The following is a 461,373-nucleotide window of genomic DNA, read 5'->3' as shown; positions in this document are numbered from 1 at the left end:
GTGTATTGCCCTGGCCGAACACCGGGAAAAAGTAGCCGAGGGTGCTGAACAGCAACACGAAGTAACCGACGTTGCCCATCCACGCACTGATCCAGTAGCCCCAGGCCGACGAAAACCCCATGTAGTCACCGAACCCGGCCTTGGCGTAGGCGTACACGCCGGAATCCAGTTCGGGTTTGCGATTGGCCAGGGTCTGGAACACAAACGCCAGGGTGAGCATGCCGACGGCGGTGATGGCCCAGCCGATCAGCACGGCGCCCACTTCGGCGCGTGCGGCCATGTTCTGCGGCAAAGAGAAAATCCCGCCGCCGATCATCGACCCCACCACCAGGGCAATCAGCGCGCTGAGACGTAGTTTCTCGGCCGGTTGGGACATGCAAACTCCTGAAATAAAATAGTTTGAGAGAACAAGCGCGCACTCAACTAATTAAATCAGCGAGTGCAGCGTTTATTAAATACAGCGATAAAACCGTCACGCTCATAACGCAACGGCATGACAGTTTATAAAGTTTAAGCTTATTTAGATTTTAAATAGAGCAGGCACTTGGCCAGTTTTTGCAGACTTAACCCGTTAATTGAGAAAAGTTTGCACATTCGACAAAGCGGGCTAGGGTCAAACGTCCACACCTCGGACTAAATGCTTGATCAAAACGCAGGAGCCGCTCTGGAAAGCGCCTTTTCGGGGCAAACTATTGCCCCGGGATTTTACCCCTAAGTCATTAATTCACAATGGAATGTGCCAATGACGTGATCTAAGTCAGCTGTTTGATCAGCGCACAGAATTATTCTGTGCTCTCTCTTCTCCTGCATTGGAGTCATGCAATGTCTGACACTCCCGGAAAACTTCGACTCGGCGCCCTGGTTGCGCTGGTCGTGGGTTCAATGATTGGCGGCGGGATCTTCTCACTCCCGCAAAACATGGCCGCCAGCGCCGATGTCGGCGCGGTGTTGATCGGCTGGGTCATTACCGCCATCGGCATGCTCACCCTGGCTTTCGTGTTCCAGACCCTGGCCAACCGCAAACCTGACCTCGACGGCGGCGTATACGCCTACGCCAAAGCCGGCTTCGGCGACTACATGGGTTTCTCGTCGGCCTGGGGCTACTGGATCAGCGCCTGGCTGGGCAACGTCGGTTACTTCGTGCTGCTGTTCAGCACCCTCGGTTACTTCTTCCCGATCTTTGGCGAAGGCAACACACCCGCTGCGGTGATTGGCGCCTCGGTGCTGCTGTGGGCCGTGCATTTCCTGGTACTGCGCGGGATCAAGGAAGCGGCGTTCATCAACCTGGTGACCACCGTCGCCAAGGTGGTGCCGCTGGTGCTGTTCGTATTGATCGCGCTGTTCGCGTTCAAGCTGGACATCTTCACCGCTGACATCTGGGGCGTGAAAAACCCCGACCTGGGCAGCGTGATGAACCAGGTGCGCAACATGATGCTGGTCACCGTGTGGGTGTTTATCGGCATCGAAGGCGCGAGCATCTTCTCGTCCCGTGCAGAAAAACGCAGCGACGTCGGCAAGGCCACCGTAATCGGTTTTATCACCGTGCTGCTGTTTTTGATGCTGGTGAACGTGCTGTCCCTGGGCATCATGACCCAACCGGAACTGGCCAAACTGCAGAACCCTTCGATGGCTGCCGTGCTGGAGCATGTGGTGGGCCACTGGGGCGCGGTGTTGATCAGCGTCGGCTTGATCATCTCGCTGTTGGGTGCGCTGCTGTCGTGGGTGCTGCTGTGTGCGGAGATCATGTTCGCCGCCGCCAAGGACCACACCATGCCGGAGTTCCTGCGTAAGGAAAACGCCAACCATGTGCCGGTCAACGCCCTGTGGCTGACCAATGCGATGGTCCAGGTTTTCCTGGTCATCACGCTGTTCTCGGCCAGCACTTACCTGTCGCTGATCTACCTCGCCACCTCGATGATCCTGGTGCCTTACCTGTGGTCGGCGGCCTATGCACTGCTGCTGGCGGTGCGCGGCGAGACCTACGAAAACGCCCTGCGCGAGCGCAAGAAAGACCTGTTCATCGGCGCCATCGCGTTGATCTACGCGGTGTGGCTGCTCTACGCCGGTGGCACCAAGTACCTGCTGCTCTCCGCCCTGCTGTATGCCCCCGGCGTGATCCTGTTCGCCAAGGCCAAGCATGAACTGGGCAAACCGATTTTCACCAACGTCGAGAAGCTGATTTTCGCCGCGGTAGTCATTGGCGCCCTGGTGGCTGCTTATGGCCTCTACGCCGGCTTCCTGACTCTGTAACTTTTGTTCACTGGAGGATCTGTAATGACCACGGAAAAAGTGAAGTACGGCGTACATTCCGAAGCCGGCAAACTGCGTAAAGTCATGGTGTGCTCCCCAGGTTTGGCCCACCAGCGGCTGACCCCCAACAACTGCGATGAACTGCTGTTCGATGACGTGTTGTGGGTGGCCCAGGCCAAGCGCGACCACTTCGACTTCGTAACCAAGATGCGCGAGCGGGACATTGATGTGCTGGAAATGCACAACCTGCTGACCGATATCGTCGCCATCCCCGAAGCGCTGGACTGGATTCTGGAGCGCAAGATCACCGCCAACACCGTTGGCCTGGGCCTGGTCGATGAAGTCGGCTCATGGCTGCGCAGCCTGGAGCCGCGCAAAATCAGCGAGTTCCTGATTGGCGGCGTGTCGGCCGATGACCTGCCGAGCAGCTTCGGTGGCAAGACCATTGAGATGTTCCGCGACTTCCTCGGCCACTCAAGCTTTATCCTGCCGCCGCTGCCCAACACCCAGTTCACCCGCGACACCACCTGCTGGATCTACGGCGGTGTGACGCTCAACCCGATGTACTGGCCGGCGCGACGTCAGGAAACCCTGTTGGCCAGCGCCATCTATAAATTCCACCCCGAGTTCACCAACGCCGACTTCCAGATCTGGTACGGCGACCCCGACCAGGAACACGGGGCCGCCACACTGGAAGGCGGCGACGTGATGCCGATTGGCAATGGCGTGGTGTTGATCGGCATGGGCGAGCGTTCTTCGCACCAGGCGATTGGCCAACTGGCGCGCAACCTGTTCAAGAACAAAGCCGTGGAACGCGTGATCGTTGCCGGCCTGCCGAAGTCCCGCGCGGCGATGCACCTGGATACGGTGTTCAGCTTCTGCGACCGCGACCTGGTGACCATCTTCCCCGAAGTGGTCAACCAGATCGTGCCCTTCACCCTGCGCCCGGATGAAAGCAAACCACACGGCATCGACATCCAGCGGGAGAAAACCAACTTCCTCGAAACCGTGGCCGCAGCCCTTAACCTCAAGGCGCTGCGAGTGGTCGAGACCGGCGGCAACAGCTTCGCCGCCGAACGCGAGCAATGGGATGACGGCAACAACGTGGTGGCCGTGGAGCCTGGCGTGGTGATCGGCTATGACCGCAACACCTACACCAACACCTTGCTACGCAAGGCCGGTGTGGAAGTCATCACCATCAGCGCCGGTGAACTGGGCCGAGGCCGTGGCGGCGGCCACTGCATGACCTGCCCGATCATCCGCGACCCCATCGACTATTGATTTTTTGGCCCTGGCCGCTGCTTATCCAGCAGCGGCCAGGGGGATAACCGAAACCTAAGGAGATCCATCATGGCTTTTAATATGCGCAACCGCAGCCTGCTCTCGCTGATGCACCACACTACCCGCGAGCTGAACTACCTGCTGGACCTGTCCCGCGACCTCAAACGCGCCAAGTATACCGGCACCGAGCGTCCGCACCTGCAAGGCAAGAACATCGCGCTGATCTTCGAAAAAACCTCGACTCGCACCCGTTGCGCGTTCGAAGTGGCGGCCCATGACCAGGGCGCCCACGTCACCTATATCGACCCGGTGTCGTCGCAGATCGGCCACAAAGAAAGCATGAAAGACACCGCCCGCGTCCTGGGCCGCATGTTCGATGCCATCGAGTACCGTGGCTTTGAACAGGAAATCGTCGAAGAGCTGGCCAAGTTCGCTGGTGTGCCGGTATTCAACGGCCTCACCGCCGAATTCCACCCGACCCAAATGATCGCCGACACCCTGACCATGCGCGAGCACAGCGACAAGCCGCTGCATGACATCAGCTACGCGTACCTGGGCGACGCGCGCTACAACATGGGCAATTCGTTGCTGATGATCGGCGCCAAACTGGGCATGGACGTGCGCATCGGCGCGCCGAAAGCCCTGTGGCCACACGAAGATTTCATCAAGCAGTGCCAGGTGTTTGCCGAGGAAAGCGGCGCACGCATCACCATCACCGAAGACCCGAAAGAAGCCGTCAAAGGCGTCGACTTCATCCACACCGATATCTGGGTGTCGATGGGTGAGCCGGTGGAAGCGTGGGACGAGCGTATCGAGCAACTGCTGCCGTACCAGGTCAACGCCAAGATGATGAAAGCCTCGGGCAACCCGCGCGTGAAGTTCATGCACTGCCTGCCGGCGTTCCATAACAGTGAGACCAAGGTGGGCAAGGACATCGCCGCGCGCTATCCGAACCTGGCCAATGGTGTGGAAGTGACTGAGGAAGTGTTCGAGTCGCCAGCCAACATCGCGTTTGAGCAGGCGGAAAACCGCATGCATACCATCAAGGCAATTCTGGTGTCGGCGCTGGCGGATATCTAACCCATCAAGCTGGTAATGCGCTCCCATGTGGGAGCCGGGCTTGCCCGCGATGGCGGTCTACATGATCCACCGCTATCGCAGGCAAGCCAGCTCCCACATGAACAGCGTTCCTTCAGCCACGCTTTTAGAAGGACATTTTTATGCGCATCGTCGTAGCCCTGGGCGGTAACGCCCTGCTCCGCCGTGGTGAACCCATGACGGCGGACAACCAACGCGCCAATATCCGTATCGCTACCGAACAGATCGCCAAAATCCACCCCGGCAACGAATTGGTGATCGCCCACGGCAATGGCCCGCAAGTCGGCCTGCTGTCGTTGCAGGCAGCGGCTTACACCCAGGTTTCGCCGTACCCACTGGACGTGCTCGGCGCCGAGACCGAAGGCATGATCGGCTACATCATCGAACAGGAACTGGGCAACCTGCTGGACTTCGAGGTGCCGTTCGCCACCTTGCTCACCCAAGTGGAAGTCGACGCCAAAGACCCGGCCTTCCAGAACCCGACCAAGCCCATCGGCCCGGTGTACTCCAAAGCCGAAGCCGAAAAACTCGCGGCCGAAAAAGGCTGGGCCATCGCGCCCGATGGCGATAAATACCGCCGTGTGGTGGCCAGCCCACGCCCCAAACGCATCTTTGAAATCCGCCCGATCAAGTGGCTGCTGGAAAAAAGCGCCATTGTGATCTGCGCCGGTGGCGGCGGCATCCCGACCATGTATGGCGACGACGGCACGCTGCGCGGCATTGAAGCGGTGATCGACAAAGACCTGTGCTCATCCTTGCTGGCATCACAACTGGACGCGGATTTGCTGGTGATTGCCACCGACGTCAATGCGGCTTTTATCGACTTCGGCAAGCCGACCCAAAAGGCCATCGGCCAGGCCCATCCCGATGACATGGAGAAGCTCGGCTTCGCCGCCGGCTCCATGGGGCCGAAGGTACAAGCGGCCTGCGAGTTCGCCCGCCAGACTGGCAAAACTGCCGTCATCGGTTCACTCTCGGACATCGAAGCCATCGTCCAGGGCAGCGCCGGCACGCGCATCAGCACGGCAAAACCTGGCATCACCTACCTGTGAAGTAGAGGAGAAACGCCTATGGCCACCTTTGAACCCGGTCACCTGCACATCGAACGTCACGCGCTCAACAAGGATGACTACAGCTACAACCTGTGCATCGACTACGAGGTCAGCCAGGATCCAAAGGAAGGCAAGGGAATGCTCTTCAAGCTGCACGGCTCGATGCAGGGCAAGGACCTCAAGGAGGAATTCTTTTTACCCAAGGATCAGGCCTTCGACTTTGCCCGGCATGCGATGAACATCGCGCAGAAATATGGAATGCCGAAGGTTGCGACGCTTAACGGCTCGATGCACAAGCAGTACGACTTGATGTTTGAAGATGTAAGGCATCAGCTGGATGTGAAATCCGGCGATCCGGTCAAACCGGAACACCTGGAGTAACAACACCGTAAGTCCAATGTGGGAGCTGGCTTGTGTGGGAGCTGGCTTGCCTGCGATGCGGTCACCTCGGTGTATCAGGTAGACCAAGGTGATGCTATCGCAGGCAAGCCAGCTCCCACATTTTGATCTCCCTGCGCTCCAAGGCATACTTGCCGCCTCCAGTTCCCCAGAATTGCCAGCCCCATGCGTATCCACGTCAGCTTCATCGACCGCGTCGGCATTACCCAGGAAGTCCTGGCCCTGCTCGGTGGGCGCAATCTCAACCTGGATGCGGTGGAGATGGTGCCGCCCAACGTGTACATCGACGCGCCGACGCTGAGCGCCGAGGTGCTCGAAGAGTTGCGCGACGCGCTGTTCAGCGTGCACGGCGTACAGGCGGTCACCGTGGTGGATATCCTCCCCGGCCAACGTCGCCACCTGCAACTCGACGCGTTGCTCGCGGCCATGACCGACCCGGTGCTGGCCCTGGACAGCGCGGGCAAGATCCTGCTGGCCAACCCGGCGCTGATCGCGCTGTATGGCCGCGAACCGGCGGGTGAAAGTATCAGCGCGTTGTTCAATGACCCGGCGTTGCTGGAAACCTTGCTCGAACAGGGCTTTCGTTTGCCGTTGCGCGAAATCAGCGTCAACGGCCAGACCTTTTTGCTCGACGCCACGCCGATCACTGACGCCGGCGCCTTGCTCACTCTGTACCAACCCAACCGCATCGGCGAACAGCTGTCGGCGCTGCACCATGACCATGCCGAAGGTTTTGATGCGCTGCTGGGCGAGTCGCCGGTGATTCGCACGCTCAAGGCGCGGGCGCAACGGGTGGCGGCGCTGGATGCACCGCTGTTGATCCAGGGCGAAACCGGCACCGGCAAAGAGCTGGTCGCGCGTGCCTGCCATGCCATCAGCGCGCGGCACAGTGCACCGTTTTTGGCCTTGAACTGTGCGGCGTTGCCGGAGAACCTGGCCGAAAGTGAATTGTTCGGTTATGCGCCTGGCGCCTTTACCGGCGCGCAGCGTGGCGGCAAGCCGGGGCTGATGGAGTTGGCCAACCAGGGCACGGTGTTCCTTGATGAGATCGGTGAGATGTCGCCGTATTTGCAGGCCAAGCTGCTGCGGTTTCTCAACGACGGCAGCTTTCGCCGGGTGGGCGGCGACCGCGAAGTGAAGGTCAATGTGCGCATTCTCAGCGCTACTCACCGCGACCTGGAAAAGATGGTCAGCGAGGGCACCTTCCGCGAAGACCTGTTCTACCGCCTTAATGTGCTCAACGTCGAAGTGCCGCCGCTGCGCGAGCGCGGCCAGGACATTCTGCTGCTGGCGCGCTACTTCATGCAGCAGGCCTGTGCGCAGATCCAGCGCCCGGTGTGCCGCCTGGCGCCTGGCACTTACCCGGCGCTGCTGGGCAACCGCTGGCCGGGTAATGTGCGCCAGCTGCAGAACGTGATCTTCCGCGCCGCCGCCATCTGCGAAAGCAGCCTGGTGGACATCGGCGACCTCGACATCGCCGGCACCTCAGTGGCGCGCCAGAGCGACGGTGAAGTCGACAGCCTGGAGCAAGCGGTGGAAGACTTCGAGCGCAACCTGCTGGAAACGCTCTACACCAGTTATCCCTCGACCCGCCAACTGGCCAGCCGCTTGCAGACATCGCACACGGCGATCGCCCATCGCTTGCGCAAGTACGGCATTCCAAACAAAACCTGAAAATGTAGAGATCAAAATGTGGGGCTTGTGTGGGAGCCAGCTCCCACACAAGCCCCCTCCCCCATGGAGGGCATCCAAGTTTTGGTCTGAGAACGACATCCGCTGTACTGAAAGCGCTACAGCGTAACGATATCGCTACAACCCTGTTTTTTGCGCGCCATGCAAGGCTTTGATCCGCATAGGCTTTTTTTGGTGTGCCCGAGTGTAGCGAAATCGCTACAGCTGAAAATCATATCGTCATAACAAAAATTGTTAAGTATTTGTTTTATAACGATTTAATAACATTGGCCGCAATATTGCTAAGCAACTCCCCATTATTCCAATCCCGTCCACCAGACGAATCTGGCCCTGAGGAGTTTCCATGAGCGAGTTGCGTTTCACTGAAGATCACGAATGGCTGCGCGCCGAAGCCGATGGCAGCGTCACCGTGGGTATCACCGCTTTCGCGCAAAACGCACTGGGTGATGTGGTTTTCGTGCAACTGCCGGAGTTGCAGGTTTACGACAAGGGCGCCGAAGCCTCCACCGTGGAATCGGTCAAGGCAGCCAGCGGCGTGTACATGCCGCTGACCGGTGAAGTGCTCGAAGTGAACGAAGCACTCAGCGACAGCCCGGAACTGGTCAACGAAGACCCGATGGGCGAAGGTTGGTTCTTCCGCTTTAAACCCGCCGATGCCGATGCAGTGGCTAAGCTGTTGGATCAGGATGCGTACGACCGCCTGATCAAAGCCAACGCTGAAGCCTGAGGAGCGCGCCATGACCATCAATCTCAGCACCGCCAACGAATTCATCGCCCGCCACATCGGCCCGCGCCAGGAAGATGAGCAGCACATGCTCGCAAGCCTGGGCTTTGATTCCCTCGAAGCCCTCAGCGCCAGCGTGATCCCGGAAAGCATCAAGGGCACCAGCGTGCTCGGCCTGGAAGACGGCCTGAGCGAAGCCCAGGCCCTGGCCAAGATCAAGGCCATCGCCGGCAAGAACCAACTGTTCAAGACCTACATCGGCCAGGGCTATTACAACTGCCACACGCCGTCGCCGATCCTGCGCAACCTGCTGGAAAACCCGGCCTGGTACACCGCCTACACCCCGTATCAACCTGAAATTTCCCAAGGCCGCCTGGAAGCGCTGTTGAACTTCCAGACCCTGATCAGCGACCTCACCGGCCTGCCGATCGCCAACGCCTCCTTGCTCGACGAAGCCACCGCCGCCGCCGAAGCCATGACCTTCTGCAAGCGCCTGAGCAAGAACAAGGGCAGCAATGCCTTCTTCGCCTCGGTCCACAGCCACCCGCAAACCCTCGACGTGCTGCGCACCCGTGCCGAGCCGCTGGGCATCGACGTGGTAGTGGGCGATGAGCGTGAACTGACTGACGTCAGCGCGTTCTTCGGCGCTCTGCTGCAGTACCCGGCGAGCAACGGTGACGTGTTCGACTACCGCGAACTGACCGAGCGCTTCCACGCCGCCAATGCGCTGGTGGCCGTGGCCGCTGACCTGCTGGCCCTGACCCTGCTGACCCCGCCGGGTGAGTTCGGCGCCGACGTGGCCATCGGCAGCGCGCAACGCTTCGGCGTGCCGCTGGGCTTTGGTGGCCCGCACGCGGCGTACTTCTCCACCAAGGATGCGTTCAAGCGCGACATGCCCGGCCGTCTGGTCGGTGTGTCGGTCGACCGTTTCGGCAAGCCGGCCCTGCGCCTGGCCATGCAGACCCGCGAGCAACATATCCGTCGCGAGAAAGCCACCAGCAACATCTGCACCGCGCAGGTCCTGTTGGCCAACATTGCCAGCATGTACGCCGTGTACCACGGCCCTAAAGGCCTGACCCAGATCGCCCAGCGCATTCACCAACTGACCGCGATCCTGGCCAAAGGCTTGACCGCCCTGGGCCTTAAGGTTGAGCAGGCAAACTTCTTCGACACGATCACCCTCAACACGGGCGCCAACACCGCCGCCCTGCACGACAAGGCCCGCGCCCAGCGCATCAACCTGCGTGTGGTCGATGCTGAACGCGTTGGCCTGTCGGTCGACGAAACCACCACCCAGGCTGACATCGAAGCCCTGTGGTCGATCTTCGCCGACGGCAAGGCGCTGCCCGCCTTTGCTGCGACTGAAAGCACCTTGCCCGCCGCGCTGTTGCGCCAGTCGCCGATCCTCAGCCACCCGGTGTTCAACCGTTACCACTCCGAAACCGAGCTGATGCGCTACCTGCGCAAGCTGGCCGACAAGGACCTGGCGCTGGACCGCACCATGATCCCGCTGGGTTCGTGCACCATGAAACTCAACGCCGCCAGCGAAATGATCCCGGTAACCTGGGCCGAATTCGGTGCCCTGCACCCCTTCGCCCCGGCCGCACAAAGCGCCGGCTACCTGGAGCTGACTTCCGACCTGGAAGCCATGCTCTGCGCGGCCACCGGCTACGACGCGATCTCCCTGCAGCCGAACGCCGGTTCCCAAGGTGAATACGCAGGCCTGCTGGCCATTCGTGCTTACCACCAGAGCCGTGGCGAAGAACGCCGCGACATCTGCCTGATCCCGTCTTCGGCCCACGGCACCAACCCTGCGACCGCCAACATGGCCGGTATGCGCGTGGTGGTGACCGCATGCGACGCACGCGGCAACGTCGACATCGAAGACCTGCGCGCCAAAGCCATCGAGCACCGCGAGCACCTCGCTGCGCTGATGATTACCTACCCGTCCACCCACGGCGTGTTCGAAGAAGGCATCCGCGAAATCTGCGGGATCATTCATGACAACGGCGGCCAGGTGTACATCGACGGCGCCAACATGAACGCAATGGTCGGCCTGTGCGCACCGGGCAAGTTCGGTGGCGACGTGTCCCACCTGAACCTGCACAAAACCTTCTGCATTCCGCACGGCGGTGGCGGCCCGGGCGTTGGCCCGATTGGGGTTAAATCCCACCTCACGCCATTCCTGCCAGGCCACGCGGCCATGGAGCGCAAGGAAGGCGCGGTGTGCGCGGCGCCATTTGGCAGCGCGAGCATTTTGCCGATCACGTGGATGTACATCAGCATGATGGGCGGCGCGGGCCTCAAGCGCGCCTCGCAGCTGGCGATCCTGAACGCCAACTACATTTCCCGTCGCCTTGAAGAGCATTACCCCGTGCTCTACACCGGCAGCAACGGCCTGGTGGCACACGAGTGCATCCTGGACCTGCGCCCCTTGAAAGACAGCAGCGGCATCAGCGTGGATGACGTGGCCAAGCGTCTGATCGATTTTGGTTTCCATGCGCCGACCATGTCGTTCCCGGTGGCGGGCACCTTGATGATCGAGCCGACCGAAAGCGAATCCAAAGAAGAACTGGACCGCTTCTGTGACGCCATGATTGCCATCCGCGAGGAAATTCGCGCAGTGGAAAACGGCACCTTGGACAAGGACGACAACCCACTGAAAAACGCCCCGCACACGGCGGCTGAAATCGTCGGTGAATGGAGCCACCCGTACAGCCGTGAACAGGCGGTGTACCCGGTAGCGTCGTTGATCGAAGGCAAATACTGGCCGCCGGTTGGCCGGGTCGACAACGTGTTTGGCGACCGTAACCTGGTGTGTGCGTGCCCGTCGATCGAGAGCTACGCGTGATCTGACTGAACTCGGTCAATGTGGGAGCTGGTTTTTGTGGGAGCTGGCTTGCCTGCGATGCAGGCACCTCGGTCTATCAGGTAGACCAGGGTGATGCTATCGCAGGCAAGCCAGCTCCCACACAAGCCCGGTTTCTACACTGAGCGAGCAAGTCTTCCAAAATAATAAGAAACCGGAGAACAACCATGTCCCTTAGCGTGTTCGACCTGTTCAAGATTGGCATCGGCCCCTCCAGCTCCCATACCGTCGGCCCGATGCGCGCCGCCGCTCGATTCGTCGAAGGCCTCAAGCGTGACAACCTGCTGAGCGCCACCAGCGGCATCAAGGTGGAGCTCTATGGCTCGCTGGGCGCCACCGGCAAAGGTCACGGCAGCGACAAGGCCGTGTTGCTGGGCCTGGAAGGCGAACACCCAGACACCGTGAATACTGAAACCGTCGCCGCACGCCTTGCGCAAATGCGCGGTGACGGTCGCTTGAACCTGCTCGGTGAACACAGCATTGCGTTCAACGAGAAAGAACACCTGGCGATGATTCGCAAGCCTCTCGCCTACCACCCCAACGGTATGATTTTTCGTGCCTTCGACGCCGCCGGTATCCAGATCCGCAGCCGCGAGTATTACTCGGTCGGCGGTGGGTTTGTGGTGGATGAAGACGCTGCCGGCGCTGACCGGATTGTCGAAGACACCACGCCGCTGACCTTCCCTTTCAAGCACGCCAAGGACTTGCTTGGCCATTGCGCCACCTACGGACTGTCCATCAGCCAGGTGATGCTCACCAATGAAAGTGCCTGGCGCCCGGAGGCGGAGACTCGCGCCGGCTTGCTGAACATCTGGCAGGTGATGCAGGACTGCGTGGATGCCGGGTGTCGCAACGAAGGCATCTTGCCCGGTGGTTTGAAGGTCAAGCGCCGTGCGGCGGCGCTGCATCGGCAGCTGTGCAAGAACCCCGAATCGGCATTGCGCGACCCGTTGTCGGTGCTGGATTGGGTCAACCTGTATGCGCTGGCGGTCAACGAAGAAAACGCCAACGGCGGGCGCGTGGTCACCGCGCCCACCAACGGTGCGGCCGGGATTGTGCCGGCGGTGTTGCATTACTACATGCGCTTTATCCCCGGCGCGAACGAGGACGGCGTGGTGCGCTTTCTGCTCACCGCCGCCGCCATCGGTATTTTGTACAAGGAAAACGCCTCGATTTCCGGCGCCGAAGTCGGCTGCCAGGGCGAAGTCGGCGTGGCCTGTTCCATGGCCGCAGGCGCTTTGTGCGAAGTGTTGGGCGGCAGCGTGTCCCAAGTGGAAAACGCTGCCGAGATCGGCATGGAACACAACCTCGGCCTGACCTGCGACCCGATTGGCGGGCTGGTGCAGGTGCCGTGCATCGAGCGCAATGCCATGGGCTCGGTCAAGGCGATCAATGCGGTGCGCATGGCCTTGCGTGGTGACGGGCAGCACTTTGTCTCACTCGACAAGGTCATCCGCACCATGCGCCAGACTGGCGCCGACATGAAAAGCAAATACAAGGAAACCGCCCGTGGCGGTTTGGCCGTCAACATTATCGAGTGCTGACGCCCACCCGCGCGTCCGCACGTTTTTCAGGAGCTGAACATGTCCACCGAAACCCTGTTGAAAACCCCATTGCACGCCCTGCACATCGAGCTGGGCGCACGCATGGTGCCCTTCGCCGGCTACGACATGCCGGTGCAATACCCGCTGGGTGTGATGAAGGAACACCTGCACACCCGTGATCAAGCCGGGTTGTTCGACGTGTCCCACATGGGTCAGATCCGCCTGACCGGCGCCAACGCCGCCAAGGCCCTGGAAACCCTGGTGCCGGTCGACATCATCGACCTGCCAGTCGGCATGCAGCGCTACGCCATGTTCACCAACGACCAGGGCGGCATCCTTGATGACCTGATGGTGGCCAACCTGGGCAACGACGAGCTGTTCCTGGTGGTCAACGCAGCCTGCAAGGATCAGGACCTGGCCCACCTGCGCAAACATATTGGCGAGCAGTGCAGCATTGAGCCGCTGTTCGAAGAACGCGCCCTGCTGGCCTTGCAAGGCCCGGCAGCCGTGAAAGTGCTGGCGCGCCTGGCGCCGGAAGTCACCAAGATGACCTTCATGCAGTTCGCCACCCTGCGCCTGCTGGGCGTGGAGTGCTACGTGAGCCGCTCGGGTTACACCGGCGAAGACGGTTTTGAGATCTCCGTACCGGCGGCCAATGCCGAGAGCCTGGCGCGCAGCCTGCTCGCCGAAACCGAAGTTCAAGCCATCGGCCTGGGCGCCCGCGATTCCCTGCGCCTGGAAGCCGGCCTGTGCCTGTATGGCCATGACATGAATACCGAAACCACGCCGATCGAAGCCAGCCTGCTCTGGGCGATCTCCAAGGCCCGTCGTGCCGATGGCGCACGTGCCGGCGGCTTTCCGGGCGCTGACCGCATCTTCACCCAGCAACAAGCCGGCGTAAGCCGCAAGCGCGTGGGCCTGCTGCCACAGGAACGGACCCCGGTGCGTGAAGGCGCAGAAATCGTCGACGAACACGGCACGGTGATCGGCAGCGTGTGCAGCGGCGGCTTTGGCCCGACACTGGGCGGCCCACTGGCCATGGGTTACCTGGACAGCGCATTTGTCGCACTGGACACCGAAGTGTCTGCGTTGGTACGTGGGAAAAAGGTGCCACTACGTGTAAGTAAAATGCCATTTGTACCGCAACGTTACTACCGTGGCTGATTGACTGTTCCTATAAGTAACGCGGTTGCGTTAACGCGCACTAATTTGTAACGCAACCGCCATAAAAGAGTGCATTGACGATAGTCATTTTAATAGGCGCAAACCTATAACAAGTGAGCAACGCTATCGAATATGCGGGATCCACTTTTAGTCAACGAAGTGTCATATGGCCGAGCAAAACCTGGGGATTCTCCGGGGCTTGTTTTTTCCATATTAGTTGACGTAGAGTTTAGCCACTGTGTTTGCATGGGTCGCTTTGAACCTGGACCTGGGCAGTAGCCATAAGTTTGCTACAACCCGTTCGACGTCTCTTACTTTCCTGCAACCCAGCCCAGTACTCTTTCATGTGAAAGGGGCTGTCATTAATTTTTAGCGTCAAAGGAAATAAGAAATGTCGAATCGTCAGAGCGGTACCGTCAAGTGGTTTAACGACGAGAAAGGGTTTGGTTTTATCACTCCAGAAAGCGGTCCGGATCTGTTCGTGCATTTCCGCGCTATTCAGGGCAATGGCTTCAAGAGCCTGAAAGAAGGCCAGAAAGTGTCTTTCATCGCCGTGCAAGGCCAGAAAGGCATGCAGGCTGACGAAGTGCAAGCAGAAGGCTGATCCTTACTGCGACAAAAAGCCCCTGATGGTGACATGAGGGGCTTTTTTATGTGCGTTTGCTCGTAAAATGGCTTTTTTCTCAAGAGAGACGGCCATGCCCAAACCTTTGTTGAGCCCCCAAGGCGAATTCCCCGCCGTTGGCCTGGGCCGTCGTCTGGCAGCGATGTTCTATGACTTCCTGTTGTGCACCGCGTTGCTGATCGTCACCGCGTTTATCTACAAGCTGGTGTGGATGGCGTTTATCGGCGAAGCCAGGATGCGCACGCTCACCGAGTCCGGCGCGCTGGACGGCGACCCGCTGCTGTCGACGATCCTGTTTTTTGTGCTGTTTGGTTTCTTCGCCAAGTTCTGGACCCATTCGGGGCAGACCTTGGGCATGCAGGTGTGGGGCGTGCGCGTGCAGAACGCAGACGGCTCGCGCATCAGCCTGTGGCAGGCGCTGCTGCGCTTTGTGGTGGCGATTGCATCGTGGTTGTGCGTGGGGTTGGGGTTTGTCTGGTCGGTGTTTGATAAGCGCAAGCGCAGCTGGCATGACATCTACTCGGATACGCAGTTGGTGCGAGTCCCCAAGCAGAAAAAGTAACCCAAGAACACTAGAGATCAAGTGTGGGAGCTGGCTTGCCTGCGATGGCGATCGTTCAGTCACAGCAGCATTGACTGATAGACCGCTATCGCAGGCAAGCCAGCTCCCACATTTTGTTTATGTGTTCAACTTCAGGTCAGGCGTTGCCAGCCAGCTTGAGGCGCGCAGCCTGGGTAAAGTCCAACATGCGTTTGAGCGGGCGCACGGCGTGCGGGATCACCGACGGCTCGACGAAGATCTCATTACTGCCTTCACGCAAACACTGCAGCGTGCGTTCCAGTGTGTTCATCGCCATCCACGGGCAATGCGCGCAGCTGCGGCAGGCCGCGCCGTTGCCGGCGGTCGGCGCCTCAACGAATACTTTGTCCGGGCACAACTGCTGCATCTTGTAGAAGATGCCGCGGTCGGTGGCGACGATAAAGGTCTTGTTCGGCAAGCGCTGGGCTGCGGCAATCAGTTGGCTGGTGGAACCCACCGCGTCAGCCAATTCAATCACCGCCGTCGGCGACTCCGGGTGCACCAGGATCGCAGCGTCCGGGTACAGCGCCTTCATGTCTTCGAGTTGCTTGGACTTGAACTCTTCGTGGACGATGCACGCGCCGTCCCAGAGCAACATGTCTGCGCCGGTCTGGCGCTGAATGTAAGTGCCCAGGTGCTTGTCCGGCCCCCAGATAATCGTCTCGCCGTTGTCCATCAGGCTTTCGACGATTTCCAGCGCGCAGCTGGAGGTAACAACCCAGTCGGCACGGGCTTTGACCGCCGCCGAAGTGTTGGCGTAAACCACCACCGTGCGCTCGGGGTGCTGGTCGCAGAACGCCGAGAACTCCTCCACCGGGCAGCCCAGGTCCAGGGAGCAGGTGGCTTCCAGGGTGGGCATGAGGATGCGTTTTTCGGGGGTGAGGATTTTGGCGGTCTCGCCCATGAAACGTACACCGGCCACCAACACAGTCTTGGCCGGGTGGGCAGCGCCAAAGCGGGCCATTTCCAGGGAGTCGGAGACACAGCCTCCGGTTTCTTCGGCCAGGGCCTGAATCACCGGGTCGCAATAGAAGTGGGCAACCAGCACCGCGTCCTGAGCCTTGAGCTCGGCGGCGATGGCGCTGCGCAGGCTCGCCTCTTCATCGGCACTCAGCGCCTTGGGCTGCTTAGCATCGAGGTGGGCTTGAACCAGTAGGCGTTCGGAAATTTGCGTCATGTTCGCAAGACCTGCAAGCGCGGTAAGCGCGAAAGTCGAGTGTACCACCGGCTCTGGAGCCCTTCGGGCGCCGCCGGACGAAGTGATTGTGTTCATCAAGCACGGTTGAAGCTGCGCAAGGCTACAGAATATCGAATCGATTCAAAAGCCTAATATGGGATTGCGCGGTACGCTGAGCGGGCAAAAAAAAACGGGAAGGCTCAGTGATGAGCCTTCCCGTTTTGATCACGTCGAGCATCAGCGCATCAACACATCCGGGTCGTCCTGCAACATGACCGCGTCATGCATCGTCGCCAGGGCATTTTTCAACGTCGACTGCTCCAGCGCATCCTTGGACTTTTTGCTTTCCTTGGCCGCGTGTTCAAGCAGCGCCAGGTAATCACGCTTGGATGAACCTTCCTTGGGCACCACGGTGTCTTCCACCAGGTTAGCCATCACCTACTTCTGCGTGTGGGTGTTCTGGGAGGCCGACTGCGTGACCGAGGCATGGGTCAACTGGCCGTCCTTATAGGCAAAGCTGGCGGTGCTGCTGGCCTTGTCCAGGACTTGCACATACAGGTAATTCTGCGATTCGCGGCTGCCGTCAAAGATCGGCGGTTTGCCGTACTGCCCAGGTCAGAAGCGATAAGTGACCGAACCACCAAAACCATTGGCACTGTTTTCATACTTGGCGTCGTAGGTCAGCGCCAACTGAGGATTGTTGTCGCGCACCTTGATGGGCTCTTCCTTCAGGTAGGAATAGGCCACGTCAAAGGTCAGGTTATCCACAGGCGTCCAGCCGGCACCGAGGCTGAAGACGGTGCGGTCGCCCGTCGGAATACGCACCGAACGGTCGGTGTTGTTGGTTGGCGTCTGGTCCACCGAGAAGCCGGTACGCAGCACCAGCTGCTTGTTGAGCTGGTACGACAGGCCTATCGCGTGGGACCAGGTGTCGTGCCAATGCTGCTCTTCGGTGATGGAGCCCAGGCCGGCCAGCTCAGCGGTAATGTCCGACACGCCGGCGTTGTTGACCGTGATCTTCTTCAACTGGCTCCAGCGCGTGTAGGTGCTACCCACGTAGAGGGTCAAGGCGTCGGTCAGTTGGTGCGTGACCGAGAAGTCCACGGACGACGGCGTGGTGACATTCAGCTTGGCGTCATACTTCTGCGCCCCGCCGTCCAGCACATCGGAGAGCACGCCGGAGGCGTTGGTATGGCCGCTCAGGTGATAGACCACTTGCGAGTGGTAGGTGACGCCGACGCGGGTGCTGTCCAGAGCCTGCACCAGGATACCGGCGTTGAAGCCCATCGCGGTGTCGTCACCCTTGATCTTGGCCGTCTCGGTGCCCAAGCCAAACGCCGGGACTTTGGAGTCCAGCTCGCCGCTGATTTTGTTGAAGGTCGGGCCGAAACCTACCGAGACCTTGTCGTTGAACGCATAGCTGACCGTCGGCTGCACGGTGATGACCTGAATCTTGCTTTTGTTACCAAAGCCATTGCCCTGGAACCCGTGTTCATAGTCGGTCACCAGACCGAACGGCGCGTAGACCCCCAGGCCAAAGGCCCAGTGTTCATCGATCGGCGTCACCAGGTAACCCATCGGCACGGCAATGCCGGGGACCATATCGCCTTTGTTGGTGCCAGGATTGTCGACACCGCCTTGAGAGGAACTGGCGTCCTTGATGTTGGATTTGGCATCGAGGTAGGTGGCGCCGATGCTGACTTCATTGTGCTCGATGCGCGACATGCCGGCCGGGTTACCGAACACCGTGCTGGCGTCATCCGCCGAGGAAGAACGCCCGGCGTAGCCTGTACCCATTGAGCTGACACTTTGCTCATTGAGGGCAAAACCACCGGCGAACAGGTGTGTGGAGGCGAGCGAAATGGAGAGCGCCAAGGCGCTTTTAAGAGTTTTGTTATTCATTATTAGGACTCGAATTATTGGGCAGCGCTGGGGAAACTACCAACGTTCGAGCGGGGCGTTTATGAAGAGTTTTTCATGCTTTTGATTGTCGGACAATCTCAGGATTTTCAAAGACTTCGCCTGATTTTCCGTGTCTTTTTATGACTTTTTAACCGGATCGTGACTGCCTGGTTTCATCGTCGTAAAGCTGTCAATTTGAACGCAAATACCCCTGGATAGCCACGTTGACGACATGGGATGCGTGCATCTCTATAAACACGCCGATTAAGTCATCTTGCTGCAACAATCAAAACCCTCCCACATCGCCTGATCCACATACCCACCCCGTAAATTCAGGGACCTGATAGCCCCCATCAGTCAATCTGCACTGATTTTGTGCATTTATTTGCTGAATAACACGGCATTCCTCACGTTTTATGTAATAAATCCTACAGACGATGTAACAATCCGTTTAATCATGACTCAAGAGCGGCAAGCCCCCCGAGCTCACGGTTTGGCTCCGGGGCATGAATCGTGTGTATTTCTACGTTAAGGATGTCGAGTGCCGAACCTGCCCTCACTCAAACGCTTGTGCCATCTCCACCCATTGGGTATCGCCCTGCTCTGCGTGTGCGCGCTGCCCGCGTCCGCCGCCGACGGCCCGCAGCCAGGCCAGGAAGCCCTGCGTTTGCAGCAACAACAGCAGCGCGACCTGCAGCAATTACAGCTGGAGCAACGCCAGCGCCAGCTCCAGAAAGGCAGCTTCGGCACACCGACGGCCGCCCCCACTGTGCCAGCAGACAATGTCAAAGATGAACGCTGCTGGCCGCTGAGCGGCACACGCCTGGCCGGTGTCACGCTGTTCAGCAGGGCCGAGATGAATAAACACATCGAGCCCTATGTCGCCCCGTGCATGGGCGTCACCCAGATCAACCGCCTGCTGGCCGAGATCACTCGCCTGTACGTCGAGGCCGGTTATATCGCCAGCCGCCCGTACCTGATCAGCACCCCGGCTGCCGGGCAACCGCTGGATATCCATGTCGAAGAAGGCTACCTGGAAGCCATCGAACTGGCCGACCAAAGCTTGCCCGTGTCCCTGGCCGGCGCCTTCCCCGGGCTGCTCGGCAAACCACTGAACCTGCGCGACCTGGAGCAAGGCCTGGACCAGCTCAACCGCCTGCGCTCGGTGGACCTCACCGCGGATATCGCCCCTGGCCGTGAACCTGGTGCCTCGCGCATCATCCTGCGCTCGCGCAGTAGCGCCTCACGTTGGGGGCTGGGCCTGGGAGTGGATAACCTTGGCAGCGCCGGCACCGGGCGTGATCGCAACGCCATCAGCCTGAGCCTGGACAGCCCGCTGCAGCTCAACGATTCACTCAACCTGAGCTTCAGCGACACGCTCAACCACGGCCCGCGTTACAGCCGCAGCAACAGCCTGTTTTATTCGATCCCCTACGGCTACTGGACCTACAGCCTGTTCGCCAGCCATGCCGAATACCGCTCACCGCTCAAGGTCAGCAGCACCACGCTGTACAACAGCGGCCGTACCGATCAGGTCAGCCTGCGCACCGACCGCGTGTTGTGGCGCGACCAGGGCCATCAACTCAGCGCCAACCTGCAACTGGCCTACAAGGACGTCGACAGCTACTTGCAAAAGGTCCGCTTGGGCATCCAGAGCCCAACGCTGAGCGTGGCCGAGGCCGGTTTGAATCTGTTCTGGCTCAACAGCGCGGTGTGGAACCTGGACGTCAATTACGCCCAGGGCCTGCCCTGGTTCGGCGCTGATCGCGACGCTGACCAAGTGCAGAAAAACCTGCCCCAGGCGCAGTTTCACAAGTACCGCGCCAACCTCACTCAATGGCGCAACGGCCAATGGCGCACGCAACCCTGGCAGTGGCAAAGCCAGCTGTCTGCGCAATACAGCCCGGACCGTTTGCCCGCCATTGAGCAACTGCTGGGCACCGACGATTCGGCTGTGCGTGGCTACCGCGAAAACAGTGCCTCGGGCGCCATCGGTGCGGTGTGGCGCAACACCTTGCGCCTGCCGCTCAACAGCGACCTGCCGGTAAAAATCACCCCGCGCCTGGGCCTGGACAACGGTTGGGTCAAGCGCGAACACGGCGCCCCGGGCCAACGCCTGAGCGGCGCGAGTGCCGGTCTCAACCTGAGCTGGAAGAACGTGCAGCTCGACGTCGATTACCAACGCAATTTGAACACGCCAACAGGCTTTGGCCAGGAGCCGGAGGTCTGGCTGACGCGCCTTAGCTTGCAGATATGAGCGTGCAGATATGAGTGTGCAGATTTAAACCAACACCCGATTAGCCTGAAACAACCGCCGTACCTGACCACCCCAGTAGCGTTGCAACGAACAACGCACGAGGCGGCTCAGCCAACATAGAGCGAACTTACTTATGCCGACTGACACCCACACGTTTCACCTTTCACCCCAGGGCAAACTGCGCTGGGCCATCGCCAGCCTGTTCCTGCTGCCGCAGCTGGTACTGGCCGCCGGCATCACCGTGGTCGACGGGCCTGGCGGGATACCGCAACTGCAAAACCAGCAGGGCGTGCCCATCGTCAATATCGTCGCGCCGAATGCCGGCGGCCTGTCCCATAACCAGTTCCTGGACTACAACGTCGACCGCCAGGGCGTGGTGCTGAACAACGCCCTGCAGGCCGGCCAGTCGCAACTCGCCGGGCAACTGGCGGCGAACCCGCAGTTCCAGGGCCAGGCGGCGAGCGTGATCCTCAACGAAGTGATCAGCCGCAACGCCTCGACCTTAAACGGCGCCCAAGAGATTTTCGGTAAGGCGGCCGATTATGTGTTGGCCAACCCCAACGGTATTTCGGTGAATGGCGGCAGTTTCATTAACACCCCGAACGCCAACCTGGTGGTGGGCCGCCCCGAACTCAATGACGGCAAGCTACAAGCCTTGAACACCCGCGACGCAAGCGGCCAACTGACGGTGCACGGCCAGGGCCTGCAAAACCGCGCGGGCTCGATCAACCTGATCGCGCCGCGCATCGACAGCGACGGGCGCTTGAGTGCCCGCGATCAACTGAACCTCACCGCAGGCCGCAACCAGGTCGACTTCGCCAGTGGGCAAGTGCGCCAGGTCGACCCGGCCAGCAAGACCCAGGACCAGCGCATCGACGCCAGCCTGTTTGGGGCGATGCAGGCCGGACGCATCAACATCATCAGCACGGCCGAAGGTGCTGGCGTGCGCGTAGGCGCGGTGCAGGTGGAAGGTCGTGACGGGGTCAACGTCAGCTCGGCCGGCGACCTCGACATCAGCGGCCAGGTCCACGCCAACAGCCTGGACGCCACCCGCGCCGGCGTGCAAAGCCAGCATGGCGATGTGGACTTGCACAGCGCCAAGGATTTGAACCTGGCCGCCACCGACGTCAGTGGGCGCAACGTCAAGCTCGACGCCGGTCGCAACCTGACCCTCAGTAGCCTGGAAAGCCGCAAACTCCAGGAAAAACGTGAACAGTGGGACAACAGCAACTTCCTGTTCACCTACGAAACCTACGACCGCACCACTACTGATAAAGACTCGCGCCAGCACGGTAACAAGCTCGTAGCGCAGCAGGATGCAACGCTGTCTTCCGGCGCCAAGGCCGAGATCAAGGCCAGCCAAGTCGAAGCGGGCAATGCCTTACGTGTCAACAGCGGCGCCGACCTGCAGGTGAACGCCGCGACCGAAACCCATGAAACCCGCGATCAGGGCAACCATCGCAAACATCTGTGGAAAGCCAACTGGGACAAATCTTCCAGCGAGCAACGCAGCGTCACCAGCAGCCTCAAGGCCGGAAAAACGCTGGAGCTGACCAGCCAGCAGAAACTGCAATTGCAAGGCGCCGAACTGAAAACACCCGGCGATATTCAATTGGCCGGCCGCCAAGTGGAGATCAGCAGCGCCAGCCGCACCCAGGTAAGCCGCGACAACGCTTACTCCGGCGACCTGACCGGCGGCAGCTTCTTTGGCAAGAGCGGCGACGGCGACAAGGGCAAAACCTTGAACACCGGCAGCAAGGTCAACGCCGACGGCAAACTGCTCGTCAAGGCCGACGACGTGCGCATCAGCGGCAGCCAGGCGCGTGGCGGCAAGCAGGCCAGCGTGATCAGCGACAAAGGCTCGCTGGTGATCGACGGCGTAAAAGACACCTCCCACGACAATAGCTACAGCAACGACAGCAAGTTCTTCGGCATTTCCAAGGATGAAAGCCGCAAGCAACTCAAGGACAGCACTGTCGTGGCCAGCAACCTGCGCTCGGACAGCAACCTCAAGCTGCAAAGCGCCAAGGACATTCAAGTCAGTGGCTCTCAGGTGTCGGCCGCCGGTAAATTACAGGCGGACGCCAAGGGCGATATCAAGATCGCTTCGGCTGACAACACCACACACGACACCACCACCACTCACACCCGTGGTTTCGATGGCTACGCCAAGGAAAACGCCGAAGGCACCCGCCAGTACCGCGCTGGCGTGAGCTTTGAGGACCAGCAGCAAACCAGCAAGACCGACACCACAAAACAACAAGCTTCCAGCCTCAGCGGCGCCAGCGTGGCGGTCACCGCCGATGGCAATGTGAGCATCAAGGGTTCCGGCGTCCAAGCCACCCAGGGCGATGCAATTTTGAGCGGCAAAAACGTCGAGTTGCTGGCGACCGATAACAGCACGCGCAACACCACCGACAAAACCACCACCGGCGGTGGCGTGTACTACACCGGCGGTCTGGACAAGGCTGGCAACGGCGCACAGTTCAGCCATCAAAGCAGCCACGACAACAGCAGCAACACCACCGCGCAAACCAGCAACGTGGCAGCGGCTGGCAAACTGACCATCAACGCCGGCAATACCCTCACCAGCCAGGGCGCGCAGGTCAAGGCAGGCTCCGAATTGCAGGTCAAGGCTGGCAATGTCGATAACCAGGCGGCGCACAACAGCCAGACCAGTACCCACAAGGAAAACGGTTGGACCGCCGATGTCGGCGTCAATGTCGAATACAAAGGCATCACCCGACCCATCGAAAAAGCCGTCGAAGGTGTGGCCCAGGCCAAATTCCATCAGCCCGGTTTGCTCGATGCTTTCGAGCAGCCGAATGTCGGGCTGGACGTGGAAGTCGGTCACACCAACAAGACCCGCACCCAGCAGGACAGCACGGCGGTGGTCAGCCAGTTCAGTGGCGCCACGGTGCAGGTGGATGTCGCCGGTAAGTTGCAGGATGAAGGCACTCAGTACCGCGCCACCGATGGCGGGCTGAAGATCGATGCCGGCGAGCATATCGCCAGCGCCGCAGCCAACACCCACAGCAGCAGCGAACAAAGCGTGGACGCCAAGGCAGGCGTGCGGGTCTACACCTCCACCGGTGAAGACGTGAACGTGCGCGGCAGCGGCGCAGGCGGCAGCAGCGATGTGCGCGAAGCCAGCAGCACGGCGGTGGTCGGCAGCTACGCGGGCACTCAGGGCGTGAACATCACGGCCAAGGCCGATGCGCGTTACGCGGGCAGCCAGTTCAACGGTGGCCAGGCGGGCGTCAACCTCAAGGCCGGTGGCGAGTTGGCGCTTGATCAGGCCAGCGACACGCAAAGCACAACCAGCAACAGCCTGCGCGGTAATGGTTCATTGACCGTGGGCACCGCACCGGGCACCAACGGTACCAACGTCAACCTCGGTGCTGGTGTGCAACTGGATAACAAGCAGCTGGCCACCCAAGACAGCCAGGCACGGGTCGCGACGCTTCAAGGCAGCGGGCCGATCCAGCTCAGCAGCGGCGCCGACATGACCCTGCAAGGCACGCAGATCGCCAGCAACGGTGATATCAGCCTGAATGCCGGCGGCAAGCTGGACCTGCAAGCGGCCACCAATACGCATGTCAGCAATGGCAGCAACCTCGGCGGCGGTCTGAGCGTCGGTGCCGGAAAAACCAGTGGCGCCGACAGCAGCGCCAAGACTGGCAGCCTGAGTGCCAACTTCAATATCGGCAAGGTGGCGGAAAACGATCAGGGCGTGGTTGTCGGGCAGTTGCACAGCAAGGGCAACGTGAGCCTCTCCAGCGCCGATGATCTCCATCTGCAAGGTACGCAGATTGCCGCCAAAACGGTCACCCTCGATGCGCAAAACGGCGGCATCCTGCAAGAGTCGGCGCAATCCACCCAGGCTCACAACAGCTGGGGCGTGACCCTCGGCGCGGGTGGCAGCGGCGGTAAAACAACACGGGGCGACGCCGGTGAACACGACACACCCAAGACCCAGCTGGGCATCAATGCCCGCGCCAAGGTCGATGTGGACCACGTGCAAGGCACCACCCAGCACGACAGCCTGATCAAGGCCGATAGCGTAGCCATCAACAGTGCCGGTGATACCCATCTGGCGGGTGCGCGGATTGAGGCGGATCAGGTCAGCGGTAAAGTCGGCGGGGATCTTGTGGTCGAGAGCCGCAAAGACCAGGTCAGCAGCACCAAGGTCAATGTCGACGCCAAGCTTGATGTCGAAAAAAACCAACCCGGCGTGGTCAACAAGCTCGCCAAGACCACCGGCCCGCTCAAGGACAAGGTGCAAGCCAAGGCCGAGGGCGCGTTCGACAAGCATCGGGAGAAGTTGGAAAACGCCGTCGACAAAGGCACCGAGCACCTCGCTTCGGCCAAGGACAGCGTGATCAACGCCAAGGAGCGCCTGGGCGAAAAGCTCAGCCGCAGTGGCAGCTACGAGGTGAATCCTGAACCCCGTGGCGCCTTTGGCACCCGCGTGGACCAGGCCAAGACCTACCTCGCGGACAAGAAAGATGCACTGGGCACGCGCCTGTCCAGCTTCAAGGACAAAGTCTGGCCAAAAACCAGTGACAGCTACACCGTCAGCGGCAAGGACACCACCGGCAGCAAGGTGGCCGATACCGCGCAAAACGTACTGTTCGGTGACAAGAGCGGCAACACCAGCTACACGCCGACGCTGAACCTGGACGTCAGCCACGTGGTGAAAGACAGCGTTAATCAGGCCTCGGGCATTCGCGGTGCTCAGGGCGTAAACCTTGAAGTGGCTGGCGACACACGGCTGACTGGCGCGCGGATCAGCGCCGAAAGCGGCAAGGTTGAGTTGGGCGGCTCCAAAGTGACGGCGACGACGTTGGCAGGCAGCGACTATCGCGCCGATGTCGGGCTGAACCTGTCGAAATCGCCGGTCAACCTGGCGCTGGGCACCAAGGACGAACTGACCCAGAAACAGGACGACGCCACACGCAAGGATCAGGCTTTCAACCTTGGGCCGCTGCGGGTCGGCGGGCACAGTGACCAGCAGGAATTACAGGCGGGGATTGACCAGAAAGGCAGCTAAGTAGCATCGCCTGGGTGACAGCAGCCATGCTCGCTGCCACCCAGGCAAACATTTCTAAATGTTTCTTCACAAAGCCAAACCGTCATTAAACAGCAACATATCAGGAATTAAATCGTCACGTCTTAGACAGGTGGGCCTACCCACTTACCCCTTACCTTGAGGTGTTGTCGTGATGTTGCCGACTAAAAAAAGTCTGTCTGTATTGTTGAGCGCCCTGTGCCTGAGCGGCATGGCCCACGCCACCGACGTTACCGGTGCCGGCTCCAGCTTCGTCTACCCGGTGCTGTCCAAGTGGTCGCAGGACTACAGCAAGAACTCCAGCAACCGCATCAACTATCAGTCGATCGGCTCCGGCGGCGGCATCGCCCAGATCAAGGCAGCCACCGTTGACTTCGGCGCCTCTGACGCACCACTGTCGGCCGACGATCTCAAAGCCGGCGGCCTGGGTCAGTTTCCCAGCGTGATCGGCGGCATCGTGCCGGTGATGAATGTCGAAGGCGTGGCCGCAGGCCAGCTGAAACTCGACGGCGACACCCTGGCAAAGATCTTCCTCGGTGACATCAAGGCCTGGAACGACCCCGCCATCGCCGCGCTCAACCCTGGTGTGAAGTTGCCAAGCGCAAACATCACCGTGGTGCACCGTTCGGACGGCTCCGGCACCTCGTATAACTTCACCAACTACCTGGCCAAAGTCAGCGACAGCTGGAAAACCAAGATTGGTTTCGGCACTACCGTACCGTGGCCGGTCGGTGTGGGCGGCAAGGGCAACGAGGGCGTTTCGGCCTACGTGAAGCAGATCAAGAACTCGATCGGCTTTGTGGAATACGCCTACGCCCTGCAGAACAAAATGACCTTTGCCTCACTGAAGAACGCGTCCGGCAAGTTCGTCGAGCCTAACGCCAAGGCGTTCCAGGCCGCCGCCGACACCGCCGACTGGGCCAGTGCCAAAGACTTCAACCTGATCATGACCAACGCCCCAGGTGAAGGCGCATGGCCGATCACGGCCACCACCTGGATCATCATGTACAAGCAGCCCAAGAATGCCGAGCAAAGCCAGGCGGCGTTCAACTTCTTCAAGTGGTCGCTGGAAAAAGGCCAGGAACAGGCTGCAGCCCTGGACTACGTCGCATTGCCGGGCTCCCTGGTGTCGCGAATCGAAGATTACTGGAAGTCTGACTTCGCCCACTGATTCGCCCTACGACCGCCTTCCTCGATAACTGAGGAAGGCGCTGAGCACCTCTGATATGAACGACACGGTCCACACCCTGGTTATGACTACTCACGCGAGCGACACCGGGGGCGACCGCCGCGCCGCCCGCGATCAACGCCACGACCTGTGGTTCAAACGCTCGATGTTCGGTGCCGCCATGCTGGTACTGGCGCTGCTGGGCGCCATTGCCGCCTCGACCCTGTGGGGCGGCGGGCTGGCGTTCAAGACGTTTGGTTTCGGTTTCATCACCAGCACCGAGTGGGATGCCGTCAATAACCACTTTGGTGCCGTGGTGCCGATTTACGGCACCTTGGTCACCTCCTTTCTCGCCTTGCTGATTGCCGTTCCGGTGAGTTTCGGCATCGCGATTTTTCTGACTGAAGTTGCACCGCCCTGGCTGAAAATGCCGGTGGCCTCGGCGATTGAGCTGCTGGCCGGTATCCCGTCGATCATCTATGGCATGTGGGGTCTGTTCGTGTTCGGGCCTTTCATGGCCGAACACCTGTCGCCGTTGATCAATGACTACCTGGGCGCCCTGCCCTTTGTTGGCTCGCTGTTCCAGGGGCCGCCACTGGGAATCGGCATGCTCACCGCCGGCATTGTGCTGGCGGTGATGATCATGCCGTTTATCACCTCGGTGATGCATGAGGTGTTTCGCAGCGTGCCCACGCAGTTGAAAGAATCCGCCTACGCCTTGGGCAGCACGACGTGGGAAGTGGTGTGGGACATTGTTCTGCCTTACACCCGCTCGGCGGTGGTCGGCGGTATCTTCCTCGGCCTGGGCCGCGCCCTTGGCGAGACCATGGCGGTGACCTTCGTATTGGGTAACGCACAACAGTTTTCCGCCTCGTTGCTGATGCCCAGCAGTTCCATCGCCTCGGTCATCGCCAACGAATTCAGCGAGGCCTACACCGACCTGCATCGCTCTGCGCTGATCGCCTTGGGTTTCCTGCTGTTTATCGTGACCTTCGTCGTGCTCGCGCTCGCGCGACTGCTGCTGATGCGCCTGTCGCGCAAGGAAGGGTTATGAACGCCAACGAACGCCTGTATCGCAAACGCGCATTCAAAAATGGCGTGGCCATGTTCCTCAGTTGCGGCGCCACCGCCTTTGGCTTGCTGTGGCTGACGTGGATTCTGCTGACCACCATTATCAACGGGTTCCAGGCCCTGAACCTGCGCCTGTTTACCCAGATGACCCCACCGCCCGGCACCGAAGGCGGCCTGGCCAATGCGTTTTATGGCAGCGCGTTGATGTCGGCTATCGCGTTGGTGATCGGTACGCCCATCGGGCTGATGGCCGGCATCTGGCTGGCAGAGTTCGCACGCCACTCGCGCCTGGGGACTACGGTGCGTTTCATCAATGACATCCTGCTGTCAGCGCCCTCGATTGTGCTGGGTTTGTTCATCTACACCGGGGTCATCCTGCCGCTGAACCTGCTGACCAATCATCAGGTCGGCTTCTCTGCCATCGCCGGTGCGCTGGCGCTGGCGCTGCTGGTGATTCCGGTGGTGGTGCGCACCACCGATGAAATGCTCCAACTGCAACCCTCCACCATGCGCGAGGCGGCCCTGGCACTCGGTGTACCGCAGTGGAAGCTGACGCTGCAAATCGTGCTGCGGGCGGCCAAGGCCGGCGTAGTCACCGGCATTCTGCTTGCCCTGGCGCGCATCACCGGGGAAACCGCGCCGCTGCTGTTCACCGCCTTTGGCAATCAGTTCTGGAGCAGCAACCTGCTCAAGCCGATCGCCAGCGTGCCCGTGGTTATTTTTCAATACGCCATGAGCCCATTCGACGACTGGCATGCACTTGCCTGGGCCGGCGCATTGGTCCTGACGTTGTTCGTGCTGGTACTCAGCCTGGCATCCCGCCTGATTCTTTTACGCAATAGGTCTCACTGATGGACGCCACCGGCATTGCTCCCGACAAAACCAAAATCCAGGTGCGTGGGTTGGAGTTCTTCTACAACAACCAACGCTCGCTCAAATCCATCAACATGGATATTCCGGAAAAGCGCATTACCGCCATCATCGGGCCTTCGGGCTGCGGCAAGTCCACCATGCTGCGGGTGTTCAACCGCATCTACTCGATGTACCCCAAGCAGGAAGCGCGCGGCGAAGTGCTGCTCAACGGCGAAAACATCCTCGCCCCCGGCTACTCGATGAACCGCCTGCGCAGCCACGTAGGCATGGTGTTCCAGAAGCCGGTGCCGTTTCCGATGTCGATCTACGACAACATCGCCTACGCGGTGCGTCACCACGAAAAACTCTCGCGCCGCGAAATGAACGACCGCGTCGAACAGGCCCTGCGCGGCGGTGCGCTGTGGGATGAAGTCAAAGACAAACTCAACCAGAGCGCCCAGAGCCTCTCCGGCGGCCAGCAACAACGGCTGTGCATCGCCCGCACCATCGCGCTGCGCCCGCAGGTGCTGCTACTGGACGAACCAACCTCCGCCCTCGACCCGATTTCCACCGGACGTATCGAACAGTTGATTACGGAATTGAAGGCGCAGTACACGGTGATCATCGTGACCCACAACATGCAGCAGGCCGCGCGGGTGTCGGACAGCACCGCGTTTATGTTCATGGGGGAATTGATTGAGCATGGCAAGACCGATCAGATCTTTACCACGCCGAAGATGAAGCAGACGGAGGACTATATTACGGGGCGGTTTGGCTAAGGCCGGGCAAGGAGCCGTCTCTTGGAGGCGGTTTTTTACCAGCGCCAAATTGCAGGCAAAAAAAAAACCCGGAAATCCTCACTTGCGTGGGCCTTCCGGATTTTCTAAACCGCCAAAAATGGTGGGTCGTGTGGGATTCGAACCTACGACCAATTGGTTAAAAGCCAACTGCTCTACCAACTGAGCTAACGACCCGCTGTGTGGTGGCGCGTATAATACTGATTTCTAAGGATTATTCAACACCTTATTTTAAATAAATCAGAAATAACGCGTTGAGTCCGCAATTGCGGCGTTTTTGAAGCCTTCTGCTCTCAGTCTGCAAGCGTCACATTTCCCACAGGCACGACCGGAATCGTCTGCCTGGTAGCAGGAAACTGTCAGCGCGTAATCGACGCCCAGTCCTACGCCAGCCTTCACGATGTCTGCCTTGCTCATGTTCTGCAGCGGCGCCTGAATGCGGAATCCCTGCCCTTCCACACCAGCCTTGGTCGCCAGGTTGGCCATGCGTTCGAATGCCTCGACGTATTCCGGACGGCAGTCCGGGTAGCCGTTGTAGTCGAGGGCATTAACACCGATGAAGATGTCGCGGGCTTTCAATACTTCGGCCCAGCCAAGCGCGAGGGACAGGAATACGGTGTTGCGCGCCGGCACGTAGGTCAACGGAATGCCTTCGCTGGGCGCTTCAGGCACATTGATGCTGCTGTCCGTCAGGGCCGAGCCGCCGATGCCGTTGAGGTTGAGGCCGATCACCTTGTGCTCGACCACGCCCAGCTCACGGGCAACACGCTCGGCGGCGTGCAGCTCGGCGCGGTGGCGTTGGCCGTAGTCGAAACTCAGGGTGTAGCAGCTGTAGCCTTGGGCGCGGACCATGGCCACCAGCGTGGCGGAATCGAGACCGCCAGAGAGCAGAATGACCGCGCGCTTTTGCTCGGTCATGTCAGCGCCCCGGCTCGTCGTTCCACAGGTATTTGTGCAACTGCAATTGCAGGCGCACCGGCAGGTTGTCCGCCACGACCCAATCGGCCAGGTCGCGGGCGTTGAGGTCATGGTGGCTCGGCGAGAACAACACCTCACCGGCACGGCGGTCGAGGTTGTACTGGATCAGCTTGGAGGCCGCCCAGTCATAGTCATCCCGCGAACAAATCACGAACTTGACCTGATCGTTGGCCGTCAGCAAATCCATGTTGTCGTAGAGATTGCGGTGCGCTTCCTTGGAACCCGGGGTCTTGAGGTCGACCACCCGGCTCACGCGCGCGTCAACCGCGGAGATATCCAGGGCGCCGCTGGTTTCGAGTGAAACCTCATAGCCAGCGTCACACAGCCGCTTGAGCAACGGGATGGCATTCGGCTGGGCCAGGGGCTCACCACCGGTCACACAGACGTAGCGCGGCTTGAAGCCGGCAACCTGCTCGATGATGTCGTCGAGGGTGCGCACGGTGCCACCGCTGAAGGCGTAGGCGCTGTCACAGTATTGGCAACGCAACGGGCAGCCGGTCAACCGTACAAATACGGTAGGCAGGCCAGCGGTACGCGTTTCACCCTGTAACGAGTAAAAAACTTCGGTAATACGTAATGTGTCTTGCATAGTCGCCACGGGCGTAACAGCTAAACAGGCTGTCCGCCTCCGTCAGGCACTTCAAGGAACCCCGCCAACGCGTAGGCCCCAAAAAGCGTGTTTCATAAAAGGGCGTGGATTCTAACGAAAAAACCCGCGCCAGGCGCGGGTTTCTTCTAAACGGGTTGCATCGCTTACAAGCGCTGCAGATCCCGCTGGGCCAACTGGGCTGCGGAGGTACCCGGATATTGGGCAACCACCTGTTGCAAAATGCCTTTGACCTTGTCGGTGTGACCCAGGCGGCGTTCTACATCAGCCAGTTTATACAGCGAGTCAGGCACCTTGGCATGCTTTGGGTACAGCTGGCTGACCTTGGCAAATGCCTGGCCTGCCGCTTGCAAATCACCCTTTGCCAGGTTCACCTCACCCAGCCAGTACTGGGCATTGCCCGCGTATTGGCTGTTAGGGTATTTGCGCAGGAATGCGGTAAAGGCCTGGCTGGCCTTATCGAAATCCTTGGCTTTGATCAGGTCAAAAGCTGCGTCGTAATACAGCTTTTCCTTGGCCGGATCACCCGGTTCGCTGCTGGCAGCAGGCGCTTGGCTAGCCGCTGCGCCTGCTGCTGCACCACCGGCGGCAGCGCTTGGCGCGCCACCGGCAGAAGAATTATCAGGAGTTGCGGCAGGTGTAACACCGGCTCCAATGCGTCGATCAAGATCCTGGTAACGTTCCAGGCCTTCTTGCTTCAGCTGGTTCACTTGGTTCTGCAAGATCTCAATGGTGCCTTGTTGCTGCGACAATTGATCCTGCATACGTTGCAGCTGGTTGAACAGTTCGCCCTGTGCCGAGGGAGCGGCAGTTGCCGGTCCCCCAGCATAGGCGCCGTTCGTGCCATAACCCGCTGGCGGATAACTGCTCCCGCTATTGTTATAGCCAGAGTTGCTATCTTCCACAGGAACCGCAGCCCACACCGCAAGCGGTGCGAGGCTGAGAGCCAATACAGTTAGAGCACGACGGCACGTTCGCATGACGAATTACTTACGCAGTTCGACGCGACGGTTTTGAGCCCACGACTGTTCGTCGTTGCCAGTTGCAACTGGACGCTCTTTACCGTAGGAAACCAGTTCCAGTTGGCCTGGAGCAACACCTTGCAGTACCAGGTAGCGTTGAACGGCTTTCGCACGACGCTCGCCCAGTGCCATGTTGTACTCACGAGTACCACGGGCGTCAGTGTTACCTTCCAGAACAACGCGAGCGCCGTTAGCTTTCAGGTCCTTCGCGTGAACGTCCAGAGCGCGCATGGCTTCTGGCTTCAGGTCAGAACTGTCGTATTCGAAGTAGAAAGTGGTGATAGCGCGCAGAGCAGCTTCTTCGCTCAGGGAGCCGTCAACTGCACCAGTGTTAGCGCCGTAACCAGCGTTTGGATCAACAGCTGCGCCTTCACCGGCATTGTCGCCGCCTTTAGACGAGCAACCAACGGCTACGGACAGAGCCAGAGCCAGAGCAGCAAACTTACCAAACTTCAGCATTTCCATCGTGAAACTCCTAATGAACCCCAGTGTGTTAAGCAATTCTTTTTGTAGCGCCGCGTCAGTTCAGGTAAGGGGACCAGGATGGTTCTCTGACTTCGCCTTGTGCGGTAGGAAGCGGGAGCCTTACGCGTCCATTAATGGACACGAGCATCAAGACTCCCCGGCCCTGCTGGCGGGTGGCGTAGATTACCATGGTGCCGTTGGGCGCAACAGTGGCTGACTCATCAAGGTTGGTATCTGTGAGGATTTTTACCGTTCCACGCTGCAAATCCTGGGCCGCAACCCGGAAATTAGTGAAACCATCCTGACGGTGAATCATCACCAACGTCTTTTCATCGGCCGAAAGCTTAGGGTTGGCATTGTAGTTACCAATAAAGGTCACGCGTTCCGCGCCACCGCCACCTACGCTTGTTTTGTAGATTTGAGGCTTGCCGCCACGGTCGGAGGTGAAGTAGATGGTCGAGCCATCCTTACCCCAGAACGGTTCGGTATTGATGCCCGGGCCACTGGTTACACGGCTGATCTGCCGCGAAGCCATGTTCATCACGTAAATGTCCGGGTTGCCGTCCTTGGACAGTACGAACGCCAGGCGCGAACCATCCGGCGACCACGCAGGGGCACCGTTGAGGCCTTCAAAGTTGGTGATCTGCTCACGACGACCCGTATCGATGTGCTGCACGAAAATGCGCGGGCGGCGCTGTTCGAACGACACATAGGCAATACGCTTGCCGTCCGGCGCGAAGCGCGGCGACAGGATTGGCTCACGCGACTGCAGCAAGGTCACGGCGCGGGCACCGTCGTAGTCCGAACGCTGCAAGGTGTAACGCGTGTTGTCTACGGAGAAACGCTCAGCCGTTACATAAAGCAGACGTGTCGAGAACGCACCCTTGATACCGGTGAGTTTTTCAAACGACTGGTCCGAGATGTAGTGCGCCATGTCCCGCAGTTGTTCGGCGGTGCCCGATACGCTGCCGGTCAAGACCTGCTGCTCGGTGGCCACGTTGAACAACGTGTACTGGATTTGCAGGCGACCGCCGGCCGGCGTAATGCTGCCGACCATCAGGTACTGGGCGCCTACCGCTTTCCAGTCACGGAAAATGACTTCGCTGGCCTGGGTCGGCTGGCTGATCATGTTGCCTTTTGGAATAGGCGCGTAGTAGCCGGAGTTGCGCAGGTCGTCGCTGACGATCTGGGCCATGTCGTCCGGCAGCACGCTGCCGCCCTGCCAACCGAACGGCACTACCGCGATCGGGGTGGCCCGATCGCTACCGCTGGTGACCAGAATGTTCTTTTCATCCGCCGCCGCTATCCCTGCCATACAGCAAATAACGACAAGCATTCCTCGAAGAAGGTTTCTCACAAGGCTAGATCCTCAGGTGTGAATGTCATCTTGAATGAACGATAGGGAGCGAAGTCGCTTGGTTTCATTCCCTGCATCTCGGTCAACCGGCCAATGTTCTTGACCGCGGCAACCGCCGAACTGTCGAACGAACCGTCACCACTGGACTTGGACACGCTGACCGAAGTCACCGTACCGTCCGGCAACATGCCGATCTGCAGCACTACTGTCATGCCTTTACGTGCCGAAGGTGGACGTGTCCAACCTTCCGCTGCCCGTGCCCGAATCAGGTCGTCGAAACTGCCCGCGACTTCATCGCCACGTTCATCGGCCAAGGCTTGCTGACGCTGCGGCGTGTCGGAGAGCAAATCTGCCAAGGCCTGGGCCTTTTTCTCTTCGGCGGATTTACGCGCTGCTTCCTGGGCCTTTTTCTTGCTGGCGTCGGCGGCAGCTTTCTTCTTCGCGTCGTCGGCGACTTTCTTCTTCGCCTCGTCTGCTTCAGCTTTTTTCTTGGCGTCTTCGGCGGCTTTCTTCTTCGCGTCTTCGACTATCTTCTTCTTGGCGTCTTCAGCGGCCTTTTTCTTGGCCTCTTCTTCGGCAGCTTTTTTGGCTTCTTCTTCAGACTTCTTCTTGGCTATATCAGCCAATTGTTTCTCTTCAGCCTTTTTAGCTTCGGCAGCTTTATCGGCTTTTTTGGCTTCATCAGCCTTTTTGGCCTCGTCAGCTTTCTTGGCTTCGTCAGCCTTTTTCGATTCCTCGGCCTTTTGAGCCGCCTCTTCTTTCTTTTGTTCCGCAGCAGCCTTCACCGCTTCCTGCTCGACCTTCTTCTGTTCCATCTGCTCGACTTCGGTCTGGCGCGCAGCCGACTTCTGGGCCTCACCCGCAATCTTTTGATTGGTCTGGGTGGTGGCCTGACTTTTCGATTTCAGCTGATACAGGGTCGCCTGCACGATCGGCTTGGCTGGCGGCAGGTCCGGGGTCATGGCAAAGCTGACGAACAGCATGCCAAACACCAGGACGTGCAGGGCAATTGCCCAGACGCTAGGCCAGAAGTAGCTTTCCGAGGCGGACGGCTCTCGCTGTTGCTGCATCAGGGCGCCTCGGTAATCAAGCCAACGTTACCCACGCCGGCCTTCTGCAGCCCGCCCATGGCGCCCATGACGGAACCATAGTCGACCACTTTGTCGCCGCGAATGAACACTTGCGTGTGCTTGCCGCCTTCGTTGCCGGACCGGATGATCTTGGTCACGGCGTCCGTCATCTGCGGCAAGGTCATGGCCTTGTCCTGCTGTTTCTGGGTGTCGACTTCGCTGCCAAGGTTCCAGTAATAGGTCTTGTCAGCCTTGATCGAAATGGTCAGGACCTGGGTGTTGTTGTCTTGCGGCAAGGCTTCGCTGGAAACCTTGGGCAGATCAACCTTCACGCCCTGATTGAGCATCGGCGCGGTCACCATGAAGATAACCAGCAGCACCAGCATCACGTCGATGTAAGGCACTACGTTCATCTCGGCGACCGGCTTGCGCTTTTTGCGAGCTCGAGCGATTAAAGCCATTGGAAATTACCTGCTTATTCTTCGCTGGTGTGCACTTTACGGTGCAGGATCGCCTGGAATTCATCGGCGAAGGTGTAGTAACGGCTGATCAAGGTTTCGCCACGAGCGGCAAAACGGTTGTAAGCAATTACTGCGGGAATAGCGGCGAACAGGCCGATCGCGGTGGCGATCAAGGCCTCGGCGATACCCGGGGCCACGGTGGCCAGGGTCGCTTGTTGCGCCTGGGCCAGGCCACGAAAGGAGTTCATGATGCCCCACACGGTACCGAACAGGCCGATGTACGGGCTCACGGAACCGACGGTGGCGAGGAACGGCAAGCTTTGTTCAAGCTTTTCTTCTTCGCGGGAGATGGCAACGCGCATGGCACGGGCCACGCCTTCCATGACCGCTTCCGGGTCAACACCCGGTTGCTGGCGCAGGCGCGAGAATTCCTTGAAACCGGCGCGGAAGATCTGCTCTACGCCCGAATCCGGGTCCGGGTTGCTACCGGCCTGACGGTACAGCTTGGACAGGTCGATACCCGACCAGAAGCGCTCCTCGAAGCTCTCCAGGGCACGTCGACCGGCACGCAGCAGGTTGCTGCGCTGAAAAATCATGACCCAAGAGGTAACCGATGCGGCTACCAGGACCAGCATCACCAGTTGAACCACAACACTGGCATTGCTGACCAGGCTCCACATGGAGGAATGGTCGACGACGGTAGGTTCCACGCTAAATCTCCTGCTTTGATTGTTTACCCGCGCCGCTTACGTCGGCAAAGGCCGCACGTAGAGCTTCGGGAATGGCCCGGGGTTTCAAACTATTGGTGCGCACACAGGCCACCAGGAACTGCCCCTCACAGAGCAGCGTTGCATCCGTTGCCCGCCTGACCTGCTGTTTAAAGCGCAGGCTGACACGGTTCAATTCGATAACTTCAGCGCTGACCAGCAATTCGTCGTCCAGTCGCGCCGGTGCGTGGTAGCGCGCCTCGCTGGAATGCACGACGAATAACAGGTCCTCCCCTGCCAGCTGGGACTGGGCAAAGCCCAGCTCCCGTAGCCGCTCGGTTCGAGCCCGCTCCATGAACTTGAGGTAGTTAACGTAATAAACGATGCCGCCGGCATCGGTGTCCTCGTAATAAACGCGACAGCGATGTGCGAACGACTGATCCCCGTTTTGCGCGCGCATACTCTAGTGCTTACTCCTCAGGTTGCCAATCCGGCTGGGCAACTGTTTTTGCATTCTATTCAGCATTTCTAACGACTGAATGACGACACCAGCCACTAGGACAGCACAAACTTCAGATAAATCGTCTGGCGTGGTGTTATTAATCGTCCACTGCATCGAGGAATTCGTCTACTACAGGCATCTCGCCCAATCGTGACGGAATGTTTAACCCGAAGTGCAAATACGCGTGGCGCGTGACCACGCGGCCCCTTGGCGTACGCATGATGTAACCCTGTTGGATCAGGTACGGTTCCAGCACATCCTCAATGGTATGGCGCTCCTCACTGATCGCCGCGGCCAGGCTGTCCACACCGACCGGGCCACCGTCGAACTTCTCGATCATGGTCAAGAGTAGACGTCGATCCTGGTGGTCGAAGCCATGCTCATCCACATCCAGCAGGTTCAAGGCCAAATCCGCCACGGCCTTGGTGATATGCCCCTTCGCCCGCACCTCGGCAAAATCGCGCACACGACGCAGCAAGCGGTTGGCGATACGCGGCGTGCCACGGGCGCGGCGGGCGATTTCGAACGCGCCTTCCGGGTCCAGCGGCAACCCCAGAATGCCCGCCGAACGGCTGACAATCGTCGCAAGATCGGCAGTGCTATAGAACTCTAGACGTTGAACAATGCCGAAACGGTCTCGCAGCGGATTGGTCAGCATCCCGGCGCGTGTGGTGGCGCCGACCAACGTGAACGGCGGCAGGTCGAGCTTGATCGAGCGGGCCGCCGGGCCTTCACCGATCATGATGTCGAGCTGGAAGTCTTCCATGGCCGGGTACAGCACTTCCTCGACGATCGGCGACAGCCGGTGAATCTCGTCGATAAACAGCACGTCGTGCGGCTCAAGGTTGGTCAGCAGCGCGGCCAGGTCACCCGGACGCTCCAGCACCGGGCCGGAGGTGGACTTGATCGACACGCCCATCTCCTGGGCGATGATCATCGCCAGGGTGGTCTTGCCCAGGCCTGGCGGGCCGAAGATCAACGTGTGATCGAGGGACTCGTTGCGCCCACGCGCAGCCTGGATAAACAGCTCCATCTGCTCGCGCACAGTCGGCTGGCCGATATAGTCGGCAAGGCTGACGGGGCGGATGGCGCGGTCCTGGACTTCTTCACGGTCGCGCGGGCCGGTGGCCGCGATCAGACGATCAGCTTCAATCACTTAAATCATTCCCTTCAGGGCTCGGCGGATCATGTCTTCGCTGCTCAGGTTCTTGTCCTTGATGGCCGACACGGCTTTGCTCGCCTCCTGGGGCTTGTAGCCCAGGGAGATCAGCGCGCTCACGGCATCGCTTTCGGCACTGGCGACCTGGCCGGCCGGCATGTCCGGCTGATTCGGCACCAGCGCGAACATGTTCGGCACCACTTCCCAGGCCTTGAAACGGTCCTTGAGTTCGACCAGCAGGCGCTCGGCGGTTTTTTTGCCGACACCAGGCACCTTGGTTAACGCTGACGTGTCCTGGGCCGAAACCGCGCGTACCAACTCGTCCACTTCCAGGCTCGACATCAACGCCAGCGCCAGCTTTGGCCCCACGCCATTGAGGCGAATCAGCTCACGGAAGAAGTCGCGGTCGCGCTTGCCAATGAAACCATAGAGCAATTGCGCGTCTTCGCGCACCACCAAATGCGTGTGCAATGTTATCGGCTCACCGATCGACGGCAAACGGTACAAGGTGGTCATGGGCACTTCCAGCTCATACCCCAACCCATTTACATCCAGAATCAGGTGCGGCGGCTGTTTCTCAGCCAGGGTGCCGCGCAAGCGTCCAATCACGGTTCAGATCCTTAAAGCTTGGGGTCAGAGCACGGCCTGACCGGAAATAACGATTGCGCTGATGCTATCAGAGACGCAGCCGCCCGCCACGACTGCGTGCGGTGCCCAGGCCATGCGGCAAGAGGCTGGAACGCGTGTGTGCATGGCAAATGGCAATGGCCAGGGCGTCGGAGGCGTCGATTTGCGGCTTTGAGGTGAGCTTGAGCATGTGCATGACCATCATCTGCACCTGCTCTTTATTCGCCGCGCCGGTGCCGACCACGGCCTGTTTGACCTGGGTCGCGGTGTATTCGGCGATTTCCATGCCCTCCTCCGCACCGGCCACAATAGCAGCGCCACGGGCCTGGCCGAGCTTTAAGGCAGAATCGGCGTTTTTGGCCATGAAGACCTTTTCGATGCCCATGGTGACCGGCCCGTAGGTCTGGATCACTTCACGCACGCCGCGGTACACAATCTGCAGACGCTCAGCCAACTCGCCCGCGCCGGTACGGATGCAGCCCGAAGCGACATAGACGCAGCCACGCGGGGTGTGTTGCACCACGCCAAAACCGGTGATGCGCGAACCGGGGTCGATACCAAGGATTAAAGTCATAACGCCTGCAGGTTGGGAGAAACACGATTCTTGCGGCCAACAACAATCAAATGTGGGAGCTGGCTTGCCTGCGATGCAGACACTTCGGTATTTCCGTCAAACCGAGGTGATGCTATCGCAGGCAAGCCAGCTCCCACAGGCGATTTTCATGGTGCTCAGGTGAGTTGTTCGGCTACGGATTCCGGGATGTCGGCATTCGAGTAGACGTTCTGCACATCATCCAGGTCTTCGAGCATATCCAGCATCTTCAGCACTTTCTGCGCGCCGTCCAGGTCCAGCTCGGCGCTGGTGGTCGGCAACATCACGATTTCTGCGTCGGTGCCTTTGAAACCCGCCGCTTCCAGCGCGTTACGCACGGCGTAGAAGCCGGCAAACGAGGTGAATACGTCGATGGAGCCGTCTTCGTTGGTCACCACATCGTCGGCGTCTGCCTCCATGGCCGCTTCCATCAGGGCGTCTTCATCGGTGCCGGGGGCGAACGTGATCTGCCCCTTGCGCTCGAACAGGTAAGCCACCGAGCCATCAGTACCCAGGTTGCCGCCGCACTTGCTGAAGGCATGGCGCACAGCAGCCGCGGTGCGGTTGCGGTTGTCGGTCATGCACTCAACCATCACCGCCACGCCGCCTGGGCCGTAGCCTTCGTAGCTCAGCTCGACCATGTCGTCGGTATCGGCAGCGCCGGCACCACGGGCCACCGCGCGATCAATGATGTCGCGGCTCATGTTCGCGCCCAAGGCCTTGTCCAGCGCCAGGCGCAGACGCGGGTTGGAACCTGGGTCACCACCGCCTTGACGGGCGGCGACGGTCAGTTCGCGAATCCACTTGGTGAAGATCTTGCCTTTCTTGGCATCCTGACGCTCTTTGCGGTGCTTGATGTTCGCCCACTTGGAATGGCCAGCCATAACACAACTCCGAAATTCTCTAGAAACCTTATCAATCCCGCCCCAGGCAGGAATTCCCTCTTTTAAACGCAAAGGCGCATCCGAAGATGCGCCTTTTTGACTGCGTAAAACCTTATTGCGCTTTCACGCCGCAGCCTTACTCAGCCTTCGGCGCCTCGCGCAGACGGATGTGCAGTTCGCGCAGCGCCTTGGCATCCACCACGCCCGGAGCCTGGGTCATGACGTCCGCAGCACTCTGGGTTTTCGGGAAGGCGATCACTTCGCGGATCGACTGGGCGCCGGTCATCAGCATCACCAGACGGTCCAGGCCAAACGCCAAGCCACCGTGCGGCGGTGCGCCGTACTTCAGGGCGTCGAGCAGGAAGCCGAACTTCTCTTCCTGTTCCGCTTCGTTGATGCCCAACAGGCGGAACACCGCTTGTTGCATCTCTTTGCGGTGGATACGGATCGAACCGCCACCCAGCTCGGTGCCGTTGAGCACCATGTCGTAGGCGCGCGACAGTGCGCCGGCCGGGTTGGCTTCCAACTCTTCAGGCGAGCACTTCGGCGCGGTGAACGGGTGGTGCAAGGCGCTGAAGCTGCCGTCTTCGTTTTCTTCGAACATCGGGAAGTCGACGACCCACATCGGCGCCCACTTGCAGGTCAGCAGGTCCAGGTCGTGACCGAGCTTGATGCGCAGCGCGCCCAAGGCTTCGCTGACGATCTTGGCCTTGTCGGCACCGAAGAACACGATGTCGCCATCGACTGCACCGACGCGGTCGAGGATCGCGTTCAGGTTGTCCAGCGGGATGTTTTTCACGATCGGCGATTGCAGGCCGTCAACGCCATTGGCGCGCTCGTTAACCTTGATGTACGCCAGGCCTTTGGCACCGTAGATGCCGACGAACTTGGTGTAGTCGTCGATCTGCTTGCGCGGCATGCTCGCGCCGCCAGGCACGCGCAGGGCGGCGATACGGCATTTCGGGTCGTTGGCCGGGCCGCTGAACACCTTGAAGTCGACTTCCTTGAGCTGGTCGGCCACGTCCACCAGTTCCAGCGGGTTACGCAGGTCTGGCTTGTCGGAACCGTAGCGGCGCATGGCTTCTTCGAAGGTCATGTGCGGGAATTCGCCGAATTCCAGGTCCAGCACTTCCTTGAACAGGTTGCGGATCATTTGCTCGGTCAGGCCCATGATCTCTTTTTCATCGAGGAAGCTGGTCTCGATGTCGATCTGGGTGAATTCCGGCTGACGGTCAGCGCGCAGGTCTTCGTCGCGGAAGCACTTGGCGATCTGGTAGTAGCGGTCAAAGCCGGCGACCATCAGCAGTTGCTTGAACAGCTGCGGCGATTGCGGCAATGCGAAGAAGGAACCGGCGTGGGTACGGCTCGGCACCAGGTAGTCACGCGCACCTTCCGGGGTGGCCCGGGTCAGGATCGGCGTTTCGACGTCGAGGAAGCCGTTTTCGTCGAGGAAGCGGCGGATGCTGGTGGTCATGCGCGAACGCAGGCGCAGTTTCTCGGCCATTTCCGGACGACGCAGGTCCAGGAAACGGTAGCGCAGGCGGGTTTCTTCGCCCACGTCGGAGTATTCGTTGAGTGGGAACGGCGGGGTTTCCGACTCGTTCAGCACTTCCAGCTCATAGCCCAGCACTTCGATGGCGCCGGAGGCCATGTTGGCGTTTACAGCACCGGCCGGGCGCAGGCGCACCTTGCCGGTGATTTTAACGACGTATTCGCTGCGCACGCGGTCGGCGGCGGCGAAGCTCTCGGCGCGGTCCGGGTCGAACACCACTTGGGCCAGACCATCACGATCACGGATATCGAGGAAGATCACCCCGCCGTGGTCGCGGCGACGGTGAACCCATCCGCAAAGGGTGATTTCCTGACCATCCAGGGTCTCGTTCAGTTGGCCGCAATAGTGGCTGCGCATCATGGTAGTGGTTTCACTTCTCGTAATTCGAAATTCGGTGGAGGCTCGCCTTGTCACCGTACAGTTAAGCAGGGGACGGATAATGCAGGAGCCTGCGCGTAGAGTTCAACTCAGTCTGCTTTGTCGCCGCCCGCCAGATTCTTCTTGGCGCCGGTCTTGAAGTCGGTCTCATACCAGCCGCCGCCGCTCAGGCGGAAGCCCGGCATGGACAACATCTTCTTCAGCTCAGGTGCCTGGCAGGCAGGGCAATCGACCAGCGGCGCGGCGCTGATCTTCTGAATGGCTTCCAACTGATGACCACAGGAAGCACATTGATAATCGTACATGGGCATGGAGATGTCTCGGCGATCAGATCGTAACTGCGCCACGCCCACCCTGTGGATAAGCCAGGGGCGCGCAGCAAAGCGCGGGATTATATCTGGTAAATCGACACAGCGCAGCCGGCTTTCTGCCCGAAGCCTGGCCCGCCTTGACGGTGGGCCTGCTTCGCAACCGGCGGTTTAATCCAGGCCCGTGGCGCTGGCACGATCTTTTAATACGTGGACCACGCACACCACCCGCACCAACCCGCTGAAGTTCTTCACTCCCCCGTAACGCAAATGCACTTCCCGATCGACATACGACAGCAACGCGCTGACTGAACAGGCATTGATCCTGGCTATCTCCGTGAGGATATTCCAGTAGATCTGCTCAAGACGCAGGCAGGTGGAAAACCCATTGAGCCTGACCGACCGGGACAATGGCTTGGCCAGTCCCATGTCGAACCCTTTGGCAAAGGGGTCGACCTTTATCTTGTGAAAACCGGCGGTTTCCATCACTCCATTACCCACTCCGCGTGACATACACCTGACACTCCATTGCCAAACAGCAGCCCATGGGTTTCTCCCATTGGGCAGTGGGCCTATAAAACAGCAGGGCGAGAGGGGCAGCCAGAAGACGCGGATTGGAAAGTTGTAGGACAACGGCAGGAAATGCGGAGAAACAAGCGAGCGGCGCCGGGAAGGCGCCGCTCAGGGGGGGGCTTTACTGGTTTTCAAGCAACGAACGCAGCATCCACGCGGTTTTCTCGTGAACCTGCATGCGCTGGGTCAACAGGTCGGCGGTCGGCTCGTCGCTGACCTTGTCGAGCAGTGGGAAAATACCGCGCGCGGTGCGGGTGACGGCTTCCTGGCCGGCCACCAGTTGCTTGATCATCTCTTCGGCGCTGGGCACGCCCTCTTCTTCCTTGATCGAAGACAGCCGGGCATAGATCGAATAGGCACCCGGCGCCGGGAAGCCCAGGGCGCGGATACGCTCGGCAATGGAGTCCACCGCCAGCGCGAGTTCGTTGTACTGCTCCTCGAACATCAAGTGCAGCGTACGAAACATGGGACCCGTGACGTTCCAGTGGAAGTTGTGGGTTTTCAAATACAGTACATAGGTATCGGACAGCAGCCGTGAAAGCCCATCGACGATGGATTTACGATCTTCTTCACTGATACCAATATCGATTGCCATGTTTTTCCCCTTCAATTGACGAACATTCATTGATCAGGTGCAGGACCACTCTAGCAAGAGTGCCGGCGGTGTGCAGCCCGACACAGGCAGACAGCGTGCGACATATCGCCCCTCTCCACGGCTGCACCTATGAGCGACGGGCCAACCTTTGTGACGAGTCGGAAAACTTTAAAATTACCGCTCGCAAACCCCGCCACTGTCTAGGACAAGGGTTTGACGCAGAAATGCCTTTGCCCTTGCAACGCCCCGAAATGCTTGATTTGAGTAGGCACAGCCTTTGCTGTTAAATAGGCGGCGTGTGGTTACCGTTCATTTCTGCGGTACGCCACATAGGCTGATACCCGCGCACGTGCTCAACGCCTCCCATTGTTCAGAAGCGAACCGTGCCAGTCAGCTCTTCCTTGTGATCCGTCTTAACGTGAGTTAATCAAAATGTTGAAAATCGTCCACCTCCTGACGGGCGTTGCAGCGTTGCTGCTGTCCTTTATTCCGAGTCTGCAGCCTGAAAGCCTGCCGTACCTGGAACAACACGACGCCCTGTACCTGGCCTTGTTCGGCCTTCTTAACCTGACGCTCGCACCGGTAATCCCTTACTGGAACAAAGGCACGCGTCATCAACTGCAAAACCTGGTCAGCGCGCTGTTGGTACTGACCGTTGTCGTGCAAACCCTCACCCTCCTGGCACCTATGCCTGAAGTGGGCGGCCACCCGGCCATCCTGCTCAGCCTGGTGATTGCTGTGGTCGCCATCGTTCTTCACCTGGCCATCAGCTTCTACCGTTCGTCGCCTGCCGCGGCGTCGCAAAACTACGACATGACCAACCGGGATACCGGGACCGTCAAGTGGTTCAACACCTCCAAAGGCTTCGGCTTTATTTCCCGCGATTCGGGCGACGATATCTTCGTCCACTTCCGGGCCATCCGTGGCGAAGGCCATCGCGTCCTGGTCGAAGGCCAGCGCGTGGAGTTCTCCGTCATGAACCGCGACAAAGGCCTGCAAGCCGAAGACGTGATTGCGGCCTTGCCGCGTCGCTGATTCCTACCCGCAGCGCATAAAAAAACCGCGATCCGGCTGAGCTGGATCGCGGTTTTTTATGCGCGGCTGTTTAACGAAGGACCGATTAATAATGTGGCGGCGGTGCTTCTTCTTCGGAGGTCTCGAACTGCCCGCCCATTTCCTCCTGGCGCTTGAGCAGCGCCGTCATCTGCATTTGCAGGCGCTCAACCGCACGCTGCTGAGTGACCAGGATGTCATTGAGGGTTTCGATGGTGTCGTCCTGGAAGGCCAGGCGGCTTTCCAGATCGGTAACGCGGTCTTGCAGATCCATGATTCAGTCCTGGCTAAAGATGAAGTCGGCAGGCAATAGCCCGCGCAATTGGCTGCGAATCGCCGCCACTTGCTCTTCGGTATAAGGCCGGGCCGGGTGTTTGCCCCAGACCGGTGCCGGCCAGGCCGCATCGTCACGTTTGCGCACGATCACATGCACGTGCAACTGACTGACGACATTCCCCAGCGCGCCGATGTTCATTTTGTCGGCGGCAAAGCTCGTGTTGAGCTGTTGCGCCAAGACTGTCGTTTCTTGCCACAGTATCTGTTGATCTGCGACATCCAGTTGAAACACTTCGCTGATACCGTTGATGCGCGGCACCAGGATGAACCAGGGGTAATTGGCGTCGTTGGACAGCAGCAGGCGGCAGAGCGGGAAGTCCCCAATGGCCAGTGTGTCTTGTTGCAGGCGTTGGTCTAAGGCGAACACGCGGCACTCCGTTCGGCAGGTCAATTTCAGGTGCCCAGCATACCTTCGAATGCCCGAGGCTTCACGGCGAATGCGGGAGCGTTCAGGCAACCGGGCAAAAAAGCACGCACCCTTTCGAGGCAGGCAAATATTTGAGCTACGCTAAATCGGGCCTCAGCGGGATGCACCAAAATGACCCACCCGTGCCTCAAAGGGATCCGCCAATTACCCACTCAAGGGGTGAACCGGTAACGCTTTGCCCTGGCACAGGATTTTTGTACCTCCCAACAGGTGTTTCAGCGGGGCGTCAAGCCCAAACCAAACGACGTAAAAAGCCCGTGCTTATGCGGTTTTTACACGGCCGTAACGTTTTTCACGAAAAAATGACATTCGGTTACCGCTTTGTGCACGCTTGTTGCATTCACACCCGTATCGTCGGCAACGGCACCCGTATGGATACAGGTGTTACGCGATAAGAAACAGTAGCGTTCAGGTGCCTTTCAAGGATGAGTTCAAACTTCGCAAGGGGTATGAATACTGCACTTTAGTTGTCAGCCTGGTCACACTCGGGCTGTGAATTTGCGACAGGGAAATAGCAATTTACGACAGCCTCGTAAAGAAGCTGAAAGGATAGATGAGTAAGTATCGTCAATAGGGTCTGCGTGATATAACTTTGCGCCGACACAAAAAAGAAAGAGCCGCCCAGATAAAAATACAGGTGGGACGGCAGTACTCTTCCTAAAACCAAAGGAGCAAATCACGATGCGCGTGATGAAGTGGAGCATGATCGCCCTGGCTGTTTCAGCCGGCGTTTCGCAGTACGCAATGGCGTCCGCCCAGGACGATTCCAAAGGCTTTGTTGAAGACAGCACTTTCGGCATCAATACTCGTATGTTGTATTTCAGCCGTGATTTCCGTAATGAGCCGGCTGGCGGCTACAAAATCATCAATGGCAAGGCTCAAAGCCGTGTCGAAGAAACTGGCCTGGGCTTCAACGCACTGTACCAATCGGGTTTCACCCAGGGCACTATCGGTGTCGGCGTTGACGTGATCGGCCTGCTGGGCGTGAAACTGGACAGCGGCAAGGGTCGCTCGGGCACTGGCCTGTTCCCTACCGGTGCCGACGGTCGCTCGCAAGACGACTACTCCAAAGGCGGCGGCGCCGTTAAGTTCCGCATCTCCGACACCGTGCTTAAAGTCGGCGACCAGTACACCACCGCGCCTGTGTTCGCGTCCGACGACAGCCGCTTGCTGCCAGAGTTGCCGCAAGGTATCTCGATCACCAGCAACGAGATCAAGGGCCTGAAACTCGAAGGCGGTCACTTCACCTCGAGCGTGGCACAAGCACAGACATACCGTGACAGCCTGGGTCTGACCAAAACCGACTTTATCGGTGGTGTCTATGCCCTGACGCCGGAAGTCAGCGCCAGCCTCTACTACGCGAAGACCGAAGACTACTGGAAGAAGACCTACGCCAACCTGAACTGGACTCACGCGCTGAGCAATGAACAGTCCCTGGCCGTTGACTTCAACATCTACAGCACCAAAAGCGATGGCGCCGGCCTGCAGCGCGCAGAAAAAGACAACACCACCAAACTGGATAACCGTGCGTACAGCTTGCAAGGCGCGTACACCATCCAGGCTCACACGTTCACCCTGGCCTACCAGAAAGTCAGCGGTGACGGTGACTACGGCTACGGCGTAGACGGCGGCGGCACGATTTTCCTGGCCAACTCCATCGCCCGTTCCGACTTCAACGCTGAAGACGAAAAATCCTGGCAAGCTCGCTACGACCTGAACATGGCCACTTTCGGCGTGCCAGGCCTGAGCTTCATGACTCGTTATGTCAGCGGTAGCGGCGCCAACACTGGCACCACTTCGAACGGCAAAGAGTGGGAACGCGACATCGAAGCCAAGTACGTGGTTCAGAGCGGCCCGGCAAAAGACCTGAGCCTGCGCGTTCGTCAAGCGACCTATCGTTCGTCTGATGGCGTGTACTACGGTTCGGCGTCGATCGACGAACTGCGTCTGATCGCGCAATACCCGCTGAACATCTTGTAATTAGCTGTTTAATTACAATGATGACTTAAGGCGTAAGCCTTAACTAAAAAGCCGCTCCTCTGTTTTGCAAGGGAGCGGCTTTTTTATTTCAGTTTTATTACACAAGAAAAATAACTAGCAAGCTAAGTAACTACATTGGCCTTATGCATCAAACTTGACCTATCGGCCAAGTTCGACAACCCGCGCTTAGTTATTTGGCAAGCGGTTCTTGCATCACGCGAATAACTCGCTGTGGAAACGGAATATCAATACCCGCCCCTTTCAAACGATCACGCGCCAGTTCATTGAGCATAAACACCACATCCCAATAATCCGGGGTATTGGTCCAGCAACGCAGGGAGACAGTGATCGAACTGTCTCCCAAGGTCGACACCACTGCCACAGGCGCAGGGTCAGCCAGCACGCGTGGGTCTTTGGCCAGCTCCAACAGCACTTCACGGGCTTTCTGCAAATCGGCTTCGTAGTCGACCCCCACATCAAACACCACCTTGCGGGTCGGCTGACGGTTGGTGTTGGTGATGAGGCCGTTGGACAGGCTACCGTTAGGGATGATCACGGTTTTGTTGTCGCCGGTGCGCAACACGGTGTGGAAGATCTGGATGCTGTCGACGGTACCGGAAGTGCCTTGTGCTTCGATCCAGTCACCAATGCGAAACGGACGGAACAACAGGATCAGTACGCCACCGGCGAAGTTCGCCAGGCTGCCTTGCAATGCCAGGCCGATGGCCAGAGTAGCGGCACCAATCGCGGCCACGAACGAGGTCGTGGCCACGCCGATCATCGAGGCCACGTTGACCACCAGCATGACTTTGAGCGCGATGTTGGCAAGGTTAGTGATGAAATGTTGCAGCGCCAGGTCGGCATTACGCAGCGCCAGCAAACGCCCCACGCGGTGGGTCAACACGTTAATCAGCCACCAACCGATGGCCAGGGTGACCACGGCCAGCAAAAACCGGCTGCCGTATTCCATAATCATCGGGAGCCAAGACTCAGAGGTCTTGATCAGGTGATCCATTTCAACGTTTAAATCCATCTATCTTCTCCTGTTGCGCGGATGTGCGGCTTAATTGACTGCCTTAAAACGCAAATGAGCCCCGAAGGGCTCAAGTGTAGGCACTGTTTCTGGGGCGTGGGACGTCAAAAACGCCCACAGGTTCCCCAATGTGCCATCAGTCGCGGAAGTTATTGAACTGCAGCGGCATGTCAAAGGTCTTGGCGCGCAGGGCAGCAATGGCTTCCTGCAGGTCGTCACGCTTCTTGCCGGTGATACGTACCTGCTCGCCCTGGATGGCGGCCTGGACCTTTAGCTTGGCATCTTTGACGTGAGCGACGATCTTCTTCGCCAGCTCCTTGTCGATGCCTTCCTTCAGCACGGCTTCCTGCTTCATCAGTTTGCCGGAGGCGTAGGCGTCCTTGATTTCTAGGCATTGCGCGTCGATCTTGCGCTTGACCAACGACAGCTTGAGGATCTCGATCATCGCTTCCAGCTGGAAATCGGCTTCAGCGGTCAGGTTGACGGTCAGTTCCTTTTCCTTGAACTCGAAGCTGCCCTTGCCCTTCAAGTCATAGCGACGGTCCAGTTCCTTGACGGCGTTTTCGACGGCGTTGGTGACTTCGTGTTTGTCCAGTTCGGATACCACGTCGAACGAAGGCATGTCATTTCTCCAATATAAGGGGCGGGCTCAGTAGAGATGGAGCGCGCCCAAGCTAAAATGCCGAGGCATTATAGCGGTTCTTTCGCACCATTCATCGCAGGCGACCCTACGGAGCACAAACTGATGTCGACCACCTGGCATATTCTCGGCGCCGGCAGCCTGGGTACCCTCTGGGCCACGCGATTGTCGCGCGCGGGCCTGCCCGTGCGGCTGATAGTGCGCGATGCAGCACGCCTGGCCAGCTATGAGAAGGCGAGCGGCCTGACCCTGGTGGAACACGGCATAGAAAATACTTACCCGGTGATCGGCGAAACACCTGACAGCCCCGGGCCGATTCATCGCCTGCTGGTGGCGTGCAAAGCCTACGACGCCCAAAGCGCGATCGCACAGCTGCAACACCGATTGGTACCGGACGCTGAGCTGATCCTGCTGCAAAACGGCCTTGGCAGCCAGGACGCGGTGGCCGCGCAACTGCCCCAGGCCCGCTGTATCTTTGCCTCCAGCACCGAAGGCGCGTTTCGCGACGGCGATTGGCGCGTGGTCTTCGCCGGCCACGGCTACACCTGGCTGGGAGACGCGCGGCACCCCACTCCCCCGCTGTGGCTGGACGACCTGCACGCCGCCGGCATTCCCCATGAGTGGAGCACCGACATCCTGACGCGTTTATGGCGCAAGCTGGCGCTCAATTGCGCCATTAACCCATTGACCGTGCTTTACCAGTGCCGCAACGGCGGCCTGCAAGCCCACCAATGCGAAGTCGCGACCTTGTGCGCCGAACTCAGCGAGTTGCTCGAATACTGCGGCCAACCCGCCGCCGCCCAGGACCTGCACAGCGAAGTGCAACGGGTGATCCAGGCCACCGCGGCCAATTATTCGTCCATGTATCAGGATGTGGCCTCCAGCCGTCGCACCGAAATCAGCTACCTGCTCGGTTATGCGTGCCAGGCGGCAGAGCGCCATCAATTGGTGCTGCCGCATCTGCAACAGTTGCGGGCGCGCCTGGTCGACTACTTGCACACACGCGGATTGGCCAGCGACTGAGGCACGCGCTACCCTGCCTACCTGTCTATCACCTGGAAAAAACCTGATGCCACTGCGCCAGCGTCTAGAAAATCTACCGGTAGGGCAGAAACTGCTGGCCGCCCTGCTGGTGCTGTTGACCACGGTATTACTGGTGGCCAACCTGACGTTTATCAGTGCCGCCTATTGGATCTCCCAGGAAAGCATGGCGCCCCAGGCGTTGCAGGCCATCGGTCGATTGGTGTCCAACCCGTCGCTGGCCGCCGAAGCCCTTGAATCCCCGGCCAAGGCCGACGCCCTGCTCAATGAGCTGACCAGCTATTCGCCATTACGCGCCGCCGCGCTGTACGACGGCGACGGCACCTTGCTGGCGCAGATGCAGCACGGCAACCGTCTGCACCTGCCGGAAAACTACCGGCATATCGAAGCCTGGCGCCTCACTGAGTTTCGCAGCAACCAGGTCATCACCCTGCCCCGCGCCGGCCAGCCGTCCGGGCATTTGCTGTTGGTGGCCAGCAGTGAGCTGCCTATGGCGTTCTATACCGGCACATTGACCGCCAGCCTCGGCATCCTGATTTTCAGCGTATTGCTGTGGCTGATCATCGCCCGCCAGATCAAACGCCTGATCACCCGCCCGATCCATGAGCTGGAAGAGCTCTCACGCCAGGTGACGCGCGAAGAGAACTACGCCCTGCGCGCCGGGCGCGGCAACCATGATGAAATCGGCAGCCTGGCCGAAGCCTTCAACACCATGTTGTCGCGCATCGAAGCCCGCGAGCAGCAGCTCAAACGTGCGCGAGACGACTCTCAGGCCGCCTACGACCAAGCCCAGGGCCTGGCCGAAGAAACACGCCACACCAACCGCAAGCTCGAACTGGAAGTGCAGGTGCGCAGCAAGATCGAGAAAAAGCTCACCGGCTTCCAGAACTACCTCAACAGCATCATCGACTCGATGCCGTCGGCGCTGATCGCCCTGGATGAACAGCTTTACGTCACCCAATGGAACCAGGAAGCCACGGCGCTTTCCGGCACGCGCCTGGATGAAGCGCTGAACCAGCCGATCTTCCTCGCCTTCCAGCCGCTCAAACCCTACCTGCCGCAGATAAAAGCCACGGTGGAGCAGCACACGGTGGAGCGCATTGAGCGTGTCACCTGGATCAAGGATGACGAACCCAAGCATTACGCCCTGACCTTCTACCCGTTGATGGGCGGTGCCGGGCGCGGCGTGGTGATCCGTATCGACGACATCACCCAGCGTTTGTCCCTGGAAGAAATGATGGTGCAGTCGGAAAAAATGCTCTCCGTGGGCGGCCTGGCTGCGGGCATGGCCCATGAAATCAACAACCCGCTGGGGGCGATCCTGCATAACGTGCAGAACATCCGCCGGCGCCTGTCCCCCGACCTGCCGAAGAACCTGGAACACGCCGAACAGGCCGGTATCGAGCTGGAGACGGTCAACCACTACCTGCAAAGCCGCGAAGTCCCGCAATTGCTCGATGGCATCCAGCAAGCCGGCGCGCGGGCGGCGAAAATCGTCACCCATATGCTCAGCTTCAGCCGCCGCAGTAACCGCCAGATGGCGCCGTGCGACTTACCGGCACTGATCGACCAGGCCGTGGAAATTGCCGGTAACGACTTCGACCTGACCATCGGCTTCGACTTCAAGGGCCAGGCGATCATCCGCCAGTTCGACCCGCAACTGGGCCCGGTGCCCGGTACCGCCAACGAGCTGGAACAGGTGCTGCTCAATCTGCTGAAAAACGCTGCGCAAGCCATTCACCTGCGTGAAGACGACAGCGAGCCGGGGCGCATCATCTTGCGCACCCGCCTCAACCCGCCGTGGGCGGAGATCCAGGTGGAAGACAATGGCATCGGCATGAGCGAGAACGTGCGCAAACGCACGTTCGAGCCGTTCTTTACCACTAAGGAAATCGGCCAAGGCACCGGGCTTGGGCTGTCGGTGTCGTACTTCATCATCACCAACAACCATAAAGGCCAGATGGAAGTGCATTCCACCCTCGGCCAAGGCACCTGTTTTACCCTGCGCCTGCCGTTGGCCGGCAGCCAGATGCCACCCTATGAACTGACTCAACTGGAGCAATGACCATGGGCTTTCGCCTGTCGAAGATCTACACCCGCACCGGCGACAAGGGCGAGACGGGCCTGGGTGATGGCCGTCGCGTGCCCAAGGACCACCCTCGCGTGGAAGCCATTGGCGAGGTGGATACGCTGAACAGCCAGTTGGGTTTGCTGCTGGCCAACCTTGAAGAACAAAGCGGCCAGCACCCGCAACTCAAGGAGGTGATCGAGGTGCTTACACCGTGCCAGCACCGCTTGTTCGACTTGGGCGGTGAGTTGGCGATGCCCGTGTACAAAGCGTTGAATGCCGCAGAAGTCGACCGGCTGGAAGCGGCGATTGACCGTTGGAATGAGGAAGTCGGGCCGCTGGAAAACTTCATCTTGCCCGGCGGTTCAGCGCTGATTGCCCAGGCCCATGTGTGCCGCAGCCTGGCGCGCAGTGCGGAGCGGCGGTGTCAGCAGTTGAATGCGATTGAGCCGTTGGAAGGCGTGGGGCTTGCGTATATCAATCGGTTGTCGGATGTGCTGTTTGTGGCGGCGCGGGTGATTGCCAAGCGTCAGGGTGTGGTGGAAGTGTTGTGGCAGGCGGCGGCCAAGCCTCACTAAGATCGTTCCCACGCTCTGCGTGGGAATGCAGCCCTGGACGCTCCGCGCCCCAAAGCGTGACGCGGAGCATCACAAGAGGCATTCCCACGCAGAGCGTGGGAACGATCATCATGCCTCAGGCCAGAACGCGCGAATGCCTGCCACACCCTGAGCCCCGGCTTTCCAAGCCTGTTCCCGCTCAGCCGGCCCAAGCCCGCCCAGCAGAAACACCGGTTTACTGAACCCACGGATCAACTCTACCGCCTGCTCCCAACCCAAAGGCTGGGCATCGGGATGAGTCTGGGTCGGCTGCACCGGCGACAGCGTGACGAAATCCACGTCCATCATCTCTGCCAGTGCCAGCTCTTCGGCGTTGTGGCAAGAAGCCGCCAACCAGCGACCCTTCGGCAGCGGGCGGCCTTTACTCGCGTATTTACGCAACTGCGCCGAGGTCATGTGCCAGCCGGCGGCAGGGAAATCCCCCAGCCATTCGAACGGCCCTTTAAGCATCAGTTGCGCCTTGCCGGCACACAGGCCCACCGCGTCCACCGCCAGGTCACGGTATTTAGGGTCGTAACCGTTGGGCGCGCGCAGTTGAACCAGCTTGATGCCACCGGCAATGGCTTTCTGGACACCTCGCAACAAGGTGGGGGCTTCCAGTTCGCCTGGTGTGATCAAGTATTCAGCGGGCAAACGGGCAGCCGCAACAATCGGTGCATTCGCCGCCGGGAACTCATAGTTGAGCAAGTCCCGCGGCGTCACCCATTCCAACGGCTGCCCTTCGGCACCATGGGGCTCGCCGGTAAAGGCCGATACTTCCCAGACATCCAGCAACACCTGCTTGTCCGGGTAGTCATGCTGCACCTTGATCAGCGGGCGCGCCGTGGTGACCTGGATGCCCAGTTCTTCCTGCAACTCGCGGGACAAAGCGCTTGCGACCGACTCATCAGCCTCCACCTTGCCGCCGGGAAACTCCCAGAGGCCGCCTTGGTGCTGGGTATCGGCACGGCGTGCCAGCAGGATCCTGCCGTCGACGCCACGGATCACCGCTGCTGCTACATGCACTCGTTTCACCACGCTTTCCTCTTGGCTGTCAGGTGCGGTATTCCGCGTTGATCTTCACGTACTCGTGGGACAGGTCGGTGGTCCAGATGGTTTCGCTGCACTCGCCGCGACCCAACTCGATGCGGATAGTGATTTCTTCCTGCTGCATCACCGCCGAGCCCTGGGCTTCGGTGTAGGTTTCAGCGCGAGCGCCACGGCTGGCAATGCACACGTCGCCAAGGAATACGTCGATCTTGCTGACGTCCAGGTCCGGCACACCGGCACGGCCGACGGCAGCGAGGATGCGGCCCCAGTTCGGGTCGGAAGCAAACAGTGCAGTCTTGATCAGGGGCGAGTGGGCCACGGTGTAACCGACATCCAGGCATTCCTGGTGGTTAGCGCCGCCGTTCACTTCAACAGTGACGAACTTGGTTGCGCCCTCACCGTCACGCACGATGGCCTGGGCCACGTCCATGCACACTTCGAACACCGCCTGCTTCAATGCGGCGAACAGCGCGCCCTCGGTGGAGGTGATTTCCGGCAGGTTGGCCTGGCCGGTGGCGATCAGCATGCAGCAGTCGTTGGTCGAGGTGTCGCCATCGATGGTGATGCGGTTGAACGACTTGTTGGCGCCGTCGAGCATCAGGCGCTGCAGCACGTCGCGGGAGACTTTGGCGTCGGTGGCAATGTAGCCGAGCATGGTGGCCATGTTCGGGCGGATCATGCCCGCGCCCTTGCTGATGCCGGTCACGGTAACGGTCACGCCATCGTGTACAAACTGGCGGCTAGCGCCTTTGGGCAGGGTGTCGGTGGTCATGATGCCGGTGGCCGCAGCCGCCCAGTTATCCACAGACAGGTCATCCAGTGCGGCTTGCAGCGCGCCTTCGATTTTTTCCACCGGCAGCGGCTCACCGATCACGCCGGTGGAGTACGGCAGCACTTGGCTGGCATCCACGCCGGTCAACTGGGCCAGCTTGGCGCAGGTGCGCGCAGCGGCAACCAGGCCTGGCTCGCCGGTACCGGCGTTGGCATTGCCGGTGTTGGTCAGCAGGTAACGGATCGAACCTGCCACGCGTTGCTTGGCCAGGATGACCGGTGCGGCGCAAAACGCGTTGAGCGTGAATACGCCCGCAACCGTCGAGCCTTCGGCACAGCGCATCACCACTACATCTTTGCGCCCCGGGCGCTTGATGCCGGCCGAAGCGATACCGAGTTCAAAACCGGCGACCGGGTGCAAAGTGGGCAAAGGACCAAGACCAACAGCCATGAATGCGCTCCTTAAAGAATAGGTGATGTCTGTACCGTCGCGATCAACGGTGAAATTAATGGCAAAACGCCGCGACGGCAAAGGCCGGTCGCGGCGCAGGGTGTTGCAGCGTCAGGCAAAAATCTTAGTTGATTTCGCCGTGGCAGTGTTTGAACTTCTTGCCCGAACCGCACCAGCACAGCTCGTTGCGGCCCAGCTTCTGGTCATTGCGGACCGGAGCTTGAGCCAAGGCCACATCGACCTCTTCGCCCAAGGCTTCCGGCGCTTCCAGACCCGGTGCTTCGTCATGCTGGAACTGCATGCGCGCAGCCAGTGCCTCGGCTTCCTGACGCAGGCGAGCTTCTTCCTCGATCGGGTCTTCGCGACGCACCTGAACGTGGGAGAGCACACGGATCGAATCGCGCTTGATCGAATCCAGCAGCTCGGAGAACAGCGTGAACGACTCGCGCTTGTACTCCTGCTTCGGGTTCTTCTGGGCGTAGCCACGCAGGTGGATACCGTGACGCAGGTGGTCCATGGTCGACAGGTGGTCTTTCCACAGGTCGTCCAGCACGCGCAGTACGATTTGTTTCTCGAAGGTGCGCAGTGCTTCGGCACTCGCCTGCTCTTCTTTCTCGTTGTATGCGGCCAAAAGCTCGGTCATCAGCTTCTCGCGCAGGGTTTCTTCGTACAGGTGGTCGTCTTCGTCCAGCCACTGCTGAACCGGCAAGTCCACACCGAAGTCGCTCTTCAACGCAGCTTCCAGGCCGGCAACATCCCACTGCTCAGGCAGGGACTGTGGCGGGATGTGTGCGCTGACGGTAGCGTTGAGCACGTCCTGACGGAAATCGGCAATGGTCTCGCCAATGTTGTCGGCGGCCAGCAACGTGTTACGCATGTGATAAATCACTTTACGCTGTTCGTTGTTGACGTCATCGAACTCGAGCAGTTGCTTACGAATGTCGAAGTTACGGCCTTCGACTTTGCGCTGGGCCTTCTCGATGGCGTTGGTCACCATACGGTGCTCGATCGCTTCACCGGACTGCATGCCCAGGGCTTTCATGAAGTTCTTCACCCGGTCCGAGGCGAAGATACGCATCAGGCTGTCTTCCAGCGACAGGTAGAAGCGGCTGGAACCGGCGTCCCCCTGACGGCCGGCACGACCACGCAGCTGGTTGTCGATGCGACGCGACTCATGACGCTCGGAGGCGATTACCTGCAAACCACCGGATTCCAGCACAGCCTGGTGGCGTTTCTGCCAGTCGGCCTTGATCTGGGCGATTTGCTCAGGGCTTGGGTTTTCCAGTGCCGCAACTTCCACTTCCCAGTTGCCGCCCAACAGGATGTCGGTACCACGACCGGCCATGTTGGTAGCGATGGTCAGCGCGCCTGGGCGACCGGCCTGGGCAATGATCTCGGCTTCTTTTTCGTGGAACTTGGCGTTGAGAACCTTGTGCTCGATGCCTTCCTTGTTGAGCAGGTTGGACACGTGCTCGGAAGTCTCGATGGTGGCAGTACCCACCAGGATCGGGCGCCCCTGGGCCATGCCGTCCTTGATGTCGTTGATGATTGCCGCGTACTTCTCTTCGGCCGTCAGGAACACCAGGTCGTTGAAGTCTTTACGCGCCAGCGGCTTGTTCGGTGGAATCACCATCACAGCCAGGTTGTAGATCTGATGGAATTCGAACGCTTCGGTGTCAGCTGTACCGGTCATGCCGGACAGTTTGTTGTACAAACGGAAGTAGTTCTGGAAGGTAGTCGACGCCAACGTCTGGCTTTCGGCCTGGATGTTGAGCATTTCCTTGGCTTCGATGGCCTGGTGCAGGCCTTCGGACAGACGGCGACCCGGCATGGTACGGCCGGTGTGTTCGTCAACCAGTACGACCTGGCCGTCCTGGACGATGTATTCGACGTTGCGATGGAACAGCTTGTGGGCGCGCAGGCCGGCGTACACGTGGGTCAACAGGCCCAGGTTGTGCGCCGAGTAGAGGCTTTCGCCCTCGGCCAGCTCGCCGATCTGGGTCAGCATCTCTTCGACAAACTGGTGACCGGCTTCGTTGAGTTCAACCTGGCGGGTCTTCTCGTCGATGGTGAAGTGACCTTCTTTGGTCACCACGCCTTCCACTTCCTCAACGTGCTGCACCAGGCGCGGGATCAACTTGTTGATCTCGGTGTACAGGCGCGAGCTGTCTTCGGCCTGGCCGGAGATGATCAGCGGGGTACGCGCTTCGTCGATGAGGATGGAGTCGACTTCGTCGATCACGGCAAAGTTGAGTTCGCGCTGGAATTTTTCTTCCATGCTGAACGCCATGTTGTCGCGCAGGTAATCGAAACCGAATTCGTTGTTGGTGCCGTAGGTAATGTCACACGCATAGGCGGCGCGCTTTTCTTCCGGCGGCTGGAACGGCGTGACTACGCCGACGGTCAGGCCGAGGTATTCATACAACGGGCGCATCCAGTTGGCGTCCCGGCGGGCCAGGTAGTCGTTCACCGTCACAACGTGCACGCCCTTGCCGGACAGTGCGTTGAGGTAAACGCCCAGGGTTGCCACCAGGGTCTTGCCTTCACCGGTACGCATCTCGGCAATCATGCCTTCATGCAAGGTCATGCCGCCGATCAACTGCACGTCGAAGTGGCGCATGCCCATGACACGCTTACCGGCTTCACGGGCGACCGCAAAGGCTTCAGGCAACAGCTTGTCGAGGGTTTCACCTTTGGCTATGCGGGCCTTGAACTCTTGGGTCTTGGCGCGCAATTGCTCGTCCGACAGGGCAACCATCTGCTCTTCGAAGGCATTGACCAGCTGCACCGTCTTGAGCATGCGTTTGACTTCGCGCTCATTCTTGCTTCCAAAAAGTTTCTTTAACAAAGGCGCAAACATATCGGCAGGTTCTTCCACACATAGGGATGGAGGGCGCACCGTGAGTGGCCCGAGCAGCCCTCACGGCCGCATGCGAACGCGCATTCTACCCGGAATCGTGGGTGAGGAAAGTGGCGTTATTCCCCGATGCTGGCATGGCGCTGTGAGAGGGCCTGTTTAAAATAAGGGCTTTTGCTGGAACTTCAACCCATCAAGCGCAGAAGTTACCTATTGATTTCACTCGCATTGCCCTGCTATCGCTTTGCCGGGGGCCGCACAGGCGCTTTCTGCTAAGATGGCGGCTCTGTTACTTAAGGTGTCTAAACATGGCGTTTCGCCCACTTACAGCCCGCGCGCCCAGCGTGTTGCTCCGCGAAGCCAAACCGTTGAAAGCCATCTTCGGCCACGCGCAACGCTTGGGCCATTTGCAACGCCTTGTAGAAAGCCAACTGCAACCTGCCGCCCGCGAACATTGTCATGTGGCGTCGTGGCGCGAAGGCAATTTACTGTTAATTGTCACCGACGGGCATTGGGCCACCCGCCTGCGCTACCAGCAAAAACGCTTGCAGCGGCAATTAATGGCATTTGAAGAGTTTGCCAGCCTGACCCGCATCCAGTTCAAGGTGCAGCCGCCCACCGTGCAGCAAGGTGCAGTGGGCCACACCATGGACCTGTCGCAGAACGCGGCCGAAACCATTCAAGCCACGGCCGACGGCATCAGCGATCCGGGCCTGCGCGCAGCGTTGGAGCGGTTGGCCGCCCACGCCAGGCCCAAGCCCTGAACCGCTACTTGCGTTTACTGCCGCCCAGCAACGAGCCCAACAACCCGCGCACCAACTGCCGTCCCATTTGATTGGCCGCCTGTTGCATGGCGGATTTGAGCGCCTTACCTGCTGTAGTCCCCAGGAACGCTCCGGCCTTGTCGGTAAAGCTCGGCTCTTCGGCGGCCGGTTTGGCCTCCTCGGTCGGGCCAAGCTCCTTGCGCGCCATCAGCACCTCATAGGCCGACTCACGGTCAATTGGCTTGTCGTAGCGCCCCAATAAAGGCGAACTGGCGATGATCGCAGCACGCTCGGCTTCGCTGAGCGGCCCGATCCGCGATTGCGGCGGCGCCACCAGCACGCGCTGGACCACTTCCGGCGTGCCCTTTTCCTGCAACGCCCCCACCAATGCCTCACCGGTGCCCAACTCAGTCAGTACCGACAAGGTATCGAACGCCGGGTTGGGGCGAAAACCGTCCGCCACCGCACGCAGGGATTTCTGCTCTTTGGTGGTGAACGCCCGCAAGCCATGCTGGATACGCAAGCCCAGTTGCGCCAATACCGTGTCAGGCAAATCCCCTGGGGATTGAGTGACAAAGTACACACCCACGCCCTTGGAACGGATCAAACGCACCACTTGCTCCAGGCGATCCTGCAATGCCTTGGGCGTATCGGCGAACAGTAAATGCGCCTCATCGAAAAACAACGCCAGCAACGGTTTATCGGCATCGCCACGCTCCGGCAGTTGTTCGAACAACTCGGCCAACAGCCACAGCAGGAAGGTCGCGTAGACCTTGGGCGCCTCGTGCACCAAGCGGCTCGCGTCCAGCAGGTGAATGCGCCCACGACCATCGCCGGCAGGCTGCAAGATATCTTCAAGCTGCAGGGCAGGCTCGCCAAACAAGGCTTCGGCGCCCTGCTGCTCCAGCACCGCCAAACGCCGCAACAGCGCCTGGCTGGAACCGGTGGTCATCAGCGCCGCGTCGTCGCCCAGCAGTTCCGGGTGATAACGCAAGTGGTTGAGCAAGGCCTTGAGGTCTTTGAGGTCCAGCAGCAACAGGCCTTCGCGGTCGGCCACCTTAAAAGTCGCATAGAGCGCCGATTGCTGGCTGTCAGTGAGTTCCAGCAGGCTGCCAAGCAGCAACGGCCCCATTTCGCTGATGGTGGTGCGAAGCGGATGACCGGACTGCCCGTGGATATCCCACAGTGTTACCGGATACGCCTTCGCGCTGTAATTGAGGAAGGGCATGCCCGCAATGCGCTCGGCCACCTTGCCTTGAGGGTTGGCCGCAGCGCCAAGGCCGCACAAGTCACCCTTGATATCAGCGGCAAACACGGCCACACCCGCATCGCTGAAGGCTTCCGCCAAGCGCTGCAACGTGACGGTTTTACCTGTGCCGGTCGCGCCGGCAATCAACCCGTGACGGTTGGCCAAGCGCATGGCCTGGGCGATAGGCTGGCCGTCCAGGCCGGCGCCGATAAGGAGTTGCGAGGAATCAGGCATTTCGTCACCTTTGGTTAATCTTTAGTGCCGTCAGGTCGATACAGACAGAGGTAAGACCCACAAAGTCTAAAAATAGGTCAGATAGTTCTCACAGGGACCACCGGAATTATCACAAGCAGTATCACACCTTTTTTGACGCTGTCATTTTGCGCATCCTACAAGGACGCGCTTCGGATATTAAGACCTTAGCGGACCCTACAAGCCATGAATAAAAACCTGCGCTTCAGCCACAAAATCCTGCTTGCAGCCTCCCTTATCGTCATCGCCGCTTTTGCACTGTTTACCCTCTACAACGACTACCTGCAACGCAACGCGATTCGCGACGACCTCAATAATTACCTGCATGAAATGGGCGATGTCACCGCCAGCAACATTCAAACCTGGCTTACAGGGCGTATTGCCCTGGTCGAAAACGCTGCACAGAACATCGCGATCAACCCTGAACCCGCCGTAGTTGCTGGCCTGCTCGAGCAGAAAACCCTGACATCCTCGTTCATGGCCACCTACGTGGGCGACAGCAAAGGCGCCTTCACCATCCGCCCCGACACCAAGATGCCGGACGGTTTCGACCCACGGGTGCGCCCTTGGTACAAAGGCGCCCAAAGCAGTAACGGCTCAACCCTGACCGAACCTTACATCGACGCAGCGACCGGCCAGTTGATCATTTCCGTCGCTACCCCCAGCGCCAAGGCGGGGCAAAGCATCGGCGTGGTCGGCGGCGACCTGAGCCTGCAAACGCTGGTGGATAACATCGGCGCGCTGAACTTCGGCGGCATGGGCTACGCGTTCCTGGTCAGCGCTGACGGCAAAGTGCTGGTGCACCCGGACAAGAACCTGGTGATGAAGACGCTGGCCGACATGTACCCGAAAAACACCCCGAAGATCAGTGGTGATTTCAGCGAAGTCGAAGCCAATGGCAAAGACAACATCGTGACCTTCACCCCCATCAAAGGCCTGCCGTCGGTGAACTGGTACCTGGGTATTTCGGTGGATAAAGATAAATCCTTCGCCATGCTCAGCAAATTTCGCACCTCGGCCGTTATCGCCACGATCATTGCGGTTGTGATCATCATCGCGCTGCTCGGCATGCTGATCCGAGTACTGCTGCAACCCCTGCACGTGATGACCCGCGCCATGCAGGACATCGCCGATGGCGAAGGTGACCTGACCCGCCGCCTGAACATCCAGAATCACGACGAGTTCGGCACGCTGGGTAATGCTTTCAATCGCTTCGTGGAGCGCATTCACACCTCGATTCGCGAAGTGTCCTCGGCCACCGAGCAGGTCAACGAAGTGGCCCTGCGAGTGGTCAGCGCTTCCAACTCGTCGATGGTCAACTCTGACGAGCAGGCCAACCGCACCAACAGCGTGGCCGCCGCCATCAACGAACTGGGCGCTGCTGCGCAAGAAATTGCACGTAACGCCGCGCAGGCTTCCCATCAGGCCAGCGATGCCCGGCACTTGGCCGAGGACGGCCAGCAAGTGGTCGAGCGTAATATCAAGGCGATGAACCAACTGTCCGAGATGATCAGCGCCTCCAGCAGCAATATCGAAGCGCTCAACAGCAAGACCGTGAACATCGGGCAAATTCTGGAAGTGATCACCAGCATCTCCCAGCAAACCAACCTGCTGGCGCTGAACGCCGCCATCGAAGCGGCACGTGCAGGTGAAGCTGGTCGCGGGTTTGCGGTGGTGGCCGATGAGGTGCGCAACCTGGCACATCGCACTCAGGAATCGGCGCAACAAGTGCAAAAGATGATTGAAGAGTTGCAGGTCGGCGCCCGGGATTCGGTCAGCACCATGAGTGAAAGCCAACGCCATAGCCTGGAGAGCGTCGAGATCGCCAACTTGGCCGGCGAGCGTCTCAACAGCGTGACCCAGCGCATTGGCGAGATCGACGGGATGAACCAGTCCGTGGCCACCGCCACCGAGGAACAGACTTCGGTGGTGGAGTCGATCAACATGGACATCACCGAGATCAACACCCTCAACCAGGAAGGTGTGGAAAACCTGCAATCAACCCTGCGCGCCTGTACCGACCTGGAACAACAGGCCGCACGCTTGAAACAGTTGGTGGGCAGCTTCCGGATCTGATCCCTGCGCCCGCCGAGCGTTAAGGCGGCGGACCGCTAGGCTTGCTCGGGATCGGTTTTAGTGTGTTCCTGCCGCCACAGCTCGGCGGCACCGGGAAACTCGGTGCCGTCCTCCGCGTCCAGGTCATCCGGGTCAAAACGGCTCAAACACCCTTCGCCCAGCGTCGCTGGGGCCTTGGAGGTGGCTTTATCGAGTGGATCGCTCATCGTTTAATCCTTCATGGCGGACAAAAAAAGGGCCTGGGACGATTTAACGCCCAGGCCCTTTTTTCTTCAACTTAAACGCGGCTGTCAGAACACCACAGTCTTGTTGCCGTGTACCAGCACGCGATCTTCCAAGTGGTAACGCAGGCCACGGGCCAGCACCATCTTCTCGACGTCACGGCCGAAACGCACCATGTCTTCAATGCTGTCGCTGTGGCTGACGCGCACTACGTCCTGCTCGATGATCGGGCCGGCGTCGAGCTCCTCGGTGACATAGTGGCACGTTGCGCCAATCAACTTCACACCGCGCAGGGAGGCCTGGTGATAAGGCTTGGCACCCACAAACGATGGCAGGAAGCTGTGGTGAATGTTGATCACTCGACCGGCATATTCGCTGCACAGTTCCGGCGGCAGGATTTGCATGTAGCGCGCCAGCACGACTACATCGGCTTCGTGCTGCTTGACCAGGCGGGAGACTTCGGCGAATGCCGGTTCCTTGTCCTGTGGGTTGACCGGCACGTGGTAGTACGGGATGCCATGCCATTCGACCATGCTGCGCAGGTCATCATGGTTGGAAATTACACAGGCGATCTCACAGTCCAGCTCATCGCTGTGCCAACGGTGCAGCAAGTCGGCCAGGCAGTGGGATTCACGGCTGGCCATCAGCACGACACGTTTTTTCTGCTCGGTGTCGGTGATATGCCAGGTCATCGAAAACTCTTCAGCGATCGGCGCAAACGCCTCGCGAAACGCTTCGAGGCCGAAGGGCAGCGTGTCGGCACGTATCTCATGACGCATGAAAAACCAACCACTGAGATCGTCCGAGTGATGGCTCGCCTCGGTGATCCAGCCGTTGTGGGAGGCCAGAAAGTTACTGACTTTGGCAACGATACCAACCCGGTCCGGGCAAGCAATCACCAGCCGAAAAGTGCGCATTAGGGGGAAACTCCAGAACTTCGCAAAGGCCGCCATTCTAGCGATTACGCAGAAAAACTGCAGTACTCCTTGCACCTTATTCTGTCGCCCGGTCCTGGCGCCCCCCCTTAATAGCGTAAGGTTTTACCGCCGCTATATGAACGCCCACCCGAGGCTCAGACAGTTATGCAAAATAAACAGAATTATCTTTACACCTACCACCTATTAATTAACTCGATTGCATAGCATTGCCACAAACATTCAACGTAATTCACATAAATGCCTTCTTAAATGTTTACTTGGGGAAATTGCCTGACTATTATTAGGCCACTCACTGTCAATCAGCGCTCTACATAAGGTAGTCCACATGTCCCTGATCAACGAATACCGCGCCACCGAAGAAGCTATCAAAGAACTGCAAGCCCGTTTGAAGAACCTGTCACAAGACGACAAGCTGCAAACCGAGCTGGAATTCGAAGGCAAACTGCGCACCCTGATGGGTGAGTACTCCAAATCCCTGCGTGACATCATCGCGCTGCTGGATCCGGAATCCAAAGTTAAAGCACCACGTGGCGCTGTGAAAACTACCGGCACCAAGCGTGCTCGCAAGGTCAAGCAGTACAAAAACCCGCACAACGGCGAAGTGATTGAAACCAAAGGTGGCAACCACAAGACTCTGAAAGAGTGGAAAGCCAAGTGGGGCGGCGACGTGGTAGAAGGTTGGGCTACCCTGCTGGGCTAAGCCTGATCGGGCTTCTGCCTGATATGCAACACAATAAAAAACGCCAGCTTGCTGGCGTTTTTTATTGTCCGAATATTTTGCAAGTGCCTGACTACAGGCCCAGGCGAGCGGCTAAAGAGTCGGCATACTCTTGCCATTCATCGAGCACCTGGCACTGAAACGCTGTAGCACTAACAGCCAATTCCTCCCGCGCCTGCTTAAATGCCAACAGGGTATTGGGTGCACCCCACTCCGGGTTCGACAAACGTTGCTGACAGAAAAGTTTCCAGCGTTGTTGCTCATCGTTGTCCAAGGTGTCAGGAAAGTTACGCGCACGGTAACGGAATAATAATTCCGGCAATCGATGATCATCGAAAGGCCACTGCTGACGTGCCAACTGTGACGGTTCAGCCACACGGACTTGTTCGCATAACCGTCGGTCGCGGTCACCGATAAAACCGTCATAGAGCTGCTGCTCCGGGTCTGTGCTCGGTGCAAAGTCTTCCTCGGCATAAATGGCTGCCAACTTGTCGCGCCAAACTTCCTGTGCGTCAGTTAGTCGCAGCGCCCGCGCCTGGCACACGTCCATATCGAAGTTCAGGCGTTCGCGATCCTGTGCGCGCAGCACATTCAATGGCGCGACCACCGGGCAGCGGTTGATATGCAACAACTTGAGCGGCACTGGCAACTCACCTTGCGCCAACTCATCACGGCGCGTGTAAAGCCGCTGGCGTAAGGTTTCGGCGTCCAGGTCGAGCAAACCCTGCGGGTCGAGACCAAGGTCACAGACAATCAACGCATTGCGATTGCGCGGGTGCCAGGCCAGGGGCAGTACCACACCCAGGTAATGACGCTCGGCGGAGAAACGCCCGGAAATATGCACCATGGGCTGCAACAGGCGGATCTGATCCATCACCCGCTGCTTGCTGCGCAGTTGAAACAGCCAGTCATACAACTTTGGCTGCTTGTCGCGGATCAGCCGCGCCAGGGCTATGGTGGCTCGCACGTCCGACAGGGCATCGTGAGCATGGCCATGGTCGATGCCATTGGCTTGGGTCAAACGCTCCAGCTTGAGGGTGACACGCCCGTCCTGCTGCGGCCACTCAATGCCTTCGGGGCGCAGTGCGTAAGCCGTGCGAACCACATCGATCAAGTCCCAACGACTATTGCCCCCCTGCCACTCACGGGCATACGGATCAAAAAAGTTGCGGTACAGGCTGTAGCGCGTCATTTCATCGTCAAAGCGCAACGTGTTGTAACCGGCACCACAGGTTCCAGGCGCAGCCAGCTCGGCGTGCACGCGGGTCATGAAGTCGGCTTCGGCCAGGCCTTTTTCCGCCAGAATGCCAGGGGTGATACCGGTTATGGCGCAGGCAGCCGGGTGCGGCAGGATATCGTCGCTTGGCTGGCAATAAAGGTTGACCGGCGGGCCGACCTCGTTGAGCTCGAGGTCGGTACGAATACCGGCAACCTGCAACGGGCGATCGCTGCGGGGGTTGATGCCGGTAGTTTCATAGTCGTACCAGAAAATGGTAGTCACGGGCTGTTCCTGTGCTGAAGATCGACAAAGTCTAGGCGCTGCAAGGCACTCGGGGCCAGCGATAGATTACTGTACAAACATCCAGCAAAACCTTGAAAGGTTGCTTCCACCGTCGACACTGCTAGCATCCGTGTCTTCAAGCCGCCCGCACTGCCAAGGATCGCGATGCCATCAGTTCCATTGGATACCCACTACCCGATCGAGACCCCCGAGGGCATAGACTTGCCCTTGCGCCCGGCCGGCCTGATGCCACGCGCACTGGCTTTTGCTTTCGACCTGGGACTGCGCGGCCTGATCATGGGTATCCTGCTCGTGCCGCTGGCGTTGCTTGGCAATATCGGTATTGGCTTGGGCTCGCTGCTGCTGTTCCTGATCAGTTGGTGGTACATGGTGCTGTTCGAAGTCCTTAACCAGGGCTGCTCTCCGGGCAAGCAGGTCATGGGCTTGCGCGTCATTCAGGACGACGGCACACCCATTGGCTGGCCAGCTTCACTCATCCGCAACCTGCTGCGCTTTGTCGACATGCTGCCTTTGGGCTACTTCCTCGGCGCCATCAGTTGCCTGCAACACCCTCACTTCAAACGGCTCGGCGACCTCGCTGCGGGCACCCTGGTGGTCTACCGCGAACAGCCACTGGCGCGCCCCAAGGTGCCTCAAGCCGCCGCCCTGCGCCTGCCCTTCACGCTGGAGCTGAGCGAACAACGCGCCATACTGGGTTTCGCTGAACGCCAAAGTGAGTTGTCCGCCGATCGGGTGCACGAACTGGCGTCCATCCTGGCAACGCCGTTACACGTATCGCCGGCTCGCGCGGTAGAACAACTCAATGGCGTGGCGCGCGGCTTAGTGGGGCCAGCATGAAGCAGAGCCTGTTCGAGAGCCGCCATCAGCCGCAGTGGCAAGCCTTCACCGCACAACTCATACAGTTGGAGCAAGGCAAGGCCAAGGCCAGCGATATGTCTGACTTCCCCCACCATTATCGACGCCTGTGCCAGCACCTCGCCCTGGCCCAGGAGCGTGGCTACAGCAGCTATCTGATAGATCCCCTGCAACAACTGGCGCTGCGGGGCCACCAGCAGTTGTATCGCCACCGCAGCCAATTGGGCGCGAATGTACTGGGTTTCATCCTGGCGGGCTTCCCGCGCCTGGTGCGCGAACAATGGCGTTTCGTGTTAATCGCCGGCGTGCTGTTCTTCGGCAGCCTGGTGGGCGTTGCGTTGCTGGTCTACCTGTTTCCAGACCTTATCTACAGCATTGTGAGCCCCACGCAGGTCGCCGAAATGCACAGCATGTATGACCCGGATGCCGGTCACCTCGGGCGTGCTGCCGACCGCGCGTCCAGTGAGGACTGGATGATGTTTGGCTACTACGTGATGCACAACATCGGGATTGCCTTCCAGACCTTTGCCGCCGGTTTGCTGTTCGGCCTGGGCAGCGTGTTCTTTCTGATTTTCAATGGCCTGATCATCGGCGCCATTTCCGGCCATCTCACCGAGATCGGCTATGGCCAGACCTTCTGGTCGTTTGTCATCGGCCACGGTGCTTTCGAACTCACGGCCATCGCCCTGGCCGGGGCGGCAGGCTTGCAATTGGGCTGGGCGGTGATTGCTCCCGGGCACCTGACTCGCGGCGAATCCCTGCGGCTGGCGGCACGCACAAGCGTGCGGATGCTTTGCGGCGTCATGCTATTGCTGCTGATCGCGGCGTTTATTGAAGCCTATTGGTCTTCCTCCACCACGATCACGCCCTGGATCAAATACTCAACGGGCGCCGGGTTGTGGCTGCTGGTTGCCGCCTACCTCACGCTTGCCGGACGCACTCACCATGCGCCTGAGTGAGGCCAGCGTGGTAATTCGGCCCCGCACCTCCTGGGAAGCCATGGACCTGGGCGTACTGATGGCCCAGGAACACCGACTGCTGTTAATGAGCAGTTGGGCAATCGTGACGTTGCCGATATTCATTTTGCTGACCGTGCTGCTGTGGCGATACCCGTCCATGGCCATGTTTGTGTTCTGGTGGTTAAAACCGGCCTTTGACCGCTTGCCACTGTACATCCTCTCCAAGGCCTTGTTTGGCGAGACACCCAGCCTCAAGCAGGCTGTGCGCCAGTGGCCGCGCCTGCTCAAAGGCCAACTGCTGGCCAGCCTGACCTGGAGGCGACTGAGCCTGAGCCGCAGCTTTGTGATGCCGGTGAGCCAGCTCGAAGGCCTGGATGGCAATGCCCGTCAAATACGCCTGGGGGTGCTGCTGCAACGCAACGCCGGCGCCGCACGCTGGCTGACCACCATTGGCGTGCATATGGAAATCGGCCTGTGGTTCGGTTGCATGGCACTGTTTTACCTGTTCATCCCGCAGCAACTGGAACTCGATTGGGACTGGCAACGGCTGGCACTGGCAAGCGGCTCGGAAGGGTTGTGGCTGGAGCATTTGAGTAACGCCTTCTACGCACTGATTCTGGTGTTCTGGGAGCCCATTTATGTCGCTTGCGGCTTCAGCCTGTACCTCAACCGCCGCACCGTGCTGGAAGCCTGGGACCTTGAACTGGTGTTCCGCCGGTTACGCCAACGCCTGAGCAGCGTCGCAACGTTGCTGCTGGTGGCTGGGCTGATGCTCGTGCCATTCAGCCGCCCCGTCATGGCGGACGAGCCCGGACCGGCCAAACAAGTCACCACCCAGGCCGCCAGCCAATCGATCAAGGCGCTGCTGGACAGCCCCCCGTTCAAGCACCCGGAAACCGTCACTCGCTACCGTTTTGGCGACGAAAAAAACGCCGCGCAACACAAGGTAAAGGGTGACGGTAAACTTCCGGCCTGGCTTCAGGCGCTACTGGACAGATTCAACAGCAATACCTTCAAAAACGCCGCCCTCGGCCTGGAAGTACTGCTCTGGGGCCTGCTGGCGACTGGCCTCGCGCTAGTTGTCTGGCGCTATCGGGAGTGGCTGCACACCTTCGTCAGTCGACGCGGGCCAGCCAAAGCCAAAACCGCCAAAGCGGCCCCTGCACAATTGTTCGGCCTGGCGTTGGGAAGCGAGACCTTGCCTGACGACATTGCCAGCACCGCCGAACAGCTGTGGCCCAACCACCCCAGGGAAGCCCTCGGCCTGCTGTATCGCGGCCTGCTCAACCGACTGCTGCACGACTTCAACCTGCCCCTGAAAAGCGCCGATACCGAAGGCCAGGTCCTGGAGCGTATCCACCAACTGCAACAGCCACAACTGCTGGCCTTCAGTGATGCACTGACACACCACTGGCAAAACCTCGCCTATGGCCACCGCCTGCCGCCGGCTTTGGTACAACAGCAACTGTGCCGCGATTGGCGCGCCCTGTTCAGTACGGGAGCCGCCCAATGAACCGCCCCATGCTGTGGGTCGGCCTGCTGCTGGCCTGTGTGCTTGGAGCAGGTGGGCTTTATGTTTGGCACAAGGCGATCCCCTACGACGAAATAGTCGATCGCGGCCCATCGCCACAAGCCATCGCCAACCCCTACCTGGCGGCTGAATACTTCCTGCGCCAGCAGGGCCTGGCCGTGGAACACGCCAACAGCCTTGAGCACCTGGCCGACCAGCCAGCCAAGGGGCATAGCCTGGTATTGCTGGGCGAGCGCAGCAACATGACCCCGCGCCAGGCTGAGCAACTGCTGGACTGGGCAAAATCCGGTGGCCATTTGCTGCTGGTTGCCGAAGCGCTTTGGGATGAGGAAACCGGTAAAAGCGGCGACCTGCTGCTGGATCAGCTGGGCTTCCACCAGACACTCAGCGAGGGCCTTGACGAGCCTGCTTCCCCACGCAAAAAGAAAGTACCGGACCTGACCAAGCTCTACGTCGACAATGAGACCGCCCCGGCCTATTTCAGCTTCGATACCGACTTCAACCTCACCGACCCCAGACACCTGGCGCAGTTCTCCGCCAACAGCGGCAAGTCCAGCCATTTGATGCAACGCAACTTCGGTCAAGGCACCGTAACGGTTGTAACCGACAGCGACTTGTGGAAAACCCCAGGCATCGGCAAACACGATAACGCCTGGCTGTTGTGGTATCTCAACCGGGGTACGGATGTAACACTGCTGTTCAACAGCGACGTAGACGATCTGCTCACCCTGCTAATGCGCAACTTCCCCCAGGCGTTAGTGGCGCTCTGCGCACTGATTGCCCTGGCACTCTGGCACGCCGGCATGCGCCAGGGGCCGACCCAGGCGCCCGCGCCAAAGGCACGTCGCCAGTTACAGGAACATTTGAAGGCCAGTGCCGACTTCCTGCTGCGCCGCAGTGGCCAAGGCACGCTGCTGCACGCCTTGCAGCGTGATATCCAGCGGGCTGCACGACGACGCCACCCAGGCTTTGAACACCTCGACAGCGACGAACAATGGCAGGTCCTCGAACGCCTGACGCGCCAACCCTCCCACGTCATCCGCCAGGCCCTCGACCCACTCCCGGCAAAACGGCTCACCAGCGCCGATTTCAGCCGTCAGGTGGCGAGCCTGCAAACCCTCAGGAATGCCCTATGAGCGAATTTCCATCAGCCACCGCCCCGACTGCCGAAAGCCTTCAAAAGGCCAGCCAGCAGGCACAGGCTCTGCGTGTTGAACTGCGTAAGGCGGTGATTGGCCAGGACCAGGTGATCGACGACGTGCTGACCGCATTGATCGCAGGTGGCCACATACTGCTCGAAGGTGTACCGGGCCTAGGCAAAACCCTGTTGGTTCGCGCGTTGGCACGCTGTTTTGGTGGCGACTTTGCACGTATTCAGTTCACCCCGGACCTGATGCCCAGCGATGTCACCGGCCACGCGGTGTACGACCTGCACAGTGAGCAGTTCAAGCTGCGCAAGGGGCCGCTGTTCACCCACTTGTTGCTGGCCGATGAAATCAACCGCGCCCCCGCCAAGACCCAGGCCGCCCTGCTTGAGGCCATGCAGGAACGCCAAGTCACCCTCGAGGGCGAAGCGCTGCCCATTGGCCAACCGTTCATGGTGCTCGCGACCCAGAACCCCATCGAACAGGAAGGCACGTACCCCCTGCCCGAGGCCGAGCTGGACCGGTTCATGCTCAAAGTACGCATGGACTACCCCGATGCGCAGCAGGAGCTGGAGATGGTCCGCGAAGTCACCCGCTCCTCCAGGGCCGACATGCTGGATGTGCAGCCATTGCGCACGGTGCTGCAGGCAGAGGACGTGTTGCAGTTGCAGCAAATTGCCAGCGAACTGCCGCTGGATGAGCAAGTACTCGACTACGCCGTGCGCCTGGCCCGCGCCACTCGCAGTTGGCCGGGGCTGACCATCGGTGCAGGCCCGCGTGCCTCCATCGCCCTGGTTCGCGGCGCCCGCGCCCGGGCCTTGCTACGCGGCGGCGAGTTTGTTACCCCGGACGATATCAAGGGCTGCGCCTTGGCGGTGCTGCGCCATCGCGTGCGTATTGCCCCCGAATTGGACATTGACGGGCTGGAAGTGGATCAGGTGCTCAAGCAACTGCTGGACCAGATTTCGGCACCTCGGCAATGACCCGACCATGAAGCCAACTCGTCTGCTGCTGATCTGGCTCGGCGTCCTCTCGGGTTTGAACATCCTCTTGGGCGCGGCTACGGCGCTCCAGCTCAAAGTGCCCGACACGCTGCATTCAGTGGCGTGGGGCCTGCTGCTGGCGCTGTTTCTATTGGCACTGCTGGACGCCCTGCGCCTGCGGCGCCTTCCCTGCCCACGGGTGCAACGGCAGATGCCCGGCAGCCTGGCCCTGGGCCGCTGGGGTGAGGTACGCCTGACCCTTGAACATGACTACCCGCAGCCGCTGACCGTGCAGGTATTCGACCACGCACCTGACGGCCTGAGCGTGGAGAATATGCCGCAGTCCGTCGAGCTTCTCCCGGGCCAGCGAAGCGAACTGAGCTATCGAGTGCGGCCCTTGCGGCGCGGCCACTTCAGTTTCAGTCGCAGTGAGATTCACCTGCCCAGCCCTTTCGGGTTGTGGTCTGCGAGGCGTTTTGTTGCAGCCCGGGATACAACGCGGGTCTACCCTGACTTTGCCCGTTTGTACGGCGCACAACTGCTGGGCGTGGACAGTTGGTTGAGCCAATTAGGGGTTCGCCAGCACCCACGACGCGGGTTGGGGCTGGAGTTTCATCAGTTGCGCGAGTTTCGCGAAGGCGACAGCCTGCGACAGATCGACTGGAAGGCCACCGCGCGCCAGCGCACGCCCATCGCCCGGGAATATCAGGACGAACGCGACCAGCAGATAGTGTTCATGCTCGATTGCGGCCGGCGCATGCGCAGCCAGGACGCGGAGCTCGCTCACTTCGACCACGCCCTCAATGCCTGCCTGTTACTCAGTTACGTCGCCTTGCGCCAAGGCGATGCGGTGGGTCTGTGCACCTTTGCCTGTGACCAGCCACGCTACCTGGCACCCGTCAAAGGCAGCGGCCAACTGAACGTATTACTCAATGCCGTTTACGACCTCGACACCACCCGACGCACTGCCGATTATGCAGCCGCCGCCAGCCAATTACTGGCCCGACAGAAACGTCGGGCATTAGTGATCGTGGTGACCAATCTTCGCGATGAAGATGATGAGGAGTTACTCGCAGCCGTTAAGCGCATCAGCCGGCAACATCGGGTGCTGGTCGCCAGCCTGCGCGAAGACATACTCGACCAACTGCGCCAGGCCCCGGTACAAACCTTGCCTGAAGCGCTGGCCTACAGCGGGACTGTCGACTATCTCAACAAGAGAAACGATCTGCATGAGCGCTTGAGTGCCCACGGTTTGTCGGTGCTGGATACGCCACCTTCGGGGCTGGGGGCTGCACTGGTGACGCGCTATCTGGGCTGGAAAAAGGCCGGTGTTTTATGACTCAAGCACACGACCACAAGCTCGGCTAACCACGTCCGAGCCGGGTCGACAGCGCGCAACGCCTAGGCGGAAGCCTGCAGAGGATCAAAGGTGAAGTAATGATACAAGGCACTTATCAAGTGCCCGTATGCCTCAGGCGCTTCGACCACGCGAAACCCTGAGTCATAGTGCTGCGGGTTGACATCTTCGTGGCTCCACAAGCACATCGCAGTGAGGTCAATTGCCTGGAAATCACCGTCTGCCAGAGGGATTTTCAAACGCAGTTCAAACGCCACGTCAACCATCATGGGTAATTGGCTGATCAACATCAGCCCATCTTCGGACACGTTCCCCAAGTAGCCAATAGGCTTATCCGTCAGCCGGTTGAACACTTTCAAGAAACCAGACAGCTGATGCCGCTCAATCCTTCGGTCGGTAAACATGATGAAATCGCCATCCATTGGCCAGATCAGTGGCCGCGCCAGTTATTCGGAACGAACACTGAATGTTCGCTCTCCCTGGAAATTGGTGCGAATCCCGCGTGCGCTTGATCGCCTTACAACTGCCAATCCCAAGCAATCCATCCGATTGAACATAAACTTGTACAAACAGACATTCAAAGAATAGCTTAAGACTGGCGACGGGCCAGCTATGGAATGACAAATATCATCAAAGTGATGCGGGCCGTGGCTGCGCGACACTCGCGCCGGAGTAATGGCCCAGTTGCTGCAGGGTGTCGAGCCGAGCACGGGCACGATAGGCGTACTCGCTGGACGGGTACTGATTGATGATGAACTGGTAGGTTTGCACCGCATCGACGAACAGCTTCTGGCGCTCCAGGCATTGCCCGCGCAGCATCGAAACTTCCGGTTGCACATACCGACGGGTACGGCTCTCGCGGTCTACCTGGGACAACTCCAGGGTGACACGCTCGCAGTCACCCACCCCATAGGCGCGGTAAGCGTTGTTCAAATGATGGTCCATCGACCAGCGGGTACAGCCGACAACACTGACGGCCAGGGCAGCAATGAGCAAAATTCGCATGGGGGTTCTCCTGTCTTGAGCAGTGTATCGACCCCGCGTCGAAAATCTTCAAGGATGTTCATCTATTCAATTGGAGCGAAAACAAGCGAATCTTCGATAAGTAGTGCAAACGAACAATGACTACAACCAAAGAGCATAGTAGCCTTCCCCAGCGCTTGAACTCAGGAGTCTGTGCATGTCCGTCCGTCGTACCAAAATCGTCGCCACCCTTGGCCCGGCCAGTAACTCGCCGGAAGTCCTCGAACAGCTGATTCTGGCTGGTTTGGACGTTGCCCGTCTGAACTTCTCCCACGGCACCCCGGACGAGCACAAGGCTCGCGCCAAGCTGGTGCGTGACCTGGCCGCCAAGCACAGCCGCTTTGTGGCACTGCTGGGTGACCTGCAAGGCCCGAAAATTCGTATCGCCAAATTCGCCAACAAGCGCATTGAGCTGAAGATCGGTGACAAGTTCACCTTCTCCACCAGCCATTCGCTGACCGAAGGCAACCAGGAAGTCGTCGGTATCGACTACCCGGATCTGGTCAAGGACTGTGGCGTCGGCGACGAACTGCTGCTGGACGACGGCCGCGTGGTGATGCGCGTCGACACGGCCACCTCGACGGAGCTGAACTGCACCGTGATCATCGGTGGCCCGTTGTCCGATCACAAAGGCATCAACCGTCGCGGCGGTGGCCTGACGGCGCCGGCCCTGACTGAGAAAGACAAGGCCGACATCAAGCTCGCCGCCGAAATGGAAGTGGACTACCTCGCCGTGTCCTTCCCACGCGACGCTGCCGACATGGAATATGCCCGTAAGCTGCGCGACGAAGCCGGCGGTACTGCCTGGCTGGTGGCGAAGATCGAACGTGCCGAAGCCGTGGCCGATGACGAAACCCTCGATGCCCTGATCAATGCATCCGACGCTGTGATGGTTGCCCGTGGCGACCTGGGCGTGGAAATCGGTGACGCCGAGCTGATCGGTATCCAGAAGAAGATCATCCTGCACGCACGCCGTCACAACAAGGCCGTGATCGTAGCGACCCAGATGATGGAGTCGATGATCCAGAACCCGATGCCAACCCGTGCCGAAGTGTCCGACGTGGCCAACGCCGTGCTCGACTACACCGACGCCGTGATGCTCTCGGCTGAAAGTGCTGCCGGCCCTTACCCGCTGGAAGCCGTACAGGCCATGGCGCGTATCTGCGTCGGTGCCGAAAAGCACCCGACCAGCAAGACCTCCAGCCACCGCATCGGCAAAGTGTTCGAAAGCTGCGACCAGAGCATCGCCCTGGCGGCCATGTACACCGCCAACCACTTCCCGGGCGTCAAGGCGATCATTGCCCTGACCGAAAGTGGCTACACCCCGCTGATCATGTCGCGCATCCGTTCGTCGGTACCGATCTACGCGTTCACCCCACACCGCGAAGCCCAGGCCCGTGCGGCATTGTTCCGTGGCGTGTACACCATTCCGTTCGATCCAGCTTCGTTGGCCCCTAACGAAGTGAGCCAGAAGGCAATCGACGAACTGGTCAAGCGTGGCGTCGTAGAGAAAGGTGACTGGGTCATCCTGACCAAGGGCGACAGCTACCACACCACCGGTGGCACCAATGGCATGAAGATCCTGCACGTGGGCGACCCGCAGTTCTGAGTGACACGCTGAAAAACAAAAGCCCTGCCATGTGAATGGCGGGGCTTTTTGTATTTAAAGGCCTGGAGATCTGTTGAATTAAAGGGCCTCATCGCAGGCAAGCCAGCTCCCACAGTTGACCGCATTCCAATGTGGGAGCTGGCTTGCCTGCGATGGCGTCATCAACGCCGGGCAATAAACCCCGACAACGCCGCAATCGCCTCCGGTGACTTCAAACGCTGCACAAACAACGCCCCCTCGACCTCAATCACCTGCCGCAACTGTTCACGGTCGACACTTTTCATCAACTGTTTGCTGACCTGCACCGCTCCCGGCGCCAGGGTTTCAAAGCGCTGCGCAACTTCCCGCGCCTTGACCAGCGCCGCTTCACCGCTACCCATCGCCTCAGTAGCAATGCCCCACGCCGCCGCCTGCTCGCCGGTAAAGCCTTCGCCCAACAGCAACAGTTCAGCCGCTTTCGCATGCCCCAGCAGCCGAGGCAGGATCAGGCTGGAGCCAAACTCCGGGCACAGCCCCAGGTTGACGAAAGGCATGCGCAAGCGCGCATCGCGACTGATATAGACGAGATCGCAATGCAGCAACAGGGTCGTACCGATGCCGACCGCCGCACCCGCCACCGCCGCGATCACCGGCTTGCGGCAGTTGAGCAGGCTTTTCATGAAGTGAAACGGCGGGCTGTCCAGATCACTGGGCGGCTGTTCGAGGAAGTCGGCTATGTCGTTGCCGGCGGTAAAACACTCATTGCTGCCCTGGATCAGCACCGCACGGATACCTGAGTCCGCATCAGCCTGCTCCAACGCCTCGGCCAGTTGGGTGTACATGGCGCGGGTCAGGGCGTTTTTCTTGTCGGGGCGATTGAGCTGCAGGGTCAGCAGCCCGCCTTCGCGTTGCAGCAGGATGGCGTCGGTCATGGCGAATCTCGCGGCTGGAAAAGTCAGCGCTCAACCACGCGGCAGGAACATATCAGCCAGCAGTTGATTGCGCGGCAACCCCGCCAGGAACAGGCGTTTGGAAAACGCTTCGACATTGGCGGGGTGCCCGCAGAGTAAGGCCAGAGTTTGCCGCGAAACAAGCCGCAGTTGCGCCAATGCCTGGGCCGACTCAGCCGCCGTCCACAGCTCCACAGTCAGGTTCGCGTGCAGCGCGGCCAATTGCGCCAAGGGTTCGGCCAGATAATGCCCATCGGCATCATGGGCCAGGTGAATCAGGCGGATGGCGCCTTGGTGATCCTGGCGCAGTGCCTCGCGCAGCACGCCCCATAACGGCCCAAGCCCCGTGCCGGATGCCAGCAACCACAGCGGCCGCGATTGCCAGTCAGGATCATATTGCAGCGCCCCACCCCGCAACTCACCCAGCCGCAGGCCGTCGCCCACCTGTAGTTGCCGGGCAATATCGCTGAATTCACCGGGCAGACGGCAATCGAGATGAAACTCCAAAAACGGGTCTTCCTGCGGCAAGCTGGCCAACGAATACGGGCGCGCCACCTGCCCCGCCCACAGCACCAGATGTTGCCCGGCCCGATAACGCAAGCCACGTTCGGGTTGCAGGCGCAGGCGCAGTACCTCGGGATTCAGCCAGTCGACGCCCACCACTTGCGCGGGCAAACCATCGTGCAGTGGGTCAAATGCTTCAATCTGTAAATCTGCGACAACCTCACACTGGCAGGCCAGACGCCAACCGTCCTGGCGTTGCGCCGGGCTCAGGGCATCGGGCTGCTTATCCACAACGTCACCCCGGCAACGCACCAGGCACGCATGGCAACTGCCCGCCCGGCAACTGTAGGGCACAGCCACACCCGCCAGATTCAAGGCATCCAGCAGGTTGCTGCCGGTGGCTACCGACCAGTGGCGTTCGCCGACGTGCAGTTCAGGCATATAAAGGCTCAATCAGAAGGGACTGGCACAGGGAATCATGCCTGCGACAGTTTGACCATAGTCGGGTGTATCGGCCACCGCGTCGGGTTATACTGCCGCGCCTTTTTAGCGTCGCGCCTTGCACCACTGTGGCGTGCCTTGGAAAGGTGGTTTCAGCCGACCGATGCAACACTGAAGCCACCTTTATTGAATGTTCCCTTATAGAGGAGCGCGACTCATGACCGTGATCAAGCAAGACGACCTGATTCAGAGCGTTGCCGACGCCCTGCAATTCATTTCCTACTACCACCCCGTTGACTTCATCCAGGCCATGCACGAAGCCTACCTGCGTGAAGAATCGCCGGCAGCCCGTGACTCCATTGCCCAGATCCTGATCAACTCGCGCATGTGCGCCACCGGCCACCGCCCGATCTGCCAGGACACCGGTATTGTTACCGTGTTCGTGCGCGTGGGCATGGACGTGCGTTGGGACGGCGCCACCATGGGCCTGGACGACATGATCAACGAAGGCGTGCGTCGCGCCTACAACCTGCCGGAAAACGTCCTGCGTGCTTCCATCCTGGCCGACCCGGCCGGCGCGCGTAAAAACACCAAGGACAACACTCCGGCCGTAATCCACTACTCCATCGTCCCGGGTAACACCGTGGAAGTGGACGTGGCAGCCAAGGGCGGCGGTTCCGAGAACAAGTCGAAAATGGCCATGCTCAACCCGTCCGACTCGATCGTCGACTGGGTGCTCAAGACCGTTCCGACCATGGGCGCCGGCTGGTGCCCACCGGGCATGCTCGGCATCGGCATCGGCGGCACCGCCGAGAAAGCTGCGGTAATGGCCAAGGAAGTGTTGATGGAGTCCATCGACATTCACGAGCTGAAAAAGCGCGGCCCGCAGAACCGTATCGAAGAGATGCGTCTGGAGCTGTTCGAGAAGGTCAACCAACTGGGCATCGGCGCCCAGGGCCTGGGTGGCCTGACCACCGTGCTCGACGTGAAAATCATGGACTACCCGACCCACGCAGCCTCGCTGCCGGTGTGCATGATCCCCAACTGCGCCGCCACCCGTCATGCACACTTTGTGCTCGATGGTTCAGGCCCGGCTTCGCTGGAAGCACCACCGCTGGACGCCTACCCGGAAATCGTCTGGGAAGCCGGCCCGTCGGCCCGCCGCGTCAACCTCGACACCCTGACCCCGGAAGAAGTACAAAGCTGGAAGCCGGGCGAAACCGTGTTGCTCAACGGCAAGATGCTCACCGGCCGCGACGCAGCTCACAAGCGTATGGTCGAGATGCTCAACAAGGGCGAAACCCTGCCGGTGGACCTCAAGGGTCGCTTCATCTACTACGTCGGCCCGGTTGATCCGGTGCGCGAAGAAGTGGTTGGCCCGGCTGGCCCGACCACGGCCACGCGGATGGACAAGTTCACCCGTCAGATCCTCGAGCAAACCGGCCTGTTGGGCATGATCGGCAAATCCGAGCGCGGCCCGACTGCGATCGAAGCGATCAAGGACCACAAGGCCGTGTACTTGATGGCCGTGGGCGGCGCTGCTTACCTGGTGGCGCAAGCCATCAAGAAGTCGCGCGTTGTCGCATTTGCCGAACTGGGCATGGAAGCGATCTACGAGTTCGACGTCAAAGACATGCCGGTCACCGTTGCGGTGGACAGCAAGGGCGAATCCGTACACATCACCGGTCCTGCCATCTGGCAGAAGAAGATCAGTGAAAGCCTGGCGGTCGAAGTGCAGTAAGCACTTCCCCGCAAGGAAAAAGGCGACTGCGGCCCCACGGCCCAGTCGCCTTTTTTATGGCGAACTCGGTCATGTGGGAGCTGGCTTGCCTGCTCCCACAGAAATTCCACGTGCCACAAGTTTGCGGCGGCTCATGCTATGGTGCTTGCCCCTTACCGCGCCTGTTCATCACCGTATGATCGTGATCCCTCGCCCCCTGCGACTGACTTTCTACTCGCTGTTGATCATCGCCGGCGCCGTGCTGGCCGCCGCCTTGGCCACCCGCCATGCCGAACGCCAGGCCTTGGTGGATGACGCCGCTCGCGCCAATCAACAACTGGCGCTGTATGCCAACTCACTGCATACCCTGATTGAACGTTACCGTGCCCTGCCCGCCGTACTGGCGCTGGATTCGGAAATGATCAGCGCCCTTAAAGCCCCGCTGGACACCGCCACCCAGGACTTGCTCAACCGCAAGCTGGAACGCATCAACGGTGCCGCGCAGTCTTCCACTCTGGAATTGATGGACCGTAACGGTCTGGCCGTGGCCGCCAGCAACTGGAACCTGCCCAGCAGTTATGTCGGGCACAACTACGCGTTTCGCCCGTATTTCAGCCAGACCTTGAGCCAGGGCACCGGGCGTTTTTATGCGGTGGGGGTGACCACCGGCATTCCGGGTTATTTCCTCTCCAGCGCCGTGGTCGATGAGCACGAACAGTTCCTCGGCGCCATGGTGGTGAAGCTGGAGTTCCCCGAACTTGAGCGCGAATGGGCCCAAGGTAATGACCTGCTGCTGGTCAGCGATGCGCGTGGCATCGTGTTTATCGCCAATCAGCCGGGCTGGCGTTTCCGCAACCTGCGTCCGTTGTCGGCGAGCGACCTTGCCGAACTCAAGGCAACTCGCCAATACGACAAAAAACAGCTGCAGCCGCTGGACACCCAGACATTGCAGCGTTTTGACGAAAACAGCCATCTGATGCGTGTCAACGGCCCCGACGGCAACGCCAATTACATTTGGGAATCCCTGCCGCTGAAAGCCGAAGGCTGGACCTTGCACTTGCTGCGCAAACCGCAGTTCGCCTTTGAAGACCAACGCAACGCTGGCCTTGCCGCCGCCGGTTCATGGCTGGCGCTGGTGTTCCTGCTGCTGTTCCTGAACCAACGCTGGCGCCTGGCCCGTTTGCGCCAACGCAGCCGCGAGGAGCTTGAACAGCTTGTCGAAGAACGCACCCAGGCGTTGCGCACCGCGCAGGATGGCCTGGTGCAGTCGGCCAAGCTGGCGGCCTTGGGGCAAATGTCCGCTGCCCTCGCCCATGAGATCAATCAGCCGCTGACCACCCAGCGCATGCAATTGGCGACCTTGCGCCTGCTGCTCGATCACGGCCGCGTGGACGATGCCTATAAGGCGCTCACCCCGCTGGACGACATGCTCACGCGCATGGCGGCGCTCACCAGCCACCTTAAGACTTTCGCCCGCAAGAGCCCCAGCGGCCTGCGCGAACGGCTGGATTTGGCCACGGTGGTCGACCAATCCTTGCACCTGCTCGACGCCCGCCTGCGCGATGAAAGCATTGGTGTGGTGCTGGACCTGAGCCGCCCCGCCTGGGTGCGCGGTGACGCGATCCGCCTGGAGCAAGTGCTGATCAACCTGCTACGCAATGCGCTGGACGCCATGGCCGACAAACCGCGCAAACGCCTGGAAATCCGCCTGCACGCCGACCAACAGCTGTGGCAACTGAGCGTCAGCGACAGCGGCGGCGGGATTGCCGAAGCCCATTTGAACAGCGTGTTCGATCCATTTTTCACCACCAAACCCGTGGGCGACGGCCTTGGCTTGGGGTTGGCCGTGTCCTATGCCATCGTGCATGAGCTGGGTGGGCGCCTGCTCGCCGGTAACCGTGGCGACGGCGCGGTATTTACCCTGACCTTGCCCATCGCGCTGGAGACACCCGACCTATGTTGAACGCAGTGATTGTGGTGGATGACGAGGCGAGTATTCGCACCGCCGTCGAGCAGTGGTTGAGCCTGTCGGGATTCGAAGTGCAGTTGTTCAGTCGCGCCGAAGAATGCCTGGCACAGCTGCCCAAAGACTTTCCTGGCGTCATTTTGAGCGACGTGCGCATGCCCGGCCTCAGCGGCCTGGAGCTGCTGGCCGAAGTGCAGCGGCGTGACGCCGACTTACCGGTGATCTTGCTCACCGGCCATGGCGATGTACCGATGGCCGTGGAAGCCATGCGCGACGGTGCCTACGACTTTCTGGAAAAACCCTTCAGCCCGGACGCACTGCTCAACAGCCTGCGCCGCGCCTTGGATAAACGCGGGTTGATCCTGGAGAACCGTCGCCTGCATCAACAGGCCGACCATCGGGCGCAGCTGGAATCGAGCCTGCTCGGCGTGTCTCGCGGTTTGCAGACCCTGCGCCGGCAAGTGCTGGACCTGGCCAGCTTGCCGGTCAATGTGCTGATCCGTGGCGAAACCGGCAGCGGCAAGGAACTGGTCGCCCGTTGCCTGCATGATTTTGGCCCACGGGCAAAAAAGCCGTTTGTCGCGCTCAACTGCGCGGCCATCCCCGAGCAGCTGTTTGAAGCCGAGCTGTTCGGCCACGAAAGCGGCGCGTTCACCGGCGCCCAGGGCAAGCGCATCGGCAAGCTGGAATATGCCCACGGCGGCACGCTGTTCCTGGATGAAATCGAAAGCATGCCGCTGGCCCAGCAGGTCAAATTGTTGCGGGTGCTGCAAGAGCAAAAACTGGAGCGGCTGGGCTCCAACCAAAGTATCCATGTGGACTTGCGCATCATTGCCGCCACCAAGCCCGACTTGCTCGAAGAGGCCCGCGCCGGGCGGTTTCGCGAAGACCTGGCGTACCGTTTGAACGTCGCACAACTGCGCCTGCCGCCGTTGCGTGAGCGCCGCGAAGATATCCCGCTGTTGTTCGACCACTTCGCCCAAAGCGCCGCCGAGCGCCTGGGCCGCAACGTCGAGCCGTTGAGCGGCGCGCAACTGGGGCGCCTGCTCAGCCACGACTGGCCGGGCAATGTGCGCGAGCTGGCCAACGTCGCCGAACGCCAAGTGCTGGGCCTGGGTGAACCTGAGCCGGAAGGCGTCGAGGCCGGGCAATCCCTGGCGGCGCAACAGGAAGCGTTCGAAGCGCATTGCCTCAAGGCTGCGTTGACGCGGCACAAAGGCGATATCAAGGCGGTGTTGGCCGAGCTGCAACTGCCGCGCCGTACCTTGAATGAAAAGATGCAGCGGCATGGGTTGGTGCGGGAGATGTTTCTTTAGCTATTTTCGATGGCGTTTTCGAAGACGCTATCGCAGGCAAGCCAGCTCCCACAGTTGGAATGCGCATTCCTGTGGGAGCTGGCTTGCCTGCGATGAGGCCAGCAGCCATAAGCGGATTTCCGCTCACCACCCAATAATCATCAGCGACTTTCCGCTCAAAAAAATCTTGTAACCCTTCTATTCCGGGCCTTCATCTGTTTGGCACAGCTCCTGCTATAGCCCAAACCAGGCTGCGTTCGTGCGGCTCCATAAAAACAACTAGATGAAGGATCCTTCAATGGATAACTCCAACGCCCTGCCTCTGGGGTCGGCGGCCGCGCCGGCTAAAGAGCGCACCACTACCAGCCGTATCAAATCGATCTTCAGTGGCTCCGTCGGCAATATGGTCGAATGGTACGACTGGTACGTCTACGCCGCTTTCTCGCTGTACTTCGCCAAGACCTTCTTCCCCGCCGGTGACTCCACCGCTCAGTTGATGAACACCGCTGCCATCTTTGCCGTGGGCTTTATCATGCGCCCGATCGGTGGCTGGCTGATGGGCCTGTATGCCGACTACAAAGGGCGCAAGGCTGCGCTGATGTTCTCGGTATTGCTGATGTGCTTCGGCTCGCTGTTGATCGCGCTGACGCCGGGCTACGACACCATCGGTATCGGCGCGCCGATCCTGCTGGTGTTTGCACGTTTGCTTCAGGGCCTGTCGGTCGGTGGCGAGTACGGCACCTCGGCCACTTACCTGAGTGAGATGGCGACCAAGGAGCGTCGCGGTTTCTTCTCCAGCTTCCAGTACGTGACCCTGATCTCCGGCCAGCTCATCGCCCTTGCCGTATTGATCGTGTTGCAACAAACCCTGACCACCGAGCAGCTGTATGCCTGGGGCTGGCGCATCCCGTTCGCTATCGGCGCGCTGTGCGCAGTGGTCGCGTTGTTCCTGCGTCGCGGCATGGAAGAAACCGAGTCGTTCACCAAAAAGGAAAAAGCCAAGGAAAGCGCAATGCGCACCTTGATGCGTCACCCCAAGGAAGTGATGACCGTGGTCGGCCTGACCATGGGCGGCACCCTGGCCTTCTACACCTACACCACCTACATGCAGAAATACCTGGTGAACACGGTCGGCATGAGCATCTCCGACTCCACCACCATTTCGGCCGCCACACTGTTCCTGTTCATGTGCCTGCAACCGCTGGTTGGCGGGCTGTCAGACAAGGTTGGCCGCCGGCCGATCCTGATCGCCTTCGGCATCCTCGGCACACTGTTCACCGTGCCGATCCTCACAACCCTGCACACTATCCAAAGCTGGTGGGGTGCGTTCTTCCTGATCATGGCGGCGCTGATCATCGTCAGCGGCTATACCTCGATCAACGCGGTGGTGAAAGCTGAACTGTTCCCAACCGAGATCCGTGCGCTGGGCGTGGGCCTGCCGTATGCGCTGACCGTGTCGATCTTCGGCGGTACGGCTGAAGTTATTGCGCTGTGGTTCAAGAACATCGGCATGGAGACGGGTTACTACTGGTATGTGACCGCGTGTATCGCAGTGTCGCTGGTGGTTTACGTGACCATGAAAGACACCCGTAAACACTCGCGTATCACCACGGATTAAAGATTTAACGCGGTAAAAAAATGTGGGAGCTGGCTTGCCTGCGATGGCGGTTTATCAGTCCTTGATTCAGTGGCTGACATTTCCGCCATCGCGGGCCAGCCCGCTCCCACATTTGGTTTCAGGAAACGTCCGCTATTGCGCTACGCCCATACCGACGCTGCGCATATGCCGCCCCGGCAATCATCACCACCAGCACTGCCGCCAGCACCGCCGATGAGCCAACGGTGCCGAAATCCAGCCCGCCCTTTTCAGAGGGTTTGGTCAGAAAATCGCCCAGGGTCGCACCAAACGGGCGGGTCAGCACAAATGCCACCCAGAACAGCAGCACTGACGATATCTGTGTGAAGTATTTGAGTGCGACCACCACCGCAATCGCCGAGCCGATCAGCAAGGCGCCACCAGCAAAGCCCAACCCCGAATCGTCCGCCAGGAAGTCGCCCAACGCGGTGCCCAAGGTGTTGGAAAACAGAATCGCCATCCAGTAAAACAGCTCGCCGCGAAAGGTCTGGACCTTGTTCACGTTCAGCGAGTCGCCGCTCAAGCGCCACAGTGCAAAGATGATCATCAGGATCACGATCAGGATCATCGACCCTGCCGCATAGCCCAGGCCCAACGTGCGGTCCATAAAGTCCGACATGGTGGTGCCGGCCGTGCTGGTGGACAGGATCACGATCCAGTACAGCACCGGGTTGTAGGTTTTCGACCAGAGCTGTGTCAGCAGCGTGACGAGAAACACGCTGATCAGGATCATCGAGCTGATGGCGTAGCCGACGTTAAGGGTCATCGAGAGCAAATCCCCGGCGGTTTCGCCCAGGGTCGTTGCGCAGATTTTCATGACCCAGAACGCCAGGGTGATCTGAGGAAGTTTGTTCATGTGCGAGAAGGCTCCGAAGCTCAGTCTTTCAATCAGCCGACTTAAAGGGGTGCCGACCTGGCGCGCAGACTGAACGCGGGGCTGTGAAAAATAGGTGGGCAATCAATGAAAATTCCATACGCACGATGGAAATTCATCGCTCTGGATTGCACTATGACGGCCTCCTCCAACGCGCAGCAGGAACCCTGGCCCATGTCCGACGATATCCATTTCTACGAACCCGCCAACGGCCACGGCCTGCCCCATGATCCGTTCAACGCGATTGTCGGCCCACGGCCGATCGGCTGGATCTCGTCACACGACGCCGCTGGCCGCCTGAACCTGGCGCCCTACAGTTTTTTCAATGCGTTCAACTACATCCCGCCGATCATTGGGTTTTCCAGTGTCGGGCGCAAAGACAGCCTGAACAACATCGAACAGACCGGCGAGTTCGTGTGGAACCTGGCCACCCGCCCGCTGGCCGAGCAGATGAACCAGAGTTGCGCGGCCGTATCGCCGGACGTGAATGAATTCGAGTTATCCGGCCTGACGCCGGTGGCCTCGAAAATCGTCGCGGTGCCACGGGTGGGCGAAAGCCCGGTGTCGTTTGAATGCAAGGTGACGCAGATCATTCAACTGCAGCGTGCCGACAAGGCGTTGGTGCCGAGCTGGCTGGTGCTCGGTGAGGTGGTTGCCGTGCACATTGCCAAGTGGCTGCTCAAGGATGGGGTTTACGACACGGCGGCCGCTGAGCCGATTTTGCGCGGCGGTGGCCCGGCGGATTATTTTCAGTTGGGACCGGAGGCGTTGTTCAAGATGTATCGCCCGCGCTGATTCACTGCCCAACACACACAACAGAACCCTGTGGGAGCCGGGCTTGCCCGCGATAGCGGTTTGTCAGCCACCTGATGAGTTGGCTGGCAGACCGCTATCGCGGGCAAGCCCGGCTCCCACATTTGATTTTTGATGAGCGATATAAACTGTTCGGCTTCAGCTTGCGGCCGTTGCCCAAGTCAGCTGACCGTCCTCGTCCACATCAACCAGACATTCAAGTTGCAGCGTCGCTGCATCGTCGGCGTCGGAGGCGGTCTTGAAGGTCTGGCCTGCCAGGATCTTGTGAAACTGCGGGGCGCCCATGCCATCGAGTGCCTTGACGGCGACTGCGGCGCTGTAGCCACCCTCTTCTTCACGCACTAATGCAGAAACGGCTTCGTGATGGGCAAATTGTTTACGTGCCATGTTGCAGGTCCTGGCCAATGAAAAGTCGGCCATTCTAACCGCTAACCGGCCAGTTGCAGGTACTCACCGTAAGCATGGGCGGCGGATGCGTCGGTGAAGGTCTGGAAGTCCATACTGCGCACTACCATGTCGTTCAACAGCTCAGTAAAGATCATCAAGGCAGGGGAACTGAAGTAGGCACTCATCGCCTGCTCGCTGCTCCAGAAGCCCGAGACCAGCCATACATCGGGATCGACCTGGGAATGCTGCAACGAGAATTGCAGGCAACCCTGAGCCTGACGGCCCGGTTCGATCAAACTGCTCAAGCGTGCACCGAGTTCGGTGCTGCACCCGGTACGGGCACGGATAAAGGCCATATGGCTCGCGGGAATGGGGGTGGACATGTTCGACTCTCCCGTTGAGAAGTGATGCTCGGCAAGCACTGTGAGGGCGTGTTGCCACAGGATCAAAGATAGCGGCGCGAAGATGGGCGCAGTTAGTCGATTCCTGCAGGCTTATTGCACAATCCTGCGAGAAGCGTAGATAAGACGTCTGGCCCCCAGGATTTATTCCAGGCGCACACTCAGTGTTTCAGGCACATGACAGGCCCTGCACTTGCCTGATTCACGCCTTATCGCAGGATCAGGCAAGGATTGTGCAGAATCGAAGTAACACCTTTTGAAAAGCCGCCGCTAAGCTGGGCCCATCAAAGCAGTCAGTAGAGGACGCTCCATGTCGTCGCCCGAAACCAAGCCAATGCCCCTCGATGCCGAGATGGAAAAACAACGCGCCGAGCTGGCCAGCATTGTTCACCGTCATACCTGGGAAGATGGCTCCTACGGCACGGCAATTACCTCGCTGTATCTGAACCGCCACAACACCCCGCGCGATTTCATGCCGGTGTTGGTCGAACCCGCCCTGTGCATTCTGGCCAGCGGCAGCAAGGAAGTGCGCCTGGCCGACGAGATCTTTGCCTACGACCCGCTCAATTATCTGGTGTTTTCGGTGGCGATGCCGGTCGCCGGGCGGATCATCGACGCCACACCGCAAGACCCCAACCTGTCGGTGCGCATCAATATCGACCCGGCCCAGCTCACCGCATTGATCGCCGAGGCAGGCCCGATGGGCGTGCCCTCCAGGCCGACATCGCGTGGCATGTACGTTGACCGCATCGACAACCAACTGCTCGACGCCGTGTTGCGCCTGGCGCGCCTGCTGGACACACCGAAAGACATCGCCATGCTCGCGCCACTCATCAACCGCGAGATTCTCTATCGGTTGTTACGTGGCCCGCAGGGTTATCGACTGTATGAAATCGCCGTGGCCAACAGTCAGAGCCATCGCGTGAGCCAGGCCATCAAATGGTTGAACGGTAACTTCGAACAACCGCTGCGCATTGATGACCTGGCCAGGGAAGTGAACCTCAGTGTTTCGACCTTGCACCATCGCTTCAAGGCGATTACGGCGATGAGTCCGCTGCAATACCAGAAGCAGTTACGGTTGCAGGAAGCGCGGCGATTGATGATTGCCGAAGGGCTGGAGGCGTCGGCAGCGGGGTATCGGGTAGGGTATGAGAGCCCGTCGCAGTTCAGCCGGGAATACAGCCGGTTGTTCGGGGCACCGCCGCTGCGGGATTTGGCCCGGCTGCGCCAAAGTATCTGACTCAATCGGGATCAAAATGTGGGAGCCAGCTCCCACATTAGTCCAGGGTTCGCGGCAGTTGTAAGGTCACCCGCAACCCGCCTTCGCGCAAATTCTGCAAACTCACTTCCCCACCATGGCTGTGGGCAATGTTGCGCGCGATGCCCAGGCCCAAGCCATACCCCTGCTGCTGGCCAGCCAGGCGAAAGTGCGGTTCGAAGACCTGTTCCAAACGCTGCTCCGGCACGCCCGGGCCTTCGTCATCCACATGCAGGATGAACTCCACGCCATCGTCCTCGATATGCAAATGCGCGTTCTGCCCGTACTTCAAGGCATTGTCGATCAGGTTGCCGATGCAGCGCTTGAGCGCCAGCGGTTTGCCCGGATAAGGGGTCAGCGCCCGTCCGTGCTGGGTGATACGGCCGTTACCGTTCGGCGCCAGGTACGGTTCCACCAGGCAATCAAGCACGTGGTTAAGGTCGACCGGCTCGATGTTCTCGTGGATGTCGGTGTCTTTGACGCATTGCAGTGCCCCCTTGACCAGCAACTCCAACTCATCCAGGTCACGACCGAATTTGGCTTGCAGGTTTTCGTCTTCCAGCAACTCCACGCGCAAGCGCAGACGCGTGATCGGCGTGCGCAAATCGTGGGAAATCGCGCTGAACAGTTGGCTGCGCTCGGTGAGGTAACGGCTGATGCGCTCGCGCATGGCGTTAAACGCACGGCCCACTTCCACCACTTCGCTGCCACCGCCTTCGGCCACCGGTTCCACATCGGCGCCCAGGGACATGTCCCGCGCTGCGCGGGCCAGGCGCTTGAGCGGCCGGCTTTGCCAGTGCACCAGCAGGCCGATAAACAGCAACAGGAAACCGCTGGTCAGCACGATAAACCACACTTGCTGCGACGGCAGGCCTTGTTCTTCCAAACTGGTGTAGGGCTCGGGCAGCAGCGAGGCGATGTACAGCCATTCGCCGGGTGCCAACTGGATTTGCGTGACCAGCACCGGCGGGTTCACCGGCTCCAGGGTCAGGGCATAATGCGCCCAGGAACGCGGCAGTTCATCGAGTTTGAGGCCCGCGTTGAAAATACGCAGGTCCTCGGCGCTGACGAACTCCACCGAGATATGCACGTCGCTGCCCAGGGTCTGGCGCAGCACTTCGTCCACGGCTTGCAGCACCGCCTGCTTGCGCGGGGTCTGCGGCAGAATCTGCATGTCCAATGGGCGGTCGTTGAGGGTCACCACAAACCGCGTGCCGCCCATGCTGCGCAGTTGGTCGAGCACCAACGGGCGGTAGGCAACCGGCAGCGAGCGGAAGTAACTCACGCTGGCCGTCATCGAATGCGCCAGGCTGCGCGCGCTGGTCACCAGACCTTCGAGCTGGGTGGCGCGCAGTTGCGAAACCCAGATCACGCTGGACAGCGCCTGGGCAAACAGCACCACAAGCAAGGTCAGCAGCAACATGCGCCCAAGCAGCGAACGCGGCACCGGAAAACGCCGGCGGCGCTCGGTCAGCGGCTCAGTGGGCATTGCCGGCAACCACGCTGGCTGCCAGTTGATAACCGCTGCCACGCACGGTGCGGATCAGCCTTGGAGGTTTTTCGGTATCGCGCAGGCGTTGGCGCAGGCGGCTGACGGCCATGTCGACGATACGGTCCAACGGCATCAGGTCGCGGCCACGGGTGGCGTTGCCAATGGTGTCGCGGTCGAGAATCTGTTGGGGGTGATCAAGAAACAGCTTGAGCAAGGCAAAGTCGGCGCCGGAGAGGATTACCTCTTCGCCGTCCACGTGAAACAGGCGATGACTGATCATGTCCAGGCGCCACTCATCGAACACCAGAACGTCGCCGCCACCCGTGCGCTCCTGGCCAAACTGGGCGCGACGCAACAAGGCTTTGATCCGCGCTTGCAGCTCGCGAGGGCTGAAGGGTTTGCCGATGTAGTCGTCGGCCCCCAGCTCCAGGCCGATCACACGGTCGGCTTCGTCGGAACTGGCGGTCAGCATGATGATCGGCACCTGCGCCTGGCGCGGGTGCTGGCGAATCCAGCGGCAAAGGCTGAAACCGTCTTCGTCCGGCAACATCACATCGAGGATGACCAGGTCGCACGGCGCCTCGTTCATCGCCTGGCGGAACCCCGCGCCATCCGGCACGCCACGCACCTGGAAGCCGGCGCGACTGAGGTAGGTCTGCAGCAATTCGCGGATTTCCTGGTCGTCGTCGACGAGGAGAATCGATTTACTGATTACGCTCACGGGGTCCTCCTTGTTGTTATGGCCAAGCTTACGTCATTTGTTGCGCTTGAGACCCTATCGCAGGCAAGCCAGCTCCCACAGTTGACTGCATTCCAAGGTTGGAACCCGGTCAACTGTGGGAGCTGGCTTGCCTGCGATGAGGCCATCAGCCCCTACGCAAAAGCCTGTTCAAGCGCAACACCGGCCCCGGTCAACCCGGAATACGGCGCCGTCACCAACCACACAGGAATGCCTTTGAAGTAGTCGCTCATGCAGCCCTTGTCGCTGAAACTCTTGGCAAAACCGCTGTTGATAAAGAAGTCGGCAAACCTCGGAATCACCCCGCCCACGATGTACACACCACCACGCCCACCGGTGGTCAGCACGTTGTTACCGGCCACACGGCCCAGCCAGATACTGAACTGGTTCAACACTTCCATGGCCACCGGGTCGCCGGCCAGGCCCGCGGCCGTAATGGCTTCGGGCGTGTCCAGCACCGGCGTGTGCCCGTCGACCGCACAAATGGCGCGGTACACACGGGGCAGGCCGCCACCGCTCAAGGCGGTCTCGGCGCTGACGTGGCCAATCTCGCTGTAGATGTGCTGCCACAACTGGGTTTCACGCGGGCTGCTCAGCGGCAGGTCGACATGGCCACCCTCCCCTGGCAACGCCGCGTAACGGCCTTCGCCCAAATCCAGCAAGGTGCCCACACCCAGGCCAGTGCCCGGGCCGATCACCACGGCTGGGCGTAACGGCTCCGGCGTGCCTTGGCAGACCACACGGAATTCATCGGGTTTGAGCCGCGTCATGCCCAGGGCCATGGCCGTGAAGTCATTGACCAGCAGCAGCTCATCGACCTGCAGGGTTTTGCAAAACGCAGTTTTGCTCAGCCGCCAGTGATTGTTGGTGAATTTAAATTCATCGCCACTCACCGGCCCCGCGACTGACAGGCACACCGCGCCGATGTCCCCGATTTCCAGGCCTTCCTCCTTGAGGTAAACCTTGATGGCTTCCTCAGGGCTGTGGTGGTCCGCCGTGGCATGCACGCGGATCGAATGCAGTTCCTGATCCCGCCACAACGCAAAACGGGCGTTGGTACCACCAATGTCACCGACCAGCGCAAGCTTCACTTAAGCGTCTCCAAGGCAGAGGTAAAGGCGCTGGCGCCCTGCTCTGCGGAGCTTGCGGCCAAGCGCATAAATGCAAACAGCTCGCGACCGGCCCCCACGTTGTTGCCCAACAGGCCCGTGGCAGGCGTGCGCGCTGCAAATTCTTCGGCGTTCACCTTAAGCTCCAGGGTGCCCTTTACGCCATCGACGCGAATGATATCGCCATCCTTGACTCGCGCCAGCGGCCCGCCGCTCTGGGCTTCGGGGTTGACGTGAATCGCGGCGGGGATCTTACCCGACGCGCCAGACATACGCCCGTCTGTTACCAACGCAACTTTGAAGCCACGGTCCTGCAACACACCGAGGAACGGTGTCATCTTGTGCAGTTCCGGCATACCGTTGGAGCGCGGCCCCTGGAAGCGCATCACCGCGACAAAGTCTTTTTCCAGCTGGCCGGCCTTGAATGCATCGGCCAGATCCTGCTGATCCTGGAACACCACGGCCGGTGCTTCGACGATCTGATGCTCCGGCGCCACGGCCGAAACCTTCATCACACCACGCCCGAGGTTGCCTTCCATCACGCGCAAGCCGCCTTCCGGCGAGAACGCACGGGCTACGGGGCGCAGGATGGTTTCGTCGAGGCTTTCGATCGGGCCGTCGCGCCAGATCAGCTCGCCGTCGACCAGGAACGGTTCCTGGGTGTAACGGCTCAAGCCCTTGCCCGCCACGGTGTTCACATCCTCATGGAGCAAGCCGGCTTCGAGCAGTTCGCGGATAAGGAACGACATGCCGCCCGCTGCCTGGAAGTGGTTGATGTCGGCCTTGCCGTTTGGATAAACGTGGGACAGGGTCGGCACCACTTCGGAGAGGTCGGCCATGTCCTGCCAGGTGAGGATGATGCCCGCCGACATGGCGATAGCCGGCATGTGCAGGGTGTGGTTGGTAGAACCGCCCGTAGCGTTTAGGGCGACGATGGAGTTGACGATGGACTTCTCGTCGACGATCTCGCCAATCGGCGTGAAGTCGCCACTGGCTTTGGTAAGGCGCGTGACCTGGTGCGCGGCTTCGCGGGTCAGCGCGTCACGCAGCGGCGTGTACGGGTTGACGAACGAAGCGCCCGGCAGGTGCAGGCCCATTACTTCCATCAGCAACTGGTTGGTGTTGGCGGTGCCGTAGAAGGTGCAGGTGCCGGGACTGTGGTAGGACTTCATCTCCGATTCCAGCAGTTCCTCACGGGTAGCCTTGCCTTCGGCATAACGCTGGCGCACGTCGGCTTTCTGCTTGTTGGAGATGCCCGACGGCATAGGGCCGCCCGGCACGAAGATCATCGGCAGGTGGCCGTAGCGCAGCGCACCCATCATCAGGCCCGGCACAATCTTGTCGCAGATGCCCAGCATCAGCGCGGCATCGAACATGTTGTGGGACAGCGCTACCGCCGTCGACATGGCGATGACTTCGCGGCTGAGCAAGCTTAGCTCCATGCCAGGCTCGCCTTGGGTCACGCCGTCGCACATGGCGGGCGTGCCACCGGCGAACTGGCCGACCGAGCCGACTTCGCGCAGGGCTTTCTTGATCTGTTCCGGGAAATGTTCGTACGGCTGGTGCGCCGAGAGCATGTCGTTATATGACGAAACAATTGCCACGTTGGCGGCATTCATCATGCGCAGACTATTTTTATCTTCAGTGCCGCAACCCGCCACGCCGTGGGCAAAGTTGGCGCATTGCAGCTTGCCGCGCATCGGGCCGTCGCTGGCCGCGCCACGAATGAGCGCAAGGTAAGCCTCGCGGGTTGCACGACTGCGGGCGATAAGCCGTTCGGTGACCTCAAGAACGCGGGGATGCATGTATAGAACTCCAGTCTAACGGATGTGGCGACCTGAGAGTCTATGCTGATCAAACGCCCGCAGCTCATGGGATGGCAGGGTGTCGTTTGAATCATCGGACCAGTTGATTCAGGTCACTCGTTGTAGATTGAACAAAATATTGCCACTAAAAAGGCTTGTTTTCTATTTTTATGCGAATAATCTTGTAATTCTTACAACAAATCGACGACAGGCACTTTCCAATGACTCTTCGTATCGCAATCAATGGTTTTGGCCGTATCGGCCGTAATGTCCTGCGCGCACTGTATACCCAAGGCTACCGCCAGGATTTGCAGATCGTCGCCATCAATGATCTGGGCGACAGCTCGATCAATGCCCACCTGCTCAAATACGACACCGTGCACGGCACTTTCGACGCAGAGGTCGCCCACGATCAGGAAAGCCTGACCGTCAATGGTGACCGGATTGCCGTCAGTGCCATTCGCAACCCGGCCGACCTGCCGTGGGCTGCGCACAAGATCGACGTAGTGTTCGAATGCACCGGTCTGTTCACCGACCGCGACAAGGCTGCCGCTCATATTACCGCCGGCGCTCGCAAGGTGATCATCTCGGCCCCGGCCAAAGGCGCCGACGCCACCGTGGTTTACGGGGTAAACCATGACATTTTGCGTCAATCACACCAGATCATCTCCAACGCTTCGTGCACCACCAACTGCCTGGCGCCTGTGGCTCAGGTGCTGCACCGCGAGCTGGGCATCGAAAGCGGCCTGATGACCACCATTCACGCCTACACCAACGACCAGAACCTCACCGACGTGTACCACACCGACCCGTACCGCGCGCGTTCGGCCACCCAGAACATGATCCCGAGCAAGACCGGCGCCGCTGAAGCGGTCGGCCTGGTACTGCCGGAACTGGCAGGCAAGCTGACCGGCATGGCCGTGCGTGTGCCGGTGATCAACGTGTCGCTGGTGGACCTCACCGTGACACTGAAAAAAGAAGCCACCGCCGAGCAAGTCAACGCACTGCTGAAAGAAGCCAGCCAGCATTCGAAGATCCTCGGCTACAACACCCTGCCGCTGGTTTCCAGTGACTTCAACCATAACCCGCTGTCGTCGATTTTCGATGCCAATCACACCAAGGTCAGTGGCAAGTTGCTGAAGGTGCTGGCGTGGTACGACAACGAGTGGGGCTTCTCCAACCGTATGCTGGATAACTGCCTGGCACTGTGCAACGCCGAGTAAGCCGACCCGGTTGTTCCATTGTGTGGACTGGCTTGTGTGGGAGCTGGCTTGCCTGCGATAGCATCACCGCGGTCTGTCTGAAAGACCAGGGCGCCTGCATCGCAGGCAAGCCAGCTCCCACACAAGCCAGCTCCCACAGGAGTCGACGCAGCATCTCAAAGTGCCACTTGCCATTTGAGTTGATGATAAGCATTATCATTAACTGCAAACCGGTCTGGTATCACTGTGAGCCAATCTCGCTTCAACCAAGTCTTTCTCACCCAACGGGTGATTCTGCTACGCACTCTGCAGCGGATGGTGAATAACCACAGCACCGCCGAAGACCTGTTGCAGGAAACCTACCTGCGCGTCACGCGGGCGCTCAGCGAGCGGCCGATCGATCACCTTGAACCCTTCGTCTATCAAACCGCGCGCAACCTGGCGCTGGACCATCTGCGCTCGCGCCGCATCCAGGCCCGCACACTGCAAGAAGATGTGCCGCTGGACGTACTGCAGAGCGTCGCCGCGCCGATCAGCACGCCCGAGGACGCCACCCAGGCCGAGCAATTGCTCGAACACCTGAGCGTCAGCCTCGGCCAGTTGAGCGCCCGCCAACAGCAGATTTTCATCCTCAGCCGCCTGCACGGTTGCAGCTACCAGGAGATTGCCGATCAGTTGCAAGTGTCCTTGAGCACGGTGCAAAAGGAACTGAAATTGATCATGGCTATCTGTGTAGGAGTGGCCGAACGGCTGGATCAGCCTTAAGCTTCACCCGACAGAGGTGTCGACCCAGGCTGTAGGAACGATGAATAGAACGTGGCGAAGACCCGAGGAACACCGTGACGGACCCGAATAAGCTGCGCCCCCATGAGCTGGCTCATGAGGTGCTGCAAGACACGGCCATGGACCAAGCCCTCGATTGGCTGATTGCCTTGCAATGCCCGCAACCCGGGCAGCAAGCCGAGTTTGATGCCTGGCTTGCCAGCGACCCGGCGCACCTGCTCGCCTTCAGCAAGGCCCAGGCCGCCTGGGGCGGCGCGCCGGTTCACAGCGCCGCCGTGGCCCTGGCAGTGCCGCGCAAACCCAGTGCGTGGCGGCGTATCAAGCCACATTGGAAACCCCTGGCCACCGCCGCTGTGCTGCTGATCGGTCTGTTCAGCTTCAGCAACCTGCCCGTGCGCCTGCAGGCCGACCACCTCACTGTGGTCGGTGAACGCCAGCGCCTGCAATTGGATGACGGCTCCAAAGTGTTACTGAACACCAATTCGGCGTTTTCCAGCAGCATCAAGGACCACCAGCGCGTCGCCCGACTGTTCCAGGGCGAAGCTTTCTTTGAGGTGGCGCCCAGCCGTGGCCTGCCGCTGGAGATTGACGCCGGCCCCGTGCGCGCCAGCGTGCGCGACACCGACTTCGCCGTGCGCTACCTCAATGGCGAAGCCCAGGTGCAGGTGCAGCGCGGCGATGTGGATTTGAGCAACACCTTTGACGATGCTCGCGTGCGTCTGAGCGCCGGAGAGAGTATCCGCATCGGCCCCAAAGGCTTCGGCCAACCGGCCAAACTGGATGCCAGTAAAGACTTGGCGTGGGTCCAGGGCCGCCTGGTATTCGAAAACTGCCCGATGAGCGAAGTGCTCGCCGAGTTGCGCCGCTATTACCCCGGCTGGATCGTCAACACCAACGACAAGCTCGCAAGCGTGGCCGTCACCGGCAATTACCGCCTCGACCAACCGCTGGATGTGGTGCGCTCCCTGGCGCACATCACCTCGGCCAAGCTCTCGGAGTACCCGGCGCTGGTCATCTTGAACTAAATGAGAATTATTTTTACTCGATAGTAACCGGCGGTTCGTCTCGTTATAGCCAATGCAACTGATTCCTATTTGATCAGCTCGCAACTATAAGATTCGTATCCCCGGAGCGCTCTCGATGTCCTCTCGTTTCAACCGCCGGTCCTCTTCGCCCGTCCTGTCCTTGCTCACCGCCGCCATCCTGCTGGCCGGCGCGCCGGTGATGGCCGCCACTGCCGCCGAACCGGCCGCGCGCAGCCACGGCAATTACAGTTTCAGTATCGAACAGCAGCCCTTGGTGTCGGCGTTGAATGCCTTTACCAGCGTGACCGGCTGGCAAGTCGGCTTGCCGGCAGAGCTTGGCCAGGGTGTGTCGTCCCCCGGCGTGCGCGGCGCACTCTCGCCGGAAAAAGCCCTGGACCGGCTGTTGCTGGGCACCAACCTGAGCTACCGCAAACTGGGCAATAACAACATCGTGCTGGAAAAGCGCCCGGCCGGCAGCACGCTCAATCTGCAGCAGGTGACCATCAGCGCCACCCGCAGTGAGCAGGACGTCAACAGCGTGCCAAGCACCGTTACTGTGCATGCGCGTGAGGAGCTGGACCGCCAGAACGTGAACACCATCCGTGAACTGGTGCGTTACGAGCCCAACGTGTCGGTCGGCGGCGCAGGCACCCGCGCCAGCAACGCCGGCTACAACATTCGCGGCATCGACGGCGACCGCATCCTCACTCAAGTGGACGGCGTGGAAGTGCCGGACAACTTCTTCAACGGCCCGTACGCCAAGACCCGTCGTAACTACGTCGACCCGGAAATCGTCAAGCGCGTGGAGATCCTGCGCGGCCCAGCCTCGGCCCTGTACGGCAGCAGCGCCATCGGCGGCGCAGTGAGCTACTTCACCCTCGACCCGGACGATATCATCAAGCCCGGCCAGGACGTCGGCGCCCGCCTCAAAACCGGCTACAGCTCCGCCGACGACAGCTGGCTGACCTCCGGCACCGTCGCCGGCCGCGTGCAGGACTTCGACGGTTTGCTGCACCTGAGCCAGCGCAACGGCCATGAAATGGAGTCCTACGACGGCAACAACGCCACAGGCCTGGCCCGTACCGGCGCTAACCCGGAAGATTCGCGCACCACCAATATCCTGGCGAAAATGGGTTGGAATTATGGCGATGACAATCGGCTGGGATTGACCTACGAGAAGTTCAAGGATGATCGCGACGTCAATCTGAAGAACGCCGTGGGCGGCCCCTTCGTCGGCGGGCGTGGCTTTAATTTCTACCGTGGGCGTTCGGGTAACGACACCATCACCCGTGAACGCTTCGGCATCGAAAACCGCTTTGCCCTCGACTCGCCGATAGCCGATCAGATCAAGACCAGCCTCAACTACCAGATCGCCAAGACTGACCAGAGCACCGCTGAAATCTACCAGCCATCGCGCCGCGTCATGCGCACCCGCGACACCCTGTACGAAGAAAAACAGTGGGTCTTCGACGCACAGCTGGACAAGGCGTTCAGCCTCGGTGAAACCGATCACCAAGTGACTTACGGCACCACCCTCAAGCAGCAGAAAGTCAGCGGCTCGCGCGAAGGCTCGGCCTACTGCCTCGCCGTCGGCTCAGGTTGCACGGCGATCGGCGCGCCCAGCCCGTCTGCCGGCGACAGCGTGAAAAAGTCCAGCGACTTCCCGGACCCGACCATCAACACTTACTCGCTGTTCGCCCAGGACCAGATCACCTGGGACAAATGGACCTTCCTGCCCGCCGTACGTTACGACTACACCCGGCTCAAGCCCAAGCTGACCCAGGAATTCCTCAACACCGTCAACCCCACCGGCGCCTACCCGGTCAGCGACAAAGAAAAAACCTGGCACCGCGTCACGCCAAAATTCGGCCTGACCTACGCGCTAACCGATCAGTACACCTGGTTCGGCCAGTACGCCGAGGGCTTCCGCACCCCGTCGGCCAAAGCGCTGTATGGCCGTTTTGAAAACCTCAACCTGGGCTACACCGTCGAGCCAAACCCGAACCTCAAGCCGGAAACCAGCAAGGGCATCGAGACCGGAATTCGTGGCCAGTTCGATGAAGGCTCCTTCGACATCGCGGTGTTCTATAACAAGTACCGCGACTTTATCGACGAAGACGCCTCGGTCGCCGGCGGCGACATCCAAACCTTCGAAGCCAACAACATCAAGCACGCCACCATCAAGGGGATTGAGGCCAAAGGCCGCCTGAACCTCGACGCGTTCGGAGCGCCACAAGGTCTCTACACACAGGGCTCGGTGGGATACACCTACGGCCGCAACGACGACAACGGCGAGCCGCTCAACAGCGTCAACCCGCTTAAAGGCGTATTCGGCCTGGGCTACGAGCAGGAGCAATACGGCGCGCTGGTCAACTGGACGCTGGTGAAAAAACAGAACCGTGTCGACAGCACCACCTTCCACGCGCCGGATGGCAGCACCAGCGCTCCGTTCAAGACCCCAGGCTTTGGCATCGTCGACCTCACCGGTTTCTACAAAGTCACCAACGACGTGACCATCAACGGCGGCCTCTACAACCTCACCGACAAGAAGTACTGGAACTGGGATGACGTGCGCAGCTACGACGGCGTCGGCGAAGCCGGCGTGACCGCGCCGGCCAACCTCGACCGCCTGACTCAGCCGGGTCGCAACTTCGCGATCAACCTGATCTGGGACATCTGACAGCCGCCCTCACCTTGCCGCCCTTTATCAGCGGCGAGGTGAGGTTTTTTTACTGTGCCGCGTCTTCTTGTTCGTCTAGTTGATAACAGCTCTCTTTAGAGCACCCAGGCGCGCCCCTTCTCAAGGATTTTTTCGATGACCGCTTCTCCTACCGCAGAACGCCCAAACCTGCGCTCCCAGCGCCTGAACCAGATCACCCACGCGCCACACACCAAGCTCGACGCGCTGGTCAAAGCCCACGCGCCGTTTGAAACCCCAGCCAACTTCGCCCGTTTTGTGGTGGCGCAGTACCTGTTCCAGTCAGAACTGGTGGCGCTGTACAACGACCCCGAGCTGATCAAGATCGTCCCGGACCTGGCTGAGCGCTGCCGCGCCGACGCCGCCAAACTCGACCTGGCCGACCTGGAAACCGACGTGCCAGCACCGGTTGCCGGCGCCGTGAAAAACCCGAGCAAAGCCGAAGCCCTGGGCTGGTTGTTCGTGTCCGAAGGCTCCAAGCTGGGCGCTGCATTCTTGATCAAGCGCGCCGTGGGCCTGGGCCTGAGCGAAACCTTCGGTGCCCGTCACTTGGGCGAGCCGGCCGGTGGCCGCGCTGAAGGCTGGAAGCGCTTCACCCGCACCCTCGACGGCCTGGCGTTCAGCGCCGAAGAAGAAGCGGCGGCAGAAAAAGGTGCCATCGACGCGTTTGTGCGCTTCACCGTGCTGCTGGAACAGGCGTACGCTAGCGCCCCTGAACTGGCGTAACAGGCCACGATGGGCGCTGGCTTGTGTGGGAGCTGGCTTGTTGTGGGAGCTGGCTTGCCTGCGATGCGCTCACCTCGGCCTACCTGTCAGACCGAGTCGATGCTATCGCAGGCAAGCCAGCTCCCACACAAGCCAGCTCCCACATTTGAGCGGATTTCAGTTCGAATAATGTGTAACCCCTCAACAGATAAACTTCAGCATGACCGGCAAAACCCAATCCACCTCAAAAATCGCCCAGTTGCTCTTCGGCCTGCTGGCCTACGTCAGCCTGGGCATTGGGTTGGTGGCGATTGTCATACCGGGTTTGCCCACCACCGAATTCATCCTGCTGGCCGCCTGGGCGGCGACTAAAAGCTCGCCGCGCCTGAGCGCCTGGCTGGAAAACCACCGGCTGTTCGGACCGATTCTGTTCAACTGGCGCAATGGCAAGATCATCGCGCGCCGCGCCAAAGTCAGCGCCACCGTGAGCATGCTGCTGTGCGCCGTGTTGATGTTGGTGATGCTCGATCACGGCTGGCCGATCTACCTGGCGATTGCCGGCATGAGCCTGGGCAACCTGTGGATCTGGTCACGCCCGGAACGGCTTGCAGCCCCCGTATAACGCGGCGCGTAGTGCTTTTCCTACCGCTCATCGCCTTTCCCTCATGAAACATCCCGTTACGCCGATGTTCCGGACATAGCGCCGAATGGACTTGGCTCGCCCTGCTTGCCTTTCAACGAGTCCAATCGCGAGTAAACCTATGTTCGACACCCTCTCCATCCGCTTGAAAATCGTGCTGTTGTCGGGCCTTTGCCTCTTGGGGGTAATCGCGCTGATCGTCGGCATCAACCTCTACGAGGCCGATCAGAACAACCGCCTGGTAAGTGATTCAAGCTCGCGAATGCTCACTAACAGCGTGCAGAACCTGTTGCAGGCCAAGGCCGGCGAACAAGCCGTGCAACTGCAGAAAACCTTTGGCGAAAGCCTGGTAGTGATAACCGCGCTGGCCGATCACGTCAAAGACCTGCGTGCCCTCGCCAACAAACGAGCGCTGGAGCCCGGCGCATTGCGAGAAGAGCTCAACCAGAGTGTCAAAACCGCCTTTGAGCGCAACAGCAAGGTACTGGGCATCTGGCTGTCATTCGAACCCAATGGCCTGGATGGCAAAGACAGCGACTTCGTCAACGACAAAACCCGCGTCTCCAATGAAAAAGGCCGTTTCTCCAGCTACTGGAGCCGCGCTGGCGGCGAAGGCCTGAACACCGTGATGGTCGAGGATGACCTGACCAAAACCACCCTCAACCTCAGCGGCACGCCCTACAACATCTGGTACACCTGCCCACGAGACACGCGTACGGTGTGCCTGCTCGACCCGTATTCCGATGAAGTGGCCGGCAAGCAGGTGCTGATGACCACTATTTCGCTGCCGCTGATTGTTGATGGCAAAGTCATTGGTGTGGTCGGTATCGACCTGGCCTTGAATGCCTTGCAAGCCGCCACCGATGCGGCGCAAAAAGACCTGTTCAACGGCGCCGGCTACCTGGAAGTTCTTTCCAGCACCGGGCTGATTTCCGCCTTCAGTGGCCAGCCGGACAAGGTCGGTAAAAACCTGATTGACACCATCGGCGCCGAAGGCAAAGACATCGTGCAACTACTGGCCAGTGACACGCGCATGATCCGCGAACAGGACGACACGATTCGCGCCGTGTATCCAGTCAAACCGATTGCCGAGGCCAAATCCTGGGGCGTGGTGATCAAGCTGCCCAAGGACGTCATGCTCGCCGACGCTTTGAAACTGCAAGGCATACTCGATAAGGCTCAAAACGCCTCCACGCTCAAAGCCTTGCTGGTCGGCGCCGCTGCTGCCTTGCTGGGCCTGCTGCTGATCTGGCTGACCGCCACCGGCGTGACCCGCCCGATCAACACCGTTGCGGCGATGCTCAAGAACATCGCCAGCGGCGAAGGCGACCTCACGCAGCGCCTGGCCTACGCCAAGAAGGACGAACTGGGCGAGTTGGCAAACTGGTTCAACCGCTTCCTCGACAAGCTGCAACCGACCATTGCACAGATCAAGCAGAGCATCACTGAAGCGCGTGGCACGGCGGACCAGTCCTCAGCCATTGCCCGCCAGACCAGCGAGGGCATGCAGGTGCAGTTCCGCGAAATCGATCAGGTGGCCACTGCCTCCAATGAAATGAGCGCCACCGCCCATGATGTGGCCAACAGCGCCTCCAACGCTGCCAGCGCCGCCCGTGGCGCGGACCAATCGGCGCGCGACGGCATGTCGATCATTGAGCAGAGCACCCGCGACATCACCACTTTGGCCGAAGAGGTCAGCAAGGCCGTGACCGAAGTGGAAGCGCTAGCGGTCAACAGCGAACAGATCGGCTCGGTGCTCGAAGTGATCCGCAGCATTGCCGAGCAAACCAACCTGCTGGCGCTGAACGCCGCCATCGAAGCCGCACGCGCCGGGGAAAGCGGGCGTGGGTTTGCGGTAGTGGCCGACGAGGTGCGCAACCTGGCCAAACGTACCCAGGACTCAGTAGAGGAAATTCGCCTGGTGATCGAGCGCATCCAGAGCGGCACCCGTGGCGTAGTGGCGACCATGCATTCCAGCCAGCACCAGGCCCAGAGCAATGCCGGGCAGATCCATCAAGCGGTGCAGGCGCTGGGCAAGATCAGTGACGCGGTAACAGTGATCAGCGACATGAACCTGCAGATCGCCAGCGCCGCCGAACAACAGAGCGCCGTGGCCGAAGAGGTCAACCGCAACGTTTCGGCGATCCGCACCGTGACCGAAACCCTCACCGGCCAGGCCACCGAGTCAGCGGCCATCAGCAGCCAACTGAATGCGCTGACAACCCAGCAGATGAAGTTAATGGATCAGTTCAAGGTATAAACCCGATCTTCAAAACAATGAAGATCCCCTGTGGGAGCTGGCTTGCCTGCGATGGCGGTGGGTCAGTCAGTACATCCATGACTGACAGGCCGTTATCGCAGGCAAGCCAGCTCCCACAATTAGACGCCGGTCCAGGCCTGAACAAACGCCGCTAAATCTTCTTTAGCCGCTGTACGCGGCGGGTTCTGCGGCGTGCCCAAATAGAGGAAGCCAATCACTTCCTCATCCGCAGTCAGCCCCAAGCCTTTGGCCACATGGGCCGAGTACGACAACTCACCCGTGCGCCACACCGCCCCGATCCCCTGCGCATAAGCCGCCAGCAAAATACCGTGTGCCGCACACGCAGCCGCCAGCAGTTGCTCGGATTTAGGCACTTTAAAGTGCTCTTGCAGACGCGCAATCACCACCACCACCAACGGCGCACGCAGCGGGCCGTTCTGGGCCTTGTCGATAGCGGCTTGCGGCGCGTCGGCGTCCTGCAGGCGTGCGGCTTCGGCCAGCAGTGCGCCCATCTGCTCACGGGCGGCACCTTCTACGGTGAGAAAGCGCCATGGGCGCAGTTGACCATGGTCGGGCGCGCGCATGGCGGCGGCGAACAGCACATCGCGCTGCTCCTGGGTCGGCGCCGGTTCCAGCAAACGCGGCACGGAAACACGGTTGAGCAAAGCGTCGAGAGCCTGCATTGGCCACCTCCAGAAAAAATGTGCGGTCATTCTAGCGGGAATGAATCAAATACCACCAAACGATAATTGCTCTTATTCAATCCGCCCTGCCCTGTTAGACTTTGCGACCCTCTTTTTCGCCTTAGTCGCAGGAAACCCGATGGTCCGTTCGCCTCTTCGTCTGTGCGCAGCATTGATGGCCTTGAGCCTGACCGCCTGCGACGACGCCCCCAGGTTTACCAAGGCAGAGCCGGGTGAATCACGAGCGGGCGGCGCGACGACGGTGAACAAGCGCGACCAGAACGCGTTTTCCCTGCCTTCGGCCAACCTGGCGCCCACCCGTCGCCTGGATTTCAGCGTCGGCAACAGCTTCTTTCGCAGCCCCTGGGTGATTGCGCCGTCCACCACCACCGCGCGTGACGGTCTGGGCCCGTTGTTCAACACCAATGCTTGCCAGAACTGCCATATCAAGGACGGCCGTGGCCATCCGCCGCTGCCCGACGCACCGAATGCGGTGTCGATGCTGGTGCGCCTGTCGATCCCGCCTGCGCCCGCCGATGCCAGGCTTATCGAGCAGATCGGCGTGGTGCCCGAGCCGGTCTACGGTGGGCAACTGCAGGACATGGCCGTGCCAGGCGTGGCGCCTGAAGGCAAAGTGCGGGTCGACTACACGCCCGTCAACGTGACCTTCAAGGACGGCAGCGTGGTCGAGTTGCGCAAGCCAAATCTGCAAATCACCCAGCTGGGCTACGGCCCGATGCACGCCGAAACACTTTTCTCGGCGCGGATTGCGCCACCGATGATCGGACTGGGCCTGCTCGAAGCCATCAGCGATGCCGACATCTTGCGCAACACCGACGCAAAAACCGCCGACAAGGAAGCCCTCATTGGTCGCGCCAATTGGGTCTGGGATGACGCGCAGCACCAAACCGTACTCGGGCGCTTTGGCTGGAAAGCCGGGCAACCCAACCTCAATCAACAAAATGTTCACGCGTTTTCTGGTGATATGGGCCTCACCACGTCCCTGAGACCCTTTGATGACTGCACCGCCGCCCAAGTCGCCTGCAAACAGGCGCCCAATGGCAATGGCCCCGAGGGCGAGCCGGAAGTCAGCGATAACATCCTGCGCCTGGTGCTGTTCTACACCCGCAACCTCGCCGTGCCGGCGCGCCGTGGCGTCAACACGCCGCAGGTGCTCGCCGGCAAAAACCTGTTCTACCAGGCCGGTTGCCAGGGTTGCCATAAGCCGACGTTCACCACGGCGGCCACGGCCGCCGAGCCTGAGCTGGCCAACCAGGTGATTCGCCCTTACAGCGACCTGTTGTTACACGACATGGGCGAAGGCCTGGCCGACCACCGCAGCGAGTTCAAGGCCGGCGGCCGCGACTGGCGCACGCCGCCGTTGTGGGGCATTGGCCTGACGCAGGCCGTAAGTGGTCATACCCAGTTTTTGCATGACGGCCGCGCCCGCAATCTGCTCGAAGCCGTGCTTTGGCATGGCGGCGAAGCGCAAGCGGCGCAGCAACATGTGTTGTCCTTTAATGCCGAGCAGCGTGCTGCGTTGCTGGCGTTCCTGAACTCTTTATAAGCATTGCCACAATTACAGTAGGGAGCTCGACATGTTCCGTCCCAAGTTGCTATTCACCAGCCTTGCCGCCCTCGCCCTCGGCGCCTGCTCGCCCCAGGACCCGCAGGCGGTGACCTCGGCGGCCATCGCCAAGCAAGTGATCCTGCCCACCTACAGCCGCTGGGTTGAAGCCGACCGCCAACTGGCCGTCAGCGCCCTCGCCTACTGCCAGGGCAAGGAAAGCCTGGAGACCGCCCGCGCCGACTTCCTGCATGCGCAAAAAGCCTGGGCTGAGCTGCAGCCGCTGCTGATCGGCCCGCTGGCCGAGGGCAACCGTTCGTGGCAAGTGCAGTTCTGGCCGGACAAGAAAAACCTTGTGGGCCGACAAGTCGAACAACTGGTCAGCGCCCAGCCGCAGATCGACGGCGCCGCCCTGGCCAAGTCCAGCGTGGTGGTGCAAGGCCTGTCGGCCTACGAATACATCCTCTACGACGCCAAGACCGACGTCGCCGACGAAGCCCAGAAAGCCCGTTACTGCCCACTGCTGGTGGCCATTGGTGAGCGTCAGAAAACCCTGGCCGAAGAGATCCTGGCAAGCTGGAACAGCACCGATGGCATGCTCGCGCAGATGACCAAGTTCCCGAACCAGCGCTACGCCGATTCCCACGAAGCCATCGCAGACCTGCTGCGCGTGCAAGTCACCGCACTGGATACCTTGAAGAAAAAACTCGGCACGCCGATGGGCCGCCAGACCAAGGGCATCCCGCAACCCTTCCAGGCCGATGCCTGGCGCAGCCAGTCGTCCCTGCAAAGCCTGCAAGCCAGCCTGGCGGCGGCGCAGACCGTGTGGGTCGGCGTCGACAACAAGGGCCTGCGCGGCCTGTTGCCGTCCGAGCAGAAGCCATTGGCCGACAAGATCGACGCCGCTTACGCCGCCTCGCTCAAGCTGTTCGCCAGCAACCAGCGTACGCTCAACGAATTGCTGGCCGACGATGCCGGGCGCCAACAGCTCAATGACATCTATGACAGCCTCAACGTGGTCCACCGCCTGCACGAAGGTGATTTGGCCAAGGCGCTGGGCATTCAACTGGGCTTTAACGCCAACGACGGTGACTGATGATGCTCAGGCGACAGGCTTTGGCGGTTGGCAGTGTGCTGCTCAGTGCACTCACTTTGGGTGGCTGGACGCTGTTCAAACAAAAGAAGCAGGCACCGCTGCTGCTATCGGCCCGCGATGATGCGGACGGCAAGCACTATGCCGTGGGTTTTCGCCTGGACGGCACGCAAGTGTTTGCCACCCAGGTCGGCCAGCGCTGCCATGACATCATCAACCACCCGACACTGCCGATTGCGCTGTTCGTCGCCCGTCGCCCGGGCACCGAGAGTTACCTGATCGACCTGCGTACTGGCACGCTGCTGCAAACCATCACGTCCAACGCCAATCGCCATTTCTATGGCCACGCGGTGATCCACAACAGCGGCGACTGGCTGTACGCCACCGAGAACGACACCTCCGACCCCGGCCGTGGCCTGCTCGGTGTGTACAGGTTCGAGGGCGAGCGGCTGGTGCACAGTGGCGAAATCTCCACCCATGGCATCGGCCCGCATCAAGTGTCATGGATGCCCGACGGCGAAACCCTGGTGGTGGCCAACGGCGGCATTCGCACCGAAGCCGAAAGTCGTGTGGAGATGAACCTCAACGCCATGGAACCGAGCCTGGTGCTGATGCACCGCGACGGCAGCCTGATCAGCAAGGAAACCCTGGACCAACAGATGAACAGCGTGCGGCATATGGGGATTGCCAGCGATGGCACAATCCTCACCGGGCAGCAGTTCATGGGGCCGTCCCAGGAACGCTCCGAGTTGCTCGCGATCAAGCGCCCAGGGCAGCCGTTCGTGGCTTTCCCGGTGGCCGATGAGCAACTGCAAGCCATGGGGCATTACACCGCCAGCGTCGCCGTGCACAGCGAACTGCGTCTGGTCGCACTGACAGCGCCGCGGGGTAACAGGTTTTTTATCTGGGACATGGACAGCGGTGCGCTGCGCCTGGACGGGCCGTTGCCCGACTGCGCCGGTGTAGGCGCTGTGGCGGATGGCTTTGTCGTCACCTCAGGCCAGGGCCGTTGTCGCTTCTACGATTGCCGCCAGCCGCAGTTGGTGGCCAAGCCGCTGGAGCTGCCCTCGGGGCTTTGGGACAACCACTTGCACCTGATAATTTGAGACAAAAAAAGGGCCTCGCATCGCAAGGCCCTTTTGTCGGGGGTGTGGAATCTTTCAACTCTGCGGCCTCATCCCTTGGGACATCCCGAACATGAACAACAGCAAGTCATGATCCGGCTTGGCCGCCACACTCGTCTTGGCAACACGTGGCAGCAGGCATTGCCCACTACCCTGCGCCGCACTGAGCACCTGTGTGCGAGGTTGTTCCCACACAGCCAGCGCCAGGGCTGCAATGCCCAACGCGCCGACCAGGAACACACCTCGTGCTATTTCTAGCTTCATCTAGTTAAGCCCTTGATAGCGCTGCCAAACGCCGTCTCGTAAAAGTAGCTGAGTTTTTCCCAGTCGGTACTGTTCCACGACGAATGGCGACGCAGTTGCAGCATGTCATGGGAAGCGGCCCGATAAGCGGTCAAACGCTGGCGGCACTTTTCAAAATCCAGCAGCGCCACTTCCACGTTGGCCGAGTCGCCTTCGCCGGTCACTCGTACAAAAATGTGCTTGATGTACAGGCAACCATGTTGCCAGCGGCCCTTGTGCATGCGCGCCAGGGTGCCCGCCAATTCCTTGAGCATGCGCTCATGGAGCAACTCGCCGTACTGCTCACGGCCGCCGGCGGCGTACCAGTTTTCGATCTCGTCGAAACCGTCCAAGGACGCCGTGACCAACAAGGCTTTCCATTGGTGCTCGGGGTCACGGCGTGCGCCGCAGAACACCAGTTCCGGTACGCGTACATCCAGCGAACGCAGGCCTTTGAGGGCGTCACGTTCGCGCAACACGGTCGGTCGTCCGAACGGGTGAAGCCAACTGCGGTAGATATGACCGGTCTGACGCTTGCTGTAGAGCAAGCGGCCATTTGGGCTGACCACCCGCTGCACACCGCTTTCACCACCGCGTCGGCGGTTGGGTTCCTCGACCCACTCGCCCTGCTGACGCCAGAAAAAATCAAATCGTTCTTCGGGAGCTACGTGACTGCCTGATACGCACTCAACTGCCATCCTGTTACCTCTTACGCAATACATAGACTCGCCACATGGCGTAGAGCGGCATGAAGTCCAGGGATTCCTGGACCCGGAAACCGGCCTGCTCAAATTCTGCCTCGACAGTAGCAGCCGGTAACACAAACCGGTTTTGGTAACCTTCCTGCTCACCTTTCTTGCGACGCTTGGCTTCGGCGCGCTTGCGTTTCCACGCCTTGAAATTGCCATCCACCCACAACGAAATAATCACGCTGTCGCGGGTAACCCGCTGAAATTCTTTCAGTATTGCCAGCCTGTGCGCCGGATCACCAATGTGGTGCATCAAGCGCATGCAAAAAATACTGTCGACCGAGTTATCGGGCAAATCGATATCAAAGGCAGACGTTTGCAAAGGCCGTACCCGCTTCACCACCTCCGCCGGCTGGGCGACGGTGGCAACTTTCAACATCGACTCCGAATTGTCAGCGCCGATAATCACACGGTTGGGCTTCTCCGCCAACAATGGCCAGAACCGCCCGGCACCGCAAGGCAGGTCCAGCACCAGGCCCGGCTCACCCGCCAGGGCCAACGCACCGCGCGCCAATTGCTCGTCGCGTTTGTGGGACAGCCGGCGAGCCAGATTGTCCTGATGCTTGAGCAAATAATTCTGCGCGTGCTGATCGTCGTACTTTTCGGAAAAATCGAGCTTGATTGGGGTAGACATCAACGGATCTCCAGTAGCTGATGCTTACAACCTTAAGCAGCAAACTGTGATCAACAGGTCAACCCGTTGTGAAAAACTTGTCCTGTCCAACCCCATACATTTCAAGACTTTACAGATACAAGCAGTGGCATGGGGCCATCTTCGCCGAAAAGCGTGGTATCTGCCGCAGGATAGCGGCAGGGAAAGTACTCAGGGTTTGACCTGGCTCAACTCGACATGGAAACGGCAGCCATTGGGCTCCATAGTACTCAGGCTGACGCTCCAGCCCTGGCTCTCGCAGATGCGTTGCACCAGCGACAAGCCCAGGCCGAGGCCTTCTCCGCGCTTCTCGCTGCCGCGCACAAAGGGCTCGAACATCGCTTCACGCTTGTCCTCGGGAATGCCCACCCCAGAGTCTTCGACGATAAAGCCACTCGGTTCCAGCGTGAGGCGGATAAAGCCCTGCTCGGTGTAGTGCAACGCGTTGCGCAGCAAGTTGCCCATCACCGCGTGCAAGAAGGTGGTGTTGTAGCGGGTATCCAGGGGATTGCCCGGGTTATAGATCAACTCAAGGCCCTTTTGCTCGATAGGCCCTCGCCAGATGCCGAGTAAGTCCTCCGCCACCTGCGTGACGTTGACCTGCGGCGACATGGCGGCATCATCGTGTTTGGCACGCGCCAGCATGAGGAAGGTTTGCACCAGCTCGCGCATTTCTTCGCACGCACGGGCGATTCGCAGCACTTGGTTGCGGCCACGCGGGTCAATAGCCGGGTTTTCCAACAGCAACTCGCAGGAACTGGCCAGTACCATCAACGGCGTGCGCAGTTCGTGGCTGACATCGCTGGTGAACAGCTGCTCACGGGACAAGGCCGCGCGCAGGCGGCCCAGGGTGGCGTCGAAAGCCACGGCCAACTCGCCGACTTCATCGGCGGCGTAGTCCGGAGCCAGCGGCGGCGCCAAGCCAAGCAATTGGTCACGATGGCGCACCTGGCGGGCCAGACGCACCACCGGCGCCATCACCTTGCGGGCCAGCACCCAACCAAGGAAAACCGCCAGTGCGAGGCTGAGCACAAAGCCCACCAGCACCACGGCAAACAGCACGCGCTCGCGCTCTTCGAAATCGCTTTGGTCTTGCAGCAACACATACCGTCGGCCATCCACCACTTCAACCATGGCGTGGTACGACAGCGATTCGCGGAATACTTCGTGAAAGCCCGGCTCCAGGTGCCGAAGGTCTTTGGGCAGCTCGAAATCCCCAGGGCCGCCGCTGAAGTAAAACAGCTGGTCGGGCTCGGGCCGGTGGCTCCAGTCCTCGACACTGTCCATCAGCAACAGGCGCTGCAGGTCGCCGCCCAGGCCGGCCGAAATCAGTTTTTCTTCCACCAGGTGCACGGTCGCAATGATGCCCATGGCGAAGGCCCCCGCCACCAACGCACTCATCAAGGCAAAGGCGATGATGATCCGCTGGGCAAGGCTTTGCTTAAACTCCATCACGGCCCTCGGCCAGGCGATAACCCACACCGTGTACCGTTTGCAGCAACGGCTTGGCGAACGGCTTATCGATCACCTGACGCAATTGGTGAACGTGGCTGCGCAGACTGTCACTGTCCGGGCAATCATCGCCCCACAGGGCTTCTTCGAGGATTTCGCGGCGCAGTACGTGCGGGCTTTTTTGCATCAACACGGCGAGCAGTTTCAGGCCCACCGGGTTGAGCTTGAGCAGGCGCCCTTCGCGGGTGACTTCCAGGGTATCAAGGTCGTAGCTCAAGTCACCGACTTGCAGGGCACGGCGCCCGCCGCCCTGGGCACGGCGCAATACGGCTTCGATGCGCGCGGCCAGCTCGGACAAGGCAAAGGGTTTGAGCAGGTAGTCATCGGCGCCGGACTTGAAGCCCTGCAGCCGGTCATCCAATTGGTCGCGGGCGGTGAGCATTATCACCGGCGTATCGCGGCGGGCGTCTTCACGCAGACGTTTGCACAGCGTGTAGCCATCGATACCGGGCAGCATGATGTCGAGCACGATCAGGTCGTAATGCTCGGTGGCGGCCAGGTGCAGGCCCGACAAACCGTCCTGCGCGCAGTCCACGGTGTAGCCTTTTAGCCCCAGGTAATCGGCCAGGTTGGCCAGAATATCGCGGTTGTCTTCAACCAATAGAATTCGCATGGGCAGTGTCTCCGTACGCGGTAACGGCCTTGTTGGCTCGCGCAGCTTAAGGCCAAGTGTGGCTCAGGGATAGACCTTGAGGTCACGTCGATAAAGGTTTTCAACCAATTACATATTCCAACAAGTTTTTCACTATAGCTTCACAAACTGATTACAGTGTCAGGTCGAACATCGCGCCCATCGATATAAGGAATATGGACATGGGGTTTTTCAAAACAGCGCCTATGCGCTTTCTGCTGCTCGTCACCGCCACCTGGCTGGTGATTTTCCTGCTGACCCGCAGCGTGCTGCTGATCACCCATCTGGATGAAGTCGGTGGCAATTTGCTGCCGGTGTTTGGCGTGGGTTTGCTCTATGACCTGAGCTTCCTGGTGTATGCCGCCTTGCCGCTGGGCCTTTACCTGCTGCTGTGCCCGCCCGCGTTGTGGCGCCGCCGCGGCCATCGCTGGTTCCTGCAAGCGGTGCTCACCGCAAGCGTGTTCGCCATGCTGTTCACTGCGGTCGCTGAATGGTTGTTCTGGGATGAATTCGGTGTGCGCTTCAATTTTATTGCCGTCGACTACTTGGTGTATTCCAAGGAGGTATTGAACAACCTGCTGGAGTCCTACCCGATCGGCAAGCTGCTCAGTTTGTTGGCGATGCTGGCGATAGTCGTGAGCCTTGCCCTGCGCAAGCCGTTCAATGCGGCGATGAACGCCCCGCTCCCAGCCATGCGCGGCCGCTTGCTGAATGCCCTGTGCCTGTTGGTAGCTGCCGGTCTGAGTGTGCAATTGATCAGCCAGAACAGCCCGCGTGCCCAAGGCGGCAATGCCTACATGAACGAATTGGCGAGCAACGGCCCGTACCAATTTTTTGCCGCCTTTCGCAATAACGAACTCGATTACACGCAGTTCTACAAAAGCCTGCCAACCGATGTTGTCGCCAAACAGTTGCGCGCAGAACTCAGTGAACCCAATGCGCACTTTATCGGCACAGACCCGCTGGATATCCGCCGCACTATCGACAACCCAGGCACATTGCGTAAACCCAACATCGTGCTGGTGACCATCGAAAGCTTCAGCGCCAAATACATGGGCAGCAATGGCGATGAGAACAACCTGACGCCCAACCTCGATGCGCTGCGTAAACAAAGCCTGTACTTCAATAACTTCTATGCCACCGGCACCCGCACTGACCGTGGGCTGGAAGCGATCACCTTGGCGATTCCACCCACGCCCGGCCGCTCGATCGTCAAGCGCATTGGCCGTGAAAGCGGTTTCGCAAGCCTTGGCCAACAACTCGGTGCCGTCGGTTACGACAGCGTGTTCGTCTACGGCGGGCGCGGTTACTTCGACAATATGAACGCGTTTTTCAGCGGCAACGGTTATCGGGTCGTCGACCAGAGCAGTGTGCCTGAAGCGGAAATTTCGTTTAAGAACGCGTGGGGCATGGCTGATGAAGATCTCTACCGGCAAACCCTGAAACTCGCGGATGCCGACTACGCCAAGCAGCAGCCCTTCCTGCTGCAACTGATGACCACGTCCAACCACCGTCCCTACACCTACCCGGACGGGCGCATTGATATCAAGTCCGGTAAAGGCCGTGACGGCGCCGTCAAATACACCGACCACGCTATTGGCGAGTTCCTCGACGCGGCACGCCAGAAACCCTGGTTCGATAACACGATTTTCGTGTTCGTCGCCGACCACACCGCCGGCAGCGCAGGCAAGGAAGACTTGCCGATCACCAACTACCAGATCCCGCTGTTCATCTATGCCCCCAAACTGATCGAAGCCCGGGAAAGCGCACAACTGGCCAGCCAGATCGACCTTGCGCCGACCTTGCTGGGCCTGATCAACCTGAGCTACGAGTCGACCTTCTTCGGCCGCAACCTGTTGCAGGACAACCCGTTGCCACCGCGCGTGGTGGTCGGCAACTATCAGTATCTGGGGCTGTTTGACGGCAAGGACCTGGCCATTCTAAGCCCACGCCAAGGCCTGCGTCGCCACGATCAAGCCCTGGGTGAAAGCCAGGAGCTGCGTGTAGGCAGTGATGATCCGTTGATCCAACGCGCAATCACCTACTACCAAGCGGCCAGCTATGGCTACACCCAACAATTGCTGAGCTGGAAGGGGCCGAAGGAAGTGCCCCCCACAATCAGCGTACGCTGACAGCTGCGCTCTGGCCCTTGCCTACCACAGGGCAAGGGCGTGACACTTGCGCCATCCTCCGGCGATGGCGCCTTTGCATGTCCGACTCCCTGTTGCTGATTGAAGATGACCGCCCATTGGCCGCGCTGACGGCCGAGTTCCTGCGCGCGGAGGGTTTTACCGTCGCCGTGGAGCACCGTGGTGATCGCGCCGCACAGCGCATTCTTGATGAAAAACCGGCACTGTTGATCCTCGATGTCATGTTGCCGGGCATCGACGGTTTTACCCTGTGCCGCCAGATTCGCGACAGCTACCCCGGGCTGATCCTGATGATGACCGCGCTGGATGAAAACGCCGAGCAATTAACCGGATTCGACGTGGGCGCCGACGACTACGTGGTCAAACCCGTCGACCCGCTGCTGTTGCTGGCCAGGGTGCGCTCGTTGCTGCGTCGTCACCGCCAGGCGCCCAATGCGTCTTATCAGTGGGGTGCGTTTCGGTTGGACCTTAATAGCCATTTCGCCTGGCTCGACGGTACGCCATTGCAATTCTCGGTGGCCGAGTTCGAACTGCTGGCGATTTTCGCCCGCCATAGCGGCGTGTTACTGACCCGCGAGAAACTCCTGCAAAGCTTACGCGGCCTGGAATACGACGGGCTTAACCGCTCCATTGATATGCGTGTGTCGCGCCTGCGCAAAAAGCTGATGACCCTGGCCTGCCCGGTGACCATCCAGACCATCACGGCCCAAGGCTACCTGTTTGTCGAAATCCCCCAGGCGGCCCAGCATGTTTAAACTGCGCCCCTGGATGGTGGCCGTGGCGGGCGCGGGTTGGACGAGCTTGACCCTTTATCTGTTGTGGCTGTGCACCAACGCCTCGGTGTTTGTCGGCGAGGACAGTTTTTTGCGTTTGATGGCCGGCCCAGGCTATTTGGTGGCCGAGCAGCTCAAAGGCTTGCCTGCCGAGAAACGTGAAGCGCGCATGGACATCCTGCGCGCGCACTTCCAGTACCCGGTAGAGCTGATCCCCTATGACGACGTCGAACTGCCGCCCGAAGCCATGGTCATGCTCGAACACCAGCAGCCAGCACTGAACAGCGACGAAGACATCAGCTACTTCCCGCTGGACGACGAAACCGTGATCCGATTCGGCCCTATGTGGGGCAGTGCCGAGGTCAAGGACCTGCTGAAATTTCCGATTTTCTGGATGACCGCCTGTGTCGCCGGCTTGCCGGTTTTGCTGTTGCTCGGCCTCGGTTTGCGTGCGTACCGACGGCATAACAAAGACCTGGCCACACTCAACACGTGCCTGGGCACGCTGGCACGCACGCCAAACGTGATGCTGCCCGCCCTGGGCAAGGAATGGACGCCGTTACTGCTGACCTTGCAACAGCATGCGCGGGACATCAGCGCCATGAGCGAACGCCATCGCGAAGTCTCTCAAGCCGTCTCCCACGAACTGCGCACACCGCTGGCGCGCATGCGTTTCGCCCTTACGTTGCTGAGCAAGAGCGAAGACCCGCCGACCCGCGCACGCCTTCAGGAGCGCTTGCAAACCGATGTCGAAGAACTCGAAGCTCTGGTTCGCGCCAGCTTGGCCTTTGCGCGAATGGCCGGCGCGCCGACCGATTTGCAGCACGAACCCATCAACCTGCGTGATTGGCTGCACCAGGAGTTCGCCTTACTGGATGGGCACCACCGTCAATTAAGCCTGGAAACCGAGCCTGCACAGCTTGAACTGATCGGCGACCGTGCCCTGCTGCACTTGATCGTGCGCAACCTCTTGAGCAACGCCATCACCTATGCGCGTGATCGAGTGTGCGTGAGCGCCACCTACCAGGGTGAGCAGCACTTGGTGCTGCATGTCGACGATGATGGCCCCGGTATATTGGCGGAGAACCGTGAAAAGATTTTCGAGCCTTTTGTGCGGCTTGCCATGGGCGGCGACGAACCCAGTGGCTTCGGCCTCGGCCTGGCGCTGGCCAAGCGCGCGACCCAGTGGCACCACGGTGAGTTGTCGGTAACCCGCAGCCCGCTGGGCGGCGCACGCATGAGCCTGATACTGCCGTTGCGCCCTCTTTAGAGCCATGCCTTTCAAGGTCTTTGGGCTGATGCGTTCAAGTAAGTCGAGTCAGAAATAGAACTGGAGAAAAGTAATCCGTGGCGAGCAGGCTTGCCCTGCGTTGGGCTGCGCAGCAGCCCCAGTCCGTTATAACTGGCTCACCGAGTCGCCTGATTTGGGGCGGCTTCGCCACCCAACGCAGGGCAAGCCTGCTCGCCACAGTGACAGTGTTCGTCCTTATTGAAGGGTATCGCCGGTTGTAGCGCTGTTACAGCCTGTGACAGCGCAGCCTGCGCATCGCCCGTAACCTCGCCAACTGAATCCCGGTTGGAGAGCCCTGTCATGCATCCCCGTAAGAAGCATTTGCCCACCTTGATGCTGTCGCTGTGCATCGTTGCCGGCGTGTTCGTGCCCGGTAATGCCTCGGCCTCGCGCCTGGCGGTTACGGACAAGCCATCACCACGGATGGAAGACAAACACGCTGGCGATCACACCGCCAATACGGCACGTCGGCCAACGGCGCAGGATGCGCTCCTCACCCCGCCACCTCGGAGGTGGCCCCGAGCCGCCAGCGTTGAGAAACTCACGCACCTGCCTGTCCCTGGCCCACTCAACCAAACTGCTGCACCGCAACCCGTGGCACTTATGCCGGCTGCCCAAGTAACCCTGGCAAGGGGCATGACCTTCAGGAAGCTGTTGCGACGTCGTACATTGGGTTGAGATCAACACAGGCAGCCATGTGGGAGCCGGGCTTGCCCGCGATGCAGGCGACTCGGTATGTCTGGTGCACCGAGGTGATGCCATCGCAGGCAAGCCAGCTCCCACATGGGTTCTCCTGCATTTTGAATACTGCACAAAAAAGCCCCGCCTGCATCACTGCAGGCGGGGCTTTTTAATAGCTGGGTAAGGCTGGCTTACATCATGCCGCCCATGCCACCCATGCCGCCCATGTCTGGCATACCGCCGCCAGCTGCGCCTTCAGCCTTTGGCTTGTCAGCGATTGCAGCTTCGGTAGTCAGGATCAGGCTACCGATCGAGGCTGCTGCTTGCAGCGCGGAACGAGTCACCTTGGTAGGGTCCAGGATGCCCATTTCGATCATGTCGCCGTATTCGCCAGTCGCAGCGTTGTAACCGTAGTTACCTTTGCCGTTCTTGACTTCGTTGACCACAACGCTTGGCTCGTCGCCGGAGTTGGCAGCGATCTGACGCAGCGGCGCTTCAACGGCGCGACGCAGAACAGCGATACCGACGTTCTGGTCAGCGTTGTCGCCGGTCAGATCAGCCAGTGCTTCCAGAGCGCGGATCAGCGCAACGCCACCGCCAGGTACCACGCCTTCTTCAACGGCTGCACGGGTTGCGTGCAGGGCGTCTTCAACGCGGGCTTTCTTCTCTTTCATTTCAACTTCGGAACCGGCGCCAACCTTGATCACTGCAACGCCGCCGGACAGCTTGGCCAGACGCTCTTGCAGTTTTTCACGGTCGTAGTCGGACGAAGTCTCGGCAACCTGGGCACGGATCTGAGTGATGCGAGCCTGGATGTCCTGCTCAACGCCAGCACCGTCAACGATGATGGTGTTTTCTTTGGAGATGGTCACGCGCTTGGCGCTACCCAGGTTTTCCAGGGTGGCGCTTTCCAGGCTCAGGCCGATCTCTTCGGAGATAACGGTACCGCCGGTCAGAACGGCGATGTCCTGCAGCATGGCCTTGCGACGGTCGCCGAAGCCTGGCGCCTTGACGGCGGCGACTTTAACGATGCCACGCATGTTGTTCACAACCAGAGTCGCCAGGGCTTCGCCTTCAACGTCTTCGGAAACGATCAGCAGTGGGCGGCCGGCTTTGGCAACGGCTTCCAGCACTGGCAGCATTTCGCGGATGTTCGAGATCTTTTTGTCGACCAGCAGGATCAGCGGGCTGTCCAGCTCGGCAACCATGGTCTCAGGCTTGTTGACGAAGTACGGGGACAGGTAGCCACGGTCGAACTGCATGCCTTCTACAACCGACAGTTCGTTTTCCAGGCCAGTGCCTTCTTCAACGGTGATCACGCCTTCTTTACCGACTTTTTCCATGGCTTCGGCAATGATGTCGCCGATGGAGTTGTCGGAGTTGGCGGAGATGGTGCCTACCTGAGCGATAGCCTTGGTGTCGGCGCATGGCTTGGACAGCTTTTTCAGCTCAGCAACGATGGCGATGGTCGCCTTGTCGATGCCGCGCTTGAGGTCCATCGGGTTCATGCCGGCAGCGACGGCCTTGTAGCCTTCGTTGACGATGGCCTGAGCCAGTACGGTAGCGGTGGTGGTGCCGTCGCCTGCGTCATCGTTGGCACGGGAGGCAACGTCTTTGACCAGCTGCGCGCCCATGTTTTCGAAACGGTCTTCCAGTTCGATTTCTTTGGCTACCGAAACGCCGTCCTTGGTGATGGTCGGAGCGCCGAAGCTCTTCTCGATAACCACGTTACGGCCTTTAGGACCCAGGGTCGCTTTTACCGCGTCAGCCAGGATGTTGATACCGGTGAGCATTTTCTTGCGGGCGGAATCGCCGAATTTAACTTCTTTAGCAGCCATGATCGATATTCCTTAAATACTTTGTAGTAACGGGAAAATGAGCGGGGAATCAGTCTTCCAGAACGGCGAGAATCTCGTTCTCAGCCATGACCAGCAGGTCTTCGCCGTCGACTTTCACAGTGTTGCTGCCGGAGTAAGGGCCGAAAACAACCTTGTCACCCACTTTTACGGCCAGCTCACGTACTTGACCGTTTTCCAGCGTCTTGCCCGGGCCTGCAGCGAGAATCACACCGTGGTTGGCTTTTTCAGCAGCCGAACCTGGCAGAACGATACCGCCAGCGGTTTTCTTTTCTTCTTCGCTGCGACGGATTACGACGCGGTCGTGCAGAGGACGAAGCTTGCTCATTGTCGATCTCTCCTAATTGTGTTTTTCATCGGCCGGTATCGATACCGGCAAGTTGTATTCCGGCGGTGCCGGTCGCGCCTCGCCAAGCAAGACGCGGAAGTCTGTCTGGTGTCGCCACCAGAAACCTTGCGGTGACCGTTACATAAGGGCGCATAAGCTTATTACAAGAGGCCGCGACGGAAATTTTTTACGAATGCCGGGCGGCAAAAGCAGCACGGCCCCAAAGGCGCCGTGCAGGTCATGCGGTTATTTGCTGTCGCGGTGTTCGAACTCGCCTTCGATCACATCCCCTTCACGCCCCAACGGCTGGCGTGGCGCCGGGCCGCCACGGGGTTGCAGGTCATCGGCGAAGGCGCGCTGGCGGATCGCCGCTTCTTCAGCTCGCTGGCGCATCTTGCCGGCCAGCAGCTTGCGGGTGAACGGCAGCAGCATGACCAGGCCGACCACGTCGCTGATAAAGCCTGGCAGGATCAACAGGCCACCGGCCAAGGCCATCATCAGGCCTTCAAGCATGGTCTGAGCAGGCAGTTCGCCGCGGTTCAGGCTTTCACGCGCACGCAGCGCCGTGGCCAGGCCGGCGACGCGCAGCACCAGGACGCCGAGCATCGAGCCGAGAATAATCAGCAACAGTGCCGGGAAAAACCCGATGGCACTGCTGACTTGAACAAATACGAACAGCTCCAACACCGGGAACAGCAGAAAGAGCAATAAAAAAGGGCGCATCAAATGGTTCCTCAACGCAAGAATGCCTTGCCAGTCCACCTTAAATGACGTCGCCGTTTCGTGAATTCAAGCGCTGACGGCTTCTTTTTTCGGCCAGACCTCAGCGTGAGCCAATGAAACCAGGGCTTCGCGCACTTGTGTCGGCGTGTTGCAAGGCTCGGCAAACGGCAGCCAATACAAGGACTGGCCGATGCGCAGGTGCATGCCCTCGCCGTCGATACCGGCCAATTGCGCAGGTTCGGTGGTCGGCAGGCCGGTCAGCTCCACATAGTGGGCGATGGCCTTGGTGTGATCGCTGTTCATGTGCTCGATCATGCTGCGCTCGGCTTTGCCCGCAAACGGGTTGGCCAGGGTGAGCTGGTCGACCCAGTGAATCGCGCCAAAGCCGCCGATGTAACGGTGACGCACCGGCTTGAGCACCCAGAAGTCAAAATCGTGGGCCTTGTGGTAGTTGGCCGAATCCGGGAAGTAGCGGTAATAGCGCTCGGCGGCGGCTTCAATCGCAGCCTCATCCTCAAGCTTTTCGGCTTCGGCCAGGTAGGTCAGGCGCCCTACCGCTTGCACGTCATCGGCTTCGCGCTCACCCACCAGCAGCGAGCACTTGGGGTCTTTCTGCAGGTTGTGGGTGTGCTGGGCGATGCGGCTGATCAGGATGATCGGCTGGCCCTGCGCGTCGAGGCAGTACGGCACCACTGAGCCGAAGGGAAAACCCGGCATGGCTTTGGACAATGTGGAGAGCGCTCCACGGTATTCCTTGAGCAACAGCTCTCGGGCGTTCTTGGCAACCTGCGTGCTCACGGTATGACTCCTCGGGTGTTCAGCCGCCCACAGCCTATGGCGTCTATGGGAATGAATCTCAACACAAGGTAATCACTATCGGCGCGGGTTGCCAGAGTGTCCGTTGCTGGTTTTACCGGGTTGCTTTACCAGGCGACGCCGAAGCCTGCGGTGTAACGGGTCTTGTCCAAGCTGCTTTGCGATTCGCCATTAATGATGTCGCGCTCGGCCTTGAGGTTGAGCGACGCCCACTCGGTGACTTTGTAGCGCAGGCCCATTTCCGCATCCAGGGAGTAATCGGACGGCCCGGCCAGCGGCTTGCCCACTTCACCGTTAGTGAAGAATTCCACAGTCTTGCCCACCAGGTAGCGGTTGTAGCTCCACTTCATGGCCAGGGAATAGAAGTTGCTCTTGCGATCGTCCGAATACTGGTAATCGGTGCGGTTGACCAGCGAGCCGAGGGAGAACGCGCCCAGCTCATCGTCCCAGAACTGGTAGCCAGGGCCAGTACCGACGGTGCGCTGGCGGGACAGGTCTTCAACCTTGTCACGCTTGTAGGTCAGGCGGCCCTGCCAGTACCAATGCTCGGTGATGAAGCGGTCCAGGTCATATTCCAGCGACCAGTTATCAGTGGTGGTCACGTCATCCTGGAACTCGCGGTTGTATTCGCCCTGGGCGGTATGCCGCCACTGGCCGTGACGCGCGGTGGTCTTGAAGTCGATGTCGTAGTCGTTGGTGTCCTTGTCGGCGCGTTTGTAGTCCAGCGCCAGGTCGACATTGCCCTTCCACACCAGGTCTTCGATCACAGGCTTTGGCTTGATGATCTGCTGGATGCTGGCCAAGTCCACGGTTTTCGGCGCTTCGCCATTGGTCAGGGTGACCTTGCCATCCTCCGCCGCTTTCAGGGATTTGGCCTTTTCACCGGTGTAAGCGTCCTGCTTGACCAGCAGTTCCTGGTCGCTTTCCAGGGTCTTGACCTGTTTCCAATCCACCGGGATGGCTCCTGCGTAGTTGGTCTGAATCAGCAATTTGCCACCGTCGAAGACTTTGATCTTGCCGGTCAGGCGGTCACCGTTCTTCAACCAGATGGTGTCGGCGAGCAGGGGCGTGGAGGCGCTGAGAACAGCAAGGCAGAGCAGGGTTCTGGACAACATAAGCGAATTCGAGGCTCGAAAATGGCGAAAAAGGGGCGTTATCGTGTTAGATAGCTTGGACTGACTCAAGGATTTATATTGAGTTCAATTCTCAACGGCATGATTACAGACGTTTCTTACAAAAACACCTCTTTATAAAGACGCGGCGATGCCCACACCTCACTCACCCGAAGACGCCCCCCAAAGCCCCGCAGACATGCGCCGAACGGCCCTGTACCTGACCCTGGCGCAAGTGCCCGAAGGTTGCGTGGTGAGTTACGGCGAGTTGGCGTACCTGGCCGGCCTGGGCCGTGCTGCCCGCTGGGTCGGGCGCACGCTCAGCCAACTGCCGGAGGACACCCGTCTGCCCTGGCATCGGGTATTGGGTGCCGGTGGTCGGATAAGTCTGCCGGTGGGCAGCGCTTCAGGCGACGAACAACGTGCGCGTTTGCGCAGTGAAGGCGTCAGTATCCTGAACAATCGCGTTGATATTCAGCGTCATGGCTGGCGCCCGGTAGAGCACAGCGGTTAGAGTGCGCGCTTTGTTTCCGCAAATCTGAGGCAGACTCCAGCCCATGCCCCGTAAAACCTGGCGCGCCGCGCTCGCCGCCTATGCCAGCCCTTCGACGTTAGTCCTGTTGTTGCTCGGCTTCGCCGCCGGCTTGCCTTACATGTTGGTGTTTTCGACGCTATCTGTGTGGTTGCGCGAGGCCGGTGTGGCCCGCGAGACCATCGGCTATGCGAGCCTGATCGGCCTGGCCTATGCGTTTAAATGGGTCTGGTCGCCGCTGCTCGACCAATGGCGCCTGCCGCTGCTCGGCAAACTGGGACGACGTCGCTCCTGGCTGGTACTTGCCCAGACGCTGGTGATCCTCGGGTTGATCGGCATGGGTTTCTGCGACCCGCAAAAGCACTTGTCCTGGCTGATCGCCATTGCCGTTATCGTAGCCTTTGCCTCGGCCACCCAAGACATTGCGGTAGACGCCTATCGCCTGGAAATAGCCGACGACAGCCGCCAGGCCGCGCTGGCTGCCAGCTACATGTCCGGCTATCGCATCGCCGCACTGCTGGCCACCGCCGGCGCGCTGTTCTTTGCCGAAGGTTTCGGCTCCACCGGCTTCAACTATAAACACTCGGCCTGGACCGGTACTTACGTGCTGTTCGGCGTGCTGATGATCCCGGCACTGCTGACCACCTTCTTCATGCGTGAACCCGATGTGCCACTGCGCACCCAATTGCAGGCCGGGCGCTACAGCTTTGCGCATCAGCTTGTCTCGGTCTTTGTGCTGATCGTGCTGCTGGTGTCGGTCCCGGCGATGTTCACCCAGCTGTACAACACCGATTTCGCCAGCGTGCTGTTCCACGGCGTGAGCCTGTGGGAGCTGCTGATGGAAGATCGCGCGTTCCTGCGCGCCATCCTGTACATCATCCTCACTACCCTTTGCCTCTCGGCCATGGGTCGACGAGGCCTGGCACCCGTCCTCACGCCGGTCAACGACTTTATCCTGCGGTATCGCTGGCAGGCGCTGCTGCTGCTCGGGCTGATTGCGACCTATCGCATGTCCGACACGGTAATGGGCGTGATGGCCAACGTGTTCTACATCGACCAGGGCTTTACCAAGGACCAGATCGCCGGGGTCAGCAAGATCTTCGGCCTGATCATGACCCTGCTCGGCGCCGGTATGGGCGGCCTGTTGATTGTGCGCTTCGGCATCTTGCCGATCCTGTTTATCGGCGGCATTGCCTCGGCGGCCACCAACCTGCTGTTCGTGATGCTTGCCGACATGGGCCCGGACCTGCAGATGCTGATCTTCACCATCTCCCTGGATAACTTCAGTTCGGGCCTGGCCACTTCGGCGTTTGTCGCCTACCTGTCGAGCCTGACCAACCTCAAGTTCTCCGCCACCCAATACGCGCTGCTCAGCTCGATCATGCTGTTGCTGCCGCGCCTGATTGGTGGCTACTCGGGCGTGATGGTAGAGAAGTTCGGTTATCACAACTTCTTCATCATCACTTGCCTGCTGGGTGTGCCGACGCTGTTCCTGATTGCGCTGCACTGGTTTCAGGAAAGCCGACGGGCGCGGTTGAATCCTCCCGCAGAAGACTGACCCACCTCAGCCAATGTGGGAGCTGGCTTGTTGTGGCGAGCAAGCTTGCTTGCGCTGGGGTGCGAAGCGCCCCCAAAATGCCGGTGACTGCTGCGCAGTCAAACGGGAGCAAGCTCCCTCGCCACAGCAAGCGCCCTCTCCATAGCAAGCCAGCTCCCACACACGCTCTACTCCACCAGAAACACCGCCACGACCTCACGCCTGTACTCCAGCGACAACCGCCCGTACAATCCCAAGTCATTTCAAGTCCAAGCAACCGACAACGGCCTACCATGCGTACCAGTCAATATTTGCTCGCCACACAGAAAGAAACGCCTTCCGACGCGGTTGTGATCAGCCATCAGCTGATGCTGCGCGCCGGCATGATCCGCAAACTGGCCTCCGGCCTGTACACCTGGCTGCCCATGGGCTTGAAGGTGATGCGCAAGGTCGAAGCCATCGTTCGCGAAGAAATGAACGCCGCCGGCTCTCTGGAAGTGTTGATGCCGAGCACCCAACCGGCTGAGCTGTGGCAGGAATCCGGGCGCTGGGAAGAGTACGGCCCTGAGTTGCTGCGCTTCAAGGATCGTCATGGCCGCGATTTCTGCGCCGGCCCGACCCATGAAGAAGTGATCACTGACCTGATGCGCAACGAGTTGAGCAGCTACAAGCAGCTGCCGTTGAACCTGTATCAGATCCAGACCAAGTTCCGTGACGAAATTCGCCCACGCTTCGGTTTGATGCGCGGCCGCGAATTCATCATGAAGGATGCCTATTCGTTCCACGCCGACCAGGCGTCCCTGCAGGCCACCTACGACCGCATGCACACCGCCTACTGCAACGTGTTCACGCGCCTGGGCCTGAAGTTCCGTCCGGTTGAAGCGGACAACGGCTCCATCGGCGGCGCCGGCTCCCACGAGTTCCACGTGCTGGCCGAGTCCGGCGAAGACGATATCGTGTTCAGCAACGGTTCCGACTACGCGGCGAACATCGAGAAAGCCGAAGCCGTGCCACGGGAAACGTCCCGCGCCGCACCGGCTGAAGAACTGCGCCTGGTGGACACGCCAGAGACCAAGACCATCGCGGCCCTGGTGGAAAAATTCAATCTGCCGATTGAAAAGACCATCAAGACCCTGATCGTGCGCGCCGAAGAAGAAGGCAAGCTGATCGCCCTGGTGATCCGTGGCGACCACGAACTCAACGAAATCAAGGCTGCCCAGCAACCTGGCGTGGCCAGCCCGCTGGTCATGGCCACCGATGCCGAACTGCGCGACGCCATTGGCGCCGGTGCCGGTTCGCTGGGCCCGCTGAACCTGCCGTTGCCGATCATCATCGACCGTTCGGTCGAGCTGATGAGCGACTTCGGTATCGGCGCCAACATTGATGACAAGCACTACTTCGGCGTGAACTGGGAGCGTGACCTGCCGGTTCCGACCGTGGCCGACCTGCGTAACGTCGTGGCCGGTGACCCAAGCCCGGATGGCAAGGGCACCCTGGAAATCAAGCGCGGCATCGAAGTCGGGCACATCTTCCAGCTGGGCAACAAGTACAGCAAGGCGATGAAGTGCGAAGTGCTGGGCGAGAACGGCAAGCCGATCACCCTGGACATGGGCTGCTACGGCATTGGCGTATCGCGCGTGGTTGCCGCTGCCATCGAGCAGAACAACGACGAGAAAGGCATCATCTGGAGCGACGCCCTGGCACCGTTCCAGATCGCCCTGGTACCGCTGCGCTACGACAACGAGCAAGTACGCGAAGCCACCGACAAACTGTATGCCGAACTGACGGCTGCCGGTTTTGAAGTGCTGCTCGATGACCGGGACAAGAAAACCAGCCCGGGCATCAAGTTCGCCGACATGGAACTGATTGGCATCCCGCACCGTATCGTGGTCAGTGACCGCGGCCTGGCGGATGGCAATCTGGAATACAAGAGCCGGACCGAAGCCGAAGCCCAACCGTTGCCGGTGGCTGACGTGCTGTCTTTCCTTCAGGCGCGTATTCGTCGCTGAAAACCAGATCAAGAGAAGTCATGTTCAAGCGAAACACCAGAGCCCTGGGGGGCGCCGCCTTGTGCGGCGCCCTGCTGGTCAGCGGCTGCGCCAATCAAATGTCGCAACGCAGCGAGCACGAGGAGCGGGTCGAGCGAAAGTTGCTCGATCACAGCCTGCAAATCGATGTAGGCGAACCCAAAGTGCTGGAACTACCGCAACGCCGGGTTCGCATTCACGAGCAGAAGACCTTTGAGGTCACCGAGTTCGAAGTCACCCGCCGTTACGATCGCTACACCCCCTACCAGCCCTGGCGCAAACTCTATGAGATGCCTTTGGGTGCCGTTGCACTGGTAGCGGGCGCGGGCGCCAACGTGGTGAATGTCTTCGCCCTCGGCAACCTGCCCACCAGCATGACGCGTGACTGGCTGAGCTACGGCGTGGACGGCATCAACCCGTTCATGAACGTGCAATCCCACGGCCGTGCGCAACAGAACCTGGCGGGTATCGATGAAGTGCAGCGCGACAAGCGCACGGAGTATTCGAGCCTGCCCTGGAGCGAGCGCCCGGTGCAAGTTACCGCCGGCAAGCAGACCCATGAGCTGACCACCGACCGCGATGGCGTACTGCGCCTGAACCTGTTGGACAGCCCATTTGCCGAGCAGGACCTGAACCGCGTCAGCACCTTGAAGATCAGCGTGGAAGATGGCCAGGACGATGTGCATTCCGACTCGACCCTGGCGATCAGCAACACCCTGCGCGGCAAGTTGCTCGAAGCCCATGGCCTGATCTACGACGACCTGGAAGATGACGAAGTGAACCAATGGGTGCACCGGGTCAAGCGCCTGTCGGAGCTGGGCCTGGAGGAAGAAGCCAGCGAGCTGGAACAAAGCCTGATCGAATTGACGCGCAATGATCCGGAGTTGCAGCAGGAGTTTCTGCAGGCGCTGACCAAGGATGCGGGAAGACTCGTCGCAGATCCTGGGGCACGCTGAGACTTCAGGCTGGATAAAAATCCAAATGTGGGAGCTGGCTTGCCTGCGATAGCGGTGTATTAGTCACAACATCAGTGACTGACACTGCGCTATCGCAGGCAAGCCAGCTCCCACATTTTTTTGATCCGGTTTCTACCAGGGAAATTGAAGCTGCTCGTTACCGCTGCTCAGGTCCAGCAACCGCACCCCAATCCCCAACAACCGCACCGGCTTCCCGCCCCGGTTAAACGCCTGGGTCAACAGCTGTTGATAACTCTCCAGATCCCGCCCTGCCCCGGCCTGCTCCAGCGTCGTCTGGGTAAAGTCATGAAACTTCACCTTAACGAACGGCTTGCCCGCGCGGTAGCTACTGTCTATACGCGCCATGCGCCCTGCCAGGGTTTCCATCAGCTCAGGCAGTTTCGCCAGGCAACTTGAGAGATCCGGCAGGTCCACGTCGTAGGTATTTTCCACACTGATCGATTGTCGGCGGCTGTCGTTCTGCACCACACGGTCATCAATCCCACGAGCCAGGCCCCAGAGCCGCTCGCCAAAACTGCCGAATTCACGCACCAGCGCCAGCTTGTTCCACTCGCGCAGTTGCAGGCAGTCTTCGATGCCCAGGCGCGCCAGCTTGTCGGCGGTGACCTTGCCGACACCGTGCAGCTTTTTCACTGGCAACTGCGACACAAAGTCTTCGACCTGATCCGGGGTGATCACAAACAGGCCGTTGGGTTTTTTCCAGTCGCTGGCGATCTTGGCCAGAAACTTGTTCGGCGCCACGCCGGCCGACACGGTGATGTGCAACTGGTTGGAGACGCGCCGGCGGATGTCCTGGGCGATGCGCGTGGCACTGCCGCCAAAATGCGGGCTGTCGGAGACATCCAGGTAAGCTTCGTCCAGCGACAACGGCTCGATCAGGTCGGTGTAGTCGCGAAAGATCGTCTGGATTTCCTTCGACGCTTCTTTATAAGCATCCATGCGCGGCTTGACGATGGTCAGGTCCGGGCACAGCTTCAAGGCGTGGCGCGATGACATGGCCGACCGCACGCCATAGGCCCGCGCCTCATAGTTGCAGGTTGCAATCACTCCTCGCCTGTCTGCCGAGCCGCCGACCGCCAGGGGCTTTTGCGCCAGGCTCGGGTCGTCGCGCATCTCGATGGCGGCGTAGAAGCAATCACAGTCGACGTGGATGATTTTGCGCTGCGTCATATAAACAGAGGGTGTAATCCAACGGGCGGCCAGTATCGCACTCACTCCTGTATATAGCACCAGTAGTTTGAATCTGCCGTTTGAGCGGTAGGAAATTTCCCAGATGAATTTATTTTCTCAATCGAAATCTACCCACCAATAGAACCCAAACCCTTGGCCAGACTGGCCCCGAGGCCTTCCAAAGCCCGTCTTGGAGAGCTAACCGCTTGAACCACAAGCGCTTTTCTTCAATTCACAGGTTGACACACCTGCGTTCCTCTGTAGAATGCCGACACACAGACGCGGGATGGAGCAGTCTGGTAGCTCGTCGGGCTCATAACCCGAAGGTCGTCGGTTCAAATCCGGCTCCCGCAACCAAACATCAAAAAAGGCTACTCGAAAGAGTGGCCTTTTTTGTGCGTGCCTGTTTTAGCCCTGCATGAAAATTGTAAGACAGAAAAAACGTTGCCCACCCTGCACTTACCGCACAAGGTGGCTGTGGAGTGACTAATTTCCACTTATTTGACCCATCAGACTATTAACGGTTGACACCTCGCCGCTGGGCTGTAGAATGCCGCCCACAGACGCGGGATGGAGCAGTCTGGTAGCTCGTCGGGCTCATAACCCGAAGGTCGTCGGTTCAAATCCGGCTCCCGCAACCAAACATCAAAAAAGGCTACTCGAAAGAGTGGCCTTTTTTGTATCCGGTGAAAAAGTTCTTCTGAAACAATGGTATGGCATCTTTCATGAAACCGTATTCGGTTTGCAGAGTCCATGTCATTGCAAGCTATGCTCAGTGCTCAAGCTCGACCCTCTACGACCAATGGCCGCTGTCGCCGCCCCCGACGATAAGCGTTAATATTTGTAATTATTTTGTCCATAGGGATTGGTAACTTGGCTGGATACCTCCATCCTGTCGCGCACAATCCACGAGGTGATTGATGCGCGCCAACTCGTCTGAACCACAAGACACCGTCACAGCGGAACAACCGATCACTCCCACCCGTTTGCGATGGCTGGATCTGTTGAGCAAATACCGTCAACCCATTGGGCTGGCCGTCACCCTGTTGCTGTTCGCTATCGCCCTGATCGCCTGCCGACACTTGCTGCTGGAGCTGGACCTTTACGCGCTCCACGACTCGATCCTGGAAGTGCCCAAGCCTGCCTTGCTCGGCGCATTTGCCGCCGCGGTCGCAGGTTTCATCATTCTATTGGGCTACGAATTCTCCGGCGCACGTTATGCCGGCGTAAAGCTGCCGGCCAAGACCCTGGCCATGGGTGGCTTCACCGCCTTTGCCATCGGCAATGCCATTGGGTTGTCGATGCTTTCGGGCGGTTCAGTACGCTACCGTTTATATGCACGCCATGGCATCGGTGCCTCGGAAGTGGCGCACATGACCGTGTTTGCCAGCCTGGCCTTGGGTACCGCCCTGCCGCCGTTGGCCGCACTGGCCACCTTGAGCAACTTGCCCGCGGCCTCGACCTACCTGCATTTGTCCCAAGGTTTGCTCGGTGGCATCGCCGGCGCGGTATTGCTGCTGTCAGTCGCACTGTGCATCGGTATTTATCGCCGGCGCCTGCCGGAACAACCTTACCCGGACAACCTGCTGGTCAAGGCCGGGCGTCGAACGCTGCGCCTGCCGGGCCGCCGCCTGACCTTCCTGCAACTGATCATCACCGCGCTGGATGTGGCCGCTGCCGCCACCGTCCTTTATATGTTGCTGCCGGAAGCGCCGCCGTTCGGCCCGTTCCTGCTGGTGTATTTGCTGGCCCTGGCTGCCGGTGTACTCAGCCATGTGCCGGGTGGCGTGGGCGTGTTCGAGGCAATTCTGCTGGCCGCGTTTGCCGACAAACTCGGCGCCGCGCCATTGGCCGCCGCCCTGCTGTTGTACCGGATGATCTACGTGGTTCTGCCGCTGCTGATCGCCTGTATCTTCCTGTTGGTCAACGAAGCCCAGCGCCTGTTCCAGACCCAGCAAAGCCTGCGGGTTGCTTCGGGCCTGGCGGCGCCGGTGCTGGCCGTACTGGTTTTTTTGTCCGGCGTGGTCCTGCTGTTTTCCGGCGCCACGCCGGAAATCGACTCACGCCTGGAAAACATCGGCTTCCTGATTCCCCACCGCCTGATTGATGCCTCGCACTTCGGTGCCAGCCTGATCGGCGTGTTGTGCCTGCTGCTCGCCCAAGGCCTGCGTCGACGTTTGTCGGCGGCCTGGATGCTGACCATGGTGCTGCTGCTGACCGGCGCCCTGCTCTCGCTGCTCAAAGGCTTCGACTGGGAAGAAGCCAGCCTGATGATCATGACGGCGGTGCTGCTGGCGATCTTCCGTCGCTCGTTTTACCGCGCCAGCCGCCTGACTGAGCTGCCGTTCTCGCCGCTGTACCTGGTGGCCAGTGTCTGTGTGCTGGGCGCCTCGATCTGGCTGCTGCTGTTTGCCTATCAAGACGTGCCGTACAGCCATCAGCTGTGGTGGCAGTTCACCCTGGACGCCAACGCCCCACGGGGCCTGCGTTCATTGCTGGGTGCGGCGGTGTTGCTGGTGATCGTGTCGTTGACCTGGCTGTTGCGCACTGCGCGCCCGGTCATTCACTTGCCGACACCGGATGAGCTGGAGCGTGCCACCAAGATCCTGATGGCCTCCTCGCAACCCGACGGCGGCCTGGCGCTGACCGGCGACAAGGCGTTGCTGTTCCACCCCAACGATGAAGCCTTCCTGATGTACGCCCGTCGCGGGCGCAGCCTGGTGGCCCTGTACGACCCGATCGGCCCGACTCAGCCCCGCGCGGAGATGATCTGGCAGTTCCGCGACCTGTGCGATATCCATCACGCGCGCCCAGTGTTCTACCAAGTACGCGCCGAGAACCTGCCGTACTACATGGACATTGGCCTCACCGCGATCAAGCTGGGCGAAGAAGCCCGCGTCGACCTCAAACGCTTTGACCTGGAAGCCAAGGGCAAAGAGATGAAGGACCTGCGCTACACCTGGAACCGTGGCACCCGGGACGGCCTGTCCCTGGAGATCTGCGACCCGGGCCAGGCGCCGATGGATGAGCTCAAAGTCATCTCCGATGCTTGGCTGACCGGCAAGAACGTGCGGGAAAAGGGCTTCTCCCTCGGACGTTTCAGTGACGACTACCTCAAGCACTTTCGCATCGCGATCATTCGCTTCGAAGGGCGCCCGGTAGCCTTCGCCAACCTGCTCGAGACCTACAACCATGACCTGGCCAGTCTCGACCTGATGCGTGCGCACCCGGACGCGCCGAAGCTGACCATGGAATTCATGATGGTTGGCCTGATTCAACATTATAAGAACCATGACTACGCCCGCTTCAGCCTCGGCATGGTGCCGTTGTCGGGCCTGCAACCGCGCCGTGGTGCGCCGCTGACCCAACGCCTGGGCTCGATGGTGTTCCGCCGCGGCGAGCAACTGTATAACTTCCAAGGTTTGCGCCGCTTCAAAGACAAGTTCCAGCCTGACTGGGAACCCCGTTATATGGCCGTGCCCGCAGGACTTGATCCGCTGGTGGCACTGGCCGATACCGCCGCCCTGATTGCGGGCGGCTTGACTGGATTGGTGAAACGCTGATGATTCGACGCTCCTGGCGGTATGTATTGGCCTTAGTAGTGCTGCTCGCGCTGATCGCGGCGGGTGGCTTTTGGTACTGGAACCGCCCTGCCCCGCAACCGATCCTGGAACAACTGCCCCAGGCCGACGGTTCGGTGATGACCCGTGTGACGCCTAACGGCTCGGCCAAGGCCCGCGTGGCCGTGGCTGTAATGGCCGATGAGACCTTGAGCGACAGCCAACTGATTGCCCTGAGCCAGGGCGGCTCGGCGCAAATCGTTCAAGTGATCCTGCCAAAAGATGACTGCAAGTTGCAGGAACAAGCCCTGCAAAGCGCCCTGGCCCAGCTTAAAGGCCCGGCGACGCTGGTCAGCGGCATCGGCCCTGGCGCCGCGCTCGCCTGGCGCTGGCTGGCCACACAGAACGACGACAAGGCCAACGCCATCTCCGTCGGCTTCGCCCTGGTCCAGGAAGGTTGCAAGGACCCGCTGCCGAAGACCTCTGCCCATGGCAATTGGCTGGTGGCGTGGAACGATAACCCTGACGATGAAAGCGCCAGTTTCGTACGCGATACACCGCGCGCGACTACCAGCATCAGCGACTACGACATTCACTACCCACAAGTACTGAACAACGAACTGCGCAAGCAATTGGTCGGTTCGGACAACGGCGGCCTGGCGATTCCGGTGGTCGAAGTACCGGCTGGCCAAGCCAAGGACACCGTTACCCTGTTCCTCTCCGGTGATGGCGGCTGGCGTGACCTGGACCGCGATGTGGCCGGTGAAATGGCCAAGATCGGCTACCCGGTGGTCGGCATCGACACCCTGCGCTACTACTGGCAGCACAAGACCCCGGAACAAAGCGCCAAAGACCTCACCGAGCTGATGCAGCACTACCGCCAGAAGTGGGGCACCAAGCGCTTCGTACTGACCGGCTATTCGTTCGGCGCCGACGTACTGCCAGCGATCTACAACCGCATGCCGGAAAGCGAACAGCAGCGTGTCGACGCCATTATCCTGCTCGCATTCGCACGCACTGGCAGCTTTGAAATCGAAGTGGAAGGCTGGCTGGGCAATGCCGGCAAAGAGGCCGCCACTGGCCCGGAAATGGCCAAGCTGCCAGCCGATAAAGTGGTGTGCATCTACGGTGCTGAAGAAGTCAACGAGAGTGGTTGCACCGATACCACTGCTGTGGGCGAGGCGGTGAAGCTGCCGGGCGGGCATCACTTTGATGAGAACTACCCGGCGCTGGCTCAGCGCTTGGTGGATATCATTGTGAAGCACCAGGCTAAAGACAAAGCTGAGTAATCCAAGGCTGCCCACAAAGCTGAGCGTGGGCACCTCTGTGGGAGCTGGCTTGCCTGCGATAGCATCACCTCGGTCTGTCTGATAGACCGAGGCGTCCGCATCGCAGGCAAGCCAGCTCCCACACAAGCCCGCTCCCACAGTTGTTTTGTGGTGTGGCTCAGACTCAGCGCGGTTCGATATGCGCAATCATCAGTTGCACAGTTTCATTGCCACGAAACTCGTTCACATCCAGCTTGTAGGCCAATTCCACCCAACGCACCGTCGGGTTCGGCCACACCTCACGGTCCACACCAAACGCAATGCCGTCGAGCTTCACTGACCCGCATTCGCTCTTGAGCACCACTTTAAGGTGCCGCTCGCCAACCACACGCTGTTCAACCAACTGAAACACACCGTGAAACAACGGCTCGGGAAAGTGCTGGCCCCATGGCCCGGCATGGCGCAGTGCGCGCGCCAACTCGAGGTGAAACTCTTCCACCGCCAACGTGCCGTCCGTCAGCAGGCGACCGGTGAGGTCTTCTTCACGCAGCTGCCGGCGCACTTCGGCATCAAAGGCTTCGGCAAACAGCGGGAAGTTTTCCTCGGGCAAGGTCAGGCCGGCGGCCATGGCATGGCCGCCGTATTTGGCGATCAGGTTGGGATGCTGGCTGGCGACCACCGCGAGGGCATCACGGATGTGAAAACCCTGCACAGAGCGCCCCGAGCCCTTGAGCAGGCCGTCACCGGCATCGGCGAAGGCGATGGTCGGGCGGAAATACCGCTCTTTCATACGCGAGGCCAGAATACCGATCACACCTTGGTGCCATTCCGGGTCGAACAGGCACAAGCCGTAAGGCATCGACTCCACGGGCAAGTCCTTGAGCTGGGCCAGGGCCTCGCGCTGCATGCCTTGTTCGATGGATTTGCGGTCCTGGTTCATGCCGTCCAACTGCGCGGCCATTTCCCGCGCCGCCGCCACGTCGCTGGTGAGCAGGCATTCGATGCCCAGGCTCATATCATCCAGGCGCCCGGCCGCATTGAGGCGTGGCCCGAGGATAAAACCGAGGTCGGTGGAGGTGATACGCGCCGCATCGCGCTTGGCCACTTCGAGAATCGCCTTGATCCCCGGCCGCGCACGCCCGGCACGAATACGCTCCAGGCCCTGATGCACCAGAATGCGGTTGTTGGCATCCAGCGGCACCACGTCAGCGACGCTGCCCAAGGCGACCAGATCAAGCAGTTCGCCAATATTTGGCTGGGGTTTGTTGTCGTACCAGCCCAGGCTGCGCAACCGCGCGCGCAGGGCCATCAGCACGTAAAAGATCACACCCACGCCGGCCAACGCCTTGCTGGGGAACTCGCAGCCAGGCTGGTTCGGGTTGACAATGGCATCCGCCGCCGGCAATTCATCACCCGGCAAGTGGTGGTCAGTGACCAATACCTGCAACCCGGCGGCCTTCGCCGCCGCCACGCCTTCAACGCTGGAGATGCCGTTATCCACGGTGATCAGCAGCTGCGGCTCGCGCTGCAGCGCCACAGCGACGATTTCCGGGGTAAGCCCGTAGCCGTATTCGAAGCGGTTGGGCACCAGGTAATCGACATGCGCCGCGCCGAGCAAACGCAGGCCCAACGTGCCCACGGTACTGGCCGTGGCGCCATCGGCGTCGAAGTCACCGACGATGAGGATACGCTGGCGCTGCTCCAGGGCCGTCACCAGCAGGTCTACCGCCGCGTCGATGCCCTTGAGTTGCTGGTAGGGAATCAACCGCGCCAGGCTCTTGTCCAGCTCAGCCTCCGACTGCACCCCGCGTGCGGCATAGAGACGGGTCAACAGCGGTGGCAATTCACCGAGAAACGGCAGGACAGCGGGCAACGGGCGAGGATCGATACGCATGGGACGAAGGGGAATTCTCTGTAGTGGATATTAGTAATGGGCTTCAAGCTTCAAGCTTCAAGCTTCAAGCTTCAAGCTTCAAGCTTGCAGCTAAAAGCTTGCCGCTTGAAGCTCCACCTCTTCAGCCGCGTTCGCCGACCAGCCACTCCAGCTGCACTTCATGCTGGCCACGGTCGTCAGTCACGAAAATAGTGCCTTCGCTGATCATCACGTCCCACTTGATCACGCGCGGCATGTCCTTGGCCAGGGTCTCGAGGACTTCCTGCGGCACGGCGGCGATGTGGACGTTCTTGAGGTTCTTGGCCACCGGCACCACTTTGCCTTCCCATACGCGCAGGCTGCCATAGGCCAGCAGGCTGGTGCGCTCGGTACGGCGTGAGCACCAGGTCAAGCGGTCGGCGTCGGGCTGGCCGACTTCAATCCAGTGCAGAACCCGATCATCCAGGCTTTTTTCCCACAGGGCTGGCTCGTCTACATCTGACAGGCCACGCCCGAACGCCAACTGCTCGTTGTACCAAAGGGCGTAGGCCAGCAGCCGCACGGTCATACGTTCTTCGGTTTCCGAAGGGTGGCGGGCGATGGTCTGCTTGACGCTCTCGTACACCGAGCGATCGAGGTCGGTGAGGTTCAGTTCAAATTTGTAGGTCGTGGACGGCTGGGCCATGAACGGGCTTCTAAAGACAGGGAAAGGTCGCCAGTCTAACCGATGGGGCAGCCATTGAACGAATACTGCGCTGCATCATGCTTATCCCTGGGCCGCTCGCCTATGTTAAAAGGCATGACACCACCGCCCCTGCTTGCTAAGGATCCTCATGTCGTTTAATGCCAAACCGCTCGCCGGCCTGAAAGTCATCGAACTGGGCACCCTGATCGCCGGACCGTTTGCCTCACGTATCTGCGCCGAATTCGGTGCCGAGGTGATCAAGGTCGAATCCCCCGATGGCGGCGACCCGCTGCGCAAGTGGCGCAAGCTGTACGAAGGCACGTCGCTGTGGTGGTTTGTGCAGGCGCGCAATAAAAAGTCGCTGACCCTGAACCTCAAGCACCCGGATGGCCTGGCGATTCTTAAACAGCTGCTGGCGGACGCCGACATCCTGATCGAAAACTTCCGCCCCGGTGTGCTGGAAAAACTCGGTTTGAGCTGGGAAACCCTGCACGCGCTGAACCCCAAGCTGGTGATGGTGCGCCTCTCCGGTTTCGGCCAGACCGGCCCGATGAAAGACCAGCCGGGCTTTGGCGCGGTGGGCGAGTCCATGGGCGGTCTGCGCTACATCACAGGCTTTGAAGATCGCCCGCCGGTGCGCACCGGGATTTCCATCGGCGACTCCATCGCGGCTCTGTGGGCGGTGATCGGCGCGCTGATGGCGTTGCGTCACCGTGAGGTCAACGGCGGGCTCGGCCAAGTGGTGGATGTGGCGCTGTACGAAGCCATCTTCGCGATGATGGAAAGCATGATCCCGGAGTTCGACGTGTTCGGGTTTATCCGCGAGCGCACCGGCAACATCATGCCCGGCATCACGCCTTCCTCGATTCATACCAGTGCTGACGGCAAGCATGTGCAGATCGGCGCCAATGGCGATGCCATCTTCAAGCGCTTCATGAGCGCCATCGGCCGCGACGATTTGGCCAATGACCCGGCCCTGGCCAGCAATGACGGGCGTGACAGCCGCCGTGACGAGCTTTACGGGGTGATTGATCGGTGGGTCAACTCGCTGCCGCTGGAGCAAGTGGTCGAGCAACTGAACAAGGCAGAAGTACCCGCCAGCCGTATCTACAGCGCCGAAGACATGCTCGGCGACCCGCAGTTTCTGGCCCGGGAAATGTTCCTCAAGGCGCAGCTGCCAGGTGGCAAGGACTTCAAGATGCCAGGCATCGTGCCCAAGCTCTCCGAGACGCCGGGCAGTTGCGAATGGGTTGGGCCGCAGTTAGGGGAGCACAACAGCACGGTGCTCAATGAGCTGGGTTACGACGCCGCCGCCATCACCCGTTTGCGTGAGGATGGCGCGATCTGATGGTTCGCCCGTACGTCCGCCTGCTCCTTGTAAGCACGCTGCTCGGCGGCTGGTCGCTCTCGGCTCAGGCCGAGGACACACTGACCTGGCTGCTGCGCGACCTGCCGCCAATGACCATCTTCGAAGGCCCGCAAAAAAACCAGGGCGCACTCGACCAACTGTTGCCGATGCTCATGGAGCACCTGCCGGAGTATCGTCATCAAGTGATGCACGTCAACCGCGCGCGCGGCATTCAAATGTTGCGTGCTCAATCCCTGACCTGTGACCCATCGCTGCTGTGGACGCCGGAGCGCGCCCAGTACGTGGTGTTTTCCGCCCAGGCATTCGTGACGGTCAGCAATGGGGTGACGATCCAGCGCAGCCACCAGGCGGCCATGGCGCCCTATATCGTCGAGGGTCAGTTTGACCTGCAAGCCTTTCTCAAATCCCATACGGCGCGCATTGGCGCCACTGCCGAACGCAGTTACGGCCCCGCCGTCGATGAACAGCTAAAGCACGCCGACCCGCACACCCTGGCCCTGCATTACGGCAATGACGCCCTTGGCAGCCTGTTGCAGATGCAGCGCCTGGGGCGGCTGGAGGCGGTGCTGGGTTACCCGCCGGAAATCCGCTATCACGCCCAGCAACAGGGAATTGCGGCCCACGACCTGCTGTTCTTTCCCATCAAGGGCTCAGCGCCTTACCAACGCACGCATATCGCTTGCTCCAACACGCCGCAAGGTCGCCAGGCCATGCAGCGAATCGATCAGGCATTGGGCGAGATTCCACTGGAGCAGGTGCAACAGTCCTACGCCTCGTGGTTAGACCCAGTGATGCGCGAACAGTATTTGTCGCACAACCCGAGTTTCTTCCTCGACTCTCCCGAGCCCTGAGCACCGAGACCTGACCCTCAGCGAGGCAAATCCCAGGCAAAAAGAAACCCCGAAGAGTGGGGAGACACTTCGGGGTTAAACGTGGCCTACAAAGACCAGTACAACAAGCCACAAACACCGGAGCACAATGTTTGCTCTTGCCGTTAAAAAATCTGACCGGGCATGGCGTAGGAAGTTTCGCCAATTAAACAATTCTTCATGCGATCACGCTGCCGCGAGTCTGTGCGGCGTTGCGCAAGGCGGCAATAACCGAGGGTTCCAGGCGCCCTTCGGCGATTTTAAGGTCGCGCAGCAGGCAATCGACCACATCCACCAGCACGCGCTTATCGGTCAATTGCGCGCGATCGACTTCCCGCTCGACGACAATAGCGCCAGCCGGGTTCTTCACGGTCACCAGGCACTCGCCCTGCACACCCGAGGTGGTCAACGTAACCTGATAAGGGCTCAGTGCTTCTTCGAGCAATAGGCTGATACTTTCCATCTCGATCACCACTCAATCATTCGAATAAAGTTCGAAAAACAAAAATGTCACCAAGGTGCTGACATTCAAGTGACCCGTGCCCGCAGCAGAAAGTTCGACCTTTTGTATCGTCGTCTGCCCGAGTCAACCGAGCATGCACGGCAAAGATGACAGAGAGAAAACAACCTCCAACAGGCTAGAATCCCTGGATTATCCTGGGAGCCTGCCGTGAAAGCCGCGTCTGAAGCGCCACTGCGCATCGTCCTCGCCGACGACCACCCGATTTTTCTGATTGGTTTGCGCGCCGTGTTGGAGCGTGACGAACGGGTACGCATCGTCGCCGAGGCCAATTCGCCCCAAGCCCTGATTGAACAGCTGAACACCTGTGCCTGTGATGTGCTGGTGACCGATTTCATGATGCCCGCCGAGCCTCAGGCCGACGGGCTGCGCCTGATAGAACAGTTGCGTCGGTACCATCCCGAGCTGCCGATTGTGGTGGTGACCATGCTCAATAACGCCGGCTTGTTTCATTCCATTCTGAAACTGGGGGTCATGGGCTTGCTGAGCAAGGCCAGCTTGGCCGATGAGCTGCCGCAAGCAATTCACCACGTGCGGCAAGGGCGTCCTTATGTGGCCCACGCCATTCGCCAGGCACTGAGCCTTGCCGGGGAAGTCGGCGCCGACCGCCTGCAGTCGCAGCAACAGCTGTCACCTCGGGAACTGGAGGTGATCCGCCTGTTGGCTGCCGGGTTGGCGGTGGGCGAGATCGCCGCGCAACTGCATCGCAGCAAGCAGACGGTCAGCGCGCACAAGGTCAGCGCCATGCGCAAGCTGGGCCTTGGCAACGATGCCGCGCTGTTTATCTATGTGCAGGAACACGGGCTGGCATAGCCTGAAACGCGATCCATTGCTTGAGCGCCTCGACCTCCATTGGCCGCGCGATAAAACAGCCTTGCAGCCAGGCCGCGCCCAATTCTCCGACGCCATGGTAATCGGCGGCGCTTTCCACCCCGGTCACCACCACGCCAATGCCCAAGTGCGCAGCCATGCTCATGGCACCCGCCACCACGGCAGCCTTGCGATCATCCTCGGCCATGCCACTGGCAAACACCGGAGGGATCTTCAGCTCAGTGAAGGGCAACGCCAGCAGGCTCTGCAGGCTGGTGCCACCGACGCCGAAATCACCAATGGACAACTTGCACCCCATCATCCGCAAGCGCAGCAGCCCGGTGAGGTGGGCACTGTCGGTTTTTAACCGTGAGGTCTCCACCAACTCCAGGGTCAGCCCATGGGCCGGCACGCCGTGCAGTTGCAGCAGGCCTTGCAGTACTTGGGGAAAGTGCGGTCGCTCCAGCATGCGCCCGGGAATATTCACCGCTACAGGCAGCAGTTGCCCGGTTTGGCCCATGACCTGGCCAGCCAGGCCCAGTGCCTGCTCCAGTACGTGCCAAGTGAAGGCCTCTTCCATGCCGGCAAACTCCAGCACCGGCAAAAAGTCGTCAGGCAACAGCAGCTCATTTTCATTAGATTGCCAACGGGCCAGGGCCTCGACCCGTTGCAGCACGCCGTCCTGGCTGACGATAGGCTGATACCAAACCCGGCCACAGCGCGCGATGCTGGCCTGGCTGACGTCCGCCGAGGGTGGCAACGGCTCGCGCTCGCTCAGGTCGAGCAGATGACGCACCCGCGCCCATGAGGTCACCGGCGGCCCCGCACGCAAGCGCGCCTGGCAGTCCATCAACACTTGCCCGACCAGCTTGGCCGACGCGGGCTTGGGCAAGCACGCCAGCACATTCAGCCCCTGTTGCCGCGCCATATTGGCCACGCCTTCGAGCACGTCCGGTTCGGCATTGCTGAGCAGGATCAGCACCTGGGCCAGGCTGCGCTCGGCCAGTTCGCGGATCAACTCCAGGCCATCGCCCTGCTCCAGGTACAGATCGCAAATGGCGATGTCCACCGGGCCGGCACTGTCCAGGGACTGGCGCGCGGCTTCAACCGTCTCGGCGGTGAGTACGTTGAACACGCCGTTGGCATTGAGCATCTGGTGCAGCGCCATCAGTTGAAACGGGTTGTCTTCAAGGATCAGCACTTTGAGGGAACGCATGGGCAACTCTGTCGGCAGCGGGCAAAGACCGGCACAGTAACCAAAAGCTGCAGGGCGCCCCATAGGACGTGTCCTAAACGTTATGCCGTTCAAGGTCTTTGGGCTGACGCAGTCAAGTAAGGCAATTGAGAAATGGAACCGGCAAAAGGCAACCTGTGGCGAGCAGGCTTGCCACAGTGAAAGGGTTCGTCCTCGAATGAAGGGGATTAGCCAAACAGCTGAAAGCCATGACCCTAAATGCGAGCGTCCAGGTAGGGTTGCAGGTCGCGACGGAACACCATCAACGCTTGGGACAACCTTGACCACGGCGCCTCAAGTTCGCTGCCGCGCGCCTCACGTGCGCAGCTCTCCAGGGCCATGCACGCCTTGGCCAGCGGCAGCGCATCGACCAGAGAGCAAATGCCCTTGAGCCGATGCAACGCAGCATTCAAGCGCGCCATGTCTTGCTCGACCAAGGCCATCTCCATCACTTCATGCTCGCGGTCCAGGCTCCTGGCCAACTCTTGCAGCATGCTGTGCAGCACCGGCCCTTCAGCCTGGGTCATGGTGCGCAGGGTCTGGATATCAAAAGAGCGTGGCGCCGCCCGTTCTGCCAGCACCTGAGCCCAGCGCTGCAACGTGATCGGCTTGACCAACAGCTCATCCATGCCGACTTCGTTGCCACGCTGCTGTTCATCCTGCATGGCATTCGCGGTGCAACCGATCACTGCGCAACGCGGTAACTGCTCAGTGGCTTCAATCCGTCGGATCGCCTGGCTCAGCTCATAGCCGGACATGCCCGGCATCTGGCAATCGGTGACCAGCACGTCAAAGCGTTGCTGCGACCATGCCTGCAACGCGCCCTGCGCTGAATCGACGGCGACCACGTGATGGCCGAGGAACTCCAACTGCTGCACCAGTACCAGACGGTTGGCCGCCAGGTCATCGACCACCAGCACCGACAGGCTGCGACCGGCAGGCGGCAATGCAACACCCACGGGTGCCGGTACGTCGTCAGTGCTGATCCGCGCCAGGTGCAGGTCGATGCACACCACCGTACCTGCGCCCACGACACTGTTGAGGTGAATGCTACCGCCCATCAACTCCACCAACTGCTGGCAGATACTCAAACCCAGGCCGGTGCCGCCATGCTCGGCTGCGGTCGAAGCGCTCATTTGCACAAACGGCTTGAACATCCTCGCTTGCTGATCGGCCCCAATCCCCGGACCGCTGTCTTCCACGCACAGGTGCAGGTATTCGGCGCCGGCCTCATCGTGCCGGCAATCGACACTGATACGCACCCCGCCGTGCTGAGTAAACTTGAGCGCATTGCCCAAAAGGTTGTGCATCACTTGGCGCAAGCGCAGCGGGTCGAACCAGTAATAACCCTGGGCTGCCGGGTCAAACGCCAGGGTCAGGTGCAGGCCCTTTTTTTGCGCCGTGGCCTCGAACAAGCGCTGGATACCTTCGAAAAAGCCCTTCAGCTCAGTCGATTGCGGTGCCAGTTGCATATGGCCCGACTCAATCTTGGCAAGGTCCAGGCTGTCGCCCATCAACGCAATCAGCTCACGTGCCGAGCGATGGGCTACCTGCAAGGCGTCGGACACAGGCTGGCCGGCTGCCAGGCAGCGTTCCTGCTCCAGTTCGAGCAAGCCGATGATGGCGTTCATCGGTGTACGAATCTCGTGGCTCAGGGTTGAGAGAAACGCACTTTTGGCGTAGTTCGCTTCGTCGGCGGCCTGACGCGCGTCCATTAATTGATGCTCCAGGACTTTGCGCTCGTTGATGTCGATCCAGCCACCCAGCAACCCCTGCAAACGGTTCTCGGCGTCAAAGAACGGCACAGTCCATTGGTACACGTGAACGCTGCCGCCGTTGAGTTCCAGCTCCCGGTCGACAAACAGCGGTTGTTGCGTGGCCAGTTGCACCATATGGCCTGCATGCAGGCGCGCGGCGGTGAGTTCGGGCATCACCGCGCTTTCCATCAAGGTCAGGCCCTGGATCTTTTCAAGGCGAGTTGCCAATTGCTGTTCATAACTTTTGTTGCAGGTCACCAGGCGCCCGGCCAGGTCGCGCACGAATAGCGGGTTGGGCATGCCGTCGAGCAAGGCGCGCTTGAAGGCCAATTGGTCATTGAGCCGACGTTCAGCCTCCAGCCGCTGGTGGATCTGGCGCTTGAGCCGGCTGTTCCACACCAGCGACACCAGCACAAACAGGATCGCCATGGCCACCGTCCAGTAAGCCCAGGCAGGGACACGCTGCCAGGCCGGCACCGGAATCGCCACCGCGCCGATCCAGCGCAGGCGCAAGGCGCTCAGCTCGGCGACCGGCAAGGCTTCCAGCGCCTTGTTCAGAATGCTTAACAGTTCAGGCTGGTCCTTGCGCACCGACAGGCTGTTGGCCGACCACTTGCCATCGACGCTGCGGCCAATGCGCAGGCCATCCTGTGGGTAACTCTGCACTTCCACTTCTGTTTGCAGCGTGGCAGCCGCTTCGCCGCGTCTTACCCAGTCACGGGCCTGGGTGTAATCAGTGACCAAGCGCAGGTTGATCTGCGGGTACGCCTGGCGAATGTAGGGCTCAAGTACATGCCGTGCCGGCAGCACCAGCACCTTGCCGGCCAACTGATCCAGGCCGGTCAGCGGCGCCGCATCAGCAGGCTCGACAAACACCCAGCCAGAGCCACCGAAACTGTGGCTGAAGTTGAGCAGCGCCTGGCGCTCCTGATTCTCGGCCAAGGTGGTGTTCATGTCCGCCCTGCCCGTTTCCAGCCAGCTCAGGGTTTGCGCAGTGGAATGCGCCTCCTCGAAGACAAACTGTAAACCGGTCATGCGCGAAATCCGGTTAAGCAGGTCAACGTTCAAGCCCACCCAGCGGTCGTCCTTGTCTCTGAACACGTAAGGCGACATTTGCTGGGCCGCCACCACCACATGCGGGTGCTGCAACACCCACGCCCGCTCCGAGGCCGACAGCGCAATGCGCTCAACACCAAAACCGACACCCAGTCCGGTGGTCCAGCGCGCGAGAATTTCGCGCTGCACCGACTCATCGATGCTCGCCAGCGCGCTGTCCATCATGGCACCGAGCAACGGGTCGGCCTGGCGAGTGGCAAACGCGAAGCCGATCGGGGGCAAGCGACTTTCTTCTTTGATCTGCAACCTCAGGTAAGGCCGCAGCGACTTGTAGGCGCGCACGATGACTTCGTTGCCGATAAACGCATCGGCGTCGCCCTGATTGAGCGCCTCCAGCCCACTGTAGAGGTTGGGCGCAAGCATGATGTGGCTGCCGGGGTAGGCGGCATGCACGTTCTTGACGTTGGCATAGCCATCGAGCAACACCAGCTTCTTGCCCGTCAGATCGTCGCCCTGGCTATCGTCGCGACACAGTACTACTACCGACCGGTCGGGCATGTAGTCGCGGGTAAACTGCAAACCGGGTACATCACGCTCATAGCCATTGGCGCTGGTGAGAATGTCAATGGCACCGTTGCGCAACGCCTCGACCGCCTGGGCGCGTTCGGCAAAACCGAGCACCTGCATCGACACACCCAGGCGCGCACCGACCAGGCTCAGGTAATCGGCACTGATGCCCTGGTAGCGATTGCGGTCGCGGGTGATATCAATCGGCTGATAGTCATCAATGGAAATCCCCACCTTCAAGGTCCGATGGGCTGCCAGCCACTGCTGCTGCGCCGGCGCCAGCGGCAACGGCTCCAGCGGGATAAACGCCGGCACCAGTTTGAAAGGCAGGCTGACGGCGGCCAGGCCCATTGGCACTTGGCCAAGCAAGAGCACACACGCCAAACGCACCGTCCATTGGATTACTGCATGCACCGATTGGGTTTCCTTGAGTGTTCGGGTTAAGCGCCTGCGCAAGCATGGCCCGCCAGAATGAAAAAGCCCGTCACGAAGACGGGCTTGATCTGCCGCGCAGCCACTGATGAATCAGAGTGGCTTGCCGCGATTGCCATGCTGGCTGACAAACGCCTGCACAGCTTTCAGGTCATTGGCCAGCACGGTGCAGCGCTCTTCGCGCTCGAACAGGTCAGCCAGGTGCTGCGGTAACTCCAGCGCCTTGCCAACGCCGGCCTTCTCCACCGCTTCCGGGAATTTTACCGGGTGGGCGGTGCCCAAAATCACCATCGGGATGTCCAGGCTGCGACGGCATTCGCGTGCGGCCTTCACACCGATAGCGGTGTGCGGGTCGAGCAGCTCGCCGGTCTGCGCATAGACTTGGGCGATGGTTTCGCAGGTTTGCGCATCGTCCACAGCCAGGGAGTCGAACAGCTTGCGGGTTTCGGTCCAGCGCTCTTCATCAACGCTGAAACCACCGCCGCTCTTGAAGGTATCCATCAAACCGGCAATGGCTGCGCCGTTGCGACCGTGCATGTCGAACAGCAGGCGCTCGAAGTTCGACGAGACCATGATGTCCATCGATGGCGACAGCGTGGCGTGCAGGGTTTCCTTGACGTACTGGTTGCCGCTCATGAAGCGGTGCAGGATGTCGTTGCGGTTGGTGGCGACGATCAACTGGTTGATCGGCAGGCCCATGTTGCGCGCCAGGTAACCGGCGAAGATGTCGCCAAAGTTGCCGGTCGGCACCGAGAACGACACCGAACGCGCCGGGCCGCCCAACTGCAGGGAGGCGTGGAAGTAGTAGACGATCTGGGCCATGATCCGCGCCCAGTTGATCGAGTTCACCGCCACCAAACGCGTACCTTTGAGGAAGCTCTGGTCAGCGAAGCTGTTCTTGACCATTTCCTGGCAGTCATCGAAGTTGCCTTCGATGGCGATGTTGTGGATGTTCTCACCGAAGATGGTGGTCATCTGGCGACGCTGCACCTCCGACACGCGCTTGTGCGGGTGCAGGATGAAGATGTCGACGTTCTCGCAGTGCTTGCAACCTTCGATGGCCGCCGAGCCGGTATCACCGGAAGTGGCACCGATGATCACCACGCGCTCGCCGCGCTTTTGCAGCACGTAATCGAGCAGGCGACCGAGCAGTTGCAGGGCGAAGTCCTTGAACGCCAGGGTCGGGCCGTGGAACAGCTCCAGTACCCACTCATTGCCGTTCAGTTGACGCAGGGGTGCGATGGCGTTGTGGGAAAACACGCCATACGTTTCTTCCAGAATCTTTTTGAAATCCGCATCGGGGATGCTGCCGGTAACAAACGGGCGCATCACCCGGAACGCCAGTTCGTGATACGGCAGGCCGGCCCACGAGGCGATCTCTTCCTGAGTGAAACGTGGCAGGTTTTCCGGCACGTACAGGCCGCCGTCAGTGGCAAGGCCGGCGAGCAAAACGTCTTCGAAGTTCAGGGCCGGTGCCTGGCCGCGGGTGCTGATATAACGCATAGGAGCAAACCTTCGGTTTGAGCTGCGAGCTTTAAGCTACAAGCTTCAAGTTAGAGCGAATCGGCTTTTACTTGTCGCTTGTGGCTTGGCGCTTGCCGCTGAATTAATTTAGATGTTCAACACGGATGCGCACCACCGGCCCAACCACGCCCTGCAACGCTTCAAGCGCGGCAATGGCATCGTTGATGTGCTGCTCGAGCACGCGGTGGGTCAGCAGGATCATCGGCACCAGGCCGTCTTGTTCCTCGACTTCCTTCTGCATGATCGACTCGATGTTGATGCCGCGCTCCGAGAGGATGCTGGCCACTTGGGCCAACACGCCTGGGTGATCCTTGGCCTGGATGCGCAGGTAGTAAGCGCTTTCACAGGCTTCGATCGGCAGGATCGGGTGGGCCGACAGCGAATCCGGCTGGAAGGCCAGGTGCGGCACGCGGTTTTCCGGGTCGCTGGTCATGGCGCGAACCACGTCCACCAGGTCGGCGATCACCGACGAAGCGGTCGGCTCCATGCCGGCGCCCGCGCCGTAGAACAGGGTGGAGCCGGCGGCGTCACCGTTGACCATCACGGCGTTCATCACGCCATTGACGTTAGCGATCAGGCGGTCAGCCGGGATCAGCGTCGGGTGTACACGCAATTCGATACCGGCCGGGGTGCTGCGCGCCACACCGAGGTGCTTGATGCGGTAGCCCAGGGCTTCGGCGTAGTTCACGTCGGCGGTGGTGAGCTTGGTGATGCCTTCGGTGTAGGCCTTGTCGAACTGCAGCGGAATGCCAAAGGCGATGGACGCCAAAATGGTCAGCTTGTGCGCTGCGTCGATGCCTTCTACGTCGAAGGTCGGGTCGGCTTCGGCGTAACCCAAGGCTTGAGCTTCGGCCAGCACGTCTTCGAAGGTGCGGCCTTTCTCGCGCATTTCGGTGAGGATGAAGTTGCCGGTGCCGTTGATGATGCCGGCCACCCAGTTGATACGGTTGGCAGACAGGCCTTCACGGATCGCCTTGATCACCGGGATGCCACCGGCCACGGCGGCTTCGAACGCGACAATCACACCCTTTTCACGCGCCTTGGCGAAGATCTCGTTGCCGTGTACGGCGATCAGCGCCTTGTTGGCGGTGACCACGTGCTTGCCGTTTTCGATGGCCAGCAGCACCAGCTCGCGGGCCACGGTATAACCGCCAACCAGCTCGATGACGATATCGATTTCAGGGTTGGTGGCCACAGCGAAGACATCGTTGGTAATCGCAATACCGGTCGTTTGGAACTGAGGCTTTGGCGTACGCGTGGCAATTTGCGCCACTTCAATCCCACGCCCTGCACGGCGGGAAATTTCTTCAGCATTACGCTGAAGTACGTTCAAGGTGCCGCCACCGACGGTCCCTAACCCACAGATGCCTACTTTGACCGGTTTCACTGAAGAACTCCCCATGAAACGGCCGACTCAAGGTCGGCCGTGGTAAACAGCCGCACAACTGCGGCTCTCAATTAATGCCCCGTCGACTGTTCGACGGGGCATGATCGTCAAAGGCTCGACGATGACTGCTTACTTCGCACCCAGTGCCAGTTTGGCAACTTGTGGCGCCGGCTGGTAGCCCGGAATCACTTGGCCGTCAGCCAAAACGATGGCCGGTGTACCGTTCACGCCAATCGACTGGCCGAGGGCGAACTGCTTGGAAACCGGGTTGGCACATTTGGCCGCCTTGATTTCCTTGCCATCGACCATTTCGTCCATGGCCGATTTCTTGTCGGCCGAACACCATACGGCTTGCAGTTGCTCGTCACCCGGCGAACCCAGGCCCTGGCGCGGAAACGCGACGTAGCGCACTTCGATACCGGCCTTGTTCAGCGCAGGCACTTCGGCGTGCAGCTTGTGGCAGTACGGGCACGTGGTGTCGGTGAACACGGTAATGTGGGTCTTGGTCTCGCCAATGGCTGGGTAAACCACGGTTTCAGCCACCGGAATGCCGTTGATCAGCTTGGACACGCCCAGGCGCTCGGCCTTCTCGGTCAGGTTGACCGGCTTGCCGTCTTTAAGCTGGAACAGGTAGCCCTGGACGATGTACTGGCCATCGGCACTGGCGTACAGCACACGGCTGCCCTTGAGCTTGACTTCATACAGGCCGGCCATGGGGCTGGCGCTGATGCTTTCGATCGGGGTGTCGAGCTTCAGGTCCGCCAAACTCTTGCGAATGGTTTGTTCGGCGGCGTCATCGGCGACAACAAAGGTGGAAACCAACGCAATCGCTGCGGCGGCAATAATCTGGGTCAAGCGCATGGGAACTCCTGAAGGCAGATGCAGGGACGGCTGTGGAACACCGCTTGGAAACGCGGGCAGTGGCCGTCCCCTTTGCTAACCGGCAAAGCCTACCACAGTTGGGCGCCAGGGCAGCCGGTGGCGGGACAAATTGGCGGCTTTCAACCGCGTGGGTGGTGCTTGGCGTGCATCTCCTGCAAGCGTGCACGTGCCACATGGGTGTAGATCTGAGTTGTGGACAAGTCGCTGTGGCCCAGCAGCATTTGCACCACGCGCAAATCCGCGCCGTGGTTGAGCAAATGCGTGGCGAATGCATGGCGCAAGGTATGCGGCGACAGCGCCTTGCCGATCCCGGCGACCTTGGCCTGGTGCTTGATACGGTGCCAGAAGGTCTGGCGAGTCATCTGCTCGCCGCGCAGGCTGGGGAACAGCACATCGCTGGGTCGCCCACCAAGCAGCTCATTGCGGGCGTCACGCATATAGCGCTCCACCCACACAATCGCCTCCTCGCCCATCGGCACCAACCGCTCCTTGCTGCCTTTGCCCATCACGCGCAACACGCCCTGGCGCAGGTTGACTTGCTCCAGGGTCAGGCTGATCAGCTCGGTCACGCGCAAACCGCAGGCATACAAGACCTCAAGCATGGCGCGGTCGCGCTGGCCGATGGCTTCGCTCAGATCGGGGGCGGCGAGCAAGGCATCGACGTCAGCTTCCGACAAGGATTTAGGCAATGGCCTACCGAGCTGGGGCATGTCGATTTGTAGGGTCGGGTCGACGGCAATCAGCTTTTCCCGCAGCAAATAGCGATAAAACCCACGTACGCCCGAGAGAAATCGCGCCGTGGAACGCGGTTTGTAGCTCTGCTCCAGGCGCCAGGCCAGGTGATCGAGGATCAACTCACGACCGGCATTGATCAGTTCAAGGTTTTTGTCCTGCAACCAGCCATTGAACAAAGCCAAGTCGCTGCGATAAGCCTGGCGGGTGTTGTCCGACAGGCCTTTTTCCAGCCACAGGGCGTCGAGGAAGCGGTCGATCAGGGGATGGTCAATGGCGGGCATGGGCACTCAAGCAGCGCAGCACAGGGCTTTGCGCAAATTATTTAGTGAACTGTTACAACGGGCACTAGTCTTTCATAGCCCGCTATTTCAAGGAACAGGAAGCTTCAATGAGCGAACAACAGATTCTGCTGGCATTTGGTGGCATTGGCGTGGCCGCGTTGGCCTGCCAATGGCTGGCATGGCGCCTGAAACTTCCCGCCATTCTGTTTCTGTTGGTCAGCGGAATCCTGGCAGGGCCAGTGCTGGGCTGGCTGAATCCTCAGGAAATGTTCGGCCCGCTGCTGATGCCATTGGTATCCCTGGCCGTAGCACTGATCCTGTTTGAGGGCAGCCTCACGCTGCACCTTTCGGAATGGAAGGAGATCGGCAGCGTCGTGCATCGCCTCGTCACGGTCGGCGCCCTGTCGACATGGGCCGTCATTACCCTGGCTACCCACTGGCTGCTGGGTTTTGACTGGATGCTCGCCCTGCTTTTCGGCACCTTGACGCTGGTGACCGGGCCTACCGTGATTGTGCCCATGTTACGTGTCGTGCGGCCAAAAGCCTCGATCGCCAATATCTTACGCTGGGAAGGCATTGTCATTGACCCGATTGGTGCGCTGCTCGCCGTGGTGGTCTACAGCTTTATTATCGCTCGCGCGTCAGGCGACGGCTTGAGTCACAGCCTGCTGACCTTTGGCGGCGTGATCCTGTGCGGCAGCCTGTTCGGAGTCGCCGGTGGTTGGGTGTTGGGGCAGATCATGCGCCGGCAATGGCTGCCGGAATACCTGCATAACCTGGCTACGCTGGCTGGCGTTCTGGGAATTTTCATCGCCTCCAACGCGGTGATGCATGAGTCCGGCCTGCTGGCCGTGACGTTGATGGGCATGTGGATGGCCAATATGAAGGGCGTTGACGTACGCCACATCCTGCATTTCAAGGAAAACCTCAGCGTCCTGCTGATTTCCGGGTTATTCATTCTGCTGGCCGCGCGCCTGGACCTGAACGCCCTGATTGCCTTGGGGCCGTTCGTACTGATCCTGTTACTGATCATTCAATTTATTGCGCGACCTTTGAACGTCGCGCTTTCGACCTTTGGTTCCGGCCTGAACTGGCGTGAACGTGCCCTGCTGTCTTGGATTGCACCTCGCGGGATCGTGGCCGCAGCCGTGTCGGCGATTTTCGCCATTCGCCTGGATGAGGCCGGTCATGAAGGCGCACTGTTACTGGTGCCACTGACATTCGCGGTGATTATCGGCACCGTTGTCCTGCAAAGCGCCACGGCCCGCCCACTGGCACGCCTGCTGAAAGTCGCCGAGCCTGCGCCCAGCGGCTTCCTGATCGTCGGCGCGAACGGCCCGGCGCGCATCCTGGGCAAAGCCTTGCAACAACTGGGCAGCCGAGTGCTGCTGACCGACTCCAGCTGGGAAAACATCCGCGCCAGCCGAATGGAAGGGCTACCCACTTACTTCGGCAACCCGGCATCACAGCATGCCGAATCGCATCTGGATCTGGTCGGCCTCGGGCATTTGCTGGCGCTCTCACCTTCGGGCGAACAGAACACTTTGGCCGCCATGCGCTTTCGCCACGATTTTGGGCATCGTCTGTTCGCCCTGGCCAGCAGCCAGGAAAGCCGTCGCACCGATAAGCACCGGGCCAGCCACGAGCACCGTGGCCATTTGCTGGGCAGCCAACCCCTGAGCTACACCAAACTTGCGAGCCTGCTGGGCCAAGGTGCAGAGCTGTATAGCACCAACCTGACCGAAGGCTTCAGCTGGGAACAGTACCAGGCGCTGCATGGTGACCGCGCGACGCTGCTGTTTGCCCGCGATACCGCAGGCTGGGTACACGTGGTGACCCCGGACAGCAGCTTGAAACCCGTAGCTGGCTGGACCTTGCTGGCCGTGATTCAACCAGAAAACAACACAGCCGAATAAGTCAGTCGGCAAAACCCGGTAATACCGGCACAGGGCGTTTGTCAGCATCAATCGCGACAAAACTGAACACGCCCTGGATCGCCTTTTCACGGCCATCGGCACTCATGCTCTCGACGAATACTTCAACCTCGACCTTGAGGCTGGTGTTACCCACTTTGATTACGCGGCCGATCAACTCGACGATGGAGCCGGCCGGGATCGCGTGGTTGAAGTCGATACGGTCGGTGGACACGGTCACCAGTGGCAAGCGGCAAAAGCGCGTGGCGGTGATGAACGACACTTCATCCATCCACGCCAGCGCAGTGCCGCCGAACAGGGTGTTGTGGTGGTTGGTGGTCGGCGGGAACACGGCTTTGGTCACGTGAGTGACGGACAGGTCGGTGCGGCGCTGGATTTCTTCGAGGCGGGTGGTCATGGGCAAATACCGGTAAACAGACAAATTTCAGGCACAAAAAAGCAGCCCGTAGGCTGCTTTTTTCTGCATCGGGAAGCTGGACTTAAGCCAGTTTTTCCTTGATGCGAGCTGCTTTACCGGACAGGTCACGCAGGTAGTACAGCTTGGCTTTACGTACGTCACCGCGACGCTTAACGGCCATGCTGTCGATTTGCGGGCTGTAGGTCTGGAAAGTACGCTCTACGCCAACACCGTTGGAGATTTTACGAACAGTGAAAGCACTGTTCACACCACGGTTACGCTTGGCGATTACCACGCCTTCGAACGCTTGCAGACGCGAACGGTCGCCTTCCTTCACTTTCACCTGAACGACAATAGTGTCGCCCGGGGCAAAGGTAGGGATCTCTTTGGTCATCTGCTCTGCTTCGAGTGCAAGGATGATTTTGTTAGTCATGCTGTGCTCCTAAGGTAAGTCAATGGACCTACCATCGATACGTTGTTAACTATCGTCCCGCGCGAGGATGTATTCCTCGAGCAGCTTCTTCTCTTCTCCAGAAAGCGAGCGGCTTTCCAGAAGATCGGCGCGTCGTTCATAGGTCCGACCAAGGGACTGCTGTAAACGCCAACGCCGGATGTGTGCGTGATTGCCACTTAGCAATACGTCGGGAACACGCTGATCCGCATACACCTCCGGTCGGGTGTAGTGCGGGCAATCCAGCAAACCATCCGTGAAGGAATCTTCCTCCGCAGAGTCCGCATGCCCTAAAGCTCCAGGCAGCAGTCGTGTAACCGCATCTATCAGGACCATCGCCGGCAGCTCGCCGCCAGACAGGACATAGTCCCCAATCGACCACTCTTCATCGACATGCGCTTCAATAAAACGCTCGTCAATGCCTTCATAGCGACCGGCAATCAGGATTAAGGCCTCCTCATTCGCCAGTTCGCGCACGCCAGCCTGTTTCAGCTGACGGCCTTGAGGGGACAGGTAAATTACCTTCGCCTTCTCCCCGGCTGCTGCCTTGGCCTCGACCAACGCATCTTCCAGGGGCTTGATCTTCATCACCATGCCCGGGCCACCGCCAAATGGGCGATCGTCCACAGTGTGATGTCGATCTGTCGTGTAGTCTCGCGGGTTCCAACAGGTGAGCTGCAACAGCCCCTGTTTCACCGCCCGACTGGTGATGCCGTACTCGCTGATGGCGGAAAACATCTCGGGAAACAAACTGATCACTTCAATGCGCAAATTAGCCACGCTTAGAAGTCCGCGTCCCATTCCACCTTCATCTCGCCCGCGGCCAGGTCGACGGCCAACACGCATTGCTCGGTATAGGGCAACAGGCGTTCGCGATCATCCAGGCTGCCAGCGCAAGGCTTGACCACCATTACATCATTGGCGCCGGTTTCCAGAAGATGATCGATTTTCCCGAGCAATTGCCCCAGTTGATCAATAACCTTCAGACCTTCCAGCTGGTACCAGTAGTACTCGCCGTCGGTCAATTCAGGGAACAGGTTGCGCGGCACGCAGATCTCATAACCGGCCAGAAGACGAGCTTCTTCACGGTCATCAAGACCCTTGAGCTTTGCGACCAGGAACTTATCGCTCCCGCGTCCACTGACCAGCTCGACCTGTTTCACACTACCTTCGCGCTTGAGCGTCCAGGTTTTGTACTGCAACAGGTTTTCAGTCGGATCAGTAAAGGAATACACCTTCACTTCGCCGCGAACGCCATGAACAGAGTAAATCTTGCCGATAACGATCAAATCATCAGCAACAGCTGGCGTCGCGTTCATATTGCTCAGGCTGCGGCCTTAGCCGAGTCCTTCAACAGTTTTGCAACGCGCTCGGATGGCTGTGCGCCAACGCTCAGCCAGTAGGCTACGCGCTCTTGGTTCACGGACAGACGAACTTCTTGACCACGAGCAACAGGGTTGAAGAAACCAACCTGTTCCTTGTGCGAACCGTCGCGCGGGTTGCGGCTGTCGGTTACGGTCAAGTGGTAAAACGGGCGCTTTTTGGAGCCGCCAAGGGCAAGACGGATTGTTAGCATGTGAACATCGTTCCTGTAGTCGGTGCTGCAAATCTAAATGCACAGCGGGCATAGGTGCCCGAAAGGCCGCATATTCTAAGGAATATCCGGACTTTTGCAAATGTCTTTTTCTGGCGCCTATCAGCGTGCCACTCAGATCTGCTATAGAGCCGTCGGTTAAAACGGCGAGTCAGCTCCCGCTAACCGCGGGTTTGCTGGAGATCCCACGTCCCTGTGGGTCGGAGCGCAAGCAAGCTTGCGCTCGAATACTTTTTACATTTTCGGCATGCCGCCGCCGGGCAACATACCGCCCATGCCGCGCATCATCTTGGCCATCCCGCCTTTGGCGGAGAATTTCTTCATCATCTTCTGCATCTGCTTGTGCTGCTTGATCAAGCGACCGATGTCCTGCACCTGGGTGCCGGAGCCCATGGCGATCCGACGTTTGCGCGAACCACTGATCAGCTCAGGGTCGCGGCGCTCGGCCGGGGTCATGGAGTTGATGATGGCTTCCATCTGCTTGAACTGCTTCTCTGCCGCGCCCTGGGCATTGCCCATTTGCGCCAGGTTCACACCGCCGATGTTCGGCAGCTTGTCCATCAGGCCGCCAAGGCCGCCCATGTTCTTCATTTGTTGCAGCTGGTCACGGAAGTCTTCGAGGTCGAAGCCCTTGCCCTTCTTCAGCTTTTTAGCAAGCTTGTCGGCTTTGTCTTTGTCGAGCGTGGCTTCGGCCTGCTCGATCAGGCTGAGCACGTCGCCCATGCCAAGGATGCGCGAGGCGATACGCTCAGGGTGGAACGGCTCGAGCGCATCGCTCTTCTCGCCCATACCGATGAATTTGATCGGCTTGCCGGTGATGGCGCGTACCGACAGCGCGGCACCGCCACGGGCGTCACCGTCGACCTTGGTCAGGATCACGCCGGTGAGCGGCAGTGCATCGCCGAAAGCCTTGGCGGTGTTGGCCGCATCCTGGCCGGTCATGGCGTCGACCACGAACAGCGTCTCGACCGGGTTGATCGCGGCATGCAACGCCTTGATCTCGCCCATCATCTCTTCGTCGATGTGCAGGCGACCGGCGGTATCGACGATGACCACGTCGATGAATTTGAGCTTGGCTTCTTTAATAGCCGCGTTGGCAATGTCGACCGGCTTCTGGCTCAGGTCGGACGGGAAGAAGGTCACACCGACTTCGCCTGCGAGCATTTCCAGCTGCTTGATCGCGGCCGGACGGTAGACGTCAGCCGATACCACCATGACCGACTTCTTCTTGCGCTCTTTAAGGAAGCGCGCCAGCTTGCCGGCGGTGGTGGTTTTACCCGCGCCCTGCAGACCGGCCATCAGCACAACGGCCGGTGGCACGGCGCTGAGGTTCAAGTCTTCGTTGGCTGCGCCCATCAGGCTTTCGAGTTCGGCCTGGACGACCTTCACAAATGCCTGGCCCGGCGTCAGGCTGCGGGACACTTCGGTGCCCACTGCGCGCTCTTTGACCGAGTTGACGAAGTCCTTGACCACAGGCAAGGCCACGTCGGCTTCCAGCAACGCCATGCGCACTTCACGCAGGGTGTCTTTAATATTGTCCTCGGTCAGCTTGGCCTTGCCGGTGACATGGCGCAGCGTCTGCGAGAGACGGTCAGTCAAGTTTTCAAACATGCGCGATCCTTTCAGGCCCTATTCATCGAAATGCAGTGGTGACCGAGGTAATGGCGGCCCAGGCTGTGGTAAATCGCTATTAAAAACAGCGCTCAGCAAGCCTGCGGCGTGGGCAGGTCGCGGATTATAGCGAAGACTGCGCCGCTGCACACGCGCTGTCTGGCCCGGGAGTCTTTCGTGCAGCGCAGGTGTGTGCCAAACTCAGCGCCTTTCGGGCTTGTCTATCAGGATTTATGGTCCCCTTGTCACCCAGTTTGCTACCCAGCCTCGCCGCCGCCCTTTTATATGCCGCTGCGACTCTCTATCAGGGCACTCGTCTGGCCCAAGGCACTAAAGCGGACAAACGTCTGCTGGTGGGCCTGGGCGTCGTCGCCCTGCTGGCTCACGCCGCGAGCCTGTTCACCCACCTGATGACGCCGGTCGGCCTGGGCCTGGACTTTTTCAGCGCCGCCAGCCTGATCGCCGCTGCCGTTATCGCGCTGACCTTGCTGGCCTGCTACCGCATCCCGGTCGAAAACCTGTTGGTGCTGCTATTCCCGCTGGGAATGCTGACCGTGCTGCTGGCGCAATTCACGCCAACAGGCACCGTGCAGGTCATCGACGAAGAGCCGGGCATCCTGGCGCACATCCTGTTGTCGATCCTGGCCTACGGCATGTTCACCATCGCGGTGTTCCAGGCCTTGCTCCTGCTGCTGCAAGATCACCAACTTAAAAACAAGCACCCGTCCGGGTTGATCAAGAACTTCCCGCCGCTGCAAACCATGGAAAGCCTGCTGTTTGGTTTCCTCTGGGCCGGCTGGACGCTGCTGTCGCTGTCGCTGATCTCCGGTTGGCTGTTCGTCGAGAACCTGTTCGCCCAGCACCTGGTGCACAAAACCCTGCTGGCATGCCTGGCCTGGGTGGTGTTCAGCGTGCTGTTGTGGGGGCGTAACCGTCTCGGCTGGCGCGGGCACAAGGCGATCCGCTGGACCCTGGCCGGTTTCTGCCTGCTGATGCTGGCCTACTTCGGCAGCAAGCTGGTTCGCGAATACATCCTGCATATCTGACGGGCAGCAATAATGGACAACTTGCCCCTTGGGCCGATGCTCGCGGTAATCGCCCTGCTGATCTTATGGGCGGCGCTGTTTACCGCCATCGAAGCCGCACAACAACACCTGCTGGCCATACGCCCTGGCACACGCCAAGGCGACAAGGCCGCCGCCCGCCTGAACTTCCCACGTAACAGCCTGATCCTGTGCAACAGCCTGTGTCGGGCGGCCGTGGTGATCCTGTGCACGTTGCTGGCGATTTATGCCTGGGCGCAAAACGGCCCGTGGCTCGGCTGGCTGATCTCCTGCGCCATCCTGCTGATACTTGCCGACTATCTGCCCCGTGCGCTGGCCGTTCGTCACCCCCAAGCCGTGCTGGGCTTCGGTAACACGCTGCTGGGCGTCCCGCTGAAAATCCTTTATCCACTGGCCTGGCTGCTCAACGGCATCAGCCTGTTGCTGTTGCGCCCCTTCGCGCGCAAATCCGGCGTGGTAAAAAAGAGCGACGAGCCGCTGCCCGAGCATGACGATGAACCGGAGCCCGAGGCCAACGACAATCGCACGCCCGGCCTGCCAGGCATCCACGCCCTGGACAACATCACGGTCAACGACATCCTGGTGCCGCGCAGTGAAGTGGATGGCATCAACCTGGACGACTCGGTCGAAGCCATCATCGAGCAACTGCGCACGTCCCAGCGCACGCGCCTGCCGGTGTTTCACAGCGACATCAACCAGGTGCAAGCGGTGCTCAACACTCGCCAGATCCAGCATTTGCTGCCCGACGCCAGCCTGACCAAAGAAGCCTTGCTGGCCGCCTGCCACGAACCCTACTTCGTGCCGGAAAGCACGCCACTGCAATTGCAGCTGCTGAACTTCCATAAACAGCAACGGCGCCTGGGCATGGTGGTGGACGAATACGGCGAAGTGCTGGGCATCGTCACCCTGGAAGATATCCTCGAAGAAATCGTCGGCGAATTCGAAAGCGACCAGGCGGTGGATAACCCGCACATCGAAGCCCAAGCCGATGGCCGCTACATCATCGACGGCGCCGCCTCGATCCGCGAACTGAACAAAAGCCTGGGCTGGCACTTGCCCAGTGACGGCCCCAAGACCCTCAATGGCCTGGTTACCGAGGCGCTGGAGACTATTCCCGACTGCGCGGTGTGCCTGAAAATTGGCCGCTACCGCCTGGAGATCCTCGAGACCGAGGACAACCGCGTGAGCAAGGTGCTGATCTGGCATACCAGCCGCGTGCCGGTAGCTGCATAACTTCCCCTGACACCACTCGATCCAATGTGGGAGCTGGCTTGCCTGCGATGCAGGCACCTCGGTCATTCAGTTGAACCGAGGTGATGCCATCGCAGGCAAGCCAGCTCCCACACAAGCCAATCCCCACACAAGCCAGCTCCCACATTTAGATTATTTGCCTGCCAACGCCCCCCTTGTTGGATCTACAAACCCCTTCCTATAATCGGCTCGGCTTACCCAAGCCCCGCCCGACCGCGTGCTACCCGCACTCAGCGCGTCCAGGCACCGCCTTTTCCGTGTCTGACCGGTGTTTGCTCCCATCCCGAGCCGCTCCGCTTACAACCCTGATCCATGGGTGTTCGACCAATAATAATCCGCGTCCAAACGCGCAATGACCGTCAGGGATACTGCCATGAGCACCACCTACAACGAGGCCGCACCCGCCGCCCCGCTCAACTCGACCGCACGGGTTGCCACTGCCAGCATCGTCGGCACTGCCATCGAGTTCTACGATTTCTATATCTACGCCACCGCTGCGGCACTGGTGATTGGCCCGGTGTTCTTCCCACAGACCTCCGGCACCGCGCAGATGCTGGCGTCGTTCCTGACCTTCGGTATCGCCTTTATTGCCCGCCCGCTGGGCTCGGCGCTGTTCGGCCACTTCGGCGACCGTATCGGGCGCAAATCCACCCTCGTCGCCTCGCTGCTGCTGATGGGCGTGTGTACCACGCTGATTGGCTTGCTGCCGGGCTATGACAGCATTGGCGCCTGGGCACCGATCCTGCTGTGTGTGCTGCGCTTCGGCCAGGGCCTGGGCCTTGGCGGCGAATGGGGCGGCGCGGCGCTGCTGGCCACCGAGAACGCCCCCAAGGGCAAGCGCGCCTGGTTCGGCATGTTCCCGCAACTGGGTCCGTCAATTGGTTTTCTGGCAGCCAATGGCCTGTTCCTGATCCTGGCCATGAGCCTCAACGACGAGCAGTTCCGCAGCTGGGGCTGGCGCATCCCGTTCATCCTCAGCGCAGCGCTGGTGATGGTCGGCCTCTATGCACGGCTCAAGCTGCACGAAACGCCGGTATTCGCCAACGCCGTGGCCAAAGAGGCGCCGGTGAAAGTGCCATTGGTAGAACTGTTCAGCCAGCATTGGCTGCCGGTGCTGCTGGGCGCCGCGTCGATGGTGGTGTGCTATGCGCTGTTTTACATCACCACCGCGTTTTCCCTGAGCTACGGAGTTTCGACCTTGGGCTACAGCCGTGAGATGTTCCTCGGTTTACTGTGCTTTGCGGTGCTGTTCATGGGGTTGGCCACGCCGCTGGCAGCCTTGGCCAGCGACCGCTACGGGCGCAAGCCAGTGCTGATCGTCGGCGCGGTGCTGGCGATTTTGTCGGGTTTCACCATGGAGCCGCTGCTGACCCACGGTTCAACTTGGGCGGTGGCGTTGTTCCTGGCGCTGGAACTGTTCCTGATGGGCATCACGTTTGCCCCGATGGGCGCGATGCTGCCGGAACTGTTCCCGACCCGCGTGCGTTATACCGGCGCTTCGGCGGCGTATAACCTCGGTGGGATTGTCGGCGCTTCGGCCGCACCGTTTTTTGCAACCAAGCTGGTGGCGATGGGTGGGCTGAGTTATGTCGGCGGGTATGTGTCGGCGGCAGCGTTGCTCAGCTTGATTGCTGTGCTGTGCCTGAAAGAGACGCGGGATAATGATTTGAATCGAGTCGTTTGATAGACCGCTATCGCAGCGGTGCGACGATTCGACAAGCCAGCTCCCACATTTGAAGGTATTCACAAATCAAAATGTGGGAGCTGGCTTGCCTGCGATGGGCGCGACGCGGTTACAGCTCTACAACAACAGCCTTGGAAGCACGGGTCGCTTTAGCTCGGGCAGCCTCGATCGACTCATCCCGCGCCAACGCCACGCCCATGCGGCGCTGGCCATTCACTTGCGGCTTGCCAAACAGACGCAACGCCGTGTCCGGTTCGCTCAAGGCAGCGCCGAGGTTGGCGAACGCTGTCTGAGTCGACTGCCCTTCCACCAGGATCACCGCCGAAGCCGAAGGCCCGAACTGGCGGATCAACGGAATCGGCAAGCCCAGGATGGCGCGCGCGTGCAGCGCGAACTGCGACAGGTCCTGGGAAATCAGGGTCACCAAACCGGTGTCATGGGGGCGCGGCGAGACTTCGCTGAACCACACCTGATCGCCCTTGATGAACAACTCCACGCCAAACAGGCCGCGGCCACCCAGCGCCTCGGTCACGGCTTTGGCTACACGCTCGGATTCAGCCAGGGCAATCGGGCTCATGGCTTGCGGCTGCCAGGATTCCTGATAATCGCCCTTCTCCTGACGGTGCCCTACAGGCGCGCAGAAGGTGGTGCCACCGATGTGACGCACGGTCAGCAGGGTGATTTCGTAGTCGAAGTCGATAAAACCTTCGATGATCACGCGGCCTTTGCCGGCACGCCCGCCTTCCTGGGCGTAATCCCAGGCTTTTTGTACATCATCGGCGCCGCGCAGCAGGCTCTGGCCCTTGCCCGACGAACTCATCACCGGTTTGACCACACACGGGAAGCCCAGGTCTTGCACGGCCTTGCTGTAGTCTTCGAAGGTGTCGGCGAAGTGGTACGGCGAAGTCGGCAGGTCCAGCTCTTCAGCGGCCAGACGACGGATGCCTTCACGGTTCATGGTCAGCGACGTGGCACGCGCGGTCGGGATCACGGTAAAGCCTTCGGCTTCCAGTTCCACCAGCGTTGCAGTGGCGATGGCTTCGATTTCCGGCACGATGAAGTGCGGCTTTTCGGCCTCGATCACGGCACGCAGGGCGGCGCCGTCGAGCATGTTGATCACGTGGCTGCGGTGCGCCACCTGCATGGCCGGCGCGTTGGCGTAGCGATCCACGGCAATCACTTCAACGCCCAGGCGTTGCAGTTCGATTACCACTTCCTTGCCCAGCTCACCGCAGCCACACAGTAAAACGCGGGTCGCGGTTGGCGACAATGGAGTTCCGATTCGGGTCATCTCAGGTCCTCAGGGGAGCGGATCATGGGGAGAAAGGCCGGCATTTTACATGAACTGTAAAAATTGGCCTCAGTTGGCGACAGCCCGTTTGCGCATACGCCAGGCCATGATCAGCCACACCACCGTGACCCCGGCAAATTTGGACACCAGCGCGGTGCCGGCCACTGCCGGTGTGAGCGCGCCGATCAAGCCGAAGAAGATAAACGTATCGAGGGGAATGCTCAGCGCCGAACTTATCCACAGGCGGTCGTGCAGCGGGCGCTTGGTGATGCTGAACACCAGCCAGTCGATGCACTCGGACACCGCAAACGCCGTGGCGCTGGCCAGCGCGATGGACGGGTCAGAGGTGATATACGACAGCACCAGCGCTGCCAGCATGGCGATGATTGCGCCATGGCCGAAGCGGGTTTGCACCATGTCACGCAGGATAAACACCAGGCCACCCCAGGCGGACCAGATGACATCCAGGTGCGGGGCGGTGGAGAAAGCGAAGTTGATCAGCACGACGCTGCTGATGTAGGCGATCAGGAAGAGCATGGGGGAGGACCTGTGGGTAATGCCGCACAGGTTAATGCACAAACAATCACTGTGGCGAGGGAGCTTGCTCCCGCTGGGGCGCGAAGCGGCCCTAAAACAGGTGATTGCGGTATAACTGACGAAATGCAGTCGCCTGATGTGGGGCTGCTTCGCAGCCCAGCGGGAGCAAGCTCCCTCGCCACAAAAAGAAGCATTCCAACAGGTCAGGTGCCAGATTTACCAGGCATCATCCACACCAACCCACTTGCCTTCGCCCGCTCATGGCACAACCCCAGCACCACCCGGCGCTCGGCATTGTCCATGCGGCTCCAGCGCGTAATTTCATCCACGGTGCGCTGGCAGCCGGTACAAATATCGTCATTGTCCAGCGCGCAAATGCTCACGCACGGCGAGGCGACAGGGCGTTCAACCGGGTTCATTGTTCCTGCTCAACCAGGTCACGCGCATACCGCTGCGCGTTATGCACATAGTGCGCGGCGCTGGCTTCGAGCATGCGCTTTTGCGCCTCGGTCAGCTCACGTACCACCTTGCCCGGCGACCCCATCACCAGCGAGCCATCGGGGATTTCCTTGCCTTCGCCAATCAGCGAGTTGGCGCCGATGATGCAATGTTTGCCGATCCTGGCGCCATTGAGGATCACCGCGTTGATGCCGATCAGGCTGTAGTCGTCAACGGTGCAGCCGTGCAGCATGGCGTTATGGCCGATGGTCACGCCGGTGCCCAGGGTCAGCGGGTAGCCCATGTCGGTGTGCATCACGCTGCCGTCCTGCACATTGCTGTTCTTGCCGATCAGGATCAGCTCATTATCGCCACGCAACACCGCGTTGAACCAGACGTTGGCGCCCTCTTCCAGCTTGACCTTGCCGACCAGCGTGGCATTCGGCGCCACCCAGCTGTGCGGGTGCGTCTCGACGCGGGCGTCGCCCAGGCGGTATTTCATGGTGTGTCCTCACGGCTGGCCATTCAAGCGATGGCTTAGATATTGATAAAGCTTTTAGGCGGCTGGTGCAGGCTGATCTGAGCGTCGTCATAGAGCAGGTTGATCAGCTCGACGATCATGATTGCCGTCAACCCCCAGATCTTGTATTCGCCAAATCGGTAGCTGGGCACATACCAACTGCGGCCCTGGTAATCGATGCGGTGGGTGTGTTCGCGCGGGTCCTGGCGGAAAAACTCCAGCGGCACGCTGAACACGGCGGCGATCTCGGCATCGTTGGCCAGGTATTCGACGTAATCGGGGATCACACCGACGTAGGGCGTTACACGAATGCCATGCAGGGAAATCAACGGGCTTAACGGGCCGACCACTTCCACCAGACCGGGCGGCAGACCGATTTCCTCTTCGGCTTCGCGCAGTGCGGTAAAAATCAGGTCCGGGTCTTCGGGGTCGCGCCGCCCGCCAGGAAACGCCACTTCGCCACCGTGGGTCGACAGACCGCTGGCGCGCAGGGTCAGGATCAGCTCGGGTTCGTCGCTGCGGGTGATCGGCACCAACACGGCGGCCTCGGGGAAACGCCCGTCAGTTTCCAAGGTGTGGGGGGTGTGATTGGTTACCCGGCGAAGTAGCTCGTCCAGCATGAGTCATCTCGGTCTGTTGGCTACCTTGTATCATGCACCAAAGCAGGCAGGCGCCCAACCCCAAAACCACCGGCGTGTCGCTAAACGACAACTTGCAGCGCCCTGCCCGCCACGCCAAGATAGACGCACTTTCCAGGAACCCCAGCATGAATTTCTGCAGCCAGTGCGGTAAACCGGTTACCCAACGCATTCCCGAAGGCGACGGCCGCCTGCGCTACGTGTGTGATCACTGCTCGACCATTCATTACCAGAACCCCAATATCGTCGCCGGCACCGTGCCGGTGTGGGGCGACAAAGTGCTGCTGTGCCGCCGCGCCATCGAACCGCGCCTGGGTTACTGGACCCTGCCCGCAGGCTTTATGGAAAACGGCGAAACCGTAGAGCAGGCCGCCGCCCGCGAAACCCTGGAAGAAGCCTGCGCCCGCGTGCGCAACCTGAGCATCTATACCCTGATCGATGTACCGCACATCAGCCAGGTGCATATCTTCTACCGCGCCGAACTGGTCGACCTGGACTTCGCCGCAGGCCCCGAGAGCCTTGAAGTGAAGCTGTTTGATGAGGCCGACATCCCTTGGTCCGAGCTGGCTTTCCGCACGGTCGGGCGTACCTTAGAATGCTTCTTCGCTGACCGCAGGCAACAGCTGTTCCCGGTGCGCAGCGAGTCGGTGCCGCCGATGACGCGGCCGGCCAAATAACTCCAGGCAGCACCTTCTACAAGGGAAACCGTTTTAATGCGTTGGTTGCTCGCTCTGATCTGCCTGTCGTTCGCTAGCCTGTCTTCGGCCTCCACGGTGGAAACCCTCGGCGGCAAACCGGTCGAGAAAATCCTGGTGCTCAAGTCCGCCCATCAGTTGCAATTGATCAACGACGGCAAACCGCTCAAGACCTACCGCATCTCGCTCGGTAAAAACCCCAAGGGCACCAAACTGATGGAAGGCGACCGCCGCACGCCAGAGGGCTTCTACTGGATCGACTGGCGCAAGACCAGCGACCGCTTCAACCTGGCCATGCACATCTCCTACCCCAATATCAGTGACTCGGCCCGCGCGCGCCGCGAAGGCGTGAAACCGGGCAGCATGATCATGATCCACGGCACGCCCGACACCGAGGAATACCCGGAACAGTGGTTTCACACCCTGGACTGGACCGACGGTTGCATCGGCATGCGCAACGTGGACATGCGCGAAGTCTGGAACCTGGTCAAAGACGGCACCCTGATCGAGATTCGTCCGTAATCGCCTACCGTTTGTAAAATAACTCAAAAATAATTAAAAAAAATCCCTGCCCATGGCAGCGCCTGCCGGTGAATACCAGTTCACTGCTCGGGCTGCGCAATTCTGCGCGCACTCAAGACCTCTCTAATACCACTTGATACCAGGCACCCTTAATGTGCGCTGAAACAGGCTACCGCACTGTTTTCGCTGCATTGACATGGTATTTAAGTGGTATTAATTTCCGGCCAATACCGGGCGACAACATTCCAATAACGCATCGGAAACCTGACAGATGAATCCCATACTGGCGCTGCGCCCCGACGACAAACAGTCCACGCCGCTGTACCTGCAATTGGCCCGCAAGCTCGAAGCGGCGATCCATGCCGGCGAGTGGAAATCCGAACAGGCGTTGCCGTCGGAACGGGTCCTGAGTGAGCAACTGAGCATTTCCCGCGTCACCGCGCGCAAAGCCCTGGAAGTGCTGTTTGCCCAAGGCTTGATTCGCCGTAGCCAAGGCTCGGGGACCTTTATCACCCCGCGTCTGGAGCAGCCGCTGTCGCGCCTGTCGGGGTTCAGCGAGATGTTGCGCCTCAAGGGCTTTGTGCCCACGTCCCAGTGGCTGGAGCGCGACATCACCCCGCCGACCCACGAAGAACTGATCCGCCTGGGCCTGTCGCCGACCGACAAAGTGGCGCGGCTCAAACGCCTGCGTAAGGCTGACGACACCGTAATGGCAATTGAAATGACCGCCATGCCCGCCTCCGTGCTGCCAAACCCGCAAGCCATCGGCAACTCGCTGTACGAATACCTGGAAAGCATTGGCAAACCTGTAGTGCGCGCGCTGCAACATATTCAGGCGATCAATGCCTCCGATGAGTTCGCCAAACTGGTCGGCATCGCCCCCGGCACCGCCATGCTGCTGATGACCCGAGTCGGCTACACCGCCGACAACACGCCGATTGAAATCACCGACACCTACTGCCGCAACGACTACTACGACTTCGTCGCAGAGCTGCGCCGTAATGACTACTCCGCTGAACTGCGGGTTTAGAGAACTGCCCATGTCCGAAGACAACATCCTCACGCCCGGCGGCTGGATTCGCGGCCGCCTGGTGCACGAACACGGCAAGGTGGTCGCCATCGACGGCACGCCGTGCGACCCGAACGACAATGACCTGCCCTACTTGCTGCCAGGCTTTATTGACCTGCACGTTCACGGCGGTGGCGGCAAAGACATCATGGAAGGCACCGACGCCTTCGAGACCATCACCCGCACCCACGTGCGCTTTGGTACGACCTCGCTGCTGGCTACCACCATGACCGCACCGGTGGATGAAATCTCCCGCGTGCTCGGCGAACTCGGCACGTTCTGCGAGCAGCGCCCTACAGGCAGCGCACGGGTTCTCGGCGTACACCTGGAAGGCCCCTACATCAATCCGGGAAAACTCGGCGCGCAACCCAACTTCGCCCACACCGCGTTAATGGCCGAAGTGGAAGCCTACCTGCGCCTGGCGCCGATCCGGGTGATCACCATTGCTCCGGAAATTGCCGGCCACGATGCCTTGATCCGCGCCCTCAGCGAACGCGGCGTGCGCATGCAAATCGGCCACACCCTGGGCAGCTACGAAGAAGGCGTCGCTGCCCTCGCCGCCGGCGCCACCAGCTTCACGCATTTGTATAACGCCATGAGCCCGCTGCATCACCGCGAACCGGGCATCGTCGGCGCCGCGTTGGCCCACGCCAAGTACGCCGAATTGATCCCGGATTTGCTGCATGTACACCCCGGCGCCATACGCGTGGCGCTGCGCTCGATCCCGTGCCTGTACTGCGTCACCGATTCCACCGCCGCCGCCGGCATGCCCGACGGCGAATACAAGCTGGGCAGCCACACCGTCACCAAATGCCTGGGCGGCGTGCGCCTGGCCGACGGCACCCTGGCCGGCAGCACCCTGACCATGGACCAGGCGCTGCGCAACCTGGTGAAAATCGGCCTGCCCATCAGCGAAGCCTCACAACGCCTGTCGCAGTTTCCTGCGGACTATCTGGGCCTGGAAGAACGCGGGCGCCTGCAACCGGGCAGCTTTGCCGACTGCGTGCGCATGGACCGCTCCCTGACACTCACCGACGTAATGGTCGAAGGAGAAACCATTGACTTCAAAAATGCTTGAAGAGGCCCTGGCCTCCTGTGACGCCGTGGAGGCCCAACTGCAGCGCCTCAACCCGATACTGGAGGAAGTGGCCGGGCGCCTGCGCCGCCAGCCACCGCAAGTGGCGATGACCATCGCCCGTGGCAGTTCAGACCATGCCGCCAGCTACTTCGCCTACCTGGCCATGCAGCATGTGGGCATTCCGGTGGCGTCGTTGCCGATGTCGGTGGTGACCTTGCTGCAAGCGCCGTTGAAGGTCAGCGGCCAGGTGGCGTTCGGTTTCTCCCAGTCTGGGCAAAGCCCGGATTTGGTCAACAGCCTGCGCCTGCTGCGCAAACGCGGGGTTTTGAGCATTTCGATGGTCAACGCCGAAGACTCACCGCTGGAAGCCGCGTGTGAATTCCACGTACCACTGTGCGCCGGGCCGGAGCAGAGTGTCGCAGCGACCAAAAGCTTTATCGCCACTTTAAGCGCCAGCGCGCAGTTGATCGGCCACTGGAACCAGGACCTGTTGCTGCTGCAAGCCTGCCAGGCCTTGCCCGTCGGCTTGCGCGAAGCCGCCACCCAGGACTGGACGCCAGCCATCGAAGCCCTGCGCAGCAGCCAACGCCTGATTGTAATTGGCCGTGGCGCCGGTTTTGCCATCGCCCAGGAAGCCGCGCTCAAGCTCAAAGAAACCTCGGCAATCCAGGCCGAAGCCTTCAGCAGCGCCGAAGTGCGCCACGGGCCGATGGCCTTGATCGATGAAAACTACCCACTGCTGGTGTTCGCCCCACGCGGCGCCGAGCAAGCCGGGCTGTTGAGCCTGGCCGCCGATATGCGTCAACGCGGCGCCCGCGTCTTGCTGGCCGCGCCGGACGATATCGCTGAACGCGACCTGACCCTGAGCCGCGCCGAACACCCGAGCCTGGACCCGATCCTGGCGATCCAAAGCTTCTACGTGATGGCCGCAGGGCTGGCGGAGGCCCGCGGCATGGACCCGGACCAGCCGCGCCACCTGAGCAAAGTTACCCGCACTCACTGAGTCGCGTTTTCCTGATGAGTACCGTGCCCATGTCTTACAACAATAATGAATTGACCCTAAGCGCCCCACTCAGTGGCCCGGTGCTGACCCTGGGCAACGTTCCCGACGAAGTGTTCGCCAGCGGCGCCATGGGCGAGGGTATTGCCATCGACCCGCTGAATGACTGCCTGCACGCGCCCTGTGACGGGGTGATTATCCATGTCGCCCGCACCGGGCATGCGCTGACGATTCGTGCCGACAACGGCGCCGAAGTGTTGATGCATGTGGGCATCGACACCGTGGAATTGAACGGCGAAGGCTTTGCCCGGCTGGTGAAGGAAGGCGCACGGGTGAGCCAGGGCCAGGCGCTGGTGCAGTTTGATCTGGATCGCATTGCGCGCCAGTGCAAAAGCCTGGTCAGCCTGATTATCCTGACTAATGGCGAGGGTTTTGAGCTACGGCCGGTTGCAGGAAAAACCGTCAAGGTGGGTGAGCCGTTGCTGCACATTGCCGCGCGTTCAGTAGCGCCGTTGCAGGCGGCTGTGGATAACTCTGTCACCGAAGTGCGCGCCAGCGTGCGCATTACCCACCGTGGCGGTTTGCATGCACGCCCCGCCGCGCTGGTACGTAAGACCGCGCAAGGTTTCAGCAGCCATGCAGAGTTGCACTTCGCCGGTAAGTCGGCGCCGTGCGACAGCCTGATTGGCTTGATGGGGTTGGGCATTGGTGAAGGTGATGAAGTGCGTATCACCTGTCGCGGCAAGGATTGTGAGGCGGCGTTGCAGGCGTTGGTGGCCGCACTGTCGGTTGCCGTGAATGAAGAACACCACGCGCCGGTGACCGTGGCACCGCGTCGGGCGAACACCGAAGCCGGTGTGTTACAAGGCGTGTGCGCCGCGCCCGGCCTGGTCTGTGGGCCGCTGTTTCGCCTCACCGGTATCGAACTGCCGCAAGACACGGGCACGCATGTCGCCGACGAACAACTGCAGCGCCTGGACACCGCGCTGGAGCACGTGCGCGGAGAAATCCGCAGCACCCTGGCACAGGCACGCCAACGCAAGAACGTCGAAGAAGAAGACATCTTCGCCGCCCACCTTGCGCTGTTGGAAGACCCCACGCTGCTGGATGCCGCCACCCGTGCCATCGAGCAAGGCAGCGCCGCTACCCACGCCTGGCGCGACGCGATCCAGGCGCAATGCGCGGTGTTGCTGGCCTTGGGCAAACCGCTATTTGCCGAGCGCGCTAACGACCTGCGCGATCTGCAACAACGCGTACTGCGTGCGCTGTTGGGGGAAGCCTGGCACTTCGAATTGCCGGCCGGTTCGATTGTCAGCGCCCATGAACTGACCCCCTCCGACCTGCTGCAACTGAGCGCACAAAACGCCGTGGGTATTTGCATGGCCGAAGGCGGCGCTACGTCTCACGTCGCGATTTTGGCCCGAGGCAAAGGCTTGCCGTGCGTGGTCGCGCTGGGCGCCGAAGTGCTCGACGTGCCCCAAGGCCAACGCGTGGTGCTGGACGCAGCCAACGGTCGCCTGGAACTGGCCCCCAGCGAGGCGCGCCACGCCGAAGTGCACCAGATTCGTGATGCGCAAAAACTGCGCCGTCAGCAACAACAGGCCCAAGCCCAACAAGCGGCGCAAACCCGCGATGGCGTAAGCATTGAAGTGGCGGCGAATGTTGCCTCCAGTGCCGAGACTAAAGTGGCGTTTGAGAACGGCGCCGATGGTGTGGGCTTGCTGCGCACCGAATTCCTGTTTGTCGACCGCCGCACCGCGCCGGATGAGCAGGAGCAACGCCAGGCCTACCAAGCCGTGCTGGATGCCATGGGCGACAAGTCGGTGATCATCCGCACCATCGACGTGGGCGGCGACAAACAGCTCGACTACCTGCCGCTGCCCGTCGAAGCCAACCCTGTGCTGGGCCTGCGCGGTATTCGCCTGGCGCAAGTACGCCCGGACGTGCTCGACCAACAACTGCGCGCCCTGCTGCAAGTGTCTCCGCTGGCGCGTTGCCGCATCCTGCTGCCGATGGTCAGCGAGGTGGATGAACTGCTGCAGATCCGCCAGCGCCTGGATGAACTCTGCGCGGAGCTGGAGCTGACCCAGCGTCCGGAACTGGGCGTGATGATCGAAGTGCCCGCCGCCGCGCTGATGGCTGAGCAACTCGCCAAACACGCGGACTTTTTATCCATCGGCACCAATGACCTGTCCCAGTACACCCTGGCCATGGACCGCGACCACGCGGGCCTCGCCGCACGGGTGGATGCCTTGCACCCGGCGCTGCTGCGCTTGATCGCGCAAACCTGCGCCGGTGCCGCCAAGCATGGGCGTTGGGTGGGTGTGTGCGGCGCCCTGGCGTCCGACCCGCTGGCCACGCCGGTGCTGGTTGGCCTGGGTGTGAGTGAACTGTCGGTAAGCCCGCCGCAAATCGGAGAAATCAAGGACCGCGTTCGCCACCTGGACGCGGCGCAATGCCGGCAATTGAGCCAAGGCCTGCTCGACCTGAGCAGCGCCAAGGCCGTTCGCCAAGCCTGTCAACACCACTGGCCGCTGAGCTGAAAACAACAAGAATAGGGAGACACGCCATGTACCAACATTTCATCGAAGGCCTGCAACGCCTCGGCCGCGCACTGATGCTGCCGATCGCGATTCTGCCGATCGCCGGCCTCTTGCTGCGTCTGGGCGACACCGACCTTTTGAACATCGCGGTGATGCACGATGCCGGGCAAGCAATCTTCGCCAACCTGGCGCTGATCTTCGCCATCGGTATTGCCGTCGGTTTTGCCCGCGACAATAACGGCACGGCGGGTTTGGCCGGGGCGATTGGTTACCTGGTGATGATCTCCACGCTCAAGGTGATGGACACCACCATCAACATGGGCATGCTCGCCGGTATTGCCAGCGGCTTGATGGCCGGTGGGCTGTATAACCGCTTCAAGGACATCAAGCTGCCGGAGTATCTGGCCTTCTTTGGTGGGCGACGGTTTGTGCCGATTGTCACCGGGTTTTCGGCGGTCGCCCTGGGCGTGATCTTTGGCCTGATCTGGCCACCGATCCAGCACGGCATCAACAGTTTTGGCGTGCTGCTGATGGAAAGCGGCAGCTTTGGCGCATTTGTGTTTGGCGTGTTCAACCGCCTGCTGATCGTCACCGGCCTGCACCATATCCTCAACAACATGGCGTGGTTTGTGTTCGGCAGCTTTACCGACCCAACCACCGGCGCCATCGTCACCGGCGACCTGACCCGTTATTTTGCCGGCGACCCGAAAGGCGGCCAGTTCATGACCGGCATGTTCCCGGTCATGCTGTTCGGCCTGCCCGCCGCGTGTTTGGCGATGTACCGCAATGCACTGCCGGAACGCCGCAAGGTCATGGGCGGGATTTTCCTGTCGATGGCGCTGACCTCGTTTTTGACCGGCGTGACTGAGCCGATCGAATTCGCGTTTATGTTCCTCGCACCATTTTTGTACCTGATCCACGCGGTGCTCACCGGCCTGTCGATGGCCGTGACCAATATGCTGAATATCCACCTCGGTTTTACCTTCTCCGGTGGCTTTATCGACATGGTGCTCGGTTGGGGCAAGTCCACCAACGGCTGGCTGGTATTCCCGGTCGGGTTGGCTTACGCGGTGATCTACTACAGCGTGTTCAACTATTGCATTCGTCGGTTCAACCTGAAGACACCGGGGCGTGAAGACATCCAGGTGGTGCAGGCTGAGGTGATGACCGATAACCAGCGGGCCAGTGCCTACATCCGCGCACTCGGCGGTGCAGAGAATTTGCTGAGTGTCGGCGCGTGCACTACACGTCTGCGCCTGGACATGGTGGATCGCAACAAAGCGGTGGATGCGCAGTTGAAAGCACTCGGCGCCATGGCTGTGGTTCGGCCGGGTAACGGCGGGAGTTTGCAGGTGGTCGTAGGGCCGATGGCTGACAGCATTGCGGATGAGATCCGCCTGGCGATGCCATCGTTTGTTGCCAGTGTGCCGGTGGCCGCCCAGCCTGTGGATAAACCGGTTGCGGTGAATGTGCAGGAGGCCGAGAAGTGGCTGAATGCTTTAGGCGGCCGCACGAATGTGCGCCAGCTGGAAGCGGTGGCGATGACCCGATTGCGGGTGGAACTGGGGGATGATTCGGTGCTGTCTGAAGCGGACCTGACTGCGCTGGGTTGCCAGGGTGTGAGCCAGCTGGACAGCGGGGTTTGGCATTTGTTGATTGGTGACAAGGCCACTGGATTGGGCGAGGCACTGGAGCGGCTGGTTACACGACCAATCAACGCCTGACCCCCACTGTGACCGATCAACCTCTGTGGCGAGGGAGCTTGCTCCCGCTGGGCTGCGCAGCAGCCCCTTGCCCAGCCTACACATTCTTTCAGAAAGAACTCTGTGGCAGGTTTTGGGGGCGCTTCGCACCCCAGCGGGAGCAAGCTCCCTCGCCACAGAGTGGGTGTCTTCAGTTGCTGATGGGGATTTCTTGTAGATCCAACACCCTATCCACCATCAACTGAATACCTTCCAGCATCCGATGAATCCCCAGCACCGCATCACGCTGTGGGCCGTCGATATCAAAAGCCAGATTGCCTGCAAGTGCTTGTACTGATGCCAGGTCTTGGGAGGCATTGGCGAGCAGGGTTTCGCTGTTTAGATTGGGTAGTACGGTGAACATCTGATCGGCAGATTGAGAATCAGATGGGGGATTTGGACTGTCTTTGATCATGGTAAAACTCCTAACAAAAAATGGGAGCTACCGACATCACTTGCAGATGATGGGTGGCAGCTGTGTACGGGTCTGCAAGACCGAGTTGTTAGGAAACCCGGCAGACCCAGAGATCTCCCGCACACAGCCACCATAAATCAATGATCGCTTCATCAAAGCGGCACGATTATAGGTGCACTGTTGGCCACTAACAAACTATCGGCGGGCTTGCAGTCCCGGTCGCCACATTGGCAGCGACCCGAGAAGACTAGTGCCGCCAGTTCCTAGGGACAACCTGAAAGCCCTGTGGGAAGTCTCCGAGACTTGAAGATATCGCAGGCAATAAAAAACCCGGTCCAAGCCGGGTTCTTTGTTTGTAATCTACGCCTAAGCAGATGCCGCACGCTGTTCGGCTTCGTAATGGCGAGTCTGGAAAGGCATCAGTGCTTGAGCCTTCAACCCCAGCCCCTCACTCAGCCCCCAAGACACCGCCAATTCATCACGACGGCTGCGCAGCGCAACAGCGCCTTGTGGTTGCACGTTTTGCTTGGCAGCAGAAGCCGAAAACAATTCAAGCGCCTTCAACGCTTCCATTACCCGGGAATCCGTCGCACATGAAAAGCGCGTGAAGCGCTCAAGCAAGTAACCTGCGCGACGAAGCTCCACCTCACTGGAATGCGCCTTCAGAAAAGCCCTCACCTCACCCACAAGGTTCGCGTCCGAGTACCAAACCGCTTTTGCTGCACAGACAAGCGCCGCGTCATCAGCCTGATTCAAAGGGCTTTTGACCAGCGTATCCAAGGCGGATGAGAGGACGGGCGCGTTAAAAGGCTTCGTCAACTTCAGTCTCCAGGTAGTCGTGCAGAATAGTGTTCAGAATGGATCTAGGTGATTCTTTGTTGCCAACATACATATCAATCGCATGCAATGCCAATCGACGGAACTCAGTGCCAAGGATGAAGCCTGCCCTGAGCAACGCCATGATGTCGCTTACATCCTGATCCGTAGCTCTGCCCAATTTGGAGATCGCAATATCGATAGGCGCAGCTATGTGCAGATGCAGTGCAGACTCGTGAGGAAATTCCTCAAGTGGAATACTTCGTTCCCAGTAGTCTTCGTGAAGCGGGCCAAATGCAGTGTTGTATTGAAGATCGTAGTTCAGCTCCATGACGCGGCCGGATTGCTCATCGAAAAATGCTTCTGGAAACTCCGCCAGCAATGTCCGTAGACGCAATGTGTCTCGAGTATTCGCGCAGTAAATCTCTGCATCCACATCAGTGGAAACTCGATGGTGCGTATACAAATGGACAGCACAGCCACCAAAGACAATAACCTTCACCGTGCCAGGCTTGGCGCCCTCAACCATCAACTCCACCTCGATGGACTTGAACATTGAAATCAAAGCCTGGCCCAGTGGGGTACTCGTATTGAGGCGAGGAGCGACGGTATCTGGAAAATCCATTATTAATCTCAAGCCGGTGCAGCATTGCCGAACGGGTCTTGAGTTCAAATCCCGATCACTGATTGGTCAGTGACCGAGGAAGGCTATTGAGGCGAGTTCCTAGGGACAACCTGAAAAGCCTGTGGGAAAGATCTGGGGCGCCTGTCCCGGCGCCATCGCAGGCAAGCCAGCTCCCACATTTTGAACGTATTCACAGATCAAACTGTGGGAGCTGGCTTGCCTGCGATTGGCCCTTACAACCAACAAAAAACCCGCTGACCAAACTGGCCCAGCGGGTTTCTTGTTTCTGCAACCTGCGAATCAAAAATCCGCCAACTTCCACACCTCATACGCCGGTGTCTCATAGGGATGGCTGAGTTTCAACGCGGCTACAACCGCCACGATCAACTCATCCGCCACCACCAGCTCAACCTTCCATTCTTCAACCACTTCAACCTGGCCCACCTGCCCAAGAAACGGCTGGCTGCCGTCCATCGCGCGGAATTGGCCCTGGCCCAGCACTTGCCAGGCGCAGCTGTCGTAGTTGCCGATGCGCCCGCCGCCGGCTGCGAAGACGGCGGTTTTCACCGTCTCCACATGGCTGGCGGGCACAAAGAAGGCAAGCTTGTACACCGCCTTAGTTCACCCACACGCGAGCGTTGCGGAACATGCGCATCCACGCGCCGTCTTCGTTCCACTCTTCAGGGCGCCACGAGTTTTGCACGGCGCGGAATACACGCTCCGGGTGCGGCATCATGATGGTCACGCGACCGTCGCGGCTGGTAAGGCCGGTGATCCCGCGCGGCGAGCCGTTCGGGTTGGCCGGGTAGCTCTCTGTGACCTTGCCGTGGTTGTCGACGAAACGCATCGCCACACAACCGGACAGGTCAGCTTCGAGCAGGGCTTCTTCGCTGGAGAATTCAGCGTGGCCTTCACCGTGGGCGATGGCGATTGGCATGCGCGAACCGGCCATGCCTTGCAGGAAGATCGAGTTGGATTCCTGCACCTGCACCATGGCGACACGGGCTTCGAACTGCTCGGAACGGTTACGCACAAAGTGCGGCCAGAACTCGCTGCCCGGGATCAACTCGCGCAGGTTGGACATCATCTGGCAACCGTTGCACACACCCAGGGTGAAGCTGTCGTTGCGTTCGAAGAAGCCTTGGAACGCATCGCGGGCACGGCTGTTGAACAGGGCCGATTTGGCCCAGCCTTCACCGGCACCCAACACGTCACCGTAGGAGAAACCACCGCAAGCGACCAGACCTTTGAACTCGTTGAGGTCAACGCGACCGGCGAGGATGTCGCTCATGTGCACGTCGATCGCATTAAAGCCGGCGCGGTCGAACGCGGCCGCCATTTCCACCTGGCCGTTGACGCCCTGCTCTCGCAGTACGGCAACTTGTGGGCGAATGCCTTTCTTGATGTAAGGCGCGGCGATGTCCTGGTTGACGTCGAAGCTGAGCTTGGTGCTCAGGCCCGGGTTGTCTTCTTCCAGGATCACGTCGAATTCCTGCTCGGCGCAGTCGGCGTTATCACGCAGGCGTTGGATCTGGTAGCTGGTCTCGGCCCACTGGCGTTGCAGCAAGCGGCGCTGGCCGGCAAACACGGTATCGCCATTGAAGGAGATATTGATTTCACCGTTATTGATCGGTTGACCGATCACCGCCACACAGTCGTCCAGGCCAGCGGCGCTGAATTGTGCGAGTACGTCCGGAGTGGCGTCCTGGCGAACCTGGATCACGGCGCCCAACTCTTCATTGAACAGGATGCCGTTGATTTCGGCAGCATCCTCGGCAACGCTGTCGAGCACAATGTTCAGGCCGCAGTGACCGGCAAATGCCATTTCGACAACGCTGGTCAGCAAACCGCCGTCGGAACGGTCGTGGTAAGCCAGCAGGTGGCCGTCGGCGTTCAGGCCCTGGATCACGGCGAAGAAGGCTTTGAGGTCTTCGGCGTCATCCACGTCCGGCGCGTGCTTGCCGAGTTTGCCGTGGGTTTGCGCGAGGATCGAGGCGCCCATGCGGTTCTGGCCACGGCCCAGGTCGATCAGGATCAGGTCGGTGGTGCCCTTGTCCATGCGCAGTTGCGGGGTCAGGGTCTGGCGGATGTCGGTGACCGGGGCAAAACCGGTCACGATCAGCGACAGCGGCGAGGTCACGCTCTTGTCGGTGCCGTCTTCGTTCCAACGGGTGGCCATGGACATGGAGTCCTTGCCCACCGGAATGGTGATACCCAGTTCCGGGCACAGCTCCATGCCGACAGCCTTGACGGTGTCGTACAGGCGCGCATCTTCACCCGGGTGACCGGCAGCGGACATCCAGTTGGCCGACAGTTTGATGTCGGACAGCTTGCCGATGCGCGATGCGGCGATGTTGGTGAGGGTTTCACCAATGGCCATACGGCCCGACGCCGGGGCGTCCAGCAGGGCCAGCGGCGTGCGCTCGCCCATGGCCATGGCTTCACCGGTGTACACGTCAAAGCTGGTGGCGGTGACGGCAACGTCGGCCACCGGCACTTGCCATGGGCCAACCATTTGGTCACGGGCAACCAGGCCGGTGATGGTGCGGTCGCCAATGGTGATCAGGAAGCTTTTGCTCGCCACGGCCGGGTGGTGCAGCACGCGTTCGATGCTGTCGGCCAGTTCCAGCGTGCTTGGGTCGAAGTCATCGCCCAGTTCGGTTTCACGCACGGCGGAGCGGTGCATGCGCGGGGCTTTGCCCAGCAGTACTTCCAGCGGCATGTCGACCGGGCTGTTGCCGAAGTGGCTGTCGGTGACCGTCAGCTGTGGTTCGGCAGTGGCTTCGCCGACCACGGCAAATGGGCAACGCTCACGTTCGCAAATGGCCTGGAAGCGGGCGAAGTCTTCAGGGCCAACGGCCAGTACGTAGCGTTCCTGGGATTCGTTACTCCAGATTTCGTGCGGGGCCATGCCCGGCTCGTCGTTTGGAATGTTGCGCAGTTCAAAACGGCCACCACGGTCGCCATCGTTGACCAGTTCCGGGAAGGCGTTGGACAAACCACCGGCGCCGACGTCGTGGATGAAGCTGATCGGGTTCTTGTCACCCAACTGCCAGCAACGGTCGATGACTTCCTGGCAGCGGCGTTCCATTTCCGGGTTTTCGCGCTGTACGGAAGCGAAGTCCAGGTCTGCCGAGCTGGTGCCGGTGGCCATGGAGGAAGCTGCGCCGCCGCCCAGGCCGATCAACATCGCCGGGCCGCCGAGGACGATCAGCTTGGAGCCGACCAGAATCTCGCCTTTCTTGACGTGTTCTTCGCGGATGTTGCCCATGCCGCCGGCCAACATGATTGGCTTGTGGTAGCCGCGCACTTCATCGCCACGCGGGGTGGTGATGGATTGTTCAAACGTACGGAAGTAGCCGGTGAGTGCCGGGCGCCCGAATTCGTTGTTGAACGCGGCGCCGCCGAGCGGGCCTTCGATCATGATGTCGAGTGCGGTAACGATGCGCTCAGGCTTGCCGTACGGCACTTCCCACGGCTGTTCGAAACCAGGGATCTGCAGGTTGGACACGGTGAAACCGGTGAGGCCAGCCTTTGGCTTGGCGCCACGGCCGGTGGCGCCTTCGTCACGGATTTCGCCGCCCGAACCTGTCGCTGCGCCCGGGAACGGGGCAATCGCGGTCGGGTGGTTGTGGGTCTCAACCTTCATCAGGATGTGCACCGGCTCCTGCACCGCGCCGTATTGGCGGGTTTCAGGGTCCGGGAAGAAACGGCCGGCGACGGAGCCGACGATCACCGAGGCGTTGTCCTTATAAGCCGACAGAACGCCTTCGCTGTGCATCACGTAGGTGTTCTTGATCATGCCGAACAGGCTTTTTTCCTGGCTTTCGCCGTCGATATCCCAACTGGCGTTGAAGATCTTGTGACGGCAGTGCTCGGAGTTGGCCTGGGCGAACATCATCAGTTCGATGTCGTGCGGGTTGCGCTTCAAGCCATTGAAGGCGTCGACCAGGTAGTCGATCTCATCTTCGGCGAGCGCCAGGCCCAGTTCGGTGTTGGCCTTCTCGAGGGCGGCGCGGCCACCGCCGAGCACGTCAATCGCAGTGAGCGGCTTGGGCTCGGCGTGGCTGAACAGGCCGGCAGCCTGTTCCAGCTGGCTGACGATGATCTGGGTCATGCGGTCGTGCAGGCTGCTGGCGATCAGCTCGGCCTCGGCATCGCTGAACTGGCCGGCGACGTAGAAAGCAATACCGCGCTCCAGGCGCTGGATTTTTTCCAGGCCGCAGTTACGCGCGATATCACTGGCCTTGCTCGACCAGGGCGAGATGGTGCCGAACCGCGGCAGAACCAGGAACAAGCGGCCGGTCGGCTCTTGAACGGGAACGCTGGGGCCGTACTTCAGAAGGCGTGCGAGCACTTGCTGTTCGTCGGCGGTCAAGACGCCGGTTACGTCGGCGAAGTGAGCAAATTCAGCATACAAGCCTGTAACAGCTGGAACCTTTTGGCTCAGTTGCTCAAGGAGTTTGCTGTGGCGAAAGGCAGAAAGGGCAGGAGCGCCGCGCAGGATCAACATCTTCGGGACAGCCTCGGGAAGGGGGTGTGCTTTGAGGCCGTGCATTCTAGCGTAAACCTGCGCCAACGGCACTCGAAACGGCACGGCTGGCCGCTGCCGAACGTCAGTTGGCAGCGATTGCATGCTTTCGGGGCGAAATCCTGGGGTTGGCGCGCAGTTATTTTAACCGTCACAAACCCTCGCCAACCCACGTTTCTGCGGGCTGCAGCCCGGTTTTGCGGGTGCTAGCAGACAAGTCCGCTGCTGTCGAGATATGGCGCCGAGGGCCGTTTGCGTATACTGCGCAGATGTTCTCCCCTACTGCTTTACGCCCGCGATGCGCCAAATGGCTGATCGCAACCGGACTCTTCCTGATGCTCAGCGCCTGTGTTGATAAGCCCAGCACGCTCGAGCGAATCAAGGAGGATGGCGTATTGCGGGTGATTACCCGGAACAGCCCGGCGACGTACTTCCAGGACCGCAACGGTGAAACCGGTTTCGAGTACGAACTGGTCAAGCGCTTTGCCGATGACCTGGGCGTGAAGCTGGAAATCGAGACCGCCGATAATCTCGATGACCTGTTCGGCCAGTTGGGCAAACCCAACGGTCCGGTTCTTGCGGCCGCCGGCCTGGTCAGCAGCGAGCAGCGCGCGCAACAGGTGCGTTTCTCCCATCCGTACCTGGAAGTCACGCCGCAGATCATCTACCGCAACGGCCAGTCGCGCCCCACCGGCCCGGCAGACCTGGTGGGCAAGAAGATCATGGTGCTCAAAGGCAGCACCCACGCCGAGCAATTGGCGGCACTTAAAAAGCAGAACCCAGCGATTGAATACGAAGAGTCCGACGCCGTGGAGGTGGTGGACCTGCTGCGCATGGTGGACGAGGGCCAGATCGACCTGACCCTGGTGGACTCCAACGAAGTGGCGATGAACCAGGTGTACTTCCCCAACGTGCGCGTGGCCTTCGACCTCGGCAATGCCAGCAACCAGAGCTGGGCCGTGGCGCCGGGGGAAGACAATAGCCTGCTCAACGAGATCAACAGCTACCTGGACAAGGTTGAGAAAAACGGCACCCTACAGCGACTGAAAGACCGTTACTACGGGCATGTCGATGTACTCGGCTATGTCGGCGCCTACACCTTCGCCCAGCATTTGCAGCAACGCCTGCCCAAGTACGAGAAACACTTTCGCGCCTACGCCAAGGAAGAAAAGGTCGACTGGCGCCTACTGGCGGCCATCGGCTATCAGGAATCGCTGTGGCAACCGGCCGTCACCTCCAAGACCGGCGTGCGCGGCCTGATGATGCTGACCCAGAACACCGCCCAGGCCATGGGCGTGTCCAACCGCCTGGACGCCAAGCAAAGCATCATGGGCGGTGCCAAGTACCTGGCCAAGATCAAGGATGAGTTGGACGACAGCATTGCCGAGCCGGACCGCACCTGGTTCGCCCTCGCCGCCTATAACGTTGGCACCGGCCACCTGGAAGACGCACGCACGCTGGCCAAGAAAGACGGCCTGAACCCGAACAAGTGGCTGGACGTGAAGAAGATGCTGCCGCGCCTGTCGCAGAAGCAGTGGTACAGCAAGACCCGCTACGGCTACGCCCGCGGTGGCGAGCCGGTGCATTTTGTCGCGAACATCCGCCGGTATTACGACATTCTCACCTGGGTGACCCAGCCGCAGTTGGAAGGCAACCAAGTGGTGGAAGGCAACTTGCACGTGCCGGGTATCGACAAGACCAAGCCGCCGGAAGATAACCCGCAGCTGTAAACCCAATCGCCCAAACAACCCATAACCCTGTGGGAGCCGGGCTTGCCCGCGATGGCGGCTAGCCAGTCAACATATTCGTTTCCTGACACACCGCTATCGCGGGCAAGCCCGGCTCCCACAGTTGATCCTCGTCGTTTTATAGGCCAGTGAGCAGATGCACGACCCCGCCCGTTAACACCATCACACCCGCAACACCCGCCGCCTTCAGCGCCTGCGCATCCAGCCGCCCTGCATCCTGCAACTGCACCCGCACCCGCGTCAGTGCCACGCGCTGTTGCGACTTGAGGTTATCCACACCGCCCAATGCGCTCAGTACCTCGGTCGACAACAGACCCTGCGCAGGCGCCACCACGGTTTCGGCAATCAAGTCCGGGGTGAGGGCCTTCCAGAATGCGCGCTGTAATTTCTCGAACATGCTCAGTGCTCCACGACAGGTGAGGTTTCAACAGTGGCCGCGTGGTACAGGCGCAGGGCCTCGCGTACTTGGGCGGCTTCTTCCAGGCCAAGCACCTGGCGGGCGATGATCTGGCAGTCGGCCATGTCCAGCTCGCGCACGGTGGCCTTGATGGTCGGGATCAGCGGTACGCTGACCGACAGCTCATCCACCCCCAGCCCGATCAACACCGGCACCGCCAGTGCTTCAGACGCCAACGCGCCGCACACGCCGACCCACTTGCCATGGGCGTGGGCGGCCTTGACCGTGGTGGCAATCAGGCGCAATACCGACGGATGGAAGCTGTCGGCCTGGCTGGCCAGGCGCGGGTGGTCGCGGTCCATGGCCAGGGTGTATTGGGTGAGGTCATTGGTGCCGATGGAGAAGAAATCCACATGCGGCGCGAAGACATCTGCCATCAAGGCCGCAGACGGCACCTCGATCATGATGCCCAGCTTTGGCAGCTCGGTCAGGCTCAGCGCCAGCGCTTCCTCTTCAAGGATCTTGCGCGCCAGATGCAGCTCCGACAGCAGGCTGACCATCGGTAGCATGATATGCAGCCGCGCAAATCCGGCACTCGCCAGGATCGCGCGGAACTGCTCGCGCAGCAATTCAGGGCGTTCCAGGCACAGGCGAATACCACGCAGGCCGAGGAACGGGTTGGTCTCGCGCTCCATCGGCACATAGGCCAAAGGTTTATCGCCGCCCACATCCAAAGTGCGCACCACCAGATTGCGTTCGCTGCCCAGAGCTCGGGCGATGGCGCTGTAGGTGCCGGCTTGCTCCTCGGGGCTGGGCGCGCGATTGCGGTCCAGGTAGAGAAACTCCGAACGCAACAGGCCAACGCCTTCACCGCCCAAGGCCAGGGATTGCTCGACCTCCTGCAACGAGGCGACATTGGCCGTGATCTCGACATGATGACCATCGCGCGTGATACCGGGCAAGGCGGCCTGCGCCACCTCACGCTCACGTCTCAGTATGTGTTGCTTGCGGGTAGCGGCCAGTTGCTCGACAGCGGCCAGGTCAGGCTCCAGGTGCAGCTCGCCTTTGTCGGCATCGAGCAGCACCTGCTTGCCGTTGGCCAGCGCCAGTGCCTGTGCCGGAACGCCGCACAACGACGGCAAACCAAGGGCACGCGCCAGGATCGCCACATGGCTGGTGGCGCCGCCGCCGACGGTGACGAACCCCAACACTTTGCGCGTATCAAGGCCAGCGGTTTGCGAGGGGGTCAGTTGCTCGGCAATCACGATCGCACGATCCGGCAATTCCCAGGCGCTGTCCTCAATACCGAGGATCAACTTCAGCACACGCTGGCCAACATCGGCCAAATCCGCTGCGCGCTCAGCCAGCAACGCACTGCCCAGGCCGAGAAATAGCTTGGCGGTTGCGGCCGTGGCGCTGTTCCAGGCAAAGGCAGCACTCTTGCCTTCGGTGAGCAGGCGATGGGCTTGCTCCAACAGGGTCGGGTCTTCAAGCAGTTCCTGATGGGCGCGGAAGATTTCCGCCTGGGCGCTGCCAACCGCTTTGTCTTGCAACACTTGCAGCGCTTCGGTGGCTACCAGTAAGGCGCGGCTCAGTGCAGCGTGTTCAACGGATTCACCCGCGCCCTGTTCCTCGATGTGCAACTCGGGTTCCGCCACTTGAAACACCTGGCCAAACGCGGAGCCGGGCGAAGCACACACGCCGCGCAACAAGGTCGCCGATGACTCGGGTGACTGCGTTTCAACAGGCGCAACAGACTCTTCGACTGCCTCCCCGCAACCTTGCGCCAGCAGGGTTACCAATGCCTTGATGGCCGCATCGGCATCCTCTCCCGCCGCACTCACTTGCAAGGTATCGCCCTGCACGGTTTGCAGCGCCATGATCGCCACCAATGACTTGGCGTTGGCGCTCTGGGTTTGCTTGTGCAGGTAAATGCTGGCGTTGAAACCTTTGGCCGTTTGCGCCAATACGGCGGCCGGGCGGGCGTGCAAACCGTTGGCATTGGGCAGCGTCAGCGGCTTGGAGAACAGTGCATCGCCCTCCTCCTCGCCCACGGTTTCAGCGGCCTGGCCGGGTGAGACGTGCAACAGCGGCTGGCCCACCTCCACCGCGCCACTGCCCGATGCCAGCCACACAAACGGCTCGCCGCTGACCACCAGCATCAAAGTCAGCAAACTGCGCGCATTGAGCGCCACGTAGTCGGCATCGAACTCGATCAACGGCTGCCCGACCTCGACCCGCTGGCCTTCCTCGACCAGACGGGTGAAACCCTTGCCGGCCAGGTGCACCGTGTCCAGGCCGATATGCATCAGCACCTGCACGCCGTTGTCGCCGGTGACGCTGACCGCATGCCCGGTGTCCTGGATATTGCTGATCACCCCGGCCAACGGCGCGCACAGGGTCTGCGAGGTGGGATCGATGCACAGGCCGTCGCCGATCATGCGGCTGGCGAACACCGGGTCAGGCACCTGGTCCAGCGCCAGCAGCACCCCGGACAAGGGCGCCAGCAGTTCCAGGGGTTGAGTTGTGGTCATGACTTCACCTGCTGTTTTGTTCTGTAAAAATCATAGGGCGAACGACGATCCACTGTGGGAGCTGGCTTGCCTGCGATGCCGGCGACTCGGTGTCTCAGTAAGACCGAGGGGTTGCTATCGCAGGCAAGCCAGCTCCCACCTAAAAAGCGTTCACTTAAAACCGAGCTATTTCCACCAGTATTCGACTTGCACACCCACATTCGAGCCATGCCGCGCCGTGCCGTAGGCGCCGGTGTCGGACAACGCCGAGCCCGCCGCCAGTTCGTTCGCCGCGCGCTTGGCCGCTTCGTTCCAGGTTGCATAGGTGTAGTACAACCGCACTTCCGGCCGTGCCCAGAAATCCGGGCCGTTGGGCGACCAGGTCGGGGCGAAGGTGAATTTGCTAAGCTTGCGCGTACCGCCGGCGGCCTCGACTTGATCATGCCCAAGCTCGGTGACCAGTTTGAACTGTTCACTGATGGCATATGCCGGGCGCACACCGATGGACATCCAGGTCTGGTCTTGGCTGCCGGGGCGAATATCCTTTTGATACACCGCCTCGACCTGCCCACCGAAACGCGGCGTCACCTGCCAGTCAAAAAACTCCACGGCGCGGTAGCTTTTGCTGCTCTTGTCCAAGGCGGTATCGCCGGTATATCCCAAGCCAGTGCCGGGGCCTTCGCCGTACTGCAAGGCGAATTTGTTCTTGCCGCCAAGAAACGGTTTTTGCACATGCTGCGCGGTGATCGCCCAACCGCTGTTGGCGTCACGCCCTCCGGCTTTTTCGATGTAGCTCAAGCCAAACTCCAGCTCACCGCCGGGGTTGGTTTTGAAGCCTGCCACGTTAAAGTCGTGACGGGTGGCGTATTCCTTCTGGTACAGGTTGTCCTTGCGCGACAGCGCGTAGCTGTATTTGAGGTCGCCGATTTTGACGTCCTCGACACCGCCGCCCGTGGCGCTCTGGTTCCAGTAGTAGAAGTCAGAGATATGGATGTCATTACGCTTGTAGTAACGGCGCCCCGCCCACACCGAGCCGCCATTGAGGCTGGGCAGGTTAGACCACTGCGCGTACATCTGCGGCATGCGCGCCGAGCCGTTGTCCTCACCCTGGAACTTCAGGGCTCGGTCGTATTTGTTGTACAGCGATGCCATGGCATCGACGCTCAGCACCGAGCCGTCGTCGAGGGTCAGCAGGTCCTGGCGCAACTCGAGTTCGGCGTACTGCTCGCATTCGTTGCCCAGGCGGTATTTGGATTGCGCCCCCGGCAGTTGGAAACATTGCTGTTTGCCGCTGCCCGTTGAAGTCCCCGCGCCGCTGCGCAAGTAGCCGGCAAACTCCAGGGCTTGAACGGCAAAAGGTGCGGTAAGACATGACGTAATGAGGCCCAGCTTTATTGTTGTTTTCATGAAGCACTCCGGTATTTTTATTATGTTTTTTTAGTGAAGCGCCCCCGCACTCCCAGTCGGGGGATGCAGCGGGTCTCAGTCCTTGAGGTGCAGCACAAACGATTCATACGGGCGCAACACCACCGTGCTCGAACGCAACGGGCAGTCGGGGTAATTGCTGATCAGCAGGCGTTGCTCGTTCGCCGCACTGATGACGCCTTCCGGCAGTTGGATTTCGCAGGGTGTGCCGTAGAAGTTGTTGAGTACCAACAAGCGCTCGCCATCGCCTTCGCGCAGATACGCCCAGACCTGGAGGTGGTCTTGCAGCAGTTGGCGATAAACGCCCTCCTGGATCAGCGGCTCGTGACGACGCAACGCGATCAGCGCGCGGTAGTGATGCAGCACCGAATCGGGGTCATCCAGCTGGCTTTCGACGTTGATCTGCGCCGCGTTGGCCGGGATGCCGATCCACGGTTCACCGCTGCTGAAACCGGCATTGGCCTGGGTGTTCCATTGCATTGGCGTGCGGCTGTTGTCGCGCGACTTCTGCATGATCGCCGCCATGCTCGACGCCTCGGACTCACCGGCATCACGCTTGAGGCGGAAGATGTTCAGGGTCTCGACATCGCGGTACTGCTCAATCTTGTCGAAACCCGGGTTGGTCATGCCCAGCTCTTCGCCCTGGTACACATACGGCGTGCCTTGGAGGAAGTGCAGCGCAGTGGCGAGCATCTTGGCCGAGACCACGCGGTACTCGCCGTCGTTACCAAAACGCGAGACCACTCGCGGCTGATCGTGGTTACACCAGAACAGCGCGTTCCAGCCGCCACCGGCCTGCATGCCCAGTTGCCAGTCGGAAAAAATCTGCTTGAGCTGCAGGAAGTCGAAGTCGGCCTTCACCCACTTTTGCAGGTTCGGGTAATCGACTTTCAAGTGATGAAAGTTGAAGGTCATCGACAGCTCTTTGGACGCCGGATTCGAATAACGAATGCAGTGCTCAAGGCTGGTGGACGACATCTCGCCGACGTTGATCAGGTCGTGCCCTTCGAAGACTTCACGGTGCATTTCCTGCAGGTACTCATGCACGTTCGGGCCGTCGGTGTAGAAGCGGCGGCCATCGGTGTTGTCTTCGGGGAAATCGGCAGGCTTGGAGATCAGGTTGATCACGTCCAGGCGGAAGCCACCCACGCCTTTGTCACGCCAGAAGCGCATCAACTGGTACACCTCGGCGCGCACGTTGGGGTTGTCCCAATTGAGGTCGGCCTGGGTATGGTCGAACAGGTGCAGGAAGTACTGGCCGGTTTGCGCCTCGTATTCCCAGGCCGAGCCGCCGAACTTGGATTGCCAGTTGTTCGGCTGGTCACGCCAGATGTAGAAGTCGCGGTACGGGTTGTCGAGGCTGCTGCGCGCCTGCTGGAACCACTCATGCTCGATGGAGGTGTGGTTGACCACGATATCGAGCATCAGCTTGATGCCGCGCTTGGCCGCTTCGCTGATCAGCAGGTCGCAGTCGGCCATGGTCCCGTAGCTGGGGTCGATGGCGTAGTAGTCGCTGATGTCGTAGCCGTTGTCGCGTTGCGGCGAGCGCAGGAACGGCGTGATCCACAGGCAATCCACGCCCAGCCACTTGAGGTAATCGAGTTTGTCCACGATGCCCAGCAGGTCACCGGTGGCGTTACCCGCGTGGCTGTGGAAGCTTTTGGGGTAGATCTGGTAGATCACCGAGTGTTGCCAGTCTTGCATGGTGGGTTCCTTCAATTGAGTTGTGTGCTGGCTTTGAGGGCCTCATCGCGGGCAAGCCCGGCTCCCACTTTGATGTGTGAACACATTCAAATGTGGGAGCTGGCTTGCCTGCGATAGCGATCGATCAAGCGACGCGATACCCCGGCCGCACAATCTTCATGCTCAACGCACAGGTCAGAACAAACGGCACGACCATGGCGATGACCATCCCGATCACAAAACTGGGGATGAACTGCGGAATGATCGAAATAAACCCAGGCAAGCCACCGACACCAATGGCCGAGGCCGTCACCTTGTTAAGTGACAGGAAAATGCTGCCCAGCGCCGAGCCCAGCAGCGCGGCATAGAACGGAAACTTGAAGCGCAGGTTCACGCCGAACATCGCCGGCTCAGTGATGCCGAAGTAGGCGGAAACCGCCGAGGTCGAGGCCATGCTTTTGTCCCGTGCATTGCGGGTGGTGTAGAACACCGCGAGCGCGGCGCTGCCCTGGGCCAGGTTGGACATCACGATCATCGGCCAGATAAAGGTGCCGCCCTGGGTGGAGATAAGTTGCAGGTCCACGGCGAGGAACATGTGGTGCATGCCGGTGATCACCAGCGGCGCGTACAACAGGCCGAAAATCGCCCCGCCGACCATCGGCGCCAGGTCAAACAGGGTGACCACGCCTTCGGTGATCAGGATACCGAGGTGACGCGTGACCGGGCCGATGATGGCCAGCGCCAGCACGCCGGTGACGACGATGGTGGTGATCGGCACCACGAGCAGTTGGATGGCGTTTGGCACGCGTGCCCGCAGCCACTTTTCAATCACGCTCATCACATAGGCCGCCATCAGGATCGGCAGGATCTGGCCCTGATAACCCACCTTCTCAATCTTGAACCAACCGAAAATATCGAAGTACGGCAAGCTCTGGCCATCGAGCCCGGCCACCGCCTTGCCGTAGTTCCAGGCGTTGAGCAAGTCCGGGTGCACCAGCATCAGGCCAAGCACGATACCGAGGATTTCGCTGCCGCCGAAGCGCTTGGCCGCCGACCAGCCCACCAGCGCCGGCAGGAACACAAACGAGGTGTTGGCCATAAGGTTGATCAGGCTCCACAGGCCATCCAGGTTCGGATACGCCTCCAGCAGCGTCTGGCCCTCGATGAACATGCCCTTGGCGCCCATCAGGTTGTTCACGCCCATCAGCAGGCCGGCGATGATCAGCGCGGGCAGGATCGGCATGAACACGTCGGAGAACACACGCACCAGACGCTGCATGGCGTTGGTCTTGTCGGCGCCCTTCTGCTTGACGTCAGCGATGGTCGAAGCCGCAAGACCCGTCTGCTCACGCAGGGCGGCATAGACCTTTTCCACTTCGCCGGGGCCGATCACCACTTGGAACAGGCCGCCGGTGAAGAACGAGCCCTTGACCAGATCGACCTGGTTCAACGCGCTGCTGTTGACCAGGCTCGGGTCCTTGAGCGCCAGGCGCAGGCGGGTCACGCAGTGGGCGGCTTGCTCAAGGTTGTCGCTGCCCCCGAGGTTCTCGAGAATCTCGCGGGCAATATTGGAATAGTCGTGGCTCATGCTTGGTTTCCACTTTGGTTTTTTTATTTGGGGGCAGTCATTGGCAGCACGCCGTGGGCAAAAGTACTCGTATGTACGAGTTAAATCAATAACTCGTCTGTACGAGTTACATAAAGTTTATTTTTCTGAATTTGAAGTCAGACATTTCCCTAATTCCACGCAGGTCCAATGGACAAAGCCCACCTCTGCCACTAAGGTTCCTGCCTTGAACCCGCCGTTCACTTTCATCAAGCCGGCACAGAGCCATCCCCATGAGCAAATACAACCAGATCTATACGGATCTGCTTGCCAGCATCACCACTGAACGCCTGCAACGCGGTACGCGCCTTCCCTCTGAAACCGAACTGATGGACGCCTACCAGGCCAGCCGTGGCACGGTGCGCCGCGCCATCGAGCAGTTGCAGGAGCGTGGTTTTGCGCAAAAAATCCACGGCAAGGGCACGTTTGTGTTGTCGCCCAACCCCATTGAGTTCCAACTGGGCGGCATCGTCAGCTTCCACGAAACCCACGCCGACCTGGGTGATGACGTACGCACCGAGGTGGTCGAATTCAGCCAGTTCCCGCTGGAAGGCTCGCTGCTGCAACACATCGAAGCCGCGCCCGGCGCTCTGATTACCCGCATCAAACGGGTACGGCGCATCGGCGGCAAACGCGTGATCCTGGACATCAACCACTTTGTGGCTGACCTGATCCCCGGCCTGGACCGCGACATCGCCGAGCAGTCGATCTATGCGTTTATCGAACAGACGCTGGAGCTGCAGATCAGTTATGCGCAGCGCACCATCGAAGCCCTGCCGCGCAGCAAGGACGACCAGGCGCATCTGGATCTGGATGGGCAAAGCCATGTGATTGTGGTGAGCAACCAGACGTTTTTGCAGGATGGCAGGCAGTTCGAGTACACCGAGTCGCGGCATACGCTGGATAAGTTTTACTTTTCGGATATTGCGCGGCGCTAAAGCCGAAAGAAGATCAAATGTGGGAGCGGGCTTGCCCGCGATGGCGTCCTGTCAGTTATCGATGTTTTGCCTGATAGGCCCTCATCGCGGGCAAGCCCGCTCCCACACTTCGATCAGTGTTGTTTGATCTGGCGTATTCCAGAAACACAAAACCCCGGCACATGGCCGGGGTTTTGTTATTCAGCATTCACCTGCTAGCGCAGGATCATTCCCACTCAATCGTCGCCGGCGGCTTGCTCGACACGTCATAAGTAACGCGCGAAATACCCTCGATTTCATTGATGATACGGCCGCTGACAGTCTCCAGCAGCTCGTACGGCAGGTGTGCCCAACGCGCGGTCATGAAGTCGATAGTCTCGACGGCACGCAGTGCAACAACCCACGCATAACGACGGCCATCGCCCACAACGCCCACCGATTTCACCGGCTGGAACACCACGAATGCCTGGCTGACCTTGTGGTACCAGTCGGCTTTGCGCAGTTCTTCGATGAAGATGTGGTCGGCGCGACGCAGCAGGTCGGCGTATTCCTTTTTCACTTCACCCAGGATACGCACGCCCAGGCCCGGGCCTGGGAATGGGTGGCGGTAGACCATGTCGTACGGCAGGCCGAGCTCCAGGCCCAGACGGCGAACTTCGTCTTTGAACAGTTCGCGCAGCGGCTCTACCAGCTTGAGGTTCATCTCCTCCGGCAGGCCACCCACGTTGTGGTGGGACTTGATCACGTGGGCCTTGCCGCTCTTGGCGCCAGCCGACTCGATCACGTCAGGGTAGATGGTGCCCTGGGCGAGGTACTTGATGTTGTCCAGTTTGTTGGACTGGGCATCAAACACGTCGATGAAGGTGCGGCCGATGATCTTGCGCTTCTTCTCTGGGTCGCTTTCGCCCGCCAGGTTGTTGAGGAACTGGTCCTCGGCGTTGGCGCGGATCACCTTGACGCCCATGTTCTCAGCGAACATGGCCATCACTTGCTCGCCTTCGTGCAGGCGCAGCAGGCCATTGTCGACGAACACGCAAGTCAGCTGGTCGCCGATGGCTTTGTGCAGCAGCGCGGCAACCACGGAGGAGTCAACGCCGCCGGACAGGCCGAGCAATACGTTGTCGGTACCGACCTGGGCACGCACGTTGGCGATGGCGTCTTCAGCGATTTTCGACGGAGTCCACAGGGCTTCGCACTGGCAGATGTCGAGGATGAAGCGCGACAGGATACGGCCGCCTTGCTTGGTGTGGGTCACTTCCGGGTGGAACTGCACGCCGTAATAGCCGCGCTCGTCGTTGAACATGCCGGCAATCGGGCAGCTCGGGGTGCTGGCCAGGATGTGGAAGTCTTCCGGCATCTTGGTGACCTTGTCACCGTGGCTCATCCACACGTCGAGGCCGAACAGGCCGTCGGCGTCGATGTGGTCTTCGATGCCGTCCAGCAGGCGGCTCTTGCCGACCACGTCGACACGGGCATAACCGAATTCACGCAGTTCGGAACCTTCAACCTTGCCGCCCAGTTGCTCGGCCATGGTCTGCATGCCGTAGCAGATACCGAAGACGGGCACGCCCAGGTCGAATACGGCTTGCGGGCAACGCGGGCTGTTGGCTTCGTGCACGGACTCGGGGCCACCGGCAAGGATGACGCCTTTCGGTGCGAATTCGCGGATCGCTTCGTCGTCCATGTCGAACGGGTGCAGTTCGCAGTACACGCCGATTTCACGCACGCGGCGGGCGATCAGTTGGGTGTACTGGGAACCGAAGTCGAGGATCAGGATGCGGTGGGCGTGAATGTCGAGGGCCATGAAGTCAGTCTCGTCTAATGAATCAGAAACAACTCGGGGCTGAAAGAACAGCCCCGGTTACTTAACGTTTTGCTGGAAGCCTCAACCTACGCGGTAGTTCGGCGCTTCCTTGGTGATCTGCACGTCGTGGACATGGGATTCAGCCATGCCGGCGCCGGTGATCCGTACGAACTCTGGCTTGGTGCGCATTTCTTCGATGTCGGCGCTGCCGGTGTAGCCCATCGAGGAACGCAGGCCGCCCATCAATTGATGGATGATCGCGCTCAGGGTGCCTTTGTACGGCACACGGCCTTCGATGCCTTCCGGTACGAGCTTCTCGGCGCCTGCCGAGGAGTCCTGGAAGTAACGGTCGGAAGAGCCCTGCGCCTGGGACATGGCGCCCAGCGAACCCATGCCGCGGTAAGCCTTGTACGAACGGCCCTGGAACAGTTCGATTTCGCCTGGTGCTTCTTCGGTACCGGCGAACATCGAGCCCATCATCACGCAGGAAGCACCGGCAACGATGGCCTTGGACAGGTCACCGGAGAAACGGATGCCGCCGTCGGCGATCAACGGAACGCCAGTGCCTTCAAGGGCAGCAGCAACGTTGGCGATGGCGCTGATTTGCGGCACGCCTACACCGGCAACGATACGCGTGGTGCAGATGGAACCAGGGCCGATACCGACCTTGACCGCATCGGCGCCGGCTTCGGCCAGGGCCTTGGCGGCAGCGCCAGTGGCGATGTTGCCGCCGATAACCTGTACGTCAGGGAAATTCTGTTTGACCCAGCGAACGCGGTCGATCACGCCTTTGGAGTGACCGTGGGCCGTGTCGACCACCACCACGTCAACACCGGCAGCCACGAGGGCCGAAACGCGATCACCGGTGTCTTTACCGGTGCCGACCGCAGCGCCGACGCGCAGACGACCTTGGTCATCCTTGCTGGCCAGTGGGTATGCCTTGGCTTTTTCGATGTCGTTGACGGTCATCATGCCTTTGAGGGCGAATTTGTCGTCGACGATCAGCACGCGCTCGATGCGGTGCTTGTGCAGCAGTTCGCGCACATCGTTCTTGTCGGCGCCTTCCTTGACAGTAACGAGGCGCTCTTTAGGCGTCATCACTTCACGGACGGTGACTTCAAGACGGTTCTCGAAACGCACGTCACGGGAAGTGACGATGCCGACCAGGTCGCCATCGTGCAGTACCGGAACGCCGGAGATGTTGTGCAGGCGGGTCAGGTCGAACAGATCACGCACGGTGGCGTCGGCTTCGATGGTGATTGGATCTTTCACCACACCGGCTTCGTAACGCTTGACCTTGCGCACTTCGGCAGCTTGCTGCTCGATGGTCATGTTCTTGTGGATGATGCCAATGCCGCCTTCCTGAGCCATGGCGATTGCCAAACGGGCTTCAGTGACGGTGTCCATGGCAGCGGAAACCAGAGGAATATTCAGCTCGATGCCACGGGTTAGGCGGGTCTTGAGACTGACTTCGTTAGGAAGCACCTCGGAATAACCGGGCACTAGGAGAATGTCGTCGAATGTCAGAGCTTCTTGGCTGATACGCAGCATCGCGGGGGCTCCCGAGCGGGAAAATGGAAGCGCGCCATTATATACATGCACCCTGTCGGGCTCAATGTAAAACTCTGACAAACTTGGTAATACTGATAGATGGATAAAACCTGCAGCGCTAGATCGTTCCCACGCTCCGCGTGGGAATGCCGCCAGGGACGCTCCGCGTCCGGGGTCTTGCGCTATGGTGACGCGGAGCGTCACGGGATACATTCCCACGCAGGAGCGTGGGAACGATCAGGTTAAAGCTCGACTTTGACCCAACTCATCTTCTGGTCCAACCAGTCGGCAAATTCGTCGATAAAGCTCTGCTTGAACCCCGCCTCCGCCCAGTTGTTGAAGATAAACCCCAGGTTGGAAAACCCGCATTCCTGCAGGAATAGAAACCCATTGATGTCATCTTCATGCCCACACAACGGGCAAGTGAAGTTATCGGTGTGGCCGGGCATCCAGTCTTCCAGGCTTTCGAACAGCGCCTCGCCGACTTCTTTAAGGCACTCCGGGCAGCCGGCCTCTTCGAGAAAGCCCTTGGCCGGCGTGTAGATGCAGCGCTTGTAGATGATCTCCAGGCCATTGATCGGCTCGTTGAACGGCAGCGCTTCGGGGTGCAGCACCACGGCGCGGGCGCCGTCGGCCAGGGCGTAGGCCATGCGGTTGCCGGTGCGCCCGCAGGTGGTCAGCTCTTCCTTGATGATGTTCTTGCGCACCAGCCAACGCACGATGGCCCGGGCGCGGGGTTCGTGGACGGGCAAGGTGGAGATTTTGGGGACAAGGATGCTTTGGGAGTTCATGGTGCTTGGGAGCCCTGCGGTGTGGCGACTGCCGACATCGCGGGCAAGCCAGGCTCCCACATTTGGAATGCGTTCACCTGTGGGAGCTGGCTTGCCTGCGATGAGGCCTTGAAGCCTGGCAGCTTAATCCCTGCCCCACACAGGTCAAGTGCTCAAATACCGCCCAATCAATGCAATCCCACTGGCCAACACCAACCACGTCACCAAGCGCACAAAGGCTTCGCGGGACATCCGCATCGTCAACCTGCGCCCACACCACAGCCCCAGGGCCATCGCCGGCAACAGGCACAGCGCCAACAACAGCAACGGCAAGTCCGCATACACCCCGGCAATCAGGAACAGACTCAAGCGCACCACCGTGCTGCAACTGATCAACGCACTTTGCGTGGCCCGCGCCGCATCCTTGGGCAAACGACTGTTGAGGTAGATCGCATATAAAAAGCCGCCGCTGCCGAACAGCGCACCAAACAGGCCGCCGACGGTGCCCATTGGAATCGACCAACCTTTGGAAAGCTGAGTGGGCCGCGCCTTCACCGACAAGCTGTAGATCGCATAGGCGCTGATAAACACCCCCATCAGCAGCAACAACAGATCCGAATGCAGGTTGAGCAGAAAGATCACGCCCAGCGTGCAACCGATGGCCATACACGGCAGCAACCGCAGCAGCTCGGGCTTGTTCACGTCTCGCCGCGATTGCAGCAGATTGCCAAAGGCCGCGACAAAATCCAGCAGCACCAGCAGCGGGATAATCTTCGACAACGGCATAAACACAATCAGGATCGGCCCCGCCACCAGCGCCGTGCCAAAGCCTGCAATACCGAAGACGATATAGGCCAGCACCACACCCAGGCCGATGACCAGCCAATCGACACCACTGAACGACCACTGGCTCATCAGCTCAACCGGGCTCATGTCGTATTCCTTGAAAGAGATAACCAACACTTTAGCCATCGCCGAGTGTTGCGACTAATATCTTCAAAGCCCTCCACTTATCTTGAAAAGGCATGACAAGTGATCTCGACCCGCCAACTGCGCTACTTCGTAGAGATCGCCGACAGCGGCAGCTTCAGCGCCGCCGCCGAGCGTTTGTTCGTGGCGCAATCGGCCCTGAGCCGCCAGATCAAGGCGCTGGAAACCCAGCTGCAAACTTCACTGTTCGAACGCACCGCGCGCCAGCCCCGCCTGACGGCGGCGGGCGAAGCCTTTTACCCGAGGGCGCGCAACCTGCTGAGCGAGCTGCTCAAGGCCAGCGAGATGGCCACCCAGGTTGGCAATGGTCAGCTTGGCACCCTGCGCCTGAGCCATTCGAGCACCGTGCCGATGAGCGGGCCATTGCTGCACGGCATCAGCACCTGGCTGCAGCGTTGCCCCGGCGTATCGATGGATATCGTCAAACTGTCTTCCGAGGCGCAACTTGAAGAAATTGCCGACGGGCGCCTGGACGTAGGCCTTTTACGTTTGCCAGTGCTGCGCCAGCGTGAAGGCGTGCGCGTGGTGCCTTTATATAGCGAACAACTGGTGTTGGCGGTGCCGCCCAATCATCCGCTGGCAGGCAGTGATACACCTGTCGAACTGGCACAGCTCAAGGACGAAGCGTTTATTTCAGTTCCGCACCCCCAACGTGGCGGCTTGAGTTATCTGTCAGCCGAACTGTGCATGCGCGCCGGATTTTTCCCCAAGGCGGCGCGGGTGATGTCGCGCAAAACCACGCAGTTGCAACTGATCCAAGCCGGATTCGGTATTGCCCTGTTACCAAAATCCATGCAGGACATAGCGCCGGCCAACCTGCACTTTTTGTCCCTGGCGGACCCGGACTGCTTGAGTACCGTGGCCCTTGCCTGCGCGCAGGCGCCGAGCGCACTGGTGGAGCAATTCTGCCAAACCTTGCACGAATGCCTATAAACTGCCGCCCATGATTAAAGATCGCTCCTCATGATTAAAGATCCGTTTGCCCGCTTGGGCCTGGACCGCGAAGTCCTGACTGTCAGCCAGCTCAACGGCCGCGCGCGGGTGTTGCTGGAAGACGTGTTCACCAATATCTGGGTCGAAGGCGAGATCTCCAACCTCGCCCGCCCGGCTTCCGGCCATGTGTATTTCACCCTCAAGGACAGCGGCGCCCAAGTGCGTTGCGCGCTGTTTCGCAACAACGCCGCACGGGTGCGCCAGGCGTTGAAGGACGGCCTGGCGGTGAAGGTGCGCGGCAAGGTCTCGCTGTTCGAAGGCCGGGGCGACTACCAACTGATCCTCGACACCGTGGAACCTGCCGGCGATGGCGCGCTGCGTTTGGCCTTTGACGCGTTGAAGGAAAAGCTCAGCGCCGAAGGCCTGTTCAGCGCCGAGCGCAAGGTGCCGCTGCCGGCGCACCCTCGGCGCATTGGGATTATCAGCTCGCCGACGGGCGCGGTGATTCGCGACATCATCAGCGTGTTCCGTCGTCGTGCGCCGAACGTTGAACTGACACTGATCCCCACCGCCGTACAGGGCCGCGAAGCCATCCCGCAGATTGTGCGCGCGCTGAAACTGGCGGATGCGCGCGGTTTCGACGCGTTGATCCTGGCCCGAGGCGGCGGTTCGCTCGAAGACCTGTGGTGCTTCAATGAAGAGGCAGTGGCCCGCGCGGTGGATGCTTGCGTGACGCCCATCGTCAGCGCCGTCGGCCATGAAACCGACGTGTCGATCTGCGACTTTGTGGCGGACGTGCGCGCCCCCACGCCCTCCGCCGCCGCCGAATTGCTCGCGCCAGATGCCAGCCACTTGGTGCGCCAAGTCGAAAACCTGCACCGCCGCCTGGTGATGCTGATGCGCAACCGTCTGAGCCATGATCGCCTGCGCCTGGAAGGCATGGCCCGCCGCCTGCGTCACCCTGGCGAACGTCTGCGCCAGCAAGCCCAGCGTTTGGACGACCTGGACATGCGCCTGCGCCGCGCCTTCGAGCGCAGCCTCAATACCCGTCGCGAACGCCTGATCCGCCTCGAAACCCGCCTCGCAGGCCAACACCCCGGCCGTCAACTGGCGTTGCTGCGCCAGCGCCTCGATAGCCTCGCAGAACGCCTGCCCCGCGCCATGCGCGAAGGCCTCAAGGCACGCCGCCTGCAGTTGCAAAGCCAGGTGCAGACGCTGCAGGTGGTCAGCCCCCTTGCGACCCTGGGCCGTGGCTACAGCATCCTGCTGGACGAGCGCGGCCAGGCGATCCGCAACGCCGCGCAAACCCACACCGGCCAACGCCTGACCGCGCGGCTCGGCGAAGGCCAATTGCAGGTGCGGGTGGAAGATAACCACCTGACGCCCGTCACCCTTTCGTTACTGGATTGATTGATGCCACGTTTATTTAGCCTGCTGATGCTCTTGTGCCTGACCTTCAACGCCCACGCCGACAGCTACATCACGCGGTTGCTGAACAAGCCGGTGCCGGGTGGCGTCGCGGTGATTGACCTGGGCACTTCAACGGCCGCGCCTAAAGCCACCTACCAGAACCGGCCGGTGCTGGTGGTCAAGGAGCAGAACAACTGGCTGGCGATTGTCGGCATTCCACTGACGGTCAAACCCGGCACCGAGCGCATCACCAGCGGCGGGCGGAACTTGCCGTTTGTGGTGGGCTTCAAGAAATACCCCGAACAGCACATCACCTTGAAGAACAAAAGCCAGGTGAACCCGGCCCCGGCGCAACTCAAGCGCATCGAGGGCGAACTGGCCGTGCAGCTCAAGGCTTACCGCAGCTTCAGTCCGAACACACCGAGCAACCTGCTGCTGGACAAACCGGTCAACGGGCCACTGTCGAGCAAGTTCGGCGTGCGCCGCTTCTTTAATGGCGAGGAACGCAACCCGCATTCGGGCCTGGACTTTGCCGTGGGCGCAGGCACGCCGATCAAGACGCCGGCGGCGGGCAAGGTGATCCTCACCGGCAATTACTTCTTCAACGGCAACACCGTGTTCGTCGACCATGGCCAGGGCTTTATCAGCATGTTCTGCCATATGTCGAAGATCGACGTCAAAGTCGGCGACCAACTGGCACGTGGCGCGGTGGTGGGCAAGGTCGGTTCCACTGGCCGTGCAACCGGGCCGCATATGCATTGGAACATCAGCCTTAACGATGCGCGGGTCGACCCGGCGATCTTTATTGGCGCGTTCCAGCCCTGATAAAAATATTCAACCTACCGGCCTCATCGCGGCATAGGTATCTACACAACTTTTAAAAGCAGCCTATTTCTCCTGTGGCGAGCAGGCTTGTCCTGCGTTGGGCTGCGAAGCAGCCCCAAAAACAGACGCTGAGTACTTTCAGCAAAATTGCCGTGCCTGTACTGGGGCCGCTTCGCAGCCCAACGCAGGACAAGCCTGCTCGCCACAACAGCCCACCTGCCACAGACTTCGTGTTAACCGGTTGTGTAGATACCTATGCTCATCGCGGGCAAGCCTGGCTCCCACAGGTGAACGCGATTCCCTGTGGGAGCCGGGCTTGCCCGCGATGACGCCAGGCCTGCCAGCCCAATTGCGCGCCCGATAAGTACCGCGCAATAAAAATAAACCCCACACTCAATAACCGACACAAAATATCGAATCCTAGCCAAATAGCAGAACTTATCTCAATTTTTCCCGACTGCTTGCCATCTTTCACCCCTGCGGTTAGGGTTGAGCTTATGAAAACCTCTCACACCCTCATTCAGCTCCGCCAGCACCGCAGCCTGTGCCTCGTCAGCGCACGACTGCCAGGCTGAATCGATCTGCCTCGTCCCAAGCTTCGCCCCCAATAACAGTTTTACGGCAGGCCGCCTTTTCTCGGCCCCTACTACAAAGGATTTCCCGATGAGCATGCTCAAAGACCCGTCTTCGAAGTACCGCGCGTTCCCGACCATCGATATCCCGGACCGCACGTGGCCGTCGAAGACCATCACCGAAGCGCCGATCTGGTGCAGCTCCGACCTGCGTGATGGCAACCAGTCGCTGATCGAGCCGATGGACGCCGCGAAAAAGCTGCGTTTCTGGAAGACCCTGGTGTCTGTAGGCGTGAAGGAAATCGAAGCCTCGTTCCCGGCCGCGTCGCAAACCGACTTCGACTTCGTGCGCACCTTGATCGAAGACAACCACATCCCCGAGGACACCACCATCCAGGTGCTGACCCAGGGCCGTGAAGACCTGATCGCACGTACTTTCGAATCCCTGCGCGGCGCTAAAAAGGCCATCGTGCACTTGTACAACGCCACATCGCCGTCGTTCCGCCGCATCGTGTTCAACCAGGACAAAGATGGCATCAAGGCCATCGCGGTCAACGCGGCCAAGCTGTTCGTCAAATACGCCGCCCAGCAGCCGGAAACCCAGTGGACCTTCGAGTACTCCCCGGAGACCTTCAGCGCCACGGAGCTGGAGTTCGCCAAGGAAGTGTGTGATGCGGTGATCGAGGTATGGAACCCGACGCCAGAGCACAAGATGATCCTCAACCTGCCGGCCACGGTTGAATGCGCGACACCCAACATCTATGCCGACCAGATCGAGTGGTTCGGCCGCCATATCAACCGTCGTGACAGCGTGATCATCAGCCTGCACACCCACAACGACCGTGGCACTGGCGTGGCCGCCACCGAGCTGGGCCTGATGGCCGGCGCTGACCGTGTCGAAGGCTGCCTGTTCGGCAACGGCGAGCGTACCGGTAACGTCGATCTCGTGACCGTAGCCTTGAACATGTACACCCAAGGCCTCGACCCGCAGCTGGACTTTTCCGATATCGACGGCGTGCGCAAAGTCGTCGAGGAGTGCAACCAGATTCAGGTGCACCCACGTCACCCGTACGTCGGCGACCTGGTGCACACCGCATTCTCCGGCTCCCACCAGGACGCAATCCGCAAGGGCTTTACCCAGCAGAAAGCCGACGCGCTGTGGGAAGTGCCGTACTTGCCGATCGACCCGGCGGATATCGGCCGCAGCTACGAGGCGGTGATCCGCGTAAACAGCCAGTCGGGCAAAGGCGGCATCGCCTACCTGCTGGAGCAGGAGTACGACATCAGCTTGCCACGCCGCATGCAGATCGAGTTCAGCCAAGTGGTACAGGCCGAGACCGACCGCGTGGGCCTGGAGATGACTGCACCACAGATCTACGCCTTGTTGCAGCGTGAATACCTGCAAGCCAACACCCCGTACGCGCTGGTCAGCCATCGCCTGCAGGAAGAAAACGGCAATAGCACCGTGGAAGTGGAAGTCTCGGGCAAGGGCCAGGGCGAAACCAACCTGCGCTGGAACGGCAAGGGCTACGGCACTTTGGAAGCGCTGGTTGCGGCGCTGCCGATCAAGGTTGAGATCATGGACTACAACGAACACGCGATCGGCGCCGGCACCCATGCCAAGGCGGCGGCCTACATCGAGTTGCGTGTGAACGGCGAACGCCCGGTGCATGGTGTGGGGATCGATGAAAACATCACCACGGCGAGCTTCAAGGCGGTGTTCAGTGCGCTGAACCGCTCGTTGAGCCAGTTGGAAGCGAAGGCGGCGTAAGCACTGTCGCGGTAATGCAAAAGGCCCCTGGGTGAGAATCCAGGTGCCTTTTTTATTTGTGGTGTCTGCTAGGGCCTCATCGCGGGCAAGCCCGGCTCCCACATTTGGAATGCATTCACCTGTGGGAGCGGGCTTGCCCGCGATAGCGGTCTGTCAGACAAACTGAAAGTCATCGGCATCCAGATTTGCCGGAAACCTGGTGCGATACGCTGCCAGCTCTGCCGCATTCAGGCACACCTGAAACACCCCGTCCGCCTCCCCCGCACTCAGCAAGGTCTCACCCTGAAAATCCAGCACCTGGCTGTCCCCGGTGTAGGCAAAGCCCTTGCCATCGGTACCCACCCGATTGACTGCCGCTACGTAACACAGGTTCTCGATAGCCCGCGCTGGCAGCAAGCGGTTCCAGTGCTGACGCCGCGCTCCCGGCCAGTTCGCGGTGTACAGCAGCAGGTCAGTGTCCTGGGAATCACGGCTCCACACCGGGAAGCGCAGGTCGTAGCAAATCAACGGGCGTATACGCCAACCCTTCAACTCGAACTGTACCTGGCGCTCGCCGGGCGTGTAATGGTCGTGCTCGCCAGCCATACGGAACAGGTGACGCTTGTCATAGTGCAACACTTCCCCGTCCGGGCGTGCCCATAGCAGACGGTTACGGTGGCTGCCGTCGGCTGCCTGGATGATCACGCTGCCGGTGATCACCGCGTTGTACTTCGCCGCCTGGGCTTGCAGCCAATGATGAGTCGGGCCATGTTCCGGCTCGGCAAGGGTTTGCGACTCCATGGAGAAACCGGTGGTGAACATCTCCGGCAGTACAATCAGGTCGGCGCCTTTGGCCTGCTCCAGCAACAGTTCGAAATGTTCGAGATTGGCCTGACGGTCATGCCATACCAGGCTGGTCTGGACCAAGGCGATATTCAGGTCGGGCAATGCAGTCAAATCACGCATAGTTTCTCCGCCGCGTGTTGCAGCGTCTCCTCGCGTTTGGCAAAGCACAGGCGCACCAGGCGCTGGCCTTGCGGCGGGCTCTGATAGAACACCGAGACGGGGATGGTCGCCACGCCGTGTTCGCGGGTCATCCACAGTGACATGGCGACGTCATCCAGGTCGGGGCGAATCTGCGAGTAATCCACCAGTTGGAAGTAAGTGCCGGCCACCCGGGTAAAGCTGAAACGCGACGGCGCCAGCAGGTCGCAGAACAGGTCGCGCTTGGCCTGATAAAAGGCCGGCAATTGCTCGACGTGTTCCGGGTGTTCGGCCATGAAGTCAGCCAAAGCGTACTGCAAAGGGGTCACGCCGCAAAAGTTGACATATTGATGCACCTTGCGCAGCTCGGCGGTCAGGGCCGGGGGTGCGACCACGTAGCCGGTTTTCCAGCCAGTGACGTGGTAGGTCTTGCCGAAGGAGCTGACCACAAACGCCCGCTGATATAACTCTGCATGGGCCAGCACGCTGACATGGGGCACGCCATCGAACACCAGGTGTTCGTAGACCTCATCGCTGATCAGGTAGATATCGCGGTCGCGGATCAGCTCGGCCAACTGGTCCAGCTCGGCCCGGCTGATCAGGGCGCCGGTGGGGTTGTGTGGCGAGTTGAGGATGATCATGCGCGTGCGCGGTGAGAGCGCGGCCTTGACCCTGTCAAAGTCGAGCGCGAAGCCTTGCAGGCTCAATTGCACATGCACGCAACGGCCACCGGCCAGTTCGACCGACGGCTCGTAGCTGTCGTAGCTGGGGTCGAACACGATGACTTCATCGCCGTTGCGGATGACCGCCTGGATCGCGCAAAAGATCGCCTCGGTGGCGCCTGGGGTGATGGTCACTTCGCTGTCGACATCCACCGTGGCGCCATAACTGCGGGCGATCTTGGCCGCCACTTGTTGGCGCAACACGGGCAGGCCGGTCATCGGTGCGTATTGGTTATGGCCGAGGGCGATATGCTTGCCCACGGCATCGAGCAACCCTTGAGGGCCATTAAAATCGGGAAAGCCCTGGGACAGGTTAAGCGCGCCGGTTTCGGCAGCCAATTGCGACATTGTAGTAAAAATGGTGGTGCCGACATTCGGCAGCTTGCTGGTGATCATGGAAGCCCCCCTTCGGGTGAGCTGCAAGTTTTAAGCTGCAAGCTACAAGCAGGTCAAGCGACAAACTAACGCGCACAAAAAAGGGCTCCAAAGGAGCCCTCTCTTGCAGCTTGTAACTCACAACTTGAAGCTGCTGCTATTTCTTGTCGCGGCGCTTCTTGTCGGCCTTCTTGTGGTGAGTCATCAAACGACGCTTCTTGTTCACCTGACGGTCAGTCAGTGTGTTCTTGTTGCCTTCGTATGGGTTCTCGCCACCCTTGAACTCGATACGGATCGGCGTACCGACCAGTTTCAAGACACGGCGGTAGGTGTTTTCCAGGTAACGCACATAGGACTTGGGCACCTTCTCGATCTGGTTACCGTGGATCACGATAATCGGCGGGTTGGCACCACCCAAGTGGGCGTAACGCAGTTTGATCCGACGGTTGTTGACCATCGGTGGCGCGTGCTCACCGACCGCATCTTCCAGGATCTGGGTCAGGCGGTTGGTCGGCCAGCGAGTAACCGCAGACTTGAACGAGTTCTGCACGGACGCGTAGAGGTTGCCCACGCCGGTGCCGTGCAGTGCCGAGATAAAGTGGATATCGGCGAACTCGACGAAGAACAGCCGACGTTGCAGCTCGATCTTGACGAAATCGCGCTCGCTCGGCGTCATGCCGTCCCACTTGTTGATCGCGATTACGAGGGCACGACCGGCTTCCAGGGCAAAGCCCAGCAAGTTGAGGTCGTGGTCCACCACGCCTTCGCGGGCGTCCATCACGAAGATCACCACGTTGGCGTCTTTGATCGCCTGCAGGGTTTTGACCACCGAGAACTTTTCAACTTCCTCGTGGATCTTGCCGCGCTTGCGCACACCGGCGGTGTCGATCAGCGTGTACTTCTCGTCGTTACGTTCAAACGGGATGTAGATACTGTCGCGGGTAGTACCCGGCTGGTCATACACGATGACCCGGTCTTCACCGAGCATGCGGTTAACCAGGGTCGACTTGCCGACGTTCGGACGGCCGATGATGGCGATCTTGATACCGTCTTTTTCGCTCGGGCCAGGAATGCGCTTGGCTTCCTCACCTTCGGCAACGATCTCTTCCTCGCCCTCTTCTTCCTCAGCGTCATCCTTGGGGAAGTCGCGCAGGGCGATTTCCAGCATCTGGGTGATGCCGCGACCGTGGGCACCGGCGACCGGGATCGCATCGCCCAGGCCCATCGGGCTGAATTCGGCACGGGCCGCTTCAGGATCGATGTTATCGATCTTGTTGGCGACCAGATAGGAACGCTTGTTGCGCTTGCGCAGGTGCTCGCCAATCATCTGGTCGGCAGCGGTGTAGCCCGCACGGGCGTCCACCAGGAACAACACGACATCGGCTTCTTCGATAGCAAGCAGCGACTGCTCGGCCATCTTTTCGTCCATGCCATGCTCGTCACCGGAGATACCACCGGTGTCGACAATAATGTAGGAGCGCCCTTGCCACTTTGCCTCACCGTATTGGCGATCACGGGTCAGACCGGACAAGTCGCCAACGATGGCGTCACGAGTCCTGGTCAGGCGGTTGAACAAGGTGGACTTGCCGACGTTAGGTCGGCCCACCAGGGCGATTACGGGAACCATGCGGCTCTCCACTTCGTTATTTCAGAAAATACAAAAGCCGCTGCAAGGCAGCGGCTGGTGCTCGGGGCAGCATAGTCAAATGCCGCATGCCCCGCCGAAGCGGGGCCGCCTGGGTTTTACCCCAAGCATAGTTGCTTACTTGATGGTCAGGGCTTCCAGCTTGCCGCTGTTGCCAAACACGTAAAGCATGTTACCCACAACCAGCGGACGCGCACGCAGACCGTCGCTGTCGATACGCTCGCGGCCGACAAAACGACCGTCTACCTGGCTCAGCAGGTGCAGGTAACCTTCGAAGTCACCTACCGCTACGTAGCTGGAGAACACTTCCGGTGCCGACAGTTGACGGCGAGCCAGGGAGTCGTTGCTCCACAGCGCAGTGGTTGAACGCTCGTCGACACTTTCAACGGTGCCGGAAGCGAGGCTTACGTAGACGCTGCCGAACCCTTGGGCGACACCGGCGTAGCTGGAAGCATCACGCTGCCAGTTGATGCGGCCGCTTTGCAGGTCCAGCGCCGCAACACGGCCCTGGTAAGTGGCCACGTAAATGGTTTCACCCGACAGCAGCAGGCCGCCGTCGATGTCCACTACGCGGTCCAGCTCGGAGCGACCTTGCGGGATGGCCACACGGGTTTCCCAGGCCGGCACGCCGTTCTGAGTATCCAGGGCGACCACTTTACCGGTCGACAGGCCAGCAACGGCCAGGTTGTTCGTCACAATCGGACCACTGGTACCGCGCAGGGTCAACACCGCCGGAGTGCTGTCATACAACCAGCGCTGGTTACCGGTGGCGGCATCCAGGCCGATCACACGGTCATCCTGGGTTTGCACCACGACGATATCGCCGTTGGTGGCAGGCGCGGAGAGCACTTCACTGGTCACGCGAGCGCGCCATTTCTCTTCACCCGTTGCCGAGTCCAGAGCCACCACGTCGCCTTTAAGCGTACCGATCAGCACCATGCCGTAGCCGACGCCCACACCACCGGAAACCGGCAGCTCGAGGTCTTTCTTCCACTTCACGTCGCCATTCATACGATCCATGGCCATGACAACGCCAGTGGAGTCAGTGGCCACGATGTTTTCGCCGTCGATTGCCGGCTGCAACAAGTTGTACAGGTCGCCCTGGCCGTCACCGACGGAGCGGCTCCACTGCTTTTGCAGGACCACTTCTTCCTTGAAGCTGGTCAGCTCGGCAGGAGGCAGTTCTTTTTTACTGTTGCTGCTGCAACCCGCGGCCAGAACGGCCAGAGCCAGCAATGCTGCATGTTTCCAACGGATCACGTCACGCATCCCCTTTGGCCAAGTCGTCCAGCTTGATTTGTAAGCCACCGACCGCTGCTTCATCAGACAGCGCCGCCTTGGCTTTTTGGTACGCAGCATGGGCTTCGTCGGTACGACCCAATTGGACCAACAGGTCGCCCTTGAGCTCTTCACGAGTGGCCACAAATGCCTTGTCAGCATCGCCGTCGAGCAGTTTGAGTGCTTCGTCAGCCTTGTTCTGTGCCGCCAATACCTGCGCCAGGCGCTGACGTGCGATTTCACCCAGGGTCGGGTTGGTCGGTTTGTCGGCGATGGCCTTCAGCTCGGTGGCTGCGTCATCCAGCTTGCCGGTGTCGACCGCAACTTTCGCGACGAACAGGCTGCCGTACTGGGCGTAGGTGCTACCGCCAAATTCGTTTTTCAGCTTGCCGGCAAGGTCCGCCACTTGGGCTGGATCAGGCTTGCCGTCCGGCGTCAGCGTGGTTTCCAGCAATTGCTGATAGAGGATCGAGGCGCCTTGGGACTGGTTGGCCTGATACTTGTGCCAGGCTTGCCAGCCGAACACCACCACTAAAGCCAGCAGACCGCCAGTAACCAGGGGCTTGCCGTTACGCTGCCACCAGTCCTTGAACTCGGCCAGTTGCTCATCATCAGTACTCGACACCCCAATACTCCTTAATCGCTAAATTCGGCTGTTCGACAGCTTCAACCCTGCACGACGCAGGTGGCCAAGTGCGCGGCGAGCGCATCAAAGGCAATGTTCTGTTGCTCGCCCTGGCCACGCAGGGGTTTGAAACCTATCACTTGCTGGGCCAGTTCGTCATCGCCGAGGATCAGCGCATACAGCGCGCCGCTCTTGTCGGCCTTCTTGAACTGGCTCTTGAAGCTGCCGGCGCCGGCATTGATCTGCAGGCGCAGGTTCGGCAGTTGGTCACGCACTTTTTCGCTCAGGGCCAGGGCTGCCAGTTCGGCGGCCTCGCCAAAGGCGCATAGGTACACGTCCACCTGACGGGAGATTTCTTCCGGGACCTGCTCCAGGGTTTCCAGCAGCAGGATCAGCCGCTCGATGCCCATGGCGAAACCTACGCCGGTGGTCGGCTTGCCGCCCATTTGCTCAACCAGGCCGTCGTAGCGACCACCGGCACACACGGTGCCCTGGGCGCCGAGTTTGTCGGTGACCCACTCGAACACGGTCTTGCTGTAGTAATCGAGGCCACGCACCAGTTTAGGGTTGATCACGTAGGGAATACCGGCCGCATCCAGGCGAGCCTTGAGGCCCTCGAAGTGCACGCGGGATTCGTCGTCCAGGTAGTCGGCCATTTTCGGCGCGTCGACCAGTACGGCTTGGGTGTCGGCGTTCTTGGTATCGAGGACGCGCAACGGGTTGGTTTTCAGACGGCGCTGGCTGTCTTCATCCAATTTGTCCAAGTGAGCAGACAGATACTCGACCAGGGCAACGCGATAGCGACCCCGGGATTCGCTGGTGCCCAGGCTGTTGAGCTCAAGCTTGACCGCGTCGCGGATGCCGAGCAGGCCCCACAGGCGCCAGGTCAGCACGATCAGCTCGGCGTCGATGTCCGGACCATCGAGGTTGAACACCTCGAGGCCGATCTGGTGGAACTGGCGATAACGGCCTTTCTGCGGGCGCTCGTGGCGGAACATCGGGCCGATGTACCACAACTTCTGCGGCTGGCCACCACCGGTGAGGCCATGCTCGAGCACGGCACGCACGCAGGCGGCTGTACCTTCCGGACGCAGGGTCAGGGAGTCACCGTTGCGATCTTCAAAGGTGTACATCTCTTTTTCGACGATGTCGGTCACTTCACCGATGGAGCGCTTGAACAGCTCGGTGAACTCGACGATCGGCATGCGGATCTGTTTGTAACCGTAGTTATCCAACAGGCGCGCGACCGTGCTCTCGAAGTAGCGCCACAGTGGCGTCTGCTCCGGCAGGATGTCGTTCATGCCACGAATGGCTTGCAGAGACTTGCTCACATCTAATCCTTAAATTCGTTCTTAGCCGCGCGCGATCAGCGCTGCGTCAGCCGCAACCTTTTCAGCTGCTTTCTCGCGGATCAGCTTTTCCAGATGATCCACGAGATTCTCATTCGTCAGTTTCTGCGACGGCTTGCCGTCGATGTAAATCAGGTTCGGTGTACCGCCAGTCAGGCCCACATGGGCTTCCTTGGCTTCACCCGGCCCATTGACCACACACCCGATCACCGCCACATCCAGCGGCACCAGCAGGTCTTCGAGGCGCAGCTCCAGGTCGTTCATGGTTTTCACCACGTCGAAGTTCTGCCGCGAGCAGCTCGGGCAGGCAATGAAGTTGATGCCACGGGAACGCAAACGCAGGGATTTGAGAATGTCGTAGCCGACTTTCACTTCCTCTACGGGGTCTGCCGCCAGGGAGATGCGGATAGTATCGCCAATCCCTTCGGCGAGCAGCATACCGAGACCCACCGCAGATTTCACTGTGCCTGAGCGCAAACCGCCCGCTTCAGTGATACCCAGGTGCAGCGGCTGCACGATTTCCTTGGCCAACAGGCGGTAGGCTTCTACCGCCATGAACACGTCGGAGGCCTTTACGCTGACCTTGAAGTCCTGGAAATTCAGGCGTTCAAGGTGCTCGACGTGGCGCAATGCCGACTCAACCAGCGCGGCTGGGGTTGGTTCGCCGTACTTTTTCTGCAGGTCTTTTTCCAGCGAACCGGCGTTGACACCGATACGGATGGGAATGCCACGGTCACGTGCCGCGTCCACCACGGCGCGCACACGGTCTTCGCGACCGATGTTGCCCGGGTTGATGCGCAGGCAGTCCACACCCAGCTCGGCCACACGCAGAGCGATTTTGTAGTCGAAGTGAATGTCGGCGACCAGCGGAACCTTGACCAGTTGCTTGATGCGGCCAAAGGCCTCGGCAGCGTCCATGTCCGGTACGGATACGCGCACGATGTCCACACCGGCGGCTTCCAGACGGTTGATCTGGGCGACTGTGGCGGCAACATCATTGGTGTCGCTGTTGGTCATGCTCTGCACTGCGATAGGGGCATCGCCACCTACCGGTACGGAGCCGACCCAGATCTTGCGCGATACGCGACGTTTGATTGGAGATTCGCCGTGCATGACTATTGTCCCAACTTGAGGCGAGCGGTCTCGCCACTGGTGAACGGCGCCACGTCCACAGGCTGGCCGTTGTAGGCCACTTGCGCGCCACGGGCAAAGCCCAGACGCAGCGTCAAAGGAGGCTTGCCGCCTTGGTCAAGCGTATCTCCCTTACGCTTCAGACCGCTAAACAGCACTTTGCCATTGCCATCGGTGACTTGCGTCCAGCAGTCAGCGATGAAGGTAATCTGGATATGCCCGTCGCCGGCGATCAATGCCGGGGTGGTGGGAGGCGAAATCGCGGCCGGGGCCGGGGCCACTGGTGCGTTAGTCGCTGGGGCCTGCGCCGGAGCAGCCGGAGCAGCTGGCGTATGCGCCTGGGCAACCGGGGCAGCCGGTACGGTTGGAGCCGGCACAGCAGCGGTGGCTGCAGGTGCAGTGCCGGCTTCCGGAGTCGGTTGCTCGGTGGTAGCCGGCGCTTCCGAGGCGGCCTGCCCTTGGGCAACCGCCTGGTCTTCCGGCTCATCCAGCGGGTGAATCTGGGTGGTGCCGTCGGCGCTTTCGACTTCGACGTGCTCCATGGCGTTGCTGGTAAGGTCTTTGGTGCGTTGGGAGGCCTGGTCTTGCCACCAGACGAAACCGCCACCCACCACGGCAATCAGCAGCAACAGGCTGACAATCCGCAAAATAGTGTGGGAAACCCGCACCGGCTCCTCGATGCGGCCCAGGCCATGAACATTGCTGCCCTGGGAATCGGTGCCGGTGAACTGGTCAAATTCCTGGACCAGTACCGCCTGGTCGATGCCCAGCAATTTTGCATAGGCGCGGATATAGCCGCGGGCAAAAGTATGCCCAGGCAGCTTGTCGAACGCGCCGGCTTCCAGGTTGCCCAGGGATGTGGCGGTCAAATTGAGCTTGAGGGCCACTTCTGCCAGCGACCAACCATTGCTTTCGCGGGCCTGACGCAAGGTCTCGCCTGGGTTTACGCGATTAGCTGCTACAACTTCCGGGTGCGCCGCTTTCATCATTGCTCCGACAGGTATTGCTGATATTCCGGCGTACCGGGATAGAGTCGTTCGAGTTGCTGGCCAAACTGTGCGGCCGTGTCGCGTTCTTCATGAACCGTCGCCAGGCGCACACCGAGCAATAGACTACGTGCATTTTGCCCGCTGAGCAGGCTAAAACGCTCGTAAAAGTCACGTGCCGGCACATAATGCCTGTCTTCGTAAGACAACTCAGCCATTTCGAGTAAAGCCCGTGGCTGGCGATTGTTCAGGTGCAGGGCTTTTTCCAGTTGCTGACGACCGCTGTCGCGCAGGCCAAGGCGTATCGAGGTCACCCCAAGGTTTTCGAATACTCGCGAACGCTCAGGATAAAGGGTATCGGTACTGGCTTGCTGGAAATAGCGGGACGCCTGGTCGTAACGTTGCTGCGCAAACAGAAAACTGCCGTAGTTGTTCAGCAGCCGCGGGTCGGCAGGACGTGCGGCCAGGGCCTTGTGAAAATACGCCTCGGCCAGTTCAGGCTCGGCCTGGGCCTGGAACACCAGGGCCAGTGCGGCATTGGCCTCGGCATCATCGCCGTCCAGTTCCAGCGCCTTTTTCAACGGCACCTTGGCCTGCTCGCTCATGCCCTGGCGCAGATAACCCAAGCCCAATTGCACATAGGCAATTCGCGCCTCGTCACGGCCTTTGCCGGTTTGCATGGGGCTGTCATGGCCCGATGAAACACAACCGGCCATCAGACCGGTGAAAAGCAACAGCAGCGCGAGGCGCAAGGGCATAGAGGTCCTCTCTCAGATTCGATTCACAGCAATTTGCGGCAAATCTTCGGCGGCGTTAAGTTCGCGCACGGCGATATAACGCTCACTGCGGCGGGTGCGATCCATCACTTGCCCGACCAGTTGGCCACAGGCGGCGTCGATGTCTTCACCACGGGTGGTGCGCACAGTAACGTTGTATCCGGCCTGGTGCAGTTGATCCTGGAAACGACGGATGGCGTTGTTGCTCGGCCGCTCGTAGCCAGAATGGGGAAACGGGTTAAACGGAATCAGGTTGATCTTGCACGGGGTGTTCTTGAGCAGCTCGATCATCTCGACCGCATGCTCAACTTTGTCGTTGATGTCCTTGAGCATGGTGTACTCAATGGTCAACACACGCTTTTCGCCCAAGGTCGCCATGTAACGCTGGCAAGATTCGAGCAGCATCTTAAGCGGATACTTCTTGTTGATCGGCACCAATTGGTTACGCAATGCGTCATTCGGTGCGTGCAACGACAGCGCCAGGGAGACGTCGATGTGCTTGGCCAGCTCATCGATCATCGGCACCACGCCGGAAGTCGACAGGGTCACACGGCGCTTGGAGATGCCGTAGCCGAGGTCGTCCATCATCAAATGCATGGCGGCAACGACGTTGTCGAAGTTCAGCAGCGGCTCACCCATGCCCATCATCACCACGTTGGTGATGGCACGGTCGACGGTTGCCGGGACGCTGCCAAAGGATTTGTTGGCAATCCACACTTGGCCGATGACTTCGGCGGCGGTGAGGTTGCTATTGAAGCCTTGCTTGCCGGTGGAGCAGAAACTGCAGTCCAGGGCACAGCCTGCCTGGGACGAAACGCACAAAGTGCCGCGCTTGCCCTGGGGAATGTAGACGGTCTCGACGCAGCTGCCGGACGCCACGCGCACCACCCACTTACGGGTGCCGTCGGTGGAAATGTCCTCGCTGACAACCTCGGGACCACGGACTTCAGCAATGGCCTTGAGCTTGTCGCGCAGGGCCTTGCTGACGTTCGTCATGGCGTCGAAATCGTCGACACCAAAGTGGTGAATCCACTTCATTACCTGACCGGCACGGAAACGCTTCTCCCCGATTGAGTCGAAGAATTTTTCCATTTCCTGTTGAGTCAGACCCAGCAGGTTGGTTTTAACAGTCGATGTAGTCATGGATTCACCCTCACTCTTTAAGCCGATGCTTAGCGAGCGGTTACTTCAGTAGCAGCGAAAAAGTACGAGATTTCGCGAGCAGCAGCGGCTTCGGAGTCCGAACCGTGAACAGCGTTGGCGTCGATGGACTCAGCGAAATCAGCACGGATAGTGCCGGCAGCTGCTTCTTTAGGGTTGGTAGCGCCCATCAGCTCGCGGTTCAGAGCGATAGCGTTTTCGCCTTCCAGAACCTGAACAACAACAGGGCCGGAGATCATGAAGGCAACCAGGTCGCCGAAGAAGCCACGGGCGCTGTGCTCAGCGTAGAAGCCTTCAGCTTCAGCTTTGGACAGTTGCTTGAGTTTCGAAGCTACAACCTTCAGGCCGGCTTTTTCGAAACGAGTGGTGATCTCGCCGATGACGTTTTTTGCAACAGCGTCAGGCTTGATGATGGAGAAAGTACGTTGAACAGCCATGGTGTAACTCCAGAAACGGTAATTTACGAAAAATTAAACCCGCGAATTATACGCGGGTTATTGGGTATTGCCTAACTGCGTAAAAAGTCGGCTCAGTCGTCTGCTTCTTCGATCCACAGACCCTGAATCGCCTCCAGGACCTTTTCGCCACCCCGGTCAGGAATGTCGTCAAATTCCGGCAGTGCCATTACGAGGTCGCGCAACTTGACGAAGTTCACGGTAAGAGGATTGACCTCAGGATGAGCTTCCGCAAGTTGTATAGCGATTTCTTGTACATCAACCCATTTCAGGCTCATGACATTTCCTTGAATCAATGCGGCGCTTCGGCTGCATGGTTGAGGGAATATTTCGGAATTTCGACGGTAATGTCTTCCGTGCCGACCTTTGCCTGACAGCTTAGGCGAGAAGTCGCCTCCAGGCCCCAGGCGCGATCCAGAAAGTCCTCTTCCAGCTCATCCGCTTCTTCGAGAGAGTTGAAACCCTCACGAATCACGCAGTGGCAGGTCGTGCAGGCGCAGACACCGCCGCAGGCACTTTCGATCTCGATGTGGTTGTCATGGGCAACTTCGAGGATGGACTTGCCGGTCTCAGCCTCCACGACCATACCGTCCGGGCAATGCTCGGCGTGTGGCAGAAAAATGACCTGCGGCATTAATTATTCCTCGATTTCATTCAGGTTGCGCCCGGCCAGTGCGGCTTTCACCGTCTGATCCATGCGGCGGGCGGCAAAGGCATCAGTCACTTGCGACAGGCGCTTGGTCTGCTGCTCGATGGCGTAACCATCGTTGCCTTTCATCAATTCGGCCAGTTCCTGCATTTGCAGGTCGATAACCATGCGCTCTTCAGCATCCAGCAAACGCTCGCCATCGGCTTCCAGGGCGCCCTGCACGGCTTCGAGCAGGCGCTGGGCATCGACTTGCTGCTCGCGCAGCACGCGGGCGACCTTGTCGTCACCGGCATACTGGAAGGAATCCTTGAGCATCTTGGCGATTTCGCCATCGGTGAGGCCGTAGGACGGCTTGACCTGGATGCTGGCTTCAACGCCCGAGGCCAATTCACGTGCTGCCACGCTGAGCAGGCCATCGGCGTCGACCTGGAAGGTCACGCGAATTTTCGCCGCACCGGCCACCATCGCCGGGATGCCGCGCAATTCAAAGCGCGCCAGGGAGCGGCAGTCGCTGATCAGTTCGCGCTCGCCTTGCAGCACATGAATCATCATGGCCGTCTGGCCATCTTTGTAGGTGGTGAAATCCTGGGCGCGTGCGACGGGGATGGTGGTGTTGCGTGGAATCACCTTCTCCATCAGGCCGCCCATGGTTTCCAGGCCCAGGGACAGCGGGATCACGTCGAGCAGCAGCAGTTCGCCACCATCGCGCTTGTTACCGGCAAGCGTGTCGGCCTGGATAGCAGCGCCGATGGCGACTACTTGATCCGGGTCGATTTCCGTCAGTGGCTGGCGACCGAAAGCTTCGGCAACCGCTTCGCGAACGCGTGGGACGCGCGTCGAACCGCCGACCATGACCACTGCGGCCACGTCTTCCAGCTCGATACCGGAATCACGCACAGCCCGACGACACGCCTTGAGGCTGCGAGCGACCATCGGTTCGATCAGCGCATCAAAGGATTCGCGAGTCAGTTGAGCCGACCAGCTGCCGTAGGAAACTTCAACAGAATCAGCGTCAGTCAGTGCTTCCTTGACCGCACAGGCAGTTTGCAGCAGATTACGCTGCGCGCCCGGGTCCAGATCAGCCGACAAGCCAGCGCTGGCGATGATCCAGCCTGCAATGGCATGGTCAAAGTCATCGCCGCCCAAGGCGCTGTCGCCCCCGGTGGCCAGTACTTCAAACACACCGCCGGTCAGGCGCAGGATCGAAATATCAAAGGTGCCGCCGCCCAGGTCATAAATTGCCACCAGGCCTTCAGCGTGCTGATCCAGGCCATAGGCCACCGCCGCTGCGGTCGGCTCGTTGAGCAAGCGCAACACGTTCAGGCCCGCAAGCTTCGCGGCGTCCTTGGTGGCTTGACGCTGTGCGTCATCGAAATAGGCAGGAACGGTGATCACTGCGCCGACCAGTTCGCCGCCCAAGGTATTTTCTGCGCGCTGACGCAGCACCTTGAGGATATCGGCCGACACTTCAACCGGGCTTTTCGGGCCTTGGACGGTGTCGATGAACGGCATATGGGATTCGCCGCCAACAAAGCGGTACGGCAGCTGGTCGCCCAATTGCTTGACGTCGGAAAGACCGCGACCCATCAAGCGTTTAACCGACAGCACGGTATTCAACGGGTCACTGGACGCTGCCAGCTTGGCCGACTCACCGACTTCAGTGCGATCAGCGTGATAACGCACAGCGGAGGGCAGGATCACCTGGCCATTAGCGTCGGGCAATGGCTCGGACAGGCCGCTGCGCAAGGCAGCAACCAGGGAATTGGTGGTGCCCAGGTCAATCCCGACCGCCAGGCGACGCTGGTGTGGTTGAGGGCTTTGGCCGGGTTCGGCGATTTGCAGTAGGGCCATGGTAATCAGGTCTTATCTGTCTATCAGGCGTGCATCACGGGCAGCACTGGGTTAATCGTCGAGGCGCTCTTCTAGCTGGCGCACTTCGTAGGTGAGCTTGTCGAGGAACTGCATGCGCCGCATCAGGCGTTCGGCCTGTTCACGTTGCGCTGCATCATCCCAACAGGCTGCGAAGCTTTCATTGAGCTCATCCTGGGCCGTTTTCAGACGACGCTTGAAGACCGCGACACCGGCTATATCAGCCTCGTCCTGCAAGTCTTCGAGTTCTTCGCGCCACTGCATCTGCTGCATCAGGAAGTCCGGGTCGTGCACCGTCACTTCGATCGGCAACTCACCACCGTTCAACGCGAGCAGGTAGCGCGCGCGTTTGGGCGGGTTTTTCAGCGTCTGATAGGCTTCGTTGAGGCTGGCCGATTGCTCCAGCGCCAGGCGCTGCTCACGCTCGGAAGCGTCAGCAAAGCGGTCCGGATGCACCCCACGCGCCAACTCTCGGTAGCGCGTGGCAAGCTGCTCAAGGTCCAGCCGAAAGCTCGGCTGCAGCTCGAATAAAGCGAAATGACAAGGAGTACCCACGAATAGCCTCAGATGTTGAAGCTTTCGCCGCAGCCACATTCACCGCGCACGTTGGGGTTGTTGAACTTGAAGCCTTCGTTCAACCCTTCCTTGACGAAATCGAGTTCGGTGCCGTCCAGGTAGGTCAGGCTTTTAGGGTCGATGATCACTTTCTCGCCGTGACTTTCGAACACCTGGTCCTCTTCAACCACCTCGTCGACAAACTCCAGCACGTAGGCAAGGCCGGAACAGCCCGTGGTGCGAACACCCAGACGAATCCCCTCACCTTTACCGCGCCCATTCAGGGAGCGGCGAATGTGCTGCGCAGCCGCTTCTGTCATGCTGATAGCCATCGTTGACTCCTTACTCGTCGCCAAATGCTTAGATCAAGCCTTTCTTCTGCTTGTAGTCGCGAACGGCCGCCTTGATGGCGTCTTCGGCGAGTACGGAGCAGTGAATTTTCACTGGCGGCAGGGCCAGTTCTTCAGCCAGCTGGGTGTTGCTGATGGTGACAGCCTCATCCAGGGTCTTGCCTTTCATCCACTCGGTAGCGAGGGAGCTTGAGGCAATGGCGGAACCGCAGCCGTAAGTCTTGAACTTGGCGTCTTCGATAACGCCAGCGTCGTTGACCTTGATCTGCAGGCGCATCACATCGCCGCACGCCGGAGCGCCGACCATGCCGGTGCCGACATCAGGGTCTTCCGCGTTCATCTTGCCGACGTTGCGCGGGTTTTCGTAGTGGTCGATGACCTTTTCGCTGTAAGCCATGGTACTGAATCCTCACTCATCAGGGCCGCTCTGGAACCCTGTAAAAACGCCTGCGTTTTCCGCCACGTTCTTACAGAGCTTGGGTGGCGGCTTCTATAGTTAGTGTGCCGCCCACTCGATCTTGGAGATATCGACACCGTCTTTGTACATGTCCCACAGCGGCGACAGAACGCGCAGCTTGTTGACGGCTTCGCAGACTTTCTGCGCGGCGTAGTCGACTTGCTCTTCGGTGGTGAAACGGCCGAACGTAAAGCGGATCGAGCTGTGTGCCAGTTCGTCGTTGCGGCCCAGGGCGCGCAGAACGTACGAAGGCTCAAGGGAAGCCGAGGTGCAGGCCGAACCGGACGAAACCGCCAGGTCCTTGAGCGCCATGATCAGCGACTCGCCTTCGACGTAGTTGAAGCTCAAATTCAGGTTGTGCGGTACACGGGCGGTCATGCTGCCATTGATGTACAGCTCTTCAAGGTTCTCGACCTGCTTGTAGAAGCGATCGCTCAGCGCCTTGATGCGAATGTTTTCGGCTGCCATGTCTTCTTTGGCTACACGGAAGGCTTCGCCCATGCCGACGATCTGGTGAGTCGCCAGGGTGCCGGAACGCATGCCGCGCTCGTGACCGCCGCCGTGCATGGTGGCTTCGATGCGCACCCGAGGCTTGCGGCTCACGTACAGCGCGCCGATGCCTTTAGGGCCGTAAGTCTTGTGGGCAGAGAACGACATCAGGTCGACTTTCAGCTTGGACAGGTCGATGTCGACCTTGCCGGTGGACTGAGCAGCGTCGACGTGCAGCAGGATGCCTTTGGAGCGCGTCAGCTCGCCAATGGCTGCGATGTCGTTGATGGTGCCGATTTCGTTGTTCACGTGAATCACGGAAACCAGGATGGTGTCTTCACGCAGGGCCGCTTCGATCATGGCCGGGGTGACGATACCGTCGGTGGTTGGCTCAAGGTAGGTAACCTCGAAACCTTCACGCTCCAGTTGGCGCATGGTGTCGAGGACAGCCTTGTGCTCAATCTTGGTGGTGATCAGGTGCTTGCCCTTGGTCGCGTAGAAATGCGCCGCGCCCTTGATTGCCAGGTTGTCGGATTCGGTAGCACCGGAGGTCCAGACGATTTCGCGTGGATCGGCGCCCACCAGGTCGGCGACTTGGCGACGAGCGTTCTCGACCGCTTCCTCGGCTTTCCAGCCGAATACGTGGGAACGGGAGGCTGGGTTACCGAAGTTTCCGTCAACCAGCAGGCATTCGCTCATCTTTTGCGCGACACGCGGATCAACCGGGGTGGTCGCTGAGTAATCAAGGTAAATCGGCAATTTCATGGACTTTCTCCTAAATCAGGCTGGCTGGCGTGCCGTTAGCTCTTCGGCTGTCACTCGACGGCGGACGCTTCAATCTTGTCCAGACGCGGCGCCTTGGTGTTGCAACGGCGCTGGTCCTGACGCTGGGCTACTTCTTGCACCTCACGGCGAGTCACAAGATCAGCCAAGCTGATACCACTCAAAAACTCATGGATCTGCAGGCTCAAGTCACACCACAAGTGGTGGGTCAGGCAGGTGTCGCCGGCATGGCAGTCACCCAAACCCTGGCATTTGGTGGCATCGACGGATTCGTTCACCGCGTCGATCACCTGAGCTACCTGAATGCCCTGCATATCGCGGGACAATTGATAACCGCCGCCCGGCCCACGCACGCTGGAAACCAAGTTGCTACGGCGCAATTTGGCGAACAACTGCTCGAGATAGGACAGCGAAATGCCTTGGCGCTCGGAGATATCGGCCAGGGACACCGGCCCAGTTTGCGCGTGCAAGGCCAGGTCAAGCATGGCGGTCACCGCGTATCGGCCTTTTGTAGTCAGTCTCATGGACAAGTACCAAGGTGTTTCAGAATGGGAGCAAGTATGCGATTCCCGAGTATTTAAGTCAACTATAAGACCTAGTACTTTAGTCAGGATTACCCGTAAAAAGGGCGCGCGAATAATAGCAGGGTGGGGTGGGGACGAACAGCGGGAACCGGGCCACGACTCAATCTCAAGACCAATGGAAGCCAAATGTGGGAGCTGGCCTGCCTGCGATAGCGGTGGGTCAGCCCCCCCCCCTAAATGAGCTGGCAGACCGCTATCGCAGGCAAGCCAGCTCCCACAGGAGGTTTTATCGAGCTTAAGGTTTAGCCAGCCTTGGTGGTGGCAGCTTCAACCTTGATCTCGGCGAAATCTTCTTCGCGCAGCTCAGGCAGATCTTTTGCGCAGTAGCTACTGCCCAACTCCTTCAATGCGCCGCACATACCGTCCAGCTTGCCATCCACGGCCTGCAGGTGGTCGAGCAACTGGCCAATGGCACGCGCCACCGGGTCGGGCATGTCTTCGCTGACACCGTAGGCATCGAAACCGATCTTCTCGGCCATCGCTTTGCGCTTGGCTTCCTGCTCGTCGCCGAGCTCCGGCTTGACGATAATGCGGCCGGGAATGCCCACCACCGTCGCGCCAGGCGGCACAGCCTTGGTCACCACAGCATTGGAGCCCACCTTGGCACCCGCGCCGACAGTGAACGGGCCAAGCACCTTGGCACCCGCCCCCACCACTACGCCATCGCCCAATGTCGGGTGGCGCTTGCCTTTATTCCACGTTGTGCCACCCAGGGTCACGCCCTGATACAGCGTCACGTCATCACCGATTTCGGCGGTTTCGCCAATCACGATGCCCATGCCATGGTCGATAAAGAAGCGACGACCCACCTTGGCGCCTGGATGAATCTCGATTCCGGTCAACCAGCGCCCAAAGTTCGACACCAGCCGTGCCAGCCATTTCCAGCCCATGCCCCATAAGACTGCGGACAGGCGGTGAATCCAGATCGCGTGCATGCCTGGGTAGCAGGTCAGCACTTCAAAGGCGTTGCGCGCCGCCGGGTCACGGTGGAAAACACTCTGGATATCTTCTCGCAAACGCTCGAACATTTTTAATCCTTCCGCTTAAGAAGCTCACCACGGGCCGCTTTCTGGGTTTCCGTGAGGATGCCACGCAATATGTTCATTTCTGCCCGGCTTACCGAGCTACGGCCGTACAAGCGACGCAGGCGTGCCATCAAGTGCCGTGGTTTTTCCGGATCGAGAAACTCGATGGCCACCAGGGTTTGCTCCAGGTGCTCATAGAATCGCTCCAACTCGTCCATGGTGGCCAACTCGCCACTCTTGGTTGATGCGACCTCATCCTTCTCGACCTTGCTCGGCTGGCCTTCTGCAGCCAGCCAGGCCATGCGCACTTCGTAACTCAACACCTGCACCGCTGCCCCGAGGTTCAGCGAGCTGAACTCAGGGTCTGATGGGATGTGCACGTGGTAATGACATCGCTGCAGCTCTTCATTGGTCAGGCCGGAGTCTTCACGGCCAAACACCAAAGCGATTTCAGCGCCACCTGCAGCCTCTTCCACCACCTTGGTGCCGCATTCGCGCGGATCCAGCAGTGGCCAGGGGATTCGACGGTCGCGAGCACTGGTGCCAAGCACCAGGTTGCAGCCGACCAAAGCGTCTTCCAAAGTGGCGACGACCTGGGCTTTTTCAAGGATGTCATTGGCGCCGGATGCACGGGCATCGGCCTCGTGGTGCGGGAACACACGCGGCTCGACCAGCACCAGGCGCGTCAGCCCCATGTTTTTCATGGCTCGCGCCACCCCGCCGATGTTGCCGGGATGACTGGTATTGACGAGGACGACACGGATGTTTTGCAGCAAGGGAGGCGCTCTCGGACACAGGAAAGGGGAGCAAATCTTACAGAACAGCCTAAGGTTATGCCATGAAAGCTAACGTCGTCCTTCACCTGAAGAAAGTTTCTGCTAGAATGCCCGGCTTTCTTTAACAACCTTAGGTGACACATCCATGCAGCCCATGCTGAATATCGCGCTGCGCGCCGCCCGCAGCGCCAGTGAATTGATCTTCCGCTCCATCGAGCGCCTGGATACCATCAAGGTCGACGAAAAAGACGCCAAGGATTATGTATCCGAGGTGGATCGCGCCGCTGAGCAAAAAATCATCGACGCGCTGCGCAAGGCCTACCCTACCCACGGCATCCTCGGTGAAGAAACCGGCTTGCACAAAGGCAGCGGCGAAGGCGAAGACTACCTGTGGATCATCGACCCACTGGATGGCACCACCAACTTCCTGCGCGGCATCCCACACTTTGCAGTCAGCATTGCCTGCAAATACCGTGGCCGCCTGGAACACGCCGTCGTACTCGACCCGGTTCGCCAGGAAGAATTCACCGCCAGCCGTGGCCGTGGCGCCCAGTTGAACGGTCGTCGCCTGCGCGTCAGCGGCCGTACCAGCCTGGACGGCGCCCTGCTGGGCACTGGCTTCCCGTTCCGTGACGACCAGATGGACAACCTGGAAAACTACCTGGGCATGTTCCGCGCCCTGGTTGGCCAGACCGCCGGCATCCGCCGCGCCGGTGCTGCCAGCCTGGACCTGGCGTATGTTGCCGCCGGTCGTTTTGATGCGTTCTGGGAGTCGGGCCTGTCCGAATGGGACATGGCTGCAGGCGCCCTGCTGATCCAGGAAGCTGGTGGCCTGGTGAGCGACTTTACCGGTGGTCACGATTTCCTTGAGAAAGGCCATGTGGTCGCCGGCAACACCAAATGCTTCAAGGCAGTACTGACGGCGATCCAGCCGCACCTGCCGGCTTCGCTGAAGCGTTAAGCGAGCGAGCACAAAAAAGCACCCCGAGGGGTGCTTTTTTTATGCCTGGGATTTGGTATCTCAACAGCCAACACAATCCAATGTGGGAGCTGGCTTGCCTGCGATAGCGGTCTGCCAGCTAGCTAATAGGTTGCTGACCCACCGCTATCGCAGGCAAGCCAGCTCCCACACTTGGATTGATGTCAGACTTATTGCTGGTTCTGGCCCAGGATCAGACGACCTTCCTTATCCACTGGAATCTGGCCGCCCGGATCACGGTCCATACGCACCGAACCTTCCTTACCGTCCAGGTTGTAGCGCACGTCGTAACCCACAACCTTGTCACTGATATCGTTGACCGTGCTGCAACGCTGCTGCGTGGTGGTGTAGGTATCGCGGTTCTGCATACCTTCCTGCACCTTGTTACCGGCGTAACCACCGCCAACCGCACCGGCTACAGTAGCCAGCTTCTTGCCATTACCGCCACCGACCTGGTTGCCCAACAGACCACCGGCCAGCGCACCGACCACGGTGCCGACGATTTGATGTTGATCCTGCACCGGCTTCTGCCGGGTCACGGTGACGTCCTTGCAGACCTCACGAGGGGTTTTGATCTGGGTTTTCACCGGCTGCACTGCCAGCACTTGCGCATACTCAGGGCCGCTTTTTACCAGGCTGTAGGTGGCAACAGCACCCCCGGCAGTCACACCGACAGCACCCAATACCGCACCAACCAGTAACGACTTGTTCACGTGAACCTCCTGACCATCACAAGCGGACCGAAACGTCCGCGCTATACCCAGCCTTGGAGCAAAAAAAAAGGCACGAGTTCAATACTCGTGCCTTCTTTGTAACAGCGTATCAACGAACGCCCATCAAGGACGGTCGTCGACCTCCTTGCCGGTAGCGGCAGGCGGGATCAAGTCTTCGCTGTTGAGGTTCAGCCAGATCAGCACCACGTTAGCGATGTAGATCGACGAGTAGGTACCCGCCAGAACGCCGATGAACAGTGCCAGGGAGAAGCCCCACAGATTGTCGCCACCGAAGATCATCAGCGCAGCAATCGCCAGCAAGGTGGAGATCGACGTCGCCATGGTCCGCAGCAGGGTCTGGGTGGTGGAGATGTTGATGTTCTCGACCAGCGTAGCCTTGCGCAGTACGCGGAAGTTCTCACGAACCCGGTCGAATACCACGATGGTATCGTTGAGCGAGTAACCAATGATCGCCAACACCGCGGCCAGCACCGTCAGGTCGAAGGTGATCTGGAAGTACGCCAGGATACCCACGGTGACGATTACGTCGTGGATCAGCGACACAATGGCGCCGACGCCGAATTTCCACTGAAAGCGGAACGCCAGGTAGACCATGATGCCGGCCAGCGCCATCAGCATGCCGAGGCCGCCCTGGTCGCGCAGCTCTTCACCCACTTGCGGGCCTACGAACTCGACGCGCTTGACCGACGCCGGGTTGTCACCGCCGACCTTCTGCAAGGCTTCGGCTACCTGATGACCCAACTGCGGATCTTCGCCCGGCATACGCACCAGCAGGTCGGTGGTAGCACCAAAGCTCTGCACGATGGCTTCGTGATAGCCGGCCTTGACCAGCTCGCTGCGCACCAGGGTGACGTCGGCCGGCTTCTCGTAGGTCAGCTCGATGAGCGTACCGCCGGTAAAGTCCAGACCGTAGTTCAGGCCCTTATGGAACCAGCTGAACAACGCCAGAACGGTAAGGAGCACTGTGGCGCCGAACGCAATGTTGCGAACGCCCATGAAGTTGATTGTACGTAACATGGCAGCCCCTTAAATCCACAACTTCTTGAAGTCACGTCCGCCAAAGATCAGGTTGACCATTGCGCGGGTCACCATGATGGCCGTGAACATCGAGGTAAAGATACCGAGGGACATGGTCACCGCAAAACCTTTGACCGGGCCGGTGCCCATGGCAAAGAGAATCCCGCCGACCAGCAGAGTGGTCAGGTTGGAGTCGAGAATCGCGGTAAATGCCCGGCCGAAGCCTTCGTTGATTGCACGTTGTACGGTCATGCCCGCCGCGATCTCTTCACGAATACGCGAGAAGATCAGTACGTTGGCATCTACGGCCATACCCATGGTGAGTACGATACCGGCGATACCTGGCAGGGTCAGTGTTGCGCCCAGCAGCGACATCAGTGCCAGCAGCATCACCATGTTGCCCGCCAGGGCCACGGTGGCGATGACGCCGAAGAAGCGGTAGATGGCGATGATGAACAAGGACACAAACAGCATGCCCCACAAGGCCGCATCGATACCCTTGGTGATGTTGTCGGCACCCAGGCTCGGGCCAATGGTGCGCTCTTCAGCGAAGTACATCGGCGCCGCCAGGCCACCCGCACGCAGCAGCAGTGCCAGCTCGGAAGATTCGCCCTGGCCATTCAGGCCGGTAATGCGGAATTGAGCACCCAGCGGCGACTGGATGGTCGCCAGGCTGATGATTTTCTTCTCTTCCTTGAAGGTCTGCACCGGCACGTCTTTCTCGACACCGTCGACCATTTGTTTGGTGTAGGTGGTGACCGGACGTTGCTCGATGAAGATCACCGCCATGCTGCGACCGACGTTGCTGCGCGTGGCGCGGCTCATCAGGTCACCGCCATGGCCATCCAGACGGATGTTAACTTCCGGTGTACCGTGCTGCGAATCGAAACCCGCCTTGGCGTCAGTCACCTGATCACCGGTGATGATCAAGCCACGCTCGATCAGCGCTGGAGGACGGTTGCCTTCACGGAACTCGAATTCTTCGGCAGTCGCGCGAGTCGCACCCGGCTCAGCCGCCAGACGGAATTCCAGGTTGGCGGTTTTACCCAGGATACGCTTGGCTTCAGCGGTATCTTGTACGCCTGGCAGTTCAACCACGATGCGGTTGGCGCCTTGACGCTGCACGATCGGCTCAGCCACACCCAGCTCGTTGACGCGGTTACGTACCGTGGTCAAGTTCTGCTTGATGGAGTATTCGCGGATTTCCGCGATCTTGGCCGGGGTCATCGCCAGACGCAGCACAGCCTGACCATTCAGGTCAGCCGGTACGATGTCGAAATCATTGAAGTTCTTGCGCACCAGGGCACGGGCCTGTTCGCGGGTCGCTTCATCAGAGAAGCCCAGCTGGATGGCACCGTTGAGCTGCGGCAGGCTGCGATAACGCACCTTCTCTTTACGCAGCAGGCTCTTCACGTCGCCTTCGTAAACTTTCAGACGCGCGTCGAGGGCTTTGTCCATGTCGACTTCCAGCAGGAAGTGCACACCACCGGACAAGTCCAGACCCAGCTTCATCGGGTGCGCGCCAATGCTGCGCAGCCATTTTGGCGTGGTCTGTGCGAGGTTGAGCGCGACAACGTAGTCATCACCCATGGCCTTGCGCACGACGTCTTTGGCCGGCAACTGGTCTTCGGCCTTGGTCAGGCGCAACAAACCGCCTTTCGCATCAGACGCCAAGGTTGCCGCTTTTACCTGGATACCAGCGTCGGTGAGCGCTTTGCTCGCACGGTCCAAGTCAGCCTGATTGACCTGCAGCGTAGTGCTGGCGCCAGTGATCTGGATCGCAGGGTCATCAGGATAAAGATTGGGAGCGGAATAAATAAAACCGATCGCCAGCACCGCCAGGATCAGTACGTATTTCCACAGAGGGTATTTGTTCAGCATCACGCCGCCCGCTTATAACGCGGGGCGCCTTGCGCGCCCCGTCGATTGGTAAAGGTTGTTACTCAGATCGCTTTGAGCGTGCCTTTTGGCAGCGTGGCGGCGATGGCGCCCTTCTGGAACTTCATTTCTACGGTGTCGGAGACTTCCAGAACCACGAAAGCATCGGAAACCTTGGTGATCTTGCCGGCGATGCCGCCAGTAGTCACAACTTCGTCCCCTTTCTGCAGGCTGCCCAGCAGGTTTTTCTGCTCTTTGGCGCGCTTGGCCTGTGGGCGCCAGATCATCAGGTAGAAGATGACCAGGAAGCCGACCAGGAAAATCCACTCGAAACCACCACCCATAGGGCCGGCGGCGGCAGGCGCAGCGGCGTCAGCCATGGCATTAGAGATAAAAAAGCTCATTTAGCACTCCAGTTGCAAATAGTGAATCTTAGGGTCGGAAAACTCAGTCCAAGGGCGGCACAGGGAGCCCGCGCTTGGCATAGAAGGCATCGACGAAGGCGGCCAATGTACCCTGTTGAATAGCCTCACGCAAACCAGCCATCAGGACTTGGTAGTGACGCAAATTGTGGATGGTATTCAACATGCTACCCAGCATTTCCCCGCACTTGTCCAGATGGTGCAGATAAGCACGCGAGAAGTTCTGGCAGGTGTAGCAGTCACAGGTGGGATCCAGCGGCGAATCATCATGGCGATGGAACGCGTTACGGATCTTCAGCACGCCTGTATCGATGAACAGATGCCCATTGCGGGCATTACGGGTTGGCATCACGCAATCGAACATGTCCACACCGCGGCGCACACCCTCTACGAGATCTTCCGGTTTGCCAACGCCCATAAGGTAACGAGGTTTGTCAGCGGGCATCAGGCCCGGCAGGTAATCCAGCACCTTGATCATCTCGTGCTTGGGCTCACCTACCGACAAACCGCCGATAGCCAGGCCGTCAAAGCCGATTTTGTCGAGGCCTTCGAGCGAGCGCTTGCGCAGGCTTTCGTGCATGCCGCCCTGGACGATACCGAACAGCGCAGCGGTGTTATCGCCGTGGGCGTTTTTCGAGCGCTGAGCCCAACGCAACGACAGTTCCATGGAGATACGCGCGACATCTTCATCCGCGGGATAAGGCGTGCACTCGTCAAAAATCATCACGATGTCGGAGCCCAGGTCGCGCTGCACCTGCATCGACTCTTCAGGGCCCATGAACACTTTGGAACCGTCCACCGGCGAGGCGAAAGTCACGCCCTCTTCCTTGATCTTGCGCATGGCACCCAGGCTGAATACCTGGAAACCACCGGAGTCGGTGAGGATCGGGCCTTGCCACTTCATGAAGTCATGCAGGTCGCCATGCTTCTTGATCACTTCCGTGCCCGGGCGCAGCCACAGGTGGAAGGTGTTGCCCAGGATGATCTCGGCGCCGGTCGCGACGATGTCACGCGGCAGCATGCCTTTTACAGTGCCGTAAGTGCCCACTGGCATGAACGCCGGGGTTTCGACGGTGCCCCGCGGGAACGTGAGGCGACCACGACGAGCCTTGCCATCCGTGGCCAACAATTCAAACGACATACGACTCATAGTTGCTCCTCAAGGCCCGCTTCTTTAGGAGCAGTCGGCGCAGGGTTACGGGTGATAAACATCGCATCACCGTAGCTGAAAAAACGGTATCCATTATCGATGGCAGCTTTATACGCCGCCATTGTTTCGGGATAACCCGCGAAGGCCGACACCAGCATCAACAGCGTGGATTCCGGCAAATGGAAATTGGTCACCAGGCAATCGACCACATGGAACGGCCGGCCCGGGAAAATAAAGATATCGGTATCGCCACTGAAGGGCTTGAGCACGCCATCGCGCGCGGCACTCTCCAGCGAGCGCACGCTGGTGGTGCCCACCGCCACAACACGACCGCCGCGCGCCTTGCACGCCGCCACCGCATCCACGACTTCCTGGCTGACTTCCAGCCATTCGCTGTGCATATGGTGGTCTTCGATGTTATCCACACGCACCGGCTGAAACGTGCCGGCCCCCACGTGCAGGGTCACATAAGCGCTTTCGACGCCTTTGGCGGCAATCGCATCCAGCAGCGGCTGGTCAAAATGCAGCCCGGCTGTAGGTGCGGCGACAGCACCGAGGCGCTGCGAGTACACCGTCTGGTAGCGCTCGCGATCCGAGTCTTCGTCGGGGCGGTCGATATAGGGAGGCAGCGGCATATGGCCGACGCGTTCCAGCAGTGGCAACACTTCCTCGGCAAACTTGAGTTCGAACAACGCGTCATGGCGTGCAACCATCTCGGCTTCGCCACCGCCATCAATGAGGATGCTCGAGCCGGGTTTCGGCGACTTGCTGGAGCGCACATGGGCCAGCACGCGATGGCTGTCCAGCACCCGCTCCACCAGAATTTCCAGCTTGCCGCCGGACGCTTTCTGGCCAAACAGCCGTGCCGGAATCACCCGGGTATTGTTAAACACCATCAAATCGCCTGGGCGCAAATGCTCAAGCAAATCAGTGAATTGGCGGTGTGCGAGGGCACCACTCACCCCGTCCAGGGTCAGCAGTCGACTGGCGCGACGCTCGGCCAAAGGGTGGCGAGCGATCAGCGAATCAGGGAGCTCAAAAGTAAAGTCAGCAACGCGCATGATAGGGTTCGTCTAGCAGGGCCGGGGAGTCTAGCGGAAATAGTGAAAATAGACCATGAAACGTGATTGACCAACGGTAATCTCATCTCTATACTTCGCCGCCATTGAGCCCTGATGGCGGAATTGGTAGACGCGGCGGATTCAAAATCCGTTTTCGAAAGGAGTGGGAGTTCGAGTCTCCCTCGGGGCACCATCTTAAAGAAAGACCTTGAATTTCAAGGTCTTTTTTTTCGTCTGTAGAAAAGTGAGATTCCAGCGCTGGCCGCCGCAATGGCGCCCAGAAGGCAAAATCATGACAGAACAAGCCCTATTGACCATAAGCCCTTTCAAAACCTCGTGAGCGCCTTCAGAGGCCGTCGGAGCGTTGCGATTATCCTACCGCCCTCGCCCCATATAACGACCTTTCACGATCTGATGAGCCTGGGAGGCAGCAGAGTGTCAGCATTCATGTAGAGATAACCAGTGAGCCAGTCTTCTGGAATGGCAAGGAGGCGAGCGCCTGGAGGCGTTTTGACGCGTGCCGTGCACCCGTTAGTGCGCATTGACGGTGGCTTTTTCGCGGGATGGCTTGCGGGACTCTTTTCGACCGCCCAAAACAAAACCCCTGATTGCGTTAGCAATCAGGGGTTTCGGAATTTAATCTTGACGATGACCTACTCTCACATGGGGAAACCCCACACTACCATCGGCGATGCATCGTTTCACTACTGAGTTCGGGATGGGATCAGGTGGTTCCAATGCTCTATGGTCGTCAAGAAATTCGGGTACTGAGTCGTAGCCAGTTGGCTTCGCTTCAGCAAATTGGGTATGTGACAGCTTTCGGTGTTTTGTGAGCGTCGAACTTTCGGTTCATCTCGTCTTCACACACCGCAATATGATGCTCCTACTTGTTTCCAAGTCAGGAGTAGTCAAATTGCTTGGGTGTTATATGGTCAAGCCTCACGGGCAATTAGTATTGGTTAGCTCAACGCCTCACAGCGCTTACACACCCAACCTATCAACGTCGTAGTCTTCGACGGCCCTTCAGGGAACTCAAGGTTCCAGTGAGATCTCATCTTGAGGCTAGTTTCCCGCTTAGATGCTTTCAGCGGTTATCTATTCCGAACATAGCTACCCGGCAATGCCACTGGCGTGACAACCGGAACACCAGAGGTTCGTCCACTCCGGTCCTCTCGTACTAGGAGCAGCCCCTCTCAAATCTCAAACGTCCACGGCAGATAGGGACCGAACTGTCTCACGACGTTCTAAACCCAGCTCGCGTACCACTTTAAATGGCGAACAGCCATACCCTTGGGACCGGCTTCAGCCCCAGGATGTGATGAGCCGACATCGAGGTGCCAAACACCGCCGTCGATATGAACTCTTGGGCGGTATCAGCCTGTTATCCCCGGAGTACCTTTTATCCGTTGAGCGATGGCCCTTCCATACAGAACCACCGGATCACTAAGACCTACTTTCGTACCTGCTCGACGTGTCTGTCTCGCAGTCAAGCGCGCTTTTGCCTTTATACTCTACGACCGATTTCCGACCGGTCTGAGCGCACCTTCGTACTCCTCCGTTACTCTTTAGGAGGAGACCGCCCCAGTCAAACTACCCACCATACACTGTCCTCGATCCGGATAACGGACCTGAGTTAGAACCTCAAAGTTGCCAGGGTGGTATTTCAAGGTTGGCTCCACGCAGACTGGCGTCCACGCTTCAAAGCCTCCCACCTATCCTACACAAGCAAATTCAAAGTCCAGTGCAAAGCTATAGTAAAGGTTCACGGGGTCTTTCCGTCTAGCCGCGGATACACTGCATCTTCACAGCGATTTCAATTTCACTGAGTCTCGGGTGGAGACAGCGCCGCCATCGTTACGCCATTCGTGCAGGTCGGAACTTACCCGACAAGGAATTTCGCTACCTTAGGACCGTTATAGTTACGGCCGCCGTTTACCGGGGCTTCGATCAAGAGCTTCGCGTTAGCTAACCCCATCAATTAACCTTCCGGCACCGGGCAGGCGTCACACCCTATACGTCCACTTTCGTGTTTGCAGAGTGCTGTGTTTTTAATAAACAGTCGCAGCGGCCTGGTATCTTCGACCGGCATGAGCTTACGGAGCAAGTCCTTCACCCTCACCGGCGCACCTTCTCCCGAAGTTACGGTGCCATTTTGCCTAGTTCCTTCACCCGAGTTCTCTCAAGCGCCTTGGTATTCTCTACCCAACCACCTGTGTCGGTTTGGGGTACGGTTCCTGGTTACCTGAAGCTTAGAAGCTTTTCTTGGAAGCATGGCATCAACCACTTCGTTAACTAAAAGTTAACTCGTCATCAGCTCTCGGCCTTAAGATCCCGGATTTACCTAAGATCTCAGCCTACCACCTTAAACTTGGACAACCAACGCCAAGCTGGCCTAGCCTTCTCCGTCCCTCCATCGCAATAACCAGAAGTACAGGAATATTAACCTGTTTTCCATCGACTACGCTTTTCAGCCTCGCCTTAGGGACCGACTAACCCTGCGTCGATTAACGTTGCGCAGGAAACCTTGGTCTTTCGGCGTGGGTGTTTTTCACACCCATTGTCGTTACTCATGTCAGCATTCGCACTTCTGATACCTCCAGCAAGCTTCTCAACTCACCTTCACAGGCTTACAGAACGCTCCTCTACCGCATCACTTACGTGATACCCGTAGCTTCGGTGTATGGTTTGAGCCCCGTTACATCTTCCGCGCAGGCCGACTCGACTAGTGAGCTATTACGCTTTCTTTAAAGGGTGGCTGCTTCTAAGCCAACCTCCTAGCTGTCTAAGCCTTCCCACATCGTTTCCCACTTAACCATAACTTTGGGACCTTAGCTGACGGTCTGGGTTGTTTCCCTTTTCACGACGGACGTTAGCACCCGCCGTGTGTCTCCCATGCTCGGCACTTGTAGGTATTCGGAGTTTGCATCGGTTTGGTAAGTCGGGATGACCCCCTAGCCGAAACAGTGCTCTACCCCCTACAGTGATACATGAGGCGCTACCTAAATAGCTTTCGAGGAGAACCAGCTATCTCCGAGCTTGATTAGCCTTTCACTCCGATCCACAGGTCATCCGCTAACTTTTCAACGGTAGTCGGTTCGGTCCTCCAGTTAGTGTTACCCAACCTTCAACCTGCCCATGGATAGATCGCCCGGTTTCGGGTCTATTCCCAGCGACTAGACGCCCTATTAAGACTCGCTTTCGCTACGCCTCCCCTATTCGGTTAAGCTCGCCACTGAAAATAAGTCGCTGACCCATTATACAAAAGGTACGCAGTCACCCAACAAAGTGGGCTCCCACTGCTTGTACGCATACGGTTTCAGGATCTATTTCACTCCCCTCTCCGGGGTTCTTTTCGCCTTTCCCTCACGGTACTAGTTCACTATCGGTCAGTCAGTAGTATTTAGCCTTGGAGGATGGTCCCCCCATATTCAGACAAAGTTTCTCGTGCTCCGTCCTACTCGATTTCATGACTAAGAGATTTTCGCGTACAGGGCTATCACCCACTATGGCCGCACTTTCCAGAGCGTTCCGCTAATCTCAAAGCCACTTAAGGGCTAGTCCCCGTTCGCTCGCCACTACTAAGGGAATCTCGGTTGATTTCTTTTCCTCAGGGTACTTAGATGTTTCAGTTCCCCTGGTTCGCCTCTTACGCCTATGTATTCAGCGTAAGATAACCATCTTATGATGGCTGGGTTCCCCCATTCAGACATCTCCGGATCAAAGTCTGTTTGCCGACTCCCCGAAGCTTTTCGCAGGCTACCACGTCTTTCATCGCCTCTGACTGCCAAGGCATCCACCGTATGCGCTTCTTCACTTGACCATATAACCCCAAGCAATCTGGTTATACTGTGAAGACAACATTCGCCGAAAATTCGAATTTCTCAATTAAGAGAACTCACAAATTTTACCTTAGCCTGATCCGTTACCAGTGAAAGTAACGTTCAGTCTATCTTTCTATCACATACCCAAATTTTTAAAGAACGGTTCTGAAAAAGATCAGAGCTAATTATTCGATTCGAATAGTTAGCTCTGCACTTTTACAAACGCATGAATCAAGCAATTCGTGTGGGAACTTATGGAGCAGCTGATGTCGTCGATTAAGGAGGTGATCCAGCCGCAGGTTCCCCTACGGCTACCTTGTTACGACTTCACCCCAGTCATGAATCACACCGTGGTAACCGTCCTCCCGAAGGTTAGACTAGCTACTTCTGGTGCAACCCACTCCCATGGTGTGACGGGCGGTGTGTACAAGGCCCGGGAACGTATTCACCGCGACATTCTGATTCGCGATTACTAGCGATTCCGACTTCACGCAGTCGAGTTGCAGACTGCGATCCGGACTACGATCGGTTTTGTGGGATTAGCTCCACCTCGCGGCTTGGCAACCCTCTGTACCGACCATTGTAGCACGTGTGTAGCCCAGGCCGTAAGGGCCATGATGACTTGACGTCATCCCCACCTTCCTCCGGTTTGTCACCGGCAGTCTCCTTAGAGTGCCCACCATTACGTGCTGGTAACTAAGGACAAGGGTTGCGCTCGTTACGGGACTTAACCCAACATCTCACGACACGAGCTGACGACAGCCATGCAGCACCTGTCTCAATGTTCCCGAAGGCACCAATCTATCTCTAGAAAGTTCATTGGATGTCAAGGCCTGGTAAGGTTCTTCGCGTTGCTTCGAATTAAACCACATGCTCCACCGCTTGTGCGGGCCCCCGTCAATTCATTTGAGTTTTAACCTTGCGGCCGTACTCCCCAGGCGGTCAACTTAATGCGTTAGCTGCGCCACTAAAAGCTCAAGGCTTCCAACGGCTAGTTGACATCGTTTACGGCGTGGACTACCAGGGTATCTAATCCTGTTTGCTCCCCACGCTTTCGCACCTCAGTGTCAGTATTAGTCCAGGTGGTCGCCTTCGCCACTGGTGTTCCTTCCTATATCTACGCATTTCACCGCTACACAGGAAATTCCACCACCCTCTACCATACTCTAGTCAGTCAGTTTTGAATGCAGTTCCCAGGTTGAGCCCGGGGATTTCACATCCAACTTAACAAACCACCTACGCGCGCTTTACGCCCAGTAATTCCGATTAACGCTTGCACCCTCTGTATTACCGCGGCTGCTGGCACAGAGTTAGCCGGTGCTTATTCTGTCGGTAACGTCAAAACAGCAAAGTATTAATTTACTGCCCTTCCTCCCAACTTAAAGTGCTTTACAATCCGAAGACCTTCTTCACACACGCGGCATGGCTGGATCAGGCTTTCGCCCATTGTCCAATATTCCCCACTGCTGCCTCCCGTAGGAGTCTGGACCGTGTCTCAGTTCCAGTGTGACTGATCATCCTCTCAGACCAGTTACGGATCGTCGCCTTGGTGAGCCATTACCTCACCAACTAGCTAATCCGACCTAGGCTCATCTGATAGCGCAAGGCCCGAAGGTCCCCTGCTTTCTCCCGTAGGACGTATGCGGTATTAGCGTCCGTTTCCGAACGTTATCCCCCACTACCAGGCAGATTCCTAGGCATTACTCACCCGTCCGCCGCTCTCAAGAGAAGCAAGCTTCTCTCTACCGCTCGACTTGCATGTGTTAGGCCTGCCGCCAGCGTTCAATCTGAGCCATGATCAAACTCTTCAGTTCAAACATCTTTGGGTTTTTAAGAAACCCTAAACTTGGCTCAGCAATCGTTGGTTACATCTTTGATTTCTCGCGGAGTAACTTGTGATGCTGATAATCTTGTTGACTATCAGTCTGACTCCACAAGCACCCACACGAATTGCTTGATTCAGTTGTTAAAGAGCGGTTGGTTAAGATCTTTCGTCTCAACCGAGGCGCGCATTCTACAGCAGCCTCATTTGCTGTCAAGCGATTTCTTTATCAAAATCAACTACTTGAACCAGAACCGGCTTCAAGCTGCTCGTCAGCGGGAGGCGAATAGTACAGCATTCAAATATGTGGTCAACCCCCTTCCTGAAATTCTTTTCGATTAATCCACAGTGCCACGGTTGCAGCTATATAGAGTGCTCGATCGCCTGACAGCGCGGCTCATGGCAAACGCGCGACCTCGCCCAGGCGTTACGGTTTGCAATCGGCGGCGAGGAAAAGCCGGCGAATCAGCAGACCTGGCATTTGCGTAGGCGCGCAATGCCCCTTCAGCCCCTGACTATCAAACCGACTCTCACCCGCTTTTACACAGGCTCGAAAGAAAGCCATTGAAATTCAAGGGCTTTTTTTTCGCCCGCAGAAACGTGAGTATGTGCGGGCGAACGCAGACATGAGGAATCGGAACCATGGAATTGACGCTGGAAGCTGTTGCGCTTTTTGCTCTCAAGCTGGTGCATGAGACGGACGGCGCGAGCCCGTTGCTGCGCGATGACCTGGTGATGGATGGGTATGAGCGCGAAGTGTTTGGGTTGCTGGTACGCCAGGGGGATTTGGCGACGATTCAACGCAAGCTCAATGAGTGCATTGCCCAGGCCTTGAATGCACTAGGCGGCGCCGACACGGTGCTGGGCCGTGAACTGCTCAAACTGTTTACAGATGTGCAACAGGCCAGCAGCCTTGATGAGCTAAGTACCCCGCTGATTACCCTCAAAGACTATCTGAAAGATATCCAGTGAGTCGGTGATCAACATACCGGCCAGGTACACCATCAATACGGCTACGCCAGCGTCCAGGCATCGCCAGACCACGGGCGAGCGAAACAGCCACGCCAGCTGCTGACATCCCAGCGCCAACAGCACAAACCAGATTAATGACGCCGTCATGGCACCTGTCGCGAACAGTGCTTGTTGGCCTGCGGGCTTGGCTGCGCCGATAGAGCCGATCAGCACCACTGTGTCGAGCCAGGCGTAGGGGTTGGCAAAACCAAGGACTATCGCTGTGCGTAAAAGTCCGCGTTGCGAATTGCCACCTTGCGTGTCCGGCATAGATTGATTGCGGATGCACGCTCGTAAGCGCTGGGTACCGAACCACAGCAGATAAGCGGCGCCTGATAGCAGTAGAAACGCCATTATCACTGGGCGACGTCCCAACAACGAACCTAATCCTGAAATGCCAAAAGCAATGAGAAGGATGTCGGCGAACACGCAGATGGCAACCACTCCCCAGAGAGGGCCACGGCTGACACCTTGGCGTATGACCAAAGTGTCCTTGGGGCCAGGAGCGGCGAACAATCCGATGCCCAAAAGCAAGCCTTCGACGTAAAGGGCACTAACATTAGTAAACATGGAGTGTTCGTGTCCGCAAGGATACTAGCTGGGTTGAATAGGCTGATTACCGAAGCCGGTATGACGAGCATTCACAGCACCGGTAAGATCGATTGCTTGCCTGCGAAAAAAACTCGTCAACAACTGCTCCGGGCTCGGATTAGCAAAGTAAATCAAGGAGCTTCTAGCAACAGGTTTATGCGGCGCAATAACAGCATGGTAGGCCGCAGGAATTGCATGATCGGAAAGTTCTGTGAGCAAGGAACCCGCCAACACTGCAATCTCACCTTCCAGAAGGCGAACAGGCTCTAATGAACGCCCCCTCACCAAAACCAGCCCCTCGCGGGTAGGTTTGATAAACGACAACATATGACCATCTTCATGAGGGTCCTGAGCGAATCGACGCACGCAATTTGTTGCCTGCGCACCATAGACACAGAGTTGCAGGTAGGACGCAGAGCGAAAGGACGTCAATGGCGCGACTCCAAACTCTCGACAAATGCCATCCATTAACTCCTGAGCCACCTCACTGATCTGTCTCTCAAAACTATCCACTGCCATGAAGAAAGGGCTTCGAGTGAACTCGAAAGCCTTTCGTTTCGGCGCGTGCGCGAGCCAGTAGCAAAACCGCTCACATAGATCAGGGTGATCTTCGTTACACGAATACTCGGCGCCAAAAGGGAAAAAGCCGTCCGTTTCATAGGCAAAGGAAAATGACTCTTTGGTGGCTTGAGAAATTGCAGCGTACCCCTCAACGATTTTTCTGTAGTCCTGCAGCATCGCATCAGATATTTGTAGGGTGCCAAAGCCTGATCGAGCAATGGATTCACAGCACGCTTTTATTTGAGTCATAGCTATATCCAAAGATTGATGTAAAGGAATGCAACACACACAAGGTTCGCAAGCATGTGAGAAACCGCGACACTGGATACAGCCAACCCAAAAGGGACCTTTCCATGTCCGTCACAACGTCGCCAGCAGAAGTGTGAGTGTGCATTGCCGAATACACTTGACGACGAGCATGTTGTCCTTTTTGGCGAACAACGTGACGACACATCAAGGACAGGGATTAACAATTAAATTGAGCATCAAGACTCGCGACACCCTCCGCGCTCTAGTCGTAAGACGCAGCAGAGAACTGGGCAAACCCATGACCACATTGGCCAAGGAAGCCGGCATCTCCAGAACTTACCTCTACGGGTTGGCGGGCGGCGCTTCACAAGACCCCTCGGTACGGACGTTGATCAAGCTGGCCAAAGCGCTACAGGTTTCACCGCTGCTGTTGTTCCGCTACTTCGCTGACCTGGCGGGCGCGCCGACGGACGCCAACTCAATGGCCATCACCAACCGAGCAATCGGCCTGGGTGACACGAGTGACATTGCCGTCTTCAATGCAGACGTAACCACCCCCGACCAAACCGTTGTGCTGCCCGGTGAAATCTTTCAAAAAACCTGGGAGCTTCAAAACCTCGGCACCCGCCCCTGGCGCGGTCGAAAGTTGGTGCGCGTGGACGGCGAATACGTCATCGCCCGACGCACCGCCACGGGCGCGCCGTTGGAAGTGGTGATGGACACACACCTACGCAGCCTGAGCAGCGAAATCCCCATTGCAGAAACACTGCCCGGCCAGCCGGTGCGTATCACGGTGGAATTCGCCGCGCCCAAGGAGACGTGTACAGTCGCTTCCATATGGCGGATCGAGGACGAACACGGCCAGCCCTGTTACGGCCCCGCGTTCATCCTGCATGTAATCGTCAACGTCATGGCGCGCTGAATGACCTCACCGCCGCCCTTCAACCGCCATCCGCACAGCCAAGCCCATCAGCACCGAACCCATCACCCAACGCTGAACCGCCTGCCAGCCTGGACGGGTGACGAAGAACACGGCGATGGAGCCCGCCATCATTGCAATCACCGCATTGACGCTCACGCTGATGGCAATCTGCGTAAAACCCAGGATCAGTGATTGCATCAGCACACTGCCATGCCCATTCGGGTCAATAAACTGCGGCAACAACGACAAATACATCACCGCCACTTTGGGGTTCAGCAGGTTGGTCACCAAGCCCATCATGAACAACTTGCGTGGGCTGTCCTGGGGCAAGTCCCGCACTTGAAACGGCGACCGGCCACCCGGCTTCACCGCCTGCCAGGCCAGGTACACCAGGTACAACGCGCCACCGAGCCGCAGCGCGTCGTAGGCAAAAGGCACGGCCATCACCAATGCGGTAATCCCCAGCGCCGCGCAGAACATATAAACGAGGAAACCCAAGGCAACGCCACCGAGCGAAATCAACCCGGCCGTGCGCCCCTGGCAGATCGAGCGGGAAATGAGGTAAATCATATTCGGCCCGGGCGTCAGCACCATACCGAGGGAGATCAGGCCATAAGCAAGCCAGCTGGACAGTTCGGGCATGGTGTCGCTCCTGCATTAATGTGCTGGGTGCCATGGTAGGGCGTTGAAAAGCAGGGCGTTAGATACAGATCTGCGAGCAAAACGTCATACACCGCTCACGGTAAGGCACATGATCGACTTCGCCTCGCTGCCGTACACAAACATCGCGCACGTTTGATCTGGATTCTGCAGGCAAAAAAAGACCTTAGCGTCCCAAGGTCTTTTTTACTGCTAACGCTGCTTCAACAGATGTACACCGACCGATGTGGGAGCTGGCTTGCCTGCGATGACCATAGGTATCTACACAACCGGTTAACACAAAGTCTGTGGTAGGTGGGCTGTTGTGGCGAGCAGGCTTGTCCTGCGTTGGGCTGCGAAGCGGCCCCAGTAAAGGCACTGCAATTTTCCTGAAAGTACTCAGTGTCAGGGTTTGGGGCCGCTTCGCGGCCCAACGCAGGACAAGCCTGCTCGCCACAGGAGAAAGTGGCGGCCTTCAAAAGTTGTGTAGATACCTATGCTGCGATGACGCCAGCCGCCACACCCTCAAACCACCCACTTACACCGAAACAGCGTCCCCCTCCTCCATCACCCCATTGGGCAACATCCCATTCGCCAAATCATCCACCACCGCCTTCGCCATCTCCCCCAAATAATGCGCCGCCCAGGCATAACAGTCCGCGCCTTTGTCCATGGCCGCATCCAATGCGAGCATTTTGGAACAGTGCAGCAACTCGGAAGCATGCTCCAGGGCGTCACGAATGGGCACGCCGGCATTGACGCGGAATAGACGGTGCAGGTTGGGCTGTTTGCCGCAGGTGGAGAAGGTGATGATGCCGAGGGTTTTGTTGAGAGGTGGGTTGATCATTGGGCACCTCCGGGCTGGGCGGTGGTGTGGGTTGCAGTACTACGAGGATATGACCTGTCAGAAATACTCATGGATTTAGCTCCTAATGTCGAGAAGCTGCCACATTCGTTATCAGGCGAAAGGGTGGCAGCTGTGCGCAGGCTGATAAACCGGGACAATAGGAACCCGGCAGGCCCGAAGGCCTCCCGCGCACAGCCGCCATAACACGGATGTGCGGACGCAAAAAAAGCGCCGGCATGGTGCTGGAGACGCTTGAGCGCCTATTGTTCCACGGGTTATCAGGCCCGGTCACTGAATTTGCAGTGACAGTGCGGAAAGTAGCGCAGAAAGCGGCATGGCTAATAGGCGTTATCTGTGGCGAAAAATTTCGGTGGGAGCGTTCGAGCAAATTGGCCCGAGCATTCGAATCTACAACATCACCCCATATGGCCCAAGCACCTTACTCGTCTGCACCAACCCCTGGCGCATCAACATCTCAAGATAACTCCCAGCCTCCATCGGCGGCCGCTTCAACGTCCGCCTTTGCTTCTGCGCCGCCCCCAACACCGCCGCCTGATCCAAATCCCACAGATCCGAAATAAAGTCATCCGGATGCATAGGCTCAATGTCATAGGCAGCCAGGATATGCGCCGGGAAATCTTTCAAATTGAAGGTCACGATAACTTCAGCCTTGCTTCGAATAGCCGCCGCCAGCACATGACGGTCATCAGGATCAGGCAAATCCAAACTCGAACACAGATCCTCGTACCCCGTCACCAATGCATCGGGTATCGCCTTATCCATCAGCGCCGACGTGCAATTGACTTGCTCAGCCGTAAGATCCGGTCGGTTTTTGAGAACGTTGCGCTTCCACTCCTCATGAATCTGGCTCGTCCATCGAGCTCGATACAGTCCCGACAAACCAAGCCACATCAGCAAATCCCGGAGTGCCGCCGGGTAGAGAACACACGCATCGTATACCGCAGTAAACGGCGAACACCTCATCCGTCATACCCCATTCCCAACGCCTGAGCTTGTTGCGCCAGCGCTTCCATTGCTTCTTGGCTTTCTTCATCACGGCGCTGCTTGAACGCCATCAGATCCGAAAACCGGATTCGCCGATGCCGACCCGTTTTTGTAAAAGGAATGGCGCCCTCCTCCAGCATCTTGACCAGGTGCGGGCGCGAAACGTTGAGCAGGTCGGCGGCCTCCTGAGAGGTCAATTCGGCATGCACCGGCACGACCTTGACGGCGTTACCGATAGCCAATTCGCCCAGGATATCGACCAACAGGCGCAGGGCTGAGGTCGGGAGTACAAGTGTGTGGGGTTTGTCTTCTTTGTCGAAGATGTCGATGCGCTGGGTTTCAAATTTGGTCGAAAGCAAAGATGCCAGTTCTCGCTGGCCTTGCACGGCGGCTTCGACTTCCTTTTCCAGCGGCAGGATCGTTTTGGGGAGTTGATTGGTGATCATGATGCAGCTCCGGTGTTACGCAATTCGGTTGAATCAAAGCTAAACGAAACAAACGAAAATCGCAATAATCGAAACAGTCCTGGCTAACCATACGCCAGTCTCCTTTTCCCACACCAACCATCGAACGAAGCCGACATAAGCCTCCGCTCCCACCTCATAGGCTCACTCCCACACAAGGAAGTGAGCCAGTCATGTCAGAACGCGCGTACCCCATTACCGAAGAAGAACAACTCAAACGGCGGATCCTGACGCCGCAGCCGAAGCGCGCGCCTTACTCACCGCCGATTGATTTATTTGAGCCGCCTCCCACCCCAGCGCCAACACCCGCCAAACCGCCCGGCTGCGTCTTCACAAAACCCTGCCAACTGCCCAACGGCATCATTCGCTACAACGACCCCACCGGTTACGTACCGCTGGAGTTGATCAAGGGCTACGGCCATTTCAGCCTGTTGGGTGGCCACGAGGTAGACAGCCGTGGCGCGGTTGCCTTGCGCAAGATCAGCGGCAGTGCCCTGCCTGTCGGTTTGGGGCAATTGGCGTTGCGATCGGCGGCAGTGGAGTCGGCAGCGACTGCTGTTGGCACTATCGCCGGTGGGCTGTTGAGTGGGTTGGTCGCGTTGTTATGGCCATCGGCGCTGGGCGATAGCGCGCTCTACAGCGAGGAGCAATTACGCTCGCTGCAACGGGCACGGTCGCAGATGCGTTTGCATGTCGAGCAGCGTGATGACGGCACACTCAAGGGATATGGGTTTTACACGGGCAACAACCCCGATTGGCAGATGATTGATGTGGTGCAGTTCCAAAGCCGTGGCGATCAGTTTGTGGCGGATTTGGGTGAGGGCGTGGAGCTGATCTGGACGCCTGCGGTTGATCCGCGCGACACGCTGGGGATTCCCGCCTTGGAGGCTGCGCCGCAAGCGCCGGTGATCTGGATTTATCCGCCGACGGAGAAGGCGGCGCAGATTCTGGTGAACCCGATTTACCCACCGCAGTATCGGGATTTTATTCTGGTGTTCCCGGTGGAGTCGGGGGTTCGGCCGCTCTATGTGGTGGTTAATGAGCCACGCAAAGGCTTGAGAAATCCGGACCATGATTACTTTCCAGCACCAAAAACCGAAGATATAACTGGCTTCCCAGGGCTGATCCCCCAAAGGCCGGTGACACCAAGACTAGGCGGGGCTGGCTTACGTGAGCGGTGGATCGATGCAAAAAGGAAGAAGTTACTTGAATGGGACTCCAAGAAAGGTGAACTGGAAGTCTATCGAAAGAGTGATTTGGAACACCTCGGAGCATTTGATCCTTATACCGCTGAACGTCGCGGACCGGCGGACCCAAAACGTCGAATCTACAGATAAAGAGGCGTGCGAAAAATGGTTATGAAAATCAGATTGCGCTGGTACGAAAAACACAGCGATGACTTGAAAGCGGACGAGTACTCAGCGGATATCGTCGACGCAGACCGTTCTTTTGAAGCATTAGGTTTGAGCGAGGAAAGTGCAATATATGCAGACGTTTACAACGTTCTCCCAAGCTGGATAACAATTCTCCAACCCCTCTTCCAGCATGTGATAGAGCCCAACCGATTCGACTATCAAATTTCATTCCAATACCAAGGTGCTTGGCCGCCACCTCCAAAGCATCCCCAGAAGGAATTCTGAAGCAATGAAAAAGCCCCACCTCTACCGCTCAGTCAACACCCGGACCCACGGTGTGCACCACGGTAGCTGTTTCGCTTATCGCAATGAACGGCATACCAAAAGGGTAAAGCACTCACTGTCCACACGCGCTTCAATGCATAGCCATCAACGACACGGCTTCGATTACACGCCACTATTTCGGTTTCTCTTAGCCAAAGTCGGTCAGCCATGGGACAAAGTGTTCAGCGAAGCCAACGCCCGCCTGGATCGCCCGGAGCCCGTATTCTGGATGGTTGCGCTGCATGAAAATGACAAAGACGAATACGTGCGAATAGGTGAGTCCAGCTATTACAGCGGCTTGTGGGTCGACGAGGCAGGCCTGCTGCAAAAGGTTAACCCCAAATTGACGCCCGAACAGATGAAGCCCAGTTGTGACTGCTGCACCCACACGTTCAACGGTGTGGTATTTCCGCAGGTGCTTCCACGCAAGCCGTGAAGCTCAGTTGCGCGCACAAGCCGCCCTGCTCCAAATTTCGCAGGCTCAACGTACTGCCAATCTTCCCCACAATCATCTCCACAATCGCCAACCCCAACCCGGCGCCATTGGCGTTATCCCGGCTGTAAAACCGCTCAAACAAGCGCCCCATCTGCGCCTCATCAATCCCCGGCCCTTGGTCCTCCACGCGCAAACCATTAACGCCGATCACCACCCGTACCTCGCCACCCACCGGCGAAAAGTTAAGCGCATTGGTCACCAGGTTTTGCAACGCAATCGCCAACGCCACCGGCTCGGTCTGCACCCAACATTCTTCATCGCCTTCCAGCACCAGTTCCACGCCTTTCTCCATGGCCAGGGGCGTCAGCTCGGCGAGTTCTTCGCGCACCAGTTCCGTCAGTTGCACGGGCTTGTGCACGGGGTTGCTCAGTTGTGGCTCGATGCGGGCCATGGTCAGCAGTTGACTGCCAATGCGTGTGGCGCGGTCGACGCCGTTTACCAGAAAGTCCAAGGCTTCGCGCCTTTGTTCTTCGGTGGCAGCGCTTTGGGCGTTTTGCGCGTGGATGCGCAGGATCGCCAACGGTGTGCGCAACTCGTGGGCGGCGTCGGCGATGAAGCGGCGTTCGCGTTCCAGCAGGTCGTCCATCTGCACCAGCAGCCGGTTGAGTGCGGTTTGCATCGGCTCCAGTTCGCTCGGCAGTGGGTTCACGTGCAGCGGTTGCAAGGCGTTGGTGTTACGCCCGCGCAGCTTGCGGGCCATGGTGCGCAAGGGCGTCAGCCCCCAGCCAATGGCCAACCAGATCAGTACGGTCAGCAGCGGCACGCCTATCACGGTAGGCCAGAGGGTGTGGCGCACGATACGCTCGATCACACTCTGGCGAACGTCGTCACGCTCGCCCACCCAAATCAGCAGGCCTTGTTGCGGGTCGGCGAGGAGGAAGGCGCACCAATCGTTGCCGCTGTCCATCAGGTCATGGGCGCCGAGTGTAGTGGGCGGTTCTGTGAGGACAGGTGCTTCGGCAGAACGCATGAGCAGTTGCCCGTCGCTGCGCCAGACCTGGAAGGTCAGCCGGGTCTCATAAGGATGGGCCACGCCCTCCTCGCCCACGCGGCTCATGGCCTGGTCGAACGCCTCGTACAAGCGGCCCCAGTCTGCGTCGCCAGGTTCGCGCTGGCGCAGTACGCCTTGCAGCAGGCGGGCACTTTGGGCGAGTTGGGCGTCGTAGACTTCTTCGATTTCGTGGTGGCTGTCGCGCAGCACCAGCCAACTGATCAGGGCGTCGCCGAGCAGGATCAGGACCAGCACCGGAACAATGATGCGTGCGCGTACCGAACTCATGGTTTGAGCGCCAGCACATAGCCCACGCCGCGCACAGTGCGGATCAGCTCTGTGGATAACTTCTTGCGCAGGTTATGGATCAACACCTCCAACGTATTGCTTTCCACCCGGTCCTGCCAGCCATACAGGGCGCGAGACAGCCGCTCGCGGGTCACAACTTTACCGGGGCGCACCATCAGTTGGTGCAGCAGTTGGTATTCCATCGGGGTGACGATGATCTCATCGCCCTGGTAGCGCACTTGCTGGGTGGCCGGGTCGAGGCTGACGCCGGCGTGTTCGAGCATGGGTTGGGCGCGGCCCTGGCTGCGGCGCAACAGCGCGCGCACGCGGGCTTTGAGTTCCTCGACGTCGAAGGGTTTGATCAGGTAGTCGTCGGCGCCGGCATCCAGGCCGGCGATGCGTTCGGCGGTGCCATCGCGGGCGGTGAGGATCAGCACCGGCAGGTCATGCTGCCCGGCGCGCAGTTGCTGCAACAGGTCGAGACCATCGAGGCGCGGCAGGCCGAGGTCGAGCAGCAGCAGATCAAAACTTTCGGTGCGCAGGGCGTGCAAGGCGCTGAGGCCGTCTTGCAGCCAATCCAGGGTGTAGCCTTCGGCGCCCAATGCCACGCGAATGCCTTGGCCGAGGGCGCGATCATCTTCGACGAGGAGTAGGCGCATAGCGAAATCTCTGTAGGAAACGGCGAAATCATGCCGGTTCTACGCAGGGCTATTCGGGCAAAGATGTTACGGCTCGTTGCCAACTAAGGTTGCGCTAAGGTTGGTTTTGCACTGTGCCGGCAGGTACGGGACCACCTGTCGTTATGCACGCTCACCGGCCGCAGGAAGCGCCTGCCGGGTGAACGTGCGCCGTCATCCTTTCTTCTCACAGGTTCCCTATGCGCTGCGCCCTACTGATCTTCAGCCTGCTAGGCGTCTTTATCGCCGCCTGGCTGAGCCATCCGCCCCACGTGCTGGCACCGTTTGCCCAGGCGAACCCGAGCCCTGCGAAGGTGGCGGCAGCCCCGCAATACACCAGCCGTTTTGTGTCCTCACAGCTCACCGACTTTGTGCACTCCTCCTCCGTGACCGCCCTGCCCGGCGGCGACTTGATGGCCGTGTGGTTTGCCGGCTCCCGCGAAGGCGCCGCCGATGTGCAGGTGCGCACGGCGCGGTTTGATGCACGCAGTGGCGAATGGGGCGGCGAGCAGGTGTTGGCCACGCGGGAAAGCACACGCGACGGCACCCAGCGTTACATTCGCAAGCTGGGCAACCCAGTGATTGCCCTGGGGCCGGATAAACGCCTGTGGATGTTTTACGTGTCGGTGTCAGTCGGCGGCTGGGCCACCAGTGCAATCAACGTGATGGTCTCCGATGACCTCGGCGCGAACTGGTCGGCGCCTCGGCAATTGGTGACGTCGCCGTTTTTTAATATCAGCACCTTGGTGCGCGCCGCACCGGTGTTCCATGCCGATGGCTCCATCGGGTTGCCGGTGTATCACGAGTTCATGGGCAAGTTTGCCGAGTACCTGTACTTGAGTGCCGACGGCGCGGTGATCGACAAATTCCGCATCAGCCGCGGCAAACATTCGCTGCAGCCGACCATCGTGGCGCAGGACGGCCAGCGAGCCGTGGCGATGCTGCGCTACGCCGGTGAAACCCATCACCGCGTGCTCGCCAGCCGCACCGAGGATGCCGGGCAAACCTGGAGCGAGCCTTTCCCGCTGGCGCCGGCCAACCCCAATTCATCGCTGGCGGCTGTGGGTACTGAAGACGACGGTCTACTCGTCGCCCTTAACGACCTGCAAGACGGCCGCTTCAAGCTCAGCCTCTACGGCACCGACGCGCAGATGACGCAATGGCGCACGGTGGTGCAATTGGACCAGTCGCCGGACCCGCTCGGTCAACCGTTCTCCCCCCAGGCTTATAAAGAAATCATCGGCGAAGGCTTCCGTACCTCCAGCGGTGCCAAGCGTCTGCCGTTGGAGCAGCGCTTTCTGAGCAACCTGGATTACCGCGTGTGCAAACCCCGTGGCTGCGATTTCGAATACGAATACCCGTACTTCAGCCGCAGCCCGGACGGCATGTACCACTTGGTGTACTCGTGGAATAACACCTTTATCAAACATGTCAGCTTCAACGAAGCCTGGCTGGCGGAGCGCTTGTGATGATGGCGTTGTGGCAAGCCCATTTGAGTTTTGTATTGCTGGGGTTTGTGCTGCTCAGCACGTTCCGGTTCACCGCCCCGTGGCGGCCATGGCTGCTGCCGGTGTTGGTGGCGTTGAGCTTTATTCCGGTGAATGAACTGCCGTTGGCGGCGTATGTGCGCAGCTTTACCGATGACCTGGCGATCAGCACCTTGGTGTTGTTGGCGTGGGTGGCGGTGTGCCGGTTGGGGCTGGTGCAGCCGCTTGGCCGGGCACATCAAGTGCAACTGCTGGTGCTGTTTGGCGGGCTGTGCCTGCTGTTGTACCCGGCGGCGATGGGGCTGACGTATTTCGACCCGTACCGCTGGGGGTTTAACCCTCGGCCGATGATTGTATTGGTAGGTGCGCTGGCACTGTTGATGTTGGCGCTGCGCAACAGGTTGGCCGTGTGGATGCTGGCGGTGGGCACGTTGGCGTTTGCGCTGCGGCTCAAGGCATCGGAGAACTATTGGGATTACCTGGTCGACCCGCTGTTGATGGGCTACTGCCTGGTAGCTGGATTAATGCAACTCAAACTGTGGGAGCTGGCTTGCCTGCGAATGCGCCGCCTCAGGCAGCACATCGGGCACTGACACACCGCTATCGCAGGCAAGCCAGCTCCCACAGTGGGTCTGCGTCGTTTTTTGAAATGGGGAAGGTTAACGATGACTGCGTTGCAATCACGCCGCCTGCGCTACGGCGTGGGCGCGATCGGGTTGGTGTTTGTGCTGCTGGCGGCGTTGCGGCTGGTGTTTTTAATCAGCTTTTCCGGCCTGGATTTAAATACCGAGGGCTTGCTGGAAACCCTCGGCATCGGTCTGCGTTTCGACCTGCGCCTGGCGGTGTTGCTCCCGCTACCCGTGGCCGTGCTCGCCTGGCTACCGCGCTGGAACCTTATCACCCTGCCCACCCTGCGCTGGCTGGCACGCGGCTATCTGCTGATTGCACTGGCCGTGGTAGGCCTCATCTACATCATCGACTTCGGCCACTACGCCTACCTCGGCGTGCGCATCAACGCGACGGCGCTGCGCTATCTGCAAGACGCGCAGATTTCTCAACAGATGGTGTGGGAAACCTACCCAGTGCTGTGGATAACTGCCTGCTGGTTGGCGGCGGTGGCCGTGTGGGTGTGGGCGCTGGTGTGCCTGGAGCGATTGACGCTGGATCGTGCGCCCAAAACCATCGGCAAACTCACAGTGGCGTCGGTGTCCGTGATCGGTGTGGTCATTGTGCTGCTGGCCCTGCTGGGCCGGGTGGCCAATCTCAACCTGGAAAACCCGGTGCCGTTGCGCTGGAGCGATGCGTTCTTCTCCGGCAACAGCCAGGTCGCCGCCGTGGGCCTGAACCCGGTGCTGTTTTTGTACGACACGCTCAAGGTTGGCCAGTCGCAATTCGATGAAGTCCAGGTGCGCACGCATTACCCGCAAGTGGCCAAGTACCTGGGCGTTGAACGGCCTGACGCGCAACAGCTGAGCTTCATCCGCGAACAAGGCGTGCAGCCTTACAAACTGGCAGGCCAGCGCCCGCCCAACGTGGTCTTCGTCATGCTCGAATCCCTCGGCACCAGCGCCGTGGGCGCCTATGGCAACCCGCTGAACCCCACGCCAAACCTGGACAAGCTGGCGACGCAAAGCTGGTTCTTCAAACACTTCTATGTGCCCGTCACCGGCACCGCCAAAACCGTGTGGGCGAGCATCACCGGCGTGCCCGACGTGACCCGCCAGGAGACCGCCACGCGCAACCCGCTGATCACGCGGCAACACACGTTGATCAACGCCTTCCAGGGTTACCAGAAGTTCTACATGATCGGCGGCAACGCTGGCTGGGCGAATATCAACGCGCTGATCCGCCAGAGCATCGACGGCGTGCAGCTGTTTGACGAAAGCCACTGGCGCTCGCCCCGGGTGGACGTGTGGGGCATCTCTGACCTGGACCTGTTCAAGGAAGGCGACCAACTGCTGCGCGCCGTGCCCAACGGCCAGCCGTTCTTTGCCTACCTGCAAACTTCCGGCAACCATCGGCCGTTCACCATTCCCAAGCAAAATGATGGTTTCCAACTCAACAACGTAACTCTGGAACAAGTCCAGGCTGCCGGTTCGCGCAGCGTCGAGCAATACAACGCAGTGCGCCTGCTGGATTACAACATCGGCCGCCTGATGGACATCGCCAAGGCTGGCGGCTGGTACGACAACAGCATTTTTGTGTTCTTCGGCGACCACAACACACGCATCAGCCAGATCCCGCACATGGCGCCAGCTTTTGAGCAACTGGGCCTGGAAAGCAACAACGTGCCACTGCTGATCCACGCGCCGGGGCTTGAGCCACGCGTTATTGACGAGGCCGTGGGGTTGGCGGACTTACTGCCAACCGTGGCCGGCATGGCGGGCGTGCCGTTTCGCAACGGCGCGATGGGCCGCGATATCCAGCAGCCGGCGCCGGAAGGCGAACGAGTGGTGCCACTGGTGCTGCACGAGGGCACCTTCCCGATTATCGGCGGTGTAACCCAGCACTTCCTGTTGCAGATGCAGCACGACGGCGGCTCACCAACCCTGCACGACCTGGCTTCGCAAACACCGCGCGAAGATGTAGCCGAGCAGCATCCCGAAGAGTTTCAGCGCCTGCAGGGGCTGACCCGTGGGCTGCATGAAAGTGCGCGGTTGATGCTGTTCAGGAACGTACGCGAATGATTACTTGGGTTGGAAGGTTTCCAGGTAGGCCAAGATGTTTTCGATCTTTTCCGGGTCGCTGATACCCCAGAAGATCATGCGCGTACCGCTCACCACCTTCTTCGGCGCTTCGATATAGGCCGCGAGTTTGTCGCGGGTCCAGACCACGCCGGAGTTTTTCATTGCGTCGGAGTACTGATAGTCCGTGGTGGTGCCGGCAGGTCGACCGATGATGCCGTTAAGCTCAGGCCCGAAGCCACCGCGTGCGCCCTCACCGATGCTGTGGCAGCCGCCGCAGGTTTTACTGAACAGTTTGCCGCCCGCCTCGGCATCGCCGGCCGCCAAGGCCGGGGCGGTGTTGAGGATCAGGGCGAGGGTCAGTAAGGTGTACTTCATGCAAGTCTCCACAGCAGGCAACGGTGCGCCAATTATGCCTGTATCCACCTTGCCGTGCCGCTGCGGACAACCCCACGCGACCGCTCTAAAACGACCACCCATCGTTTAAAAAACATCCAATCGAACCTATTCAGCCAGCGCCTACTCCACCCTACTGAACCCTGATGGTGGAGTAAGGATCATGGCTCAGCCATCGATTTTGGTATTGGAAGACGACGAAATCATTCGTGCGTTAATGGTGGATGTATTGGAGGACTTCGGGGCTCATGTGACGTCGTTTCCTTCGGCGGATGAAGGCATGATTTACCTGGAACGCGGCGATGATCCGGTAGACCTGATCGTCAGTGATATCCAGATGCCGGGGTTACTCAATGGCTATGACTTGAGCAAAGTGGTCGCGCATCGCTGGCCGTCGGTGCCGGTGGTGCTGACCTCGGGCAATACCAAGCTGGCGGCGCAACTCGGCGGCTCTGTACGTTTTTTACCCAAGCCCTGGAGTGCAGAGCACTTGGTTGAGTGCGTGCAAACCGCACTGACCCAGCAAGGCGCCTCCATGCACTAATAGCGCCGCGACATCACTTAAACCGAACTTGCTGCAGTGCCCTGTGGTCATTTATTACGCAAGGAGCGACTTTTCTGATCCGCCGGTCAGGCTTTTCGCCTTGTGCGTACAGTTGACGGCAATGACTTGTGTAGAATCGTCGCCCATTTCACGCGTCATTCATGGCCTTAAGGCCCACAGTTCGAGCTTATTGAATGCATTCACAGGCCCATGACGTTAGTGCGCCCTCATTGCTGGAAGCGTTGCGCACAGGCACGGGTTTGCTGCATGTGGCGTTGGAAAAGCGCTTGCCGTTTTTCTCCGATCAGTTGGATGCTGGCGGGTATCGGCGCTTGCTCCAGGCGTACTACGGGTTTTATGGGCCGATGGAAGCAGCGCTGTACGCCAGTGGCTTGATCCCCGACGGATATGACGCTGTACTGCGTGTGAAAACCCCCACACTGCTGGGCGACTTGCGCGCCCTTGGCTTGAATGATTACGCCATCAACGCCTTGCCCCGCTGCACCGAACACCCGACCTTCGACACCCCCGCGGCCTGCCTCGGTGCCCTGTATGTACTGGAAGGCGCCACCCTGGGCGGCCAAGTGCTGCGCCGGGAAATGGCCCGGCGCCTGGACATACACGCCGATAACGGCGGAGCGTTCCTTGATGTATACGGCGCCGAAACCGGTCGACGCTGGAAAGACTTTCTCGATTACCTGGGCCGCCTGCCGCTGGATGCTGACGCAAAACAGCGCGCGGTCGATGCGGCCCGCTCCACATTCAGTGGCTTCGAGCATTGGCTCGCCCGCCAGGAGGTACTGCTATGAAACCCGACGATTTTGAAGAGCTGCTTGCCAACTGTGCCGACGAACCGATTCGCTTCCCGGGCGCGATCCAGCCCCACGGTGTGCTGTTGACGTTGTCGGAGCCTGAGCTGCGCATCACTCAGGTCAGCGCCAACGTGGCCAGCCTGTTCGGCCACGCACCCGAAGCGCTGTTGGGCCAGCCGCTGCACCAGTTAATTGGCGTTGAACCCGCCCAAGCCGTGCAATCGATCGCCGAAAACAACGCGTTTCTCGACGCACCGGCGCTGCATGTCATGCTCAATGGTGCGCCATTTGAAGGCTTGCTGCATCGCCATCAAAACGTGCTGGTGCTGGAATTTGAGCCGCGCCTTGAAGATTTCAAACCTCGCGCCCTGAATGGTCGCACCAGTGACCTGGGCAAGATGCTGCAACGCTTGCAGTCGGCGAAAACCCTGCAAGCGCTGTACGAGATCAGCGTGACTGAAATCCAGGCCATGACCGGTTACGACCGGGTGCTGATCTATCGCTTCGAAGAAGAAGGCCACGGCCAGGTGATTGCCGAAGCGTCGGCGCCGTCCATGGAGCTGTTCAACGGGCTGTTCTTCCCCGCGTCCGACATTCCCGAGCAGGCCCGCGAGCTGTACCGCACCAACTGGCTGCGCATCATCCCGAATGCTGCCTACGAGCCGGTGCCGCTGCTGCCCAAGCTGCGTCCGGGCACTGACCAGCCGCTGGACTTGAGCTTTGCCACCTTGCGCAGCGTGTCGCCGATTCACTGCCAATACATGCAGAACATGGGCGTGCTGTCGTCCATGAGCATCTCGTTGATGGCCGGCGACAAGCTATGGGGCTTGATCAGTTGCGGCAACCGCGAGCCCTTGCTGGTGCCCAACGATCTGCGTGTTGCTTGCCAGACCATCGGCCAGGTGCTGTCGCTGCAGATCAGCGCCATGGAAGCCCTGGACTTGAGCCGCCAGCGCGAAGAAAAAGTCGAAGCCCTGGCATTGCTGGACCGCGCGATGAAAGCCTCGGAGCAAAACGTCTTCGATGGCCTGGCCCAGCAGCCGCAGGTGCTGATGGACCTGACCCTGTCGGGCGGCGTGGCGATCATCGAAGACAAACAACTGCACCGTTACGGCAATTGCCCCGAGCCTGCGCAGATCCGTGCGCTGCACAAATGGCTGCAAGAAAGCGACGAGCCGGTGTTTTCCAGTCACAACCTGGCCTCGGTATACCCGCCTGCCGCCGAGTTCCAGCAAGTGGCCAGTGGCGTTCTGGCCATGAGCCTGCCCAAGCCTGTGGATAACGGCGTGTTGTGGTTTCGCCCGGAAGTCAAAGAGAACATCAACTGGAGCGGCGACCCGAACAAGCCGCTGAACCTGGAAACCTCCGACGCCGGTTTGCGCCTGCGCCCACGCACCTCGTTTGAAATCTGGAAAGTCGAGATGGCCGGTATCTCCACCAAGTGGAGCCACGGCGACCGGTTTGCCGCCAACGACCTGCGCCGTTCCGCCCTGGAAAATGACCTGGCCCGCCAAGTGTTGCGCGAGCAGCAAGCCGTGCGCGCCCGTGATGAACTGGTGGCGGTGGTGTCCCACGACCTGCGCAACCCGATGACGGTCATCTCGATGCTCTGCGGCATGATGCAGAAAGCCTTCAGCTCCGACGGCCCACATACCTCACGGCGAATTTCCTCGGCCATCGACACCATGCAACAGGCCGCCGGGCGTATGAATGTGCTGCTGGAAGACCTGCTCGACACCTCGAAAATCGAGGCCGGGCGTTATGTGGTCAAGCCGGTGTCGTTGGACGTCAGCCAGATGTTCGAAGAGGCCTATTCGCTGCTCGCACCGTTGGCGATGGAGAAAGGCATCGACTTGTCGTTCAACGCCGAGCCCGGCCTGCTGATCCATGCCGACCCGGAGCGCCTGTTCCAGGTGCTGTCGAACCTGATCGGCAATGCCATCAAGTTCACCCCGCGCCAGGGCAATATCGGCATCAGCGCCATGAGCAATGGTGAAGATATCGTGTTTTCGGTGCGCGACTCCGGCGAAGGCATTGCGCCTGAGCAGTTGCCCCATGTGTTTGATCGCTACTGGACCCAGACCGAAAACAACCCCACCGGCAGCGGCTTGGGGCTGTATATCACCCAAGGTATCGTGCAGGCCCACGGCGGGCGGATTGAGGCTGAGAGTGAGTTGGGGCGTGGCAGTGAGTTCAGGTTTACGGTACCCAAGTCTGTCTGAAACGCATTCAGTCCTACGGATATTAAACATGCAGAAACCCATGGCCGGGAACGTTAACCCGGCCAGTGCCACTGAGTGGGTGCGCAGTCAAAGGGAGTATTGATGCGAGAACATTCCTCCAATTGAGCAAGAGGTTTTACCCATGAACATCGGCAACGCATTCCATACCTACAACCTCAACCAGATCACCCAATACCAGCAGACTCCTGCCAAGCCCGAGGAAAAACCCTCGACGACCGGCGGCAACCCTCCGGAAAATAAAACGCAATCGAAGTCAAATAGCTCGTCCGTGGACTCGCTCGGGCAAGGTAATCTGTGGTGATGCCACTAAGGGTATCCTTGAATAAATAAGGTGGCGTGCAACGCCTCTGACCTCAGTCAAGGAGCGCAGCGCCCGGCGCTGCGCTCTGTTAACAAAACAGCGACATCCTGCGCGCTACCCTTCTTAGTTCAACCTTTGTGAGCTGTGCCCTTCATGCCCCAAGCGCAAACCCTGCCCGCCGTGATAGCCGGCCCCATGCTCAGGCGCCTGGAACCCCAGCGTCTGGTGATCTGGCTGGTGGGCAGTCGTGCTCTACGATTGTCCTTGAAGCTGCAAGTGCCTCAAGGCAAAACGCAGACCCTTGAACTCGACAAGGCGCAGTGCCAAGTCGTGCCAGTTGGGCACCACGCCTTTATCCACCTGATCGACGTTACCCTGAATGAAGCCCTGCCGCTGGACGTGAGCATCGACTACGACCTGCTGGTCGACGGCTGTGGCATTGCGCAATGGGCGCCGCACCTGCTGTATGCCGATGCTCCATCGGCGAATTTCGTAGTGCATAGCCGCATCCACCAGTTGGTGCATGGCTCGTGCCGCAAACCCCATCACCACGCCGATGACGGTTTGCTGTGCGTCGACCGCCTGCTGGCTGACGCGCGCACACCGGCCGAGCGCCCGGCGCTGCTGATGATGAGCGGTGACCAGGTCTACGCCGATGATGTGGCCGGCCCCATGCTGCGCGCGATTCATGCGCTGATCGCACGCCTGGCGTTGTTCGACGAATACCTGGAAGGCGCCGTGGTGGATGACAGCGCCAGCCTCTACGGGCATCGCGCCAGCTATTACCACCGCGCGGATCTGCTGCCCGCACTGGACAGCAACGAGACCCTGCGCGAACGGTTTTTCGGCGGTGTGAAAAAACCGATCTTTACCAGCAGCACCGCCGACAACCACCTGGTGACCTTTGCCGAAGTACTGGCGATGTACCTGTTGGTGTGGTCGCCCACGCCCTGGACGTTGATCACGCCACAGCCGCCATCATTAAGCACGCCGGAACACCTGCGCTACGACCACGAGCAAGTGCAGGTCGATCGGTTCCGTGACGGCCTGCCCGGCGTTGCGCGGGTCTTCGCGCACCTGTCGACGCTGATGATTTTTGACGATCACGACATCACCGACGACTGGAACCTCAGCGCGCAATGGGAGGCCACCGCCTACGGCCATCCATTCTCCAAACGCATCATCGGCAATGCCCTGCTCGCTTATATGCTGTGCCAGGGCTGGGGCAACCAGCCAGATGTGTTTGGCAAACTGTTGGAACACACCCAGGCGCTGACCGCCAACGTTCAAGACAACCACTTGCACGCCAGTGCCCACGATGAATTAGTGCAAACCCTGCTGAAATTCCAGCACTGGCATTACGTGCTGCCCACCACGCCCGCACTGGTGGTGCTCGACACTCGCACCCGGCGCTGGCGCAGTGAGTTTGCGCTCAAGCAACCTTCCGGCCTGCTGGACTGGGAAGCGTTGAGCGAACTGCAGCAGGCCCTGCTGGACCACCCGTCGGCCATCATCGTGTCGCCCGCGCCGATCTTCGGCGTCAAGCTGATCGAGACGGTGCAGAAGGTCTTCAGCTGGTGTGGCTACCCACTGCTGGTAGACGCCGAAAACTGGATGGCCCATCGCGGCGCCGCCCAGGTGATCCTGAATATCTTTCGCCACTCGCGCACGCCAGGTAACTACGTGATCCTGTCGGGCGATGTGCACTACTCGTTCGTCTATGAAGTGCTGATCCGCCACCGCAGCGCCGGCCCAAAAATCTGGCAGATCACCAGCAGCGGCATAAAGAACCAGTTCCCGGCGCGTTTGCTGGAATGGTTCGACCGCCTCAACCGCTGGCTCTACTCACCGCGCTCGCCCCTCAACGGTTTCACGCGCCGGCGCACCATGCAGGTAGTGCCGCATATCCCGGAACACGCCGAGGCGGGTGAACGGCTGTGGAATTCGGCGGGCATCGGCCAAGTGTTTTTCAATGCGCAGGGCCAGCCGGAGGGGATTTACCAGCACAACGCGGATGGCAAGCCGCGAACGCGCATGGTGGCGCCGAAGTGAGTTTTCTTACGCCTGGCAAACCAATCTCGCACATACCATTCAGAAAACTCACAACTCTTTATTTTTACTGATTTTTTTTGAAACGCTTCAACCTCAGCCACTCACAAAATAAGTGCCAGGCTCTGACCAATCTTCGCGAAAAGACCCTTCAATCGCTGATTGCCTTATGAACCTATTTTGGTGCACTCTCTGTGAACGACCTACCTCTCGTGTTGAACGTCGCATTTTACCGAACCGAGGCTGGCAACGAGCCCGTGCGTGAATGGCTGATGGAACTGCCCAGGGAATCAAAAAAGCTTATAGGCACTGACATAAAATCGGTCCAACTCGGATGGCCGCAAGGGATGCCGTTGGTTAGGAAGCTGGAGCATTGCCTTTGGGAGGTCCGAACCGATCTTGGTGAAAATGCTGCACGAGTCATTTTTACCTTGGTTGCCAGCCAAATGGTTTTGCTACATGGCTTTATCAAAAAAAGTCGAAAAACACCTTTAGTCGACCTGAACACCGCCAGACATCGCAAAAACAAGCTTCGAGGAACATCCCATGAATAAGCATATCGGCTCCAACTTTGATGATTTTCTCAGCGATGATGGGCTCATAGAAGAAGTCTCTGCCGGGGCGTTGAAGCGTGTTATTGCCTGGCAGCTGGCAGAGGCGATGAAGGTGCAGAAGGTCAGCAAGAAAGCGCTGGCAGAACGTATGCATACCAGCCGCACCGCCGTAGATCGAGCGCTGGACCAAAACGACGCGGGCATGACGCTGTCCACCCTGGCCAGTGCGGCAAGGGCTCTGGGTCAACATGTCGAAATACGCCTCGTATCGAACACGCAAGCAAGGCCCGCCAGGGCGTGAAAGCTCGTGCCAGGCGAGCACAACGTATGTCGCCCCACCTGCTGGTTAATGGCCTATCGCCACACCACTAAAGCAGCACACTCATCCTATTCAAAGCGCGCAAGCCGCGATGTAGAGTAACCTCAGCCACGGTGTACCGGCGTCAATGAAGACTGGCCTTGGAAGCCAGCACAGGCAGGGAAGTGCACAGATGAACGAGACATCCGGCAATAAACCGTTGCTCAATAACTTTACCGAACTCAACGCCGACATGTTGCATGCGGTGATGGAACTGGTCAGCGACGGCATCTGGGACTGGAATGCCAACACGGGGTTCGTGTACCGCAGCCCCGGCTGGTACATGATGCTTGGCTACCCCCGCCACTCCCTGGAGAACAGCGTGTTCACCTGGGAGAACGTGATCCACTCCGAAGATTATCCACGCGTCATGGCCGTATTTGATGACTACATCAGCCAACGCGCGCCCCATTACCAGGCCGAGTATCGTTGCCGCAAGGCTGACGGCACTTACTTGTGGATCGAAGACCGTGGCTACGTCATTGCACGTAACCCCGACAATTCAGTGGCGCGCATGGTCGGCGCGCACCGCGATATCCATACACGCAAAATCTCCATCGAACAGCTGCAACAGCGCAACCAGTCGCTGGAAGCGCTGGTGGCCGAACGCACCCGTGAATTATCGCGGGTCAATCAGCAACTGCAAATGCAGTTGGACGAGAACCGCTCCCTGGCCGAACAGGATGCCCTGACACGCATCGCCAACCGTTATCGCCTGGAAAAGGTGTTGCTGGAGGAGTGCGACCGTGCCGAGCGCTTCCGCGTACCGCTGGCCTTGGTGGCCATGGATATCGACGACTTCAAGCCGATCAACGACAAACATGGTCATGGCGTCGGCGACCAGACCCTGGTGAGCGTGGTAGACAGCCTGGAAACCTGTATGCGCCAAGGCGACTTGCTCGCACGCTGGGGTGGCGATGAGTTTATGGTGATCCTGCCCAAAAGCAGCTTGGACACCGCCAGGCAATTGGCCGAACGTATCCGTCAGGCCATCGCCGAGATGCCCGCCGTGGGCGACTTCAAAGTCACCCTGAGCCTGGGCGTGGTGGAGCGGCGAATGGGCGAAACGCCCGCCGCCTTGATGGCACGTGCCGATCAAGCACTGTACCGGTCCAAAGCCGCCGGCAAGGATGTGGCCTCGGAGTGATGTGAGAGCCGGCGTGCCTGCGCTAGCCGTGTGTCAGTAACCGATGCACTCACAGGTAGGCCGTCATCGCAGCATAGATATCTACACATACCACGTCTGTGACAAGTGGGCTGTTGTGGCGAGCAGGCTTGTCCTGCGTTGGGCTGCGCAGCAGCCCCAAAAAACAGACGCAGAGTTCTTTCAGGAGTATCACGGTACCCGCACTGGGGCTGCTGAGCAGCCCAACGCGGGCAAGCCCGCTCGCCACAGAGGAATGTGGCGGCCTTAGAAAGTTGTGGAGATACCTGTGGCCATCGCAGGCAAGCCAGCTCCCACCTGAGGCAGTGTTCAGTCAACGCACCGGCGGTGCGTACTGGATGCCGCCATTGCTCCACAACGCATTGAGCCCGCGCTTGATCTTCAGCACGCTGCCCTGGCCGATATTGCGTTCGAACACCTCATCGTAGTTGCCTACTTGCTTGACGATCTGCACCACCCAATCCTTGCGCAGCTTCAGGTCTTTGCCGTAATCGCCGTCGGCCCCGAGCAGCCGCGCAACGTCGGGGTTCTGAGTGGACTTGGCCTGCGCCTCGACATTCTGCGAGGTGATGCCCATTTCTTCGGCATTGAGCATGGCAAACAGGGTCCACTTGACGATGCTGAACCACTCATCGTCGCCCTTGCGCACCAGCGGCCCCAACGGCTCTTTGGAGATCACCTCGGGCAGCACCACGAACTCATCCGGGTGGGCCATCTTGATGCGCTGGGCATACAGGCCCGACTGGTCGGTGGTGAGCACGTCGCAACGCCCGGCTTCCAGGCCCTTGGCGCTCTCGTCGGCGGTGTCGAAGGTGATCGGCGTGTACTTCATGCCGTGGGTACGAAAATAATCGGAAACGTTGAGTTCGGTGGTGGTGCCGGCCTGGATGCAGACGGTCGCGCCATCGAGTTGCTTGGCGGCGGTCACGCCCAACTTGTTGTTGACCAGAAAGCCGATGCCGTCGTAATAGGTCACGCCGGTAAACACCAGGCCCATGCCGGAATCGCGGGAACTGGTCCAGGTGGTGTTGCGCGAAATCAGATCGATTTCGCCCGATTGCAGCGCGGTGAATCGCTCCTTGGCGGTCAACTGGGTGAACTTCACTTTTGACGCATCACCGAACACGGCGGCGGCGACGGCGTGGCACACATCAACATCGATGCCGGTCATCTTGCCCTGGCTGTCGGGCACACCGAAGCCCGGCAGGCCGTCACTGACGCCGCACTGGATAAAGCCTTTTTTCTGGATCGCGTCCAGGGTCACGCCCGCGTGGGCACTGCCGGCAAGCGCCACGGCCGTGGCAGCGATAAGGGTTTTGAGGTGGTTCATGCGAGGCACTCCCTGTGAGTCTTTTATTATTCGGCGCCGCACTGCCCGCGCCGGTTTCTGAGGTTGCCCGGCAGTATTGTCAGGTTTGCAGCGTGGCCACAAACGACCTTTAGGCAACAGCTCCTTCCGATTTGGAATGACCCGGCGACTTTATTTCGTTTGCGGCAAAGCCGGGCGCGCGGCTTAGATAAATACACGCCAGCCACTGCCGAGTCCCCGATTCATGAGCCGCGAAAGCATCAGCCAGTCGATTTCCATCGTTCACCCCATCAGCCTCAGTCACGGTAAAAATGCCGAAGTCTGGGACACCACGGGCAAGCGCTATATCGATTTTGTCGGTGGCATTGGCGTGCTCAACCTCGGGCACTGTCACCCAGGCGTGGTGGAAGCGATTCGCGAACAAGCCACCCGGCTCACCCACTATGCCTTCAACGCCGCGCCGCATGCGCCCTACATCGAGCTGATGGATCGCCTTTGTGCGTTTATCCCGGTGGATTACGCGGTAAGCGGCATGCTCACCAACAGCGGCGCGGAAGCGGCGGAAAACGCCTTGAAAATCGTGCGCGGCGCCACCGGCCGCACGGCGGTGATCGCCTTTGACGGCGCCTTCCACGGCCGCACCCTGGCCACGCTTAACCTCAATGGCAAGGTGGCGCCCTACAAGCAAAAGGTCGGCGTGCTACCCGGCCCGGTGTATCACCTGCCCTACCCCAGCGCCGATAACGGTGTGACCTGCGCCGAAGCCCTGAAGGCCATGGACCGTCTGTTCAGCGTGGAAATCGACGTCAACGATGTGGCCTGTTTCATCATCGAGCCGGTGCAGGGCGAAGGCGGCTTTCTGGCCCTGGACATCGAGTTCGCCCAGGCCCTGCGCCGCTTCTGTGATGATAAAAACATCCTGCTGATTGCCGATGAAATCCAGTCCGGCTTCGGGCGTACCGGCCAGCGTTTTGCGTTCTCGCGCCTGGGCATCGAGCCGGATCTGATCCTGCTCGGCAAAAGCATCGCCGGTGGCGTGCCATTGGGCGCGGTGGTCGGGCGCAAGGCGCTGCTCGACAACTTGCCCAAAGGCGGCCTCGGTGGCACCTATTCCGGAAACCCAATTGCCTGCGCGGCTGCTTTGGCAACATTGGATGCGATGACCGACGCGCAATTGAAAACCTGGGGGTCACAGCAGGAAGCCGCCATCGTTCGCCGTTATGCCGCCTGGCGCGAGCAACAGCTGTCGCCCTATCTGGGCCGCCTGACCGGCGTGGGTGCCATGCGCGGCATCGAGCTGGCCCATGCCGACGGCACGCCCGCTCCCCAGCAACTGACCCAACTGCTCAGCCTGGCACGCGATGCCGGCTTGCTGCTGATGCCCAGCGGCAAGTCGCGGCATATCATCCGCCTGCTGGCACCGCTGACCACCGAGCCTGCGGTGCTGGAGCAAGGCCTGGATATTCTCGAGGCCTGCCTTAAGCAGTTGAACTAGTAGCGCGCATCCACGGGCTTGCCGCCGTTGGGCCAGTCTCTGACCTTGTCCGGAAAATCCGGGCGCGGTTGACCAGAGAAATACGCCGCCACATCCACCGCTTCCTGGTCCGACAAACCGCCCTGCCCCAGCGGGAATTTTTCGTGGAAGCCGATCGGCATGTTGCGCTTCACAAACGCCGCCGCGGTGTAAGGCCGCGCCATACCAGCGCCGATATTGAACGACTGCTCGCCCCACAGTGGCGGATACACCAGCTCGCCGTCGGCACGCGCCAGGCCTTGGCCGTTATCGCCATGGCACACCGCGCATTGCTTGGCATACACCTGCTTGCCGTTGACCAGATCCGGCTTGATCGCCGGGTCGATCTTGCCCACGCCGCGCCCGGCGACTTTATCTTCAGGGCGGGTGTTGTTTTTCATCCAGTCAAAGTAGGCGACCATCGCCTGCATATCCGCCGACTGCGGCGCCAGCGGCTTGCCGTTCATGGAACGGCGGAAACAGCCATTGATGCGCTCCTCCAGCGTCACCACCTTGCCCGCACGCGGCGCGTAACTGGGGAAGAACGCCGACACACCCACAAACGGCGAACCATCCGCCACGGTGCCGGCGTTGAGATGGCAACTAGCGCAGTTGAGCGAATTGCCGACGTTATCCGGCAGCAGCGCCTTGGTTTGCAGGTGCAGGCGCATGCCGCGGACAACCTGGTCGGCGTTGGGTGCGGCGAGCAAATCCGCCAGCCTTGGGGTTTCGAAGGCCGACGAATCGGTGGTGGCAGGGTTGAGCTGGTCGCGCAGTGTCTTCACCTGCGCGGCGCTGATGGGCGTGCCTGCGTTACCCCAACGGGTACGTACAAAGGTCAGGATCTCGGCGATTTCCTGATCGGCCAGCCGGCTGAAACCGGGCATGGTGTAGACCCTTGGGTGGGCTGCGGTTTGCGCGGTTTCCCAGCCGGTCAGGGTGATATGCAACAGCGAAGTCGGGTTGTTCGAGGCAATGCTCGGGTTACCGGCCAAGGGTGGAAACAGGCCTTTTACGCCAGCGCCGTCACTGCGGTGGCAATCACTGCAAAACTGCATATAGCCCAGGCCGCCACGGCTGGTGAACAGGTCGGCTGGCGGTGCGGCCGGTGCTTGGGCGACCGCTGGCATTGGCAGATCATCTTTACCGGGCGGCAGGGATTTGAGGTAACTGGCGATGGCCGTGAGGTCGTCGTCACTGAAATGCTGGGTGCTGTGGTGGATCACATCGGCCATGTTGCCAGCGACCGTGGCAAAGCGGTTCTGCCCGGTCTTGAGCAGTTGCACGGTGTCTGGCACCGTCCACAGGTTGCGCAGGCTCAGGGCGCGCCAGTGCTCGACGGTTTCACCGGCCAGGTAATGCCGGCCACTGCGGCCCGCATCGCTCATGGCTTTTTCCTGGAAGGCGATGCCCCGTGGCGTGTGGCACGAGCCGCAATGCCCCAGGCCCTGGACCAGGTAGGCACCACGGTTGAGCACCGCGCTACGCTGCGGGTCAGGTTGGAACGGTTGCTTGTCGAGAAAGGCAAAATTCCACAGCGCCAGGCCCCAGCGCTGATTGAACGGGAAGCCCATGTCCGCCTCAAGGTTGGCCTGTCGCACCGGCTCCACGCCTTGCATCAGATAGGCGTACAGGGCGCGCATGTCCTCTGCGCTCATCTTCGCGTAGGACGGATACGGCATCGCCGGGTAAAGGTTGATGCCCGCCGGCGTCACGCCTTCACGCATCACCTTGTCGAACTGCTCGAAGCTGTAATTACCGATACCAGTGTCGCGGTCCGGCGTGATGTTGCTCGAATAAATCGTGCCCATCGGCGTGCTCAGCTCCAGCCCGCCGGCCATCACCTGACCTTGCCTGGCGGTATGGCAGGCGATGCAGTCGCCCAGTTGGGCCACGTATTTACCCAGTTCAATCTCGGTTGGGGCGGCGTGCAGAGGTAGCGCAAGACACAGCGTCGCCCCCAGCAAGGCCAGGCGGGACAATGAAAAGGCCATCGCATTAATCCTTTAATCACCTGGCGTGGAGTAGTCCCCTCGGCGCAGGCCAGCGGTTGTTTTTATGGGTTCATCAGGCCGCTGTGTTGTAACGGGTTTTGCGCTGGAGGGTGTTGATGTGGGTCAGCGCCAAATCGATGGACAAAACGATGATGGCTCAACGACTATCAGCGCCACCAAACCCCGCAAGGAAGCACCCATGCTCGATATCCTCCAAGGCACGCCCCTGTGGGTGTACGCCATCTACCTGTGGATTTGTTATTACGGCATCAAGGCCTGCCTGGGCGGGCGTGAGAATCGCCGCTCATTGATGATTTTGCCGGTGGTGCTGGTGGTGTGGTCGCTGATGTCGCTGGCGCCCTCGATCCTGTCGAGTGGTGCCTGGGTCGGTGGTGTGCTGGCAGGCTGCCTGATGGGGATGTTGCTGTTCAACGCCGATGGCGCCCGGCTCGATGCCAATGGCGAAACGCTGGTGCTGGCGGGTACCTGGAAAACCCTGTTGATCTCGCAGCTGTTCTTTGCGGTGAAATACTACTTCGGCTATCAGCAGGCCGTGCATCCGTTGCTGTTGAGCACGCCTGAGATGTTGCTGGCCGTAGGCGGTGTGTCAGGGTTTACCGTTGGTCTGTTCTGCGGGCGGGCCGATCGATTGCAGCGGGCGCTGAGCGCCTTGCGCCGCGATAAGGGCAGTGTGCTGCCTTGACCTGACCTGCGTGGCCGCCGAAAATGCGCGACGCTTTTTTGTCCCCCGTTTACTGAAGTAGTGAAATTTCAATGCCTGATTCTTACACCGAACACGCCGCCGAAGAATCCGTAGTCGCCCTGCACTCGAAGGCCGAATACGAAAACGCCATCAATCTTTCACAGCATGTGCCTGCGGCCAAGATCATCAGCGAGATGGTGCTGGACGCGTTCCACACCTCCAAGGAAAGCGACCAGATCCGTGAACTGCGCGTGGCCATTCGCCAGGCCCATGACGCTTTCGACGACGACAAGGCCTACGACCTGATGGGCCAGCTCAAGCAACTCAAGGATGCCGAAGCGGCCGACAACATCGCCCTGGAAGACTTGAGCAGTAAGTTCTCGATCAGCCGCATCCTCTCCAGTTTCAAGGACGACCCCGAGTTCCAGGAGCTGGTCTACGGCCTGGCCCTCAAGGTGCTGAACCAGTCTCACCAGGCCATCAGCAACCCAAGCGCCGGTAAGGGCAAGGCTGCACGGGCCAAGAAAGAAGCCGAAGTGTTTGTGATCAGCAAGGATGGCATCAGCGTCACCCTGCCGCTGCGCACACCGCGCTCCAAGCTCAACGTTGACCGCGAGGCATTCGAGTTTTTGGGCTTCAGCTTTGTGGGTGAAGGTGACGAGGCTGAGCTTGAAACCGAGAGCTTTGTGGATAACTCAGGCGCCGAGCAGCCGTTGAGCCGCAAGAGTGTGATTACTGCACTGCAGCAGCAGACGGCGTTTGATGGGTACAGCATCGCGCAGCAGCAGTAACGCATTGCTCAAAAGGTGGGAGCTGGCTTGCCTGCGATAGCATCACCTCGGTTTGCCTGATAGACCGAGGTGCTGCTATCGCAGGCAAGCCAGCTCCCACATGGGTTTTGTGTTGCTTTAAAGACTCGCGAACACCTCGCGAAACCGCGCCATCTCCTGTTTGTTGCCCACCGTCACCCGCACCCACTGCGGCCAATCCTTCCACACCCGCCCGACCAATACGCCCTGTGCCGCCAGCTTCTCGATGATCTGTTCTGCCGGTTGCTTCACGTTAATCATGAAGCAATTACTTTGCGACGCGGTGCAGGCAAAACCACGCCCCTTTAGCCAAGCCACGGTTTCGTCACGCAATTGGGCGTTGAGCGCCTTGCGTTGCGGCACCAGCTTGAGGTCTTCCAGGCTCGCCCGAGCACCGAGTAACGTGGACGCCGCCGGCACATTGTCGCCACCAAACACCGCCAGCCGTTCCAGCAACACCGGGTGGCCGATCGCCAGGCCCAGGCGCGCACCGGCCATGCCGTAGATTTTCGAGAAGGTGCGCAGCACCAGTAAGTCGTCGTGATCCTTGACCCAACTCACGCAGCTTTGTGCGTCGCAGAAGTCGATGTAGGCCTCGTCCACCACCAGCACGCAGCCTTTGGGTTTGTTCGCCAGCGCCTGGCGGATCGCTTCGGTGGGTGTCAGGGTGCCGGTCGGGTTGTTGGGGTTGCACAGGTACAGCATGCCCGCCTGAGGGTCGGCGGCAAGCATGGCCGGCACGTCATGGGCGTGGTCGGCATTGAGGCTCACTTCGTACACCGGCGCCTTCCATGACTCGGCGGCCTGACGCGGTACTTCATAGGACGGCGTGGCCATCACCAGACCACGGGCCTGACTGGTAAACGCCAGCACCGCGTAGCGCAGGGCGGCCATGGAGCCGGCGAATACAGCGACCTGTTCTTCGACAAGCCCCTGCGATTTGGCGAACTGTTCGGCCAAGCCGTACATGTAACCATAGGGGTACAGCCCGGAGAGGCCGATGCCACGCAGCATCGCCTCGCGGGCGGAGTCTGAGGGACCGTAGGGGCTTTCGTTGTAATTAAGCCGCACCGTGTCCGCCGGAGCCGCTGGCTGGCTGGCGACCGCCCAATCCAGGCGGCCCAGCACCGGCAGGGCCGCGCCAAAGGCGAGAAGAGACCGACGACTTACGCTGAACATGGCGCGACTCCTTGTAGACGGGTGATGGTTTCTCACGGTTCGTACAAAGAAGTATGACGAGAAGGCGCTCAGCTGATTTAGCCACCTGCGCCGTGATCAACCCTCCAGGTAGTCGGCGATCGGGTAATCCATGCACAGGGCCTCTACCGCTGTGCGCACCTGCTCGCGCACCTCAGGCTCAAGCCGATAGTCCTGTTCGCCCAGCGGGGTGACGTTTTCCAACACCCGGCACACCAGCGCAATCACCTGGCGGCAACCCTCGGCGTCGAGTTCGCGTTGCGCCATGCAGCCGGTGCCAATACACAAACCGCTGGTGACCAACTTCGAGCGTGTCTCGCCCGGTACGCGGTGCTTGCTCACCACAATGGCGCAAGACTCCAGGGCCGCCTCGGCGATGGCGCCGGTCATGGCGCCCGGCAACCGGATCAGTACCGTATGGTTGTCACTGCGCCCGCCCACCACGTCGTAACCCTGGGCCGCAAACGCACTGGTCACCTCATCGGCAAGCGCACGGCCACGCCCCATACAGGCATCAAACTCTGCTGACTTCGCGTACCCGAAGGCAGCCGCTTTTGCCGCGATCATATTCACCGCCGGCGCCCCTTGCATACGCGGGAACACGGCTTGATCCAGCACACGGCTGAACGTCGACCGCAGGCCAGGCACCTTGGTCTCGGCGTCGCGGCCGCACAGGATCAACCCACCCCGTGGGCCACCCAATTGCTTGTGCGTGCAGGTGATGGTGACGTGGGCGGCGTTGATCGGGCTCGGGTGGCGCCCCGTCACCACCAACCCGGCGATAGCGGAAATATCCGCCAAGAGGATGGCGCCCGCCTCGTCGGCAATCGCGCGAAACCGCTCAAAATCCACCACCCTTGAGTACGCACCCGCACCGCAAATAATGATGCGTGGGCGATGGGCCAGGGCCAGGCTGCGCACTTGCTCATAATCGATAAGGCCATCGTCGGTGGTGCCGTAGCGGATAGCCTTGTAATAGGCCCCGGTGAACACCGCCGGGCTGCCATGGGTGAGTTCGCCGCCATGGTCGTGGGCCATGCCCAGTAGCGTATCGCCCGGCTCAAGCAGCGCCGAAAGCACTTGGGATATGGCATTGGACGCCGAATGAGGCTGCACGCCGGCGTAATGTGCATCGAACAACTCCCGCGCCCTGCGGATGGCCAGGGATTCCACTAAATCGACATTTTCGCAGCCGGTGCGATAGCGTTTGCCGGGCGTGCCTTCGGCGCTCACGTTGACCAGGGCAGAGGCGCAGGCCACCAGAGTGCGGGGCTTGACCGCGCAGGAAGAAGCCACCAATGAGAGGGTGCGATGCTGGCGAGTGACTTCAGCATCCAGCAGGCTGGCGAGTTCGAAGTCTTCTGCGCGCAGATCCGCCAGGCCACGACGCAGCAGGTCGGCCTGGTCTTTCAGAGGTACGGTATTGAATGCCATCAGTGCGGGTCCCTTCCTGGGCGTTGCGTGCCGGTCCGTCCTGAACCGAGAGGATCAATTAAACAGGAAATTAAACATTTTCCAAATCAAATGTTCATTTTCCAGACTCCAGCCCCATCAAAAGCACGCCCGCAGCGCATCCGGACTTTATTGTTAGGGCCGACGCATGCAACACTCCCGCCGCCGCAAAACCACAAGCGCCCCCGGAACGGGCGCTCCCTGCTGTGGTTGCGCAAACAACGGACGTTAACGACTAAAAGGAAGTGGTGAGCACGTGATACACAGACGCGAAAAAACCGAGCACTTGAAGAGCAACATCAAGTACTTGATCAAAAGCCGCGGCGAGACGCAGCTGTCGCTATCGAATGCCGCCGGCCTGACCAGGACCACCATCTACAACATCCTGGAAGGCAAGGTCGTCAACGTGCAGCAGTCCACTGTCCGCAAGATCTCGGACTTCTTCGGTGTTTCCTACGATGAAATCGAGACCCTCGATTTTGAAGCCAAGGAAATCATCGAGAGCAGTGTTTCCCCACAGGGCAACATGAACCCGGCCGCCGTGCCAGTGCTCAAGGAAAGCCTGGTGATCCAGAACCTGGACAAGCGCATTGGCGAGTTGGCCACCCTGTATCCGCTGACCTACTACTTCGGCTCTTCCTACAACCTGATCGGTGTGCGCCTGGAACGTGGCATTCCCGGTATCAACGAGCCGGGCGATTTGCTCATCGTGCAAAAAGGCACGTCAACGCTGGGCAAAGAAAAGCTGGTGTACGACCGGGCCATCCAAAAGATGTTTATCACCCTTGAAGCCTGCGCTGGCTCAGAGCGCCTGTGTGTAATCGGCGACATCATTGAGGAGCGCTTCAATGACAACGTATGAAGCGGGCATCGAAAACAGCAAATACAAGCTGCTGGGCTTTGAGAATGACAAGCGCCTGGCGGTGATCATGGTGATCGCCACCGGCAAGGTCATCAAGATGAAGCTGAGTGAAGTCATCAACAGCGAAATAATGGACAACCTCAATAAAATGGAAGTTAAGAACATGTACAAGAAGTTTTATTCACAGGGAGGGACGCTGACGGCCTACGATATAAACGACCGCAACGAAAACTCCTGGATGATCTACATCATCCTGAACCTGTTGCTGTTCACCTTTTATATCTTCACCAGCATTGCCGCGACCAAGCCTATTTACCTGGAGTCGATGGGCATCATCGTCACGCCAGGCACGTTTCTGTACCCGCTGACGTTTTTGATCGTGGATTTGCTCAACGAGCAATTCGGCCTGCGGCTGGCCAGACGTGCCATTTTGTTTGCGTTCGCCAGTAACGCGATGATCATCATCCTGCTCTACGGCTCGACGTTTCTGCCAGGGCTGCCCGGCTGGAAACTCGATGGCCCTTACAACGATGTGATCATTCAGGTGTCCTCGGTACTGGTCGCGTCCTCGGTCTCGTTCCTGGTGTCGGAGAACATAAACTCCTACTTGCTGTGCAAGATCAAGGAACTGACCAACTCCAAATACCTGTACCTGCGGATTTTCCTCAGTACGTTCTTTGCGGTGATTATCGACAGTTTCCTGTTCTGCTTTATTGCGTTCTATGGCGCGATGCAGACCAGCGACATCTTGAGCATGATCTACGTGCAGATCGCGATCAAAGTCGGCTTTGCGTTTTTTAATATCCTGCCGGCCTATGGCGCGCGTGCGTTGTTCAAACGCTGGATTACCGGTAGCGCAGCCTGATGTAATGCGCTCTAAATGTGGGAGCTGGCTTGCCTGCGATGCAGACAACTCGGTATGTCAGTGACATTCAGTTGATGCTATCGCAGGCAAGCCAGCTCCCACAGTAGACCGAGTACGGTCCCTAATCCCTAACTCAGTTGCAACTTCTGCTTCAGGCTGCTCATCACACCCGCCTTGTCCTGCAAATACTCATTCAAGCCCCGAGCCCGCAGGTTGCATGCATCGCAATTACCGCAGCCGGTGCCGATGATGCCGTTGTAACAAGTCAGGGTCTGGTGCTGAACCAGGTCCAGTTGCTGGTGGTAATCTGCCAAAGCCCAGGTCTCAGCCTTGTTCAGCCACATCAACGGCGTGTCCAGGCGCAGCTTGTAATCCATGCCCAGTTCAAGCGCCGTGTTCAGCGCTTTGACAAAGTCATCGCGGCAATCGGGGTAACCCGAGAAGTCGGTCTCGCAGACACCGGTAATCACGCTTTCAGCTTTGACCTGATAGGCGTAGATCGCCGCCAGGGTCAGAAACAGAATATTGCGCCCCGGCACAAAAGTACTCGGCAGGCTTTCACCCGAGCTGTTCACGGTCGGCACCGGAATGTTGTCGCGGGTCAGGCTGCTGATCGCCAGCTCGTTGAGCAGCGACACGTCCATCACTTTGTGAACGGTGGCGCCCAACTGCTTGGCCAACTTCTGCGCGACTTCAACTTCGGCCACATGGCGCTGGCCATAATCGAAGGTAATGCAGTGCACTTCGTCATACTGCCCCAGCGCCTGGATCAGGCAGGTGGTCGAGTCCTGCCCGCCACTGAATACCATCACGGCTTTTTTAGTCATCACGTTGCTTCCTGCATTTGTAGAATGTGGGAATAGTTTAAAGGCCACTCAATAAAAAGCCCCGCGCTTCTTGCGAAGGCGGGGCTTTTTGTTGCTCGGTGACTCAGTGTGCGTAGGTCAGCAACAGCTCTTTCGGCACTTGGAAATCCAGGGACATCATCACGCTGAGCGCGGTGATGGTGAAGATCGAGAACACGAACAGCTTGCGCGCCCAGACGGTGTCATCCACCGCCTTGTAGCCGGTCCAGGCCATGTACAACCAGTACATGCCCATGGCGGCGGCGACGGCGAGGTAGCTCATGCCGGCATAGCCACTGAAGGTCAACATCAAGGTCGCCACGAGGAAGGCCAGGATGTAGAGCAGGATGTGTTTCTTGGCCACCTGAATGCCACGTTTAACCGGCAGAACCGGAATCGACGCAGCCAGGTAGTCATTGAAGCGGAAGATCGCGATGGCATAGGAGTGCGGCATCTGCCACAGGCTGAACATCACCAGCAGCACCAGCGCAGCCATGTCGAAGCTATTGGTTACAGCCACATAACCAATCACCGGCGGCATCGCCCCCGACAGACTGCCCACCAGCGTGCCGTGAACCGACTTGCGCTTGAGGTACAGGCTGTAAAGGCCGACGTAGATAACAAAACCGATCACGGCAAACAGCGCCGCCAACGGGTTGGCCACCTTGTACAACAGGGCTACACCGGCAACACCCAGGACGGTCGCGTAGATCAGTGCCAGTTTCAGGGAGATAAGGCCCTGCACCAGCACACGATTCTTGGTGCGTTCCATCTTCAAGTCGATGTCACGGTCGATGCAGTTGTTGAACACACAACCGGAAGCTACCACCAGGGACGTGCCGATCATCGCAGCCAAGAAAATGGCCAGATCGACATGCCCCTTGGAGGCCAGGAAGAAACCGCCTGCCACAGAAAGCACGTTACCGAAAATGATCCCCGGTTTGGTGATTTGGATAAAGTGCTTAAGCGACATCGGGTCTTACCTCACTTCGCCATCATGAACGTATGGATGCTGAACATGATCCATATCGACAGGCCAACCAGCAGCAGGATCACAAGACCTGCGAACACGAACGCAATCACGTTATCGCGCTGCTCTTTCGAGCGATCCAGGTGCAGGAAGTACACCAGGTGAACCAGAACCTGAATCACCGCGAACGCCAGGACGATCATCAAGGTGATCGACTTCGGCAAGGTTGGGTACATCACCAGGCCGAACGGGATCAGGGTCAGGATGACCGACAGGATGAAGCCGATAGCGTAAGACTTTACGCTGCCGTGGCTCGCATCATGGCTGTCATGGTCATGGGAGTGTGCATTAGCCATTACAGAGTCCCCATCAAGTAAACGACGGTGAATACGCAGATCCAGACCACGTCCAGGAAGTGCCAGAACAGGCTCAGGCAGCTCAGGCGAGTCTTGTTGGTGTTGGTCAGGCCGTGCTTATTGACCTGATACATCATCACCGCCATCCACAGCAGGCCGGCAGTTACGTGCAGACCGTGGGTGCCTACCAGCGTGAAGAACGCGGACAGGAAGCCGGAACGGTGCGGGCCGTAGCCTTCGGAGATCAGCAGGTGGAACTCGTTGATCTCCATGCCGATGAAGCCCAGGCCGAACAGGAAGGTCAGTGCCAACCAGCTCAGTACGCCTTTCTTGTTGCCCTTGTAGAAGGCCAACATGGCGAAACCGTAGGTGATCGAACTGAACAACAGCAAGGCGGTTTCGCCGAGCACGTAAGGCAGTTCGAAGATGTCGTGGCCCGACGGGCCACCCGCTACGTTGTTTACCAGTACCGCGTACACCGCGAAGATCGACGCAAACAAGATGCAGTCGGTCATCAGGTAGAGCCAGAAACCGAATACGGTCATTGGCCCCGAGTCGTGGTGATGGTCATCGTGCCCATGGTCATCGACATGGGCGTGTCCAGCATTGGTCACTAAGTTCGACATGGTTTAAGCCTGTTCCAACGAGGTTTCTACACGGTTGGCCGGGATTTTCTTCTCGGCTACCAGGCGAGCGTGCTGCTCGGCTTCGATGCGTTCGATCGTCTCGACCGGCACCATGTAGCCTTGATCATCACGGGCAGCGTGAATGATGAAGTAACCGATAGTGCCTACCAGGCCCACGATTGCCAGCCACCAGATGTGCCAGATCATCGCGAAACCGAACACGGTCAACAGTGCGCCCATCACCACGCCAGTGGCGGTGTTGTTCGGCATGTGGATCGGCTCGTAGTGCTTAGGACGCTGGTACGCAGTACCGTCTTCCTTGGCTTCGGTGAACGCATCAATGGTGTTCGCAGTAGGGATCACAGCGAAGTTGTAGAACGGCGGTGGCGACGAGGTCGACCATTCCAGGGTGTGGCCATTCCATGGGTCACCGGAGTCGCAAGCGTTCTGCTTACGGTCACGGATGCTCACGTACAACTGGATCAGCTGGCAGGCAATACCGGCAGCAATCATCAACGCACCGAACATGGCGACGTACAGGTACGGCACCCACTCAGGGTTGGTAGTGGCGTTCAGACGACGGGTCATGCCCATGAAGCCCAGCGCGTAGAGCGGCATGAACGCGACGAAGAAGCCCGAGATCCAGAACCAGAATGCAGCCTTGCCCCAACCTTCGTGCAGCTTGAAGCCAAACGCTTTCGGGAAGTAGAAGCTGAAACCTGCGATGTAGCCGAATACAGCACCACCGATGATCACGTTGTGGAAGTGCGCGATCACGAACAGGCTGTTGTGCAGTACGAAGTCAGCACCCGGAATGGCCAGCAGTACGCCGGTCATGCCGCCGATGGCGAAGGTCACCATGAAGCCCAGGGTCCACAGAACCTGGCTGGTGATACGCAGACGGCCGTGGTAGATGGTGAATAGCCAGTTGAATAGCTTCACCCCCGTCGGGATCGAAATCAACATCGTCGCCAGGCCGAAGAAGGCGTTGACGCTGGCCCCCGAACCCATGGTGAAGAAGTGGTGCAGCCACACCATGAAGCCCAGTACAGAGATTGCGCCCGATGCATAAACCATCGAGTGGTGACCGAACAGGCGCTTGCCGGTAAAGGTCGAGATCACTTCAGAGAAGATACCGAACGCTGGCAGGATCAGGATGTACACCTCAGGGTGACCCCATGCCCAGAACAGGTTCACGTACATCATTGGATTGCCACCAAGTTCATTGGTGAAAATGTGGAAATCCAGGTAACGGTCAAGCGACAGCAGCGCCATGGTAGCGGCCAGGATCGGGAACGAAGCCACGATCAGGACGTTGGCCCAGGTGCAGGTCCAGGTGAAGATCGGCATGTCCATCAGTTTCATGCCAGGGGCGCGCATTTTCAGGACGGTGGCCAGGAAGTTGACCCCCGTCAGTGTCGTCCCGAGTCCTGATAACTGTAGTGCCCAGATGTAGTAGTCCACACCCACGCCCGGACTGTACTGAATACCCGACAACGGCGGATACGCAACCCAGCCGGTCTTGGCGAATTCGCCGACGCCCAGGGACAGGTTGATCAGCACCACGCCGGAAACCAGCAGCCAGAAGCTCAGGGAGTTCAGGAACGGGTAGGCAACGTCACGCGCACCGATCTGCAGCGGCAAGGCAAGGTTCATCAAGCCGGTGAAGAATGGCATCGCCATGAAGATGATCATGATCACACCGTGAGCGGTGAAGATCTGGTCATAGTGTTCAGGCGGCAGGTAGCCAGGCGAACCCTCGGTGGCCATGGCCAACTGGGTACGCATCATGATGGCGTCGGCAAAACCACGCAGCAGCATGACCATGGCAACGATGACGTACATGACACCGATTTTCTTGTGGTCGACAGACGTCAGCCACTCGGTCCACAGGTAGGTCCACTTCTTGAAATACGTGATTGCAGCAAACAGTGCCAGACCACCCAGCGCGATCATGGCGATGGTCACCATCACGATCGGCTCGTGGAACGGGACCGCATCCCAACTTAATTTACCAAACATCGTTTACTCCTCTGCCCCAGCAGTTGAATGCGAGCCCGTGTCAGAACCTTCAACCACGGCCACTTCTTTCTTCTCGTGCTTGACCGGCTTGCCTGGCTTCATACCTTCGTACTTGTCGACGATTTTCTGAAACAGGTCCGGCTCAAACGCGGAGTACAGAGCGACTGGGTTGTTCTGGCTTGGTTTGGTCAGGGCGTCGTATTCAGCTTGATCAAGCTGTTTAGGTGCGGCCTTGACTGCGGCTACCCAGGCGTTGAAGTCTTCCTGGCTCGTCGAGATCGCTTTGAATTTCATGCCGGTGAAGCCAGCGCCGCTGTAGTTCGCGGAGATGCCTTCCATTTCAGCTTTTTCGTTGGCGATCAGGTGCAGGCGAGTCTGCATGCCCGCCATCGCGTAGATCTGGCCGCCCAGTGCAGGGATGAAGAACGAGTTCATCACGGCATCGGAGGTGATCCGGAAATTAAGCGGAGTGTTCTCCGGGAACTGGATCTCGTTGACCGTGGCGATACCCAGGTCCGGGTAGATGAACAGCCACTTCCAGTCCAGCGCGACCACTTCGATATTGATCGGCTTGACGTTGGATTCCAGCGGACGGTAAGGGTCCAGCTCGTGGGTCGACTTATAGGTGATGTAACCCAGGGCGATGATGATGAGGACCGGCACCAGCCACACGGCGATTTCGATCTTGGTGGAGTGCGACCACTTAGGCGCGTAGGTAGCGCTGGTGTTCGACGCGCGGTATTTCCAGGCGAAGGCGAAGGTCATGATGATCACAGGGACCACGACCAGCAGCATCAGCAGGGTAGCGGTGATGATCAGGTTTCGTTGATCCAGACCGATCTGTCCTTTTGGGTCCATCAAGGTCCACTTGCAGCCTCCCAGCATTAACAGCATGCCAATCAGCGGCAAAAAGCCTAGTAATCGGGGGTACCTGTTTTTACTCATCTCACGACCTCTAAAGCAGCTTGCGCAATGCAGTTGGGTTTTGATCGCCAACACTTCACCCTGCCAAGGGTTGGCATTTCTCTTCGATTGAATAAGAGCCTGCCCGTCACGCCATAACTGTACGTTTCACGGACCTGCGGTGAGTTCTTATTCGATTTCGTGGTTAAAGGCCTTGTTACAGACCAATTCCATTTGGTGCGGATAGTTGAAAGGCTGCCGGAACCTTGGGGTCGCACAGAGCCGTCCATCTGCCCCTCGACCGCTCCAGTGCTCAAATATTGAACAGCACCGGACATTCAGTGCGGGCGATTGTAGTTAGCTAGCGATGTATAAACCATGTCTTATAAAGAAATAATTTTTATCGATTACAGCAACAATCCTTCACTAATCCTGCAAAGGTTCGCGATCTTATCGTGTTCGATTCCCAACAAAAACCACAAAAATTGCCGTGTTATTGGGCACAACGCCACTTCCCTTACACCTTGTAAGGGCTTGCAAAACGGATCCAAGCCCCCATAAAACAAGGCATTCGGACATCACCCAATGGCTCGCACGGCGTGACATTCGCGGCATCGCCCAAACGATGAACTGACAGCACAATTTAGCCATCGGGTGCAAATTCAGGCGGCGGTTTGATGGGTCAGAAACGTCCTGCGGCAACGTCCGTGTGACAACATGTCGCACGCTGCGCGCACCTATTGTTGCCCCTCGTCACGGCCCTTTCACAAATCCCTACAACCAAAAACGCCCCGGACTTCCTTCAAGGAAGACCGGGGCGTTTTGGCGAGCAGACTCAGGCCTGGCGTTGGCGATTGCGATAGATGCCCAGCGGCACCAGAATCACCGTCAGCACGAACGCCACCAGCGCCCATTGCGCCAGGGACAAGCCAAGGATGGGCGGGTACGGCGTGCTGCAGAAGCCGTCGACCTGGAAGCCCAATGGAAACACCTTGGCCAGTGGCAGTTCATCGACAATCGGCTGCAGCACATCGACGCCGCAACTGACCTCCGGGAAGAACTGGGTGTAGACGTGGTGGCCTGCGACTGCGACGCCGCCCACGGCACTGAGGACTACCAGCCCTTCAAACACAGTGACCGCACCTTTGCGGCGCATGGCGGCGCCGATGAAGGCAAAGATCGCAATCAACAGCAAAGCGTAACGCTGCAGGATACACAGCGGGCACGGCGCCTCGCCCAACACCACTTGCATATACAGCGCACCGCCAATCAGCGCCAGGCAGATGATGCCCAGCAACACCAGAAAGCGCCGCTCCCTGCCTAAACGCAATTCGTCACTCATCCCCGTTTTCCCTTTGTCGTTGTGCCAATGCCGGCAAGTTTACACACAGAGCATGGTTAAAACAGAGAGGGGTTAACTGCGGATTAATCGGGATAAATGTTGTGGCTGAGCGGACGCCATCGCGGGCAAGCCCGGCTCCCACAGGGAATCGCATTCCAATGTGGGAGCCGGGCTTCTTGTGGCGAGGGTAGATGTACTTATTCCAGCGCCGCCGCCGGGCCGAAGAACTCGTAGCGCGCCTGCTGCTCCGGCACACCCAACGCCTTCAGATGGCGTTTGATCGCCGCCATAAAGCCTTTAGGCCCCAGGAAGTACGCATCCAGGTCACGTTCCTCGGGTAACCACGCCGCCAATTGCTCCTGGCTCAACAGCCCCACCTTGTCCGCCGCAGGGCTCACGCCGTCGTCCTCGGCATAGCAGTAAAAGCGTTTGAGCTGCGGGTGCCTGGCCGCCAGGGCATCGACCCAATCACGGAACGCATGCACGCCGCCGTTGCGGGCGCAGTGGATAAAGTGCACCGGGCGCTCGGTTGCCAGGGCCGCTTCAAGCATGGGCAATGTAGGGGTAATGCCTACCCCGCCGCTGATCAGCACCAGCGGTTTATCGCTGGCCGCCAGCGTGAACTCACCCGATGGCGGGAACAGGTCGATGGTTGCACCGACATGCATCTGGTCATGCAGGTAGTTGGACACCCGCCCACCGGCCTCGCGTTTGACGCTGATGCGGTACAGGCCCGCATCGCTCAGGGCCGACAGGGAATAGTTGCGGCGCACTTCTTCGCCGTCCAGCACCAGCTTCATGCCGATGTACTGGCCCGGCGCGGCTTGCAGGATCGGGCCGTTGTCCACAGGGGCAAAGTAGAAGGAGATGATCTCGTCGCTCTCCTCCACACGCTTGACCAACAGGAATGGCCGCGTACCGCGCCAGCCGCCCGGCGCCTGGGCTTTTTCATCGTAGATGGCCGCTTCGGCGCCAATCAGGATGTCGGCCAACTGGCCGTAGGCCGCGCCCCAGGCATTCATCACCTCAGGCGTGGCGATCTCGCTGCCGAGCACTTCAGAGATGGCGCGCAGCAGGCAGGCGCCCACAATCGGGTAGTGTTCCGGCAGGATCTGCAAGGCCACATGCTTGTTGATGATCTTGGCCACCAGGTCACCCAGTTGGTCCAGCTGATCGATGTGCCGCGCATACATCAGCACGCCATTGGCCAGCGCACGGGGCTGGTCACCGCTGGCCTGGTGGGCCTGGTTGAACAGCGGGCGAACTTCTGGGTATTCGCTGAGCATCATGCGGTAAAAATGCGTGATCAGCGCTTCGCCGCCGCTCTCCAGCAGGGGCACAGTGGATTTGACGATGGCACGGTCTTGGGCACTAAGCATGGCAGACTCCTGGGTCTCTTTACTGATTACCTTTACCTACTCAGCATTCGTGCCAACTAATTAATCGTTATAATTCAATAAGTTAAATATAATGTAGTCAGTATGACTCCCTACACCTTATAGTCACAAGGACTACAAGGAGTCATTATGACTGCACAATCGCTGCTCACCACCCTGCTGCCCCTGGTCGCCGACCTGTCCCGCGAACTGCCCGAGGGCGAGCGCTATCGACGCCTGTTGCAAGCCATGCGCGCACTGTTGCCGTGCGATGCCGCCGCGTTGTTACGCCTGGACGGTGAGTGGCTGGTGCCGCTGGCTGTGGATGGTTTGAGCGCCGATACCCTTGGCCGTCGCTTCAAGGTCAGCGAACACCCGCGCTTTGAAGTGTTGCTGAGCAGCGCTGACCCTACCCGGTTTGACAGCGACAGCGAACTGCCCGACCCCTACGACGGCTTGGTCGACGGCCTGCACGGGCACCTGGAAGTGCACGACTGCATGGGTTGCCCGCTGTTTATCGACGACCAGCCCTGGGGCCTGCTGACCCTCGACGCGCTGGACACCGAGCGTTTCGAACGCGTTGAGCTGGATGCTTTGCAAGCCTTTGCCAGCCTGGCGGCGGCCACGGTCAATGTCGCCGAGCGCATTGAGCGCCTGGCATTACGCGCCGAAGACGAACATCAGCGCGCCGAGATCTACCGCCAGGCCAGCGGCCAACAGCACAAGGAAATGATCGGCCAGAGCAAGGCGCACAAGCGTCTGGTCGAGGAGATCAAGCTGGTGGGCGGCAGCGACCTGACCGTGCTGATTACCGGCGAAACCGGGGTCGGCAAGGAGCTGGTCGCCCAAGCCATCCACGCCGCGTCCCCGCGTGCGGACAAGCCGATGATCAGCCTCAACTGCGCCGCGCTCCCGGAAACCCTGGTGGAAAGCGAACTGTTCGGCCACGTGCGCGGCGCCTTTACCGGCGCGTTGAATGAACGCCGTGGCAAGTTCGAGCTGGCCAATGGCGGCACCCTATTCCTGGATGAAGTGGGCGAGTTGTCGCTGATCGTACAGGCCAAATTACTGCGCGTGCTGCAAAGCGGCCAGTTGCAGCGCTTGGGTTCGGACAAGGAACACCAGGTGGATGTACGCCTGATTGCCGCCACCAACCGCGACCTCGCCGAAGAAGTGCGCAATGGCCGCTACCGCGCCGACTTCTACCACCGCCTGAGCGTGTACCCGCTGCAAGTGCCGGCGCTACGTGAGCGCGGGCGGGATGTGTTGCTGCTGGCGGGGTACTTCCTGGAGCAGAACCGTTCGCGCATGGGCCTGGGCAGCCTGCGCCTGACCAGCGACGCCCAGGCCGCGCTGCTGGCCTACAACTGGCCGGGCAATGTGCGGGAGCTGGAACATTTGATCGGGCGCAGCGCGCTCAAAGCCCTGGGTAACTGCCGCGAGCGGCCGAAGATTCTGAGCCTGAGCGCCCAGGACCTGGACCTGCCGGACGTCAGCGCGCCGGCTATCGAAGCACCGCTGCAAGCGCCGCTGGCCGCGACCGGCGACCTGCGCCAGGCCACCGAGCACTACCAGCGCCAAATCATCAGCGCTTGCCTGGAACGCCATCAGCACAACTGGGCCAGCGCCGCCCGCGAACTCGGCCTGGACCGCGCCAACCTCGGCCGCATGGCCAAGCGCCTGGGCCTCAAATAGCCCAGGCAACTCGGTCAACTGTGGGAGCTGGCTTGCCTGCGATGGCGGTGGGTCAGCTAACTCAACTTTGACTGATCCACCGCCATCGCAGGCAAGCCAGCTCCCACATTAGATTGCCTTCGCCTTTAAGATTGGGTGAACCGACCGAGGCTTTCTGAACACCAACACATTCCCCAACATCACCAACACCAGCCCCATCAGCGCCGGGGCCGTCCACTGATAACCCTCGGCAAACGCCGACACGTTCAGCGCCACCACCGGGAACAGCACCGTGCAATACGCCGCCCGCTCCGGCCCCATGCGCCCAACCAGGGTGAGGTAGGCGGTAAAGCCGATCACCGACCCCGGAATCACCAGGTACCACAAAGCGCCGATATACCGCGCACTCCAGTCCATGTCGAAGGGAATGCCGCGCACCGCACAGTAAGTCGCCAGCATCAAAGCGCCATAGGCCATGCCCCACGCGTTGGTGGTCAGCGGCTTGAGCCCGGCCTTCTGTTGCAGGCTCGAGAGCATATTGCCCGCCGAGAAACACATCGTCCCCAACAATGCCAACCCCAGGCCGAGCAAGGTCTGCGGGCTGGCGGTATGCCCTGCCAGTTCCGGCCAGAATAGAAAGCCTAGCCCCAGCAACCCCAGCGCGCCGCCCATCAACACGTTACGTGCTACGCGCTGGCCAAAAAACACCCGGGCATTGAGGGCGTTCCACAACGTGGCGGTAGAAAACACGACTGCCACCAGACCGCTCGGGATCCATTGGCTGGCGGTCAGGAAGCACATGAAGTTGACGCAGAACAGGCACAGCCCCTGCGCCAGGCAGATCAAATGCCCGCGCCGGTTCATCACCTGCAACTTGCGGCTGAGCAGCAACAGCGCAAACAGCACCAGCGCCGCCAGGCCGAAGCGGTAGACGATCGACACGGGAATCGCCACGACGCCCAATTGCCATTTGAGGGCGATCCAGGTGGTGCCCCAGATCAGCACGGTGAGTAAATACAGGAAAAGGTTCATAGCGGGCTCCGTCGATTGAGCCACAGTGTCCCTTGGCAGCCGGCCGGCGCTCTTGCACATTCTTGCGCTTTTGTCGGGCGCAGGGATCACAGCCATCGCCTGCGGGAGTAGGATGCAAGGCGTCGGAGAGCACAACCATGCCAGATCTGGAATCCCTGCAAGTCTTTCAAGCCCTTAACCGCTCGCCCAACGCACGCCTGGAAGCCTGCGCCGAGCTCGGTGACGGCTTGTCTGCGGCCTTGTGGAGCAACCATCACGACTCGCAGGACTACCAGGCGCCGACCCATCACACCTTGTCCTGCTACATCGGCGGCGGCACCGGCACGTTTCGGCGCGATCAGCCTGGCACCAAGGGCGGCCCGGATAAACTCTGCATACTGCCCGCCGAGCACCAGTCGGCCTGGGTGATCAACGGTGAGATCCGCCTGGCCCACGTGTATTTCAGTCCCGAGCAATTTGCCCTCGGCTGCGTCACGTTGCTCGATCGCGAACCGCGGGAACTGCAACTGCGCGAAAGCACCTTCCTCGAAGACGCCAGCCAGGCCCAACGCTTTCACCAACTGATCGCCCTCAACTGGCAGGAGCCCGCCGAGCGCCTGCTGACCAGCAGTCTGGCCCATGAAATGCTCAGCCACACCTTGCTCAGCCAAGTCGGCGCACGCGATGGCCTGCGTTTGAAGGGCGGGTTGGCGGCGCATCAGCGGCGGCTGTTGGTGGAGTTTATCGACCACCACCTGGAAGACCCGATCAGCCTCGGGCAACTGGCCGGCCTGTGCGCGCTGTCGGAATACCATTTTGCGCGAATGTTCCGCCAAAGCTTCGGCCTGCCGCCCCACCAGTACCTGTTGGCACGTCGCCTGGCGCGTGCGCAAGCCCTGTTGCGTGGCGGCGCCCTGCCCCTTGGCGAGATTGCGTGGCGGTGTGGCTTCTCCAGCGCCAGCCACTTTACCCGCCGTTTTCGCCAGGCCATGGGCGCCACGCCCGGGGAATACCGCCAGGCGTTCTGCGCCTAGACCATCAAGCCCAATGTCTTGGCCTTGGCCACCGCTTGGGTGCGTCGCTCCACGCCGAGCTTGCTGTGGATACGCCGCGCGTGAGTCTTGACGGTGTGCAGCGAGATAAACAGCCGGTCGGCGATTTCCAGATTGGAGTTGCCTTGGGCGATCAGCTGCAGCACTTCCAGTTCGCGTTGGCTCAGCGGGTTTTCCACCACGCCGCTGGGCGCCGCAGGAGTTTCCAGGCCCAGCTCACTCAATAGCCCCGGAGCACGCAAACGCAGCTCGCGAATCGCCTGCTGCACCTGGCAGCGCTGCGCCAGTTCCAACCCGGTTTGCAAGGCGCGCCGGGCCACGGCTGAGTCGCCCAACTGCCAGGCCACTTCGCCCAACACCAAATGCAGTTCGGTTTCCAGGCAAAGCATGCCGCGTTGCTGGGTGGTGTCGAGCAAGGCATACAGGCGCTCCATGGGCTGAACGGCCACACCCAGCTTCACTTCGGCCAGCACCAGCAGGTACTCCAGCCGTGGAATCAGTTCCAGCGTAGCCGGCGGTGCTTGCCGGGCCTGTGGCCCACGGAAGTGGCGCAGCACCCGGCGCACTGCTTCCACGGTCAGTTCGGCACGGCCCTGTTGCAACCAGAAGTGCCCACTGACCAACAGCAGCACCGCGCGGTATACCGAGTCCGGCACATGGCGTTGCTGCATCAAGCGCTCCGCTTCGCGCAGCTGGGCAAACGCCTGGGCGTAATCGCCATGGTTGGCCGCCAGCAACGCCAGGCCGAGAAACCCATAGAGCACGCGCTTGTCCTGACTGTGCAGGCACAGGCTCAAACCGCTCTCGAAACATTCACCGGCGAGCGCGTCCTGGCCTTGGCGCAACGCCAGATGCCCGCGCCGCAGGGCGATACGCCCTACCAGTGGCCCCGCCTTGAGGCGCTGGCGCGCCAGCATCGCCTGCACATTTTCCAGCAGGCTTTGCGCCCGATACGGTGCACCGCGTTGCTCCAGCAATTGCGCATGATCCAGTTCCAGCAGCGCTTCCAGCACCAATGAACCATGGGCACGCGCCAGGCACAGCGCTTCGCGGTTCAAGGCTTGGCCCACGTCCAGCTCGCCGCGCAGCAAGGCTTGCTGGGTCAGGCCCGAAAGGCACATCAGCCGGGAAGTCCAGGCGCTGTCGGGCAACGCTTGCAAAGCCTCCAGAAAATGCTCGCGGGAGCGCTCGGCATCCCCATTGAGGTGCAACAACCAGCCCCATTGCGCCTGCCAGCGCGCCAGTAAATGCCGCTGTTTCGCCGCCGTCGGCTGTGGGGCAAACCGGGCAAGCTGGTCGATGCACACACCGGCTTGCTCAAATCGCCCGGCGAACAACAATGCGGCCGTCACCAGCCCCACCAGTTGCGCGGAGCCAAGCATCAATTCATCGCCATGTTGCTCATGCAGACGCAGCAACAGCTGCGCATTCTGCTGACGGAACAAGTCTTCAAAACTGAAGTGTTGCAACAGGCTCACCGCCATCTCAAACGCTTCGGCCAGCAAGGCCTGTTCAAATGCGGCTTGCCAATCGCACTCGGCGGTAAACCATTGGCAGGCACGCCGATGCCAGGCGCGCTTGGCCGGCCAGGGCTCATCGCGCAGCAAGCGTGCGAGCGGCGCAAAGACCTGCAGCCAATCGGTGGTGTCTTCCCAGGGCTGGATAAAGGCGCCCAATGCCTGCAACTCCCGCAGGTAGTCGGCGCCGTCGCCAGCGCCGAACAGGTGCTCACACAGGCCCGGGTTGAAGCGCGGCAGGTGCGCCAATACCCGCCAGGCCTCAGCTAACTCGACCGGCAAGGTGCGCAGCAGTTCGTGTTGCAGGTAGTCGAGCAAGGTTTTGTCCGGGTGACCATCACCGAGCAAGGCAATGCGTACACCAGCGCACCAACCGCCGCTGAACTGCATCACGCTGTCGAAGCTTTGCCCGCCGCCGAGCAGTTGCTGGACTTGCGCCGGGCTGAAGTTCAGCTCGCTGCACACCAACAGTTCATCGTCGAGCAACAACCGCGGCCAGTTGCATGCCGGTCGCCGCCGCGCGCCCAGCCACCAGGTCAGCGCCGGGCTGGCGACACTGAGCAGGCGGTCGAGCAAAGCATCCAGCTCGGGCGCGGGCAGGCGGCAGTAATCATCCAGGAACAACCACGCCGTGGGCTGCCAGCGGCTGAGGTCAAGCAACAAGGTAGCTTCATCGACAAACGCCAGCCCCAGGTTGTGCGCCAAGCGTTGGCACAACTCATCGGGGCTCAAAGCCGCGCCATTGAGTGGCAGCCAATAGACCTGGCAACCCTTGGGCGCCTGCAAGGCACACTCGGCCAGTAACGCGCTTTTGCCACTGCCACCCGGCGCGCACAGCAACTTGACCCTCACGGTTGCTGCGAGCAACGGCTCGGTCAATTGCGGGCGTAACAGGTGATGGGCGGACAGCCGTGGCATGAATCCAGGACGGTCCAGGCAGCGGGTCATGGCGGTCATTGCTGCATCCTGCGTTTTTATTGTTATGCAACCTGACGCCACCCTAGTCCTGTGGTTGGCGGTTGTTGAAGAAGTATTCAGCGGGGTGATTGAAGGGCATTAATTAAAGGCAGAATGCAGACAACTGTGGGAGCTGGCTTGTGTGGGAGCTGGCTTGCCTGCGATGCAGACACCTCGGTCTAACAGGCATACCGAGGTGATGCTATCGCAGGTAAGCCAGCTCCCACACAAGCTCGCTCCCATATTTTATATCTGAGTCAGCGAACGCCCTCGGACCGCAGCGCTGCTGGCGTGTAATCCGCCGCCTTGGCCGCGAAGCCGAACACGAAACTGCGCTTTTCCTCATTCTTCATGCCGAGCGCGATGTAGCGCCCGGCAATGATGTCGTACAGGGTTTCCACGGTGTAGGCCGGCACTTGGTGGTCGTAATAGAACTGCGCATGGCCTTCAGCAACGCGCCACAGTTGGCCTCGCCCGTCGTAGTGGTCCACCAGCGCGACCTGCCAGCTGTCTTCGTCGATGTACATGTGGCGCTTGGCGTAGATGTGCCGCTCGCTTGGCTTGACGGTGCCGACCACTTCCCACACGCGGTGCAGCTCGTAGCGGGTGAGGTCCTGGTTGATGTGCCCGGCCTTGATGATGTCGTCGTACTTGAGGGTCGGCGAATCGAGCTTGTAGCTGTTGTAGGGGATGTACATCTCTTTTTTGCCGACCAGTTTCCAGTCGTAGCGGTCAGGCGCGCCGGAGAACATGTCGAAGTTGTCGGTGGTGCGCAGGCCATCGGAGGCGGTGCCCGGGCCGTCATACGAGACTTGCGGTGCACGGCGCACGCGGCGTTGGCCGGCATTGTAGATCCAGGCCAGACGCGGCTCCTTCACCTGGTCGAGGGTTTCATGCACCAGCAGCACGTTGCCCGCCAGGCGTGCGGGCGCCGTGACCGATTGCTTGAAGAAGCTCAGCACGTTGGCCGCCTTGGCCTGGTCGATGTCCGGGATGGCTTGCGGCACCGCCACTTCTTCTTCGAAGCGAATCGGCGTGTAGCTGCCATTCGTTTGCGGGGTGGCTTGGGTGATGATGCGCTTGAGGTTACCGCCGTGATAACGGGTGATGTGGTTCCACAACACTTCCACGCCATTTTTCGGGATCGGGAACGCGTAGTAACGGTTGCCGGTGAAGTTTTCCAGGCCATTACCGTCGTTAATCGCGTGCACGTTCAGCGCGCTGCGCTTGATCGACTCGTAGATATCCGGCGGCAGGTTGACCGTGCGATGGGTCGGGTACACCGGGATCTTGTAGGTCTCGGGGTAACGCTTGAACATCGCCACCTGGCCGTCGGAGAGCTTGTCTTTGTACTTGTCGACCGTGGCGGCAGTGATCACGAACAGCGGTTTTTCATTGGCGAACGGGTCGGCCAGAAAGCCTTTGCTGTCCACCGCGCCAGCGTTTTTCGGGATGCCGCCGGTCCAGGCCGGGATCGAACCGTCGGCGTTGCCGGCTTTTTCGGCGCCGACCGGCGTCAGGGTGGTGCCGAGCTTGGCGGCCTCTTCGGGCGAGACGGCGGCCATGACGTGGGCGGCCAGTACACTCAGGGCCATCACTGCAAATAGCTTACGCATAGGTTGTTGTCCTTCCTTAAACCAAGTCAGAAGTTCACGCCGAAGCTGAGGGCGATAAAGTCGCGGTCGGTGAGGGTGTTGTAGTCACCGCCGAAAAAGTCGGTGTAGCTCAGGCTCGCGGTGTAGGTGTTGCGGTAGTCCGCATCCACGCCGACGCTGATCGCCTTGGCGCCTTCGTTGAAAATGCCGTTGGGGCCGTAGCCGCTGACGTCATGGGACCAGGACAGGTTGGGCTTGAGGTTCACCCCGGCGAACACGTTGTTGTAGTCGAGGATCGCGCGGGCGCGGTAACCCCAGGAGTTCGCGGTGACGAAGCCGTCGGTGTCGCCGCCGAAACCATAGGCGCCATACACCGAATCGCGGCCATAACGCAGTTTGGTCTTGGCTTCCAGCCCGCCGACGTGCACATAGGCCGCCTCGCCCACCAGCGTCAGGCGTTCGGCACCCAGCACCTGGTCGAAGAATTGGGTCATGGTGCTCTGGATCTGAGTGATTTCCTTGCGGCGGTAACCTGAGTTGTCCGAGCCGAACGAACTGCGGATCGGCGAGGCGGTTTGGCCGGCAATCGGGTTGACCAGCGCCAGGGTCAAGTCGGTGGTGTTGAGTTGCACCGGCGCATTCGGCCGATAGCTGATTTCGCCGGTCCAGGCCGTGCCGGTGGGCAAGGTGGTGGAGAAACTCGCGCCGTAAAGGCGGATGTCTTCCGGGTAATCGAGGTAATACTGGCCACGCCCGAGCATGGTGCTCTGGGCCAGGCCCGAACCACTGCCGGGCGCGATGGCGTTGGCAGTGCTGACGATGCGGCCGATGGTGGCCAGGTTGGTGTTGGCGGTAATCGTGCCCACCGTTGGCGTGCGGCTGTGGTAGTTCATGAAGTAGAGGCCGTACTCGGTGTCATCGCCCAGCCAGCGCAAGGCCGCACCGAACTGGCCGCCATCGCGCGCTTCGCGGTCGTTGGCGCGCTGCACTACCACGCCTTCACGTGTCACCTGGAAGCCCTGGCCAAAGGCTGCGGCCACCGGTTGCAACGGCGCAATCGCCGGGCTGCCGACCGTGTAGTTGCCGTTGCAGCCGTGGGCCACCACGTCGTTACCGAAGAAGGTGCCGCAGTTATCCACCACGGTGTTTTCCCAGTTGAGTTGGTAAAAACCTTCCACCGACAGCTGGTTAGTCAGGCTTTGGGACGCGAACAGCATGTTGACCGGGATCAGGCCTTCCTTGATCTCGGCGCCTGGGCGGCGGAACGCCGAGACGTCGATGGGGTTGATGCTGTTGATCGAGTTACCGATAAAGGTGCTTTCGCCCCAGCTCACCACCTGTTTGCCGACCCGCACGGCGCCCGGCAAATCGCCGATGGAGTAGTTGTGATACACAAAAGCATCCAGCAGCTCGTAGCCGGACGAGCGCGCACCTTCGTCACGGTGGTTGTTGCTGATTTGCTTGAACTCGCGGTTTTCGTCCTGCAGTTCGAAGTCATACCAGTACTTGCCGCGCACAAAGATGCCGCTGTCGCCGTACTTAAGCTCCAGGTCGTGAATGCCCTTGAAGATCTTGGAGAAGGTCTCACCCTTCTTGAAGTTCAGCCGCCCGTCATCACCGGTGGACGCCTGCCCCGTGCCGCCGTTGGGAATGCCCACCAGCTTCTTGTCAGCATCGCGCATGCCCCAACTGGCGCCGACCGACAGCGAGGAATCGAATTGCCCTTCGATCTCGCCGATGTTGAATGAAACAGCCTGCGCCTGGGCGCAGAAACCCAGCGCAACCGCCGTGGCCAGCGCCTGTGGCGTGAAGATGGCGCGCATTGTTGTTTTTGTCATGCGTCTTCCCCGGTGAGTGACAGAAGGCCCCACCCTACTGCCGCCCCTCGGGAGCGATAAGCGCACCAAAGGGGTATTCGTGGTGTCGCTCGAAAGGATGAACAGGCGCTCTGGCCGCGGTTTGGGCGCCACCATGGATTAGGCAGATGGCGGATTATCAGGAGGATGGATAGCGCGCTGGCGATCATTACAGAAATTGCAACAGTCCTTGTCCTGAACTGCTATTACTCATTTTGTTACAACCGACTATTCTTAACGCACTTTCAGGGCAGATGGCCCGCTTGGGTAAATCCAGGAAAAGTCTGATTCCAATAGATTGGCCTAATGTTTCAATCTATTACCGCTGTTCACTGACGTTGATTTGTCGCTCCTTGATCCAACGTCTTACTTCGGCCGCTGCGTTTGCAGCGGCCTTTTTTATACCCAAAATAAAACGGGGCGCCTTTAGCGCCCCGTTTTATTCAACTGTGTTCAAGCAACGATCAGAGGCTGAACTTCTGCAAATTGGCCATCATCTCTTTCAACGCTTCGATGTTGTCCTTGGGGTGCGCAGCGCCTTCGAAGTCGCAGATCTGCGCCCAGTGCGCCGCCACATCGTCGGGTGAGAACCCGGCCTCAGGGTCAAACCCCACGCCCAGGCTGCGCTCCCAGCGGGTTTTGCCGATCCAGCCGCCGCCGACTTCAAACAAGCCCGAGGTGTCCTGGCACGCCTCGCTGCCCAGGTACACCACCAACGGGCTGACCAGTTCCGGCTTGAGGCGTTCGAACACCTGTGGCGGGATCAGGCCTTCGGTCATGCGCGTGCCGCCGGTGGGGGCGATGGCATTGACCAGGATGTTGTTCTTGCGCCCTTCCAGCGCCAGGGTGCGGGTCAAACCGTAGAGGCCCAGCTTGGCCATGCCGTAGTTGGACTGGCCGAAGTTGCCATAGATGCCCGAGGTGGACGCGGTAAAGATCACGCGGCCATAACCCTGCTCGCGCATGTGCGGCCAGGCGGCGCGGGTAACTTTGTAGGCACCTTCGACATGCACGCGGTACACCAGGTCCCAGTCACTGTCGTCCATTTTGTGGAAGGTCTTGTCGCGCAGGATGCCGGCGTTGTTGACCACCACGTCGACACGGCCGAACACGTCGAGAGCGTGCTGGACGATCTTGTCCCCCTCGGTTACGGAGTCATGGTTGGCCTCGGCAGTACCGCCCGCCTCGCGAATCTCCGCCACTACACGGTCGGCGGCCGAGGCATTCGCGCCTTCGCCCTGGGTCGAGCCGCCGAGGTCGTTGACCAGCACTTTGGCCCCGTGCCTGGCAAACAGCAGCGCATGGGCACGGCCCAGCCCGCCGCCGGCACCGGTGACGATCACGACCTTATCCTGGAACTGCACTGACTCACTCATACCGAACTCCGTTGGCGACATTGGCAATGGGTTGAGTGTCACGCACGCAGCCTTTGGTCACAATAAACACGGCCGAGGCTGAATGGTGCTCAATAAGACAGCGCGATGATCAACCGGCTGTTGTGGCGAGGGAGCTTGCTCCCGCTGGGCTGCGCAGCAGCCCGGGATTGGCCTCAGGAGTAGGCCACTCGCGGCGCCGGCTGACCGATACGTTCGCGAAACGCCAAATAATGCTTGAGCACCAGCACCGGCGCTTCGATCTGCGGGTAGTGGCCGATATTGGTCAGTAATACCGAGTCGGCATTGGGCACCAACTGGCGATAACGCTCCACCATATGCGCACCGGAAATGGGATCGACTTCTCCATCGATTACCCGCAGCGGCACTTCATTGCGTTGCATCGCCGCCACCCAGCGTTCACGCAGACGGCGGCGCTGGGGAATGTAGGCAATCAACTTATGCAGGATACGCGGGCCGTCATTGCAGTTGATCAAGCTCCAGAAGTCATCCAGTGCACTTTCACTGGGCCGCGTGTTCGGGCCGAAAATCTGGCTGAAACTGTTCGACAAAGCGTTGCGCCCAAAGGCACGGCCGATCATCCAGCCGAGTGGGCTGAGCAAGAGTTTCTGCACCAATGCCGGGCGATGGGTCTCGGGAAACAGCCCACCATTGAGGAACACGCAGCTGGCCATCAGGAAGCGGCCGTCGTAATGGCGCGCCAGTAATTCCTGGGCCACGCTGTCGCCATAGTCATGGGCCAACACATGCACCGGCCGCTCCACACGCAGGTGTTCGAGCAGCGCCTGTTGCAGGTCGGCCTGCTCCAGCAGGCAGTAATCGTGGTTCAGCGGCTTGGCCGAATCGCCAAACCCGAGCATGTCGCAGGCGATCACCAAGTTACGCTGGGCCAGGGGCTGCCACAGGTAGTGCCAGTCCCAACTGGCGGTGGGAAAGCCATGAATCAATAGCAACGGCTCGCCCTGCCCCGCCACCCAGTAACGGATCATGTGGCCACGGAAGAGAAATTCCTGGCCACGTTTGCGCCAGGCTCTGAGCGGTATCTCGGCGAGTGGCATCAGCTTTTATACCCGGGATCTTGCAGGTCCAATTTACGCAACAGCGCCGGCCACGCCAGTGCACCACCCATACCTTGCGCGCTCTTTGTGACAACCGCCACCATCGCCTTGGCACCCGCCAGAATCTGCGGCTCAATGGCAATTAATTCGGCGCCGCCGTTTTGCGCCAGCACCTGGATGTCGCAAGCGCGCTGGAAGGTGAACATCATTAAAAACGTGTCGGCGATCGAACCAGCGCAGGTCAACAGACCGTGGTTGTGCAGCATGAGGAAATTGTTGCCGCCCAGGTCCGCCTGTAAGCGGGCTTTTTCTTCAGGGTTGAGCGCCACGCCTTCATAGGCGTGATAGGCCAGGCTGGACAACACAAAGGTGGATTGCTGGCTGATCGGCAGCACGCCCTGCTTCTGCGCCGACACCGCAACGCCCGCGGCGGTGTGGGTGTGCAGCACACAGACCACGTCGTGGCGCACTTCATGGATGGCACTGTGGATGGTGTAGCCGGCGGGGTTGATCTCGTAAGGGCTGTCCATCAGCTTGTTGCCGGCCTGATCAACCTTGACCAGGCTCGACGCCGTTATCTCATGAAACATCAAGCCATAAGGGTTGATCAGGAAATCGTCGGTGCCCGGCACCTTGGCGGAAATATGCGTGAAGATCAGGTCATCCCAGCCATGTAGCGCCACCAGGCGATAGCAGGCCGCGAGGTCGACGCGGGTCTGCCATTCGGCAGCGCTGACCTGGTCTTTGACATTCTGTGGCGATAGAACAGGGGTTAGGCTCACGGCAACAACCTCCTTGGTTCGCGTTCTTATTATTTTTCTGGATTGAGGAGCCAGTCTAGTCAGGCGCGGTGACGCAAGGAGTTGCCTTGGCAGCCAGCTTGATGACTGAGCGAGTCAGTCATGAGAATAGTACAAACGGTGTCAGAGAAGTGCCGTCAATAAAGGCACGGCGAACAGGTTGAGCAAGCCCGTCAGCACGAGCCAGAACACCGGCATCAGCTTGCGCTGGGGCATTGCCTTTATCTGGCGTGGCGGGCCTTGCTGCGTGAATTCCCGGTCAAGCGCGCAGTGCAGTGACCAATTCGGCCAGCCAAGGCTCGGCGTCGGCTTCCGGGGTCACGCTTTCGCTGGCGTCCAGGCGCAGCATCGGCAGCACTTCGCGTACGCCCAGTTCGGCGAACAGTTCGCGCATTTGCTCGCCGCCACCGCAGAACGTGTCGCCATAACTGGCGTCGCCCAGGCCGATCACCGCACCGGGCAGGCCGCGCCAGGCGGCTGGCAGTTGGTCACGAATGGTCGAATACAGCGGTTGCAGGTTGTCGGGAAGTTCACCCATGCCGGTGGTCGATGTGACCGCCAGGAATGCCTCGGGGGCAAAGGCTTGCACGTCGGCCAAGGTGGCGCGTGGGTTGTGCCAGGCTTCAAAACCGGCGGCGTTGAGGATACCGGCGGCGTGGCGGGCGACTTCTTCAGCTGTGCCGTAGACCGAGCCGGAAAGGATGGCGACTTTCATCAATCTGATCCTGTAGTTGAGCGAAAGCGTGGGATATTAGCAGCTGACACAAATATTTCAGTGCACACCGTGCAACATTCAAAAGTTGCCATAGAATTCAGGCTTTAAAAACATGCGATGGATTGCTCAATGATCAACGCCAACCTGATGCAACTGGTGATCAACGCTTCTAACGACGGTATCGTCGTCGCCGAACGTGAAGGCCAGGACAAGCCGCTGATCTACGTGAACCCGGCGTTCGAGCGTTTGACCGGTTACACCCTCGACGACATCCTGTATCAGGATTGCCGCTTCCTGCAGGCGGGTGACCGCGACCAACCGGCGCTGATGGCCATTCGTGAAGCCCTCGACAGCGGTGGCGCCTGCCGGGAGATACTGCGCAATTACCGCAAGGACGGCACGCACTTCTGGAATGAGCTGTCGCTTTCCACGGTTTACAACAAGGCCGACAAGCAAACGTATTTTGTCGGTGTGCAAAAAGACGTTACGGTTCAGGTGAAAGCGCAGCAACGCATCGCTCAGCTGGAAGCCCAAGTGGCCGAGCTTAAAGATGAGCTGGCGGCACTCAAGGCGACGAGCGGAATTAACAAAGTGTAAAAAATGCGGTCTTTAGAGCGATAATGGCTTTTTAATGCCTCACCCTTGAGCTACATCAATGCAACGCGACGCGCTATTGACGCAGGACGAGCTGGATTTTATCCAGGACATGCAGCACAACCCGCAACTCAACCTGCGGGATGCCTGGTCGAGCCTGACCGTTAATGGCGGTGCGCAGATTCGCGATTTGCTCACGCGCCTGGCCGCTCACGACCACGTCACCATCCAGGCACAGTTCGACAACCAGCAACTGACCTTCCCGCTGCATTTGGTGGAAGACGAGTTTCATGCGGTGCATCTGCGCTTGGGCGTGCCGAGCATTTTTGAAGATGGGCCGATGATCCGTCCATGGCGCCTGGCACTTGAAGCCCCCGTGGCGATGGAAAACGTCAGGGGCAACCCTGCCGCGCTATGGGTGCATGAGGTGTCATTCAAGGGCGTACTGGTGGAAATTCGCGGACGGGTCAAACCGCCGAAAACCTTTTCCCTGTGGTTCAGCCCGTCCGGTTACGAGCGTATTGCCTTGCGCGGCACGCTGGAACGGGAAACCGCGCGGGGTCTGTTCGCTTATCGCCTGAGCCAGAGTGACGCGAATGAGATCGAACGGTTACGCCAGTTCATCCTGCATCAGCACCGGTTGGTCCATCCGCACGTACACGCCTGAAATCAACTATCCAACTGGCCTGCGAGAAACTGCTGCAAGCGGCTCTGCATCTGGCGCCCTTCGCTGCCCAGGCAGCCGATGGGCGAACCGGCCAGATCACCCTCGGCCAGGTCCGCAGCGGCACCGGCCAGGAACAGTGGGCAATCCAGGGTCAACGCCAGACGGTTCAGGCGCGCTGCCAGATCATGGTTATGCCAATGGTTGGAGAAAATCACCAGCGCCTTGGGCCGGATCTTTTCACACACCAATGTCAGTTCATCAAAGGGCTGGCCCATGCCCAGCACTTTTACCGGCGTGTCTTCGTGACTGAGCATCAGCGCCGCTACCAGCAGTTCCAATTTACGGCATTCGCCAGGCATGGCCGCCAGCAACACCCGCGGCGCGAGTGGGGCACTGGCAAGCTGCAAGCGCTCAAAGGTACGCATGCGCAGGAAGGTGTCGTAAAAAAGCCATTCACTGGCCTGGCCAAAATGCCCCTGGTGGCGCATCAGATCGCTCCAGAGGGGCATCAGGATGTCCTGGAACGCAACGTTCAGCGGGTAAGTCGAGAAAACCTGACCGTACAGGCTTTCCAATTGGCGATCGTCAAAGGCTTTGACTGCCTGCAGCAACCGCAGTCGCCACTGTGACCACTCACTCTCGTCGACCTTATCGCCCTCGGCACGAATGGTCTCAGCCTGCTGATCGTCACGGGCGAGGATCTTACCGACCTTGCTCACGGCCACGCCGCGTTCAATCCAGCCGAGAATACGATCGACGGTCACAATATCGGCGCTGGAGTAGAGCCGATGCCCGCTTTCGGTGCGCGTTGGCTGGATCAGGCCATACCGCCGCTCCCAGGCTCGCAGTGTGACCGGGTTCACACCTGTCAGTCTTGACACTTCACGGATCGGAAACAGCTCATCTGAGACGGTTGATTCCAGTTGCGAAATGCTATCAATGGGCACATTAATCACGGGCATTTTGAGCCAAAAAGCCAACGTTATTTGGGATCCCATTTAACGCCTTTCTACCTGTCCTTTTCAAGGCCGTTACTTTTCGGACCACTGCCGCTGGCGTATTTCTTCAAAACAGGAATAATCCTTGCCTGCTTTTTGGTGATGGTCTTACCCGGCCGCCACCTTAGTGCGCCACCTACCCGGCTTGGCGCACCTGATTACTTGGAGATACACAATGTCTACCTCTCCCGTCACCTTGATGGTTGCGCGCCGCGTGGCCAAAGGGCGCTATGAAGAATTGATGGCCTGGCTGCGCGAAGGCGAGCAATTGGCCACTGACTTCCCCGGCTACCTGGGTTCCGGCGTGCTTGCGCCGCCGCCCAATGATGATGAGTTTCAGATCATCTTCCGCTTCGCCGATGAAAAAACCCTGCATGCCTGGGAGTTCTCCGCCTCGCGCAGCGCCTGGCTAAGCCGTGGCAGCGAACTGTTTGCCGACCCGTCCGAGCATCGCGTCAGTGGCATCGATGGCTGGTTCGGTGCCGTGGGTGCACGACCACCGCGCTGGAAACAGGCGGTGGCGATCTGGCTGGCATTTTTCCCGGTGTCGCTGCTGTTCAACTTCGGCCTGGGGCCGCTGCTCAGCGAGTTGGACATGTTCCCGCGTGTGCTGGTCAGTACCCTGGCACTCACGCCGCTGATGGTTTACTTCTTTATTCCTCTATCGACCCATCTGCTCGCGAGCTGGTTGCATCCAACACCAACGCCCAAGGCTACCCAAGCCGCTGCTTGAGTACAGGCGTGGCCGGTCGCTGGTATAGTTTCAACCTGCCAGCGACTCGAGCCTCCCATGACGGTAACCAACGCCCCGATCCTGATCACCGGTGCCGGCCAGCGTGTCGGCCTTTATTGTGCCGAGCGCCTGCTCGACGAAGGCCACGCGGTGATTTTCAGCTACCGCAGCGAACGCCCAGGCGTTGAGGCCTTGCGCGCGCGTGGCGCGCTCGGCGTGTTTGCCGACTTCTCCACTGAGGCCGGGATTCTGGCCTTTATCGCCGAACTGAAAACCCATACCGACAGCCTGCGTGCGATCATTCACAACGCGTCGGCGTGGGTTGCCGAAACACCTGGCGACGAAAGCCGCGCCTTTACCGACATGTTCAGCGTGCACATGCTTGCGCCGTATCTGATCAACCTGCATTGTTCACCTTTGCTGCAACGCTCGACACCCGCCGATATCGTGCACATCAGCGATGACGTGGTGCGCAAGGGCAGCCGCCAGCACATCGCCTACTGCGCCACAAAAGCCGGTCTCGACAGCCTTACACTTTCGTTCGCTGCGCAGTTTGCGCCGCTGATCAAGGTCAACGGCATCGCGCCGGCGATGGTGATGTTCAACGCGGGCGATGATGCGGCGTACCGCGCCAAGGTGCTGGCCAAGTCAGCGCTGGGCATCGAGCCTGGGCCTGCGGTGATCTACCAGAGTGTGCGTTACCTGCTGGACAACCCGTATGTCACCGGAACCACCCTGACCGTCAACGGCGGGCGGCATATCAAGTAAGCCGTTTGTGAGGATGTTGTATGACCTTGTCCCTGCCCCAACACTACCGCGAGATCCTCAAAGGCCTGGGCGAAGACCCGGAGCGCGAAGGCTTGCTCGACACCCCCAAGCGCGCCGCCAAGGCCATGCAGTACCTGTGTCATGGCTATGAGCAGGACCTGGAAACCATCGTCAACGGCGCATTGTTCGCCTCCGATAACGACGAGATGGTGATCCTCAAGGACATCGAGTTGTATTCACTGTGCGAACACCATTTGCTGCCCTTTGTCGGCAAGGCCCATGTGGCCTATATACCGACCGGCAAGGTGCTGGGCCTGTCGAAGCTGGCGCGCATTGTCGACATGTACGCGCGGCGCCTGCAGATCCAGGAAAACCTCACGCGGCAAATCGCCGACGCTATCCAGCAGGTCACCCAAGCCGCAGGCGTGGCGGTGGTAATTGAAGCCAAGCACATGTGCATGATGATGCGCGGCGTGGAAAAACAGAATTCAACCATGAACACCTCAGTGATGCTCGGCGCGTTCCGCGAGTCGAACACCACGCGTATGGAGTTCCTGCAACTGATCGGACGGAGCAAGTAGCAATGCCACAACTTCAACCAGGCATGGCGCGCATCCGGGTCAAGGACCTGTGCCTGCGCACCTTTATTGGCATCAATGAAGATGAGATCAACAACAAGCAGGACGTGCTGATCAACCTGTCTATCCTGTATGCCGCCCAGGAAGCCGTGCGCGACAATGACATCGACCACGCGCTGAATTACCGCACCATTACCAAGGCGATTATTGCCCACGTCGAAGGTAATCGCTTTGCGCTGCTCGAACGCCTGACGCAAGAGTTGCTGGACCTGGTGATGAGCAATGAGTCCGTGCTGTACGCCGAAGTCGAAGTGGACAAGCCCCATGCGCTGCGCTTTGCCGAGTCGGTGTCGATAACCCTCGCAGCCAGCCGCTAAGCCTCAAGCGGCTAGGCTTCAAGCCACAAGTTAAAGCCAACCACACTCCAACTTGCAGCTTGAAGCTTGCCCGCTTGAAGCTGTCTCAAAGAGACCACCATGAACGATCAACAACGCCTCGAACTCGAAGCCGCCGCCTTCCGCCGGTTGGTGGCCCACCTGGACAGCCGCAAGGATGTGCAGAACATCGACCTGATGAACCTCTCGGGCTTTTGCCGCAACTGCTTATCCAAGTGGTACAAGGCCGAGGCCGACGAGCGCCACATCGAGCTGAGCCTCGATGATGCCCGCGAAGTGGTGTACGGCATGCCGTATGCCGAGTGGAAAGCCCAATACCAGCAAGAAGCCAGCGCCGACCAACAGGCGGCGTTCGCCAAAGGAAAACCCCATGACTGATCTGAACACCCTGCGCGCCAGCCTCAACAGCGGCGAACACGTTTTTGCCGACACCCTGGCTTTTGTAGCTGCCGGTTACGACTACCAGCCGCAGGCTTTTACCAATGGCGGCGTAGAAAATGCTGCTGGTCAGAACGAAGGTTCATGCAAGACCTTGGGCTTGGCGCTGCTGGAAGGCTTGAGCGACCAGGAAGCGCTGCTGGCGTTTGGTGAGCATTACCGTTCGGTGGTGGCAACGCCAGAGGGCAGTGATCACGGCAATATCCGCGCGTTGATTGCGCATGGTTTGGCCGGCGTGAAGTTCACCGCACAGCCCCTGACCCGCCGCTGATTTAATCTGCCACCCCGGTTTAAGGTGGGAGCTGGCTTGCCTGCGATAGCGGTGTGTCAGCCACCACCGCTATCGCAGGCAAGCCAGCTCCCACATTGAATCGGGTTGACACATCAGCACTGTGGTGCGGCTTGAATCGTGCGCATAAAAAAACCGGCCTCTCAGCCGGTTTTTTCATTTCAACGGGCTTAGAACGCAGCGTCCTTCAAACCGTCGAGGTAACGCTCAGCGTCCAAGGCCGCCATGCAACCGGCGCCGGCCGAGGTGATGGCCTGGCGGTACACGTGGTCAGCCACGTCACCGGCGGCAAAGATGCCTTCGATGTTGGTCGCAGTGGCGTTGCCTTCACGGCCGCCTTGCACAACCAGGTAGCCATCTTTGGCTTCGAGCACGCCTTCGAACAGCGAGGTGTTCGGGGTGTGGCCAATGGCGATGAACACGCCGTCGACTTTCAGCTCGTCGAAGCTGCCGTCGTTGTTTTTCAGGCGAGCACCGGTCACGCCCATGTTGTCGCCCAGGACTTCATCCAGGGTGGCGTTGAGCTTGAGGATGATCTTGCCTTCAGCCACACGGGCGTGCAGTTTGTCGATCAGGATCTTCTCGGCGCGGAAGGTCTCGCGGCGGTGAACCAGGGTCACGGTGCTGGCAATGTTGGCCAGGTACAGCGCTTCTTCCACGGCGGTGTTGCCGCCACCGACCACAGCGACCGGCTTGTTGCGGTAGAAGAAACCGTCGCAGGTCGCGCAGGCGGAGACGCCTTTGCCCATGAACGCTTCTTCCGATGGCAGGCCCAGGTAACGGGCGCTGGCGCCGGTAGCGATGATCAGCGCGTCACAGGTATAGACACCGCTGTCGCCGGTCAGGCTGTAAGGCTTTTTCGAGAAGTCGACTTGGTTGATGTGGTCGAACACGATCTCGGTTTCAAAGCGCTCGGCGTGCTCTTTCATACGCTCCATCAGCACCGGGCCGGTCAGGCCGTGGACGTCGCCCGGCCAGTTGTCGACTTCCGTGGTGGTGGTCAACTGACCGCCTGCCTGCATGCCGGTAATCAGCAGCGGCTTGAGGTTGGCCCGGGCAGCGTAGACGGCAGCGCTGTAACCGGCAGGGCCGGAACCGAGAATAATCACTCGCGAATGACGGGTATCAGACATGACTCACTCCTATCGACCGCCCGGACCACAAGGCAGCTGGAATAAAAAAGGACCGCGAAGCACTTGGGGAAGGCTTGAACTCGCAGGCCCTGAAAATAATGGGTGCAGCGTATAGAGGGGGGCAAGATTAAGGAAATACGGAATAACAATCCAGCTCATAGGTGGTCTCTATGCAGTCGCCGCGATTAATCGACACCCTGGTTGCCTAGATGTTACCGCTGATGTCGCCGCTTTCGCCGAAGAAGCAAAGCCGGTAAGGTCGGCGCGTTCGTCTTCTTGCTCGGAGTTCTCCATGCCTGCCCCTGCTCTTTCTGGCCCGCAATACCTGCGTGAAGGCCTCAAACTGGTGTTGAGCCCTGGCCTGCGCCTGTTTGTGCTGCTGCCGTTGGCGATCAACCTGGTGCTGTTCGTCGGTTTGATCTATTTCGCCGGCCATCAGTTCAGCCTGTGGGTCGACACCTTGATGCCGACGCTGCCTGGCTGGCTGAGTTTCCTCAGCTACATCCTGTGGCCCTTGTTTGTGGTGCTGGTGGTGTTGATGGTGTTTTTCACCTTCACCATGCTCGCCAATATCATCGCCGCGCCATTCAACGGTTTTCTCTCGGAGAAAGTCGAGGTAGTGGTGCGCGGCACAGACGACTTCCCCGCCTTCAGCTGGGGCGAGTTGATGGCCATGGTCCCGCGCACCCTGGCGCGGGAAATGCGCAAGCTGGGTTACTTCCTGCCACGGGCCATCGGCCTGTTTATCCTGTCGTTCATTCCGGTGGTCAACCTGATCGCCGCGCCGCTGTGGCTGCTGTTCGGCGTGTGGATGATGGCGATCCAGTACATCGACTACCCGGCAGACAACCACAAGCTGGGCTGGAACGAAATGCTCGCCTGGCTGCGTCAGAAGCGTTGGCAGAGCATGAGCTTTGGCGGCATTGTTTATCTGGTGCTGCTGGTGCCGGTGGTCAACCTGCTGATGATGCCGGCGGCCGTGGCCGGGGCTACGCTGTTCTGGGTGCGTGAGCAAGGGGCCGAGGCGATGGCTCGGCAGGCGATAGCCAAGTCATAAATCCATCATCCTAGAGTCACAATGACGACATGGCCCACGGTGACACTGTGGGTCATGACGACAGCCTCGCTCCACATCACCCTGATTACCGAAACCTTCCCGCCGGAGATCAATGGGGTGGCCAATACCCTTGGCCGCCTGTGCGAGGGTTTGCGCGCGCGCGGCCATCAGGTCGAGTTGGTGCGCCCCCGCCAGGGCACCGATCAAAGCCGGCCCAGCGACGATGGGTTGCTGCTGTGTCGCGGCTGGCCACTGCCGGGGTACCCGGGGCTGCAATGGGGCCAGTCGTCGATGCACAAGTTGCTGCGGCGCTGGACACGCCAGCGCCCGGACGTGCTGTACATCGCCACTGAGGGGCCGCTGGGGCTGTCGGCGCTACGTGCGGCGCGGCGCCTGGGGATCAGCGTGGTCAGCGGGTTTCACACCAACTTCCAGCAGTACTCCAATCAATATGGCTTGAGCCTGCTCAGCCGCATGGTGACCCATTACTTGCGCTGGTTTCACAACCGCTCGACCCTGACCCTGGTGCCCAGCGCGAGCCAGCGCCTGGAGTTGGAACGTCGCCACTTCGAGCGCCTGGGCATGTTGTCACGCGGCGTCGACAGCCAGTTGTTCCACCCCGCCAAACGCGATAACGCGTTGCGTGAAAGCTGGGCGCTGAATAACGATCAAATCGCCGTACTGCATGTAGGCCGACTGGCACAGGAAAAAAACCTGGGGCTGCTCAAGCGCTGCTTTGAAACCTTGCAGGACACCTACCCACTGCGCCAGATGAAACTGATCATCGTCGGCGACGGCCCGCAACGGGCGACGCTGGAAAAGGAACTGCCCGAGGCAGTGTTCTGCGGCACCTTGCGCGGCGAAGAACTGGCACGGCATTACGCGTCCGGCGATGTGTTCCTGTTCCCCAGCCTGACCGAAACTTTCGGCAATGTGGTGCTGGAAGCCATGGCCTCCGGCCTGGGTGTGGTGGCTTACGACCAGGCAGCCGCCACCCAGCATATTCGCCATGGCTACAACGGCGTGCTGGCGATGCCAGGGGATGAGGACGCGTTTTGTGACGCTGCCAATTGGCTGCTGGAAGATGCGGAGAGTTTGCGCCGCATGCGCTTGAATGCTCGTCAGCACGCGAGCCGCCAGGGTTGGCCGGCGATTATCGAACAGTTTGAGCGCCAATTGCGCGGGGTGTGCGGCGAGCGGACAGTGATTGCAGGAGAGTCGCGGTTGATCTGATGCCTGTGTTGGCCGTTAGATCGCTATCGCGGGCAAGCCCGGCTCCCACATTGGAACGCATTTTCCTGTGGGAGCCGGGCTTGCCCGCGATGGCGTCGGAGCAGACGCTACACCAGGCTGGTTAACGCCTCACGACTGAACGGCAGAATGTCGCCCTCACGACCTTCGCGCACCTTCACGGCCCAATCCGGGTCCACCAGCAGGGCACGGCCCACCGCGACCAGATCAAACTCATCGTTGTTCAGACGTTCCAGCAGCTTTTCCAGGCTGGCCGGTTGGGCGACCTTGTCGGTGTTGACCATGAACTGCAGGAACTCGCCGTCCAGACCCACACTACCGACAGTGATGGTCGGCTTGCCGGTGAGCTGGCGGGTCCAGCCGGCCAGGTTGAGGTCGGAGCCTTCGAATTCCGGTTCCCAGAACCGACGCGTGGAGCAGTGGAAAATATCCACACCGGCGTCGGATAACGGCTTAAGAAACTCACCCAGCGCCTCGGGGGTTTGCACCAGGCGTGCGGTGTAGTCCTGCTGCTTCCATTGAGAGAAGCGCAAGATGATCGGGAAGTCCGGGCCGACGGCGGCGCGGGTGGCCTGGATCAATTCGATGGCAAAACGCGAACGGTTGGCCAGGCTGCCGCCGTATTCGTCAGTGCGCTGGTTGCTGCCCTCCCAGAAGAACTGATCGACCAGATAGCCGTGGGCGCCGTGGATCTCCACGCCATCCATGCCGATGCGCTGGGCATCCTTGGCGGCCTGGGCGAAGGCGTTGATCACGTCCTTGATATCTTGCTCGGTCATGCCGTGGACGACGACGTTGCCGTCTTTGAGTTTCTCCATCGGGCCGTAGGCCGGCACGCTGGCGTCAGGCTCGGTGCCGATACGGCGCACGCTGCCCACGTGCCACAGCTGCGGGACGATCTTGCCGCCTTCGGCGTGTACCGCGTCCACCACCTTCTTCCAGCCGGCCAATGCGGCCTCACCGTAAAAGTGCGGGACGTTCGGGTAACCATTGGAGGCCTGATGGCCGACCACCGTGCCTTCGGTGATGATCAGGCCCACGCCCGCAGCGGCGCGGCGGCGGTAGTACTCGATGACTTTGGAATTGGGTACGCCACCCGGCGAGAACGAACGCGTCATCGGCGCCATGACAACACGGGTGGACAGTTGCAGTGCACCGAGCTGGAAAGGTTTGAACAAAGCCTGGACGGGCATGGGAGCACTCCACATAAGAGGGATTTATGATGTGGATAATATGGGCCGCGCAGCGTGCTGGGTAGCACTATTGATCTGGGTGATTAAGGGGTATGAAAGCTGTGGTTAGCGGCAAGCTTAAAGCTACAAGAGGGGCAGAACGCTTCCACTTGCAGCTTCAAGCTTGCCACTTGAAGCTGAACCGAAGGTGTTCAGCTCAGGGCTTTTTCGATGGCCTGTACGATCGTCGGATCATCCGGCGCCGTGCGCGGCGAGAATCGCGCCAGTACTCGCCCATCCTTGCCGAGCAGGAACTTCTCGAAATTCCAGGTGATATCCCCAGGAAACTCAGCGCCCTCGCCCGCCAACAAGCGATACAGCTGATGGCGATCGTGACCATTGACGTCAAGCTTGCTGCCCAACGGAAAGGTCACGCCGTAGTTCAGGCTGCAGAACGCCTGAATTTCTTCCTCGGAGCCCGGTTCCTGGCCTGCAAACTGGTTGCACGGCAGGCCGAGTACGGTAAACCCCTGGCTCTTATACTGCTGGTAGAGGTTTTCCAGGGCGGCGTATTGCGGGGTCAAGCCACATTTGGAGGCCACGTTGACCACCAGCACCACTTGCCCCTTGAAGGGCGCCAGCGGCAGCTCTTGTCCGTCCAAAGCTTTGAGTTTCAGGTCGTGGAAAGCACTCATGACGAACTCCAGATATCCCATGTTCTTCGCGTTGCGGCAGTTCGAGATTACAGACCACAAGCCTGCAATCATAGACGCCGATTGAAAAACTCGCCCGCCGGTTACTGCGCGGTCGGCCAGGGCAAAATCGGAATCGCGGTGACCGCATTCTGCGGGCTGCCTTCGATCAGACGGTCGCTGTAGACCAGGTACACCAAGGTATTGCGCTTCTTGTCGAGGAAGCGCACCACCTGCATGGTCTTGAACACCAGCGAGGTGCGCTCCTTGAACACTTCGTCGCCATCCTTGAGCTCGCCCTTGAAGTGAATCGGGCCAACCTGACGGCAGGCAATCGACGCTTCAGCGCGGTCTTCGGCCAGGCCCAGGCCGCCTTTGACGCCGCCGGTCTTGGCACGCGACAGGTAGCAGGTCACGCCGTCGACCTTGGGATCATCAAACGCCTCGACCACAATACGGTCGTTGGGGCCGACAAACTTGAACACCGTCGACACCTGGCCGATTTCTTCGGCCGAGGCCAGCAACGGCATGGCCAGCAGCAGGCCGAGTAATCCTTTCATGACACGCATCGTGTATTTCCTTTATTCAGACCAGGATCAGGTTATCGCGGTGAACCAGTTCCGGTTCGGCCATGTAACCCAAGAGTCCGACAATCGCGTCGGACGATTGTCCAATAATCTTCTGTGCTTCAAGGGCGCTGTAGTTGGCCAGGCCACGGGCGATCTCGCGACCATCGGGCGCCACACACACCACCATCTCGCCACGGCGGAAGCTGCCCTGCACCAACTTGACGCCGACCGGCAGCAGGCTCTTGTTGCCCTGGGACAAGGCTGACACAGCACCGTCGTCCAGAACCAGCGTGCCACGGGTTTGCAGATGACCGGCCAGCCATTGTTTGCGCGCCGCCAGCATGCCGCGTTCCGGCGACAGCAGCGTACCGATGCGCTCACCGGCCTTGAGGCGATCCAGCACACGCTCCAGGCGCCCACCGACGATGATGGTGTGCGCGCCGGAACGTGCGGCCAGACGCGCCGCACGCAGCTTGGTCTGCATGCCGCCACGGCCCAATGCACCGCCGACACTGCCGGCCACGGCGTCGAGCGCCGGGTCATCGGCGCGGGCTTCGTAGATAAGCTGGGCGTCGGGGTTGTTACGCGGGTCAGCGTCAAACATGCCGTCGCGGTCGGTGAGGATCACCAGCAGGTCGGCTTCCACCAGGTTGGCGACCAGCGCGGCCAGGGTATCGTTGTCGCCGAAGCGGATTTCGTCGGTGACCACCGTGTCGTTCTCGTTGATCACCGGGATGACCTTGAGCTCAACCAGTGCGCGCAGGGTGCTGCGAGCGTTGAGGTAACGTTTGCGGTCGGACAGGTCGTCGTGGGTCAGCAGGATCTGCGCTGTATGGCGGCCATGCTCGGCAAAGCTGGATTCCCAGGCTTGCACCAGGCCCATCTGGCCGATGGCGGCGGCGGCTTGCAGTTCGTGCATCGCGCTGGGTCGCGCGGTCCAGCCGAGGCGGCTCATCCCGGCGGCAACGGCCCCGGACGAGACCAACACCAACTCGACACCGGCCTCATGCAAGGCCACCATCTGCTCGACCCAGACGCTCATCGCTGCGCGATCCAGACCTTTGCCATCCGCCGTCAGCAGCGCACTTCCGATCTTTACGACCCAGCGCTGCGCACCTGTCACTTTGCTCCGCATCATCTTCAACCTTAGAGTGAGGGCCCCGCGACCCAGCGCGGCCCATAACGTTATACCCGGATACCAAAACGCCGCTCCTGGGAGCGGCGTTTGAGTTTATCGCAACCTATCAGTCGCGCACGTAAATGATTTCCGGACCGTCTTCATCATCCACGTCTTCTTCGTCCCAATCGTCGTCGCCGATGTCATGGACCGACTTCACGCCGCTGCGGCGCAGGGCACGCTGGTCGTCCAGAGCTTGCAACTGGGCGCGGGCTTCGTCTTCGATCTGCTGGTCGAGTTCTGCCAGTTCTGCCTTGAATACCGGGTCGGCCGCCAGGCGGTCGGCGCGGTCTTCGAGGTAGCGCATGATGTCGCGGGTCAGGCGCTCGGTGCCTTCTTTGGCGATGGCCGAGATCACGTAGACCGGGCCTTCCCACTCCAGGCGATCAACGATCTCCTTGACGCGTTCTTCGTGCTCTTCTTCGAGGATCTGGTCGCACTTGTTCAGTACCAGCCAGCGGTCACGCTCGGCCAGGGCCGGGCTGAACTTGGTCAGCTCGCTGACGATCACTTCGGCGGCGTCTGGTGCGCTGGTGTCATCCAGCGGCGCCATGTCGACGAGGTGCAACAGCAAACGGGTGCGCGACAAGTGCTTGAGGAAGCGAATCCCCAGGCCTGCACCGTCGGAAGCACCTTCGATCAAGCCAGGAATGTCGGCGATCACGAAGCTTTTCCAACGGTCTACGCTGACCACGCCCAGGTTCGGCACCAGGGTGGTGAACGGGTAGTCGGCGACTTTCGGCTTGGCGGCCGAGACCGAGCGGATGAAGGTACTTTTACCGGCGTTCGGCAAGCCCAACAGGCCCACGTCTGCCAGTACTTTCATCTCCAGCTTCAGGTCACGCTGCTCGCCCGGCTTGCCCGGCGTGGTCTGGCGTGGCGCGCGGTTGGTACTGGACTTGAATCGGGTGTTACCCAGACCGTGCCAGCCGCCCTGCACAACCATCAGCTTCTGGCCGGCCTTGGTCAGGTCGCCAATCACTTCCTGGGTCGCGGAGTCGATGATCGTGGTGCCGACCGGTACGCGCAGTACCAGGTCTTCGCCTTTTTTACCGGTGCAGTCGGTGCTGCCGCCGTTGGAGCCACGCTCGGCATCGAAGTGCCGGGTGTAACGGTAGTCGACCAGGGTGTTGAGGTTTTCGTCGGCCATCATGTAGATGGAACCGCCGTCACCGCCGTCACCGCCGTTTGGACCACCGTTTTCGATGAACTTTTCGCGACGGAAACTCATGCAACCGTTACCGCCGTCGCCTGCTTTTACTCGGATGGAAACTTCATCAACGAACTTCATAACAAAACGCCTCTCGTCGCACGGACGAGCTTAAGAAACCAAGACATAAGACTCTTGCAAAAATGAGCGCAGCGACCTCAGAAAACGACCGCACATCCAGCGCCTGAGCCCATCACAAACAGCTTTGCAAGAGACTCACTCCACAAACGAAAAAGCCCCGTCGCGAGACAGGGCTTTTCCAGCGATCGCGCAATTAAGCGGCGACAACGCTCACGTAACGGCGGTTGAACGCGCCTTTTACTTCAAACTTGATCACGCCTTCGATTTTAGCGAAGAGGGTGTGATCTTTACCCATGCCAACACCGTAACCGGCGTGGAATTGGGTGCCGCGCTGACGCACGATGATGTTGCCCGGAATGATTTTCTGGCCGCCATACATCTTAACGCCAAGGCGTTTGGCTTCTGAGTCGCGACCGTTACGGGTACTACCACCAGCTTTTTTGTGTGCCATGAGTCAATTCTCCTAGTGAGGAATTAGGCTGAAATTAAGCCTGAATACCGGTGATTTTGATCTCGGTGTACCACTGGCGGTGGCCCATACGCTTCATGTGGTGCTTACGACGACGGAACTTGATGATGCGGACTTTATCGTGACGACCTTGGGAGATCACTTCAGCCACAACGGTAGCGCCAGCAACAACTGGAGCGCCGATGTTCACGTCATCGCCATTGGCGACCAACAGAACGCGATCAAAGGTAACGGATTCGCCAGTAGCGACTTCCAGTTTTTCGATCTTCAGGTATTCACCTGGGGCGACCTTGTATTGCTTGCCACCAGTAACAATTACTGCGTACGACATGGTATTTCTCCGATAATCCTGCTCACCCAGCGCTTTATAAGAAAAGGTATTGGCTGGCATGGCTGCATGGGATGGACGTCCCGAATGCAATTGCGTAAGGCAGGTGCTGCCCAGGAAGTTCAGGGTGCGCGATTGTACGCAAGGTAAATGGGTGATGCAAGGGGCCGTCTATCGCGCCTTGACACTGCCGGGTCAGGGTCCTAGCATGCCGCGCAACCCTTCTGGAGCGACTGTCGCTGATGCAACCCCAAGCTTTCTACCGCGCGGTCGCGGACGATTTTAGCGCCGTCGACGGCATCATCAAGCAGCAGCTCACGTCTAAAGTGCCGCTGGTCTCCAAAATTGGCGACTACATTACGTCGGCGGGCGGTAAACGCCTGCGACCTTTATTAGTGTTGCTGTGTGGCAAGGCTCTGGGCCGCGAAGGCGATGACCTGCGCCTGCTGGCCGCGACCATCGAATTCCTGCACACCGCGACCCTGCTGCATGACGACGTGGTCGACATGTCCGGCATGCGCCGTGGCCGCGAGACGGCCAATGCGATGTGGGGCAATGCCCCCAGCGTATTGGTGGGCGACTTCCTGTATTCGCGCTCGTTTGAAATGATGGTCGAACTGGGCTCGATGCCGGTGATGAAGATTCTTTCACAAGCCACGCGCATCATCGCCGAAGGCGAAGTACTGCAGCTGTCCAAGGTCCGCGACGCCAGCACCACTGAAGAAACCTACATGGAAGTGATTCGCGGCAAAACCGCGATGCTCTTCGAAGCCTCGACCCACAGCGCCGCCGTCCTGTGTGGCGCAACGACCGAACAGGCCGAAGCCCTGCGCACCTTTGGTGATCACCTGGGCGTGGCGTTCCAACTGGTGGACGACCTGCTCGACTACCGTGGCGACGCCGAAACCCTGGGCAAGAACGTCGGTGACGACCTGGCCGAGGGCAAGCCGACCTTGCCGTTGATCTACACAATGCGCGAAGGCACGCCGGAACAGGCCGCTCTGGTGCGCAAGGCGATCCAGAAAGGCGGGATTGAAGACCTCGAAGCTATCCGTGCAGCGGTAGAAGCCTCGGGTTCCCTGGAGTACACCGCGCAGTTGGCGCGTGACTATGCGGCCCGTGCCATCCAGTGCCTGGAAGCCCTGCCACCCAGCGAGTACCGGGATGCCCTGGTTGAGCTGAGTGAGTTTGCGGTAGCCCGCACGCACTGAGCAATATCTGCGAGCGCAGGCTTGTGTGGGAGCTGGCTTGCGTGGGAGCTGGCTTGCCTGCGATAGCATCACCTCGGTATCACTGACACACCACGGTGCCTGCATCGCGGGCAAGCCCGGCTCCCACAAGGTTCCGAGGCGCCCACCCCAACCTGCAATAAACCCTATATAATGTGCGACTTTTAGCCATCCTGACTTTCAAGGAGCTTTAGTGAGCACGTTGCCACCCTGCCCGAAATGCAATTCCGAGTACACCTACGAAGACGGCGCCCAGCTGATCTGCCCGGAATGCGCCCATGAGTGGTCCGCCAATGGCGAGGCCGAAGTGGCGGGCGACGAAACCGTGAAGAAAGACTCTGTGGGCAATGTCCTGCAAGACGGCGACACCATCACCGTGATCAAGGACCTCAAGGTCAAGGGCACGTCCCTGGTGGTCAAGGTCGGCACCAAGGTCAAGAACATCCGCCTGTGCGACGGCGATCACGATATCGATTGCAAGATCGACGGTATCGGCCCGATGAAACTCAAGTCCGAGTTCGTGCGCAAAGTCTGAACCTGCTGCATCCATCCCGCGCCAGCCGCGGGATGGCGTTTTGCCCTCTGCGCTGACCTGCCTCAACATCCACACAGAAAAACCAGGAAACCGCCAATAGGCACTTGCTATTCCACGAATAAGAATTATTCTCATTGAAACCCATCAAGGAGAACGACCATGACTTATTTGATAGATGCCTGGCTGGACCGCCCACACCCATACCTGCGGATCCTGCATCGGGAAACCGGCGAAGTCTGTGCGGTGCTGGAAGAAGAAGCGCTGAATGAACTGCAGGATCAAGGCGACCTGGACGTCAACGGCCTGAGTTCCAGTGAGCCTGGGGTGCTGAAGGAGGTGGTGCGTAATCTGTTTCTGTTCTGCTATGCCCGAGCGTTGCGCCCGGCGACAGAGCTCAATGGCAAGTTCCATCCATGAACCACCGCGCAAAACCTGAATGCACCGGCTCTATGTGGGAGCTGGACTTGTTGTGGCGAGGGAGCTTGCTCCCGCTCGGCTGCGCAGCAGTCGCAGGCCTTTAGGGGCGCTTCGCACCCCAGCGCAAGCAAGCTTGCTCGCCACATCAATCCCGGCTCCCACATAGGACCCGGCGCAACCATCAACAGGTCTTACAGAACGTCGAGCAACTCAACGTCGAACACCAGAACGCTGTGCGGCGGAATGCTGCCAACGCCTTGAGCGCCGTAAGCCAGTTCGCTCGGCACGTACAGACGCCATTTGCTGCCGGCATTCATCAGTTGCAGGGCTTCGGTCCAGCCGGCGATCACGCCGCCAACCGGGAATTCTGCAGGCTGGCCGCGCTCGTAGGAGCTGTCGAACACAGTGCCGTCGATCAGGGTGCCGTGGTAGTGAGTACGCACTTGGTCTTCACGGGTCGGCTTGGCGCCGTCACCTGCAGTCAGCACTTCAAATTGCAGGCCGGAAGCCAGGGTGGTGATGCCATCACGCTTGGCGTTTTCAGCCAGGAACGCCAGGCCAGCGCCAGCAGCTGCTTCTGCCTTGGCAGCCGCTTCGGCTTGCATGATTTCACGGATCACTTTGAAGCTCGCCGCCATTTGCTCTTGGTCAACGCGGCTTGCTTTGCCGTCGAACGCGTCGGTCAGGCCGGCCAGGATGGCGTCGATGCTCACGCCCGGTGGTGGGTTGTCGCGCAGTTGGTCGCCCAACTGACGGCCGATACCGTAGCTGACGCGGGTTTCGTCGGTGGACAGATTAACTTCGGACATGAAGAGGCTCCGCTGTAGGACAGCACGGTTTCCCGTGTCATCCAAAACTAAAAGGGCCCGCAGACTAGCACACAAGACCCGCCTCTGATCAGCCCCCTGCCCCACTACCAAAGGGCCAGGTCGTAGGTCAGATAAAGCCGATAGTTATCGCGGTCGCTGGCGTAGGTGGAACGATAGGTCGCTTTGCGCAACTCCACGCCCAAGCCTTTGAAGGTACTGTCCTGGATGACATAGCGCAGGTTAGTGTCCGACTCCCACTCCCGCGCCTCACGCCCTCTGTAATCACCGTTGCGCCCTTTGTAATAGCGGGTCATGAAACTCAGGCCCGGCAGCACGGCTTCAAAATCATAGTCGTAGCGCAGCATCCAGGTTTGCTCACCGGCCTGGATGAACTTGCCCACACCGGCGTTAGTGAAGGAATACACCGTCGAGACACTGGCATAAGGCAGCGCAGTGTCGCCGTTGACCTTCTGATAACCGACGCCCAGCGCCTGTGCGCCCAGGCGATAGGTGAACAACCCGCTGAACATGTCGCTGTCCACTTTGCCGTTGCGCGCCTCACCCGCATCGCTGCTGATGAAATAACGCAAATCACTGGTCAGCGTGCCGTTACCCACCGGCTGTTTATGCACAAGGCCAAAAAACTGCTGACGATAGAACTCACGCATTTCGCCGTAATACCAAGTGCCACTGAGCTGCGGCGTGAAGGCATAAGAGGCGCCGGCAAAATCGAAATCACTGCCCTGTTTGCCGCTGTAGCCCTGGGGATAAATAGCCACGCTGTCGGTGGAGTTTCGCTGCTTGAATTTATCCAGGTGCCCGGCATGCAGGTACAGGTTGCGAATACCACTGTACTCCACCTGAGTGCCTTGAAAAGTCTGCGGCAGCAGGCGTCCATCGTTATGCACCAGCACTGGAATCTTCGGCAGCAAGGTACCGGTTTTCACCACGGCATCGCCCCAGCGCATCTTTGCGGTGACGCCCAGGCTGGAGAATTCACTGGCGGCATGGCCATCGTCATGCACCGGCAATAAACCCGTGCCGGCGTGAGTCGGGCTGGAGTCGAGCCGCAGCCCCGCCAACCCCAACGCGTCCAGACCAAACCCTAGCGTGCCCTCGGTATAGCCTGACTGCAGGTTGAGTAAAAAACCTTGCGCCCACTCTTTGCGATCCTCGCCGCCGTCGCGGTAATCGTCGTTGAAGTAGAAATTACGCAAGGTCAGGCGAGCCTTTGAATCCTCCCAGAACCCCTGGGCCAGGAGTACAGGCGACACACCTGCCAGCAGGCACGCCGAGGCCAATTTTCCCTGATTGAAAAGTTTATGCATCGCTGTTTCCTCTATGCCTTATTGTCGTTTTTTTATGGGCAGTTCCACCGCGCGACACACTGGACGGCACCTCGCGTTGGAGCGGACACTAACGGCTCGTCGAAAGCCCCACAACGTTATGCGAGATGCGCATTGGGCTATGTGAAAAGCGCCGTTTGCCCCTCGCAACCGACAGGAAAATCACGGTGAATCTCAAGCAGCTCGAAGCCTTCAAGGCGATCATGTCCACCGGTTCGACCATCGGCGCAGCAACCCGCATGGGCCTGTCGCAATCGGCCGTCAGCCGTCTGTTGAGTCAGTTGGAAGAAGCGTTGGGTTTCGTGTTGTTTCTGCGCAAAAAAGGTCGCCTGATGGCCACCGCAGAAGCGGAAGAGTTGCTGACCGAGGTCGCTGGCCTGGTAGACGGCATGCAGCGTATCCAGCGCCTGGCAGACGAAATGCGTGTGGGCCGCTCGCGCAAAAGTCTGCTCAAGGTCGGGGTGCCCACCAGCATGACCCAAGAGCTTTTGCCACGGATCGTCGCGGAGTTTCTCAAGAGCCATGACGACATCGTGGTCGAGTTGCTGACCGGCTCTTACGACATGATCGAGCGCGCCGTACTCGACCGGTCCGCCGACCTGGGTTTTGTGCGCCTGCCGACGGAAATTCCCGACTTCGACATCGAGCCCGTACTGCAAACCGAAGGCGTATGCGTGATGCCCGCCGACCACCCACTGACTCGCCACGCCTGTATCGAGGTGCAGCACTTGCGCAATGTGCCGTTGGTGATGCTGGGCCGACAACGGGCTTTACGGGCCGAGTTGAACCAGGTGTTCCGCGCTGCCAACCTCACGCCGCAAGTGCGGGTCGAAGTGCATTCGGTAGGCGCGGCGTGCAGCTTTGTCGCCGAAGGCCTCGGGGTGTCGATCGTCAACGGTTTGCTCGCCAGCCACTTCCTGCACCTGCCGATCGTGACCCGGCCTTTTCGCCCTGCACTGCCTTACGCTTTCGGCCTGGCCTATCGCACCAATGAGCCACGCCCACAAGTAGTCACAGCGTTTGCCGAGCACCTCAAGCAGCGCTTGAACGCACAAAACGCATAGCCTGACCCACCCTGCGCATAACGTTGTCGCCGCCAAAACTTTGCCCTAGTGTCCGCTCCACACGCGTCACTCCCCCATAACAACAACGGCAAACGCCGGGGCAGCCAGCATGAGCGAATCACAGCATTTCTCCACAGCGGCGGCGGTGGAAAAACCCACGCAACGCAAACAGATCAACCCGGCCATCATCCTGCTGAGCATCGTCTTGCTCGCCGTGGCCTTCACCTACGCGGTGAACTCGGGCAAGTTCGAGCGTCAGAACGGGCTGGTCGTACCCGGCTCTTATCAGGTGCTGGAGAAACACGACAGCCTTGGCCAACTGTTCGCGCTGGAGCCACGCAAGGCCGGCGATACCGTGGCCCGCCCGGTGTCGCTGGTCGAAGGTTTCATGGCCATCCCCCAAGGCATCGAGAAACGTGCAGCGCTGATCTTCATGGTGCTGTTCATCGGCGGCATGTTTGGCGTACTGAACAAGGCCGGGGTGATCGACGCCGGACTGGAGCGTTTACTGGGCCTGACCCGCGGCAACATCTACGTGCTGGTGCCGAGCCTGATGCTGGTGTTCTCGGCGGGCAGCACGTTCATGGGCCTGGCCAAGGAGTTTATTCTGATCGTGCCGCTGATGGTCGCCATGGCCAACCGGCTGGGGCTGTCGAACCTGATCGGGCTGGCTATCGTCACGATCTCGGTGAAGATCGGCTACCTCGCCTCAATCTCCAATCCCGTGGCGCTGTCCGTCGCTCAGCCGATGGTCGGGCTGCCGATATTCAGCGGTTTAAGCATGCGCGTACTGGCTTACTGCAGCTTTCTGCTGGTGGGGATTGCCTTCGTGCTGTGGAGTATCCGCAAGCACGGTTTGGATGCGACAGCGCAGATTACGTTCGAACATAAACCCTTGCCCACGCGCCACTTGATCAACCTGACTGTGCTGCTGAGCGGCATCGGTTTTCTGGTCTACGCCTCCAACCGCTGGGGCTGGAAGTACCATGAGCTGTCGGCGTTTTACCTGTTGCTGACGGTGGCGTTCAGTGTGATTGCCGGGCTAGGTGCGAGTGTCGCCGCCAGTGCCTTTGTCGATGGCATGAAGAAGGTGCTGATTGCTGGCGTGCTGATCGGCCTGGCCACCGCCGTGGAAATCATCCTCAGTACCGGCCAAGTGCTCGACACCATCGTCCACACCCTGGCCAACCTGGTAGGCGACCACGGCCCGATTGTGTCGGCCTACGGCATGTTCTTCGCACAACTGGGGCTGGACGTGTTAATCCCGTCCACCTCGGGCCAGGCGGCGGTGACCATGCCGATCTTCGGCCCGCTGGGCCAACTCTCCGGCGTCAGCCCGCAGACCACTGTATTCGCGTTTCTGATGGGCAATGGCCTGACCAACATGATCACCCCAACCTCCAGTGGCCTGCTGGTGTTGCTGGCCACCGCCAATGTCGGTTGGGGCCAATGGGCGCGCTACATCCTGCCGCTGTTTCTGATCTACGCCGTACTGGCGATGGTGTTGCTGGCTATCGCGGTCACGAGCGGGTACTGAGTCGATGAGTGTTTTCCCCATGCAAACCCTGCACAACCACATGATCCCGATGCGCGACGGCGTCCACCTGGCCACCGATATCTATTTGCCGACAGACAGCTGTGGCCCTTTCCCGGTGGTCATTGAACGCACGCCCTACGACAAGAGCAAACCCTCTCGCTCGGAAAAACAACTCGACGGCCAGCACATCTCTCGAGAACAGATGGCGGCACGCTTTACCGACCAAGGCTTTGTCGCAATCTTTCAGGACTGCCGGGGCCGCTATGCCTCTGAAGGCGTGTTTACCAAATACACCGCCGAGGGCGAGGACGGTTTCGACACGCTTGCCTGGATCGTCCGCCAGCCGTGGTGCAACGGCAAGATCGGCAGCATGGGCCTGTCTTACGCCGCGCATACCCAACTGGCGATGGCCTGTCTGCACCCACCGGGCTTGAGCAGCATGGTGCTCGACAGCGGCGGCTTCGCCAACGCCTATCAGTGCGGGATTCGCCAGGGTGGCGCGTTCGAACTCAAGCAGGCCACCTGGGCCTTTCGCCAGGCCAAGGAAAGCCCAGCAGCCTTGGCCGATCCACAGGTTCGCCAAGCACTGGAGCAGGAAGATATCCATCATTGGTTTACGCGGATGCCCTGGCAACCCGGCCAGTCACCTTTGCGCCATGTGCCGGAATACGAGGCCTACGTGCTGGAGCAGTGGGCCAAGGGCACATTCAGTGAGTATTGGCGCACGTCCGGCATCTATGCCGAGGGCTACTATCGGCAACTGCCCGACATTCCAGTGTTGTTCATGTCCAGTTGGTATGACGCCTATGTCAGCTCCACCCTGGCCAACTACAGCGCCTTCAGGCAAAACACCTCGGCCCACCAGCGGCTGGTGATGGGGCCATGGCTGCACGGTGACCGCAATATCAGCCACAGCGGCGACGTCGAGTTCGGGCCGCAGGCAGCATTCGATGGCCAGGTCGATCAAAACTGGCTGAGCTGTCGCCTGGCGTGGTTCGAACAATCGCTCAAACCCTCGCCTCACGCGCCCAAGGCCAGCGTGCAGGTATTTCTGATGGGGGGCGGCAGCGGCCAACGTGACCCTGACGGCCGACTGCAACACGGCGGACGCTGGTTGCAATCGGCGCAATGGCCGCTGCCAGGCAGCCGGGTGCAGACGCTCTACTTGACGGCTCAAGGGCAACTGAGCGGCACTGCACCAGACGCAACCGACGCGTGCTTGAGCTACCTAGCCGACCCGGCCTGTCCGGTCCCGACCCTCGGCGGTGCGCTGACCTCCGGCGCCCCCATCTTTGTGGGCGGCGCTTTCGACCAACGTGAGCGTGCCGACTTCTTCGGCACCCGTGGCGACAACCGCCCTCTGAGCGAGCGCAAAGATGTGCTGAGCTTCCTTACCGAGCCGCTCATTGAAGACTTGATTGTCGCAGGTGATGTACAGATCGAGTTATGGATAGACAGCGATGCACCCGACACCGACTTCACCGCCAAGCTGATCGACCTGTACCCGCCCAGTGCCGACTACCCCGATGGTTTTGCGATGAACATCACCGACGGCATCCGCCGTTGTCGCTATCGAGACTCCTGGGAGCAGCCGACGGCACTGACACCGGGCAAACGGGTAAAGGTCACGATCGAGCCCTTCGCCACCTGCAACCTGTTCAAGCGCGGCCATCGACTTCGCCTGGATATCGCCAGCAGCAACTTCCCCAGGTTTGACGTGAACCCCAACAGTGGTGAGCCTTCTGGCCAGGCCCACCATTCAAGGGTGGCACGCAACACTGTGCACCTGAGCGCGGGTGCCGCGTCTTGCCTCAGACTCACCGTGGTGCCCGCTACCGCACTATAAGCCAGCTGGGAGCCTGCTGGGCCGCCGTTGCTGCCAGGCAATGGCGACCCTTCGTCGCACCCGTAAGAAATGTATTTCAGAATCATCGCCTGCCGCCGATACCCCCGTACAAACTTTGGCTGGCTCAAACAACAACACCGTCCAGCAGACACACATCATTCTTGCGGAGCATTCGATGAATAGCTGGTTCGGCAACATCAGCGTCAACCTCAAACTCGGCCTGGGCTTTGGCCTGGTGCTGGTCCTCACCTCGATCCTGGCCCTGACCGGCTGGACCAGCCTGGGCGGCTTGATTGACCGTAGCAACTGGATGAGCGACATCACCCAGCTCAACGCGTCCCTGACCAAGCTGCGCATCGTGCGCCTGCAATACATGCTCGCCAATGGCGACGAAGCCGTGGCACAGAACGTCCAGACCAGCCTCGACGCCTTCGCCGCCCAGCAACAGAAACTGCTGGACAGCTTCAAGAGCCCGGAAAACCTCAAGCTGCTCACCGAGCAGAAAGCCGTCATCACGGCTTACCAGCAGTCGCTGAACAAAATGCGTGAGGCCTACCGTAACGGCAATGCCGCGCGCCAAGTGATGGGCGACAAGGCCGATATCGCCAACGGACAGATCGACGCACTGGAGACCGGCGTGCAGCAAGCGCCCGACAGCCCGGAACGCTTCACCCAGTACCAGGCCGTGACGCACGCCAAGGAAGAGTTCCACCTGGCGCGCTATGAAGTGCGCGGCTACACCAACTCCCCCAGCGCAGAAACCGAAGCCCGCGCCGCTGCACAAATCGATAAAGCCATCGCCGGTTTGAAAAGCCTCAGCGCCGCGTTTGGCACCAGCCAACAAAGCGCACTGACGTCGCTGGAAACCGCACTCGGTGCCTATCGCAGCGCCGTACAGAGCTACAAGGCCGCCAACGCCAATATCGTCACTGCGCGCGCCGAAATGACCACCCAGGGTGCCGATATCGTCACCATCAGCGACAAGCTTTACGACATCCAGCTCGATCGCCGCGACGCCGAAAGCACTCAGGCCCGCAGCCTGCAATTGATCAGCACCTTGCTGGCGTTGTTGGTCGGCATCATCGCGGCGCTGGTTATTACCCGCCAGATCACCCGACCGATCCAGGACACCCTGGCCGTGGTGGAACGCATCGCTTCCGGTGACCTGAGCCACAACATCCAGGTGACCCGCCGCGATGAACTCGGCGTATTGCAGCAAGGTATCCAGCGCATGGGCACCACCCTGCGCGAGCTGATCAGCGGCATTCGTGACGGCGTAACCCAGATCGCCAGCGCCGCCGAAGAACTCTCGGCCGTGACCGAGCAGACCAGTGCCGGCGTGAACAGCCAGAAGATCGAGACCGATCAAGTCGCCACCGCGATGCATGAAATGACTGCCACCGTGCAGGAAGTCGCGCGCAACGCCGAGCAAGCGTCGCTGGCCGCCGCCGATGCCGATGGCCAAGCCCGCGCCGGCGACAAAGTGGTGGCCGAGGCCATCGCCCAGATCGAACGCCTGGCCGCCGAAGTGGCGCGCTCTACTGACGCAATGACGCACCTGCAACAAGAGAGCAACAAGATCGGCAGCGTGATGGACGTGATCAAGGCCGTGGCCGAGCAGACCAACCTGTTGGCGCTCAACGCGGCGATTGAAGCGGCGCGTGCCGGTGAAGCCGGTCGTGGCTTTGCCGTGGTGGCTGACGAAGTGCGTGGCCTGGCCCAGCGCACACAAAAATCCACCGAAGAAATCGAAGGCCTGGTCGCCGGTTTGCAGAACGGCACCCAGCAAGTGGCCACGGTGATGAATAACAGCCGCAGCCTCACCGACAGCAGCGTCGAGCTGACGCGCAAGGCCGGTGTGTCGCTGGAGAACATCACGCGTACCGTGTCGAATATCCAGTCGATGAACCAGCAGATTGCAGCGGCCGCCGAGCAGCAGAGCGCCGTGGCTGAAGAGATCAGCCGCAGCATTGTGAACGTGCGCGATGTGTCGGAGCAAACGGCTACTGCGAGCGATGAGACGGCTAAATCGAGCGTGGAACTGGCGCGTTTGGGCAGCCAGTTGCAGCAGATGGTCAGTCATTTCCGGGTGTAAAAACCAACTCTGACTACGCACAATCTCTGTGGCGAGGGAGCTTGCTCCCGCTGGGTCGCGCAGCGGCCCCTACTGAAGTTGATCGAGATTTGACATCGGGAGCGCAGTGAATGCCTTGGGGCTGCTGCGCAGCCCAACGGGAGCAAGCTCCCTCGCCACAGGCAAACTTGGACATACTCGGCTTGCCTTGAGTCCCTTGGCCCTCAGCCCTCGCCTTCCTCAACAAACACCAGTCGATTCCCAAACGGGTCCTTGATGCTCATCTCCCGCGAGCCCCAAGGCGTTTCTTCAACCCCAGGCTTGGCATACCGGTAGTCCTTGGCCAGCAACTGCTGCTGGTAGCCGTCCACGCCTTGCGCCTGAATCCGCACCGCCGAGCCCGGCGAAGCATCGCCATGGTGCTCGGACAAATGCAGCACGCACTCGCCCAGCGACACTTGCAGATACAACGGGAAATTCGCCTCGAAACGGTGCTGCCAGTCAACCTTGAACCCCAGGAAGTCGACGTAGAACTCCAACGCCTTGGCCTCGTCGAAGATCCGCAAAATCGGGGTGACTTTTCCTAAGTGCATGGCAACCGCTCCGTGTATGAAGGCGCCCACTATAGGGACGAAAACCCGCCACGCAAATCCCCATTGCGCGCAAGGAACAGCCCCGGCCGTTGCCCATTGGCCTGCCCATCGCTATAACTCAGCACGCCATTGACCCACACGCCATCAATCCCCTCGGCAGCGCGTTGCGGTTCTTTGAAATCCGCCACATCACGCACGCGCAACGGGTCGAACAACACCAGGTCGGCCCAGTGCCCTTCACGAATTTCTCCACGCTCGGCCAGCCCAAAACGCGCCGCCGACAACCCGGTCATCTTGTGCACCGCCGTGTGCAGTGGAAACAACCCCACATCCCGGCTGAAGTGCCCCAGCACCCGTGGAAATGCGCCCCACAAACGTGGATGGGGAAACGGGTCTTCCGGCAAACCATCCGAACCCACCATCGACAACGGATGCGCAAGAATACGCCGTACATCCGCCTCATCCATCCCGTAGTACACCGCCCCTGCCGGTTGCAGGCGACGTGCCGCATCCATCAGCGAAACCTCCCACTGCGCCGCGATGTCCTGCAAGTCGCGCCCGCCGACCTCCGGGTGCGGTGTTGACCAGGTAATAGTGATACGAAACGCGTCGGTGACCTGCTTCAAATCCAGCGTCGACGAGCTGGCGGCATAGGGATAGCAATCACACCCGACCGGATGGGTTTGCGCTGCCAATTCCAACGATGCCAACAGTTGCGGACTGCGCCCCCAATTGCCCGCACCGGCGCACTTGAGGTGGGAAATGATCACCGGCGCCTGCGCATGTCGCCCAATCACAAACGCCTCGTCCATCGCCTCCAGTACCGGTTCGAATTCACTGCGCAAATGCGTGGTGTACACCGCACCAAACGCCGTGAGTTCTTCACTGAGCTGCAGCACTTCATCGGTCTCGGCATTAAACGCGCTGGCGTAGGCCAGGCCTGTGGATAAACCGAGGGCACCCGCCTGCAGACTCTCCTGCAACTGCACACGCATGGCGGCAATTTCACTGGGCGTGGCGGTGCGGTGCAGGTCGTCCATATGGTTGCTGCGCAAGGCGGTGTGGCCGATCAAAGCGGCAACGTTGACTGCCGGATGAGCACTTTCCACGGCGGCGCGGTAATCGGCAAAACGAGGGTAAGTGAACGCCTCACGCGTGCCCAAAAGGTTCATCGGGTCCGGCGGATCGCTACGTAAACTCACCGGCGATGCGCTGATGCCGCAGTTGCCGACAATCACTGTGGTCACGCCCTGGCTGAGCTTGGGCAGCATCTGCGGGTGGCGGATCACCACCGTGTCATCGTGGGTGTGCACGTCGATAAAACCCGGTGCCAACACGCGGCCACTGGCGTCGATTTCCTGCTCACCGATTGCGTTCGACAAATCGCCAATGCGCTCGATGCGCCCGGCGCGCAGCCCCACATCGGCGACATAGCCCGGCGTGTTGCTGCCATCAATGATCAGCGCCTGGCGGATCAACGTGTCGTACTTCATATCAGTCTCCAAGCGGCAGGCTGTCGGGGCCGCCGCGATAATCGTCGAGGGCCAGCTTGATCCGGCGCAGGCGTTCCTGGTTGTCGTCCGGCAGGGCCAGCGCCAGTTCGGTGGCGAGCAGGTCGATGGCCAACAGCATGCCGTAGCGCGCCGCGGTGGGCTTGTAGATAAAACTGGTTTCGGCCGGTTGCAGCGGCAGTAATACATCCGCCAATTCGGCCAGGGGAGAGTCGGCCAGGGTGATGGCGATGATGGGGGCATCGTAGCTACGCGCAAGCTTCACGACGTCCAACAGTTCTGGCGTCAGCCCGGTGAGCGAGCACACGATCAGCGCCTGCTCCGGGCCTAAAGTGGCCGCCGTGACCCGCATCATCACCGGGTCATGGCTGGCGGCAATCGGGTAGCCCAGGCGTACCAGGCGCACCTGCAATTCGTCACTGCACAGGCTCGATGGGCCGCCCATGCCAAACGCGTGAATCATCCGCGCCTTGCCCAACAGGCTGACCGCATCAACAAAACTGGCCTGGTTAAACCCCGACAGGTGCTGACGCAACGTCGCTTCGATATCGCCCAGAATCTGCCGGTGAAAGGCCGACTGCTCCGGCAACCCGGCCGGGTCGAGGAAGCGGCTGCCCACGCCACTGGCCTGGGCCAGTTGCAGGCGCAAATCACGTAAATCGCGGCAACCGACGCTGCGGGCAAAACGCGACAAGGTTGCCGTGCTGACCTCGGCCCGTTGCGACAACGCTTCCAGGCTGGCCGACGCGGCAAAGCCCACATCATCGAGCATCAGCTTGGCGATACGGCCTTCACCGGCGCTGAACGAATCCTGACGGGCGCGGATCTGGTAGAGGATGTCCATGGCGGCTCCGGCTTACACAATGAGGCTTATAAAACGAGCCTTATAAAACAAGGCTTATAAAATGAGAGACAGGCCGTAAGTCAGACCAAACGCGACCACCGAAATCAAAGTCTCCAACACGGTCCAGGTCTTGAAGGTCTGGATCACCGTCATATTGAAGTATTCCTTGATCAGCCAGAAGCCACCGTCGTTGACGTGGGAAAAGATCACCGAGCCCGCGCCGGTCGCCAGCACCAACAATTCCGGGTGTGGATAACCCAGGCCCATGGCGACGGGCGCGACCACACCGGAGGCGGTGGTCATGGCCACAGTGGCCGAGCCGGTGGCGATGCGCATCAACGCGGCAAACAGCCAGCCCATCACCAGCGGCGACAGGTGAAAGGCATGCGCCAGGCCGAGAATCTCATTGGTCACGCCCGCGTCCACCAGAATGCGGTTCAAGCCGCCGCCCGCGCCCACCAGCAAGGTGATGCTGGCGGTCGGCGCCAGGCATTCATTGGTGAACTTGAGAATCGCTTCGCGATTGAAGCCCTGGGCCAGACCCAGGGTCCAGAAGCTCACCAGCGTGGCGACCAGCAGCGCGATCACCGAGTTGCCGATAAACAGCAGGAACTGGTTGAAGCCAGTGCCCGGCGTTGAAATCACGTTGGCCCAACCGCCAATCATCATCAGCACCACCGGCAGCAGGATGGTGCCCATGGTCAGGGCGAAACTTGGCAAGCGGGTACGCGGCTCGCGCTCGATAAACTGGCGTTCCAGCGGGTTTTCCGCCGGCAGGTGGATACGCGGCACGATGAACTTGGCGTACACGGGACCGGCGATGATCGCCGTGGGAATGCCGATCAAAATCGCATACAGCACGGTCTGCCCCACCGAGGCGTTATACGCCAGCACCGCCATCATCGCCGCCGGGTGTGGCGGCACCAGCGCGTGTACCACCGACAGACCGGCGACCATCGGCAAGCCGACCATCAGGATCGACACGCCCACACGCCGCGCCACGGTAAAGGCGATCGGCACCAGCAATACAAAACCGACCTCGAAAAACAGCGGCAGCCCCACCAGGAACGCGATACACACCATCGCCCAATGCGCGTTGCGCTCGCCGAAACGGTTGATCAGCGTGCGCGCCACCTGCTCGGCACCGCCGGATTCGGCCATCATCTTGCCGAGCATGGTGCCCAGCGCCACCACCAGGGCGATATGCCCAAGGGTCTTGCCGACGCCCGCCTCATAAGAGCCCATGATGGTGTCCGCCGGCATGCCGGCCATCAAGGCCAGGCCGATAGACACCAACGTGATGACGATAAACGGGTTGAGTCGGTAACGTGCAATCAGCACGATCAATGCAATGATGGCGATGGCAGCGTATGCCAACAGCCCAAAGCCCAGTGGTGCGGCCATGCGGTACTCCTTGGAAAGGGTCACGTCGAATTGGTTGTGAAACTCATAAATCATTACCGGGTTTAATTTTCAATTTTTATGAAAGTAATTTTCGCCCACAGATAAGCGCTGTCGCTTTGGGACATGCCCAACGCCAGCCGATGAAAATCCGGGGGGTGTTCTTACATGAAGTTTTTTGCGTGCGGAAACTCAGTTGCCAGGGCCGAGTCTCAGATGACAGGCCTATCCACAACCAGGAAAACCAAGAATGAAGCGCAAGACCCTGCTTGTTCCTTTCGCCGCCAGCGCACTGCTGCTGGCCTTTTGCGGCAGCGCCTCGGCCAGCGACAACGCGGCCTTGAAGAAATGCATGGACGGCGCCAACACCACCGCCGACATGGTCAATTGCAACGCCAAGGAAGCCAAGGTGCAGGATGAGCGCCTGAACAAGGCCTATAAAACTGCCCTCGCCGCCCAGGAAGGAGCACGTAAACAGCAATTGCAGGACGTTCAGCGCCTGTGGATCAAATTCCGCGACGCCAATTGCGGCTTTGCGGGCTCAGCCACCGGCGGCACCATTGATCAGGTCAATGGCTCCGGCTGCCTGCTGGACATGACCCAGACCCGCGCCCAGGAGCTGGAAGACCTGGTCGGGCCGTGATCGTCAGTCGTGATGAACCTTCGCGCGCTTGAGCAGCTTCTTGCAGCGCTCCGACAAATGCAGCACCCGCAAGTGCTTGCCGGCCTTGGTATAGCGCTCGCGCAGGGTCATCAGCGCAGCAATGGCTGAGTAGTCGACAAAGCTCAGGTGACGGCAATCGAGCGTCACCTGGGCCGGGTCGTTGGCCGGGTCGAACTGGTTCAAAAACGGCGTGGTCGAGGCAAAGAACAGCGTGCCGTGCAGGCGATACAACTTGCTGCCATCGGCTTCCAGATGCTCATCGGCATACAGCTCGCGGGCCTGTTGCCAGGCGAAGTTCAGCGCCGCAATCACGATGCCGCACAACACGGCAGTGGCCAGGTCGGTGAATACGGTAATCACCGTGACCGCAATAATCACCAGCACGTCGTTGACCGGCACCTTGTTGATCACCCGCAGCGACGCCCAGGCGAAGGTCTGCTGGGACACCACGAACATCACGCCGACCAAAGCCGCCAGCGGAATGCGCTCGATCAGCGGCGACAGAAACAAAATGAACAACAGGATCATCACCCCGGCAAACACCCCGGAGAAACGCCCGCGCCCGCCGGAACTTAAATTGATCACGGTTTGCCCGATCATCGCGCAACCGCCCATGCCACCAAACAGGCCCGAGACCATATTCGCCGCGCCCAAGGCCACGCTTTCGCGATCGGGGTAACCACGGGTTTCGGTGATTTCGTCGGTGAGGTTCAGGGTCAGCAGGGTTTCCAAGAGGCCAACCATCGCCATCAGGAACGCATAAGGCGCGATGATGCCGAGGGTTTCCAGGCTCCACGGGATCTGTGGCAACGCAAAGGTCGGCAGGCCGCCGGCGATGTGGGCCATGTCGCCCAACGTACGGGTTGGCAAACCCAACAAGTACACCGCAAGGCCCACGCCCAAAATCGCCACCAGCGCGGGCGGCACGGCGCGGGTCAGGCGTGGCAGCAGGTAGACAATCGCCATGGTTGCCGCCACCAGCCCGGTCATCACGTACAACGGCGTGCCGCTCAGCCAGGTTTCACCGCTTTTGAAATGTTCCAACTGTGCCAGCGCAATGATGATCGCCAGGCCGTTGACGAACCCGAGCATCACCGAGTGCGGCACCATGCGCACCAGTTTGCCCAGGCGTAACAGGCCAAACGCAACCATGATCAGCCCGCCCAGCAGCACCGTTGCGAGCAGATACTCCACGCCGTGTTGCACCACCAGCGCCACGATCACCACTGCCATCGAACCCGCCGCGCCCGAGACCATGCCCGGCCGGCCGCCGAACAATGCCGTGAGCGTGCAGATGATAAAGGCGCCGTAGAGGCCCATCAGCGGGTTGAGGTGAGCCACAAGGGCAAAGGCGATGCATTCGGGCAGCAGCGCGAAAGACGTGGTGAGGCCGGCCAGGGCGTCGGCGCGCAGACGGGTGAGGTTCATGAGGTACCAGGGAGTAGCGAGGGATATGGCGGGGGATGGTACGGAATTGCGGCGGGTGGGGCCAGTAATGTGTAACAACACATGAACCGAGTCGCCTTCATCGCAGGCAAGCCAGCTCCCACATTTTGAATTGCGAATACATTCAAGTGTGGGAGCTGGCTTGCCTGCGATGGCAGCGCCGCGGTACTAAGCGAACATCACACCATCTCGTGACGAATCCACTCCACCACCGACGTGCGCTTCGGCGCCCAGCCCAGCAATTCACGCGCATGTTTGCCACGCACCCGGCTGTTGGAGCCCAGGCCATAGTTGGCCATTTCATAGCCCCACTCGGCCTCAGCTTCGGCCAATGGCCAGTCCTGCGGCTCGCCCAGGTTCAGCGCTTGGGCAATCGCGGTGGTCATGTCGACAAACGCCGCTTCGCTGCTTTCCACAAAGTAGAACGTGCCCGGGACGTTCTTGGTCAGCGCCAGCAGATACAGGGCCACCACATCTTCAATGTGCACGTTGGACCAGATGTTCTGGCCAGTGCCCACATGCCGCACCACACCACTTTTGCGTGCTTGCTTGAGCAAGCGCGGCAATTGCACGCTGTCACGTTTCACGCCCAGGCTGTGGCCGTAGATCAGGGTGTTGCAGATGACTGCCGAGTTCACGCCGTTTTTGGCGGCTGCCAGGATCAGGTTGTCGATGGCCACACGCGCGGCCTTGTCGACGGTCGGCTCCGGCAGGTTGTCTTCAACGTAGATGACATCGCTGGCTTTGCCGCCCGACGCATCACCGACAATGCTCGAACCGCTGGTGTGCAGGAACGGCTTGTTCGAGCCTTTCAAGGCGGCCAGCAAGGTTTCGACGGCAGCGCGATGGTCGCTGCTGGCGGCATTGATCACCGCATCAGCTTTAGAAGCCTGCGCGGTCAACACGTCAGCGTCATCCAATGTGCCGATCACGGGCGTAATACCCAGGGCCGTCATTTCAGCCGCTTGCTCGGCGCTGCGCACCAGGCCGGTGACCGTGTGGCCGGCCTTGACCAGGCCGGTGGCGATGGAGCCGCCGATAAACCCTGCTGCGCCGGTGACGAATACGTTCATGGAGGTTGCTCCTGACTGGGTAAGTGATGGGCCCAGTATCAAGGACTCATTTGCGCCGAATAAGCCCATGTTGCCCAATTCAATCTTGCGCACAGGTCACGAATCAGCAGGCATACCGCACAAGCTTGGTTTGAATGAAATCCAGGAAGCACTGGATGCGCAACGCCAACTGCGAGTTACGGTAGAACACCGCGTGGATCGGCTGGCGATAGCCGCTGTTGAAGGCTTCCAGTACCGGCACCAGGCGCCCGGCGTCGATGTCGGCGATGGTCATGAAGTTCGACAGGCAGCAAATGCCCTGGCCTTCCAGCGCCAGTTGGCGCACGGTTTCGCCGCTGGAGGCGGCAATGCTTGGCTGGATCAGCCAGCGGTCGCCTTCCACGTGGCGCAGCGGCCAGTGGTTGAGGGTTTCGGTCTGGGTGAAGCCCAGCAGCGTATGGTCGACCAACTCGGCCACCGTCTTCGGCGTGCCGAACCGCTTGAGGTAGTCGGGGCTGGCGAGGATATGCAGCGGCGTACAACCCAACGAGCGCGCATGCAGGGTCGAGTCGGCCAGGGCACCGATGCGGATGGCAATGTCGGTGCTCTGCTCCAGCAGGTCGATGATCAAGTCGTCACTGTTCAGCTCCAGCTGGATATCCGGGTAGAGGCTGCGAAACTCGGCAATGTACGGCACGATCCCATGCAGCATGAACGGCACGGCCGCATTGATGCGCAGACGCCCGGCGGGGTTCTTCTGGCGCGACGACAGGCGCTCTTCCAGCTCGTCCATCTGCGCCAGGATCAGCTTGGCCTGCTCGAAAAAATACTTGCCCTCTTCGGTCAGGTCCATGCGCCGCGTGGTGCGGTTGATCAGCGTGGTGTCGAGCTTGGCTTCCAGGCGCGACAAGGTGCGGCTGACCGCCGACGGCGTCTGCCCGACCTGCTCCGCAGCCGCCGAAATCGAGCCGCACTCAATCACGCTGACGAAGATCTGTAGCTCATCGGATCGGGCTTTCACAGGCTGTCCTCTTTATCGGTTGCAGGCAGCTTACACCGAGAAATTGAACACCTGCGCCAGATGCTGCTCGTAGCGCGCCACGTCGGCCTCGATGGCCGGGCGTTTCATCACGTCCACACACAGGAAGGTCGGCAGGCCGGTCATGCCGAGGAACTCGTTGGCCTTGTGGAACGGGAAGTACACAGCGTCCACGCCTTTGGCTTCGAAGAAGTCGGCAGGGTCGTCGAAGGCTTGCTGCGGTGCGTTCCAGGTCAGCGACAGCATGTATTGCTTGCCCTGGATCAGGCCGCCGCTGCCGTATTTCTGCGACGCATCCGAACGGGTGCGGCCATCGCTCGCGTACAGGCTGCCGTGGCCTTCGGTGAAGACTTCGTCGATGTACTTCTTGACGATCCACGGCGCACCCATCCACCAGCCGGGCATCTGGTAGATGATCACATCGGCCCAGAGGAACTTGGCGACTTCTTCGGCCACGTCATAGCCTTCGTCGATATGGGTGACTTTGACGTCGATACCGGCACGGTCGAGCACGGCCACGGCGGCGTCGTGCAAGGTGCTGTTATAGCGGCCGTCGGAGTGGGCGAATTTTTTGCCGCCGTTGAGCAGGAGGACTTTTTTCATGGGAGGGATTCCAAAAGGGTTAAAAATGGCTGCCGGCAGGCTATCGACATTCAACCCTTGGAATAAGCCGCAATGCGGCAAAATACATTTGACCAAAACGCACGAATAACAAGCCAACTATTGCTTTAACCGCCAACCAGCAGATGGCTGCCCAGCAGCGCCATGCCGATAAAGAACACCCGCTTGAACAGCACCGCACTGATGCGCTGGCGCACCACCTGGCCCAACCACATGCCCAACAGCGCGGGCACCAGTGCCAGCAACGAGGCGCTGACTTCGCCACCGCCCAAGGTGCCACGCCAAGTCAGCGCAGCGGCCAACGCCAGTGTGGAAGCGGTGAACGCCAGCCCCAGCGCCTGCACCAACTGATCGCGGTCCAAACCCAGGGCTTGCAGATAGGGCACGGCCGGAATCACGAACACACCCGTAGCCGAAGTGATAAGGCCGGTGACCAGACCGCATAACGGCCCAAGCCAACGCTCGGTTTTAGGTTTCACCTTGAAGGTCGGCAAGAACAAGCCACTTAGCGCGTACAGCAGCAAGGCGCCGCCTAATGCGCGCACCACCCAGTGCCCGCCGTCCATGCCCAGCCACAAAGTGCCGAGCCCGGTGCCGAGGACAATCAGCAGCAGCATTGGCCATAGGCGCTTGAGTAAGGCGCTCAAGTGGCCACCGAACGCCAGTTGCCAGAGGTTGGTGACCGTTGAAGGGATGATCAGTAAAGCAGCAGCCTGCGCCGGGAGCATAGCCAGGCCGAGCATGCCCATGGCCACGGTGGGCAGGCCCAGGCCGATCACGCCCTTGACGGTGCCGGCCAGCAGGAAGGTGCCGATCACCAGCAGGGTCAACGCCGGGCCGAGGTTTTGGTAGAACGCGAGGAAGGTAGTCATGAGGCGATTTTGCAGGATTTCGTTGAGGTCGAAAATTCGCCATATACTGAGGTAGCCTCTTGTTTTGCGTGAGGCTTAAATAGCTATCGCAGGCAAGCCAGCTCCCACATTGGACTGTGTTCACAAAGCAAAAGGTGGGAGCTGGCTTGCCTGCGATAAGGCCAGTGAAGTCACTCGAGAAACCTCAGCCATGCACTTTGACCTGATCGACCTGCGCCTCTACCTGCACACCCTCGACACCGGCAACATCACTGCCGGCGCGGCGCGCAGCCATTTATCCCTGGCGGCGGCCAGCGCGCGTATCCGTGCGATGGAAGCGTCATTGGGCATCGAGTTTCTTGAACGTGGCCGCCGTGGCGTCACCCCAACACCCGCCGGCAAAGCCCTGGCCCGCCACGCCCGCCTGCTGTTGCAACAGGCCGAGCACCTGCAACAGGACCTGGCCGAATACGCCCAGGGCATCAAAGGCCAGGTGCGCCTGCTGTGCAACACCACCGCCCTGAGCGAATACCTGCCGGAACTGCTGGCGGACTTTTTGCGCCAACACCCCAACCTCGATATCGACTTGCAGGAGTTGCCCAGCCTGCGCATTACCCAAGCCTTGCGCCAGGGCACAGCAGACCTGGGGATTATCTCCGATGCGGTAGACACCCACGGCTTGCAGACCCTGCCGTTTCGCGATGACCCACTGGTGCTGATCATGCCCCTCGATCATCCGTTGGCGACGGCGAATTTCATCGACAGCCTGCAATACGATTATGTAGGCCTGACCGCCAGCAGCGCGCTTTCGGTATACCTGGAAGAACAGGCATTGCACGCAGGCTTTCGCCTGCAAACACGCATTCGCGCCGAGGGTTTTGATGGGTTGATCCGCATGGTCGCCGGCGGCGCCGGCCTGGGCATCGTGCCCCAGGCCGCATTGGAACGTTGGCCGACAGAGAAGCGCATCAAGGCCCAGCCATTAAGCGAAGACTGGGCCTGTCGCAAACTACTGTTATGCGCCCGCTCCTTCGAGCAATTGCCCGGTTACGCCAAAGCCTTGTTCGACGCCCTGGCCCTGCCCTTGCGGAAAAACCCGTAATACACCGCCGACAGAATCATCAGGAATGGCACGCCAAACACCAGCGTCATCTTGAAGGCCTCGGTGAAGTACGTGGTGATCATCACCGCCCCCATCAGCACCAGGCCCAGCAGTGTGCTGTAGGGAAACAGGCGCAGCTGGAACGACAGCTTCGGCCCGCCATGACGCTTGCGATAACGGCGAAAAAACAGGTGCGTGAGGAAGATCATGAACCAGGTGAAGATCGCGCCAAACATCGAAATCGCCATCATCAAGGTGAACGAGCTTTCCGGGTACACCACGTTCAACAAGGTCGCCAGGGCAATGCCGGAGCTGGACAGCAGCAACGCGTTCAGAGGAATGCCGCTCTTGCTCAAGGCGCCCATGGACTTGGGCGCAAAACCTGCACGCGACAGGCTGAACATCATGCGTGTGGTGATGTAGAGCTGGCTGTTCATCGCCGACAACGCGGCGATCAGGATCACGAAATTCATCACCCCGGTGGCACCGGGAATACCAATGGTCTGCATTACCGTAACAAACGGGCTCTGGGTCTGGCCGGCCTGGTTCCACGGCACGATGGCGAGCATCAATGCCAGAGTCAGCAGGTAGAACACCACCAACCGCACGATGGTGGCGCGAAAGGCCTTCTTCACCGCTTGCTCCGGGTCTGCGGCTTCACCGGCGGCCACGGCGATCATTTCTACGCTCAGATAGCTGAAGATCGACACGATCACTGCGATCCACATGCCGCTCAGCCCATGGGGGAAAAACCCGTCGTGGGCCGTGTAGTTCTGCACGCCATAATCAGGATTACCGGAGCCGAACACCACGTACACCGCGAGGATGATGAAGCCAACGATTGCGGTGATCTTGATGGTCGAGAACCAGTATTCGAAGTTGCCGAAGGTCTTTACGCTGATGGCATTGAGCAGGATCAGCACACTGGAAAACGACACGATCCACACCCACTCCGGCACGTTGGCGAACCAGTACTTCATGTACATCGCCACCGCCGTGACCTCGGCGCCCACTGCCAGCACAATCGCCGCCCAGTAGGCATAACGCACCAGAAAGCCGGCCAGCGGGCTGATGTAGAACTCGGCGTAGGCACCGAACGAGCCCGAGGTGGAGTGCGCCACGGTCATCTCCGCCAGGCAGCCCATCAACAGCAAGGTGATCAACGCACCGATGGCGTAACTCACCAGCACACTCGGCCCGGCATAACCGATGGCGTAGGCGCTGCCCATGAACAGCCCGGTGCCGATGGCGCCACCGATGGCGATCATGCTCATCTGGCCGGAAGTGAGCTGGCGCCTCAGGCCCAGTTCGCGATGGGTGATCTCTGCAAAGCCGTTGTCTGGCGTGGTCACGTGGTGTGCCCCTTTATTATTGTGATTGTTATGGCTGGCGCTGAACCTTGTGGGAGCTGGCTTGCCTGCGATGGCGGTGGTGCATTCACTATTGCTATCGCAGGCAAGCCAGCTCCCACATTTTTAACCGTGTTGTGTCAGGTGACGCTGTTGCGCACTTTGAATTGCGGCTGGTCCCAGGTGTGGTTGTCGAGGATTTCGCCAAGGATCTCCACGGCGTCCCATACTTCGGTAAAGCTTGTGTACAACGGCGTAAACCCAAAGCGCATGATGCGCGGCTCGCGGTAATCGCCGATCACGCCACGGGCGATCAAGGCCTGGATCACCGCATAACCTTCAGGGTGTTCGAAACTCACGTGGCTTCCGCGCCGGGCATGCTCACGCGGCGTAATCAGCTCCAGCCCGTGGGCGGCGCAACGGGCTTCGACCAGCGCGATAAACAGGTCGGTCAAGGCCAGGGATTTGCTGCGCAGGCTGGCCATGTCGGTCTGGGCAAAAATCTCCAGGCCGCATTCGACCATTGCCAACGACGTGATCGGCTGCGTGCCGCACAGGTAGCGCGCGATGCCGGCGCTTGGCGCGTACTGAGCTTCCATGGCGAACTGGCGCGTGTGGCCAAACCAACCCGATAGCGGCTGGCGCACCACATCCACCAACGCCGGGTTGACCCACACAAACGCCTGCGAGCCCGGCCCGCCATTCAGGTATTTGTAGGTGCAGCCAATCGCATAATCGGCACCGGCCTTGTTCAGGTCGATGGGCACCGCGCCCGCCGAATGCGCCAGGTCCCAGATGCTCAGCGCGCCACATTCGTGGCTCAAGGCGGTGAGCGCCTGCATGTCGTACATGTAGCCGGTCTTGTAATTGACGTGGGTAAGCATCACCACCGCCACGTCCTGGTCGATGGCTTGGGGCAGCTCGTCCGGGCTGTTGACCAACCGCAGGGAATAGCCCTGTTGCAACAACTCGGTCAGGCCTTCGGCGATGTACAAATCGGTGGGAAAGTTACTCGCCTCGCTGACAATCACCTTGCGCGCAGGCTCGCGTTGGCGCTGCACGCTCAAGGCAGCGCTGAGCACCTTGAACAGGTTGATCGAGGTGGTATCGGTAATCACCACTTCACCGTCACGCGCGCCGATCAGCGGCGCCAGGCGGTTGCCCAGGCGTTGGGACAAATCCGCCCAACCGGCGCTGTTCCAGCTACGAATCAAGCCATTGCCCCACTCCTCGGCAATCACCTGCTGGGCGCGCGCCATCGCCGCCACCGGGCGGGCGCCCAGAGAGTTGCCATCGAGGTAGATCACGCCCGCAGGCAAGGCAAACTGCTGACGCAGTGGCGCCAGCGGGTCCTGGGCATCGAGGGCTTGGCAGTGGCTTCGGGTGGTCATGGGTTGTCCTGATTTTTTATAAGTGAAGATGGACCAAATAATGAACGAAGTTTTAGAGAATTTTCGTGCAAAGTGGTGGGTAACAGGCTAATTAAGCTGTAGGAAATTCGAATTTAACCCCCAAACACGCGGATTTATTCTAACCATGATTCTCGACGCCACCGACCTGCGCCTCCTGCATTTTTTGCAACAGGATGGGCGCATCAGCAACCAGGAATTGGCGGAAAAAGTCGCCCTGTCGCCCTCCGCCTGCCTGCGCCGTTTGCGCCTGCTGGAGAGCGAAGGAATCATCAGCGGCTACCGCGCCGTGTTGAATGCCGAGCAGCTGGGGATTGAGCTTGAGGCCATCGTGCACCTGTCGTTACGCCAGGATGTGGAGGACTGGCACGAGACGTTTATCAAGAAGGTGCAGGGGTGGCCGGAGGTGGCCAGTGCCTATGTGATCACCGGCGCCAGCAACTATGTGTTGCGCGTGCAGGCGCGCAACCTCAAGCACTTTTCCGACTTTATCGTGAACCACCTGAACCGCACGGCCGGGGTGATGGATATTCGTTCGGAGATTGTGTTGCAGAAGATCAAGGATCGGGATGAGGTGTTGGATCTGGTGGTGCGCAAATAACCGCAACACTACAAAACCTGTGGGAGCTGGCTTGCCTGCGATAGCGGTGGTGCATTCACCATTGCTATCGCAGGCAAGCCAGCTCCCACATTTTTTTGACCGCGTTTAATCAGTCTTCGAGGGCGCGAACGCGCTGCATGCGTTTTTGCTCTACCGGCGCGTCTGCCAGTTGCAACTCAAAGTCAAAATCAATCTGCGCAAACCGCCCTTGCACCCCAAACTCGCGCGCCAATTGCTGATCGTCACTAAAGCGAATCTCGGCGATCAACTCATCGCGCGTCGCGTAGGCAAAATCATCATGCAGGTACGGGTCGTCCGACAGGTTGATCTGCGTGGTGAGGTGCCGGTGCCCCGGCGCCGAAATGAAGAAGTGAATATGCGCGGGCCGCTGCCCGTGGCGACCCAACTGGTCGAGCAACTGCTGAGTCGGCCCGGTCGGCGGGCAACCGTAGCCCGACGGCACGATGCTGCGGAACCGGTAGTTGCCCTGGGCATCGGTCTCAATGCGCCGACGCAGGTTGAACTCCGATTGCGTTGGGTCAAACCACGAATAGGTGCCACCCGTGTTGGCCTGCCACACATCCACAATCGCACCCGCCAACGGCTTGCCGTCGGTGTCGCGCACTTGCCCGCGCATAAACAGCGGCACTGCGTCGTCCTTGCCATCGTCCAGCCGCGCTTCGTATTGGCTCAGCGGCGCGCCGGCCACGTACAGCGGGCCTTCGATGGTGCGTGGCGTACCGCCGGATTTGCCGGCCTCTTCGTCCGCAGCGTCCATCAGCAAGTCCAGGTAATGCTCCAGGCCCAAGCCGGCAGCCAGCAAACCCGCTTCCTGATTTTTACCCAATTCATTGAGGTAATTGACCGCCTTCCAGAACTCTTCCGGGGTCACTTCCAGGTCTTCGATGATGTTTACCGTATCGCGCAGGATCCGGTAGATCAGCGCCTTGGTGCGCGGGTTGCCGCCGTCGTTATGGTTGCCGCTGGCTTCTTCGAGAAACGCCTGGGCATGGGCAGTCTGGGACAGTCGGATGGACATGGTGCAATCCTCATCTTGTAATTATTGGGTGCAAAACAGGCTTAACGGTCGTCCTCATGGATCGACGAAGGGTGTCGGCACAGGGCGTTCACTTCGATGGCCATGTAGGGAAAAAGCGGCAGTTGCATCAGCAGGTCGTGCAGGTCTTGCACGCTGTCGACGTCGAACACGCTGTAGTTGGCGTAGTGCCCGGCGATTCGCCACAAGTGGCGCCATTTGCCCTCCTGTTGCAGGCGCTGCGCCAGGGCTTTCTCCTCGGCCTTGAGGGTGGCGGCGCGCTCGGGGTTCATGTCCAGCGGCAGGTTCACGGTCATTTTTACGTGGAACAACATGGCAGGCGCCTCTTAGTGTTTGTCACGACGCAAGAACGCCAAGCGTTCTTCATCAATGGCCAGGCCCAGGCCCGGTGCGGTGGAGACATGCAGCTCGAAATCGCGGTACACCGGCGGTTCGGTGAGAATGTCTTCGGTGAGCAGCAGCGGGCCGAACAGTTCGGTGCCCCACGCCAGCGTGTTCAGCGTGAGAAAGGCATGCGCCGACGCCAATGTGCCGATGCCGCCTTCGAGCATGGTGCCGCCGTACAAGCCGATGCCCGCCGCCTCGGCAATCGCGGCGGTGCGCAACACCGCCCGTGGGCCGCCGTTTTTGGCTATCTTGAGCGCGAACACCGAAGCCGCGCCTTCGCGGGCCAGGTTGAAGGCGTCTTCGACACATTCAATGGATTCATCGGCCATGATCGGCGCCGGGCTCGACAGGTTGAGCCGGGCCATGCCGCCACGGTTATTGCGCGAAATCGGCTGCTCGATCAGGTCAATGCCGTTATCGCCCAGCACCTTGCAGGCGCGCAGGGCCACGGCTTCGTCCCAGGCCTGGTTGACGTCGACACGCACACTGGCACGCTCGCCCAGGGCTTTTTTGATCGCGATCACATGGGCCAGGTCGCGATTGACCTCTCCAGCGCCGATCTTCAACTTGAACAGGCGATGGCGGCGCAGGTCGAGCATCTTTTCTGCCTCGGCGATGTCCTGTTCGGTGTTGCCGCTGGCCAAGGTCCAGGCCACCGGCAAGGCGTCACGTACACGCCCGCCGAGCAGCTCGCTCACCGGCAGGTTCAGGCGTTTGCCCAGTGCGTCGAGCAAGGCGCTTTCGATGCCGGATTTGGCAAAGGTATTGCCGCGAACGCTGCGCTCCAGGCGCAACATGGCCGCGTTGATATTGCTCGCGTCCTGGCCAATCAACAGCGGCGCGAAGTGACGGTCAATGTTGACCTTGATGCTGTCCGGGCTTTCGTTGCCGTAGCTCAAACCGCCGATGGTGGTGGACTCACCGATGCCTTCAATGCCGTCGGCGCAGCGCAGGCGGATGATCACCAACGTCTGGTTTTGCATGGTGTGCATCGCCAACTTGTGCGGGCGAATGGTGGGAAGGTCGACGATGATGGTCTCGATCGACTCGATGGCGCAAATCGGCATGGCTATACCCGTTGGGTTCTTTATAGATTTGAGCCGATTCTGTGCCGTATCTTTAAAGGCTTCCAATATAGAATGGGTCTCGCACGATACCCTCAAGGTATAAAAGGAACCGTCATGGAACTGCGTCATCTTCGCTATTTCCAGGTGCTGGGTGAAACCCTCAACTTCACCCGCGCAGCCGTTCGCCTGCACATCGCCCAGCCGCCATTGAGCCGGCAGATCCAGCAACTGGAGGATGAACTGGGCGTGATGTTGCTGGAACGCGGCCGCCCGTTGCGGCTGACCGAAGCCGGGCGATTTTTCTATGAGCACGCCAATGTGCTGCTGGAACAACTGGCCAAGGTTTGCGATACCACGCGGCGCATCGGCCAGGGCGAAAAGACCTGGCTGGGCATCGGCTTTGCGCCATCGACCCTGTATGGCGTGCTGCCGGAGTTGATACGGCGGCTGCGCAACCATGAGGCGCTGGAGCTGGAATTGGGCTTGTCGGAGATGACCACCCTGCAGCAAGTCGAGGCGCTTAAGGCCGGGCGCATTGATGTGGGTTTCGGGCGCATTCGCATCGACGACCCGGCCATCGTCCAGCGCGTGCTGGTGGAAGATCGACTGGTGGCCGTATTGCCCGCCGGCCACTCGCTGCTGGGCGCGCCCGCCACCCTCGCGCAATTGGCCGCAGAGCCGTTCGTGCTCTACCCCGGCAACCCGCGCCCCAGCTATGCCGACCATGTGATCGCGCTGTTCGACGCCCATGGTTTGAGCCTCAAGGTGGTGCAGTGGACCAACGAGTTGCAGACGGCCATCGGGCTGGTGGGCGCGGGAATGGGCGTGACGCTGGTGCCGGCCTCGGTGCAGGTGTTGCACCGGGCGGATATCGGCTACACGCCGATTGTGGAAGCCACTGCGACCTCGCCGATTATCCTGAGCAGGCGAGTGAATGATCAGTCGCCAGGGCTGAGTCATTGTTTGCAGTTGGTTGAGGAGTTGATCTGAAACCCTCCAAACACCGCAATTCCCCTGTGGGAGCTGGCTTGCCTGCGATAGCGGTGGGTCAGTTAACCAGGATGCCAACGGGTCCACCGCTATCGCAGGCAAGCCAGCTCCCACAGTTTGATCTTCATACAGTTCAGAGACTGCGCAGGCGTTTGCGCTGCAGGGTTTGGCTGGGGGATTCATCGAAGAGTTTGCGGTACTCCGCCGAAAACCGACCCAAGTGGGTAAAGCCCCAGCCCAGCGCGATCTCGGAGATAGTGCGAATTGAACCATGCTCGAGGATTTCCTGGCGCACAACACCCAGTCGGTACTTCTTCAAATACGCCATCGGCGACAGCGCAAAGTATTTACGAAACGCATCGAACAGCTTGAACCGCGACACACCCGCAGCCGCTTCCAGGTCTTCCAAATGGATCGCCTCGCGGGCGTTGTCGTGGATGTATTGCCGCGCCCGAATCAGGTAATGCGGCAGCTTCACGCCGAGCACGTCGCGCAATTCTTCTGAATAGTTGTTCGGCTGGGCCAGGATCAAACCCTTGATCAACGAGCTTTCCAGATCCCGCGTAAACGCCGCCTGCTCATACAACTCGCTGCTGCACTCAAGCTCCGCAATAAAGTAGCGCGCCATGCGCCACCACGATGCCGAAGCACCGTCCACCGCATCCATCACCGACTCAAACCGCAGTGGCGCTTCAATCGGCCGTTGCAGCAACCCTTCCAGCGACTCACTCATCGCCGCCCGCGTAATCACCACCTGCAACTTGCGACAATCACCGGAAATCGCCAGCACCTGATGCTCGTTAGGCGACAAAATCACGCCTTGGTCACGGTTGGAACTCAGGCGCTCGCCGTTCTTGCTCAATTCCTGCTCGCCCACCAAGGGCAGGCTCAGGCTGTAGCTGCTGAAGTGCTCGGCGTCTTCGATATCAATGGTCACATCGGTGCCGTACTCGATCACGCCCAAGGTGGTGGCGCGGGACTTGAACACATTGGCGCTGTGGTGAAAACGCAGGCGCTCGGGCGTGCTTGTCGCCAGGCGGTGCGGCCCGCAAATGCCGGACATCCAGCTGCAGGCGCCTTCCAGATCGAAGCGTTGAATATGGATCTCGCGTGTATGGCTACTCATCAGGGTGCACCCACGGCGGTTAGGCGGTTGCGCGCTCTGGCGGCGCGTCGTTGGCAATCGACAGCAAGTTCTACGCCACGCCCGCCTGAATGCAACCGGGTGGATAGCAACCGTCGACTATGTGGATAAGCCGCAGGCATTTGCGACCTTCCTTTGGTATGACAGTAGCGCATGGCGTCACCTGGGCGCACTGAACTGGGTATTTGCTGCCCAATTTTGCGGCCTGCCTTCACCCATTAAGCGGATAGCCCGCGCCCTGCCCCACTGCCTCTAATAACCCACCGATTAGCCCCTATCTAAAAAGGTGCCTCCCATGAGTGGTGCAAGAAGCGTCGAGCAGTGGAAAACGTTTATCGAAGGTTGCCTGGACTTTCGGCCGGTGGATGAAGTGTTTCGCATCGCCCGCGACATGTTCACCGAGCCCGAACTGTTCGACCTGGAGATGGAACTGATCTTCGAAAAAAACTGGATCTACGCCTGCCACGAAAGTGAACTGGCCAATAACCACGACTTCGTGACCATGCGCGCCGGGCGCCAGCCGATGATCATCACCCGCGACGGCGAAGGCCAACTCAATGCGCTGATCAACGCCTGCCAGCATCGCGGCACCACACTGACCCGCGTCGGCAAGGGCAACCAATCGACCTTTACCTGCCCGTTCCACGCCTGGTGCTACAAGAGCGACGGCCGGCTGGTGAAGGTGAAGGCGCCGGGCGAGTACCCGGAAGGTTTCGACAAAGCCACACGCGGCCTGAAAAAAGCCCGTATCGAAAGCTACAAGGGCTTTGTGTTCATCAGCCTCAACGTGCAAGGCACCGACAGCCTGGAAGACTTCCTCGGTGACGCCAAAGTGTTCTTCGACATGATGGTCGCGCAGTCGGCCACCGGTGAGCTGGAAGTGTTGCCGGGCAAATCCGCCTACACCTACGACGGCAACTGGAAACTGCAAAACGAAAACGGCCTGGACGGTTATCACGTCAGCACCGTGCACTACAACTACGTGGCCACGGTGCAGCATCGTCAGCAGGTGAATACCGAAAACGGCAGCGCGTCCGCCAGCACACTGGACTACAGCAAACTCGGCGCCGGCGACGCGAATACCGATGACGGCTGGTTCGCCTTCAACAACGGCCACAGCGTGCTGTTCAGCGACATGCCCAACCCCAGCGTGCGCTCGGGCTACGCCACCATCATGCCGCGCCTGGTGGAAGAACACGGCCAGCAGAAAGCCGAGTGGATGATGCACCGCCTGCGCAACCTGAACATCTACCCGAGCCTGTTCTTTCTCGACCAGATCAGCTCGCAGCTGCGCATCATCCGCCCGGTGGCGTGGAACAAGACCGAGATCATCAGCCAGTGCCTGGGCGTGAAAAACGAGTCGGATGCCGACCGCGAAAACCGCATTCGCCAGTTTGAGGATTTCTTCAACGTATCGGGCATGGGCACGCCGGATGATCTGGTGGAGTTTCGCGAAGCCCAGCGCGGTTTCCAGGGCCGCCTGGAGCGCTGGAGCGATATCTCACGGGGCAGCCATCGCTGGGAAACCGGGCCGACACCGAACAGCGAAGCCATCGGCATTCAACCGGCCATGACCGGCACCGAATTCACCCACGAAGGCCTGTATGTGAACCAGCATCGCAACTGGCAGCAATTTCTGCTCAAAGGCCTGGACCAGCAAGCGCTGACACTGCGGGAGGTGAAGTGATGGATGCCCAATTGCAGTACCGGATCGAGCAATTTTTCTATCGCAAATCCGAACTGTGCGACGCCCAGGACTGGGACGCCTACGTGCAGCTGTTCGACCCGCAGAGCGAGTTTCACTTGCCGCAATGGGACTCGGAGCACGTGTACACCCGCGACCCCAAACGCGAAATGTCGCTGATCTACTACGCCAACCGTTCGGGCCTGGAAGACCGCGTGTTCCGTTTGCGCACCGGCAAGGCGGCGTCGGCCACGCCGATGCCGCGCACCTTGCACTTGATCAATAACGTGCGGATCGCCGAGCAGGCAGACGGCACGCTGGAGGTGAAGCTGAACTGGCACACGCTGTTCTATCGCCTCGCCACCTCAGAGCAGTTTTACGGGCCTGCCACTTATCACCTCAAGCCGGATGGGGACAGCTGGCTGATCACCCGCAAGCACGCACTGTTGCTCAACGACACCATCAACTCGGTGCTGGATTTCTATCACCTTTGACTGCGCCCATGTGGCTGGCTGGCCTCTGTGGCAAGCGGGCTTGTTGTGGGGAGCTAGGTTGTTGTGGCGAGCGGGCTTGTTGTGGCGAGCGGGCTTGCCCCGCGTTGGGGCGCGAAGCGACCCCTGGTTCAGGCACTGCGGTTTAACTGGATAAATGCGGTGACTTTATTGGGGCCGCTTCGCAGCCCAACGCGGGGCAAGCCCGCTCGCCACAACAACCCAGCTCGCCACAACAAGCCCGTTTGCCACAACAAGCCCGGTCGCCACAAAAGCTCACGGGTCAGGCACAAAAATCAGATACGCGGAGTTATGCGGATGAATCACAAAGTGGCCTTCAGTTTTGCCGACGGCAAGACCCTGTTTTTCCCGGTAGGCGCGAATGAAATCCTGCTGGATGCGGCATTGCGCAACGGCATCAAGATCCCGCTCGATTGCCGCGAAGGCGTGTGCGGCACCTGCCAGGGTCGTTGCGAGTCCGGCGATTACACCCAGGATTATGTCGACGACGAAGCCCTCTCCAGCCTCGACCTCAAGCAACGCAAGATGCTCAGTTGCCAGACGCGGGTGCAGTCCGACGCTACGTTCTACTTCGATTTTGATTCGAGCCTGTGCAACGCGCCGGGGCCGGTGCACGTGCGCGGCGAGGTCAGCGAAGTGCAGCAGGTGTCGGCCAGCACGGCGATTTTGCAGGTGACCCTGGACAACCCGCTGGACTTCCTGCCCGGCCAATATGCCCGCCTGGCGGTGCCTGGCACCGACAGTTGGCGTTCGTACTCCTTCGCCAACCGGCCGGGTAGTCAACTGCAGTTTCTGCTGCGGCTGTTGCCCGATGGCGTCATGAGCAACTATCTGCGCGAGCGTTGCCAGGTCGGTGATGAAATGCTGATGGAAGCGCCATTGGGTGCCTTCTACCTCAGGCATGTCACCCGGCCGCTGATCCTGGTGGCCGGCGGCACTGGCCTGTCGGCCTTGCTGGGCATGCTCGATGAGCTGGCTGCCAACGGCTGCAACCAGCCGGTCCACCTGTATTACGGCGTGCGCGGGGCCGAGGACTTGTGCGAAGCACAACGCATCGAAGCCTACACCTCGACAATCCCCGGCTTTCGCTACACCGAAGTGCTCAGCGACCCGTCACCCGAGTGGCCTGGCAAACGCGGTTACCTCACCGAACATTTCGACCTGGCCGAATTGCGGGACAGTTCGGCGGATATGTACGTATGCGGCCCCCCTCCAATGGTCGAATCCATCCAACAATGGCTGGCGGATCAGGCACTTGATGGCGTTCAGCTGTATTACGAAAAGTTTACGCAGAGTAATATCTGACCCTCAGCAGTTCTGAGGGGCTGATGCGGCGTGCACTCACCCTCAAGAAAAACAAGTAGAAGGGAATGTTAATGGCGGATGACATGGTTAACCCGGTGGGCCTCAAGCGTGGCCTGAAGAACCGGCACATTCAGCTGATCGCCTTGGGAGGGGCGATTGGCACAGGGTTGTTCCTTGGCTCGGCCGGGGTGCTCAAGTCGGCGGGGCCGTCGATGATCCTGGGCTACGCGATTGCCGGTTTCATCGCGTTCCTGATCATGCGCCAGCTTGGCGAGATGATCGTCGAAGAGCCGGTGGCCGGTTCCTTCAGCCACTTCGCCCACAAATACTGGGGCGGCTACGCAGGCTTTCTGGCCGGCTGGAACTACTGGGTACTTTACGTGCTGGTGGGCATGGCCGAACTGACAGCCGTGGGAAAATACATCCAGTTCTGGTGGCCGGAGATTCCGACCTGGGTCAGTGCGCTGGTGTTCTTTGTCGCGGTCAACCTGATCAACACCCTCAACGTGAAGTTCTTCGGTGAGGCCGAGTTTTGGTTCGCGATCATCAAGGTGGTGGCGATTGTCGGCATGATCGTGCTCGGCTGTTACCTGCTGTTCAGCGGCACCGGTGGCCCGCAAGCCTCGGTGAGCAACCTGTGGAGCCACGGCGGGTTCTTCCCCAATGGCGGCATGGGGCTGTTGATGTCCATGGCGTTCATCATGTTCTCGTTCGGTGGCCTGGAGCTGGTGGGTATCACCGCAGCCGAGGCCAGCGAGCCGCGCAAAGTGATCCCCAAGGCGATCAACCAGGTGGTCTACCGGATTCTGATTTTCTACGTCGGCGCGCTGACCGTGCTGCTGTCGCTGTACCCGTGGGACCAACTGCTGCAAACCCTCGGCGCGTCGGGCGATGCCTACAGCGGCAGCCCGTTTGTACAGATCTTCTCGCTGATCGGTAACGACACCGCCGCGCACATTCTCAACTTCGTGGTGCTGACCGCGGCGCTGTCGGTGTACAACAGCGGCGTGTACTGCAACAGCCGCATGCTGTTCGGCCTGGCCGAGCAAGGCGATGCGCCCAAAGCGCTGATGAAACTCAACAAACAAGGCGTGCCGATTCGCGCCCTGGCCATTTCGGCGCTGGTGACGATGCTGTGCGTGGTGGTCAACTACGTCGCGCCGCACAGTGCGCTGGAACTGCTGTTTGCGCTGGTGGTTGCCTCGCTGATGATCAACTGGGCACTGATCAGCCTCACCCACATCAAGTTCCGCAAGGCCATGGGCGAGCAAGGCGTGACGCCGTCGTTCAAGACCTTCTGGTTCCCGTTCAGCAACTACCTGTGCCTGGCGTTCATGGTGATGATCATCAGCGTGATGCTGGCGATTCCGGGGATTAACAACTCGGTGTATGCGATGCCGGTTTGGGTGGGGATTATCTACATTGCCTACCGGTTGCGGATTAGAAAAAGCAACGCGGTAGTGAACGCACGGTGATCCCTGTGGGAGCCGGGCTTGCCCGCGATGGCGGTGGGTCAGTCAGTGGATGAGCTGGCTGACAGACCGCTATCGCAGGCAAGCCAGCTCCCACATGAAGCGGACGCAGAGCGTCCAAAGCGACATTCCCACGCAGAGCGTGGGAACGATCAGCCCCGGGATTCCGGGGCTTTTTGTTTAGAGCGTGGAACGCACTCGCCACAGTTCGGGGAACAGCACCGTGTCGAGCATCTTGCGCAAATAACCCACGCCTTCCGTGCCACCGGTGCCGGGCTGGAAGCCAATGATGCGCTCCACCGTGGTCACATGCCGAAAGCGCCACTGGCGGAATGAGTCTTCCAGGTCGATAAACTTCTCGGCCAACTGATACAAATCCCAATACCGACTCGGGTCGCGATACACCTCGCGCCACGCCGCCTCCACGGACTCATCGTGAACCGTGGCCGCCGTCGGGTCGCGTTCGGCGCGCTTGGGGTCAATCGCCAACCCGGCTTTAACCATCAGATTAATCGCCTCGTCGTACAGCGACGGCGTGGCAATCGCCACTTTCAACTCGTTCAACAATTCTGGCCGATGCGCGTGCGGCCGCAACAGCGCTGCGCTTTTATTGCCAAGGATAAATTCGATCTCACGGTACTGGAACGACTGGAACCCCGACGACTGCCCCAGAAACGGGCGAATCGCCTTGTACTCCGACGGCGTCATGGTCGCCAGCACGGCCCAGGCATGCACCAGTTGATCGAAGATCCGTGACACTCGCGCCAGCATCTTGAATGCCGGCGGCAACTCGCCCAGGCGCACGTGCTCGCGGGCGGCCTTGAGTTCGTGGAGCATCAGTTTCATCCACAGCTCTGAAGTCTGGTGCTGGATGATAAAGAGCATTTCGTTGTGATCGGGCGACAGCGGGTGCTGGGCGCTGAGGACTTTGCCCAGGTCCAGGTAGTCGCCGTAGCTCATGGAGTCGGAAAAATTCAGTTCGGCGTTATGCCATTCTTCCGGCGGCTGGTAATCAGGTGAAAAGGGACACTGGCTCATCGCGTGGGCTCCTTGAGCGGGCGGAGAATGGCACGGACGGGGCTGGCGTCCAGGTTGGCAAAACGCAACGGCAGCGCGATCAACTCATAGTCGCCCTCCGGTACATCATCGAGCACGATGCCTTCGAGAATCGCCATGCCATGGCGGGCCACGGCGTTGTGCGAATCCATGGTCTTGGACTGTTGCGGGTCCAGGGACGGTGTATCGATACCGATCAGACGCACGCCCAGGCTGGCGAGCAGCTCAATGGTTTGTGGTGCGATGGCGGTGAAGTTCGAGTCCCACTCGGTCAGCGGCGCTTGTGGATAAGTGCGCAGCAGCACGCGCTCAGGCAAGTTATCCACACGCCCTTGCAACTGATGCGGCTGCACCAGCGCGCCGCTGCCCAAGCAATGCAACACCCGGCACGGGCCCATGTACACATCCAGCGACACCTCACCGATCGGCGCACCGTCGGCGCTGTAATGCAGCGGCGCGTCCACATGGGCACCGGTGTGCGGCGAAAAGGTCACGCGCCCCACATTCACCGGGCACTCCGGGCCAAACTGCCACACGCGCTCTTCCTGGAACGGCGTATCGCCCGGCCAGGTCGGCGTCGCCGTGCTCAAGGGCGGGCTGATATCCCACCACGTTTTTATTGGGTTCATTGCAAGGCTCTCACTCGTTCTTGGGTGAATGATACGAGGGCCAGCCGTGCATTTTCTTGCTAATTCCTGCGCAGGCCGGGAAATCTTTCGCAGTTACTGCGAGGAAATCTCTGTTTACCGCACAAACCTATCACTCAAGAGTTCCTCCATTCCCTGTGGGAGCCGGGCTTGCCCGCGATGACGGCGGCACAGCTTGCATCTCCGGCACCTGACACTCCGCTATCGCGGGCAAGCCCGCTCCCACATGAACAGACACAGTGTCTGAGAGATCGCATTCGGCTGCGCTTCTGGGCATCCCGATGTCGAGTTCAGACCACTGACACAACGCCCAAGGCCTTAGGGTTCATCTTTCCCTTCCCTGCCTCGGAGCCATCATGTCCAAGCCCATCACCGTACTGCGTGACACCCACCCGCTACCTGTCCTGGATGCCTGCAAATGGGAAAAGCTCGAGGGCGACCCGCACACCGTCAACCTCAACGCCTACACCAGCGAAGACGGCAGCAAGATCATGGGCACCTGGATCTGCACACCAGGCAAGTGGTACGTGGAATACGTGAAGTGGGAATATTGCCACTTCCAGGAAGGCTACTGCGTGATCACACCAGAAGGCCTGGAGCCGATTCACCTGCGCGCTGGGGATATCTTTGTGGTGGAACCCGGTATGAAGGGCACGTGGGAAGTGGTCGAGACCGTGCGTAAGTATTTTGTGTTTGCCTGAGAAGCAAAAACCCGAGAGCCCGCCCGACGCGGGCTCTCGGAAACGCCCCTACTTGGGTTTGCGATAGCTGTTGATGATGGCCGAGAAGTCCTTGCCACCTTCCCCACGCTGACTCATTGATTGATACAACTGCTGGGCCACGGCGCCGAGGATTACCGGTTGCTTGGCCTGGCGTGCGGCTTCGGTGGCCAGCCCCAGGTCCTTGAGCATCAGGTCGGCGCCGAAACCACCGGTATAGCCACGGGACGACGGCGCAGTTTCAATCACGCCCGGCCATGGGTTGTAAGTGTCGGAACTCCAGCAGCGCCCGGTGGAGCTGTTGATAATCCCGGCCAGCACTTGCGTGTCGATGCCCAGCGCATCGCCCAGGGCCATGGCCTCGCTGACGCCGACCATGCTGATGCCGAGCAACAGGTTGTTGCAGATCTTGGCGATCTGGCCGGTGCCGACATCGCCACAATGCACGATATTGCGGCCCATCTGCGCCAGCACCGGTTGCAGGGTGGCGAACAGTTCCGAGGTGGCGCCGACCATGAAGGTCAGCGTCCCGGCTTGCGCGCCACCCGTGCCGCCGGAGACGGGTGCGTCGGCCACCACCACGCCTTGTTTTGCCGCCGCGGCAGACACATCGCGAATGGTTTGCGGGTCGATGGTGCTGCAATCCACCGCAGGCACGCCGTTGCCAATGCCAGCAAGCACGCCATCTTCATTCAGCCACACGCTGCGCACATGGGCAGCGGCCGGCAGCATGGTAATCACCAGCTCCGCGCCGCTGGCCGCATCACGCGGCGAGTCGCTGATGGTGCCGCCCAGTTCGGCCAACTCCTTGAGCACTGTCTGGTTCAAATCAAACAGGTTCAGCGCATGGCCAGCCTTGATCAGGTTGCGGGCCATGGGTGCGCCCATGTTGCCCAGGCCGATAAATGCAATCTTCATGGTCGTCTCCCCAAATCAGCGCAGGTTGATGGTGGTGTTGACGCCATCGTTGACCGTGTCGTCGTCGAACCAGCGGCTGGTGACGGTTTTGGTCTGGGTGTAGAACTGCACCACTTGCTTGCCGTACGGGCCGAGGTCGCCGAGCTTGGAACCGCGCGAACCGGTGAAGCTGAAGAACGGCACTGGCACTGGAATCGGGATGTTGATGCCGACCTGGCCTACATCTATTTCGCTCTGGAACTTACGCGCCGCCGCACCGCTTTGGGTGAACAGGCCGGTGCCGTTGCCGAACGGGTTGGCGTTGACCAGCGCGATGGCCTCATCCAGCGTGGCGACTTCCAGCACCACCAGCACCGGGCCGAAGATTTCCTGGGTGTAGATCTGCATGTCAGTGGTCACGCCCGAGAACAGGGTCGGGCCGACGAAGTTGCCGTGTTCGAAGCCCGGCACCTTGATGTCGCGGCCGTCCAGCTCCAGCTTGGCGCCTTCTTTCACGCCGCTTTCGATCAGTTCCAGAATGCGCGCCTTGGCGCGTTTGGAGATCACCGGGCCGACATCCGTGCCCGCTTCACTGCCAGCGTTAACCTTGAGTTTTTGCGCCAGCGCTTTCAAATCCGGCAGCCACTGCTTGGCCGCGCCCACCAGCACCACCACCGAGGTGGCCATGCAACGCTGGCCTGCCGCGCCGAAACCGGCACCGACCAGGGCATTCAAGGTGTGTTCGCGGTTGGCGTCCGGCAGCACCACGGCGTGGTTTTTGGCGCCCATCATCGACTGCACGCGCTTGCCGTGTTTGCCGGCCAGGTCGTACACGTGGGTGCCGACGGCGGTCGAACCGACGAAGGACACAGCCTTGATATCTTTATGGGTACACAGCGCATCCACCACATCCTTGCCGCCGTGCACCACGTTGAGCACGCCGGCCGGCACACCGGCTTCCAGCGCCAGCTCTACCAGCAGCATCGTCGACAGAGGGTCTTGTTCGGACGGTTTGAGCACGAAAGTGTTACCGCAGGCAATCGCCATCGGAAACATCCACAGCGGAATCATCGCCGGGAAGTTGAACGGAGTGATGCCTGCGCATACGCCGATGGGCTGGCGCAGGGTGTAGGTGTCGACGCCACCGGCGACGTTTTCAGCGAATTCGCCCATCTGCAAGGTGCCGATGGAGCACGCGTGTTCAACCACTTCCAGGCCACGGAAAATATCGCCTTCGGCGTCGGCAATGGTCTTACCCTGCTCGGCGCTCAGGACTACGGCGATGCGCTTGGAATGTTCGCGGATCAAGGCTTGCAGCTTGAGCATGATGCGCATGCGTGCGCCGATCGGCGTGAGCTTCCAGGTTTGAAAAGCTTGATGCGCGGCGTCGATGGCGGCGTTGACTTCATCGGCGGTGGCGAATGGGACTTTGGCCAGCACTTGTTGGGTGGCCGGGTTGACGATGTCTTGCCAGTGGGTGGTCTTGGACTCGACCCATTCACCGTTGATCAGCAACTTGACCTGTTGCACGGAAATATCGGCAGAAGCGTTCATGTGGTCTCCAAATCTTATATTTGTGCAGAGAACCAAGGCCAGGGGTGTGCTCTCAATAGCTGACGGTCGCGCCTGCGTCCCAGCGTAAATCCGGTTCATCCCTAACACTTTCATTTGGGACTTGGCCCTGCGGGTTGGAGCTGTGATCGCGCCAGTCTGCGTTGCGGGACTTGAAGAGGCAGAAGCATCCTCTTCGTCCCGCGCCTTGCCTGACACAATCACAGCTCCAACGCGATCCGCCATCTATTGAGAGCACACCCCTATCGCCTTGAAGAATGAGGCGTTCGGACTGTTTTTGGAGTATAGATGTGCAAATCTCTAATAAGAACGCACATAAAAGCCGGTCCAATATGCAAAAAAACATCACGTCGCTAGGCTCCCTGAACTGGGATGACCTGAAGTTTTTCCTCGAAGTGGCCCGCACCCGCAAGGCCAGCGTCGCCGCCAAGCGCCTGGCGGTGGACTACACCACCGTGTCGCGGCGCATCAGTTCGTTGGAAGTGTCGCTCGGCACATTGCTGTTCGAAAAATCCCGGACCAACGGCTTCGTGCTCACCACCGAAGGCCAGCGTTTGCTGGGGTATGCGGAGTCCATCGAAAGCACGCTGCACATGGCCTGCGAGCAGGTGTCCGGCTCTGGCGTGGCGCTGTCCGGGCATGTGCGCATGGGCTGCACCGAAGGTTTCGGCAGTTTTTTTGTCACGCCGCAGTTGAGCCATTTCGTCGATACGTATCCGGCCATTTCCGTGGACATCCTGCCCCTGCCCCACTTCATCAGCCTGTCCAAGCGCGAAGCCGACATAGTGATCGCCCTGGAACGCCCGGAACACGGGCCGTATGTGTGCTGCAAACTGTGCGACTACAAGCTGCAGCTGTACGCGACCCAAGACTACCTCGACCAACACCCGCCGATCCGCAAACCGGCGGATTTGGCCGAGCATCCGTTTATCAGCTATGTGGATGATCTGGCGTTCAGTTCGGAGCTGTTGTACCTGGCCAATGTGGTGCCCGGCGCCAGCGCGAGTTTGCGCAGTACCAGCGTGATCGCGCAGTACGTGGCGGCGCAGCAGGGCCGGTCGATGGCGATATTGCCGTGCTTTCTGGCGGCGCAGGATCCACGGTTGTTGCCGGTGCTGGGCGAGCAGATTGCGATAACGCGGCAGTTTTGGATGTATTGCCGGGAGGATTTGCGGAAGCTGAAGCGGATTACGCTGTTGTGGGATTACATCAGGGAAGTGACGGAGCAGAACGCGGGGTTGTTGATGGGGGAAACGCGGGAGATGCGGTTCGCGGATTAAAGGGCCATCAGCGACGATTCGCTTTAATTTGCAGGACGTTTCCTAGAGACTCTCTACCCTATTGCTCCTTACCGTTTGGGTCACTAGCCTCCTGACTTCGCTGCTCATCAGCGATCGGGTTTAGCGACTCGGATTAGTTGGGATGTGATGCCAAAGTATTGCCAGGCTTCTTGCCTGTCTTTACCGTTTTATGGCGGCTGTACGCGGGAGACCTTCGGGTCTGCCGGGTTCCCAAATTTACCGGTTCGCTAACCCGTGTACAGCTGCCACCTCTTCATGTTTAGCGACATGCCGTGGTGACCCCTACTGCAAATTTGGGAAACATCATGTCAAAAATCGTCCCCGATCCACCGCTGTCCTCCATCACCACCCTCGGCGTCGTCACCTTCGGCGATTACGGCGAAAACCAAAAACCGCTGTTCCGCGTCAATGCCGGCATGCCCATCGAGCAAGCCCTTGAACACGCCTCCACCCTGCTGTTCTACTCCAAGAAACTCGCCATGGAAGCCGCCATGGATGTACGCGGCGAACAATACGCCTGGGCCGCGCACTACCTGTGTGAGATGGGCAAAGCCGTGGTGGATGACCTGACGCAAGCAATGACGCCGAGCAGCTAAGCGAACACGCCAGCAAGCACACTGCAAAACAAAATGTGGGAGCGGGCTTGCTCGCGAAAGCGGAGGGTCAGTGAGTAAATCATTGTCTGAACCACCGCCATCGCGGGCAAGCCCGCTCCCACACTTGAACTACGGCGGGCACAGGATTCAGGTCTGGCACAAATAAGTGTGGGAGCTGGCTTGCCTGCGATGGCGGTGGGTCAGGCAGCTTAGCTGCTGCTGATACACCGCATTCGCGAGCAAGCCCGCTCCCACACTTGAACTGCGGTGGGCACAGGATTCAGGTCTGGCACAAACAAGTGTGGGAGCTGGCTTGCCTGCGATGGCGGTGGGTCAGGCAGGTTATCTGCTGCTGATACACCGCATTCGCGAGCAAGCCCGCTCCCACATCTGGACTGTGGTGGGCACAGGATTCAGGTCTGGCACAAATAAGTGTGGGAGCTGGCTTGCCTGCGATGGCGGTGGGTCAGGCAGCTTAGCTGCTGCTGATACACCGCATTCGCGAGCAAGCCCGCTCCCACACTTGAACTGCGGTGGGCACAGGATTCAGGTCTGGCACAAATAAGTGTGGGAGCTGGCTTGCCTGCGATGGCGGTGGGTCAGGCAGCTTATCTACTGCTGATACACCGCATTCGCGAGCAAGCCCGCTCCCACAGTTGAAGGGTGGTGGGCACAGGATTCAGGTCTGGCACAAATAAGTGTGGGAGCTGGCTTGCCTGCGATGGCGGTGGGTCAGGCAGCTTATCTACTGCTGATACACCGCCATCGCAGGCAAGCCAGCTCCCACAGTTGACCGCATTGCCACTTTGGAACTGAGTGTGGTGCTTAGTCGGCAATCACTACGATCGACACGCGCCGGTTCTCGGTGCGGCCTGCCACGGTGGTGTTTGACGCCACTGGTTCGCTGCTGCCCAGGCCGCGTAGTTGGACGTTTTCTTCTTTCATGCCCACGCTGGTCAGCACCTTGCCCACGCTTTTGGCGCGGCGCAGGGATAACTGCTGGTTGTAGGTTTCTTTGCCCGAGGCGTCGGTGTGGCCGTCGACGCGCACGCGGTCGATACCGGCGCCCGTCAGGGCTTTGCCGATGCGTTCGACGATGTCGGTGCTGGCTTTGTTGAGGCTTTCGACGTCGCTGCCGAACAGCACTTTGCCGGATAACCCGAAGGCCCAGCCTTCGTCGGTGAGTTCAAAGCCTTGTTGTTTGAGGACCGCGACTTGCGCCGGGGTCAGGCCTTTGGGCGGCGGCGTCTGGCAGCCGCCGAGGGCCAGGAAGGCCACCAGTAAAGTGATAAACAGAACACGCGTTTTCGAGAACAAGGGATCAACTCCTGTGTTGAACGTTGGCAGCGGTAGGCTCCGCCTCCGCCGTTTGCTGGCCGCCCTGGGACAGCCGCTTGGCTTGGTACATGGCCGCGTCGGCGGCATTAAGCAGGGTGCCGGGAGTGGCGCCATGATCGGGGTAGATGGCGATGCCGATACTGAGGGAGGTCAGCACCTGGGTATTGCCGGGCAACGGGATTGGTTTGTCCATGCTGGCAATGATCTTGTCGGCAATGCGCTGGGCATCCTCGGCCTTGTGCAGCGGCGCCAGCAGGATCGCGAATTCATCACCGCCCAGGCGCGCCACCAGGTCATCCTCACGCAGCTGCGCACGCACGCGTTCGGCGACGGCGACCAGCACGGCATCGCCGGCGGCGTGGCCAAAGTTGTCGTTGATGTCTTTGAAGCGGTCGCTGTCGAGGAACAACACCGCCACTTTCTCATTGATCTTGGCGGCGCTGCGCAGCGCGCGAATCAGGCGGCCTTCAAAGAAAGCGCGGTTGGGCAAGCCGGTGAGGCTGTCGTGGCTGGCCTGGTGCGCGAGGGTTTCATTTTCACTTTGCAGGTGGCTTTGCCAGGCTTCCATCTCACCGAGCAAGGCGTTGAAGTCGCTGCCGAGGCTGTCGAGTTCGGCGATCTGCGCCGGTGGCACGCGGCGGTCGAAATCGCGCTCGCTGCGGGCGGCGTGGGCCACGGCGGCAAGGCTTTGCAGCGGTTGGGTGATGCCCTGCAACAGACGCCGCGCCAGGTACAACGCGACCCAGGCGCTGAGCGCGGTACAAATCAGAATCCCGGCCAGGCCGCTGAGCAAAAAGCGCAACAGGCTGCCACCGTGGCCGACCAAGTGAATGCTGCCGACGGGTTGGCCCTGGTGCAGGACCGGCTGGCTGATGGGCTGTTCGAGCAGGGTGTGCGCCACCGCCAGCTCGACCTTGGAGAGCATGCCGGTATCCGGCCGTACCCATTGCGCCAGCAACTTGCCGTTGGCGTCGAAGACTTCGGCCTGGGCCACTTCTTCAGTCGATGCAATCAGGCTCAGCGCTTCGGTGGCGGCGGCACTGTCATCGAACACCACCGCAGCTTCCACGGTGTAGTTGATGGAGCGCGCGATCAGGTGCAGGTTGTGTTCGGCATACACCCGCAGCGCCAGCACGCCGAGCAGGGTCAGCGACACACTGGCCAGGGTCACGGCCACCAGTGCCAGGATCAAATGCCCACGGCCAATGACCGAACGCAAGGTCGGCCGCGCTTTAGCGGTTCTCATGGCGCTGGCGCTCGACGTCGGGACAGTTGCAACACACTGGGGTGGATGCGCACGCCGCTACGGGCGACGGAATCCAGGTTGACCTCGAACGACACTTGCTCATCGCCCACGCGCAGGCAGAACAGGCTGCCCACGGTGCATTGGTCGCCGCCTTCGCTGATGCTGAGCACCGGGTGGCCGATCAATGAGGTGAACAGGCGGCTGCGTTCATCGGCGGTGAGTTTGCCGATGTAAATGGCGTCGCAGGCACTGACGATATCGGGATTATCGGCCAGCAGGCGCTGCACCACCACCGGGCGGCCAGTGGCCTGGGTGGTGCCTTTGACAAGGTCGTCGGTGTATTGGGTGGGGCCGACGATGCACAAGCGCAGTTGTGCAGGCTCCACCGGCCAACGGGCATAACTGAGGATGCCGAGTACCACTTGGGTGACCGCCTGGGCGCGGTGATCCGCCAGGCTGGGCGTCTGCGCAAATACACGCGGGGCGAGCAGGCATAGCACCGCCACCAGTAACATGCGTCTCCAGCTCAAACTGCGCTCTGTGGGCGAGACAGCCACGTTCATGCAGCAATTCTCTCAAATATTTTACAGGGTGATGCCGCAACGATAGCACAGCGGCGGAAAACCCCACGAACTGGGGGTTTATCAAAGCCCGCTATATTTTCAGAAAAATCAGACAACTAAACCAGAAATATTTAATGACCCATCAGTCAGTTTTATCGAGGGCGGCATCCAACTCCAGCATCAACCCGCTCAGGCGTTTGACCTTGCGCCGCACCGCTTCTTCAAACACCCCGCCTCGCGGTTCGATCAAACTGAACCAGCGTTTGGCGCGGGTGATGCCGGTGTAGATCAGCTCTTTGGTCAGCACCGGGTTCAGCGCATCGGGCAGGATCAGCGCCGTGTGAGTGAATTCGGAGCCCTGGGATTTGTGCACGGTCATGGCGTACACGGTTTCCACATCATTCAGACGGCTGGGCAGTACAAAACGCACCCCACCCTGGCCATCGTTGCGTGGGAAAGCCACACGTAACACCTGTGGGCCACCGTCGCTTTCGGGCAGTTTGAGGGCGATGCCGATGTCGCCGTTCATCAGGCCCAGGCCGTAGTCGTTGCGCGTCATCAATACCGGGCGGCCTTCGTACCATTGGTCATCGCCTTCGATCAGCCGCACTTTGCGCAAGGCGGCGGTGATGCGCTGGTTTAAACCTTCCACGCCCCATGGGCCTTTGCGCACGGCGCAGAGCAGCTGGAAGGCGTCGAAGGCTTGCAATAGTTGTTGCGCCCAGTGGGTCCAGGCGGCGTCTTCGCGCGGTGTGTCGAGGGCCGGGCGCGCGCTGTGCAGCAGGTTGAGGTAATAGCGATAACCCTGGGCGTCGTCGCCCTGCCCGTCCAGCACCAGGCGCTCAAGGGCGTGATCGTGTTCGCCCTTGAGGCTGAGGCAGAACAGGTCGTTGTGGCTGCGCGCGCCAAGCAATTTGCGCGCCTCTTCGGCATTTTGCTGGTTAACCCAACGCGCCAGTTGGCCGATGCCACTGCCTTCGCCGAAGCGTCGCGAATAGCGCAGCATGACCACTTGCTGGGCGAGCGGATGACTGCCATCGAGGTCTTCCAGCAGGCCACTGGCGCTGAGGTCTTCGCCGCTGACCGCTTGCAGCCATTGGCGCGTGTCGGGGCTGTACCAGCCGGCTTCGGCATCACGGCATAAGTCGCCGAGCACCGCGCCGGCTTCGACCGAAGCGAGTTGGTCTTTGTCCCCGAGCAATACCAGGCGTGCGTGGGGCGGCAACGCGTCCAGCAGGTTGGCCATCATTTCCAGGTCGATCATCGAGGCTTCGTCCACCACCAGCACATCCAATGGCAACGGGTTGCCGAGGTGATGCCGAAAATGTCGCGTGCCGGGGCGGCTGCCAAGCAGGCGGTGAACCGTGGTGACCTGGGTGGGGATTTTTTCCCGCACGCTGTCCGGCACATTCAGCGAGAGTACTTGCTGGCTGATGGATTCGGTGAGGCGTGCAGCGGCTTTGCCGGTGGGCGCGGCGAGGCGGATGCGCAATGGGCTGTTGGCCTCTACCGCCGGGGCCTGCAGCAGCGCGAGCAAGCGCACTACAGTGGTGGTCTTGCCGGTGCCGGGGCCGCCGGTAACGATGCTGAAGGCACCGCGTGTGGCCAGGGCGCAGGCAAGTTTTTGCCAGTCGATCACGCCGTCCGGCGGCGCTTGATCGAACAAGGTGTTCAGGCGTTGCGGCAAATCAGTGGCGACGGTTTCCAGGGTGGCCAGGCGCAGGCGCAACGCCGTGTCGATGCGCCGTTCGTAGGTCCAGTAGCGGCGCAAATACAGGCGTTTGCCGGACAGCACCAGCGGGCGGCTCTGGGCCGATTCAGTGCCATCAACAGCCAGCGCGACCAAGTGACTGGCGGCCAGCGCCTGGCACCAGTGGGCGCCATCAAGGCCGTCGAGCAATTGCGAGGGCAGCAACATGGCGCCGGTTTGCAGGTCGCCTTCGGGTGGCAATGACAGGGCAAAGTCTGGCGCTTTAAGGGTTTCGAACAAGTCCAGGCAGACGTGGCCATGGCCCAATTGGTGGCTGGTCAATGCGGCGGCCAGCAATACCAGCGGGTCGGCCTGCGGGTCGAGTTCGTGGAGGAAACCGACGAAGGCTTTGTCCAATGCGCGCAGCCAGCCACGCTCAACCCAGCGTTCCAACAACTGCAACAGGTCGGCGGCGCGACTGAGTGGCATCAACTCCTCAAGCGGTAAGGGCGACAGGCTCATAGCAGCACTCCTTGTTCCCAGGCGGGCTCAACCTTGGGCGGTATGGGTTTGCCCTGGAACAGCAGGTCCAAGCCTTCGATCAGCTCCCGTGGCGGCCGGGTGAAATACGCGCCCTGGCTGGTGGCCTGGGTGCCCCGCAGGAACAGGTACAGCGCGCCGCCGACATGGCGGTCGTAGTCGTAGTCCGGCAGGCGTGCCTTCAGCTGGCGGTGCAGGGCCAGCAGGTAAAGTACGTATTGCAGGTCGTACCGATGCTCGAGGATCGACTGTTCCATGGCGTCCTGCGTGTAGGCCGAATCGTCAGGGCCGAGCCAGTTGGATTTGTAGTCGGCCACGTAATAACGGCCGTCGTGTTCGAACGTCAGGTCGATAAAACCCTTGAACATACCGTTGAGCAGCACCGGTTCGGCAGCAACTCGGGACACGCCGTTGTGGGTGTGCTGGCACACCAGCTTGTCGAGGGCCAGCACGTCGACTTTGTGGCTGGCGAACCAGAACTCCATTTCGATCTGGTAGTGCTGCAGGCTGCTGAGGGCGACTAGATCGTTATCTACCGGCAGCGGCGTTTGCAGCAAATGGCCGAGCCAGCCGCTGAGGGTGACGATCCAGCCTTCCCAGTTGCGCCGATTACAGCGGGCGCCCACGGCTTTTTCGATGGCCTCGGGCGTCACGTTGAAGCCTTCCTCGCCCGCCCATTCCAACAGACCATGGAGAAAGGTGCCGGGGTTAGGGCCACGTGGGAAACGGTGAATGTCGCCGCCAGACGCTGCCACTTCACGCGGTGCGTCGGGGTCGAGGCGTTCGTCGTCGAACAGCTTCTGGGCTTGTGGGCTTTCTGGTGCTTCTAGATTAGCGGCGCTCATGCTGTCGCCAATTCTTAGCGCACTGTAAGAAGCGATCCACCAGTTTTCAGCGGCTTTGCGCGTGGGCAGTAGCGGTGCCAGCAAGGTAGCCTCGTTACGCGGCGGGTGGAACAGGCTGTCTTGCGCGTCGGGCACGTGGGTGTAGTGGATGGCAGCGCAGCCCTCCTGCAAGTCCAGCAGCCAGCGCGCCAGACCAGCGGATTCGCCCAACGAGGCACCGCCACCAAGCAGATAACCCAGCGCGGACAGGTGCAAGACCGAGCTGCTGTTATTGCCACGTTTGAGGTCGGCAATGCCCAACCAGCACGCGTGTTTGGCACGCGTGAGGGCGACGTAGAACAACCGCAGGTCTTCGGCCAGGCGCTCGTCGTCGGCTTGGGCAATCAGCTCGGCGGTCGGCCGCAGGCTGACTTGGGATTTGCCCTGTTCGTCGTGGTAATGCAGCGGCAAGCGGCTGCCATCCACCGGTTTGGCCGAGCAGATAAAGGGCAGGAAAACCAGGTCGTATTCCAGGCCTTTGGATTTGTGGATGGTCACTACCTTGACCAGTTGCTCGTCGCTTTCCAGGCGCAGGATCTGTTCTTCACCGGCCTGCCCCGACAACGCCAGGTGTTCGGCCAGGTGGCGTATCAATGCCTGCTCGCCGTCCAGCTCTGATGCGGCCTGTTGCAGCAATTCGCTCAGGTGCAACAGGTTGGTCAATACGCGCTCGCCGTCACTACGGGCGATCAGGGTTTGCGGCAGTTTGAAATCATGCAGCAGGCGCCGCAGCATCGGCAACACGCCTTGGGTACGCCAGATCGCGCGATAACCACGGAACTGCATCACGCGGGTTTCCCACGCCAGTTCGTCCTGGTTCAGACGCTCCAGTTCCGCCAGTGACAGGTTCAACGTGACGCAGGCCAGGGCGGCGCGCAGTGGGCGCTCGACGTCCGGCTCGGCGCAGGCCTTGAGCCAGGCCAGCAGGTCGTGGGCTTCCTGGGCGGCGAACACCGAATCCTTGTCAGACAGATAAACGCTGCGCACGCCACGGGCGGCCAGTTCGGCGCGCACGGCTTGGGCTTCCTTGCCGTCGCGCACCAGGATGGCGATGTCTGACGGGAGTACGCCTTTTAAGCTGCCATCCGGTTGTAGGAAACCCGCGCGGCCCTGCTGCCCGCCATTGAGCAACTCAACAATTTGCGCAGCGCAGGCCGCCGCGAGTTGTTGGCGATAGACCGCGTTGGAAATCGGCTGATCGGTGGGCAGGTGCCAGAGGTTCATCGCCGGCAAGGTTTGGCCATCGACCTGCAACTGCTCTTTGCGGCCTTGGGACAACACCGAGTGGAACGGCACCGGGTTGTCGCCATTTGGCTCACGGAACAGGAACGCGCCACGGCCGGTCTCGGCACGCTGGAACACATGGTTGACCGCCTCGACCATCGCGTGGCTGGAACGGAAGTTGGTGCCCAGGGTGTGATGGCGGCCAGTGGTGGACTGGCGGGCGCGCAGGTAGGTGTAGATGTCGGCGCCACGGAAGGCGTAGATGGCCTGTTTGGGGTCGCCGATCAGGAACAGGCCACTGTCTAGGTGGTTTTCTTCGATGCGGTAGATGCTGTCGAAGATGCTGTATTGCACCGGGTCGGTGTCCTGGAATTCGTCGATAAGGGCGACCGGGAATTGCTCGCGGATCACATTGGCCAAGCGCTCGCCGCCGTCGGCTTGCAGGGCGGCGTTGAGGCGGATGAGCATGTCGTCGAAGCCCATTTCGGCGCGGCGGCGTTTTTCTTCTTCGAAGCGTTTACCGACCCAACCGGCGGCGTGTTGCAACACGGCGGCATCGGGGGTTGGCAGCGCGTCGAGGCTGGCCTTGAGGCTGGCCATGGCGTCGATGCCGGGGTGGCGCGGCGGCTCGCCCTTCCAGGCTTCGGCCATGCCATCGGGCGTAAGGCGAGTGAAGCCGGTGCCGATGTCGAGTTGTTCGAGGGTTTCGTCAGCGGCCCAGGCGCTGATCTTTTCGAACCAGGGTTCGAAGTAACGCGCCTGCATCTTGCGGCCGTCGACGGCTTTGGCGGCGACGGCTTGCAGGCAGATATCGCGCAGCTCGATGGCCCATTGTTGCCAGGGCGCCTTGAGCGCGACCAGCGCTTGGCGGCGCTCTTGCAAGCAAGCGTTGATCAATTCGGCCGGCTCACGGGTTTCATCGGTGGGCCGCTCGCTGCCGAACAGCGCACGCACGCGTGGCATCAGCGCGGCGGGGCCGCTCCAGTTTTTGCGCACCCAGTTGAGCGCATCGTCGTGCATTGGGTAGCAGAACAGCCGCCAGTAATCGCGCAGCACTTCGCCGAGCAGGTCGCTGTGGTCGGTTTCCAGGGTTTGGGTGAACAGGCTGCCGCTGTCGAACGCGTGTTCGCGCAGCATGCGCTGGCACCAACTGTGGATGGTCGAAACCGCAGCTTCGTCCATCCATTGGGCGGCGATGTCCAGGCGGTTGGCACAGGCAGGCCATTGCTCGGGCAGGTATTGGTCACGCAGGTCGGCGATCAGGGCGTCCGGTTGCTCAATTTCGTCGCGGAAGAACCGCGCGGCTTCGGCGAGGCGGATGCGGATGCGTTCGCGCAGCTCTTTGGTGGCGGCGTCGGTGAAGGTCACCACCAGGATTTGCGGTGGCAGCAGTTCACGACCAAAGCCGGATTCGTCGCCACCGTGACCAAGCACCAGGCGCAGGTACAGGGCGGAAATGGTGAAGGTCTTGCCAGTGCCGGCGCTGGCTTCAATCAGCTGGCTGCCTTTGAGTGGGAAGGCCAGGGCCAAAGGTTTACTGATCATGCGCTGGCCTCCTCGCTGCTGAGTGATCGCCATGGGGCGTTGATCAAGGGCCGATACAGGGTTTCGGCCCAACCTTCGAATTCTTCGCTGGCGATGAGCGTGGCGTAATCCGGGAATTGGCGGGTGAGCGCCGGGGTTTCGCGGCGTTCGCCGTCGGTGGTCAGGCCGTCACCTTCGTAGGCTTTGCTGGCTGCCGCCTGGGCCTTGTCGGGGTCGGTTTGGCCGAGCCAGGCGAAGGCGGTTTTCACGGCGACGGGCAGTGGTTTGCGCATGCCGGTGTGCCAGGCCAGTAAAAGGTTGCCGAGTAGTTCCTGGGCGACGGTTTTTTCCAGCGGGGCCAGCAGCAGGGTGTCGTCACTGGCGACCAGCCCGGTACTGAGTGGCAAGCCGCAGGCGCAGGCCACCACATGATTGACCCACGGGCGGATCAGTCGATGCCACTTGCGGGTCTTGATCGAGCCAATGCTGTTGGGGATGGTGGTGACGCTTAACAATCCGCCATCACTGCGCCGATGCAGACCACTGATCCAGCCTTCGAGTTCGATGCCTTGATGCTCAAAACTGATCGGTTCGGCGGCGGTTTGTGGCGTGGGCCAGAGCGCCAGTAGGTGTTGATAACGCTGCAATAGATCAGGCAATGGCTCGACCAATTCATTGCGCAGGCATTCGCCGAAACCGACCATGGGCAGCAGGCCACTGCCTTGCAGGCGCAGGGCTTGGGCATTCAGGGCCTGGTCTATGTGATCGGGCTGGGCCAAGGCGGCATTGAGCAGGCTGTCGCTGAGGCTGTAGCGTTGCAAGGCATCGAGAACGAAAGGTTCTTCATCGGCCAGCGGGACTTCGGCGGCCTCGAAGAACACTTTCAGACGCTGGCTGAAGAAGTGTTTGACGGGGTTGCGCACAAAGTCCTGCAACTGGCCGAGGCTCAAGGGCTCTTCCTGATGGTGCTCTGCCAAGTGTTCTTCTGTAACCGTGGCCACGGGTGCTTGATGGAGCAATTGCCATTCGCGGGCGTAGCTGAACAGCGCATCACCTTCGTGGAAATAGCGGGCGCTGAAGGGTTGGAGTGGATGCTCCTGGGTCATGGCTTCCAGCAACGGTTCTTGTGTGTCTGCGTTATGCCAGCCGCTGGCGAGGTGGTCACGCAGCTGGCCGATCAATACCGAGGCCGGGCGATCACTGTTGTCGCGGATGCTGCGGCCTACCCAGCTGATATAGAGCTGATCGCGGGCGGACAGCAGCGCTTCGAGCAGCAGGTAACGATCGTCTTCGCGGCGTGAACGGTCGCCGGGGCGGTAGTCGCTGCCCATCAGGTCGAAGTCCAACGGCGGCTGGGCTCGCGGGTAGTCGCCGTCGTTCATGCCGAGCAGGCAGACCAGTTTGAACGGGATGGCGCGCATGGGCATCAGGGTGCAAAAATTGACAGCCCCAGCAAGGAAGCGCTGGGACAGGCGGCCTTGGTCGAGGCCGGCGAGCCAGGCTTCGCGGACGACGGTAAGGGGTAACTCGTCCTGCAGGCCGACGGACTCGCAGGTTTCCAGCCAGTCTTCTCGCAGCTGTTCGAGTTGGCCGAGTAGATAGTCGTCGTGCTCGCTGCTGGGCAGGAAGAACAGCTGCATCAGGCGTTGCAGGCGCTCGCCCCATTCTGGGGGGCTTGCCGGTTGTGACAAGGCTTGATGAGCGTGGTTTAGCGCATCGAGCAAGGCGACCAGTGGGCCGATCAGCGCGGCGTCGAGGCCGCCGATTTCATCGTAGGGCTCAATGCCATCACAGGCGATTCCGGTGCCTACGGCATAACCCAGCAGCATGCGACGCAGGCCGAATCGCCAGCTGTTTTGCTCAAGCTCCTGGGGCAGGCCGAGGCCGGCGCGCTGTTCGGCGTTAAGGCCCCAGCGGATGCCGGCGCCTTCGATCCAGCGGTGCAGCGTGGGCAGGTCGCGCTCCTTGATGGAAAAACGTTCGCGCAGAGCGGGGACGTCGAGCAGGTCGAGGATTTCGCTGACGGGGAAGCGGCTGTCCGGGAGTTTTAGCAGGTGCTCGACGGCGATCAGCAGTGGATCGCGGCCGCGTTGGCCTTGGTCAGTGAGTGTGAACGGGATGAAGCGTGGGTCGTTTCGCTCAAGCTGGCCGAAGACGGCGCGGATGTGCGGCGCATAGCTGTCGACGTCGGGGACCATGACGATGATGTCACGCGGGCGCAGTGTGGGGTCGGCGCTGAAGCGTTGGAGCAATTGGTCATGGAGGATTTCCACTTCGCGTTGGGCGCTGTGGGCGACGTGGAAGCGGATGGAGCTGTCGTGATTTAGATCGACGCCCGGCCACAGTTCGCGGGTTTCATTGAGTGGGCGCAGTTCGAGGATGTCGTCCTGCAATTGGTTGAGCAACGTGGTGGGGTCGTTGTCGCTGAACAGGTCGATGCGGCCATCACGGAAAGCAGCGCGGTAGCTGTTGGGGTCGTCGTAGCTGTCCAGCAGGCTAATGTAGTCGCGGCCCTGTTTGCCCCAAGCGGCCAACAATGGGTGCGCATGCTGGTGCAAGGTTTGCGGGTCGATGGTGACTGGCATGCCGGCTTTGCGCGCCTGGCGTTTGTACTCGTTACGCAGCAGGTCTTTGTCGGCGACGATGTCGGACCAGTGGTGGCGGCAAGGGTTGTGTACGCACAGCAGGACTTGGCTGAAGCGTGCCAGGCCGGCGAGTGCTTCCAGCGCTTGGGCGGGCAAGGATGAAATGCCGAAAACGATGACTCGGGACGGCAGCCCCTGAGGGGCTTTTTCGAGGGTGTTGATCCGCTCGATAAAACGCTGGTGAACACCGGCACGGCTTTCGGCCATGCCCTCTTCGCCAACGTCCAATAGCAGTGCACGCCATAGTTCGGCCTGCCAACAATTTGCCGGGTTCAGGGGCTTTGCTTCGCCTCGGCCATTGCGCAGTTGATGGCGACCGGCGGCCCAATCTTCCAGCCAGTCGGCGCGGTAGACCTGGTATTGGTCGAACAAGTCGGCCAGGCGTTCGGCCAGTTGATAGCGTTTGCGCAGGTCGGTGTCGTCGGTGAGAAAGCGCTGCAGGGGCTCGAAGTGCGGTTGATCGATGAGCTCCGGGAGCAAGCGCATCAGGCGCCAGGTCAGCGGGGCCTTATCGAGCAGGGATTTGGGCGGGATTTCATCCTTCCCCAAGACCATGCGATAGAGCTGCCACATGAAGCTACCGGGGAGTTGCACATCGATAGCCGCGGCGATGCCACAGCCGCCCATATCATCTTCTTCCGGATCTTCTGCCAAGGCCAACTTGAGCCATTGGGCAATGCCGTTGCTTTGGACCAGAGCAATTTCGTTTTCCAGAGGAGCCAGGGGATAACGGCGCATCCAGCTGACTACCAGACTGCGCAGTTCGTCCAGGCGGTTGCCGTGAACCACCATGAATCCAGCGCTGAGGGACGTCGCATCCGGCATAACGGCTTCCTTGGGAAAAGCAAAATCGAGGCATGGACTTTAGCATTGAAGGCGGTGGCAGGCTGCAACAGGGAAACGCTTGATACATTGCGTGCCCACACTTTTCGACCGCCCAAAACAAAACCCCTGATCGCGTTAGCAATCAGGGGTTTCGGAATTTAATCTTGACGATGACCTACTCTCACATGGGGAAACCCCACACTACCATCGGCGATGCATCGTTTCACTACTGAGTTCGGGATGGGATCAGGTGGTTCCAATGCTCTATGGTCGTCAAGAAATTCGGGTACTGAGTCGTAGCCAGATGGCTTCGCTTCAGCAAATTGGGTATGTGACAGCTTTCGGTGTTTTGTGAGCGTCGAACTTTCGGTTCATCTCGTCTTCACACACCGCAATCTGATGCTCTTTCGAGTAGTCAAATTGCTTGGGTGTTATATGGTCAAGCCTCACGGGCAATTAGTATTGGTTAGCTCAACGCCTCACAGCGCTTACACACCCAACCTATCAACGTCGTAGTCTTCGACGGCCCTTCAGGGGACTCAAGGTCCCAGTGAGATCTCATCTTGAGGCTAGTTTCCCGCTTAGATGCTTTCAGCGGTTATCTATTCCGAACATAGCTACCCGGCAATGCCACTGGCGTGACAACCGGAACACCAGAGGTTCGTCCACTCCGGTCCTCTCGTACTAGGAGCAGCCCCTCTCAAATCTCAAACGTCCACGGCAGATAGGGACCGAACTGTCTCACGACGTTCTAAACCCAGCTCGCGTACCACTTTAAATGGCGAACAGCCATACCCTTGGGACCGGCTTCAGCCCCAGGATGTGATGAGCCGACATCGAGGTGCCAAACACCGCCGTCGATATGAACTCTTGGGCGGTATCAGCCTGTTATCCCCGGAGTACCTTTTATCCGTTGAGCGATGGCCCTTCCATACAGAACCACCGGATCACTAAGACCTACTTTCGTACCTGCTCGACGTGTCTGTCTCGCAGTCAAGCGCGCTTTTGCCTTTATACTCTACGACCGATTTCCGACCGGTCTGAGCGCACCTTCGTACTCCTCCGTTACTCTTTAGGAGGAGACCGCCCCAGTCAAACTACCCACCATACACTGTCCTCGATCCGGATAACGGACCTGAGTTAGAACCTCAAAGTTGCCAGGGTGGTATTTCAAGGTTGGCTCCACGCAGACTGGCGTCCACGCTTCAAAGCCTCCCACCTATCCTACACAAGCAAATTCAAAGTCCAGTGCAAAGCTATAGTAAAGGTTCACGGGGTCTTTCCGTCTAGCCGCGGATACACTGCATCTTCACAGCGATTTCAATTTCACTGAGTCTCGGGTGGAGACAGCGCCGCCATCGTTACGCCATTCGTGCAGGTCGGAACTTACCCGACAAGGAATTTCGCTACCTTAGGACCGTTATAGTTACGGCCGCCGTTTACCGGGGCTTCGATCAAGAGCTTCGCGTTAGCTAACCCCATCAATTAACCTTCCGGCACCGGGCAGGCGTCACACCCTATACGTCCACTTTCGTGTTTGCAGAGTGCTGTGTTTTTAATAAACAGTCGCAGCGGCCTGGTATCTTCGACCGGCATGAGCTTACGGAGCAAGTCCTTCACCCTCACCGGCGCACCTTCTCCCGAAGTTACGGTGCCATTTTGCCTAGTTCCTTCACCCGAGTTCTCTCAAGCGCCTTGGTATTCTCTACCCAACCACCTGTGTCGGTTTGGGGTACGGTTCCTGGTTACCTGAAGCTTAGAAGCTTTTCTTGGAAGCATGGCATCAACCACTTCGTTAACTAAAAGTTAACTCGTCATCAGCTCTCGGCCTTAGAATCCCGGATTTACCTAAGATTCCAGCCTACCACCTTAAACTTGGACAACCAACGCCAAGCTGGCCTAGCCTTCTCCGTCCCTCCATCGCAATAACCAGAAGTACAGGAATATTAACCTGTTTTCCATCGACTACGCTTTTCAGCCTCGCCTTAGGGACCGACTAACCCTGCGTCGATTAACGTTGCGCAGGAAACCTTGGTCTTTCGGCGTGGGTGTTTTTCACACCCATTGTCGTTACTCATGTCAGCATTCGCACTTCTGATACCTCCAGCAAGCTTCTCAACTCACCTTCACAGGCTTACAGAACGCTCCTCTACCGCATCACTTACGTGATACCCGTAGCTTCGGTGTATGGTTTGAGCCCCGTTACATCTTCCGCGCAGGCCGACTCGACTAGTGAGCTATTACGCTTTCTTTAAAGGGTGGCTGCTTCTAAGCCAACCTCCTAGCTGTCTAAGCCTTCCCACATCGTTTCCCACTTAACCATAACTTTGGGACCTTAGCTGACGGTCTGGGTTGTTTCCCTTTTCACGACGGACGTTAGCACCCGCCGTGTGTCTCCCATGCTCGGCACTTGTAGGTATTCGGAGTTTGCATCGGTTTGGTAAGTCGGGATGACCCCCTAGCCGAAACAGTGCTCTACCCCCTACAGTGATACATGAGGCGCTACCTAAATAGCTTTCGAGGAGAACCAGCTATCTCCGAGCTTGATTAGCCTTTCACTCCGATCCACAGGTCATCCGCTAACTTTTCAACGGTAGTCGGTTCGGTCCTCCAGTTAGTGTTACCCAACCTTCAACCTGCCCATGGATAGATCGCCCGGTTTCGGGTCTATTCCCAGCGACTAGACGCCCTATTAAGACTCGCTTTCGCTACGCCTCCCCTATTCGGTTAAGCTCGCCACTGAAAATAAGTCGCTGACCCATTATACAAAAGGTACGCAGTCACCCAACAAAGTGGGCTCCCACTGCTTGTACGCATACGGTTTCAGGATCTATTTCACTCCCCTCTCCGGGGTTCTTTTCGCCTTTCCCTCACGGTACTAGTTCACTATCGGTCAGTCAGTAGTATTTAGCCTTGGAGGATGGTCCCCCCATATTCAGACAAAGTTTCTCGTGCTCCGTCCTACTCGATTTCATGACTAAGAGATTTTCGCGTACAGGGCTATCACCCACTATGGCCGCACTTTCCAGAGCGTTCCGCTAATCTCAAAGCCACTTAAGGGCTAGTCCCCGTTCGCTCGCCACTACTAAGGGAATCTCGGTTGATTTCTTTTCCTCAGGGTACTTAGATGTTTCAGTTCCCCTGGTTCGCCTCTTACGCCTATGTATTCAGCGTAAGATAACCATCTTATGATGGCTGGGTTCCCCCATTCAGACATCTCCGGATCAAAGTCTGTTTGCCGACTCCCCGAAGCTTTTCGCAGGCTACCACGTCTTTCATCGCCTCTGACTGCCAAGGCATCCACCGTATGCGCTTCTTCACTTGACCATATAACCCCAAGCAATCTGGTTATACTGTGAAGACAACATTCGCCGAAAATTCGAATTTCTCAACTAAGAGAACTCACAAATTTTACCTTAGCCTGATCCGTTACCAGTGAAAGTAACGTTCAGTCTATCTTTCTATCACATACCCAAATTTTTAAAGAACGATCTAATCAAAGACTAGAAATCAATATTCACTTCAGAATATTCATTTCTAAACTCTAACAGCAGAAGCAGTTAATGGTGGAGCCAAACGGGATCGAACCGTTGACCTCCTGCGTGCAAGGCAGGCGCTCTCCCAGCTGAGCTATGGCCCCATAACAAAATTGGTGGGTCTGGGCAGATTCGAACTGCCGACCTCACCCTTATCAGGGGTGCGCTCTAACCAACTGAGCTACAGACCCAATTTCGAGCGTCACTGATTAGCTAAGAGCTATCAGCTTGGAGCTTAAAGCTGCTTCTATCGTCTTCTTCAATGAATCAAGCAATTCGTGTGGGAACTTATGGAGCAGCTGATGTCGTCGATTAAGGAGGTGATCCAGCCGCAGGTTCCCCTACGGCTACCTTGTTACGACTTCACCCCAGTCATGAATCACACCGTGGTAACCGTCCTCCCGAAGGTTAGACTAGCTACTTCTGGTGCAACCCACTCCCATGGTGTGACGGGCGGTGTGTACAAGGCCCGGGAACGTATTCACCGCGACATTCTGATTCGCGATTACTAGCGATTCCGACTTCACGCAGTCGAGTTGCAGACTGCGATCCGGACTACGATCGGTTTTGTGGGATTAGCTCCACCTCGCGGCTTGGCAACCCTCTGTACCGACCATTGTAGCACGTGTGTAGCCCAGGCCGTAAGGGCCATGATGACTTGACGTCATCCCCACCTTCCTCCGGTTTGTCACCGGCAGTCTCCTTAGAGTGCCCACCATTACGTGCTGGTAACTAAGGACAAGGGTTGCGCTCGTTACGGGACTTAACCCAACATCTCACGACACGAGCTGACGACAGCCATGCAGCACCTGTCTCAATGTTCCCGAAGGCACCAATCTATCTCTAGAAAGTTCATTGGATGTCAAGGCCTGGTAAGGTTCTTCGCGTTGCTTCGAATTAAACCACATGCTCCACCGCTTGTGCGGGCCCCCGTCAATTCATTTGAGTTTTAACCTTGCGGCCGTACTCCCCAGGCGGTCAACTTAATGCGTTAGCTGCGCCACTAAAAGCTCAAGGCTTCCAACGGCTAGTTGACATCGTTTACGGCGTGGACTACCAGGGTATCTAATCCTGTTTGCTCCCCACGCTTTCGCACCTCAGTGTCAGTATTAGTCCAGGTGGTCGCCTTCGCCACTGGTGTTCCTTCCTATATCTACGCATTTCACCGCTACACAGGAAATTCCACCACCCTCTACCATACTCTAGTCAGTCAGTTTTGAATGCAGTTCCCAGGTTGAGCCCGGGGATTTCACATCCAACTTAACAAACCACCTACGCGCGCTTTACGCCCAGTAATTCCGATTAACGCTTGCACCCTCTGTATTACCGCGGCTGCTGGCACAGAGTTAGCCGGTGCTTATTCTGTCGGTAACGTCAAAACAGCAAAGTATTAATTTACTGCCCTTCCTCCCAACTTAAAGTGCTTTACAATCCGAAGACCTTCTTCACACACGCGGCATGGCTGGATCAGGCTTTCGCCCATTGTCCAATATTCCCCACTGCTGCCTCCCGTAGGAGTCTGGACCGTGCCTCAGTTCCAGTGTGACTGATCATCCTCTCAGACCAGTTACGGATCGTCGCCTTGGTGAGCCATTACCTCACCAACTAGCTAATCCGACCTAGGCTCATCTGATAGCGCAAGGCCCGAAGGTCCCCTGCTTTCTCCCGTAGGACGTATGCGGTATTAGCGTCCGTTTCCGAACGTTATCCCCCACTACCAGGCAGATTCCTAGGCATTACTCACCCGTCCGCCGCTCTCAAGAGAAGCAAGCTTCTCTCTACCGCTCGACTTGCATGTGTTAGGCCTGCCGCCAGCGTTCAATCTGAGCCATGATCAAACTCTTCAGTTCAAACATCTTTGGGTTTTTAAGAAACCCTAAACTTGGCTCAGCAATCGTTGGTTACATCTTTGATTTCTCGCGGAGTAACTTGTGATGCTGATAATCTTGTTGACTATCAGTCTGACTCCACAAGCACCCACACGAATTGCTTGATTCAGTTGTTAAAGAGCGGTTGGTTAAGATCTTTCGTCTCAACCGAGGCGCGCATTCTACAGCAGCCTCATTTGCTGTCAAGTGATTATTTTCAGAAGCTTTCGAAGAATTCTTCAACAACTTCAACCACTTGCGCTTACGATCTCTCGTTAGCGGGAGGCGAATTCTACAGCGTTACACGCTGCTGTCAACACCTCTTTTTCAACTTCCTTTTGGCTTCGATGAACTGAAGCAACTCGCTGCCGAAAACTTCGTAACTCGTTGTTTACCAAGGAGTTTTCCGTTTCGACTGCGCCGGAAGTGGGGCGAATTATAGACAGATATAAAACGCCGTCAATCCTTAATTACGCTTTTGTCGCAGAAAGTGGTTTTTTCGCAATAAGACGGGGAATCCGGCGCATCACTGGCGGGATCCGCAGCGCTAGCAGCAGCGCGCCTATAGATGCATAGATCGCCCATTCCTTCAGGTCAGCCCGCACAATCCACAACATGTGCAACAAACCAAGCCCAAGAATCACGTACACCAGGCGATGCAGCTTCTTCCAACGGCTACCCAACCGGCGCTGGCTATAGCGATTGGACGTTACTGCCAGCACCAATAAGCCAAGGAACCCCAACGCACCGACAATAATGTAGGGCCGCTTACGCAGCTCGACGCCGAACTGCGACCAATCCAGCCCGAGGATGAATACGCAGTACGCAGCCAGGTGCAGTGCCACATACGCAAAACACCACAACCCCAGCTGCCGACGCACGGCAATCCACCCTGCCCACCCGCTGAGTTTCTGCAACGGCGTCATACCTAGCGTTACCAGCAACAGGATCAGGGTCCCAAGCCCCAACCGATCCATCAACACTTTGCCTGGATCAGGCCCGAGCACAGAGCTCCACGCCTCATACAGCCAGAAAAATGGCCAGATCGCCGCGGCTATAAAGACGCCAATGCGCCAGATCGGATAACGCATCAGTAGTTCTTCCGCAGGTCGAGGCCCGTATAGAGAGAAGCGACCTCATCCGAATAGCCGTTGAACATCTGCGTCTCTCGCACATTCGGGCTGAACAGACCGCTCGGCAAACGACGCTCACGCGCCTGGGTCCAGCGAGGATGGTCGACGGTCGGGTTCACATTCGCGTAGAACCCATACTCATTGGCCGCAATGCTTTGCCAAGTCGTCTTTGGCTGCTCGCTGACCAGGCTGATCCGCACAATCGACTTCACGCTCTTGAAGCCGTACTTCCACGGCACTACCAGACGCAGTGGTGCACCGTTCTGGTTCGGCAACTCCCGCCCATACATACCCACAGCCAGGATCGCCAACGGATTCATTGCTTCATCCAGACGCAGCCCTTCTACATAGGGCCAGTCGATCAAGCCGAAGCTGGAGCGCTGTCCCGGCATGCTTTTGGGGTCCTGCAGCGTTTCAAAGCGGATGTACTTGGCTTTAGCGGTTGGTTCAACCTGCTTGAGCAAGGCTGAAATAGGAAAGCCCATCCACGGAATCACCATCGACCACGCCTCGACACAACGCAGTCGGTAGATACGCTCTTCCAATTGATAAGGCTTCATGAAGTCTTCCAGGGCATAGCGCCCAGGTTTACCGACTTCCCCATCGATCACCACACTCCAGGGTTCGGTCTTGAGTGAACCGGCGTTCTTCGCCGGGTCGCCCTTGTCCGTACCGAACTCATAGAAGTTGTTGTAGTGGGTGGCGTCCTTGAACGGGGTGATGGCTTCGTCTTTTACCGTAACCGCCTGCCATTGGGTGCTGGGCAGCTTATCTGCAAACCAGCCCGGGGCATTGCCCGGCTCGACATCGGCATAACGCGCGGCATCTTCGGCACTCGCCCAACGCGGCAACGCAGTGGCCGCAACACCGGCCAGCGCACCACCGAGCAAGCTGCGACGCGAAAGATAGAAAGATTCAGGCGTGACATCCGATTCATGACAATCGGACGCTTTGGGGATCTTGATTAACATGGCAACTCCGCAGCATTGGAGAACTGATGCACCAATAGACTGCGGAGTATGGGGGAAATTACATTAAGGCAATGTTTTGTCGCGGCGCAGATGCAGCAGGTACTGAATCGGCCCCGACGCGGCATACACCAGGAACGCCAGCAGCAGAATACGTGGCGGATCACTGAACACGACCGCAAACACCAGCACCACCACCAGGATAGCCACGAAAGGCACGCGCCCCTTGAGGTCAAACTCCTTGAAGCTGTTGTACTTGATGTTGCTGACCATCAGCATGCCAGCGGCTGCAACCATCAAGGCTACCAGGAACGACATCTTCGAACCCTGGATGCCGTAGTCACTGAACGCCCAGACGATACCTGCCACCACACCTGCCGCCGCCGGGCTGGCCAGGCCGATGAAGTAACGCTTGTCAGCAGTACCCACTTGGGTGTTAAAGCGCGCCAAACGCAACGCCGCGCCGGCGACATAGATGAAGGCAACCATCCAGCCGACCTTGCCCATATCACCCAGCGCCCAGGCAAATGCCAGCAATGCCGGCGCAACGCCGAAAGCCACCATGTCCGACAGCGAGTCGTACTCGGCACCGAAAGCGCTTTGGGTATTGGTCATGCGCGCCACCCGGCCATCCAGGCCGTCGAGCACCATGGCCACGAAGATGGCGATAGCCGCAAAGCCGAAATACTTGCTGGCACTCGCCGCATCACCCGCCGCCAATGCGCTTTGCGCACTCATGGAGTTGATGATGGAGTAGAACCCGGCAAACAGGTTCGCCGTGGTGAACAGATTGGGCAGAAGATAGATACCACGATGCCGGACCTTGCGACCTTCCGCATCATGCCCTTCTTCGACATGCTCATCGATCGGTAGCAGGCTTTCGGCGTCAGAGGCCTGGTTTGGCTCTTCGGGACGTTCGGTCATGGACTTTACCTTGCAACGGTGTGAAAAGAATTCGACAAATACTTGCAGCGCGTGTTCGCCCGCAAACGATGCAGCTTTATACCAGAACCCGCCCCCAAACGAAAAAACGCGGCCTAAGCCGCGTTTTTTCTGGATACGTACGACTTAGTTTTTGGCTTTGTCGACGATCTTGTTGGCACCGATCCACGGCATCATGGAGCGCAGTTGCTCGCCGATCACTTCGATACCGTGAGCGGCGTTGTTACGACGCTTGGCGGTCATCGAAGGGTAGCCGGTAGCGCCTTCGCTGATGAACATTTTGGCGTATTCGCCGTCCTGAATACGTTTCAGGGCGTTGCGCATAGCCTGACGGGACTCGGCGTTGATGACTTCCGGGCCGGTCACATACTCACCGTATTCGGCGTTGTTGGAGATCGAGTAGTTCATGTTGGCGATACCGCCTTCGTACATGAGGTCAACGATCAGCTTCAGTTCGTGCAGGCATTCGAAGTAGGCCATTTCTGGCGCGTAGCCAGCTTCAACCAGGGTTTCAAAACCGGCTTTGACCAGCTCAACGGTACCGCCGCACAGTACGGCTTGCTCGCCGAACAGGTCGGTTTCGGTCTCGTCCTTGAAGGTGGTTTCGATGATGCCGGTACGACCGCCACCAACACCAGCAGCGTAGGACAATGCCACGTTCTTGGCGTTGCCGGATGCGTCCTGGTAGATCGCGATCAGGTCAGGGATGCCGCCGCCTTTGACGAACTCGGAGCGCACGGTGTGGCCCGGCGCTTTCGGCGCGATCATGATCACGTCGAGGTCAGCGCGTGGCACAACCTGGTTGTAGTGAATCGCGAAGCCGTGGGAGAAGGCCAGGGTGGCGCCTTTCTTGATGTTTGGCTCGATTTCGTTCTTGTAGAGCGCGGACTGGAATTCGTCCGGGGTCAGGATCATGACCAGGTCGGCAGCGGCAACGGCGGAAGCAACGTCAGTCACTTTCAGGCCGTGGGCTTCAGCCTTGGCAACAGTGGCCGAGCCTTTGCGCAGGCCAACAGTCACGTCAACGCCGGAATCTTTCAGGTTGCACGCTTGGGCGTGGCCCTGGGAACCGTAGCCGATGATGGCGACTTTCTTGCCCTGGATGATCGACAGGTCACAATCTTTATCGTAATAAACTTTCATGAGGTTCCTCTATATATCCAGGCCGTAAGGCCATTCGCTAATTTGGGTTAGATGCTGAGTACTTTGTCGCCACGGGCAATCCCGGTGACACCACTGCGTACGGTTTCCAGAATCGAGGCCGTCCCGATCGACTGGATGAAGCTGTCCAGCTTGTCGCTTGTACCGGTCAGTTGAACGGTATAAACGCTGGCGCTCACATCGACGATCTGCCCGCGATAAATGTCGGTGGTGCGTTTGATCTCGGCACGTTGGGCACCCGTGGCCTTGACCTTGACCAGCATCAGCTCGCGCTCGATGTGGGCACTTTCCGACAGGTCGACCAGCTTGACCACTTCGATCAGCTTGTTGAGGTTCTTGGTGATCTGCTCGATCACCTCATCGTGACCAACAGTAGTCAACGTCAGGCGCGACAGGGTCGGGTCTTCGGTCGGCGCCACGGTCAGGCTTTCGATGTTGTAGTTGCGTTGCGAAAACAGGCCGACAACACGAGACAGAGCGCCGGGTTCGTTCTCCAGAAGCAGGGAGATAATGTGCCGCATGATTAGGTACGCTCCGTCTTGTTCAGCCACATGTCGCGCATAGAGCCGTCTTTGATCTGCATCGGGTAGACGTGCTCGCTGGTGTCCACTTGAATATCGAGGAACACCAGGCGGTCCTTCATGGCGAACGCCTCTTCCATCTTCGGCTTCAGATCTTTCAAATCGGTGATGCGCATGCCGACGTGGCCGTAGGCTTCAACCAACTTGATGAAATCCGGCAGCGATTCCATGTAGGAATGGGAGTGACGGCTGTTGTAGCTCATGTCCTGCCACTGACGAACCATGCCCAGCACGCCGTTGTTCAAGCACACGATCTTCACCGGAAGACCGTACTGCAGGCACGTCGACAGTTCCTGGATGTTCATCTGGATGCTGCCCTCACCCGTCACGCAGGCGACGTCGGTGTCCGGGAAGCTCAGTTTCACACCCATGGCCGCCGGGAAACCAAAGCCCATCGTGCCCAGGCCACCGGAGTTGATCCAGCGGTTAGGCTTGTCGAACTTGTAGTACTGCGCAGCGAACATCTGGTGCTGGCCCACGTCGGAGGTCACAAAGGCGTCGCCCTTGGTTACTTCGCACAGGGTTTCGATCACGGTTTGTGGCTTGATGATGCTGCCGTCGCCCTTGTCATAAGGGAACAGGCCGCGGTCGCCGCGCCATTCGTCGATCTGCTTCCACCAGCTGGCAACCGATTCCTTGTTCGGCGTTTCGCCGATGTCCTTGAGCGCCGCAACCATTTCGGTCAGCACGCTTTCTACCGGACCTACGATCGGCACGTCGGCCTTGATGGTCTTGGAGATGGACGCCGGGTCGATGTCGATGTGGATGATCTTGGCATTCGGGCAAAACTTGCTCGGTCCGTTGATCACACGGTCATCAAACCGCGCGCCCACCGCCAGGATGACGTCGGCGTGGTGCATGGCCAGGTTGGCGGTGTAGCTGCCGTGCATGCCGAGCATGCCGACGAACTGACGGTCCGTACCCGGGAATGCGCCGAGGCCCATCAAGGTGTTGGTCACTGGCAGGTTAAGCAGCTTGGCCAGCTCGGTCAAAGGTGCAGAACCGCCGCCCAGAATCACGCCGCCGCCGGAGTACAGCACTGGGCGCTTGGCCGCCAAGAGCATTTCTGCCGCCTTGCGGATTTGCCCCGAGTGCCCACGAACGGCCGGGCTGTAGGAACGCAGCTTGGCTTTTTTCGGGAAGACGTATTCGAACTTTTCCGCCGGGTTGGTCATGTCTTTCGGGATATCGACCACCACAGGGCCCGGGCGACCGGACTGTGCGAGGTAGAAGGCCTTTTTCATGACTTCCGGGATTTCCGACGCATGCTTGATCATGAAACTGTGTTTCACGATCGGCCGGGAAATACCGATCATGTCGGTTTCCTGGAATGCATCGGTGCCGACCATGGTGCTGGGCACCTGGCCAGAAATGATCACCATCGGGATGGAGTCCATATAGGCAGTCGCGATGCCGGTAATGGCATTGGTTGCGCCTGGGCCGGACGTTACCAGTACCACACCGGCTTTACCGGTGGCACGGGCGTAGCCGTCAGCCATATGGGTCGCGGCCTGTTCGTGGCGAACCAGGATGTGGGTAACAGCCGGTTCCTTGAACAGTGCGTCGTAAACATGCAGCAGAGCACCACCTGGGTACCCGTAGATATAGTCGACGCCTTCGTCACGCAAAAAGCGGACGAGCATCTCACCGCCAGATAAAAGCTCCACGTTGTTCACCTCTAAAACGCCAGAATACCGTCCGTTAAAAACCGACGGGTCTTAATAGGTTTACTTCTCAACAGAGCATGAGCGACGGTGGTCGCCGACTACGTCAGCACTGACTGAGCAAGTATTGGGATCGTCCCAAGTGTTGCGGGCTTTTCCCACCCAGCGCGAGGTAACGCGTTGCGGGTGTTACAGGTCGGCGCGGATATGCGCCTCATGATCTGCTGAGCGGGCCTGCTTCTGGCAGTCCCGATACAGCGGACTTTGGATTCTTCTGTTTCAGCCCCTTCAAGTCAAGCAATAATTGCGCTTTTTTCCAACTAAGCGCATGAGAACGAAGATTAAAGGGGTTTGAGGAGGGATAAAACTCGCCTGAATGTCGTCAAGCGGTAGAAATGTGCGCAAGACTGCCGAAAAACCCGGCAGTCAGGCAATTAACGAGCGTCGACGATCAATTGGTCGAACTTTTTCAGCGCATTGCGTAAGCCAATGCTTTCAAGCGGGCGATCGGCGTAAACCATCTCCGCCATCTCGAGGATCCCCGATGCATTGGGCAATGGCAGGTCCTGCTCGAGGATCTGCTTCATGCGCACCAGGAAGATCCATTGCAGCCACTGGTGAAAGTCCAGTGTGTCCACCGAAAACGGCTCGACGCTGCCAAGCGCTTCAGCGCTGGGGGGCACTTCGTCCCACCAACCCTGCACACGTAACTCACGCTCAATCAGCAACAGCTGTTCGGCAATTGCCGGAAACCGTGCATCCATCAGAGGCTGACCTTGGCTTTTTGCCGCGCCTGGGCAGCACCGGCGGCGTCGCCTTGTGCGGCACGCGCGTCACCAATCAAAGCCCACAGGTTGGCTTGCAGGTCGGGGCGACCGTTGGCCAGGGTCAGGCCGCGACGGGCGAACTGCTCGGCTTGCGGCGCGTCGCCCTGGGCCATACGCACTTGTGCCAGGCGATACAGCACTTGCGGCTCACGCGGCGCCACACGCTGGGCACGCTCAAGGCTCGACGATGCCCCGTTCAGGTCACCACCGGCCTGTTGCTGCTGGGCGGTGGTCAGCAAAGCCAGCACCGGCCCGTCCAGTTGCTCGTCAGCCGACAGGCCACCCGCGTTAGACGCCGACGGAATACCGCTCGGCGTGGACGGCGGCATGTTGTAAGTGCCCTGGTTGATCGGCGCCGTCTGGATCGGCGCGGAGTTGGCCGGCCCCGAAGTGCTTGGCCCTGGCGTCCAAGGCTCGGCACTGATCGGCGCCGACGTCGCAGCACCGCCGCCCGGCACCATCACCACCACGCCCGAATCCTGCGGTATGGCCTGAGGCGTGGCTTGGGCAGGACGCTTGACCACGGTCTGACGGAAACCGCCAGTGGCCGAGATACGGTCGTTATTGGAAACGTTCGTGCTTGAGTCCACCACGGGAATCGAACCGCGCTGCACGCTGGAGCAACCGCCGAGCATAACCAAGGCGGTAATAGCTGGAATCCACAACTTGTTCACTTGAAACCCTCTTTGCTTAATGCATCCAGCCCTTGACCCAATCCATCACCGAATCCGCGTCAGCGGGGGCACTGCCACCGCACGCAGCACCGGCGGGTGGCTCGCTGCCGCGAATATACGGCATCTGTACCGCGCCCGGACAGTTGGCATCGGAACCCTGCCCGGTATGCGGATCAATCCAGGCCTGCACGATGTTGTCCGGCTGCGGCATGTTAAGCGGCAACGGATCGGCCTTGCGCATGAAACTGGTCCACACCTGCAGCGCACCGGTCGCACCAGTGAACGGGGTTTTGCCGTTATCGTCGCGGCCCAGCCAGACCACGGCCAGCACATCCTGGCCGAAGCCTGCGAACCAGCTGTCGCGCGAATCGTTACTGGTGCCGGTCTTGCCCGCCAGCGTCAGGTTCGACGGCAGCACGCTGTAGACCGAACGCCCGGTGCCTTCACGCATCACGCGCTGCATGGCGTTCTGGATCAGATAGATGGAACCTGCGTCAAAGCGCTGCTGGATCTGGAACGGGTAACGCTTGAGCGGTTCGCCATCGGCGGTCAGCACACTGCGAATGCCGCGCATCGGGGTATTGAAGCCACCGTTGGCGAGGGTCTGGTACATCGTCGCCACTTCCATCGGGGTCATGGCGCCAGCGCCCAGCAGCATCGAGGGGAACGCCGGGAACTCACGGGTGATGCCCAGTCGCCCCAGGGTTTTCAGCACATTCGGCACGCCCACTTCAAGCCCAAGGCGCGAGGTGGAGATGTTGTAGGAATGTGCCAGGCCCTGGTACAGGAACACGGTGCCGTGGGAGCGACGATCAAAGTTCTGCGGCGTCCACACCTGGCCATCCGCCCCTTTGACCGACAGCGGGTCATCCGACAGCCAACTGGTCAGCGTGTATTTGCTTGGTTTTTCCAGGGCCGCGAGGTAGACCGCTGGCTTGACCAGCGAACCGATTGGCCGCACCGCATCCAGCGCACGGTTGAAACCGGCAAAACTGGCCTGGCGGCTGCCGATCATGGCCTGCACTTCACCGGTTTCCGGGTTGGTCACGACCATGGCTGCTTCGACTTCATCCGAACCTTTACGGCCGGTCAGGCGTTTGAAGGTGTCGTTGACCGACGCTTCGGCTTTCATCTGCAGGATCGGGTCGAAACTGGTAAAGATCCGCAGGCCTTCTTCGGTCAAGTCTTCGTCGCGGTAATCTTCACGCAACTGGCGTTTGACCAAGTCGATAAAGCCCGGGAATGAACTGTCGGCCAGCTTGCCGCGCGTGGTCACACCCAGTGGCATTTTTTTCGCCGCCGCGACTTGTTCAGCGGTGGCTACGCCTTGCTGTTCAAGTACATCCAACACCAGGTTACGGCGCTCAAGCGCACGTTCCGGGTTGCGGCGCGGGTTGTAATAGGACGGCCCCTTGACCATCCCCACCAGCAACGCGACTTGATGCAATTTCAATTCGGACAAGGGCTGGCCAAAGAAGAACTGGCTGGCCAAGCCGAAACCGTGCACCGCGCGCTGGCCGTCCTGGCCGACGAACACTTCGTTGAGGTACGCCTCTAGAATCTCCTGCTTGCTGTAATGCAGTTCCAGCAGCATGGCCATCATGGCTTCGGTGAGTTTACGGGTGAGGCTGCGCTCGTTGGTCAGGTAGAAGTTCTTGACCAATTGTTGCGTGAGCGTACTGCCGCCCTGGGTCATCTTGCCGCCGGACGTGTTGACCCAGATGGCGCGGGCAATCGACTTGGGCGACACACCCCAGTGGCTGTAGAAATCGCGGTCTTCCACGGCGATCAGCGTATCGAGCAGGTACGGCGGCACCTGATCAAGCTTGATCAGGATGCGATCTTCAAGGTTCTTGGGGTAAATACCGCCGATCAACAGCGGTTCCAGGCGCACCACGGGCAACTTGGAGCCATTGAGCGACGACAGTTCGGCAACGTAATCGCCGGAGAAGCGCACGCGCACCGGCTGGGCTTTCTCCAGGCCTTCATAGAACTGGAAGCCACGGGTATTCAAATCGACGGTATTGCCGCTGACAGCAGCGGCGCCGGGGCCATTGCTCACGGGTTCGCGGCGATAGCCCAAGGCGTCGAGTTCGGTAAGGAAGTCTTCCTTGCTCAGCTTTTGGCCGGTGAACAATTCCAGCGGGCGTGCGTATACCTTGGCCGGGATGGTCCAGCGCTTGCCGGAGAATTTCTCCTGCACCACGGCGTCGAGGTACACCGCGAAGCCTGCGAGCACCACAAGGCCTACCAGGCTCAGCTTGATGGCCCAGCCCAGCCACGGGCGCAGGCCGCGTGAAGGAGGTTTTTTACGGGAACGGGGAGATCGGGTTCGAGTCATGGCGGCGGATTATACGCACTTTATTGAGGATCAACATGAGCCGGACAGCGGTTTGCACGACCGACTGTAACCGCCATAATGCCGGCCATGATTTCCCCCAGACTTTGAAGGATCGCCCGTGAGCCAGTCCCTGATCGCTGCCCTGCAAAACCCGGCTTTGTATCCCCATCCGGTTGAAGCGTTTCAAGTCATTGAGACCCATATTTCATGGGTCATACTGACCGGCCGCTATGCTTATAAGCTGAAGAAGCCGATGAACTTCGGCTTCCTGGATTTCACCCAACTGGATGACCGCGGCCACTTCTGCCGCGAAGAGCTGCGCCTCAATCAGCGCCTGACCGAAGATTTGTATCTTGACGTGTTGCCAATCACCGGCAGCGCCGAAGCCCCGCAATTGGGCGGTGATGGCCCAATCATCGAATACGCGCTGAAAATGCGCCAATTCCCGCAGAGCCAGCTGCTCAGTACACTGCAAGCCAATGGCGAGGTCACCAGCGCGCACATTGATGATATGGCCAAGCAGATTGCGCACTTCCACCTCACTGCGCCGAAAGTGCCGCAAGACCACCCCGCCGGCACGCCGGATGAGGTGATGGCACCGGTTCGCCAGAACTTCGACCAGATCCGCCCGTTCCTCAGCGACAAAGCCGACCTGGCTCAACTCGAAGCCCTGCAAGCCTGGGCCGAAGCCAGCTTCGAACGCCTCAAGCCACTGCTGGCCCAACGCAAACTCGAAGGTTTCACCCGTGAGTGTCACGGTGATATCCACTTGGGCAACGCCACCCTGATCGATGGCCAGGTGGTGATCTTCGACTGCATCGAGTTCAACGAGCCGTTCCGCTTCACCGATGTGTATGCCGACACGGCCTTTCTGGCGATGGACCTGGAAGACCGCGGCCTCAAATCCCTGGCGCGCCGTTTTATCAGCCAGTACCTGGAGCTGACCGGCGACTATCAGGGCCTGGAAGTGCTGAACTTCTATAAAGCCTACCGTGCACTGGTGCGCGCCAAGGTGGCGCTGTTCAGCATGCCGAGCGAGGCCAGCCCGGTGCAACGCGCCACCACCCTGCGCCAATACCGCAACTATGCGAACCTGGCGGAAAGCTACAGCACTATTCCATCGCGCTTCCTGGCGATAACCCACGGTGTTTCGGCCGTCGGTAAAAGCCACGTGGCCATGCGTCTGGTGGAAGCCTTGGGTGCCGTGCGCCTGCGTTCGGATGTGGAACGCAAGCGCCTGTTTGGCGAACAAAAGGTCGAGAACACCCCGCAAGCCGGTATCTACGCCGCCGAAGCCAGCGCTGCCACCTACGCTCGGCTCAACGAAATCGCCGATACCGTCTTGCGTGCCGGCTACCCGGTAGTGCTGGACGCGACCTTCCTGAAAAGCGCACAACGCGACGCCGCCGCCAAGATTGCCGAGGCAACCGGTGCGCCCTTCCTGATCCTTGATTGCAACGCACCGCAAGCCGTTATCGCCAGCTGGCTGGCGCAACGTCAGGCGGATAAAAACGATCCTTCCGACGCGACGCTCACCATTATCGAAGAACAGCAGGCCAACCGTGACCCGCTGACCGCCGAAGAGCTGCTGCTGAGCAAACGCGTGGAAACCAACGAAAGCGGCACACTCGACGCTCTGGTAGCGCACATTCGCCAGCGCCTGCCCGGCCTGTAAGAAATATTTCTTGGTCGTGTCACCGATCTTCGGTGCACGACCGAGCAATAGTGGCACTATAATGGCGTCATAATTCCAACAGGAGTCGCCGTCATGAGTCAGCCCAAGCTTCTTGATACTCCGCTCTACGCACTCCTGCATAAAGACGACATCCGCGGCTTCAACCAGGAACGCCCCAAAGACGGCCCCATCGACATGCGTGGTGGCGACTTCCGGGGGTTGGACCTGCGTGACCTGAACGCCACGGGCGTGGATTTCACCGACGCCTACTTCCGCTCTGCCGACCTGCGCGGCCTGGACCTGCGCGAGTGCTCGCTGGAAGGCGCCAGCCTGGCCCATGCGCAGATTTCCGGCACCTACTTCTCCCCCGAACTGACGGCTGACGAAATCCTCATGTCGGTCAATTTCGGCACTCGTTTGCGCTACCGCACCAAGTAACTTCATCTTTCGGGCCCCAGCTACGCCTCACGCGTAGCGGCGCCTCCTGCCTGCTTGTCGGCAACACCCTCAAAAATTCTTATAAGCTTTTCAGCCGTTCCTGACCAAAGAACCACGCTTTTCCTACTGAGCGCTACACTCCTTTTCAGGCTTGCCTGGTCACGATACCCACCGCACCATTCGGCCGTCGCAAGGAGGCTTGATGAACGATGAGCTGCAACACCTGAAAAACCTGGGCAAGACGTCGGCGCAGTGGCTGCATGCGGTGGGCATCCACAGCGCGTCCGACTTACGTCGCCTGGGAGCTGTCGATGCCTACCGAGCCGTGCGCACTCGCGGGTTTCGTGCCTCGAAAGTGCTGCTGTATGCAATCGAGGGAGCCTTGATGGACGTGCATTGGAACGACATCCCGACGGAACGCAAGGAGGCATTGAACCGTCAGTTGGAAGCGATTTCAGCGCGTCAGAAAATTTAGGTCTGCAAGAATCCCCAATGTTTATGGGCAGTTCGAACACGTGTTTGAGAAAAACGGCAGATCGTTGAAAAACAGATGTTGACTCTCAAATGAGAATCGTTATGATTATCACAACTGGTCGCGAGATCAGCCGATAACTGAAAGACCATTGGTTCGGACTCTCAGATTATCTCCTCATCAGGCTAATCACGGTTATTTGACCCGGCTCTTGCCGGGTCTTTTTTTACCTGTAAAAAAGCCGATTCAGCGCGCAATGATCAACGGATGCCCACGCTCCGGGTGCGGCTGTACCAGCACCTCCAAACCAAACACCGCCTTAAGTGGCTCGGGCCGCATCACCTGCGCCGGCGTATCCAACGCGTGTGGGCGCCCCTGCTCCAGCAACAGAATTCGGTCGCAATAACGCGCCGCCAGGTTCAGGTCATGGAGAATCACCAGCACCGCAGCGCCGCGATCCGCGAATGTACGTATAGCTTGCAGGGTCGTGTGTTGGTGCAAGGGGTCAAGCATCGAGGTCGGCTCATCCAACAGCAGCGTCTGCCCGGCTTCCCCCGGCCATAACTGCGCCAACACTCGCGCCAGATGCACACGCTGGCGTTCGCCGCCCGACAGCGCCAGGTAGCTGCGCCCGCTTAAATGGCCCACGTCTGCCGCGTGCAGCGCCGCCTCGATGATTTCGTCATCACGCACGCGTCCGGTCTGATGGGGCAAGCGGCCCATGCCTACAACCTCCTCGACACGAAATGCGAAATCCAGCGTGGAAGTCTGCGGCAACACTGCCAAACGTTGGGCACGTTGCGGCCCGCTCCAGTCCGTCAAGGCTTGCTGATCCAGCCACACCTTGCCCTGATCCGGCTTCAGCTCGCCGCACAACGCACCGAGCAGCGTGCTCTTGCCTGCTCCGTTAGGGCCGAGCACAGCGAGCACTTCACCCGGCAGCAAGTCCAGGGTGACATCCGCCAGCACGGTTTTATCGCCACGCCGGACCTGCAACGCTTCTACTCGCAGCATCAGGCGCGCCCTCGCAACAATAAATAAAGAAAAAACGGCGCGCCGATAAAGGCCGTCACGATGCCGATCGGCAGTTCAGCCGGCGCCAGCGCCAGGCGCGCCACCAGGTCAGCAAACAGCAACAGGCTCGCACCCGCGAGTACAGACGCCGGCAACAACACCCGATGATCCGGCCCGGCCAACAAGCGCACCAGATGCGGCACCACCAGCCCGACAAACCCGATCATGCCCGCCGCCGCTACCGCTGCGCCCACACCCAGGGCTGTGCAGAACACCAGTTCACGCTTGAGCCCTTCAACATCGATCCCAAGGTGATTGGCCTCGGACTCACCCAGCAGCAGTGCATTCAAGGCTTTTGCCCGACGCGGCAACCACAACGCCACACCGGCGCTCACCAACAGCAATGGCCACAACCGCGAATAGCTGGCGCCATTGAGGCTGCCAAGATTCCAGAACGTCAGTGTGCGCAAGGTGGCGTCATCGGCCAGATAGGTAAACAACCCCACCGCCGAACTGGCCAGGGCGGTAAGCGCGATACCGGCAAGCAGCATCGTTGCAACGTTGGTCTGGCCGTTGCGGCGCCCCAGGCGATAGACCAGGGCAGTGACGCCCAAACCGCCAAGAAACGCGCACAACGACAGCAGATAAGGCCCGAACGCATCCGGCAGGCCACCAAAAAAAGAACCGCCGACGATCGCAATCGCCGCCCCGAGCGCCGCGCCGCTGGACACACCGACCAACCCCGGATCGGCCAGCGGGTTGCGAAACAAGCCCTGCATCGCCACACCCGACAATGCCAGCACACCACCTACCGCCAAACCCAGCAAGGTTCGCGGCAAACGAATCTGCCCCAGGATCAATTCGGCCTGCTCCAGGCCCTGGGCTTCAATCGGTACGCCCATCAGGCGCAAGGCGGCCTTGAGCGTATCCAGCAACGGCAGGCTGACCGGCCCCAGGGCCAGTGAAAGCCAGATTGCCAGAAGGCATAACAGCGCCAGCCCGATAAACAGCGTTTTCGGTTTAACCAGAGTCGTCATGGGGCAGGTTTAGCCTGGGACGGATAAAACCCGGCAGACAATTGCACCAGGCTTTGCGGCAGACGCGGCCCGAGCCCGCCGACCAGCAGGGTCGGGTCCAGCTCAAACACGCGGCCATTCTTGGCGGCCGGGGTCGACGCCAGAATCGGGTTTTCCTTGAACAAGGCCGCCCGCGCCGCATCACCGGTGAGGGCGCGATCAGCAAACACCAGCACATCAGGGCTCAGCCCGGCCAGCGACTCCACCGAAAACGGCTTATAGCCCGTGTGGGTCGCCAGGTTATGCCCGCCCGCCTGCTGCAACATCCAATCGGCGGCCGTGTCCTTGCCTGCAATCAGCGGTTTGCCACCTGCATGCCCTAGCAACAAAAGCACACCCGGCGCCTTTTGCGTGGCCTGGGCCTTGGTGACCCAGGCTTGCTGCTGATCCAGCTTTTGTTCATATCCGGTAAACAATTCGTTGGCCTTGGCTTCATCACCCAACAGCTTGCCCAAGTGCTGAAGGTTGCCTTTCAAGGTCGGCAAATCCGGCTCTGCCGAGAACATCTCCACCTGCACGCCCGCGCCGCGAATTTGCGCCAGCACCGTCGGTGGGCCCATCTCTTCAGTCCCGACCAGAACCTGCGGACGCAGGCTTAAAATCCCTTCCGCCGACAGTTGCCGCTGATAACCGATGCTCGGCAACGCCTTGAGCGATTCTGGATGCTGGCTGGTGGTATCCACCCCCACCAGCTTTGACTCCCCGCCCAGCGCCGTGACCCATTCCGATAGCGCCCCACCGGCGCTGACCCAGCGTTGCGGCAGTTCAGAGGCTTGCGCCCCGTGGTTGACCAGCAGTGAGGCAACAAGCGCAATAGCGCTGGTACTCAGGCGCATAACAGGGTTTCCTTCCAAGGGCGGGGCCACTCAAGCACTCATGGATGTGACAGATAAACCCTGTCTGGCATCGTACAGAGCACCCAATCAGCTAACGGGCGAATCCGGCATTTGATAATTGTTTGCATTTGAACGTCAAGGCACTTAAGGATTGTTATGAAGCTTCTCTGCCCCTCAGATGCCCTGGCGCCCAACAGCAGCCGTGGTTTTGAAATAGACGGTTGCAAAGTGTTGGCCGTGCGCCGTGACGGCGTGGCGTACTTCTACCTCAACCGCTGCCCCCATCGCGGCATCCCGCTGGAATGGCAGCCCGACCAGTTCCTGGACAGCAGCGCCAGCCTGATCCAGTGCGCCACCCACGGCGCCTTGTTCCTGATCGAAAGCGGCGAGTGCATCGCCGGGCCGTGCGCGGGCCAAAGCCTTAAAGCCCTGCCCGGCCGTGAAGACGCGCAAGGCCTGTGGGTGCAACTCTAGTCGCCGATCATCACGTCCAGGCGCCGGTCGATGATAATTTCCTGCGGCGTGACCCGCGCACCATAGGCCAACACCTCCACACCGGCCGCCTTGGCCTCGCGCAGCGCAGCGGCGTAGCCCGCATCGATTTCCACCGCCGGGCGTACAGCGTCGATCCCCGACAAGTTCACGCAATACAACTGCACCGCACGCACGCCCTCACGCGCCAGGTGTGCCAACTCGCGCAAATGCTTGGCGCCACGTTGGGTCACCGCGTCGGGAAACGCTGCCACAGCCGACCCGTCGAAGCCCAAGGTGACGCTTTTGACTTCCACATATGCCGCCCCTTGTGGGTACTCCAGGCGAAAATCGATACGACTTTTTTCCTGGCCGTAAGGCACTTCGCGCTTCAAGGCAGTAAAACCGTTGAGCTCAGTGATCACCCCGGCGCGTAACGCTTCTTCCACCAATTGGTTGGCGCGCGCAGTGTTGACGCATGCCAGCCGGCCTTGGGGGGTTTCGGCAATTTCCCAGGTACCCGGCAATTTACGCTTGGGGTCTGTGGAGCGACTGAACCAGACCTGGCCGCCCTCCACCATGCAATTGAGCATCGAGCCGGTGTTGGGGCAGTGAATGGTCAGCAACTCGCCGGTCAGCGTTTCGATATCGGTGAGAAAGCGCTTGTAGCGGCGGATCAGCCGCCCTTCTTCGAGGGGAGGATGAAAGCGCATCAGCCTTGCCAGCTCCGCAAGCCACGGGCGATGCGTTCCACCGCCTCCTGTAGCCGATCGAGGTTTTGCGTGTAGGCAAAACGCACATGATGGCCGGCCTGATAACGACCAAAATCCAGGCCCGGCGTAAACGCCACATGCTCGATTTCAAGGAAATGACGGCAAAACGCGAAGGCATCACCGCCGAACGCGCTGATATCGGCGTACAAGTAGAACGCGCCTTCGGGCTCTACGGCGATGCCGAAACCCAACTCGCGCAAGGCTGGCAGCAGGAAATCCCGGCGGCGCCCGAACTCGGCGCGGCGCTCTTCCAGAATGCTCAGGGTTTGCTCGGTGAAACACGCCAGCGCCGCGTACTGGGCCATGCTCGGCGCGCTGATGTAGAGGTTCTGCGCCAGCTTCTCCAATTCGCCCACTGCCGCCGGGGGCGCCACCAGCCAACCGAGGCGCCAGCCGGTCATGCCGAAATACTTCGAAAAACTATTTAAGACGAAGGCATCGTCGTCGACTTCCAGCACGCTGGCGGCATCGGTGCCGTAGGTGAGGCCGTGATAGATCTCGTCCACCACCAAATGGCCGTTACGCGCCTTGATTGCACTCGACAACCCCGCCAGTTCGTCGCGGGTCAGAATGGTGCCGGTCGGGTTGGCTGGTGAGGCCACCAGCGCGCCAACGCTGTCTGCATTCCAGTGTTTGGCCACCAGCTCAGCGGTCAATTGGTAGCGCACGTCCGGGCCAACCGGCACCAACTGCGCCGCGCCTTCCACCAGCCGCAGGAAATGTCGGTTACACGGGTAGCCTGGGTCCGCCAACAGCCAATGCTTGCCCGGATCGACCAGCAGGCTGCTGGCCAGCAGCAACGCGCCAGAGCCACCGGGCGTGATCAGGATGCGCTCAGGGTCGACGCTCAGGCCGTAGCGCTGCTGGTAAAAACCACTGATGGCCTGGCGCAGTTCGGGCAGCCCACGGGCCGCGGTATAGCGCGTCTTGCCGTTGGCCAGCGCGGCCTGGCCAGCCTGGATAATCGGCTCGGCCGTGGTGAAATCCGGCTCGCCGATCTCCAGGTGGATAACATCATGGCCAGCCGCCTGCAGCTCATTGGCTCGCGCCAGTAACGCCATAACGTGAAAAGGTTCGATGGCGCGACTGCGCGCACTGTAGGGCTGGGCCATTAGCCTTCCTTAACGGTGAGGACAAAATTCGGATTCTACCGAACCCGCGCGGTAAAACATGCTCTATTGCCTGCTCGGTCCTCCGTGATGAACCGGGCAAGCGCCTGCAAAACGACTAAAATCAACATTCGAGGCACGCTATACCCAGCCATGGCGGGCCATGACAGTTTGCAAGCCTGCCACGTTGGGCCTCGACAACCGGGAGTGGCGCACCCCGAATCTATCTGGTAAGTTCGCCCGCTTGCAGCCGCAGGGCCGGCAGGTGTCGGTGACGTTGCAATCCTGCGCAATGGATTAGAAGAGTGAGAGGCGGTCTATTCATGTCCACCCAAGCAAAGCAACAGCAGACTCAAGGCCTCGGCGGCTTCGAACCCTATGTGGAAAAAAAGGGCGAGGAGTACATGGGCGAGCCCATGCGCGAGCACTTCACCAAGATCCTGAACAAGTGGAAACAGGACTTGATGCAGGAGGTTGATCGTACCGTTGACCACATGAAGGACGAAGCAGCCAACTTTCCTGATCCGGCCGACCGTGCGAGCCAGGAAGAAGAGTTCGCCCTTGAACTGCGAGCGCGTGATCGAGAGCGCAAGCTGATCAAGAAGATCGACAAGACCCTGCAACTGATCAAGGACGAGGAATACGGCTGGTGCGAATCCTGCGGCGTCGAGATTGGTATTCGTCGCCTGGAAGCCCGCCCAACCGCGGACCTGTGCGTAGACTGCAAGACCTTGGCTGAAATCAAGGAAAAACAGGTCGGCAAGTAACCCTGCCGGGCTGAACGCGACAAACAAAAAATGGGGCGTGCAAACGCTCCATTTTTGTTTCTGGCGTTCAGCGGTTTTCCAGTAGTATCCGGCCCATGACAGCCTCTACTTATATCGGGCGTTTCGCCCCCACGCCCAGCGGCCACCTGCACTTCGGTTCGCTGGTTGCCGCCCTCGCCTCCTACCTCGATGCCCGCGCCAATCACGGCCGCTGGCTGATGCGCATGGAAGACCTCGACCCACCCCGTGAAGAACCCGGCGCCCAGGCGGCGATCCTGCACGCCCTGGAAAGCTATGGCTTTGAGTGGGATGGGGAACTGGTCCGGCAAAGCGAGCGGCATGAGGCCTACGCCAAAGTCTTGAACGACATGTTCAACCACGGCCTGGCTTACGCCTGTACCTGCTCGCGTAAACAATTGGAGCCCTACCACGGGATCTATCCAGGCCTGTGCCGAAACCTCGGGCACGAACAGCAAGACGCGGCGATCCGCCTGCGCGTTCCGGAGCTGGAGTATCACTTTACCGACCGCGTGCAAGGCGAATTCCGACAGCACCTGGGCCGTGATGTGGGCGATTTCATCATCCGCCGTCGCGATGGCCTGTATGCCTACCAACTGGCAGTGGTACTCGACGATGCCTGGCAAGGTGTCACCGACATCGTGCGCGGCGCCGACCTGCTCGATTCCACGCCGCGCCAGCTTTACCTGCAGGAACTGCTGGGTCTGCGCCAACCGCGCTACCTGCACGTGCCGCTGATCACCCAGCCGGACGGCAACAAGCTGGGCAAATCCTACCGCTCGCCGCCGTTGACACCCGACCAGGCCACACCTTTGCTATTGAGAGCGTTGCGCGCCCTCGGCCAGCAACCCGGCAGCGAACTGCTGCACGCCAGCCCACGGGAACTGCTGGATTGGGGCATTGCACACTGGGACGCCAGCCAGATTCCGCGCACACTCACGCTGGCCGAAGCGCAATTGAGCTGAAGGCGCTTGCAGCTTGCCAAGCATCCGTTACCATCGCGGCAGTTTTTTAATCAGAGGCCAACATGTACATCTATCGATTGGTCCTGCTGCTGGTCGTCGGGATCTACCTGTTTTCCCCGGCCATCATGGATTGGTGGATCGACGCCACGGGCGCCTGGTATCGCCCTTATCTGCTGTGGTTGATCCTGATCGTCGTGACTTTCATCCTGCAGAGCCAAAAAGATGCCGATGAGCTTTAGCCTCACCCAGATGCTGCTGATCAGCGCCGCCTACCTGGCCGCGTTGTTCGGGGTTGCCTGGATCAGTGAGCGCGGAATGATTCCGCGGGCGATCATTCGCCATCCGTTGACCTACACCTTGTCCCTGGGCGTCTACGCCAGCGCCTGGGCATTTTATGGCACGGTGGGGCTGGCCTATCAGTATGGCTACGGCTTTCTGTCCAGCTACCTGGGCGTGTCCGGCGCGTTCCTGCTGGCGCCGGTGTTGCTGTACCCGATCCTGAAAATCACCCGCACCTATCAGCTGTCGTCCCTGGCGGACTTGTTTGCCTTCCGCTTTCGCAGCACCTGGGCCGGCGCGCTGACCACGATTTTCATGCTGATCGGCGTGCTGCCGTTGCTGGCCCTGCAGATCCAGGCGGTGGCGGACTCCATCAGCATCCTCACCCGCGAACCGGTGCAGCACCGCGTTGCCCTGGCTTTTTGCGCACTGATCACGCTGTTCACGATTTTCTTCGGCTCACGCCATATCGCCACCCGCGAGAAACACGAAGGCCTGGTGTTTGCGATTGCCTTCGAGTCGGTGATCAAGCTGATCGCCATCGGCGGTGTCGGCCTGTATGCGCTGTATGGCGTATTCGACGGGCCGCAACAGTTGGAGTTGTGGTTGCTGCAAAACCAGACCGCCCTCGCCGCTTTGCACACGCCGTTGCAGGAAGGCCCATGGCGCACGCTGCTGCTGGTGTTCTTTGCCTCGGCCATCGTGATGCCGCACATGTACCACATGACCTTCACCGAGAACCTCAACCCGCGCTCATTGGTCAGCGCCAGCTGGGGTTTGCCGTTATTCCTGCTGCTGATGAGCCTGGCGGTGCCGCTGATCCTGTGGGCCGGCCTCAAGCTCGGCGCCACCACCAACCCCGAATACTTCACCCTTGGCGTCGGTATTGCCGCCAACAGCAAATCCCTCGCATTGCTGGCTTACGTGGGCGGTTTGTCGGCGGCCAGTGGCTTGATCATCGTCACCACGCTGGCACTCTCCGGCATGGCGCTCAATCACCTGGTGCTGCCGCTGTATCAGCCGCCAGCCGAAGGTAATATCTACCGCTGGCTGAAATGGACGCGCCGCGCGCTGATCGTCGCCATCATCATGGCCGGCTATGGCTTCTACCTGCTGCTGGGCGCTGGGCAAGATCTGGCCAACCTCGGCATCGTCGCGTTTGTGGCGACCTTGCAGTTCTTGCCGGGTGTGTTGTCGGTGCTGTACTGGCCAACCGCCAACCGTCGCGGCTTTATCGCCGGGCTGCTGGCAGGCATTCTGGTGTGGATGGTGACCATGCTGCTGCCGCTGGTCGGCAACCTGCAGGGTTTCTACATTCCGCTGCTGAACATGATCTACGTGCTGGATGACACCAGCTGGCACATGGCAGCGATCGCCTCGTTGGCCGCCAACGTGCTGATGTTTACCCTGATCTCGCTGTTCACCAACGCCAGCCCCGAAGAAACCAGCGCCGCCGAAGCCTGCGCGGTGGACAACGTGCGCCGCCCGCAACGCCGCGAGCTGCACGCCGCCTCACCGCAAGAGTTCGCCACCCAACTGGCCAAGCCGCTGGGCGCCAAGGCTGCGCAAAAGGAAGTCGAGCAGGCGCTGCGCGACCTTTACCTGCCGTTTGACGAGCGCCGGCCCTACGCCCTGCGCCGTTTGCGCGACCGCATTGAGGCCAACCTGTCCGGCCTGATGGGGCCGAGCGTGTCCCAGGACATGGTGGAAACCTTCTTGCCCTACAAGGCCGGCGGCGAAAATTACGTCACCGAAGACATCCATTTCATCGAGAGCCGGCTGGAGGATTACCACTCACGCCTCACCGGTCTCGCCGCCGAACTCGATGCCCTGCGCCGCTATCACCGTCAAACCCTTCAGGAGCTGCCGATGGGCGTGTGTTCCCTGGCCAAGGATCAAGAGATCCTGATGTGGAACAAGGCGATGGAAGAACTCACCGGCATCGCCGCACAACGTGTTGTGGGTTCGCGCCTGAATACCTTGGGCGACCCTTGGAAAGAACTGTTGCAAGGCTTTATCAACCTGCCCGACGAGCACTTGCACAAACAGCACCTGGCGCTGGACGGCCAGACCCGCTGGCTCAATCTGCACAAAGCGGCGATCGACGAGCCGCTGGCGCCGGGCAACAGTGGCCTGGTGCTGCTGGTGGAGGACCTGACCGAAACCCAGATGCTCGAAGACAAGCTGGTGCACTCCGAACGCCTGGCCAGCATCGGTCGCCTGGCCGCGGGTGTGGCCCATGAAATCGGCAACCCGATCACCGGTATCGCGTGCCTGGCGCAAAACCTGCGCGAAGAGCGCGAAGAAGACGCTGAAATCACCGAAATCAGCGGGCAGATCCTCGAGCAGACCAAGCGCGTGTCACGCATCGTGCAGTCGCTGATGAGCTTCGCCCACGCCGGCGCCCATCAGAACCATGACGAAGCGGTGTGCCTGGCGGAAGTGGCGCAGGATGCCATTGGGCTGCTGGCCTTGAACCGGCGCAATTTCGAAGTACAGTTTTTTAACCTGTGCGACCCGGACCACTGGGTTGACGGCGACTCCCAACGCTTGGCGCAGGTGCTGATCAACCTGCTTTCAAACGCCCGTGACGCAACGCCCGCCGGCAGTGCGGTACGCGTCAAGAGCGAGGCTTTCGAGCACACGGTCGACCTGATCGTGGAGGACGAAGGCAGCGGTATTCCACAGAACATCATGGATCGATTGTTCGAACCTTTCTTCACCACCAAGGACCCGGGTGAAGGTACCGGTCTGGGCCTTGCACTGGTCTATTCCATCGTTGAAGAGCATTATGGACAAATCACCATCGACAGCCCGGCTGACACCGAAAGCCAACGCGGCACCCGTATTCGGGTGACCTTGCCGCGTCATGTCGAAGCGACGTCCGCTGTGAACTGAGACCGTCGAGAGAATTGAATCAATGCCGCACATTTTGATCGTCGAAGACGAAACCATTATCCGCTCTGCCTTGCGTCGCCTGCTTGAACGTAATCAGTACCAGGTCAGCGAAGCCGGCTCGGTGCAGGAAGCCCAAGAGCGTTTCAGCATTCCCACGTTCGACCTGATTGTCAGCGACCTGCGCCTGCCGGGCGCGCCGGGGACCGAGCTGATCAAGCTTGGCCAGGGCACGCCCGTGCTGATCATGACCAGCTATGCCAGCCTGCGCTCGGCGGTGGACTCGATGAAGATGGGCGCGGTGGACTACATCGCCAAGCCTTTCGATCACGACGAAATGCTCCAGGCCGTGGCGCGCATTCTGCGTGACCGTCAGTCGGCTGGCAGTACGCCGGCCGAACAGCGTCCTGCCGGCAAGGCTGCCGAGAAGCCGGGGGCCGACAACAGCAACGGCGAGATCGGCATCATCGGCTCTTGCCCACCGATGCAGGATCTGTACAGCAAGATCCGCAAAGTGGCGCCGACCGACTCCAATGTATTGATCCAGGGCGAGTCGGGCACCGGTAAAGAGCTGGTGGCCCGCGCCCTGCACAATCTGTCCAAACGTGCCAAAGCGCCGATGATTTCGGTGAACTGCGCGGCGATTCCCGAATCCCTGATCGAGTCCGAACTGTTCGGGCACGAGAAAGGCGCATTTACCGGCGCCAGCGCCGGGCGTGCTGGGTTGGTCGAAGCGGCGGACGGCGGCACCTTGTTCCTCGACGAAATTGGCGAACTGCCCCTGGAAGCCCAGGCGCGCTTGCTGCGCGTGTTGCAGGAAGGCGAGATTCGCCGTGTCGGTTCGGTGCAATCACAGAAGGTTGATGTGCGCCTGATCGCCGCGACCCACCGTGACCTCAAGAGCCTGGCCAAGATCGGCCAGTTCCGGGAAGACTTGTATTACCGCCTGCACGTAATCGCCCTCAAGCTGCCGGCCTTGCGCGAGCGTGGCGCCGACGTGAATGAGATCGCAAGCGCGTTTCTGCTGCGCCAGAGCGCGCGCATCAACCGTACCGACCTCAAGTTTGCCGCCGACGCCGAGCAGGCGATTCGGCATTACTCGTGGCCGGGTAACGTCCGCGAACTGGAGAACGCGGTCGAGCGTGCGGTGATTCTGTCGGAGAGCCCGGAAATTTCTGCCGAGCTGCTGGGTATCGATATCGAGCTGAGCGACCTGGAAGACGACGACTTCATCGGCCTGGCCCCGCAACAGGGCGGTGGCAGCAATACCAGCCATGAGCCGACCGAAGACCTGTCACTGGAAGACTACTTCCAGCACTTCGTGCTTGAGCATCAGGACCATATGACCGAGACCGAGCTGGCTCGCAAGCTGGGCGTAAGTCGCAAATGCCTGTGGGAACGGCGCCAACGCCTGGGCATTCCACGGCGCAAGACCGGGGTGGCCAGCGAAAGCTGAGGGCGCGCCCCCACAGGTAACACCCTCAGATGTGAAAAAACTGTTACCGCAGCTTTTTCACGTAACAGAAGCCGGGGCTTACGGTAACGAAGCCCCGGCTTTTTTTCGCCCTTCCAAAAGCCAAACCAGCTCAAACCCCCGGTTTTGCTGGGCGGCACAAAAGTTGGCACGCACCCTGCTATATGCTTAGTACAAAAACAATAACAAGCTTTGTACAAGACAATAAAAATAAGACGAATCGACTCACGCATAACAAAAACAACACGGCGGAGGCGCAGCTAACTGATTCTTTTGGAGAGGCGTTGCATTTGGGGCTTGCCCCGCAACCAGGCCGAGAACAACAAAAACTGCCCTAAGGCAGAGCCTGAACTGGTTGGATCGTAGATCAGCAACACAGCGACCAAAGCAATCCGTTTGCTCTTGGCTCCCGATTGGGAGTGTCATGAAGGTGAAACTTCATGGCGAGGGCGATCAACAAAAACAAAAAGCCCGCAACCATAATAAAAATAGAGCACGCAACTACTTCTGGGGGAGCTTCGGCTCCCCTTGTAGTTTCCGGCATTTGACCCGCTCACACCCTTCTTTAAGCTTCTGGCTCAAGCCTTGCAGCTTGTTCCTACACCATCCCTCGACTAAATGCTAGAATCCCGGCCCATCATGCGGTCATTCTTCGTTATGGCCGAACATTCCTTCAAACAGTGCATCCCATGCTGAAGAAGTTGTTCCAGTCATTCCGTTCCCCCTTGCGTCGTACGCAACACATTCGCAGCACGCCTGAAGTGCTTAACAGCAATCAGCATTCATTGCAGCGCGCTCAATTCAGCCGCTATGCAGTGAACATCGTCGAACGTTTGCAGAACGCCGGCTACCAGGCTTATCTGGTGGGCGGCTGCGTACGTGACATGCTGCTCAATATCACGCCCAAGGATTTCGACGTCGCCACCAGCGCCACGCCGGAGCAGGTGCGTGCCGAGTTTCGCAATGCGCGAATCATCGGTCGCCGCTTCAAGTTGGTGCATATCCACTTTGGTCGCGAAATCATCGAGGTCGCGACGTTCCGCGCAGGCCATCCGCAAAACGATGATGAGGAAGACACCAATCAGTCTTCCCGCAACGAGAGCGGCCGCATCCTGCGTGACAACGTGTACGGCACCTTGGAAGAAGACGCGCAGCGCCGCGACTTCACCATCAACGCCCTGTATTACGACCCGGTCAGCGAGCGCATTCTCGATTACGCCAACGGCGTACACGACATTCGCAACAACCTGATCCGCCTGATCGGCGACCCGACGCAGCGTTACCAGGAAGACCCGGTACGCATGCTGCGCGCCGTGCGCTTTGCCGCGAAGCTGAACTTCGGCATCGAGAAACACACCGCCGCGCCGATTCGCGAGCTGGCGCCGATGCTGCGGGAAATTCCTTCGGCACGCCTGTTCGAAGAAGTGCTGAAGTTGTTCCTCTCGGGTTATGCCGCCGATACGTTCGAAATGCTGGTCGACCTGCAACTGTTCGACCCGCTTTTCCCGGCCAGCGCCGAGGCACTGGAATACAACCCCACGTACACCCACACGCTGATCAGCGAGGCGTTGGTCAACACCGACCTGCGCATCAAGCAGAACAAACCGGTAACGCCGGCGTTCCTGTTTGCCGCCCTGCTGTGGCCTGCCCTGCACAAGCGCGTATTGCGCCTGCAAGACCGTGGCATGCCGCCGATCCCGGCCATGCAGGAAGCCGCCCACGAGCTGATCGCCGAACAGTGCCAGCGCATCGCCATTCCCAAACGCTTCACCATGCCGATCCGCGAGATCTGGGACATGCAGGAGCGCCTGCCGCGCCGCAGTGGCAAGCGCGCCGACCTGTTGCTGGACAACCCGCGCTTCCGTGCCGGCTACGACTTCCTGCTGCTGCGCGAAAGCGCCGGCGAGCAGACCGACGGCCTGGGCGAATGGTGGACCGACTACCAGGATGCCAATGACAGCCAGCGCCGCGACATGATTCGCGACCTCGGCAGCAAAGGCGATGGCGAAGGCACTGGCCCGAAAAAACGTCGTCGCAGCGGCACCAAGCGCAAACGCAGCGCGGCCGACGCCTCGGGCGCTGCGGGCGAATAAACGTGGAACGTGTCTACATTGGCATGGGCAGCAACCTGGCTGCCCCGGACCAGCAATTGCGCAGCGCTGTCGAAGCCCTGGCGAAATTGCCCGGCACGGCCCTCGTTGGCGTGTCGGCGTTCTATCAAAGTGACTCCCTGCTCCCGGGCCAACCGCGCTACACCAATGCGGTCGCCGCCCTGGACAGCGATCTTGCGCCACTGGATTTACTCGATGCCCTGCAAACCATCGAGAACGACCAGGGCCGCGAGCGCCTTGAACGCTGGGGCCCGCGCACCCTGGACCTGGATATCCTGTTGTTTGGCGATCGCCTGATCGACACGCCGCGGCTGAAGGTGCCGCACTATCAGATGCATTTGCGCGCGTTTGTGCTGTACCCGCTGGCAGAGCTGGCACCCGCCGACCTGCAACTGCCCAATGGCCAAACACTTAGCGACTTGCTGGCCGCCTGCCCGTTTGTTGGCCTGGAGCGCGTGCCCCGAGACTGACTCGGTCAATGTGGGACCCGGCTTGCCTGCGATGCGGGCAACTCGGTACACCCGCTATTGCGCGATGCTGCCATCGCAGGCACGCCAGCTCCCACCCGTAACAGGGGTAACACCCCACTCGTAACAATGCGGTAACACATCCAATTGACTTCCCGTGTCCTCATCACGACTATAGGCGTCCCGCTGCCGCCAACCCGGCGCTGAAGGGCGCAATCCAGGCCTTATAAGCACTGCTCTCAAGACAGTGCGCCTGTATAAACGAAGACTCACGCGCGTTACTCGCTGTTTCCAAGCGCCTGAACGAGGACCCTTTCCATGCCAGACATTACCCTGACCACCTTGCAGAGCCTGAAGCTCAAAGGTGAAAAAATCACCATGCTGACCTGCTATGACGCCACCTTCGCCCACGCCAGTTGCGAGGCCGGGGTTGAAGTGCTGTTGATTGGCGATTCACTGGGCATGGTTCTTCAAGGGAATGACAGCACCCTGCCGGTCACCACTGACGAACTTGCGTACCACACGGCCAGCGTCAAACGCGGTAACAACGGCGCCTTCATCATCGCTGACCTGCCGTTCATGGGTTACGCCACCCTTGAACAAACCTTCCAGAACGCCGGCAAGCTGATGCAAGCCGGTGCACACATGATCAAAGTCGAAGGCGCGGTATGGCTGGCGGAGTCGATCCGGTTACTGGCTGAGCGCGGCGTTCCAGTGTGCGTGCACATGGGCCTGACACCGCAATCTGTGAACATCTTCGGCGGCTACAAGGTGCAAGGCCGCAATGAAGCCCAGGCGCGCCAGATGCGTGCGGATGCCATTGCCCTGGAGCAAGCCGGCGCCGCGATGATCCTGCTCGAATGCGTGCCCAGCGAACTGGCGGCAGAAATTACCCAGGCAGTCAAAGTGCCGGTGATCGGCATTGGCGCAGGCTCGGCCACCGACGGCCAAGTGCTGGTGGTACACGACATGCTCGGCCTGTCGCTGACCGGCCGTGCGCCCAAATTCGTGAAAAACTTCATGGCAGGCCAGGACAGCATCCAGGCAGCCCTGGCCGCCTACGTGAGTGAAGTCAAAGCCGTGACGTTCCCTGGCGAAGAACATGGGTTCTCTGCATGAACACCGTTAAAACCGTAAGAGAACTACGCGCCGCCGTCGCCCACGCGCGCAGTGCCGGCAAACGCATTGGCTTTGTGCCCACCATGGGCAACCTGCACAGCGGCCACGCCACCTTGGTGACCAAGGCCGCACAGCAATCGGACTTTGTGGTGGCGAGCATTTTCGTCAACCCGTTGCAGTTCGGCGCTGGCGAAGACCTGGACAAGTACCCGCGCACGCTGGCGGCGGACCAGGAAAAGCTGCTGCAAGCCGGTTGCAACCTGTTGTTTGCGCCCACCGTTGACGAAATGTACCCCGGCGGCATGACCGGCCAAACCCGCGTCAGCGTTCCGCAACTGTCCGAGGGCCTGTGCGGTGCCAGCCGACCCGGGCACTTCGAAGGTGTGGCGACGGTGGTGAGCAAGCTGTTCAACATGGTCCAGCCGGACATGGCCGTGTTTGGCCAGAAGGACTACCAGCAACTGGCGGTCATCCGCGCCATGGTGCATGACTTGAACATGCCCATCCAGATCATCGGCGAGCCCACCGTGCGGGCCGCCGACGGCCTGGCGCTGTCGTCACGCAACGGTTACCTCAACGAAGAACAGCGCGCGATTGCGCCGGTGCTCTACCGCAGCCTCAGCCAGATTGCGGCGGCTATAAAAGGCGGCGAGCAGGATTTCGCCAAGCTGCGTGCCGAGCAGATCGCGCAGATTGAAGCTGCCGGGCTGCGCATGGATTACCTGGAAGTGCGCCAAGGCGTGCACCTGCGTGCGGCCACGCCTGAGGATCGGGATATCGTCATCCTCGTGGCGGCCTATCTGGGTGCGACACGCCTGATCGACAACCTGCATTTGACCCTCAACTGACCCCGCCAGGCACTTCGCCTGTTGCCCTGATCGCTGTGCCGGTATAAAAAAGTACCGGCAACAGCGCAGACAAAGCCAAGACATATCGACACGCTAGGTTTAATGTAATCGCCCTGCGCCATTGTTGGCGCTGACCGGACTCAAACGCCTGATGAAAGACTCAACGTTCCGGATTTAGAAGTGTCCTAAAGGCAAGTCCCCGTAATAAAAGGAAACCCGCAGCGATGGCGTACTACCGCACTCCTCATGACGTTACCGCTCTGCCCGCTTGGCAAGCGCTCAATCAACATCGCCAAGCCATGCAGGATTTCAGCATGCGCGACGCGTTCAATGCCGATCCCCAGCGCTTTTCCCAGTTCACCTTGAGCAGCTGCGGGCTTTTCCTCGATTACTCGAAAAACCTGATCACCAGCGAAACCCGTGACCTGCTGGTGGGCCTGGCCAAAGAAGTCAACCTTAAAGCCGCGATTGACGCGCTGTACGCAGGCGAGCCGGTCAACTCTTCCGAAGGTCGCCCCGCCCTGCACACCGCGCTGCGCCGCCCAGTGGGCGACAAGCTGTCGGTCAACGGCGTAAACATCATGCCGGACGTGCACAAGGTGCTGAACCAGATCACTGACCTGGTCGGCCGCATCCACGACGGCCTGTGGCGTGGTTACACCGAGAAGCCGATCACTGACGTAGTGAATATCGGCATCGGTGGTTCGTTCCTCGGCCCGGAGCTGGTCTCCGAAGCATTGCTGTCCTACGCCCACAAAGGCGTGCGCTGCCACTACCTGGCAAACATCGACGGCAGCGAGTTCCACGAACTGACCCAGAAGCTGCGCGCCGAGACCACGCTGTTTATCGTTTCGTCCAAATCCTTCAACACCCTCGAAACCCTGAAAAACGCCCAGGCCGCCCGCGCCTGGTACCTGGCCCAGGGTGGCTCGGAAGCCGAACTGTACCGTCACTTTATCGCCGTATCGAGCAACAACGCGGCGGCCGTGGCGTTCGGTATCCGTGAAGAAAACATCTTCCCGATGTGGGACTGGGTCGGCGGCCGTTACTCGCTGTGGTCGGCCATTGGCTTGCCAATCGCTCTGGCCATCGGCATGTCCAACTTCAAAGAGCTGTTGTCCGGTGCCTACACCATGGACCAGCACTTCCAGAACGCGCCGTTCGAGCAAAACATGCCGGTGCTGCTGGGCCTGCTGGGCGTGTGGTACGGCAACTTCTGGGGTGCGCAGAGCCATGCGATCCTGCCGTATGACCACTACCTGCGTAACATCACCAAACACTTGCAACAGCTGGACATGGAGTCCAACGGCAAAAGCGTGCGCCAGGACGGCACACCGGTGTCCACCGATACGGGCCCGGTGATCTGGGGTGGCGTAGGTTGCAACGGTCAGCATGCTTACCACCAGTTACTGCACCAGGGGACTCAACTGATCCCGGCCGACTTCATTGTGCCGATCGTCAGCTTCAACCCGGTGTCCGACCATCACCAGTGGCTGTACGCCAACTGCCTGTCCCAGAGCCAGGCACTGATGCTCGGCAAGACCCGCAGTGAAGCCGAGGCTGAGTTGCGCGAAAAAGGCCTGCCGGAAGCCGAAGTGCAGAAGCTGGCGCCTCACAAGGTGATCCCGGGCAACCGTCCGAGCAACACCATCGTGGTCGAGCGCATCAGCCCACGTCGCTTGGGCGCACTGGTCGCCATGTATGAACACAAAGTGTTTGTACAAAGCGTGGTCTGGGGCATCAACGCCTTCGACCAATGGGGCGTGGAGCTGGGCAAAGAGCTGGGCAAAGGTGTCTACAACCGCCTGACCGGCGCCGAAGAAACCCTGGCTGACGATGCGTCGACCCAGGGCCTGATCAACTACTTCCGCGGTCGTCACCGCGGCTGAGGCCGGTACACCAAGGCCAACGTCCGTTTGGACGTTGGCCTTGAACCCTCTCCCCACAGCGTGCATCTTTATGCCTTGTCGCTAAAACAAGAATAAGGACCGCTCATGTTCGATATCCGCACATTCCCCAACGCCGATGCCGTCCGCCAGGCCGCGCAGCTCAGTCAAGACGAGTACCAGCGCCTCTATCGCCAATCCATTGAGCAACCCGATACGTTCTGGGCCGAACAGGCCAAGGGCTTTCTCGACTGGATCAAACCCTGGCACACCGTGCAGCACTCGGACATCACTACCGGCGCAGCCCAGTGGTTTGCCGGCGGCCAACTGAACGTCAGCTACAACTGCATCGACCGTCACCTGGCACAACGCGCCGACCAGCCGGCCTTTATCTGGGAAGGCGATGATCCTGCAAAGTCCTCCAAAATTTCCTACCGCCAACTTCATCAAAACGTCAGCCGCCTGGCCAATGTGCTGAAAACCCGTGGGGTGAAAAAAGGCGACCGGGTGTGCATCTACATGCCGATGATCCCGGAAGCCGCCTACGCCATGCTGGCCTGCACCCGGATTGGCGCGGTGCACTCGGTGGTGTTCGGCGGCTTCTCTCCGGATGCCCTGCGCGACCGCATCCTCGATGCCGACTGTCGCACCGTGATCACCGCCGATGAAGGCGTGCGCGGCGGCAAGCCGGTGGCCTTGAAAAAGAATGTCGACAAAGCCCTGGCCAGTTGCCCGAACGTCAGCACGGTACTGGTGGTGGAGCGCACGGGGGCGAAACTTGACTGGGTAGAAGGCCGCGACCTCAAGTATCAAGCCGCCCTGGACGCCGCCAGCGCTGATTGCCCGCCCGAGCCGATGGACGCCGAAGACCCGTTGTTTATCCTCTACACCTCCGGCAGCACCGGCAAACCCAAAGGCGTGCTGCACACCACCGGCGGCTACCTGCTGCAAGCGGCGATGACCTTCAAGTACGTGCTCGACTACCGTGACGGCGAAGTGTTCTGGTGCACCGCCGACGTGGGCTGGGTCACCGGCCACAGCTATATCGTGTACGGCCCGCTGGCCAACGGTGCGACGTCACTGATGTTCGAAGGCGTACCGAGCTACCCGGACAGCTCGCGTTTCTGGCAGGTCATCGATAAACACCAGGTGAATATCTTCTACACCGCGCCCACCGCATTGCGCGCGCTCATGCGTGAGGGCCACGGGCCACTTGAGAACACCTCGCGCGCCAGCCTGCGCCTGCTGGGCAGCGTCGGCGAGCCGATCAACCCGGAGGCCTGGGATTGGTACTTTAACGCCGTGGGCGAGCAGCGCTGCCCGATTGTCGATACCTGGTGGCAGACCGAAACCGGCGGCATCATGCTCAGCCCGCTGGTCAGCGCGCAACGGATCAAACCTGGCTGCGCGACCCAACCGATGTTTGGCGTACAACCTGTGCTGCTGGATGAACATGGCAAGGAACTCAGCGGTGCCGGCAGTGGCGTGCTCGCTATCAAGGCCAGTTGGCCGGGGCAAATCCGCAGCGTCTACGGTGACCCGCAGCGCATGCTCGACACCTATTTCAAACCCTACCCCGGCTACTACTTCACCGGCGACGGTGCGCGCCGCGATGAGGATGGCGACTACTGGATCACCGGCCGCATCGATGACGTGATCAACGTGTCCGGCCACCGCATCGGCACCGCCGAAGTGGAAAGCGCGCTGGTGCTGCATGATCAAGTGGCCGAAGCCGCTGTGGTCGGTTACCCCCACGACGTCAAAGGCCAGGGCATCTATGCGTTTGTCACCCCAATGAATGGCGTCGAGCCCAGCGATGAGCTGAAAAAACACTTGCTGGCGCTGGTCAGCAAGGAAATCGGCAGCTTTGCCAAGCCGGAACTGATCCAATGGGCGCCGGCCTTGCCGAAAACCCGCTCGGGCAAGATCATGCGGCGTATTTTGCGCAAGATCGCCTGCAACGAACTCGACAGCCTCGGCGACACCTCGACCCTGGCCGACCCGAGCGTGGTGGACGGCCTGATCGATAAACGCCTGAACCGATAGGAGCCACCCAGAGTCGCCATGGAATTTATCCGCAGCCGTATCGAAACCCAGTTGATGAGCCTCACCGGCTTGTCACTCGGCCAACTGGACCTGGAAAACCCCAAGGGCGACCCCGGCCTGTTCGGGCCGGACTCTGTGAGCTGGCAGGTGCATGGCGACTTCAGCAGCATGCTGATCGGCGGCATCAGCGCGTTGATGCTGCAAGCCTTGCACCCGCTGGCCCTGGCCGGCGTGTGGGACCATTCCAACTTTCGCCAGGACATGCTCGGGCGCCTGCGCCGCACTTCGCAGTTTATTTCCGGCACCACGTTCGGCTCGCGCCAGGACGCCGAATGGCTGATTGAGAAGGTGCGCACCATCCACCTGCAAGTGGTCGGGCATGCGCCGGATGGGCGAGCCTATGCGGCCAGTGACCCGGAGCTGCTGACGTGGGTACACGTGGCGGAGGTCAGCAACTTTCTGGCGGCACACCTGCGTTATCGCAACCCGCATCTGTCTGGGCGCGACCAGGACCGCTACTACAGTGAAATTGCCTTGGTTGCCGAGCGACTGGGCGCACGCCACGTGCCGCGTTCACGCCAGGAAATTTCCGATTATCTGGCGCGCATTCGTCCACAACTGCTGTGCGACGATCGCAGCCGCGAAGTGCTGCGCCTGCTGGTCAATGCACCTGCGCCCAGCACCTTGGCCAAACCCTTTGGCAGTTTGATGATGCAAGCCGGCATCGACCTGCTGCCGGACTGGGCCAGCGCTATGCTCGGGCAACACCAAAGCTCGATGCAACGCTTGGTGATCCGCGCGGGTGTGAAGCGCAGCGCGCCCTTGCTGCGCTGGGCGATGCGCAACGGTTCGGTGCAACGCGCCCAGCGGCGGATGGGGTTGATGTAGACGGCGGCCCATAGCTGTTAAACTTCGCGCCCTCTTTTACCCGCAAGGCGCGCTCCATGACTCCCTTGAATCAGGCGCTGCGCGCCGCTCTCAACCATCGCCAAGACCTGATCAACGAGTTGCACGCCCAAGGCACCGACTGCTACCGGCTGTTCCATGGCAGCCAGGAAGGCGCCGGCGGCTTGACCATCGACCGTTACGGCCCGCAATTGCTGGTACAAAGCTTCCACCAGTCGCTGCAAACCGAAGAGCTGCTGGACCTGCATCAACAGGTCAACCAGTTCATGGGGCTGGAATTGCAGCTGGTGTACAACGACCGCTCCCGTGGCAACTCGCGCATCGACCGTGAAGACACGGTGTACCGCGCCGAGCCTGCGGCATTGGCAGATCAGGTCGGCCACGAATGGGGCCTCAACTACCGTGTACGCGGCCGCCATGCCGGGCAAGACCCGCTGCTGTTCCTGGACCTGCGCAACACCCGTGGCTGGGTCAAGGACCACAGCGCCGGCAAAAGCGTGCTGAACCTGTTCGCCTACACCTGTGGCGTAGGCTTGAGCGCCGCAGCCGGGGGCGCAAGCGAGGTGTGCAACCTGGACTTCGCCGAAGGCAACCTGGCGGTCGGGCGCGAAAACGGCCTGCTCAACCCGCACTTGCCGACCATGGAATTCGTGCAGTCCGACTACTTCCCGGCGATTCGCCAACTGGCCGGTTTGCCGATCACCCAGCGTCGTGGCCAGAAGCTGCCGAGTTATCCACGTCTTGAGCAGCGCCAGTTCGACCTGGTGCTGCTCGACCCACCGGCCTGGGCCAAGAGTGCTTTCGGCACCGTCGACCTGTTGCGCGATTATCAGAGCCTGCTCAAGCCCGCACTGCTGACCACCGCCGACAATGGCGTGTTGATCTGCTGCAACAACCTGGCAAAAGTCAGCATGGATGACTGGCGTGAGCAGGTGCTGCGTTGCGCCGAAAAAGCCGGCCGCCCGGTACGCGAGTGGCAAATCATGACGCCTGGGGCTGACTTCCCGTCCCTGGATCAGCAGCCACCGTTAAAAACACTGATCCTACATTTGTAGTACTTTTCCCAAGGAGTCCAGTACTTCGGAACCGAAAACCCGTGCCATACTCCAAGGCACTCTCGTTCTACATAGATGGCGTCACTCATGCCCAAAGGATTGATCCGCGCCGCTGGCGCCTTGTTGACCGCCCTGGCTCTGTACAGCTTGCTGGGCTTTCTGATTCTGCCGGGCATTGCCCTTCGCATTGCCAACCAACAACTGGCCAATTACGCCACGGTGCCGGCCCGTATCGAGCGTATCGAGCTCAACCCGTTCAGCCTGGAACTGACGGTGTGGGGCCTGAAGCTCGGCGAGCCGGGTAAGGAGCAAGTCGGTTTCGAGCGCCTGTACGCCAACCTGCAGATCGACAGCCTGTGGACGCGCGCGCTGCACCTGGCAGACGTACAACTGGACCAGCCGAAGACCGAAGTGCTGTTCGACAAAACCGGCCAGTTGAACCTGGCGCAGCTGTTCAAGCTGCCGCCGAGTGAGCCGACCCCGGTCGACCCGAATGCCAAGCCGTTCCCGCTGCGCATCGACAGCATCAAGCTGGCCGGCGGCTATGTGTACTTTCGCGACCTGCGCCCCAGCGAGCCAATCGAATTTCTCTACGACAAACTCGACTTCGAGCTGAAAAACCTCAGCACGTTGCCCGAAGACAATGCCGACATGACCCTGGTGGCGGCCGGCCCCGAGGGCGGTCAGATCGATTGGAAAGGCAATTTCAGCCTGGTGCCGATCACTTCCGAAGGCACCTTGAAAGTCACCGATGGCAAGATGAAAGCCTGGTGGCCCTATGTGCGGGATGCCCTGCCGCTGGTACTTGAAGACGGCGTGCTGAACTTCAGCACCGACTATAAATTCAGCCTGGCCAAAGAAACCGAACTGAACCTGACCAACACCGCCGCCAGCATCGCGCCCTTTGCGATCAAGGCGCCGGATGGCCGGCCACTGGTGCGCCTGGAGCGCCTGGACGTCAGCGACACCACGGTGGACCTGGCCAAGCAGCAAGTGGTGGTCGGCAAGATCCGCAGCAACAAACTGGAAACCTGGGCCGCCCGCGAAGCCGATGGGCAACTGGACTGGCAGAAACTGTTTGCCAGCCAACCGAGCAAACCGGCCAAGGAACTCAAGCCTGCCAGCGCGCCTGCAACCGCCGATACGCCAAACGCCCCACCTGCCGCACCGAGCAAACCCTGGCAAGTGCTGCTCAAGGACGTGCAACTGCGCAACTATCAAGTACACCTGGCGGACCGAGCTGCCAAACCGGCAGTTGCATTGGAGCTAGGCCCGCTGAATGTCGATATGCAGAACTTCGACAGCCTCAACCGCAGCCCCTTTACCCTGAAGGTCGACTCCGGCCTGGGCAAGCAAGGCAAGATCAGCGCAACCGGCGAGGTCAACCTCAACCCGGTCAGCGCCAAGTTGAAAGTGAACACCCAGGACATCGACCTGCGCGTCGCGCAATCCTATATCAGTCCGTTTATTCGCCTGGAGCTGCGCAGCGGCATGCTGGGCAGCAACCTCGATGTGAACCTCAAAAGCACCGAGCCTTTGGCCCTGCAGGTTACCGGCCGCGCTCAGGTCGACCAGCTGCACACCCTGGACACCCTCAAGACCCGCGACTTCCTCAAGTGGCAGCGCCTGGTGCTTGAAGGTGTGAACTACCAGCACGGCGACAGCCTGTCGATCGACAAGGTCAACCTGCTGCAGCCGTATGCGCGCTTTATGATCAACGATGACCGCACCACCAACATCGATGACTTGCTGATCCCGCAACCGGCCGACAATGGCGCCAAGTCGGCAGCCAAACCGGCGGCGAGCAAAGACAAACCGTTGGGTATTCATATCGGGCAGATTGCGATCAATGACGGCTCGGCCAACTTCGCCGACTTCAGCCTCACGCCCAACTTCGCCACGGCTATCCAGCAACTCAACGGGCAGATTGGCACTATCGACAGTCGCCAGGCCAAACCGGCCAGCGTCGACATCAAGGGCAAGGTGGATCGCTACGCGCCGGTCACTATCAAGGGCAGCGTCAACCCGTTTGACCCGATGGCGGCGCTGGATATCGCCACCAGCTTCAAGCGTGTCGAACTGACCACGTTGACGCCATATTCCGGCAAGTTCGCAGGTTTCCGCATTCGCAAAGGCCGTCTCAACCTCGATTTGCACTACATGATCACCAAAGGTCAGTTGAAGGCTGAAAACAAGGTGGTGGTTGAGCAATTGCAACTGGGTGAGAAGGTCGACAGTGCCGATGCCGTCGATTTGCCGATTCGCCTGGCCATTGCGCTGCTCAAGGACACTGACGGCAAGATCTCCATCGAACTCCCCGTGACCGGCGACTTGAATAACCCGCAGTTCAGCGTCATGCCGATTGTGTGGCAGACCCTGCGCAACCTGGTGGTGCGCGCAGCCACGGCGCCGTTCAAGTTTATCGGCGGGCTGGTCAGCGGTGGCGGCTCGGAAGACCTGGGTAACGTGTCGTTTGCCGCAGGCTCCAGCGAACTGAACAAAGAGGCCGAGGGTGCTCTGAACACCTTGGCCAAGGCACTGAAAGAGCGCCCTACCCTGCGCCTTGAGATTGAAGGCACGGCAGCGGCCAGCAGCGATGGTCCGTTCATCGCCGCAGATCGCCTGGAGCGTGAATACCAATACAACTACTACAAAATCCTCCAGCGTCGCGGCGACAAGGTGCCAGCCCAGGCGTCATTGCTGGTGGTGCCGGAGAAGGAAAAAGCGCCATTGCTCGAAGGCATCTACCGCACCCGTCTTAAGCAACAACCACCGGCCGAATGGAAAGACCTGAGCAGCGATGATCGCACTGCGAAGCTGCGTGATGGCTTGATCAAGTTCTGGGGCGCCAGTGATGTACTGCTGCGCCAACTGGGGCAGGACCGTGCCAGCACTATCAAGGACTACCTGGTGGACAAAGGCCAGCTGGAAGATGATCGGGTGTACTTCATTGATGCCAGCGTGGGGCAGGCGGAGAAAGACGGTCGGGTCGTTACACCTATGCATCTGGATGCCGAGTAACCCCCAAGCGACATCTACTCAACTGTGGGAACTGGCTTGTGTGGGAGATAGATTGTGTGGGAGCTGGCTTGCCTGCGATAGCATCACCCGGGTTTAACTGAATAACCGAGGTGTTTGCATCTCAGGCAAGCCAGCTCCCACACAAGCCAGCTCCCACAGTTGATTGTCAGCTGCCCTGCGCAATCCTATTCCCCACACAATAGAACAGGCCCCGACACAAGTGCCGGGGCCTGTAATGACCACATCCGTGTGGTCGGTCGCATGAACTTTAGAGGTGCATCGGGTGGATAACTAACTCACCCTAAGCCGCCGCCGTCTAGCTCAGACGATTCTTTTAGCGTTACTGAACGGTCAGACCATCAGCCGATACAGATTTAACGCCTTTGATTTTCTTGGTGATCGCAACTGCGGTGTCTTTCTGAGCCTGGGTCACAGCAGCAGTCGACGACAGCGACACTACACCGTGGTTGGTTTCGACTTTGATGTCGGTGCCAGGAATGCCTTTCTCAGTAACCAGATCGGATTTCACTTTAGTGGTGATCCAGGTGTCCGAAGTGCTGGTCTTGGCTTTGTCGACGTTGTCGGCTTTAGCTACGCCGCCAGCCATCAGGCCGTCAGCAGAAACAGCGATAACACCTTTGATTTTCTTGGTGATCGCTACAGCCGTTGCTTTCTGGGAATCAGAGATAGCGACGGTGGAGGACAGGGAAACCACGCCTTTGTTGGTTTCAACCTTGATGTCCGAACCAGGAATGCCTTTCTCGGTCAGCAGATCAGCTTTTACTTTGGTGGTGATCCAAGTGTCCGAAGTGGACTCTTTAGCCTTGGTCATTTCACCGGCCGCCAGGGTCATTGGGGCTTGGGAAGTCTGAGCAAAGGCTACGTTAGCACCCATGGCCAGAGTCAGAGCGGTAGCAGTAGCGAGAGCGAACTTCTTCATACGAGTAACTCCTGTTTTATTAAAAGTCTGCAGCGTGTAAACCTTGATGCTGCAGCGTTAACAGGGTTATTGCAGGCAGTGTGCCAAGTCGCGAAATCGGAATAAACCCTTTATAAACAACAACTTATAAAAACAGGCAATTTTCGAAATCGTGCAACTTGCATGAAGTCGATCGTGCCTGCATGCAAGTTGCGGCTTTTAGAATTTACTAAGCGACTGATTTCCCGCTACTTTCCTGTGGGCATAAAAAAAGGACTCCGAAGAGTCCTCTTTTTCAGCGTAAAGCCTGCGGGTGATTAAACGCCCGAAGCCTTGGCTGCTGCTACGTCCTTGATGGACAGCTTGATACGGCCGCGGTTGTCCACGTCCAGTACCAACACTTCCACTTCCTGGCCTTCTTTGAGAATGTCGGTCACTTTCTCAACGCGAGCGTCGCTCAGCATGGAGATGTGCACCAGACCGTCTTTGCCCGGCAGGATGTTGACGAATGCGCCGAAGTCGACGATGCGCTCAACCTTACCCACGTAGATCTTGCCGATCTCGGCTTCAGCGGTGATGCCCAGAACGCGCTGACGTGCAGCTTCAGCAGCTTCCTTGGTTTCGCCGAAGATCTTGATCGAGCCGTCGTCTTCGATATCGATCGAAGCCTTGGTTTCTTCACAGATCGCACGGATGGTCGCGCCGCCTTTACCGATAACATCACGGATTTTGTCGGTGTCGATTTTCATCGCGATCATGGTCGGAGCATTTTCCGACAGTTCGGTGCGCGACTGACCAATGATCTGGTTCATCTGACCGAGGATGTTCAGGCGCGCTTCCAGGGCTTGGCCCAGGGCGATTTCCATGATTTCTTCGGTGATGCCCTTGATCTTGATGTCCATCTGCAGCGCGGTAACACCTTTGGCGGTACCGGCTACTTTGAAGTCCATGTCGCCCAGGTGGTCTTCGTCGCCCAGGATGTCGGTCAGGATGGCGAACTTCTCGCCCTCTTTAACCAGGCCCATGGCGATACCGGCAACCGGTGCCTTCATCGGTACACCAGCGTCCATCAGTGCCAGGGAAGCACCGCAAACGGAAGCCATGGAGCTGGAACCGTTGGACTCGGTGATTTCCGACACAACACGGATGGTGTACGGGAACACGTCAGCAGCAGGCAGCATCGCGGAGATCGAACGACGAGCCAGGCGGCCGTGACCGATTTCGCGACGACCAGCGCCACCCATGCGACCACACTCGCCCACCGAGAACGGAGGGAAGTTGTAGTGCAGCATGAACGGGTCTTTTTTCTCGCCTTCCAGGGTGTCCAGCAGCTGTGCATCACGGGCAGTACCCAGTGTTGCAACGACCAGAGCCTGGGTTTCGCCACGGGTGAACAGCGCCGAACCGTGAGTCTTCGGCAGAACGCCGACTTCGATGTTCAGTGGGCGCACGGTGCGAGTGTCGCGACCGTCGATACGTGGCTTGCCGTTAACGATGTTTTCGCGAACGGTGCGGTATTCGATTTCACCGAAGGCCGCTTTGACTTCGCTGGAAGAAGGCTGGCCTTCTTCACCGGACAGCTTGGCTACAACCTGATCCTTCAGCTCGCCCAGGCGCGCGTAACGGTCGGCCTTAACGGTGATGGTGTAGGCGTCGGAGATGGCAGCACCGAACTCGGAGCGGATAGCGCCCAGCAGTTCAGTCGCTTCAGCCTGTGGAGCCCAGGCCCACGTTGGCTTGGCAGCTTCGGCAGCCAGTTCTTTAACGGCCTTGATCACGGACTGGAATTCGTCGTGAGCAAACAGTACAGCGCCCAGCATCTGGTCTTCGGTCAGCTCTTTGGCTTCCGATTCAACCATCAATACGGCTTCAGAGGTACCGGCAACGACCATGTCCAGGCTCGACGCTTTCTGTTGCTCGTAAGTCGGGTTCAGCAGGTAGCCGGTGCTTTCATGGAAAGCAACGCGCGCAGCGCCAATCGGGCCATCGAAAGGAATGCCGGAGATGGCCAGGGCAGCCGAGGTACCGATCATCGCAGCGATGTCCGGATCGGTCTTCTTGCTGGTGGAAACGACGGTGCAGACAACCTGCACTTCGTTCATGAAGCCTTCTGGGAACAGCGGACGGATCGGACGGTCGATCAGTCGGGAAGTCAGGGTTTCTTTCTCGGAAGGACGGCCTTCACGCTTGAAGAAACCGCCAGGGATCTTACCGGCAGCGTAAGTCTTTTCCTGGTAGTGAACGGACAGAGGGAAAAAGCCTTTGCTCGGGTCTGCGGTCTTTGCGCCAACAACGGTCACCAATACGGTAACGTCGTCGTCAACGGTAACCAGCACTGCGCCGGAGGCTTGACGGGCGATACGGCCTGTCTCGAGGGTAACGGTCGACTGACCGAACTGGAATTTTTTGATAACCGGGTTCACGGTGTCCTACCTTCTTTGTGGCTCTTGGGGGAACTTGTCTTCTTGCGAAATTCTTGGGCAATGCCGGGAATCGGCCCGACGCTCGTCCAGGGTAAAACGTGTATCCAGATAAAACTTGAGGCTGGGAGCCTGCCATGGGCCAGCGGAAATTCCACTGACACACGGCAGACAACCAACCTCTAGCGCAATCGCTTATTAGCGACGCAGACCCAGGCGACCGATCAGAGCCTGATAACGACCCAGATCCTTGCCTTTCAGGTAGTCCAGCAGCTTACGGCGCTGGTTTACCATGCGGATCAGACCACGACGGGAGTGGTGATCTTTACCGTTGGCCTTGAAGTGACCTTGCAGCTTGTTGATGTTGTGGGTCAGCAGTGCAACTTGCACTTCTGGCGAACCAGTGTCACCAACAGCTTGCTGATAGTCAGCAACGATTTGTGCTTTTTCTTGAACGTCGAGAGCCATGAGGCAATCCTTTTTTCAGGAAACCACCCAAAGGGCAGTTTCAACAGGCCAGGGACAAATCCCTGTATCTAAAAATGAGTGTTGACCGTGCCTGTTAACAGCCACACTCGTTCGGTCATTCTGACCGAATCAGTCGACGCGGCGCTATACGCCCGTCTTCGCTCACTTCACCGATACCGATAAAGCGACCGTTATGATCCTGTACCCGCACCATACCGAACTTCGGAGCGTCCGGGGCACGTACCGGCTGACCGTTTAGCCAGTAGAACGCGCTGTGCTCCGAGAAGTGCAGCAATGGCCAATCCAGCAAACCGCTGTCCGATGGCATCAGGAAGCGATCAACCGCTTCATTGCCGCCTTCGGCATGTACCGCTTCCAACTCTTCCAGCGTGACCGTCTGGGCCAGGGTGAAAGGTCCGGCTTGAGTACGTCGCAGCTCTGCAACGTATGCACCACAGCCCAGTTGCTCACCGATATCTTCCACCAGGGTACGAATATAGGTGCCTTTGCTGCAGTCCACCGACAATCGTGCGGTGTCGCCTTCACTGGCGAGCAATTCAAGCCGCGCAATAGTAACAGAACGCGGTTCACGCTCCACTACTTCGCCCGCACGTGCCAGCTTGTAAAGAGGCTGGCCATCACGCTTGAGCGCCGAGTACATCGGCGGTATCTGACTGATTTGCCCACGAAAAGCGGGTAAAACGGCCTCGATATCAGCACGACCAACGGTCACGTCGCGAACCTGCAGAACATCACCTTCGGCATCGGCCGTGGTGGTGGTCTTGCCCAGTTGCATGAGGGTTTCGTAACCCTTGTCGGAATCGAGCAGGTATTGCGAGAACTTGGTGGCCTCGCCAAAGCACAACGGCAGTACACCGGTGGCCAATGGGTCGAGGCTGCCGGTGTGCCCGGCCTTCTCGGCATTGAGCAGCCAGCGAACCTTCTGCAGCGCGGCATTGGAGGTAAAGCCAATGGGCTTGTCGAGCAGAATGATGCCGCTGACGTTGCGACGTATACGTTTGACCTGAGCCACCGCTTACTCCTTGGCGTCTTCAGGTGTGGACGGGTGCTGGCTGTCTTCAGCCACGGCGCGCTCGATCAATGCCGACAGGTGCGCACCACGCACGACGCTTTCGTCGTAGTGGAAGTGCAACTGGGGAACACTGCGCAGCTTCATTTCACGGGCCAACTGCATACGCAGGAAGCCTGCAGCCGAGTTGAGCACCTTGATGCTTTGCGCGATTTCTTCGCTGTTGTCCTGCCCCATCACGGTGATGAAGATCTTGGCGTGACCCACGTCACGGCTCACTTCAACGGCGGTGATGGTGACCAGGCCAACGCGCGGGTCTTTGACTTCGCGACGGATCAGTTGGGCCAGCTCACGCTGCATCTGATCGCCGATACGTTGGGTACGGCTGTATTCTTTTGCCATGTCTTGTTACCTGTTACTGCCACACGGTGAAACCCGTGGGGTCTGAAAGCGGCAAACGCCCGGCCTGACAAAAGCCAGACCGGGCGTTGCGTTTAGAGTCCGTACGCTGCGCGGGGCATTTGCATGCCCACACGCGGCGTGGCTCCGGAAGTGCGCGAGTTAGAGGCTGCGAGCAACCTGAACCTTCTCGTAGACTTCGATCTTGTCGCCAGCCTTGACGTCGTTGTAGCTCTTGACGCCGATACCACATTCCATGCCGGCACGTACTTCGGAAGCGTCATCCTTGAAGCGGCGCAGGGATTCCAGCTCGCCTTCGAAGATAACGATGTCTTCACGCAGTACACGGATTGGACGGTTACGGTGCACAACACCTTCGATAACCATGCAACCTGCGATCGCACCAAATTTCGGCGAACGGAACACATCACGCACCTCGGCCACACCCAGGATATTCTCCCGAACGTCGCTGCCAAGCATGCCGGTAAGGGCTTTCTTGACGTCTTCGATGATGTCGTAGATGACGTTGTAGTAACGCATGTCCAGGCCTTCCTGCTCGACGATCTTACGAGCGCCAGCATCAGCACGCACGTTGAAGCCGAACAGTACAGCGTTGGAAGCCAGTGCCAGGTTGGCGTCGGACTCGGTGATACCACCGACACCGCCACCGACAACGCGCACTTGCACTTCGTCGTTACCCAGGCCGTTCAAGGCGCCGTTCAACGCTTCGAGGGAACCACGAACGTCAGATTTGAGGACGATGTTAAGCGTCTTCTTCTCTGCCTGGCCCATGTTCTCGAAGATATTTTCCAGCTTGCCAGCGTGAGCACGAGCCAGTTTGACTTCGCGGAACTTGCCTTGACGGAACAGAGCCACTTCACGGGCTTTCTTCTCGTCCGACAGCACGCTCATCTCGTCGCCAGCGTCCGGTGTACCGTCCAGGCCGAGAATTTCGACTGGGATGGAAGGACCGGCTTCCTTGATTGGCTTGCCGTTCTCGTCGAGCATGGCACGTACACGGCCATAGTTCGAACCGACCAGGACCATGTCGCCTTGGCGCAGGGTACCGTCTTGAACCAGAACGGTTGCAACCGGGCCACGACCCTTGTCGAGACGCGATTCAACCACAACACCGCGACCTGGGGCCGATGGTGTTGCTTTCAGTTCGAGTACTTCAGCCTGCAACAGGACTGCTTCGAGCAGCTCGTCTACGCCAGTACCGACTTTCGCCGACACCGAGACGAATGGCGTATCACCGCCCCACTCTTCGGAAGTCACGCCGTGCACCGACAGTTCGCTACGGATGCGATCGAGATCGGCGCCCGGCTTGTCGATTTTGTTCACTGCAACTACCAGTGGAACACCAGCGGCCTTAGCGTGCTGAACAGCTTCAATGGTCTGCGGCATCACGCCGTCGTCCGCTGCAACTACCAGGATCACGATGTCAGTCGCCTTGGCACCACGAGCACGCATTGCGGTAAACGCAGCGTGGCCAGGGGTGTCCAGGAAGGTGACCATGCCGCGCTCGGTTTCAACGTGGTATGCACCGATGTGCTGAGTGATACCGCCGGCTTCGCCAGCAGCTACCTTGGCACGACGGATGTAGTCGAGCAGCGACGTCTTACCATGGTCAACGTGACCCATTACGGTCACAACTGGCGCACGGGAGAACGTCTCACCTTCAAACTTCAGGGACTCGGCCAGGGAATCTTCCAGGGCGGTGTCGCTGACCAGGGTCACTTTGTGGCCCAGTTCTTCGGCTACCAGCTGAGCAGTTTCCTGATCAAGCACCTGGTTGATGGTCGCTGGAGTACCCAGTTTGAACATGAACTTGATGATTTCAGCTGCCTTGACCGACATCTGATTGGCGAGATCGCCAACAGAAATGGTCTCGCCGATCTGCACATCACGCACGACAGGGCCGGTTGGGCTCTGGAAACCGTGGGCGTTGCGCTTTTTCAGCTTGGCCTTGCCGCGACCACCACGACGGAAGCTATCGCTTTCTTCGTCGGTAGTACGTGGGGCAACGCGTGGAGCAGGCGCCTTCTCTTTGACCGAAGCGCGATGCGGAGCGTTTTTACGCTCGCCATCACCACCGCCGCTGCGACGATTGTTGTCGTCGGCACGTGGTTTGTCCGGACGACGAGGCTCGTCGCGCTTGCGGTCAGCTGCTGGAGCCGGTGCGGCGGCAACCGGAGCGGCCTCACGCACAGCTTCTACAGGAGCGCTAGGCGTGGCGACCGCTTCAGTACCAGCAGGTTGCGCAGCAGCAGGCTGGCGACGCGCTTCTTCTTCGGCGCGACGCTTGGCTTCTTCTTCAGCCTTCTGACGAGCAGCATTTTCTACTGCGCGACGTTCTTCCAGATCGCGTTTGCGCTCGGCTTCGATTTCTTCCGGGCTGCGCTGTACGAAGACTTTCTTCTTGCGCACTTCAACGCTGATGCTTTTGCTACCAGCAACACGCAGGGTGCTGGTGGTTTTGCGCTGCAATGTAATCTTGCGCGGTTCTTCCACTTTCGCCTTGTGGCTGCTCTTCAAGTGAGTCAGCAAAGACTGCTTCTCACTATCGCTCACACCTTCATCGGCGGCGGTGTGCGGCAGACCTGCCTCACGCATCTGCTGCAACAGGCGCTCTACCGGTGTTTTGACCTCATCGGCCAGTTGTTTCACCGTGACTTGCGTCATGCACTTCTCTCCTCAGGCCGCGCCTAGTTACTCGAACCAATGGGCTCGGGCGGCCATGATCAACTTGCCGGCACGATCTTCGTCAATGCCGTCGATGTCGAGCAGATCGTCAATAGACTGCTCGGCCAGGTCTTCGCGGGTAATTACGCCGCGCACCGCCAGTTCCATCGCCAAATCCTTGTCCATACCCTCAAGCGAGAGCAGGTCTTCGGCCGGATGGGCGTCTGCCAGCTTTTCCTCAGTAGCGATGGCTTTAGTCAACAAGCGATCCTTGGCTCGAGCGCGAAGCTCGTTGACGGTGTCTTCGTCAAAGCCGTCGATGTTGAGCATTTCTTCCAACGGTACGTAGGCAATCTCTTCCAGGCTGGTGAAGCCTTCATCTACCAGCACCTGCGCCAGGTCTTCGTCGACTTCCAGCTCGTCGATGAAGTTGCGCAGGATGTCACCGGTTTCAGCTTGCTGCTTAGCCTGGATGTCCGATTCGGTCATCACGTTCAGGGTCCAGCCGGTCAGTTGGCTGGCCAGACGCACGTTCTGACCACCACGACCAATGGCCTGAGCCAGATTGTCTGCGCCAACGGCGATGTCCATTGCATGGGCATCTTCGTCAACGATAATTGCCGCCACTTCAGCTGGCGACATGGCGTTGATCACGAACTGCGCCGGGTTATCGTCCCACAGCACGATATCCACACGCTCACCGCCCAATTCGCCCGACACTGCCTGGACGCGCGAACCGCGCATACCAATGCAAGCGCCCTGCGGGTCGATGCGTTTGTCCTTGGAGCGGACCGCGATCTTGGCGCGCGAACCCGGGTCGCGGGACGCAGCCATGACTTCGATCAGGCCTTCGGCGATTTCCGGCACTTCGATGCGGAACAGTTCGATCAGCATTTCCGGCGCGGTACGCGACAGGATCAACTGAGGGCCGCGGTTCTCGGTGCGGATTTCCTTGAGCAGCGCACGCAGACGCACGCCGACACGGAAGGTTTCGCGAGAGATGATGTCTTCGCGGGCCAGCAACGCTTCAGCGTTGTTGCCCAGGTCAACGATCACATTGTCACGAGTAACTTTTTTCACGGTGCCGGAGATGATTTCACCCAGGCGCTCGCGATAAGCGTCAACGACTTGAGCGCGCTCAGCTTCGCGAACCTTCTGCACGATGACTTGCTTGGCAGTCTGTGCAGCAATACGGCCGAATTCGATCGACTCGATCTTTTCTTCGACGACATCACCGACCTGGGCGCCCGGATGCGTTTGCGCAACCTTGCTCGGCCAGGTTTCGATGGCCGGATCATCAAGATCGGCTTCTTCGACGACCGTCCAGCGACGGAAAGTCTCATAGGCACCGGTGTGGCGGTTGATTTCCACACGCAGATCAACTTCGTCTTCAAAACGCTTTTTGGTAGCAGTGGCCAGGGCCAGCTCCAGCGCTTCAAAAATCACGTTTGCCGGTACGCCCTTTTCATTGGATACCGACTCAACAACCAGCAGTACTTCTTTGCTCATCGTACGCCTCGCCTTTCGCAAGCCATTGGATCCGCGGGATCCGCGTCTCAGTCAAAACTGGGAATAATGTTGGCCTTGTCGATCATATCGATCGGCAACAGGAACTCATGGTCTTCTACCTGCACCACGACATCCTGTTCTTCTACACCGCGCAGAAGGCCCTGAAAGTTGCGTCGCCCTTCAAAGGGTGAGCGCAGCTTGATCTTCACTTGTTCACCGGCAAATTTTGCAAACTGATCAATAGTGAACAGTGGGCGTTCCATGCCTGGCGAGGAAACTTCGAGGGTGTATTCAACGGCGATTGGATCTTCAACATCCAGCACACCGCTGATCTGACGGCTGACAATGGCACAATCGTCCACCAGCACGCCGCCCTCTTTATCGATATAAACGCGCAACATTGAGTGGCGACCTTGAGCCGAAAACTCAATACCCCAGCATTCATAGCCTAGGGCCACGACCACCGGGGCCAGCAAGGCCTGCAACTCTTCTAGCTTGCTCGACACCTGAACCCCCTCGTGCATGTATGTGCATGCTGTGCAAAATAAAAAAATGGGCGAAACGCCCATCCTTGAAACGCCGTCGAACAGCGGCGTTGAAAGTGTCCAGCTAACAAAAAGCCCCTTAAAAGGGGCTCCGCTAAAACTGGTTGCGGGGGCCGGATTTGAACCGACGACCTTCGGGTTATGAGCCCGACGAGCTACCAGACTGCTCCACCCCGCGACAAAGCTGGGGCGGAAGTATACGACCGATCCCTTACAGGGTCAATGTAACCTTCCACCTACAAGAAAGCCCGCAACAGCGGGCTCTCCTGATAATTGGTACCGAGAAGGGGACTCGAACCCCTACACCCTATGGGCACAACCACCTCAAGGTTGCGTGTCTACCAATTCCACCACCTCGGCAATACAGCGTTTACAACCCTTCTTACTTCTGCTCTTGAGCTGGAGGTACGTCAGTCGCTGGAGTAGCCGACTTTTGCTCTTGAAGCACCGGGACATCATCAGAAGCCGGTTTTGCTTTTGGTACTTCCAACACTGCTGGGTTTGGGAGACCTACCTGAGTCAGCACATGAGCTTTCTCTTTAGCAAAGTAACCTAACCCCAAGCTGGTTATGAAGAAACCGGCGGCAAGTATAGCAGTAAACTTACTAAGAAAGGTAGAGGAACCTTGGCTTCCGAACACAGTATTTGAAGCACCTGCACCGAAAGACGCACCAGCATCCGCACCTTTACCCTGTTGCAACAAAACCAGGGCAACTACGCCCAGGGCAGCCAACAGATGAAAAACGACTACGACTGTTTCCAGCATTTTTTCAGTTTCCCGCGGCGCGACAGATCGCACCGAACTCATCTGCATTCAGGGAAGCTCCACCAATGAGCCCCCCATCGATATCCGGCATGCCGAACAGTTCGACCGCATTGGCCGCCTTCACGCTGCCGCCGTATAGAAGCCGCACACCTTGCGCGACTTCAGAATTCTCTGCCGCTAACTGCGCGCGGATGGCTGCATGCACATCCTGCGCTTGTTGCGGTGTAGCAGTCAGCCCGGTGCCAATGGCCCAGACCGGCTCGTAAGCAATTACTGCCTTTGCAAATGCACCAACACCCAGCTCCTCGATGATGCTGCCCAGCTGACGCGAGACAACTTCAAGAGTCTTGCCCGATTCACGCTGCTCCAGGGTCTCCCCTATGCACAACACTGGAATCAAGCCACAAGCCTGTGCCGCTGCGAACTTACGATTGAGTGTCCCATCACGCTCGCCCATCATCTGACGGCGCTCGGAGTGCCCGACAAGCACATAGGAACAACCCGCATCAACCAGCTGACTCGGTGAAATCTCACCGGTCAACGCACCTTGCATGGGTTCCACCGCAGAGTTCTGCGCGCCGACCTGAATCGACTTGCCTTTCAAACCATCAACCACCTGGTTGATATGCAAGCAAGGCGGGAAAACCGCAACATCAACACCGCTAGGCAAGGCCAAGTGACGAAGGCCATTGATCAGCTCAGCGACACTGGCGCGGGTACCGTGCATCTTCCAGTTACCAGCTACCATAGTGCGACGCATGCTGTACCTCGTCGGTCAAAGTGGGCGCAGATGTTACCCAACCACACCATCACTGGCAAGCCGAATTCAGGCGCAAATTTCAGTTACCAGTTTTGCCAGGTCTTCGGCGTGGCCGCGAACCTGTGTTTCGTCCTCGCCTTCGACCATGACACGCACCAGCGGCTCTGTGCCGGACTTGCGCAACAACACGCGGCCACGCCCAGCCATTGCAAGGGTCACACGCTCGCAGGCGTCTTTGACAGCAGGGTGCTCGATAGGGTTTTCGCCACCGGCAAAGCGCACATTCAGTAGAACCTGCGGGCACTTGCGCAGCGCTTGGCGCGCTTGAGCAAGACTCTCTTTGCGACGACGCAAGGACAGCAATACCTGCAGCGCAGCGATAATGGCATCGCCCGTGGTGGTGTGCTGGAAGCAAACCACATGCCCCGAGTTCTCTCCGCCCACCAGCCAGTTACGTTCCAGCAGCTCGGCGATGACATAGCGGTCACCGACATTGGCGCGTACAAACGGAATCCCCAGCTCGGCCAAGGCCAGCTCAAGCCCGAGATTGCTCATCAGCGTGCCAACCACACCGCCTTGCAGCTTGTCACGCTCATGCAGGTCACGGGCAATGATGAACAACAGCTCATCGCCATCAACCACCGCACCGGTGTGATCCACCATCAATACGCGGTCACCGTCGCCATCGAAGGCAATACCGAGGTCAGCGTGCTCGGCCAGGACAGCAGCCTGCAGCTGCTCCATATGCGTCGAGCCGCAGTTATCGTTGATGTTCAAACCATTTGGCTGGGCCGACAGCACCGTCACATCGGCACCCAGCTCCTTGAATACGCTGGGCGCCACTTTGTAGGTTGCACCGTGAGCACAGTCGACAACAATTTTGAGGCCGGCAAAGTTGGTGCTGGTCGGCACACTGCTCTTGCAGAACTCGATGTAACGGCCTGAGGCGTCATTGATACGCGAGACCTTGCCCAGCTTGCTGGACTCAACCACGGTCATCGGCGCGTCCAGCAACTCTTCGATCATCAGCTCGATCTCGTCCGGCAGCTTGGTGCCCTGGCCCGAGAAGAACTTGATGCCGTTGTCATCATGGGGATTGTGCGAGGCACTGATCACGATACCGGCTTCAGCGTGGAAGGTACGCGTCAGGTAAGCGATTGCCGGCGTCGGCATGGGCCCCAGCAGCATGACATCGGCGCCTGCGGCAGACAGCCCCGCCTCCAGCGCAGATTCGAACATGTAACCCGAGATGCGAGTGTCTTTGCCCACCAGGATGCGGCAAGCGCCCATGCTGCGGAACGCCATACCGGCCGCCCAACCCAGCTTGAGCATGAAATCAGGAGTAATCGGGAATTCGCCGACCCGACCACGAATACCGTCGGTGCCAAAATATTTTTTAGTCATAAGTGCTCCATCATTCTTATTCGGCTGATTCTACCGCGGCCAGCATGCGCACCACATCAACCGTCTCGGCGACATCATGCACCCGCAAAATACGCGCGCCCTTGGTCACGGCAAGTGCCGCCAACGCCAGGCCACCGTACAACCGCTCACCCACAGGGCGATTCAGGGCCAGCCCTATCATGCTCTTGCGCGACACGCCGACCAACAAGGGTCGACCAAGGGCGTGCAAAGCTTCCATATGCTTGAACAGGCTCAAGTTGTGTTGCAGGGTCTTGGCGAAGCCAAACCCGGGATCCAGGATAATTTTTTCGGCTGCGATGCCCACCTTGGCGCATTGAGTCATTCTTTGCGCAAGAAACCCGCTCACCTCACCAACCAGATCATCGTAATGCGGGCTGTCCTGCATATTGCCGGGCTCTCCCAACATATGCATAAGGCACACCGGCAGTCCGGTTGCCGCCGCCGCATCCAGCGCGCCATCACGCTGAAGGGAGCGCACATCGTTGATCAGCCCCGCACCGAGGCGCGCTGTCTCGCGCATTACTGCGGGAGTCGAGGTGTCCACCGAGATGATCACATCCAGCTCACGGGCAATCCGCTCGACGATTGGCGCGACCCGCTCCAGCTCCTCCAAGGGAGAAACCACGCGAGCGCCCGGTCGAGTTGACTCACCACCGACATCAATCAAGGTCGCGCCGGCCGCCACCATCGCCTCGGCATGACGCAACGCGGCATCCTGCTGATTGAAGCGGCCGCCGTCAGAAAAAGAATCGGGGGTTACATTAAGAATGCCCATGACATGCGTATGGGCCAAATCAAGAACCCGGTTGCCGCAAGGCAACCGGGTGGAGGACAGCGCAGAAGTCATTTCAAACCTTAGTGATCAGCTGCGGGGCCGCCGATTGGGGCTTCAGGACGTTCGTTCTGTACCACAGGCGGGGTGCCCGAAGTACCCGAACCACCTTCCCAATCACGAGGCTCACGCGGTGCGCGACCCGCCATGATGTCGTCAATCTGATCGGCATCAATGGTTTCGTACTTCATCAGCGCATCAGCCATTGCATCGAGCTTGTCGCGGTTATCCGTCAGGATCTGCTTGGCCGTGCCGTAGCACTGGTCAATGATGCTGCGCACTTCCGAGTCGATGAGCTTGGCCGTCTCACCCGAGAAGCTGGCAGCTTGACCGCCGCCACCACGACCCAGGAACACTTCGCCTTCTTCCTCGGCATACATCAAAGGACCGAGTTTTTCCGACAACCCCCACTTGGTCACCATGTTCCGCGCAATCTGGCTGGCACGCATGATGTCGTTGGAAGCACCGGTGGTCACACCGTCGAAGCCAAGCGTCATCTCTTCAGCAATCCGGCCGCCATACAGAGAACAGATCTGGCTGATCAGCGCACGCTTGGAGAGACTGTAACGATCCTCTTCCGGCAGGAACATGGTCACACCCAGCGCACGGCCACGAGGAATGATCGACACTTTGTAGACCGGGTCATGCTCAGGCACAACGCGACCAACAATGGCGTGACCGGCTTCGTGATAAGCGGTGTTCTGCTTCTCTTTCTCGGACATGACCATGGATTTGCGCTCGGCGCCCATCATGATCTTGTCCTTGGCCAGTTCGAACTCTTTCATTTCAACAATGCGCTTGCCGGTACGGGCAGCGAACAACGAAGCCTCGTTGACCAGGTTGGCCAGGTCGGCACCGGAGAAGCCTGGCGTACCACGGGCAATCACGGCCGGAGCCACGTCGTCGCCCATTGGCACTTTGCGCATGTGTACTTTCAGGATCTGTTCGCGACCACGAATATCCGGCAGCCCCACCACAACCTGACGGTCGAAACGGCCTGGACGCAGCAACGCTGGGTCGAGCACGTCGGGACGGTTAGTCGCAGCGATGACGATGATGCCGTCATTCATTTCAAAGCCGTCCATCTCAACCAGCAATTGGTTGAGGGTCTGCTCACGCTCATCGTGACCGCCACCCATGCCGGCGCCACGATGGCGACCCACGGCGTCGATTTCGTCGATGAAGATGATGCACGGTGCGTGCTTTTTGGCCTGTTCGAACATATCGCGAACACGGCTGGCACCAACACCGACGAACATCTCGACGAAGTCAGAACCGGAAATGGTGAAGAACGGCACCTTGGCTTCACCGGCAATCGCCTTGGCCAGCAAGGTTTTACCGGTACCCGGAGGACCGACCATCAGCACGCCGCGAGGAATGCGGCCGCCCAGGCGCTGGAACTTGCCCGGATCACGCAGGAACTCAACCAGCTCACCGACTTCTTCCTTGGCTTCATCACAACCTGCGACGTCAGCCAGGGTGGTTTTCACCTGATCTTCAGAGAGCAGGCGCGCCTTGCTCTTGCCGAAGCTCATCGGCCCGCCCTTGCCTCCCGCACCACCTTGCATCTGGCGCATGAAGAACATGAACACGGCGATAATCACCAGGATCGGGAAGCTCGCTACCAATAGCTGAGTCCAGATGCTCTGCTGTTCAGGCTGCTTGCCTTCAACCACTACGTGGTTATCCACCAAGTCGCCGATCAGACCGTTGTCCTGGATTGCCGGACGAATGGTCTTGAAGCTGTCGCCATCGTTGCGCTTGCCGGTGATCACGTAGCCATCAACCGCTACGCGCTCGACCTTGCCATCCTTAACTTGCTGGATGAAGTCGGAATAGTTGAGGGTCTGCGGCTCGTTAGGGCTGGAGAAGTTGTTCATCACCGTCACCAGGACAGCCGCGATGATCAACCACAGGATCAGATTCTTTGCCATATCGTTCAATTAACTACCCTCTGAAGCAAGCTCCGCTACTGGCGCGCGCTTCGCATGATATTCACCGGCCTAACTTACTACATTACCTACAACTCTGGCAGGCGCCGTCTGTAACCCTTTGTGAAACTTTGACTACACAATATTCGTAAAGCTTCGTGACGAAAGCGATATAAAAAAACCTATCGCCCTCCTCGAATTCCTCAAAAACGCTCTTCGCTCTCCGCCCCTTCGACACCACGGAAGCCGCGGCACAGCAGGTATTGCTCGCGTGACCGGTCTCGCGAAGAGTCTGGTTTGCGCGTCTGTACCTTGTCGAACAATTTGCGAATGTTCTTGTGGTACTCGTCAAAACCTTCGCCCTGGAAGACTTTCACCAGGAAATCACCACCGGGACGCAAAACCCGACCCGCCAGATCCAGTGCCAACTCGCACAGGAACATGGCTCGCGGCATATCAACGGCCGGTAATCCACTCATATTGGGGGCCATGTCGGAAATCACAAGGTCTACCTGCGAATTTCCCACAGCCTCAAGGATCTCGGCCAACACCGTGTCCTGGGTGAAGTCGCCGTGTACAAAGGTCACATCCGGGATGCTGTCCATCTCAAGGATGTCGGACGCGATCAACCGACCTTGCCCACCAATCAGACGACTGGTCACTTGGGACCAGCCACCAGGGGCTGCGCCAAGGTCGATAACGCTCATGCCTGGACGAATCAATTTATCCTTGTCCTGGATCTCCAGCAGTTTGTAGCTGGCCCGGGAACGGTAGCCGTCCTTTTGCGCCTTTTTGACGTAAGGATCGTTGAAATGTTCTTGTAGCCACTTAAGGCTGGTTTTGGAACGGGCCACGGGCCACCTCGAAAATAAAACGGGTCGTGATTAACTGGGCGGTCCCGGACTCGCTCGGGTAAACTGGCCGCCGCTTTTTACAAGATCAGACGCAGGGGTCAGATTATGCCGCTCACTCAAGAGCAGAAGAAACAGTACAAATCCATTGGCCACCATCTGAAACCAGTTCTGATTGTGGCAGACAACGGTTTGACTGAAGGTGTGTTAGCCGAACTGGAACGCGCATTGGGCGATCACGAACTGATCAAGATCAAGGTCAACATCCTTGACCGCGAAGCGCGTTTGGCCGCCATTGCAGAACTGTGCAAGGTCGGCAAAGCGGACCTGGTACAGGTCATCGGTAAGATGGCACTGCTGTATCGCAAGAACTTCAGCGTCAACAAGCAGCTGTCGAACGTACACCGCTTCAAGTAATACAAGGGTCACGGGCGTGCTTCGCGCGCCCCGCCGCTCCATCCCGGTGCCGGCTGTATAACCAGCACCAGGCCGGAGAACCCTAGCACAAGATAGCTGAATAGCTGCCAGCGCAACGCTTGCGGCAGCCACACATGCACCACGCAAAACATTGCGCACGCATACAGCGCCATCAACAGCAGTTGGCCGCGAATATCCCGCCACAAACTCTCCAACCCCTCGGTCTTGACCAGCACCAATGCCTGGAGCGTCACGCACGCCGCTGCAAAACCCACCAGCAGCGCACTCAGCATTCCGTTGAGTTCATCGATCAGCAGCGGTGCCAGGCCAATCAGGCCCAACACCGGCAGCACACCGATGTGCAACAACCACAGGCCACCCACCCAAAGCATCTGGGCGAGCTGCCAAAGCATGGCGCCCGCACGAAGCGGGCGCCGCCTTTCAGACGTGACGAACTTCGACAATCTCGTACTCGATTACGCCACCGGGCGTTTTCACAGCCACCACGTCACCCTCTTCCTTGGCAATCAAGGCGCGGGCCAGTGGCGAGCCAACAGAGATTTTACCGAGTTTGAAGTCAGCCTCGTCTTCACCGACGATGTGGTAAACCACGCGCTCGTCAGTTTCGACGTTGGCGATTTCTACGGTCGTGCCGAAAATCACTTTGCCGGTCTTCGGGATGGTCGTGACATCGATGATGACCGCATTCTGCATGCGACCCTCGATATCACGGATCCGCGCCTCGACCATACCTTGCTGCTCACGAGCAGCGTGGTATTCGGCGTTTTCCTTCAAGTCACCCAGCTCGCGGGCCGTACCGATGTCCTGGCTCAGCTTCGGGCGGACGACCTTGGTCAGATGGGCGTGTTCTTCTTCCAGGGCTTTGGCGCCCTGGACGGTCATTGGGTATTTGGTCATGCCTTCAATCCTGCGTGTAGATCCTGCAAGCGACGCACGGTCTTTTCCGGACCGAACTTGAGCGCTTCGCAGATGGCTTCGCCAGCAGCAATGGTGGTGGTGCAGTAGATCTTGTGCTGCAAGGCATTACGACGAATGGAGTAGGAGTCCGCGATCGACTGGCGACCTTCGGTGGTGTTGATGATCAGCGTGACTTCGTCATTCTTGATCATGTCGACCACGTGCGGACGGCCTTCCGTCACCTTGTTCACGCGACGTACTTTCAGGCCGGCAGCTTCGATCAGCTTGGCGGTCCCGGCAGTTGCCACGACTTCAAAGCCCAAGTTGATCAGATCACGGGCCACGCCTGCAACCAGTGGTTTGTCATCATCACGCACGCTGATAAACGCAGTACCGCCGGTCGGCAGCACTTCGCTGGCGCCCATCTGGGCCTTGGCGAATGCTTCACCGAAAGTGTCACCCACACCCATCACTTCACCGGTGGACTTCATCTCTGGGCCCAGGATCGGGTCCACACCAGGGAATTTGGCGAATGGGAACACCGCCTCTTTCACGCTGTAGAAGTTAGGAATGATTTCCTTGGTGAAGCCGATTTCCTTCAGGGTCTTACCCGCCATCACGCGGGCAGCGATCATGGCCAGGGACACACCGATGCACTTGGAAACAAATGGCACGGTACGCGAAGCACGCGGGTTCACTTCGATGACGTAGATGTCTTCGCCTTGCAGCGCCAACTGAACGTTCATCAGGCCGACCACGCCCAGTTCCAGGGCCATTTTCTTGACCTGTTCGCGCATCTCGTCCTGGATGTGCGCTGGCAGCGAGTACGGCGGCAGCGAGCAAGCGGAGTCACCGGAGTGAACGCCAGCCTGTTCGATGTGCTGCATGATCGCGCCGATGACTACGTCGGTACCGTCGCAGACCGCATCCACGTCCATTTCGATGGCGCAGTTGAGGAAGTGGTCCAGCAGCACCGGGCTGTCGTTCGACACTTTCACCGCATCACGCAGGTAGCGCTTGAGCTCTTCTTCTTCGTAGACGATTTCCATCGCCCGGCCGCCCAATACGTAGGACGGACGCACCACCAGCGGGTAGCCAATCTTGCTGGCGGCGCGGATGGCTTCGTCTTCGCTGCGCACGGTGGCGTTTGGCGGCTGACGCAGGTTCAGGCGCTCGACCATTTGCTGGAAGCGCTCACGGTCTTCGGCACGGTCGATGGCGTCAGGGCTGGTGCCGATGATCGGCACGCCGGCCGCTTCCAGGGCACGCGCCAGTTTCAGCGGGGTTTGGCCGCCGTACTGCACGATCACGCCTTTCGGCTTCTCGACGCGGCAGATTTCCAGCACGTCTTCCAGGGTTACCGGCTCAAAGTACAGACGGTCGGAAGTGTCGTAGTCAGTCGAAACAGTTTCCGGGTTGCAGTTGACCATGATGGTCTCGTACCCGTCTTCGCGCAGCGCGAGGGCGGCGTGTACGCAGCAGTAGTCGAACTCGATACCCTGGCCAATACGGTTCGGACCGCCGCCCAGGATAATGATCTTGTCGCGGCCCGACGGCGCGGCCTCGCACTCTTCCTCGTAAGTGGAGTACAGGTACGCGGTGTCGGTGGCGAACTCGGCCGCGCAGGTATCAACGCGCTTGTAGACCGGGAAGATTTCCAGCTTGTGGCGGTGGGTGCGCAGGTTCTTCTCGGTCACACCCAGCAGCTTGGCCAGACGCTGATCGGAGAAACCTTTGCGCTTGAGGCGGAACATCAGGTCGCGGTCGATAGAAGACAGACCGAGGGTCTTGACCTTCTCTTCTTCCTTGATCAGATCTTCGATCTGCACCAGGAACCACGGATCGATCATGTTCATGCCGAAGATCTGTTCGACGGTCATACCCGCGCGGAAAGCATCGGCCACGTACCAGATACGCTCGGCGCCCGGCACGGTCAGCTCGCGCTTGAGCACGCTCATGCTTTCCGGGTTGCTCAGGTCGAGCTTTTCATCCAGGCCGCAAACACCCACTTCCAGGCCGCGCAGGGCTTTCTGCAGGGATTCCTGGAAGGTCCGGCCGATGGCCATTACTTCGCCAACCGACTTCATCTGAGTGGTCAGGCGTGCGTCGGCCTTGGCGAACTTCTCGAAGGCAAAGCGCGGCAGCTTGGTCACGACGTAGTCGATGGACGGCTCGAAAGACGCCGGCGTAGCGCCGCCCGTGATTTCGTTTTGCAGCTCGTCCAGGGTGTAACCGATCGCCAACTTGGCGGCGATGCGCGCAATCGGGAAGCCGGTCGCTTTCGAAGCCAGTGCCGAAGAACGCGACACACGCGGGTTCATCTCGATCACGACCATGCGGCCAGTGTCCGGGCAGATGCCGAACTGAACGTTGGAACCGCCGGTTTCTACGCCGATCTCACGCAGTACCGCCAACGAGGCGTTACGCATGATCTGGTATTCCTTGTCCGTCAGGGTCTGCGCCGGAGCAACGGTGATCGAGTCGCCGGTGTGCACGCCCATCGGGTCGAAGTTTTCGATGGAGCAGACGATGATGCAGTTGTCCTTTTTGTCGCGGACAACCTCCATCTCGTACTCTTTCCAGCCGATCAGGGATTCGTCGATCAGCAGCTCTTTGGTCGGCGACAGGTCCAGGCCACGGGCGCAGATTTCTTCGAACTCTTCACGGTTGTAAGCAATACCGCCACCGGTGCCGCCCATGGTGAAGGACGGACGAATGATGCACGGGAAGCCCAGCTTTTCGAGAACCGCGTTGGCCTCTTCCATGCTGTGGGCAATACCGGAGCGCGGGCAGTCAAGGCCGATGGACTTCATGGCCTTGTCGAAACGCGAACGGTCTTCAGCCTTGTCGATGGTGTCGGCATTCGCACCGATCATCTCTACGCCGAACTTCTCCAGAACGCCTTCGCGCTCCAGGTCCAGGGCGCAGTTGAGTGCGGTCTGGCCACCCATGGTCGGCAGCAGCGCGTCGGGACGCTCTTTTTCGATGATCTTGGCAACGGTCTGCCACTTGATCGGTTCGATGTAAGTGGCGTCGGCCATGTCCGGGTCGGTCATGATGGTGGCCGGGTTGGAGTTCACCAGGATGACGCGGTAACCCTCTTCGCGCAGGGCTTTACAGGCCTGGGCGCCGGAGTAGTCGAATTCGCAAGCCTGGCCGATCACGATCGGGCCAGCGCCGAGAATCAGGATGCTTTTTATGTCTGTACGTTTTGGCATGGGTTTGTCACTCAAATCCGCAGGTCAGTCGGCAAGCCGTCTTGAACAATCGTTGAAGAGCCTGCGGGGGCCACCGAGGTTCGGGGCCGCCCGCAGGCCTCTCAGTCAGCGTCGCTTGGCCATCTCATTGATGAAACGGTCGAACAGCGGCGCTACGTCGTTCGGGCCAGGGCTGGCTTCAGGGTGGCCCTGGAAGCTGAACGCGCTCTTGTCGGTGCGCTCGATGCCTTGCAAGGAGCCGTCGAACAGCGACTTGTGAATGGCGCGAACGTTGCTCGGCAAGGTTGCTTCATCCACCGCAAAACCGTGGTTCTGGCTGGTGATCATCACAACGCCGGTGTCCAGGTCTTGTACCGGGTGGTTGGCACCGTGGTGGCCGTGGCCCATTTTCAGGGTCTTGGCGCCGGACGCCAGGGCCAGCAGTTGGTGACCGAGGCAGATACCGAATACCGGAATCTCGGTTTCCAGCACGTCCTTGATTGCCTGGATGGCGTAGTCGCATGGCTCAGGGTCACCCGGGCCGTTGGACAGGAACACGCCGTCCGGTTGCAGGGCCAGCACATCGCTCGCAGGCGTTTGCGCCGGCACCACGGTCACGCGGCAGCCGCGCTCAACCAGCATGCGCAGGATGTTGTACTTCACGCCGTAGTCGTAGGCCACAACATGGTATGGCAGCTCGCTGGCGTCGATGGTCGCGTGACTGTCGGTCTTCAAGTCCCAGACAGTGGAGCGCCACTCGTACTTCTCTTTGACGCTGACAACTTTCGCCAGGTCCATGCCCTTCAGGCCAGGGAAGCCTTGGGCAGCGGCAATCGCCGCCTCTTCGGAGATATTGTCACCGACCATGATGCAGCCGTTCTGCGAGCCTTTTTCACGCAGGATGCGTGTAAGGCGACGCGTATCGATACCGGCGATCGCCACAACATTGTTGGCTTTCAGGTAATCGGACAGCGACATCGTGTTACGCCAGTTGCTCGCAACCAGTGGCAGATCACGAATGACCAGACCGGCCGACCAGACACGATCAGACTCGACGTCTTCCGGTGTAGTACCGGTGTTGCCGATGTGCGGATAGGTCAGGGTAACGATTTGCTGGGCGTAGGAAGGATCGGTAAGGATTTCCTGATAGCCGGTCATGGCAGTGTTAAACACTACCTCTCCAACGGTTTGACCGTCGGCTCCAATGGCTTCGCCGCGAAAAATGCTGCCATCAGCAAGGGCGAGTATGGCTGGCTTAGTCAAGAAGACCTCCCGTAAATAAAGCCTGAAAGGGCGATCGCAGGTTGTAAAAAAGCGGAGTGACGTATGGACACGTCACCCCGCTTCTTCACTGAATTATTCTGCGCGCTTTTAGTGGACACACTAAAGCTGTAGCTTACAGAAAAAGGCTTTTTTGGTCCACCGCTAATGAGCCTTAAAGGCAGGGGAATGCGACAGGACGTCGCCTAGCGGGTAAAAACGGGGCCTAAGCATAAGCTTGAGGCCCGGTTTTGGCTACTCTTAGTGCAGATCCAGCACGTCGCGCATGTCATACAGACCAGGCTCACGACCTTCCAGCCAGAGCGCCGCACGCACCGCACCCTTGGCAAATGTCATGCGGCTGGAGGCTTTGTGCGTGATCTCCAGGCGCTCGCCTTCACTGGCAAACAGCACGGTGTGATCACCCACCACATCACCACCGCGCACAGTGGCAAAGCCGATGGTGTCATGGGCACGCGCACCGGTATGGCCTTCACGCCCGTAGACCGCGACTTTAGACAGGTCGCGCCCCAGGGCATCGGCAATCGCCTCACCCATGCGCAGTGCAGTACCCGACGGCGCATCGATCTTGTGGCGATGGTGGGTCTCGATAATCTCGATATCCGCCTCATCACCCAACACGCGCGCGGCCAGGTCCAGCAACTTGAGCGACAAGTTCACGCCGACGCTGAAGTTGGCGGCGAAGACGATCGGAATATCCTTGCCCGCCTCCACCAGCAACTGCTTCTGCTCGGCATTCAAGCCTGTGGTGCCGATGACCATGGCCTTGCCAGCCTTGCGGCAGAACGCCAGGTTTTTCAGCATCACTTCCGGCAAGGTGAAGTCGATCAGCACATCAAACTCGTCAGCCACCTGCTCCAGGTTGCCCGACAACGAAACGCCGATGCGACCCAGCGAAGCCAGCTCACCGGCGTCCGCACCGATCAGCGTGCTGCCGGGGCGAACAATCGCCGCCGTCAGCCCGGAGGCCGGCGAGCGCTGCTGCACCGCCTCGACCAGCGTCTTGCCCATGCGCCCGGCAGCGCCCATTACGGCTATACGTCGCATATTCACGTCCTTACAAGTCGCCGAAGAAGCGCTTAACGCCATCGAAGAAGCCAGTGGTTTTCGGCGAATGGGAGTCATCGCCTTCCAACGAGCTGCGGAACTCTTCAAGCAGTTCGCGTTGACGGCGACCCAGATTGACCGGCGTTTCCACCGCCACACGGCACATCAAGTCGCCAGCACCGCCACCGCGCACCGGCGCAACGCCTTTGCCACGGATACGGAACTGCTTGCCGGTCTGGGTGCCTTCCGGGATCTTGAGCTTGACCCGACCATCAAGGGTCGGAATTTCCAGCTCACCACCCAATGCCGCGTCGACAAAGCTGATCGGCACCTCGCAGAACAGGTGTTTGCCATCACGCTGGAAGATCGAGTGCTCACGCACATTGATCACCACGTACAGGTCACCCGTCGGGCCACCTTGAGTGCCCGCCTCGCCTTCGCCAGACAGGCGAATACGGTCACCGGTATCAACGCCCGCCGGCACTTTCACCGAAAGGGTCTTGTACTCTTCGACACGGCCTTCGCCGTGGCAGGAGTCGCACGGATCGGAAATGATCTTGCCCTGGCCATGGCAGCGCGGGCAGGTCTGCTGCACCGAGAAGAAGCCCTGCTGCATGCGCACCTGGCCAATACCGCCACAGGTTGGGCAGGTAATCGGCGAGGAACCCTTCTTGGCCCCCGAACCGTCGCACGGCTTGCAATTGACCAGCGTCGGCACACGGATATTGACCGTGGTGCCGCGCACAGCTTCTTCCAGGTTCAGCTCCAGCGTGTAACGCAAGTCGCTGCCGCGCTGGGCACCGCCGCGCTGACCGCCACGGCCGCCACCAAAAAAGTCACTGAACACATCGCCGAAAATATCGGAGAAGTTCTGACCACCAAAACCGGCACCGCCGCCACCCATGCTCGGGTCGACACCGGCATGGCCATACTGATCGTAGGCCGCGCGCTTATTGGGATCAGACAAGCATTCGTAGGCCTCATTGGCCTCTTTGAACATCTCTTCGGATTCTTTGCTATCCGGATTACGGTCCGGGTGGTGCTTCATCGCCAGGCGACGGTAAGCCTTTTTCAGGTCCGCCTCGCTGGAGCTGCGCTCCACACCCAACACTTCGTAATAGTCACGCTTTGCCATAAGTCTTTGCACTCTTAAGGACGTTCAGCCCGACCCTCCTGAGCCTTGCCGAACTCGTTGAGCCCCAATACAGGCCCGGACCCAACTCACGTCAATTCAACGATCCTGGTCATAACTACTTTTTAGCCAGGGACCCGGCCAAAAATGCGGTATTTACTGCTCGGAAAGCAGGAGCATTCCCGATCACACCGCCAGCACCCGAACCTTGTCGCATGCTGTAAAAATTCACATACCCCAGACACGCCAACGCGGGAGCAAGCTCCCGCGCGGCGACATCCTACCAGTCACCGCTTGATAGCGGTCAACCGGGCAACCAACTTACTTCTGCTCTTTGACTTCTTCGAACTCGGCATCGACAACATCGTCGTGCTTGGCTTCAGGCTCTGCGTGCTGTGCAGCGCCTTCTGCCGGCTGGCCTTGCTCGGCGTACATTTTCTGGGCAACCGGAGCGGAGACTTTCGACAGCTCCTCAACCTTGGCTTCGATGGCAGCCTTGTCGTCGCCTTTAATGGCGGTTTCCAGGGCAACCACAGCTGCTTCGATCGCGGTCTTCTCTTCGGCGGTCACTTTGTCGCCTGCTTCGGAGACCATTTTACGCGTCGAGTGAACCAGGGCATCGCCTTGGTTACGTGCACCGGCCAGCTCAGCAAACTTGGCATCCGCATCAGCGTTGGCTTCAGCATCACGAATCATCTGTTGAATTTCTTCATCAGACAGACCGGAGTTGGCCTTGATGGTGATCTTCTGCTCTTTGCCGGTCGCCTTGTCTTTGGCACCTACGTGCAGGATACCGTTGGCATCGATGTCGAAGGTCACTTCAATTTGCGGCACGCCACGTGGTGCTGGTGGAATCTCGGCCAGGTCGAACTTGCCCAGGGACTTGTTCTGAGCGGCTTGCTTACGCTCACCTTGCAGCACGTGAATGGTCACAGCACCCTGGTTGTCGTCGGCCGTCGAGAACACTTGCGATTTCTTGGTAGGAATCGTGGTGTTTTTCTCGATCAGCGCGGTCATCACGCCACCCATGGTTTCGATACCCAGGGTCAGCGGGCTGACGTCCAACAGCAGCACGTCTTTCACGTCGCCGGCCAGTACCGCACCCTGGATCGCAGCACCCATGGCAACCGCTTCGTCCGGGTTCACGTCTTTACGTGCTTCTTTACCGAAGAACTCGGTGACCAGCTTCTGAACCAGTGGCATACGGGTCTGACCGCCAACCAGGATCACGTCGTTGATCGAGCCAACATCGATACCCGAGTCTTTCAGCGCAATGCGGCAAGGCTCGATAGTGCGTTGTACCAGGTCTTCAACCAGCGCTTCGAGCTTGGAACGCGAGATTTTCACGTTCAAGTGCTTAGGACCAGTGGCGTCTGCAGTGATGTACGGCAGGTTCACGTCGGTCGACTGAGCCGAAGACAGCTCGATCTTGGCTTTTTCAGCGGCTTCTTTCAGGCGCTGCATCGCCAGCGGGTCACCCTTAAGGTTCATGCCGCTTTCTTTCTTGAATTCGTCAACGAGGTAGTCGATCAGACGAATATCAAAGTCTTCACCACCCAGGAAGGTGTCGCCGTTGGTGGCCAACACTTCGAACTGGTGCTCGCCATCAACTTCAGCAATCTCGATGACGGAGACGTCGAAAGTACCACCACCCAGGTCATAAACGATCACGGTGTGGTCGCCCTTGGCCTTGTCCATACCGTAGGCCAGAGCGGCTGCGGTGGGTTCGTTGATGATACGTTTTACGTCCAGGCCAGCGATGCGGCCGGCGTCTTTGGTCGCCTGACGCTGGCTGTCGTTGAAGTAGGCCGGAACGGTGATCACCGCTTCAGTCACGGCTTCACCGAGGTAGTCTTCGGCGGTTTTCTTCATCTTTTTCAAGATTTCAGCCGAGATTTGCGGCGGCGACATTTTCTGGCCGTTTACTTCAACCCAGGCGTCACCGTTGTCAGCCTTGGCGATTTTGTAAGGGACCATCTTGATGTCTTTCTGTACGACTTCTTCGTCGAACTTACGACCGATCAGACGCTTAACCGCGTACAGGGTGTTGTGCGGGTTGGTCACAGCCTGACGCTTGGCCGACTGACCTACGAGGATTTCACCGTCGTTGGCGTAAGCAATGATCGACGGCGTGGTACGCGCGCCTTCGGCGTTTTCGATAACTTTAGCAACGCCGTTTTCCAGCACGGAGACGCAGGAGTTGGTAGTCCCCAGGTCGATACCGATAATTTTGCCCATGATTTACTCTCCCGAAACTTTAATTAGGTTGCCGCAGCAGTGGTGGCTAACTGCGGTAGCACTTAAACGCTTGACTTATAGATGGGGCCGTTACGACTGATTTCAAGCCTGCTCATCAATAGAAGGTGCAACGGGTGCAGGAGCCTTGCTCACCACTACCATCGCCGGGCGCAGCAAGCGACCGTTGAGCTGATAACCCTTCTGGAACACTTTCAGTACACTGTTGGGCTCCAGGTCATGGCTTTCCTGCATGGCCATGGCTTGGTGATGCTCAGCATTGAACGGCTCACCGCCTTGCGGATCGATGGCTTCCAACTGATAACGCTTCAGGGTGTCCTGGAACATTTTCAGGGTCAGCTCGATCCCTTCGCGCATCGGACGGATGTTTTCGTCATCCGGGTTGGACAACTCAAGGCCACGCTCCAGGCTGTCGATAATCGGCAGCAGGTCGTTGGCGAATTTTTCCAGCGCGAATTTGTGAGCTTTCTCGACATCCTGCTCGGCACGGCGGCGGACGTTCTGCAGATCGGCGGCAACACGCAAAGATTGATCCTGCGCAGCGGCCAATTGCTCTTCGAGCACTTGCACACGAGTTGCCAGTTCATCACCGGCAGCCGAATTGGCGTCTGGAGTTTGCGTATCCTGCGTCTGTTCGTCAGCCATAGATTTCTCCTTTCAAAATCATGCGCGAACTCAACTCGCGCTTCTGTTCCGGTATATGGGGCCACAATTTTCAGGTTCAAGGGCGCAGGCGTTACCAAAAGTCTTTCGCTTGCTCTGGATCAATTCCGGCAGCGTCATTGCGCTTTGCGCTAAAAAATCCGCGCACTCAAGCAAATTGAGCTAAGCACCAGGATTGCCAGCCCTGAATAAAACACTGTATAAATAACCAGACCTAAAGCCTGGGAGCGGCCGTCATGCTGGTGCACCTGTCCGTACATAACTACGCCATCGTCGAACACCTGGATCTCGAACTGGATCGCGGGATGAGCGTAATCACAGGCGAAACCGGCGCCGGCAAATCGATCATGCTCGACGCCCTGGGCCTGACCCTGGGCGACCGCGCCGACAGTGGCGTGGTACGCCCCGGCGCAGACAAGGCCGACATTCTGGCCACGTTCGACCTGGCCGATATTCCCGAAGCCGAGGCCTGGCTGGCCGAGCGCGACCTTAATAATGAAGGCCCGTGCATCCTGCGCCGCGTCATTACGGCGGAAGGTCGTTCACGCGGCTACATCAATGGCACGCCCTGCCCGCTTGGCGATTTAAAGGCACTGGGCGAATTGCTGATCGATATCCACAGCCAGCACGAACACCAATCCTTGCTGAAAACCGACACTCATCGCCGACTGCTCGACGAATACGCCGGCGCCACCGACCTGGCGCGCCAGGTGCAGCTTGCCGCCCAGCGCTGGAGGCAAACCCGCCAGGAGCTGGAGCGACTTTCCAATTCCGGCGACGAACAACGCGCTCGCCATCAACTGCTCAGCTATCAGCTTGAAGAGCTGGAGAGCCTGGGCCTTGGCGAAACCGAGCTGGAGCAACTGGAGCAGGAACACAAGAACCTGACCAACGCCGAAACCCTGCTGGGTATCTGCCGCCAAGTGGTGGAGCAATGCAGCGAAAGTGATTCGGGCAATGTACTGAACGCACTGACCGCCAGCCTCAATCGCCTATCGAGCGTGAACAGCGGGTCGGGCTCCTTGAGCGAGGCCACCACCCTGCTGACCAGTGCGCAGATCCAGGTAGAAGAAGCCGTTGGGGAACTGAATCGCTTCCTGGACCACTTCGACGCCGACCCCGCGCGCCTGCAAGAAATCGAAGAGCGCCTGGACACTATCTATACCCTGGCGCGCAAACACCGCATCCAGCCGACCGAAGTGGCGACGATGCAGCAAAAGCTGCTGGATGAGATCGAAACCCTCAACGCCAATGATGAATCCATTGAACGGCTGGGCGATGAACTCGCCTCCTTCGCCCGCCATTACCAGGAAAAGGCCCGCGAGCTCAGCGACCTGCGCCAGCAAGCCGCTACCAGCCTGGCCAGTGCCGTGGAGCAGGAAATTCAACGCCTGGGCATGCCTGGCGGGCGCTTCACCATTGAGCTGCACGCCAACACCAGCAACGAGCTGCAACCCCATGGCCTGGAACAGGTGGAGCTGCTGGTCAGCGCCAACCCTGGCCAGCCGCTCAAGGCACTGGCGAAAGTGGCGTCCGGCGGTGAGCTGTCGCGGATCAGCCTGGCGATTCAGGTCATTACCGCCCAGACCTCGCGGGTACCCACGCTGGTATTCGACGAAGTGGACGTGGGGATTGGCGGGCCGACGGCGGAGATTGTCGGCCAACTGCTGCGCCGCCTTGGGGAGCGTGGCCAGGTGCTCACCGTGACTCACTTGCCGCAAGTGGCCGCCCAAGGGCATCAGCATTTATTTGTACACAAAGTGCGCGGCAGCGATGCGACGCATACGGCCGTGTCCAAGCTGAACAAATCGGAGCGGGTAGAAGAAGTGGCGCGGATGTTGGGCGGCATCGACCTGACGAAAGAGTCCCTGGCCCACGCGAAGAAGATGGTAGTGGCAGCCAAGGCTTGAACCGAGCTTTTTTCGCTCTATTTTCTCTCTTATAGAAAGCACGAAGGCGACCCTAGGGTCGCCTTCTATCGTTTCACAGAGCAAATCTGTGTCGATTTTTACTTTTTCTTACGGATGTACAGGACCAGATTATGGTCCACCAAATCGAATCCATGCTGCTCAGCGATCTGGTGCTGGAGCTTCTCGATTTCCGGGCTGGTGAACTCGATAACCTCATTGGTATCCAGGTCAACCATGTGATCGTGATGACCACCGTCAGCCAATTCGAACACTGCATGACCGCCGTCGAAATTATGACGAACCACCAGCCCTGCGGCTTCAAACTGGGTCAGCACACGGTAAACCGTGGCCAGGCCAACGTCCTCGTTAGACTCCATCAGCGCCTTGTAAACATCCTCGGCACTCATGTGGCGCTGCTCAGCAGAATCGAGCATTTGTAGAATCTTGACTCGTGGCAGAGTCACTTTAAGACCGGCTTTGCGTAGTTCGCTATTTTCAACCATGGTTAGCTTTCTCGCGGATGCTGCTTCGCAGCTTCTCTTAATACGGGTATGATCGGCGTTTACGTTGTCCCAGCCAAGATAGTGGAAGTCGCCCACCGATGCAAAACACCAAGCTCTTGCTAACCAGTTTCACCCTTGTGGGACTGCTCGCACTCGCCGGTTGTTCATTCCCCGGGGTTTACAAAATCGACATCCAGCAGGGCAATGTCGTCACGCAGGACATGATAGACCAGTTACGCCCGGGAATGACCCGACGGCAAGTACGGTTTATTATGGGCAACCCCCTGCTGACCGACACTTTTCATGCCGATCGCTGGGATTATCTCTACAGCATCCAGCCAGGTGGCGGTGAGCGCCAGCAGGAGCGCGTCAGTGTCATCTTCAATGGCAATGACCAGCTTGTGAGCCTGTCCGGTGACTTCATGCCCGGCGTAAGCCGTGATGAAGCCTTGCTCGGCAAGGACAACGGCACCAATGTGACTGCGCCAGCGCAGGAAGCAGAGAAGCCTAAGTCCGAAGTACCGGCCAAACCTGGCTCCTTGCTGGATCAGATCCAGAAGGACGTCGACGGCGTGCAGACCGTTCCTGTCCCGACGCCACAGCCTCTGGACACCAGCCCGCAGTAATTTTGCGGCGCTCGATAAAAAGCCCGGCATGCCGGGCTTTTTGTTGCCTGCCGATTGGCAGCCTTATGGGTTCTGCTGCCGCGCCAAGGCCGCCTTGGCCGCACGCAGCCTGCGCACTTCCTTGGGGTCTGCCAGCAAGGGCCGATAAATCTCAATTCGATCACCTGGCTGCGCAACACGCACGTGCGCATCGGCGACCACTTTGCCGAATATGCCCAGTTGGCAATCCGCCAATACCAAGCCTGGAAATTGCTCAGCAATCCCCGACGCCAGCACCGCGGCCCTCAGGCTGGTGCCCGCAGGCACCGTCACCGCCAGCAAGACCTGGCGGTCCTCAGCGGCGTACACCACTTCAATCTCAACCATGCAGTTGTTTGGCCCGCTGACAGAATGCATCCACCAGGGTGTTGGCCGCCTGGTTGAACAAAGGCCCCAAGGTCGCCCGCACAATCGGGCCGGCGTAATCAAAGGACAGGTCCAGGCTGATCTTGCAGGCCTTGTCGGTCAGCGCCTTGAATACCCATACCCCATGCAACTGGGTGAACGGCCCTTCCTGCAGGTTCATCTCAATGGATTTGCCCGGCACCAGCACATTGCGCGTAACAAAATGCTGGCTAAGCCCACCCTTGGCTACCCCGACACTGGCGACCATATGCTCATCACTGCTTTCCAGCACTTCGGCGGTTGAGCACCAAGGCAGGAATTCCGGGTAACGCGCTACGTCATTGACCAGGTCATAGAGCGCCTGAGCCGGATAAGGCAATAAAGCCGAACGTTGAATATGCGTCGTCATGTGAGCGTTACTTCCACTGCTTGAGGCAAACATCGCGAAAGAACAGCCCGATCCGCGAGAGAAAAAAACCAGAGAACTGCCGGTATTGTCCGGGATTCGTCCAACACGCTCAAGCACGCAGGTTGACCGTAGCCGATACGCTCGCAACTCCCTATAATGCCGCCCCTATGGCTAAACAAAAGAAACACCCCACAGGGACCATCGCGCAAAATAAAAAGGCGCGACACGATTACTTCATCGAACATCGGTTCGAGGCTGGTCTGGTCCTGGCCGGCTGGGAAGTAAAAAGTCTGCGCGCCAGCAAGCTGCAACTGGTCGACAGCTACGTATTGCTCAAAGATGGCGAGGCATGGCTGCTGGGCAGTCATATCACCCCGCTGACCACCGCGAGCACCCACGTGATTGCCGACCCGGTGCGCACGCGCAAGCTGTTGCTCAACGCCCGCGAACTGGAAAAGCTCGCTGCCGCCGTACAGCAGAAAGGCTATGCCTGTATCTGCCTGTCCTGGTACTGGAGCAAGCACCTGGTCAAGTGCGAGATCGCGCTGGGCAAGGGCAAGAAGGAATACGACAAGCGCGATACCGAGCGTGAGCGCGACTCCAACCGTGAGTTGCATCGCGCCGTGCGCAACAAGGGCAAGGAAGAGTAATCCTTGTGACGGTGTAGCCCACGCGGGCTACATCCCTTTACGTCGCTCCGCCCTAGCCACGCGCTGAACTTCCTGCCGCACCTCCTCCAACACTTCCTGCACATACAGCAGGTGACGTGTTGAGACTTCCCGCGCCTGTTCGGCCCGCCCTTCGATAATTGCCAAATACAAATCCCGATGCTGACTGATGAGCATGTCGCGGGTTTCTGTACGCTGCTGGTACATGCCGCCGATATTGGTCACCACGTTACGCTTGAGCAAATCGAACAGCCCACGAATGGTGTGCAGCAACACGGCGTTATGGCTGGCCTCAGCGATGGCCAGGTGAAAGCGCGCATCCGCTGCGCCCTCTTCCAGCCGGCTAACTTCATCGGCGCGGGTGTAGCAATCCTGCAGCGCCTCAAACGCTGCGGTCAGCCGCTCGCGGTCGACCTCAGTAGCACGCAGTGCAGCGTAGTAAGCACAGGACGCTTCCAGGGTCTGACGAAACTCCAGCAAATCCCGCTGAGCCTCCGGGTTATTTTCCAGCAGGTGCAGCAACGGATCACTGAAGGTCGAACCCAGAGAATCCGCCACATAGTTACCGCCGCCCTGGCGGCTGACCAACAACCCCTTGGCCGCGAGTTTCTGAATCGCCTCCCGCAGCGAAGGGCGCGACACGCCAAACTGTTCAGCCAAAGCGCGTTCGGCTGGCAAGCGTTCGCCCGACTTGAGCGTGCCCTCAAGGATCATGCCCTCAAGCTGCTCGACAATATCGTCAGACAAACGGCGCTGACGCACCTGATCAAACCCCATAACTCACTCTCCACAAACCCGACCACTCGCCAGGCCCTCTATTCTCGCCTATCGCCGCGCTTGCGGCACCTATCAGAACGCCTTCGATTGACCCAACCAGAACACCTCACCCACACCGCCACGACCAAAGTTTCGTGGGCGGCAAATTGACACACCCCTGCCAAGGCTTTTACTCTAGCCGACAGCGACTGTAAATTGGTATTACCAATTATCCAAGCTGACCAAACAACAACAATCAGGGGCCACCCCATTATGCAAACCTGGCAACAGCTCTACAGCCCACTCGGCAGCCTCGGCCTGTCCGCATTGGCCGCCGTTATCCCGATCGTATTTTTCTTCCTGGCACTGGCCGTGTTCCGCCTCAAAGGCCACGTGGCAGGCAGCATCACCCTGGCGCTGTCGATCCTGGTGGCGATTTTCGCGTTCCAGATGCCGGTAGACATGGCGCTGGCCGCCGCCGGTTACGGGTTTGCCTATGGCCTGTGGCCCATCGCCTGGATCATCGTCGCTGCCGTATTCCTCTACAAACTGACGGTCAAGAGCGGGCAGTTTGAAATCATCCGCAGCTCGGTCCTGTCGATTACCGATGACCAGCGCTTGCAGGTGCTGTTGATTGGCTTCTGCTTTGGCGCCTTCCTTGAAGGTGCAGCCGGTTTTGGTGCCCCTGTGGCAATTACTGCCGCACTGCTGGTGGGCCTGGGTTTCAACCCGCTGTACGCCGCCGGCCTGTGCCTGATCGCCAACACCGCGCCTGTAGCGTTCGGCGCGCTGGGCATCCCGATCATCGTCGCCGGGCAAGTGACCGGTATCGATTCGTTCAAGATCGGCGCCATGGCCGGCCGCCAGTTACCGCTGCTGTCGCTGTTCGTGCCGTTCTGGCTGGTGTTCATGATGGACGGCCTGCGCGGCGTTCGCGAAACCTGGCCAGCCGCACTGGTAGCGGGCCTGAGCTTTGCCGTCACCCAATACTTCACCTCCAACTTCATCGGCCCGGAACTGCCGGACATCACCTCAGCCCTGGCCAGCCTGGTAGCGCTGACCCTGTTCCTGAAAATCTGGCAGCCCAAACGCAGCGCCGGCGCACAGATTGCCGGCGCCACCTCCGGCGCAGCGGTCACCGCCAGCGCAGGTGGCTTCGGTCAGCCACGCCAAACCGTCGCCTCGCCTTACAGCCTGGGGAAGATTTTCAAAGCCTGGTCGCCGTTCCTGATCCTCACAGTGCTGGTCACTATCTGGACGCTCAAGCCGTTCAAAGCGATGTTCGCCGCCGGCGGTTCGATGTACAGCTGGGTGTTCAACTTCGCGATCCCGCACCTGGATCAACTGGTGATCAAGGTCGCCCCGATCGTCACCAACCCCACGGCGATTCCGGCCGTGTTCAAGCTGGACCCGATTTCAGCCACCGGCACCGCGATTTTCTTCTCTGCACTGATTTCGATGCTGGTGTTGAAAATCAACCTCAAGACTGGTCTTACCACTTTAAAAGAGACCTTCTACGAACTGCGCTGGCCGATCCTGTCCATTGGCATGGTGTTGGCGTTTGCCTTCGTCACCAACTACTCCGGCATGTCCTCGACCATGGCCCTGGTATTGGCCGGCACCGGCGCTGCCTTCCCGTTCTTCTCGCCGTTCCTCGGCTGGCTGGGGGTTTTCCTGACAGGCTCCGACACTTCGTCCAACGCCCTGTTCAGCTCGCTGCAAGCCACCACGGCGCATCAGATCGGCGTCAACGACACCTTGCTGGTAGCAGCGAACACCAGCGGCGGTGTGACCGGCAAGATGATCTCGCCACAATCAATCGCGGTGGCCTGCGCCGCCACCGGCCTGGTGGGCAAAGAGTCCGACCTGTTCCGCTTTACCCTCAAGCACAGCCTGTTTTTTGCCACCATCGTCGGGCTGATCACGCTGGCGCAGGCCTACTGGTTCACCGGTATGCTGGTGCACTAAAACCTGCGCGTAACAGGGTAAGAATCGACGCCGGACAACGATGCCGGCGTCAGCTATTTCTGGAGGACCGATGAGCCTGCCTGCTGCTTTCCTGAGCGACGTCGCACAACTGATCCCGAAAGATCGTCGCTTCGACGACCCTCTTTCCACCCTCGCCTTCGGCACTGACGCCAGCTTTTACCGACTGATCCCACAGCTGGTGGTTCGCGTGGAGTCAGAAGACGAAGTCGTGGCGCTGCTGCACCTGGCCCAGCGCGACCGCGTACCCGTGACCTTCCGCGCAGCCGGCACCAGCTTGTCCGGTCAGGCCATCAGCGACTCGGTGCTGATCGTGCTGGGCGACAATTGGAATGGCCGCGAAATTCGTGGCCAAGGCACGCAGATCCGCCTGCAACCCGGCGTGATCGGCGCCCAGGCCAATGCGTGGCTGGCGCCGTTCGGGCGCAAGATCGGCCCCGACCCGGCCTCGATCAACGCCTGCAAGATCGGCGGCATCGTCGCCAACAATGCCAGCGGCATGTGCTGTGGCACCGCGCAAAACACGTATCACACCCTGGCCGGCATCCGCCTGGTACTGGCTGATGGCAGCCGCCTGGATACCGAGGACGCGGCCAGTGTCAGCGCCTTTCGCCAACAGCATGGCGAGCTGCTGGAGCGCCTGGCCACGCTGGGCCGGGAGACGCGGGCAAATGCCGAACTGGCTGCAAAAATCCGCCACAAATACCGTCTGAAAAACACCACCGGCCTGTCACTCAACGCCTTGGTGGATTTTGATGAACCCCTGGATATCCTCAGCCACCTGCTGGTGGGCTCCGAAGGCACCCTCGGTTTTATCAGCGCAGTGACCTACGACACGGTGATCGACCACCCGAACAAGGCCTCGGCGCTGATTGTGTTCCCGGATGTGGAAACCTGCTGCAATGCCGTGACGGTGCTCAAAACCCAACCCGTCTCCGCCGTTGAGTTGCTGGACCGGCGCAGCATGCGCTCGGTGCAGGACAAACCCGGCATGCCGGCTTTCGTACAGCAGCTATCGGAAAACGCCTGCGCGCTGCTGATCGAATCCCGTGCCGCATCACCTTCATTACTCCAGGAACAACTGGCGCTGATCATGGCGTCCCTGGCCGCCTTCCCGGTAGAAAAACAGGTCGACTTCACCCAGGACCCGCTGGAAAACGCCCGCCTGTGGGCCATCCGCAAAGACACGTTCCCGGCCGTCGGCGCCGTGCGTAAAACCGGCACCACGGTGATCATCGAAGACGTGACCTTCCCGGTCGAGCAACTGGCCATCGGCGTAAATCGCTTGATCGAACTGTTCGACAAACATCACTACGACGAAGCGATCCTTTTCGGACACGCCCTGGAAGGCAATCTGCATTTCGTGTTCACCCAAGGCTTCAACAGCAGTGAAGAAGTCGCACGCTACCAGGCGTTCATGGACGATGTGGCGCAGTTGGTAGCCGTGGAGTTCGGCGGTTCGCTGAAAGCCGAACACGGCACCGGCCGTAATATGGCGCCCTTCGTCGAGTTGGAATGGGGCAGCGATGCCTACCAGTTGATGTGGCAGCTTAAACGTCTGCTCGACCCCAACGGCATCCTTAACCCCGACGTGGTGCTGAGCGAAGACCCGCAAATCCACCTTAAGCACCTTAAGCCGCTGCCTGCGGCCGACGAGCTTGTGGATAAGTGCATCGAGTGTGGTTTTTGTGAGCCAGTGTGCCCTTCCAAAGGCCTGACGCTCAGCCCGCGCCAGCGCATCGTGATCTGGCGCGATATCCAGGCAAAGAGACGCGCAGGCGTCGACACCACCGAACTGGAAGCGGCCTACCATTACCAAGGCATCGACACCTGCGCCGCCACCGGGTTGTGTGCGCAACGCTGCCCGGTCGGCATCAATACCGGCGACCTGGTGAAAAAGCTGCGTGCTCGCGACGCCGACCGTACGAAAACCGCCGACTGGCTGGCCGGCCATTTCGCCACGGCCATGCAAGGTGCGCGCTTTACCCTGCATGTCGCCAATGGCGCGCGCATGCTGCTGGGCGCGCCTCGCCTGGCGAAGCTCTCGGCAAAAATCACACAGCTGTCCAAGGGGCAGATCCCGCAGTGGAGCAATGCCATGCCACAGCCGGAAAAAGCCATACGCTTCAGCCCGGCAGTTGAAGACGAGCGCCCGCGCGTGGTTTACCTGGCCGCCTGCGTCTCACGCGCCATGGGCCCATCAGCCGACGATAAAGAGCAGATGTCGCTGTACGACAAAACCCGCGGTCTGCTGGAAAAAGCCGGTTACCAAGTCGTGTTTCCCGACAACCAGGACAGCCTGTGCTGCGGCCAGCCATTCGCCTCCAAAGGCTACGCCGAACAAGCCGAGCACAAGCGCCAGGAGCTGATCGGCGCCCTGCTCCACGCCAGCCGTGGCGGCCTCGACCCGATCTACTGCGACACCAGCCCCTGCACCCTGCGGCTAGTGCAAGACCTCGGCGAAACCCGCCTGGACCTCTACGACCCGGTGCGTTTTATCCGCACCCACCTGATGGACCGCCTCGACTTCACGCCACAGCAAGCCCCCATCGCCGTGCATGTCACCTGTAGCACCCAGCACTTGGGCGAAAGCCAGGCCTTGATCGACCTTGTGCGGCGCTGCGCCACCACCGTGGTGATCCCGGAAGGCATTCACTGCTGTGGCTTCGCTGGCGACAAAGGCTTCACCACCCCGGAACTCAACGCCCACTCACTGCGCTCGCTCAAGGACGCGGTGCAACATTGCAGCGAGGGCATTTCTACCAGCCGCACCTGCGAGATCGGCCTGAGCCAGCATGGCGGTATCGATTACCACGGCCTGGTCTACCTCGTAGACCGCGTCACCCAGGCCCGCGCCCATGAAACCTGCAAATAAAACAGAACCCCTGCGTGCCGGCGCAGTCACTTGAATAGGCCTCGGCGAACGAGGCTCACCCGTGACCTCGCTGGCTGCCCCGCCTTGGCGCAGCATCGAGCCTTACTTGCTCAAGGAGATACCCCATGAAGCGTACTGCTCTTGCTGGCGTGTTCATCACCGCCGCAATGTTGGCCTCGCCTGTTTTTGCTGCCGGCGAGCCGGACCTGTGCAAAATCAACCTGGATAAAATCAACAACGGCCAAGCCCTGCTCGCCACCGACACCAGTGGCAAAAAGGGCGAAATAGACACCGCCGTATCCCAGGCCAAAGCCGCGCACGCCGCTGGCGATGACAAAAAATGCATCGAGATCACTTCCAAGGCCATCCAAGACCTGCAGAACAGCGAGAAAGGTGGCCAATAAGCGCTGCTGATACGCAGGGCCAACCTTCGGGTTGGCCTTCCGTGACGGTTTGGCGTACACTGCACAGGCTTGTCACTCACTAAGAAACAACGAGTTACAAGCACGGGGCCGTTTAGGATTCGACGCCGGTCGCGAAACTTTAGGTGCATGCCGAGTTGGTAACAGAACTCGTAAATCCACTGTTGCAACTTCTTATAGTTGCCAATGACGAAAACTACGGCCAGGAATTCGCTCTCGCTGCGTAAGCAGCCTTAGCCCTGAGCTTCTGGTACCTTCGGGTCCAGCAATCACCAGGGGATGTCTGTAAACCCAAAGTGATTGTCATATAGAACAGAATCGCCGTGCAGTACGTTGTGGACGAAGCGGCTAAAACTTACACAACTCGCCCAAAGCACCCTGCCCTTCGGGTCGCTGAGGGTTAACTTAATAGAAACGGCTACGCATGTAGTACCGACAGCGGAGTACTGGCGGACGGGGGTTCAAATCCCCCCGGCTCCACCACTTCAACATCTAAAGACGTCCACGGACGTCTTTTTTTGTGCCTGAAATCCAGTAAATACGGGGGTTTCAGGGCTATTGAGCTCCACGGCCCTTTTCCAGGCCGCACGCGACTGAGAGATACAGCAGTGGGTCGCTTTTGGCGAACAGCAAGGCTCACCACGCAGCAATTGGCATCAGCGCGAATCACAGACATGAAAAGTCAGTACAGCTAGCGCTAGACGCCCAACCTGAACCCGTGCAACCGAGACAACTCAGTGCCGAGCTTGGATTGGGATACAATCCCCGGCATTTAATACCATCAGGATCGGCTTCCGCTCCCTGGGTGCCCAAAAGAGACTCCGCAATGCCCCTCACGCTGCAACAACTGGAACGCCATCTGTTCAAGGCTGCCGATATTCTGCGCGGCAAGATGGATGCCTCGGAGTTCAAGGAATACATTTTTGGCATGCTGTTCCTCAAGCGCTGCTCCGACGTATTCGAGGAGCGCTATGAGCAGGTCGTAACCGATGAGATAAACGCTGGCAAGAGCAAGGCCGAGGCCTTTGTCACGGCGGAAAACCCGCGCTGGTACAAGCGTGATGGCAGTTTTTGGGTGCCCAGCCATTCGCGCTTCAAGTATTTGCTCAACGAAGCTCACATCAACGTCGGCAACCTGCTTAACAAAGCGCTGGGTGGCATCGAGGAAAATAACGTCTCCCTGGAAGGGGTGCTGGAGCATATCGACTTCACCCGCAAGATCGGCCAGAGCAAGATCCCGGATCAGAAGCTGCGCCAGCTCATCACCCACTTCGGTGAAGTGCGCCTGCGCAACAGCGACTTTGAATTCCCCGACCTGCTGGGTGCTGCCTACGAGTACCTGATAGCAGAGTTCGCCGATTCTGCCGGCAAGAAAGGTGGCGAATTCTATACGCCGCGCTCGGTGGTGCGGCTGATGGTGTACCTGCTCAAGCCGACTCTGGCACACGATGTCTACGACCCCTGCTGCGGCTCTGGCGGCATGTTGATTGCTGCCAAGGAATATATCGACGAGCACGGCGAGGACGGCCGCAAGGCCAACCTGTTCGGCCAGGAATTCAACGGCACCGTCTGGTCCATCGCGCAGATGAATATGCTGCTGCACGGCATCAGCAACGCCTGGCTGGAGAACGAAGACACCCTAGCCGACCCTCGGCATATCGAGGGCGGCGAACTGCGCCGCTTCGACCGAATCCTCACCAACCCGCCTTTCTCCATCAACTGGGGCCATACCGAGAAAAGCGCGGATGGCAGCCTGGCCTGGAACCCGACATTTCGCGAGCAACGCTTCTGCTTCGGCGAGGTGCCGCTGGGCTCGAAAAAGGCCGACCTGATGTTCCTGCAGCACATGCTCGCTGTGATCCGCGACGAGGGCATGATCGCCACCGTACTACCCCACGGCGTGCTGTTCCGGGGCGGTGAGGAACGCGGAATCCGCGCTGGCATTATCGAAAACGATCTGCTCGAAGCTGTGATCGGCCTGCCGGCCAACCTGTTCTATGGCACCGGTATTCCCGCCTGCATCCTGATCCTGCGCCAACAAAAGCAGGAAGGCGCCAACCGTGTCAGCGCCAAGCCTGCCGAGCGCCAGGGCAAGGTGCTGTTTATCAACGCCGACCGCGAGTACTTCGAGGGCCGTGCGCAGAACTACCTGCTACCCGAGCACATTGAGAAAATCACCACTGCCTTCGACGAATTTCGCCGGATCGACGGCCTTAGCGACGTGGTGGATATCGCCACATTGCGCGACAACGACTACAACCTGAATATCCGCCGTTACGTGGATAACGCACCACCACCCGAGCCACATGATGTGCGTGCTCACCTGCTGGGTGGTGTGCCCAAGACCGAAGTCGAAGCGAAAACGCCGCTGTTCACCGCCCACGGCCTCGACCCTCATGACCTATTCATCACACGCGATGCGCAGTATTTCGACTTTCGCGGCGAGCTGACCTGCCGCGCCGACCTCAAGCCAGCCATCGAAAGCAACCCCGGCCTACAGGCGAAGGAAGCCGCTCTGCGTGATGCCTTCGAAACCTGGTGGCACGTACACAGCCCGCGGATCATCACCCTGGCTGGGAAGCTGGATAACAGCGCTGCCCTGGTCGAATTGCGCGGCGAGCTACTGGCCAGTTTTAGCCAGACGCTGGAAGGCATTGGCCTGCTCGACCCTTTCCAAGTCAGGGGCATCGTCGCGGGCTTTTGGTACCAGAGCAAATATGACTTCCTTGGCTTGATGGCCCGCGGTTGCCGGGGCGTAATCGACGCTTGGCGCATCAGCATCATCACCGCTCTGGAAGACAAGGCCAGCAAGCAAAGCCCGTTGGAGCACAAGCTGGTGAAATTCCTGCTCGGTGATTTTGTTGCCGAGTTGGCCGAGCTGGAAGCAAAAAAGACCGAACTGGATAGTCAGCTCAAGGCCGCATCCCCACCCAAGGGGGAAGAGGCTGACGAGGCCGACAGCTCGACGGATACCGATGACGAAGAAAACACCTTCGACGAAGCCCAGCTCAAGGCCTGGAAAGCCGAGTTCACCAAGGTGAAGAAACAGCTCAAAAACCGACAGGAGAACTTCGCCAGCCACCTGAATCAGGCCGTCGACAGGCTGGACGAGCAGCAAGCCGCCGAACTGCTGTTGACCATCCTGTACAACGATATGCAGGCCATCGTCGAGCGCTATATAGCCGCCCAGCGCAAGCAGATAGTCGCCGCCTTCGAGAACTGGTGGGACAAGTACCGAATAACGCTGAACGAAATCGAGCAGAAGCGCAATGCGGCGGCAGAGGCGTTAGATGGTTTCCTGAAGGGATTGGGATATGTCTAAACTCGACGCGCTCCTCTCTCTTGAATATGGTGAGCCGCTACCTGCCGAACGCCGTACTGGACACGGCTTTCCCGTATTTGGCTCAAATGGTGAGGTGGGTCGCCATCAATCCGCACTGATCGCTGGGCCGGGGATTGTTGTCGGTCGTAAGGGCAGCGTCGGCAAGGTCACTTGGTCTGATGATGATTTATGGGCCATTGATACGACGTATTGGGTGAACTGTCCGCCAGAAGAGCGTCGTTGGCTGTATTGGGTACTGTCTTGGTTGCCGCTTCATCTACTGGATACATCTACGGGTATCCCAGGACTGAACCGGAGGGATGTCTATGAGCTGGAGGTTTACCGACCAGAATTCGGGGAGCGCCGTAAGATTGCCCAAATCCTGGACATCCTCGACACCGCCATACGCGAAACCGAGGCACTGATCGACAAGCTCAAGGCCGTCAAGCAGGGCCTGCTGCACGATCTATTGACCCGTGGCATCGACTCCAAAGGCCAACTGCGCCCGCCACAGAGCGAAGCACCGCAACTCTACAAGGAGTCGCCGTTGGGGTGGATTCCGAGGAAGTGGCAATGCATAGATTTAGCAAAGCGTTTGGCAAGGATTACCTATGGTTTTACAAGCCCAATGCCGACAACCAATGAAGGCCCGTGGATGCTGACAGCCACTGACGTATCGGAAAGCAGAATTTTGTACGAGCAAGCACGTCATACCACTGAGCGCGCATTTGGATTGCTCTCAGCAAAGAGCCGGCCGAACATTGGCGATGTGCTTGTTACCAAGGATGGAACTCTCGGCCGTGTTGCCGTTCTCGACCGTGATGACGTCTGCGTGAATCAATCTGTCGCTGTTCTTTCGCCCAAAACCGGCGCTGATTCGTCCTACCTTGCAACCTACCTCCAGTCTCCTATCGGTCAAGAGAGAATGCTGGCTGATTCTGGTGGCTCTACGATCAAGCATTTATACATCTCAAAGCTGGCCGAGATGAGTACTCCTTGGCCAGAAGAGCATGAGATGGATGTCATAGTGTCGCGCATATCGGGTATGACAGCGCGACTAGAAAATGAAGAGTCCTTACTTTCAAAATTAAATCGACAAAAATCCGGCCTGATGGATGATCTGCTGACCGGCCGCGTGCGCGTCACCCCGCTGTTGGAATCTTTTCAGCATGCAACTGCACCGACGGAAGCCTGATATGACACCGAGCTTACCGCCCCGCGAATCCCTCACCGTCGAGTTCAAAAGCGACCGCAGCAAGCTCCCCGACCGCGAGCTAATCGAGGCTCTGGTCTGCCTAGCCAATGCCGAAGGCGGCGAGCTATGGCTGGGCGTCGAGGACGATGGCACACCCACCGGCCTTCATGCCGAGCATCACCTGCTGGAGGGCCTGGCCGGCATGGTCGCAGCGCGCACCTCGCCGTCGCTGAACATACAGGCCGAGGCGCTCGACCTGGATGGCGTGACCGTGGCGCGTATCCATGTACCCAAGACCCAGGGCGAGGTGGCCACAACCAGCGGCGTCTACCTGCACCGCCGCTTGAAACACGACGGCACGCCCGAATGCATAGCCATGCTGCCCCATGAGCGCAGCAGCCGCGCAAGCAGCTTCGGCCTGCTCGATGTTTCCGCCCAGCCGGTGGCCGGTGCCACCCTTGCCGACCTCGACCCGCTGGAACGCGAACGTCTGCGCCAGGCAGTGCAGCAATACGGCGGCGACCGCGTGCTGTTGGAACTGGACGATGAAGCTCTGGACGGCGCACTACTGCTCACTGCGCGCCAGCCAGACGGTACGCGCGTGCCAACCCTCACCGGCCTGCTACTGATCGGTCGGGAAACCTCCCTGCGCCAACTGGTGCCCACCCATGAGTTCGCTTTCCAGGTGCTGGCCCAGCAGGCAGTGCGCTTCAACGAGTTTCGCCGCTTCCCATTGCTCAAGGCCCTGGACTGGCTGGAAACCAACTTCCGTCCCTACAACCCAGAGGAAGAACTGCAGGTCGGCCTGTTCCGCGTGCCAGTGCCCAAGGTCGACCTCGGCGCCTTCCGTGAAGCCGTAGCCAATGCCTTGGTGCATCGCGACTACCACGGCAGAGGCGCGGTGCATGTACGCCTGGAGGACGATGCCCTGGTGGTCAGCAACCCCGGTGGCCTGGTCGATGGCGTCACCCTGGCCAACCTGCTGGTGACCGAACCCCGTCCGCGCAACCCGGCCCTGGCCGACGCCATGAAGCGCGTCGGCGTGGTCGAACGCTCCGGCCGAGGGGTGGACAAGATTTTTCGCGGCATGCTCAAGTTCGGCCGACCGGCCCCGGACTACAGTTACACTACCGCCCAAAGCGTAGTGCTGCGCCTGCCCACAGCCGAGGCCGACCTTGATTTTCGCCGCCTGGTAGTCGAGCACGAGCGCGCCACCAATGCCGAGCTGCCCATCGACAGCCTGATCGCCCTGGCCGTTCTGCGTGAAACCAAACGCGTCACGGCCGACGAACTGGCCGTACAGATCCAGCGCGACACCGCCAGTGCCAAACGCACGCTGGAAGCCCTGACCGAAGCCGGCTTGGTCGAGGCCCACGGTTCTACCCGAGGGCGCAGCTACACGCTGTCAGCCAGTCTTTACCAGGCCGTGGGCGACAAGGCCGGTTATACCCGCCAGGCAGGCTTCACACCCATTCAACATGAGCAGATGGTGTTGAACTACGTGCAGCAGCATGGGCAGATTCAGCGCGCTGAAGTAATGGATCTTTGTCGGCTCTCGCCTGATCAAGCGGCAAAACTGCTCAAGCGCATGAAAGACAAGGGCACACTGATACAGCAGGGTGAACGACGCTGGTCGGTCTATAAGCTCGGCTAAAAAATTCTATGAGCTGCTATGAGCCGCTTATGAGCCTGTATGAGCCTGTATGAGCCCATACACGCCTGAACTGGATTAAAGGAGTAACCGTGGGCTGGGAATTGGATGACGTCGAAAAACCCTTTGTGGCTCAGTTACAGGGGCTGAACTGGAAGCATATCGAGGGCAGCCTCGACGACCCGGCCATCACTGGTCGCAGCAGTTTCAGTGAAGTAATTCAGCGAGCTGCACTGGCCGAGCGCTTGCTTGCCATCAACCTGCGCGACGGTCAGCCCTGGCTGGATGAGCAGCGCATTGCCGAAGCACTGGCGGCCATTACCCGCGTGGGCGCCGGCAAGCTGATGGAAGCCAACCATACAGTCACTGAGCTGCTGCTCAAAGGCATCACGGTCGATGGCCTTCAGGGCTGGGAAGGCGGACGTGGTCAGACCATCCAGTACATCGACTGGGCCAACCCGGCCAATAACCACTTCCGCGTGATCAACCAGTTCCGAGTGGATTGCCCACCGGGGTACAGCAGCGGCAAGAAATTTATCGTCCCGGATCTGGTGTTGCTGGTGAACGGCATCCCGCTGGTGGTGGTGGAATGCAAGAGCCCATCCATCCCAGAACCGCTGGCCGAAGCTGTCGATCAATTGCGCCGCTACAGCAACCAGCGCAAGGCGGCCTTCGAAGTCGAGGACAACGAGGGCAACGAAACACTGTTCGCTAGCGTGCAGCTGTTGGTCGCCAGTAGCTACGACGAAGCACAGGTGGGCTGCATTGGGGCCGGCTTCGGGCATTTCTCCCAATGGAAAACCGTGGTTGGCCCGGAGGGTAGCGGCAGCGAGCAGTCAGTAGCCGAGCAGTTGGGCAAAGCCAAACTGTCCGAGCAGGAGCGCCTGGTGGCAGGCATGCTGACGCCGGCCCACCTGCTCGATCTGATCCGGCATTTCATGCTGTTCATGCCGGTTGGCGGGCAAACCATCAAGACGGTCTGCCGCTACCAGCAGTACCGCGCGGTGAACCGCACGGTGATCCGCATGAAACGCGGGCAGACACGCCTTGAGCACGGCGAGAGCGACCAGCGCGGCGGCATCGTTTGGCACACTCAAGGCTCAGGCAAGAGCCTGACCATGGTATTTCTGGTGCGCAAGATGCGCACGGATACACAACTGCGCCGCTTCAAAATCATCGTGGTCACTGACCGTAAAGACCTGCAAAACCAGCTCTCCGCCACCGCCACGCTGAGCGGTGAACTGCCGGAGGTGGCCTCTAATATCGAGGGTGTTAAAGCCTTGGCACGTCGCCAGGGCCCCGGTTTGGTATTCGCCACCATCCAGAAGTATCGCAATCCCGAACAGGAAGAAGATAGGGAGGCGTCGATCCCTACGCAAGCTACTGCACACCTCAAGGCCGCAGAAAAGCGCGCGCCCTACCTGGTAAGCAAACCATTCGAGGTGCTCAACCACGACGAGAGCATTCTGGTATTGATCGATGAAGCGCACCGCACCCAGGCCGGCGATCTACAGGCAAACCTGCTGGCGGGCCTGCCCAACTGCGTGCGCATCGGCTTTACCGGTACACCGATCATCATGGGCGATAAGAAACGCACCCACGAAATTTTCGGCGCGTTCATCGACAAATACACCATCAAGGAAGCCGAGGCAGATGGCGCTACAGTGCCGGTGCTTTACGAAGGACGCACTGCCCAGGGCGCATTAAAAGATGGAGCGAGCCTGGATGAACTGTTCGAGGATTTGTTCCGCGAGCACAGTCAGGACGAGCTGGAGCTGATCAAGAAAAAATACGCCACCAAAGGCCATATCTTTGATGCCCCCGCGCTGATTGCAGATAAGGCGCGCGACATCCTCAGACATTACGTCACCAATATCCTGCCCAATGGCTACAAGGCGCAGGTGGTAGCCTATAGCCGGATTGCGGCAATCCGCTATTTCCACGCACTACAGGCCGCCCGCGATCAGTTGTTGGCCGAGGCCGAAGCGTTGCCAGCAGCCGACAAGGACCTCGACGATGAAGCACTGTGCCAGCGTCCACCCAAGCTGCAGGCGCGCGTGCAGGCGTGGCGCTATCGCGACAGGCTACGCAGCCTGGAATTCGCACCGATTATTTCCGGCTCAAATAACGATCCGGCCGAGTGGAAAACCTGGACGGATGGCAGCAAGCACGAGCTGCTGATCCAGCGTTTCAAGAAGCCCCTGAATCATGAGCAGCCAGGCAAGACCGACCCGTTGGCTTTCCTGATCGTTAAGTCTATGTTGCTCACCGGCTTTGACGCCCCCATCGAAGGGGTCATGTACCTTGACCGGCCAATCAAGGAAGCCGAGCTGCTGCAAGCCATTGCGCGGGTCAACCGTACTGGTTTCGGCAAGCGCTGCGGTATCGTGGTCGATTACTACGGGGTCGCCAACCACCTGCGCGAAGCGCTGGCAGCCTATGCCGACGAGGATATCGAAGGTGCGCTGAGCAGCATCAAGGACGAGGTGCCGGTGCTGCGCGATCGTCATCTTCGTGTAGTGGATGTGCTGCGTCGCCAGGGCATCGAGTCGCTGGAAGATGCCGAAACCTGCATTGCCGCACTGGAGTCGGAAAAGGTGCGCGCCGAATTTGCGGTAAAACTCAAAGCGTTCCTCAACTCATTGGACACCGTGCTGCCACGCCCCGAGGGCCTGCCCTTCGTCAAGGATGCCAAGCGCCTGGCCTATATCCACGCGCGGGCACGTGGGCGCTACAAGGACCTGCCGCAATTGGGCAAGGATGTCGGTGCCAAGGTGCGCAAACTGATCGACGATCATGTTATCTCACTGGGCATCGACCCGAAGATTCCGCCGATCCAGCTCACCGATGCAGACTTCGAGAAACAGTTGTCGCGAAGCGTCAACGACCGCGCCAAGGCATCAGAGATGGAGCACGCCATTCGCTCGCATGTGCGCAAGCATACTGATGAAGATCCGGTGCTCTATCGCAAGCTGTCCGAACGCCTGAACGAGCTGCTCAAGTCGCTGGGCGAGCAGTGGGATCAATTGGTTGAGCAGATGCAAAAGATCATAAACGAGCTGCGCAGCGGTCAAATGAGCGATGACTACAGCCCTCTGGATTTGCCCGAACACTATGCCCCCTTCCTTCGCACCCTCCTGGATGTGCTGTGTGCCGACGCCACTCCACAGCCCGCCGATCTGCTGCGTTTGAAGGATGTCACAGTGGAACTGGTCGATCTGTTCGTGGGCGAACTCCAGAGCCACCGCGATATCTGGAGCCCGCGCAAGCGAGCGGCACAGGAGGAGCTGGCCGGACAGCTATTTGATTACTTGATGAGACTGCGTCCACCCTTGGTGGATAGCGATACGGCGGGGGTGCTGTCTGACCGTTTGATGGATCAGGCCAGAGCCAGCCATGAACGGTTGATGCAGCTGTGAGCAACGAAACGCTAACCATCAATGACCTACAATTCACACTGCGCCGCAGCGCGCGGCGTAAGACGCTAGAGATCACTGTCGAGCGTGACGGCGCCCTTATCCTGTCCGCTCCGCCAGAGGTGAAGGAGCAAGCGCTGCGTCAATTCGTAGCGGAAAAAAGCTTCTGGATTTATTCGCGTCTTGCCGAAAAGGAGCGCCTGCAGCGCTCAATCCCTATTAAGCAATACGTCGACGGAGAGGGATTTCTGTACTTGGGGCGAAGTTATCGCCTCAAACTGGTCGATGAGCAGGATGGGCCGCTAAAACTTTCTGCTGGTCGCTTCCGCCTGCTGTGTAGCGAACTGCCACGAGCCCGCGAACATTTCATCCGTTGGTATAGCGAACATGCCCGCAGCTGGCTGGCCTTACGAGTCGAGAACCACCAAGCGCGAATGGACCTGACCCCCAGCGGTGTGCGTGTGCAGGATCTGGGCTATCGCTGGGGCTCCTGTGGCAAGGGCGCACAGCTCTATTTTCATTGGAAAACAATCCTGCTGCCCAAGCCCATTGCGGAGTATGTGGTTGTGCATGAGATGGTGCACCTGCAAGAGCCACATCACACCCCAGAATTTTGGCTCCGCCTTGAACGCGTCATGCCTGACTACGCACAGCGCAAGACATGGCTGGCAGAACATGGAATTGATGTAGAAGGCCTCTGAGTACCATGGCTGACTATTTCATCAGCACCCGCAGCATAGGTACTGGTCAGAACCAACCAACTTGACTCTGAGGATGGCTTACAAGCACCAGGATTCCAGCGATCGGATAAATTTCTGCATTTAACCTTCGAGCCAGACATTAGGATCACCACGCGCCTAGAACTCCTTGAACAACCATACCCTGCAGAAAATCAATAAAATAATTCACGGCTGCCCTGGCGTCGCCCCACCAGAGTTGTCTCTACTAATCATAGGCTTTATGTAACCTTTAAATACCTCAGCTGCGGCACCCAGTACACTTTCTATCTTCTTATAATGACCCGGACGCAATTTACTTTCCTTGTCCAAATAGTTCAAAACGAGCAGAACCTGTTCACGATCTAGCATTGCAAGCGTTTGCTCAGCTACGCCGTACAGAAGGACCAACGCACCATTCTTTAGCGTTTCCGGACGCTCAAGCGCACCGAGCACTCGGCCAAAGCCCGCAGTCATGTCGCCGCCCTGATCATCACGAAGCCAATCCAGCAGCGATGAATGATTTAACTTATCTGGCTTTTTGTTTGGTAGCTTACTCGGCACTGCCCGTTTCGTCCTACCCAAAATTAACTCAGGCCACCGCTCAACATCCGAGCGATCATCATAATCAGGAAGAGATATAGCATTATATGAATATGCAATGGGAACGCCAAGTTCCTCATAAGCAAGGCAGCTTTTGAATTGCTCGCCATCAAACTGGTCAAAAACCCCGCTTTTACAATTAAGCTCTTTAATTTCCAAAAGCAGTATTTTAGCGTCTTCCAACATAGCGACTAGATCACCACAATACAGCCGCATTCCGTCGCCTTGCTGGACAGCATATGGGGGGAAGGTTTTGAGCGAAGTCCGACTATCTCTGCAGTAGGCTTCCAATGCACCAGTAATTGCAGCTTGAATTACGTTTTCCTGCCTAGTTTTCTTCATACAACCCACGCCATAGATTAGTAGCATAAATTTATCACCACTAAAGGATCATTAGAAGCAATATCTGACTATCTACTTGACGCTGCCCCAGCAGGCAATGCAGGCTCTACGCAGTAAGCAGCACACGATCTAAGGACGCAGCCTAATCAGATAGGAGTTAGGTAAATCACAATGCCCACACATACCCTACATTTCATAAAGCCTTGCCGCAAAACCGACAGTTCCCCGCGGCTCACCCCAAGCATGGTGGCCGAAAACAAGCGGAACGGCATAGAAACGACCTTGATTCTCGACCTTAACATTCTGGTGAGAATGGAAGATGTAATTCTTCGCCGCCACAGCCCGAACGATTTCGACTTAACTAGACTTATAAATTTCATAAATTCTTGCCCACCACAAAGTCTGTGCATAACGCCTGGGCTTGCCCTTAATGAGGTCCACCCGAAATTCAAGAAGCTTAGCTTTGAAATGTATGAATTGTTTCTTTCAATATTCTGCCCGCAGATGATCGATCATCCAACCGCGACACGAAACACTCCAAATGAAACGGAAAGAACCCGACCGTATGAGTTTTCAGAACTCAGCATAGAAGAGCAGCACCTCTACAGCGTGCCGTTTTTTTCGCTCATGCAGATACATATTATCAACGCCACGAAGCCGAGCTTGCCAAGCATTGAAAAATTCAAAACATATATGAGCCGTGTTTGTGATGACATTGATATGCTCAGCGCCGTTGAAGCCGAAATTGCCAAGTACTGCTTCTGTGAGAAAAAGCCCAACTATTCCGACGAGCTTAACGCCAAAATCGAAGATATCAAGAACAACTTCATGAGTGGGAGCAACAAGCCAGCGCAGCGCTTCAAAAACATCTTCAATGGCGTTCAAGACCTTAAATACATAAAAGGCGCCCTGGAGTTTTCCAAAGAGCTCTTTTATGGCAAGCTTCAGGACACATGGATAGCCACATTGGACTCCAAGTTATACTGGCTGAGTGAGTCCATTCATCATTACCCAGTCGCAGGTGAGCGAGACGGAAAATACTTCAGCATCAATCGATCACATGACCAGCAGACATGCAACTATTGGCTATCAGTGGATAAACTGCAAGAGCAACTCCAGCACGAGAGAAGCCGAAATGGCAAAGGAACCGCCCCTTTAGATGAAACAGGATTGCCACGCATACATAACACATTAACCACAAAGGGCTTCAAGGAATTTTTCGCCGTTTTCACGCCCACATAGTCCGCGAGCAAGGTACAAGTACAAGATACTGCTCAACCACGCACCTGTACTCTTAGCAACCGGATGCTAACGATGAGTAATCAAAGCCAATTAGGTCCCTTCATTTAAAGCTGACACCTGTACCTATCCTCATCCAACACAGGAAAGAAAAACGGGATGACAACCACGAGATTGGCCACAGCGAAATGACTCTTGGTAATTGACTCAGGAGGATCACGCTTCAGCATTCCGCCTCAATCCTGTGCAGCGCATTCCAAATGGTATTCCACAAAGACGGCGCAACTAAACAACTTCATATTTTTCATAGGCTTAGCACATCATTTCAGCTCACCCCGGCCCACCAATTCGAAGCATCGCCAAAACCCGCCTAATGAGGATTTTGTTGTTTCTGAAGGCTGGAAAGCCCAGCCGGTGGCCCTTCGGACTTTTCCTTCAAGATATCGCGCCATTGGTGAACTGTTCCCACCTCACCTACACAGCTAACCTCCTCCCGTCGCTGCAAAATCAGCGACCGGGTTTAGCAGCTCGGTTAATATCAAGGCCTGCAACGCCACCATCCGTTCAGCATCAGCTGGACTGCGTTATGGCGGCTGTGCGTGGGGCACTTTCGGGTGCGCTGGGTTCCTTGATTCCTGGTCTGCTAACCCGCGTACAGTCGCCACCCTCTTCGTTTAGCAGCGATGCCTGGCGACTCCACCAATCAAGGAGTTTGCGCCATGAAAAAAATCACCCCAAATCCCCCAGCGAACCTTTTCACGGTCGCTCAAGACATCGACCCAGAAACCCTCTTGATTCAAGCCAGCGAAACCCTGGCCTCGCTGAACGCTATCACCACTGACCTAGCCTTCGAACTCGAAGGCGAAAACCGTCAAAAGCTTTTGGGCAGCCAACAATTAATCGTGCTGGGTGAGTTATTGATCGAGCGGGTGCTGTCCGTACTGCACCCCACAACCGCCACATCACCTTCCCCGCAGTAGTAAAAATCAAAAGGCCGATTTGCTACGCAGCAACTCGGCCTTAAGAACCTTCAATCCTCGGCGCACCTTCGTTCAAAACAAGCAGGCTATCGGCGGCCGTTGACCCGCGGGGCAGAGCTCGAGGTATGGACTGCACATGGCTGACGGCCAGTCATTCTCCTGCCACCACATAAACATCGCACCCGACTAAGGATCTGGCGGCACTGGCCTGGCACTCATCTTGGCATGCAGGAGTGTCCCCCCCTTGTAACCAGCTTCTATCTGTCGACGAGTACCAGTTTCCTTCTCTCGATTGGCACCGATAGAACGATGCTGGTGCGCGTTTCGCCATAGTTATTAATCTTCGCGATAACGCTCTCGATGTCTGCCATCGACTTGGCATAGATTCTAATAAGGTAAGAGTCATTACCCGTAACGTGCAGGCATTCAACGACCTCTGGGATGTCGTTGAGCGTCGCGATCAACTTGGATTTTGATGGTTTGAAGGTCGTCATGCCGACAACGGCTGATATGCCAAACCCCAGCTTCGCTGGATCAACCTGAGCACAATAGCCAGAAATGATTCCCCCATCCTCGAGCTTTCGCAGACGGTCAGTTGTGGCAGGAATGGAAAGGCCCGCGTGCTTTGACAATTCGGTAATGGAAATGCGCCCCGAATCTTGCACCACGCTCAAGATTTTGATGTCTATACGATCCATGAAGGTCTTCCGTGAAAAAAGGTGAAAAGTTTAATGAAACTCATACGATTTCCATTAAAAAATAATCCATCAAAAAAGTAGTAAGTGCTAGCCTATTTTCAGCCCATGAAAACTCTACAAAAAAACAAACGACGAACTGCTTCACTTTTGAAACGCTGCCCAACAGAGTGAAGATTACCGAGCTTCTGCCGCATAAGTGGAATCCTGTCGAAGCGACTATTTTCCAAGCGTCTAATTTTTAGGAGAAAACCATAAAGGCTTTATCAATTGTACGGCCCAGTGGCGGCCGAATCGCTTCTGGCGAGAAAATCCTCGAAGTCCGTCGTTGGCTTCCAGACTTAGATCCTTGCGAGGATCTCCTGATTGTGGAAAACGAGCGATTTCTCCATAACGATGGGGACGAAGACGATAACGGTATTGCCGTGGCAATTGTGCGCGTGAAAGCCGTGCGTCCCTTCATCCTCGCTGATATGCAAGCGGCCTGTGCAAGCTATTTTGAGGATGGCTGGCTCGCATGGGAGTTGAGTGACATAAGGCCAGTCACACCCCCTGTGACCATCCGTGCGGCACGGGGTATCTACGAGGTAGATTTCCTTCTCCCAGACAAACGCTGAACATTGAGCAAGATGTGTTGGGCAGACGCTTACTTTTAGCAGTGCAACCGTATCAGACATCTATCTCGCGATAGGACGTTTGAAAGCCTATATCGAGTTAAAAATGCAGCCCCTAGCGCTTTAATAGGGGCCGCTGCACGCTCCCTGTGGCCCTTATGCAGCAGCGGCAAGCATGACACCGGTGACCACTTGATACGCACCAAGGACGGTGATGGTCGATCCGGAAAAGTAGTTAATCAATTTGAGTTTTGACTTGGATATTCTGGTTTTGAATGCGGAGGAAAAACCGCTTAATCCAAGCCACCAAACCGCGGAACCTAGAAATATACCGGTCACCATTGGCCACACTGAAGGCTGGCCTTGGTCGCCGACCATGCCATCGCTCATTGACGCGAATATGGCGATGAACGACAAGATGGTCATCGGGTTCGATAAGGTCAAAAGCAATGTCGTCGAATAGGCTTTCATCATGCCGGCCCGTTCGCCCGACAAGGCGGTTGCAGGCTCCTTTGACTTTATCGTCTGGTAGCCGATGTACGCCAGAAAAAGCCCGCCGAAAATGCACAGCCAGGGTTTGAACATAATCAGTGTTGTGATAATCGCGGTGATCCCTAACGCGCCTATAAAGCCATACATTGCGTCGGCGGTTGCTGCCCCTAACCCTGTTGCAAAACCTGACCTCCAGCCTCGCATAAGGCTGCGCTGTATACATAAAAGGCCTATTGGGCCGACGGGGGCTGCTATGCACAGTCCGATAATCATCGACTTCATAAAGATCAACATAAATCCCCCTCCGTAATTGAGTTTATAGATTAGATGCTGAACGCGCGCAGATGAATTAAATATTCAACTATTTTTGACAAGTTTATATATATTTTTAAGGCATAAATAAAAAACAACCTTACTTATTAAGGAAAGCAAAAAAAACCCTTCACATAGCGAAATCATTCACTCATCGGGTCAATTGACGCCCCTCTGCTTCAGCAATAGACCTGCTGAACTCCACTCGACGAGAGCGTCAAAAAAGAGGTTCCGAGTCGATCCGTCTATTCTTGGAGCGCCCCCAGCAGAATGAACACTGCTTGATTTCACCCCTTCTTTGTGGCGAGAATTTTCGCCAAATGAAACATCCAATTTTAGTAAACCACCATACCTACAGCTCAACGGCATTTACGCCGAAGGCCCTTCAACAAAAAAGACGTCCACGGACGTCTTTTTTTGTACCTGAAATTCGCCGCCAATCACCCTCGCGCCGGCTCTCTGCGCACCACCAACACTCCCACAAAAACCACCCCCACCACCCCCACCGATATCATCAACCCATACCCACTCACATAAGAAACCATCGCCCCCGTAGCAATCGGCCCCAACACACTCCCCAACGTATAAAACATCGCAATCGCCGTCATCGCCGTAGACACCTGATGCTCCCCCACCCTATCTCCCGCTTCGATCACGGCCAGGGTGTTCATGCCGCCAATCGCGCCGCCCCAGAGGAATACGATGAGCGTCGCCAACCAGGGAAGCGGCTGGCTGAATGGGATGGCGAGGGTGCCTAGCAGCAGGATCAATCCGCAGACCAGTTGGCCGATTTTGTAGGAGCTGCGGTCGGCCATCCAGCCGATGGGCAGTTGCAGCAGGGTGCCGCCGATGCCGAAGACGGAGATCAGCAGGGTCGCGGCGGTGAGCAGGTAGCCGGCCGAGAGGCTGTAGCTGGCCAGGAATGATACGGATGAGGTTTCGGCGAAGCCGGCGATAAATGCGCCGCAGAGTGCGGTGGGGATGAGGCTGAATAATTTGCCGTGGCGTTTTTCTGCCGGGGTTTGTGGTTGGGTGTCGTAGGGTTTGAGGGTGAGTGCCAGTAGGCCGGAGAGCAGGACGATGACGGCGCAGGCGTAGTACGGCGTGGCGCTGCCGACGCCGAAGACCACCAGCAGCAGCGGGCCGACGGCGATGCCCAGGCCCATGAGGGTTTCGTGTACGCCAATCGCGCGGCCGCGTTCGTCTTTGGAGGCGACGGCGACGATCCAGGTATCGCAGGCGATCCAGCGCAGGATCAGGCCGATACCGAGGACAAAATTCAGCGCAAAAATCAGCACCAGGTGGTGAGTCAAGGTCATGCCGATCAATGCGCCAACGGTGAGCACCGCACTGAGGATGTTGGTCTTGACCAACCCCAGGTGGGCGAGCAAACGCGGCACCCATTTGTACAGCAGCAGGATCGCCAGCCACGAGGCGCTGACGATCACGCCGATCTTGGCCGGCTCCACGCCTTGCTGTTCCAGCGACAGCGAAAGCAGTGGCGTAACGGTGCCGATCTGCACGATCTGCGAGAGTGCCGAGAGGGTATTGATCTTGGTTAAGGCAAACCAGCGCTGTTTGTCGGTGTATTCGATGCTCGGACTTTCCATGGGTGACAGGCCTTGGTTAGGCAGCAGTAGAACGCCCGAACTGCCAAGGGGCAAAGTAGCGATTAGTACCCTGCCAACCTGCCAGGCACCAATATTCTTAATGACTAAGGATATAAAAACCGAGAGTTACCTTATCTAAAAAAAAGGTGTTTGAATCGCCCTAGGTTTCGTAGACACCTCTTTCCCATTACCCTGACGACCTTTATCAGACAACCGGAAGTCAGATACCCGTGCTCAAGCCCCTCGCCGTCATCGCCCTCGCCTTCACGCCCTTCCTCGCCAACGCCGCCGACGTCGCGGGCGTGTGGCAGGGCACGCTGGGTAAATCCGCCATCACCGCCTGTTTCAACGGCGCCGACGGCGAACAGGGCAGTTACTACTACCAGCGCATTCTCACACCGATCCAACTGACCCAGGCCAGCGACAACGCACCGTGGGTGGAAGCCGGCAATACCGGGCTGTGGAAGCTGGACAAACCTCAGGGCGATACGCTCGCGGGCGCCTGGAGCAAAACCAAAGACGCCAAATCGCTGCCACTGGCCTTGAAACGCATCAGCACCGACGGCTGCGGCAGCGACGCCTACAACGCGCCCATGGAAGCCGCGCCGCTGCCGGTGAAGACCGAGAAAAAAAGCTTCGAAAACCACGCGTATCTGCTCAAGGCCCAAGGCGCACAGGTCACGATCAAGCTCGAGGGCGACAGCCCGGCGATTCAGAAGATCAACCAGCAACTCGCGGCTCTGGCCGTCAACGATGAGGCGCAGGCGGATTACTTCCAGGAACGCCGTGAGTACCTCGCACGAAACGGCTCGGGCTACACCAGCGAAATCGACGTCGAGCCTACGTATTGGTCATCGCAATTCATCACCGTAAAGTTCTATCGCTGGGCGGCGGGTACCGGCGCGCGGGGCATCAGTTGGGGGCTGCACTCCTGGAACCTGCAAACCGGCGAACGTGTTGACCCGTGGACCTGGCTCGGTGGCCAACAACAATGGTATGACGTCTACTCCGGGCACGTGAAGTTGCCTGCCACCTTCAGCGCCTGGCTGGCCAAACAAACCACCACCGACGAGGGCTGCCCGGCAATCACCAGTTACGACAGCTTCGACCTGAGCTTCAACACCCAAGGCTTGCAACTCTCCACACGCGCCACGGGCGACGGCTGCGACAATGAGTTGAGCTTCACCTGGGCGCAATTGGAGCCGGTACTCACCGAGCCAGGCAAAGCGGCGCTGCCCAGCTTGAAACTGCCTTGAATACGGGGCTGAGCGAGCCTTACAAAAACCCCACACTCGTTCACGAAATGTTAAGAAACGGATACATATACTGACCGATTAACATGGCCGCTCCCCCGAGCGGTCCCCTGCTTCGGTAGCCAGAACCATGACGCGTCCCGTTCCTCTGCTGCTCCTTCTCGTTGCTGTGTTGTTCTTCTTCGCCCTTGGCAGCCATGAGCTGCAAGGCTCCACCGAAGCCCGCGTCGCCGGGATCGCCATGGCCATGCACCTGGACAATGACTGGGTGATCCCGCGCCTGTTCCGTGAACCCTTCCTGGAAAAACCACCCCTGAGCCTGTGGCTGGATGCTGGCGCCATTCGCCTGTTTGGCGGCACCAGTTGGGCGGTGCGCCTGGCGTCGGCGTTCGCCGGGTTGTTCAGTGTGATGCTGTTTTACGCGATGCTGCGCAAGTTCGGGCGGCCGCAAACCCTGGCGTTCTGCGCCGCGCTGATCCTGGCGACCATGGCCAGTTACTGGGGCAATGTGCGCGGCGTGGGTGAGGACTCATTGCTCAGCCTCGGCGTGACCACAGCGCTGCTGGGGTTCTACCAGGCCGTGCGGACTGATCGCGAAGGCTCAAGTGGTTGGGCCTGGGCGATGTTTACCGTCGGCATGGTCATCGCCACGTTGAGCAAAGGCGTGCTGGGCCTGGCAATGCCGGGCATTGTGATTTTTGTGTATTTGCTCAGCACCAGCCTGATGGATAAACGCCTGCGCATCGGCGACTGGCTCAAGCCGGCGTTGTTCACGCTGCTGGCGCTGGTGCCGCTGTTGATCTGGCTGGGCTTCCTGTTCCAGCGCGGCGGTATGCAGGCGGTGGCTGAAGTGCTGTGGACCAACAGCGTAGGACGCTTCAGCGGCTCCTTCGTCGAGGCCGGGCATTACGAACCGATCTACTACTACATCGCCAAGCTGCCCGAAGCCTTTTTGCCGTGGAATATCCTGGTGTACCTGGGCCTGTGGCACTTTCGCAAAAGCCTGGTGCGCAACCGCTACCGCCTGTTTTTCAGCGTGTGGCTGGTGGCGCAGTTCACCCTGCTGACCCTGGCGTCGAGTAAACGCACGGTTTATTTGATGGCCCTCACGCCAGCCGCCGCCGTGCTGGCCGCGGAATATGCCGGGGTGTTGCTGGAATGGCTTAAAGCCCACAAACCGGCGATTTACCGCTACCACCGGCGTGTGATCGTCGGTGCTTTTACCCTGGCCATCCTCAGCTATATGAGCGCCGCGTTCTGGTTCGCGCCAAAGGCCGACAAACGCGAGTCGTTCGTGCCGGTGATCAGCCAGGCCAAAGCCTTTCAAACCGAAGGCAAGGACGTGGTGCTGTTCCAGCCTAACGAGCGTATCGCCGGGGCCAGCGTGTTCTATCTGCAGGCGTACTTGCCGATCCTGCAGACCGAAGCCGAGTTGCGCAGCTTCCTCACCGCCAAGCCCGGCAACATTGCGTTGCTGGACCGCACCGAACAGTTGAGCGAGAAGGTCAACGTGATCAAGGAAATGAAGATCGGCCGCCAGCCTTACTACTTTGTGACGCAGTAAGGCTAACGCGGGGCATCAGTGCTTGGTGAGCTTGTCCAGATAACCCATGGCGAACGCGGAGATCACGAACGTCATGTGGATGATCACGTACCACATCAAATGCTGCGGATCGATGTTCTTGGCGTCCATGAAGATGCGCAGCAGGTGGATGGACGAAATCGCCACGATGGACGCCGCCACTTTCATCTTCAGCGACGAAGAGTCCATGGTGCCCAGCCAGTTGAGCTTTTCTTTGTTCTCATCGATATCCAGCTGCGAGACAAAGTTCTCGTAGCCGGAAATCATCACCATCACCAGCAAACCGCCGACCAGCGCCATGTCGATCAACGACAGCAGCAACAGGATCACTTCCGATTCCAACATGGTGAAGATGTTGGGCAGGACGTGGATGATTTCCTGGAAAAACTTCAGCGCCAGGATCAGCAGACCCAGGGAAAGCCCCAGGTAAATCGGCGCCAGCAGCCAGCGCGAGGCGTACATCGTATTTTCGATAAAGCGTTCCATCAGATCTCACACAGCCAGGCTAAAAATGGCCGCGAGTATACCAGCCGCCTCCAAACAGCTGGAACCACGAGAAAACTGATCTGTACGGCATCTGTAAGAGAATTTTTCTGCTAGTGTCGAGTCCTCTCACTCGGCTCGATGATGTCGGACAGGAAGATTCAGATGACGGATGTGCGATCCCCTTTGGCCACCCTTGGCCTGTGTGCGGTGTTGCTGATGGCTGGTGGCTGCTCCCCGAAAGAAGAGCAGAAGCAGGCCACCCTCGAAGAGAAAACCGCAAAGTTCGAACAATCGCTGGACAGCATTCAAGACCCCAAACTCAGAGACGCCATCGCCGACCTCGGCGGCTCCCTGCTGTTGCTGGAACGGGCGCGCGTCAAGCTCGCCAACAAGCCCATCGAAGCCGAATACGGCGAAGACACCCTGGCCCTGCTCACGCACTACCCCACGCCCCAAGCCTTGGTCGACACCTACATCAACGGCCTGTTCGTGCTGCGCAAAGCCTCGCACTCCGACTACCTGACCGATTTGCAGCCGGTATTCCCGTTCAGTTTCAACAGCCCCGACCAGTTCCCCTTCCCCCACGGCCTGGAATGGCAGTCGGTGACCTTGAGCAACAATAAAGTCATCCCCTTCCAGCCGGAATGGTCGGAAACCGACCCGGGTATCCAGTTGAGCCCCAGCAGCTCCAACCTGACCAACCCCGATGACTTGACCGTGACCTACCCGTTTATCGAAGGCGTCGAGACCGACAACAAGAGCCAGCCGCAGCCCGTCAGCCTCAAAGGCTCGGTTGAAGTGGTCGCGCCGGGCAAGGTGCTGACCTTCGACCTGTCGAAAAAAGACGTAGGCCACAAGCGCACCGAAGGCAATATCACCCTCAACCTGCTGTTGCTTGAAAAAAACTACGCCGAGATTGAACTGACCAACAGCGAACCGCTGGCGCCGGAAGTCGGCGATGAATCGCCCAACCCATTGCTGGTGCAGGCCCGCGACAGCACCGGGCAGTACCTGACCCGCTCGGGTTCAATCAACGAAAATGCCGCGCAAGTGGCGTTCTACGAGAAACAACTGGCCGAGATGCAAAAGCAGAAGGCCTGGTCGGATGCCTTTGAAAAACAACTCACCGACGAACAAAAAGCCTTCGAGCACAAACAGAGCAGCCACTACGCCAAGGTGTATTTCAATGGCCTGATCGACACCCTGCAGGTCGATGTACTGGACTTCTCCAAAGCCACCCTCACCCGCAAAGACCTGGACCTGCCGGTGCAGCGCTTCGACAAGAACAGCCTGCAAAGCAGCGTGCAAGCGCTGCCGATGCCGGTCACCGTGTACGACGACAGCGCCGCCAGTTGGCTTAAAGACGCCGCCATGACCGAGGACCAGCTGAAAAAAAGTGTGACCATCACCCAGTCGACCGAAGACGCCAGCGCGGCGAAGATCGTGTTTGACCACCCGTTCACGTTCAATGACGACCTGGTCGGTGCTGATCGCAACAACAGCGACGCGCCCATCACCTTCTTCACGGCGGACGACAAAGGCGAGCGCGGCGAGCCGATTGAACTGCCCACCGAGGCCTTCGAGCTGAACGCCGGCAGCGGCACACTCACCTATGACCTCAACCTGTTCCCGGAAAACCCGGCCTTTGTGGTGGGCTCGGTGCCGCTGTTTTTGGCCACCATCGAAAAAAACACGATAGACGTGGCCAAGCTGCCTAAAGGCCTGTCGCTCAAAGACAACGCGCTGATCGTCGACCAAAAGGAATTCCCCGCCGACAGCTGGCGCTTCTACGCCAAGGACGCCACGGGCAAGTACCTCAAGGAAATCCTCGGCGTGAGCCACCGCGCAGAGGAATACGGCACGGCGCTGTTTGATGTGCATTACTTCTACGGCCAGCCCACCAGCCTGGAAAGCTACCAGCGCACCGACCTGGACACCGTGCAATACGGTTTTGAGGTCAAGCTGGATAAGCCCGAGAGCAAATAACCCCGCCGATCGTCCCCACGCTCCGCGTGGGAATGCATCCCGTGACGCTCCGCGTCACCTGCCCACGGCTTGAACCTGCGCTGGCTGCGGGACGCGGAGCGTCCGGGGCGGCATTCCCACGCGGAGCGTGGGAACGATCAGTGGTGGGTATCGCTGACCGGGTGCGAGCGCCCGCCGTTAAGTTGTCGCAGATGGGCCTGCAGGTGCAGGCACCAGATCTGCGGGTCATCGGCCAGCGCATAGCCATGCAAGGTCAGGCTTTGCACAATCGACTCCAGAATAGTTTCTGCCACGAATGGCCCATGGAAAGGGCCTTGGGACTTGATGGTGGACGGCTGCTCGCCGGTCATGCCGGCAGCAAACAATAAGGTCCACATGCCGTTATCCCCCGCGAGCGGGCGAATGGAGCATTCGATACGGGTGACCAGGCCCAGGCATTGGCGGGTAAGGCAAAGGTTGCGCGACATGGCGGCGCCCCTCGGTAGATCGGTGTTCAGCCTCAATCACGCGGGGAGGCTGTCTCTGTCCTGCGACTCCTGTGGATATCCCTAAAAGTCAGAATAGAAGAAAACCAGTACAAACCAAGGTTGTAGGGACCAACGGGCGTTGGTCCCTGAAATGGGAGTCAATTTTGTGACGAAACACCACCGATCCAATGTGGGAGCTGGCTTGCCTGCGATGACTGACTCATAGCCGACACTTCTGCTGGCTGACCCACCGCTATCGCAGGCAAGCCAGCTCCCACATTTACCGCGTTCCGAACTGCAGATCAGGTTGGCTGGGTTTGCGCCAACGCCTGCTGCGCCAGCTCCTTCTCCGCCTCCTTCAAATCATCCTCACTGATCATCTCGGCGATCGCACGCAACCGCTCAACCACGCGCGCATTCACTGTGCCTTCGGGGAATTGCCCTTCTTCGTCCGGCTCACCGGCAGGCTCGCCCACCAACAGGCTCAGCGCCTCGTCGGCCTGACGCACGGCATAGATATGGAACTGCCCGTCGCGCACGGCTTGCAGCACCTTCTCGTCGAGCATCAGCGTGGCCACGTTGGCCTGCGGGATGATTGCGCCCTGCTCGCCGGTCAAGCCGCGTGCTTCACAGAGGCGGAAGAAGCCTTCGATCTTCTCGTTGACCCCACCCACCGCCTGCACTTCACCGAACTGGTTGATTGAGCCGGTGATGGCAAAACACTGCTTGAGCGGCGTTTTCGACAAGGCCGAAATCAAGGTACACGCCTCGCCCAACGACGCACTGTCACCGTCCACGTAACCGTAGGACTGCTCCAACGCGATACTGGCCGAAATCGCCAGCGGGAATTCCTGGGCATAACGGCTGCCCAGGTAACCGGTGAGGATCATCACGCCCTTGGAGTGGATCGGCTGACCAAGGTTAACTTCGCGCTCGATGTCGACAATGCCGCTGCCGCCCGGGTACACCGTGGCGGAAATCCGCGCCGGCACGCCGAACGCCGAATCACCGACTTCCAGCACGGTCAGCCCGTTGCACTTGCCGACCGCCGCACCGGCGGTGTCGATCAGGATGACCCCGGCGAGCATGTCGTCGAGAATCCGCGCCGATACACGCCCGGTGCGCGTGGCCTTGGCCTTGAGCGCCCGTTCGATATGGCCGGCATCAGTCATCTCGTCGCCCGCCAGGTGGCGGATAAAGTCCGCCTCGCTGACCAGTTGGAACAAGTCGCCAATGCGCGCCGACAGACGCCCTTGGTGTTCCGCCAACCGAGCGCTGTAAGTGGCCAACCGCGCCACCGCGTCCGAGGTCAACGGCGCCATGCCTTCTTCCGAGGTGCGGGTTTTGAGCAACTGGGCGAACTGTTCCAGGCTTTCGTCGACCATCGGGATGTCTTCGTCGAAGTCCACCAGCACGCGGAACATCTCCTGGAAGTCCGGGTCGGCGTCCTGCAACGCGTAGTACAGCTGGCGCGAGCCGATGATGATGACCTTGACCTGCAACGGGATCATCTGCGGGTTGAGGGTCACGGTGGCCAAGCGGCCCAGCTCGCCCAGCGGCGATTCCATCTTCAGCTTGCGCGACTGCAAGGAGCGCTTGAGCGCGTCCCACACAAACGGCTCGCTGAGCATTTTCTCGGCTTCCAGGATCAGGAAACCGCCATTGGCACGGTGCAACGCGCCCGGACGCAACTGGCGATAGGTGGTGTAGAGCGCGCCTTGGTCGGTGCTGTATTCGATACGGCCGAACAGGTTGTCGTAGGTCGGGTGCGGCTCAAACACCACCGGCGCGCCGCCATTGACCGAATGGCCCACCACCAGGCTTGGGCAATATTGCTCTTCGAGCAGCTTGCGCGCCTGGGCGTCGGTCTTGGCGTCGTCGACCAATTGCTCAACCACGGTTTTCAGCAGGTAGACCTGCATGGCTTGCAGGTAACCGCAAACGCCTGCGTTTTCTGCGTATTTTTCCGACAAGGGCGCCAGCAAAGGTTGCAGGGCCAGGGTGATGGTTTCTTCGTTAAATTGGCGCAGTTGGTTATTGGACTCACGCTTCCACTGCGGCAGGCTGGCCAGTTCTTCGTTGAGGCGCTCTTCCAGCTCGGAAATATCCGTGTGGAAGCGCTCGCGATCGACTTCCGGCAGTTGCGAGAACTCGGCTTCGTCCAGCGCCTTGCCGTCGAGCATCGGCGTGAAGGCGATGTTGGAGCTGTCGCGGTACAGCGCCACGTCTTTTTCCAGCGCCAGGCGCTCGATCACGTCCAACGCCTTGTCGTAACGCTGGTTGAAGGCGCGGTCGATGGCGCTTTTGCGCTGTTGATAGGTCGGGTGTTCGAACACGGCCGGGAACGTGGCGACAAGGTTGTCGACCAAGCCGTTGATATCGGCGATGAACGCCGCCGCAGCGCCGCCCGGCAATTCCAGGGCACGCGGTTCGCGCGGCTCGTCAAAATTGTTGACGTAGACCCAGTCCGCCGGGGTCTGCAGGCGTTTGCCTTCGGCTTTCAGGTAGCGTTTGACGAACGAAAAGCGGCCGGTACCGGGCTCGCCCATGACAAACACGTTGTAACCGGGGCGTGGCATCGCCACACCGAACTGCAACGCTTCTACTGCGCGTTCCTGGCCAAGCACACCGCGAAAGGGCTCCAAATCATTGGTGGTCGAGAAGCTGAACTGTTCAGCGGAGAAAGGGCGAGTCAGCGCTTCGGGCGCTAGACGCAAGCTGGCAGCAACAGGATCAGGCATCGGGCTTCCTTACATCAGGCGGGGCAGATGACGGCATTCTGGCTCTCGCCTACGCGCTCTGGCAAGGCGAGCCTGTGGGAAAGCATAGACAGGGGATGCGTCTTACAAAAAAATCGCTGCCACGCTCGACAACCACACGGATTGTTTTATAAAAAATAACGGAACCCTAGGAACGTGCCTAAACTCCAAACTGCGCGGGTTGGACTAATAACTGGCCCCTAGGGCGCTGCGACGCGCCTGAACCCTTGTCCATTGGTTTGCACACAAAGAGAACAAAGCTATGAAACGGATCCTTCTTGGTACTCTCTTCACCGTTGTCTCCCTCAATGCAATGGCTGAATCGCCAGGTGGCCCGAACTGCGGTTGGGGCAACATGCTGTTCGAAGGCCAGCGCGGTACTCCCGCTCACTTCCTTGCTTCCACCACCAACGGCACCTCGGGTAACGCCACCTTCGGCATGACCTCGGGCACCAACGGTTGCAGCACCAACAGCGCCCTGACCTACGGCGGCAAGTCCTGGATTGCCATGAATGGCATGATGAACGAGCTGTCCGAAGACATGGCCAAAGGCAACGGCGAAGCGCTGACCACCTACGCGGTGGTACTGGGCGTTGCACCGGAAGATCGCGAGCACTTCGCGGCCGTGACCCACGAGCACTTCCAGCAGATCTTCAGCAAAGCTGACGTGACCGCCGACGACGTGCACAACAACACCCTGGCTGTACTGAAAAGCGATACCCGCCTGGCCAAATACGCCACCCAGGCTTAAGCTCGACTGGCCCGCGCCTTTCGAGGCGCGGGTTTTATTTCTGGTTTTATTTTTGGTTCTATTTTTGGGCCCGCCTCCCCTTTGGGTCTCACTACTTCCGACTTAAGTTGCCCTTATGCTCAAACGCTTTGCCTGGCTGGCACTCTTCGCCTGCGCCCCGCTGTACGCGGCGCCGCATATTGATGATCAACGTTTGCAGCAACTGGCCAACGATCCGTTCTGGCTGTCTTTGGGCCATTACGAAGCCGGCAAGCTCAAAGGCTGGCGCAGCTATGTCAGCGACAAAAAGTTCTTCCTCGCCCCCGATGGCGCCCACCACCCGGACCAGGAACTGCAGGCCACCGTGGAGGCGCTGTACGCCCCGGCCAGCCTCGGCGAAAAGCACGCCCAATGCGTTTACCCCGCACGTACCCGCTGGCTCAAGAGTCAGTTGAACCTCACCGACTTGCCCGCGCTGGAGTGCAAAGAATTCACCCAATGGTTCAAGGACGTCGCGCCCCACAGCGCGGTGATGATCTTCCCGGCGGCCTACCTCAACAGCCCGTCGTCGATGTTCGGCCACACCCTGCTGCGTATCGACCAGGCTGACGTGCAGAGCAACAACACCGCGCTGCTGAGCTACGCGATCAACTTCGGCGCCTATATCGAAGGCTCCGACAACAGCATTCTCTATGCCTGGAAAGGCCTGATGGGCGGCTATCCCGGCCTGTTTGCGCTGGTGCCGTACCAGGAAAAACTCTCGGAGTACCGTAGCCTCGAGAACCGCGACCTGTGGGAATACCGCCTCAACCTGACCCAGCTTGAGACCGAGCGCATGGTCCGGCACGTGTGGGAGCTCAAGCAGATCCAGTTCGACTACTTCTTCTTTGATGAAAACTGCTCCTATCGCCTGCTGGAGCTGCTGCAAGTGGCGCGCCCGAGCCTGCGCCTGACCGAGCAATTCCCGCTCACGGCGATCCCCACCG

At 59.5% G+C, this 461,373-nt stretch carries 396 protein-coding genes, 8 tRNA genes, 6 rRNA genes, 1 other RNA gene and 3 pseudogenes (2 of these 414 only partly in view); 175 read left to right on the top strand and 239 right to left on the bottom strand.

Annotated elements, in window-relative coordinates; genetic code table 11:
• A protein-coding gene (gene arcD, locus ACQY47_RS20825) for an arginine-ornithine antiporter (protein WP_428551470.1) crosses the window boundary here: on the bottom strand, window positions 1-376 show its beginning. 1,052 nt of this gene lie to the left of the window's left edge; the window shows 376 of its 1,428 coding nt (coding positions 1-376); its start codon is at window positions 374-376; its stop codon lies off the left edge, out of view.
• A gap of 446 nt (window positions 377-822) precedes the next feature.
• On the opposite strand from arcD (ACQY47_RS20825), the gene arcD (ACQY47_RS20820) reads away from it, so the two are divergent.
• The 12 genes from arcD (ACQY47_RS20820) to ACQY47_RS20765 all read left to right on the top strand — a co-directional run bounded on the left by arcD (ACQY47_RS20820) (window position 823) and on the right by ACQY47_RS20765 (window position 15,260).
• Window positions 823-2,250, top strand: a complete 1,428-nt coding sequence (arcD, locus tag ACQY47_RS20820; RefSeq protein WP_428551467.1) for an arginine-ornithine antiporter — start codon at window positions 823-825, stop codon at window positions 2,248-2,250.
• A 24-nt stretch (window positions 2,251-2,274) separates the two neighbouring features.
• Window positions 2,275-3,531, top strand: a complete 1,257-nt coding sequence (gene arcA, locus ACQY47_RS20815; RefSeq protein ID WP_428551464.1) for an arginine deiminase — start codon at window positions 2,275-2,277, stop codon at window positions 3,529-3,531.
• Window positions 3,532-3,600: 69 nt separating this feature from the next.
• The gene (locus tag ACQY47_RS20810; protein WP_170039881.1) at window positions 3,601-4,611 is read left to right on the top strand and encodes an ornithine carbamoyltransferase; all 1,011 of its coding nucleotides are present in this window, start codon (window positions 3,601-3,603) and stop codon (window positions 4,609-4,611) included.
• Window positions 4,612-4,751: 140 nt separating this feature from the next.
• Window positions 4,752-5,681 (top strand): carbamate kinase, encoded by a 930-nt coding sequence (arcC, locus tag ACQY47_RS20805; RefSeq protein WP_017139150.1) that lies wholly within the window; start codon window positions 4,752-4,754, stop codon window positions 5,679-5,681.
• An 18-nt stretch (window positions 5,682-5,699) separates the two neighbouring features.
• Window positions 5,700-6,062 carry a DUF5064 family protein gene (locus ACQY47_RS20800; protein WP_428551459.1) on the top strand — a complete coding sequence of 121 codons (363 nt, stop codon included), beginning with the start codon at window positions 5,700-5,702 and terminating at the stop codon, window positions 6,060-6,062.
• A gap of 183 nt (window positions 6,063-6,245) precedes the next feature.
• The gene (locus ACQY47_RS20795; RefSeq protein WP_099549404.1) at window positions 6,246-7,754 is read left to right on the top strand and encodes a sigma-54-dependent transcriptional regulator; all 1,509 of its coding nucleotides are present in this window, start codon (window positions 6,246-6,248) and stop codon (window positions 7,752-7,754) included.
• 361 nt (window positions 7,755-8,115) lie between these two features.
• The gene (gcvH, locus tag ACQY47_RS20790; RefSeq protein WP_428551455.1) at window positions 8,116-8,499 is read left to right on the top strand and encodes a glycine cleavage system protein GcvH; all 384 of its coding nucleotides are present in this window, start codon (window positions 8,116-8,118) and stop codon (window positions 8,497-8,499) included.
• Between the two features lie 10 nt (window positions 8,500-8,509).
• Window positions 8,510-11,347 (top strand): aminomethyl-transferring glycine dehydrogenase, encoded by a 2,838-nt coding sequence (gcvP, locus tag ACQY47_RS20785; RefSeq protein WP_428551452.1) that lies wholly within the window; start codon window positions 8,510-8,512, stop codon window positions 11,345-11,347.
• 185 nt (window positions 11,348-11,532) lie between these two features.
• Complete coding sequence (locus ACQY47_RS20780; protein WP_017139145.1) at window positions 11,533-12,909, top strand: L-serine ammonia-lyase; 1,377 nt, start codon at window positions 11,533-11,535, stop codon at window positions 12,907-12,909.
• Window positions 12,910-12,948: 39 nt separating this feature from the next.
• Window positions 12,949-14,073 (top strand): glycine cleavage system aminomethyltransferase GcvT, encoded by a 1,125-nt coding sequence (gcvT, locus tag ACQY47_RS20775; RefSeq protein WP_428551449.1) that lies wholly within the window; start codon window positions 12,949-12,951, stop codon window positions 14,071-14,073.
• 391 nt (window positions 14,074-14,464) lie between these two features.
• Window positions 14,465-14,677, top strand: coding sequence for a cold-shock protein (locus ACQY47_RS20770; protein WP_017139143.1), 213 nt, complete (start codon window positions 14,465-14,467; stop codon window positions 14,675-14,677).
• Window positions 14,678-14,771: 94 nt separating this feature from the next.
• On the top strand, window positions 14,772-15,260 hold the full coding sequence (locus ACQY47_RS20765; protein ID WP_017139142.1) for an RDD family protein: 489 nt from the start codon (window positions 14,772-14,774) through the stop codon (window positions 15,258-15,260).
• A gap of 136 nt (window positions 15,261-15,396) precedes the next feature.
• Here ACQY47_RS20765 and nadA read toward each other — a convergent pair whose 3' ends face one another.
• The 3 genes and pseudogenes from nadA to ACQY47_RS20750 form a co-directional block, all read right to left on the bottom strand.
• Window positions 15,397-16,455, bottom strand: coding sequence for a quinolinate synthase NadA (nadA, locus tag ACQY47_RS20760; protein ID WP_017139141.1), 1,059 nt, complete (start codon window positions 16,453-16,455; stop codon window positions 15,397-15,399).
• A gap of 237 nt (window positions 16,456-16,692) precedes the next feature.
• Window positions 16,693-17,058 (bottom strand): annotated as a pseudogene (locus tag ACQY47_RS20755) (lactate dehydrogenase); the annotation flags it as partial.
• A 12-nt stretch (window positions 17,059-17,070) separates the two neighbouring features.
• On the bottom strand, window positions 17,071-18,357 hold the full coding sequence (locus ACQY47_RS20750; protein ID WP_428551444.1) for an OmpP1/FadL family transporter: 1,287 nt from the start codon (window positions 18,355-18,357) through the stop codon (window positions 17,071-17,073).
• A gap of 541 nt (window positions 18,358-18,898) precedes the next feature.
• Between ACQY47_RS20750 and ACQY47_RS20745 the strand changes: the two genes are divergently transcribed.
• The 6 genes from ACQY47_RS20745 (at window position 18,899) to pstB (ending at window position 29,555) form a co-directional block, all read left to right on the top strand.
• A complete protein-coding gene (locus tag ACQY47_RS20745) occupies window positions 18,899-20,614 on the top strand; it encodes a ShlB/FhaC/HecB family hemolysin secretion/activation protein (RefSeq protein ID WP_428551441.1) in 1,716 nt (571 codons plus the stop codon).
• A 133-nt stretch (window positions 20,615-20,747) separates the two neighbouring features.
• A complete protein-coding gene (locus tag ACQY47_RS20740; RefSeq protein ID WP_428551438.1) occupies window positions 20,748-25,667 on the top strand; it encodes a hemagglutinin repeat-containing protein in 4,920 nt (1,639 codons plus the stop codon).
• A 172-nt stretch (window positions 25,668-25,839) separates the two neighbouring features.
• On the top strand, window positions 25,840-26,856 hold the full coding sequence (gene pstS / locus ACQY47_RS20735) for a phosphate ABC transporter substrate-binding protein PstS (protein WP_017139136.1): 1,017 nt from the start codon (window positions 25,840-25,842) through the stop codon (window positions 26,854-26,856).
• Between the two features lie 55 nt (window positions 26,857-26,911).
• Window positions 26,912-27,907, top strand: coding sequence for a phosphate ABC transporter permease subunit PstC (gene pstC / locus ACQY47_RS20730; RefSeq protein WP_017139135.1), 996 nt, complete (start codon window positions 26,912-26,914; stop codon window positions 27,905-27,907).
• Complete coding sequence (pstA, locus tag ACQY47_RS20725) at window positions 27,904-28,776, top strand: phosphate ABC transporter permease PstA (RefSeq protein WP_170039895.1); 873 nt, start codon at window positions 27,904-27,906, stop codon at window positions 28,774-28,776. Before pstC ends, pstA begins: the two co-directional genes overlap by 4 nt.
• A complete protein-coding gene (gene pstB, locus ACQY47_RS20720; protein WP_017139133.1) occupies window positions 28,776-29,555 on the top strand; it encodes a phosphate ABC transporter ATP-binding protein PstB in 780 nt (259 codons plus the stop codon). The genes pstA and pstB overlap by 1 nt, the downstream gene beginning before the upstream one ends.
• Before the next feature lie 119 nt (window positions 29,556-29,674).
• Here pstB and ACQY47_RS20715 read toward each other — a convergent pair.
• The 18 genes from ACQY47_RS20715 to ACQY47_RS20630 form a co-directional block, all read right to left on the bottom strand.
• Window positions 29,675-29,750 (bottom strand) — tRNA-Lys (locus ACQY47_RS20715).
• A 63-nt stretch (window positions 29,751-29,813) separates the two neighbouring features.
• Window positions 29,814-30,491: a 7-cyano-7-deazaguanine synthase QueC gene (gene queC, locus ACQY47_RS20710; RefSeq protein ID WP_428551432.1), complete on the bottom strand. Its 678-nt coding sequence runs from the start codon at window positions 30,489-30,491 to the stop codon at window positions 29,814-29,816.
• Between the two features lies 1 nt (window position 30,492).
• Window positions 30,493-31,140, bottom strand: coding sequence for a 7-carboxy-7-deazaguanine synthase QueE (gene queE, locus ACQY47_RS20705; protein ID WP_017139819.1), 648 nt, complete (start codon window positions 31,138-31,140; stop codon window positions 30,493-30,495).
• Window positions 31,141-31,304: 164 nt separating this feature from the next.
• Window positions 31,305-32,138, bottom strand: coding sequence for a tol-pal system protein YbgF (gene ybgF / locus ACQY47_RS20700; protein ID WP_017139818.1), 834 nt, complete (start codon window positions 32,136-32,138; stop codon window positions 31,305-31,307).
• A 6-nt stretch (window positions 32,139-32,144) separates the two neighbouring features.
• On the bottom strand, window positions 32,145-32,645 hold the full coding sequence (gene pal / locus ACQY47_RS20695; RefSeq protein ID WP_003193861.1) for a peptidoglycan-associated lipoprotein Pal: 501 nt from the start codon (window positions 32,643-32,645) through the stop codon (window positions 32,145-32,147).
• Window positions 32,646-32,700: 55 nt separating this feature from the next.
• A complete protein-coding gene (gene tolB, locus ACQY47_RS20690; protein WP_032865998.1) occupies window positions 32,701-33,981 on the bottom strand; it encodes a Tol-Pal system beta propeller repeat protein TolB in 1,281 nt (426 codons plus the stop codon).
• Between the two features lie 17 nt (window positions 33,982-33,998).
• The gene (gene tolA / locus ACQY47_RS20685) at window positions 33,999-35,072 is read right to left on the bottom strand and encodes a cell envelope integrity protein TolA (protein ID WP_017139816.1); all 1,074 of its coding nucleotides are present in this window, start codon (window positions 35,070-35,072) and stop codon (window positions 33,999-34,001) included.
• Window positions 35,072-35,524, bottom strand: a complete 453-nt coding sequence (tolR, locus tag ACQY47_RS20680) for a protein TolR (protein ID WP_161630238.1) — start codon at window positions 35,522-35,524, stop codon at window positions 35,072-35,074. Before tolR ends, tolA begins: the two co-directional genes overlap by 1 nt.
• Before the next feature lie 23 nt (window positions 35,525-35,547).
• Complete coding sequence (tolQ, locus tag ACQY47_RS20675; RefSeq protein WP_003209819.1) at window positions 35,548-36,243, bottom strand: protein TolQ; 696 nt, start codon at window positions 36,241-36,243, stop codon at window positions 35,548-35,550.
• Window position 36,244: 1 nt separating this feature from the next.
• On the bottom strand, window positions 36,245-36,700 hold the full coding sequence (gene ybgC, locus ACQY47_RS20670) for a tol-pal system-associated acyl-CoA thioesterase (RefSeq protein ID WP_015885610.1): 456 nt from the start codon (window positions 36,698-36,700) through the stop codon (window positions 36,245-36,247).
• Between the two features lie 139 nt (window positions 36,701-36,839).
• Complete coding sequence (gene ruvB, locus ACQY47_RS20665) at window positions 36,840-37,898, bottom strand: Holliday junction branch migration DNA helicase RuvB (RefSeq protein WP_017139814.1); 1,059 nt, start codon at window positions 37,896-37,898, stop codon at window positions 36,840-36,842.
• On the bottom strand, window positions 37,899-38,510 hold the full coding sequence (gene ruvA / locus ACQY47_RS20660; protein ID WP_056858571.1) for a Holliday junction branch migration protein RuvA: 612 nt from the start codon (window positions 38,508-38,510) through the stop codon (window positions 37,899-37,901). It abuts the gene before it with no gap.
• A 67-nt stretch (window positions 38,511-38,577) separates the two neighbouring features.
• Window positions 38,578-39,102, bottom strand: coding sequence for a crossover junction endodeoxyribonuclease RuvC (ruvC, locus tag ACQY47_RS20655; RefSeq protein WP_024077147.1), 525 nt, complete (start codon window positions 39,100-39,102; stop codon window positions 38,578-38,580).
• 155 nt (window positions 39,103-39,257) lie between these two features.
• Window positions 39,258-40,004 (bottom strand): YebC/PmpR family DNA-binding transcriptional regulator, encoded by a 747-nt coding sequence (locus ACQY47_RS20650; protein ID WP_017139810.1) that lies wholly within the window; start codon window positions 40,002-40,004, stop codon window positions 39,258-39,260.
• A gap of 136 nt (window positions 40,005-40,140) precedes the next feature.
• Window positions 40,141-41,916, bottom strand: coding sequence for an aspartate--tRNA ligase (aspS, locus tag ACQY47_RS20645; RefSeq protein ID WP_017139809.1), 1,776 nt, complete (start codon window positions 41,914-41,916; stop codon window positions 40,141-40,143).
• Window positions 41,917-42,023: 107 nt separating this feature from the next.
• Window positions 42,024-42,245, bottom strand: a complete 222-nt coding sequence (locus ACQY47_RS20640; RefSeq protein ID WP_017139808.1) for an FmdB family zinc ribbon protein — start codon at window positions 42,243-42,245, stop codon at window positions 42,024-42,026.
• A 168-nt stretch (window positions 42,246-42,413) separates the two neighbouring features.
• A complete protein-coding gene (locus tag ACQY47_RS20635) occupies window positions 42,414-42,755 on the bottom strand; it encodes a ribbon-helix-helix domain-containing protein (protein WP_017139807.1) in 342 nt (113 codons plus the stop codon).
• Between the two features lie 181 nt (window positions 42,756-42,936).
• Window positions 42,937-43,410, bottom strand: a complete 474-nt coding sequence (locus tag ACQY47_RS20630) for a Dps family protein (RefSeq protein WP_003193874.1) — start codon at window positions 43,408-43,410, stop codon at window positions 42,937-42,939.
• A gap of 432 nt (window positions 43,411-43,842) precedes the next feature.
• Here ACQY47_RS20630 and ACQY47_RS20625 point away from each other — a divergent pair, with 432 nt between their 5' ends.
• Window positions 43,843-44,445, top strand: a complete 603-nt coding sequence (locus tag ACQY47_RS20625) for a cold-shock protein (RefSeq protein ID WP_003193875.1) — start codon at window positions 43,843-43,845, stop codon at window positions 44,443-44,445.
• 85 nt (window positions 44,446-44,530) lie between these two features.
• Here the strand turns inward: ACQY47_RS20625 and ACQY47_RS20620 are convergent, their stop codons facing one another.
• Both ACQY47_RS20620 and ACQY47_RS20615 read right to left on the bottom strand, forming a co-directional pair.
• On the bottom strand, window positions 44,531-44,737 hold the full coding sequence (locus ACQY47_RS20620; protein WP_017139805.1) for a SlyX family protein: 207 nt from the start codon (window positions 44,735-44,737) through the stop codon (window positions 44,531-44,533).
• A gap of 3 nt (window positions 44,738-44,740) precedes the next feature.
• Window positions 44,741-45,166, bottom strand: a complete 426-nt coding sequence (locus ACQY47_RS20615) for an HIT domain-containing protein (RefSeq protein ID WP_138454013.1) — start codon at window positions 45,164-45,166, stop codon at window positions 44,741-44,743.
• A gap of 741 nt (window positions 45,167-45,907) precedes the next feature.
• Here ACQY47_RS20615 and ACQY47_RS20610 point away from each other — a divergent pair.
• A complete protein-coding gene (locus ACQY47_RS20610) occupies window positions 45,908-47,206 on the top strand; it encodes an OprD family porin (protein WP_395600658.1) in 1,299 nt (432 codons plus the stop codon).
• A gap of 190 nt (window positions 47,207-47,396) precedes the next feature.
• On the opposite strand, the gene ACQY47_RS20605 is transcribed toward ACQY47_RS20610, so the two are convergent.
• Together ACQY47_RS20605 and ACQY47_RS20600 are read right to left on the bottom strand one after the other, a co-directional pair.
• Window positions 47,397-48,239 (bottom strand): mechanosensitive ion channel family protein, encoded by an 843-nt coding sequence (locus ACQY47_RS20605; protein ID WP_099549392.1) that lies wholly within the window; start codon window positions 48,237-48,239, stop codon window positions 47,397-47,399.
• Window positions 48,240-48,375: 136 nt separating this feature from the next.
• Window positions 48,376-48,861: a YajQ family cyclic di-GMP-binding protein gene (locus ACQY47_RS20600; RefSeq protein WP_003209785.1), complete on the bottom strand. Its 486-nt coding sequence runs from the start codon at window positions 48,859-48,861 to the stop codon at window positions 48,376-48,378.
• 123 nt (window positions 48,862-48,984) lie between these two features.
• On the opposite strand from ACQY47_RS20600, the gene ACQY47_RS20595 reads away from it, so the two are divergent.
• From ACQY47_RS20595 to ACQY47_RS20585, 3 genes are read left to right on the top strand one after another with little or no spacing between them, the layout of a single operon-like run.
• Complete coding sequence (locus tag ACQY47_RS20595) at window positions 48,985-49,902, top strand: putative 2-dehydropantoate 2-reductase (protein ID WP_428551415.1); 918 nt, start codon at window positions 48,985-48,987, stop codon at window positions 49,900-49,902.
• A gap of 46 nt (window positions 49,903-49,948) precedes the next feature.
• Window positions 49,949-51,985 (top strand): sensor histidine kinase, encoded by a 2,037-nt coding sequence (locus ACQY47_RS20590; protein WP_017139800.1) that lies wholly within the window; start codon window positions 49,949-49,951, stop codon window positions 51,983-51,985.
• Between the two features lie 2 nt (window positions 51,986-51,987).
• Window positions 51,988-52,566 (top strand): cob(I)yrinic acid a,c-diamide adenosyltransferase, encoded by a 579-nt coding sequence (locus ACQY47_RS20585; protein ID WP_017139799.1) that lies wholly within the window; start codon window positions 51,988-51,990, stop codon window positions 52,564-52,566.
• 108 nt (window positions 52,567-52,674) lie between these two features.
• Here ACQY47_RS20585 and ACQY47_RS20580 read toward each other — a convergent pair whose 3' ends face one another.
• The 3 genes from ACQY47_RS20580 to secA form a co-directional block, all read right to left on the bottom strand.
• A complete protein-coding gene (locus ACQY47_RS20580; RefSeq protein ID WP_428551410.1) occupies window positions 52,675-53,619 on the bottom strand; it encodes a Nudix family hydrolase in 945 nt (314 codons plus the stop codon).
• A 19-nt stretch (window positions 53,620-53,638) separates the two neighbouring features.
• Window positions 53,639-54,856 carry a bifunctional glutamate N-acetyltransferase/amino-acid acetyltransferase ArgJ gene (argJ, locus tag ACQY47_RS20575; RefSeq protein WP_017139797.1) on the bottom strand — a complete coding sequence of 406 codons (1,218 nt, stop codon included), beginning with the start codon at window positions 54,854-54,856 and terminating at the stop codon, window positions 53,639-53,641.
• A 124-nt stretch (window positions 54,857-54,980) separates the two neighbouring features.
• Entirely contained in the window at window positions 54,981-57,716 is a 2,736-nt protein-coding gene (secA, locus tag ACQY47_RS20570; protein WP_017139796.1) for a preprotein translocase subunit SecA, read from the bottom strand.
• Between the two features lie 305 nt (window positions 57,717-58,021).
• Between secA and ACQY47_RS20565 the strand changes: the two genes are divergently transcribed.
• Entirely contained in the window at window positions 58,022-58,477 is a 456-nt protein-coding gene (locus ACQY47_RS20565) for a DUF721 domain-containing protein (protein WP_017139795.1), read from the top strand.
• A gap of 4 nt (window positions 58,478-58,481) precedes the next feature.
• Here the strand turns inward: ACQY47_RS20565 and ACQY47_RS20560 are convergent, their stop codons facing one another.
• On the bottom strand, window positions 58,482-59,960 hold the full coding sequence (locus ACQY47_RS20560) for a helicase HerA-like domain-containing protein (RefSeq protein ID WP_017139794.1): 1,479 nt from the start codon (window positions 59,958-59,960) through the stop codon (window positions 58,482-58,484).
• Between the two features lie 204 nt (window positions 59,961-60,164).
• Here ACQY47_RS20560 and ACQY47_RS20555 point away from each other — a divergent pair.
• Window positions 60,165-61,196, top strand: a pseudogene (locus tag ACQY47_RS20555) (HAMP domain-containing protein); the annotation flags it as partial.
• Window positions 61,197-61,289: 93 nt separating this feature from the next.
• Window positions 61,290-62,054, top strand: a complete 765-nt coding sequence (locus ACQY47_RS20550; RefSeq protein WP_370589484.1) for a methyl-accepting chemotaxis protein — start codon at window positions 61,290-61,292, stop codon at window positions 62,052-62,054.
• Between the two features lie 35 nt (window positions 62,055-62,089).
• Here ACQY47_RS20550 and ACQY47_RS20545 read toward each other — a convergent pair whose 3' ends face one another.
• The gene (locus ACQY47_RS20545) at window positions 62,090-62,260 is read right to left on the bottom strand and encodes a hypothetical protein (protein WP_017139792.1); all 171 of its coding nucleotides are present in this window, start codon (window positions 62,258-62,260) and stop codon (window positions 62,090-62,092) included.
• Between the two features lie 84 nt (window positions 62,261-62,344).
• Window positions 62,345-63,193, bottom strand: coding sequence for a formyltetrahydrofolate deformylase (gene purU / locus ACQY47_RS20540; protein ID WP_017139791.1), 849 nt, complete (start codon window positions 63,191-63,193; stop codon window positions 62,345-62,347).
• A 346-nt stretch (window positions 63,194-63,539) separates the two neighbouring features.
• Between purU and mvaT the strand changes: the two genes are divergently transcribed.
• Entirely contained in the window at window positions 63,540-63,914 is a 375-nt protein-coding gene (gene mvaT / locus ACQY47_RS20535) for a histone-like nucleoid-structuring protein MvaT (protein ID WP_005790963.1), read from the top strand.
• A 91-nt stretch (window positions 63,915-64,005) separates the two neighbouring features.
• Here the strand turns inward: mvaT and sbcB are convergent, their stop codons facing one another.
• On the bottom strand, window positions 64,006-65,433 hold the full coding sequence (sbcB, locus tag ACQY47_RS20530; RefSeq protein ID WP_428551401.1) for an exodeoxyribonuclease I: 1,428 nt from the start codon (window positions 65,431-65,433) through the stop codon (window positions 64,006-64,008).
• Between the two features lie 165 nt (window positions 65,434-65,598).
• Here sbcB and ACQY47_RS20525 point away from each other — a divergent pair, with 165 nt between their 5' ends.
• The 6 genes from ACQY47_RS20525 to ACQY47_RS20500 are packed head-to-tail and all read left to right on the top strand — an operon-like array spanning window position 65,599 to window position 72,266.
• The gene (locus tag ACQY47_RS20525) at window positions 65,599-66,291 is read left to right on the top strand and encodes an RDD family protein (RefSeq protein ID WP_017139789.1); all 693 of its coding nucleotides are present in this window, start codon (window positions 65,599-65,601) and stop codon (window positions 66,289-66,291) included.
• Window positions 66,288-67,268 (top strand): stage II sporulation protein M, encoded by a 981-nt coding sequence (locus ACQY47_RS20520; protein WP_428551397.1) that lies wholly within the window; start codon window positions 66,288-66,290, stop codon window positions 67,266-67,268. Before ACQY47_RS20525 ends, ACQY47_RS20520 begins: the two co-directional genes overlap by 4 nt.
• On the top strand, window positions 67,255-68,781 hold the full coding sequence (locus tag ACQY47_RS20515; RefSeq protein WP_428551394.1) for a DUF4129 domain-containing protein: 1,527 nt from the start codon (window positions 67,255-67,257) through the stop codon (window positions 68,779-68,781). Before ACQY47_RS20520 ends, ACQY47_RS20515 begins: the two co-directional genes overlap by 14 nt.
• Complete coding sequence (locus tag ACQY47_RS20510; protein ID WP_099549382.1) at window positions 68,778-69,935, top strand: DUF4350 domain-containing protein; 1,158 nt, start codon at window positions 68,778-68,780, stop codon at window positions 69,933-69,935. The genes ACQY47_RS20515 and ACQY47_RS20510 overlap by 4 nt, the downstream gene beginning before the upstream one ends.
• Window positions 69,932-70,927, top strand: coding sequence for an AAA family ATPase (locus ACQY47_RS20505; protein WP_099549381.1), 996 nt, complete (start codon window positions 69,932-69,934; stop codon window positions 70,925-70,927). Before ACQY47_RS20510 ends, ACQY47_RS20505 begins: the two co-directional genes overlap by 4 nt.
• A gap of 7 nt (window positions 70,928-70,934) precedes the next feature.
• Window positions 70,935-72,266: a DUF58 domain-containing protein gene (locus tag ACQY47_RS20500; RefSeq protein WP_428551390.1), complete on the top strand. Its 1,332-nt coding sequence runs from the start codon at window positions 70,935-70,937 to the stop codon at window positions 72,264-72,266.
• 62 nt (window positions 72,267-72,328) lie between these two features.
• On the opposite strand, the gene ACQY47_RS20495 is transcribed toward ACQY47_RS20500, so the two are convergent.
• Both ACQY47_RS20495 and ACQY47_RS20490 read right to left on the bottom strand, forming a co-directional pair.
• A complete protein-coding gene (locus tag ACQY47_RS20495; protein ID WP_026013902.1) occupies window positions 72,329-72,688 on the bottom strand; it encodes a PilZ domain-containing protein in 360 nt (119 codons plus the stop codon).
• Window positions 72,689-72,914: 226 nt separating this feature from the next.
• On the bottom strand, window positions 72,915-73,289 hold the full coding sequence (locus ACQY47_RS20490) for a tetratricopeptide repeat protein (protein WP_017139782.1): 375 nt from the start codon (window positions 73,287-73,289) through the stop codon (window positions 72,915-72,917).
• Between the two features lie 175 nt (window positions 73,290-73,464).
• Between ACQY47_RS20490 and pyk the strand changes: the two genes are divergently transcribed.
• Window positions 73,465-74,916, top strand: coding sequence for a pyruvate kinase (gene pyk / locus ACQY47_RS20485; RefSeq protein WP_428551386.1), 1,452 nt, complete (start codon window positions 73,465-73,467; stop codon window positions 74,914-74,916).
• A 161-nt stretch (window positions 74,917-75,077) separates the two neighbouring features.
• On the opposite strand, the gene ACQY47_RS20480 is transcribed toward pyk, so the two are convergent.
• Window positions 75,078-75,827, bottom strand: coding sequence for an enoyl-CoA hydratase-related protein (locus ACQY47_RS20480; RefSeq protein WP_099549379.1), 750 nt, complete (start codon window positions 75,825-75,827; stop codon window positions 75,078-75,080).
• 30 nt (window positions 75,828-75,857) lie between these two features.
• Window positions 75,858-76,790, bottom strand: coding sequence for an iron-sulfur-binding ferredoxin reductase (locus tag ACQY47_RS20475; protein ID WP_428551382.1), 933 nt, complete (start codon window positions 76,788-76,790; stop codon window positions 75,858-75,860).
• Between the two features lie 217 nt (window positions 76,791-77,007).
• Between ACQY47_RS20475 and ACQY47_RS20470 the strand changes: the two genes are divergently transcribed.
• From ACQY47_RS20470 to ACQY47_RS20455, 4 genes are all read left to right on the top strand, one after another.
• Entirely contained in the window at window positions 77,008-78,531 is a 1,524-nt protein-coding gene (locus tag ACQY47_RS20470; RefSeq protein ID WP_010208051.1) for a fumarate hydratase, read from the top strand.
• Between the two features lie 175 nt (window positions 78,532-78,706).
• Complete coding sequence (locus tag ACQY47_RS20465) at window positions 78,707-80,473, top strand: ATP-binding protein (protein WP_017139779.1); 1,767 nt, start codon at window positions 78,707-78,709, stop codon at window positions 80,471-80,473.
• Window positions 80,467-81,792: a sigma-54-dependent transcriptional regulator gene (locus ACQY47_RS20460; protein ID WP_099549377.1), complete on the top strand. Its 1,326-nt coding sequence runs from the start codon at window positions 80,467-80,469 to the stop codon at window positions 81,790-81,792. The genes ACQY47_RS20465 and ACQY47_RS20460 overlap by 7 nt, the downstream gene beginning before the upstream one ends.
• A 277-nt stretch (window positions 81,793-82,069) precedes the next feature.
• Window positions 82,070-83,389: an MFS transporter gene (locus ACQY47_RS20455; protein ID WP_017139777.1), complete on the top strand. Its 1,320-nt coding sequence runs from the start codon at window positions 82,070-82,072 to the stop codon at window positions 83,387-83,389.
• Window positions 83,390-83,507: 118 nt separating this feature from the next.
• Here ACQY47_RS20455 and ACQY47_RS20450 read toward each other — a convergent pair whose 3' ends face one another.
• Window positions 83,508-84,263: a membrane protein gene (locus tag ACQY47_RS20450; protein WP_017139776.1), complete on the bottom strand. Its 756-nt coding sequence runs from the start codon at window positions 84,261-84,263 to the stop codon at window positions 83,508-83,510.
• Window positions 84,264-84,455: 192 nt separating this feature from the next.
• Here ACQY47_RS20450 and ACQY47_RS20445 point away from each other — a divergent pair, with 192 nt between their 5' ends.
• Window positions 84,456-85,076, top strand: a complete 621-nt coding sequence (locus ACQY47_RS20445; protein WP_122527252.1) for a flavin reductase family protein — start codon at window positions 84,456-84,458, stop codon at window positions 85,074-85,076.
• 156 nt (window positions 85,077-85,232) lie between these two features.
• Here the strand turns inward: ACQY47_RS20445 and ACQY47_RS20440 are convergent, their stop codons facing one another.
• Window positions 85,233-85,514: a hypothetical protein gene (locus tag ACQY47_RS20440; RefSeq protein ID WP_017139774.1), complete on the bottom strand. Its 282-nt coding sequence runs from the start codon at window positions 85,512-85,514 to the stop codon at window positions 85,233-85,235.
• 8 nt (window positions 85,515-85,522) lie between these two features.
• Entirely contained in the window at window positions 85,523-85,864 is a 342-nt protein-coding gene (locus ACQY47_RS20435; RefSeq protein ID WP_065930419.1) for an antibiotic biosynthesis monooxygenase family protein, read from the bottom strand.
• 328 nt (window positions 85,865-86,192) lie between these two features.
• On the opposite strand from ACQY47_RS20435, the gene ACQY47_RS20430 reads away from it, so the two are divergent.
• Window positions 86,193-87,122, top strand: a complete 930-nt coding sequence (locus ACQY47_RS20430) for an AraC family transcriptional regulator (RefSeq protein WP_017139772.1) — start codon at window positions 86,193-86,195, stop codon at window positions 87,120-87,122.
• Window positions 87,123-87,159: 37 nt separating this feature from the next.
• On the opposite strand, the gene ACQY47_RS20425 is transcribed toward ACQY47_RS20430, so the two are convergent.
• The 4 genes from ACQY47_RS20425 to edd all read right to left on the bottom strand — a co-directional run bounded on the left by ACQY47_RS20425 (window position 87,160) and on the right by edd (window position 92,285).
• Window positions 87,160-88,587 (bottom strand): ATP-binding protein, encoded by a 1,428-nt coding sequence (locus tag ACQY47_RS20425; protein ID WP_198431518.1) that lies wholly within the window; start codon window positions 88,585-88,587, stop codon window positions 87,160-87,162.
• 31 nt (window positions 88,588-88,618) lie between these two features.
• The gene (locus tag ACQY47_RS20420) at window positions 88,619-89,353 is read right to left on the bottom strand and encodes a response regulator (RefSeq protein ID WP_017139770.1); all 735 of its coding nucleotides are present in this window, start codon (window positions 89,351-89,353) and stop codon (window positions 88,619-88,621) included.
• A gap of 152 nt (window positions 89,354-89,505) precedes the next feature.
• Window positions 89,506-90,462, bottom strand: a complete 957-nt coding sequence (locus tag ACQY47_RS20415) for a glucokinase (protein WP_138451875.1) — start codon at window positions 90,460-90,462, stop codon at window positions 89,506-89,508.
• Window positions 90,459-92,285 (bottom strand): phosphogluconate dehydratase, encoded by a 1,827-nt coding sequence (gene edd, locus ACQY47_RS20410; RefSeq protein WP_017139768.1) that lies wholly within the window; start codon window positions 92,283-92,285, stop codon window positions 90,459-90,461. The genes ACQY47_RS20415 and edd overlap by 4 nt, the downstream gene beginning before the upstream one ends.
• A gap of 221 nt (window positions 92,286-92,506) precedes the next feature.
• Between edd and gap the strand changes: the two genes are divergently transcribed.
• The 7 genes from gap (at window position 92,507) to ACQY47_RS20375 (ending at window position 101,598) form a co-directional block, all read left to right on the top strand.
• The gene (gene gap / locus ACQY47_RS20405) at window positions 92,507-93,508 is read left to right on the top strand and encodes a type I glyceraldehyde-3-phosphate dehydrogenase (RefSeq protein ID WP_017139767.1); all 1,002 of its coding nucleotides are present in this window, start codon (window positions 92,507-92,509) and stop codon (window positions 93,506-93,508) included.
• Between the two features lie 225 nt (window positions 93,509-93,733).
• Window positions 93,734-94,252 carry an RNA polymerase sigma factor gene (locus tag ACQY47_RS20400; RefSeq protein WP_056858662.1) on the top strand — a complete coding sequence of 173 codons (519 nt, stop codon included), beginning with the start codon at window positions 93,734-93,736 and terminating at the stop codon, window positions 94,250-94,252.
• 74 nt (window positions 94,253-94,326) lie between these two features.
• Window positions 94,327-95,295: a FecR domain-containing protein gene (locus ACQY47_RS20395; protein ID WP_200433062.1), complete on the top strand. Its 969-nt coding sequence runs from the start codon at window positions 94,327-94,329 to the stop codon at window positions 95,293-95,295.
• A gap of 115 nt (window positions 95,296-95,410) precedes the next feature.
• Window positions 95,411-97,975, top strand: coding sequence for a TonB-dependent receptor (locus ACQY47_RS20390; protein WP_428551369.1), 2,565 nt, complete (start codon window positions 95,411-95,413; stop codon window positions 97,973-97,975).
• A gap of 135 nt (window positions 97,976-98,110) precedes the next feature.
• The gene (locus tag ACQY47_RS20385) at window positions 98,111-98,719 is read left to right on the top strand and encodes a biliverdin-producing heme oxygenase (RefSeq protein ID WP_236446503.1); all 609 of its coding nucleotides are present in this window, start codon (window positions 98,111-98,113) and stop codon (window positions 98,717-98,719) included.
• A 199-nt stretch (window positions 98,720-98,918) separates the two neighbouring features.
• Entirely contained in the window at window positions 98,919-99,320 is a 402-nt protein-coding gene (locus ACQY47_RS20380; protein WP_017139762.1) for a YbaN family protein, read from the top strand.
• A 139-nt stretch (window positions 99,321-99,459) separates the two neighbouring features.
• A complete protein-coding gene (locus ACQY47_RS20375) occupies window positions 99,460-101,598 on the top strand; it encodes a methyl-accepting chemotaxis protein (RefSeq protein WP_428551365.1) in 2,139 nt (712 codons plus the stop codon).
• A 119-nt stretch (window positions 101,599-101,717) separates the two neighbouring features.
• On the opposite strand, the gene ACQY47_RS20370 is transcribed toward ACQY47_RS20375, so the two are convergent.
• Entirely contained in the window at window positions 101,718-102,281 is a 564-nt protein-coding gene (locus ACQY47_RS20370; RefSeq protein WP_428551362.1) for an NAD(P)H nitroreductase, read from the bottom strand.
• A 139-nt stretch (window positions 102,282-102,420) separates the two neighbouring features.
• Between ACQY47_RS20370 and ACQY47_RS20365 the strand changes: the two genes are divergently transcribed.
• Genes ACQY47_RS20365 through ACQY47_RS20355 form a run of 3 tightly spaced genes read left to right on the top strand, consistent with a single transcriptional unit; the run spans window position 102,421 to window position 106,047 of the window.
• Window positions 102,421-103,848: a di-heme oxidoredictase family protein gene (locus ACQY47_RS20365; protein WP_177033338.1), complete on the top strand. Its 1,428-nt coding sequence runs from the start codon at window positions 102,421-102,423 to the stop codon at window positions 103,846-103,848.
• 31 nt (window positions 103,849-103,879) lie between these two features.
• A complete protein-coding gene (locus ACQY47_RS20360; RefSeq protein ID WP_017139758.1) occupies window positions 103,880-104,944 on the top strand; it encodes an imelysin family protein in 1,065 nt (354 codons plus the stop codon).
• Between the two features lie 2 nt (window positions 104,945-104,946).
• Complete coding sequence (locus tag ACQY47_RS20355; protein ID WP_428557371.1) at window positions 104,947-106,047, top strand: DUF1513 domain-containing protein; 1,101 nt, start codon at window positions 104,947-104,949, stop codon at window positions 106,045-106,047.
• A gap of 54 nt (window positions 106,048-106,101) precedes the next feature.
• Here the strand turns inward: ACQY47_RS20355 and ACQY47_RS20350 are convergent, their stop codons facing one another.
• From ACQY47_RS20350 to colR, 5 genes are all read right to left on the bottom strand, one after another.
• Window positions 106,102-106,329, bottom strand: a complete 228-nt coding sequence (locus tag ACQY47_RS20350) for a hypothetical protein (protein ID WP_017139756.1) — start codon at window positions 106,327-106,329, stop codon at window positions 106,102-106,104.
• Window positions 106,326-107,045: a lipopolysaccharide kinase InaA family protein gene (locus ACQY47_RS20345; RefSeq protein ID WP_017139755.1), complete on the bottom strand. Its 720-nt coding sequence runs from the start codon at window positions 107,043-107,045 to the stop codon at window positions 106,326-106,328. The genes ACQY47_RS20350 and ACQY47_RS20345 overlap by 4 nt, the downstream gene beginning before the upstream one ends.
• Before the next feature lie 4 nt (window positions 107,046-107,049).
• The gene (locus tag ACQY47_RS20340; protein WP_017139754.1) at window positions 107,050-107,730 is read right to left on the bottom strand and encodes a class I SAM-dependent methyltransferase; all 681 of its coding nucleotides are present in this window, start codon (window positions 107,728-107,730) and stop codon (window positions 107,050-107,052) included.
• Window positions 107,731-107,919: 189 nt separating this feature from the next.
• The gene (locus ACQY47_RS20335; RefSeq protein WP_017139753.1) at window positions 107,920-109,200 is read right to left on the bottom strand and encodes a sensor histidine kinase; all 1,281 of its coding nucleotides are present in this window, start codon (window positions 109,198-109,200) and stop codon (window positions 107,920-107,922) included.
• The gene (gene colR, locus ACQY47_RS20330) at window positions 109,190-109,873 is read right to left on the bottom strand and encodes a two-component system response regulator ColR (protein ID WP_003175870.1); all 684 of its coding nucleotides are present in this window, start codon (window positions 109,871-109,873) and stop codon (window positions 109,190-109,192) included. Before colR ends, ACQY47_RS20335 begins: the two co-directional genes overlap by 11 nt.
• A gap of 200 nt (window positions 109,874-110,073) precedes the next feature.
• Between colR and ACQY47_RS20325 the strand changes: the two genes are divergently transcribed.
• From ACQY47_RS20325 to ACQY47_RS20310, 4 genes are all read left to right on the top strand, one after another.
• Window positions 110,074-112,023, top strand: a complete 1,950-nt coding sequence (locus ACQY47_RS20325) for an LTA synthase family protein (RefSeq protein ID WP_428551355.1) — start codon at window positions 110,074-110,076, stop codon at window positions 112,021-112,023.
• Between the two features lie 77 nt (window positions 112,024-112,100).
• Entirely contained in the window at window positions 112,101-112,796 is a 696-nt protein-coding gene (locus ACQY47_RS20320; protein ID WP_017139751.1) for a response regulator transcription factor, read from the top strand.
• Window positions 112,789-114,084, top strand: coding sequence for a sensor histidine kinase (locus ACQY47_RS20315; RefSeq protein ID WP_017139750.1), 1,296 nt, complete (start codon window positions 112,789-112,791; stop codon window positions 114,082-114,084). The genes ACQY47_RS20320 and ACQY47_RS20315 overlap by 8 nt, the downstream gene beginning before the upstream one ends.
• Window positions 114,085-114,405: 321 nt before the next feature.
• Complete coding sequence (locus ACQY47_RS20310; RefSeq protein WP_176992096.1) at window positions 114,406-114,783, top strand: hypothetical protein; 378 nt, start codon at window positions 114,406-114,408, stop codon at window positions 114,781-114,783.
• A gap of 194 nt (window positions 114,784-114,977) precedes the next feature.
• Here the strand turns inward: ACQY47_RS20310 and groL are convergent, their stop codons facing one another.
• From groL to ACQY47_RS20285, 5 genes are all read right to left on the bottom strand, one after another.
• Complete coding sequence (gene groL / locus ACQY47_RS20305) at window positions 114,978-116,624, bottom strand: chaperonin GroEL (RefSeq protein WP_017139749.1); 1,647 nt, start codon at window positions 116,622-116,624, stop codon at window positions 114,978-114,980.
• Window positions 116,625-116,673: 49 nt separating this feature from the next.
• Window positions 116,674-116,970, bottom strand: a complete 297-nt coding sequence (locus ACQY47_RS20300; RefSeq protein ID WP_017139748.1) for a co-chaperone GroES — start codon at window positions 116,968-116,970, stop codon at window positions 116,674-116,676.
• Between the two features lie 246 nt (window positions 116,971-117,216).
• Window positions 117,217-117,693, bottom strand: a complete 477-nt coding sequence (locus ACQY47_RS20295; protein WP_016975517.1) for an FxsA family protein — start codon at window positions 117,691-117,693, stop codon at window positions 117,217-117,219.
• Window positions 117,694-117,759: 66 nt separating this feature from the next.
• Window positions 117,760-118,491, bottom strand: coding sequence for a HugZ family protein (locus ACQY47_RS20290; RefSeq protein ID WP_017139747.1), 732 nt, complete (start codon window positions 118,489-118,491; stop codon window positions 117,760-117,762).
• 125 nt (window positions 118,492-118,616) lie between these two features.
• Window positions 118,617-119,624 carry a DUF481 domain-containing protein gene (locus ACQY47_RS20285; protein ID WP_017139746.1) on the bottom strand — a complete coding sequence of 336 codons (1,008 nt, stop codon included), beginning with the start codon at window positions 119,622-119,624 and terminating at the stop codon, window positions 118,617-118,619.
• 148 nt (window positions 119,625-119,772) lie between these two features.
• Between ACQY47_RS20285 and ACQY47_RS20280 the strand changes: the two genes are divergently transcribed.
• From ACQY47_RS20280 to ACQY47_RS20265, 4 genes are all read left to right on the top strand, one after another.
• Window positions 119,773-120,135, top strand: coding sequence for an MGMT family protein (locus ACQY47_RS20280; RefSeq protein ID WP_428551346.1), 363 nt, complete (start codon window positions 119,773-119,775; stop codon window positions 120,133-120,135).
• Between the two features lie 43 nt (window positions 120,136-120,178).
• Window positions 120,179-121,711 (top strand): AmpG family muropeptide MFS transporter, encoded by a 1,533-nt coding sequence (locus ACQY47_RS20275; RefSeq protein ID WP_017139744.1) that lies wholly within the window; start codon window positions 120,179-120,181, stop codon window positions 121,709-121,711.
• Between the two features lie 272 nt (window positions 121,712-121,983).
• Window positions 121,984-123,699 (top strand): proline--tRNA ligase, encoded by a 1,716-nt coding sequence (locus ACQY47_RS20270; protein ID WP_017139743.1) that lies wholly within the window; start codon window positions 121,984-121,986, stop codon window positions 123,697-123,699.
• 20 nt (window positions 123,700-123,719) lie between these two features.
• A complete protein-coding gene (locus ACQY47_RS20265; RefSeq protein WP_236446494.1) occupies window positions 123,720-124,673 on the top strand; it encodes a hypothetical protein in 954 nt (317 codons plus the stop codon).
• A gap of 132 nt (window positions 124,674-124,805) precedes the next feature.
• Here the strand turns inward: ACQY47_RS20265 and dinB are convergent, their stop codons facing one another.
• Window positions 124,806-125,864: a DNA polymerase IV gene (gene dinB / locus ACQY47_RS20260; protein ID WP_099549358.1), complete on the bottom strand. Its 1,059-nt coding sequence runs from the start codon at window positions 125,862-125,864 to the stop codon at window positions 124,806-124,808.
• 280 nt (window positions 125,865-126,144) lie between these two features.
• Here dinB and ACQY47_RS20255 point away from each other — a divergent pair.
• From ACQY47_RS20255 to ACQY47_RS20240, 4 genes are all read left to right on the top strand, one after another.
• Window positions 126,145-126,221, top strand: a tRNA-Met gene (locus ACQY47_RS20255).
• Between the two features lie 207 nt (window positions 126,222-126,428).
• Window positions 126,429-126,505, top strand: a tRNA-Met gene (locus tag ACQY47_RS20250).
• Window positions 126,506-126,784: 279 nt separating this feature from the next.
• Complete coding sequence (gene mprF / locus ACQY47_RS20245) at window positions 126,785-129,427, top strand: bifunctional lysylphosphatidylglycerol flippase/synthetase MprF (RefSeq protein WP_017139740.1); 2,643 nt, start codon at window positions 126,785-126,787, stop codon at window positions 129,425-129,427.
• Window positions 129,427-130,713: a virulence factor family protein gene (locus ACQY47_RS20240; RefSeq protein WP_138452077.1), complete on the top strand. Its 1,287-nt coding sequence runs from the start codon at window positions 129,427-129,429 to the stop codon at window positions 130,711-130,713. The genes mprF and ACQY47_RS20240 overlap by 1 nt, the downstream gene beginning before the upstream one ends.
• Before the next feature lie 163 nt (window positions 130,714-130,876).
• Here ACQY47_RS20240 and recJ read toward each other — a convergent pair whose 3' ends face one another.
• Window positions 130,877-132,586, bottom strand: coding sequence for a single-stranded-DNA-specific exonuclease RecJ (gene recJ, locus ACQY47_RS20235; protein ID WP_138449273.1), 1,710 nt, complete (start codon window positions 132,584-132,586; stop codon window positions 130,877-130,879).
• A 121-nt stretch (window positions 132,587-132,707) separates the two neighbouring features.
• The gene (locus tag ACQY47_RS20230) at window positions 132,708-133,250 is read right to left on the bottom strand and encodes a YaeQ family protein (RefSeq protein WP_099549357.1); all 543 of its coding nucleotides are present in this window, start codon (window positions 133,248-133,250) and stop codon (window positions 132,708-132,710) included.
• Window positions 133,251-133,398: 148 nt separating this feature from the next.
• Here ACQY47_RS20230 and ACQY47_RS20225 point away from each other — a divergent pair, with 148 nt between their 5' ends.
• Complete coding sequence (locus ACQY47_RS20225) at window positions 133,399-134,598, top strand: CaiB/BaiF CoA transferase family protein (RefSeq protein WP_099549356.1); 1,200 nt, start codon at window positions 133,399-133,401, stop codon at window positions 134,596-134,598.
• Window positions 134,598-135,470, top strand: a complete 873-nt coding sequence (locus tag ACQY47_RS20220) for a TIGR02285 family protein (protein ID WP_236460765.1) — start codon at window positions 134,598-134,600, stop codon at window positions 135,468-135,470. Before ACQY47_RS20225 ends, ACQY47_RS20220 begins: the two co-directional genes overlap by 1 nt.
• A 196-nt stretch (window positions 135,471-135,666) precedes the next feature.
• On the opposite strand, the gene ACQY47_RS20215 is transcribed toward ACQY47_RS20220, so the two are convergent.
• Window positions 135,667-135,951 carry a DUF3509 domain-containing protein gene (locus ACQY47_RS20215; RefSeq protein ID WP_026013896.1) on the bottom strand — a complete coding sequence of 95 codons (285 nt, stop codon included), beginning with the start codon at window positions 135,949-135,951 and terminating at the stop codon, window positions 135,667-135,669.
• A gap of 207 nt (window positions 135,952-136,158) precedes the next feature.
• Between ACQY47_RS20215 and ACQY47_RS20210 the strand changes: the two genes are divergently transcribed.
• The gene (locus ACQY47_RS20210) at window positions 136,159-136,821 is read left to right on the top strand and encodes a response regulator (RefSeq protein WP_428551335.1); all 663 of its coding nucleotides are present in this window, start codon (window positions 136,159-136,161) and stop codon (window positions 136,819-136,821) included.
• On the opposite strand, the gene ACQY47_RS20205 is transcribed toward ACQY47_RS20210, so the two are convergent.
• The 6 genes from ACQY47_RS20205 to xerD all read right to left on the bottom strand — a co-directional run bounded on the left by ACQY47_RS20205 (window position 136,790) and on the right by xerD (window position 146,673).
• On the bottom strand, window positions 136,790-138,034 hold the full coding sequence (locus tag ACQY47_RS20205) for an EAL domain-containing response regulator (RefSeq protein WP_428551332.1): 1,245 nt from the start codon (window positions 138,032-138,034) through the stop codon (window positions 136,790-136,792). The genes ACQY47_RS20210 and ACQY47_RS20205 overlap by 32 nt on opposite strands.
• A gap of 233 nt (window positions 138,035-138,267) precedes the next feature.
• Window positions 138,268-141,846, bottom strand: coding sequence for a transporter substrate-binding domain-containing protein (locus ACQY47_RS20200; protein WP_428551329.1), 3,579 nt, complete (start codon window positions 141,844-141,846; stop codon window positions 138,268-138,270).
• Between the two features lie 111 nt (window positions 141,847-141,957).
• Complete coding sequence (thrC, locus tag ACQY47_RS20195) at window positions 141,958-143,367, bottom strand: threonine synthase (protein ID WP_428551326.1); 1,410 nt, start codon at window positions 143,365-143,367, stop codon at window positions 141,958-141,960.
• A 103-nt stretch (window positions 143,368-143,470) separates the two neighbouring features.
• On the bottom strand, window positions 143,471-144,775 hold the full coding sequence (locus ACQY47_RS20190) for a homoserine dehydrogenase (protein ID WP_017139729.1): 1,305 nt from the start codon (window positions 144,773-144,775) through the stop codon (window positions 143,471-143,473).
• Between the two features lie 129 nt (window positions 144,776-144,904).
• Window positions 144,905-145,636 carry a thioredoxin fold domain-containing protein gene (locus tag ACQY47_RS20185; RefSeq protein ID WP_428551322.1) on the bottom strand — a complete coding sequence of 244 codons (732 nt, stop codon included), beginning with the start codon at window positions 145,634-145,636 and terminating at the stop codon, window positions 144,905-144,907.
• A gap of 140 nt (window positions 145,637-145,776) precedes the next feature.
• Window positions 145,777-146,673 carry a site-specific tyrosine recombinase XerD gene (xerD, locus tag ACQY47_RS20180; RefSeq protein ID WP_428551319.1) on the bottom strand — a complete coding sequence of 299 codons (897 nt, stop codon included), beginning with the start codon at window positions 146,671-146,673 and terminating at the stop codon, window positions 145,777-145,779.
• Between the two features lie 107 nt (window positions 146,674-146,780).
• On the opposite strand from xerD, the gene ACQY47_RS20175 reads away from it, so the two are divergent.
• Window positions 146,781-148,589, top strand: coding sequence for a cation:proton antiporter (locus ACQY47_RS20175; protein ID WP_428551316.1), 1,809 nt, complete (start codon window positions 146,781-146,783; stop codon window positions 148,587-148,589).
• 1 nt (window position 148,590) lies between these two features.
• Here the strand turns inward: ACQY47_RS20175 and ACQY47_RS20170 are convergent, their stop codons facing one another.
• The 6 genes from ACQY47_RS20170 to ffh form a co-directional block, all read right to left on the bottom strand.
• Window positions 148,591-149,004, bottom strand: coding sequence for an acyl-CoA thioesterase (locus ACQY47_RS20170; RefSeq protein WP_016977715.1), 414 nt, complete (start codon window positions 149,002-149,004; stop codon window positions 148,591-148,593).
• Window positions 149,005-149,086: 82 nt separating this feature from the next.
• Window positions 149,087-149,437 (bottom strand): 50S ribosomal protein L19, encoded by a 351-nt coding sequence (gene rplS, locus ACQY47_RS20165; protein WP_003175895.1) that lies wholly within the window; start codon window positions 149,435-149,437, stop codon window positions 149,087-149,089.
• Window positions 149,438-149,482: 45 nt separating this feature from the next.
• Complete coding sequence (trmD, locus tag ACQY47_RS20160; RefSeq protein WP_170875847.1) at window positions 149,483-150,256, bottom strand: tRNA (guanosine(37)-N1)-methyltransferase TrmD; 774 nt, start codon at window positions 150,254-150,256, stop codon at window positions 149,483-149,485.
• Complete coding sequence (gene rimM, locus ACQY47_RS20155; protein WP_003175898.1) at window positions 150,238-150,774, bottom strand: ribosome maturation factor RimM; 537 nt, start codon at window positions 150,772-150,774, stop codon at window positions 150,238-150,240. The genes trmD and rimM overlap by 19 nt, the downstream gene beginning before the upstream one ends.
• A gap of 5 nt (window positions 150,775-150,779) precedes the next feature.
• Window positions 150,780-151,031, bottom strand: a complete 252-nt coding sequence (rpsP, locus tag ACQY47_RS20150) for a 30S ribosomal protein S16 (RefSeq protein WP_003175899.1) — start codon at window positions 151,029-151,031, stop codon at window positions 150,780-150,782.
• Window positions 151,032-151,283: 252 nt separating this feature from the next.
• Window positions 151,284-152,660, bottom strand: a complete 1,377-nt coding sequence (gene ffh, locus ACQY47_RS20145; RefSeq protein WP_017139724.1) for a signal recognition particle protein — start codon at window positions 152,658-152,660, stop codon at window positions 151,284-151,286.
• Window positions 152,661-152,893: 233 nt separating this feature from the next.
• Here ffh and ACQY47_RS20140 point away from each other — a divergent pair, with 233 nt between their 5' ends.
• The 3 genes from ACQY47_RS20140 (at window position 152,894) to ACQY47_RS20130 (ending at window position 156,659) form a co-directional block, all read left to right on the top strand.
• Window positions 152,894-153,706, top strand: coding sequence for a cytochrome C assembly family protein (locus tag ACQY47_RS20140; protein ID WP_017139723.1), 813 nt, complete (start codon window positions 152,894-152,896; stop codon window positions 153,704-153,706).
• Between the two features lie 12 nt (window positions 153,707-153,718).
• Complete coding sequence (locus ACQY47_RS20135) at window positions 153,719-154,957, top strand: transporter associated domain-containing protein (RefSeq protein ID WP_099549349.1); 1,239 nt, start codon at window positions 153,719-153,721, stop codon at window positions 154,955-154,957.
• A 391-nt stretch (window positions 154,958-155,348) separates the two neighbouring features.
• Window positions 155,349-156,659, top strand: a complete 1,311-nt coding sequence (locus ACQY47_RS20130; protein WP_428551306.1) for an MFS transporter — start codon at window positions 155,349-155,351, stop codon at window positions 156,657-156,659.
• 109 nt (window positions 156,660-156,768) lie between these two features.
• Here the strand turns inward: ACQY47_RS20130 and purT are convergent, their stop codons facing one another.
• The 5 genes from purT to ACQY47_RS20105 all read right to left on the bottom strand — a co-directional run bounded on the left by purT (window position 156,769) and on the right by ACQY47_RS20105 (window position 160,065).
• Complete coding sequence (purT, locus tag ACQY47_RS20125) at window positions 156,769-157,950, bottom strand: formate-dependent phosphoribosylglycinamide formyltransferase (RefSeq protein ID WP_177033347.1); 1,182 nt, start codon at window positions 157,948-157,950, stop codon at window positions 156,769-156,771.
• Between the two features lie 69 nt (window positions 157,951-158,019).
• On the bottom strand, window positions 158,020-158,487 hold the full coding sequence (locus tag ACQY47_RS20120; RefSeq protein ID WP_056858699.1) for a VUT family protein: 468 nt from the start codon (window positions 158,485-158,487) through the stop codon (window positions 158,020-158,022).
• A 203-nt stretch (window positions 158,488-158,690) separates the two neighbouring features.
• The gene (locus ACQY47_RS20115; RefSeq protein ID WP_428551301.1) at window positions 158,691-158,906 is read right to left on the bottom strand and encodes a DUF1289 domain-containing protein; all 216 of its coding nucleotides are present in this window, start codon (window positions 158,904-158,906) and stop codon (window positions 158,691-158,693) included.
• Complete coding sequence (locus ACQY47_RS20110) at window positions 158,903-159,427, bottom strand: gamma carbonic anhydrase family protein (RefSeq protein ID WP_058414816.1); 525 nt, start codon at window positions 159,425-159,427, stop codon at window positions 158,903-158,905. The genes ACQY47_RS20115 and ACQY47_RS20110 overlap by 4 nt, the downstream gene beginning before the upstream one ends.
• Window positions 159,428-159,462: 35 nt before the next feature.
• The gene (locus ACQY47_RS20105) at window positions 159,463-160,065 is read right to left on the bottom strand and encodes a CoA pyrophosphatase (RefSeq protein ID WP_017139716.1); all 603 of its coding nucleotides are present in this window, start codon (window positions 160,063-160,065) and stop codon (window positions 159,463-159,465) included.
• A gap of 146 nt (window positions 160,066-160,211) precedes the next feature.
• Here ACQY47_RS20105 and ACQY47_RS20100 point away from each other — a divergent pair, with 146 nt between their 5' ends.
• The 7 genes from ACQY47_RS20100 (at window position 160,212) to nagE (ending at window position 168,714) form a co-directional block, all read left to right on the top strand.
• Window positions 160,212-160,760, top strand: a complete 549-nt coding sequence (locus ACQY47_RS20100) for an NUDIX hydrolase (protein WP_017139715.1) — start codon at window positions 160,212-160,214, stop codon at window positions 160,758-160,760.
• Window positions 160,761-160,796: 36 nt separating this feature from the next.
• Window positions 160,797-161,300 carry a L,D-transpeptidase family protein gene (locus tag ACQY47_RS20095; RefSeq protein ID WP_099485500.1) on the top strand — a complete coding sequence of 168 codons (504 nt, stop codon included), beginning with the start codon at window positions 160,797-160,799 and terminating at the stop codon, window positions 161,298-161,300.
• 271 nt (window positions 161,301-161,571) lie between these two features.
• Window positions 161,572-162,330: a GntR family transcriptional regulator gene (locus ACQY47_RS20090; RefSeq protein WP_099549346.1), complete on the top strand. Its 759-nt coding sequence runs from the start codon at window positions 161,572-161,574 to the stop codon at window positions 162,328-162,330.
• A gap of 10 nt (window positions 162,331-162,340) precedes the next feature.
• Window positions 162,341-163,447, top strand: coding sequence for an N-acetylglucosamine-6-phosphate deacetylase (nagA, locus tag ACQY47_RS20085; protein ID WP_099549345.1), 1,107 nt, complete (start codon window positions 162,341-162,343; stop codon window positions 163,445-163,447).
• Window positions 163,440-164,450 carry an SIS domain-containing protein gene (locus ACQY47_RS20080; RefSeq protein ID WP_428557370.1) on the top strand — a complete coding sequence of 337 codons (1,011 nt, stop codon included), beginning with the start codon at window positions 163,440-163,442 and terminating at the stop codon, window positions 164,448-164,450. The genes nagA and ACQY47_RS20080 overlap by 8 nt, the downstream gene beginning before the upstream one ends.
• Window positions 164,451-164,479: 29 nt before the next feature.
• On the top strand, window positions 164,480-166,990 hold the full coding sequence (gene ptsP / locus ACQY47_RS20075) for a phosphoenolpyruvate--protein phosphotransferase (RefSeq protein ID WP_428551296.1): 2,511 nt from the start codon (window positions 164,480-164,482) through the stop codon (window positions 166,988-166,990).
• Window positions 166,991-167,016: 26 nt separating this feature from the next.
• Window positions 167,017-168,714, top strand: a complete 1,698-nt coding sequence (nagE, locus tag ACQY47_RS20070) for an N-acetylglucosamine-specific PTS transporter subunit IIBC (protein WP_428551293.1) — start codon at window positions 167,017-167,019, stop codon at window positions 168,712-168,714.
• Between the two features lie 169 nt (window positions 168,715-168,883).
• On the opposite strand, the gene ACQY47_RS20065 is transcribed toward nagE, so the two are convergent.
• The 5 genes from ACQY47_RS20065 to purL form a co-directional block, all read right to left on the bottom strand.
• A complete protein-coding gene (locus tag ACQY47_RS20065) occupies window positions 168,884-169,147 on the bottom strand; it encodes a DUF6124 family protein (RefSeq protein ID WP_428551290.1) in 264 nt (87 codons plus the stop codon).
• A gap of 366 nt (window positions 169,148-169,513) precedes the next feature.
• Window positions 169,514-169,966 carry a hypothetical protein gene (locus ACQY47_RS20060; RefSeq protein ID WP_069551691.1) on the bottom strand — a complete coding sequence of 151 codons (453 nt, stop codon included), beginning with the start codon at window positions 169,964-169,966 and terminating at the stop codon, window positions 169,514-169,516.
• The gene (locus ACQY47_RS20055) at window positions 169,950-170,588 is read right to left on the bottom strand and encodes a DUF6036 family nucleotidyltransferase (protein ID WP_428551287.1); all 639 of its coding nucleotides are present in this window, start codon (window positions 170,586-170,588) and stop codon (window positions 169,950-169,952) included. Before ACQY47_RS20055 ends, ACQY47_RS20060 begins: the two co-directional genes overlap by 17 nt.
• Before the next feature lie 300 nt (window positions 170,589-170,888).
• Complete coding sequence (locus ACQY47_RS20050; protein ID WP_428551284.1) at window positions 170,889-171,200, bottom strand: NGG1p interacting factor NIF3; 312 nt, start codon at window positions 171,198-171,200, stop codon at window positions 170,889-170,891.
• A gap of 4 nt (window positions 171,201-171,204) precedes the next feature.
• Window positions 171,205-175,101: a phosphoribosylformylglycinamidine synthase gene (purL, locus tag ACQY47_RS20045; protein ID WP_428557369.1), complete on the bottom strand. Its 3,897-nt coding sequence runs from the start codon at window positions 175,099-175,101 to the stop codon at window positions 171,205-171,207.
• Window positions 175,102-175,388: 287 nt separating this feature from the next.
• Here purL and mltF point away from each other — a divergent pair, with 287 nt between their 5' ends.
• A complete protein-coding gene (mltF, locus tag ACQY47_RS20040; RefSeq protein ID WP_017139703.1) occupies window positions 175,389-176,849 on the top strand; it encodes a membrane-bound lytic murein transglycosylase MltF in 1,461 nt (486 codons plus the stop codon).
• 136 nt (window positions 176,850-176,985) lie between these two features.
• Here mltF and ACQY47_RS20035 read toward each other — a convergent pair whose 3' ends face one another.
• From ACQY47_RS20035 to treP, 5 genes are all read right to left on the bottom strand, one after another.
• Window positions 176,986-177,264 carry a PTS transporter subunit EIIB gene (locus tag ACQY47_RS20035; RefSeq protein WP_017139702.1) on the bottom strand — a complete coding sequence of 93 codons (279 nt, stop codon included), beginning with the start codon at window positions 177,262-177,264 and terminating at the stop codon, window positions 176,986-176,988.
• Window positions 177,265-177,266: 2 nt separating this feature from the next.
• Window positions 177,267-179,798, bottom strand: coding sequence for a phosphoenolpyruvate--protein phosphotransferase (ptsP, locus tag ACQY47_RS20030; protein WP_428551281.1), 2,532 nt, complete (start codon window positions 179,796-179,798; stop codon window positions 177,267-177,269).
• 165 nt (window positions 179,799-179,963) lie between these two features.
• Window positions 179,964-181,184: a maltoporin gene (locus tag ACQY47_RS20025; RefSeq protein WP_428551278.1), complete on the bottom strand. Its 1,221-nt coding sequence runs from the start codon at window positions 181,182-181,184 to the stop codon at window positions 179,964-179,966.
• Between the two features lie 75 nt (window positions 181,185-181,259).
• Window positions 181,260-182,906, bottom strand: a complete 1,647-nt coding sequence (treC, locus tag ACQY47_RS20020) for an alpha,alpha-phosphotrehalase (RefSeq protein ID WP_428551275.1) — start codon at window positions 182,904-182,906, stop codon at window positions 181,260-181,262.
• A 124-nt stretch (window positions 182,907-183,030) separates the two neighbouring features.
• Window positions 183,031-184,473 carry a PTS system trehalose-specific EIIBC component gene (gene treP, locus ACQY47_RS20015; RefSeq protein WP_428551272.1) on the bottom strand — a complete coding sequence of 481 codons (1,443 nt, stop codon included), beginning with the start codon at window positions 184,471-184,473 and terminating at the stop codon, window positions 183,031-183,033.
• 251 nt (window positions 184,474-184,724) lie between these two features.
• Between treP and treR the strand changes: the two genes are divergently transcribed.
• A complete protein-coding gene (gene treR / locus ACQY47_RS20010) occupies window positions 184,725-185,429 on the top strand; it encodes a trehalose operon repressor (protein ID WP_017139697.1) in 705 nt (234 codons plus the stop codon).
• Window positions 185,430-185,634: 205 nt separating this feature from the next.
• On the opposite strand, the gene guaA is transcribed toward treR, so the two are convergent.
• The 4 genes from guaA to ACQY47_RS19990 all read right to left on the bottom strand — a co-directional run bounded on the left by guaA (window position 185,635) and on the right by ACQY47_RS19990 (window position 190,466).
• Window positions 185,635-187,212 (bottom strand): glutamine-hydrolyzing GMP synthase, encoded by a 1,578-nt coding sequence (gene guaA, locus ACQY47_RS20005; RefSeq protein ID WP_017134673.1) that lies wholly within the window; start codon window positions 187,210-187,212, stop codon window positions 185,635-185,637.
• Window positions 187,213-187,293: 81 nt separating this feature from the next.
• Window positions 187,294-188,763: an IMP dehydrogenase gene (gene guaB / locus ACQY47_RS20000; RefSeq protein ID WP_016977684.1), complete on the bottom strand. Its 1,470-nt coding sequence runs from the start codon at window positions 188,761-188,763 to the stop codon at window positions 187,294-187,296.
• 242 nt (window positions 188,764-189,005) lie between these two features.
• Window positions 189,006-189,554 carry a hypothetical protein gene (locus ACQY47_RS19995; protein ID WP_015885727.1) on the bottom strand — a complete coding sequence of 183 codons (549 nt, stop codon included), beginning with the start codon at window positions 189,552-189,554 and terminating at the stop codon, window positions 189,006-189,008.
• Between the two features lie 144 nt (window positions 189,555-189,698).
• A complete protein-coding gene (locus tag ACQY47_RS19990) occupies window positions 189,699-190,466 on the bottom strand; it encodes a sulfite exporter TauE/SafE family protein (RefSeq protein ID WP_017134676.1) in 768 nt (255 codons plus the stop codon).
• Between the two features lie 99 nt (window positions 190,467-190,565).
• Between ACQY47_RS19990 and ACQY47_RS19985 the strand changes: the two genes are divergently transcribed.
• The 4 genes from ACQY47_RS19985 to leuA all read left to right on the top strand — a co-directional run bounded on the left by ACQY47_RS19985 (window position 190,566) and on the right by leuA (window position 196,034).
• A complete protein-coding gene (locus tag ACQY47_RS19985; protein ID WP_428551265.1) occupies window positions 190,566-191,456 on the top strand; it encodes a LysR family transcriptional regulator in 891 nt (296 codons plus the stop codon).
• A gap of 30 nt (window positions 191,457-191,486) precedes the next feature.
• Window positions 191,487-192,866, top strand: coding sequence for an exodeoxyribonuclease VII large subunit (gene xseA / locus ACQY47_RS19980; RefSeq protein WP_058422672.1), 1,380 nt, complete (start codon window positions 191,487-191,489; stop codon window positions 192,864-192,866).
• Between the two features lie 3 nt (window positions 192,867-192,869).
• Complete coding sequence (locus tag ACQY47_RS19975) at window positions 192,870-193,691, top strand: peptidoglycan DD-metalloendopeptidase family protein (RefSeq protein ID WP_428551261.1); 822 nt, start codon at window positions 192,870-192,872, stop codon at window positions 193,689-193,691.
• A gap of 663 nt (window positions 193,692-194,354) precedes the next feature.
• Entirely contained in the window at window positions 194,355-196,034 is a 1,680-nt protein-coding gene (gene leuA / locus ACQY47_RS19970; RefSeq protein WP_395600635.1) for a 2-isopropylmalate synthase, read from the top strand.
• 153 nt (window positions 196,035-196,187) lie between these two features.
• Here leuA and ACQY47_RS19965 read toward each other — a convergent pair whose 3' ends face one another.
• The 21 genes from ACQY47_RS19965 to trmJ all read right to left on the bottom strand — a co-directional run bounded on the left by ACQY47_RS19965 (window position 196,188) and on the right by trmJ (window position 215,037).
• Complete coding sequence (locus ACQY47_RS19965) at window positions 196,188-196,979, bottom strand: amidohydrolase (RefSeq protein ID WP_428551257.1); 792 nt, start codon at window positions 196,977-196,979, stop codon at window positions 196,188-196,190.
• Window positions 196,967-198,115: a pyridoxal phosphate-dependent aminotransferase gene (locus ACQY47_RS19960; RefSeq protein ID WP_428551254.1), complete on the bottom strand. Its 1,149-nt coding sequence runs from the start codon at window positions 198,113-198,115 to the stop codon at window positions 196,967-196,969. The genes ACQY47_RS19965 and ACQY47_RS19960 overlap by 13 nt, the downstream gene beginning before the upstream one ends.
• Window positions 198,116-198,251: 136 nt before the next feature.
• Window positions 198,252-199,721 carry a ribosome biogenesis GTPase Der gene (der, locus tag ACQY47_RS19955; protein ID WP_053135513.1) on the bottom strand — a complete coding sequence of 490 codons (1,470 nt, stop codon included), beginning with the start codon at window positions 199,719-199,721 and terminating at the stop codon, window positions 198,252-198,254.
• A 135-nt stretch (window positions 199,722-199,856) separates the two neighbouring features.
• A complete protein-coding gene (gene bamB / locus ACQY47_RS19950) occupies window positions 199,857-201,008 on the bottom strand; it encodes an outer membrane protein assembly factor BamB (RefSeq protein ID WP_428551250.1) in 1,152 nt (383 codons plus the stop codon).
• Window positions 201,001-201,642: a YfgM family protein gene (locus ACQY47_RS19945; protein WP_017135953.1), complete on the bottom strand. Its 642-nt coding sequence runs from the start codon at window positions 201,640-201,642 to the stop codon at window positions 201,001-201,003. The genes bamB and ACQY47_RS19945 overlap by 8 nt, the downstream gene beginning before the upstream one ends.
• Before the next feature lie 41 nt (window positions 201,643-201,683).
• The gene (gene hisS / locus ACQY47_RS19940) at window positions 201,684-202,973 is read right to left on the bottom strand and encodes a histidine--tRNA ligase (RefSeq protein ID WP_017135952.1); all 1,290 of its coding nucleotides are present in this window, start codon (window positions 202,971-202,973) and stop codon (window positions 201,684-201,686) included.
• 21 nt (window positions 202,974-202,994) lie between these two features.
• Window positions 202,995-204,104, bottom strand: a complete 1,110-nt coding sequence (ispG, locus tag ACQY47_RS19935) for a flavodoxin-dependent (E)-4-hydroxy-3-methylbut-2-enyl-diphosphate synthase (RefSeq protein WP_056858733.1) — start codon at window positions 204,102-204,104, stop codon at window positions 202,995-202,997.
• A 2-nt stretch (window positions 204,105-204,106) separates the two neighbouring features.
• The gene (locus ACQY47_RS19930; protein WP_099550105.1) at window positions 204,107-205,108 is read right to left on the bottom strand and encodes a RodZ domain-containing protein; all 1,002 of its coding nucleotides are present in this window, start codon (window positions 205,106-205,108) and stop codon (window positions 204,107-204,109) included.
• A complete protein-coding gene (gene pilW, locus ACQY47_RS19925; RefSeq protein WP_428551245.1) occupies window positions 205,108-205,866 on the bottom strand; it encodes a type IV pilus biogenesis/stability protein PilW in 759 nt (252 codons plus the stop codon). Before pilW ends, ACQY47_RS19930 begins: the two co-directional genes overlap by 1 nt.
• Window positions 205,867-205,878: 12 nt before the next feature.
• The gene (gene rlmN / locus ACQY47_RS19920; protein WP_017135948.1) at window positions 205,879-207,027 is read right to left on the bottom strand and encodes a 23S rRNA (adenine(2503)-C(2))-methyltransferase RlmN; all 1,149 of its coding nucleotides are present in this window, start codon (window positions 207,025-207,027) and stop codon (window positions 205,879-205,881) included.
• Between the two features lie 29 nt (window positions 207,028-207,056).
• Window positions 207,057-207,482 carry a nucleoside-diphosphate kinase gene (gene ndk / locus ACQY47_RS19915; protein ID WP_003175956.1) on the bottom strand — a complete coding sequence of 142 codons (426 nt, stop codon included), beginning with the start codon at window positions 207,480-207,482 and terminating at the stop codon, window positions 207,057-207,059.
• A 92-nt stretch (window positions 207,483-207,574) separates the two neighbouring features.
• A complete protein-coding gene (gene iscX, locus ACQY47_RS19910; RefSeq protein ID WP_017135947.1) occupies window positions 207,575-207,778 on the bottom strand; it encodes a Fe-S cluster assembly protein IscX in 204 nt (67 codons plus the stop codon).
• Between the two features lie 14 nt (window positions 207,779-207,792).
• Window positions 207,793-208,134, bottom strand: coding sequence for an ISC system 2Fe-2S type ferredoxin (gene fdx / locus ACQY47_RS19905; RefSeq protein WP_015885743.1), 342 nt, complete (start codon window positions 208,132-208,134; stop codon window positions 207,793-207,795).
• Between the two features lie 3 nt (window positions 208,135-208,137).
• Window positions 208,138-210,000 (bottom strand): Fe-S protein assembly chaperone HscA, encoded by a 1,863-nt coding sequence (hscA, locus tag ACQY47_RS19900; RefSeq protein WP_428551239.1) that lies wholly within the window; start codon window positions 209,998-210,000, stop codon window positions 208,138-208,140.
• 51 nt (window positions 210,001-210,051) lie between these two features.
• Window positions 210,052-210,573, bottom strand: a complete 522-nt coding sequence (gene hscB / locus ACQY47_RS19895; RefSeq protein ID WP_017135945.1) for a co-chaperone HscB — start codon at window positions 210,571-210,573, stop codon at window positions 210,052-210,054.
• A gap of 8 nt (window positions 210,574-210,581) precedes the next feature.
• The gene (iscA, locus tag ACQY47_RS19890; protein WP_003209680.1) at window positions 210,582-210,905 is read right to left on the bottom strand and encodes an iron-sulfur cluster assembly protein IscA; all 324 of its coding nucleotides are present in this window, start codon (window positions 210,903-210,905) and stop codon (window positions 210,582-210,584) included.
• Window positions 210,906-210,933: 28 nt separating this feature from the next.
• Entirely contained in the window at window positions 210,934-211,320 is a 387-nt protein-coding gene (gene iscU, locus ACQY47_RS19885; protein ID WP_003175965.1) for a Fe-S cluster assembly scaffold IscU, read from the bottom strand.
• Window positions 211,321-211,419: 99 nt separating this feature from the next.
• A complete protein-coding gene (locus ACQY47_RS19880) occupies window positions 211,420-212,634 on the bottom strand; it encodes an IscS subfamily cysteine desulfurase (protein ID WP_017135944.1) in 1,215 nt (404 codons plus the stop codon).
• A 50-nt stretch (window positions 212,635-212,684) separates the two neighbouring features.
• Window positions 212,685-213,176 (bottom strand): Fe-S cluster assembly transcriptional regulator IscR, encoded by a 492-nt coding sequence (gene iscR / locus ACQY47_RS19875; RefSeq protein WP_003194020.1) that lies wholly within the window; start codon window positions 213,174-213,176, stop codon window positions 212,685-212,687.
• A 302-nt stretch (window positions 213,177-213,478) separates the two neighbouring features.
• Window positions 213,479-214,264 carry a serine O-acetyltransferase gene (cysE, locus tag ACQY47_RS19870; RefSeq protein ID WP_017135943.1) on the bottom strand — a complete coding sequence of 262 codons (786 nt, stop codon included), beginning with the start codon at window positions 214,262-214,264 and terminating at the stop codon, window positions 213,479-213,481.
• 2 nt (window positions 214,265-214,266) lie between these two features.
• Window positions 214,267-215,037 (bottom strand): tRNA (cytosine(32)/uridine(32)-2'-O)-methyltransferase TrmJ, encoded by a 771-nt coding sequence (gene trmJ / locus ACQY47_RS19865; protein ID WP_003210307.1) that lies wholly within the window; start codon window positions 215,035-215,037, stop codon window positions 214,267-214,269.
• 145 nt (window positions 215,038-215,182) lie between these two features.
• On the opposite strand from trmJ, the gene suhB reads away from it, so the two are divergent.
• Window positions 215,183-215,998 carry a type III secretion system regulator SuhB gene (gene suhB, locus ACQY47_RS19860; RefSeq protein WP_003175971.1) on the top strand — a complete coding sequence of 272 codons (816 nt, stop codon included), beginning with the start codon at window positions 215,183-215,185 and terminating at the stop codon, window positions 215,996-215,998.
• Between the two features lie 188 nt (window positions 215,999-216,186).
• Here suhB and ACQY47_RS19855 read toward each other — a convergent pair whose 3' ends face one another.
• From ACQY47_RS19855 to queA, 6 genes are all read right to left on the bottom strand, one after another.
• Entirely contained in the window at window positions 216,187-216,729 is a 543-nt protein-coding gene (locus ACQY47_RS19855) for a glycine zipper 2TM domain-containing protein (RefSeq protein WP_017135941.1), read from the bottom strand.
• 123 nt (window positions 216,730-216,852) lie between these two features.
• Complete coding sequence (gene secF / locus ACQY47_RS19850) at window positions 216,853-217,767, bottom strand: protein translocase subunit SecF (protein ID WP_017135940.1); 915 nt, start codon at window positions 217,765-217,767, stop codon at window positions 216,853-216,855.
• A 9-nt stretch (window positions 217,768-217,776) separates the two neighbouring features.
• Window positions 217,777-219,648, bottom strand: coding sequence for a protein translocase subunit SecD (gene secD, locus ACQY47_RS19845; RefSeq protein ID WP_017135939.1), 1,872 nt, complete (start codon window positions 219,646-219,648; stop codon window positions 217,777-217,779).
• 62 nt (window positions 219,649-219,710) lie between these two features.
• Entirely contained in the window at window positions 219,711-220,049 is a 339-nt protein-coding gene (gene yajC / locus ACQY47_RS19840) for a preprotein translocase subunit YajC (RefSeq protein ID WP_003175975.1), read from the bottom strand.
• Window positions 220,050-220,092: 43 nt separating this feature from the next.
• Complete coding sequence (gene tgt, locus ACQY47_RS19835; RefSeq protein WP_003175976.1) at window positions 220,093-221,208, bottom strand: tRNA guanosine(34) transglycosylase Tgt; 1,116 nt, start codon at window positions 221,206-221,208, stop codon at window positions 220,093-220,095.
• A 5-nt stretch (window positions 221,209-221,213) separates the two neighbouring features.
• Window positions 221,214-222,278 carry a tRNA preQ1(34) S-adenosylmethionine ribosyltransferase-isomerase QueA gene (queA, locus tag ACQY47_RS19830; protein ID WP_138453875.1) on the bottom strand — a complete coding sequence of 355 codons (1,065 nt, stop codon included), beginning with the start codon at window positions 222,276-222,278 and terminating at the stop codon, window positions 221,214-221,216.
• A gap of 108 nt (window positions 222,279-222,386) precedes the next feature.
• Here queA and ACQY47_RS19825 point away from each other — a divergent pair.
• A tRNA-Leu gene (locus tag ACQY47_RS19825) sits at window positions 222,387-222,471 on the top strand.
• Between the two features lie 447 nt (window positions 222,472-222,918).
• Here ACQY47_RS19825 and rrf (ACQY47_RS19820) read toward each other — a convergent pair.
• The 3 genes from rrf (ACQY47_RS19820) to ACQY47_RS19810 all read right to left on the bottom strand — a co-directional run bounded on the left by rrf (ACQY47_RS19820) (window position 222,919) and on the right by ACQY47_RS19810 (window position 227,913).
• Window positions 222,919-223,034, bottom strand: a 5S ribosomal RNA gene (rrf, locus tag ACQY47_RS19820).
• A gap of 172 nt (window positions 223,035-223,206) precedes the next feature.
• Window positions 223,207-226,098 (bottom strand): 23S ribosomal RNA (locus tag ACQY47_RS19815).
• Window positions 226,099-226,376: 278 nt separating this feature from the next.
• Window positions 226,377-227,913: ribosomal RNA gene (locus ACQY47_RS19810) — 16S ribosomal RNA — on the bottom strand.
• Together the 16S, 23S and 5S rRNA genes form the textbook arrangement of a ribosomal RNA operon.
• Window positions 227,914-228,563: 650 nt before the next feature.
• Between ACQY47_RS19810 and ACQY47_RS19805 the strand changes: the two genes are divergently transcribed.
• Window positions 228,564-228,893 (top strand): hypothetical protein, encoded by a 330-nt coding sequence (locus ACQY47_RS19805; protein WP_017134664.1) that lies wholly within the window; start codon window positions 228,564-228,566, stop codon window positions 228,891-228,893.
• Here the strand turns inward: ACQY47_RS19805 and ACQY47_RS19800 are convergent.
• Window positions 228,843-229,502: a LysE/ArgO family amino acid transporter gene (locus ACQY47_RS19800; RefSeq protein WP_428551224.1), complete on the bottom strand. Its 660-nt coding sequence runs from the start codon at window positions 229,500-229,502 to the stop codon at window positions 228,843-228,845. The genes ACQY47_RS19805 and ACQY47_RS19800 overlap by 51 nt on opposite strands.
• Before the next feature lie 24 nt (window positions 229,503-229,526).
• Entirely contained in the window at window positions 229,527-230,333 is an 807-nt protein-coding gene (locus ACQY47_RS19795; protein ID WP_428551221.1) for a 2OG-Fe(II) oxygenase family protein, read from the bottom strand.
• Between the two features lie 169 nt (window positions 230,334-230,502).
• Here ACQY47_RS19795 and ACQY47_RS19790 point away from each other — a divergent pair, with 169 nt between their 5' ends.
• A complete protein-coding gene (locus ACQY47_RS19790) occupies window positions 230,503-231,255 on the top strand; it encodes an NBR1-Ig-like domain-containing protein (RefSeq protein WP_428551218.1) in 753 nt (250 codons plus the stop codon).
• A 6-nt stretch (window positions 231,256-231,261) separates the two neighbouring features.
• Here ACQY47_RS19790 and ACQY47_RS19785 read toward each other — a convergent pair whose 3' ends face one another.
• From ACQY47_RS19785 to ACQY47_RS19770, 4 genes are all read right to left on the bottom strand, one after another.
• On the bottom strand, window positions 231,262-231,897 hold the full coding sequence (locus tag ACQY47_RS19785; RefSeq protein ID WP_058420054.1) for a LysE family translocator: 636 nt from the start codon (window positions 231,895-231,897) through the stop codon (window positions 231,262-231,264).
• A gap of 535 nt (window positions 231,898-232,432) precedes the next feature.
• Complete coding sequence (locus ACQY47_RS19780) at window positions 232,433-232,741, bottom strand: DUF3077 domain-containing protein (protein WP_428551215.1); 309 nt, start codon at window positions 232,739-232,741, stop codon at window positions 232,433-232,435.
• Window positions 232,742-233,149: 408 nt separating this feature from the next.
• Window positions 233,150-233,725 (bottom strand): PIN domain-containing protein, encoded by a 576-nt coding sequence (locus ACQY47_RS19775; protein ID WP_099549466.1) that lies wholly within the window; start codon window positions 233,723-233,725, stop codon window positions 233,150-233,152.
• The gene (locus tag ACQY47_RS19770; protein WP_017135424.1) at window positions 233,722-234,192 is read right to left on the bottom strand and encodes a helix-turn-helix domain-containing protein; all 471 of its coding nucleotides are present in this window, start codon (window positions 234,190-234,192) and stop codon (window positions 233,722-233,724) included. Before ACQY47_RS19770 ends, ACQY47_RS19775 begins: the two co-directional genes overlap by 4 nt.
• 191 nt (window positions 234,193-234,383) lie before the next feature.
• Between ACQY47_RS19770 and ACQY47_RS19765 the strand changes: the two genes are divergently transcribed.
• From ACQY47_RS19765 to ACQY47_RS19755, 3 genes are read left to right on the top strand one after another with little or no spacing between them, the layout of a single operon-like run.
• On the top strand, window positions 234,384-235,547 hold the full coding sequence (locus tag ACQY47_RS19765) for an S-type pyocin domain-containing protein (protein ID WP_428551210.1): 1,164 nt from the start codon (window positions 234,384-234,386) through the stop codon (window positions 235,545-235,547).
• A gap of 15 nt (window positions 235,548-235,562) precedes the next feature.
• On the top strand, window positions 235,563-235,850 hold the full coding sequence (locus ACQY47_RS19760) for a colicin E3-like toxin immunity protein (protein WP_017135422.1): 288 nt from the start codon (window positions 235,563-235,565) through the stop codon (window positions 235,848-235,850).
• A gap of 4 nt (window positions 235,851-235,854) precedes the next feature.
• Window positions 235,855-236,325 carry a hypothetical protein gene (locus ACQY47_RS19755; protein WP_428551207.1) on the top strand — a complete coding sequence of 157 codons (471 nt, stop codon included), beginning with the start codon at window positions 235,855-235,857 and terminating at the stop codon, window positions 236,323-236,325.
• Here the strand turns inward: ACQY47_RS19755 and ACQY47_RS19750 are convergent.
• Together ACQY47_RS19750 and ACQY47_RS19745 are read right to left on the bottom strand one after the other, a co-directional pair.
• Window positions 236,282-237,664 carry an ATP-binding protein gene (locus ACQY47_RS19750; RefSeq protein ID WP_428551204.1) on the bottom strand — a complete coding sequence of 461 codons (1,383 nt, stop codon included), beginning with the start codon at window positions 237,662-237,664 and terminating at the stop codon, window positions 236,282-236,284. The two genes, ACQY47_RS19755 and ACQY47_RS19750, sit on opposite strands and share 44 nt — an antisense overlap.
• On the bottom strand, window positions 237,661-238,323 hold the full coding sequence (locus ACQY47_RS19745; RefSeq protein ID WP_017135419.1) for a response regulator: 663 nt from the start codon (window positions 238,321-238,323) through the stop codon (window positions 237,661-237,663). The genes ACQY47_RS19750 and ACQY47_RS19745 overlap by 4 nt, the downstream gene beginning before the upstream one ends.
• A 218-nt stretch (window positions 238,324-238,541) precedes the next feature.
• Here ACQY47_RS19745 and ACQY47_RS19740 point away from each other — a divergent pair, with 218 nt between their 5' ends.
• The 3 genes from ACQY47_RS19740 (at window position 238,542) to ACQY47_RS19730 (ending at window position 242,515) form a co-directional block, all read left to right on the top strand.
• On the top strand, window positions 238,542-239,810 hold the full coding sequence (locus ACQY47_RS19740; RefSeq protein WP_428551200.1) for a sialidase family protein: 1,269 nt from the start codon (window positions 238,542-238,544) through the stop codon (window positions 239,808-239,810).
• Complete coding sequence (locus ACQY47_RS19735) at window positions 239,810-240,421, top strand: hypothetical protein (RefSeq protein ID WP_186618077.1); 612 nt, start codon at window positions 239,810-239,812, stop codon at window positions 240,419-240,421. Before ACQY47_RS19740 ends, ACQY47_RS19735 begins: the two co-directional genes overlap by 1 nt.
• 72 nt (window positions 240,422-240,493) lie before the next feature.
• Window positions 240,494-242,515, top strand: a complete 2,022-nt coding sequence (locus ACQY47_RS19730; protein ID WP_428551195.1) for an LTA synthase family protein — start codon at window positions 240,494-240,496, stop codon at window positions 242,513-242,515.
• On the opposite strand, the gene ACQY47_RS19725 is transcribed toward ACQY47_RS19730, so the two are convergent.
• Window positions 242,516-242,890, bottom strand: a complete 375-nt coding sequence (locus ACQY47_RS19725; protein ID WP_017135415.1) for a c-type cytochrome — start codon at window positions 242,888-242,890, stop codon at window positions 242,516-242,518.
• 181 nt (window positions 242,891-243,071) lie between these two features.
• On the opposite strand from ACQY47_RS19725, the gene ACQY47_RS19720 reads away from it, so the two are divergent.
• The 8 genes from ACQY47_RS19720 (at window position 243,072) to ACQY47_RS19685 (ending at window position 250,916) form a co-directional block, all read left to right on the top strand.
• Window positions 243,072-243,452 carry a response regulator gene (locus tag ACQY47_RS19720; protein ID WP_017135414.1) on the top strand — a complete coding sequence of 127 codons (381 nt, stop codon included), beginning with the start codon at window positions 243,072-243,074 and terminating at the stop codon, window positions 243,450-243,452.
• Window positions 243,453-243,646: 194 nt separating this feature from the next.
• On the top strand, window positions 243,647-244,261 hold the full coding sequence (locus tag ACQY47_RS19715) for a biliverdin-producing heme oxygenase (protein ID WP_099549460.1): 615 nt from the start codon (window positions 243,647-243,649) through the stop codon (window positions 244,259-244,261).
• The gene (locus tag ACQY47_RS19710) at window positions 244,258-246,486 is read left to right on the top strand and encodes an ATP-binding protein (protein ID WP_428551190.1); all 2,229 of its coding nucleotides are present in this window, start codon (window positions 244,258-244,260) and stop codon (window positions 246,484-246,486) included. The genes ACQY47_RS19715 and ACQY47_RS19710 overlap by 4 nt, the downstream gene beginning before the upstream one ends.
• 142 nt (window positions 246,487-246,628) lie before the next feature.
• On the top strand, window positions 246,629-246,808 hold the full coding sequence (locus ACQY47_RS19705) for a hypothetical protein (protein WP_428551187.1): 180 nt from the start codon (window positions 246,629-246,631) through the stop codon (window positions 246,806-246,808).
• Between the two features lie 153 nt (window positions 246,809-246,961).
• Window positions 246,962-248,860 (top strand): alkaline phosphatase D family protein, encoded by a 1,899-nt coding sequence (locus ACQY47_RS19700; protein ID WP_428551184.1) that lies wholly within the window; start codon window positions 246,962-246,964, stop codon window positions 248,858-248,860.
• Between the two features lie 191 nt (window positions 248,861-249,051).
• Complete coding sequence (locus tag ACQY47_RS19695; protein ID WP_428551181.1) at window positions 249,052-249,411, top strand: type II toxin-antitoxin system RelE/ParE family toxin; 360 nt, start codon at window positions 249,052-249,054, stop codon at window positions 249,409-249,411.
• On the top strand, window positions 249,404-249,712 hold the full coding sequence (locus ACQY47_RS19690; protein ID WP_017135408.1) for an XRE family transcriptional regulator: 309 nt from the start codon (window positions 249,404-249,406) through the stop codon (window positions 249,710-249,712). Before ACQY47_RS19695 ends, ACQY47_RS19690 begins: the two co-directional genes overlap by 8 nt.
• A 190-nt stretch (window positions 249,713-249,902) precedes the next feature.
• Window positions 249,903-250,916, top strand: coding sequence for a diguanylate cyclase domain-containing protein (locus ACQY47_RS19685; protein WP_428551177.1), 1,014 nt, complete (start codon window positions 249,903-249,905; stop codon window positions 250,914-250,916).
• A gap of 331 nt (window positions 250,917-251,247) precedes the next feature.
• On the opposite strand, the gene ACQY47_RS19680 is transcribed toward ACQY47_RS19685, so the two are convergent.
• Window positions 251,248-252,264 (bottom strand): amino acid ABC transporter substrate-binding protein, encoded by a 1,017-nt coding sequence (locus ACQY47_RS19680; RefSeq protein ID WP_026013555.1) that lies wholly within the window; start codon window positions 252,262-252,264, stop codon window positions 251,248-251,250.
• Window positions 252,265-252,487: 223 nt separating this feature from the next.
• On the opposite strand from ACQY47_RS19680, the gene ACQY47_RS19675 reads away from it, so the two are divergent.
• Window positions 252,488-253,738 (top strand): 2-aminoadipate transaminase, encoded by a 1,251-nt coding sequence (locus ACQY47_RS19675; RefSeq protein WP_138451319.1) that lies wholly within the window; start codon window positions 252,488-252,490, stop codon window positions 253,736-253,738.
• On the opposite strand, the gene ACQY47_RS19670 is transcribed toward ACQY47_RS19675, so the two are convergent.
• Window positions 253,735-255,750 (bottom strand): c-type cytochrome, encoded by a 2,016-nt coding sequence (locus ACQY47_RS19670; protein WP_428551173.1) that lies wholly within the window; start codon window positions 255,748-255,750, stop codon window positions 253,735-253,737. The two genes, ACQY47_RS19675 and ACQY47_RS19670, sit on opposite strands and share 4 nt — an antisense overlap.
• Window positions 255,751-255,949: 199 nt before the next feature.
• Between ACQY47_RS19670 and ACQY47_RS19665 the strand changes: the two genes are divergently transcribed.
• Window positions 255,950-256,453: a DUF6622 family protein gene (locus ACQY47_RS19665; RefSeq protein WP_428551170.1), complete on the top strand. Its 504-nt coding sequence runs from the start codon at window positions 255,950-255,952 to the stop codon at window positions 256,451-256,453.
• A gap of 71 nt (window positions 256,454-256,524) precedes the next feature.
• Window positions 256,525-257,244: a hypothetical protein gene (locus ACQY47_RS19660; protein WP_428551167.1), complete on the top strand. Its 720-nt coding sequence runs from the start codon at window positions 256,525-256,527 to the stop codon at window positions 257,242-257,244.
• Between the two features lie 117 nt (window positions 257,245-257,361).
• Here ACQY47_RS19660 and ACQY47_RS19655 read toward each other — a convergent pair whose 3' ends face one another.
• Entirely contained in the window at window positions 257,362-258,441 is a 1,080-nt protein-coding gene (locus ACQY47_RS19655) for a pyridoxal phosphate-dependent aminotransferase (protein ID WP_428551164.1), read from the bottom strand.
• Between the two features lie 96 nt (window positions 258,442-258,537).
• Window positions 258,538-259,893, bottom strand: a complete 1,356-nt coding sequence (gene glyA, locus ACQY47_RS19650; protein ID WP_428551161.1) for a serine hydroxymethyltransferase — start codon at window positions 259,891-259,893, stop codon at window positions 258,538-258,540.
• A gap of 274 nt (window positions 259,894-260,167) precedes the next feature.
• Between glyA and ACQY47_RS19645 the strand changes: the two genes are divergently transcribed.
• Window positions 260,168-260,773: a helix-turn-helix transcriptional regulator gene (locus tag ACQY47_RS19645; RefSeq protein ID WP_017135066.1), complete on the top strand. Its 606-nt coding sequence runs from the start codon at window positions 260,168-260,170 to the stop codon at window positions 260,771-260,773.
• Window positions 260,760-261,638, top strand: coding sequence for a queuosine precursor transporter (locus tag ACQY47_RS19640; RefSeq protein ID WP_017135067.1), 879 nt, complete (start codon window positions 260,760-260,762; stop codon window positions 261,636-261,638). Before ACQY47_RS19645 ends, ACQY47_RS19640 begins: the two co-directional genes overlap by 14 nt.
• 128 nt (window positions 261,639-261,766) lie before the next feature.
• Here ACQY47_RS19640 and queC (ACQY47_RS19635) read toward each other — a convergent pair whose 3' ends face one another.
• The 8 genes from queC (ACQY47_RS19635) to hmpA form a co-directional block, all read right to left on the bottom strand.
• On the bottom strand, window positions 261,767-262,465 hold the full coding sequence (gene queC, locus ACQY47_RS19635) for a 7-cyano-7-deazaguanine synthase QueC (protein WP_017135068.1): 699 nt from the start codon (window positions 262,463-262,465) through the stop codon (window positions 261,767-261,769).
• A 103-nt stretch (window positions 262,466-262,568) separates the two neighbouring features.
• Window positions 262,569-263,456, bottom strand: coding sequence for a heme o synthase (gene cyoE, locus ACQY47_RS19630; RefSeq protein ID WP_017135069.1), 888 nt, complete (start codon window positions 263,454-263,456; stop codon window positions 262,569-262,571).
• An 11-nt stretch (window positions 263,457-263,467) separates the two neighbouring features.
• Window positions 263,468-263,809 (bottom strand): cytochrome o ubiquinol oxidase subunit IV, encoded by a 342-nt coding sequence (cyoD, locus tag ACQY47_RS19625; RefSeq protein WP_010206434.1) that lies wholly within the window; start codon window positions 263,807-263,809, stop codon window positions 263,468-263,470.
• Window positions 263,809-264,435, bottom strand: coding sequence for a cytochrome o ubiquinol oxidase subunit III (locus tag ACQY47_RS19620; protein WP_010206435.1), 627 nt, complete (start codon window positions 264,433-264,435; stop codon window positions 263,809-263,811). The genes cyoD and ACQY47_RS19620 overlap by 1 nt, the downstream gene beginning before the upstream one ends.
• A 3-nt stretch (window positions 264,436-264,438) precedes the next feature.
• On the bottom strand, window positions 264,439-266,457 hold the full coding sequence (gene cyoB, locus ACQY47_RS19615; RefSeq protein ID WP_017135070.1) for a cytochrome o ubiquinol oxidase subunit I: 2,019 nt from the start codon (window positions 266,455-266,457) through the stop codon (window positions 264,439-264,441).
• 3 nt (window positions 266,458-266,460) lie between these two features.
• Entirely contained in the window at window positions 266,461-267,402 is a 942-nt protein-coding gene (gene cyoA / locus ACQY47_RS19610) for a ubiquinol oxidase subunit II (protein ID WP_026013527.1), read from the bottom strand.
• A gap of 793 nt (window positions 267,403-268,195) precedes the next feature.
• Window positions 268,196-268,702: a disulfide bond formation protein B gene (locus ACQY47_RS19605; RefSeq protein WP_017135072.1), complete on the bottom strand. Its 507-nt coding sequence runs from the start codon at window positions 268,700-268,702 to the stop codon at window positions 268,196-268,198.
• A 197-nt stretch (window positions 268,703-268,899) separates the two neighbouring features.
• Window positions 268,900-270,081, bottom strand: coding sequence for an NO-inducible flavohemoprotein (hmpA, locus tag ACQY47_RS19600; RefSeq protein ID WP_428551155.1), 1,182 nt, complete (start codon window positions 270,079-270,081; stop codon window positions 268,900-268,902).
• Between the two features lie 147 nt (window positions 270,082-270,228).
• Here hmpA and norR point away from each other — a divergent pair, with 147 nt between their 5' ends.
• Window positions 270,229-271,773, top strand: a complete 1,545-nt coding sequence (norR, locus tag ACQY47_RS19595) for a nitric oxide reductase transcriptional regulator NorR (RefSeq protein WP_428551152.1) — start codon at window positions 270,229-270,231, stop codon at window positions 271,771-271,773.
• Between the two features lie 108 nt (window positions 271,774-271,881).
• On the opposite strand, the gene ACQY47_RS19590 is transcribed toward norR, so the two are convergent.
• The gene (locus tag ACQY47_RS19590; RefSeq protein ID WP_186618066.1) at window positions 271,882-272,784 is read right to left on the bottom strand and encodes a DMT family transporter; all 903 of its coding nucleotides are present in this window, start codon (window positions 272,782-272,784) and stop codon (window positions 271,882-271,884) included.
• Window positions 272,785-272,921: 137 nt separating this feature from the next.
• On the opposite strand from ACQY47_RS19590, the gene ACQY47_RS19585 reads away from it, so the two are divergent.
• The gene (locus tag ACQY47_RS19585) at window positions 272,922-273,797 is read left to right on the top strand and encodes a helix-turn-helix domain-containing protein (protein WP_428551149.1); all 876 of its coding nucleotides are present in this window, start codon (window positions 272,922-272,924) and stop codon (window positions 273,795-273,797) included.
• Here the strand turns inward: ACQY47_RS19585 and ACQY47_RS19580 are convergent.
• The 7 genes from ACQY47_RS19580 to ACQY47_RS19550 form a co-directional block, all read right to left on the bottom strand.
• On the bottom strand, window positions 273,794-276,289 hold the full coding sequence (locus ACQY47_RS19580) for a LuxR C-terminal-related transcriptional regulator (protein WP_428551146.1): 2,496 nt from the start codon (window positions 276,287-276,289) through the stop codon (window positions 273,794-273,796). The genes ACQY47_RS19585 and ACQY47_RS19580 overlap by 4 nt on opposite strands.
• A 257-nt stretch (window positions 276,290-276,546) precedes the next feature.
• A complete protein-coding gene (locus ACQY47_RS19575) occupies window positions 276,547-277,905 on the bottom strand; it encodes a DUF1329 domain-containing protein (RefSeq protein ID WP_017135078.1) in 1,359 nt (452 codons plus the stop codon).
• A 26-nt stretch (window positions 277,906-277,931) separates the two neighbouring features.
• Window positions 277,932-279,722 carry a DUF1302 domain-containing protein gene (locus ACQY47_RS19570; protein ID WP_099549448.1) on the bottom strand — a complete coding sequence of 597 codons (1,791 nt, stop codon included), beginning with the start codon at window positions 279,720-279,722 and terminating at the stop codon, window positions 277,932-277,934.
• 482 nt (window positions 279,723-280,204) lie between these two features.
• Entirely contained in the window at window positions 280,205-281,116 is a 912-nt protein-coding gene (locus ACQY47_RS19565; RefSeq protein ID WP_017135080.1) for an SDR family oxidoreductase, read from the bottom strand.
• A gap of 173 nt (window positions 281,117-281,289) precedes the next feature.
• Complete coding sequence (locus tag ACQY47_RS19560) at window positions 281,290-282,192, bottom strand: alpha/beta fold hydrolase (RefSeq protein ID WP_176992546.1); 903 nt, start codon at window positions 282,190-282,192, stop codon at window positions 281,290-281,292.
• Window positions 282,192-282,974, bottom strand: a complete 783-nt coding sequence (locus tag ACQY47_RS19555; RefSeq protein ID WP_428551141.1) for a class II aldolase/adducin family protein — start codon at window positions 282,972-282,974, stop codon at window positions 282,192-282,194. The genes ACQY47_RS19560 and ACQY47_RS19555 overlap by 1 nt, the downstream gene beginning before the upstream one ends.
• 277 nt (window positions 282,975-283,251) lie before the next feature.
• Window positions 283,252-283,707 (bottom strand): flavodoxin, encoded by a 456-nt coding sequence (locus ACQY47_RS19550; protein ID WP_017135084.1) that lies wholly within the window; start codon window positions 283,705-283,707, stop codon window positions 283,252-283,254.
• A 129-nt stretch (window positions 283,708-283,836) separates the two neighbouring features.
• Between ACQY47_RS19550 and ACQY47_RS19545 the strand changes: the two genes are divergently transcribed.
• Together ACQY47_RS19545 and ACQY47_RS19540 are read left to right on the top strand one after the other, a co-directional pair.
• Window positions 283,837-284,304, top strand: coding sequence for a PAS domain-containing protein (locus tag ACQY47_RS19545; RefSeq protein WP_017135085.1), 468 nt, complete (start codon window positions 283,837-283,839; stop codon window positions 284,302-284,304).
• A 58-nt stretch (window positions 284,305-284,362) separates the two neighbouring features.
• On the top strand, window positions 284,363-284,968 hold the full coding sequence (locus ACQY47_RS19540) for a hypothetical protein (protein ID WP_017135086.1): 606 nt from the start codon (window positions 284,363-284,365) through the stop codon (window positions 284,966-284,968).
• Between the two features lie 2 nt (window positions 284,969-284,970).
• Here the strand turns inward: ACQY47_RS19540 and ACQY47_RS19535 are convergent, their stop codons facing one another.
• A complete protein-coding gene (locus tag ACQY47_RS19535; protein ID WP_428551136.1) occupies window positions 284,971-285,930 on the bottom strand; it encodes a MerR family transcriptional regulator in 960 nt (319 codons plus the stop codon).
• A gap of 211 nt (window positions 285,931-286,141) precedes the next feature.
• Here ACQY47_RS19535 and ACQY47_RS19530 point away from each other — a divergent pair, with 211 nt between their 5' ends.
• The 6 genes from ACQY47_RS19530 (at window position 286,142) to ACQY47_RS19505 (ending at window position 289,149) form a co-directional block, all read left to right on the top strand.
• Window positions 286,142-286,699 (top strand): antibiotic biosynthesis monooxygenase, encoded by a 558-nt coding sequence (locus ACQY47_RS19530; protein WP_099549444.1) that lies wholly within the window; start codon window positions 286,142-286,144, stop codon window positions 286,697-286,699.
• A gap of 57 nt (window positions 286,700-286,756) precedes the next feature.
• On the top strand, window positions 286,757-287,467 hold the full coding sequence (gene folM / locus ACQY47_RS19525; protein ID WP_099549443.1) for a dihydromonapterin reductase: 711 nt from the start codon (window positions 286,757-286,759) through the stop codon (window positions 287,465-287,467).
• A gap of 20 nt (window positions 287,468-287,487) precedes the next feature.
• On the top strand, window positions 287,488-288,048 hold the full coding sequence (gene folE, locus ACQY47_RS19520; protein WP_428551132.1) for a GTP cyclohydrolase I FolE: 561 nt from the start codon (window positions 287,488-287,490) through the stop codon (window positions 288,046-288,048).
• A gap of 2 nt (window positions 288,049-288,050) precedes the next feature.
• Window positions 288,051-288,422 carry a dihydroneopterin triphosphate 2'-epimerase gene (gene folX / locus ACQY47_RS19515; RefSeq protein WP_428551129.1) on the top strand — a complete coding sequence of 124 codons (372 nt, stop codon included), beginning with the start codon at window positions 288,051-288,053 and terminating at the stop codon, window positions 288,420-288,422.
• Between the two features lie 99 nt (window positions 288,423-288,521).
• Window positions 288,522-288,818, top strand: coding sequence for a DUF1244 domain-containing protein (locus tag ACQY47_RS19510; protein ID WP_017135092.1), 297 nt, complete (start codon window positions 288,522-288,524; stop codon window positions 288,816-288,818).
• Window positions 288,811-289,149 carry a HopJ type III effector protein gene (locus ACQY47_RS19505; RefSeq protein ID WP_017135093.1) on the top strand — a complete coding sequence of 113 codons (339 nt, stop codon included), beginning with the start codon at window positions 288,811-288,813 and terminating at the stop codon, window positions 289,147-289,149. Before ACQY47_RS19510 ends, ACQY47_RS19505 begins: the two co-directional genes overlap by 8 nt.
• 188 nt (window positions 289,150-289,337) lie before the next feature.
• Here the strand turns inward: ACQY47_RS19505 and trxB are convergent, their stop codons facing one another.
• Window positions 289,338-290,300: a thioredoxin-disulfide reductase gene (trxB, locus tag ACQY47_RS19500; RefSeq protein ID WP_017137935.1), complete on the bottom strand. Its 963-nt coding sequence runs from the start codon at window positions 290,298-290,300 to the stop codon at window positions 289,338-289,340.
• 292 nt (window positions 290,301-290,592) lie between these two features.
• Between trxB and cysZ the strand changes: the two genes are divergently transcribed.
• Together cysZ and ACQY47_RS19490 are read left to right on the top strand one after the other, a co-directional pair.
• Entirely contained in the window at window positions 290,593-291,357 is a 765-nt protein-coding gene (cysZ, locus tag ACQY47_RS19495; protein ID WP_017137936.1) for a sulfate transporter CysZ, read from the top strand.
• 54 nt (window positions 291,358-291,411) lie between these two features.
• Window positions 291,412-292,590, top strand: coding sequence for a glycosyltransferase family 4 protein (locus ACQY47_RS19490; RefSeq protein ID WP_017137937.1), 1,179 nt, complete (start codon window positions 291,412-291,414; stop codon window positions 292,588-292,590).
• A gap of 107 nt (window positions 292,591-292,697) precedes the next feature.
• Here the strand turns inward: ACQY47_RS19490 and ACQY47_RS19485 are convergent, their stop codons facing one another.
• From ACQY47_RS19485 to rplU, 7 genes are all read right to left on the bottom strand, one after another.
• Window positions 292,698-293,801, bottom strand: coding sequence for an NADH:flavin oxidoreductase (locus ACQY47_RS19485; RefSeq protein WP_428551124.1), 1,104 nt, complete (start codon window positions 293,799-293,801; stop codon window positions 292,698-292,700).
• Between the two features lie 191 nt (window positions 293,802-293,992).
• Window positions 293,993-294,475, bottom strand: coding sequence for a glutathione peroxidase (locus ACQY47_RS19480; protein WP_428551121.1), 483 nt, complete (start codon window positions 294,473-294,475; stop codon window positions 293,993-293,995).
• Between the two features lie 101 nt (window positions 294,476-294,576).
• Window positions 294,577-295,041: a CreA family protein gene (locus ACQY47_RS19475; protein ID WP_017137940.1), complete on the bottom strand. Its 465-nt coding sequence runs from the start codon at window positions 295,039-295,041 to the stop codon at window positions 294,577-294,579.
• A 16-nt stretch (window positions 295,042-295,057) separates the two neighbouring features.
• Window positions 295,058-296,176: a glutamate 5-kinase gene (gene proB, locus ACQY47_RS19470; RefSeq protein WP_026013771.1), complete on the bottom strand. Its 1,119-nt coding sequence runs from the start codon at window positions 296,174-296,176 to the stop codon at window positions 295,058-295,060.
• Window positions 296,177-296,285: 109 nt separating this feature from the next.
• Window positions 296,286-297,509, bottom strand: a complete 1,224-nt coding sequence (gene cgtA / locus ACQY47_RS19465; RefSeq protein ID WP_016976186.1) for an Obg family GTPase CgtA — start codon at window positions 297,507-297,509, stop codon at window positions 296,286-296,288.
• A 193-nt stretch (window positions 297,510-297,702) separates the two neighbouring features.
• On the bottom strand, window positions 297,703-297,960 hold the full coding sequence (rpmA, locus tag ACQY47_RS19460) for a 50S ribosomal protein L27 (RefSeq protein ID WP_003176049.1): 258 nt from the start codon (window positions 297,958-297,960) through the stop codon (window positions 297,703-297,705).
• Between the two features lie 34 nt (window positions 297,961-297,994).
• Window positions 297,995-298,309, bottom strand: coding sequence for a 50S ribosomal protein L21 (gene rplU / locus ACQY47_RS19455; protein ID WP_007950961.1), 315 nt, complete (start codon window positions 298,307-298,309; stop codon window positions 297,995-297,997).
• A gap of 239 nt (window positions 298,310-298,548) precedes the next feature.
• Here rplU and ACQY47_RS19450 point away from each other — a divergent pair, with 239 nt between their 5' ends.
• The 3 genes from ACQY47_RS19450 to ACQY47_RS19440 all read left to right on the top strand — a co-directional run bounded on the left by ACQY47_RS19450 (window position 298,549) and on the right by ACQY47_RS19440 (window position 300,487).
• Window positions 298,549-299,517, top strand: coding sequence for a polyprenyl synthetase family protein (locus ACQY47_RS19450; protein ID WP_099549439.1), 969 nt, complete (start codon window positions 298,549-298,551; stop codon window positions 299,515-299,517).
• A gap of 211 nt (window positions 299,518-299,728) precedes the next feature.
• Window positions 299,729-300,070: a zinc ribbon domain-containing protein YjdM gene (locus tag ACQY47_RS19445; protein ID WP_003230858.1), complete on the top strand. Its 342-nt coding sequence runs from the start codon at window positions 299,729-299,731 to the stop codon at window positions 300,068-300,070.
• Window positions 300,071-300,229: 159 nt separating this feature from the next.
• Complete coding sequence (locus ACQY47_RS19440; protein WP_003194088.1) at window positions 300,230-300,487, top strand: PA4570 family protein; 258 nt, start codon at window positions 300,230-300,232, stop codon at window positions 300,485-300,487.
• Between the two features lie 191 nt (window positions 300,488-300,678).
• Here ACQY47_RS19440 and ACQY47_RS19435 read toward each other — a convergent pair whose 3' ends face one another.
• Window positions 300,679-301,296, bottom strand: coding sequence for an FKBP-type peptidyl-prolyl cis-trans isomerase (locus tag ACQY47_RS19435; protein ID WP_017137944.1), 618 nt, complete (start codon window positions 301,294-301,296; stop codon window positions 300,679-300,681).
• A gap of 104 nt (window positions 301,297-301,400) precedes the next feature.
• Window positions 301,401-302,624 carry an OprD family porin gene (locus ACQY47_RS19430; protein WP_428551110.1) on the bottom strand — a complete coding sequence of 408 codons (1,224 nt, stop codon included), beginning with the start codon at window positions 302,622-302,624 and terminating at the stop codon, window positions 301,401-301,403.
• Between the two features lie 185 nt (window positions 302,625-302,809).
• Here ACQY47_RS19430 and ACQY47_RS19425 point away from each other — a divergent pair, with 185 nt between their 5' ends.
• The 5 genes and pseudogenes from ACQY47_RS19425 (at window position 302,810) to ACQY47_RS19405 (ending at window position 309,184) form a co-directional block, all read left to right on the top strand.
• Window positions 302,810-303,706: a LysR family transcriptional regulator gene (locus tag ACQY47_RS19425; RefSeq protein ID WP_138451937.1), complete on the top strand. Its 897-nt coding sequence runs from the start codon at window positions 302,810-302,812 to the stop codon at window positions 303,704-303,706.
• 109 nt (window positions 303,707-303,815) lie between these two features.
• Complete coding sequence (locus ACQY47_RS19420) at window positions 303,816-305,243, top strand: YfcC family protein (RefSeq protein WP_428551107.1); 1,428 nt, start codon at window positions 303,816-303,818, stop codon at window positions 305,241-305,243.
• Between the two features lie 19 nt (window positions 305,244-305,262).
• Complete coding sequence (locus ACQY47_RS19415) at window positions 305,263-307,089, top strand: CocE/NonD family hydrolase (RefSeq protein WP_428557368.1); 1,827 nt, start codon at window positions 305,263-305,265, stop codon at window positions 307,087-307,089.
• A 40-nt stretch (window positions 307,090-307,129) separates the two neighbouring features.
• A pseudogene (locus tag ACQY47_RS19410) lies at window positions 307,130-308,281 on the top strand (methyl-accepting chemotaxis protein); the annotation flags it as partial.
• A 39-nt stretch (window positions 308,282-308,320) separates the two neighbouring features.
• Complete coding sequence (locus tag ACQY47_RS19405; RefSeq protein ID WP_371317720.1) at window positions 308,321-309,184, top strand: methyl-accepting chemotaxis protein; 864 nt, start codon at window positions 308,321-308,323, stop codon at window positions 309,182-309,184.
• Window positions 309,185-309,387: 203 nt separating this feature from the next.
• Here the strand turns inward: ACQY47_RS19405 and ACQY47_RS19400 are convergent, their stop codons facing one another.
• Genes ACQY47_RS19400 through ACQY47_RS19385 form a run of 4 tightly spaced genes read right to left on the bottom strand, consistent with a single transcriptional unit; the run spans window position 309,388 to window position 313,515 of the window.
• Complete coding sequence (locus tag ACQY47_RS19400; RefSeq protein WP_017137946.1) at window positions 309,388-309,756, bottom strand: glyoxalase superfamily protein; 369 nt, start codon at window positions 309,754-309,756, stop codon at window positions 309,388-309,390.
• Window positions 309,757-309,785: 29 nt separating this feature from the next.
• Window positions 309,786-311,249, bottom strand: coding sequence for an N-acyl-D-amino-acid deacylase family protein (locus tag ACQY47_RS19395; protein WP_428551105.1), 1,464 nt, complete (start codon window positions 311,247-311,249; stop codon window positions 309,786-309,788).
• A 1-nt stretch (window position 311,250) separates the two neighbouring features.
• Complete coding sequence (locus ACQY47_RS19390) at window positions 311,251-312,111, bottom strand: MurR/RpiR family transcriptional regulator (RefSeq protein WP_017137948.1); 861 nt, start codon at window positions 312,109-312,111, stop codon at window positions 311,251-311,253.
• Window positions 312,112-312,165: 54 nt separating this feature from the next.
• Entirely contained in the window at window positions 312,166-313,515 is a 1,350-nt protein-coding gene (locus ACQY47_RS19385) for a gluconate:H+ symporter (protein WP_244657824.1), read from the bottom strand.
• A 247-nt stretch (window positions 313,516-313,762) separates the two neighbouring features.
• On the opposite strand from ACQY47_RS19385, the gene ACQY47_RS19380 reads away from it, so the two are divergent.
• Window positions 313,763-314,155, top strand: a complete 393-nt coding sequence (locus tag ACQY47_RS19380; protein WP_200432528.1) for a lysozyme inhibitor LprI family protein — start codon at window positions 313,763-313,765, stop codon at window positions 314,153-314,155.
• 3 nt (window positions 314,156-314,158) lie between these two features.
• On the opposite strand, the gene ACQY47_RS19375 is transcribed toward ACQY47_RS19380, so the two are convergent.
• The 5 genes from ACQY47_RS19375 to ACQY47_RS19355 form a co-directional block, all read right to left on the bottom strand.
• Window positions 314,159-315,604 (bottom strand): SulP family inorganic anion transporter, encoded by a 1,446-nt coding sequence (locus tag ACQY47_RS19375; protein WP_200432527.1) that lies wholly within the window; start codon window positions 315,602-315,604, stop codon window positions 314,159-314,161.
• 197 nt (window positions 315,605-315,801) lie between these two features.
• A complete protein-coding gene (locus ACQY47_RS19370; RefSeq protein ID WP_428551099.1) occupies window positions 315,802-316,695 on the bottom strand; it encodes an NAD-dependent epimerase/dehydratase family protein in 894 nt (297 codons plus the stop codon).
• Window positions 316,696-316,798: 103 nt separating this feature from the next.
• Window positions 316,799-317,695, bottom strand: coding sequence for a LysR substrate-binding domain-containing protein (locus ACQY47_RS19365; RefSeq protein WP_428551096.1), 897 nt, complete (start codon window positions 317,693-317,695; stop codon window positions 316,799-316,801).
• A 30-nt stretch (window positions 317,696-317,725) separates the two neighbouring features.
• A complete protein-coding gene (locus ACQY47_RS19360) occupies window positions 317,726-318,316 on the bottom strand; it encodes an NAD(P)H-dependent oxidoreductase (RefSeq protein ID WP_200432524.1) in 591 nt (196 codons plus the stop codon).
• A 125-nt stretch (window positions 318,317-318,441) separates the two neighbouring features.
• Window positions 318,442-319,206 carry a sulfite exporter TauE/SafE family protein gene (locus ACQY47_RS19355; RefSeq protein WP_428551092.1) on the bottom strand — a complete coding sequence of 255 codons (765 nt, stop codon included), beginning with the start codon at window positions 319,204-319,206 and terminating at the stop codon, window positions 318,442-318,444.
• Window positions 319,207-319,396: 190 nt separating this feature from the next.
• Here ACQY47_RS19355 and ACQY47_RS19350 point away from each other — a divergent pair, with 190 nt between their 5' ends.
• Entirely contained in the window at window positions 319,397-320,287 is an 891-nt protein-coding gene (locus ACQY47_RS19350) for a LysR substrate-binding domain-containing protein (protein ID WP_099549430.1), read from the top strand.
• Here ACQY47_RS19350 and ACQY47_RS19345 read toward each other — a convergent pair.
• Window positions 320,233-321,639 carry an amino acid permease gene (locus ACQY47_RS19345; protein WP_017137956.1) on the bottom strand — a complete coding sequence of 469 codons (1,407 nt, stop codon included), beginning with the start codon at window positions 321,637-321,639 and terminating at the stop codon, window positions 320,233-320,235. The two genes, ACQY47_RS19350 and ACQY47_RS19345, sit on opposite strands and share 55 nt — an antisense overlap.
• A gap of 137 nt (window positions 321,640-321,776) precedes the next feature.
• On the bottom strand, window positions 321,777-323,027 hold the full coding sequence (gene kynU / locus ACQY47_RS19340) for a kynureninase (RefSeq protein WP_428551087.1): 1,251 nt from the start codon (window positions 323,025-323,027) through the stop codon (window positions 321,777-321,779).
• A 145-nt stretch (window positions 323,028-323,172) separates the two neighbouring features.
• Between kynU and ACQY47_RS19335 the strand changes: the two genes are divergently transcribed.
• Window positions 323,173-323,646: an Lrp/AsnC family transcriptional regulator gene (locus ACQY47_RS19335; protein ID WP_003176072.1), complete on the top strand. Its 474-nt coding sequence runs from the start codon at window positions 323,173-323,175 to the stop codon at window positions 323,644-323,646.
• A 109-nt stretch (window positions 323,647-323,755) separates the two neighbouring features.
• Here the strand turns inward: ACQY47_RS19335 and catA are convergent, their stop codons facing one another.
• The 3 genes from catA to ACQY47_RS19320 are packed head-to-tail and all read right to left on the bottom strand — an operon-like array spanning window position 323,756 to window position 326,157.
• On the bottom strand, window positions 323,756-324,685 hold the full coding sequence (gene catA / locus ACQY47_RS19330; RefSeq protein ID WP_170040487.1) for a catechol 1,2-dioxygenase: 930 nt from the start codon (window positions 324,683-324,685) through the stop codon (window positions 323,756-323,758).
• A gap of 41 nt (window positions 324,686-324,726) precedes the next feature.
• Window positions 324,727-325,017, bottom strand: a complete 291-nt coding sequence (gene catC, locus ACQY47_RS19325; protein ID WP_017137960.1) for a muconolactone Delta-isomerase — start codon at window positions 325,015-325,017, stop codon at window positions 324,727-324,729.
• Window positions 325,018-325,029: 12 nt separating this feature from the next.
• The gene (locus ACQY47_RS19320) at window positions 325,030-326,157 is read right to left on the bottom strand and encodes a muconate cycloisomerase family protein (RefSeq protein ID WP_428551082.1); all 1,128 of its coding nucleotides are present in this window, start codon (window positions 326,155-326,157) and stop codon (window positions 325,030-325,032) included.
• Window positions 326,158-326,271: 114 nt separating this feature from the next.
• On the opposite strand from ACQY47_RS19320, the gene ACQY47_RS19315 reads away from it, so the two are divergent.
• On the top strand, window positions 326,272-327,147 hold the full coding sequence (locus tag ACQY47_RS19315; RefSeq protein WP_138452827.1) for a LysR family transcriptional regulator: 876 nt from the start codon (window positions 326,272-326,274) through the stop codon (window positions 327,145-327,147).
• Window positions 327,148-327,280: 133 nt separating this feature from the next.
• Here ACQY47_RS19315 and ACQY47_RS19310 read toward each other — a convergent pair whose 3' ends face one another.
• Window positions 327,281-328,273, bottom strand: coding sequence for an AraC family transcriptional regulator (locus tag ACQY47_RS19310; RefSeq protein ID WP_017137963.1), 993 nt, complete (start codon window positions 328,271-328,273; stop codon window positions 327,281-327,283).
• A gap of 313 nt (window positions 328,274-328,586) precedes the next feature.
• On the opposite strand from ACQY47_RS19310, the gene antA reads away from it, so the two are divergent.
• The 4 genes from antA to ACQY47_RS19290 all read left to right on the top strand — a co-directional run bounded on the left by antA (window position 328,587) and on the right by ACQY47_RS19290 (window position 333,267).
• Window positions 328,587-329,978, top strand: a complete 1,392-nt coding sequence (antA, locus tag ACQY47_RS19305; RefSeq protein ID WP_017137964.1) for an anthranilate 1,2-dioxygenase large subunit — start codon at window positions 328,587-328,589, stop codon at window positions 329,976-329,978.
• Entirely contained in the window at window positions 329,978-330,469 is a 492-nt protein-coding gene (antB, locus tag ACQY47_RS19300) for an anthranilate 1,2-dioxygenase small subunit (RefSeq protein WP_056858366.1), read from the top strand. Before antA ends, antB begins: the two co-directional genes overlap by 1 nt.
• A gap of 315 nt (window positions 330,470-330,784) precedes the next feature.
• Window positions 330,785-331,792, top strand: coding sequence for an anthranilate 1,2-dioxygenase electron transfer component AntC (gene antC / locus ACQY47_RS19295; protein WP_428551076.1), 1,008 nt, complete (start codon window positions 330,785-330,787; stop codon window positions 331,790-331,792).
• Between the two features lie 71 nt (window positions 331,793-331,863).
• Entirely contained in the window at window positions 331,864-333,267 is a 1,404-nt protein-coding gene (locus tag ACQY47_RS19290; protein ID WP_017137967.1) for an amino acid permease, read from the top strand.
• Window positions 333,268-333,444: 177 nt separating this feature from the next.
• Here ACQY47_RS19290 and kynA read toward each other — a convergent pair whose 3' ends face one another.
• Window positions 333,445-334,302, bottom strand: coding sequence for a tryptophan 2,3-dioxygenase (gene kynA, locus ACQY47_RS19285; RefSeq protein ID WP_428551073.1), 858 nt, complete (start codon window positions 334,300-334,302; stop codon window positions 333,445-333,447).
• Complete coding sequence (gene kynB / locus ACQY47_RS19280) at window positions 334,299-334,949, bottom strand: arylformamidase (protein WP_017137969.1); 651 nt, start codon at window positions 334,947-334,949, stop codon at window positions 334,299-334,301. The genes kynA and kynB overlap by 4 nt, the downstream gene beginning before the upstream one ends.
• 374 nt (window positions 334,950-335,323) lie before the next feature.
• Here kynB and ACQY47_RS19275 point away from each other — a divergent pair, with 374 nt between their 5' ends.
• The gene (locus ACQY47_RS19275) at window positions 335,324-335,668 is read left to right on the top strand and encodes a cupin domain-containing protein (protein ID WP_010566207.1); all 345 of its coding nucleotides are present in this window, start codon (window positions 335,324-335,326) and stop codon (window positions 335,666-335,668) included.
• A 48-nt stretch (window positions 335,669-335,716) separates the two neighbouring features.
• Here ACQY47_RS19275 and mmsB read toward each other — a convergent pair whose 3' ends face one another.
• Together mmsB and ACQY47_RS19265 are read right to left on the bottom strand one after the other, a co-directional pair.
• Window positions 335,717-336,604: a 3-hydroxyisobutyrate dehydrogenase gene (mmsB, locus tag ACQY47_RS19270; RefSeq protein ID WP_428551068.1), complete on the bottom strand. Its 888-nt coding sequence runs from the start codon at window positions 336,602-336,604 to the stop codon at window positions 335,717-335,719.
• A 15-nt stretch (window positions 336,605-336,619) separates the two neighbouring features.
• Entirely contained in the window at window positions 336,620-338,137 is a 1,518-nt protein-coding gene (locus ACQY47_RS19265) for a CoA-acylating methylmalonate-semialdehyde dehydrogenase (RefSeq protein ID WP_236458949.1), read from the bottom strand.
• Window positions 338,138-338,487: 350 nt separating this feature from the next.
• Between ACQY47_RS19265 and ACQY47_RS19260 the strand changes: the two genes are divergently transcribed.
• Window positions 338,488-339,435 carry a LysR family transcriptional regulator gene (locus tag ACQY47_RS19260; protein ID WP_017137973.1) on the top strand — a complete coding sequence of 316 codons (948 nt, stop codon included), beginning with the start codon at window positions 338,488-338,490 and terminating at the stop codon, window positions 339,433-339,435.
• A gap of 326 nt (window positions 339,436-339,761) precedes the next feature.
• On the top strand, window positions 339,762-340,052 hold the full coding sequence (locus ACQY47_RS19255) for a DUF3077 domain-containing protein (protein ID WP_219269023.1): 291 nt from the start codon (window positions 339,762-339,764) through the stop codon (window positions 340,050-340,052).
• A gap of 825 nt (window positions 340,053-340,877) precedes the next feature.
• Here the strand turns inward: ACQY47_RS19255 and ACQY47_RS19250 are convergent.
• The 20 genes from ACQY47_RS19250 to mrcB form a co-directional block, all read right to left on the bottom strand.
• Window positions 340,878-341,369 (bottom strand): OmpA family protein, encoded by a 492-nt coding sequence (locus ACQY47_RS19250; RefSeq protein ID WP_428551063.1) that lies wholly within the window; start codon window positions 341,367-341,369, stop codon window positions 340,878-340,880.
• A 4-nt stretch (window positions 341,370-341,373) separates the two neighbouring features.
• On the bottom strand, window positions 341,374-342,636 hold the full coding sequence (locus tag ACQY47_RS19245) for a diguanylate cyclase domain-containing protein (RefSeq protein ID WP_428551060.1): 1,263 nt from the start codon (window positions 342,634-342,636) through the stop codon (window positions 341,374-341,376).
• Entirely contained in the window at window positions 342,633-343,199 is a 567-nt protein-coding gene (locus ACQY47_RS19240; RefSeq protein ID WP_099549471.1) for a YfiR family protein, read from the bottom strand. The genes ACQY47_RS19245 and ACQY47_RS19240 overlap by 4 nt, the downstream gene beginning before the upstream one ends.
• A 142-nt stretch (window positions 343,200-343,341) precedes the next feature.
• Entirely contained in the window at window positions 343,342-345,411 is a 2,070-nt protein-coding gene (gene recD / locus ACQY47_RS19235; RefSeq protein WP_428551056.1) for an exodeoxyribonuclease V subunit alpha, read from the bottom strand.
• Entirely contained in the window at window positions 345,408-349,082 is a 3,675-nt protein-coding gene (recB, locus tag ACQY47_RS19230) for an exodeoxyribonuclease V subunit beta (RefSeq protein WP_428551053.1), read from the bottom strand. Before recB ends, recD begins: the two co-directional genes overlap by 4 nt.
• Window positions 349,079-352,531, bottom strand: a complete 3,453-nt coding sequence (gene recC, locus ACQY47_RS19225; RefSeq protein WP_428551050.1) for an exodeoxyribonuclease V subunit gamma — start codon at window positions 352,529-352,531, stop codon at window positions 349,079-349,081. Before recC ends, recB begins: the two co-directional genes overlap by 4 nt.
• Before the next feature lie 162 nt (window positions 352,532-352,693).
• Window positions 352,694-352,809: ribosomal RNA gene (gene rrf / locus ACQY47_RS19220) — 5S ribosomal RNA — on the bottom strand.
• Between the two features lie 157 nt (window positions 352,810-352,966).
• Window positions 352,967-355,858: ribosomal RNA gene (locus ACQY47_RS19215) — 23S ribosomal RNA — on the bottom strand.
• 237 nt (window positions 355,859-356,095) lie between these two features.
• Window positions 356,096-356,171 (bottom strand) — tRNA-Ala (locus ACQY47_RS19210).
• Window positions 356,172-356,181: 10 nt separating this feature from the next.
• A tRNA-Ile gene (locus ACQY47_RS19205) sits at window positions 356,182-356,258 on the bottom strand.
• A gap of 122 nt (window positions 356,259-356,380) precedes the next feature.
• A 16S ribosomal RNA gene (locus ACQY47_RS19200) occupies window positions 356,381-357,917 on the bottom strand.
• A 488-nt stretch (window positions 357,918-358,405) separates the two neighbouring features.
• Complete coding sequence (gene msrQ, locus ACQY47_RS19195; RefSeq protein ID WP_428551047.1) at window positions 358,406-359,026, bottom strand: protein-methionine-sulfoxide reductase heme-binding subunit MsrQ; 621 nt, start codon at window positions 359,024-359,026, stop codon at window positions 358,406-358,408.
• The gene (gene msrP / locus ACQY47_RS19190) at window positions 359,026-360,039 is read right to left on the bottom strand and encodes a protein-methionine-sulfoxide reductase catalytic subunit MsrP (RefSeq protein ID WP_017139219.1); all 1,014 of its coding nucleotides are present in this window, start codon (window positions 360,037-360,039) and stop codon (window positions 359,026-359,028) included. The genes msrQ and msrP overlap by 1 nt, the downstream gene beginning before the upstream one ends.
• Before the next feature lie 63 nt (window positions 360,040-360,102).
• A complete protein-coding gene (gene pssA, locus ACQY47_RS19185; RefSeq protein WP_056859782.1) occupies window positions 360,103-360,960 on the bottom strand; it encodes a CDP-diacylglycerol--serine O-phosphatidyltransferase in 858 nt (285 codons plus the stop codon).
• A 144-nt stretch (window positions 360,961-361,104) separates the two neighbouring features.
• Window positions 361,105-362,121 carry a ketol-acid reductoisomerase gene (gene ilvC, locus ACQY47_RS19180; protein ID WP_003176099.1) on the bottom strand — a complete coding sequence of 339 codons (1,017 nt, stop codon included), beginning with the start codon at window positions 362,119-362,121 and terminating at the stop codon, window positions 361,105-361,107.
• A gap of 47 nt (window positions 362,122-362,168) precedes the next feature.
• Entirely contained in the window at window positions 362,169-362,660 is a 492-nt protein-coding gene (gene ilvN / locus ACQY47_RS19175) for an acetolactate synthase small subunit (RefSeq protein WP_003176102.1), read from the bottom strand.
• Window positions 362,661-362,662: 2 nt separating this feature from the next.
• Complete coding sequence (locus ACQY47_RS19170; RefSeq protein ID WP_099547656.1) at window positions 362,663-364,387, bottom strand: acetolactate synthase 3 large subunit; 1,725 nt, start codon at window positions 364,385-364,387, stop codon at window positions 362,663-362,665.
• A 431-nt stretch (window positions 364,388-364,818) separates the two neighbouring features.
• Window positions 364,819-365,148, bottom strand: a complete 330-nt coding sequence (locus ACQY47_RS19165; protein ID WP_236375200.1) for a YqcC family protein — start codon at window positions 365,146-365,148, stop codon at window positions 364,819-364,821.
• Entirely contained in the window at window positions 365,148-365,885 is a 738-nt protein-coding gene (locus ACQY47_RS19160; protein WP_428551040.1) for a tetratricopeptide repeat protein, read from the bottom strand. Before ACQY47_RS19160 ends, ACQY47_RS19165 begins: the two co-directional genes overlap by 1 nt.
• A gap of 16 nt (window positions 365,886-365,901) precedes the next feature.
• Window positions 365,902-368,226 carry a penicillin-binding protein 1B gene (gene mrcB / locus ACQY47_RS19155; protein ID WP_428551037.1) on the bottom strand — a complete coding sequence of 775 codons (2,325 nt, stop codon included), beginning with the start codon at window positions 368,224-368,226 and terminating at the stop codon, window positions 365,902-365,904.
• A 118-nt stretch (window positions 368,227-368,344) separates the two neighbouring features.
• On the opposite strand from mrcB, the gene ACQY47_RS19150 reads away from it, so the two are divergent.
• The 3 genes from ACQY47_RS19150 (at window position 368,345) to ACQY47_RS19140 (ending at window position 370,814) form a co-directional block, all read left to right on the top strand.
• A complete protein-coding gene (locus tag ACQY47_RS19150) occupies window positions 368,345-369,901 on the top strand; it encodes an AAA family ATPase (protein ID WP_428551034.1) in 1,557 nt (518 codons plus the stop codon).
• A gap of 93 nt (window positions 369,902-369,994) precedes the next feature.
• Window positions 369,995-370,339, top strand: coding sequence for a pentapeptide repeat-containing protein (locus ACQY47_RS19145; protein WP_017139225.1), 345 nt, complete (start codon window positions 369,995-369,997; stop codon window positions 370,337-370,339).
• Window positions 370,340-370,541: 202 nt separating this feature from the next.
• On the top strand, window positions 370,542-370,814 hold the full coding sequence (locus ACQY47_RS19140; protein ID WP_017139226.1) for a TfoX/Sxy family protein: 273 nt from the start codon (window positions 370,542-370,544) through the stop codon (window positions 370,812-370,814).
• Window positions 370,815-371,057: 243 nt separating this feature from the next.
• Here ACQY47_RS19140 and ACQY47_RS19135 read toward each other — a convergent pair whose 3' ends face one another.
• From ACQY47_RS19135 to ACQY47_RS19125, 3 genes are read right to left on the bottom strand one after another with little or no spacing between them, the layout of a single operon-like run.
• Window positions 371,058-371,825 (bottom strand): heme ABC transporter ATP-binding protein, encoded by a 768-nt coding sequence (locus ACQY47_RS19135; protein WP_428551031.1) that lies wholly within the window; start codon window positions 371,823-371,825, stop codon window positions 371,058-371,060.
• Window positions 371,825-372,862, bottom strand: a complete 1,038-nt coding sequence (locus ACQY47_RS19130; RefSeq protein WP_099547649.1) for a FecCD family ABC transporter permease — start codon at window positions 372,860-372,862, stop codon at window positions 371,825-371,827. Before ACQY47_RS19130 ends, ACQY47_RS19135 begins: the two co-directional genes overlap by 1 nt.
• Window positions 372,859-373,737, bottom strand: coding sequence for a heme/hemin ABC transporter substrate-binding protein (locus tag ACQY47_RS19125; protein ID WP_428551027.1), 879 nt, complete (start codon window positions 373,735-373,737; stop codon window positions 372,859-372,861). Before ACQY47_RS19125 ends, ACQY47_RS19130 begins: the two co-directional genes overlap by 4 nt.
• Before the next feature lie 156 nt (window positions 373,738-373,893).
• Between ACQY47_RS19125 and ACQY47_RS19120 the strand changes: the two genes are divergently transcribed.
• Entirely contained in the window at window positions 373,894-374,211 is a 318-nt protein-coding gene (locus ACQY47_RS19120) for a Rieske (2Fe-2S) protein (protein ID WP_017139230.1), read from the top strand.
• On the opposite strand, the gene sfsA is transcribed toward ACQY47_RS19120, so the two are convergent.
• Together sfsA and ACQY47_RS19110 are read right to left on the bottom strand one after the other, a co-directional pair.
• Window positions 374,208-374,921: a DNA/RNA nuclease SfsA gene (gene sfsA / locus ACQY47_RS19115; RefSeq protein WP_428551023.1), complete on the bottom strand. Its 714-nt coding sequence runs from the start codon at window positions 374,919-374,921 to the stop codon at window positions 374,208-374,210. The genes ACQY47_RS19120 and sfsA overlap by 4 nt on opposite strands.
• Complete coding sequence (locus ACQY47_RS19110) at window positions 374,921-376,093, bottom strand: pyridoxal phosphate-dependent aminotransferase (RefSeq protein ID WP_428551020.1); 1,173 nt, start codon at window positions 376,091-376,093, stop codon at window positions 374,921-374,923. The genes sfsA and ACQY47_RS19110 overlap by 1 nt, the downstream gene beginning before the upstream one ends.
• Before the next feature lie 320 nt (window positions 376,094-376,413).
• Here ACQY47_RS19110 and dksA point away from each other — a divergent pair, with 320 nt between their 5' ends.
• The 14 genes from dksA (at window position 376,414) to ACQY47_RS19040 (ending at window position 395,947) form a co-directional block, all read left to right on the top strand.
• Window positions 376,414-376,857: an RNA polymerase-binding protein DksA gene (gene dksA, locus ACQY47_RS19105; protein WP_003194150.1), complete on the top strand. Its 444-nt coding sequence runs from the start codon at window positions 376,414-376,416 to the stop codon at window positions 376,855-376,857.
• A gap of 95 nt (window positions 376,858-376,952) precedes the next feature.
• Window positions 376,953-377,840, top strand: a complete 888-nt coding sequence (gene gluQRS / locus ACQY47_RS19100) for a tRNA glutamyl-Q(34) synthetase GluQRS (RefSeq protein WP_428551016.1) — start codon at window positions 376,953-376,955, stop codon at window positions 377,838-377,840.
• Window positions 377,841-377,902: 62 nt separating this feature from the next.
• On the top strand, window positions 377,903-378,079 hold the full coding sequence (locus ACQY47_RS19095) for a hypothetical protein (protein ID WP_003176118.1): 177 nt from the start codon (window positions 377,903-377,905) through the stop codon (window positions 378,077-378,079).
• Window positions 378,063-381,017: a sensor histidine kinase gene (locus ACQY47_RS19090; protein WP_017139235.1), complete on the top strand. Its 2,955-nt coding sequence runs from the start codon at window positions 378,063-378,065 to the stop codon at window positions 381,015-381,017. The genes ACQY47_RS19095 and ACQY47_RS19090 overlap by 17 nt, the downstream gene beginning before the upstream one ends.
• Window positions 381,018-381,039: 22 nt before the next feature.
• Window positions 381,040-382,470, top strand: a complete 1,431-nt coding sequence (locus ACQY47_RS19085) for a sigma-54-dependent transcriptional regulator (RefSeq protein ID WP_099547645.1) — start codon at window positions 381,040-381,042, stop codon at window positions 382,468-382,470.
• A gap of 707 nt (window positions 382,471-383,177) precedes the next feature.
• Window positions 383,178-384,581, top strand: coding sequence for a polynucleotide adenylyltransferase PcnB (locus tag ACQY47_RS19080; protein ID WP_428551011.1), 1,404 nt, complete (start codon window positions 383,178-383,180; stop codon window positions 384,579-384,581).
• Window positions 384,582-384,583: 2 nt separating this feature from the next.
• Window positions 384,584-385,069, top strand: coding sequence for a 2-amino-4-hydroxy-6-hydroxymethyldihydropteridine diphosphokinase (gene folK, locus ACQY47_RS19075; RefSeq protein ID WP_428551008.1), 486 nt, complete (start codon window positions 384,584-384,586; stop codon window positions 385,067-385,069).
• A gap of 315 nt (window positions 385,070-385,384) precedes the next feature.
• Window positions 385,385-386,185 (top strand): 3-methyl-2-oxobutanoate hydroxymethyltransferase, encoded by an 801-nt coding sequence (gene panB / locus ACQY47_RS19070; RefSeq protein WP_017139239.1) that lies wholly within the window; start codon window positions 385,385-385,387, stop codon window positions 386,183-386,185.
• A complete protein-coding gene (gene panC / locus ACQY47_RS19065) occupies window positions 386,182-387,033 on the top strand; it encodes a pantoate--beta-alanine ligase (protein ID WP_017139240.1) in 852 nt (283 codons plus the stop codon). The genes panB and panC overlap by 4 nt, the downstream gene beginning before the upstream one ends.
• A gap of 224 nt (window positions 387,034-387,257) precedes the next feature.
• Window positions 387,258-388,922 carry a glucose-6-phosphate isomerase gene (gene pgi, locus ACQY47_RS19060; protein WP_017139241.1) on the top strand — a complete coding sequence of 555 codons (1,665 nt, stop codon included), beginning with the start codon at window positions 387,258-387,260 and terminating at the stop codon, window positions 388,920-388,922.
• Window positions 388,923-389,027: 105 nt separating this feature from the next.
• Window positions 389,028-390,965, top strand: a complete 1,938-nt coding sequence (gene acs / locus ACQY47_RS19055) for an acetate--CoA ligase (RefSeq protein WP_428551004.1) — start codon at window positions 389,028-389,030, stop codon at window positions 390,963-390,965.
• Between the two features lie 18 nt (window positions 390,966-390,983).
• Window positions 390,984-391,853, top strand: coding sequence for an oxygenase MpaB family protein (locus ACQY47_RS19050; RefSeq protein WP_099547641.1), 870 nt, complete (start codon window positions 390,984-390,986; stop codon window positions 391,851-391,853).
• Between the two features lie 56 nt (window positions 391,854-391,909).
• The gene (locus ACQY47_RS19045) at window positions 391,910-392,926 is read left to right on the top strand and encodes a class I SAM-dependent rRNA methyltransferase (protein ID WP_428551000.1); all 1,017 of its coding nucleotides are present in this window, start codon (window positions 391,910-391,912) and stop codon (window positions 392,924-392,926) included.
• An 87-nt stretch (window positions 392,927-393,013) separates the two neighbouring features.
• A complete protein-coding gene (locus ACQY47_RS19040; RefSeq protein WP_428550998.1) occupies window positions 393,014-395,947 on the top strand; it encodes a DUF748 domain-containing protein in 2,934 nt (977 codons plus the stop codon).
• 340 nt (window positions 395,948-396,287) lie between these two features.
• Here ACQY47_RS19040 and ACQY47_RS19035 read toward each other — a convergent pair whose 3' ends face one another.
• From ACQY47_RS19035 to rlmE, 16 genes are all read right to left on the bottom strand, one after another.
• A complete protein-coding gene (locus ACQY47_RS19035; protein WP_428550995.1) occupies window positions 396,288-396,887 on the bottom strand; it encodes a BON domain-containing protein in 600 nt (199 codons plus the stop codon).
• A gap of 296 nt (window positions 396,888-397,183) precedes the next feature.
• Window positions 397,184-399,289, bottom strand: coding sequence for a polyribonucleotide nucleotidyltransferase (pnp, locus tag ACQY47_RS19030; protein ID WP_017139247.1), 2,106 nt, complete (start codon window positions 399,287-399,289; stop codon window positions 397,184-397,186).
• 195 nt (window positions 399,290-399,484) lie between these two features.
• Window positions 399,485-399,754 carry a 30S ribosomal protein S15 gene (gene rpsO, locus ACQY47_RS19025; protein ID WP_003176135.1) on the bottom strand — a complete coding sequence of 90 codons (270 nt, stop codon included), beginning with the start codon at window positions 399,752-399,754 and terminating at the stop codon, window positions 399,485-399,487.
• A gap of 115 nt (window positions 399,755-399,869) precedes the next feature.
• Complete coding sequence (gene truB, locus ACQY47_RS19020) at window positions 399,870-400,787, bottom strand: tRNA pseudouridine(55) synthase TruB (RefSeq protein ID WP_017139248.1); 918 nt, start codon at window positions 400,785-400,787, stop codon at window positions 399,870-399,872.
• A gap of 3 nt (window positions 400,788-400,790) precedes the next feature.
• Entirely contained in the window at window positions 400,791-401,186 is a 396-nt protein-coding gene (rbfA, locus tag ACQY47_RS19015) for a 30S ribosome-binding factor RbfA (protein WP_003176137.1), read from the bottom strand.
• A 159-nt stretch (window positions 401,187-401,345) separates the two neighbouring features.
• Window positions 401,346-403,868, bottom strand: a complete 2,523-nt coding sequence (gene infB / locus ACQY47_RS19010) for a translation initiation factor IF-2 (RefSeq protein ID WP_428550989.1) — start codon at window positions 403,866-403,868, stop codon at window positions 401,346-401,348.
• Between the two features lie 27 nt (window positions 403,869-403,895).
• Window positions 403,896-405,377, bottom strand: a complete 1,482-nt coding sequence (nusA, locus tag ACQY47_RS19005; protein ID WP_017139250.1) for a transcription termination factor NusA — start codon at window positions 405,375-405,377, stop codon at window positions 403,896-403,898.
• A gap of 47 nt (window positions 405,378-405,424) precedes the next feature.
• Window positions 405,425-405,883: a ribosome maturation factor RimP gene (gene rimP / locus ACQY47_RS19000; RefSeq protein ID WP_032865935.1), complete on the bottom strand. Its 459-nt coding sequence runs from the start codon at window positions 405,881-405,883 to the stop codon at window positions 405,425-405,427.
• Window positions 405,884-406,023: 140 nt separating this feature from the next.
• A tRNA-Met gene (locus tag ACQY47_RS18995) sits at window positions 406,024-406,100 on the bottom strand.
• Window positions 406,101-406,196: 96 nt separating this feature from the next.
• A tRNA-Leu gene (locus tag ACQY47_RS18990) sits at window positions 406,197-406,282 on the bottom strand.
• Between the two features lie 22 nt (window positions 406,283-406,304).
• Window positions 406,305-406,688, bottom strand: a complete 384-nt coding sequence (gene secG / locus ACQY47_RS18985) for a preprotein translocase subunit SecG (protein WP_010206600.1) — start codon at window positions 406,686-406,688, stop codon at window positions 406,305-406,307.
• Between the two features lie 4 nt (window positions 406,689-406,692).
• Window positions 406,693-407,448, bottom strand: coding sequence for a triose-phosphate isomerase (tpiA, locus tag ACQY47_RS18980; RefSeq protein WP_003194193.1), 756 nt, complete (start codon window positions 407,446-407,448; stop codon window positions 406,693-406,695).
• A gap of 66 nt (window positions 407,449-407,514) precedes the next feature.
• A complete protein-coding gene (gene glmM, locus ACQY47_RS18975; protein WP_017139252.1) occupies window positions 407,515-408,852 on the bottom strand; it encodes a phosphoglucosamine mutase in 1,338 nt (445 codons plus the stop codon).
• Between the two features lie 16 nt (window positions 408,853-408,868).
• Window positions 408,869-409,720: a dihydropteroate synthase gene (gene folP / locus ACQY47_RS18970; RefSeq protein ID WP_017139253.1), complete on the bottom strand. Its 852-nt coding sequence runs from the start codon at window positions 409,718-409,720 to the stop codon at window positions 408,869-408,871.
• An 8-nt stretch (window positions 409,721-409,728) separates the two neighbouring features.
• Window positions 409,729-411,639, bottom strand: coding sequence for an ATP-dependent zinc metalloprotease FtsH (ftsH, locus tag ACQY47_RS18965; protein WP_032865933.1), 1,911 nt, complete (start codon window positions 411,637-411,639; stop codon window positions 409,729-409,731).
• 200 nt (window positions 411,640-411,839) lie between these two features.
• Window positions 411,840-412,490 (bottom strand): 23S rRNA (uridine(2552)-2'-O)-methyltransferase RlmE, encoded by a 651-nt coding sequence (gene rlmE / locus ACQY47_RS18960; protein WP_017139255.1) that lies wholly within the window; start codon window positions 412,488-412,490, stop codon window positions 411,840-411,842.
• A 105-nt stretch (window positions 412,491-412,595) separates the two neighbouring features.
• On the opposite strand from rlmE, the gene ACQY47_RS18955 reads away from it, so the two are divergent.
• On the top strand, window positions 412,596-412,904 hold the full coding sequence (locus ACQY47_RS18955) for a YhbY family RNA-binding protein (RefSeq protein WP_017139256.1): 309 nt from the start codon (window positions 412,596-412,598) through the stop codon (window positions 412,902-412,904).
• Window positions 412,905-412,912: 8 nt separating this feature from the next.
• Here the strand turns inward: ACQY47_RS18955 and ACQY47_RS18950 are convergent, their stop codons facing one another.
• The 8 genes from ACQY47_RS18950 to grpE form a co-directional block, all read right to left on the bottom strand.
• Complete coding sequence (locus tag ACQY47_RS18950) at window positions 412,913-413,317, bottom strand: MFS transporter (RefSeq protein WP_428550980.1); 405 nt, start codon at window positions 413,315-413,317, stop codon at window positions 412,913-412,915.
• Window positions 413,318-413,345: 28 nt separating this feature from the next.
• Window positions 413,346-413,822: a transcription elongation factor GreA gene (greA, locus tag ACQY47_RS18945; protein WP_200431509.1), complete on the bottom strand. Its 477-nt coding sequence runs from the start codon at window positions 413,820-413,822 to the stop codon at window positions 413,346-413,348.
• Entirely contained in the window at window positions 413,819-417,040 is a 3,222-nt protein-coding gene (carB, locus tag ACQY47_RS18940) for a carbamoyl-phosphate synthase large subunit (RefSeq protein WP_017139259.1), read from the bottom strand. The genes greA and carB overlap by 4 nt, the downstream gene beginning before the upstream one ends.
• A gap of 105 nt (window positions 417,041-417,145) precedes the next feature.
• Window positions 417,146-418,282, bottom strand: a complete 1,137-nt coding sequence (carA, locus tag ACQY47_RS18935; protein WP_017139260.1) for a glutamine-hydrolyzing carbamoyl-phosphate synthase small subunit — start codon at window positions 418,280-418,282, stop codon at window positions 417,146-417,148.
• A gap of 258 nt (window positions 418,283-418,540) precedes the next feature.
• Entirely contained in the window at window positions 418,541-419,347 is an 807-nt protein-coding gene (gene dapB, locus ACQY47_RS18930) for a 4-hydroxy-tetrahydrodipicolinate reductase (RefSeq protein WP_017139261.1), read from the bottom strand.
• 10 nt (window positions 419,348-419,357) lie between these two features.
• On the bottom strand, window positions 419,358-420,482 hold the full coding sequence (dnaJ, locus tag ACQY47_RS18925; protein WP_138813803.1) for a molecular chaperone DnaJ: 1,125 nt from the start codon (window positions 420,480-420,482) through the stop codon (window positions 419,358-419,360).
• A 318-nt stretch (window positions 420,483-420,800) separates the two neighbouring features.
• Window positions 420,801-422,717 carry a molecular chaperone DnaK gene (gene dnaK / locus ACQY47_RS18920; RefSeq protein ID WP_017139263.1) on the bottom strand — a complete coding sequence of 639 codons (1,917 nt, stop codon included), beginning with the start codon at window positions 422,715-422,717 and terminating at the stop codon, window positions 420,801-420,803.
• A 102-nt stretch (window positions 422,718-422,819) separates the two neighbouring features.
• Complete coding sequence (gene grpE, locus ACQY47_RS18915) at window positions 422,820-423,380, bottom strand: nucleotide exchange factor GrpE (RefSeq protein ID WP_017139264.1); 561 nt, start codon at window positions 423,378-423,380, stop codon at window positions 422,820-422,822.
• Window positions 423,381-423,634: 254 nt separating this feature from the next.
• Here grpE and recN point away from each other — a divergent pair, with 254 nt between their 5' ends.
• Window positions 423,635-425,308 carry a DNA repair protein RecN gene (recN, locus tag ACQY47_RS18910; RefSeq protein WP_017139265.1) on the top strand — a complete coding sequence of 558 codons (1,674 nt, stop codon included), beginning with the start codon at window positions 423,635-423,637 and terminating at the stop codon, window positions 425,306-425,308.
• 98 nt (window positions 425,309-425,406) lie between these two features.
• Here the strand turns inward: recN and fur are convergent, their stop codons facing one another.
• Window positions 425,407-425,811 carry a ferric iron uptake transcriptional regulator gene (fur, locus tag ACQY47_RS18905; RefSeq protein ID WP_017139266.1) on the bottom strand — a complete coding sequence of 135 codons (405 nt, stop codon included), beginning with the start codon at window positions 425,809-425,811 and terminating at the stop codon, window positions 425,407-425,409.
• A gap of 98 nt (window positions 425,812-425,909) precedes the next feature.
• Here fur and ACQY47_RS18900 point away from each other — a divergent pair, with 98 nt between their 5' ends.
• Window positions 425,910-426,437: an outer membrane protein assembly factor BamE gene (locus tag ACQY47_RS18900; protein WP_017139267.1), complete on the top strand. Its 528-nt coding sequence runs from the start codon at window positions 425,910-425,912 to the stop codon at window positions 426,435-426,437.
• Window positions 426,438-426,500: 63 nt separating this feature from the next.
• On the opposite strand, the gene ACQY47_RS18895 is transcribed toward ACQY47_RS18900, so the two are convergent.
• Window positions 426,501-426,803: an RnfH family protein gene (locus ACQY47_RS18895; protein WP_017139268.1), complete on the bottom strand. Its 303-nt coding sequence runs from the start codon at window positions 426,801-426,803 to the stop codon at window positions 426,501-426,503.
• Window positions 426,796-427,230 carry a type II toxin-antitoxin system RatA family toxin gene (locus tag ACQY47_RS18890; protein WP_005791512.1) on the bottom strand — a complete coding sequence of 145 codons (435 nt, stop codon included), beginning with the start codon at window positions 427,228-427,230 and terminating at the stop codon, window positions 426,796-426,798. Before ACQY47_RS18890 ends, ACQY47_RS18895 begins: the two co-directional genes overlap by 8 nt.
• 167 nt (window positions 427,231-427,397) lie before the next feature.
• Between ACQY47_RS18890 and smpB the strand changes: the two genes are divergently transcribed.
• Window positions 427,398-427,880, top strand: a complete 483-nt coding sequence (smpB, locus tag ACQY47_RS18885) for an SsrA-binding protein SmpB (RefSeq protein ID WP_003176160.1) — start codon at window positions 427,398-427,400, stop codon at window positions 427,878-427,880.
• A 27-nt stretch (window positions 427,881-427,907) separates the two neighbouring features.
• On the opposite strand, the gene ACQY47_RS18880 is transcribed toward smpB, so the two are convergent.
• Window positions 427,908-428,675 (bottom strand): GntR family transcriptional regulator, encoded by a 768-nt coding sequence (locus ACQY47_RS18880; protein WP_017139269.1) that lies wholly within the window; start codon window positions 428,673-428,675, stop codon window positions 427,908-427,910.
• A 252-nt stretch (window positions 428,676-428,927) separates the two neighbouring features.
• Between ACQY47_RS18880 and ACQY47_RS18875 the strand changes: the two genes are divergently transcribed.
• The 9 genes from ACQY47_RS18875 to ACQY47_RS18835 all read left to right on the top strand — a co-directional run bounded on the left by ACQY47_RS18875 (window position 428,928) and on the right by ACQY47_RS18835 (window position 444,222).
• Window positions 428,928-430,622 (top strand): lactate permease LctP family transporter, encoded by a 1,695-nt coding sequence (locus ACQY47_RS18875; RefSeq protein ID WP_428550967.1) that lies wholly within the window; start codon window positions 428,928-428,930, stop codon window positions 430,620-430,622.
• A 70-nt stretch (window positions 430,623-430,692) separates the two neighbouring features.
• Window positions 430,693-433,515, top strand: coding sequence for an FAD-binding and (Fe-S)-binding domain-containing protein (locus tag ACQY47_RS18870; RefSeq protein ID WP_428550964.1), 2,823 nt, complete (start codon window positions 430,693-430,695; stop codon window positions 433,513-433,515).
• Between the two features lie 125 nt (window positions 433,516-433,640).
• Window positions 433,641-433,919 carry a hypothetical protein gene (locus ACQY47_RS18865; RefSeq protein WP_428550961.1) on the top strand — a complete coding sequence of 93 codons (279 nt, stop codon included), beginning with the start codon at window positions 433,641-433,643 and terminating at the stop codon, window positions 433,917-433,919.
• Between the two features lie 104 nt (window positions 433,920-434,023).
• Window positions 434,024-434,420: a transfer-messenger RNA gene (gene ssrA, locus ACQY47_RS18860) on the top strand.
• 343 nt (window positions 434,421-434,763) lie between these two features.
• Window positions 434,764-437,259, top strand: coding sequence for an N-6 DNA methylase (locus ACQY47_RS18855; protein ID WP_428550958.1), 2,496 nt, complete (start codon window positions 434,764-434,766; stop codon window positions 437,257-437,259).
• On the top strand, window positions 437,252-438,454 hold the full coding sequence (locus ACQY47_RS18850) for a restriction endonuclease subunit S (protein ID WP_428550955.1): 1,203 nt from the start codon (window positions 437,252-437,254) through the stop codon (window positions 438,452-438,454). Before ACQY47_RS18855 ends, ACQY47_RS18850 begins: the two co-directional genes overlap by 8 nt.
• 1 nt (window position 438,455) lies before the next feature.
• Window positions 438,456-440,108 carry an ATP-binding protein gene (locus ACQY47_RS18845; RefSeq protein WP_428550952.1) on the top strand — a complete coding sequence of 551 codons (1,653 nt, stop codon included), beginning with the start codon at window positions 438,456-438,458 and terminating at the stop codon, window positions 440,106-440,108.
• Between the two features lie 89 nt (window positions 440,109-440,197).
• A complete protein-coding gene (locus tag ACQY47_RS18840; RefSeq protein ID WP_428550949.1) occupies window positions 440,198-443,524 on the top strand; it encodes a type I restriction endonuclease subunit R in 3,327 nt (1,108 codons plus the stop codon).
• On the top strand, window positions 443,521-444,222 hold the full coding sequence (locus tag ACQY47_RS18835) for a M48 family metallopeptidase (protein WP_428550946.1): 702 nt from the start codon (window positions 443,521-443,523) through the stop codon (window positions 444,220-444,222). The genes ACQY47_RS18840 and ACQY47_RS18835 overlap by 4 nt, the downstream gene beginning before the upstream one ends.
• Window positions 444,223-444,426: 204 nt before the next feature.
• On the opposite strand, the gene ACQY47_RS18830 is transcribed toward ACQY47_RS18835, so the two are convergent.
• The gene (locus ACQY47_RS18830; RefSeq protein ID WP_428550943.1) at window positions 444,427-445,209 is read right to left on the bottom strand and encodes a hypothetical protein; all 783 of its coding nucleotides are present in this window, start codon (window positions 445,207-445,209) and stop codon (window positions 444,427-444,429) included.
• Between the two features lie 144 nt (window positions 445,210-445,353).
• On the opposite strand from ACQY47_RS18830, the gene ACQY47_RS18825 reads away from it, so the two are divergent.
• On the top strand, window positions 445,354-446,424 hold the full coding sequence (locus ACQY47_RS18825) for a hypothetical protein (protein ID WP_428550940.1): 1,071 nt from the start codon (window positions 445,354-445,356) through the stop codon (window positions 446,422-446,424).
• A 716-nt stretch (window positions 446,425-447,140) separates the two neighbouring features.
• Complete coding sequence (locus ACQY47_RS18820; RefSeq protein ID WP_017139284.1) at window positions 447,141-447,401, top strand: DUF6124 family protein; 261 nt, start codon at window positions 447,141-447,143, stop codon at window positions 447,399-447,401.
• 257 nt (window positions 447,402-447,658) lie between these two features.
• Here the strand turns inward: ACQY47_RS18820 and ACQY47_RS18815 are convergent, their stop codons facing one another.
• On the bottom strand, window positions 447,659-448,099 hold the full coding sequence (locus tag ACQY47_RS18815; protein WP_428550937.1) for an Lrp/AsnC family transcriptional regulator: 441 nt from the start codon (window positions 448,097-448,099) through the stop codon (window positions 447,659-447,661).
• A 251-nt stretch (window positions 448,100-448,350) separates the two neighbouring features.
• Here ACQY47_RS18815 and ACQY47_RS18810 point away from each other — a divergent pair, with 251 nt between their 5' ends.
• Window positions 448,351-448,713, top strand: coding sequence for an ASCH domain-containing protein (locus tag ACQY47_RS18810; RefSeq protein ID WP_099547629.1), 363 nt, complete (start codon window positions 448,351-448,353; stop codon window positions 448,711-448,713).
• 153 nt (window positions 448,714-448,866) lie between these two features.
• On the opposite strand, the gene ACQY47_RS18805 is transcribed toward ACQY47_RS18810, so the two are convergent.
• Window positions 448,867-449,496: a LysE/ArgO family amino acid transporter gene (locus tag ACQY47_RS18805; protein WP_017139287.1), complete on the bottom strand. Its 630-nt coding sequence runs from the start codon at window positions 449,494-449,496 to the stop codon at window positions 448,867-448,869.
• 458 nt (window positions 449,497-449,954) lie between these two features.
• A complete protein-coding gene (locus tag ACQY47_RS18800; protein WP_428550933.1) occupies window positions 449,955-451,124 on the bottom strand; it encodes an MFS transporter in 1,170 nt (389 codons plus the stop codon).
• 230 nt (window positions 451,125-451,354) lie between these two features.
• On the opposite strand from ACQY47_RS18800, the gene ACQY47_RS18795 reads away from it, so the two are divergent.
• On the top strand, window positions 451,355-452,380 hold the full coding sequence (locus tag ACQY47_RS18795) for a hypothetical protein (protein WP_428550930.1): 1,026 nt from the start codon (window positions 451,355-451,357) through the stop codon (window positions 452,378-452,380).
• 127 nt (window positions 452,381-452,507) lie between these two features.
• A complete protein-coding gene (locus ACQY47_RS18790) occupies window positions 452,508-453,941 on the top strand; it encodes an ArnT family glycosyltransferase (RefSeq protein WP_017139290.1) in 1,434 nt (477 codons plus the stop codon).
• A gap of 15 nt (window positions 453,942-453,956) precedes the next feature.
• Here ACQY47_RS18790 and ACQY47_RS18785 read toward each other — a convergent pair whose 3' ends face one another.
• Complete coding sequence (locus tag ACQY47_RS18785; protein WP_056858242.1) at window positions 453,957-454,445, bottom strand: TIGR00645 family protein; 489 nt, start codon at window positions 454,443-454,445, stop codon at window positions 453,957-453,959.
• Window positions 454,446-454,607: 162 nt separating this feature from the next.
• Here ACQY47_RS18785 and ACQY47_RS18780 point away from each other — a divergent pair, with 162 nt between their 5' ends.
• Entirely contained in the window at window positions 454,608-456,431 is a 1,824-nt protein-coding gene (locus tag ACQY47_RS18780; RefSeq protein ID WP_428550925.1) for a hypothetical protein, read from the top strand.
• Between the two features lie 137 nt (window positions 456,432-456,568).
• Here ACQY47_RS18780 and ACQY47_RS18775 read toward each other — a convergent pair whose 3' ends face one another.
• Together ACQY47_RS18775 and ACQY47_RS18770 are read right to left on the bottom strand one after the other, a co-directional pair.
• Window positions 456,569-456,898, bottom strand: coding sequence for a hypothetical protein (locus ACQY47_RS18775; RefSeq protein WP_099547625.1), 330 nt, complete (start codon window positions 456,896-456,898; stop codon window positions 456,569-456,571).
• A 302-nt stretch (window positions 456,899-457,200) separates the two neighbouring features.
• Window positions 457,201-459,639 (bottom strand): Lon protease family protein, encoded by a 2,439-nt coding sequence (locus ACQY47_RS18770; protein ID WP_056858239.1) that lies wholly within the window; start codon window positions 459,637-459,639, stop codon window positions 457,201-457,203.
• Window positions 459,640-459,919: 280 nt separating this feature from the next.
• Here ACQY47_RS18770 and ACQY47_RS18765 point away from each other — a divergent pair, with 280 nt between their 5' ends.
• A complete protein-coding gene (locus ACQY47_RS18765; RefSeq protein ID WP_017139294.1) occupies window positions 459,920-460,408 on the top strand; it encodes a DUF3015 domain-containing protein in 489 nt (162 codons plus the stop codon).
• 115 nt (window positions 460,409-460,523) lie between these two features.
• A protein-coding gene (locus tag ACQY47_RS18760) for a DUF4105 domain-containing protein (protein ID WP_428550920.1) crosses the window boundary here: on the top strand, window positions 460,524-461,373 show its 5' portion. It continues 1,004 nt past the right edge of the window; 850 of the gene's 1,854 nt are visible here — the first part of the coding sequence; it begins with the start codon at window positions 460,524-460,526; its stop codon lies beyond the right edge, outside the window.

This window comes from Pseudomonas edaphica, from assembly GCF_965277385.1.
Lineage (GTDB): Bacteria > Pseudomonadota > Gammaproteobacteria > Pseudomonadales > Pseudomonadaceae > Aquipseudomonas > Aquipseudomonas edaphica.
The sequence above is the reverse complement of the archived record's forward strand: the minus strand, read 5'-3'. Positions and strand labels throughout refer to the sequence as shown.

Excerpts from the sequence above, each read along its gene's own strand:
- arcD (WP_428551467.1), top strand. The coding sequence starts at position 823 with ATGTCTGACACTCCCGGAAAACTTCGACTCGGCGCCCTGGTTGCGCTG.
- arcA (WP_428551464.1), top strand. The coding sequence starts at position 2,275 with ATGACCACGGAAAAAGTGAAGTACGGCGTACATTCCGAAGCCGGCAAA.
- ACQY47_RS20810 (WP_170039881.1), top strand. The coding sequence starts at position 3,601 with ATGGCTTTTAATATGCGCAACCGCAGCCTGCTCTCGCTGATGCACCAC.
- arcC (WP_017139150.1), top strand. The coding sequence starts at position 4,752 with ATGCGCATCGTCGTAGCCCTGGGCGGTAACGCCCTGCTCCGCCGTGGT.
- ACQY47_RS20800 (WP_428551459.1), top strand. The coding sequence starts at position 5,700 with ATGGCCACCTTTGAACCCGGTCACCTGCACATCGAACGTCACGCGCTC.
- ACQY47_RS20795 (WP_099549404.1), top strand. The coding sequence starts at position 6,246 with ATGCGTATCCACGTCAGCTTCATCGACCGCGTCGGCATTACCCAGGAA.
- gcvH (WP_428551455.1), top strand. The coding sequence starts at position 8,116 with ATGAGCGAGTTGCGTTTCACTGAAGATCACGAATGGCTGCGCGCCGAA.
- gcvP (WP_428551452.1), top strand. The coding sequence starts at position 8,510 with ATGACCATCAATCTCAGCACCGCCAACGAATTCATCGCCCGCCACATC.
- ACQY47_RS20780 (WP_017139145.1), top strand. The coding sequence starts at position 11,533 with ATGTCCCTTAGCGTGTTCGACCTGTTCAAGATTGGCATCGGCCCCTCC.
- gcvT (WP_428551449.1), top strand. The coding sequence starts at position 12,949 with ATGTCCACCGAAACCCTGTTGAAAACCCCATTGCACGCCCTGCACATC.
- ACQY47_RS20770 (WP_017139143.1), top strand. The coding sequence starts at position 14,465 with ATGTCGAATCGTCAGAGCGGTACCGTCAAGTGGTTTAACGACGAGAAA.
- ACQY47_RS20765 (WP_017139142.1), top strand. The coding sequence starts at position 14,772 with ATGCCCAAACCTTTGTTGAGCCCCCAAGGCGAATTCCCCGCCGTTGGC.
- nadA (WP_017139141.1), bottom strand. The coding sequence starts at position 16,455 with ATGACGCAAATTTCCGAACGCCTACTGGTTCAAGCCCACCTCGATGCT.
- ACQY47_RS20750 (WP_428551444.1), bottom strand. The coding sequence starts at position 18,357 with ATGAATAACAAAACTCTTAAAAGCGCCTTGGCGCTCTCCATTTCGCTC.
- ACQY47_RS20740 (WP_428551438.1), top strand. The coding sequence starts at position 20,748 with ATGCCGACTGACACCCACACGTTTCACCTTTCACCCCAGGGCAAACTG.
- pstS (WP_017139136.1), top strand. The coding sequence starts at position 25,840 with ATGTTGCCGACTAAAAAAAGTCTGTCTGTATTGTTGAGCGCCCTGTGC.
- pstC (WP_017139135.1), top strand. The coding sequence starts at position 26,912 with ATGAACGACACGGTCCACACCCTGGTTATGACTACTCACGCGAGCGAC.
- pstA (WP_170039895.1), top strand. The coding sequence starts at position 27,904 with ATGAACGCCAACGAACGCCTGTATCGCAAACGCGCATTCAAAAATGGC.
- pstB (WP_017139133.1), top strand. The coding sequence starts at position 28,776 with ATGGACGCCACCGGCATTGCTCCCGACAAAACCAAAATCCAGGTGCGT.
- queC (WP_428551432.1), bottom strand. The coding sequence starts at position 30,491 with ATGACCGAGCAAAAGCGCGCGGTCATTCTGCTCTCTGGCGGTCTCGAT.
- queE (WP_017139819.1), bottom strand. The coding sequence starts at position 31,140 with ATGCAAGACACATTACGTATTACCGAAGTTTTTTACTCGTTACAGGGT.
- ybgF (WP_017139818.1), bottom strand. The coding sequence starts at position 32,138 with ATGCGAACGTGCCGTCGTGCTCTAACTGTATTGGCTCTCAGCCTCGCA.
- pal (WP_003193861.1), bottom strand. The coding sequence starts at position 32,645 with ATGGAAATGCTGAAGTTTGGTAAGTTTGCTGCTCTGGCTCTGGCTCTG.
- tolB (WP_032865998.1), bottom strand. The coding sequence starts at position 33,981 with ATGCTTGTCGTTATTTGCTGTATGGCAGGGATAGCGGCGGCGGATGAA.
- tolA (WP_017139816.1), bottom strand. The coding sequence starts at position 35,072 with ATGCAGCAACAGCGAGAGCCGTCCGCCTCGGAAAGCTACTTCTGGCCT.
- ybgC (WP_015885610.1), bottom strand. The coding sequence starts at position 36,700 with ATGCGCGCGCAAAACGGGGATCAGTCGTTCGCACATCGCTGTCGCGTT.
- ruvC (WP_024077147.1), bottom strand. The coding sequence starts at position 39,102 with ATGACTTTAATCCTTGGTATCGACCCCGGTTCGCGCATCACCGGTTTT.
- ACQY47_RS20650 (WP_017139810.1), bottom strand. The coding sequence starts at position 40,004 with ATGGCTGGCCATTCCAAGTGGGCGAACATCAAGCACCGCAAAGAGCGT.
- aspS (WP_017139809.1), bottom strand. The coding sequence starts at position 41,916 with ATGATGCGCAGCCACTATTGCGGCCAACTGAACGAGACCCTGGATGGT.
- ACQY47_RS20640 (WP_017139808.1), bottom strand. The coding sequence starts at position 42,245 with ATGCCCATGTACGATTATCAATGTGCTTCCTGTGGTCATCAGTTGGAA.
- ACQY47_RS20635 (WP_017139807.1), bottom strand. The coding sequence starts at position 42,755 with ATGTCACGCGGAGTGGGTAATGGAGTGATGGAAACCGCCGGTTTTCAC.
- ACQY47_RS20630 (WP_003193874.1), bottom strand. The coding sequence starts at position 43,410 with ATGGCAATCGATATTGGTATCAGTGAAGAAGATCGTAAATCCATCGTC.
- ACQY47_RS20625 (WP_003193875.1), top strand. The coding sequence starts at position 43,843 with ATGTTGAAAATCGTCCACCTCCTGACGGGCGTTGCAGCGTTGCTGCTG.
- ACQY47_RS20620 (WP_017139805.1), bottom strand. The coding sequence starts at position 44,737 with ATGGATCTGCAAGACCGCGTTACCGATCTGGAAAGCCGCCTGGCCTTC.
- ACQY47_RS20610 (WP_395600658.1), top strand. The coding sequence starts at position 45,908 with ATGCGCGTGATGAAGTGGAGCATGATCGCCCTGGCTGTTTCAGCCGGC.
- ACQY47_RS20605 (WP_099549392.1), bottom strand. The coding sequence starts at position 48,239 with ATGGATTTAAACGTTGAAATGGATCACCTGATCAAGACCTCTGAGTCT.
- ACQY47_RS20600 (WP_003209785.1), bottom strand. The coding sequence starts at position 48,861 with ATGCCTTCGTTCGACGTGGTATCCGAACTGGACAAACACGAAGTCACC.
- ACQY47_RS20595 (WP_428551415.1), top strand. The coding sequence starts at position 48,985 with ATGTCGACCACCTGGCATATTCTCGGCGCCGGCAGCCTGGGTACCCTC.
- ACQY47_RS20590 (WP_017139800.1), top strand. The coding sequence starts at position 49,949 with ATGCCACTGCGCCAGCGTCTAGAAAATCTACCGGTAGGGCAGAAACTG.
- ACQY47_RS20585 (WP_017139799.1), top strand. The coding sequence starts at position 51,988 with ATGGGCTTTCGCCTGTCGAAGATCTACACCCGCACCGGCGACAAGGGC.
- argJ (WP_017139797.1), bottom strand. The coding sequence starts at position 54,856 with ATGGCTGTTGGTCTTGGTCCTTTGCCCACTTTGCACCCGGTCGCCGGT.
- secA (WP_017139796.1), bottom strand. The coding sequence starts at position 57,716 with ATGTTTGCGCCTTTGTTAAAGAAACTTTTTGGAAGCAAGAATGAGCGC.
- ACQY47_RS20565 (WP_017139795.1), top strand. The coding sequence starts at position 58,022 with ATGGCGTTTCGCCCACTTACAGCCCGCGCGCCCAGCGTGTTGCTCCGC.
- ACQY47_RS20560 (WP_017139794.1), bottom strand. The coding sequence starts at position 59,960 with ATGCCTGATTCCTCGCAACTCCTTATCGGCGCCGGCCTGGACGGCCAG.
- ACQY47_RS20550 (WP_370589484.1), top strand. The coding sequence starts at position 61,290 with ATGGTCAACTCTGACGAGCAGGCCAACCGCACCAACAGCGTGGCCGCC.
- ACQY47_RS20545 (WP_017139792.1), bottom strand. The coding sequence starts at position 62,260 with ATGAGCGATCCACTCGATAAAGCCACCTCCAAGGCCCCAGCGACGCTG.
- purU (WP_017139791.1), bottom strand. The coding sequence starts at position 63,193 with ATGCGCACTTTTCGGCTGGTGATTGCTTGCCCGGACCGGGTTGGTATC.
- mvaT (WP_005790963.1), top strand. The coding sequence starts at position 63,540 with ATGTCCCTGATCAACGAATACCGCGCCACCGAAGAAGCTATCAAAGAA.
- ACQY47_RS20525 (WP_017139789.1), top strand. The coding sequence starts at position 65,599 with ATGCCATCAGTTCCATTGGATACCCACTACCCGATCGAGACCCCCGAG.
- ACQY47_RS20520 (WP_428551397.1), top strand. The coding sequence starts at position 66,288 with ATGAAGCAGAGCCTGTTCGAGAGCCGCCATCAGCCGCAGTGGCAAGCC.
- ACQY47_RS20515 (WP_428551394.1), top strand. The coding sequence starts at position 67,255 with ATGCGCCTGAGTGAGGCCAGCGTGGTAATTCGGCCCCGCACCTCCTGG.
- ACQY47_RS20510 (WP_099549382.1), top strand. The coding sequence starts at position 68,778 with ATGAACCGCCCCATGCTGTGGGTCGGCCTGCTGCTGGCCTGTGTGCTT.
- ACQY47_RS20505 (WP_099549381.1), top strand. The coding sequence starts at position 69,932 with ATGAGCGAATTTCCATCAGCCACCGCCCCGACTGCCGAAAGCCTTCAA.
- ACQY47_RS20500 (WP_428551390.1), top strand. The coding sequence starts at position 70,935 with ATGAAGCCAACTCGTCTGCTGCTGATCTGGCTCGGCGTCCTCTCGGGT.
- ACQY47_RS20495 (WP_026013902.1), bottom strand. The coding sequence starts at position 72,688 with ATGTTTACCGACCGAAGGATTGAGCGGCATCAGCTGTCTGGTTTCTTG.
- ACQY47_RS20490 (WP_017139782.1), bottom strand. The coding sequence starts at position 73,289 with ATGCGAATTTTGCTCATTGCTGCCCTGGCCGTCAGTGTTGTCGGCTGT.
- pyk (WP_428551386.1), top strand. The coding sequence starts at position 73,465 with ATGTCCGTCCGTCGTACCAAAATCGTCGCCACCCTTGGCCCGGCCAGT.
- ACQY47_RS20480 (WP_099549379.1), bottom strand. The coding sequence starts at position 75,827 with ATGACCGACGCCATCCTGCTGCAACGCGAAGGCGGGCTGCTGACCCTG.
- ACQY47_RS20475 (WP_428551382.1), bottom strand. The coding sequence starts at position 76,790 with ATGCCTGAACTGCACGTCGGCGAACGCCACTGGTCGGTAGCCACCGGC.
- ACQY47_RS20470 (WP_010208051.1), top strand. The coding sequence starts at position 77,008 with ATGACCGTGATCAAGCAAGACGACCTGATTCAGAGCGTTGCCGACGCC.
- ACQY47_RS20465 (WP_017139779.1), top strand. The coding sequence starts at position 78,707 with ATGATCGTGATCCCTCGCCCCCTGCGACTGACTTTCTACTCGCTGTTG.
- ACQY47_RS20460 (WP_099549377.1), top strand. The coding sequence starts at position 80,467 with ATGTTGAACGCAGTGATTGTGGTGGATGACGAGGCGAGTATTCGCACC.
- ACQY47_RS20455 (WP_017139777.1), top strand. The coding sequence starts at position 82,070 with ATGGATAACTCCAACGCCCTGCCTCTGGGGTCGGCGGCCGCGCCGGCT.
- ACQY47_RS20450 (WP_017139776.1), bottom strand. The coding sequence starts at position 84,263 with ATGAACAAACTTCCTCAGATCACCCTGGCGTTCTGGGTCATGAAAATC.
- ACQY47_RS20445 (WP_122527252.1), top strand. The coding sequence starts at position 84,456 with ATGTCCGACGATATCCATTTCTACGAACCCGCCAACGGCCACGGCCTG.
- ACQY47_RS20440 (WP_017139774.1), bottom strand. The coding sequence starts at position 85,514 with ATGGCCGACTTTTCATTGGCCAGGACCTGCAACATGGCACGTAAACAA.
- ACQY47_RS20435 (WP_065930419.1), bottom strand. The coding sequence starts at position 85,864 with ATGTCCACCCCCATTCCCGCGAGCCATATGGCCTTTATCCGTGCCCGT.
- ACQY47_RS20430 (WP_017139772.1), top strand. The coding sequence starts at position 86,193 with ATGTCGTCGCCCGAAACCAAGCCAATGCCCCTCGATGCCGAGATGGAA.
- edd (WP_017139768.1), bottom strand. The coding sequence starts at position 92,285 with ATGCATCCCCGCGTTCTTGAGGTCACCGAACGGCTTATCGCCCGCAGT.
- gap (WP_017139767.1), top strand. The coding sequence starts at position 92,507 with ATGACTCTTCGTATCGCAATCAATGGTTTTGGCCGTATCGGCCGTAAT.
- ACQY47_RS20390 (WP_428551369.1), top strand. The coding sequence starts at position 95,411 with ATGTCCTCTCGTTTCAACCGCCGGTCCTCTTCGCCCGTCCTGTCCTTG.
- ACQY47_RS20385 (WP_236446503.1), top strand. The coding sequence starts at position 98,111 with ATGACCGCTTCTCCTACCGCAGAACGCCCAAACCTGCGCTCCCAGCGC.
- ACQY47_RS20380 (WP_017139762.1), top strand. The coding sequence starts at position 98,919 with ATGACCGGCAAAACCCAATCCACCTCAAAAATCGCCCAGTTGCTCTTC.
- ACQY47_RS20375 (WP_428551365.1), top strand. The coding sequence starts at position 99,460 with ATGTTCGACACCCTCTCCATCCGCTTGAAAATCGTGCTGTTGTCGGGC.
- ACQY47_RS20370 (WP_428551362.1), bottom strand. The coding sequence starts at position 102,281 with ATGCAGGCTCTCGACGCTTTGCTCAACCGTGTTTCCGTGCCGCGTTTG.
- ACQY47_RS20365 (WP_177033338.1), top strand. The coding sequence starts at position 102,421 with ATGGTCCGTTCGCCTCTTCGTCTGTGCGCAGCATTGATGGCCTTGAGC.
- ACQY47_RS20360 (WP_017139758.1), top strand. The coding sequence starts at position 103,880 with ATGTTCCGTCCCAAGTTGCTATTCACCAGCCTTGCCGCCCTCGCCCTC.
- ACQY47_RS20355 (WP_428557371.1), top strand. The coding sequence starts at position 104,947 with ATGCTCAGGCGACAGGCTTTGGCGGTTGGCAGTGTGCTGCTCAGTGCA.
- ACQY47_RS20350 (WP_017139756.1), bottom strand. The coding sequence starts at position 106,329 with ATGAAGCTAGAAATAGCACGAGGTGTGTTCCTGGTCGGCGCGTTGGGC.
- ACQY47_RS20345 (WP_017139755.1), bottom strand. The coding sequence starts at position 107,045 with ATGGCAGTTGAGTGCGTATCAGGCAGTCACGTAGCTCCCGAAGAACGA.
- ACQY47_RS20340 (WP_017139754.1), bottom strand. The coding sequence starts at position 107,730 with ATGTCTACCCCAATCAAGCTCGATTTTTCCGAAAAGTACGACGATCAG.
- ACQY47_RS20335 (WP_017139753.1), bottom strand. The coding sequence starts at position 109,200 with ATGGAGTTTAAGCAAAGCCTTGCCCAGCGGATCATCATCGCCTTTGCC.
- colR (WP_003175870.1), bottom strand. The coding sequence starts at position 109,873 with ATGCGAATTCTATTGGTTGAAGACAACCGCGATATTCTGGCCAACCTG.
- ACQY47_RS20325 (WP_428551355.1), top strand. The coding sequence starts at position 110,074 with ATGGGGTTTTTCAAAACAGCGCCTATGCGCTTTCTGCTGCTCGTCACC.
- ACQY47_RS20320 (WP_017139751.1), top strand. The coding sequence starts at position 112,101 with ATGTCCGACTCCCTGTTGCTGATTGAAGATGACCGCCCATTGGCCGCG.
- ACQY47_RS20315 (WP_017139750.1), top strand. The coding sequence starts at position 112,789 with ATGTTTAAACTGCGCCCCTGGATGGTGGCCGTGGCGGGCGCGGGTTGG.
- ACQY47_RS20310 (WP_176992096.1), top strand. The coding sequence starts at position 114,406 with ATGCATCCCCGTAAGAAGCATTTGCCCACCTTGATGCTGTCGCTGTGC.
- groL (WP_017139749.1), bottom strand. The coding sequence starts at position 116,624 with ATGGCTGCTAAAGAAGTTAAATTCGGCGATTCCGCCCGCAAGAAAATG.
- ACQY47_RS20300 (WP_017139748.1), bottom strand. The coding sequence starts at position 116,970 with ATGAGCAAGCTTCGTCCTCTGCACGACCGCGTCGTAATCCGTCGCAGC.
- ACQY47_RS20295 (WP_016975517.1), bottom strand. The coding sequence starts at position 117,693 with ATGCGCCCTTTTTTATTGCTCTTTCTGCTGTTCCCGGTGTTGGAGCTG.
- ACQY47_RS20285 (WP_017139746.1), bottom strand. The coding sequence starts at position 119,624 with ATGTTGTCCAGAACCCTGCTCTGCCTTGCTGTTCTCAGCGCCTCCACG.
- ACQY47_RS20280 (WP_428551346.1), top strand. The coding sequence starts at position 119,773 with ATGCCCACACCTCACTCACCCGAAGACGCCCCCCAAAGCCCCGCAGAC.
- ACQY47_RS20275 (WP_017139744.1), top strand. The coding sequence starts at position 120,179 with ATGCCCCGTAAAACCTGGCGCGCCGCGCTCGCCGCCTATGCCAGCCCT.
- ACQY47_RS20270 (WP_017139743.1), top strand. The coding sequence starts at position 121,984 with ATGCGTACCAGTCAATATTTGCTCGCCACACAGAAAGAAACGCCTTCC.
- ACQY47_RS20265 (WP_236446494.1), top strand. The coding sequence starts at position 123,720 with ATGTTCAAGCGAAACACCAGAGCCCTGGGGGGCGCCGCCTTGTGCGGC.
- dinB (WP_099549358.1), bottom strand. The coding sequence starts at position 125,864 with ATGACGCAGCGCAAAATCATCCACGTCGACTGTGATTGCTTCTACGCC.
- mprF (WP_017139740.1), top strand. The coding sequence starts at position 126,785 with ATGCGCGCCAACTCGTCTGAACCACAAGACACCGTCACAGCGGAACAA.
- ACQY47_RS20240 (WP_138452077.1), top strand. The coding sequence starts at position 129,427 with ATGATTCGACGCTCCTGGCGGTATGTATTGGCCTTAGTAGTGCTGCTC.
- recJ (WP_138449273.1), bottom strand. The coding sequence starts at position 132,586 with ATGCGTATCGATCCTCGCCCGTTGCCCGCTGTCCTGCCGTTTCTCGGT.
- ACQY47_RS20230 (WP_099549357.1), bottom strand. The coding sequence starts at position 133,250 with ATGGCCCAGCCGTCCACGACCTACAAATTTGAACTGAACCTCACCGAC.
- ACQY47_RS20225 (WP_099549356.1), top strand. The coding sequence starts at position 133,399 with ATGTCGTTTAATGCCAAACCGCTCGCCGGCCTGAAAGTCATCGAACTG.
- ACQY47_RS20220 (WP_236460765.1), top strand. The coding sequence starts at position 134,598 with ATGGTTCGCCCGTACGTCCGCCTGCTCCTTGTAAGCACGCTGCTCGGC.
- ACQY47_RS20215 (WP_026013896.1), bottom strand. The coding sequence starts at position 135,951 with ATGGAAAGTATCAGCCTATTGCTCGAAGAAGCACTGAGCCCTTATCAG.
- ACQY47_RS20205 (WP_428551332.1), bottom strand. The coding sequence starts at position 138,034 with ATGCGTTCCCTCAAAGTGCTGATCCTTGAAGACAACCCGTTTCAACTG.
- thrC (WP_428551326.1), bottom strand. The coding sequence starts at position 143,367 with ATGCGTTATATCAGCACCCGCGGCCAGGCACCGGCCCTGAACTTCGAA.
- ACQY47_RS20185 (WP_428551322.1), bottom strand. The coding sequence starts at position 145,636 with ATGCGCTTGACCCAGATTATTGCCGCCGCAGCGATTGCGTTGGTTTCC.
- xerD (WP_428551319.1), bottom strand. The coding sequence starts at position 146,673 with ATGCCCGCCATTGACCATCCCCTGATCGACCGCTTCCTCGACGCCCTG.
- ACQY47_RS20175 (WP_428551316.1), top strand. The coding sequence starts at position 146,781 with ATGAGCGAACAACAGATTCTGCTGGCATTTGGTGGCATTGGCGTGGCC.
- ACQY47_RS20170 (WP_016977715.1), bottom strand. The coding sequence starts at position 149,004 with ATGACCACCCGCCTCGAAGAAATCCAGCGCCGCACCGACCTGTCCGTC.
- rplS (WP_003175895.1), bottom strand. The coding sequence starts at position 149,437 with ATGACTAACAAAATCATCCTTGCACTCGAAGCAGAGCAGATGACCAAA.
- trmD (WP_170875847.1), bottom strand. The coding sequence starts at position 150,256 with ATGGGACGCGGACTTCTAAGCGTGGCTAATTTGCGCATTGAAGTGATC.
- rimM (WP_003175898.1), bottom strand. The coding sequence starts at position 150,774 with ATGAACGCGACGCCAGCTGTTGCTGATGATTTGATCGTTATCGGCAAG.
- rpsP (WP_003175899.1), bottom strand. The coding sequence starts at position 151,031 with ATGCTAACAATCCGTCTTGCCCTTGGCGGCTCCAAAAAGCGCCCGTTT.
- ffh (WP_017139724.1), bottom strand. The coding sequence starts at position 152,660 with ATGTTTGAAAACTTGACTGACCGTCTCTCGCAGACGCTGCGCCATGTC.
- ACQY47_RS20140 (WP_017139723.1), top strand. The coding sequence starts at position 152,894 with ATGGTCCCCTTGTCACCCAGTTTGCTACCCAGCCTCGCCGCCGCCCTT.
- ACQY47_RS20135 (WP_099549349.1), top strand. The coding sequence starts at position 153,719 with ATGGACAACTTGCCCCTTGGGCCGATGCTCGCGGTAATCGCCCTGCTG.
- ACQY47_RS20130 (WP_428551306.1), top strand. The coding sequence starts at position 155,349 with ATGAGCACCACCTACAACGAGGCCGCACCCGCCGCCCCGCTCAACTCG.
- purT (WP_177033347.1), bottom strand. The coding sequence starts at position 157,950 with ATGACCCGAATCGGAACTCCATTGTCGCCAACCGCGACCCGCGTTTTA.
- ACQY47_RS20120 (WP_056858699.1), bottom strand. The coding sequence starts at position 158,487 with ATGCTCTTCCTGATCGCCTACATCAGCAGCGTCGTGCTGATCAACTTC.
- ACQY47_RS20115 (WP_428551301.1), bottom strand. The coding sequence starts at position 158,906 with ATGAACCCGGTTGAACGCCCTGTCGCCTCGCCGTGCGTGAGCATTTGC.
- ACQY47_RS20110 (WP_058414816.1), bottom strand. The coding sequence starts at position 159,427 with ATGAAATACCGCCTGGGCGACGCCCGCGTCGAGACGCACCCGCACAGC.
- ACQY47_RS20105 (WP_017139716.1), bottom strand. The coding sequence starts at position 160,065 with ATGCTGGACGAGCTACTTCGCCGGGTAACCAATCACACCCCCCACACC.
- ACQY47_RS20100 (WP_017139715.1), top strand. The coding sequence starts at position 160,212 with ATGAATTTCTGCAGCCAGTGCGGTAAACCGGTTACCCAACGCATTCCC.
- ACQY47_RS20095 (WP_099485500.1), top strand. The coding sequence starts at position 160,797 with ATGCGTTGGTTGCTCGCTCTGATCTGCCTGTCGTTCGCTAGCCTGTCT.
- ACQY47_RS20090 (WP_099549346.1), top strand. The coding sequence starts at position 161,572 with ATGAATCCCATACTGGCGCTGCGCCCCGACGACAAACAGTCCACGCCG.
- nagA (WP_099549345.1), top strand. The coding sequence starts at position 162,341 with ATGTCCGAAGACAACATCCTCACGCCCGGCGGCTGGATTCGCGGCCGC.
- ACQY47_RS20080 (WP_428557370.1), top strand. The coding sequence starts at position 163,440 with ATGCTTGAAGAGGCCCTGGCCTCCTGTGACGCCGTGGAGGCCCAACTG.
- ptsP (WP_428551296.1), top strand. The coding sequence starts at position 164,480 with ATGTCTTACAACAATAATGAATTGACCCTAAGCGCCCCACTCAGTGGC.
- nagE (WP_428551293.1), top strand. The coding sequence starts at position 167,017 with ATGTACCAACATTTCATCGAAGGCCTGCAACGCCTCGGCCGCGCACTG.
- ACQY47_RS20065 (WP_428551290.1), bottom strand. The coding sequence starts at position 169,147 with ATGATCAAAGACAGTCCAAATCCCCCATCTGATTCTCAATCTGCCGAT.
- ACQY47_RS20055 (WP_428551287.1), bottom strand. The coding sequence starts at position 170,588 with ATGGATTTTCCAGATACCGTCGCTCCTCGCCTCAATACGAGTACCCCA.
- purL (WP_428557369.1), bottom strand. The coding sequence starts at position 175,101 with ATGTTGATCCTGCGCGGCGCTCCTGCCCTTTCTGCCTTTCGCCACAGC.
- mltF (WP_017139703.1), top strand. The coding sequence starts at position 175,389 with ATGTTCTCCCCTACTGCTTTACGCCCGCGATGCGCCAAATGGCTGATC.
- ACQY47_RS20035 (WP_017139702.1), bottom strand. The coding sequence starts at position 177,264 with ATGTTCGAGAAATTACAGCGCGCATTCTGGAAGGCCCTCACCCCGGAC.
- ptsP (WP_428551281.1), bottom strand. The coding sequence starts at position 179,798 with ATGACCACAACTCAACCCCTGGAACTGCTGGCGCCCTTGTCCGGGGTG.
- ACQY47_RS20025 (WP_428551278.1), bottom strand. The coding sequence starts at position 181,184 with ATGAAAACAACAATAAAGCTGGGCCTCATTACGTCATGTCTTACCGCA.
- treC (WP_428551275.1), bottom strand. The coding sequence starts at position 182,906 with ATGCAAGACTGGCAACACTCGGTGATCTACCAGATCTACCCCAAAAGC.
- treP (WP_428551272.1), bottom strand. The coding sequence starts at position 184,473 with ATGAGCCACGACTATTCCAATATTGCCCGCGAGATTCTCGAGAACCTC.
- treR (WP_017139697.1), top strand. The coding sequence starts at position 184,725 with ATGAGCAAATACAACCAGATCTATACGGATCTGCTTGCCAGCATCACC.
- guaA (WP_017134673.1), bottom strand. The coding sequence starts at position 187,212 with ATGGCCCTCGACATTCACGCCCACCGCATCCTGATCCTCGACTTCGGT.
- guaB (WP_016977684.1), bottom strand. The coding sequence starts at position 188,763 with ATGCTGCGTATCAGCCAAGAAGCTCTGACATTCGACGACATTCTCCTA.
- ACQY47_RS19995 (WP_015885727.1), bottom strand. The coding sequence starts at position 189,554 with ATGAACTCCCAAAGCATCCTTGTCCCCAAAATCTCCACCTTGCCCGTC.
- ACQY47_RS19990 (WP_017134676.1), bottom strand. The coding sequence starts at position 190,466 with ATGAGCCCGGTTGAGCTGATGAGCCAGTGGTCGTTCAGTGGTGTCGAT.
- xseA (WP_058422672.1), top strand. The coding sequence starts at position 191,487 with ATGATTAAAGATCCGTTTGCCCGCTTGGGCCTGGACCGCGAAGTCCTG.
- ACQY47_RS19975 (WP_428551261.1), top strand. The coding sequence starts at position 192,870 with ATGCCACGTTTATTTAGCCTGCTGATGCTCTTGTGCCTGACCTTCAAC.
- leuA (WP_395600635.1), top strand. The coding sequence starts at position 194,355 with ATGAGCATGCTCAAAGACCCGTCTTCGAAGTACCGCGCGTTCCCGACC.
- ACQY47_RS19965 (WP_428551257.1), bottom strand. The coding sequence starts at position 196,979 with ATGCGTGATTTGACTGCATTGCCCGACCTGAATATCGCCTTGGTCCAG.
- ACQY47_RS19960 (WP_428551254.1), bottom strand. The coding sequence starts at position 198,115 with ATGATCACCAGCAAGCTGCCGAATGTCGGCACCACCATTTTTACTACA.
- der (WP_053135513.1), bottom strand. The coding sequence starts at position 199,721 with ATGGTTCCCGTAATCGCCCTGGTGGGCCGACCTAACGTCGGCAAGTCC.
- bamB (WP_428551250.1), bottom strand. The coding sequence starts at position 201,008 with ATGCGTGACGTGATCCGTTGGAAACATGCAGCATTGCTGGCTCTGGCC.
- ispG (WP_056858733.1), bottom strand. The coding sequence starts at position 204,104 with ATGCACGGCGAATCTCCAATCAAACGTCGCGTATCGCGCAAGATCTGG.
- ACQY47_RS19930 (WP_099550105.1), bottom strand. The coding sequence starts at position 205,108 with ATGAAAGCGGCGCACCCGGAAGTTGTAGCAGCTAATCGCGTAAACCCA.
- pilW (WP_428551245.1), bottom strand. The coding sequence starts at position 205,866 with ATGCCCTTGCGCCTCGCGCTGCTGTTGCTTTTCACCGGTCTGATGGCC.
- rlmN (WP_017135948.1), bottom strand. The coding sequence starts at position 207,027 with ATGACTACATCGACTGTTAAAACCAACCTGCTGGGTCTGACTCAACAG.
- ndk (WP_003175956.1), bottom strand. The coding sequence starts at position 207,482 with ATGGCTGTTCAACGTACTTTCTCCATCATCAAGCCTGACGCTGTTGCA.
- iscX (WP_017135947.1), bottom strand. The coding sequence starts at position 207,778 with ATGAGCCTGAAATGGGTTGATGTACAAGAAATCGCTATACAACTTGCG.
- fdx (WP_015885743.1), bottom strand. The coding sequence starts at position 208,134 with ATGCCGCAGGTCATTTTTCTGCCACACGCCGAGCATTGCCCGGACGGT.
- hscA (WP_428551239.1), bottom strand. The coding sequence starts at position 210,000 with ATGGCCCTACTGCAAATCGCCGAACCCGGCCAAAGCCCTCAACCACAC.
- iscA (WP_003209680.1), bottom strand. The coding sequence starts at position 210,905 with ATGGCTATCAGCATGACAGAAGCGGCTGCGCAGCACATTCGCCGCTCC.
- iscU (WP_003175965.1), bottom strand. The coding sequence starts at position 211,320 with ATGGCTTACAGCGAAAAGGTCATCGACCACTACGAAAACCCGCGCAAC.
- ACQY47_RS19880 (WP_017135944.1), bottom strand. The coding sequence starts at position 212,634 with ATGAAATTGCCGATTTACCTTGATTACTCAGCGACCACCCCGGTTGAT.
- iscR (WP_003194020.1), bottom strand. The coding sequence starts at position 213,176 with ATGAGACTGACTACAAAAGGCCGATACGCGGTGACCGCCATGCTTGAC.
- cysE (WP_017135943.1), bottom strand. The coding sequence starts at position 214,264 with ATGTTCGAGCGTTTGCGAGAAGATATCCAGAGTGTTTTCCACCGTGAC.
- suhB (WP_003175971.1), top strand. The coding sequence starts at position 215,183 with ATGCAGCCCATGCTGAATATCGCGCTGCGCGCCGCCCGCAGCGCCAGT.
- secF (WP_017135940.1), bottom strand. The coding sequence starts at position 217,767 with ATGTTACGTACAATCAACTTCATGGGCGTTCGCAACATTGCGTTCGGC.
- secD (WP_017135939.1), bottom strand. The coding sequence starts at position 219,648 with ATGCTGAACAAATACCCTCTGTGGAAATACGTACTGATCCTGGCGGTG.
- yajC (WP_003175975.1), bottom strand. The coding sequence starts at position 220,049 with ATGAGCTTTTTTATCTCTAATGCCATGGCTGACGCCGCTGCGCCTGCC.
- tgt (WP_003175976.1), bottom strand. The coding sequence starts at position 221,208 with ATGTCGTTTGAATTGTTGGCCACGGATGGCAAGGCTCGTCGTGGTCGC.
- queA (WP_138453875.1), bottom strand. The coding sequence starts at position 222,278 with ATGCGCGTTGCTGACTTTACTTTTGAGCTCCCTGATTCGCTGATCGCT.
- ACQY47_RS19805 (WP_017134664.1), top strand. The coding sequence starts at position 228,564 with ATGGAATTGACGCTGGAAGCTGTTGCGCTTTTTGCTCTCAAGCTGGTG.
- ACQY47_RS19800 (WP_428551224.1), bottom strand. The coding sequence starts at position 229,502 with ATGTTTACTAATGTTAGTGCCCTTTACGTCGAAGGCTTGCTTTTGGGC.
- ACQY47_RS19795 (WP_428551221.1), bottom strand. The coding sequence starts at position 230,333 with ATGACTCAAATAAAAGCGTGCTGTGAATCCATTGCTCGATCAGGCTTT.
- ACQY47_RS19790 (WP_428551218.1), top strand. The coding sequence starts at position 230,503 with ATGTTGTCCTTTTTGGCGAACAACGTGACGACACATCAAGGACAGGGA.
- ACQY47_RS19785 (WP_058420054.1), bottom strand. The coding sequence starts at position 231,897 with ATGCCCGAACTGTCCAGCTGGCTTGCTTATGGCCTGATCTCCCTCGGT.
- ACQY47_RS19780 (WP_428551215.1), bottom strand. The coding sequence starts at position 232,741 with ATGATCAACCCACCTCTCAACAAAACCCTCGGCATCATCACCTTCTCC.
- ACQY47_RS19775 (WP_099549466.1), bottom strand. The coding sequence starts at position 233,725 with ATGAGGTGTTCGCCGTTTACTGCGGTATACGATGCGTGTGTTCTCTAC.
- ACQY47_RS19770 (WP_017135424.1), bottom strand. The coding sequence starts at position 234,192 with ATGATCACCAATCAACTCCCCAAAACGATCCTGCCGCTGGAAAAGGAA.
- ACQY47_RS19765 (WP_428551210.1), top strand. The coding sequence starts at position 234,384 with ATGTCAGAACGCGCGTACCCCATTACCGAAGAAGAACAACTCAAACGG.
- ACQY47_RS19760 (WP_017135422.1), top strand. The coding sequence starts at position 235,563 with ATGGTTATGAAAATCAGATTGCGCTGGTACGAAAAACACAGCGATGAC.
- ACQY47_RS19755 (WP_428551207.1), top strand. The coding sequence starts at position 235,855 with ATGAAAAAGCCCCACCTCTACCGCTCAGTCAACACCCGGACCCACGGT.
- ACQY47_RS19750 (WP_428551204.1), bottom strand. The coding sequence starts at position 237,664 with ATGAGTTCGGTACGCGCACGCATCATTGTTCCGGTGCTGGTCCTGATC.
- ACQY47_RS19745 (WP_017135419.1), bottom strand. The coding sequence starts at position 238,323 with ATGCGCCTACTCCTCGTCGAAGATGATCGCGCCCTCGGCCAAGGCATT.
- ACQY47_RS19740 (WP_428551200.1), top strand. The coding sequence starts at position 238,542 with ATGCGCTGCGCCCTACTGATCTTCAGCCTGCTAGGCGTCTTTATCGCC.
- ACQY47_RS19735 (WP_186618077.1), top strand. The coding sequence starts at position 239,810 with ATGATGGCGTTGTGGCAAGCCCATTTGAGTTTTGTATTGCTGGGGTTT.
- ACQY47_RS19730 (WP_428551195.1), top strand. The coding sequence starts at position 240,494 with ATGACTGCGTTGCAATCACGCCGCCTGCGCTACGGCGTGGGCGCGATC.
- ACQY47_RS19725 (WP_017135415.1), bottom strand. The coding sequence starts at position 242,890 with ATGAAGTACACCTTACTGACCCTCGCCCTGATCCTCAACACCGCCCCG.
- ACQY47_RS19720 (WP_017135414.1), top strand. The coding sequence starts at position 243,072 with ATGGCTCAGCCATCGATTTTGGTATTGGAAGACGACGAAATCATTCGT.
- ACQY47_RS19715 (WP_099549460.1), top strand. The coding sequence starts at position 243,647 with ATGCATTCACAGGCCCATGACGTTAGTGCGCCCTCATTGCTGGAAGCG.
- ACQY47_RS19710 (WP_428551190.1), top strand. The coding sequence starts at position 244,258 with ATGAAACCCGACGATTTTGAAGAGCTGCTTGCCAACTGTGCCGACGAA.
- ACQY47_RS19705 (WP_428551187.1), top strand. The coding sequence starts at position 246,629 with ATGAACATCGGCAACGCATTCCATACCTACAACCTCAACCAGATCACC.
- ACQY47_RS19700 (WP_428551184.1), top strand. The coding sequence starts at position 246,962 with ATGCCCCAAGCGCAAACCCTGCCCGCCGTGATAGCCGGCCCCATGCTC.
- ACQY47_RS19690 (WP_017135408.1), top strand. The coding sequence starts at position 249,404 with ATGAATAAGCATATCGGCTCCAACTTTGATGATTTTCTCAGCGATGAT.
- ACQY47_RS19685 (WP_428551177.1), top strand. The coding sequence starts at position 249,903 with ATGAACGAGACATCCGGCAATAAACCGTTGCTCAATAACTTTACCGAA.
- ACQY47_RS19680 (WP_026013555.1), bottom strand. The coding sequence starts at position 252,264 with ATGAACCACCTCAAAACCCTTATCGCTGCCACGGCCGTGGCGCTTGCC.
- ACQY47_RS19675 (WP_138451319.1), top strand. The coding sequence starts at position 252,488 with ATGAGCCGCGAAAGCATCAGCCAGTCGATTTCCATCGTTCACCCCATC.
- ACQY47_RS19670 (WP_428551173.1), bottom strand. The coding sequence starts at position 255,750 with ATGGCCTTTTCATTGTCCCGCCTGGCCTTGCTGGGGGCGACGCTGTGT.
- ACQY47_RS19665 (WP_428551170.1), top strand. The coding sequence starts at position 255,950 with ATGCTCGATATCCTCCAAGGCACGCCCCTGTGGGTGTACGCCATCTAC.
- ACQY47_RS19660 (WP_428551167.1), top strand. The coding sequence starts at position 256,525 with ATGCCTGATTCTTACACCGAACACGCCGCCGAAGAATCCGTAGTCGCC.
- ACQY47_RS19655 (WP_428551164.1), bottom strand. The coding sequence starts at position 258,441 with ATGTTCAGCGTAAGTCGTCGGTCTCTTCTCGCCTTTGGCGCGGCCCTG.
- glyA (WP_428551161.1), bottom strand. The coding sequence starts at position 259,893 with ATGGCATTCAATACCGTACCTCTGAAAGACCAGGCCGACCTGCTGCGT.
- ACQY47_RS19640 (WP_017135067.1), top strand. The coding sequence starts at position 260,760 with ATGACAACGTATGAAGCGGGCATCGAAAACAGCAAATACAAGCTGCTG.
- queC (WP_017135068.1), bottom strand. The coding sequence starts at position 262,465 with ATGACTAAAAAAGCCGTGATGGTATTCAGTGGCGGGCAGGACTCGACC.
- cyoE (WP_017135069.1), bottom strand. The coding sequence starts at position 263,456 with ATGTCGCTTAAGCACTTTATCCAAATCACCAAACCGGGGATCATTTTC.
- cyoD (WP_010206434.1), bottom strand. The coding sequence starts at position 263,809 with ATGGCTAATGCACACTCCCATGACCATGACAGCCATGATGCGAGCCAC.
- ACQY47_RS19620 (WP_010206435.1), bottom strand. The coding sequence starts at position 264,435 with ATGTCGAACTTAGTGACCAATGCTGGACACGCCCATGTCGATGACCAT.
- cyoB (WP_017135070.1), bottom strand. The coding sequence starts at position 266,457 with ATGTTTGGTAAATTAAGTTGGGATGCGGTCCCGTTCCACGAGCCGATC.
- cyoA (WP_026013527.1), bottom strand. The coding sequence starts at position 267,402 with ATGAGTAAAAACAGGTACCCCCGATTACTAGGCTTTTTGCCGCTGATT.
- ACQY47_RS19605 (WP_017135072.1), bottom strand. The coding sequence starts at position 268,702 with ATGAGTGACGAATTGCGTTTAGGCAGGGAGCGGCGCTTTCTGGTGTTG.
- hmpA (WP_428551155.1), bottom strand. The coding sequence starts at position 270,081 with ATGCTTAGTGCCCAAGACCGTGCCATCGTCAAATCCACTGTGCCCCTG.
- norR (WP_428551152.1), top strand. The coding sequence starts at position 270,229 with ATGACTGCACAATCGCTGCTCACCACCCTGCTGCCCCTGGTCGCCGAC.
- ACQY47_RS19590 (WP_186618066.1), bottom strand. The coding sequence starts at position 272,784 with ATGAACCTTTTCCTGTATTTACTCACCGTGCTGATCTGGGGCACCACC.
- ACQY47_RS19585 (WP_428551149.1), top strand. The coding sequence starts at position 272,922 with ATGCCAGATCTGGAATCCCTGCAAGTCTTTCAAGCCCTTAACCGCTCG.
- ACQY47_RS19580 (WP_428551146.1), bottom strand. The coding sequence starts at position 276,289 with ATGACCGCCATGACCCGCTGCCTGGACCGTCCTGGATTCATGCCACGG.
- ACQY47_RS19575 (WP_017135078.1), bottom strand. The coding sequence starts at position 277,905 with ATGCGTAAGCTATTTGCAGTGATGGCCCTGAGTGTACTGGCCGCCCAC.
- ACQY47_RS19570 (WP_099549448.1), bottom strand. The coding sequence starts at position 279,722 with ATGACAAAAACAACAATGCGCGCCATCTTCACGCCACAGGCGCTGGCC.
- ACQY47_RS19565 (WP_017135080.1), bottom strand. The coding sequence starts at position 281,116 with ATGAGTGAGTCAGTGCAGTTCCAGGATAAGGTCGTGATCGTCACCGGT.
- ACQY47_RS19560 (WP_176992546.1), bottom strand. The coding sequence starts at position 282,192 with ATGCCACTCGCCGAGATACCGCTCAGAGCCTGGCGCAAACGTGGCCAG.
- ACQY47_RS19550 (WP_017135084.1), bottom strand. The coding sequence starts at position 283,707 with ATGAAAGTCGCCATCCTTTCCGGCTCGGTCTACGGCACAGCTGAAGAA.
- ACQY47_RS19545 (WP_017135085.1), top strand. The coding sequence starts at position 283,837 with ATGATCAACGCCAACCTGATGCAACTGGTGATCAACGCTTCTAACGAC.
- ACQY47_RS19540 (WP_017135086.1), top strand. The coding sequence starts at position 284,363 with ATGCAACGCGACGCGCTATTGACGCAGGACGAGCTGGATTTTATCCAG.
- ACQY47_RS19535 (WP_428551136.1), bottom strand. The coding sequence starts at position 285,930 with ATGCCCGTGATTAATGTGCCCATTGATAGCATTTCGCAACTGGAATCA.
- ACQY47_RS19530 (WP_099549444.1), top strand. The coding sequence starts at position 286,142 with ATGTCTACCTCTCCCGTCACCTTGATGGTTGCGCGCCGCGTGGCCAAA.
- folM (WP_099549443.1), top strand. The coding sequence starts at position 286,757 with ATGACGGTAACCAACGCCCCGATCCTGATCACCGGTGCCGGCCAGCGT.
- folE (WP_428551132.1), top strand. The coding sequence starts at position 287,488 with ATGACCTTGTCCCTGCCCCAACACTACCGCGAGATCCTCAAAGGCCTG.
- folX (WP_428551129.1), top strand. The coding sequence starts at position 288,051 with ATGCCACAACTTCAACCAGGCATGGCGCGCATCCGGGTCAAGGACCTG.
- ACQY47_RS19510 (WP_017135092.1), top strand. The coding sequence starts at position 288,522 with ATGAACGATCAACAACGCCTCGAACTCGAAGCCGCCGCCTTCCGCCGG.
- ACQY47_RS19505 (WP_017135093.1), top strand. The coding sequence starts at position 288,811 with ATGACTGATCTGAACACCCTGCGCGCCAGCCTCAACAGCGGCGAACAC.
- trxB (WP_017137935.1), bottom strand. The coding sequence starts at position 290,300 with ATGTCTGATACCCGTCATTCGCGAGTGATTATTCTCGGTTCCGGCCCT.
- cysZ (WP_017137936.1), top strand. The coding sequence starts at position 290,593 with ATGCCTGCCCCTGCTCTTTCTGGCCCGCAATACCTGCGTGAAGGCCTC.
- ACQY47_RS19490 (WP_017137937.1), top strand. The coding sequence starts at position 291,412 with ATGACGACAGCCTCGCTCCACATCACCCTGATTACCGAAACCTTCCCG.
- ACQY47_RS19485 (WP_428551124.1), bottom strand. The coding sequence starts at position 293,801 with ATGCCCGTCCAGGCTTTGTTCAAACCTTTCCAGCTCGGTGCACTGCAA.
- ACQY47_RS19480 (WP_428551121.1), bottom strand. The coding sequence starts at position 294,475 with ATGAGTGCTTTCCACGACCTGAAACTCAAAGCTTTGGACGGACAAGAG.
- ACQY47_RS19475 (WP_017137940.1), bottom strand. The coding sequence starts at position 295,041 with ATGCGTGTCATGAAAGGATTACTCGGCCTGCTGCTGGCCATGCCGTTG.
- proB (WP_026013771.1), bottom strand. The coding sequence starts at position 296,176 with ATGCGGAGCAAAGTGACAGGTGCGCAGCGCTGGGTCGTAAAGATCGGA.
- cgtA (WP_016976186.1), bottom strand. The coding sequence starts at position 297,509 with ATGAAGTTCGTTGATGAAGTTTCCATCCGAGTAAAAGCAGGCGACGGC.
- rpmA (WP_003176049.1), bottom strand. The coding sequence starts at position 297,960 with ATGGCACACAAAAAAGCTGGTGGTAGTACCCGTAACGGTCGCGACTCA.
- rplU (WP_007950961.1), bottom strand. The coding sequence starts at position 298,309 with ATGTCGTACGCAGTAATTGTTACTGGTGGCAAGCAATACAAGGTCGCC.
- ACQY47_RS19450 (WP_099549439.1), top strand. The coding sequence starts at position 298,549 with ATGCAACCCCAAGCTTTCTACCGCGCGGTCGCGGACGATTTTAGCGCC.
- ACQY47_RS19440 (WP_003194088.1), top strand. The coding sequence starts at position 300,230 with ATGACTTATTTGATAGATGCCTGGCTGGACCGCCCACACCCATACCTG.
- ACQY47_RS19435 (WP_017137944.1), bottom strand. The coding sequence starts at position 301,296 with ATGTCCGAAGTTAATCTGTCCACCGACGAAACCCGCGTCAGCTACGGT.
- ACQY47_RS19430 (WP_428551110.1), bottom strand. The coding sequence starts at position 302,624 with ATGCATAAACTTTTCAATCAGGGAAAATTGGCCTCGGCGTGCCTGCTG.
- ACQY47_RS19420 (WP_428551107.1), top strand. The coding sequence starts at position 303,816 with ATGAGCGAATCACAGCATTTCTCCACAGCGGCGGCGGTGGAAAAACCC.
- ACQY47_RS19415 (WP_428557368.1), top strand. The coding sequence starts at position 305,263 with ATGCAAACCCTGCACAACCACATGATCCCGATGCGCGACGGCGTCCAC.
- ACQY47_RS19405 (WP_371317720.1), top strand. The coding sequence starts at position 308,321 with ATGGGCACCACCCTGCGCGAGCTGATCAGCGGCATTCGTGACGGCGTA.
- ACQY47_RS19400 (WP_017137946.1), bottom strand. The coding sequence starts at position 309,756 with ATGCACTTAGGAAAAGTCACCCCGATTTTGCGGATCTTCGACGAGGCC.
- ACQY47_RS19395 (WP_428551105.1), bottom strand. The coding sequence starts at position 311,249 with ATGAAGTACGACACGTTGATCCGCCAGGCGCTGATCATTGATGGCAGC.
- ACQY47_RS19390 (WP_017137948.1), bottom strand. The coding sequence starts at position 312,111 with ATGGACATCCTCTACCAGATCCGCGCCCGTCAGGATTCGTTCAGCGCC.
- ACQY47_RS19385 (WP_244657824.1), bottom strand. The coding sequence starts at position 313,515 with ATGGCCGCACCACTGGGCTTTGGGCTGTTGGCATACGCTGCCATCGCC.
- ACQY47_RS19380 (WP_200432528.1), top strand. The coding sequence starts at position 313,763 with ATGAAGCGCAAGACCCTGCTTGTTCCTTTCGCCGCCAGCGCACTGCTG.
- ACQY47_RS19375 (WP_200432527.1), bottom strand. The coding sequence starts at position 315,604 with ATGAACCTCACCCGTCTGCGCGCCGACGCCCTGGCCGGCCTCACCACG.
- ACQY47_RS19370 (WP_428551099.1), bottom strand. The coding sequence starts at position 316,695 with ATGAACGTATTCGTCACCGGCGCAGCAGGGTTTATCGGCGGCTCCATC.
- ACQY47_RS19360 (WP_200432524.1), bottom strand. The coding sequence starts at position 318,316 with ATGAAAAAAGTCCTCCTGCTCAACGGCGGCAAAAAATTCGCCCACTCC.
- ACQY47_RS19355 (WP_428551092.1), bottom strand. The coding sequence starts at position 319,206 with ATGACTACCTTCCTCGCGTTCTACCAAAACCTCGGCCCGGCGTTGACC.
- ACQY47_RS19350 (WP_099549430.1), top strand. The coding sequence starts at position 319,397 with ATGCACTTTGACCTGATCGACCTGCGCCTCTACCTGCACACCCTCGAC.
- kynU (WP_428551087.1), bottom strand. The coding sequence starts at position 323,027 with ATGACCACCCGAAGCCACTGCCAAGCCCTCGATGCCCAGGACCCGCTG.
- ACQY47_RS19335 (WP_003176072.1), top strand. The coding sequence starts at position 323,173 with ATGATTCTCGACGCCACCGACCTGCGCCTCCTGCATTTTTTGCAACAG.
- catA (WP_170040487.1), bottom strand. The coding sequence starts at position 324,685 with ATGTCCATCCGACTGTCCCAGACTGCCCATGCCCAGGCGTTTCTCGAA.
- catC (WP_017137960.1), bottom strand. The coding sequence starts at position 325,017 with ATGTTGTTCCACGTAAAAATGACCGTGAACCTGCCGCTGGACATGAAC.
- ACQY47_RS19320 (WP_428551082.1), bottom strand. The coding sequence starts at position 326,157 with ATGCCGATTTGCGCCATCGAGTCGATCGAGACCATCATCGTCGACCTT.
- ACQY47_RS19315 (WP_138452827.1), top strand. The coding sequence starts at position 326,272 with ATGGAACTGCGTCATCTTCGCTATTTCCAGGTGCTGGGTGAAACCCTC.
- ACQY47_RS19310 (WP_017137963.1), bottom strand. The coding sequence starts at position 328,273 with ATGAGTAGCCATACACGCGAGATCCATATTCAACGCTTCGATCTGGAA.
- antA (WP_017137964.1), top strand. The coding sequence starts at position 328,587 with ATGAGTGGTGCAAGAAGCGTCGAGCAGTGGAAAACGTTTATCGAAGGT.
- antB (WP_056858366.1), top strand. The coding sequence starts at position 329,978 with ATGGATGCCCAATTGCAGTACCGGATCGAGCAATTTTTCTATCGCAAA.
- antC (WP_428551076.1), top strand. The coding sequence starts at position 330,785 with ATGAATCACAAAGTGGCCTTCAGTTTTGCCGACGGCAAGACCCTGTTT.
- ACQY47_RS19290 (WP_017137967.1), top strand. The coding sequence starts at position 331,864 with ATGGCGGATGACATGGTTAACCCGGTGGGCCTCAAGCGTGGCCTGAAG.
- kynA (WP_428551073.1), bottom strand. The coding sequence starts at position 334,302 with ATGAGCCAGTGTCCCTTTTCACCTGATTACCAGCCGCCGGAAGAATGG.
- kynB (WP_017137969.1), bottom strand. The coding sequence starts at position 334,949 with ATGAACCCAATAAAAACGTGGTGGGATATCAGCCCGCCCTTGAGCACG.
- ACQY47_RS19275 (WP_010566207.1), top strand. The coding sequence starts at position 335,324 with ATGTCCAAGCCCATCACCGTACTGCGTGACACCCACCCGCTACCTGTC.
- mmsB (WP_428551068.1), bottom strand. The coding sequence starts at position 336,604 with ATGAAGATTGCATTTATCGGCCTGGGCAACATGGGCGCACCCATGGCC.
- ACQY47_RS19265 (WP_236458949.1), bottom strand. The coding sequence starts at position 338,137 with ATGAACGCTTCTGCCGATATTTCCGTGCAACAGGTCAAGTTGCTGATC.
- ACQY47_RS19260 (WP_017137973.1), top strand. The coding sequence starts at position 338,488 with ATGCAAAAAAACATCACGTCGCTAGGCTCCCTGAACTGGGATGACCTG.
- ACQY47_RS19255 (WP_219269023.1), top strand. The coding sequence starts at position 339,762 with ATGTCAAAAATCGTCCCCGATCCACCGCTGTCCTCCATCACCACCCTC.
- ACQY47_RS19245 (WP_428551060.1), bottom strand. The coding sequence starts at position 342,636 with ATGAGAACCGCTAAAGCGCGGCCGACCTTGCGTTCGGTCATTGGCCGT.
- ACQY47_RS19240 (WP_099549471.1), bottom strand. The coding sequence starts at position 343,199 with ATGAACGTGGCTGTCTCGCCCACAGAGCGCAGTTTGAGCTGGAGACGC.
- recD (WP_428551056.1), bottom strand. The coding sequence starts at position 345,411 with ATGAGCCTGTCGCCCTTACCGCTTGAGGAGTTGATGCCACTCAGTCGC.
- recB (WP_428551053.1), bottom strand. The coding sequence starts at position 349,082 with ATGATCAGTAAACCTTTGGCCCTGGCCTTCCCACTCAAAGGCAGCCAG.
- recC (WP_428551050.1), bottom strand. The coding sequence starts at position 352,531 with ATGCCGGATGCGACGTCCCTCAGCGCTGGATTCATGGTGGTTCACGGC.
- msrQ (WP_428551047.1), bottom strand. The coding sequence starts at position 359,026 with ATGCGTTATCCGATCTGGCGCATTGGCGTCTTTATAGCCGCGGCGATC.
- msrP (WP_017139219.1), bottom strand. The coding sequence starts at position 360,039 with ATGTTAATCAAGATCCCCAAAGCGTCCGATTGTCATGAATCGGATGTC.
- pssA (WP_056859782.1), bottom strand. The coding sequence starts at position 360,960 with ATGACCGAACGTCCCGAAGAGCCAAACCAGGCCTCTGACGCCGAAAGC.
- ilvC (WP_003176099.1), bottom strand. The coding sequence starts at position 362,121 with ATGAAAGTTTATTACGATAAAGATTGTGACCTGTCGATCATCCAGGGC.
- ilvN (WP_003176102.1), bottom strand. The coding sequence starts at position 362,660 with ATGCGGCACATTATCTCCCTGCTTCTGGAGAACGAACCCGGCGCTCTG.
- ACQY47_RS19165 (WP_236375200.1), bottom strand. The coding sequence starts at position 365,148 with ATGGATGCACGGTTTCCGGCAATTGCCGAACAGCTGTTGCTGATTGAG.
- mrcB (WP_428551037.1), bottom strand. The coding sequence starts at position 368,226 with ATGACTCGAACCCGATCTCCCCGTTCCCGTAAAAAACCTCCTTCACGC.
- ACQY47_RS19145 (WP_017139225.1), top strand. The coding sequence starts at position 369,995 with ATGAGTCAGCCCAAGCTTCTTGATACTCCGCTCTACGCACTCCTGCAT.
- ACQY47_RS19140 (WP_017139226.1), top strand. The coding sequence starts at position 370,542 with ATGAACGATGAGCTGCAACACCTGAAAAACCTGGGCAAGACGTCGGCG.
- ACQY47_RS19135 (WP_428551031.1), bottom strand. The coding sequence starts at position 371,825 with ATGCTGCGAGTAGAAGCGTTGCAGGTCCGGCGTGGCGATAAAACCGTG.
- ACQY47_RS19130 (WP_099547649.1), bottom strand. The coding sequence starts at position 372,862 with ATGACGACTCTGGTTAAACCGAAAACGCTGTTTATCGGGCTGGCGCTG.
- ACQY47_RS19125 (WP_428551027.1), bottom strand. The coding sequence starts at position 373,737 with ATGCGCCTGAGTACCAGCGCTATTGCGCTTGTTGCCTCACTGCTGGTC.
- ACQY47_RS19120 (WP_017139230.1), top strand. The coding sequence starts at position 373,894 with ATGAAGCTTCTCTGCCCCTCAGATGCCCTGGCGCCCAACAGCAGCCGT.
- sfsA (WP_428551023.1), bottom strand. The coding sequence starts at position 374,921 with ATGCGCTTTCATCCTCCCCTCGAAGAAGGGCGGCTGATCCGCCGCTAC.
- ACQY47_RS19110 (WP_428551020.1), bottom strand. The coding sequence starts at position 376,093 with ATGGCCCAGCCCTACAGTGCGCGCAGTCGCGCCATCGAACCTTTTCAC.
- dksA (WP_003194150.1), top strand. The coding sequence starts at position 376,414 with ATGTCCACCCAAGCAAAGCAACAGCAGACTCAAGGCCTCGGCGGCTTC.
- gluQRS (WP_428551016.1), top strand. The coding sequence starts at position 376,953 with ATGACAGCCTCTACTTATATCGGGCGTTTCGCCCCCACGCCCAGCGGC.
- ACQY47_RS19095 (WP_003176118.1), top strand. The coding sequence starts at position 377,903 with ATGTACATCTATCGATTGGTCCTGCTGCTGGTCGTCGGGATCTACCTG.
- ACQY47_RS19090 (WP_017139235.1), top strand. The coding sequence starts at position 378,063 with ATGCCGATGAGCTTTAGCCTCACCCAGATGCTGCTGATCAGCGCCGCC.
- ACQY47_RS19085 (WP_099547645.1), top strand. The coding sequence starts at position 381,040 with ATGCCGCACATTTTGATCGTCGAAGACGAAACCATTATCCGCTCTGCC.
- ACQY47_RS19080 (WP_428551011.1), top strand. The coding sequence starts at position 383,178 with ATGCTGAAGAAGTTGTTCCAGTCATTCCGTTCCCCCTTGCGTCGTACG.
- panB (WP_017139239.1), top strand. The coding sequence starts at position 385,385 with ATGCCAGACATTACCCTGACCACCTTGCAGAGCCTGAAGCTCAAAGGT.
- panC (WP_017139240.1), top strand. The coding sequence starts at position 386,182 with ATGAACACCGTTAAAACCGTAAGAGAACTACGCGCCGCCGTCGCCCAC.
- pgi (WP_017139241.1), top strand. The coding sequence starts at position 387,258 with ATGGCGTACTACCGCACTCCTCATGACGTTACCGCTCTGCCCGCTTGG.
- acs (WP_428551004.1), top strand. The coding sequence starts at position 389,028 with ATGTTCGATATCCGCACATTCCCCAACGCCGATGCCGTCCGCCAGGCC.
- ACQY47_RS19050 (WP_099547641.1), top strand. The coding sequence starts at position 390,984 with ATGGAATTTATCCGCAGCCGTATCGAAACCCAGTTGATGAGCCTCACC.
- ACQY47_RS19045 (WP_428551000.1), top strand. The coding sequence starts at position 391,910 with ATGACTCCCTTGAATCAGGCGCTGCGCGCCGCTCTCAACCATCGCCAA.
- ACQY47_RS19040 (WP_428550998.1), top strand. The coding sequence starts at position 393,014 with ATGCCCAAAGGATTGATCCGCGCCGCTGGCGCCTTGTTGACCGCCCTG.
- ACQY47_RS19035 (WP_428550995.1), bottom strand. The coding sequence starts at position 396,887 with ATGAAGAAGTTCGCTCTCGCTACTGCTACCGCTCTGACTCTGGCCATG.
- rpsO (WP_003176135.1), bottom strand. The coding sequence starts at position 399,754 with ATGGCTCTCGACGTTCAAGAAAAAGCACAAATCGTTGCTGACTATCAG.
- rbfA (WP_003176137.1), bottom strand. The coding sequence starts at position 401,186 with ATGGCAAAAGAATACAGCCGTACCCAACGTATCGGCGATCAGATGCAG.
- infB (WP_428550989.1), bottom strand. The coding sequence starts at position 403,868 with ATGACGCAAGTCACGGTGAAACAACTGGCCGATGAGGTCAAAACACCG.
- nusA (WP_017139250.1), bottom strand. The coding sequence starts at position 405,377 with ATGAGCAAAGAAGTACTGCTGGTTGTTGAGTCGGTATCCAATGAAAAG.
- secG (WP_010206600.1), bottom strand. The coding sequence starts at position 406,688 with ATGCTGGAAACAGTCGTAGTCGTTTTTCATCTGTTGGCTGCCCTGGGC.
- tpiA (WP_003194193.1), bottom strand. The coding sequence starts at position 407,448 with ATGCGTCGCACTATGGTAGCTGGTAACTGGAAGATGCACGGTACCCGC.
- glmM (WP_017139252.1), bottom strand. The coding sequence starts at position 408,852 with ATGACTAAAAAATATTTTGGCACCGACGGTATTCGTGGTCGGGTCGGC.
- folP (WP_017139253.1), bottom strand. The coding sequence starts at position 409,720 with ATGACTTCTGCGCTGTCCTCCACCCGGTTGCCTTGCGGCAACCGGGTT.
- ftsH (WP_032865933.1), bottom strand. The coding sequence starts at position 411,639 with ATGGCAAAGAATCTGATCCTGTGGTTGATCATCGCGGCTGTCCTGGTG.
- ACQY47_RS18955 (WP_017139256.1), top strand. The coding sequence starts at position 412,596 with ATGCCGCTCACTCAAGAGCAGAAGAAACAGTACAAATCCATTGGCCAC.
- ACQY47_RS18950 (WP_428550980.1), bottom strand. The coding sequence starts at position 413,317 with ATGCTTTGGCAGCTCGCCCAGATGCTTTGGGTGGGTGGCCTGTGGTTG.
- greA (WP_200431509.1), bottom strand. The coding sequence starts at position 413,822 with ATGACCAAATACCCAATGACCGTCCAGGGCGCCAAAGCCCTGGAAGAA.
- carB (WP_017139259.1), bottom strand. The coding sequence starts at position 417,040 with ATGCCAAAACGTACAGACATAAAAAGCATCCTGATTCTCGGCGCTGGC.
- dapB (WP_017139261.1), bottom strand. The coding sequence starts at position 419,347 with ATGCGACGTATAGCCGTAATGGGCGCTGCCGGGCGCATGGGCAAGACG.
- dnaJ (WP_138813803.1), bottom strand. The coding sequence starts at position 420,482 with ATGGCAAAGCGTGACTATTACGAAGTGTTGGGTGTGGAGCGCAGCTCC.
- dnaK (WP_017139263.1), bottom strand. The coding sequence starts at position 422,717 with ATGGGCAAAATTATCGGTATCGACCTGGGGACTACCAACTCCTGCGTC.
- grpE (WP_017139264.1), bottom strand. The coding sequence starts at position 423,380 with ATGGCTGACGAACAGACGCAGGATACGCAAACTCCAGACGCCAATTCG.
- recN (WP_017139265.1), top strand. The coding sequence starts at position 423,635 with ATGCTGGTGCACCTGTCCGTACATAACTACGCCATCGTCGAACACCTG.
- fur (WP_017139266.1), bottom strand. The coding sequence starts at position 425,811 with ATGGTTGAAAATAGCGAACTACGCAAAGCCGGTCTTAAAGTGACTCTG.
- ACQY47_RS18900 (WP_017139267.1), top strand. The coding sequence starts at position 425,910 with ATGCAAAACACCAAGCTCTTGCTAACCAGTTTCACCCTTGTGGGACTG.
- ACQY47_RS18895 (WP_017139268.1), bottom strand. The coding sequence starts at position 426,803 with ATGGTTGAGATTGAAGTGGTGTACGCCGCTGAGGACCGCCAGGTCTTG.
- ACQY47_RS18890 (WP_005791512.1), bottom strand. The coding sequence starts at position 427,230 with ATGACGACGCATATTCAACGTTCGGCTTTATTGCCTTATCCGGCTCAG.
- smpB (WP_003176160.1), top strand. The coding sequence starts at position 427,398 with ATGGCTAAACAAAAGAAACACCCCACAGGGACCATCGCGCAAAATAAA.
- ACQY47_RS18880 (WP_017139269.1), bottom strand. The coding sequence starts at position 428,675 with ATGGGGTTTGATCAGGTGCGTCAGCGCCGTTTGTCTGACGATATTGTC.
- ACQY47_RS18875 (WP_428550967.1), top strand. The coding sequence starts at position 428,928 with ATGCAAACCTGGCAACAGCTCTACAGCCCACTCGGCAGCCTCGGCCTG.
- ACQY47_RS18870 (WP_428550964.1), top strand. The coding sequence starts at position 430,693 with ATGAGCCTGCCTGCTGCTTTCCTGAGCGACGTCGCACAACTGATCCCG.
- ACQY47_RS18865 (WP_428550961.1), top strand. The coding sequence starts at position 433,641 with ATGAAGCGTACTGCTCTTGCTGGCGTGTTCATCACCGCCGCAATGTTG.
- ACQY47_RS18855 (WP_428550958.1), top strand. The coding sequence starts at position 434,764 with ATGCCCCTCACGCTGCAACAACTGGAACGCCATCTGTTCAAGGCTGCC.
- ACQY47_RS18850 (WP_428550955.1), top strand. The coding sequence starts at position 437,252 with ATGTCTAAACTCGACGCGCTCCTCTCTCTTGAATATGGTGAGCCGCTA.
- ACQY47_RS18845 (WP_428550952.1), top strand. The coding sequence starts at position 438,456 with ATGACACCGAGCTTACCGCCCCGCGAATCCCTCACCGTCGAGTTCAAA.
- ACQY47_RS18830 (WP_428550943.1), bottom strand. The coding sequence starts at position 445,209 with ATGCTACTAATCTATGGCGTGGGTTGTATGAAGAAAACTAGGCAGGAA.
- ACQY47_RS18825 (WP_428550940.1), top strand. The coding sequence starts at position 445,354 with ATGCCCACACATACCCTACATTTCATAAAGCCTTGCCGCAAAACCGAC.
- ACQY47_RS18820 (WP_017139284.1), top strand. The coding sequence starts at position 447,141 with ATGAAAAAAATCACCCCAAATCCCCCAGCGAACCTTTTCACGGTCGCT.
- ACQY47_RS18815 (WP_428550937.1), bottom strand. The coding sequence starts at position 448,099 with ATGGATCGTATAGACATCAAAATCTTGAGCGTGGTGCAAGATTCGGGG.
- ACQY47_RS18805 (WP_017139287.1), bottom strand. The coding sequence starts at position 449,496 with ATGTTGATCTTTATGAAGTCGATGATTATCGGACTGTGCATAGCAGCC.
- ACQY47_RS18800 (WP_428550933.1), bottom strand. The coding sequence starts at position 451,124 with ATGGAAAGTCCGAGCATCGAATACACCGACAAACAGCGCTGGTTTGCC.
- ACQY47_RS18790 (WP_017139290.1), top strand. The coding sequence starts at position 452,508 with ATGACGCGTCCCGTTCCTCTGCTGCTCCTTCTCGTTGCTGTGTTGTTC.
- ACQY47_RS18785 (WP_056858242.1), bottom strand. The coding sequence starts at position 454,445 with ATGGAACGCTTTATCGAAAATACGATGTACGCCTCGCGCTGGCTGCTG.
- ACQY47_RS18780 (WP_428550925.1), top strand. The coding sequence starts at position 454,608 with ATGACGGATGTGCGATCCCCTTTGGCCACCCTTGGCCTGTGTGCGGTG.
- ACQY47_RS18775 (WP_099547625.1), bottom strand. The coding sequence starts at position 456,898 with ATGTCGCGCAACCTTTGCCTTACCCGCCAATGCCTGGGCCTGGTCACC.
- ACQY47_RS18770 (WP_056858239.1), bottom strand. The coding sequence starts at position 459,639 with ATGCCTGATCCTGTTGCTGCCAGCTTGCGTCTAGCGCCCGAAGCGCTG.
- ACQY47_RS18765 (WP_017139294.1), top strand. The coding sequence starts at position 459,920 with ATGAAACGGATCCTTCTTGGTACTCTCTTCACCGTTGTCTCCCTCAAT.